431 protein-coding genes, 20 tRNA genes, 4 pseudogenes and 4 riboswitches (1 of these 459 only partly in view) are annotated in these 461,373 nt (G+C 48.4%); of the genes and pseudogenes, 133 read left to right on the forward strand and 322 right to left on the reverse strand.

Annotation, left to right across the window (positions count from 1 at the left end; all coding sequences use genetic code 11):
• From AF331_RS18185 to AF331_RS23060, 30 genes are all read right to left on the reverse strand, one after another.
• Positions 1-77, reverse strand: a tRNA-Ile gene (locus AF331_RS18185).
• Positions 78-91: 14 nt separating this feature from the next.
• A tRNA-Gly gene (locus tag AF331_RS18190) sits at positions 92-165 on the reverse strand.
• 15 nt (positions 166-180) lie between these two features.
• Positions 181-265 (reverse strand) — tRNA-Leu (locus tag AF331_RS18195).
• A gap of 18 nt (positions 266-283) precedes the next feature.
• Positions 284-357, reverse strand: a tRNA-Cys gene (locus AF331_RS18200).
• Positions 358-361: 4 nt separating this feature from the next.
• Positions 362-436, reverse strand: a tRNA-Gln gene (locus AF331_RS18205).
• 6 nt (positions 437-442) lie between these two features.
• Positions 443-518 (reverse strand) — tRNA-His (locus AF331_RS18210).
• Positions 519-529: 11 nt separating this feature from the next.
• A tRNA-Trp gene (locus tag AF331_RS18215) sits at positions 530-603 on the reverse strand.
• 42 nt (positions 604-645) lie between these two features.
• Positions 646-729 (reverse strand) — tRNA-Tyr (locus AF331_RS18220).
• Between the two features lie 5 nt (positions 730-734).
• Positions 735-810: transfer RNA gene (locus tag AF331_RS18225), tRNA-Phe, on the reverse strand.
• 34 nt (positions 811-844) lie between these two features.
• Positions 845-921, reverse strand: a tRNA-Asp gene (locus AF331_RS18230).
• Between the two features lie 102 nt (positions 922-1,023).
• Positions 1,024-1,097: transfer RNA gene (locus AF331_RS18235), tRNA-Met, on the reverse strand.
• 23 nt (positions 1,098-1,120) lie between these two features.
• Positions 1,121-1,213: transfer RNA gene (locus tag AF331_RS18240), tRNA-Ser, on the reverse strand.
• Between the two features lie 11 nt (positions 1,214-1,224).
• Positions 1,225-1,298, reverse strand: a tRNA-Ile gene (locus AF331_RS18245).
• A gap of 20 nt (positions 1,299-1,318) precedes the next feature.
• Positions 1,319-1,392, reverse strand: a tRNA-Met gene (locus tag AF331_RS18250).
• Between the two features lie 36 nt (positions 1,393-1,428).
• A tRNA-Ala gene (locus AF331_RS18255) sits at positions 1,429-1,504 on the reverse strand.
• Between the two features lie 8 nt (positions 1,505-1,512).
• Positions 1,513-1,589, reverse strand: a tRNA-Pro gene (locus AF331_RS18260).
• A gap of 126 nt (positions 1,590-1,715) precedes the next feature.
• A tRNA-Gly gene (locus AF331_RS18265) sits at positions 1,716-1,790 on the reverse strand.
• Between the two features lie 3 nt (positions 1,791-1,793).
• Positions 1,794-1,878, reverse strand: a tRNA-Leu gene (locus AF331_RS18270).
• A 244-nt stretch (positions 1,879-2,122) separates the two neighbouring features.
• Positions 2,123-2,198: transfer RNA gene (locus AF331_RS18285), tRNA-Val, on the reverse strand.
• A gap of 3 nt (positions 2,199-2,201) precedes the next feature.
• Positions 2,202-2,276 (reverse strand) — tRNA-Glu (locus AF331_RS18290).
• A gap of 192 nt (positions 2,277-2,468) precedes the next feature.
• On the reverse strand, positions 2,469-2,615 hold the full coding sequence (locus AF331_RS22585; protein WP_160316583.1) for a hypothetical protein: 147 nt from the start codon (positions 2,613-2,615) through the stop codon (positions 2,469-2,471).
• A 136-nt stretch (positions 2,616-2,751) separates the two neighbouring features.
• The gene (locus tag AF331_RS18295) at positions 2,752-2,979 is read right to left on the reverse strand and encodes a TcaA NTF2-like domain-containing protein (protein ID WP_053429474.1); all 228 of its coding nucleotides are present in this window, start codon (positions 2,977-2,979) and stop codon (positions 2,752-2,754) included.
• Between the two features lie 53 nt (positions 2,980-3,032).
• Positions 3,033-4,430: a TcaA NTF2-like domain-containing protein gene (locus AF331_RS18300; RefSeq protein ID WP_053429475.1), complete on the reverse strand. Its 1,398-nt coding sequence runs from the start codon at positions 4,428-4,430 to the stop codon at positions 3,033-3,035.
• A 30-nt stretch (positions 4,431-4,460) separates the two neighbouring features.
• Complete coding sequence (locus AF331_RS18305) at positions 4,461-5,219, reverse strand: zinc ribbon domain-containing protein (RefSeq protein ID WP_053429476.1); 759 nt, start codon at positions 5,217-5,219, stop codon at positions 4,461-4,463.
• Positions 5,220-5,457: 238 nt separating this feature from the next.
• On the reverse strand, positions 5,458-6,255 hold the full coding sequence (locus AF331_RS18310) for a TasA family protein (RefSeq protein ID WP_053429477.1): 798 nt from the start codon (positions 6,253-6,255) through the stop codon (positions 5,458-5,460).
• A gap of 521 nt (positions 6,256-6,776) precedes the next feature.
• Complete coding sequence (locus AF331_RS18315) at positions 6,777-7,595, reverse strand: TasA family protein (RefSeq protein WP_053429478.1); 819 nt, start codon at positions 7,593-7,595, stop codon at positions 6,777-6,779.
• A 79-nt stretch (positions 7,596-7,674) separates the two neighbouring features.
• Positions 7,675-8,262, reverse strand: a complete 588-nt coding sequence (sipW, locus tag AF331_RS18320; protein WP_053429913.1) for a signal peptidase I SipW — start codon at positions 8,260-8,262, stop codon at positions 7,675-7,677.
• Positions 8,213-9,127: an amyloid fiber anchoring/assembly protein TapA gene (tapA, locus tag AF331_RS18325; RefSeq protein ID WP_082347047.1), complete on the reverse strand. Its 915-nt coding sequence runs from the start codon at positions 9,125-9,127 to the stop codon at positions 8,213-8,215. Before tapA ends, sipW begins: the two co-directional genes overlap by 50 nt.
• A gap of 112 nt (positions 9,128-9,239) precedes the next feature.
• Positions 9,240-9,791, reverse strand: coding sequence for a GntR family transcriptional regulator (locus AF331_RS18330; protein ID WP_412177731.1), 552 nt, complete (start codon positions 9,789-9,791; stop codon positions 9,240-9,242).
• A 19-nt stretch (positions 9,792-9,810) separates the two neighbouring features.
• Entirely contained in the window at positions 9,811-9,936 is a 126-nt protein-coding gene (locus AF331_RS23060; protein ID WP_268787221.1) for a hypothetical protein, read from the reverse strand.
• Between the two features lie 116 nt (positions 9,937-10,052).
• Between AF331_RS23060 and garR the strand changes: the two genes are divergently transcribed.
• The 3 genes from garR to AF331_RS18345 are packed head-to-tail and all read left to right on the forward strand — an operon-like array spanning position 10,053 to position 13,744.
• Positions 10,053-10,955: a 2-hydroxy-3-oxopropionate reductase gene (garR, locus tag AF331_RS18335; protein ID WP_053429914.1), complete on the forward strand. Its 903-nt coding sequence runs from the start codon at positions 10,053-10,055 to the stop codon at positions 10,953-10,955.
• A complete protein-coding gene (locus tag AF331_RS18340; RefSeq protein ID WP_053429480.1) occupies positions 10,952-12,370 on the forward strand; it encodes a four-carbon acid sugar kinase family protein in 1,419 nt (472 codons plus the stop codon). The genes garR and AF331_RS18340 overlap by 4 nt, the downstream gene beginning before the upstream one ends.
• 30 nt (positions 12,371-12,400) lie before the next feature.
• On the forward strand, positions 12,401-13,744 hold the full coding sequence (locus tag AF331_RS18345; RefSeq protein WP_053429481.1) for a GntP family permease: 1,344 nt from the start codon (positions 12,401-12,403) through the stop codon (positions 13,742-13,744).
• Positions 13,745-13,783: 39 nt separating this feature from the next.
• On the opposite strand, the gene AF331_RS18350 is transcribed toward AF331_RS18345, so the two are convergent.
• Entirely contained in the window at positions 13,784-14,464 is a 681-nt protein-coding gene (locus AF331_RS18350) for a GntR family transcriptional regulator (RefSeq protein WP_053429482.1), read from the reverse strand.
• Positions 14,465-14,644: 180 nt separating this feature from the next.
• Between AF331_RS18350 and AF331_RS18355 the strand changes: the two genes are divergently transcribed.
• The 3 genes from AF331_RS18355 to AF331_RS18365 all read left to right on the forward strand — a co-directional run bounded on the left by AF331_RS18355 (position 14,645) and on the right by AF331_RS18365 (position 18,144).
• Entirely contained in the window at positions 14,645-16,276 is a 1,632-nt protein-coding gene (locus AF331_RS18355; protein ID WP_053429483.1) for an SLC13 family permease, read from the forward strand.
• 18 nt (positions 16,277-16,294) lie between these two features.
• Positions 16,295-17,362: a tartrate dehydrogenase gene (locus tag AF331_RS18360; RefSeq protein WP_053429484.1), complete on the forward strand. Its 1,068-nt coding sequence runs from the start codon at positions 16,295-16,297 to the stop codon at positions 17,360-17,362.
• A gap of 284 nt (positions 17,363-17,646) precedes the next feature.
• Positions 17,647-18,144, forward strand: coding sequence for a glycosyltransferase (locus AF331_RS18365; protein ID WP_235576437.1), 498 nt, complete (start codon positions 17,647-17,649; stop codon positions 18,142-18,144).
• A gap of 71 nt (positions 18,145-18,215) precedes the next feature.
• Here the strand turns inward: AF331_RS18365 and AF331_RS18370 are convergent, their stop codons facing one another.
• The 6 genes from AF331_RS18370 to AF331_RS18395 all read right to left on the reverse strand — a co-directional run bounded on the left by AF331_RS18370 (position 18,216) and on the right by AF331_RS18395 (position 26,661).
• Entirely contained in the window at positions 18,216-19,043 is an 828-nt protein-coding gene (locus tag AF331_RS18370; RefSeq protein ID WP_053429485.1) for a carbohydrate ABC transporter permease, read from the reverse strand.
• A gap of 14 nt (positions 19,044-19,057) precedes the next feature.
• On the reverse strand, positions 19,058-19,954 hold the full coding sequence (locus AF331_RS18375) for a carbohydrate ABC transporter permease (RefSeq protein WP_053429486.1): 897 nt from the start codon (positions 19,952-19,954) through the stop codon (positions 19,058-19,060).
• A 132-nt stretch (positions 19,955-20,086) separates the two neighbouring features.
• Positions 20,087-21,337 carry an ABC transporter substrate-binding protein gene (locus AF331_RS18380; protein WP_053429487.1) on the reverse strand — a complete coding sequence of 417 codons (1,251 nt, stop codon included), beginning with the start codon at positions 21,335-21,337 and terminating at the stop codon, positions 20,087-20,089.
• Positions 21,338-21,403: 66 nt separating this feature from the next.
• Positions 21,404-23,509: an amylo-alpha-1,6-glucosidase gene (locus AF331_RS18385; RefSeq protein WP_053429488.1), complete on the reverse strand. Its 2,106-nt coding sequence runs from the start codon at positions 23,507-23,509 to the stop codon at positions 21,404-21,406.
• A 92-nt stretch (positions 23,510-23,601) separates the two neighbouring features.
• Complete coding sequence (locus tag AF331_RS18390) at positions 23,602-24,606, reverse strand: LacI family DNA-binding transcriptional regulator (protein WP_053429489.1); 1,005 nt, start codon at positions 24,604-24,606, stop codon at positions 23,602-23,604.
• A gap of 144 nt (positions 24,607-24,750) precedes the next feature.
• Complete coding sequence (locus tag AF331_RS18395) at positions 24,751-26,661, reverse strand: S8 family serine peptidase (RefSeq protein WP_082347048.1); 1,911 nt, start codon at positions 26,659-26,661, stop codon at positions 24,751-24,753.
• A 120-nt stretch (positions 26,662-26,781) separates the two neighbouring features.
• Here AF331_RS18395 and AF331_RS18400 point away from each other — a divergent pair, with 120 nt between their 5' ends.
• On the forward strand, positions 26,782-28,059 hold the full coding sequence (locus tag AF331_RS18400; protein WP_235576438.1) for an MFS transporter: 1,278 nt from the start codon (positions 26,782-26,784) through the stop codon (positions 28,057-28,059).
• Between the two features lie 360 nt (positions 28,060-28,419).
• Positions 28,420-30,678 carry a hypothetical protein gene (locus tag AF331_RS18405; protein WP_053429492.1) on the forward strand — a complete coding sequence of 753 codons (2,259 nt, stop codon included), beginning with the start codon at positions 28,420-28,422 and terminating at the stop codon, positions 30,676-30,678.
• Between the two features lie 37 nt (positions 30,679-30,715).
• On the opposite strand, the gene AF331_RS18410 is transcribed toward AF331_RS18405, so the two are convergent.
• Positions 30,716-31,018, reverse strand: a complete 303-nt coding sequence (locus tag AF331_RS18410; RefSeq protein ID WP_048006498.1) for a DUF3817 domain-containing protein — start codon at positions 31,016-31,018, stop codon at positions 30,716-30,718.
• A 319-nt stretch (positions 31,019-31,337) separates the two neighbouring features.
• Between AF331_RS18410 and AF331_RS22960 the strand changes: the two genes are divergently transcribed.
• Positions 31,338-31,430, forward strand: a complete 93-nt coding sequence (locus tag AF331_RS22960) for a putative holin-like toxin (protein ID WP_220096603.1) — start codon at positions 31,338-31,340, stop codon at positions 31,428-31,430.
• Positions 31,431-31,619: 189 nt separating this feature from the next.
• On the opposite strand, the gene AF331_RS18415 is transcribed toward AF331_RS22960, so the two are convergent.
• The 4 genes from AF331_RS18415 to AF331_RS18430 all read right to left on the reverse strand — a co-directional run bounded on the left by AF331_RS18415 (position 31,620) and on the right by AF331_RS18430 (position 38,557).
• Positions 31,620-33,611, reverse strand: a complete 1,992-nt coding sequence (locus tag AF331_RS18415) for a sigma 54-interacting transcriptional regulator (protein WP_053429493.1) — start codon at positions 33,609-33,611, stop codon at positions 31,620-31,622.
• Between the two features lie 16 nt (positions 33,612-33,627).
• Positions 33,628-34,788: a beta-aspartyl-peptidase gene (iadA, locus tag AF331_RS18420; RefSeq protein ID WP_053429494.1), complete on the reverse strand. Its 1,161-nt coding sequence runs from the start codon at positions 34,786-34,788 to the stop codon at positions 33,628-33,630.
• Positions 34,789-34,815: 27 nt separating this feature from the next.
• Positions 34,816-36,243, reverse strand: coding sequence for a Na+/H+ antiporter NhaC (gene nhaC / locus AF331_RS18425; protein ID WP_053429495.1), 1,428 nt, complete (start codon positions 36,241-36,243; stop codon positions 34,816-34,818).
• Positions 36,244-36,583: 340 nt separating this feature from the next.
• Positions 36,584-38,557 carry an acyltransferase family protein gene (locus tag AF331_RS18430; protein WP_053429496.1) on the reverse strand — a complete coding sequence of 658 codons (1,974 nt, stop codon included), beginning with the start codon at positions 38,555-38,557 and terminating at the stop codon, positions 36,584-36,586.
• 190 nt (positions 38,558-38,747) lie between these two features.
• Between AF331_RS18430 and AF331_RS18435 the strand changes: the two genes are divergently transcribed.
• Positions 38,748-39,284: a hypothetical protein gene (locus AF331_RS18435; protein ID WP_053429497.1), complete on the forward strand. Its 537-nt coding sequence runs from the start codon at positions 38,748-38,750 to the stop codon at positions 39,282-39,284.
• Between the two features lie 49 nt (positions 39,285-39,333).
• Here the strand turns inward: AF331_RS18435 and AF331_RS18440 are convergent, their stop codons facing one another.
• The 22 genes from AF331_RS18440 to manA all read right to left on the reverse strand — a co-directional run bounded on the left by AF331_RS18440 (position 39,334) and on the right by manA (position 70,019).
• Entirely contained in the window at positions 39,334-39,774 is a 441-nt protein-coding gene (locus AF331_RS18440; protein WP_053429498.1) for a hypothetical protein, read from the reverse strand.
• A gap of 72 nt (positions 39,775-39,846) precedes the next feature.
• On the reverse strand, positions 39,847-40,605 hold the full coding sequence (locus tag AF331_RS18445) for an ABC transporter ATP-binding protein (protein WP_053429499.1): 759 nt from the start codon (positions 40,603-40,605) through the stop codon (positions 39,847-39,849).
• Positions 40,602-41,396: an ATP-binding cassette domain-containing protein gene (locus AF331_RS18450; protein ID WP_327205429.1), complete on the reverse strand. Its 795-nt coding sequence runs from the start codon at positions 41,394-41,396 to the stop codon at positions 40,602-40,604. The genes AF331_RS18445 and AF331_RS18450 overlap by 4 nt, the downstream gene beginning before the upstream one ends.
• Positions 41,396-42,205: a nickel transporter permease gene (nikC, locus tag AF331_RS18455; RefSeq protein WP_235576455.1), complete on the reverse strand. Its 810-nt coding sequence runs from the start codon at positions 42,203-42,205 to the stop codon at positions 41,396-41,398. Before nikC ends, AF331_RS18450 begins: the two co-directional genes overlap by 1 nt.
• 10 nt (positions 42,206-42,215) lie before the next feature.
• Complete coding sequence (gene nikB / locus AF331_RS18460; protein ID WP_053429502.1) at positions 42,216-43,157, reverse strand: nickel ABC transporter permease; 942 nt, start codon at positions 43,155-43,157, stop codon at positions 42,216-42,218.
• Complete coding sequence (gene nikA / locus AF331_RS18465; RefSeq protein WP_235576456.1) at positions 43,154-44,638, reverse strand: nickel ABC transporter substrate-binding protein; 1,485 nt, start codon at positions 44,636-44,638, stop codon at positions 43,154-43,156. The genes nikB and nikA overlap by 4 nt, the downstream gene beginning before the upstream one ends.
• A gap of 161 nt (positions 44,639-44,799) precedes the next feature.
• Positions 44,800-45,072, reverse strand: coding sequence for a hypothetical protein (locus tag AF331_RS18470; RefSeq protein ID WP_053072174.1), 273 nt, complete (start codon positions 45,070-45,072; stop codon positions 44,800-44,802).
• Between the two features lie 126 nt (positions 45,073-45,198).
• Positions 45,199-46,650, reverse strand: coding sequence for an ABC transporter substrate-binding protein (locus tag AF331_RS18475; protein ID WP_053429503.1), 1,452 nt, complete (start codon positions 46,648-46,650; stop codon positions 45,199-45,201).
• 48 nt (positions 46,651-46,698) lie between these two features.
• The gene (locus AF331_RS18480; RefSeq protein WP_082139787.1) at positions 46,699-47,553 is read right to left on the reverse strand and encodes a carbohydrate ABC transporter permease; all 855 of its coding nucleotides are present in this window, start codon (positions 47,551-47,553) and stop codon (positions 46,699-46,701) included.
• A gap of 131 nt (positions 47,554-47,684) precedes the next feature.
• Positions 47,685-48,623 (reverse strand): ABC transporter permease, encoded by a 939-nt coding sequence (locus AF331_RS18485; protein WP_053429504.1) that lies wholly within the window; start codon positions 48,621-48,623, stop codon positions 47,685-47,687.
• Positions 48,624-48,942: 319 nt separating this feature from the next.
• Positions 48,943-50,403, reverse strand: a complete 1,461-nt coding sequence (locus tag AF331_RS18490; protein WP_053429505.1) for a response regulator transcription factor — start codon at positions 50,401-50,403, stop codon at positions 48,943-48,945.
• Positions 50,404-52,155, reverse strand: a complete 1,752-nt coding sequence (locus AF331_RS18495; RefSeq protein WP_053429506.1) for a sensor histidine kinase — start codon at positions 52,153-52,155, stop codon at positions 50,404-50,406. It lies immediately after the preceding gene.
• Positions 52,156-52,218: 63 nt separating this feature from the next.
• Positions 52,219-55,305, reverse strand: a complete 3,087-nt coding sequence (locus AF331_RS18500) for an alpha-mannosidase (RefSeq protein ID WP_053429507.1) — start codon at positions 55,303-55,305, stop codon at positions 52,219-52,221.
• 12 nt (positions 55,306-55,317) lie between these two features.
• Positions 55,318-56,631, reverse strand: coding sequence for a glycoside hydrolase family 125 protein (locus AF331_RS18505; protein ID WP_053429508.1), 1,314 nt, complete (start codon positions 56,629-56,631; stop codon positions 55,318-55,320).
• A gap of 12 nt (positions 56,632-56,643) precedes the next feature.
• A complete protein-coding gene (locus AF331_RS18510) occupies positions 56,644-59,319 on the reverse strand; it encodes an alpha-mannosidase (RefSeq protein WP_053429509.1) in 2,676 nt (891 codons plus the stop codon).
• Entirely contained in the window at positions 59,319-59,942 is a 624-nt protein-coding gene (locus AF331_RS18515; protein ID WP_053429510.1) for a YesL family protein, read from the reverse strand. Before AF331_RS18515 ends, AF331_RS18510 begins: the two co-directional genes overlap by 1 nt.
• Positions 59,935-60,828 carry an ROK family protein gene (locus AF331_RS18520; protein WP_053429511.1) on the reverse strand — a complete coding sequence of 298 codons (894 nt, stop codon included), beginning with the start codon at positions 60,826-60,828 and terminating at the stop codon, positions 59,935-59,937. Before AF331_RS18520 ends, AF331_RS18515 begins: the two co-directional genes overlap by 8 nt.
• Positions 60,806-62,206, reverse strand: coding sequence for a glycoside hydrolase family 1 protein (locus AF331_RS18525; RefSeq protein ID WP_053429512.1), 1,401 nt, complete (start codon positions 62,204-62,206; stop codon positions 60,806-60,808). The genes AF331_RS18520 and AF331_RS18525 overlap by 23 nt, the downstream gene beginning before the upstream one ends.
• 194 nt (positions 62,207-62,400) lie before the next feature.
• Positions 62,401-63,897, reverse strand: a complete 1,497-nt coding sequence (locus tag AF331_RS18530) for a cell wall-binding repeat-containing protein (protein WP_053429513.1) — start codon at positions 63,895-63,897, stop codon at positions 62,401-62,403.
• Between the two features lie 176 nt (positions 63,898-64,073).
• Positions 64,074-66,029, reverse strand: coding sequence for a PTS fructose transporter subunit IIABC (locus tag AF331_RS18535; protein ID WP_053429514.1), 1,956 nt, complete (start codon positions 66,027-66,029; stop codon positions 64,074-64,076).
• Between the two features lie 404 nt (positions 66,030-66,433).
• The gene (locus tag AF331_RS18540) at positions 66,434-68,359 is read right to left on the reverse strand and encodes a BglG family transcription antiterminator (protein WP_053429515.1); all 1,926 of its coding nucleotides are present in this window, start codon (positions 68,357-68,359) and stop codon (positions 66,434-66,436) included.
• Positions 68,360-69,071: 712 nt separating this feature from the next.
• A complete protein-coding gene (manA, locus tag AF331_RS18545) occupies positions 69,072-70,019 on the reverse strand; it encodes a mannose-6-phosphate isomerase, class I (protein ID WP_053429516.1) in 948 nt (315 codons plus the stop codon).
• A 265-nt stretch (positions 70,020-70,284) separates the two neighbouring features.
• Between manA and AF331_RS18550 the strand changes: the two genes are divergently transcribed.
• Positions 70,285-71,496: an SGNH/GDSL hydrolase family protein gene (locus AF331_RS18550; RefSeq protein ID WP_053429517.1), complete on the forward strand. Its 1,212-nt coding sequence runs from the start codon at positions 70,285-70,287 to the stop codon at positions 71,494-71,496.
• A 71-nt stretch (positions 71,497-71,567) separates the two neighbouring features.
• On the opposite strand, the gene AF331_RS22590 is transcribed toward AF331_RS18550, so the two are convergent.
• On the reverse strand, positions 71,568-71,747 hold the full coding sequence (locus AF331_RS22590; RefSeq protein ID WP_160316584.1) for a hypothetical protein: 180 nt from the start codon (positions 71,745-71,747) through the stop codon (positions 71,568-71,570).
• A 124-nt stretch (positions 71,748-71,871) separates the two neighbouring features.
• Here AF331_RS22590 and AF331_RS18555 point away from each other — a divergent pair, with 124 nt between their 5' ends.
• Together AF331_RS18555 and AF331_RS18560 are read left to right on the forward strand one after the other, a co-directional pair.
• Positions 71,872-73,593, forward strand: coding sequence for a pyruvate oxidase (locus AF331_RS18555; RefSeq protein ID WP_048012449.1), 1,722 nt, complete (start codon positions 71,872-71,874; stop codon positions 73,591-73,593).
• 62 nt (positions 73,594-73,655) lie between these two features.
• Positions 73,656-75,236 carry an FMN-binding glutamate synthase family protein gene (locus AF331_RS18560; RefSeq protein ID WP_053429518.1) on the forward strand — a complete coding sequence of 527 codons (1,581 nt, stop codon included), beginning with the start codon at positions 73,656-73,658 and terminating at the stop codon, positions 75,234-75,236.
• 36 nt (positions 75,237-75,272) lie between these two features.
• On the opposite strand, the gene nadR is transcribed toward AF331_RS18560, so the two are convergent.
• The 5 genes from nadR to AF331_RS18585 all read right to left on the reverse strand — a co-directional run bounded on the left by nadR (position 75,273) and on the right by AF331_RS18585 (position 79,527).
• Positions 75,273-76,295, reverse strand: a complete 1,023-nt coding sequence (gene nadR / locus AF331_RS18565; RefSeq protein ID WP_053429519.1) for a multifunctional transcriptional regulator/nicotinamide-nucleotide adenylyltransferase/ribosylnicotinamide kinase NadR — start codon at positions 76,293-76,295, stop codon at positions 75,273-75,275.
• Position 76,296: 1 nt separating this feature from the next.
• Positions 76,297-76,992, reverse strand: coding sequence for a nicotinamide riboside transporter PnuC (pnuC, locus tag AF331_RS18570; protein WP_053429520.1), 696 nt, complete (start codon positions 76,990-76,992; stop codon positions 76,297-76,299).
• Positions 76,989-77,540 (reverse strand): cysteine hydrolase family protein, encoded by a 552-nt coding sequence (locus tag AF331_RS18575; RefSeq protein ID WP_053429521.1) that lies wholly within the window; start codon positions 77,538-77,540, stop codon positions 76,989-76,991. Before AF331_RS18575 ends, pnuC begins: the two co-directional genes overlap by 4 nt.
• Before the next feature lie 18 nt (positions 77,541-77,558).
• A complete protein-coding gene (locus tag AF331_RS18580) occupies positions 77,559-78,335 on the reverse strand; it encodes an NUDIX domain-containing protein (RefSeq protein WP_053429522.1) in 777 nt (258 codons plus the stop codon).
• A gap of 544 nt (positions 78,336-78,879) precedes the next feature.
• The gene (locus tag AF331_RS18585) at positions 78,880-79,527 is read right to left on the reverse strand and encodes an SDR family oxidoreductase (protein WP_053429523.1); all 648 of its coding nucleotides are present in this window, start codon (positions 79,525-79,527) and stop codon (positions 78,880-78,882) included.
• Positions 79,528-79,751: 224 nt separating this feature from the next.
• Between AF331_RS18585 and AF331_RS22680 the strand changes: the two genes are divergently transcribed.
• The 5 genes from AF331_RS22680 to AF331_RS18605 all read left to right on the forward strand — a co-directional run bounded on the left by AF331_RS22680 (position 79,752) and on the right by AF331_RS18605 (position 84,523).
• Positions 79,752-79,922 (forward strand): hypothetical protein, encoded by a 171-nt coding sequence (locus tag AF331_RS22680; protein ID WP_162490473.1) that lies wholly within the window; start codon positions 79,752-79,754, stop codon positions 79,920-79,922.
• Between the two features lie 73 nt (positions 79,923-79,995).
• Positions 79,996-81,354 carry a sigma-54 interaction domain-containing protein gene (locus tag AF331_RS18590; protein WP_082347051.1) on the forward strand — a complete coding sequence of 453 codons (1,359 nt, stop codon included), beginning with the start codon at positions 79,996-79,998 and terminating at the stop codon, positions 81,352-81,354.
• A 225-nt stretch (positions 81,355-81,579) separates the two neighbouring features.
• Positions 81,580-82,875 carry a CitMHS family transporter gene (locus AF331_RS18595; RefSeq protein ID WP_053429525.1) on the forward strand — a complete coding sequence of 432 codons (1,296 nt, stop codon included), beginning with the start codon at positions 81,580-81,582 and terminating at the stop codon, positions 82,873-82,875.
• 17 nt (positions 82,876-82,892) lie between these two features.
• The gene (locus AF331_RS18600; protein ID WP_053429526.1) at positions 82,893-84,224 is read left to right on the forward strand and encodes an acyclic terpene utilization AtuA family protein; all 1,332 of its coding nucleotides are present in this window, start codon (positions 82,893-82,895) and stop codon (positions 84,222-84,224) included.
• A complete protein-coding gene (locus AF331_RS18605) occupies positions 84,206-84,523 on the forward strand; it encodes an AtuA-related protein (protein ID WP_053429527.1) in 318 nt (105 codons plus the stop codon). Before AF331_RS18600 ends, AF331_RS18605 begins: the two co-directional genes overlap by 19 nt.
• A 102-nt stretch (positions 84,524-84,625) precedes the next feature.
• Here AF331_RS18605 and AF331_RS18610 read toward each other — a convergent pair whose 3' ends face one another.
• Positions 84,626-85,033: a hypothetical protein gene (locus tag AF331_RS18610; protein WP_053072492.1), complete on the reverse strand. Its 408-nt coding sequence runs from the start codon at positions 85,031-85,033 to the stop codon at positions 84,626-84,628.
• Positions 85,034-85,470: 437 nt separating this feature from the next.
• Here AF331_RS18610 and AF331_RS18615 point away from each other — a divergent pair, with 437 nt between their 5' ends.
• From AF331_RS18615 to AF331_RS18625, 3 genes are all read left to right on the forward strand, one after another.
• On the forward strand, positions 85,471-86,340 hold the full coding sequence (locus tag AF331_RS18615; protein ID WP_235576439.1) for an alpha/beta fold hydrolase: 870 nt from the start codon (positions 85,471-85,473) through the stop codon (positions 86,338-86,340).
• A gap of 78 nt (positions 86,341-86,418) precedes the next feature.
• Complete coding sequence (locus AF331_RS18620; RefSeq protein WP_048006466.1) at positions 86,419-86,604, forward strand: hypothetical protein; 186 nt, start codon at positions 86,419-86,421, stop codon at positions 86,602-86,604.
• A 200-nt stretch (positions 86,605-86,804) separates the two neighbouring features.
• Positions 86,805-87,050, forward strand: coding sequence for a hypothetical protein (locus tag AF331_RS18625; protein ID WP_048006465.1), 246 nt, complete (start codon positions 86,805-86,807; stop codon positions 87,048-87,050).
• A 161-nt stretch (positions 87,051-87,211) separates the two neighbouring features.
• Here the strand turns inward: AF331_RS18625 and AF331_RS18630 are convergent, their stop codons facing one another.
• Positions 87,212-87,832, reverse strand: a complete 621-nt coding sequence (locus tag AF331_RS18630) for a hypothetical protein (RefSeq protein WP_048006464.1) — start codon at positions 87,830-87,832, stop codon at positions 87,212-87,214.
• 221 nt (positions 87,833-88,053) lie between these two features.
• On the opposite strand from AF331_RS18630, the gene AF331_RS18635 reads away from it, so the two are divergent.
• Positions 88,054-88,629 carry a hypothetical protein gene (locus AF331_RS18635; protein ID WP_152915703.1) on the forward strand — a complete coding sequence of 192 codons (576 nt, stop codon included), beginning with the start codon at positions 88,054-88,056 and terminating at the stop codon, positions 88,627-88,629.
• 214 nt (positions 88,630-88,843) lie between these two features.
• Here the strand turns inward: AF331_RS18635 and AF331_RS18640 are convergent, their stop codons facing one another.
• The 5 genes from AF331_RS18640 to AF331_RS18660 all read right to left on the reverse strand — a co-directional run bounded on the left by AF331_RS18640 (position 88,844) and on the right by AF331_RS18660 (position 98,651).
• Entirely contained in the window at positions 88,844-89,425 is a 582-nt protein-coding gene (locus AF331_RS18640; protein ID WP_048015917.1) for a class D sortase, read from the reverse strand.
• A gap of 23 nt (positions 89,426-89,448) precedes the next feature.
• Complete coding sequence (locus AF331_RS18645) at positions 89,449-95,661, reverse strand: SpaA isopeptide-forming pilin-related protein (protein ID WP_053429529.1); 6,213 nt, start codon at positions 95,659-95,661, stop codon at positions 89,449-89,451.
• Positions 95,662-96,713: 1,052 nt separating this feature from the next.
• Positions 96,714-97,169, reverse strand: coding sequence for a hypothetical protein (locus tag AF331_RS18650; protein WP_048006457.1), 456 nt, complete (start codon positions 97,167-97,169; stop codon positions 96,714-96,716).
• Between the two features lie 13 nt (positions 97,170-97,182).
• Entirely contained in the window at positions 97,183-98,319 is a 1,137-nt protein-coding gene (locus tag AF331_RS18655; protein ID WP_053429530.1) for a pre-toxin TG domain-containing protein, read from the reverse strand.
• On the reverse strand, positions 98,316-98,651 hold the full coding sequence (locus tag AF331_RS18660; protein WP_048006455.1) for a hypothetical protein: 336 nt from the start codon (positions 98,649-98,651) through the stop codon (positions 98,316-98,318). The genes AF331_RS18655 and AF331_RS18660 overlap by 4 nt, the downstream gene beginning before the upstream one ends.
• Before the next feature lie 426 nt (positions 98,652-99,077).
• Between AF331_RS18660 and AF331_RS18665 the strand changes: the two genes are divergently transcribed.
• On the forward strand, positions 99,078-99,881 hold the full coding sequence (locus AF331_RS18665; protein ID WP_053429531.1) for a polysaccharide deacetylase family protein: 804 nt from the start codon (positions 99,078-99,080) through the stop codon (positions 99,879-99,881).
• 143 nt (positions 99,882-100,024) lie between these two features.
• Positions 100,025-101,062 carry a LysM peptidoglycan-binding domain-containing protein gene (locus AF331_RS22025; protein WP_160316585.1) on the forward strand — a complete coding sequence of 346 codons (1,038 nt, stop codon included), beginning with the start codon at positions 100,025-100,027 and terminating at the stop codon, positions 101,060-101,062.
• 84 nt (positions 101,063-101,146) lie between these two features.
• Here AF331_RS22025 and AF331_RS18675 read toward each other — a convergent pair whose 3' ends face one another.
• The 3 genes and pseudogenes from AF331_RS18675 to AF331_RS23220 all read right to left on the reverse strand — a co-directional run bounded on the left by AF331_RS18675 (position 101,147) and on the right by AF331_RS23220 (position 102,767).
• Complete coding sequence (locus tag AF331_RS18675; RefSeq protein ID WP_053429532.1) at positions 101,147-101,584, reverse strand: hypothetical protein; 438 nt, start codon at positions 101,582-101,584, stop codon at positions 101,147-101,149.
• Between the two features lie 193 nt (positions 101,585-101,777).
• Positions 101,778-102,173 carry an IS3 family transposase gene (locus AF331_RS18680; protein ID WP_082347053.1) on the reverse strand — a complete coding sequence of 132 codons (396 nt, stop codon included), beginning with the start codon at positions 102,171-102,173 and terminating at the stop codon, positions 101,778-101,780.
• A 135-nt stretch (positions 102,174-102,308) separates the two neighbouring features.
• Positions 102,309-102,767 (reverse strand): annotated as a pseudogene (locus AF331_RS23220) (DUF1643 domain-containing protein).
• A 305-nt stretch (positions 102,768-103,072) separates the two neighbouring features.
• On the opposite strand from AF331_RS23220, the gene AF331_RS18685 reads away from it, so the two are divergent.
• Positions 103,073-105,274: a bifunctional glycosyltransferase/CDP-glycerol:glycerophosphate glycerophosphotransferase gene (locus AF331_RS18685; RefSeq protein ID WP_053429533.1), complete on the forward strand. Its 2,202-nt coding sequence runs from the start codon at positions 103,073-103,075 to the stop codon at positions 105,272-105,274.
• Positions 105,275-105,375: 101 nt separating this feature from the next.
• Here the strand turns inward: AF331_RS18685 and AF331_RS18690 are convergent, their stop codons facing one another.
• The 20 genes from AF331_RS18690 to AF331_RS18785 all read right to left on the reverse strand — a co-directional run bounded on the left by AF331_RS18690 (position 105,376) and on the right by AF331_RS18785 (position 125,071).
• A complete protein-coding gene (locus AF331_RS18690; RefSeq protein WP_053429534.1) occupies positions 105,376-105,924 on the reverse strand; it encodes a DUF5381 family protein in 549 nt (182 codons plus the stop codon).
• A 198-nt stretch (positions 105,925-106,122) separates the two neighbouring features.
• Positions 106,123-107,289 (reverse strand): nucleotide sugar dehydrogenase, encoded by a 1,167-nt coding sequence (locus AF331_RS18695; RefSeq protein ID WP_053429535.1) that lies wholly within the window; start codon positions 107,287-107,289, stop codon positions 106,123-106,125.
• A gap of 34 nt (positions 107,290-107,323) precedes the next feature.
• The gene (rfbB, locus tag AF331_RS18700) at positions 107,324-108,349 is read right to left on the reverse strand and encodes a dTDP-glucose 4,6-dehydratase (RefSeq protein ID WP_053429536.1); all 1,026 of its coding nucleotides are present in this window, start codon (positions 108,347-108,349) and stop codon (positions 107,324-107,326) included.
• The gene (gene rfbD / locus AF331_RS18705; protein WP_053429537.1) at positions 108,350-109,204 is read right to left on the reverse strand and encodes a dTDP-4-dehydrorhamnose reductase; all 855 of its coding nucleotides are present in this window, start codon (positions 109,202-109,204) and stop codon (positions 108,350-108,352) included.
• Between the two features lie 4 nt (positions 109,205-109,208).
• Entirely contained in the window at positions 109,209-109,769 is a 561-nt protein-coding gene (rfbC, locus tag AF331_RS18710; RefSeq protein WP_053429538.1) for a dTDP-4-dehydrorhamnose 3,5-epimerase, read from the reverse strand.
• Positions 109,766-110,668: a glucose-1-phosphate thymidylyltransferase RfbA gene (rfbA, locus tag AF331_RS18715; protein ID WP_053429539.1), complete on the reverse strand. Its 903-nt coding sequence runs from the start codon at positions 110,666-110,668 to the stop codon at positions 109,766-109,768. The genes rfbC and rfbA overlap by 4 nt, the downstream gene beginning before the upstream one ends.
• Before the next feature lie 46 nt (positions 110,669-110,714).
• Positions 110,715-111,602 (reverse strand): ATP-grasp fold amidoligase family protein, encoded by an 888-nt coding sequence (locus AF331_RS18720; RefSeq protein WP_053429540.1) that lies wholly within the window; start codon positions 111,600-111,602, stop codon positions 110,715-110,717.
• A gap of 65 nt (positions 111,603-111,667) precedes the next feature.
• Complete coding sequence (locus AF331_RS18725; RefSeq protein WP_053429541.1) at positions 111,668-112,969, reverse strand: lipopolysaccharide biosynthesis protein; 1,302 nt, start codon at positions 112,967-112,969, stop codon at positions 111,668-111,670.
• 36 nt (positions 112,970-113,005) lie between these two features.
• On the reverse strand, positions 113,006-113,731 hold the full coding sequence (locus AF331_RS18730; protein ID WP_053429542.1) for a glycosyltransferase domain-containing protein: 726 nt from the start codon (positions 113,729-113,731) through the stop codon (positions 113,006-113,008).
• A 62-nt stretch (positions 113,732-113,793) separates the two neighbouring features.
• Positions 113,794-114,882 (reverse strand): EpsG family protein, encoded by a 1,089-nt coding sequence (locus AF331_RS18735; RefSeq protein ID WP_053429543.1) that lies wholly within the window; start codon positions 114,880-114,882, stop codon positions 113,794-113,796.
• 21 nt (positions 114,883-114,903) lie between these two features.
• Positions 114,904-115,896 (reverse strand): glycosyltransferase, encoded by a 993-nt coding sequence (locus tag AF331_RS18740; protein WP_053429544.1) that lies wholly within the window; start codon positions 115,894-115,896, stop codon positions 114,904-114,906.
• Positions 115,897-115,911: 15 nt separating this feature from the next.
• Entirely contained in the window at positions 115,912-116,805 is an 894-nt protein-coding gene (locus AF331_RS18745) for a glycosyltransferase (protein WP_053429545.1), read from the reverse strand.
• A 51-nt stretch (positions 116,806-116,856) separates the two neighbouring features.
• Positions 116,857-117,978: a glycosyltransferase gene (locus AF331_RS18750; protein ID WP_053429546.1), complete on the reverse strand. Its 1,122-nt coding sequence runs from the start codon at positions 117,976-117,978 to the stop codon at positions 116,857-116,859.
• A complete protein-coding gene (locus tag AF331_RS18755) occupies positions 117,975-118,853 on the reverse strand; it encodes an NAD-dependent epimerase/dehydratase family protein (protein ID WP_053429547.1) in 879 nt (292 codons plus the stop codon). The genes AF331_RS18750 and AF331_RS18755 overlap by 4 nt, the downstream gene beginning before the upstream one ends.
• Complete coding sequence (locus tag AF331_RS18760; RefSeq protein ID WP_053429548.1) at positions 118,850-119,479, reverse strand: sugar transferase; 630 nt, start codon at positions 119,477-119,479, stop codon at positions 118,850-118,852. The genes AF331_RS18755 and AF331_RS18760 overlap by 4 nt, the downstream gene beginning before the upstream one ends.
• A 201-nt stretch (positions 119,480-119,680) precedes the next feature.
• Positions 119,681-120,568 carry a UTP--glucose-1-phosphate uridylyltransferase GalU gene (galU, locus tag AF331_RS18765; protein ID WP_053429549.1) on the reverse strand — a complete coding sequence of 296 codons (888 nt, stop codon included), beginning with the start codon at positions 120,566-120,568 and terminating at the stop codon, positions 119,681-119,683.
• Between the two features lie 15 nt (positions 120,569-120,583).
• Positions 120,584-122,404: a polysaccharide biosynthesis protein gene (locus AF331_RS18770; protein ID WP_053429550.1), complete on the reverse strand. Its 1,821-nt coding sequence runs from the start codon at positions 122,402-122,404 to the stop codon at positions 120,584-120,586.
• A 377-nt stretch (positions 122,405-122,781) separates the two neighbouring features.
• Positions 122,782-123,549, reverse strand: coding sequence for a tyrosine-protein phosphatase (locus AF331_RS18775; RefSeq protein WP_053429551.1), 768 nt, complete (start codon positions 123,547-123,549; stop codon positions 122,782-122,784).
• 93 nt (positions 123,550-123,642) lie between these two features.
• Positions 123,643-124,311 (reverse strand): CpsD/CapB family tyrosine-protein kinase, encoded by a 669-nt coding sequence (locus AF331_RS18780; RefSeq protein ID WP_053429919.1) that lies wholly within the window; start codon positions 124,309-124,311, stop codon positions 123,643-123,645.
• Between the two features lie 31 nt (positions 124,312-124,342).
• Positions 124,343-125,071, reverse strand: coding sequence for a YveK family protein (locus AF331_RS18785; RefSeq protein ID WP_053429552.1), 729 nt, complete (start codon positions 125,069-125,071; stop codon positions 124,343-124,345).
• A 204-nt stretch (positions 125,072-125,275) separates the two neighbouring features.
• Here AF331_RS18785 and AF331_RS18790 point away from each other — a divergent pair, with 204 nt between their 5' ends.
• Both AF331_RS18790 and AF331_RS18795 read left to right on the forward strand, forming a co-directional pair.
• Positions 125,276-126,061, forward strand: coding sequence for an SGNH/GDSL hydrolase family protein (locus AF331_RS18790; RefSeq protein ID WP_053429553.1), 786 nt, complete (start codon positions 125,276-125,278; stop codon positions 126,059-126,061).
• A 161-nt stretch (positions 126,062-126,222) separates the two neighbouring features.
• Entirely contained in the window at positions 126,223-127,191 is a 969-nt protein-coding gene (locus AF331_RS18795; RefSeq protein WP_053429554.1) for an LCP family glycopolymer transferase, read from the forward strand.
• Positions 127,192-127,228: 37 nt separating this feature from the next.
• Here AF331_RS18795 and AF331_RS18800 read toward each other — a convergent pair whose 3' ends face one another.
• Entirely contained in the window at positions 127,229-128,584 is a 1,356-nt protein-coding gene (locus AF331_RS18800) for a PTS transporter subunit EIIC (protein ID WP_053429555.1), read from the reverse strand.
• Positions 128,585-128,839: 255 nt separating this feature from the next.
• Between AF331_RS18800 and AF331_RS18805 the strand changes: the two genes are divergently transcribed.
• On the forward strand, positions 128,840-130,039 hold the full coding sequence (locus AF331_RS18805; RefSeq protein ID WP_053429556.1) for an enolase C-terminal domain-like protein: 1,200 nt from the start codon (positions 128,840-128,842) through the stop codon (positions 130,037-130,039).
• Between the two features lie 17 nt (positions 130,040-130,056).
• Positions 130,057-130,761 carry a GntR family transcriptional regulator gene (locus AF331_RS18810; RefSeq protein ID WP_053429557.1) on the forward strand — a complete coding sequence of 235 codons (705 nt, stop codon included), beginning with the start codon at positions 130,057-130,059 and terminating at the stop codon, positions 130,759-130,761.
• 28 nt (positions 130,762-130,789) lie between these two features.
• Here the strand turns inward: AF331_RS18810 and AF331_RS18815 are convergent, their stop codons facing one another.
• From AF331_RS18815 to AF331_RS18835, 5 genes are all read right to left on the reverse strand, one after another.
• Positions 130,790-130,972, reverse strand: a complete 183-nt coding sequence (locus tag AF331_RS18815; protein WP_053429558.1) for a hypothetical protein — start codon at positions 130,970-130,972, stop codon at positions 130,790-130,792.
• Between the two features lie 17 nt (positions 130,973-130,989).
• Positions 130,990-131,517, reverse strand: coding sequence for a DUF6241 domain-containing protein (locus AF331_RS18820; protein ID WP_053429559.1), 528 nt, complete (start codon positions 131,515-131,517; stop codon positions 130,990-130,992).
• Positions 131,518-131,616: 99 nt separating this feature from the next.
• Positions 131,617-133,161, reverse strand: a complete 1,545-nt coding sequence (locus tag AF331_RS18825; RefSeq protein ID WP_053429560.1) for a glycosyltransferase family 2 protein — start codon at positions 133,159-133,161, stop codon at positions 131,617-131,619.
• Positions 133,162-133,292: 131 nt separating this feature from the next.
• The gene (locus AF331_RS18830) at positions 133,293-134,837 is read right to left on the reverse strand and encodes a glycosyltransferase family 2 protein (RefSeq protein ID WP_053429561.1); all 1,545 of its coding nucleotides are present in this window, start codon (positions 134,835-134,837) and stop codon (positions 133,293-133,295) included.
• Between the two features lie 262 nt (positions 134,838-135,099).
• A complete protein-coding gene (locus AF331_RS18835; protein ID WP_053429562.1) occupies positions 135,100-136,083 on the reverse strand; it encodes a C40 family peptidase in 984 nt (327 codons plus the stop codon).
• 406 nt (positions 136,084-136,489) lie between these two features.
• Between AF331_RS18835 and AF331_RS18840 the strand changes: the two genes are divergently transcribed.
• Positions 136,490-136,882: a hypothetical protein gene (locus AF331_RS18840; RefSeq protein ID WP_160316587.1), complete on the forward strand. Its 393-nt coding sequence runs from the start codon at positions 136,490-136,492 to the stop codon at positions 136,880-136,882.
• A 318-nt stretch (positions 136,883-137,200) separates the two neighbouring features.
• On the opposite strand, the gene AF331_RS18845 is transcribed toward AF331_RS18840, so the two are convergent.
• From AF331_RS18845 to AF331_RS18855, 3 genes are all read right to left on the reverse strand, one after another.
• Complete coding sequence (locus AF331_RS18845) at positions 137,201-138,637, reverse strand: HAMP domain-containing sensor histidine kinase (protein ID WP_053429564.1); 1,437 nt, start codon at positions 138,635-138,637, stop codon at positions 137,201-137,203.
• Positions 138,621-139,307 (reverse strand): response regulator transcription factor, encoded by a 687-nt coding sequence (locus tag AF331_RS18850; protein ID WP_053429565.1) that lies wholly within the window; start codon positions 139,305-139,307, stop codon positions 138,621-138,623. Before AF331_RS18850 ends, AF331_RS18845 begins: the two co-directional genes overlap by 17 nt.
• A 111-nt stretch (positions 139,308-139,418) precedes the next feature.
• Positions 139,419-140,189, reverse strand: coding sequence for a hypothetical protein (locus tag AF331_RS18855; protein ID WP_053429566.1), 771 nt, complete (start codon positions 140,187-140,189; stop codon positions 139,419-139,421).
• 254 nt (positions 140,190-140,443) lie between these two features.
• On the opposite strand from AF331_RS18855, the gene AF331_RS18860 reads away from it, so the two are divergent.
• From AF331_RS18860 to treC, 3 genes are all read left to right on the forward strand, one after another.
• A complete protein-coding gene (locus tag AF331_RS18860; protein ID WP_053429567.1) occupies positions 140,444-140,773 on the forward strand; it encodes a hypothetical protein in 330 nt (109 codons plus the stop codon).
• Positions 140,774-141,074: 301 nt separating this feature from the next.
• Positions 141,075-142,490, forward strand: a complete 1,416-nt coding sequence (gene treP / locus AF331_RS18865) for a PTS system trehalose-specific EIIBC component (RefSeq protein WP_053429568.1) — start codon at positions 141,075-141,077, stop codon at positions 142,488-142,490.
• Positions 142,491-143,153: 663 nt separating this feature from the next.
• The gene (gene treC, locus AF331_RS18870; RefSeq protein WP_053429569.1) at positions 143,154-144,845 is read left to right on the forward strand and encodes an alpha,alpha-phosphotrehalase; all 1,692 of its coding nucleotides are present in this window, start codon (positions 143,154-143,156) and stop codon (positions 144,843-144,845) included.
• A 50-nt stretch (positions 144,846-144,895) separates the two neighbouring features.
• On the opposite strand, the gene AF331_RS18875 is transcribed toward treC, so the two are convergent.
• Together AF331_RS18875 and AF331_RS18880 are read right to left on the reverse strand one after the other, a co-directional pair.
• Positions 144,896-145,327, reverse strand: coding sequence for an NUDIX hydrolase (locus tag AF331_RS18875; RefSeq protein WP_235576441.1), 432 nt, complete (start codon positions 145,325-145,327; stop codon positions 144,896-144,898).
• 17 nt (positions 145,328-145,344) lie between these two features.
• Complete coding sequence (locus AF331_RS18880) at positions 145,345-145,887, reverse strand: histidine phosphatase family protein (RefSeq protein WP_053429571.1); 543 nt, start codon at positions 145,885-145,887, stop codon at positions 145,345-145,347.
• A gap of 235 nt (positions 145,888-146,122) precedes the next feature.
• Between AF331_RS18880 and AF331_RS18885 the strand changes: the two genes are divergently transcribed.
• Positions 146,123-146,488, forward strand: a complete 366-nt coding sequence (locus AF331_RS18885) for a YwqH-like family protein (protein ID WP_053429572.1) — start codon at positions 146,123-146,125, stop codon at positions 146,486-146,488.
• A 27-nt stretch (positions 146,489-146,515) separates the two neighbouring features.
• Complete coding sequence (locus AF331_RS18890) at positions 146,516-147,007, forward strand: hypothetical protein (RefSeq protein ID WP_053429573.1); 492 nt, start codon at positions 146,516-146,518, stop codon at positions 147,005-147,007.
• A gap of 33 nt (positions 147,008-147,040) precedes the next feature.
• Here the strand turns inward: AF331_RS18890 and AF331_RS18895 are convergent, their stop codons facing one another.
• The gene (locus AF331_RS18895; protein WP_053072101.1) at positions 147,041-147,640 is read right to left on the reverse strand and encodes a YybH family protein; all 600 of its coding nucleotides are present in this window, start codon (positions 147,638-147,640) and stop codon (positions 147,041-147,043) included.
• Between the two features lie 121 nt (positions 147,641-147,761).
• Here AF331_RS18895 and treR point away from each other — a divergent pair, with 121 nt between their 5' ends.
• Entirely contained in the window at positions 147,762-148,484 is a 723-nt protein-coding gene (gene treR / locus AF331_RS18900; protein ID WP_048004934.1) for a trehalose operon repressor, read from the forward strand.
• 145 nt (positions 148,485-148,629) lie between these two features.
• Entirely contained in the window at positions 148,630-149,169 is a 540-nt protein-coding gene (locus tag AF331_RS18905) for a YcxB family protein (protein ID WP_053429574.1), read from the forward strand.
• Positions 149,170-149,213: 44 nt separating this feature from the next.
• On the opposite strand, the gene AF331_RS18910 is transcribed toward AF331_RS18905, so the two are convergent.
• Both AF331_RS18910 and AF331_RS18915 read right to left on the reverse strand, forming a co-directional pair.
• Positions 149,214-149,894 carry a response regulator gene (locus AF331_RS18910; protein WP_053429575.1) on the reverse strand — a complete coding sequence of 227 codons (681 nt, stop codon included), beginning with the start codon at positions 149,892-149,894 and terminating at the stop codon, positions 149,214-149,216.
• A 30-nt stretch (positions 149,895-149,924) separates the two neighbouring features.
• On the reverse strand, positions 149,925-151,067 hold the full coding sequence (locus AF331_RS18915; RefSeq protein WP_048004932.1) for a sensor histidine kinase: 1,143 nt from the start codon (positions 151,065-151,067) through the stop codon (positions 149,925-149,927).
• Positions 151,068-151,525: 458 nt separating this feature from the next.
• Between AF331_RS18915 and AF331_RS18920 the strand changes: the two genes are divergently transcribed.
• The gene (locus AF331_RS18920; protein ID WP_053429576.1) at positions 151,526-152,158 is read left to right on the forward strand and encodes a YigZ family protein; all 633 of its coding nucleotides are present in this window, start codon (positions 151,526-151,528) and stop codon (positions 152,156-152,158) included.
• 323 nt (positions 152,159-152,481) lie between these two features.
• Entirely contained in the window at positions 152,482-153,678 is a 1,197-nt protein-coding gene (locus tag AF331_RS18925) for an LCP family protein (protein WP_235576442.1), read from the forward strand.
• A 355-nt stretch (positions 153,679-154,033) separates the two neighbouring features.
• Here the strand turns inward: AF331_RS18925 and AF331_RS18930 are convergent, their stop codons facing one another.
• The 3 genes from AF331_RS18930 to AF331_RS18940 form a co-directional block, all read right to left on the reverse strand.
• Positions 154,034-155,083, reverse strand: coding sequence for a glycosyltransferase family 4 protein (locus AF331_RS18930; RefSeq protein WP_053429920.1), 1,050 nt, complete (start codon positions 155,081-155,083; stop codon positions 154,034-154,036).
• Positions 155,084-155,164: 81 nt separating this feature from the next.
• Complete coding sequence (locus AF331_RS18935; RefSeq protein WP_053429577.1) at positions 155,165-156,274, reverse strand: glycosyltransferase family 4 protein; 1,110 nt, start codon at positions 156,272-156,274, stop codon at positions 155,165-155,167.
• Between the two features lie 17 nt (positions 156,275-156,291).
• Positions 156,292-157,020: a WecB/TagA/CpsF family glycosyltransferase gene (locus AF331_RS18940; RefSeq protein ID WP_053429578.1), complete on the reverse strand. Its 729-nt coding sequence runs from the start codon at positions 157,018-157,020 to the stop codon at positions 156,292-156,294.
• A 261-nt stretch (positions 157,021-157,281) separates the two neighbouring features.
• Between AF331_RS18940 and AF331_RS18945 the strand changes: the two genes are divergently transcribed.
• The 6 genes from AF331_RS18945 to AF331_RS18970 all read left to right on the forward strand — a co-directional run bounded on the left by AF331_RS18945 (position 157,282) and on the right by AF331_RS18970 (position 170,449).
• Complete coding sequence (locus AF331_RS18945; RefSeq protein WP_053429579.1) at positions 157,282-158,742, forward strand: O-antigen ligase family protein; 1,461 nt, start codon at positions 157,282-157,284, stop codon at positions 158,740-158,742.
• A 9-nt stretch (positions 158,743-158,751) separates the two neighbouring features.
• Positions 158,752-160,272, forward strand: coding sequence for a murein biosynthesis integral membrane protein MurJ (murJ, locus tag AF331_RS18950; RefSeq protein WP_053429580.1), 1,521 nt, complete (start codon positions 158,752-158,754; stop codon positions 160,270-160,272).
• A gap of 2 nt (positions 160,273-160,274) precedes the next feature.
• On the forward strand, positions 160,275-161,447 hold the full coding sequence (locus AF331_RS18955; RefSeq protein WP_053429581.1) for a glycosyltransferase family 4 protein: 1,173 nt from the start codon (positions 160,275-160,277) through the stop codon (positions 161,445-161,447).
• An 87-nt stretch (positions 161,448-161,534) separates the two neighbouring features.
• Positions 161,535-163,304 (forward strand): LTA synthase family protein, encoded by a 1,770-nt coding sequence (locus AF331_RS18960; protein ID WP_053429582.1) that lies wholly within the window; start codon positions 161,535-161,537, stop codon positions 163,302-163,304.
• A gap of 642 nt (positions 163,305-163,946) precedes the next feature.
• A complete protein-coding gene (locus tag AF331_RS18965) occupies positions 163,947-167,924 on the forward strand; it encodes a PA14 domain-containing protein (RefSeq protein WP_053429583.1) in 3,978 nt (1,325 codons plus the stop codon).
• Between the two features lie 155 nt (positions 167,925-168,079).
• Complete coding sequence (locus AF331_RS18970; protein ID WP_053429584.1) at positions 168,080-170,449, forward strand: CDP-glycerol glycerophosphotransferase family protein; 2,370 nt, start codon at positions 168,080-168,082, stop codon at positions 170,447-170,449.
• Between the two features lie 97 nt (positions 170,450-170,546).
• On the opposite strand, the gene AF331_RS18975 is transcribed toward AF331_RS18970, so the two are convergent.
• Together AF331_RS18975 and tagD are read right to left on the reverse strand one after the other, a co-directional pair.
• Positions 170,547-171,719, reverse strand: coding sequence for a CDP-glycerol glycerophosphotransferase family protein (locus AF331_RS18975; RefSeq protein WP_048015261.1), 1,173 nt, complete (start codon positions 171,717-171,719; stop codon positions 170,547-170,549).
• Positions 171,712-172,110 (reverse strand): glycerol-3-phosphate cytidylyltransferase, encoded by a 399-nt coding sequence (tagD, locus tag AF331_RS18980; protein WP_048015262.1) that lies wholly within the window; start codon positions 172,108-172,110, stop codon positions 171,712-171,714. Before tagD ends, AF331_RS18975 begins: the two co-directional genes overlap by 8 nt.
• A 454-nt stretch (positions 172,111-172,564) precedes the next feature.
• Here tagD and AF331_RS18985 point away from each other — a divergent pair, with 454 nt between their 5' ends.
• The 5 genes from AF331_RS18985 to AF331_RS19005 all read left to right on the forward strand — a co-directional run bounded on the left by AF331_RS18985 (position 172,565) and on the right by AF331_RS19005 (position 181,118).
• Complete coding sequence (locus AF331_RS18985; protein ID WP_048015263.1) at positions 172,565-173,386, forward strand: ABC transporter permease; 822 nt, start codon at positions 172,565-172,567, stop codon at positions 173,384-173,386.
• 18 nt (positions 173,387-173,404) lie between these two features.
• Positions 173,405-174,214 carry a teichoic acids export ABC transporter ATP-binding subunit TagH gene (gene tagH, locus AF331_RS18990; RefSeq protein WP_048015264.1) on the forward strand — a complete coding sequence of 270 codons (810 nt, stop codon included), beginning with the start codon at positions 173,405-173,407 and terminating at the stop codon, positions 174,212-174,214.
• A gap of 183 nt (positions 174,215-174,397) precedes the next feature.
• Positions 174,398-176,518, forward strand: a complete 2,121-nt coding sequence (locus AF331_RS18995; protein ID WP_053429585.1) for a CDP-glycerol glycerophosphotransferase family protein — start codon at positions 174,398-174,400, stop codon at positions 176,516-176,518.
• A 213-nt stretch (positions 176,519-176,731) separates the two neighbouring features.
• The gene (locus AF331_RS19000; RefSeq protein ID WP_053429586.1) at positions 176,732-177,790 is read left to right on the forward strand and encodes a C40 family peptidase; all 1,059 of its coding nucleotides are present in this window, start codon (positions 176,732-176,734) and stop codon (positions 177,788-177,790) included.
• 208 nt (positions 177,791-177,998) lie between these two features.
• On the forward strand, positions 177,999-181,118 hold the full coding sequence (locus AF331_RS19005) for a S8 family peptidase (RefSeq protein ID WP_053429587.1): 3,120 nt from the start codon (positions 177,999-178,001) through the stop codon (positions 181,116-181,118).
• A gap of 79 nt (positions 181,119-181,197) precedes the next feature.
• Here AF331_RS19005 and AF331_RS19010 read toward each other — a convergent pair whose 3' ends face one another.
• The gene (locus AF331_RS19010) at positions 181,198-181,872 is read right to left on the reverse strand and encodes a hypothetical protein (RefSeq protein ID WP_053429588.1); all 675 of its coding nucleotides are present in this window, start codon (positions 181,870-181,872) and stop codon (positions 181,198-181,200) included.
• 27 nt (positions 181,873-181,899) lie between these two features.
• Positions 181,900-182,778, reverse strand: coding sequence for a helix-turn-helix domain-containing protein (locus tag AF331_RS19015; RefSeq protein ID WP_053429589.1), 879 nt, complete (start codon positions 182,776-182,778; stop codon positions 181,900-181,902).
• Between the two features lie 533 nt (positions 182,779-183,311).
• Between AF331_RS19015 and AF331_RS19020 the strand changes: the two genes are divergently transcribed.
• The gene (locus AF331_RS19020) at positions 183,312-183,632 is read left to right on the forward strand and encodes a hypothetical protein (protein WP_053429590.1); all 321 of its coding nucleotides are present in this window, start codon (positions 183,312-183,314) and stop codon (positions 183,630-183,632) included.
• Positions 183,633-183,662: 30 nt separating this feature from the next.
• Here the strand turns inward: AF331_RS19020 and hutG are convergent, their stop codons facing one another.
• The 7 genes from hutG to AF331_RS19055 form a co-directional block, all read right to left on the reverse strand.
• Entirely contained in the window at positions 183,663-184,604 is a 942-nt protein-coding gene (gene hutG / locus AF331_RS19025) for a formimidoylglutamase (RefSeq protein WP_053429591.1), read from the reverse strand.
• A complete protein-coding gene (gene hutI, locus AF331_RS19030; RefSeq protein ID WP_053429592.1) occupies positions 184,588-185,856 on the reverse strand; it encodes an imidazolonepropionase in 1,269 nt (422 codons plus the stop codon). Before hutI ends, hutG begins: the two co-directional genes overlap by 17 nt.
• Entirely contained in the window at positions 185,853-187,526 is a 1,674-nt protein-coding gene (hutU, locus tag AF331_RS19035; protein WP_053429593.1) for a urocanate hydratase, read from the reverse strand. The genes hutI and hutU overlap by 4 nt, the downstream gene beginning before the upstream one ends.
• Positions 187,519-189,048 carry a histidine ammonia-lyase gene (gene hutH / locus AF331_RS19040; protein WP_053429594.1) on the reverse strand — a complete coding sequence of 510 codons (1,530 nt, stop codon included), beginning with the start codon at positions 189,046-189,048 and terminating at the stop codon, positions 187,519-187,521. Before hutH ends, hutU begins: the two co-directional genes overlap by 8 nt.
• A gap of 109 nt (positions 189,049-189,157) precedes the next feature.
• On the reverse strand, positions 189,158-189,604 hold the full coding sequence (gene hutP, locus AF331_RS19045) for a hut operon transcriptional regulator HutP (RefSeq protein ID WP_053429595.1): 447 nt from the start codon (positions 189,602-189,604) through the stop codon (positions 189,158-189,160).
• A 135-nt stretch (positions 189,605-189,739) separates the two neighbouring features.
• Positions 189,740-190,213: a hypothetical protein gene (locus AF331_RS19050; protein ID WP_053429596.1), complete on the reverse strand. Its 474-nt coding sequence runs from the start codon at positions 190,211-190,213 to the stop codon at positions 189,740-189,742.
• 461 nt (positions 190,214-190,674) lie between these two features.
• The gene (locus tag AF331_RS19055) at positions 190,675-193,164 is read right to left on the reverse strand and encodes a PIG-L family deacetylase (RefSeq protein WP_053429597.1); all 2,490 of its coding nucleotides are present in this window, start codon (positions 193,162-193,164) and stop codon (positions 190,675-190,677) included.
• Positions 193,165-193,579: 415 nt separating this feature from the next.
• On the opposite strand from AF331_RS19055, the gene AF331_RS19060 reads away from it, so the two are divergent.
• From AF331_RS19060 to argH, 5 genes are read left to right on the forward strand one after another with little or no spacing between them, the layout of a single operon-like run.
• On the forward strand, positions 193,580-194,779 hold the full coding sequence (locus AF331_RS19060; RefSeq protein ID WP_053429598.1) for an ROK family transcriptional regulator: 1,200 nt from the start codon (positions 193,580-193,582) through the stop codon (positions 194,777-194,779).
• A gap of 16 nt (positions 194,780-194,795) precedes the next feature.
• Positions 194,796-195,878: an extracellular solute-binding protein gene (locus tag AF331_RS19065; protein ID WP_053429599.1), complete on the forward strand. Its 1,083-nt coding sequence runs from the start codon at positions 194,796-194,798 to the stop codon at positions 195,876-195,878.
• Between the two features lie 15 nt (positions 195,879-195,893).
• The gene (locus AF331_RS19070; protein ID WP_053429600.1) at positions 195,894-197,003 is read left to right on the forward strand and encodes an ABC transporter ATP-binding protein; all 1,110 of its coding nucleotides are present in this window, start codon (positions 195,894-195,896) and stop codon (positions 197,001-197,003) included.
• Positions 197,000-198,691, forward strand: a complete 1,692-nt coding sequence (locus tag AF331_RS19075; protein WP_053429601.1) for an ABC transporter permease — start codon at positions 197,000-197,002, stop codon at positions 198,689-198,691. Before AF331_RS19070 ends, AF331_RS19075 begins: the two co-directional genes overlap by 4 nt.
• Positions 198,692-198,703: 12 nt before the next feature.
• Complete coding sequence (argH, locus tag AF331_RS19080; RefSeq protein WP_053429602.1) at positions 198,704-200,185, forward strand: argininosuccinate lyase; 1,482 nt, start codon at positions 198,704-198,706, stop codon at positions 200,183-200,185.
• Positions 200,186-200,342: 157 nt separating this feature from the next.
• On the opposite strand, the gene AF331_RS22595 is transcribed toward argH, so the two are convergent.
• A complete protein-coding gene (locus tag AF331_RS22595; RefSeq protein ID WP_160316588.1) occupies positions 200,343-200,492 on the reverse strand; it encodes a hypothetical protein in 150 nt (49 codons plus the stop codon).
• 263 nt (positions 200,493-200,755) lie between these two features.
• A riboswitch (cyclic di-GMP riboswitch) is annotated at positions 200,756-200,830 on the forward strand.
• 15 nt (positions 200,831-200,845) lie between these two features.
• Here AF331_RS22595 and AF331_RS23065 point away from each other — a divergent pair.
• The 6 genes from AF331_RS23065 to AF331_RS19110 all read left to right on the forward strand — a co-directional run bounded on the left by AF331_RS23065 (position 200,846) and on the right by AF331_RS19110 (position 209,534).
• The gene (locus AF331_RS23065; protein ID WP_268787280.1) at positions 200,846-200,974 is read left to right on the forward strand and encodes a hypothetical protein; all 129 of its coding nucleotides are present in this window, start codon (positions 200,846-200,848) and stop codon (positions 200,972-200,974) included.
• A 166-nt stretch (positions 200,975-201,140) separates the two neighbouring features.
• A complete protein-coding gene (locus AF331_RS19085) occupies positions 201,141-201,806 on the forward strand; it encodes a hypothetical protein (protein ID WP_053429603.1) in 666 nt (221 codons plus the stop codon).
• 12 nt (positions 201,807-201,818) lie between these two features.
• Positions 201,819-203,042 carry an efflux RND transporter periplasmic adaptor subunit gene (locus tag AF331_RS19090; protein ID WP_053429604.1) on the forward strand — a complete coding sequence of 408 codons (1,224 nt, stop codon included), beginning with the start codon at positions 201,819-201,821 and terminating at the stop codon, positions 203,040-203,042.
• A gap of 374 nt (positions 203,043-203,416) precedes the next feature.
• The gene (locus tag AF331_RS19100) at positions 203,417-204,994 is read left to right on the forward strand and encodes an alkaline phosphatase (RefSeq protein ID WP_053429606.1); all 1,578 of its coding nucleotides are present in this window, start codon (positions 203,417-203,419) and stop codon (positions 204,992-204,994) included.
• A gap of 102 nt (positions 204,995-205,096) precedes the next feature.
• Positions 205,097-206,722, forward strand: coding sequence for an SWIM zinc finger family protein (locus AF331_RS19105; RefSeq protein ID WP_053429607.1), 1,626 nt, complete (start codon positions 205,097-205,099; stop codon positions 206,720-206,722).
• Positions 206,715-209,534 (forward strand): DEAD/DEAH box helicase, encoded by a 2,820-nt coding sequence (locus AF331_RS19110; protein ID WP_053429608.1) that lies wholly within the window; start codon positions 206,715-206,717, stop codon positions 209,532-209,534. Before AF331_RS19105 ends, AF331_RS19110 begins: the two co-directional genes overlap by 8 nt.
• A gap of 188 nt (positions 209,535-209,722) precedes the next feature.
• On the opposite strand, the gene AF331_RS22600 is transcribed toward AF331_RS19110, so the two are convergent.
• Together AF331_RS22600 and AF331_RS19115 are read right to left on the reverse strand one after the other, a co-directional pair.
• Positions 209,723-209,887, reverse strand: coding sequence for a hypothetical protein (locus AF331_RS22600; RefSeq protein WP_156450683.1), 165 nt, complete (start codon positions 209,885-209,887; stop codon positions 209,723-209,725).
• An 18-nt stretch (positions 209,888-209,905) separates the two neighbouring features.
• Entirely contained in the window at positions 209,906-210,268 is a 363-nt protein-coding gene (locus AF331_RS19115; RefSeq protein WP_048004891.1) for a single-stranded DNA-binding protein, read from the reverse strand.
• Positions 210,269-210,528: 260 nt separating this feature from the next.
• Here AF331_RS19115 and AF331_RS19120 point away from each other — a divergent pair, with 260 nt between their 5' ends.
• Both AF331_RS19120 and AF331_RS19125 read left to right on the forward strand, forming a co-directional pair.
• Positions 210,529-210,969 (forward strand): YwpF-like family protein, encoded by a 441-nt coding sequence (locus tag AF331_RS19120; protein ID WP_053429609.1) that lies wholly within the window; start codon positions 210,529-210,531, stop codon positions 210,967-210,969.
• A 97-nt stretch (positions 210,970-211,066) separates the two neighbouring features.
• Positions 211,067-211,387 (forward strand): helix-turn-helix domain-containing protein, encoded by a 321-nt coding sequence (locus AF331_RS19125; RefSeq protein WP_053429610.1) that lies wholly within the window; start codon positions 211,067-211,069, stop codon positions 211,385-211,387.
• 49 nt (positions 211,388-211,436) lie between these two features.
• Here AF331_RS19125 and AF331_RS22040 read toward each other — a convergent pair whose 3' ends face one another.
• Positions 211,437-211,589 (reverse strand): anti-repressor SinI family protein, encoded by a 153-nt coding sequence (locus AF331_RS22040; protein WP_082347059.1) that lies wholly within the window; start codon positions 211,587-211,589, stop codon positions 211,437-211,439.
• A 31-nt stretch (positions 211,590-211,620) separates the two neighbouring features.
• A riboswitch (cyclic di-GMP riboswitch) is annotated at positions 211,621-211,743 on the reverse strand.
• A 315-nt stretch (positions 211,744-212,058) separates the two neighbouring features.
• Positions 212,059-212,718, reverse strand: coding sequence for an LPXTG cell wall anchor domain-containing protein (locus tag AF331_RS19130; protein WP_053429611.1), 660 nt, complete (start codon positions 212,716-212,718; stop codon positions 212,059-212,061).
• 248 nt (positions 212,719-212,966) lie between these two features.
• Between AF331_RS19130 and AF331_RS19135 the strand changes: the two genes are divergently transcribed.
• Together AF331_RS19135 and AF331_RS19140 are read left to right on the forward strand one after the other, a co-directional pair.
• Positions 212,967-213,260, forward strand: a complete 294-nt coding sequence (locus AF331_RS19135; protein ID WP_053429612.1) for a helix-turn-helix domain-containing protein — start codon at positions 212,967-212,969, stop codon at positions 213,258-213,260.
• A complete protein-coding gene (locus AF331_RS19140; RefSeq protein ID WP_053429613.1) occupies positions 213,257-213,820 on the forward strand; it encodes a class D sortase in 564 nt (187 codons plus the stop codon). Before AF331_RS19135 ends, AF331_RS19140 begins: the two co-directional genes overlap by 4 nt.
• A gap of 48 nt (positions 213,821-213,868) precedes the next feature.
• Here the strand turns inward: AF331_RS19140 and fabZ are convergent, their stop codons facing one another.
• The 10 genes from fabZ to AF331_RS19185 all read right to left on the reverse strand — a co-directional run bounded on the left by fabZ (position 213,869) and on the right by AF331_RS19185 (position 221,733).
• Positions 213,869-214,303, reverse strand: coding sequence for a 3-hydroxyacyl-ACP dehydratase FabZ (gene fabZ, locus AF331_RS19145; RefSeq protein WP_053429614.1), 435 nt, complete (start codon positions 214,301-214,303; stop codon positions 213,869-213,871).
• Between the two features lie 101 nt (positions 214,304-214,404).
• Positions 214,405-214,662: a DNA-directed RNA polymerase subunit beta gene (locus AF331_RS19150; protein WP_048004884.1), complete on the reverse strand. Its 258-nt coding sequence runs from the start codon at positions 214,660-214,662 to the stop codon at positions 214,405-214,407.
• 15 nt (positions 214,663-214,677) lie between these two features.
• Entirely contained in the window at positions 214,678-215,496 is an 819-nt protein-coding gene (locus tag AF331_RS19155; protein ID WP_053429615.1) for a flagellar hook-basal body protein, read from the reverse strand.
• A 57-nt stretch (positions 215,497-215,553) separates the two neighbouring features.
• Entirely contained in the window at positions 215,554-216,366 is an 813-nt protein-coding gene (locus tag AF331_RS19160; protein ID WP_053429616.1) for a flagellar hook-basal body protein, read from the reverse strand.
• Positions 216,367-216,432: 66 nt separating this feature from the next.
• Entirely contained in the window at positions 216,433-217,443 is a 1,011-nt protein-coding gene (mreB, locus tag AF331_RS19165) for a rod shape-determining protein (protein ID WP_053429617.1), read from the reverse strand.
• A 297-nt stretch (positions 217,444-217,740) separates the two neighbouring features.
• Positions 217,741-218,001 (reverse strand): sporulation transcriptional regulator SpoIIID, encoded by a 261-nt coding sequence (gene spoIIID / locus AF331_RS19170; protein WP_048004881.1) that lies wholly within the window; start codon positions 217,999-218,001, stop codon positions 217,741-217,743.
• 347 nt (positions 218,002-218,348) lie between these two features.
• Positions 218,349-220,016: a sodium:solute symporter family protein gene (locus AF331_RS19175; RefSeq protein ID WP_053429618.1), complete on the reverse strand. Its 1,668-nt coding sequence runs from the start codon at positions 220,014-220,016 to the stop codon at positions 218,349-218,351.
• Positions 220,017-220,073: 57 nt separating this feature from the next.
• On the reverse strand, positions 220,074-220,376 hold the full coding sequence (locus AF331_RS19180) for a DUF4212 domain-containing protein (RefSeq protein WP_053429619.1): 303 nt from the start codon (positions 220,374-220,376) through the stop codon (positions 220,074-220,076).
• A 22-nt stretch (positions 220,377-220,398) separates the two neighbouring features.
• A complete protein-coding gene (locus AF331_RS22225) occupies positions 220,399-220,587 on the reverse strand; it encodes a hypothetical protein (protein ID WP_152915715.1) in 189 nt (62 codons plus the stop codon).
• A gap of 273 nt (positions 220,588-220,860) precedes the next feature.
• A complete protein-coding gene (locus AF331_RS19185; RefSeq protein WP_053429620.1) occupies positions 220,861-221,733 on the reverse strand; it encodes a M23 family metallopeptidase in 873 nt (290 codons plus the stop codon).
• Between the two features lie 201 nt (positions 221,734-221,934).
• On the opposite strand from AF331_RS19185, the gene AF331_RS19190 reads away from it, so the two are divergent.
• On the forward strand, positions 221,935-222,369 hold the full coding sequence (locus AF331_RS19190; protein WP_053429621.1) for a VanZ family protein: 435 nt from the start codon (positions 221,935-221,937) through the stop codon (positions 222,367-222,369).
• A gap of 39 nt (positions 222,370-222,408) precedes the next feature.
• Here the strand turns inward: AF331_RS19190 and spoIID are convergent, their stop codons facing one another.
• The 25 genes from spoIID to AF331_RS19320 form a co-directional block, all read right to left on the reverse strand.
• Positions 222,409-223,422: a stage II sporulation protein D gene (spoIID, locus tag AF331_RS19195; protein WP_048014187.1), complete on the reverse strand. Its 1,014-nt coding sequence runs from the start codon at positions 223,420-223,422 to the stop codon at positions 222,409-222,411.
• A gap of 601 nt (positions 223,423-224,023) precedes the next feature.
• Positions 224,024-224,302: a hypothetical protein gene (locus AF331_RS19200; protein ID WP_053429622.1), complete on the reverse strand. Its 279-nt coding sequence runs from the start codon at positions 224,300-224,302 to the stop codon at positions 224,024-224,026.
• 176 nt (positions 224,303-224,478) lie between these two features.
• Positions 224,479-225,783, reverse strand: coding sequence for a UDP-N-acetylglucosamine 1-carboxyvinyltransferase (gene murA, locus AF331_RS19205; protein WP_048004875.1), 1,305 nt, complete (start codon positions 225,781-225,783; stop codon positions 224,479-224,481).
• Between the two features lie 32 nt (positions 225,784-225,815).
• Complete coding sequence (locus AF331_RS19210; RefSeq protein WP_053429623.1) at positions 225,816-226,565, reverse strand: YwmB family TATA-box binding protein; 750 nt, start codon at positions 226,563-226,565, stop codon at positions 225,816-225,818.
• A 215-nt stretch (positions 226,566-226,780) separates the two neighbouring features.
• A complete protein-coding gene (locus AF331_RS19215) occupies positions 226,781-227,017 on the reverse strand; it encodes a DUF1146 family protein (protein ID WP_053429624.1) in 237 nt (78 codons plus the stop codon).
• Between the two features lie 273 nt (positions 227,018-227,290).
• Positions 227,291-227,695 (reverse strand): F0F1 ATP synthase subunit epsilon, encoded by a 405-nt coding sequence (locus AF331_RS19220; protein WP_048004873.1) that lies wholly within the window; start codon positions 227,693-227,695, stop codon positions 227,291-227,293.
• A gap of 22 nt (positions 227,696-227,717) precedes the next feature.
• Entirely contained in the window at positions 227,718-229,121 is a 1,404-nt protein-coding gene (atpD, locus tag AF331_RS19225) for a F0F1 ATP synthase subunit beta (protein WP_053429625.1), read from the reverse strand.
• A 44-nt stretch (positions 229,122-229,165) separates the two neighbouring features.
• On the reverse strand, positions 229,166-230,026 hold the full coding sequence (gene atpG, locus AF331_RS19230; RefSeq protein WP_053429626.1) for an ATP synthase F1 subunit gamma: 861 nt from the start codon (positions 230,024-230,026) through the stop codon (positions 229,166-229,168).
• A gap of 83 nt (positions 230,027-230,109) precedes the next feature.
• Positions 230,110-231,618 carry a F0F1 ATP synthase subunit alpha gene (atpA, locus tag AF331_RS19235; RefSeq protein ID WP_053429627.1) on the reverse strand — a complete coding sequence of 503 codons (1,509 nt, stop codon included), beginning with the start codon at positions 231,616-231,618 and terminating at the stop codon, positions 230,110-230,112.
• Positions 231,619-231,645: 27 nt separating this feature from the next.
• Positions 231,646-232,182, reverse strand: coding sequence for a F0F1 ATP synthase subunit delta (locus AF331_RS19240; RefSeq protein WP_053429628.1), 537 nt, complete (start codon positions 232,180-232,182; stop codon positions 231,646-231,648).
• The gene (locus tag AF331_RS19245; protein WP_053429629.1) at positions 232,179-232,697 is read right to left on the reverse strand and encodes a F0F1 ATP synthase subunit B; all 519 of its coding nucleotides are present in this window, start codon (positions 232,695-232,697) and stop codon (positions 232,179-232,181) included. Before AF331_RS19245 ends, AF331_RS19240 begins: the two co-directional genes overlap by 4 nt.
• Before the next feature lie 183 nt (positions 232,698-232,880).
• Complete coding sequence (atpE, locus tag AF331_RS19250) at positions 232,881-233,093, reverse strand: F0F1 ATP synthase subunit C (RefSeq protein WP_048004972.1); 213 nt, start codon at positions 233,091-233,093, stop codon at positions 232,881-232,883.
• 79 nt (positions 233,094-233,172) lie between these two features.
• Positions 233,173-233,886 (reverse strand): F0F1 ATP synthase subunit A, encoded by a 714-nt coding sequence (gene atpB, locus AF331_RS19255; protein WP_053429630.1) that lies wholly within the window; start codon positions 233,884-233,886, stop codon positions 233,173-233,175.
• A 22-nt stretch (positions 233,887-233,908) separates the two neighbouring features.
• On the reverse strand, positions 233,909-234,283 hold the full coding sequence (locus AF331_RS19260) for an ATP synthase subunit I (RefSeq protein WP_048004866.1): 375 nt from the start codon (positions 234,281-234,283) through the stop codon (positions 233,909-233,911).
• A 5-nt stretch (positions 234,284-234,288) separates the two neighbouring features.
• Positions 234,289-234,510 (reverse strand): AtpZ/AtpI family protein, encoded by a 222-nt coding sequence (locus AF331_RS19265; protein WP_048004865.1) that lies wholly within the window; start codon positions 234,508-234,510, stop codon positions 234,289-234,291.
• Between the two features lie 569 nt (positions 234,511-235,079).
• Entirely contained in the window at positions 235,080-236,231 is a 1,152-nt protein-coding gene (gene wecB, locus AF331_RS19270) for a non-hydrolyzing UDP-N-acetylglucosamine 2-epimerase (protein WP_152915716.1), read from the reverse strand.
• A gap of 17 nt (positions 236,232-236,248) precedes the next feature.
• Complete coding sequence (gene upp, locus AF331_RS19275) at positions 236,249-236,878, reverse strand: uracil phosphoribosyltransferase (RefSeq protein ID WP_048004863.1); 630 nt, start codon at positions 236,876-236,878, stop codon at positions 236,249-236,251.
• A gap of 199 nt (positions 236,879-237,077) precedes the next feature.
• The gene (locus tag AF331_RS19280) at positions 237,078-238,319 is read right to left on the reverse strand and encodes a serine hydroxymethyltransferase (RefSeq protein WP_048015285.1); all 1,242 of its coding nucleotides are present in this window, start codon (positions 238,317-238,319) and stop codon (positions 237,078-237,080) included.
• 186 nt (positions 238,320-238,505) lie between these two features.
• Positions 238,506-239,048 (reverse strand): TIGR01440 family protein, encoded by a 543-nt coding sequence (locus AF331_RS19285; protein ID WP_053429632.1) that lies wholly within the window; start codon positions 239,046-239,048, stop codon positions 238,506-238,508.
• 12 nt (positions 239,049-239,060) lie between these two features.
• Positions 239,061-239,501 (reverse strand): ribose 5-phosphate isomerase B, encoded by a 441-nt coding sequence (gene rpiB / locus AF331_RS19290; protein ID WP_048004860.1) that lies wholly within the window; start codon positions 239,499-239,501, stop codon positions 239,061-239,063.
• 119 nt (positions 239,502-239,620) lie between these two features.
• Entirely contained in the window at positions 239,621-240,910 is a 1,290-nt protein-coding gene (locus AF331_RS19295) for a methyl-accepting chemotaxis protein (protein ID WP_053429633.1), read from the reverse strand.
• Positions 240,911-240,931: 21 nt separating this feature from the next.
• Positions 240,932-241,375 carry a low molecular weight protein arginine phosphatase gene (locus AF331_RS19300; protein WP_053429634.1) on the reverse strand — a complete coding sequence of 148 codons (444 nt, stop codon included), beginning with the start codon at positions 241,373-241,375 and terminating at the stop codon, positions 240,932-240,934.
• Between the two features lie 1,687 nt (positions 241,376-243,062).
• Positions 243,063-243,608, reverse strand: a complete 546-nt coding sequence (locus AF331_RS19310; RefSeq protein ID WP_082347081.1) for a manganese efflux pump MntP — start codon at positions 243,606-243,608, stop codon at positions 243,063-243,065.
• 132 nt (positions 243,609-243,740) lie between these two features.
• Complete coding sequence (locus AF331_RS19315; RefSeq protein ID WP_053429637.1) at positions 243,741-245,240, reverse strand: tagaturonate reductase; 1,500 nt, start codon at positions 245,238-245,240, stop codon at positions 243,741-243,743.
• A 14-nt stretch (positions 245,241-245,254) separates the two neighbouring features.
• The gene (locus AF331_RS19320; protein WP_053429921.1) at positions 245,255-246,742 is read right to left on the reverse strand and encodes a UxaA family hydrolase; all 1,488 of its coding nucleotides are present in this window, start codon (positions 246,740-246,742) and stop codon (positions 245,255-245,257) included.
• 137 nt (positions 246,743-246,879) lie between these two features.
• Here AF331_RS19320 and AF331_RS19325 point away from each other — a divergent pair, with 137 nt between their 5' ends.
• Both AF331_RS19325 and AF331_RS19330 read left to right on the forward strand, forming a co-directional pair.
• Positions 246,880-247,863 carry a LacI family DNA-binding transcriptional regulator gene (locus AF331_RS19325; protein ID WP_053429638.1) on the forward strand — a complete coding sequence of 328 codons (984 nt, stop codon included), beginning with the start codon at positions 246,880-246,882 and terminating at the stop codon, positions 247,861-247,863.
• Positions 247,864-247,874: 11 nt separating this feature from the next.
• Positions 247,875-248,540: a rhamnogalacturonan acetylesterase gene (locus AF331_RS19330; protein WP_053429639.1), complete on the forward strand. Its 666-nt coding sequence runs from the start codon at positions 247,875-247,877 to the stop codon at positions 248,538-248,540.
• A gap of 42 nt (positions 248,541-248,582) precedes the next feature.
• On the opposite strand, the gene AF331_RS19335 is transcribed toward AF331_RS19330, so the two are convergent.
• The 27 genes from AF331_RS19335 to rho all read right to left on the reverse strand — a co-directional run bounded on the left by AF331_RS19335 (position 248,583) and on the right by rho (position 277,402).
• Positions 248,583-249,761 (reverse strand): GTP-binding protein, encoded by a 1,179-nt coding sequence (locus AF331_RS19335; RefSeq protein WP_053429640.1) that lies wholly within the window; start codon positions 249,759-249,761, stop codon positions 248,583-248,585.
• Positions 249,762-249,780: 19 nt separating this feature from the next.
• Positions 249,781-250,923 (reverse strand): SidA/IucD/PvdA family monooxygenase, encoded by a 1,143-nt coding sequence (locus AF331_RS19340; RefSeq protein ID WP_053429641.1) that lies wholly within the window; start codon positions 250,921-250,923, stop codon positions 249,781-249,783.
• A gap of 79 nt (positions 250,924-251,002) precedes the next feature.
• Positions 251,003-251,893, reverse strand: a complete 891-nt coding sequence (locus AF331_RS19345) for a TIGR03943 family putative permease subunit (protein WP_053429642.1) — start codon at positions 251,891-251,893, stop codon at positions 251,003-251,005.
• A 13-nt stretch (positions 251,894-251,906) separates the two neighbouring features.
• On the reverse strand, positions 251,907-252,896 hold the full coding sequence (locus AF331_RS19350) for a permease (protein ID WP_053429643.1): 990 nt from the start codon (positions 252,894-252,896) through the stop codon (positions 251,907-251,909).
• Between the two features lie 231 nt (positions 252,897-253,127).
• Entirely contained in the window at positions 253,128-253,763 is a 636-nt protein-coding gene (locus AF331_RS19355; protein WP_160316589.1) for a YesL family protein, read from the reverse strand.
• A gap of 28 nt (positions 253,764-253,791) precedes the next feature.
• Positions 253,792-255,084, reverse strand: a complete 1,293-nt coding sequence (locus AF331_RS19360; protein ID WP_053429645.1) for a Gfo/Idh/MocA family protein — start codon at positions 255,082-255,084, stop codon at positions 253,792-253,794.
• A gap of 33 nt (positions 255,085-255,117) precedes the next feature.
• Positions 255,118-256,233: a glycoside hydrolase family 88/105 protein gene (locus AF331_RS19365; protein ID WP_053429646.1), complete on the reverse strand. Its 1,116-nt coding sequence runs from the start codon at positions 256,231-256,233 to the stop codon at positions 255,118-255,120.
• A 33-nt stretch (positions 256,234-256,266) separates the two neighbouring features.
• Positions 256,267-257,109 (reverse strand): carbohydrate ABC transporter permease, encoded by an 843-nt coding sequence (locus AF331_RS19370; protein ID WP_048004850.1) that lies wholly within the window; start codon positions 257,107-257,109, stop codon positions 256,267-256,269.
• A gap of 17 nt (positions 257,110-257,126) precedes the next feature.
• Positions 257,127-258,047, reverse strand: a complete 921-nt coding sequence (locus AF331_RS19375; protein ID WP_142130386.1) for a carbohydrate ABC transporter permease — start codon at positions 258,045-258,047, stop codon at positions 257,127-257,129.
• 152 nt (positions 258,048-258,199) lie between these two features.
• Complete coding sequence (locus AF331_RS19380; protein ID WP_053429647.1) at positions 258,200-259,510, reverse strand: ABC transporter substrate-binding protein; 1,311 nt, start codon at positions 259,508-259,510, stop codon at positions 258,200-258,202.
• Between the two features lie 419 nt (positions 259,511-259,929).
• Entirely contained in the window at positions 259,930-260,571 is a 642-nt protein-coding gene (locus AF331_RS19385; RefSeq protein ID WP_053429648.1) for a hypothetical protein, read from the reverse strand.
• Positions 260,568-260,987, reverse strand: coding sequence for a permease prefix domain 1-containing protein (locus AF331_RS19390; protein ID WP_053429649.1), 420 nt, complete (start codon positions 260,985-260,987; stop codon positions 260,568-260,570). Before AF331_RS19390 ends, AF331_RS19385 begins: the two co-directional genes overlap by 4 nt.
• Complete coding sequence (locus AF331_RS19395) at positions 260,984-261,313, reverse strand: PadR family transcriptional regulator (RefSeq protein WP_053429650.1); 330 nt, start codon at positions 261,311-261,313, stop codon at positions 260,984-260,986. The genes AF331_RS19390 and AF331_RS19395 overlap by 4 nt, the downstream gene beginning before the upstream one ends.
• A 154-nt stretch (positions 261,314-261,467) precedes the next feature.
• Positions 261,468-263,021 (reverse strand): response regulator, encoded by a 1,554-nt coding sequence (locus AF331_RS19400; RefSeq protein WP_053429651.1) that lies wholly within the window; start codon positions 263,019-263,021, stop codon positions 261,468-261,470.
• Complete coding sequence (locus AF331_RS19405; protein ID WP_053429652.1) at positions 263,014-264,753, reverse strand: sensor histidine kinase; 1,740 nt, start codon at positions 264,751-264,753, stop codon at positions 263,014-263,016. Before AF331_RS19405 ends, AF331_RS19400 begins: the two co-directional genes overlap by 8 nt.
• A gap of 1,231 nt (positions 264,754-265,984) precedes the next feature.
• Positions 265,985-267,301, reverse strand: a complete 1,317-nt coding sequence (locus AF331_RS19410; protein WP_053429653.1) for a hypothetical protein — start codon at positions 267,299-267,301, stop codon at positions 265,985-265,987.
• Between the two features lie 14 nt (positions 267,302-267,315).
• Positions 267,316-268,368, reverse strand: coding sequence for a M24 family metallopeptidase (locus AF331_RS19415; RefSeq protein WP_053429654.1), 1,053 nt, complete (start codon positions 268,366-268,368; stop codon positions 267,316-267,318).
• Positions 268,369-268,441: 73 nt separating this feature from the next.
• On the reverse strand, positions 268,442-269,242 hold the full coding sequence (gene iolB / locus AF331_RS19420; RefSeq protein WP_053429655.1) for a 5-deoxy-glucuronate isomerase: 801 nt from the start codon (positions 269,240-269,242) through the stop codon (positions 268,442-268,444).
• 134 nt (positions 269,243-269,376) lie between these two features.
• A complete protein-coding gene (locus AF331_RS19425; RefSeq protein WP_053429656.1) occupies positions 269,377-270,426 on the reverse strand; it encodes an L-threonylcarbamoyladenylate synthase in 1,050 nt (349 codons plus the stop codon).
• A gap of 307 nt (positions 270,427-270,733) precedes the next feature.
• The gene (locus AF331_RS19430) at positions 270,734-271,168 is read right to left on the reverse strand and encodes a GNAT family N-acetyltransferase (protein ID WP_053072106.1); all 435 of its coding nucleotides are present in this window, start codon (positions 271,166-271,168) and stop codon (positions 270,734-270,736) included.
• A 98-nt stretch (positions 271,169-271,266) separates the two neighbouring features.
• On the reverse strand, positions 271,267-272,148 hold the full coding sequence (gene spoIIR / locus AF331_RS19435) for a stage II sporulation protein R (RefSeq protein ID WP_053429657.1): 882 nt from the start codon (positions 272,146-272,148) through the stop codon (positions 271,267-271,269).
• A 171-nt stretch (positions 272,149-272,319) separates the two neighbouring features.
• On the reverse strand, positions 272,320-273,180 hold the full coding sequence (gene prmC, locus AF331_RS19440; protein WP_053429658.1) for a peptide chain release factor N(5)-glutamine methyltransferase: 861 nt from the start codon (positions 273,178-273,180) through the stop codon (positions 272,320-272,322).
• On the reverse strand, positions 273,180-274,253 hold the full coding sequence (prfA, locus tag AF331_RS19445; protein WP_053429659.1) for a peptide chain release factor 1: 1,074 nt from the start codon (positions 274,251-274,253) through the stop codon (positions 273,180-273,182). The genes prmC and prfA overlap by 1 nt, the downstream gene beginning before the upstream one ends.
• 120 nt (positions 274,254-274,373) lie before the next feature.
• Positions 274,374-274,820: a hypothetical protein gene (locus AF331_RS19450; RefSeq protein ID WP_053429660.1), complete on the reverse strand. Its 447-nt coding sequence runs from the start codon at positions 274,818-274,820 to the stop codon at positions 274,374-274,376.
• A gap of 109 nt (positions 274,821-274,929) precedes the next feature.
• On the reverse strand, positions 274,930-275,538 hold the full coding sequence (locus AF331_RS19455) for a thymidine kinase (RefSeq protein ID WP_048004837.1): 609 nt from the start codon (positions 275,536-275,538) through the stop codon (positions 274,930-274,932).
• Positions 275,539-275,761: 223 nt separating this feature from the next.
• A complete protein-coding gene (rpmE, locus tag AF331_RS19460; protein ID WP_048004836.1) occupies positions 275,762-275,971 on the reverse strand; it encodes a 50S ribosomal protein L31 in 210 nt (69 codons plus the stop codon).
• Between the two features lie 168 nt (positions 275,972-276,139).
• A complete protein-coding gene (rho, locus tag AF331_RS19465) occupies positions 276,140-277,402 on the reverse strand; it encodes a transcription termination factor Rho (RefSeq protein WP_048004835.1) in 1,263 nt (420 codons plus the stop codon).
• A gap of 103 nt (positions 277,403-277,505) precedes the next feature.
• Between rho and AF331_RS22605 the strand changes: the two genes are divergently transcribed.
• Positions 277,506-277,673, forward strand: coding sequence for a hypothetical protein (locus AF331_RS22605; RefSeq protein WP_160316590.1), 168 nt, complete (start codon positions 277,506-277,508; stop codon positions 277,671-277,673).
• 5 nt (positions 277,674-277,678) lie between these two features.
• Here AF331_RS22605 and glpX read toward each other — a convergent pair whose 3' ends face one another.
• From glpX to AF331_RS19490, 5 genes are all read right to left on the reverse strand, one after another.
• Positions 277,679-278,641, reverse strand: coding sequence for a class II fructose-bisphosphatase (gene glpX / locus AF331_RS19470; RefSeq protein WP_053429661.1), 963 nt, complete (start codon positions 278,639-278,641; stop codon positions 277,679-277,681).
• Between the two features lie 137 nt (positions 278,642-278,778).
• Positions 278,779-280,065: a UDP-N-acetylglucosamine 1-carboxyvinyltransferase gene (locus AF331_RS19475; protein ID WP_053429662.1), complete on the reverse strand. Its 1,287-nt coding sequence runs from the start codon at positions 280,063-280,065 to the stop codon at positions 278,779-278,781.
• A 164-nt stretch (positions 280,066-280,229) separates the two neighbouring features.
• Positions 280,230-280,871 (reverse strand): fructose-6-phosphate aldolase, encoded by a 642-nt coding sequence (gene fsa / locus AF331_RS19480; RefSeq protein WP_053429663.1) that lies wholly within the window; start codon positions 280,869-280,871, stop codon positions 280,230-280,232.
• Between the two features lie 169 nt (positions 280,872-281,040).
• Positions 281,041-281,898, reverse strand: a complete 858-nt coding sequence (locus tag AF331_RS19485; RefSeq protein ID WP_053429664.1) for a class II fructose-bisphosphate aldolase — start codon at positions 281,896-281,898, stop codon at positions 281,041-281,043.
• Positions 281,899-282,076: 178 nt separating this feature from the next.
• The gene (locus AF331_RS19490; protein ID WP_048004830.1) at positions 282,077-282,439 is read right to left on the reverse strand and encodes a response regulator; all 363 of its coding nucleotides are present in this window, start codon (positions 282,437-282,439) and stop codon (positions 282,077-282,079) included.
• A 189-nt stretch (positions 282,440-282,628) separates the two neighbouring features.
• Here AF331_RS19490 and AF331_RS19495 point away from each other — a divergent pair, with 189 nt between their 5' ends.
• Positions 282,629-283,153: a DUF2529 domain-containing protein gene (locus AF331_RS19495; RefSeq protein WP_053429665.1), complete on the forward strand. Its 525-nt coding sequence runs from the start codon at positions 282,629-282,631 to the stop codon at positions 283,151-283,153.
• Positions 283,154-283,202: 49 nt separating this feature from the next.
• On the opposite strand, the pseudogene AF331_RS22970 reads toward AF331_RS19495, so the two are convergent.
• From AF331_RS22970 to AF331_RS19540, 11 genes and pseudogenes are all read right to left on the reverse strand, one after another.
• Positions 283,203-283,340 (reverse strand): annotated as a pseudogene (locus tag AF331_RS22970) (ABC transporter permease); the annotation flags it as partial.
• 311 nt (positions 283,341-283,651) lie between these two features.
• Entirely contained in the window at positions 283,652-283,837 is a 186-nt protein-coding gene (locus AF331_RS22610; protein WP_160316591.1) for a hypothetical protein, read from the reverse strand.
• A 191-nt stretch (positions 283,838-284,028) separates the two neighbouring features.
• The gene (locus tag AF331_RS19500) at positions 284,029-285,633 is read right to left on the reverse strand and encodes a CTP synthase (RefSeq protein ID WP_053429666.1); all 1,605 of its coding nucleotides are present in this window, start codon (positions 285,631-285,633) and stop codon (positions 284,029-284,031) included.
• A gap of 369 nt (positions 285,634-286,002) precedes the next feature.
• Positions 286,003-286,560: a DNA-directed RNA polymerase subunit delta gene (gene rpoE / locus AF331_RS19505; protein WP_053429667.1), complete on the reverse strand. Its 558-nt coding sequence runs from the start codon at positions 286,558-286,560 to the stop codon at positions 286,003-286,005.
• A gap of 309 nt (positions 286,561-286,869) precedes the next feature.
• Positions 286,870-290,127 carry a fused isobutyryl-CoA mutase/GTPase IcmF gene (gene icmF / locus AF331_RS19510; protein WP_053429668.1) on the reverse strand — a complete coding sequence of 1,086 codons (3,258 nt, stop codon included), beginning with the start codon at positions 290,125-290,127 and terminating at the stop codon, positions 286,870-286,872.
• Positions 290,124-290,777 carry a TetR/AcrR family transcriptional regulator gene (locus tag AF331_RS19515; RefSeq protein WP_053429669.1) on the reverse strand — a complete coding sequence of 218 codons (654 nt, stop codon included), beginning with the start codon at positions 290,775-290,777 and terminating at the stop codon, positions 290,124-290,126. Before AF331_RS19515 ends, icmF begins: the two co-directional genes overlap by 4 nt.
• A gap of 53 nt (positions 290,778-290,830) precedes the next feature.
• Positions 290,831-291,970 carry an acyl-CoA dehydrogenase gene (locus AF331_RS19520; protein ID WP_053429670.1) on the reverse strand — a complete coding sequence of 380 codons (1,140 nt, stop codon included), beginning with the start codon at positions 291,968-291,970 and terminating at the stop codon, positions 290,831-290,833.
• Between the two features lie 24 nt (positions 291,971-291,994).
• On the reverse strand, positions 291,995-293,131 hold the full coding sequence (locus AF331_RS19525; protein ID WP_053429671.1) for an acyl-CoA dehydrogenase: 1,137 nt from the start codon (positions 293,129-293,131) through the stop codon (positions 291,995-291,997).
• Positions 293,132-293,166: 35 nt separating this feature from the next.
• The gene (locus AF331_RS19530; protein WP_053429672.1) at positions 293,167-294,015 is read right to left on the reverse strand and encodes a 3-hydroxybutyryl-CoA dehydrogenase; all 849 of its coding nucleotides are present in this window, start codon (positions 294,013-294,015) and stop codon (positions 293,167-293,169) included.
• 26 nt (positions 294,016-294,041) lie between these two features.
• A complete protein-coding gene (locus AF331_RS19535; RefSeq protein ID WP_053429923.1) occupies positions 294,042-295,223 on the reverse strand; it encodes an acetyl-CoA C-acetyltransferase in 1,182 nt (393 codons plus the stop codon).
• Between the two features lie 165 nt (positions 295,224-295,388).
• A complete protein-coding gene (locus AF331_RS19540; RefSeq protein ID WP_053429673.1) occupies positions 295,389-297,503 on the reverse strand; it encodes a (Fe-S)-binding protein in 2,115 nt (704 codons plus the stop codon).
• A gap of 269 nt (positions 297,504-297,772) precedes the next feature.
• On the opposite strand from AF331_RS19540, the gene cls reads away from it, so the two are divergent.
• The 3 genes and pseudogenes from cls to AF331_RS19555 form a co-directional block, all read left to right on the forward strand.
• The gene (cls, locus tag AF331_RS19545; protein ID WP_053429674.1) at positions 297,773-298,978 is read left to right on the forward strand and encodes a cardiolipin synthase; all 1,206 of its coding nucleotides are present in this window, start codon (positions 297,773-297,775) and stop codon (positions 298,976-298,978) included.
• Between the two features lie 13 nt (positions 298,979-298,991).
• The gene (gene uvsE / locus AF331_RS19550; RefSeq protein WP_053429675.1) at positions 298,992-299,945 is read left to right on the forward strand and encodes a UV DNA damage repair endonuclease UvsE; all 954 of its coding nucleotides are present in this window, start codon (positions 298,992-298,994) and stop codon (positions 299,943-299,945) included.
• Positions 299,946-300,027: 82 nt separating this feature from the next.
• Positions 300,028-300,537: pseudogene (locus tag AF331_RS19555) on the forward strand (Dph6-related ATP pyrophosphatase); the annotation flags it as partial.
• 163 nt (positions 300,538-300,700) lie between these two features.
• Here AF331_RS19555 and AF331_RS19560 read toward each other — a convergent pair.
• The gene (locus AF331_RS19560; RefSeq protein ID WP_152915718.1) at positions 300,701-301,135 is read right to left on the reverse strand and encodes a hypothetical protein; all 435 of its coding nucleotides are present in this window, start codon (positions 301,133-301,135) and stop codon (positions 300,701-300,703) included.
• Positions 301,136-301,665: 530 nt separating this feature from the next.
• Here AF331_RS19560 and AF331_RS22615 point away from each other — a divergent pair.
• The 3 genes from AF331_RS22615 to AF331_RS22625 are packed head-to-tail and all read left to right on the forward strand — an operon-like array spanning position 301,666 to position 302,286.
• Positions 301,666-301,815, forward strand: coding sequence for a hypothetical protein (locus AF331_RS22615; protein ID WP_160316593.1), 150 nt, complete (start codon positions 301,666-301,668; stop codon positions 301,813-301,815).
• 45 nt (positions 301,816-301,860) lie between these two features.
• Complete coding sequence (locus AF331_RS22620; RefSeq protein ID WP_160316593.1) at positions 301,861-302,010, forward strand: hypothetical protein; 150 nt, start codon at positions 301,861-301,863, stop codon at positions 302,008-302,010.
• Between the two features lie 45 nt (positions 302,011-302,055).
• Positions 302,056-302,286, forward strand: coding sequence for a hypothetical protein (locus tag AF331_RS22625; protein WP_160316594.1), 231 nt, complete (start codon positions 302,056-302,058; stop codon positions 302,284-302,286).
• A gap of 195 nt (positions 302,287-302,481) precedes the next feature.
• On the opposite strand, the gene argS is transcribed toward AF331_RS22625, so the two are convergent.
• The 4 genes from argS to speE all read right to left on the reverse strand — a co-directional run bounded on the left by argS (position 302,482) and on the right by speE (position 306,599).
• Positions 302,482-304,152 carry an arginine--tRNA ligase gene (gene argS / locus AF331_RS19565; protein WP_053429678.1) on the reverse strand — a complete coding sequence of 557 codons (1,671 nt, stop codon included), beginning with the start codon at positions 304,150-304,152 and terminating at the stop codon, positions 302,482-302,484.
• A 4-nt stretch (positions 304,153-304,156) separates the two neighbouring features.
• Positions 304,157-304,606 carry a YwiB family protein gene (locus AF331_RS19570; protein ID WP_053429679.1) on the reverse strand — a complete coding sequence of 150 codons (450 nt, stop codon included), beginning with the start codon at positions 304,604-304,606 and terminating at the stop codon, positions 304,157-304,159.
• A gap of 229 nt (positions 304,607-304,835) precedes the next feature.
• A complete protein-coding gene (gene speB / locus AF331_RS19575) occupies positions 304,836-305,705 on the reverse strand; it encodes an agmatinase (RefSeq protein ID WP_053429680.1) in 870 nt (289 codons plus the stop codon).
• A gap of 63 nt (positions 305,706-305,768) precedes the next feature.
• Positions 305,769-306,599, reverse strand: a complete 831-nt coding sequence (gene speE, locus AF331_RS19580; protein ID WP_053429681.1) for a spermidine synthase — start codon at positions 306,597-306,599, stop codon at positions 305,769-305,771.
• A gap of 319 nt (positions 306,600-306,918) precedes the next feature.
• Here speE and AF331_RS19585 point away from each other — a divergent pair, with 319 nt between their 5' ends.
• Positions 306,919-308,988, forward strand: a complete 2,070-nt coding sequence (locus AF331_RS19585; RefSeq protein WP_053429682.1) for a transglycosylase domain-containing protein — start codon at positions 306,919-306,921, stop codon at positions 308,986-308,988.
• A 156-nt stretch (positions 308,989-309,144) separates the two neighbouring features.
• On the opposite strand, the gene AF331_RS19590 is transcribed toward AF331_RS19585, so the two are convergent.
• Together AF331_RS19590 and AF331_RS19595 are read right to left on the reverse strand one after the other, a co-directional pair.
• Positions 309,145-309,651, reverse strand: coding sequence for a YwhD family protein (locus AF331_RS19590; RefSeq protein ID WP_053429683.1), 507 nt, complete (start codon positions 309,649-309,651; stop codon positions 309,145-309,147).
• Between the two features lie 35 nt (positions 309,652-309,686).
• Positions 309,687-310,316, reverse strand: a complete 630-nt coding sequence (locus tag AF331_RS19595; protein ID WP_053429924.1) for a site-2 protease family protein — start codon at positions 310,314-310,316, stop codon at positions 309,687-309,689.
• Between the two features lie 229 nt (positions 310,317-310,545).
• Between AF331_RS19595 and AF331_RS19600 the strand changes: the two genes are divergently transcribed.
• Positions 310,546-310,731 carry a 2-hydroxymuconate tautomerase gene (locus AF331_RS19600; protein ID WP_048004808.1) on the forward strand — a complete coding sequence of 62 codons (186 nt, stop codon included), beginning with the start codon at positions 310,546-310,548 and terminating at the stop codon, positions 310,729-310,731.
• An 80-nt stretch (positions 310,732-310,811) separates the two neighbouring features.
• Here AF331_RS19600 and AF331_RS19605 read toward each other — a convergent pair whose 3' ends face one another.
• The 3 genes from AF331_RS19605 to AF331_RS22235 all read right to left on the reverse strand — a co-directional run bounded on the left by AF331_RS19605 (position 310,812) and on the right by AF331_RS22235 (position 314,297).
• Positions 310,812-311,315 (reverse strand): YwgA family protein, encoded by a 504-nt coding sequence (locus AF331_RS19605; protein ID WP_053429684.1) that lies wholly within the window; start codon positions 311,313-311,315, stop codon positions 310,812-310,814.
• 48 nt (positions 311,316-311,363) lie between these two features.
• The gene (locus tag AF331_RS19610; RefSeq protein WP_053429685.1) at positions 311,364-312,665 is read right to left on the reverse strand and encodes an HD domain-containing protein; all 1,302 of its coding nucleotides are present in this window, start codon (positions 312,663-312,665) and stop codon (positions 311,364-311,366) included.
• A 1,398-nt stretch (positions 312,666-314,063) separates the two neighbouring features.
• Complete coding sequence (locus tag AF331_RS22235; RefSeq protein ID WP_152915719.1) at positions 314,064-314,297, reverse strand: hypothetical protein; 234 nt, start codon at positions 314,295-314,297, stop codon at positions 314,064-314,066.
• 121 nt (positions 314,298-314,418) lie between these two features.
• Between AF331_RS22235 and AF331_RS19615 the strand changes: the two genes are divergently transcribed.
• Positions 314,419-315,165, forward strand: a complete 747-nt coding sequence (locus tag AF331_RS19615; RefSeq protein ID WP_053429686.1) for an RsfA family transcriptional regulator — start codon at positions 314,419-314,421, stop codon at positions 315,163-315,165.
• Between the two features lie 36 nt (positions 315,166-315,201).
• Here the strand turns inward: AF331_RS19615 and AF331_RS19620 are convergent, their stop codons facing one another.
• Positions 315,202-316,050, reverse strand: a complete 849-nt coding sequence (locus tag AF331_RS19620) for a lipoate--protein ligase family protein (protein WP_053429687.1) — start codon at positions 316,048-316,050, stop codon at positions 315,202-315,204.
• A gap of 98 nt (positions 316,051-316,148) precedes the next feature.
• A complete protein-coding gene (gene pta / locus AF331_RS19625; RefSeq protein ID WP_053429688.1) occupies positions 316,149-317,120 on the reverse strand; it encodes a phosphate acetyltransferase in 972 nt (323 codons plus the stop codon).
• 292 nt (positions 317,121-317,412) lie between these two features.
• On the opposite strand from pta, the gene hemQ reads away from it, so the two are divergent.
• Both hemQ and gerQ read left to right on the forward strand, forming a co-directional pair.
• Positions 317,413-318,159: a hydrogen peroxide-dependent heme synthase gene (gene hemQ / locus AF331_RS19630; protein WP_048004802.1), complete on the forward strand. Its 747-nt coding sequence runs from the start codon at positions 317,413-317,415 to the stop codon at positions 318,157-318,159.
• A 217-nt stretch (positions 318,160-318,376) separates the two neighbouring features.
• The gene (gene gerQ, locus AF331_RS19635; RefSeq protein ID WP_053429689.1) at positions 318,377-318,820 is read left to right on the forward strand and encodes a spore coat protein GerQ; all 444 of its coding nucleotides are present in this window, start codon (positions 318,377-318,379) and stop codon (positions 318,818-318,820) included.
• 41 nt (positions 318,821-318,861) lie between these two features.
• Here gerQ and AF331_RS19640 read toward each other — a convergent pair whose 3' ends face one another.
• The 4 genes from AF331_RS19640 to AF331_RS19650 form a co-directional block, all read right to left on the reverse strand.
• Positions 318,862-319,233 (reverse strand): DUF423 domain-containing protein, encoded by a 372-nt coding sequence (locus tag AF331_RS19640; RefSeq protein WP_053429690.1) that lies wholly within the window; start codon positions 319,231-319,233, stop codon positions 318,862-318,864.
• A 33-nt stretch (positions 319,234-319,266) separates the two neighbouring features.
• The gene (locus AF331_RS19645; protein ID WP_053429691.1) at positions 319,267-319,551 is read right to left on the reverse strand and encodes a YwdI family protein; all 285 of its coding nucleotides are present in this window, start codon (positions 319,549-319,551) and stop codon (positions 319,267-319,269) included.
• Between the two features lie 100 nt (positions 319,552-319,651).
• The gene (locus tag AF331_RS22975) at positions 319,652-319,846 is read right to left on the reverse strand and encodes a hypothetical protein (RefSeq protein WP_412177732.1); all 195 of its coding nucleotides are present in this window, start codon (positions 319,844-319,846) and stop codon (positions 319,652-319,654) included.
• 48 nt (positions 319,847-319,894) lie between these two features.
• Complete coding sequence (locus tag AF331_RS19650) at positions 319,895-320,560, reverse strand: uracil-DNA glycosylase (protein WP_053429692.1); 666 nt, start codon at positions 320,558-320,560, stop codon at positions 319,895-319,897.
• A gap of 194 nt (positions 320,561-320,754) precedes the next feature.
• Here AF331_RS19650 and AF331_RS19655 point away from each other — a divergent pair, with 194 nt between their 5' ends.
• The 4 genes from AF331_RS19655 (at position 320,755) to bshB2 (ending at position 323,327) form a co-directional block, all read left to right on the forward strand.
• Positions 320,755-321,105 (forward strand): YflT domain-containing protein, encoded by a 351-nt coding sequence (locus AF331_RS19655; RefSeq protein ID WP_053429693.1) that lies wholly within the window; start codon positions 320,755-320,757, stop codon positions 321,103-321,105.
• A gap of 144 nt (positions 321,106-321,249) precedes the next feature.
• Positions 321,250-322,059, forward strand: coding sequence for a pyridoxine/pyridoxal/pyridoxamine kinase (gene pdxK / locus AF331_RS19660; RefSeq protein WP_053429694.1), 810 nt, complete (start codon positions 321,250-321,252; stop codon positions 322,057-322,059).
• A gap of 207 nt (positions 322,060-322,266) precedes the next feature.
• On the forward strand, positions 322,267-322,614 hold the full coding sequence (locus AF331_RS19665) for a YojF family protein (RefSeq protein ID WP_053429695.1): 348 nt from the start codon (positions 322,267-322,269) through the stop codon (positions 322,612-322,614).
• 29 nt (positions 322,615-322,643) lie between these two features.
• Positions 322,644-323,327: a bacillithiol biosynthesis deacetylase BshB2 gene (gene bshB2, locus AF331_RS19670; RefSeq protein WP_053429696.1), complete on the forward strand. Its 684-nt coding sequence runs from the start codon at positions 322,644-322,646 to the stop codon at positions 323,325-323,327.
• Between the two features lie 403 nt (positions 323,328-323,730).
• Here the strand turns inward: bshB2 and AF331_RS22630 are convergent, their stop codons facing one another.
• Both AF331_RS22630 and AF331_RS22240 read right to left on the reverse strand, forming a co-directional pair.
• A complete protein-coding gene (locus AF331_RS22630; protein ID WP_160316595.1) occupies positions 323,731-323,925 on the reverse strand; it encodes a hypothetical protein in 195 nt (64 codons plus the stop codon).
• On the reverse strand, positions 323,919-324,125 hold the full coding sequence (locus AF331_RS22240) for a hypothetical protein (RefSeq protein ID WP_152915721.1): 207 nt from the start codon (positions 324,123-324,125) through the stop codon (positions 323,919-323,921). The genes AF331_RS22630 and AF331_RS22240 overlap by 7 nt, the downstream gene beginning before the upstream one ends.
• A 43-nt stretch (positions 324,126-324,168) precedes the next feature.
• Between AF331_RS22240 and AF331_RS19675 the strand changes: the two genes are divergently transcribed.
• Positions 324,169-324,960 (forward strand): SDR family NAD(P)-dependent oxidoreductase, encoded by a 792-nt coding sequence (locus tag AF331_RS19675; RefSeq protein WP_053429697.1) that lies wholly within the window; start codon positions 324,169-324,171, stop codon positions 324,958-324,960.
• A gap of 37 nt (positions 324,961-324,997) precedes the next feature.
• Here AF331_RS19675 and AF331_RS19680 read toward each other — a convergent pair whose 3' ends face one another.
• Positions 324,998-325,342 (reverse strand): hypothetical protein, encoded by a 345-nt coding sequence (locus AF331_RS19680; RefSeq protein ID WP_053429698.1) that lies wholly within the window; start codon positions 325,340-325,342, stop codon positions 324,998-325,000.
• 265 nt (positions 325,343-325,607) lie between these two features.
• Between AF331_RS19680 and AF331_RS19685 the strand changes: the two genes are divergently transcribed.
• From AF331_RS19685 to AF331_RS22635, 7 genes and pseudogenes are all read left to right on the forward strand, one after another.
• On the forward strand, positions 325,608-326,183 hold the full coding sequence (locus AF331_RS19685; protein WP_053429699.1) for a sigma factor-like helix-turn-helix DNA-binding protein: 576 nt from the start codon (positions 325,608-325,610) through the stop codon (positions 326,181-326,183).
• A gap of 5 nt (positions 326,184-326,188) precedes the next feature.
• Entirely contained in the window at positions 326,189-326,404 is a 216-nt protein-coding gene (locus AF331_RS19690; RefSeq protein WP_053429700.1) for a hypothetical protein, read from the forward strand.
• Positions 326,405-326,631: 227 nt separating this feature from the next.
• Positions 326,632-326,757: pseudogene (locus tag AF331_RS23225) on the forward strand (peptidoglycan-binding domain-containing protein); the annotation flags it as partial.
• Between the two features lie 72 nt (positions 326,758-326,829).
• Complete coding sequence (locus AF331_RS19695; protein ID WP_373921157.1) at positions 326,830-327,246, forward strand: YcbK family protein; 417 nt, start codon at positions 326,830-326,832, stop codon at positions 327,244-327,246.
• A gap of 30 nt (positions 327,247-327,276) precedes the next feature.
• Entirely contained in the window at positions 327,277-327,819 is a 543-nt protein-coding gene (locus AF331_RS19700; RefSeq protein ID WP_053429702.1) for an N-acetylmuramoyl-L-alanine amidase family protein, read from the forward strand.
• 46 nt (positions 327,820-327,865) lie between these two features.
• Positions 327,866-328,021, forward strand: a complete 156-nt coding sequence (locus AF331_RS19705) for a YvrJ family protein (RefSeq protein ID WP_048004785.1) — start codon at positions 327,866-327,868, stop codon at positions 328,019-328,021.
• Between the two features lie 8 nt (positions 328,022-328,029).
• On the forward strand, positions 328,030-328,179 hold the full coding sequence (locus tag AF331_RS22635) for a hypothetical protein (protein ID WP_160316596.1): 150 nt from the start codon (positions 328,030-328,032) through the stop codon (positions 328,177-328,179).
• Positions 328,180-328,237: 58 nt separating this feature from the next.
• Here AF331_RS22635 and AF331_RS19710 read toward each other — a convergent pair whose 3' ends face one another.
• Positions 328,238-329,311, reverse strand: a complete 1,074-nt coding sequence (locus AF331_RS19710) for a PQQ-dependent sugar dehydrogenase (RefSeq protein WP_053429703.1) — start codon at positions 329,309-329,311, stop codon at positions 328,238-328,240.
• A gap of 52 nt (positions 329,312-329,363) precedes the next feature.
• A complete protein-coding gene (locus AF331_RS19715; protein ID WP_053429704.1) occupies positions 329,364-330,236 on the reverse strand; it encodes a Cof-type HAD-IIB family hydrolase in 873 nt (290 codons plus the stop codon).
• A 184-nt stretch (positions 330,237-330,420) separates the two neighbouring features.
• Between AF331_RS19715 and AF331_RS19720 the strand changes: the two genes are divergently transcribed.
• Positions 330,421-331,734 (forward strand): short-chain fatty acid transporter, encoded by a 1,314-nt coding sequence (locus AF331_RS19720; protein WP_053429705.1) that lies wholly within the window; start codon positions 330,421-330,423, stop codon positions 331,732-331,734.
• A gap of 71 nt (positions 331,735-331,805) precedes the next feature.
• Here the strand turns inward: AF331_RS19720 and sda are convergent, their stop codons facing one another.
• On the reverse strand, positions 331,806-331,940 hold the full coding sequence (gene sda / locus AF331_RS22050; protein WP_079514210.1) for a sporulation histidine kinase inhibitor Sda: 135 nt from the start codon (positions 331,938-331,940) through the stop codon (positions 331,806-331,808).
• Between the two features lie 380 nt (positions 331,941-332,320).
• Here sda and AF331_RS19725 point away from each other — a divergent pair, with 380 nt between their 5' ends.
• Entirely contained in the window at positions 332,321-333,682 is a 1,362-nt protein-coding gene (locus tag AF331_RS19725; protein ID WP_053429706.1) for a YjiH family protein, read from the forward strand.
• Between the two features lie 79 nt (positions 333,683-333,761).
• Here the strand turns inward: AF331_RS19725 and pgmB are convergent, their stop codons facing one another.
• The 9 genes from pgmB to AF331_RS19770 all read right to left on the reverse strand — a co-directional run bounded on the left by pgmB (position 333,762) and on the right by AF331_RS19770 (position 345,011).
• Positions 333,762-334,433: a beta-phosphoglucomutase gene (gene pgmB / locus AF331_RS19730; protein ID WP_053429707.1), complete on the reverse strand. Its 672-nt coding sequence runs from the start codon at positions 334,431-334,433 to the stop codon at positions 333,762-333,764.
• A 36-nt stretch (positions 334,434-334,469) separates the two neighbouring features.
• Positions 334,470-335,735 carry an ATP-binding protein gene (locus AF331_RS19735; RefSeq protein ID WP_152915723.1) on the reverse strand — a complete coding sequence of 422 codons (1,266 nt, stop codon included), beginning with the start codon at positions 335,733-335,735 and terminating at the stop codon, positions 334,470-334,472.
• A gap of 21 nt (positions 335,736-335,756) precedes the next feature.
• Positions 335,757-337,304 carry a hypothetical protein gene (locus AF331_RS19740; protein ID WP_053429708.1) on the reverse strand — a complete coding sequence of 516 codons (1,548 nt, stop codon included), beginning with the start codon at positions 337,302-337,304 and terminating at the stop codon, positions 335,757-335,759.
• Positions 337,305-337,498: 194 nt separating this feature from the next.
• A complete protein-coding gene (locus AF331_RS19745; protein WP_053429709.1) occupies positions 337,499-338,449 on the reverse strand; it encodes an L-threonine 3-dehydrogenase in 951 nt (316 codons plus the stop codon).
• 36 nt (positions 338,450-338,485) lie between these two features.
• Complete coding sequence (locus AF331_RS19750) at positions 338,486-339,676, reverse strand: glycine C-acetyltransferase (protein WP_053429710.1); 1,191 nt, start codon at positions 339,674-339,676, stop codon at positions 338,486-338,488.
• Positions 339,677-339,931: 255 nt separating this feature from the next.
• Positions 339,932-342,067 carry an immune inhibitor A domain-containing protein gene (locus AF331_RS19755; RefSeq protein ID WP_053429711.1) on the reverse strand — a complete coding sequence of 712 codons (2,136 nt, stop codon included), beginning with the start codon at positions 342,065-342,067 and terminating at the stop codon, positions 339,932-339,934.
• Positions 342,068-342,383: 316 nt separating this feature from the next.
• Positions 342,384-343,556, reverse strand: coding sequence for a MalY/PatB family protein (locus tag AF331_RS19760; RefSeq protein ID WP_053429712.1), 1,173 nt, complete (start codon positions 343,554-343,556; stop codon positions 342,384-342,386).
• 6 nt (positions 343,557-343,562) lie between these two features.
• On the reverse strand, positions 343,563-344,348 hold the full coding sequence (locus AF331_RS19765) for a DNA alkylation repair protein (protein ID WP_082347068.1): 786 nt from the start codon (positions 344,346-344,348) through the stop codon (positions 343,563-343,565).
• Positions 344,349-344,372: 24 nt separating this feature from the next.
• Entirely contained in the window at positions 344,373-345,011 is a 639-nt protein-coding gene (locus AF331_RS19770) for a YczE/YyaS/YitT family protein (RefSeq protein WP_053429713.1), read from the reverse strand.
• Positions 345,012-345,255: 244 nt separating this feature from the next.
• A riboswitch (ZMP/ZTP riboswitch) is annotated at positions 345,256-345,343 on the forward strand.
• A gap of 58 nt (positions 345,344-345,401) precedes the next feature.
• Between AF331_RS19770 and AF331_RS19775 the strand changes: the two genes are divergently transcribed.
• Positions 345,402-346,250 (forward strand): bifunctional 5,10-methylenetetrahydrofolate dehydrogenase/5,10-methenyltetrahydrofolate cyclohydrolase, encoded by an 849-nt coding sequence (locus AF331_RS19775; RefSeq protein WP_053429714.1) that lies wholly within the window; start codon positions 345,402-345,404, stop codon positions 346,248-346,250.
• 113 nt (positions 346,251-346,363) lie between these two features.
• On the forward strand, positions 346,364-347,869 hold the full coding sequence (locus AF331_RS19780; protein WP_053429715.1) for an FAD-dependent oxidoreductase: 1,506 nt from the start codon (positions 346,364-346,366) through the stop codon (positions 347,867-347,869).
• 74 nt (positions 347,870-347,943) lie between these two features.
• Here the strand turns inward: AF331_RS19780 and msrB are convergent, their stop codons facing one another.
• On the reverse strand, positions 347,944-348,888 hold the full coding sequence (msrB, locus tag AF331_RS19785; RefSeq protein WP_268787405.1) for a peptide-methionine (R)-S-oxide reductase MsrB: 945 nt from the start codon (positions 348,886-348,888) through the stop codon (positions 347,944-347,946).
• Positions 348,889-348,890: 2 nt separating this feature from the next.
• On the reverse strand, positions 348,891-349,220 hold the full coding sequence (locus tag AF331_RS22055) for a CHY zinc finger protein (protein ID WP_082347084.1): 330 nt from the start codon (positions 349,218-349,220) through the stop codon (positions 348,891-348,893).
• A gap of 68 nt (positions 349,221-349,288) precedes the next feature.
• Here AF331_RS22055 and AF331_RS19790 point away from each other — a divergent pair, with 68 nt between their 5' ends.
• The 4 genes from AF331_RS19790 (at position 349,289) to AF331_RS19805 (ending at position 353,334) form a co-directional block, all read left to right on the forward strand.
• Positions 349,289-349,894, forward strand: a complete 606-nt coding sequence (locus AF331_RS19790) for an NAD(P)-dependent oxidoreductase (RefSeq protein WP_053429717.1) — start codon at positions 349,289-349,291, stop codon at positions 349,892-349,894.
• Between the two features lie 104 nt (positions 349,895-349,998).
• Complete coding sequence (locus AF331_RS19795) at positions 349,999-351,396, forward strand: MFS transporter (protein WP_235576446.1); 1,398 nt, start codon at positions 349,999-350,001, stop codon at positions 351,394-351,396.
• A gap of 141 nt (positions 351,397-351,537) precedes the next feature.
• Positions 351,538-353,007 (forward strand): phospholipase D family protein, encoded by a 1,470-nt coding sequence (locus AF331_RS19800; protein ID WP_053429718.1) that lies wholly within the window; start codon positions 351,538-351,540, stop codon positions 353,005-353,007.
• Between the two features lie 69 nt (positions 353,008-353,076).
• Positions 353,077-353,334, forward strand: coding sequence for a GlsB/YeaQ/YmgE family stress response membrane protein (locus tag AF331_RS19805; RefSeq protein ID WP_053429719.1), 258 nt, complete (start codon positions 353,077-353,079; stop codon positions 353,332-353,334).
• A gap of 334 nt (positions 353,335-353,668) precedes the next feature.
• Here AF331_RS19805 and AF331_RS22640 read toward each other — a convergent pair whose 3' ends face one another.
• The 21 genes from AF331_RS22640 to AF331_RS19905 all read right to left on the reverse strand — a co-directional run bounded on the left by AF331_RS22640 (position 353,669) and on the right by AF331_RS19905 (position 366,240).
• Positions 353,669-353,839, reverse strand: a complete 171-nt coding sequence (locus AF331_RS22640) for a hypothetical protein (protein ID WP_160316597.1) — start codon at positions 353,837-353,839, stop codon at positions 353,669-353,671.
• 92 nt (positions 353,840-353,931) lie between these two features.
• The gene (locus AF331_RS23230) at positions 353,932-354,036 is read right to left on the reverse strand and encodes a hypothetical protein (protein ID WP_231578687.1); all 105 of its coding nucleotides are present in this window, start codon (positions 354,034-354,036) and stop codon (positions 353,932-353,934) included.
• An 84-nt stretch (positions 354,037-354,120) separates the two neighbouring features.
• On the reverse strand, positions 354,121-354,513 hold the full coding sequence (gene gvpU / locus AF331_RS19815; protein WP_053429721.1) for a gas vesicle accessory protein GvpU: 393 nt from the start codon (positions 354,511-354,513) through the stop codon (positions 354,121-354,123).
• Positions 354,514-354,561: 48 nt separating this feature from the next.
• Complete coding sequence (gene gvpT / locus AF331_RS22685; protein ID WP_162490474.1) at positions 354,562-355,329, reverse strand: YtxH domain-containing protein; 768 nt, start codon at positions 355,327-355,329, stop codon at positions 354,562-354,564.
• A gap of 81 nt (positions 355,330-355,410) precedes the next feature.
• A complete protein-coding gene (locus AF331_RS19825) occupies positions 355,411-355,728 on the reverse strand; it encodes a gas vesicle protein (protein WP_079514190.1) in 318 nt (105 codons plus the stop codon).
• Between the two features lie 16 nt (positions 355,729-355,744).
• The gene (locus AF331_RS19830) at positions 355,745-356,029 is read right to left on the reverse strand and encodes a gas vesicle protein K (RefSeq protein ID WP_053429723.1); all 285 of its coding nucleotides are present in this window, start codon (positions 356,027-356,029) and stop codon (positions 355,745-355,747) included.
• Positions 355,995-356,270 carry a gas vesicle protein gene (locus AF331_RS19835; RefSeq protein ID WP_048004763.1) on the reverse strand — a complete coding sequence of 92 codons (276 nt, stop codon included), beginning with the start codon at positions 356,268-356,270 and terminating at the stop codon, positions 355,995-355,997. Before AF331_RS19835 ends, AF331_RS19830 begins: the two co-directional genes overlap by 35 nt.
• Before the next feature lie 15 nt (positions 356,271-356,285).
• Positions 356,286-357,077, reverse strand: coding sequence for a GvpL/GvpF family gas vesicle protein (locus tag AF331_RS19840; protein WP_053429724.1), 792 nt, complete (start codon positions 357,075-357,077; stop codon positions 356,286-356,288).
• A gap of 5 nt (positions 357,078-357,082) precedes the next feature.
• Positions 357,083-357,343 carry a gas vesicle protein GvpG gene (locus AF331_RS19845; protein ID WP_048004761.1) on the reverse strand — a complete coding sequence of 87 codons (261 nt, stop codon included), beginning with the start codon at positions 357,341-357,343 and terminating at the stop codon, positions 357,083-357,085.
• The gene (locus AF331_RS19850; protein ID WP_053429725.1) at positions 357,343-358,104 is read right to left on the reverse strand and encodes a GvpL/GvpF family gas vesicle protein; all 762 of its coding nucleotides are present in this window, start codon (positions 358,102-358,104) and stop codon (positions 357,343-357,345) included. Before AF331_RS19850 ends, AF331_RS19845 begins: the two co-directional genes overlap by 1 nt.
• Positions 358,097-359,029 carry a gas vesicle protein GvpN gene (gene gvpN / locus AF331_RS19855; protein ID WP_053429726.1) on the reverse strand — a complete coding sequence of 311 codons (933 nt, stop codon included), beginning with the start codon at positions 359,027-359,029 and terminating at the stop codon, positions 358,097-358,099. The genes AF331_RS19850 and gvpN overlap by 8 nt, the downstream gene beginning before the upstream one ends.
• Positions 359,030-359,047: 18 nt before the next feature.
• A complete protein-coding gene (gvpO, locus tag AF331_RS19860; protein ID WP_048004758.1) occupies positions 359,048-359,314 on the reverse strand; it encodes a gas vesicle protein GvpO in 267 nt (88 codons plus the stop codon).
• Between the two features lie 45 nt (positions 359,315-359,359).
• On the reverse strand, positions 359,360-359,620 hold the full coding sequence (gvpJ, locus tag AF331_RS19865) for a gas vesicle protein GvpJ (RefSeq protein ID WP_048004757.1): 261 nt from the start codon (positions 359,618-359,620) through the stop codon (positions 359,360-359,362).
• A 14-nt stretch (positions 359,621-359,634) separates the two neighbouring features.
• Entirely contained in the window at positions 359,635-360,090 is a 456-nt protein-coding gene (gvpQ, locus tag AF331_RS19870) for a gas vesicle protein GvpQ (RefSeq protein ID WP_048004756.1), read from the reverse strand.
• 11 nt (positions 360,091-360,101) lie between these two features.
• Positions 360,102-360,554: a GvpT/GvpP family gas vesicle accessory protein gene (gene gvpT / locus AF331_RS19875; RefSeq protein WP_053429727.1), complete on the reverse strand. Its 453-nt coding sequence runs from the start codon at positions 360,552-360,554 to the stop codon at positions 360,102-360,104.
• A gap of 47 nt (positions 360,555-360,601) precedes the next feature.
• Positions 360,602-360,859 (reverse strand): gas vesicle protein GvpJ, encoded by a 258-nt coding sequence (gene gvpJ / locus AF331_RS19880; RefSeq protein WP_053429728.1) that lies wholly within the window; start codon positions 360,857-360,859, stop codon positions 360,602-360,604.
• 339 nt (positions 360,860-361,198) lie between these two features.
• A complete protein-coding gene (locus AF331_RS19885; protein ID WP_053429729.1) occupies positions 361,199-361,765 on the reverse strand; it encodes a hypothetical protein in 567 nt (188 codons plus the stop codon).
• A gap of 9 nt (positions 361,766-361,774) precedes the next feature.
• Positions 361,775-362,950 carry a ParM/StbA family protein gene (locus AF331_RS19890; RefSeq protein ID WP_048012093.1) on the reverse strand — a complete coding sequence of 392 codons (1,176 nt, stop codon included), beginning with the start codon at positions 362,948-362,950 and terminating at the stop codon, positions 361,775-361,777.
• 300 nt (positions 362,951-363,250) lie between these two features.
• Positions 363,251-363,955, reverse strand: a complete 705-nt coding sequence (locus AF331_RS19895) for a GNAT family N-acetyltransferase (protein WP_200908263.1) — start codon at positions 363,953-363,955, stop codon at positions 363,251-363,253.
• A 149-nt stretch (positions 363,956-364,104) separates the two neighbouring features.
• Positions 364,105-364,881, reverse strand: coding sequence for a 3-hydroxybutyrate dehydrogenase (locus AF331_RS19900; RefSeq protein ID WP_053429731.1), 777 nt, complete (start codon positions 364,879-364,881; stop codon positions 364,105-364,107).
• Between the two features lie 78 nt (positions 364,882-364,959).
• The gene (locus AF331_RS19905; RefSeq protein WP_053429732.1) at positions 364,960-366,240 is read right to left on the reverse strand and encodes a GntP family permease; all 1,281 of its coding nucleotides are present in this window, start codon (positions 366,238-366,240) and stop codon (positions 364,960-364,962) included.
• A gap of 156 nt (positions 366,241-366,396) precedes the next feature.
• On the opposite strand from AF331_RS19905, the gene AF331_RS19910 reads away from it, so the two are divergent.
• From AF331_RS19910 to AF331_RS19925, 4 genes are all read left to right on the forward strand, one after another.
• Entirely contained in the window at positions 366,397-367,284 is an 888-nt protein-coding gene (locus tag AF331_RS19910) for a LysR family transcriptional regulator (RefSeq protein WP_053429733.1), read from the forward strand.
• Positions 367,285-367,375: 91 nt separating this feature from the next.
• The gene (locus AF331_RS19915) at positions 367,376-367,765 is read left to right on the forward strand and encodes a carboxymuconolactone decarboxylase family protein (protein WP_053429734.1); all 390 of its coding nucleotides are present in this window, start codon (positions 367,376-367,378) and stop codon (positions 367,763-367,765) included.
• An 83-nt stretch (positions 367,766-367,848) separates the two neighbouring features.
• Positions 367,849-368,673, forward strand: coding sequence for a helix-turn-helix domain-containing protein (locus AF331_RS19920; RefSeq protein WP_160316599.1), 825 nt, complete (start codon positions 367,849-367,851; stop codon positions 368,671-368,673).
• A 59-nt stretch (positions 368,674-368,732) separates the two neighbouring features.
• A complete protein-coding gene (locus tag AF331_RS19925) occupies positions 368,733-369,101 on the forward strand; it encodes a VOC family protein (RefSeq protein WP_235576447.1) in 369 nt (122 codons plus the stop codon).
• A gap of 50 nt (positions 369,102-369,151) precedes the next feature.
• Here the strand turns inward: AF331_RS19925 and essA are convergent, their stop codons facing one another.
• The 6 genes from essA to AF331_RS19955 form a co-directional block, all read right to left on the reverse strand.
• Positions 369,152-369,628: a type VII secretion protein EssA gene (gene essA / locus AF331_RS19930; RefSeq protein WP_160316600.1), complete on the reverse strand. Its 477-nt coding sequence runs from the start codon at positions 369,626-369,628 to the stop codon at positions 369,152-369,154.
• Complete coding sequence (gene esaA, locus AF331_RS19935) at positions 369,618-372,650, reverse strand: type VII secretion protein EsaA (RefSeq protein WP_053429737.1); 3,033 nt, start codon at positions 372,648-372,650, stop codon at positions 369,618-369,620. The genes essA and esaA overlap by 11 nt, the downstream gene beginning before the upstream one ends.
• Positions 372,647-377,092, reverse strand: a complete 4,446-nt coding sequence (essC, locus tag AF331_RS19940) for a type VII secretion protein EssC (protein WP_053429738.1) — start codon at positions 377,090-377,092, stop codon at positions 372,647-372,649. Before essC ends, esaA begins: the two co-directional genes overlap by 4 nt.
• 12 nt (positions 377,093-377,104) lie before the next feature.
• Entirely contained in the window at positions 377,105-378,427 is a 1,323-nt protein-coding gene (gene essB, locus AF331_RS19945; RefSeq protein WP_053429739.1) for a type VII secretion protein EssB, read from the reverse strand.
• A gap of 15 nt (positions 378,428-378,442) precedes the next feature.
• Positions 378,443-378,685, reverse strand: coding sequence for an EsaB/YukD family protein (gene yukD, locus AF331_RS19950; RefSeq protein ID WP_053429740.1), 243 nt, complete (start codon positions 378,683-378,685; stop codon positions 378,443-378,445).
• Positions 378,686-378,759: 74 nt separating this feature from the next.
• On the reverse strand, positions 378,760-379,053 hold the full coding sequence (locus AF331_RS19955; protein ID WP_048012098.1) for a WXG100 family type VII secretion target: 294 nt from the start codon (positions 379,051-379,053) through the stop codon (positions 378,760-378,762).
• Between the two features lie 518 nt (positions 379,054-379,571).
• Between AF331_RS19955 and AF331_RS19965 the strand changes: the two genes are divergently transcribed.
• The 4 genes from AF331_RS19965 to AF331_RS19980 all read left to right on the forward strand — a co-directional run bounded on the left by AF331_RS19965 (position 379,572) and on the right by AF331_RS19980 (position 384,067).
• Positions 379,572-380,261, forward strand: coding sequence for a response regulator transcription factor (locus AF331_RS19965; protein ID WP_053429742.1), 690 nt, complete (start codon positions 379,572-379,574; stop codon positions 380,259-380,261).
• Complete coding sequence (locus AF331_RS19970; RefSeq protein WP_053429743.1) at positions 380,258-381,259, forward strand: sensor histidine kinase; 1,002 nt, start codon at positions 380,258-380,260, stop codon at positions 381,257-381,259. Before AF331_RS19965 ends, AF331_RS19970 begins: the two co-directional genes overlap by 4 nt.
• 104 nt (positions 381,260-381,363) lie before the next feature.
• Positions 381,364-382,125, forward strand: a complete 762-nt coding sequence (locus AF331_RS19975) for an ABC transporter ATP-binding protein (RefSeq protein ID WP_053429744.1) — start codon at positions 381,364-381,366, stop codon at positions 382,123-382,125.
• The gene (locus tag AF331_RS19980) at positions 382,115-384,067 is read left to right on the forward strand and encodes an ABC transporter permease (RefSeq protein WP_053429745.1); all 1,953 of its coding nucleotides are present in this window, start codon (positions 382,115-382,117) and stop codon (positions 384,065-384,067) included. Before AF331_RS19975 ends, AF331_RS19980 begins: the two co-directional genes overlap by 11 nt.
• Positions 384,068-384,374: 307 nt before the next feature.
• Here AF331_RS19980 and AF331_RS19985 read toward each other — a convergent pair whose 3' ends face one another.
• From AF331_RS19985 to AF331_RS19995, 3 genes are all read right to left on the reverse strand, one after another.
• Positions 384,375-385,292 (reverse strand): hypothetical protein, encoded by a 918-nt coding sequence (locus tag AF331_RS19985; RefSeq protein ID WP_053429746.1) that lies wholly within the window; start codon positions 385,290-385,292, stop codon positions 384,375-384,377.
• A gap of 13 nt (positions 385,293-385,305) precedes the next feature.
• Positions 385,306-385,671 (reverse strand): hypothetical protein, encoded by a 366-nt coding sequence (locus AF331_RS19990; RefSeq protein ID WP_152915731.1) that lies wholly within the window; start codon positions 385,669-385,671, stop codon positions 385,306-385,308.
• Positions 385,672-385,739: 68 nt separating this feature from the next.
• Complete coding sequence (locus AF331_RS19995; protein ID WP_053429748.1) at positions 385,740-386,399, reverse strand: hypothetical protein; 660 nt, start codon at positions 386,397-386,399, stop codon at positions 385,740-385,742.
• A gap of 572 nt (positions 386,400-386,971) precedes the next feature.
• Here AF331_RS19995 and AF331_RS20000 point away from each other — a divergent pair.
• Entirely contained in the window at positions 386,972-387,478 is a 507-nt protein-coding gene (locus AF331_RS20000) for a PH domain-containing protein (protein WP_053429749.1), read from the forward strand.
• Entirely contained in the window at positions 387,475-388,917 is a 1,443-nt protein-coding gene (locus AF331_RS20005; protein WP_053429750.1) for a PH domain-containing protein, read from the forward strand. Before AF331_RS20000 ends, AF331_RS20005 begins: the two co-directional genes overlap by 4 nt.
• A 99-nt stretch (positions 388,918-389,016) precedes the next feature.
• On the opposite strand, the gene AF331_RS22065 is transcribed toward AF331_RS20005, so the two are convergent.
• Entirely contained in the window at positions 389,017-389,172 is a 156-nt protein-coding gene (locus AF331_RS22065; protein ID WP_079514148.1) for a DUF1540 domain-containing protein, read from the reverse strand.
• A 152-nt stretch (positions 389,173-389,324) separates the two neighbouring features.
• Between AF331_RS22065 and AF331_RS20010 the strand changes: the two genes are divergently transcribed.
• Entirely contained in the window at positions 389,325-389,585 is a 261-nt protein-coding gene (locus AF331_RS20010) for a hypothetical protein (RefSeq protein WP_053429751.1), read from the forward strand.
• A gap of 46 nt (positions 389,586-389,631) precedes the next feature.
• Here the strand turns inward: AF331_RS20010 and AF331_RS20015 are convergent, their stop codons facing one another.
• From AF331_RS20015 to AF331_RS20055, 10 genes are all read right to left on the reverse strand, one after another.
• Entirely contained in the window at positions 389,632-390,840 is a 1,209-nt protein-coding gene (locus tag AF331_RS20015) for an aspartate kinase (RefSeq protein ID WP_160316601.1), read from the reverse strand.
• Positions 390,841-390,870: 30 nt separating this feature from the next.
• Positions 390,871-392,661, reverse strand: coding sequence for an IucA/IucC family protein (locus AF331_RS20020; RefSeq protein ID WP_152915745.1), 1,791 nt, complete (start codon positions 392,659-392,661; stop codon positions 390,871-390,873).
• Entirely contained in the window at positions 392,658-394,040 is a 1,383-nt protein-coding gene (locus tag AF331_RS20025) for a lysine N(6)-hydroxylase/L-ornithine N(5)-oxygenase family protein (protein WP_082347071.1), read from the reverse strand. Before AF331_RS20025 ends, AF331_RS20020 begins: the two co-directional genes overlap by 4 nt.
• The gene (locus AF331_RS20030) at positions 394,040-394,564 is read right to left on the reverse strand and encodes a GNAT family N-acetyltransferase (RefSeq protein ID WP_053429929.1); all 525 of its coding nucleotides are present in this window, start codon (positions 394,562-394,564) and stop codon (positions 394,040-394,042) included. Before AF331_RS20030 ends, AF331_RS20025 begins: the two co-directional genes overlap by 1 nt.
• A 16-nt stretch (positions 394,565-394,580) precedes the next feature.
• On the reverse strand, positions 394,581-396,317 hold the full coding sequence (locus tag AF331_RS20035) for an IucA/IucC family protein (protein WP_412177733.1): 1,737 nt from the start codon (positions 396,315-396,317) through the stop codon (positions 394,581-394,583).
• A gap of 28 nt (positions 396,318-396,345) precedes the next feature.
• The gene (locus AF331_RS20040; RefSeq protein WP_053429756.1) at positions 396,346-397,848 is read right to left on the reverse strand and encodes a pyridoxal phosphate-dependent decarboxylase family protein; all 1,503 of its coding nucleotides are present in this window, start codon (positions 397,846-397,848) and stop codon (positions 396,346-396,348) included.
• 4 nt (positions 397,849-397,852) lie between these two features.
• Positions 397,853-399,202 (reverse strand): aspartate aminotransferase family protein, encoded by a 1,350-nt coding sequence (locus AF331_RS20045; RefSeq protein ID WP_053429757.1) that lies wholly within the window; start codon positions 399,200-399,202, stop codon positions 397,853-397,855.
• 367 nt (positions 399,203-399,569) lie between these two features.
• Positions 399,570-399,746, reverse strand: a complete 177-nt coding sequence (locus AF331_RS22645) for a hypothetical protein (RefSeq protein WP_160316602.1) — start codon at positions 399,744-399,746, stop codon at positions 399,570-399,572.
• Positions 399,739-400,419 carry an ABC transporter ATP-binding protein gene (locus tag AF331_RS20050; protein ID WP_053429758.1) on the reverse strand — a complete coding sequence of 227 codons (681 nt, stop codon included), beginning with the start codon at positions 400,417-400,419 and terminating at the stop codon, positions 399,739-399,741. Before AF331_RS20050 ends, AF331_RS22645 begins: the two co-directional genes overlap by 8 nt.
• 11 nt (positions 400,420-400,430) lie before the next feature.
• Positions 400,431-402,173, reverse strand: coding sequence for a hypothetical protein (locus AF331_RS20055; protein ID WP_053429759.1), 1,743 nt, complete (start codon positions 402,171-402,173; stop codon positions 400,431-400,433).
• A gap of 429 nt (positions 402,174-402,602) precedes the next feature.
• Here AF331_RS20055 and AF331_RS20060 point away from each other — a divergent pair, with 429 nt between their 5' ends.
• The 3 genes from AF331_RS20060 to AF331_RS20070 are packed head-to-tail and all read left to right on the forward strand — an operon-like array spanning position 402,603 to position 406,438.
• The gene (locus tag AF331_RS20060; protein ID WP_053429760.1) at positions 402,603-404,306 is read left to right on the forward strand and encodes a molecular chaperone HscC; all 1,704 of its coding nucleotides are present in this window, start codon (positions 402,603-402,605) and stop codon (positions 404,304-404,306) included.
• Complete coding sequence (locus AF331_RS20065; RefSeq protein WP_053429761.1) at positions 404,303-405,778, forward strand: J domain-containing protein; 1,476 nt, start codon at positions 404,303-404,305, stop codon at positions 405,776-405,778. Before AF331_RS20060 ends, AF331_RS20065 begins: the two co-directional genes overlap by 4 nt.
• Positions 405,779-405,793: 15 nt before the next feature.
• Complete coding sequence (locus AF331_RS20070; protein ID WP_053429762.1) at positions 405,794-406,438, forward strand: DUF1266 domain-containing protein; 645 nt, start codon at positions 405,794-405,796, stop codon at positions 406,436-406,438.
• A 44-nt stretch (positions 406,439-406,482) separates the two neighbouring features.
• On the opposite strand, the gene AF331_RS20075 is transcribed toward AF331_RS20070, so the two are convergent.
• From AF331_RS20075 to AF331_RS20090, 4 genes are all read right to left on the reverse strand, one after another.
• On the reverse strand, positions 406,483-407,838 hold the full coding sequence (locus AF331_RS20075; protein WP_048004727.1) for a 6-phospho-alpha-glucosidase: 1,356 nt from the start codon (positions 407,836-407,838) through the stop codon (positions 406,483-406,485).
• The gene (locus AF331_RS20080) at positions 407,835-409,394 is read right to left on the reverse strand and encodes a PTS transporter subunit EIIC (protein WP_053429763.1); all 1,560 of its coding nucleotides are present in this window, start codon (positions 409,392-409,394) and stop codon (positions 407,835-407,837) included. The genes AF331_RS20075 and AF331_RS20080 overlap by 4 nt, the downstream gene beginning before the upstream one ends.
• A 127-nt stretch (positions 409,395-409,521) precedes the next feature.
• Entirely contained in the window at positions 409,522-410,316 is a 795-nt protein-coding gene (locus AF331_RS20085; protein ID WP_053429930.1) for a MurR/RpiR family transcriptional regulator, read from the reverse strand.
• 66 nt (positions 410,317-410,382) lie between these two features.
• Positions 410,383-410,814, reverse strand: a complete 432-nt coding sequence (locus AF331_RS20090) for a MarR family winged helix-turn-helix transcriptional regulator (protein WP_053429764.1) — start codon at positions 410,812-410,814, stop codon at positions 410,383-410,385.
• 175 nt (positions 410,815-410,989) lie between these two features.
• On the opposite strand from AF331_RS20090, the gene AF331_RS20095 reads away from it, so the two are divergent.
• The 3 genes from AF331_RS20095 (at position 410,990) to AF331_RS22650 (ending at position 412,315) form a co-directional block, all read left to right on the forward strand.
• Positions 410,990-411,388 carry a CidA/LrgA family holin-like protein gene (locus AF331_RS20095; protein WP_053429765.1) on the forward strand — a complete coding sequence of 133 codons (399 nt, stop codon included), beginning with the start codon at positions 410,990-410,992 and terminating at the stop codon, positions 411,386-411,388.
• Positions 411,361-412,053 carry an LrgB family protein gene (locus tag AF331_RS20100; protein ID WP_048004722.1) on the forward strand — a complete coding sequence of 231 codons (693 nt, stop codon included), beginning with the start codon at positions 411,361-411,363 and terminating at the stop codon, positions 412,051-412,053. The genes AF331_RS20095 and AF331_RS20100 overlap by 28 nt, the downstream gene beginning before the upstream one ends.
• Before the next feature lie 112 nt (positions 412,054-412,165).
• On the forward strand, positions 412,166-412,315 hold the full coding sequence (locus AF331_RS22650) for a hypothetical protein (RefSeq protein WP_160316603.1): 150 nt from the start codon (positions 412,166-412,168) through the stop codon (positions 412,313-412,315).
• Positions 412,316-412,477: 162 nt separating this feature from the next.
• Here the strand turns inward: AF331_RS22650 and AF331_RS20105 are convergent, their stop codons facing one another.
• From AF331_RS20105 to licT, 10 genes are all read right to left on the reverse strand, one after another.
• The gene (locus tag AF331_RS20105; protein ID WP_053429766.1) at positions 412,478-413,443 is read right to left on the reverse strand and encodes a class F sortase; all 966 of its coding nucleotides are present in this window, start codon (positions 413,441-413,443) and stop codon (positions 412,478-412,480) included.
• 58 nt (positions 413,444-413,501) lie between these two features.
• Positions 413,502-414,833 carry a copper amine oxidase gene (locus tag AF331_RS20110; RefSeq protein ID WP_048012133.1) on the reverse strand — a complete coding sequence of 444 codons (1,332 nt, stop codon included), beginning with the start codon at positions 414,831-414,833 and terminating at the stop codon, positions 413,502-413,504.
• A 230-nt stretch (positions 414,834-415,063) separates the two neighbouring features.
• On the reverse strand, positions 415,064-415,720 hold the full coding sequence (locus AF331_RS20115; RefSeq protein ID WP_152915735.1) for a hypothetical protein: 657 nt from the start codon (positions 415,718-415,720) through the stop codon (positions 415,064-415,066).
• Between the two features lie 70 nt (positions 415,721-415,790).
• Positions 415,791-416,444 carry a hypothetical protein gene (locus AF331_RS20120; protein ID WP_053429768.1) on the reverse strand — a complete coding sequence of 218 codons (654 nt, stop codon included), beginning with the start codon at positions 416,442-416,444 and terminating at the stop codon, positions 415,791-415,793.
• A 45-nt stretch (positions 416,445-416,489) separates the two neighbouring features.
• A complete protein-coding gene (locus AF331_RS20125) occupies positions 416,490-417,137 on the reverse strand; it encodes a hypothetical protein (RefSeq protein WP_053429769.1) in 648 nt (215 codons plus the stop codon).
• Between the two features lie 146 nt (positions 417,138-417,283).
• Positions 417,284-418,171 (reverse strand): EamA family transporter, encoded by an 888-nt coding sequence (locus tag AF331_RS20130; protein WP_082347074.1) that lies wholly within the window; start codon positions 418,169-418,171, stop codon positions 417,284-417,286.
• A gap of 40 nt (positions 418,172-418,211) precedes the next feature.
• On the reverse strand, positions 418,212-419,336 hold the full coding sequence (locus AF331_RS20135; RefSeq protein WP_053429770.1) for a 5-methyltetrahydropteroyltriglutamate--homocysteine S-methyltransferase: 1,125 nt from the start codon (positions 419,334-419,336) through the stop codon (positions 418,212-418,214).
• A 73-nt stretch (positions 419,337-419,409) separates the two neighbouring features.
• Positions 419,410-419,519, reverse strand: a riboswitch (SAM riboswitch).
• A gap of 81 nt (positions 419,520-419,600) precedes the next feature.
• Entirely contained in the window at positions 419,601-421,055 is a 1,455-nt protein-coding gene (locus AF331_RS20140) for a 6-phospho-beta-glucosidase (RefSeq protein WP_053429771.1), read from the reverse strand.
• Positions 421,052-422,923, reverse strand: a complete 1,872-nt coding sequence (locus AF331_RS20145) for a beta-glucoside-specific PTS transporter subunit IIABC (protein WP_053429772.1) — start codon at positions 422,921-422,923, stop codon at positions 421,052-421,054. The genes AF331_RS20140 and AF331_RS20145 overlap by 4 nt, the downstream gene beginning before the upstream one ends.
• 120 nt (positions 422,924-423,043) lie before the next feature.
• Positions 423,044-423,910 (reverse strand): BglG family transcription antiterminator LicT, encoded by an 867-nt coding sequence (gene licT, locus AF331_RS20150; protein ID WP_053429773.1) that lies wholly within the window; start codon positions 423,908-423,910, stop codon positions 423,044-423,046.
• 329 nt (positions 423,911-424,239) lie between these two features.
• Here licT and AF331_RS20155 point away from each other — a divergent pair, with 329 nt between their 5' ends.
• The gene (locus tag AF331_RS20155) at positions 424,240-425,157 is read left to right on the forward strand and encodes a hypothetical protein (RefSeq protein WP_053429774.1); all 918 of its coding nucleotides are present in this window, start codon (positions 424,240-424,242) and stop codon (positions 425,155-425,157) included.
• 44 nt (positions 425,158-425,201) lie between these two features.
• Here AF331_RS20155 and AF331_RS20160 read toward each other — a convergent pair whose 3' ends face one another.
• The 5 genes from AF331_RS20160 to AF331_RS20180 all read right to left on the reverse strand — a co-directional run bounded on the left by AF331_RS20160 (position 425,202) and on the right by AF331_RS20180 (position 430,623).
• Positions 425,202-426,707 (reverse strand): tripartite tricarboxylate transporter permease, encoded by a 1,506-nt coding sequence (locus AF331_RS20160; RefSeq protein WP_053429775.1) that lies wholly within the window; start codon positions 426,705-426,707, stop codon positions 425,202-425,204.
• Between the two features lie 24 nt (positions 426,708-426,731).
• Positions 426,732-427,190: a tripartite tricarboxylate transporter TctB family protein gene (locus AF331_RS20165; protein ID WP_053429776.1), complete on the reverse strand. Its 459-nt coding sequence runs from the start codon at positions 427,188-427,190 to the stop codon at positions 426,732-426,734.
• A gap of 11 nt (positions 427,191-427,201) precedes the next feature.
• Positions 427,202-428,164 carry a tripartite tricarboxylate transporter substrate binding protein gene (locus AF331_RS20170; RefSeq protein ID WP_082347088.1) on the reverse strand — a complete coding sequence of 321 codons (963 nt, stop codon included), beginning with the start codon at positions 428,162-428,164 and terminating at the stop codon, positions 427,202-427,204.
• A 207-nt stretch (positions 428,165-428,371) separates the two neighbouring features.
• Positions 428,372-429,037, reverse strand: coding sequence for a response regulator (locus tag AF331_RS20175; RefSeq protein ID WP_053429778.1), 666 nt, complete (start codon positions 429,035-429,037; stop codon positions 428,372-428,374).
• A complete protein-coding gene (locus tag AF331_RS20180) occupies positions 429,034-430,623 on the reverse strand; it encodes an ATP-binding protein (protein ID WP_053429779.1) in 1,590 nt (529 codons plus the stop codon). Before AF331_RS20180 ends, AF331_RS20175 begins: the two co-directional genes overlap by 4 nt.
• Positions 430,624-430,777: 154 nt before the next feature.
• Here AF331_RS20180 and pepT point away from each other — a divergent pair, with 154 nt between their 5' ends.
• The 5 genes from pepT (at position 430,778) to AF331_RS20205 (ending at position 436,076) form a co-directional block, all read left to right on the forward strand.
• A complete protein-coding gene (pepT, locus tag AF331_RS20185; protein ID WP_053429780.1) occupies positions 430,778-432,010 on the forward strand; it encodes a peptidase T in 1,233 nt (410 codons plus the stop codon).
• 111 nt (positions 432,011-432,121) lie between these two features.
• Positions 432,122-433,519, forward strand: a complete 1,398-nt coding sequence (locus tag AF331_RS20190; RefSeq protein ID WP_053429781.1) for an RQC-minor-2 family DNA-binding protein — start codon at positions 432,122-432,124, stop codon at positions 433,517-433,519.
• 154 nt (positions 433,520-433,673) lie between these two features.
• Positions 433,674-434,237: a DeoR family transcriptional regulator gene (locus tag AF331_RS20195; RefSeq protein ID WP_053429782.1), complete on the forward strand. Its 564-nt coding sequence runs from the start codon at positions 433,674-433,676 to the stop codon at positions 434,235-434,237.
• Positions 434,238-434,252: 15 nt separating this feature from the next.
• A complete protein-coding gene (locus AF331_RS20200) occupies positions 434,253-435,596 on the forward strand; it encodes a PepSY-associated TM helix domain-containing protein (protein ID WP_053429783.1) in 1,344 nt (447 codons plus the stop codon).
• Between the two features lie 15 nt (positions 435,597-435,611).
• Positions 435,612-436,076, forward strand: a complete 465-nt coding sequence (locus AF331_RS20205) for a FixH family protein (RefSeq protein ID WP_053429784.1) — start codon at positions 435,612-435,614, stop codon at positions 436,074-436,076.
• 53 nt (positions 436,077-436,129) lie between these two features.
• Here the strand turns inward: AF331_RS20205 and AF331_RS20210 are convergent, their stop codons facing one another.
• Together AF331_RS20210 and AF331_RS20215 are read right to left on the reverse strand one after the other, a co-directional pair.
• Positions 436,130-436,885, reverse strand: coding sequence for an SDR family NAD(P)-dependent oxidoreductase (locus AF331_RS20210; protein ID WP_053429785.1), 756 nt, complete (start codon positions 436,883-436,885; stop codon positions 436,130-436,132).
• A gap of 152 nt (positions 436,886-437,037) precedes the next feature.
• The gene (locus tag AF331_RS20215) at positions 437,038-437,667 is read right to left on the reverse strand and encodes a GntR family transcriptional regulator (protein ID WP_053429786.1); all 630 of its coding nucleotides are present in this window, start codon (positions 437,665-437,667) and stop codon (positions 437,038-437,040) included.
• Positions 437,668-437,811: 144 nt separating this feature from the next.
• On the opposite strand from AF331_RS20215, the gene AF331_RS20220 reads away from it, so the two are divergent.
• Both AF331_RS20220 and AF331_RS20225 read left to right on the forward strand, forming a co-directional pair.
• Complete coding sequence (locus AF331_RS20220) at positions 437,812-438,624, forward strand: alpha/beta fold hydrolase (protein WP_053429787.1); 813 nt, start codon at positions 437,812-437,814, stop codon at positions 438,622-438,624.
• 131 nt (positions 438,625-438,755) lie between these two features.
• Positions 438,756-439,256, forward strand: a complete 501-nt coding sequence (locus AF331_RS20225) for a GNAT family N-acetyltransferase (RefSeq protein WP_053429788.1) — start codon at positions 438,756-438,758, stop codon at positions 439,254-439,256.
• Positions 439,257-439,299: 43 nt separating this feature from the next.
• On the opposite strand, the gene AF331_RS20230 is transcribed toward AF331_RS20225, so the two are convergent.
• Positions 439,300-440,871 carry a glycoside hydrolase family 32 protein gene (locus AF331_RS20230; RefSeq protein WP_053429789.1) on the reverse strand — a complete coding sequence of 524 codons (1,572 nt, stop codon included), beginning with the start codon at positions 440,869-440,871 and terminating at the stop codon, positions 439,300-439,302.
• A 314-nt stretch (positions 440,872-441,185) separates the two neighbouring features.
• Positions 441,186-442,646, reverse strand: coding sequence for a glycoside hydrolase family 68 protein (locus tag AF331_RS20235; RefSeq protein WP_053429790.1), 1,461 nt, complete (start codon positions 442,644-442,646; stop codon positions 441,186-441,188).
• A gap of 577 nt (positions 442,647-443,223) precedes the next feature.
• On the opposite strand from AF331_RS20235, the gene AF331_RS22655 reads away from it, so the two are divergent.
• Positions 443,224-443,493: a hypothetical protein gene (locus tag AF331_RS22655; protein WP_160316604.1), complete on the forward strand. Its 270-nt coding sequence runs from the start codon at positions 443,224-443,226 to the stop codon at positions 443,491-443,493.
• A 232-nt stretch (positions 443,494-443,725) separates the two neighbouring features.
• Here the strand turns inward: AF331_RS22655 and AF331_RS20245 are convergent, their stop codons facing one another.
• From AF331_RS20245 to AF331_RS20265, 5 genes are all read right to left on the reverse strand, one after another.
• Positions 443,726-444,988, reverse strand: coding sequence for an ABC transporter substrate-binding protein (locus AF331_RS20245; protein WP_053429792.1), 1,263 nt, complete (start codon positions 444,986-444,988; stop codon positions 443,726-443,728).
• Positions 444,985-446,133 (reverse strand): response regulator transcription factor, encoded by a 1,149-nt coding sequence (locus AF331_RS20250; RefSeq protein ID WP_048012127.1) that lies wholly within the window; start codon positions 446,131-446,133, stop codon positions 444,985-444,987. Before AF331_RS20250 ends, AF331_RS20245 begins: the two co-directional genes overlap by 4 nt.
• Positions 446,111-447,856 (reverse strand): sensor histidine kinase, encoded by a 1,746-nt coding sequence (locus AF331_RS20255; RefSeq protein ID WP_053429793.1) that lies wholly within the window; start codon positions 447,854-447,856, stop codon positions 446,111-446,113. Before AF331_RS20255 ends, AF331_RS20250 begins: the two co-directional genes overlap by 23 nt.
• A 255-nt stretch (positions 447,857-448,111) precedes the next feature.
• Positions 448,112-450,544, reverse strand: a complete 2,433-nt coding sequence (locus AF331_RS20260; protein ID WP_053429794.1) for an MMPL family transporter — start codon at positions 450,542-450,544, stop codon at positions 448,112-448,114.
• Positions 450,541-450,993: a MarR family winged helix-turn-helix transcriptional regulator gene (locus AF331_RS20265; protein ID WP_053429795.1), complete on the reverse strand. Its 453-nt coding sequence runs from the start codon at positions 450,991-450,993 to the stop codon at positions 450,541-450,543. The genes AF331_RS20260 and AF331_RS20265 overlap by 4 nt, the downstream gene beginning before the upstream one ends.
• Before the next feature lie 188 nt (positions 450,994-451,181).
• On the opposite strand from AF331_RS20265, the gene AF331_RS20270 reads away from it, so the two are divergent.
• On the forward strand, positions 451,182-451,760 hold the full coding sequence (locus AF331_RS20270; protein WP_235576448.1) for a pentapeptide repeat-containing protein: 579 nt from the start codon (positions 451,182-451,184) through the stop codon (positions 451,758-451,760).
• A gap of 36 nt (positions 451,761-451,796) precedes the next feature.
• Here the strand turns inward: AF331_RS20270 and AF331_RS20275 are convergent, their stop codons facing one another.
• Positions 451,797-452,234: a hypothetical protein gene (locus AF331_RS20275; RefSeq protein WP_053429796.1), complete on the reverse strand. Its 438-nt coding sequence runs from the start codon at positions 452,232-452,234 to the stop codon at positions 451,797-451,799.
• A gap of 181 nt (positions 452,235-452,415) precedes the next feature.
• On the opposite strand from AF331_RS20275, the gene AF331_RS20280 reads away from it, so the two are divergent.
• The 3 genes from AF331_RS20280 to AF331_RS20290 all read left to right on the forward strand — a co-directional run bounded on the left by AF331_RS20280 (position 452,416) and on the right by AF331_RS20290 (position 454,296).
• Positions 452,416-452,991, forward strand: coding sequence for a PadR family transcriptional regulator (locus tag AF331_RS20280; protein ID WP_053429797.1), 576 nt, complete (start codon positions 452,416-452,418; stop codon positions 452,989-452,991).
• The gene (locus AF331_RS20285; protein WP_053429798.1) at positions 452,972-453,445 is read left to right on the forward strand and encodes a DUF4188 domain-containing protein; all 474 of its coding nucleotides are present in this window, start codon (positions 452,972-452,974) and stop codon (positions 453,443-453,445) included. Before AF331_RS20280 ends, AF331_RS20285 begins: the two co-directional genes overlap by 20 nt.
• A gap of 65 nt (positions 453,446-453,510) precedes the next feature.
• Positions 453,511-454,296, forward strand: coding sequence for a DUF3891 family protein (locus AF331_RS20290; RefSeq protein WP_053429799.1), 786 nt, complete (start codon positions 453,511-453,513; stop codon positions 454,294-454,296).
• Between the two features lie 274 nt (positions 454,297-454,570).
• On the opposite strand, the gene AF331_RS20295 is transcribed toward AF331_RS20290, so the two are convergent.
• Positions 454,571-455,275: a hypothetical protein gene (locus AF331_RS20295; protein ID WP_053429800.1), complete on the reverse strand. Its 705-nt coding sequence runs from the start codon at positions 455,273-455,275 to the stop codon at positions 454,571-454,573.
• The gene (locus tag AF331_RS20300; protein ID WP_053429801.1) at positions 455,272-455,994 is read right to left on the reverse strand and encodes a hypothetical protein; all 723 of its coding nucleotides are present in this window, start codon (positions 455,992-455,994) and stop codon (positions 455,272-455,274) included. Before AF331_RS20300 ends, AF331_RS20295 begins: the two co-directional genes overlap by 4 nt.
• A gap of 177 nt (positions 455,995-456,171) precedes the next feature.
• Between AF331_RS20300 and AF331_RS20305 the strand changes: the two genes are divergently transcribed.
• Entirely contained in the window at positions 456,172-456,840 is a 669-nt protein-coding gene (locus AF331_RS20305) for an SOS response-associated peptidase (protein WP_053429802.1), read from the forward strand.
• Between the two features lie 38 nt (positions 456,841-456,878).
• Here the strand turns inward: AF331_RS20305 and AF331_RS20310 are convergent, their stop codons facing one another.
• The 6 genes from AF331_RS20310 to AF331_RS20335 form a co-directional block, all read right to left on the reverse strand.
• Positions 456,879-458,048 carry a CynX/NimT family MFS transporter gene (locus AF331_RS20310; RefSeq protein ID WP_053429803.1) on the reverse strand — a complete coding sequence of 390 codons (1,170 nt, stop codon included), beginning with the start codon at positions 458,046-458,048 and terminating at the stop codon, positions 456,879-456,881.
• 5 nt (positions 458,049-458,053) lie between these two features.
• Positions 458,054-458,749, reverse strand: coding sequence for a FadR/GntR family transcriptional regulator (locus tag AF331_RS20315; protein ID WP_053429804.1), 696 nt, complete (start codon positions 458,747-458,749; stop codon positions 458,054-458,056).
• Between the two features lie 104 nt (positions 458,750-458,853).
• Positions 458,854-459,273 (reverse strand): arsenate reductase (thioredoxin), encoded by a 420-nt coding sequence (gene arsC, locus AF331_RS20320; protein ID WP_053429805.1) that lies wholly within the window; start codon positions 459,271-459,273, stop codon positions 458,854-458,856.
• 33 nt (positions 459,274-459,306) lie between these two features.
• The gene (locus tag AF331_RS20325; protein ID WP_053429933.1) at positions 459,307-460,602 is read right to left on the reverse strand and encodes an arsenical efflux pump membrane protein ArsB; all 1,296 of its coding nucleotides are present in this window, start codon (positions 460,600-460,602) and stop codon (positions 459,307-459,309) included.
• A gap of 13 nt (positions 460,603-460,615) precedes the next feature.
• Entirely contained in the window at positions 460,616-460,942 is a 327-nt protein-coding gene (locus AF331_RS20330) for an ArsR/SmtB family transcription factor (protein WP_048004946.1), read from the reverse strand.
• A 177-nt stretch (positions 460,943-461,119) separates the two neighbouring features.
• A protein-coding gene (locus AF331_RS20335) for an NAD(P)-binding domain-containing protein (RefSeq protein WP_053429806.1) crosses the window boundary here: on the reverse strand, positions 461,120-461,373 show its final stretch. The gene runs 1,048 nt beyond the window's last position; only the last 254 of its 1,302 coding nucleotides appear in the window; the start codon falls outside the window, past its right edge — the gene reads right to left on this strand; the stop codon is at positions 461,120-461,122.

Genomic DNA, 461,373 nt, shown 5'->3' on the forward strand with positions numbered 1-461,373 from the left:
TGGTGGGCCTAAGTGGACTCGAACCACCGACCTCACGCTTATCAGGCGTGCGCTCTAACCAGCTGAGCTATAGGCCCGCATGAAAATAAATTGGAGCGGGTGATGGGAATCGAACCCACGACATCAGCTTGGAAGGCTGAGGTTTTACCATTAAACTACACCCGCATGTTAAATTGAAAATGGTACCGGTGGCCGGGGTCGAACCGGCACTCCTTACGGAACACGATTTTGAGTCGTGCGCGTCTGCCTATTCCGCCACACCGGCAGGTGCTAAAAATAAAAATGGAGGCGGTAACCGGATTTGAACCGGTGGTGAAGGTTTTGCAGACCTCTGCCTTACCACTTGGCTATACCGCCTTATTGGCTGGGCTAGCTGGATTCGAACCAACGCATGTCGCAGTCAAAGTGCGATGCCTTACCGCTTGGCTATAGCCCAATAATATGGGGCGACTGATGGGAATCGAACCCACGAATGCCGGAACCACAATCCGGTGCGTTAACCACTTCGCCACAATCGCCATGTGTTTTTTGGCAGGGGCAGTAGGAATCGAACCCACACCAAAGGTTTTGGAGACCTTCGTTCTACCGTTAAACTATGCCCCTATATAGATCGTTCTATACTTGAACCTAGTTCAAGAAAACAAATGGTGGAGGGGGGCAGATTCGAACTGCCGAACCCGAAGGAGCGGATTTACAGTCCGCCGCGTTTAGCCACTTCGCTACCCCTCCATCAATGGTGGCTCAGGACGGAATCGAACCGCCGACACATGGATTTTCAGTCCATTGCTCTACCAACTGAGCTACTGAGCCATAAAAGGTCTTTGTTACATATGAAAAATATAAATGGCGGTCCGGACGGGACTCGAACCCGCGACCTCCTGCGTGACAGGCAGGCATTCTAACCAACTGAACTACCGGACCAACTTTTTTTCACGTTAGCGAAAATAAAGATCAATGTTCTTTTCGACAGCAAATCCTGCTATCAATGTCACTACATCCCGATCCTCTCGGATCAAAATGGTATTGCGGGGACAGGATTTGAACCTGCGACCTTCGGGTTATGAGCCCGACGAGCTACCGAACTGCTCCACCCCGCGACGATAATATAAGGAAGGAAATATGGAGGAGGAAGGGGGATTCGAACCCCCGCGGGCTTTGACACCCCTGTCGGTTTTCAAGACCGATCCCTTCAGCCGGACTTGGGTATTCCTCCGTATGTATAAATGGACCCTGCAGGACTCGAACCTGCGACCGGACGGTTATGAGCCGTCTGCTCTAACCAACTGAGCTAAGGGTCCAAAGCATAACCGTATGTAAATAGCGGCGGAGGGGATCGAACCCCCGACCTCACGGGTATGAACCGTACGCTCTAGCCAGCTGAGCTACACCGCCATGATGAATAAACTATGTGTTCGATCAAAGGATCGTTGGTGGAGCCTAGCGGGATCGAACCGCTGACCTCCTGCGTGCAAAGCAGGCGCTCTCCCAGCTGAGCTAAGGCCCCAAAGAAAGTGGTCGGGAAGACAGGATTCGAACCTGCGACCCCTTGGTCCCAAACCAAGTGCTCTACCAAGCTGAGCTACTTCCCGATATAATGGCNAAACGCTCTATTGAGCTACGGGCGCACGTATTTATCATCCTGCATCAAGTGAATCCAATGAAGGATTGTAAACCTTTGCTTCTGTCGGTCCGCCAATGCGGCGAGGCAACAATAATGGAGCGGAAGACGGGATTCGAACCCGCGACCCCCACCTTGGCAAGGTGGTGTTCTACCACTGAACTACTTCCGCATATGGTGCGGGTGAAGGGACTTGAACCCCCACGCCTTGCGGCGCCAGATCCTAAGTCTGGTGCGTCTGCCAATTCCGCCACACCCGCATGATACAAATGGTGAGCCATGAAGGATTCGAACCTTCGACCCTCTGATTAAAAGTCAGATNCAAAAGTGTTCAAGAGGACTTGAACCCCCAACCTACTGATTACAAGTCAGTTGCTCTACCAGTTGAGCTACACCGGCATGGTGTATAGTGTGTTCTTTACAATTCACATAAGCTTTAAAGAAAAGGCAAAGAGCTTTTATGGTAAGTTATTTTCACTTCGCTTGCGCTTCGTGAAAAAACTATGGTGGAGGATGACGGGATCGAACCGCCGACCCTCTGCTTGTAAGGCAGATGCTCTCCCAGCTGAGCTAATCCTCCAAATGGTGACCCATACGGGATTCGAACCCGTGTTACCGCCGTGAAAGGGCGGTGTCTTAACCGCTTGACCAATGGGCCGTTATGTATGCGTCTCTTAAGGACAAGAATTACTATATCATCTTATTTCGCAGAAGTCAACTTCTTTTCAAAAATATTTCACCGAACGAGTTCGTTTTTTTCAGCCGGTTGACTGCTAGAAGATTAAGATACCACATATAGGAGTGTTTCCACAATATAAATGTGGAGGTTTTCTAAAAATAAAAAAGACAGCTACAAGAGCTGTACAAGTTTGTCTCCGTGATATCTGGATTTTTCCTGATATTTATCCAACAAACTGCTATCTCGGGTTGTATCCAGACGGTAATTGAAGGTGAAGAACCAGAACTTATGCCATTCCCTTAAAAAAGTACGAAGCATCTCGATCCCTCCTGGTTGGTTGATCTTGTTGCCTTTAGTTTATCAAAGGAATGTAAAGATTATGCTAAGGACGGGTTTGAATGATGTAAAGTTTAATGTTGCAACTATACTGCCCGGCCTTCACCGGGCAGCCCCCTTAGATTTCATTGGTCTCGATCAGCTCCCATACCTGCAGGACGCCGGCAGAATCTGTGATCCTATACGTTGTCTTGTAGCTTTTACGGGACACATCTCCAGCCGCATCGTAGATATCAAAGGTTTCCTGTGTGGTGACAAGGTAATTACTACCGTCTTCTTCTATACTAATAACCTTAAAATCAATGACTTCTTCTTTTAAGTGCCCTTTGTCCCATCGCCCATCCAAAAAAGATGATCCCTACTCATTGCTAGGGATCATCTTCTGTATACAACTCATATCTATTGTTCGTTCGTATCGATCAGCTTATTGACCTGATAGCCATCATCCGTCGATATCACTTTGTAGACCGTATCATACGTCTTCTCATTCTCACTGCCGTCAGCGGTAGTAATGCTGAAGGTGTCTTCGAGATGAACGATGTAGGCATCGCCGTCCTCTTCGATGTCACCGACGGTCACATCGATGACATCTTCCTTCGTACCAGCCTTAAACAGGTCCGCCGCGTATTGTTCAGCCTGTCCGTATGCTTCACCGTCTGGGTCATGGTATGGGGCGGCATCGGAGAAGTCCCCGGTGTTCCTGGCTTCTACGATTACATAGGTGTAGTCTTCTATGAACTCCGTCAGTTCGGTATGCACATCAGGTTCCTCTTCTTCCTCGTCCCATGAGCCGTACCATGCCGCATCCTGCTCCTTGAGGAGTTCAGGATACTCAAAGTACAGATAGTCAGAAGAAAGATTTGTCACTTTAATAGCATCGGATGTATAGGTTTTATCCTTGACCGTATGCTCGGCGACGATTTCCACTGAACCGTCCGTCGGGAATGGTCCGATCGGCGTCTCATATTTCACCTGATCCTTCATCTTCTTCCCATTGATGAGGAGAGCAGACACTTCCTCGCTGTCATATTCATCAAGAAAGACATATTTCCCTGCGAAATCAATGGTCAGATCGAGCTGGTTTTCCGTTGCATCGGTGAAATCCAGCTCCGCTTCTTCCTTGAACGTCGAGTACGGGGTTGTCAATGAAGCAGCAAGCTTCGATTCACCAGGTAAAAGCCCTGTAAGCTCTGCCTGCTTATCCTTTGCTTCTTTCTCCTGGCCTTTCAGGGCAACGGTATATGCGTCCAAGTTTGCATCCGTCACCACATCGAATGGAATGACTTTAAGAGTGTATGTATCATAGATTCCAAGGAACTTCTTCCCCTTGGTAAAATGGAAGAGTTCATTCCCTTGCTCATCGGTAATCTCCGCTGCAGCTGAAGTCCCTTCTTCAAAGGAAGTAGCCTGTCCTTCGAGTTGATTCAAAAGATCCGGCAGATCTCCTTGAAGATAGGCAAGATACTTCTTCACTTCTTTATCGCCTGTATCCTGTTTAATATCCTGAAGATCGAATACTTCCCTGGCCTTCTTCAAATCCTTGTCCTTCACGGCTACCGTGAACCCATCGACCAATTTATCCGGAGAGTGGGCTGCCTTCAGGAAGAAATGTCCGGCTGTCCCTGCTGCAATCAAAACGAGGATGCTCGCAGTAATAATTTTCTGCATTGTGGTCCACGGCTTTCGTGGCTTTGGCGGTGCCTGCTTTTCTACCGATGCTGAAAGAGGAGTTCCACAGTTCTTACAGAACTTCTTCCCTTCTTCAAACTCTGCACCGCAATTCTTACAAAATCCCATTTGCATGTCCCTCTTTCTTTCATTGCTCTATTAGAATGGAGAAGAAAAGATGCCAAGGCTATCAATCATATTCATGATGAATCCTCTTAGAATCAAAGCGAATACGATAAATGATGCCACATACGTCAGGATGATCCCGTAAAGAGGGTCAAACTTGGAGGCAATGTTCCTTGTATAACTCATGACAACGATCGCAGGTGCGGTGAAGATGGCACCGAACAATCCGAGTCCCAAAACGAATACAAATTCATAAATCTCAAACAGGGACATGAGCAGTCCGAGCACAAACACAGCAATGAACGGTACTAAAATCGCACCGAATTTGGCAACGGCAGACTTGAACGTCACCTGCACCCCAACCACTTTCACTGCACAGAATGTGAAGACACTCATAAGGAAAACGAAAACAGCCATTGCAAGGGTAGGCTTAATCACGATGGTAAGGAAAGCGGAATCCATATACCTCCCATACTCTCCAAGTGCAACATACATGGAAAGGGGCAGGATCAAAGAATAAAGGATAATTGTAATAAGGCCGTTCACAAAATGCTCTTCACCGATCCGGCTCCCCTTGGCAAGCGGTGATTTCAATAGACTCATAAAATAGCCGAAATACAGCTTGGAGACATTCTTCGCTTTCTCAAGATGCTCGTTGGGACGGACAGTCTCTACACTAGCTGCCGGAGCACCTCCCGCCACAACTGCCTCCCCTTCTGTCAATCTCGTACCGCACTTCTCACAAAAGTTCCCGCCATCATTCAGATGATGACAATTCGGACATGTTATCATTTAAACAACTCTTCCTGATTCTTTTTGACTAATACTTTAGAATTACACTGTCACTTTTTAGTTTCGGCACGAAATGCGATTTGTGAAGTTTTTTTGTGGAAAAATAGCGGCTTGCTTACTCTTATAAGAGTCGCCCACCTATTTCGGTAGTGCGCACGCTTAAAGTAGGGACGTGAATATTCCATACGATTGCTTACAAACAAAAAAACAGACCACGAGGGCCTGCTTTATACAAAGGTTAGTCCGTTACCGGATTCTTAATTTTACCTGATCCAGATGTATTATCACGCGGCAATCTACTATCCTGGACTTGTTTTCCGTTGTTGATTTCTCCGTTCGCATCATCTTTATCTATCTTGATGCCATCCCATTGAGTTGCCTCGAGATCAAAGAAGAAATCAATGCTGTTGTTCATGAATTGGTTCTGCTCATACTCGCCATTTTCTTTTTTCTTTTTGTCATTTTTGAATGCAATTTCGATCTTCACCGAGTTGTTACTCTCACTTACCAATCCTTGATTGGTGTGGTTTGAGCCGACCGGTGCGAGATTAATGCGATTTCCTTTAAGGTATGCTTCCTTCACTTTGCCATCCAGATCGCCTGTATAGAGGTCATATAATGTGACGTCTTTTGATTCTAGTATGGATTCACGTCCATAGGTATAGCCCTCAGGATCCTGATCAACCTTGAATACTTTAATCTTAAACTGCTTTAAATAATCCTCCATTGTGGAACCGTTGTCGCCGTTATCGAATTCCTCTGCCCGAACATTCATCAACACATCTTTGATAGCAATAGTACCCACATTCTTTAATTTGAAGATTCTTTCCACACTGTCCCCAGGCTTCATATTGGATAAGTCGAAGTTTACGGGCTTATTTTTACCGCCCTTGACAGCAAGATCCAACGTTCCAGAAGCAAAATGGTTGTTCACTGTGGCTGTGTCGTTGAACGCTGCGTAGGTTCCTCCCCCAATCAACGATAATCCCAATGCCGCAGTCGCTACCCCAAGTCCCAGTTTCTTTTTGATACTCATTCGTCATTTCCTCCCTTTCCCATTCCGGGTATGTACTATTTATTGATTCCTATGTATGAATAGGAGAACAATCTTCGCATCAGTGATCGGTTCTGTGTACTAAAAGAAAGAATTGCAGGGAACAAACTTACTGAAGGACTTAAAAACGAATTTTAAGTTCTTTATAAAGAACATCTTTATCAAAGTATAAGCTATATGAATCTCTCTTTAAAACCTTCCATAAATCCGTTTAAGTGGAAAAATAATCTAAAAACTCCAATTTACTCTTAAATTCTACATGTTACGACCAATCCTTGAAAACCGTAGTGCTTTTGTACCTTTTATTAGATACTGGTTTCGATATTTAACTTCTATTAATAGTATTGTAAATCCATTTAGTGGCTTCTTTTATTTCGACACTAAGGTATTTTTATGGTAAAACTTCTATTTCTTCTTATTGGTAGATACAAAAAAAGTTCAAAAAGATATTAAGTATCTTTTGAACCTTTTCGAGTATAACTCTTAAATTCACTTACATATTATTAATCTGTTACTTCTTTACCCTGCTTTGGTTCTCCTTTAGTCACTGGATTTGGTTGACTTTCTCCATTGGCAGACCCCTGAACGCCGTTATTAATGCTTCCGTTTTTAATGTGGCTATCTACGTGCATTCCATCCCATTGTGTTGCTTCTAGATTGAAGAAGAAATCAACTTTATTATTCATATAAATATTTTGTTTATACTCCGAATATGGCCCTGCTACCCTTTCATCGTTTTTGACAAATTCAATTTCAATAAATACCGCGTCCGTATCTTTTGGCTCAACAGGTATTCCATTCCTTGCACTATCCTCCGTAACTAACGGAGCCAGGTTAATCCTTCCATCTTCAGATAGATATTTTGAATCTATCTTATTTGAAATATTTCCCTTCACCAAATCTGCAAGTGTTAATTTTTGTCCTGATTTAATAATGCTTCCTCTTGGCTCGTGGCGGGTAGATTCCGTATCTACCTTCATAAAATTAATTTGAAATTGGCTCAAGAATCCTTCTTGAGTGCTTTTTCCATTTCCTTCAAATGCATTTGCAGTTGTATTCAGTAAAACTTCTTTGATTGCCAGTGTCCCGGCGTTATTCAAGTTGAATATACGTTGTACATTATCTCCTGGTTTCATGTTAGACAAGTCGAAACTAATTGGTCTTTTCGCATTACTACCCACTTCCAAATCCAACGTCCCCGAAGCAAAATGGTTATTGATGGTTGCTGTGTCATTAAACGCAGCAAATGTCCCCCCACCGATCAATGATAAACCTAATGCTGCTGATGCCACTCCAAGTCCTAATTTTTTCTTGATTGTCATGTCCGTTCTTCCTCCCTGTCCCCGTTCACGGGTATGTAGTATTTTTATATTGAATCCTAAAGTGACTTTAGGAGAACAATCAGGCTGGCTTGTCGAGCTCTTTTTTTGTTTGGTTTTGATCGATTTCTTTAAGGGCCGAGCGGATGGTGAAGGCTGAGTATCCCAGGAGGAAAACACCCGGGATGATCATGAGAAGGGCCATTCCTTTATTGGACTTGGCAAAGTCTACAAAATAGCCAAGATAGGGAATCGTGAATCCTGTGTATTTAGCTACTACATTTTGAGAGAGGACAGGTTCGGTATCTGCTTCTTTGTTGTTATCGCCTTTGGTTTGGAATAGTGTCTGATCTCCATTTTTCGTGACGTCGGTAATTCTATGGGTGACCATGGTGCCATCCGGGACCACGAACGAGATGACATCCCCCTTTTTCAAGGCTTCTGCATCTTGAACTGGTTCCACTGCGATGACCGATCCTGTTTGGAACTCAGGCTCCATCGAACCTGAAAGAACGGTCTTCAGCTGCTTGCCGAAGAGCTGTGGCTCTCCTCCAGATGCCATGGATGAAATGACGATGAACATCATCCCTATGAACACGATGAATAGAATGGCTGTAATGCTATTGCTCAGAAACTTTTTCAACCGATTCCTCCCCTTCCTTTTTCGCATCATCATTAGACGGTGGTACCTCTTCAGATTCTTCTGTCGGCTTTTCTTCTATAGAAGTGGATTGCTTGTTCGTTTGATTCGATTCTTGCTCTTCTTTCTCACTGGCCGCTTCCTGTTTATCGGCATCACTGTTAGGGAGAGTCTCCTCTACCGATTGTGACTTGTCTGTTTCTTTCTCTGCCTTCTCCAATTTCTCTACGGCTTTCGGTTTCGCACACTTCCCGATGGTCAAGTCACCTGTAGGCTCTGATTTCCCCGGATGATCTGGATGCTGGAATAGAGTGAACCGGTACTTTCCGTCTTTATCAGGCTTATGGGTAAGCGTGATGGATTCGCCGGATTTCAGTCCCCGCTGGAGGACTTCTTGCTTCACAATCGTTCCGTCCTTACCATTTCCGCCTGGTGCCCACTGTACTTTATATCGGAGCGGACCTCTTGCATCTCCGGATCCTTCATTTGTAAACGTTGCTTCTATTTTCGTACAGTCCCCTTTTATCGTGACGAATTTAAAAGAACTCTTATCCCAGCCTTCTTCCTCTTCCGGTTCAACATCCCACTTCACATGAATGGAATTGGCAATCACTTCGATATCATTGAACTGAGCGGTCGTTTCCGATGTAAGATACATGCCCGTCAAAATCGTTACATACCAAATGAGCACAATCTTCATTAATAAGAAGACTCTCTTATATGAATGTTTTAAATTTCCACGCTTTCGAACGGCTCTCACCTCAATCTTTACTGGAAGTAGTCCGGTATTCCCTGAGAACAACTTGTTCTTTTTAAAGAACACTACCACAGTATAATCCATAGGTCGCATGAACAAAAACCCGGAAAATGCCCGAATGTTCTTTAAAAAGAACATTTTTCCAATATTATCTCACTCTCACTCATTTTTTCTACCTTTTCTACATTTTACTAGTTCTTTATAACTAACTTTCCAACACCAAAAAACCCCTCAACAGAGGGGCCTCACACTATCCTATATAGTTCAAACAAAACTCCAGGTCCGCCTTCAGATGTTCTTTCATAAGAACCTCTGCCTTAGCACCATCATGAGCGGCGATGGCCTGATAGATTTCTTCATGTTCGTCGATAAGAAATGGGCGTTTGTAGGCGACGACGGTCTTCCTGAAGAGGTAGATGATGGACTGCATGCGGTCGATGATGTCGACCATGACAGGGTTGCGGGTCGCCTGGATGATGATGTCGTGGAATTCGAAGTTGGCCTTCATGATTTCTTCCTTGGTACCGCTCCTTCCGATCTCCACACACTCATGCAGCCGAGCAAGCTGTTCTTCGTTGAGATATTGTGCGGCGCTTCTGGCGGCGGCGCCTTCAAGAAGGATCCGGACCTCGAAGACATGCCGGAGATCGGTTTCCGTCGGATTCACCACCCGTTTCTTCTCGAGAAGCCCTTCTTCGTCGAGCTTGCGGATCGCTTCCCTCACGGGGGTCCGGCTCAGGCCGAGCTCCTCGGCGAGGCGCTCCTCCACAAGCTTGGTTCCTCCAGGAAAACTCCCGCTCAATATTTTGTCCCGTATATATTCATATGCTTGCAGGTACGCTGTTTGTGATGCTTTCGGCAATGTAATCGACCTCTACTCCAAGAGATTCGGTCTTCCTCCCTTTTCCATACGTGTCATGTTCAAAGTATAGGATGATTCCCGCCATTTTAAAAGGATTTTTAGAAAAAGTATACATTTTCATATTTTTTGTATACAAAAATAATGTAACCGTGTACAATGAAAATAATCAAACTGAAAGCACTTACAAAGGAGTGGGATTTCATCATGAAAACGATTGGATTTATTGGACTTGGAATCATGGGGAAGCCGATGGCGCTGAACCTCATCAAAGGTGGATATGACGTAAAGGTCTTCGATATTAATGAAAAAGCAGTGGCTGAACTTGCCTCCCACGGAGCGACACCTGCTGTATCTCCAAAGGCAACGGCGGAAGGCAGCGATGTCATCATCACAATGCTTCCAAAATCGGAACATGTATTGAGTGTTGTATTGAATGAAAACGGTATCATACATGGGGCAAAACCCGGAAGCATCGTCATCGATATGAGCTCCATCACGCCGGTCGTATCAAAGCAGATCGCTGAAACCCTTGCCGCTTCAGGCGTGCATATGATGGATGCCCCGGTGAGCGGCGGCGAACCAAAAGCCATCGACGGGACCCTGGCCATCATGGTCGGCGGAAAGCCTGACGTATTCGAGAGCGCCCTTCCCGTCCTTCAGTGCATGGGCACATCCATCACCCTCGTCGGCGATCACGGATGTGGCACAACGGCGAAGCTTGCGAATCAGATCATGGTGAACGTGAATATCGCCGCCATGTCAGAAGCTCTCGTCCTCGCAGCCAAAGCAGGGATCGACGTGGAGAAGATGTACGAAGCGATCCGCGGCGGACTTGCCGGCAGTGCCGTACTCGATGCCAAGGTTCCCCTCATCCTTGAGCGGAACTTTGAAGCAGGCGGACGAATCGATATCAATCTGAAGGATCTGACCAACGTCATGGATACTGCTCACTCCATCGGGGTGCCCCTTCCGATCTCGTCTCAGGTACTAGAGATCTTCCACAGCATGGCCCTTGACGGGAAAGCGGCAGATGACCACGGCGGAATCGTCCAGTACTATGAGAAACTGGCAAAAGTCGAAGTCCGAAAGGGTGTTTCCATATGAGGGAAGCAAGCATCCTCGAACACTATCAACCTTATAATCAAACAGAACTCGGTGCACTATGGGAAAAGAACCGACCTGCCCTCCAACATAAGATCGTCGTTCTAGATGATGACCCGACAGGCGTCCAGACCGTCCACGGGGTTTCCGTCTATACGGATTGGACGGAGGAAACGATCACGAGCGGATTCCAGGAAGAGAATCAGATCTTCTTCATCCTGACGAACTCCCGGGCATTCACAGAGAACGAAACGACCAAGGTGCACCAGGATATCGCCAACCGGGTGGAAGCCATTTCGAAAAAGCTCGGCGTCCCTTACCTGATCATCAGCAGGGGCGACTCGACCTTGAGGGGCCATTATCCCCTTGAGACGGAGGTCATGAAAGACACCATCGAACAGCGCGGAGGTATCATCCAGGACGGCGAAGTCATCCTTCCTTTCTTTAAAGAAGGCGGGCGCTACACGATCGATGACACCCATTATGTGCAGGATGGTGACAGTCTCATCCCTGCCGGTGATACAGAGTTTGCAAAGGACCGGAGCTTCGGCTACCGTGCCAGCCACCTCGGGGAATGGGTGGAAGAAAAAACGGACGGTCGCTTCAAGAAAAGCGATGTGACCTCCATCACCCTTGAAGAACTGCGAAGCCTGTCCGTAGGCTCCATCAAGGAAAAACTCATGGGGGTCCACGACTTCGGTAAGGTGATCGTGAATGCCATCGATGAGAACGACGTCAAAGTTTTCGTCCTTGCCCTGATTGAAGCGATCAACTCTGGGAAGCAGTTCATGTTCCGCACCGCAGCAGCCTTCACGAAGGTGATCGGTAACATCTCCAGCCGCCCGCTCCTTGAACGCGAGGAACTCATACTAGAAGATTCCGAGCACGGCGGTCTGATCATCGTCGGGTCCCATGTCAAAAAGACGACGGATCAGCTCAATGCACTCAAAGAACTGAGCACCCTCGAGTTCATCGAATTCGACTGTCACCTTGTCGGACATCAATCTGCTTTCGAAGAGGAAACAAACCGGGTCCTGCACCTGGTGGAGAACAAACTTTCAGAAGGCGTGACGACCGTCGTGTATACGAAACGGGAACGCCTCGACCTTGGGGAAGGGATGGAAGAACAGGAATTGATCCAGTCCGTACGGATCTCGGATGCCCTGACAAGCATCGTCCGGAACTGCGCCGTCCGTCCGAATTACATCATCGCAAAGGGCGGGATCACCTCGAGCGACGTCGGCACCAAAGGGCTTCAGGTCAAGAGGGCAACCGTGGCCGGCCAGATCGCACCGGGTATCCCGGTCTGGAAAACGGGTAAGGAAAGCACCTTCCCGCACATCCCATATGTCATCTTCCCCGGCAACGTCGGCGGAATCGGGACATTGAAGGACGTTGTACTGAAACTGGAAAACTAACGTAGGGGAACAACAAAGGGGGACACATTCATGGTCACTGGGAATATGTTAATCGTCATCTTCATTCTTTCTTTAGCCGCACTCTTCTTCTTGATTCTGAAACTGAAGCTCGAGCCGTTTCTGGCCCTTATCGGTGTCGCACTCGCCACGGCCGTGGTCATCGGCATCCCGGTAACGGAAGCACCGAAGATCGTTACGACCGGATTCGGAAATACGCTGGCAGGAGTCGGGATCCTGATCGGACTCGGCGTCATCTTCGGTCAGTTCCTGGCAGCTTCAGGAGCCGTTGAAAAGATTGCCCAGGCGGTCCTTCGCGTCTTCGGCGTCAAGAAATCACCTGCCGGCCTTGCCTTGACCGGTACAGCCGTATCCATCCCGGTCTTCTTCGATGCCGCCTTCGTCATCCTGAGCGGGTTGATCAAGAGCCTATCGAAGAAAACGGGCATCTCCATCGTTTCATTCGTCACAGCACTCGGAGTCGGTTTGATCGTCTCCCACAGCATGATCGCACCGACACCAGGCCCGCTTGTGGTCGCAGAGAATACCGGTGCAGACCTTGGGCTCTTCATTCTGTACGGCATCATTTGCGCCATCCCTGCTACCCTTGTGGGAGGATATCTTTACGGGATGTTCATCGGAAAACGTGTCAAGCATGACGGAGAAATCGAGGAAGGCGTCATCGACCCTGTCGTGAAGCCGAAAAAAGAGATCAGCACGGGCCTCTCATTCTTCATGCTCGGTCTGCCGATCATCTTGATCCTGGCCAATACGATTTCACAGCTCGTCCTGCCTGAATCAGGCATCTCAACTTTCCTGAGTTTCGTAGGGGAAAAGAACGTGGCCCTCTTCATCTCGGTGATTGTAGGAGTCTTGGTATTAACACCTTACATTTCACAGCCTAAGAGTCAATTATATTCAGAAGCCATTAACTCCGCCGGGATCATTATCCTCATCACCGGTGCTGGTGGAGCGTTCGGTGCCGTCATCAATGAAAGCGGTATCGGGCAACACTTGATCGACACGATGCAAAATTGGAGCATTCCGGTTCTCCTTCTTGCCTTTATTTTCTCTCAGATCTTGCGGGCATCGCTCGGATCATCGACGGTGGCCCTTGTGACCACCTCCAGCATCATGGGGCCCCTAGCGGTGGATCTCGGTGTGACGCCGATCCTACTCGGGCTCGCCATATGTGCCGGGGCGGTCGGACTATCCATGCCGAATGACTCTGGATTCTGGGTAGTGAAGAACTTCGGGAAACTCACCATCCCGCAGACATTGCAGGCGTGGACGATCGGTGGATTCGTGGCTGGCGTCACGGCCCTCATCACCGTCTATATCCTGAGCCTATTCTCCGGAATACTACCGGGACTGTAATCAAAACGGCCCAACCTCAATGGTTGGGCCGTTTCTCTTTCATCCTGCCTCTTCCCCGTCTCTCTCCAGCAGCTTTACAAGAAAACGGAGATCCGTGGCCACATGATCATGCATGGCCCTTGCCGCTTTTTCCCCATCCCGGTTGGTGAGGTGTCGGGAAATCTCCATATGCTGATCAAGGATTTCCCGGCATCGCATACGGTCCTCCACATTCATCCGCCGGTAGAAAAACGTCAAGGCACGCATCTGTTCCAACTGATCATGGAGGCGTGTATTATGGCTTCCTATGATGATGGCGTCATGAAACTTACTATTCAACGATATTAATTGAACCGACGAATCCTCCCGATTCTCCTCATATACCTTTTGCGCGATCTGCACGCGCTCATGAGCCGTACGGATTTCCTCTTCCGACGCATGCTCGCAGGCAAGGGAGACGGCGAGGGACTCAAGGACCTGACGACACTGATAAATATCCTGCACATCTTTAATAGAAGGTTTATACACGCTCAATCCCTTTTTCGGGTCGAACAGAATCAACCCTTCCTGCTCCAATGTTTTCATCGCTTCCCTCACCGGACTTCGGCTTACGCCGAACTCCCTGGCAAGCTGTGCTTCGAACAGACGCTCTCCCGGTTCATAATGACCCGTCACGATCCTTTCCTTGATGGTCATATGAAGCTGTTCATGATAGGATAGGGGCTTCTCAATGGATGTCATCCGTGTCACCTCATCAACTGAATTGTTTAATGATTCATAATACTCATTATGTTAGAAAAATATTGACGCGTAAAGCCGGAAACTTGTACGATAGATACAATAGCTGTCGACAGTCGACAACATGTCTTTACACTCAATTATAATGTAAGCGTTTTACATTCACAAGAGGGGGGAAAGGTTATGAACGCTGTATCAATGTGGGACTCCCTGTGGAAAGCCCATGACAAGACAAAGCAATTATTATTATTCGCTATTCCAAGCAAGAAGGAACGGACGGTTCCTGGAAGGGACGATGCCTCCCAGCATTCCAATGAGCCGGGGAACCGGAGCTACAAAAGGGGGCAGATGATCGGTCTGATACTCGGACCCCTTCTATTCCTGCTTTCAGTCCTATTTGTTAATCCGAGTGACCTGAGCTTTGAAGGCCGCATGGTCCTCGCCGTCACCCTTTGGGTCGCCACGTGGTGGATCACGGAAGCGATCCCGATCCCGGCCACTTCCCTGTTGCCAATCATCCTGCTTCCCGTCCTGAATGCCGTTCCGATGGCGAACGTCACGGCAAGCTACGGAAATCCCATCGTCTTCCTATTCCTGGGCGGCTTCATGATTGCCCTTGCCATGGAAAAATGGGATCTTCATAAGCGGATCGCCTTGAACATCATTTCCGTAGTGGGAACGAGCACCTCCAATATCGTCCTCGGCTTCATGATCGCCACCGGATTCCTCTCGATGTGGGTATCCAATACGGCAGCGGTCATGATGATGATCCCGATCGGGACCGCCATCACCTACCAGGTGTCCCAGGCTCTTAAAGGCAGCAAGGAAGACCTATCTGCCGAAGAAGAGAAGTTTTCGAAGGTCCTGATCTTCGCCATCGGATATGCCGGTACCATCGGTGGACTCGGAACACTCATCGGTACACCACCGAACATCATCCTGGCTGGAATCGTGTCCGAGCTTTACGGAGTACAGATTTCATTCGGAGGATGGATGCTCTTCGCCGTGCCGGTCGTCATCGTTCTTCTGATCTCAACATGGTTATATTTGATCAAAGTGGCCCACCCAGTGAAAATCAAATCGATCCCTGGAGGCAAAGAACTGATCCAGAACGAAAAAGCGGCCCTGGGTCGTATGAGCTTTGAAGAAAAAGCCGTTAGCGCCGTATTCATTTTCGCTGCCTTTATGTGGGTATCCCAGTCCTTCCTATGGAAAGGGATCATCCCGAACATTGACGATACGATGGTCGCCATTACCGCAGGAGTCCTTTTATTCCTGATCCCCGCCAAACGAAAAGGCGGTCGCATCCTCGATTGGAACGTGGCCAAAGATATCCCGTGGGGAATCCTCCTTCTCTTCGGAGGCGGACTGGCCATCGCAGGTGGATTCAGTGCCACCGGTCTTGCAGAGTGGCTCGGTAATCAGCTGAAGGTCCTTGACGGAGTGAGCTTCATTGTCATGATCCTTGTAGTGACGACATTCGTCCTATTCCTGACAGAGATCACGTCCAATACGGCTACAGCAACCATGATCCTGCCGGTACTCGCTTCCCTTGCCATGGCGATCAACGTCCACCCATATGCGATCATGATCCCAGCTGCCATGGCAGCAAACTGTGCCTTCATGCTTCCGGTCGGAACACCACCGAACGCCATCATATTTGCAACAGGCAAGCTGAAGATCACGGAAATGGTGAAGAACGGATTCTGGATCAACATCTTCTGTATCATCCTGATCGTCGGAGCCGTTTATGCACTCGTACCACTCCTATGGGGAGTCGATCTTCATGTCTTCCCTGAAGCATTCAAATCATAAGAAAGAAGTGTGAATCCCATGAGGAAAATCGAACTTGCCGCTCTTCCGGGAGACGGGGTCGGAATCGAAGTCGTAGAATCTGCAAAGGACGTGCTGCACACGCTGGCCGATGCCCACGGGGGAGTGGAGTTTTCCTTCACCACCTTCCCTTGGAGCTGCGACTACTACGTTGAGCACGGCGAAATGATGCCGAAGGATGCCATGAACACCTTGAAGCAATTCGAGGCCCTATTCCTCGGTGCCGTCGGGAATCCCGCCCTAGTCCCTGATCATATATCCCTGTGGGGGATGCTCATCAAGATCCGCCGCGAGTTTGAGCTTTCCGTCAATGTCAGGCCGGCCAAGCGGATGAAGGGCATCGCCTCTCCACTGGCCAATCCAAAAGACTTTGATTTCGTCGTCGTCCGTGAAAACAGTGAAGGCGAGTACAGTGAAGTCGGCGGACGCATCCATCAGGGAGAAAACGAAGTGGCCATCCAAAATGCCGTCTTCACGCGAAGAGCGACGGAAAAGGTCTTGCGCTACGCGTTCCAGCTTGCTGAAAAGCGAAACAGCCGCCTCGTGAGTGCGACGAAATCCAACGGCATCGTCCACTCCATGCCATTCTGGGATGAAGTGACAAAGGCTGTTGCCACCGAGTACCCACATGTAAACGTACAGTCGAATCACATCGACGCCCTTGCCGCCTTCTTCGTCACGAAGCCGTCCGAGTTCGATGTCGTTGTCGCAAGCAATTTGTTCGGCGACATCCTCACCGATGTGGGCTCCGCCATCATGGGCAGCATCGGCATCGCCCCTTCGGCGAACATCAACCTCGAAGGCCGCTACCCATCCATGTTCGAGCCGGTCCACGGGTCGGCTCCCGATATCGCAGGCAAAGGTCTTGCCAATCCGATCGGTCAAATCTGGACGGCGAAGATGATGCTTGACCACTTCGGATACGATGAGCTTGGTCAAACTCTTCTAGATGCAATCGAGGACGTAACCGAGTCAGGTATCAAGACACGGGATATCGGCGGTACCTCGACGACAAAAGAAGTAACAGAAGCGATTAAATCAAGTATCCTTCAAGCAGCTCGAGTATAAAATAATTAACGCAGCATGAAAGCCCAAGGAGAACCTTCCTTGGGCTTTTTTAGATTCTCCACTCCAACTATTCACGAATAAAATCATGGCATCTATCCATAATAAAAACCATCTTGATCATACTGAGAGGAGCACATGTATTGAATAGAATATACCTATACGGATTCACCCTGTTCTTCAGTTTCCAGATGTTGATGGCCCCTGCCAATGTATACGCAAAACCGCAGGAATCATGCATAAGCCAATCAAAAGTTGAATTCGAAAACCAGTTTAGAAGACTATGGGTGGACCATGTATTGTGGACGAGTAACTATATAACCAGTGCGACCACTGCAGATGCGAAGGACCAAAAGCAAGTGCTGAACAGGCTTTTGAAGAACCAAGAAGATATCGGCAACTCCCTAAAACCACTTTACGGAGAAAAAGCGGGAAACGAGCTGACCACTTTGCTAAAAGAACATATTATTCTAGCCGGTAAGATTGTAGAAGCAGCTAAACAGAAAGATGAACCCCTTGTCGGTCAATTGACCAAAGAGTGGAACAGAAACGCCGATCAAATAGCTGACTTCTTGTCCAAGGCCAATCCTTATGTAAAGAATGATGAGCTGAAACAACTGCTTCGCACCCATCTTACATTAGTGACCAATGACTTAGTAGCAAGTCTTGAAAAGAACTGGGATGGGAGAATCGCTTCTATTGATGAAGGCGTCTCACATATTATTATGATGTCGGATGTCATTTCAAAAGCGGTCGAGCAACAGTTCCCTGATGCATTTAATTAATGAACGGCCCCCTGCCTTCCAGTAGCAGGGGGCCGCTCTTTTCTATCCCAGTTTGACTTTTTCTGCTTTGATCATTTCCCACCTGTAAAGGAAATCCCTTTGATGAAGTAACGGTTAAAGAAAGCATAGATCAAAAGAACAGGCAGGGTGAACACCATCGATGCGGCCATGATGTAGTTCCAGTAGCTGACATACTGACCCTTGAACGTATTCAAGCCCAGAGGAAGTGTGAACATCTCAATATCCGTCATCACGATCAGCGGTCTCATGAAATCATTCCAAGACCCCATGAATACAAAGATGGCCTGGGCCGCGAGAGCCGGTCTGGCAAGAGGAATGACGATTTTGAAGAAGGTCCCAAGCTTGCTCAGTCCGTCCATCTCGGCCGCTTCCTCCAACTCTTTCGGGAAGTTGATGAAGAACTGTCTCATCATGAAGATAAACGTCGCATTGATCATGGCCGGTACAATCATTCCCTGGTAGGAATTCAGCCACCCAAGCTCCTTCAAGATGAGATAATTGGGAATCATGGTTACCTGCGCAGGGATCATGAGGACAGCCAGAATCGTGATAAAAACGGCTTTTTTCCCTGGAAAACGAAGTCTCGCCAACGCATACCCTGCCATGGAATTGAATAGCAGATTCAGTGCCGTGCCGATAACCGCAATGAAAATACTATTGAACATCCACCTTGGAAAGAGCTCTTGCTCAATGAAGATCTGCCTGTAGTTATCCAAGGTGAACTGTTTCGGTATGAAGTTGATCGTACCTCCGACAATTTCCTGCAGTGTTTTAAAGGAGGACGATAGTGCCCATAGGAAGGGAACCAATGTTGTGATGGCGTAGAGGATCAAAATGGCATAGACAAGAATACGAACCGCTCCAAGCTTCTTTTTCACTTGTTCTTCCCCCCTTAGTAAAGTGATTCTTCTTTTGAAAATTTCCGTTGGATCAAGGTCGCTACAAGGATGACAATGGCCAGCATGAGGACCAGTGCAGCAGCATAACCCATTGTCCCTAGGTTCTTGAATGCATATTGATAGACTAATAGAACGACGGTGAGGGTCGAATTATCAGGGCCGCCTGATCCTCCCGAGAAGATGTAAGACTGGTCGAATAATTGAAACGTCCCGATCAATCCCATGATCGCCACGAAGGACGTCACAGGCCGAAGGTGCGGAACCGTGATCTTCATGAACTTCTGAATGGTGCTTGCCCCGTCCAGTTCCGCCGCTTCATAGAGAGAATCAGGGATATCCTGCAGGGCAGCCAGGTAGATGACCATGAAGAAAGGGGCCGTCGACCAAATATTCATGATCATGATGGCGTTGAGCGCAATGTCCGGATCTCCCAGGAAGTTATAGGTTGGAAGACCGATAGCATCCAGCATGTTATTGATCAGACCGTTCTTGTTATACATCCACATGAAGATGAGCGTCAGGACAGCCGAGGACGTCAACGTTGGCAGGAAGTAGACAATCCGGAAGAAGCTCTGCCCTTTCATACCGGCATTCAGTGTGGCTGCCAGGATCAGGGCCAGAATGGTCTGACATGGTACCACAATGACGACATATTTAAATGTATTCCATAACGCAATTTGGGCCCTCGTATCATCAAGGATGCGTGCGAAGTTATTGAAAGCGACGAAATCATAGCTCGCTCCCCCCAGAAGCTGTACCTTGTGGAAAGAAAGAAAAATGACATAAAAGATTGGACCTATGATGAAAAGTAGTAGGACAAATAATGCCGGCGACATGAACAAGTATCCTTGACCAGATTCTCGCAGTGCTCTTCTTGAGAATGGTTTCATACGTTTTTTTCACACTCCTTTTGCAACGAATGTGCACAACTTCTTTCCAACGAGCTTTGACCTCGGCAGAAAGAAGCTGTGCAGATCTTGTTGGAAAGAGGGAGGGGGCTTCCCCTCCTGTTCTTTCTCTCATCAGTTCGAATCAATTTCACTATTTGCTTGCTTTTGGGCTTCCTTCAGCGCATCGTCCAACGCCCGATCACCAAGGAATGCACTCAGGAACTGATTATTGAAGTTGTTTGTGATCGTCGGAAGATTGGTTCCTTCAGACCAGACCGTTGCATAGGAAGCTCCAGCCACAAGCGGCCCCCGAAGTTCATCTTGATCATACCCAAGCTTCTCTGCTACTGATTTACGCGTTGGCAGGGCGTACCCTTTACTCGTCCACGTCTCCATCCCCTCTTTTCCTGTCAGGTAGGATAGAAGTTTCCATGATGCTTTCTTCTTTTCAGATGCTGCATTCATGACGTATGCCACACTATACGCCATCGTCGATTTCTTCCCGTCGATGGTCGGCAGCTCAGCTGTACCGTACTCTACATCAGGAAAGGTATCCGCCAGGAACGGGATGGCCCAGTTCCCTTCGATCACCATTGCTGCTTTCTCCTGACCAAATACCTCACCGCCCCAGGTTGCACCGACCTCTTTCGGTTCCACAGCTGACTGATCTTCATTGTGCATATCGATGACCGGTTTCAATGCGTTCACTACATCATCAGATGCGAAGTTCGCCTTTCCATCGTTTACGACATCTCCACCAAGGGACTGGGCCACCCAGAATTGTCGGGCGAGCTCTGGAGCCACTCCAAAACCGTACTTCCCGTCTTTCGTCAGTGTCTTGGCAGCTTCCCGGAAATCATCCCACGTTTGCGGGACTTCAACCCCTGCTTCATCGAGCATTTTTTTGTTATAGAATAATGCGAGCGTCGAGTAGTCTTTCGGGAATCCATAAGTTTGATCATCCGAAATGAATGCTTCCAACAGAGGTTTCTCAAAGTCATCGACGTCGAATTCATCTGTCACGTATTCATCAAGCGGTTCGATGACACCCGTCTCGATCAAGGCCGGGGCTTCAAATGCATCAAGATAAAAGACATCCGGGCCCTCTCCCCCAATCAAACGCGTCTTGATGACATCCATATATTGTTCCGTGATGACTTCGAGCTTTACATCAATATCCGGATTCTTCTCTTCGAAGTCTGCAATGGTCTGCTTCAGCAGCTTCTCTTCAGTCGGGTTTCCACCCCATCCGGCAAGCGTCACCTGCGTTTTTTCCCCGTCTTTCCCTTCCGTGGAGGCTCCGTCCGAGCTGCACCCCGAAAGAACCCCTGCCATCAACATCGAAGCAACACCAAGTCCCGCCATCCATTTCCTTGATTTCATCATTCCAGTCCCCTTCCATTTTTTTATCATCTAAAGGAAGTGTCCTTCCCCGAGATCCGAATGAGATCAAACCATTTGTTCTGTTGAGCTGATCTGATAGCCTGTGGTATTCTTGAGCACTTCTAACCGGCAGCCGCCTTCCACCCTCTTGATGGAGACAGACAGTTTCCCTGTGCCGATGGAAAGATCATGCACTTCTAAACGATTCATGTTTTCAAGGAGTACAGGTGAAAGCCTGATTTCTCCTTTTAAACCATCAGGAAACAATCCCAATAGAGATTGTATGAACACAAGCGGCGTTCCGGCTGCCCAAGCCTGTGGAGAACAAGCCACGGGATATTTGACGACTTTCCCGCCGCTCCCATACCCACAGAACAGCTCCGGCAGACGGTCATACTCAAAGTGAGCCGCCGCAGAAACCAGTCCTTGAATCACTTGGTTCGCCTGTTGTTGGTATCCGCTTTTGCTCATCCCGAGGATCGATAGGCTGTTATCATGGGGCCATACACTTCCGTCATGATAACTCATGGGATTATAGCCGGCTTCACCCTCTGCCATCGTACGAATGCCATAACCTGAAAACATTTTTGGTGAGACGAGCATATCTGTGACAGCTTTAGCCCTCTCTTCATTCAACATGCCTGAGAATAGGACGTGACCAGGATTCGATGTGATGGTCCCTACCTGTTCCTTCCGGTCATCCAAAGCGATGGCATAATAGCGGACATCATCCATCCAAAAGGCTTCATCGAACCGCTGTCTGAGGGCCTCCGCCTGCCTGCGCAAACTCCGGGCTTCCTCACCCCGATTCATATGGTCAAAAATATCCGCCAGTCCGGTCTTCGCTTGATAGACATAGCCTTGTACTTCTGCAAGGGCAATCGGCGTCTTGGCGTATTCCCCGTCCCGATGGACAACGGAATCCCCGGAATCCTTCCATCCTTGATTGGCAATCCCCTTACTGGATTCCTGGTGATATTCCACGAACAGATCACCATCACGGTCTCCATAGGAATCTATCCACATTAAAGCGTTTTCAATTTCTTGTTCGAGTGTATGGACAAGTTCTACATCTTCCGTCCACTTCACATATTCCGTCAAGAGTATAAGGAATAACGGGGTAGCATCCACTGTTCCGTAGTATGGTGTAAAGGGAATTTGTCCTGTCGCAGCCAGCTCACCGAAGCGGATCTCATGCATGATCTTACCGGGCTGCTCATCCCTCCACGGATCCAGCTTGCTCCCTTGGTAGTGTGCCATTGTCAACAGGGTCCCCCTGGCGATGTCGGCATTGAAGGGAAGCGTTTGAAGGGCGGCAATCAGACTGTCGCGACCAAACGGTACCCCGAACCATGGAAGACCTGCCACTGGAAAGGCACCATGCCCTACATCCGTGAGAAGCACCCGCATGTCATTCAACCCCCGTTCGACAAGACGCTTCAAAGGAAGGCAGTCTGTCTCCACTTTTGCAACCCCATCATTCCAACGTTCATAAGAGGCTTCCAGCATTGCAAGGGCTGCTTCTTTCTCAACACGATTGATGTCATCCCGCCTACCGGTCACGGGTTGAACAGATAACGTCACTGAGTCGGATTCTCCATGATCCAATTCGAACCCGAAGGAAATGATTCCTTTATCGTCATTGTTAAGAGCCTGCTTATCCCATGTAATCACCGTACTTCGATTCAGTCCATCCGCTCCTTCATACGAAAAAGAAAGGGAATCTTCCTTGCGTACTTGACCCGTCTTTTGCCCAAGCTTCCCGTTCAGGAACCCCCGAACGACAAACATGTCGAGGAAGTCCGCATCAGCATGGATGCTGATTTCAAACGCCACACGCTTCGGGAAATAACTCTTCACCTTCACTTCTTCATACAGGACATCATCATAAATGAATCGGGTCCGCTGGATTTCAATGGATTCACGCCATAGAACCAGGCTCCCCTCCTGTTCCATATGAGGGTTCGTCAGCAAGATCGTAGATTTGTAATTTTGATCTGCTTCAGAGGATAGGAGAACAGGATCTTCTCCGTTAATCTTCAGGTCGAGCTTGCTCAAGAATCGGGTGTCCTTTGAATACAGGCCCAATCCATATGGATGATCCTCCGGTATATTTCCGTTTGTATCTGTCAGCAAAAACAGGTCATTTTCTTTTATCACGCGATAGTCCATAATGGTCCTCCTACTTCCTACCGAAACGTTTTGGTTTTTAACATGATGGAACCGAAACGTTTCGGATTTTAGCCTCACCGGAAGAGCGCCTTTTATTGAACAGACTCCCTAACGATGAGTTCGGTTTCCAATGTAATGATTTTTGCAGGTCCTTCTTCTTCCAGCATATCGATGAGGGCATTCGCCGCTTTGTAGCCAAGATCGAATTTGTCCTGGGCGATCGTTGTCAGTGGCGGTGAAGCGTAGCCTGCAAGCAGGATGTTATCATACCCGATAATGGACAATTGCCCTGGTATGGCAAGTCCAGATGATTTGGCACTCTTCATTACCCCAAGTGCCATCAGGTCGCTTGCACAAAAAATGGCCGTGATGTCGGGATGTTCATCCAAAAGTTTTGCCGCTTCCTCTTCTGCTTTGTCTTCAAGAAAATCGCCGTTTCGAACGTACTCTTCCCTAAAGTCAATCCCCGCTTCCCGCAGGGCATCACGGTATCCCTTCAACCTTTGCTGACTGACGTATGCCTGATCGTGGCCGTTCATGAAGGCAATCTTCTTGTGTCCTGATTGAATCAGATAGTCCACGGCCCGCTTCGCACCAAGGACGCTGTCTGTTGTCACATAGCCCACACTCTCCGAGGAGATGGGAATATCGATCAACATGCATGGAATATCACTCTCGACCACTTCCTTCAGATACGGATCATCGATTTTCATCCCTTGAAGAATGACACCATCGACCCTTCGCTCCCTGCAAAGCTGTGAATAGGTTTTCTCACGCTGCTTGGTTGTGGTCGTACTGAACAATACAAGGTCATAGTCCCTCTCTGAGATGCATTCATTGACACCCGAGAGGACTTCAAACGTAAAGTTATCCTTTGAATTCGCCCGATTCATCCCTGAAACCAGCATCCCGATGGTCTTGGTTTTTTTCATCACAAGGCCCCTGGCCAATGTATTGGGACTGTAATTCAGCTCTTTGGCAATCTCAGAAATCTTGCGTCTCGTCTTTTCATTCACATCAGAATAGCCATTCAGTGCGCGTGATACGGTCGTCACCGACACACCCGCTACTTTTGCAATATCTTTAATCGTTGTCAAAATCATTTCCTCCAAAACGTTTCGGATACCTTTGAAGTCATCTTACCTGATTGTGTTAGCGTTTGCAATATATTTTGAGTAATCTGATTTTTATTTGTTCGCCCAATTAAAAACTCCCCCTTATTGGTACAAGGGGGAGCGGTGTTACTTCACCGTTATATTGCTTGCCTTACTCGTATTCTTCGCTTTATCAGTCGCTGTCACTGATAGCTTCTTCCCTTTCTTCTGCTTCTTGATGTTCACGGAGTAGCTGCCTTTCTTATCCGCTTTCGCGGAACCGAGCTTCGTTTTCCCCACTTTCACTGTAACCGTGGAATTGCCTTCCGCCTTTCCCGTCACCTTAGTGGCTTTAGGGGAGACCGGATTAACGGATGGCGCTTTCGGAGGTGTGTTGTCTACCACGGTGACGGTTTTTCCCTTGCTCACATTTTTGGCTTTATCTGTTGCCGTAACCGTCAGTTTGGTGCCTGCCTTTTGCTTGGCAATCTTCACCGAATACGTGCCGGTCGTTGTAGCGACGGAACTGCCGAGCTTCTTGCTTCCTGCCTTGACCGTTACCGTCGAACCGGCTTCAGCTTTTCCTTTCACCACCGTGTCATGATCACCGACTTTATTCACAGTTGGAGCCTTTGGAGGGGTCCCGTCAAGTACAGTAGCGTGCGCCTCTTTCGTTACATCGTCCTCGAAGGTGACCACGACGGAGATCGCTGCACCGACTTTCTGTTTCGGGATGCTCACGGAAAAGGTGCCGTTGGTGGCTTTTCCTGTTCCAATCACTTCTTTCCCCCGCTTGATGCTCACTTTCCCAGACTCTGTAAGGGAGGTTTTCCCCTCTACCAGCGTCGAATGATCGTAGACCTTCTTCGATAGTGACGGCGCTTTGATGATTCTCTTCAGATCAAGGGCTCTTCTGGCATTGACGATCCCTTTGCCGAAATAGGCTTCATATTTCGGACCGTACCAGTCGGCCGTATTTGATAGCTTATTGATAACATCCTGCTTCGTATAATTGGGATGGGCTGCGAGTACGAGTGCTGCCGTCCCAGATACAACGGGGGCCGCCATCGAGGTCCCGTCCATATAGCCGTACATATTGTAGGGAATGGTTGAAAGGATGCTGACCCCGGGAGCGGACAGGTCCACCTTGCCGTAGTTGGAGAAGTCGGCATCCAAGGCCTGGTCATCTGTAGCCGCAATGGAAAGGACCGATTTGTAGGATGCCGGATAGTATGGATACTTCCTCGTATCCAGGGAATCATTTCCTGCCGCCGCGATGACGAGGATGCCCATTTGATCGGCTTTTTTCAGGACCTCTTCAAGAGCCGCGCTCTTCTCGTAGCTTCCAAGGCTCAAGTTGATGATGGATGCGTGCTGGTCGATGGCGTATTGGATGCCTTTGACCACATCGGACATATACCCTTCTTCCCCATCGAATACTTGAACGGGCATGATGCCCGTATTCTGGGCGACTCCGGCTCCACCGATCTTGTTGTTGCCTGCAGCTCCGATGATCCCTGCTACATGGGTCCCGTGATCACCAGGAGTGACATCCGCCGTTTCAGTCAGGACATTATAGGGTGCCGTAATATTCCGCTTCAGGTCGAGATGATCCACATCCACCCCGTTGTCCACGACGGCTACGACCACCTTCTTCGACCCCATTGTGCGGTCCCAAGCGCGCGGTGCTTCAATGGATTGAAGATGCCACTGATCCTTCAGGAGCTTATCATTGGTGGCAGAAGACAGAGTCACGATGGAATCCTTTTCTGCATACGCCACATCTCGCCGATCTTCAAGATCCTCTACGAAAGCGCTCGTATCCATGCCTTCCGGTACTTCCAGCGTCACGATCGGCTGCGGCTGATCGTCAGAGACCGCTGCCAACCCATAGCCCTTAAGCTCGCCTGCAGCATGAGGGGATTTCAGCTTTACGATCACCCGGTCCGGCGTGTCGCCGTTCGAAGCTCCGGCATTTCCCGGCCATCCAAATGCGATGCTTCCTGCCATCAGTACAGAAATCAGGATCCTCTTCATGACCACTCCTCGTTTCCTCATAAGATATTAAATTGTATGTTCATCTTATTTTCGTCCTTCCATGCCTTTTATCCTTTATTTCCACTAAAAGATTGCGGGTCTGAAAGATTCGTTACTCCCTACCTTGTCCACTGCTGTACAATGGAAACAACAGGAAGTCAGTTCAAGATGAAAGGAGCCTCTACTATGACGAGCGCTAATCATCAATCCCCCATCATCATCGTGGCACTCATCACCGCTCTCAGCCTCCTCGGCGATTCCATGCTCTATATCGTCCTCCCCATCTACTGGAAAAAAGCAGGACTTGATTCGATTTGGCAGGTCGGTCTTCTGCTCTCCGTCAACCGGTTCATCCGCCTTCCCTTCAACCCCATTGTCGGATGGCTGTACCAGCGGATCACCTTGAGGACGGGGCTCATGATCGCCGTCATACTAGGGACGGTGACCACGATCGGGTACGGACTCGCCCAAGGGTTCATCGCCTGGCTCATCCTTCGTGCCCTTTGGGGGATTGCCTGGTCCTTCTTCCGGATCGGTGGCCTATCCACCGTCGTCTTTTATTCAAAAGATCAGAGCAGGGGCCAATCCATGGGTCTTTACAACGGACTTCACCGTACGGGGAGCCTTGCCGGGATGCTTCTTGGGGGACTGCTCGTCCCTTTCATAGGGTTACAGCCCGTCGCCATCGGATTCGGCTGCATCACACTCATTGGCCTCCCCCTCATCCTTTTCGCGCTGAAATCCGGAGCCAGTGGAGAGTCCGATCACTCTAGCCGAACACCCAGGGTCTCCTTCTCCCGTCACACCCTTTTGATTATAATTAGCGGCTTCATTGTCACCATGCTGTTCCAAGGCGTTTTCGCCTCTACCATCAGTTCTCTCCTTGAACATCTATACGGGGTGGAAATCACTATTTTCGGCCTTCTTCTTAGCGTCGCTTTTTACTCAGGACTGCTCCAATCCTTGCGCTGGATCTGGGAGCCGTATCTTGCCAGTCGCTTCGGGCACTGGTCCGATGGCCGTTCGGGAAGACTTCCGATCCTTATCGTTTCCCTTGCCGGTACTGCCCTCATCTTCGGACTGATGTCTGTGCCTATGTCGATCGGCTTGTGGACCGTCCTTGCCATCGCTGCCATGGTAGGTGCCACCGCCCTTACCACCCTGACCGACGCCCTGGCTTCAGATGCGGCCAAGAACTCCAATGTCGTTTCATTCCTCACGCTCTATTCCATTTGTCAGGATGTCGGGGCCGCTTTCGGACCGTTTCTTGGGTACTTATTGATTGGACTGCACTACGGTTTCTCTGCTCTTTACTGGGGTGGGTCTTTGATTTTTGCTGTTCTTACCGTTATCTGGCTCATCATTTATAGGAGGCAACAGAGGGTTGGTGCGATGAACAGCAGAGGAATGGAGCTTTAGTTCATGATAAAGAAGGTTGAATTTTTAACAAGACCGTTCCTTTGCGCTTCAGGTGCTTGCTTTCCGCGGGGAGCATGTCGAGCCTCCTCGTGCCTGCGGGGTCTCGATCATCCTCCTTTTCCGCAGGAGTCAAGCACCTTCCGCTTCAATCCACTCTGCGTTTTTATCAATGTACGGATGCAAGAGGATCGAACCATCCCTTCTTTACAAACCTGCTACAAAAAAAGAGAATACTAGATGGCCACATCACCCATTTTATGAACCCAATTCATCGCCAAGACCTCAACACCATCCATCTTGAAACCAACCCAATAACTGAATCGTAAATAAGGAAAAGCATCCAGCGAAAGGAGCACCCTAGTGAAAAAGATCATCCGCTTCCTCACCTTCAACGGCGTCTTCTTCATCCCGGCCATCATCCTGAGTGTCATGCTCTGGAACGGATACAACGACTCTATCTCAGAAGGGAAACTGAAACAGGAGGACATCGACCGGCTCTACACATTTGATGAAGGAAACCGTGTCATCGGCATTACATTTGACCATGTACCAATGACACAAATGACTGCCAGCATGTATGATACGAAAACCAAGCAAAAACTCAGGTCCTGGACTTCCGGAAGCTACTCTTTCGATGAAATGTCGGCGACAATTCAAGGAAAACAGCTTCTTCTCGCATCCAAAAGCCCTGCGGAAGAGCTTGAGATCTACAATTATTTTCCCGATGATGACCGAAAAGAAATGGTCAAAAAAAGACTCACTATCCCTTCTTTCCTGGACTCGAATACATATCAGTGGAATGGTCGGATAATCTTCTCAGGCGGAAGCGAAGAGACCGCCCTTATACTCGGGGAGCTGAAAGATGGAAAATTCCTTCTTCACAATCTGAATGAGGAAGACCTCCCGGCAAGACCCGCCAGGATTGAACCTGTTATGAATACTTTTAATGGCCAGACCCGCATCCCGATCTTTGAAGTGACGCTTAAAAATGATCAAAAGGCCTTTGTCAGCGCCATATCAGACGACAAAGATCACCTCAGTGTCTACGTTGCCAACGAAGAGGACCAGTTTTCCATCATGGGAGATGCGATCGAGAAACAAATGCGCCAAGATATCGGTAAAGAGCAGGAAATGGCCGTGGATGTAGAGCGCGAATACCCCAAGAGGGCCCGATTGGTGAATGCTGACGGTGAACTTGGAGAAATCGTGCCGACACCTGAGGCAGTTTACCAAGCGAACGTGTACCAGCTGAACAACGAGGAAGTGCTGATCGCAGGATCCACCGAAGAGGACGATGCGAAAGGAAAACCGACCGGGTTCATATACAACCACAACACAGGCAAAGCCACCTCTGTAGATCCCATTTTTAACTCATTATCCTTTAAGTCTTTTGAAGACAGCGGACTTTCGTTCCATAAAAACCTGGAGAGTACCTCCCTTTACTATGCATACAACAACCAATCAACAGGTGTATACGATATGGATTCAAAGAAAATGAATGAATGGACGGCGGCAGATATGGTTGCTATGGAAAACGCCGATCCTTCCCATGAAAAATCGTTCGATTCCTTCAAAGGCTATGTACTCGAAGGAGGGGCACTCGTGCTGAACTGGGTGATCTGGATTGCCATCCCGCTCCTGCTTCTTGCCGTCGTATTCATTCTTCCTCCTATTCTCAGGGTCATCAGAAGGAAGACGCTTTCAGAAGGTGAAACCCTGACCGCTGAGATCGTAACAATAGAAGAGACGGGCAGCTATCTGAACGAGCAGCCGGTTGTGAGAATTCTACTCAGATTCCTGCATGAAGGGAAGCGGATTGAGAAGACGGTCAAAACCGTCGTTTCCTATGTTCAGATGCCACGTCCGGGTCAGCAGATCCTGATCCACTATCACCCGAAAAAACAAAAGGTGACGCTGCTTAAAGAAGGGGATGAGATCAGGAAGATCCAACCGGAGACGATCAACGGGGCCGTGTTGAAGAAAGTGGAGTCCTACGGGATGGTCGGACGGGGACATGTCGTCCTGCTCACATTTGAAGACAATCGGGAAAGCTATCCCATCCCTGCCGTCCAGGCTCCCGGATTTGCGTTTAAAGAGGGAGAAAAAGCCGATTTGATGCGAATTAACGGGCAACTGAAGATGGTTGCCTACGGTGACGAAATCAGGAACCGATCCGGAAAAGATGTCACCGTCACGGGGACCGTCCTCCGTGCCCAGACGTTCCCGATCGCCCTGCATGATCAGACGCCGGTCCTCCTGGATCTGACGATATCCTCCAGTGGAAAATCCGTTCAAAGGACCGTGAGTCAGTTCATCCCGAGTCATATGACGGTCGAACCTGGCACCACCATCCAGATTCAAACCAAACAAGAAGACCTGGATAAAGAGCTTGCCCTCGCAAACGAAAAACAAGGAAGCGCCACGATCACCAGCGTGTCCTTTATCGGCGTGGTAGGAAACCTTCCTCTCGCCACCATTCACGCTGATCGAAACGGCATACAGTATGAAATCAAGCAGACGATCGACCCGATCACGGGTGTGATGCCAGGCGATGAATGCTGGATTGCCTATAACGAAAGGACGTATCAAGCACTCATCATCAAGTATGCGTCCATATAAAAAAAGCGTTCCTCTTCTGGAGGAGCGCTTTTCACCTTTATGCACGTGTTTCAAACTTGCGGAGGACCCTGTCATAGATAAAGTTCCCGAACGGAATGAAGGCGACCAACACCCCTGCAACGGACCATTTCAGATGCCAGCGCACTTTGAACGTCACGTAAGCGAGGATTAACAGATAGATCACGAACAAACCACCATGAAGTGAGCCGACAATCGTGACGGCCATGGGGATATCCGCCATATATTTAAGCGGCATGGCGATCAAAAGCAGAATCAAAAGTGACATTCCTTCAACAAAACCGGCCTGACGAAGCCGACCAATACTCGTTGTATGCTGCATACTCAAACCTCCCTGAGCTAAAGCTTGTTTTCCTCCTTCTAATATAAACGAAAGAAGTGAGGTACATGCCTGAATCGGTCAAAGATTCGAAATTTGTTCATGATTAAGGAATGAAGTCCCTTGTCCTTATTGAAGCAAAAAAAGCAGCAACGCCTGGTAGCTCCACCAAAACGATCCGCAAGCCTGTCAAATATTCAACATGGGTCCTTTGTAAGAGAGTAGGACAATCCCAAAACGTGTTATAATAGAGGTACACAACATATATGGGGGCAGCGGCTCACCCACTCCTGATTTCATTCGGAAGGGGGGTGATACGCTTATGATAGCAATAGGTGATGTGCTTCATCTGATGATTGCGTTTGGTTCGCTTATTGTGGCGATTATCGCGGTTACAAACGAAAAAAAGAAGTAACCATCGTCCCCATGGCCTTGAGGAAAATCAATGATTACTTCACTTTCGATTGACTCTTGTGAGCCGCTGCATTCATGCAGGTTATGTTGTGAAGGAGTCCCGATGGCAGTCGGGGCTCCTTGTTTTATTTTGGTTTCGTACTTCTATTATATACGCTAAGCCTGGATTTAGTAAAGAAATTACACAACATCAGCCGAATGAGACAAGCTTTTTCGCTTCATTTCTTCCCTCTTCTGTCACCGTGCATCCACGAGCCCCTTTATGGATGGTGATCCAGCCCCGCTCCTTGAGCTCTTGAATGATTGATTTCACTTTGGATTCTCCGATCGACATGCCCTTTTGCCGGAGCTGGTCGACCATTTTTCGCCGTCCTATACCATATGTATGATAAATCGTGAGCAGCACCTGCTCTTCTTCGGAAAGGGCAGATGATGAAAATCCCCGGCCCTCTGCCTCCCTGATCAAATATGGAGGGAGATCAGGAAGCTCAATTCGATCACCAGGGGGTCTGATATTGATGACGTACTCCACTACATTAGTCAGCTCCCGGATATTTCCCGGCCAGGGGTGCTGAACAAGGAACTGAAGGGCTTCCTCTGTAAACACCTCGTGCAGATGATAATGTTCTTCCTCTGAATAAACATTCAGATAGCTCAGCAATAATGAGGTGATGTCTTCCCTCCTCTGCCTCAAAGGGTGCGTCTGCAGGGGAAGGACGTTCAAGCGGTAATAAAGATCCTCCCGAAAACTCCCCTCCGCCACTCTTTCCTCCAGATTGATATTCGTGGCCGCAATGACCCGGACGTCGATCGGTACAAGTTCTGTTCCTCCGACTCTCCTCACGACCCCTTCCTGAAGGACGCGAAGCAGCTTCACTTGGAGGGACAACGGTGCATCGCCGATTTCGTCCATGAAGATGGTCCCCCCATGGGCTTCCTCGAACAATCCATGTTTCCCTCCTTTTTTCGCACCCGTGTAGGCCCCTTCCACATAACCGAATAACTCGCTCTCGAGGATCGACGGTGAAAGGGCAGCGAAATTCACCGGCACGAACGCCTGCCCCGCCCGTCCCGAACCGTTATGGATCGCTTGGGCCAGCAGCTCCTTCCCTGTCCCGCTTTCTCCCTGAATCAGGATGGTGGAGTTGCTCTTGGCCATTCGCTTCGCCATGTCGATCATCCGAGTGACCTCAGGATTCTTCGATGACAGTTCGTCGAATACGTGTCGCGGAATGAACCTGTGATGCTGGATCTTAGACCTGAGGGCCGTATCCAGGCGCCTGAAGCTATCATAATTCCGACATTCCACCAAATAGCAGATGACTCCCTCCTGATTTTCAACCCGGTCGACGGAGACAATGAACAAATTGCCGCCGATCTCGACGATTTCTTCCTCCCCCAGCTGATCAAGAGGCGTTTCTTCACCCATCAAGTCCGAAATCTTCTCCCCGTCGAAGATCCACTTCATTTTTTCGTTGGCGTAGGTAATGGTTCCATACGGATCACAGAACATCAGGGCTTTGGAGTATTTATCAAAGATTGTCGTCAGCAACAGGTTGGAGCGGTCCAGCTTACGGTTGAGGGTGGAAAGGTAGCGCGTGAGATGAACAATCTCACTGACGAACTCCGAAGAAGCCAGGGCTCCTGCGTCTTCCAGGATCTCAAGCTGGGCCATGACCTCCGTAATGGTGGTGATATCCACTTGCCGATGACCGATGTTGATGACCTGCTTGACTCCTTCAGGAACAAGATGAGGTTCACCTGGTGTAATGGAGACATCGCAAGGTCGATATTCCTTGATTCCCGGGTAATACGGATGGAAGTTGAACGAGTGGAATCCCTGGCTCTTCAGTTGTGCGATCGATTCGATGCAGCTTTCCTCCGTATCGTTCACAAGAAGGATATCGGTCGTCTCCTGAAGGGAAAAGACGGGTTCAATGCACTCATAGCTCATGGTCCTCCTTGCCACGATGAGCTTTTGTCCGGAAGAAAGGTTGTGTGATATCATCCTGCCGACCAGGTCGCTTGTCACCAGGATGAGGGGACAGGACCGGTCTGGCTCCATCCCCTTCTCCAGTGCAAACCCCTTTACCTGTACCCGATCGCCCAGGTAGCGGTTCAACTGTTCCATCATGCTGTTCAATGTATTCTCCCCAAGGGAGACCACCGCTAATTCCTTCATCCATTACACTCCTTCTTTACTCAAACACACCACGCTTCACCACGTCATACCCTTCTACAAATACCTCACCATTTATAAAGACGTCGCGTACGGCCAACGCATCATCAAAGAGGATGAAGTCAGCAGCTCCTCCCTCCACGAGCATCCCCCGCCCATGCTCAAGTCCAAGTCCTTTTGCAGGGTTGGCGGTGAAAGGCTTGATGGCCTCCTCCAATGAGAGCCCTTCTTCTGTGACGAGCTGTTGCAGGGCGACAAGATTCGGTTCGACTCCGGCCACTTTCAGTCCGATCAGCTGACCGTTTTCATCAAAGGTCGGCAGGCTCCCATTCGCATCGGAGCTGATCGTGATCGCATCGATTGAAACGCCTTTATCGAGGAGGTAGGTGACGCCTTGTGCAGGAGAAAGACTCCCGGCTGCCGTCTTTGTCTGGATATTCGACGTCAGGTCGATCAGCCCGCCCCGATTTGCAAATTCAACCGACGCATCGAGGAGCTCGCTTGTACGGTTGATATGGGTCGGACTGAACAGGGAGATCGGTAAATCCGTCGACTCCAGTACGTCGTAAATCTGTTGGTACCGCCCTTTTCCCGATCCCATATGAAGGTGGATGAATCCTTTTTTCTTGGATAGCATCGATGCCACCCGTACATAGGAGGCGAGCCGTCTCAGTTCCTCGGTGGTCACGTAGGAGGCGCGGTGGTCTTCGATGGCCAGCTTCAACCCAAGTACTTCACTGAAGAACATGATGTCTTCCCGGATATCACCGGTGATCGAGTTCGGCGGATAGCCGTAGCCCCCCGTCAGCATGAAGGCGTTCATTCCCTCTTCCCGAAGTGACTTCACTTTGGACAGCAGACTTTTCGTGCTCCTACCCACGTCGTTGGTCCCCAACAGCCCCACCACGGATGTGATACCGTTCTTCACAAGGGAACTGAGTCGGACCTCCGGCGTGCTGGATGAAAATCCGCCTTCGCCACCCCCTCCGGTCAGATGGACATGCCTGTCAACCATCCCGGGGATCATATGCATCCCGTTTGCTTCAATCACAGTATGATCAAGGGAGCCGAGGCTCAGGTCCGTGCCGATCTCGATGATCTTACCGCCCCCGACCAATACATCCCGCACTCCGGCGAATTGTGGTGTATATACGTTTGCTTGTTTAATCAATTTTAACATGAGTGATTTCCTTTCTGTCGTTGAACTTTAGATCGCTGATTTCTTAGGGTCTTCCAATGTCACAGGCTCGGTCTTTGCAATTCCGAACCCCGTATATCCATAGATGATGGCGAACACAAAGCCCATGTAACACATCACGGCCCAAGGAAGATAGTCGAGAACGGGTACCCCGAGCGTACTGGACATGTAGACGCCTGCCAGTGACCACGGAACGATTGGAACAATGACCGTTCCGGAATCCTCCAATGTACGGGATAGGTTCTTGGCATCCAGTCCCCTCTCCGCATAGACTTTACGGAACAGCTCTCCAGGAATGAGGATGGACAGATAGGAGCTCCCGGTTGTCACCGCCATCGTGATACACGAGAGGACGGTAGCGAGGATGAGACTGCCAGTGGACTTCGCCTTTTGATTGATCTTCTCGAGAACCACCTCCAATGATCCTGTTTTACTCAGGATTCCAGCGAACGAGAAGGCACAAAAGGCAATCAGCGTCGTGCCCATCATGGAGCTCATGCCCCCTCTATTCAGAAGGTTGGCCACTTCAGGTGAAATCCCTTCAGATCCCGAAAGCATATCGACATTGAACCCTGATACGGATGAGAGCAGGGCGTTTTCAAGGCTTGCTCCCTGGATGCCCACCCCCAGGATGATGGCGACAATCGAGGATCCAAGCATGACCGGTATGGTGGGGTATTTCATGATCGATCCAAGCAGGACGATGATGATGGGAATGACCAAAAGGATATTCCACCCGAACATGGACGTGAGGGCCGACATCATAGCCTCCAGCTTGGCAGGGTCACCGGCACCTTCTGTCATGGCGGATTTACCGACGAACAGATAGATCACCATTCCCACCAATGCAGCCGGGATGGTCGTGTACAGCATATGACGGATATGATCATACAGATTGCTCCCTGCGGCAGCAGGAGCGAGATTCGTCGTATCAGAAAGTGGGGAGATCTTGTCTCCGAAGTATCCACCTGCCACAATGGCCCCTGCTGTAACCGGGAGGGACACTCCCTGCACCATGGCAATCCCGATGACCGCCACTCCGATGGTCCCTACCGATCCCCAGGATGTACCGGTAAAGGTCGAGACCACGGCCGTTACCAGGAAGGCCGTGATGATCAGGTAATCAGGATTGATGAAGCGGATTCCGTAGTAGATCATCATCGGGATCGTCCCTGAAATCATCCATGTGCCGATCAGGATCCCGACCGTGATCAGAATGAGGATGGCCGGCATGGATTTAGCCACTTTTTCAACGATCCCCTCCTGCATCTCCTCCCACGATAGCCCTAGAGCTAGCCCGATCACCCCTGCGATGATTGTGGCTGATATCAACAGCGGCTCTGCTTTAAAATGGAAGACCCCATATCCGACACCCAAAAGCACGAGCATAGAGACAATTGGCAGCAGTGCAAGTAACAAACCTGGTTTCTTTGTCATCTTTCATTCCCCCTCTTCTTTATTCTTTTCATAAGCAAGAACCGTGCCAACTTTTAATTTTACTGATTTATCTGAATTATAAGGGAAAATAAATTCTTCATACGCCTTTCAAATGGGGTCAAAACGGGGTGAATGGGGTGATCTAACCCATTTATGCTGTACTATATTGATTCTGAACACAAAAAACGTTCCGAGCACCCTCAGAACGTTTCCATTTACTTATTGATTAACATTAACCCTACGCCAAGCGAAGGTAAAAACAGGTTCAATGATCAGGACCCATCCTGACACCTCATTTTGTATCCTATAGGTTCGAAAAAGGCCCGGCGCATCTCCAATCTTACTTCAATGCCTCTCTCAGCGGTTCCTTCAACGGCCCGGCAAGCGTCTTCGAGTACAACGTCGAAATATGATGATAATCCCGGTAAACATACACATTCCCTACCACGGGTGGACATGTGCCATGCTGGCAGAATGATCCGGATAAATCAGCAAACGTCACATTGGACGGTTGTGTATCGAGACGTTCCCAAGGGGCTTCAGGGGAAAGAACATCTGACCGTTTGGGACTGCAGGCTTCAATGCCGTTTTGCTCCACGCACGCAACCGGATCCCCTTCCATGGCAGGGTTATCACGGACAGCGAAAATCTCCGTTACGCCTTCGAGCTTCTTCCACTGATCGAGGTATCCTTTCGGAACGTTATCCCCGATCCCCACATTCGCCGTTGTGAACACAAGGTCGGGTGGATCTTTTTTGAGCATCTCCACTACCGTCCTGTTCCACTCCATGCAGGAGCCATTCAAAGCTCCGTCAAAATCATCGGCCGAGAAACGGCAAGCGTCCTTATTATAGATATCGATTTTCAGATGAAGGTCGTCAGATAGCTCTTCAAGGGCCGGGAACCAGTGGCCAGAGTGCGATCCCCCCACCAGGGCAATCGTATGTTCCGGATCCTTCGTATCCCCCATGGAACACTTGGTCACCCGGTCATCCTCCATATTGGAGAAGCAGTCAGCCTGATCATAAAAAGAAGGAAGATCTTCTTTGACAAGGGCCGGTGACGGAGCAGGGGCCTTGCCTTCTGCCGGGGTGATCCCTTCCGATAGTGCCCTTGCTCCTGGATAATCTCCGATGGCATACGTTTCTTCCCCTTTTTGATGAACGTAGTAGCCCCAAGCCGTATTGGAACCCATTACAGTAAAGAGAAAGAGCGCCAGCGTGAAGATGAGTTTCTTCTTCGATGTACGGACGCTCATCTTGCGGACGGGCTTCTCCATCATCCTGACCGATATCCATGCCAGGATGGCAGCTGAGATCATAATGGCGAGACCCGGGATGAAGGTGATCTTATCGGCACCCGTTTTGGCATAATAGAATATCAACAGTGGCCAATGCCATAGATAAAAACCGTAGGAAATCGATCCGAACGCCTGAAACGGTTTGGATCCCAGGAGTTTTTCTGCTCCGAAGCGGCTTCCATTCTCTGCTGCGATGATGATCATGATGACACCGCCTGTGGGAAGAAGCGCTGCATATCCCGGGAATACCGTCGATACCGGAAGCAGGATCCCGGTCAAGCAGATGATGGAGAGACCGATCCATCCGAGAATGACCCCCATGGCTTTCGGAAACCGCAGATACGGAAGCAGGAGGGCGAGTATTCCACCAAGACTGAACTCCCACGCCCTTGCGAACGTATCAAAATATGCCCAAGGCTGTTCCACGGCCGTCCGGTAGATCGAGTACGTCATGGATAGCGCGAACAAGACAAGAAGGACCCCGAGAAGCGTTTTCCTTTGCGGCTTCTTCCACACCTTCCGGGCAAGCCAAAAGGAAAACAGGATCACAAACGGCCATGTGAGGTAAAACTGCCCCTGAATGGACAGAGCCCAGAAGTGCTGCAACGGGCTTGCCTGATTTGTCTGTCCGAGATAGTCCACGGCACTGGTCGCGAGATACCAGTTCTGAGTATAGCTGCCGGAAGCGATGACCTCCCCGATGATCTGTTTCCACTGACTTTCCGGAACAAGCAGGATTGATCCCACCACTACAAACAGGAGGACCGTGAACGCAAGGGGGAATAATCGCCGCGCCAGACCGAGCCAATACTCTGCAAACTGGATCCTCCCCTCACGTTCCATTTTGGACACAAGTGAGGTGGTGATCAGATATCCAGAGACGATGAAAAATACATCCACCCCTCCGGAGACCGCTCCAATCCATATGTGATAGACTGCCACTAACAAGGCGGCAACCGTCCGAACCCCCTCTAATTCCGGGCGGAACTTTTTCTCAGGTACTCGTAAATCCATCTTCCCCACTCCCTGAAGTCATGTTGCTTCGATCATAGATCATTTGTGTAAAGATAAGGTATGGAGAGTGTTAGATCTTTGTAAAGGATCTCTCTCCCCCTACCGGTTTTATCTCTAAACATCCTCGCTTTTATTTTGTACTGCTCGCTCCACACCCTCCGTGGTAAACTTTAACAAAGGAGGAGACGGGATGATCAAGATGATCAAGCAGACCGACGAGGATACGTTTTATTGGGAGATCTGGGAGGAGGAAGAAGACCAGGAACTCTTGGAGCACTTCGGTGTCGTAGGAGATCAGGGTGAGTCCCGACGTTTTGCGCTACCAGTGGGAGAAGATGCGGAGGTATGGATGGAAGAAATCGCAGAGGAGAAAGAATCAGAAGGCTATGAATACCTCGACGAAGAAGAACTGCATGAACTGGTGATTCAATACAGCTATGAAGAAGACCAGATCGAGGAAGCCCTCGAACGGAGACATGCCGTAGAAGAATTGATGAACGAATGCCTCGGATGGACGGGGAACGGTCACTGTGACGGAGGGGACATCGGTAGCGGAACGACCAATATCTTCACCTATGTGGTCCATGTAGAGCGAGCCGTCAAGTCGAGCCTCGAGGACCTTCAGGAAAACGACTTGATCGAGGGCGTCAAGCTGGCATACGCCAACAGAGATAACGAAGAGTATGAAGCCCTCTATCCAAAAGGGGCTCCATTCGAGCTCATCTGAAAAACAGGGCCCTATCCCCTGAAGCTTCTTCAGGGGGAGGAGCGAAAAATCACCAATATGCAGCAAGCGTCATCAGGATCGTCACGAGAACTATTCCGAAGGTTGCAGCCATGAAAGGTGTCACAGGAAGGGATAGGCCCTTGACATTCCTGTCTGCCGATGCGGAGCTCGATATGTATCGCCGCTGAACGGTTTCCGTATTCAGTACCGGCCTGGCAAGAAACGGAGCTACCACCGCCGGAAGCACCAAAAAGAAACTGGAGATGAACATCGTGTTGAGGAGCTGGAAGTGATACGTGTAGTTAATCGCCACCACTACACTCAAAAGCAGGAAGAAGATCAGGCCAGACATCAAGGTGAACTTGCCCTTATACCCCCACCTCCCGTCCAGCTTTCTGTAAAACCAGGATTCAAACTTCACCCATCCCTTCGAGAGCAAGAAGATCAGGACTATGAGAAGTACTACATTCAGTACTCCAATCCACAGCAATTGGAACACCCCCTTTTTTTACCATTATACCGAATAAACCCAATAAATGGCGTAGGATTTGTCCTCACGCCATCAAAAGATGGATATGAGCTCTTTTGTGTAGGTCTCCCGATTTGGAGAGAAGATGTCCCCTCTGTGAAAGTTGTCCACCAGCCTTCCATCCTTCATGACCATGATGCGATCGCTCATCTCATGAAGAGCGGCCAGGTCATGAGAGATGAAAAGATAGGATAGACCCAGCTCTTCTTTCAAATCAGTCAGAAGATCGAGGATGGAGGCCTGGGATACGACATCGAGGCTTGCTGTCGGCTCATCAAGGACGAGGACATCCGGTTCGATGCTGATGGCTCTTGCGATATTGACCCGTTGCCGCTGTCCCCCGCTGAGTTCATGAGGGTAGCGGGCGGCAAGTTCTCCCGGCAGCTCGACTGCATCCAGCAGTTCTTTGACAAGGAGGGATTCAGAAACGGCCGAAAAATGCTGGAGTCGGACATGCTTTCCAAGAAATAAGTAGGGATCGAGGAGGGAATCGGCAATTTTCTTCTTCGGATTCAGTGCTGCGGCAGGGTTCTGGAGGACAAGCTGCAGTCTTTTCCTGAAAGGTCTCAGCTTTCGATCAGATAAATGATCGATGCGTTCCCCCATCAAGCGGATCGCCCCCTTGTCCACCCGCTGCATTCCCATGATGCAGCGGGCGAGGGTGCTCTTTCCGCTTCCACTCTCACCCATGAGGCCGAGACACTCCCCTTTTTCCAGTTCAAACGATACATCATTCAACACCGGACGCCCGTGGAACTGCTTAGTGACCCCTTTCACCAACATTGCATTCATACCGTTTCTCCCCCTTCCACGCCAGAACGAAGGCCGCGTCCCAATACCGGGGCCGATTCAATCAAGCGCTTTGTATAGTGATGGTGTGGATGATCGAGGATCCGATGTTTTCCACCTGTCTCCACGATGACCCCTTCTTTCATGACGGCAATCCGGTCGGCGTATCGCCGGACGGTACGCCAATCATGTGTGATGAAGAGGATGCCACATCCTGTCTCCTTTTGCCTCGAGGCGAGGAGCTGCAAGACCCGATGACCCGTCACGCTGTCGAGAGCAGTCGTGATTTCATCCGCAATGACCAGGCAGGGGGAAAGGAAGAGGGCGAGGGCAATCGCGATCCGTTGCAGTTGCCCACCACTCAGTTCTGAAGGGTATCTGGATTCCATGCCTGAAGTCAGCCCCACCGAGTCCAAGGCATCTCCCATCTTTCTCTTACACTCTTCGCGGTTCACCCCGTGAGCTTTACCGTACTCCTTAAAATGTGCCCCTATCGTCAGGAAGGGCGTGAACGAGCCATGATAATCCTGTGAAATATAAGCAATATCCCTGCCGAGCATCGACCTCATTTCACTCTTTGAAAGTGAGCCGAGATCACAGTCACCCAGCATCAGCCTCCCCGACACCTCCATTCCCCGGGGGAGCATGCGCCCGATTGCCTGGGATAACAGGCTCTTCCCACTTCCGCTCTCTCCGACAAGAGCGAGCCACTCCCCTTGCTTGACCAGGAGAGAGACATCATCCACGATCTTCTTTCCTCTACTGGTTATCGAGACCCGTTCCATCGTTAGCATCAGCTATCCACCTCCCTTTTCACATCGTACAGATCCCTTACATGATCACCCAACAGATTCGTCACAAATACCGTGATGACGATTGCCATGCCAGGGGCGAGCATGAGCTGCGGCATCGTTTGGAAATATGGCCTTGCTTCATTGAGCATCGCCCCCCACTCCGGCGCCGGCGGCTGGGCACCCAGTCCGATGTAGGAGAAGGCAGATAGGAGCAGGATGATCTTCCCCAGGTCCAGACTGGCAAGGACCACGACATTCCCTACGAGATGGGGGAGGAGATGCCTCCTCATGATGGCGCCTTGAGTCAGCCCATTGACCTTCGCCATCAGGACATAGTCCTTCCCTGACTCTGTGAGTACCGTACTCCTGACCAACCGGGCGTAATTCACCCATTTCACCAGCATGATCGAAAGGACGAGGTTCACGATGCCCGGACCCATCATCCCCGCCAATACGATGGCCACGATGGTATCAGGGAACGACAGGAAGCCATCGGCTATCCGCATGAAGATCCGGTCGACAAGTCCTCCTTTATATCCCGCATAGATCCCGACCGGAATCCCGATCAACAGGGCCGCTCCAAGGGCGAGCAGGCTGAAGCCCACTGTCGTCACCCCTCCCGACAGGATCCTCGATAATACATCCCGGCCAAGATGATCCGTACCAAGCAGATGATCCATGCTCATCCCCTTCAAGCGTCGAGCCAGATCCGCGTCATCCGGGGCATGACCGAGGATGAGGAAGGTGTAGACAGACAAGGACCCGAGGACCATGAGGGCAAAAAGAATCAACAGCGCCGGCTTATGCATCCCTTTCATATCAAACCCCTCCCCCTGCACGTCTCCACTCCGGTCTCAGAAGCCGGTAGGAGAGATCGACCGCTGTATTGACGACGAATACAAATAATGCCATGACCATGATATAGCCCTGGATGAGGGGATAGTCCCGCTGCCGGATCGCATCCACTACCATCTTGCCGATCCCCGGGTAAGCGAAAAGGACTTCGATGACAACGACGCCACCGATCAAGCTCCCAAGACTCACCCCGAAAACCGTGATCACAGGAGGAAGGCTATACCGCAGGGCATGGGCAAAGAACAGCCGGGATTCGCCGATTCCCCTCGCCCTACCGGAACGGATGAATTCCTGGCTGAGGGCGTCCGATAGATTGGAACGGAGGAGCCTGACGTACACGCTCGATATGGCGACACCAAGCGTCAAAGCAGGAAGGATCAACGTGGAGACCCCTTCCCTCCCCATAGTCGGGAACCATTGGAGACGCACTGCAAAAGCATCGATGAAGATCAATCCAAGCCAAAAGCTTGGTACCGCAGCACCGATCACAGAGAGGAATCGACTCAGGGAATCGATCCAGCTCCCTTGGTACAGGGCGGAAAGAGATCCCAAAGGCAAGGCGATGAAGAGCATCACAAAGAGTGCCCCAGCCGTCAGCTCCATCGTGGCGGGAAGCCCTGCTTTGATCATGCTCATCACGGGTTGTCCTGTTACATACGAAGTTCCTGCATCAAGCTGGATAAAACGGAGGAGCCACTGCCCGTATTGCACAAGCAGCGGCTCATCGAAGCCCATTTCCTCACGGAGGGACTCCACCTGTTCCTGACTGACGGACACCTCGTCGACATTGAGGATGGTCAGCACGGGGTCTCCCGGCGCCAACCTGACAAAGGCAAAGCTTGCAAACGTGAGGAAGAGCAGGAATAAGCCAGTCTCAGCGAACTTCCTCCCTATGATGCGGATCATGGTTCCTTCACATCCAGTTCGTTGGTGATCATATAGTACTCACTCTTGGTCGTCACCCAATTCTTCACGCGATCACCGTCGTACGCCACGATGGTTGATGGATGGAGGATGAAGGAGTTGATCATATGATCATGCACATAATCTGCAGCGGCTTCCGACAGCTCGGCCCGCTTCTCTTGATCCACCGTGCGATTCAGTTCATTGATGATGGAGGTAAGCTCAGGCTCTTCTGCCCCGCTGAAGTTCAATGCCCCTTTCGGATGATACGTCGCATTCAGGTAATACCCCGCATCTCCCCTTGGGGCCGTCAGGTTACTGTACGTGGCAAGATCCCAATCACGATTGCCCCCCATATAGTCTTCCGGTACATCGATCTGACGGATCTTCACCGAGATCCCGATCTTCTTGGCATCAGATTGGAACACCTGGGCAATCAACGGAAGATCTGCACGGGCAGAATAGGTAAGCAGCGTCAAGCTGAGGGGCTTCCCGTCCTTCTGCATCACTCCACCTTTGATGGTATAGCCCGCTTTTTTCAAGTAAGCCACCGCATCTTCTTGGCCATCCTCTTCATATGAAGGAGCAAACGGCAGTGAAGGCAGGAATGGTCCGATGGCAGGCTCGGCATGACCGAGAAGGATCGTATCGACGATTTCCTTACGATCGATCAGCGCATCGATCCCGCGGCGGACATTTACATCCTTCATTTCTTCCCGCTGCATATTCATCGTCATCTGATGAACGCGGAAGGTCGAAGTGGAATCCACGACCACCCCCTTTTCCGCTTTGAGTGATTCGAGGCTTTCCACTTCTGGACGATAAACGATATCCACCTGACCCGATTTGAGGGCAAGGGTCCGTGCAGAGGCATCTTCATTGAAGGCAAACGTTACGGCATCCAACTTGGCCGCTCCGTCCCAATAGTCCTTATATCTCTCGACTTCAAGCTTGCTTCCCGGGGAGAACGAAGATAGCTCGAACGGTCCCGTTCCCACAGGACGATTGATGATATCATCCTCTGACACATCGATGATTGCCGTGTTCGGGTTCACAAGCTCCGAAATGAATTCAGGGAATGGCTCTGTCGTTTGGATCTTCAAAATCTGACCATCCGCTTTCATTTCTTTGATCTTCAGGGCATTCTTCACCGCTATGCTCTCTTTCACCGCTCGCGACAACGAATTCTTGACGGCCTCGGCATCAAGCTCTTTCCCATTATGGAATGTCACACCTTCACGAATATGTATCGTCCAGTTTTGACCGTCCTCCCCTTCAAAACTTTCGGCCAGCCATGGCGTGACCGTGAGCTTCTCTTCATCCAATTTCATCAGTGTTTCCGTAATTCCTGCCCTCAAAGGGACATAGCTGGAATCCACATGGGGGTCCAATGAATTCGTGGCAAAATTATAGAGGAAGGATAGATGCTTTCCTTCTGTTTCTTCTTCCTTTGTCGCAGTGGAACCCTGACAGCCCGTCAACATGAGGGCTCCTGCCAGTAAACCAACCAGTATCATAGATTGAAATGGGCGCATAACATCGGTTCTCCTTAATACGTAATGATTTCGATTTAAATATATCGTAACCATTACGATTTATCAACAAGAAAATAAAAAAGACTCCTAGAATAGAAGTCTCTCTCCCTTTAAGCCCCTGCAGCCACAAGCAACCAGAAGCCGAATTTATACACAAACGTCACGATACCAAGAATCAAGCCGGTGTAGCTCATCCCCTTTGACTGATTCTGCCTGATGCCCACCGCCCCGAATATAATCGCCAAAATCCACGCAGGCATAAAGAACCAGCCGATGATTGGGATAATACCGATCACAAATCCCACGATTCCCAACACCAGCGACGTCACGGCCATACCGTTATGATGCGGATCCTCCACCACCACTGCTTTTTCTGTTTCCATTCCATCACCCCCAGTTCACTTTATGAAAATGACTTTTGGATTATTCGTTGGTTTTTCTGAATGACACAAAGGGACGGTTCCTGTGCGTCATTTTTTTGACGCATCTGAACCGTCCCCGTGCTTTACTTATTGTTTCTTCTTCCACTCATCGTACTGTTTCTGGATTTCATCGAGTACTTTTTCCATTCCGGCTTCTTTCAGCTTTTTATTGAAAGCTGGGAGATATTCTTCCGGATCGACCGCGCCTTTGAGAAGGGCTGGTGAGAATTCGCTTGTTACGTTGGAGATGGCTGCAATTTCTGTACGTACAGGATTGGAGTCAAAATAGAATCCAAGAGCCGGTGACGGGGTAGAGTTCTTGTTGAACTCCTCGAATTTCTCCCATTTATCTTTCGGATCATCTTCGTACAGCTTCAGGATCAGCTGGTTTCCGATGGCGAAGCTTGGCATGTTGTAGTTTTCTACACGTGCGGGAAGATCTTTGATGGTACCATCTTCGTTTTCTTCGTAGTGGGTTCCTTTAATCCCTTTATCAAGAAGGTTCCGAAGGTATTCATCGGAGTTCAATAGATTCAGGAACATCATGGCACGTTCAGGATTCTTCGATGTGGCAGAGATCGCCTGCATGGATCCTGTTACAGAGTTATTGAAGATATACGGTTCGTGAAGTTCTCTTGTCACAATTTCATAACCGGCAGAGCGGGACCATACGTCTTCAGCATAAGGCTGATAGATTTCTTTGCGGACGAACCAGTTCGGTGTTTCAAGCGGCCAGGAATCCGTGCTAGTGGCAGCATCCTTTTGGATATAGCCTTTTTTATAGTACTCATGCATGGTTTTTAATGTTTCCATCGTGATATCTTCTTCATACTTATTGACGACTTCATCTGTATTGCCATCTAAACGGAAGGCAAATGGAAGCTCTTCTTGAAGAATGGAATCAAACGGCAGATAGGCATCGAATGTTGCGATTGGTGTGACATTCTTCTCTTTCTCTTTGATGACTTTTAAAAGAGGCTCGAGATCTGCAATGGAATTCACATTCGAGATATCAAGATTATGCTTTTTAACGAGTTCATTGTTAAAGGAAAGCACAGCCTGCTGACCCACCTCTTTGTTTGCCGGGACCGCATAAAGTTCTCCATCGATCTGAGCACCTTCCAGGAAGGCCGGGTCGATGAGCTTCTTCATGTCCTTCCCATACTTGTCCATAAGATCGTTCAGGCCAAGGAAGGCGCCTTTTCTTGCATTGAGGGCATAGTTATTCGCCCATGAGCTTGTGAAGGCGATATCATAATTTTCCCCAGAGGTGGTGATGACCTGCATGCGATCATTATACTCACCCCAATCGAGCATTTTCATATCGATGGTGGCGTTGATTTTTTCCTTTGTATACTTGTTGACTTCCTTCATGACGTCTTTTGTATCCTTTTGAGGCGTACCGATCATATACCATGTAAGTTTCACTTCTTCATCAGTCGAGTCTCCCGATGATTTTTCACTTCCCCCTCCGCTACATGCAGCAAGGACACCAGTGAGCAGAAGCAAGACGAGCGACAGAATTCCGATTTTCTTCATGTTTCATCCCCCAATTCATAGTTTTGTTTCAAAAACATACAGAGGTGATCAGTCTTTCACACCGCCGATGGTCAATCCTTTAATGAAATATTTCTGGAAGAATGGATAAGACAAGGCGATCGGCAGGGTCGCAATGACGACCATGGCCATCCTTGCAGAATCCTGCGGTATCGACTTCAATATGGCACTGTTCTGGTTGGAAAGCATGGCATTCTGCTTAATGAAGTCCATGTTATTCTCGATCCGCATCAATAGGGACTGAAGCGGGATCTTGTTGGGATCATCAATGAATAGCAGAGCATTGAACCAGTCATTCCAATACGCGAGCGTACTGAAAAGGGCGATGGTAGCAATACCCGGTATGGATAACGGCAGTACGATTGTGAGGAAGATCCTCATCTCTCCTGCACCGTCAATTCTGGCTGATTCGAGAATGGCCTCCGGCACTGAACGAAGGAAGAATGTCCTCATGATGATAATGTAGAATGCATTCACGGCCATCGGAAGGATGAGGGCCCACATCGTATTCTTCAGATCAAGGAACTGCGTCATGACGATGTAGAACGGGACCATCCCCCCGCTGAACAGCATGGTGAAGAAGGCAATGAATGTAAACTGTTTACGGAACTTGAATTGCTTGCGCGAGATAGCGTAGGCATACATGGAGATGACCGTCACGCTGAGGAAGGTTCCCACTACTGTCACAAAGATGGTGACACCATAAGCCTGTAGCACTTGGGCCTTCATATCCCACAGATACTTATATGCATCCAGGCTCCACTGCTCCGGAATGAGCTGATAGCCATTCTCCGCAAGGGATTGCTCATTACTGATGGAGATAATGATGACGTACAGGAACGGGAAGATGCACATGAAAGCAAAGCTACCGAGCAGCACATGCATGAGGACGCTTGTCTTACCTGTGAATCCATAGGGGTTATACGATTTGGGCTTCTTGACGGCCGGCTTCCCCTTAAGTCCGACCTCCGTGGTCTTGGTCGTCGTTTCCACCTGACACACTCCTTTCGTTCAGATTAGAAGAGGGCATTGTCTTCGTCGATCTTCCTGACAATGTAGTTGGTGATCAAAATGAGGACGAATCCGACAGTGGCCTGATAAAGACCTGCCGCTGTGCTCATCCCGATATCCCCCATGGTCATGAGTCCACGATAGACATATGTATCAATGACATTTGTAACGGAATAAAGCGGTCCGGAATCACGCGGAATCTGATAGAATAATCCAAAGTCTGCGCTGAAGATGCTTCCGATGTTCAAGATGGTCAGGATGACGATAAGCGGCATGATCATCGGGATCGTCACATGGCGGATTTGCTGCCACTTGTTCGCGCCATCGATCATGGCGGCTTCATAATGCGTCCGGTCAATACCTACAATGGCTGCCAAATACACGATCGAACTGAATCCGACGCCTTTCCACTGGCTGATGAAGGTGATGAAATACGGCCAGTATTTGGGCTCGTTATACCAGGAGACGGGCTCGATGTTGAAGTATCCGAGCACGCTGTTGAACAATCCCCTATCGACGCTCAGGAAGGCGAAGACGAAATAGCTTACGACCACCCAGGAAAGGAAATGCGGGAAAAGCATGCCCGTCTGGTAGATTTTCGCCAGCTTCTGCTTGGTGATTTCACTAAGAATGATGGCTACTGCTACGGATAGGATTAGGCCGACGACGATGAAAAGAATGTTATAAAGCAGGGTGTTCCGTGTGATGACGAATGCGTCATTCGTGCTGAACAAAAATTTGAAGTTTTCGAATCCGACCCATTCACTCGTAAAGACGCTGGCGAAGAATCCGTCCGGGTGGAACCGGAAGTTTTTAAAGGCGATCACTTGACCGAACATGGGAATGTACTTCATGACGATCAGCCAGATGAGGCCCGGCAGGATCATTAAAAGCCAGATCCGGTTGTCGTATAGATCTTTGGAAAATTGTTTGACTCTGTTCATGTTTCTCCTCCCCTCGGTGCTATACTCTCATTATATGAAAACCCTTTCATTTGAAATAGTTGAGATATCTTAGATTTACTGGTCAAAGTAAATAGTTGTTTTTTTCAGTCAAAGGAATAGTGGATACGGCTTTTGGATTTGGAGGTTTTTTTGTAATGAGTGCATCTGTTAAACCGTTTATCTTCAGCGGTTTTAAAGCTTCCAATCTACTTTCCTGAATCAAAACGCAGGAGATAGCTGAGTGCTTTACAGTGGAAGAATTCTAACCAATCACCATCCCCCCGATTCCCCTATAAAAAAATCCCTTTAATAAAAGGGATCAAACTCGCTGCTTCCTCCATTCTGAAGGAGTGGCGTTTTCGTATTTTTTAAACTGCTTATAGAAGTAGGTGGCGTCGGTATAGCCTACACGTTTACCGATTTGGCCAGCTTTCTCATGAGAGTTTAATAGGAGTTTCTTGGCCCGGTCAATGCGAAGTTTATTCAAGTACTTGGTGAAAGAGTCCCCGGCTTCCTTCTGGAAGAGCTGGCCAAGGTAGATAGGATTGATGTGGAAGCGATGGCCCAACGTTTTAAGGGACATATCCTCCGAATAATGTTGATGGATATACGTCAGGACCGTCTGGATGATCGGACTTCTCTTTTCTTCACCTTGACCTTCTCTTTCCATCCATTTCATACACGTGTCAAGAAGCCTCATCGCATCCTCCTCTCCTTCTATATGGAGGATCTCATGGATGATCTGGACATACTGACCGTATTCCAAAGATAAGAGGAAACGACCTTTCATCTGGAAGAAGGTATCAAGGAACACACTTTTCAATAGGAAGGGGTCCGAGGAGAGCTGAATGAAGACGTTGCCGAGTTCCTCGCGTACGCGTCCATACTCCTCGTTTGCCAGCCCCTCGAGCATCTCCGGCTTCAAATAGTTCCGGACATCGATTGTCTTGATGGAAGGAGAGAGAATCATATCCTCTGCAAGGTGTTGCTCCTGATCGGGAAGGATCATCTTTAATTCACTCGCACGCTCCAGCTCCTTCATCACTCTTGGGGTTTCACCGATCTCTTCCACTCTTCCGCTTGTCACCAGGATCCCTTTCCTTTCGTCTACAATCGGGGTTATTCGCTCTAGCTCAGCTTCAACATGTGCAGGGTCCCATAAGATCATCAAGTCCCCTTGTGGAGTGGTGACGCAGATGGATGGCCCGGTTTCAATCTGTTTCTGAACCTTTACACTGTCACTGTCCTCGACTTTGAGAAGCCCGAGATGAAAGGGGACCGGGAGAGTCAATTCAGGATAGAGCGCCAGCCTTTCCTGAAATTCACGGAGGGGCATCTTCCCCATCATGTACCTCCAGATGGAGTGATCCCGCAGGATGAGAATCGATTCCTCTCCAAGATCCTGCTGATCGAGTTTATCTTTTATATGAAGCAGGGAGGAGACCAGTTCATCTTCATTCACCGGTTTCAATAAATAGTTTTCGATTCCCAGGACGAGCCCCTTTTTAATTAAATCAAACTCCTGGAATCCAGAAAGGACGATGGCTTTCACTTCCTCCTGTTCTTCCTTCAGTGCTTCAATAAGCTCGAGCCCCGTCATTTCCGGCATTTTTATGTCGGTGATCAGAACGTCGAATGCAATCGTCCTGGATAATTCCAGAGCTTCTCTGCCGTTTCTCGCTTTGGCCACCACTTCAAATCCAAGGGTTTCCCAATCCAATAGATAGGTCAGTCCATCCAAAATCAATGGTTCGTCGTCTACAATCATCACCCGGATCATTTATTGCACCTCTTTCATGAATGGTAGAGTGATCTGTACGGTCGTCTTTACACCCGCTATGCTTTTTATCTCCACCCCGTATCCTTCTCCATATTTCAGTCGGATCCGGCGATGGACATTCCCCACACCGATGGAGCTGGTGGATCCCACTTCCTCCTTTAACCCTTCCATGATGGTGTGAAGTCGATCCTGCTCAATCCCGGTACCATTATCTTCAATAATGATTTTGGCCGTATCGCCCATTTTATGGATCGAGACACTCAAGTGATTATCCTGCCTATCCCTCCTGAATCCATGAATCAAAAAGTTTTCGATGAAGGGCTGCAAGATGAAAGGTGGTAGATAAAGGGACTTCAGCTCCTCTTCCACATACAGTTCAGTCGTCAGCTGATCAGGGAAGCGGACCTTGAACAGCTCGATGTATTGATAGGCATGATTGATTTCATCCTCTACAGGCACCAGGTCTGCGGACTTCAAGGAGTAGCGGAACAGGTGGGCAAGCTGTACGATCATTTTTGCAGACGTCCTGCCTCCTTCAGATAGCGACTTCATGCGGATCGCCTCCAGGGTATTGTAAAGGAAGTGTGGGTTGATCTGTGCCTGAAGGTTGGCGAGTTCCGCTTCTGTCTGCTTCAGTTTGGAACGATACACTTTATCGATGTAATCATTTAGATCGTCCAATGTCTTATTGATGGTGTGCGAGATGTCAGTGAGATCATCGTCTACATGGGTCGTCTCGATACGTGCATCGATGTTCCCTTCCTGGACTTCCTTCATCTTGTTCATGATTTCATCCAACCGCTTGGAGTACCCCCTGAGTGCAAAGTAAGGAAGGATGATGGCCACGGTCGTAAGCAGGATCAAAAGGAAAAAGATTGTCGTTTTATACGTGAACAGCTGAGCGATCTCTTTCTCAGGTACGATGGCCGTCACCATGTGCCCGCTCACCGGCTCTATGGAAGACTGGATATAATACCGGCCATGATCATCCACCTTCTTTTGCTCGGCACTGTAGGAAAGACCGTCGATGAGGGATGCGGGGGCTTTTCCATAGCTGTACAGAATATCCCCCTCCTCATTCGTGATGATAAACGCGCTTTTCGCAGGCATATCCGTGAGGGTGAGGAGACCGTCAATGGAGTCGTACCCGAAGTACACCATCGCTTTCCCAAGACGGTCCATGGAGACAGGATCATTGATCTGCTCTTCCACGACAAACATATCCTTAGGCTCTGATGGTTCATCGGTAATGGGAGAAGCTCCTTCTTTATAGTGATTCCCCTGTTTCCATCGGCTATGGTCGAATAGATACATATATTCTGTGCCCAGACTTTCATTCCGGATCCGCAGGGCGATCGATTCAGGGTCTCTGGAAAAATAGTTCTTCACGAAGATATCAAAGTTGTATGGAACGAATGAATCACTGTTGGAAAACTTATCGAGCCGGTAGCCGATATAGTCTTGATAGTCATGCTGCAGGGCAAATGCCAGATCCTCGATGAGGGGCTGCTCCTGATACAGTTGCTGGATGCCCTGTCTTACGAACTGATGCTTGCCCTGCAGCTCCGATTTGATTTCGTTGATGATCGTTTCCTGGCGGTCAATTTCCCTTTGAACGATGAAATCAGAATAATAGTCTGTCAGAAAGACAAATAAGACGGTCATCGTCAGAAAAATGATGAGGGAGTATGTAAGAAAGACCCGGTAAAACATCCTTTTGCTTATACGTCTAATCGGCTGTAACGCTTTCATTTCATCACTTCCTCATCAAGGTAAAAAGGGAACAGGAGCTGTGAGCTCCTGTTCACCCTGAAATCACTTTTCCAGTTCGATTGTTTTTATTTCATATGGGTGGAAGGTGAGGTCGATTGGACCTGAAGTGTATTCCGAAAGATACTCATCTTCCATGAGGTTCACTTCCCTCCATTTCCTCACGTCCATGTTGATCCTGCAGGACGTGGTGGCTCCTTCCATTTCATGAAGGCGCACAATGAGCGTACCCCGCTCTTCCGCCTTCTTGACTGTATCGACGATGACGCCCGTTCCGCTGATGGAGAGGAGGGAATTTGTAAACTCCTCGGAGGCCGTTCCCTTCATGACCCTGATGGGGGCATTCAGGTAGGTGGCTTCCCTTTCTACATCATGCTTGGCCGTTTGTCCCGCAAATGGATACAGGGAGTAGACAAAATGATGGTGACCGATATCGGCCTTCGGATCCGGATAAATCGGACCTTTGAGAAGGGAGAGGGCCATGATATTGTCTTTGATCGAATAGCCGTATTTGCTGTCGTTCATGAGGCTGACGCCATAGAATGGTTCTGAAAGGGCCGCCCACTTGTGAGCGACGGATTCGAAGCGTGCCACATCCCAGGACGTATTCCAGTGGGTCGGTCGTTTGACGTTCCCGAACTGGATATCATAGATGGCTTCCGTCGACCGTATCGCTACGGGGAATTCCACCTTGAGGAGCTGTTGACGGGCTTCCCAGTCCACTTCCGTTTCAAAATCGATCCGTTTGGAATGGGCATAACAATGGATCCGCTGAATGATCTTCACCTGCGGGGCTTCCCACCTGAACTCGATGGTCGTCTGCAGGGGCCCATTATCAAGTATAGTACAGTCCTTCAGTAAATCAATAGACTTGGATTTTTCCATATAATACAGATCAAGATCCCAGGCATCATGGGCCATCGGCTTATCTTCATAGAGTTTCAGGACATTCCCTGTACGTCCCGGCTCGATCATTTCGCGCCCTTCCGCTTTATCGAATATGCTTGTGAATTGACCTTGTTCATTCCAGGTTAATCGATAGAATGGCGTTTCCCATGATTGATGGGTAAGGTCAATTTGACTCAAAGGAGATTCCTCTGAAGGACTTGCTCCCGTCTCGGTCAGCGTGCCATATGCAAATGCCTTCACATCCGGCACCAGTACAAGCGTGCCCCCTCCTGACAAGGGTTGGGTTTGTACCGGTTTCCCCTCGTGTTCATAGGAGCCGTGCTCACCCGGAACTGTCATCAGGACAGGTGCTGTGTATTGATGGGGATGCATGAATGACCAGTTCTGCTTTTTGCTGATAATCTGGGATTCCAAATCGGATACAACACCCTTTTGGATGATTCTCGCCTCATCATACTCAAGATGGGCGTCCTCATAGACTTCGGTGATGGAGGAACCCGGGATGATGTCATGGAACTGATTGAGGAGGATTTTCTTCCACCCTTCTTCCAAGGCTTCCCCGGCATACCGCTCCCACCCGTTTAGCGAAGCATGCCAGGCAGCAAGGAACTCCGCTTCCCTGTAGGACAGTTCAAGCTTCCGATTCTGTTCTTTCATCCTGGCTTGGGAGGTGTATGTTCCACGATGGTACTCGAGGTACAGCTCTCCGTCCCATGTGTGTACATACTGATCGGTTCCATCCACGGTCTCGTGAAGCTCATCAAAGAAATCCGAGGCACGCGTGGATTGAACATGAGGCATGCCCGGCACATCAGACAGCTTCCGCTTCATCTCGATCATCTCGCGGTTCACTCCGCCCCCACCGTCCCCATAGCCGTAAGCAAGGAGCAGATTCCGGTTCACATCCTTATCCCGGTATTTGTCCCAGATGCCCTTCACCGTCTCTCCCGTGACGAGCCCGTTGTACGTATAGAACCAGGAGTCTGCAGGCCTGCCCGGCTCCGGGGTCGTGATGAAGTGGGTCAGGATCTCGGAACCGTCGATTCCCCGCCACCTGAACGTATCATGAGGCATGCGGTTGTACTGATTCCAGCTGATCTTGGTGGTCATGAAGGTATCAATCCCTGATTTTCGGAGAATTTGCGGGAGCGACCAGCTGTAGCCGAAGACATCGGGAAGCCATAGCGTGCGATTCCGTCGATCGAATTCCTTCTGGAAAAAGGCCTTTCCATAGAGGAGCTGCCGGACGAACGATTCGCCCGATGGGATGTTGCAGTCGGCTTCCACCCACATGGAGCCTTCCACTTCCCATTGACCCTCTTCAACTTTTTTTTGGATGGCTGCGTAAAGCTCAGGCTCTTCCTCCTTCACCCATGCATACAGCTGCGGTTGACTCTGAATGTAGGTGTAATCCGGGTACAGCTCCATGAGGCGGAGAACGGTTGAGAATGTTCTTTTCGCCTTCTCCTTTGTATGTTTGGTGCGCCACAACCAGGCAAGGTCGATATGGGAATGACCAATCGCATGGACCGTCACCTCCGAGTGCTTCTGCCACTCTTTCTTCTCGGCTTCCAGCACAGCCGCTGCCTTCCTGACGCTTTCATAAAAACACTCTCCCCGATCGGTCCAGTCAATTTCGTAAAATACCCTGTTCAGGAGGGCAATCAAATTCGAGCGCACACCATCATGTTCACCCAGCTCCTTGACCGTTTCCAAAATGGCTTTGGATTTGAAATAGAAATCATCGACCTCACCATCAAGGAAGCCCCACCACGCTTCTTTCAACCGGTAGTATTGCTCCGACGGGTTCCCACCGCCTTCAAGTCCCGACCATAGCTGAATCGTCACATCGAATCGGTCTCCTTCAGGAAGGATCACTTCACGGTGATTGGAATCCACCCCCTGAAACGGTCGTCCGTTCAGGTAAAGGAGTGACTCGAACCCGGAGTTGTTTCCCCCGCCGGTTCGCCCGAGGTCGAGATAGAGCACTGCTCTCCGCTCATCCTCGGGTACATGCAGAGTAGTGTGGAGCCACACATACCGGTCCCGTCCGGACCACGTATCGTGTACATTCATTTCTCTTTCGAAATGGGTTGGATGGAGATTCTCTTCCCCCTGCTTCGGTTCGTGGACGCCAAATGGGCCGAGCCCCCTGCAATCACGGTACCGAAGTCGATCCAGTTCGTTCAGTCTATTCTCGATTTTTTGGATTGAATAAAACATACGGACCCTCCGTTATGAAGTGTGATGTGATTGGGCAAGAGGGCTTTCCGGAACATGGATGCCCAGCTCACTCAGGATGAATTCACTGAACATCGAGTTCGCCCATGCAAACCAGTGGCGTGTGAACTCTTCCGGACGATCGGCATCAAAGCCTTCATGCATGAATCCTGTTCCCCCATGGGTGTTCTTGAACATATTCACGATTGCGTCCCGCTCTTTCCTGGAGATGGCCGTCATCCCCTGAACCGCCAGGCCGATATGCCAAATGTAGTGATCCGGGGTGTGCGGGCTGCCGATTCCGGAAGCCTTTTTACCTTCGTAATAGTAAGGGTTGTGACGGCTGAGGATGAAGTTTCGCGTATTCACGTACGTCTCATCTTCTGCGTCTGCATACCCCATATATGGAATTGCCATGAGACTGGGTACGTTCGCGTCGTCCATCAGGTTATATCGTCCTGCACCATCTGTTTCGAACGAGTAGATCTTCCCGAATTCCGGATGATCCACTACGGCATGTGCTTCAATGCCATCGCGTATTTCACGACCAAGTGCCGCCATCTTCTCACCCAGATCAGATTCTCCCATCGTAACGAGCATTTCCTTCGCATAGTCGAGGACAACAGCTGCGAACATATTGGCAGGCACCAGATACCCGTATAGGCAGGCATCGTCACTCGGACGGAATCCGGACCACGTCATGCCTGTCGGGACGGAATAGCCGCCCTTTCCGTCGCGCAACAGCGTATCGGATACGCGGCAGTCATCACGTTGGAACCGGTAAGGGGAGTTTTCTTCATGGTCCTGCTCCACCCTCCATAGATCATGGATCACAGCAAGGACTTCCTTGAGCGTCTCATTCAGGACCGTCTCGTCTCCCGTTGCCTTCCAGTATAGATAAGTGAGCTGAATCGGATAGCAGAGGGAATCCACCTCGTACTTACGCTCCCAGATCCATGGGGTCATGTCGGTGTGATCCTGTTGATGCCCTTTGTTGTCCGCTGTCCTGTTGAACGCATTGGCATAAGGGTCCATGAGGATGTACTTCCATTGGCGCTGGATGACTTCCTTCAGCATGGAGGCGATTTCCCTGTCCTCTTTGGCCAGAATCAAGTAGGGACGGACCTGTGCAGATGAGTCACGGAGCCACATGGCCGGAATATCGCCTGTGATCACAAAGGTCCCCTCTTCGTCCTTCTTCAAGGTGGTCTGATACGTATTCAGGAAGCATTTTTCAAATAACGCATATACCTCCGGATCGTGTTCGTAAGCTTTCTTGACCTTCTCCAATATGTGTTGAAATGAGGCTGGTATCACTTGTTCTGTCATCGTCTCCACTCCTTATTTTTCATCAATGATCATGGTGATGATCTCATACGGTCGAACGGCGTATGCCGCTTTTCCTGTACCGATCTGTTCCTTCTTTTCTTCAAGTATGGTAGAACGGTAGAGCACGCTGCCCTCTACGGTCAACAACTGCTCCTCCGCTGTCGGATTGAACCAGCGGACGATGATCCCAGTTCCCTTCAGTGATGGTTTGATGGTCGTAAGCGTAAGGGACTCTCCTGTCCACTTGAAGGGGGCTTCACCTCTCGAGCCGTTCCCATCATTCCGCTCGACCTGGACCACGGTCGGATCGATCGGATAGCTGTACGCTCTGTTATACACCTTGGATTCAAGAACCGATCCTGCATGAGGGATGATCATGAAGGATGCCGATTGCTCCCCGATGCACTGTGCTTCCGGAGTATCGAACACACCCCAGTCGCCCAGTTCCCCGACAGACCGCAATAAGGTGAGCTCCACGACGTTTCCTCCTGTGATCTCGTATTCATGGAGACCGATGCCTGCCACCGTGAGACCCTGAATCCCGTCATCAAGACTAGCGAATCGTTGCATATGGTGGTCGAATGTCGGATTCGCCCACTGCCTTTCCGGTTGATTGGGACGCTTGACGATTTCGAAGATGCTGTCCGCATAGTGATGGTCATTTCCCTTGCCGACCGGGAATCTGGCCCGGATACGGTGGTCCCTTACCTGATTATCCATCTTCACATCCACCTTCAGCCCCTCTGCTCCTTTCAAGAGGGTGAGGGTCGTCGTGATCGGGAATTCCGTCAACTCTTCTGATCGCGTTGCAGTCCGCTCCGGGTGCCATACCAAGTTTTCACGTTCTTGCTGGAGATGTTCATGAGCGCTTTTCGGGATGATCATGGTTGTGCGGATCTCAACGATGGTTTTGTATGGGGTATCCATGATCACTTCGATAGCAGACAGGGCATCTTCCGTCGTAAACCTGAGGCGATCGCCGGTTTCCTTGAACATGTATTCGTTCCCGATGTCACCGCTATCCTCATAGACGCCGAGATTCGGATATTCATAGCCTGTGCGTTTATCCACGAGGCTATAGCTTCCATTCTCATGGATCGTAACCAGAAGGTTGCCGTTTTCAAGCTGACGCTTCTCCTCGTTCCACATCCCTTTTCCCACTACTCTTTCATCTGAAGGAATGAGGTGTACCACTTCATAGCCGAGAGCCGTCGTGAAGTGGATGGGGAACGTGATGCTGATCTCCCTGCCGTAGTAAGGACGCCTGAAGCCATCACGCGGCAGATCATATCCGAAGGAAACGCCATGGTCCTCTACATGGACCGGGATCAACGTCCCATCAGCGCGCTCCAATGCATATACCGGAAGCTCACGACCTTTTAATAACCCAGGGATCTCACGGAAATCCCTGTCACTGAAGTAGATCTTATCCACCATCACCTTTTGGGTGATCACCCGGGATGATGCTTCCGTATGGAAAAGGATAAGGGGTACTGCCAACGGATCGGCATGCCCGGTATCAAGGCCTGACGCCATGTCGCGGAGCTGCTCATGGATAAAGCGCTGCGCTCCCTTCTCCACCTTCTCGAATCGCGTCACCATCTCCCTGTGGACTTCATCGACACTGCACCCGCAGATGCTATCGTGTGGATGATTCTCCATGAGGAGCTTCCAGTAGTATTCTGAGAAATCCCGATGCAGATCCCGATCCCCCACAAGAACACCAAGGGGTTCAAGCACTTTCTCCAGCAGCAGCTGACAGCGGTCGTTCGCCTGTTTCAAATAGATGCGCGCTGAAGCCGTGTTCACAAGCGTTGACCAACCATCGGTCTTTTGATTCCTCAGCTCCCCACGGATCGTTTGCAGATCATCGGGCAGCTCGTTTTTCACGTCGTCTATGTATGCTTTGAAGCTCGAATGCTTAAACGTCACATCCGGCATGAGTTCGTTAGCGACTTCAATGGCCGTCGTAATATCTGCCTGCAGGGGTTGATGATCGCATCCGTTCATATACAGAAGCTGGGAGGTCGAGGCAAACCGCTCCGATTCCGCGAGCTTCTTCTCCCAATAGACCCTCGCCCCTTCACGGTCTGAAGGAACTTCATTTCCATTCGAGTACCAGTTGGCAAACAGGATCCCGAGCACCTGCGATCCGTCCGGTGCTTCCCAAACCATCTCGGAATAAGGCGACGAGAACTCATCATGGTGCACCTGGTTATTAAAGCCCGTCGGGGTCACGCCCCTTCCGAAGGCGGCTGTATCAATATTGGCCTGCTTAAGGAGCTGGGGTGCCTGACCGTAGACGCCGAACGTATCAGGGTAGTAGCCGAGATACCCGTCCTGCCCCCACTCTGCCGTGTCCTTCATCCCATACAGGAGATTGCGGACATTGGCCTCCGAGCTTGTAAGAAAGGCATCCTGCAGAATGTACCACGGTCCGACGATGAGCCTCCCCTCCCGGATATACGCCTTCACTTCCGCCTCCCTTTCCGGCCGGACGCCAAGGTAGTCATCTACCATGATGGTCTGCCCATCAAGGTGGAAACTATGAAAATCAGGATCTTCCTTTAATTTCGCGAGAAGATCATCGAACAGTTTGACCAGATAATATTTATGTTCTTCCAAGGACATGTACCATTCCCGGTCCCAGTGGGAATGAGAGATGATATGCGCCGTCTTTTTCCCCATCAAGCTTTTCCTCCTGTCGCTGCAAATTGGTTATAGCGGTTCATGGATACCTTCATGATCCAGTAGGCCGGCATGACGCCCAAGGCAAATGGAATCAACCCAGGCATCTGATAGATGAGATAGCCTACCATCGTGAGGCCGATCGTGATGACCAGGTTCTGCTTGAAGCTGATCAGGGTGAGGATGAATGGCTGGATCAAATAATGTTTGAGCGATTGCTCAAAATGGACGTAATACGGGAAAACATATAGAAATGAAAAAACATATAGGATTGAGAGGAATAGGATGATTGCCGTGCTGAACAACACGACGATTCCTTTCAGCTGGGTAACAAGATATAGATCCAGGGCAAGGAAAACACCGATTGACGTATAAATCCATCCGATTGCATTCGTCTTCCAGAAATGCGCCTTGTAGTAGCGATGATAGCCATCGTAGATCGGCTCCTCGAGACCGCCCTTCAGCCATCTCCTTGTGGTGGCGAATAGGGCCGTTGTGGCAGGAAAGAAGCCCAGAACGACTCCACCAAGAAGGATATGCATGAACCAGATCACATTGAGCTGCATCGTCTTCCAGATCCAGAGGCTCGCTTCTGTGAACAGACTTCCCAAGCGATTAAACATGTACATCTTCCTTTCCGTATGTCTTCCTCCACACATAGGCTGCCCCTATGAGCTGAGCCTGGTCCAAATGGGTACAGACTTCCACAGTCGGCTTCACCTTTGCAATCGGCTTGGCCGTCATGACACGATCAAGCTCAGTCTGCAGCCGCTGAAGGAAGCTCGGCTGTCTCGTAATGCCTCCTCCCACGAGGATTTTCTCGGGATCAAGCATATATTGAAGATTGAATATCCCGACAGCCATGGTATGGAAGAACTGATTGAGGGATTTCTCTGCTGCTGCATGACCCTTTTCAGCCTCTTCGAACACACGCGAGCCGGTCCATGCCGCTCCATGTGGGGGCTCATCCTTCAAACGCTTCGTCAGGGCAAATGATGATCCACGTTCACTCCACGTTTCATAGCCTTCCATCAGGGAATAACCGAATTCTCCACCATGGAGGTTCGCTCCCTTATGCAGCCGACCGTTGATGACGATCCCTCCGCCGATCCCTGTGCCACACACGATGCAGGCAAATGTATCACAACCGGCACCAGCCCCGCTCCACTGCTCTGCAAGGGCCGCACAATTGGCGTCATTCTCCATTGTGACCGGCAACCCGTATCGTTCGTGGAATAAAGCACGCAGATTCACGACATGGATGAAATTCACCGCGCTATGCCCGAGGACAAAACCGGCATCCGTTACGCTGCCTGGAGAACTGATGGCGATCCCCTCTATATGGTGGTCCCTCTGCCATCTTCCCAGGACCTGATCGACATGAACGCTGAATTCCTCTACACTGACAGGCGTCGGGACCTCCTCTTTCAGGACAATGTCAGCATGACTGGTGACCAGGGCGAATTTCGTGAACGTCCCACCGATATCAATGGCGAATAGATGTTTCATCACATGCCGCCTCTCCCGGTAATCGATTCGATTCCGCCAGTTTCCTGAACCAGTCAGCACTCTTCTTTTTCCTGCGTTCGCCACTATCAAGATCGAACTCAACAAGCCCGTAGCGATTTTTGTATTCATTGAGCCATGACCAGTTATCGATATAGGTCCATACATGGAATCCATAGCAATTGGAGCCTTCACGTATTCCCTTATGGAGCCATTTCAGGTGCTCTTCAAAAAACTCGATCCGGTACTCATCCTGTATGGATCCCGCCTCGTCCCTGAAACGGTCTTCCCCCTCGACACCCATGCCGTTCTCAGCGATAAACCAAGGGATATTCCCGTATTCATCACGGATCTGAATGGCGATGTCATAGATCCCCTTCTCATAGATCTCCCATCCCCGGTGCGGATTCATCTTTCTATCAGGCCACTCGTAATGGAGGAAGGAACGATCCAAGACATGTTCAGCGTCCTGATTCCCTGCCTTCACCCTTCTCGGCTGATAATAATTGACCCCAAGGAAATCCACCGGGTTGTCTTTGATCAACTTCAGGTCATCGGGGTACATGTTGACATGGATGCTTTCATTCCGTATAAACTCACATAAGACATGTGGGTATTCACCCTTGACGACGGGGTCAAGAAAACTCTTATTGAATAGGGCGTCTGCTAGTTCTGCCGCCTTCACATCATCCACATTCTCTGATCTCGGATAACTCGGTGTCAGATTCAGTACGATGCCGACCCTACCCCGATGCTCATTCTTCCGGAAAGCCTGTACCGCTTTGACATGGGCAAGCAAGGTGTGAAAGCCTGCCTGACAGGCTCTCCTGATGTTGAACACACCGGGCAGATGCTTATCATTCAAGTAGCCCATCTCTACAGGGACAATCGGTTCATTGAAGGTCACCCAGTCTTCTACAAGATCCCCAAAACATTTAAAAGCCGTTTCCGCATATAAGGCGAAAGCTTCCGCTGACTCCCTGATATCCCATCCACCTTTCTCATACAGCCAATACGGCATGTCAAAATGAAAAAGATTCACCACGGGGCGGATGCCCTGGTCAAGCATTCTGGTGAACACATCACGGTAAAACTCCACTGCTTCGTCATTCAACGTGTGACCGTCAGGCATCAGCCTCGTCCATGAAATCGATGTGCGATAGGAATTGAACCCGAGCTCTTTCATCAGTGAAATATCTTTTTTATAATTGGCATAAAAACCGGTCGTCTCTTCAGGGCCGATTCCTTGATAAAACACGCGAGGCTCTTTCTGGAACCAATGATCCCAAACATTCGGAGACTTGCCACCCAGGCTAGATGAACCTTCCATCTGAGGTGCCGAAGAAGCCGCTCCCCACATAAAACCTTTCGGGAATTCCATTATCCCCACCCCCTTTTAGAAATCGCTTACATTTTCTCTTATCCCTATCATATAGACAAAAAATCAACCATGGAACTGCCTGGCAGGAAGTCCTTTAATAAAGGCAGGAAAACTTTAATATGGACAGTTTATGAGAGCGAATTGGTGGCACCCAAGAAAAAAACCTTCCACCATGAGCGGAAGGTTCACCTTGATTACTTTACATATTTCTCGAACGTGATGTTCTTGGAGTAAATCTCTTTAGCCGCATCTTTCCCAACATAGCGGAGATGCCACGGCTCGTAGGCATAGCCGGTTTCATTCTCTTTTCCTTTAGGATAACGGATGATGAAGCCGTATTTATGGGCGTTTTTCGCGACCCATTTTCCTTCTTTCGTTTTGGCGAATTTTTCTACGAGGTCATAGCCGACGGAAGGACTCGTCACATCCATGGCAAGACCGGTCTGGTGCTCGCTTGTACCCGGTTTGGCACTGATGCGGCTTGCGTATTTTTCGCCGTAGGTGCGTTTGTAGTAGTTATACAGTTCTGCCTGTCTGTCGTAGGAGCGGTAGCCGGACTGTGCGTAAAGCTTCACGTTATCTTTCCACGCTGCCTTCATGAGGGCCTCGAAGTTCGGCACGGCGCGGCTGTCCATGAGGCGCTTCGGATCGTTGTAGCTGAAGGCGAATTTGACCTTCGGTTCTACTAGTTTCGCAGCTTTATAATCTTTGCCTACAGCGACTTTTTTGTTCACGAGGAGATGCTCTATCGGCTGTTTGAGCTCGGATCCGACTTTGTTGTCAATGATATTCGTACCACCTATGACGGTGAACTGCGTTAACTTGTTCGTGTCGATGACCACTTTGACAGATGTCGATACATACGTTTTTTCAACATATAGGAGGTTTCCTCCGTTTTTCGCCGCAAGGGCCGCAGCTGATGTGGCATCAATCTTATTCTTGCCTGTCACGACATACGATTTTTTCTTATTACCCATCAGCTTGGCTATTTGGGCTGATGTATCATAACGGTCACTTCCACTGATCCGTTTTGGCTTAGGTAGCTGTTTTTTCACTTTATCGGAGACCGCTTTCGTCCGCCCGATGACCACCGTGCTACTCTTGCCTTTCAATGCTTTTTTAGTAACTGCTGGAAGGCTGTTGGGCTTGGTCAATAATACCGGCATATTATTCTTGGCTGCATATGGGGCAACACCTAGAACATCGAAGAGGTACTCACCCGAAGCAACCACTGCCTGTTTGGAAGGAATTTCTTTTGCTACAAGAGCCGCTGTTTCGTAACGGTCTTTTCCTCCAATGCGCTTGACTTTTGCCTTGATCTTTTTATCAATGACCTTATCGGAAATGTTTTTCTTCCCTCCGATTAGGATGATCGTTTTTGGATTCAGGCTATTAATCTCTTTGCGAGTGGCAGCTGACAAAGAATTAGGATTTGTGAGAAGAACAGGTGCATTAAGCTTTTTGGATAACGGAGCCGCCACAGCTGCTTCCGCCACATCCTTCCCATTCACTAAGATGACGGTTTTAGCCCCATCTTTCCAACCTTTTTTTGATATAGCCGCAGAGGTCTCATAGCGATTATTCCCGCTGAGTCGGTCAAGCGAATAGGCTGATGCCGTATTCCCTACAACAACCATAGCGGCGATGAGAACCAACAAGCTGGATATAGATAACTTGAATAAATGTTTCAACTGTTTTCCCCTTTTCTTTACCCTTTATAAAAAATGAAAAATATTCCTGTTCCCTAGTATAATAGTTTCATATGGAGATAACTAGCAAAATTTGCTTTTTTTCGACAACATGACACATGGGGACGGTTCCTTTGCGTCATTTTTTTGACGCATCGGAACCGTCCCCATGCTTCACTCTATTCTATTTTTTCCAGTAATGTGTAGGCTTGTTCTTTTGTTTGGACGGCGAGGAGCTGGTTGCGGAAGTCGTCGTCCATGAGCTGGCGTGAGAGGAGCTGAAGGATCTTCAGGTGTTCGTTGCCGGCGCTTTGCTTCGGTACGGCAATCATGAAGATGAGCTTGGCTTCGGATCCGTCGAGGCTCTTCCAGTCTACTCCGTCCCGTTTGATGCCGAAGACGACGCTTGGTTTTTGGACCGAATCGGACTTACCGTGCGGAATGGCGATGTTCATGCCGATCCCGGTGGAGCTTTCTTCTTCACGGGCAATGATGGCTTCCTTGAAGTCTGCGTTAGAAGCGATGCTTCCATTGGCGTGAAGCTTGGTGATCATTTCGTCTATGACCTCATCACGGGTCTCCCCGGCGAGGTCGATCTCGATCAGGTCGAGGTTCGTGATATCGGTCAGGCGGTTGATTTCAACCGGTGCTGCAGCCTGTGTTAACTCAGGCGCAGTTTTGTGTACCGCAGGTTCTTGTACTTTCTCTTCTTCCGGTACGCTGACTGACACTGCTTCAGGAGTAAGGGCTTCTTCCACAATGTCTTTTTTCAATAGATTCACGACGATCGCTGCGACGAACGAGCCGACGATGACGGCGACGAAGAACATGAATACATTATCCACGGCACCAAGTACGGCGACGATCGGTCCACCGTGGGCCACGCGGTCTCCTACGTGACCGAGCATGGCGATGACAGAACCGGTCATGGATCCGATCATGATGCTCGGTATGACGCGGAGTGGATCCTGTGCAGCGAATGGGATTGCTCCTTCGGTGATCCCGAAGAGTCCCATCGTGAACGATGCTTTTCCTGTTTCTTTCTCAGCGGCATGGAATTTCTTGCGGCCGATGAATGTTGCGAGTCCCATGGAGATCGGAGGGATACAGATCGCTGCGGCAATCGGGCCCATGATCTCATAGTTTCCTTCTCCGATCATGGCAGATCCGAAGAGGAAGGCGACCTTATTGACCGGCCCACCCATATCGAATGACACCATGGCTCCAAGGATCAAGGCAAGAAGGATGGAGCTTGTTCCCTGCATACCGGCTAACCAGTCTGTCAGGACTTCAAAGATATTCGCAACCGGCGCCCCGATCAGATAAACGAAGGCAAGGCCGACGATGAGGGAGGCGAGTACCGGGATGATGATGATCGGCATGATCGGCATGATGGCTTTTGGCACTTTGATCTTCTTGATCAAGAGAGCGGCATACCCTGCAAGGAAACCGGCGATGATCCCACCGATGAATCCGGCTCCTGCTTCACTTCCATAAAAACTTCCGTTGGCGGCGATGAATCCTCCGACGACACCTGGTGCAAGACCCGGCCTGTCGGCGATGCTGTAGGCGATGAACCCGGCGAGGATCGGCACCATGAACGTGAAGGACGCAGAACCGATGGCTTCGATATGCTTCCAGAATGAATCATCCGGAATGACGAGTCCGCCCGGCGTTTTCTGGCCTCCGAGTGTCAGGGCCACGGCGATGAGCAGACCGCCGATGACGATGAACGGAACCATGTACGATACGCCGTTCATAAGGTGACGATAAATCGGGTTTTCTTTCTTATCGGACTTCTTCTCGGTCTGTCCGCTTGATTGATGGATCGGAGCATCTCCGTCGATCACCTTTTGGATGAGTTCCTTCGGCTTGCGGATCCCGTCCTGCACGCCCGTGACGAGGAGCTGCTTGCCGTTGAAGCGGTCTTTATTGACGGTTTTATCAGCGGCGATGATGATGCCTGCTGCTTCCTGAATGTCTTTATCGGTCAGTTCGTTCTCGACACCGATGGAGCCCTGTGTCTCGACTTTTATTTCGACGCCCATTTCTTTGGCTGCTTTTTCGAGGTTCTCGGCGGCCATGTATGTATGGGCAATTCCATTTGGACATGAGGTGATGGCTAGTATTTTCATAGTGACTGTCTCCTTTATCGAAATCGCTTACATTTACTATACACCGAGAATCCTGTCGAAAAAGGTCAAGTTGTTACCGGAGGTTGTGGTAAAAGTGGATATATTACTTTTCTCCTGGTTTGATGATAGGTCACTAGTCCATAGATGGGACGCGTCTTTCCGCTTCGGTCGACCGCTTTCCTGCGGGGCGGGCGGTGAGCCGCTTCGGCAGGCCTGCAGGGTCTCACCTGCCCGCTTTTCCCGCTGGAGTCGGTCGACCTCCGCTGCAAGACACTTGTGAGGAATAATAGGGGAAGTTGCTAACGGTTGGTCCATTTATTATCTTGTACTCACACATATGACCCTTTTCACCACGAACTTAAGGATTGCTACCACTTAAGAAAAACCAAAAAAAAGAGGCCGTTTCACACGGCCCCGAGATGGGTCAGGAATGTCATGGCGTCACGGTCGGAGAGGAGCTGCTCGATCCGTTCGGGGTTCTCGGTGAGGTGCGAGATTTCCTGGAAGAGCTGGCGGGATTCTGCCGGGTCGGTGCTTTTGACGGCGAGGAGGAAGACGAGGGAGACCTTCTCCTCACCCCATTCGATTGGTTCACGCAGGGTGGCGATGGCGATGGCCGACTGGTGGATGAGGTCGGGATGACCATGTGGAATGGCGATCCCTGCCCCAATGGTCGTGGCCGACATCCGTTCGCGGATCATGGCATTCTCAATGTAGGCATGATCGACGAACCCTTTGTCCATGAGGGTCCCTGCAAGCTTCCGGATCAACTCGTAGCGGCTGGAACCTTCCTGTTGAAGAAAGACGAGGAATGGGTTGGCGAACTTCAGGATGACCGATTCCTTTTGTCCCTTCTGCACCGGGTCCTCGAGGTACGTTAATCGCTCCTTCAGCCTTTCTTCATCCTGTTTTCCGAGCAGCGGGGAAACGACGATCGCCGGGACGCCCATGTCGGGAAGGCTGATCGTAGAGATGATGAGATCCGCCTCGCTTGTCTCGAGGAAGGACTGCAGCTCCCCTTTCCCGATGCTTGCCAGCACAAGGACAGATGTGAATTTCCGCTCGATTTTTGTACGAAGGAGCTGGGACATCCCCATCCCCATATGACAGACGATGACGACTCTTTTTACGTCTGTTATGGGTTGTTGCAGGCGCTCGAGTGATGCCTGGAAGTGTAGGGTGATATAGGCGGCTTCCTCTTCCGGCACCTCGATGCCTTCCAGTTCTTCAAGTACAAGCATGATCCGGTCGAACATGAACGGATACATCCGCTTGATGTCCCCGAGCATCACATTTGTGACTGGAAGCCCGTACGTCAGGCGATTCAACGTGGAATTCAAGTGCACGGTCAGACCGTTGAAGAGTTCCGGGTCACTGTAAAAATCCACGCCGTGCATCTCGGACAGCTTCCTGAGAAGAAGGTCTGTCACTTCCCCGAGTCGATTGTCGTGGCCGGTGAGCTCGCGGATCGCTTCGTCGTCCTGATACCGGAACTTCCCACCAAGGAAGTGCAGGGCCAGGTATGCCTGCTCCGCTTCGGGGAAGCGCACGGAAAAATACGGCTCGATTCCTTCGAGGAATGCCACCGTCCACCTATATTCTTTTTTCACCATGATCATTGTTTTTTCTTTTTCGGAAAGGGAAATTGTCTGCTGCAGCTTCGTCCTCTTGATCATGAGAAGGGTATGTACGACGATCCGTTCGAACGTTTCATCGGTCAGATGAAGATCGAACCTCTCCTGCAGCTCTTCAAGCCTCCGCCGCACGATGGTGATCTCATGCTGGGTAAATTGGGCGCTGATGAAGGAATCCGCCCCATCATCCACAAGCTGTGAAAGCCGCGTCAAAGCCAGTCGACGGTTCAGTTCGGTCCCTTCGATCATGAGCCCCACCTTCTGCTTTGACAGAAGCTCCAGATCGAACCGCTTAAACCAATCCCCGATCCGTTCGAGGTCCTTCCTGATCACCGACTTGCTTACATAATACCGGTCCACCAGGTCCTGCACGACGACAGGGTCTGTATTCATGAGAAGAAAGTACGCAATCTGGACGATCCGATCCTCTTCATCCACATGACTGCTTCCCCTCGTTTGCAGTTCGCGGTATAGCTCAGCACGGTCGCGTCCGTCGATTTCCAGGCAGATTCCCTGACCGGGCTTCCGGATCAACTTCGCCGACGGATAGTCTGCAATGGATTCCTGTATCACCTTGAGGTCGTTCCGCACCGTTTTTTCGGAACAGTGGAGTTCCTCACTGAATTCTTTAATCAAGACATATTCATGATGCCGGCTCACCAGCATCTGCAAGATCTCCTGCTGCCTTTCATTCATGCTCGTCACCTTCTCTGTTTTGACAGGGAGTTTTATCTATTTATGATACTTTTTGCTTAGGGAAATGTAAACAAACGTTTGAATGGAGGGAGTGGATTGAGTAGAGGCACATGGTGAGGGGGTTAAACAGTTGTTTAGGTTTGGTGGTGGAGGATCGAAGCGGGCTGTATGCAATGCTCCGTCCGTTTGTTGGGCATGTAGGAATGGAGAAGGGCTGGGCGTGTTGGCAGAGCTCCTATTTGCTTCTTTTTACAAGACCTAGCGGAATGGTTCGCTTATTTGCAAATAGGGTCCAGATATCAGCGATACTGAAGGTCGAAAATACTCCCTCCTGCCTCTATGACATCAATCGACAGTTCTCGCATCCACTTTTCCCTGTTTTAAGGGTGCGAGCACTGTGTGGTAGGTCCAGTCAGAGACAATACTTGCGAATTCTCAAGAATTATTTGCGAAAATTAAAAAAATACTTGCGAAACTGAAAAATTTATTTGCGAATCTGAAATCGGTTCATTTTTTTATTTGCGAACGAAGTTATTTACATATAATTGAATGACATTTCTTGCACTCAACACCCTTTCCATACGAACCCCGCCTATTATTTGCGAACCCGAACCTGAACCTGAACCCGAACCCAAACCTAAACCCTCCCCCACCCAACCCACACAAAAAAAGAAACGCAAAACCAAAAGGTCCTGCGCTTCCCCTCTATCCATTAAACATGCGAAACAATCAATTCAACCTGACCTTCCACTTCAAACGTTTCCACATCGGCAGGGATGATGAGGTGCATGCCTTTTTCCAAGACATGGTCTTCGCCCTGCACGCGCAGTGTCCCGGCTCCGCTCAGTACGCTGGCGAGCTGGAACGGCTTGTCCTGTACAAAGGATGCGTGGCCGTTCACTTCCCATTTATGCACGGTGAAGTATTCTGCTTCCACGAAGGTAGTGATGGTCACGCCGTCGCGGCTGTCGACTTTCGGCTCCACGGATTCCGCGGTATGTGGGATCGTGGTCACGTCGATGGATTTGTCGATGTGAAGCTCACGGGTGTTGCCGTCTGCATCGGTACGGTCGTAGTCGTATACGCGGTACGTCGTATCAGAGCTCTGCTGCGTTTCAAGGACGAGGGTCCCTGTGCAGAGGGCGTGGATCGTGCCGCTTGGTACGTAGAAGAAGTCGCCGGGCTTGATCTTCACGCGACGGAGCAGATCGCTCCACTCGCCTTTTTCGATCATGCTCGTGAATTCTTCTTTTGAAAGGGCATTGTGGCCGAAGATCATGTCGGCTCCTTCATCACAGTCGATGATATACCAGCATTCAGTCTTTCCGAGCTCGCCGTTCTCATTGATATTTGCATAGCTGTCGTCCGGATGCACCTGGACAGACAGATCGGCGTTGGCATCGAGAATCTTCGTCAATAATGGGAATACGGGTGAATCGTAATGCCCGAATAATTCAGGGTGCTGATCCCAAAGTTCCCCCACGGTCTTCCCTGCGAATTCCCCGCTTCGGACAGTACTCTGTCCGTTCGGGTGCCCGGAAATGGCCCAGCACTCACCGGTCTTGTCAGAAGGAATGTCATAACCGAACTGATCCCTGAGGGCCGTCCCTCCCCAAATTCGTTCCTGGAACACGGGTGTTAAGAATAATGGTTGATTCATGATGATCCTCCTATATATGTAAGAATGGACGGATCCATTCCGTTTTCTCTTCCCCACCTATTTTCTTACATCGTGAGAAGGGTTTCAATCTTTTTTATTCCATTGCCGTGTGGGAGCGGTATGCCAGGAATTGTTCATTGACTGTTCCGGCGCTCTCCCCTATCTTGGACCCATATGACCAAATCATAAAATCCGCTTGCCTTGGCATTACTATAAAGAGTGAGTGGGTAAGGAATACTGTCAGTCTTAAATGAGGTGAAAAAAGGTGAGGATCTTTTTATACATAGCACTTGCCGCGGTGGCGGTCGTGGGCATCCTTTTTGTGAATCAAGGAAAGGAAGACAAGGTGAAGGAACGGCACTGGATGGGTGCCTGGATGACGGCCATGCAGGAGCCCTTCGATGACGGTGAATCCCATGAAGGGTTCAAGGATCAGACCGTGCGCATGGTGGTCAAACCCCATGTGGACGGAGATCAGGTCCGCATCCGGCTATCAAACGCGTTTTCTGATAAAGAGCTGAAGGTCGACAAAGTGAGTATCGGCATAACGAAAAAAGAGGCGGAAACAAAGGGAGATCCTGTATCTGTCTCCTTTGACGGCAAAAAGGATGTACGCATCCCGGCCGGCGAAAGGACCTACAGCGATCCGATCCCAATGGAAATCACCGAAGAAGACGCCCTGACGGTGAGCCTCTATTTCAAAGGGGAATCGGGACCTGCCACCTGGCACCCGCGGTCGATGCAGACAACCTACTCTGCTGATGGGGACGTCGCTGGCAAGGCAGGAAAAGACAGCTTCGAATCGATCGAAAAAGGATGGTACTGGTTAGATGGAGTCGATGTACGGACCGATAAGAAGGTCAAAGGGTCCATCGTTGTCCTTGGCAGCTCCATCGATAACGGGAACGATTCAAAGGTCGACTCCAATCACAGGTGGACGGACTATCTGTCCGAGCGGATCAATGATGAGGCCGACGGAAAATGGACGGTCCTGAACGCAGGAATCTCTGCGAATCAGCTCCTCGACAGTCCTGAGGAAAAAGGGGAAAAAGCCCCTGATCGACTGAAGAGGGATGTGTTTGAACAAACCGGCGTGAAAGGCGTCATCGTCCATCAGGGAATCAACGATATCCGCCATCACCCGGAGACAGATGCCGTGACCATCATCGATGAAATGAAGGCCATGATCAAGGAGGCCCATAAGAACGGCGTCGAAATCTACGGGGTCACGATCTCCCCATACAATGACTCAGGAAAATACACCGCGGAAGGCGACCGGACGCACCGCAAAGTCAACGCATGGATGCGGAATAGCGGTGCCTTCGACGGGGTGATCGACTTTGATAAAGTACTGCGGAATCCCGATGATCCATCCAGACTCCAGCCGAAATACAATTCAGGGGACGGACTGCATCCGAATGAAGCAGGCTACCGGAAAATGGCCGAGACGGTAAAATTGAAGATGTTTGACCATTGAGAGAGGACGGCAGAGGCCTATCCCCAAAATGAGTAAGGAGCGGTCCCACCTAGGAGGGACCGCTCCTTTCATTACCTCCTCACAAACGCCCTTCTCTCCGCATATTCCGTACACTTCCTGCACACGAGCACCGGCTCCCCGCGGTCATTCATGTAGCGCTGCGGTTGCACGGGCTTGCGGCCGCATACGGCGCAGCGTGACGGCTTGAACCATTGCCTGATTGTGTTGAGCATTCCTGTTCCCCCTTGCATATGATCCGTTTAATCCAGTTTAGAAAAATCCTCCTCCATTATGCAATCATTTCTACTTCCGTAGTTTAGTTGGAAAGAAATAGTGGTAGAGAATGAAAGACATATACACCAGGAGGGAATACTTATGGCAAAAACGCTGGCAGGACATGCCGCTGCAGACGTCCTTCAAAACTGGGACGTTCAGCATATCTTCGGGATGCCCGGTGATTCGATCAATAACTTTGTTGATGTACTTCGCGGAAAGAAAGACGATATTGAGTTCATTCAGATCCGACATGAAGAAGTGGCGGCACTGGCAGCCTCGTCCTATGCAAAGCTGACCGGGAAGATCGGTGTCTGCATGACGATCGGCGGACCTGGCGCGATCCATCTGTTGAACGGACTGTATGACGCAAAGGCCGACGGAGCACCGGTGCTGGTCCTCGCAGGTCAGGTGGCGACAACGGAACTCGGCCGTGATTCATTCCAGGAGGTTCATCTGGCTCGCATGTTCGACGACGTTTCGGTCTATTCAGAGACCGTAGCCTCGGCGGAAGCTTTCCCTGACATGCTGAACCAGGCCATCCGCACAGCCTATGCGCGAAATGGGGTCGCCGTCCTCGTCATCCCGGACGACATCCCGAGGGACAAAATCAAGAATGCAACTTCTTTCACATCCAGTCTGACATCATTCTCAAGGCACATCCCTCAAAAGGAGGATCTCATCACCGGTCTCAACTTCATCGAAAATGCCAAGCGCCCTGTCATCCTGGCAGGAACCGGAACGAAAGCGGCAAAGAAAGAGCTCGAGGCATTCGCCGATACGATCGGGGCCCCGATCATCTTCACACTTCCCGCTAAAGGCGTGCTGCCGGACCGGCATCCTCTGAACCTCGGACAGCTTGGTCAGATTGGGACGAAGCCTGCATATGAAGCAATGGAAGAAACAGACCTCATGATCATGATCGGGACCTCCTTCCCGTACCGGGATTATCTACCGGATGATGCCGAAGCGATCCAGGTCGATGTGGATCCCGCCCAGATCGGTAAGCGGTACCCCGTCTCCGCCGGTATCGTAGGGGATACGGCCCTCGTACTGGAGGAATGGAATAAGCACCTCCAGCGCAGGGACGATCGCTCCTTCCTGGAAGAGTGCCAGAAGAATATGCAGAACTGGTGGACCCATATCGGGAAAGACACGGAAGAAACGTCCACACCACTCAAAGCACCCCAGGTCATCCCTCACATCGAGCGGATTGCAGACGAGGATGCTGTCCTTTCTGTCGATGTCGGAAACGTAACCGTGTGGATGGCGCGCTACTTCAACATCACCAATCAGGACTTCATCATCTCCAGCTGGCTGGCCACGATGGGCTGCGGACTGCCGGGTGCCATCGCAAGCTCGCTCGCCTATCCGGACCGACAGGCCATTGCCGTCTGCGGAGACGGTGGATTCGCAATGAACATGCAGGACTTCGTGACCGCCGTTAAATATAAGCTTCCGATCATCGTGGTGGTGCTCAACAACAGCCGCATCGGTATGATCAAGTATGAACAGGAAGCAGCCGGTCATCTTGAATACGCCACAGAGCTTCAGGAGATCGATTTTGCCCAATTCGCCAAGTCATGCGGAGGGGAAGGCTATCACGTGAAGACTTACGAAGACCTCGGACCTGCCTTCGATATGGCGAAAGCATCGAATAAACCTGTCATCATCGATGTTGAAATCGACCTTGAACCTCCCCTTCCAGGCAAAATCACCTGGGAACAGGCCCAAGGCTATACGAAACATATGATGAAGAAGTTCTACAAAGATCACAGCGTCGAAATGCCGCCTCTCAAGAAAGCTTTGAAGCGCCTGTTCTGACCATGATTCGGCCGGGCATCCGCCCGGCTTTTTTCATTCAATCACTAAAGGGGGTCTACCTCATGGAAACGATATTACTTTGGAGCCTGCTCATCCTCCTTGCCCTCATCATCCTTGTTCCCGCCACCTTTCTTTTTTACATATGGCGGGTCGATGAACGTCAGGAGGAACATGCCATCCTGCGTCACTATCCCGTTCTCGGCAAGATGCGATATATCCTCGAGAAGATGGGGCCTGAGCTCAGGCAATATTTCTTCAATAACGATTCTGAAGGGAAACCCTTCTCCCGGAATGACTATACAAGCACCGTGAAATCCGGCAAGTATAACACCCGCATGCTCGGCTTCGGTTCGGAGCGCGATTTTGACGGGGAGGGCTACTTCATCCGGAATACCCTGTTCCCCGTCCAGCGTGATGAACTGAACGTGGACAATGAGAAAAAGGTGCCGACGAAAGTATATAAGATTGATAAGGACAACCTCTTCAATCGCAAGGAACACCGCGAAGAGACGTTGGCCGATCCCTTTCTCCTGAAAGATGAAGACGCTCCCATCATCGGCGAGCATACATGCCGCCACCCATTCCGCGTCAAAGGACTCGTCGGACAATCGGCCATGAGCTACGGCTCCCTCGGGGGCAACGCCATCACCGCCCTGTCGACGGGCCTCGGCCTTGCCGGCGGTACATGGATGAACACCGGGGAAGGCGGATTATCAAAGCATCATTTAAAAGGGGGCGTAGACATCATCTGTCAGATCGGCCCCGGGCTATTCGGTGTGAGGACGAAAGACGGGGATTTCTCCTGGGAAGAATTCAAGAAGAAAAGCGACCTGAAGGAAATCAAAGCGTTCGAATTGAAGCTCGCCCAGGGTGCCAAGACCCGCGGCGGCCATCTTGACGGCAAGAAGGTCACACCTGAGATCGCCTCGATCCGGAACGTGGAGGCGTGGGAGTCCATTGACAGCCCGAACAGGTTCCGCGAGTTCAATTCCCCGGAAGGCATGCTCGACTTCATTGAACAACTTCGTGAAGTCGGTGGAAAACCCGTCGGCATCAAGCTCGTCGTCGGGAACACCGGGGACATCGAAGAGCTCGCTTCTTTCATGGCCAAAACGGGCCGGCATCCCGATTTCATCACCGTCGACGGTGGAGAAGGCGGGACCGGCGCATCGTATCAGGAGCTCGCCGATGCCACAGGGGTGCCCATCAAATCGGCCCTTCCCTTCGTCCATGATACCCTCGTCCGACACGGGGTCCGGGACAAGGTGAAGATCTTCGCATCCGGGAAGCTCCTCACCCCCGACAAGATTGCGTATGCCCTCGCCCTTGGAGCCGACTTCGTCAACATCGCCAGGGGACTCATGTTCTCTGTCGGTTGCATCCAGGCTCAGGTATGCCACACGAACAACTGTCCCGTCGGGGTTGCCACCACCGACGATAAGCTTCAGGAAGCACTCGTGGTCGAAGAGAAGTCCTTCCGCGTCTGCAACTACATCCTCTCCCTCAGGGAAGGGCTCTTCAACCTCGCAGCAGCGGCCGGCATCGATTCCCCGGCGAAATTCACCCGGGATCATATCGTCTACAAGGACCGGGACGGCCGCCTGATGCCCCTGTCACCCGATGTCCCTCAGAAAGCCCTGTAAGCATAGCAAAGCCCGGTGATGCCACCGGGCTTTCTTCTATTCCAGCATTCCATTCACAAGCCGGAGCGCTTCCTCCCACTTCTCCCGGTACGAACCCGAGAGCGTAGTGAACGGAATGCCATTTTCCTCCAGCAGCTTCTGTAGCCGCTCGTGATTCTGCCTTCGGACGGCCTCTTCCCCGTGCATCCGCCAGCCATCGTCCACCCACTCGACATCAGGCTCAAGGAACAGATACAGATCATATTCCTGGGCTTTTGCGATGGAATCCAGTACATCCTGATGCTTCCCGTTATACAATTCCGAATAAAATTGGGTCACCGTCGCCTCCGTATCCACGAACAGGACGCGATGGCTGACTACGGTGGCCTTCTCTACCTGACGCTGCTGCTCATAAGCGATCATAGGGTAATCCTCATCAAGCAGCACCCCGTCATATCCGCCGATCTCCTCACAGCGCGTCCGGCCATATTCCGCCACATAGTTGGTATTGAATGCCGTAGCCAGATTCCGCACAAGCGTCGATTTCCCGCAACTTTCGGTACCGACCACCACGACCTTTTTCACGAAATACGATCTTGCCACAGACGGGATCATATCCCAGTGACGGTACACCCCATCAGTCCTGATCATGGTGGCAGAAATCGGGGCGAACATCCGCTCTTCATCCAGGATGATATGTTCGGCACCGGGATAGCACTCCCGGAAAATATCCGAGTATCCCCGTTCAGACGAAAAGACCGCATCAATGGGCTTGCCGATCGCCTCCTTGATCAGAGCTGCACCGTCTCTCCAGTCATAGTCCTCATCTCCCGCCTCGTCTTCGATCGATACGACATGAACATGCGGCATATCCTTCGTGAGCTGATGGAGCCAGCGCAGTCGGACCGTCGCCGGAACATAAGGGAAATCCGTTCGGGCGCAGATTTCCCGGTCTCGCTTTTCAGAGTGTGACAGGACGACATACAGCTCCTCCACCATGGTGGACGCCTGAATGAGTGCATACACATGCCCCTGATGAAGCGGCAGGAATTTCCCACCGTAGAATCCGATCTTCTTCATATCATGCTGCCTCCATTCCCTGCTGATTGCCGATCCTTCTCCAATTGATGTAGCCGTAGACGCTGTTCACAAGGAACGCACTCCACATCACGAGCATGGCAAAGTCATTGCCTCCCTGTGTCATCAGGGTCGTGAGCCAAAGGACGATGGAGAGGACGTTCACCATGATCCAGACGAGCCACTGCTCCGTGAACCGCTTCAACATGAGGAGCTGCGCAATGACCGAGAGCACAGTGGTGGCAGAATCGACCCACACATTGCGGCCGCCAATTTCCTGAAGGATGAGGGCATAAGCCGTGAAACCGACGGCAAATCCCGCAATCGTCCACATCCACCCGGCCTTACTAAGGGAATGGACGACCACATCCTCCCCACGCGCATCACTCTTCACGGTATGTCGGCTCCACAGATAGATCCCCACAAACTGGAGGGGGAAATAGAACAGGCCGTTCAGCATGACCTCCCCATATAACCCGTAGCCGTACGCGATGTACGCATACAGTCCGGTCTGGATGATCCCGAAATAGTAATTGGCGATCTTGCCCTTCGCCACCAGCACCACACACATCATCCCCGTCAAGGACACGATCAGTCCAAGGAACGTGTCATCGAGGGCAACGAAAAGATACAGATTGATGACCGTAAAGACCGCCAGCCAGCACTTCTCAAACAGCGTCCAGTCCTTGAAGACACTCATCTCACATCAGCCCCCAGGGTATTCTTGAAATGCTCCAGCGCCCATTCATGCCCGGCCTGATTGAAGCTAGCAACAGCTTCCCTGTGCACGACCATGCTGTACCCGAGGTTGTAACCATCCACTGCCGTATGGAGGACGCAGATGTCCGTACACACACCAACAAGGTGGATCTCCCGGATGCCGCGCTCCCTCAGGCGCAGATCGAGCTCCGTTCCGCCGAACGCACTGTATCTCGTTTTATCGAATTCAAGGATCGAAGCGCCCGATGCTTTCACATCGTCATACGCCGTGCGGACGGCTCCGTATAGCTCCCGGCCTTCCGTCCCCGCGATATTATGAGGCGGGAACAGTCTGGTTTCGGGGTGGAACTCATCCCCTTCGAAGTGGATGTCATTTGCCACGACCACATAGTCGCCCGCTTCAGCAAATTCCCTCATCAGCCCGGCAATCTTTCCTTGGATCACCTGCCCCGGCTCCCCGCACGTCAGCTTTCCTTCATCCGCTACAAAATCCACCGTATAATCAATCACAATCAATGCCCTCTTCATTGTTTCTCCCCCTAAAGATTAATAGATTGATGGTGCAGGCGCCTCTCCCCTGAAGCGGAACAACCGCGTCGCCCGCTTCGCCGTCCTAGTTGTGGTCTTCACATTTCCTTCCCTATCCGTGACAGGCTCCAGGAATGGATACTTCGGTGCATCGCGGTTGAATGCCGACACATTGGCAATCCCCGGGTCATCCGTCATGAGTAGAAGAAGGCTCCTCAGCTCAGACAGCGTGAATGCCTCGGGCAAAAACTCTTTCGCCACCGTCGTCTGCAGCATCTCCACCTGGATCATCCGGAAGGCATCATTCAGCATGTCACGGTGATCAAACGCAAGATCCAGCTCCAGCGCTTCCTCCCACGTGAACAGCTCCACCTCCGCTGCGTCTTCTGAGGCTGTCCGGCCTGCCAGATAACCGGCCTTTACAATCGCATAGAATGCATTCGAGAGGATCCACCCGCGGGGATCACGACCCGGTGCATCGTACACGGCAAAATGCTTCAGATGGATGCGATCGACCCCCGCCTCCTCCTTCAGTTCGCGGATCGCCGCTTCATCAGCCGTCTCCTGCGGCCGGACGAAACCACCTGGCAGCGCCCACTTCCCGGCTTCGATATTCGGCTCTCCTTCAAGATTGAACTCAGACCTTTTGATGAGCAGGATCTTCAGCGTCGGAACCGGCGGCTTATGTTCCTCCGGATAATGGAGGTCGATGGTGAACACCGCAATGTCACTTGTGTACCCGTCCGGAGTGATGAAGGATGGCTGATTGGTATGTGAGGATGTAGTATGGTTCATGACAGGCTCCTTTTAATTTGCAATTTGTTAATTAATAATAGTGTACGCTGTGGAGGGAGGATTTGGCAAGTGTTTTTTTCGGGGCTCGCAGGCTGGCACTCTATTTGTTACATTTTTTGTATTCTAGCGAAATGGTACGGGTATTTGCAAACGAGGGCCATTTACCATGCGTTCCCATCATTGATTCCGCCTCCAGAGCACATAAATCCTTTAAAACTAACTCATTTTGATTGAAATCGACCATCTTTAAGCCATCTCAGTACCTCCCCCACCCCCATTCCCTTCATTTATTTGCGAAAATCAAAAATTTATTTGCGCGTTTTTGAAATTTATCTGCGAAAAATCCAATTCTATTTGCGAACTCATTTTTCTGCGATCCCCCTATTTGTATAAAAAATATGATACGTATGAATTAAAAAGTTTATCATCAACCATCCTCGATTATTTGCGATTCCCTACCCTCCAAATCTCCCTCCCCCAACTCCAAACCAAACAAAAAAAAGCAGAGGAATTCATCCCCTGCTTCCGTCAAACATGTATCCAATTAAATCCCGCTCAATGCATCCTCTACAGAATGATCGCCGCTCTTAATGAACACGGATTTCTTCTTCAAATTGTCTTTCCCGATCGCTCCTACAAGGACACGCGCTACGTCTCCACGTGGAATCTCATAGCTTCCCGGGTCACCGGTGAGCTCTGCCTTCACGTCGACCTTCCCTGTTGGTTCATCGTTTTTCAATGGACCAGGATGGACCGTGGTGTAGGCAAGTGATGATTTTTGCAGGTAGTCATCTGCCATATGCTTCGCAACGGCGTAGGGTTTCATCTTGTCGCTCTCTGAATCCGGGTCCAGACTGTCGGTCGCGCTCAGCAAGACGAAGTGTTTGACGTCATGTTTCTCTGCGTAGTTCACTGCTTTGACGGCACCCCACAGGTCGATGAGCATCGTTTTGTCAGCGCCCGTGCTTCCGCCTGATCCGGCTGCAAAGACGACGGCATCTACATTATCAAACGCATGGGAGAAATCTTCTTCAAGATCCCCCAGTACGACTTTATCAGCACCTGCTGATTCGAGATCTTTGATCTGCTCTTCTTTTCTCACTAGGGCAACGGATTGATGATCCGACTCCTTCAGCTGTTCGATCACCTGGGTTCCTACTTGTCCGTTTGCTCCGATTACTAAGACGTTCATGATATCCCTCCATAATGTATTGTACTGAATATGTTCATATCCTATCTATTCCCCTTTATTTCTCCATCAAACGTCACGACTCTTTCCGTCCCTCTCTTCTCACTGTGACGCCATTGGAAAATAGAAACCTACTAAAAACAGGTAAAAGGGACGATTCCACTTTCTCTCAAAACGAAACCAAATACTTCCTATTGTCGTATGATTGGTATAAGGAGGAGATGTTCATGATATGCAAAGAATGCAACGGAACTGAATTCATCAAAGCAACGGATTTCATCAATCTTCGACCTCTTCATAAAAGAATGAGCGTGGGAACGGAAAAAATTTACACAATCTGTGCCGGATGCGGGGAAGTGGTATCCATTAAAGTGCGAGACACTGCCAAGCTGAAATAAACGGATGAGCGGTGGTATAATCCCCTTACATACCATATAATTTAAATTATCAGAAAAATAAATGGGGGATTCCATGCTTTCACAGAATCAGATGGTGGACTGGCTAGAAGGCGTTATAGAAGCCATCCATGACGGAATACTGGTCATTGACCGGAGTGGAACCGTTCAATTGATCAATGAAGAATATACACAGATAACGGGAGTCAAACGAGATCAAATCATCGGGAAACCATTGTTACAGGTTCGTCCCAGTGCCAAGCTCCCTCAAGTTTTAAAAGATGGACGAGCCAGGGAAGGCGTCTTTCGCAAAGAAAAATCCATGGAATATGTAGTGGACATGGCTCCGATCATCAAGGATGATGAGGTCGTCGGGGCAGTATCCGTGTGCAAGAGCATTCCGGAGGTCTATCAGCTTTCTGAGGAATTAAAGCGAAGCCGGAAAAGGGTACAACAGTTGAAGCAGGCGTTCGGAAGGATTCATCAGTCCACCTACACGTTCTCACACATCATCGGACAAAACAAAGACCTGCTCCACATGATCGAACGGGCAAAGAAAGCCGCCGCGACTAACCTGAGCATCCTGCTGACTGGAGAATCCGGGACAGGAAAAGAACTTGTGGCTCAATCCATCCACCATACCAGCAGTCGATCCTCGTCTCCCTTCGTTCCAGTGAACTGTGCAGCCATCCCAAGTGCGCTTTTGGAGAGTGAACTGTTCGGTTACGAAAAAGGGGCTTTCACCTCTTCTAATGAAGACGGAAAGAGCGGCCTGTTCGAACTTGCCCATGGAGGAACGCTGTTCTTGGATGAAATTGGAGATATGCCGGTTGACCTTCAATCTAAGCTGCTTCGGGTACTTCAAGAAGGTACGTTCCGTAAAATCGGTGGTCTTGAAGAACAAAAGGTCGATGTACGGATCATTGCTGCAACAAATAAAGACCTGCCCAGTATGGTCGCGAACAAAAAATTCAGGGAAGACTTATTCTATCGGATCAATACCATCCAACTGGCCATTCCACCACTCAGGAAGCGTAAGGACGATATTCCTGCCATCCTGACATCACTCCTTAAAGAGCAGGGGAACACTAACATTCAGGTAGCCCCACAAGCAATGAGCACACTTCATCAATATGAGTGGCCGGGGAATATACGGGAACTGAAGAATGCCGTCCACTACGCCATCAGCATGTGTGAAGGAAGCACCATATCGGTGGAGCATCTTCCAGATACCATCCGCCCAACCACAGGCTACCGACCAACAGACAGGCCTCGACTACTCGAAGACGTTTTAAGAGACACAGAGAGAGAAGTGATTGTAAGCGTTTTAAATAAAACCGGTACCTCTGTGGTCGGTAAGAAAGCCGCCGCCAAACAGCTCGGTATTTCCCTTGCTTCCCTCTATAACAAACTATCAAAATTGAATATCACCTGACTGCTCGCGCATAAACAGACTGTTTGTGCGTTTTCCAGTTTTATAGAAACACATTTCCAAGATGTTAGAATTCACTCCCCCCAACAGGTTTCTCCCCTTTTGCCTTAATAAAATTCCAACCTTTTAGAAATCCCCTTATCCGAACCCCTTATTCTCATGCGCTTTTTGTCTTGGCACAATTGTTGCATGTATAGTTGTAAGCGCTTTTATTAGGAGGAGAATACTATGTTGGCTTTACTCGGGTTTTTAACCATTGCGGTGTTTCTTTATCTGATCCTTTCTAAAAGAGTATCGGTCATCGTCGCTCTCATACTGGTTCCCATTGTGTTCGGCCTGTTCACGTCGTCCATTTCGGAACTTGGGGAAATGATTCTCGCAGGAATCTCGGGTGTGGCCCCAACCGGCATCATGCTGGCGTTCGCCATCCTGTTCTTCGGAATCATGAACCGGGCCGGACTGTTTGACCCGTTCATCTCGAACGTCCTGAAACTGGTCAAGGGCGATCCACTCAAGATCGTCATGGGGACAGCCATCATTGCCATGGCCACCCATCTGGATGGTTCAGGGGCCTCAACCTTCCTCATTACAATCCCAGCTCTGTTGCCGATCTATGATCGACTTGGTATGAGCCGACTCGTCCTTACAGGGGTCACTGCACTTAGCTGTGGCGTCATGAATATGGTTCCTTGGGGAGGGCCGACAGCACGGGCTGCAAGTTCCCTAGGGGTCGATGTGTCGTTGATCTTCAACCCCCTTCTTCCTGCCATGGGAATTGGACTGATTTGGGTCTTGTTCGTCAGCTATATCATCGGGAAGAGAGAACGCAAGCGGGTTGGTATCAAGGAATTCAACTACGACTTCCACTCTGAACTGAGTGAAGAGGAGCGAACGACCCGTCGACCGAAGCTTATCTGGCTCAATCTATTGATTACGGTCATCACAATTGTTGCCCTGATCAAAATTTGGCTACCACTTCCGGTCATATTCATGGTTGCCTTTGCCGTCGCCCTCTTGATCAATTATCCTAAACCGAAAGATCAGCAGGAGCGTATCACCGAACAGGCGAACGGTATGGTCTCTGTCGTCTCCATCATCTTCGCTGCCGGGATCTTCACCGGCGTCCTATCAGGATCGGGGATGATCGAAGCAATGGCGACTGCCATGGTGAGTGTCATACCAGAAAGCACCGGGTCCTTTATGGCGCTTTTCGTTGCCATTACCAGCATGCCCCTGAGCCTGGTCTTCACCCCTGATGCGTATTACTTCGGTGTGCTGCCCGTCTTAAGTGAAACGGCAGCCGCATACGGGATTGCTCCTGAAGTGATCGGCAGGGCCGCTATTTTGGGGCAGATGACCACAGGCTTCCCATTGAGCCCCCTTACGGCAGCGACATTCCTCCTCATCGGATTGGCCCGCGTCGAGCTCGGGGACCATCAGCGTTTCATCTTCCTATGGGCATTCGGATCCACCATCGTGATGACAATTGCCGCATTCATTACCGGAGCCCTTTCATTCTCGTAAATTAAGGAGTGTTCATTATGCTAAAAATCGGAGCTGGAACCGGGTTTGCAGGTGATCGGATCGAGCCTGCCCTTGCCCTTGTCGAGAACGGAAACATCGACTATCTGATCCTGGAGGGCTTGGCGGAACGGACCATTGCCCTTTCGCAACAACAAAAACGGATGAATCCTGATCTTGGATTCAATGAGTATCTGGAAGAAAGAATTCGGCTTTTACTCCCTTCCCTTCTCTCTCATAACGTGCGGTTGATCACCAATATGGGTGCGGCCAACCCTACTGCAGCGGCCAGAAAGATTCAAGAGGTAGCAGAGGAAATGGAGCTGGATTGTAAGGTAGCAGCCGTCATTGGCGATGATGTTCTGTCCAAACTAAATCCTCATGTCATCGTGCATGAAACTCAAAAGCCTGTTGAAGAATACACACCTCTGATAAGCGCGAACGCCTATCTTGGGGCAGAGGCCATCCTGCCAGCCCTGGAATCAGGAGCAGACATCATTGTGACAGGCAGGGTCGCGGATCCTTCCCTGTTCCTCGCCCCCATGATCCATCACTACCAATGGGATCAAACCAATTACCAGCTCCTAGGTCAGGGGACCCTGGTCGGACACTTGTTGGAATGTGCCGGACAGGTGACGGGAGGGTATTTTGCGGATCCATTGTATAAACCCGTCGATCACCTCGACAATCTCGGCTTCCCCATCGCTTCCGTCAAGGAAGATGGTACGGCCATCCTGACCAAATTGCGGGGTACAGGGGGAGTGGTAAACGCCATGACCGTGAAGGAGCAGCTCCTATATGAGGTACATGATCCGACAAGCTACTTCACGCCTGATTGCGTGGCGGACTTCAGCACGGTCATCATTGAAGAAGTCGGACCCGATACCGTCAAGGTCCAAGGAGCGACGGGGCGAAAACGCCCGGATACATTAAAGGTGTCCCTCGGCTACCATGCCGGCTATCTCGGGGAAGGGGAAATCTCCTATGCAGGTTCCACTGCCACTGAACGGGGACAACTGGCCGCTGACATCCTCGAGAAACGGCTGGGCGGGATGGGTGACGAAGTCAAAATCGACTTGATCGGGTCGACTTCTCTCCATCATGGTGAACATGAAGGCTTTCGTCCATATGAGGTCCGACTACGCGTGGCTTCCCTATGTCCATCACGAAAAGAGGCTGTCAGGATAGGTCATGAAGTCGAAGCGCTTTATACAAACGGTCCAGCCGGTGGCGGCGGTGTACGCAAGCGGGTCGAAGAAGTGATCGGAGTGGTCTCCACCTTCATGGACCGCTCCCTGATCACGTCTCATTCTGAGCTACTGGAGGAATCCTCATGGCAACAATCAAACTGATCGAAGTGGCACACAGCCGCACAGGGGATAAAGGAAATACGCTGAACTTCTCCCTCATTCCCTATAAGGAAGAAGATTACGATTTACTTAAAGCTGAGGCAACGGTTGAACGTTTTACTGAACATCTGCGGCACATCGTGAAAGGATCGATTACACGGTACGAACTACCCACTATCAAAGCATTGAACTTTGTATGCGAACAGGCCCTGCTCGGAGGTGTGACAACATCCATTGCCCTCGATACGCATGGAAAGAGCATCAGCAGCGCCGTCTTGGAAATGGAGATTGAGCGACCTTGAAACAACAAGGACCTCACCCATCACAGGTGAGGTCCTTTTACATGCATGACGATTTCCCACGAAGGTTTCGTCTCATCGTGGAGCTTTCGCATAAGGCGGTCTTTACATCAATTCATTCTCCTTATCAAAAGCCACTCTCTTTTCGTTTTCAAACGGGATGGTGGTTTCATCTTCCTTCGGTTTGATTTCACGGAATGCGACGGCACCGGCGGCGATATACAGTCCGGCCGGAATCAACATGGTGAAGATCGAAGCCGGAAAGGAGAGAACACCGATACCGATCATGATTCCACCGAATACTTTATTGTTCATGCGATTGGCAAGGCAACCGACTACGAGCCCAGCTATTTGAACCAGTAGGAAACCGATTGTCAATAAAACGGTGAACATGCCTGCATCGGGGTCTCCCTCATCGAAGAAGGCCCACCCCACGATTAATCCAAAGAAGGACATACAGATCCCGATAAGCCCTCCGATCAATCCCAACAGAAACTCTGGTAATCTCTTCATTTCACTTCACCTCTCCGTCTTGTTATTCCATTCCACTTCATTTTTACATTTTCCATTCTTCTACTCCTTCTAGTTGTTTTACGAGACTTGATACCATACAGTTCCTGGCCATTAATCCCTAATTATGTAAGTTTCTCATATCTTTACCCAGGTCGGTAGCTACTTAATCCCTAGGAGGAAATTCTTAGAACATTTTTTCGTCATACTACTCTTTGTTGAATTCTTATGGGTCCTCGTTGAAAATCTGGAACTCCTCCAACTTATCGTCAGTTCCTAATACATTATGCTTTCGGATTTATTCCCATTCTCCTCCCAACTCTTTCAAGTTCCACAGGACTTCCCTACCGATTCGGTAAAGTGTAATGCGTGTTGGTTGATATCCTTAGTGAAGAGGCGTAATCTTTCTCTCTGCTAACACGATTGAGAGGATGATTGGAATGTTCAAAGAAGGTTATGTAAACGTGAATGATGTCAATCTGCACTATGTAACAGAAGGCGAAGGAGAGCTCATGCTGTTCCTCCACGGGTTCCCCTACTTCTGGTACAACTGGCATCATCAGCTCGAGGAGTTCTCGGAGGACTACCGCGTCGTGGCGGTGGATATGCGCGGGTACAATCTGTCTGACAAGCCCGAAGGCATCGATTCGTATGCCATGTCCACCCTCGTCGAAGATGTGAAACAGCTGATCGAGGCGTTCGGAGAAAAAGAATGCACCCTTGTGGCCCATGACTGGGGCGGTGCCATTGCCTGGACATTCGCCTACACGTATCCTGAGTACGTGAAGAACCTGATCATGTTCGATGCGCCCCACCCGTACACATTCCGCCGGGAACTTGCCAACAATCCGGCACAGCGTGAAGCGAGCAGCTACATGGGCTTCTTCCAACAGGATGATTCCCATGAGATCCTGCTGGCGAATGACGCCGAACGTCTCCGGAAGATGATGACGGAGCCAGGGAAGAAAAAAGACTATCTGACCGAAGCCGACGAAGACAGATACGTGGGAGCCTGGACACAGCCCGAAGCCATGAAATCCATGCTTCATTACTACCGTGCCATCTCCTTCTTCCCGTTCGAAGAGCATGTGCAAAAGCCTCTTGAACTGAAATATGACATGTTCAACGCACCGACGCTCATTCTATGGGGAGATGCCGATTCCGCCTTTGAAAACAGTAATCTCGATGGGATCGATGACTATGTGAGCGACCTCACCATCCACCGCTTCGAAGGCGTCGGACATGCGCCGCAGCACGAGAAGCCTGAAGAAGTAAATGCGTATATGAGGGCTTTCCTGAAGAAAGACTGAATCCAAAGGGCTGTTGTCACTGATTTGGAAATACGTTACAATTGACGTATGATTCAAACGACGGGAAGGAGTCACCTCTTGGATAAACAAAGACTGAACCAAGTCCTGCTCTACGTAGCTGGCATGGTCATCGGTATGACCATCGGCCTTGTTGTATTTGCCCCCATATTCGATGATATGGTCCTACGGATCGTCATGGGCATCGCCTTAGGCGTCACGACCGGATGTTCCCTTCAGCCCCTTGCTCCCAAGATCAAACTATAAACATGAAACGGCGGTGCCTGCATCGTCGTTTTATTTCATTTGCTTCAATAAGCATAGCAATCTATTGCCTCCAACTGAACTTTTTTGCCATCCCTCTTGAAATAATACCCAGAATGCTGTTAGATAATAGATAGGTATTTTATCATGCCATTATACATATCTATAAAAATCTGTATGCACCAAGAAAGGAGCCATCTCATATGAGTGAACGCACAGTCGTTGCCGTCCCGCGTAAAAGCGTCGGCCTATCCCTCGTCCTCACCTTCTTCTTTGGATCCCTGGGAATGCTCTACTCCACAGTAGCAGGAGCCCTCATCATGATTGCCATCGAATTCGTAGTCGGATTCCTGACATTCGGTATCGGCCTCTTCTTCACACACATCGTGTGTATGATCTGGGGAGCCGTTGCAGCGAGTAATTACAACACACGGATTTTTGGGCATTAATCCATCTCGACTGGGTCACCGCAATGCGTATGCGGTGGCCTTTTTGTTGGAATTCACCTGATTAAAAAGTGTATAGGTGTTGAACGGCATAAAACAAAAAGTGCCCTGTAGGAAGACTTTTCACGTCTTTCCTACAGGGCACTTTTTAAGCACTACTTTATTTATTCCGCAGTACCCGCTTCAGCTTCTTCTTTTAAATCATCCATTGCATCCGGATAAATGATTTCATCAAACTGCTTGCCTGTCGATTTATCCTCAACGGCTACTTTGATCTTGATCTTGTCACGGTCCTTACCGTCGAATACCTGATACATCATCCCAGTCATTCCTACTGTGATGGATGCAAATGCATCCATGCTGTTTTTGTAGGATTCCTCATCCGTTACGACCATGGTGAATTTAGTGAAGTCCTTATTGTAAGTGATATCCTCGATCGACTCGAAACCGTCCTTTGCTTCATCAATCGACTCTTCCATACCCTTTGCCATTTCTTTCATCATCTTTTTATGATCGGCTTTGGACATCACGTACGTCAGGGAGCCATCATCGTTCTTTTTGACTTCCTTCACGCCTTCTTCCTTCGCCTGCTTAATCATATCATCAACATCTTGACCTTCTGTGAACTCAGCCGGTAATGTAATCTCCACGTTCAAAAGACCCTTTTTCACTACTTTTTCTTCCTTTTCATCTTTCTTTGTATCTGCTTTCCCGCTGCTGTCAGATGACGAGCACCCTGCCAACAATAGAGCGAGAACAAGCATGCCCACCGCTAATTTCTTCATATTCCTTCACTCCCTATTTTTGGTTGCATTTTACACACATTGACCATTCTAGAGATTCTGGATAGGTTTGTAAATAGGGACTTTGGGATGATTTCAGCGTTTCACTTCATCCTATATATCCCAAAATACCCTTCAAAAAGATGGAAGGGAAGGTTTCATCTATATAAGGACCGGGGAAAGGATACTAATTACTCTGTTCGTTTTTAAAGGAGGGGATGTTCGTGAACCGGGAAGAAGCACTTGAAAGGCTGGAGGAAGTCGAGTACCTCCTGAAGGAAGTTGAGGACTGCGAGGCGATTATTATAAAGAGGCGGCGCATGACCGGGATTCTGTTCTTGCTACTGTGGACTATCGGCATCCTGTCACTGTTTTATTTCGTTTTATTGCCTATGCTGGATATGCTCTGGACTTCCCTTCATGCGAGATTCTTCCATACAATGGACATCGCCCTCAGCTCATATCCGTTCATCACCTTCACCATCGTCATCATTCCGACGATCTATAACGGCCTGAAGATCTCAAGGGCCAATGAAGCAGCCGTCCTGTCGGCGCAGGAAACCATCAACACCTATTTCTCCCAGGCAGCCGACCTGCTCCCCCTTCCGCCCGAGCTGCAGTACTCTGAAGAAATTTCCGTCCTGAAGGACTTTTTGTATCTCGAGCAGGCTGACACCATCGAGGAAGCCATCAACATGCGGATCAGTGCTCTCCCCCCTTCCTCTGAGGAGGAAAAAGAAATCACTGTTCCCACCTTGATCGGGCAGTCCGCCCCCCTGCCTGTCAGACAAAAGAAATGAGTGAAGACCTACCAATCTAGCGGAGGTCTTTTTTTGTTAATAAAAGTTTAGGCACTACTGGATCATCACACCCTAAAAAATGTTCTGTGGTCAAATAAATTGCAATTATGGAGCTGCAAAGAAAGGCACCTTTTCCTTGTTCCACTATGTCACGGTTTTACTCCTCAAAAAAGCTCCCTTATACAGGGAGCTTTAATTACTTACCTTTCCCTCATCACCCAACCAAAGTACCCGTCAGAATAATCCGTTGGGTGCCGTCGAGGGTGCAGGTGACGAGGGTGATTTGGTTTTTGTTTGGTTGATCGTCCAGGACGTGGGTGTCGGTTGGATCGATGATGGTGGTGCTGTCGATGATGTATTCGTATGTGGTGCTGCCCTGGTGGAGGAGGACCTTTTCGCCGGCTTCGACTTCAGGAAGCTGGCGGAAGTGACGGTCTCCCCTGTACCCCCTGTGCCCGGCGATGGTGAAGTTGCCTTTGCCGGGGGTTTGGTCCGATTTGATCTGGGTCAGGGCGATGCTGAGGTTTTCCTGGGTCGGTTCGGGCAGGACCTTTTCCTTCAGGTCGATGGCCGGGATTTCGAGTTCCAGGACATCCTTCAGCTGATCCTCTGACACCGATAAGTTCCGGACGCTTGAGAGATCGACCGGTTCTCCTTCTGCCCGTTCGATAAGGGAAAGGGCCTCTTCCAGAGCAGCTGCTTCTTTATCCTTTTGCCATTCATACACGAATGGGATGGAGAGCAGGATGAGTCCGATCAGTACAAGGGACAGTCCTGCCTTTGTTTTTTTCTTCATGGGCTCATCCTCCACTAGTCAGATCACTCTTCGATTCCGCGTTTCCTTCTGGCCGTGATGACGATCGTTCCTGCCGAGATGAACAAGAGACCTGCGTACATGAGGTAGCGCATCCACTCTTCACCGGTGTACGGCAGGGTGTTTTTCGGTGTACCGGATGGGGTTGAGTCCATCGGCGTTCCACTTGCAGGTTCGGATGGGCCGGATGGCTTGGTCGGTGTTGTCGGTTTTTCCGGTTCTTCTGGCGGTTTTTCTTTGGCATCGTTTTTGACCACGATGGTGATCACGCCTTCTTGCCCTACTTCCACGGTGAATGGAATCGGCTCATCCGATGCGACATAGCCGTCCGGTGCTTTGGTTTCCACGAGGCTATAGGTGCCTGGCACCAGTCCTTCTATATAGGCTTCTCCCTCTTCATCCGTGGCGACGGACAGGAGGATTTCTCCGTTTTCATCGAGTATGTCGAACTCCGCTCCTTGGAGCTTGCGATCGGTTTGACTGTCGACTTTCAAGATTTTCAGGTTTCCAAGGATCATGAGATTTTCGAAGACAATCTCAAGGGTTTCTTGCTGACCCTTCACGATTTCGAATGGAATCGGTTCGTCATCGAGCTCATATCCGTACGGTGCCTGTGTCTCGATCAGCTGGTAGTTGCCCGGCTTCAGTCCGTCGATGAAGAGTTCACCCTCTTCATCCGTCTCGAGATCCGTTGCCAAGACGTTTCCTTCCCCATCAGTCAGGTCGAACAGGGCGCCCTCAAGGAGGTAGCCTTCCTCATCGATCTTCGTCAGGAGGACGGAGCCTGTTGTCAGGTCATTGATGACCTCCACGTTCAGTGCGGTCTCTTGGCCAAGCTCGATCTCAAATGGGATCGGCTCAGATGGGAGGTCATAGCCTGCGAGCGTTTCCGTTTCCACGAATTGATAGCTGCCCGGCTTCAAGTCATCGACTTTGAGCACGCCATTCTCATCGGTGGTCAGATTCTCTGCGATCAAAGTCCCGTCCGTTCTCCACAGATCGAACTTCACGCCTTCAAGGGTGTTGCCTTCTTCCCCTTTTTTCGTCAGGATGACGGATCCCGTGGCACGTTCGTTTTCCATGGTGACCGTGGCAGGGAGTTCTTGATCCGGGTCGAAGACCACTTCCACGTCCACCGGTGTGTCGTCAAGTACGTGGCCGAACGGAGCCTTGGTTTCGATGAATTGGTAGTGACCAGGCTTCAGGTTGTCGACGGTGATAGTGCCGTCTTCATCCGTGGTCAACCCCTTCCATTCTTCGCCTGTTTCTTTATTTCGGAGTGTGAATTCCGCTCCTTCCAATGCTTCTTTCTCTTCCCCGACTTTTTGCAACTGGACCGAGCCGGTCTTCAGCTCATTGATGACTTTCACTTTGGTTGCCGTTTCCTGTCCAAGCTTGATCTCGAATGATATCGGGCCGGTTCCGAGAACATAGCCATCGATGCTTGACGTCTCGATGAACTGATACTTTCCTGGTTTCAGACCATCGAATTGAATCTTTCCTTCGGCATTGGTCTTCAATCCTGTTCCGCCTTGGACCGGTTCACCGTTCTCGCGGACAAGGTCGAAGGTGACACCCTCAAGCAGCTTGTCGTCTTCTCCCATTTTCTCCAGGACCACAGAGCTTGTGGAACGCTCATTTTCCTTGGTGATCTTCACCGGCTCCTTCGGATCGAATGGAATTGCAAAGGTCAGAGGGGTTTCGTCGAGTACATGCCCCTTAGGTGCTGCGGTTTCCACGAAGGAATACGTACCCGGCAGCAGATCGGTCACGGTGATGGTACCGGACTCATCGGTCTTCAGGTCGGTCTTCACTTCCTCGCCATCGGCATCAAGGAGCTTGAAGACGGCATCCGCGAGCTTTTCTTTGTCCTCACCCAGCTTGGTGAGTTCAACCGCCCCGCGTTTCAGATCGTTGGTGATGGTGATTTCAAGCGTTTTTTCCTGTCCAAGCTCGATGGTGAACGGATGAACGGGATCTTTGCCCACGAGATACCCATCCAGCGTCTGCTTCTCCACGAGCTTGTAATTGCCCGGCTTCAAATTTTCCACGAGCAGGATTCCGTTTGCATCCGTGGTGAGTCCTTTACGGAGCTCTTCTCCATTTTCTTTTTGAAGGTCGAAGGTGACGCCCTCAAGCTTCTTCCCTTCTTCTCCTACTTTGAGGATCCGGACAGATCCCGTCGTCTGGTCATTTTCAAACGTCAGCTTCAGGTGCTCCGTTTGGCCTTTGACGATCTCGAATGTGAGCGGCTCACTTTTCAGATCATGCCCCTTTGGTGCCTGTGTCTCAATCAGTTCGTAGCTTCCCGGTCTCAGGTCAGTGATGACCAGCTTTCCATCCTCGTCGGTTGTCAGGTTGTCTCTGCGCTCATCCACGTCCACCCCGACGAGCTTGAAGACGGCATCCTTGAGTGTGGTTCCATCTTCACTCACCTTCGTCAGCTCGACGCCGCCTCTGATGATGTCATTGGTCACGGTGATGGTGGTGGATTCGGTTTGGTCCTTCTTGATGGTGACCTCATATTCTTTGCCTGATCCTTTGTATCCGTCAGGCGCCTGTGTCTCAACGAATGTGTAGGTACCCGGTTCAAGATCCTTCACGACGATCTTACCGGATTCATCCGTTTTCAGGTCGGAGCTGACCACTTCGCCTTTGCTGTTCTTCAGATCGAAGACAGCGCCTGGGAGGACGGACTTCGTTTCTTCATCGATCTTGGTCAATTCCACCTGCTGCTTGATCTTGGTGTTATCCACGGTGATGGTATTGCCAGGCTTGGCATCATCTTTCGGGTCGTACGGCTGATCAATGGTCACTTCCTTGGACTCGAAGCCCTTCAGATAGCCGTCCGGAGCTGATTCTTCCATGAGGGTATAGTCGCCATAGAGCAGTCGGTTGAATGTGGCGATCCCGTCTTCATCCGAGGTGGCAGTGGCGATGGTGACGCCGCTAACCGGATCTTTAAGGGAAAAGGTCGCGCCTTTCAACATATCCCCGGTCTCTTTGTCAACCTTCTTCACCTTAAGGCCACCGACTTCCCCGCTTCCGTCCCCTTTTCCTCCGGTCCGCTGCACGATGATCGATGCTTCGCCTTTCTTCACATCTTCCTTGGCATTTTCACCTTTGAAGTCGACGGTGTTGCTGACTTTCCCACCGACCTTCTCCAGGATGAGTGATTGATACTCGAGGATGTAAGGGGTGGATACCTCTTCCTTAAAATCGATTGTGAAGGAATCCGGGTCCTCCTTGAGCGTCAGGACGTAATCCTTTCCTTCTGTCAGTTCCTCCTTCTTCTTCACGTTCCCGTTCGGTTCCACGGTCGTAGAGTAAAGCTTGAAGGAGTCCTTGATCAGCATCTGATTCGGAGTCGGTGTATCAAGGATCCTTGCTTTTTGAACGGTGGACTGACCGAAGTTGATGTTGATCTTCCAGTCGATGACCTTGCCGTTCTGCTTGCCGGACTTGGCTGTATACGTGTCTCCGTTCGGAATCGAAACGGAGGCATTGAGATCCGTTTCCTTCTTCTCTCCATTGTAGACCGTGGCTGTATTCTTATAGGATGCCTGGACGAGGCCAACATCCTTCACACTGGTCTTGTAGGTGATCTTGTATGGAGAGTCGACCGGGTTTTTGAAGATGATCTCGAAGCCTTGCTCCCCCTTGTCGTTATCGATCATCTTGACGGTATATTCGCTCGCCGGCACTCGTTCACCGTCCTTCGTGCCGTTGCCTCCACCCGTGAGATCCATCCGGTACACTGCGATGGAATCCTCCACGAGCTTCTGATTCCCCTGCATGTAGTCGACCACGCGGAGCTGATCGAGCTGCTTCAGGTTATAGTTCACGCCGACATTCCAAGTCAGGAGCTTATCGACGGCATTATAGGACCCGTTCTTGAAGCCGTTGAACTGGGTATAGGAATCCGGGGTGAACCGGGAGATGGCCTCCAATGTCCGGTCTTTCCCCTGCTCATCCTTCCAGAAGAGCTCGGCTTTGTTCTCCAGATACTTTTTCCCTACATCCTCTCTCTTTTCGTAATCGAATGCGGTCGTATAGGTGATGCGGTGTGCGGTGCTGATATCCTTCAGGAAGACGATTTCGAAGCCATCCTCCACTTCTTCTAGGGTATAGTCCGTCCCTTCGACGAGGGTGTTTCCTTTCGTCTCTATCTTCAATGTATCCCGTTTGAACGTGAGACCTTTATTCGTGAAATCATCCTTGAGGACGACATTCTTCATGAGTTGCTCATCCAGGTTGAAGTTGATCGTCCATGGGATCGTTTTGTCTTTGTAATTCGGTGAGCCGTGGTGCTTGAATAGGATCTGCTGGCCGATCGTCTGGCCTGCATCCTTCCTGATTTCACCCGTCGTCACTTCATTGACGATGTTTTCATTTTCATAGACGCGGTCGATGGCTTTCGTTTGATAGGTGATCTTGTAGGCTGCATCGATATCCTGGTTGAATTGAAGGGTGAACCCATTTCGGTTCCCATCGGATTTGTCCACCACGTCGTAGTTCGTGAACGGGGTGCTTCCTGCTTCATTTCCGTTCTCATTGATCGTGATTTCATTGACCGTCAGGGTGTCCTTGAGCAATTCCTGTGATCCATTGAAGAAATCTTCGAGGACGGCATCCTTTTGGGCGATGTTCTTTTGGTTATAGTTATACCGGACTTCCCACGTGATGAGCTGCTTGGCTGCATCATATCCGACGACACGCTTCTGAAGCGGCTGCCCCCTCTGGACCTTCACCGTGGCTTCTGCCGATTTCTCCCCGCCATCGGAGGTCAAGGTCGCCTTATTCTTGAAGTCGGTTTGATCTTCATCCGTCACATTTGTTTCGTATACGAGGCGGTAGGCAAGATGGATATCATCATTGAAGTCAATGGCGAAATCCTGCCCGCCTGCCGTCTTCCCGATCGTATAGTCACCCGGTGATACTTCTGATCCCAGGGTCGTTTCTCCGTTCAGCTTCGTCTCCAGATGATAGAGCTTGATCGAGCCTTCCTTCAGCTCCTGACCCTCCTGGATCGGATCTTCGAGTCTTGCATTCTTCAAATCTCCAAGATTCTTATTAAAATCGACCGTCCATTTGATCGATTCGGCATTATAGGCGCGATTCGGCTCGCCTTTTTTGCTCACATCAGCGCCTTTTGATGGATAGTCGATTTCGATCGTAATGGATTCCTGACCCTCGATGGGCGTGATGACGATCGTCTTGTCTTCCGTCACGATCGTCTCTTTATCAAGCTCGGTCCATACTTCCAGCGTTCCTTTGATATTGGAGAACTGCTCGATGAAGTCCGTGAATTCGACGGTTGCTTCTCCCTGCTTGTTCACAGAGAAGTAGCCGACAATCTCATCGTTGAACCGCATTTCGGAACGGACGATTTCATCATAGATCTTCAGCTCCGGTGGCATGTTGAACTTGAACATGTCCCCACCCTTATAGCCATGACCATTCTTCAGGGCCCATTCGTACTTTACCGACACAAGAGAGTCGACGGTCGGCTTATCCTGTGGATTGCCTTGGCGGTCTTCGAAGGAAAGGGTCGCTTTGGTGAGGATGTTTTCTGTGATGATCCCATCCACGGCCGCGCTTTTCTTCACTTCTTCTTTCTTTTCTTTTGGGTCCTCTTCTTTCACTTCCTCTTTGGCCGGTGCATCGGCTTCAGCGGTCTCGTCCTCCACCGTCTCCTCCTTCACCGCATCCTCTTCGGCAGGGGCCTCCGCTTCAGGCTCCTTCACTTCCTCGTTCACAGGGGCTTCCGTTTCTTCTTCCGCAGGAGGTTCCACTTCCTCTACCTCACTCACAACGGAAATGGAGATCTTCCCATTCGCTTCAGGATGCTCGGCTGCTGCTTCATTGAAGACCACCTTCAGCCCTTCCCCATCAGCCGTATATCGACCGATGGCCTCATCACCTGCAAGAAGCTCCCCTTCCTGAGCCACTTCCACCTTAAGAGGTTCCGGGATTTCCTTGTGATAAGGTTGATCGGCTGTAACCGTAGATCCCTCCAGGGTCCACTGGACGTTCATGCTGGTAATGTTCTGTGAGCCATCGTTCTGTACGGTTTCTCCCTCATCGGTCACGTATTCGACCGTCTGAAAGAGATCCTCTGCTGTTCCTTGTGCCTGCGCTCTCGGTGAAAAGATTCCTGTAGCCAATGTCTGGAGTATGAGCATGACAATCAGTGAAACGGATAAGCTTCTTTTCATCTTCCCCATCCTTTATTCTGTAATTTGCCTTCCTAGCCAACGACCTGGACGTGACGTGGACATCACCTGAGCGGATGAGCATTCAAACGAGTAGAAAAATAGGTTTGATCAGAGCATGGTTCTTCAGGAATATGTATTCGTGCTGACCGCTTTTCCGAAAGCAGACGGGAAAGCGGCAATATGATCCAAGCGAGTGATCTGTACGCACATCAGGAACCCACCATCCAAAAATCATCAACATCCATCTTATAAACGCCTTCAAAAACAAGTCAATGGACTCAACAAAAGCTCTCAAAACTCCTAAACAATCAACAAATACAGACGAATCACCCGACAAAATACGATAAAAAGAACATAAATCACCTCATTTTGTTCTTTATAAAGAATTAACTAGAGGTTACCATCCGGTTATCCGTATTGTCAATGTTGTTTGTTCTTTCTTTTGCTTGGTATTTACATGGGAATTAAGCATGGTGAAATGAGGGAAAGAAACCGAGGAAAAAATACTCACACAGAAGAATTTGATAATAGGAGGAAATGGTTTTAATTCTGAAGATGGGGTATTGCTCTATTTAAGGAATCAATGAGTTCTAGAAGGGGGTTCATCGAAGCAAAAAGCATCACGTGTGCCATTACGTTTGAAGAGCCTTCCAGCATAGAAGTTAACAAAATGATCCTCAGACCTTTACACTAGGTGTGGCAAGAGTCAGTCTCCGATAAAAAAAGCGTTCCGAAGAATGACAATCATTCTTCGGAACGCTTTTTTGTTTAGCTCTCTTCGTAATTAAAATGGTAAAGTTATTTCTCTACTTCATCTCTTTAATCCAATCTGGCTCCATCAAAAAGACCGACGCTATTAACAGAAGAAATAACCCGATAATCGGTATGAATGCCCTTACGTGAAACAACGCTTACTTACTGAAAGCCATGGTTAAATAGCATACGAGTAGTAATACAAAGATTACGCCTAAGTAGAAGGATTCGGAAGAGGTAAGGAACCAAATGCAATTCTCCCTATTCCAAGTTTCTAACAGTCAATAAATGAACTTTTGTTATTTCTCTATAATTGATAATTCCTCAAATCCGAGTTCAAAAGAAACAAATTCAGAGAGAAAGTTGAGATACTTCAACCTTTCGTTCTTTAATAATACTCTAGCTGCGTTTCCATCTGATAAGTCGAAAAAAGATTCTTGGTTATTATTAATTTCTAAATTTGAGAGCCTTCTTACTGTATCTATGTCTTTAATGCTAAATAACTCTATACTACCAATATCATCATTAGGATTCTCAAACAATAATGAACTATTTAGCATTCTTAGATATTGTACACCTTTAAAGATTATTTGTATTTCCATAAAACCTTCTTCAGTTTTTGTATTCTCATGGATATTAGGGTGGTCATAGGTCATTTTTGCATCAATACATAATGTAAGTATACCACTAACTGGGTTTACTTGGATGTCCATTAAATAACTGTGTTCCAACAAATACCAATCGAGATTATTCATTCACCTGTCTCCTTTATTCTAAAATAATCGGTGTATGATTTCCTTTACTCCTTCTGTTAACAGGGTTTCCTAAAGGATCGATCCTTTGTCCATTAACATCTTTAATTTCAACATGAGGATCTGCACTTCCAGGTGCTCTTTGACTCCCCCCTTTAATTGTAACCCTCGGTATGCCATTTTCATCAACCCATTTTTCAGGACCATTAGATGTTTGCGTTTTTGTCCACCCCTGAGATTTCGCATATTCTCTTAAATCTGATGCTTTAATAGGTTTTGATGGATCCCCGCCAAAAATATTTTTAGCAGGCTGCCTACCTGCCTTTCCACCAAACCGAACAAGCGTCTCCTTAGCTTTCTCAATATTACTTAAAGCCTTGTCCTTAATCATCTCCATGATTTCTTTAGCGGACTTGTTTTTAGCGGTTTCTTCAATGATGTCGGGTCCTACTTTTTCTAATACCAGCAAATCCTCTACATTTCCCCCAAGGTACTTAAGGGTGTGGCCAATCTTCTTCATATCTTTGATATGATCTTTCACACCTTGAGCTGTTTTAGCAATAGGACCTTTTTTGGTGGCAGTGAAGGCCCTTTTACCCATTTCTATCAGGACTTTCGGATTCATGACATTTTTCGCTGAACGGATTAAATAAGCGCCTTCCCGGACAAGATAGGTCTTTACCCCTTTTATACCCATTTTAGCAGCAATTCCAAGCGCTTTTGCAGGAGGAGCCAGGGTTAACACCAGCATTAATAACGCTAAGTCCCTATCAAAATCAGAGAGTTTTTCGCCTGTTATAGGATCAAATTCATTTTCAGGATTTATTCGCTGAATATCATAATAGCTTACTAGCTCCAGTGCAAATACACCAAAATGTTCTGCCATGGAACGGTCGGCACTTTGTATGGCTGCACGGGCAATCATGACCGCTTCCTGGGTTTCATCCACCTTTTGACGGTATGTTTCAATGCTATGATTGAGTTCGGATTGGAGGTCCCTAATTCTTCCTGTGCTGCTTAGTGTCAGGGTAAGCATAAGCTCTGATGTATCCCACTTGAGTTCTTTTAAGGTGTTTTCTGCTTCGTCTTCTGCCTGCTGATAAACATCTGCCAGTTTTTTGAGCTGTTCCGGATCTATTTTGATCTCGCTCATTCTAATTCTTTCACTTTCTGAGCAAGGTTGGCAATTTCTTTTTTGATCTCACTAATCAACTCTTTATGAATATCATAGACATTGTTTTCAATCATATTCAACTCGTCTACAAGGGAATCATAGGCGGATCGTGTTTCGCCTGTCCAATCACTAGCGTAGGACTGGTGACCGTATTTGGTATAGCTCACACTTTCATCAAACGCAGAGATTACCTTTTGCATTTTTACTAGATGGTTTATAAGAGCAGTCATTTCAGTTGCATACTTTGCTTTCTTCGCCGTATTAATAACATCTAATATAGCAATCCCCTCCCATTTACAGTATTCTTCCAATTCTATTTTACTGGAAAAACACTACCATCTGAATGGTTCATATGAACCAAATGTGATAGCTATAACATGTTAAGAACTCACTAAAACGTTGCCATTAGAAGCGTTCAACGAGGTAAGGTCAAATGCACCATTTTGTATCATCTGTGTATTTAGAAGGAATACACTATCCCCTTTATACATCCAACAATAGTCGAAGCGCACTATCCACTTGCCATAGACTAACCTCGATTCCCGCTGTCGAATTCAATTGAATCCCACCGAAAATTCAGTTTTTATTTTCCATAAAAGGTTTTATTCTGGTAATATAAGGTGAGAAACGACGGGGAAGGATGACCCGGTTCAACCGTCCCCTATTGTGAAGATAGTAGACAACCAGATGATTCTTGAGGATTTACATATATTTTTGAAAGTTTAGGAGGAAGTGCGATGGCTCGGCGCAGACGATTGAATCGAAGGGGGAAAATTGCGGTGGGGCTTTTGGTTGCCTTGACTGCGGCTCTGTTCTTCTTCCTGGGGGGAAATGATAAGGAAGAGTCGCAGAAGCCGGTGAAGTCGGCTTCTGCTGGTGTGGTAGAAGAAAAACCCATTCTTGAAAAAAGTGATCTTTACCTGACATTTGACGACGGTCCGTCTGAGGAGTCGGGTCGTCTTCTTGATATCCTGAATGAATTCAATATGAAAGCCACCTTCTTCATGCTCGGACCCCATATGGAGAACCATTCAGAGGTCGTCAAGCGGATGAAGGAGGAGGGATTCGGCCTTGCCCTTCATGGTACTTCTCATCAAACAGAGGAAATCTATAGCGGACCTCTGGCACCGCTTCATGAAATGGTGGAAGCGCAAGCCATCCTTGAGGAACAGACGGGGGTGAAGTCCTCCCTCATACGCCTGCCCTATGGGAGCGTTCCTTACCTGACGGTGGAAATGCGCGGGAATCTGTCACAAAAGGGGTTCCGCATTTGGGACTGGGACATCGACAGCCGTGACTGGGAGCTGAAGGATGAGCGGTTTATCCAGCACACGATGGAACGGATCGAGCATATGATTGCGGCAGGGGAAGCACCGGTCGTCCTCCTGCATGACCGGCCAGAGCTAATTGATTATTTGCCTGAACTTCTTACTTTCATCAAAGATAAAGGATACAAAACGGGGATTTTGACCCAAGAGATGCAGCCGGTGACGTTTCATTGTGAGGGACGGTGCCATGCTTATGTGGCGAATGAGGGGTAAATCAAACGAACCGAACGGAGGCAGTCCGTTCGGTTCGTTTTCATTCTAGCAAGTTACTTCCCAGGTTGTTTTTTTCCGAGCTTTCTTCCCTTTATAGAATACAGTCCCCTGACTGAATACATGTAAAGGAATGAATGCATACCATGATCACCTTACTATCGACCACCTACATCGTCCAATCCGGAGATACCTTGTATAGCATCGCAAGGCGGTTCGATGTGACCGTAGCCCAACTGAAGGAATGGAATGGGCTGCCGACGGATACCATCCAAGTCGGGCAGGTACTCGTCGTCAGCTCCACTCCGGAATCCGATCGTCCCCTTACGACCTATACGGTCAAAGCCGGGGACACGCTCTACAGCATTGCGGGGCGTTTCGGGATGACCCTTGATGAGATCATGACCCTCAATCGCATCACCGATCCGAGCCGCATCCAAGTGGGACAAGTCCTTCAGGTGTATGACAACAGCGGGGAACCCGCTCCCGAGCTCACAACCTATGTCGTCCGAGCCGGCGATACCCTCTACAGCATCGCACGGCGCTTCGGCATGACCCTCGATGAAATCATGAGTCTTAATGGCATTACCGACCCGAGCCGCATCCAGATCGGGCAGGTCCTTCAAGTGTATGATAGTGGAGGGAATGGCGACATACCGGTGCGCGTGACGGCGAGTCAGCTGAACGCGATCGGCTGGTCCTACAATTATCTATCTGACAGCATCCTCGCTGATCTGAATCTCTGCCTGGAGCGCTTCCAGATCACAACCAAATCCCGCTTATGCCATTTCCTGAGCCAGTGCAGCCACGAGTCCGGCGCCGGCCGCTACACAGCCGAAATCGCCGACGGCTCGGCCTACGAAGGCAGACAGGATCTCGGGAACATTTACCCGGGTGACGGGCCGAAGTTCAAAGGCGGAGGGTACATCCAGCTCACCGGACGCTATAACTACACCCTCTTCTCACAGTCCGTCGGCGATCCGGAGATCATCAACCAAGGAGTCTATTACGTCGCCGAGCATTATCCGTGGCAAAGCGCAGGCTTCTGGTGGGAGCTGAACAATATGAACGCCCTTTGTGATACCAACCCGACGGTGCGACAGGTCACGCTCAAGGTCAACGGAGGGACCAGGGGATTGGAAGAGCGGACGCGGTATTATGAGAGATGTGTGGCAATCTTTTAATTCCCTTGTTCTGGTGAAATTAGATAGAGAGTGGTCCAAACGACATGTGGACCACTCTCTTTTAAACGATTTATAAGTTTAAGCCTATCCGCTTATAAGCATGACCAGTTGATTCACACCGTCATGGAATATCAGCGCCAAAATGATCATTACGACCGTGATCAGCGCCCCGACTTCTCGGAGTGACCACTTCCCTGTAGCCAGGGCAGTTGACCCCTTCATCCCTACAGATAGAGCGACCGGCAAATGATCTGCACCCTCTCCCCTTTCCACTTTCAACAATTGCTTCAACTCTTGCTTCATCAGTTTTTGGATATCACTCGTTGTAAGGAAGTCAAACTCCTTATCCTGTCTCATATCCTGCAAGGTCTTGTCGAAGAGGCTGTCCATGATGGAATGACTTAATCGACCGGTCCTGATAAACTCTTTTTCAATAAGATGAATAGAATGAGAACAATTCTTAAGGATGCTGTTGATCTTTACCCCTGCCTTATTTCTCTTTATAAGCGTTTCATCCAGCACACGCATCCCCCTTTTAAACGTGACTATTGGTACCCCCACTCTTACCACACCACAAGTTCCATATGTGTAATTATAAGTGGTTTTTTCTTTGGTCATTTGTCTAATCGTCTAAAATAGCCATATGGAGATCCCATACGGCTTACCTGATTATTGAACTTAGGCAACATGTTACCAGCAGCACCATCCCCTTATCTCACACTCCCAACTCCCTCATCAATCGAAGGATCGTCTTCGGATCGTGGCGGATCCCCTTTCTCATCAAGTCATCGGTTACCCGGCGATACGCATAGCGTCCCTTATACAAGTGGGCAACCTGGAGGATTTCCTTTTTCACTTCGGCATATTTATCCGGCCGGTTCAAGCGCTTTTCCCAGTAGTAGTAGGTGCTCCGGGGGATGTCAGCGGCTTTGACGAGGGCCAGTACATCGTATTGGTCTTTCAGCTCATAAATGACTCGGGCCTTGGTTTTGTTCGGGTAGGTCTCCTGCCTACCTGCAAGGGTGTACAGCTGCTTTTGGTAGGCTTCTTTAATAAGGGAAAGCGTTCCTTCCTCTGAGCGTTTGGATGATGGGGTACTATGTGTATGCATCTTCTGGCGACTCCTTTATATTCATTCGAGGAAGTAGTGCTCCCCTTTAATTTGATGGTTCACAAGCTATATTCAGTCTTATATCGGCATCTTTTGGTACACGATTAGAATAGATTTTCATTAGACGGGGGATCGTTAGCCCCACGAAACCGGCAGTAAATCCCTGTGGAGCCTTGATGGGTGTCTGGGGTACTTCCCCTTAGCATTCTTGGAGAGGCAGAATTGCTTTTCGGTGGGAACGAGAGCTTTGACTTCACCGGTCCGCTTCGGAAACCGCTTCTCTACTTCTCCCCACCCGAAGATTACCCGATCGGCTTCTTCAATGGAACGGATGATGTAGGAGTCATTTTCATCCTACCTGGATTCCTGTGACTCTATTAAAGCCGATGGATCCGTTGTGATTTGCGAGAATAAATTGACGACATCCAGTGACCCATACCTCCAATTCCTCGCATAATTGACGCATCTTCTCAAAGTCAAATCGGCCTGCCCTTCATCCCCAATGGAGGGATTGCATAAGATAAACGTCACCTTTCCCCTACCCTCATCCCATGTACAATTCAAGACGAAGCGATTCAGACGCTTCTCATCCATTTCCACTGTCACCTTTCGTCGTCCTGCCAAGCATACATTCCCATAAGAACCTCTCCTCCCCCTGTGGTATTTATACCCATATCATAGTATAATATTACCATAAATTCATCTATTTTTCCTATAAATAGAAGAATAAGTATGATTCATACTCGCACTTATCCTCACAGAAAGACGAGACCTCATTGTTGAATTATGGAACATCAGTTATAATGATGTCAGATTATGAAAGCGCTCTATTTATTGAAGTTTTAAAAGTAACATTACATAAATCACGGTCATTTTTTATATAGCTGGGGGTACTTCGGATGGGATTTGAAATCACGGTCATTATACCGACCTATAACGTAGCAAAATATATTGGGGAAGCGCTTAATTCTGTGTTGAATCAAACATTTAAGGGGAATGTCGAGATTCTGCTTATCGACGACTGCTCCACAGACGAGACGCCTTCTATTCTTGAAGACTATAAGAACAATCACCCTGACCGGGCCATTACCGTCCTCCATCAGGAGACGAATGCACGTCAAGGGACGGCCAGGAACCGGGGGCTTGGGATTGCACAGGGGAAGTATGTGTTCTTCCTGGACGGTGATGATACGATCGATCCCAACACCTTCGAGAAAATGATTGAGAAGGCGGAAGGATCACAGTGCGACTTCGTCATGTGTGACTGGGTGTATGCCTATGAAGATCGTAAACTGATGTATGTGAACTACGACCGGTTCCTCACCAACGAATATCTGGAAGCGGAGTATTGCGAGCGACTCCTTGAAGCCGCTACCTACTTCACCGTCAATAAGCTGTATAATCGGGAGTTCCTCCTGAAGCACGGCATCACCTACGGGGAAGGCTATATTTATGAGGACTATGAGTTCTATGTAGAGGTCGCCCAGAGAGCGGAGAAGATCGGCATTGTCTCCAACCCGTTCTATCATGTGCGCGTCAATGAAGACTCGACGACCAAGAAGGACCGGAAGACCACGATCCATATCGACTCACTCGTGAAGGCTGTGGAAGCAACCATAACGAAGTTTGATCCAAGGTGGGAGCAATCGTATTACCATCTCTATAAGTATATCGTCAAAAAAACGATGAATTACATACGCGAACGGGCACCAATGGGACAGAAGCGCAAAACCATCAAGAAAGTGCTCACCATCCTGAACCGAAAACGTACAGATTACTATGTCCCGCGGGATGTCGTCCCACTCTTCTACTTCTACTTCAGGAGAAAATACGTCCAAAACAGTAAGATCAACCAGCTCATCCTCATCGACGACCTGCACCATAAGGGTCAGCTGACACCGCTCTTCCGGAAGGCGATGAAAGCCAAGGAAACGATGCTGAAAAATAAGACGATCTCCAAACTGAATCAAAAGCGGCTAATCGCCAAGAAAAACAACGAACTGCAGCGGTACGAGGAGCTATCCATTAAGGAGAACGTCATCCTCTTCCTAGGCTTTGACTACCGGTACATCGGCAACTCGAAGTACTTCTTCGACTATATGATGAATCGTGCAGACAGCACGCACGAGCTCTACTTCGTCACCACCAGCAACGAGGTCCCGTCGAAATACCGGGTCACCCCAAGAAGCCTGAAGTTCTATAAGATCCTGAACCAGGCAAAATTTGTCATCGGAGAGAGCTGGATCCCCCTCGACTTCAAAAAGAAAGACGGACAGGAGTGGATACAGCTGTGGCACGGCACCCCGTTCAAGAAGCTGTTCTTTGACAGCCACGAGCCGTTTATCACAACCTTCAATAAGAATCACAAACGGGATAAGCAGCGGGATATTTCCAGATGGGACTACCTCCTTGCCGACTCACCCAAAGCGAAAGAAAAATTCACCACGGCGTTCGCCTACCTAGAGGACCGGATCCTGAACATTGGATACCCGAGGGTCCAATGGCTGAAGGACAACCGGAACAATCAGAAGTTGATCAAGGAACTCAAACAGTCCATGGACATACCTGAACACAAAAAAGTCATCCTATACGTCCCCACTTGGAGGGATTACAACTACAAAAAATCGGTATTGGATCTGGACTATACCCTGGACATCAGTCGGATGCAACAGCTATTGGGTGAGGACTATGTCTTCATCAACAAGGACCACAGCATGGGGCGCAACCAGCTCAAAAACCCGAACGTCATCACTCCACCCAACACGCTGGAGGTCCAAAATCTGATTCTCTTGGCGGACGTCATCATCAGCGACTACTCCTCCATCGTCTTTGACGGATTGGCGATTGATAAGCCCTTCTACCTCTTCATCAATGACTTTGACAAATATGAAAAGGCGCGCGGGGTCTATGTTGATATGGCCAGGGACCTGGGAGATTTCTGCGTTACTACCGAAGAAGAGCTTGCTGAGAAAATAGTGAAAGAAGATGTATGGCTGGATCACCTAATGAGGCTTAAAGAGGGCTATGTTACTGAGGGTGACGTAAACTCGAATGAATTGTTGCTAGAGAAATTAACCCGTACAAATCTGGTCAATTTTTAAAATATAAAACGGCTTGCACATTTAAAGGAGCAAGCCGTTTTTATCGTCTATTTAAAAGTTCTCATATTCTATGAGCTTTCCTTCAAGTAATTCCATATACTTCAACTAGCCGGCCTTTCATACTTCCCTACTTCCTTCATCCACTTCAAATTGACCCAGCCATCCCACCACTGTTTTCCCTCTGGTGACATATAAGGATAAACATACTGCTCAATGAGCAAACAGAAATCATAATCCTGAATGATTCCGTAGACGGGAATCTTATACGTTCTCCCCTCAAATGTCTTAATCACAATCCGCTCCACAAGGGTAAGGCGATTTTGAAGAAGCTTTACTTCTTTAGTGGACGTGAAGGGAACCCGACCTTTTTTCGTTTCGAAAGATCCATCCCTTCCTTTTATCAGGGTCACGAGTGTCCTCCCTGGAATGAGACCGGGTAGGAAACAAAAGAACAGGTACAGGAAAATGGGGAATAGCGAAAATCCCCCGTATAGATACCACAGGGAGTAAAGCGAGTCGAATTTCAATCCTTCCTTTAAGCAGATGATTGTTCCGACCAGGCCTCCAACGATGAACAGTTGCAGGATGACATAGTAGAATTTGCTTCCTTTAATTTGGACCTGTTGTTCTTTATGGCGCTCGTTTAGCACGAATATCCCTTCTCCTTTCTTTTATTTATAAAACTACCGAAATTTTCACCTGATCTAAAACAATGTACTGATTTCCACAAATAAAATATAAACATAAAAAACACCCTTTAGAATAGACTTTCCTCTATCTATTCTAAAGGGTACATTTTTATGCCTAACGTATTTCCATTTTTAAAATAGGAGTCACATGTAGACTCATTAATCCCTGCTAAATAAATCTCTAGTATATACCTTCTCTTGTACTTCCCTTAGATCATCAGATAAGCGATTAGCTACAATAACATCTGATACTTTTTTAAATTCTTCAAAGTTATTAACGACTCTTGAATTAAAGAAAGTATCATCTTGAAGCGCAGGCTCGTACACAACAACTTCAATTCCTTTAGCTTTAATACGTTTCATAACCCCTTGGATAGCAGATTGTCTAAAGTTATCAGAATCCATTTTCATGGTAAGTCTATAGATACCTACTATTTTAGGTTTTCTTGTAAGGATCATCTCTGCAATGTGATCTTTTCTTGTACGATTAGCATCGACAATTGCTGCCATTATATTGTTGGGGACATCTTCATAGTTCGCTAATAGTTGCTTGGTGTCTTTTGGCAGGCAATACCCGCCGTATCCAAATGAAGGATTATTATAATGTACCCCTATCCTCGGATCTAGACCGACTCCATCGATAATCTGTTTAGTTTCCAATCCTCTTACTTCGGCATAGGAGTCCAACTCATTAAAGAAAGCTACTCTCATTGCTAAGTATGTATTTGCAAAGAGCTTAATGGCTTCTGCTTCTGTTGAATTAGTAAATAAGATATCTATATTCTCTTTCAAAGCACCCTCTTCTAAGAGACCAGAAAAAGTCTTTGCTCTTTCAGACTGTTCACCTACAACAATTCTCGATGGATACAAATTATCATACAGTGCTTTACCTTCTCTTAAAAACTCTGGCGAAAAGATGATATTTTCTGTTTCGAATTTTTCCCGGACTGATTTTGTGTAGCCCACTGGAACTGTAGATTTTATCACCATTACTGCATCTGGATTTATAGATAAAACACTAGCTATAACAGCCTCCACAGTTCTTGTATTAAAATAATTTCTTTCCGGATCGTAGTTAGTAGGGGTAGAGATGATTACATAATCAGCATCTTTATATGCTTTATAATTATCCGTAGTCGCAGTTAGGTTTAACTCTTTTGTCGCTAAGAATTCTTCTATTTCATTATCTATAATTGGAGACCTTTTATTGTTGATCATGTCTACCTTTTCTTGGATAATATCAAGAGCTATCACTTCATTATTTTGAGCAAGTAAGATAGCATTGGACAATCCTACATAGCCTGTTCCAGCTATCGTAATATTCATTATTCATTACCTCTTCCGAAGTTTGACTTTCAGATTATTTGCTAATAATATATTGCTTGTTGAAATAATCTTGATAATCGCCACTAATAATTTGCTCCCACCATTCTTTGTTATCGAGATACCATTGAATAGTTTGAGCAATTCCAGTTTCAAAGTTATAAGTAGGTGTCCATCCCAATGTTTCTAACTTGGTAGGATCAATTGCATAACGTTTATCATGTCCTAGGCGATCCTGAACAAACTCTATTAACTCCTCTGACTTACCTAGTTCTTTAATAATTGTCTTGACAACTTCTAAATTCGTTCGCTCATTATGCCCACCAACATTATATACTTCTCCATTTATACCTTCGTGCATTACCAAATCAATAGCGCTACAGTGATCTATCACGTGTAACCAGTCTCGAATGTTCTTCCCATCTCCATAAACGGGTACTCTTTGTTCATTTAGAACTCGAGATATTGTTAATGGGATTAATTTTTCTGGGAAGTGATATGGTCCATAATTATTCGAACACCTAGTAATATTAATAGGCAAGCCATACGTTTCATTATAAGCTCTGACTAACAAATCAGATGATGCTTTACTTGCACTATAAGGGCTATTGGGTTGCAACGGCGTTTCTTCAGTAAAGAATGTTGAAGGGTCGAACTCTAATTCACCATATACTTCATCTGTAGATACATGCACAAACTTTTTGACATTCACTTCTTTAGAAGCATCTAATAATACTTGTGTACCTAAAACATTGGTTTGAACAAAGATACCTGGATCAGTAATGGAACGATCTACATGACTCTCTGCTGCAAAGTGAACAACATAATCAAATCTTTCTTTTTTAAACAATGAAGTAATAATTTCACGATCAGCAATATCCGCTTTCACGAAAAAATAGTTCTCTTTCGTTTCAATAGATTTATGCTTCGTTAAATCCCCTGCATAAGTTAATAAATCTAGATTAAAAATGTCATATTGAGGATATTTCTTAACCATATATTGAACAAAATTACCTCCAATAAAGCCGGCCCCGCCTGTTACAAGAATCTTTTTTCTAGTCATTTATTTCACCTCATGTTTTAATTCAGTTAAGTAATGCTTAAGTGCATCTTGCCATTTTGGTAAAGGAGTAAAGCCATTCGTACTAAGCTTCTCCTTTGACATTCGAGAATTTTTCGGACGTACAGCACGGGTGGGATATTCTTCCGTGATAATTGAATTAACACTTACGTTGGCATCTGCCTGCGCGAATATTTCTTGTGCGAACTCTGCCCAACTACAATAACCTTCGTTCGATGCATGATATATTCCATATTTATCACTTTGAACCATTTCAATAATCAACTTAGCCAAATCGTAGGTGTAAGTAGGCGAACCTACTTGATCACCTACAACACTTAATTCTTTTTTTATATCTGCTAATCGGAGCATTGTCTTTACAAAGTTATTACCATTTAAACCAAAAACCCATGATATACGAATAATGAAATATTTATCTAATACTTGCTTGACTATTTTTTCACCTTCATATTTAGTCAAACCATAATATCCTATAGGACTAACATTATCCGTTTCTTTAAATGGCTTTTCTCCTTCTCCATTAAACACATAATCTGTACTAATATATACAAACTTTGCATCAATTTCTCTTGCAATTTTAGCAAGGTGCTTTGTACCTTCAACATTTACGTTCCAGCATTTATCTTTATTATCCTCTGCCTTATCAACTGCTGTATATGCAGCACAATGTATAATTACTTCAGGGTTAAATTTTTTAACATATTTATTCACTGCAACTTCACTTGTAATATTTAAATCTTCTGAACCTAATCCCTTAATATTTATCCCGTTTTCAGATCCATATTTCACTACATCATAACCAAGCTGACCAGTATACCCTGTTACCAATACTTTCATACCATTACACCGTAAAGCTGAAGTTGTTTTCAGCATCCTTCAGTAATGGAGCTTTTTTATCTTTTTCTGAAAGAATAGGAACTACATCAATTGGCCATTCAATATTAATTTCTGGGTCATCCCAAATAATACCTCGGTCACATTCTGGGGCATAAAACTCATCTACTTTATATTGTACTTCCACATTTTCTACTAGAGTGATGAATCCATGAGCAAATCCTTTCGGCACTAACAGTTGCTTCTTATTTTCTGAGGTTAGTTCAACACCAACCCATTTTCCGTAATTCGGGCTGCCTATACGAATATCAACTGCTACATCGTAGATGGCTCCCCTTGTACAGCGTACGAGTTTTGTTTGCGCTTTAAAATCTAATTGGTAATGCATTCCTCTTAATGTTCCTCTTTCAGCAGAAAAAGAATGATTGTCCTGAACAAAGTTTAAGTGAATACCCATTTGTTTAAATTCACTATCACTAAACGTTTCCATAAACCATCCCCGATGATCTCCAAAAAGTGAAGGTTCTAATATAAATACTCCTGTCAAACTCGTTTCTTTAAAAATCATGCTAAGACCTCCTCTTGCTGTATTACATCTAATTGTTGGTCTGCCAATCTAAGTAAGTATTCACCATATTCATTTTTCTTTAGTGGCTCTGCTAATTGTAATAACTGTGATTTATTGATGTAACCCTTCCTATAAGCAATCTCTTCTAAACAGGCCACCTTTAAACTTTGCCTTTTCTCAACAGTTTCTATATATGCTGAGGCCTCAAGTAAGGATTCATGAGTACCAGTATCTAACCAAGCAAAACCGCGACCAAGCAATTCCACATTTAGCTCACCTAATTCTAAATAAGCTTTATTAACATCTGTTATTTCTAGTTCTCCTCGATCTGATGGCTTTATATTTTTAGCTATATTAACTACTCTATTATCATAAAAATAAAGTCCAGTTACTGCATACGTTGATTTTGGAGCTACTGGTTTTTCCTCAATCGAGATTGCTTTTCCACACTCGTCAAACTCAACTACTCCGAAACGTTCAGGATCTTTAACGTTATAACCAAATACAGTTGCTCCTTTTTTCCTTAAAGAAGCATTCTGTAATAGTTTTGTAAATCCATGGCCATAGAAGATGTTGTCTCCTAGAATTAATGCAACACTATCGTCCCCGATAAATTGTTCACCGATTATAAAGGCCTGCGCTAAACCTTCAGGTTCTTCTTGCACTGCAAAGCTAAGGTTAATGCCTATATCGCTTCCATTCCCCAATAACTGTTCAAACCTTGGGGTATCTTGCGGAGTAGATATAATCAAAATATCTTTAATACCTGCGAGCATTAATATAGATAATGGATAGTAAATCATAGGTTTGTCATAAATCGGTAAAAGTTGTTTTGAAATGGTTTTTGTTAAAGGATATAACCTTGTACCACTACCGCCTGCTAAGATAATGCCTTTCATATTAAGATCCTCCTGTGATTTCCTTATTTTTTGATAGATTGTTAAATTATTTATATATTGATTTACCACCTAAATTTAAATATCCACCAAATTCATCGTCATACTTCTTGTTTGAGAATTTCTCAAAACCTTGACCTGGTGTGAAAGTTAGTTCCCCAAAATATACTTTATTATTTGTATAATACAGATCCACTCTGACAAATTTAAAGTCTGAAGATAATTTTTTTGCAACATCTAACATTTCATTTAACTTATCGGGTTTTGGAATGGGTGCTGCTAAATTCCCATGGACATACGATACATCCAATTTATTCCATTCAGTATCATAAATATTTCTTTTATGTTCTTCATGCCTATCTCCATCTACTTGAATGAATTTAGGTTGCCCGTCAAAGCAAAAGAATTTATAATCTTTTAGATCTCCTGAAGGATCTTCAACTAATTCTTCAATAACTACTCTCCCAGTTACGTGCTTATAATTTCTTTCACCGGTAAGGTTATAAAAACTAGTGTTTGTCCAAAAAGCAATTTTGTCTAGAACTTCTTTATAGTTAATATTGTTTTTATTCTTTACAATAAAATTCCATCCAGATGCATGAGTGGCTTTTATAATAAAGGATTTGGGTAAATCCTCAAAATTAATCTGAGCCTCGTTCTCATACACCCCGATAAGAGGTATAAGAAATTCTTTTCCTACTTTCTTTTCTACATACTTTCTAACCTCATACTTATCAATATATTCTCCCAACTTCTCCAAATCCCAATATAATTTCATCCATTGAATTTTTTCAGAAAGAGTTTTAGGATTGTTTAGATTTAATTTGTATCCTTGTACTCGATAGAATATTAGTTCCATATATTTTTTTTCGGTTAAACATTTTTTTACTATTTTTATAATAATATTCTTACTTGAACTCCGTATTTTTTTTATCATACGAATTCCTCCTCTCTGCATATCAAAAAAATAAATGGATTAAGTTTAAAATTACAATGCTGATTTTATTGATCAGTATTTGCAGTAAGATAAATTTTACTTATTTTTAGAGTAGATAGTATTAAAAATACATTCAGAACAGCTCCTGAGATACCAAACAATGCTACAGCTATTTGGTCGCTTGAAAATGCATAATAACCTATCGCTAATACAATTATTCTTGTCAAAAGCATTAGTATTGTAAATTTTAAATGAAAAGATTGTGCTCCTAGAACTGGTAAAGCTCTAACACTTGGTATGTTTATAAAACCAAAGAAGGACCATAGTGCGATCCATCTTGCATATTCCCCTGCTACGAGCCAATGTGGTCCGAAGATAAAACTAAATAAAACTGGACCAAACAAAATTATTATCCCAAATGGTAAAATCCCTATTATCCCTAACATCAAAGTTGCTTTCTTAATCAGTTGGAGTAAATCCTCTCCACTTTTTTCTGCATCTGAAATTCTGGGGTAAAACACATCCCCTACTGATTTCCCAATGAGTATCGTAGGCATACTGAGGACACTTCTCCCAATTGTGTAAAACCCTACCGAAGATGGTCCGAAAAAACTAGCTAACATCAAAACTGGAAGACTTTGGGATATTGCGTTAAACAAAACCTCTGGAGCTCTATATTTTGGGAAATCTACATATTTTTTAGCTATCATATTTAGATTAATTTTCTCACAATTGGAAGATGCTCTTATTTTATTCACTTCAAATTTCGAAGTAAAAAGGGCCATAAATAGGGCCTTAATCCCTTCTCCAAAAGCAGTAAATATTATTAAAATTGAAGCAACAGGAAAAAACAAACCAGCTACTACTTTTCCGCCTTGTAACAATACCGCTTGTATTATAGAAGCATTAGCTGATATTCGAAATTGTTTTTTACGAATAAGCCATTGTTCGACTACTTGTAGAAATCCTGCACACAAAATTACAACTGGTATTAAATACAAATAAGGAGCAACTGATTCTATATTGAATAAATTCACAATATTTTCATTAAAAACACTTAAAATTATAGCTACGAAGCTAGCAATTAGAATAGAAATATATAATGAAAGCCTCATTAAACCTTTAGCATGATCTTCTCTTTTAGGTAATACAATAGCTATGGGATATGTTAGTGCGGCTAACGGGGCAACTATTCCAGTTATAGCTACAAATACTCCCAGTATACCAAAAGCCTCTGGACCGTAAATCCTTGTGATTAGGGGCGACAATGCCATTGTAATTGCTTGGGCTAAAGCTGTACCAGAAGCCATAATTGCTACGTTGCGTATAAATGGAATCTTAATTAATTTTAATACTTTTGCTTTCATGTACTTCTTTTCCTCTCAAGTCAACGTAAATTCATATTATTTACCAAATGTATGTCTTAACTTATTAATAAAATGTTTATTAAAATCTTTAATCTTCATTTTGTGTTTTCCTAAGCTAAAATAATTATTCCCCCCTCTACTGCTTCCTTCTAATTTCCCATAAGTGAAATTTCTTTTCCATGCAACGTAGTTGAAACTTAGTTGATCTCGTCTACTATGATGTTCTATTTCTTTCCACCAATCTTCCATAACTTCTATAACATTAGAAGAATTATGATTGCGCACAATCACATTACTTTCCACCAGTCCAGCATGTTTCGGGAAGTTCTGATTTTTATAATTATTCATTTGATTTACTATTGTTATCTTTTTATCTTTTTTTTGTCTTATACACTCTTCTGCCTCTAAGTATATACAGTCTCTGAACGGATGCTTAAATGTTAATAAATCATGACCGGAATTTTTGAAGTAATCAAAAATTAATTCATTGACATCATTATTCACATTAATGTTTCCATCTATCCAAATACTATATTCGTATTGTTTCAAGAATTTATGTGGGAGTATCTTTGCTTCCCTACATTTTCTTACATTATCTAATTTACTTTCCTCAAAAGGGATTATCTTCCAAATATTGGACTCTAATCTAGGATTATCCGAAAAACAAATATAATCAACTCCTTCAGATATATATGAAGGATCGCTTAAATCGTCGTATCCCTGACTTATGGCTGTGTATACAACAATATTATTTTTATGCATATAAACACTTCCTCTTTCTTATACTGTTAATTATTATTATCTCAGGAGTCCCAAATTACTGATCACTTAAATAATTCAAAGATACTGTTATTAGTGAATATTGGGTAAACTACTGTGTCAAAAGTTCTAATATAAATAAAAGCCCAACTTGAGAAGCCCAAGAAAGCCACAAATAACCAACTATGTACCAGCATTTCAACATTTTTTATTATCTTGTACTTTGGTTTAATCATTGCAAATAAAATGAAGTTTAAAGGCAAAATATTCCTATATAGACGAACAAAATCTACATCTTTTATTACGAATATATAAGAAATTAAAATCAATATGTTTATTTTAAATACTATATCTGCGTATTGTATTTGGTCACTATTTGAAGATGATGATAGTTGTTGGTACTTTCCCCTTTTGATTCTTTTATAGACATAAAACATTAAAATTAGGCTAAACGCAAAATAAAATACGAAAAGGATCTTAGCGTATAGGCTCGTACTCTCTGAAAAATATGTGGTGTAGCGATCCATACTTAAAAATCTTATTATAAAAACGGTTAAAAAGTTATATGCAGCGTAGCCAAAAAAAATAGATAATAAAGTAATGATAGTTATTTTTTTATAACTTTTAATTTTAGTTAGGAGAAAGAGCAGATAGAAAATAGAAGAATAATGAAAAGTAGTAGCAATTAATATTAGTAGAATATATTTTAGAACACCTTTCCATCCATCTTGTATTAAATACCTTGTAGCAAATACCATAAGGGCCATTGATAGGAAGTTTCTAATTTGAACAACATCGAGTAAAAAAGGATAAACAAAATACAATACTAATACAAGTGTAGTATTATTTGTGAATTTTTTTGCTGTGCTTGTAATTAGCATTAATCCAATAAATGAGTACGTGATTAGAAAACCATTGTAATTTAGACCTAAAAGAATACAAATTTTCACTATCCATTTAAATCCAACTTCTACAGCAGGATAATCTCCACTTGCATCAATGAAATTATATATATAGTTGTAATTGTTATAATCTGCATTACCTGTATTCCAACCAAATAGAATCCACATAAACACAAATATAAAGACAAAGATTATATCAAAAGATGGTGTATCCCTAATTTGATAAGAATTAATTCTATGTGAGTACCTCATATATAGTTCCCCCATATATATTTAGATCCTGGACTTATTTAATATTGAGCTTATATCTACTAATATAGTTTCAACTATTCGATTTTTAAATAGATTATACTTGAAAACTAAATGTATGAGCTTAAGAATATTTCTATTTTTCAAAGCATATTCTCGTTCTATTTGACTAGATTTTAGCCTATCTAAATATTGTAGTAGGTTGTTTGTCTTTTTATTGTTTTCTATTTTTTCACTTTCTATGAAGTACGTTAATATAGTCTTCATTATTTCACGTTCCCCTGCTGATTTTATACAAGATAAGGCCCTTGATTGTAGGCTTGTATCTCTTGTTAAGCCTAAAGTATTGTTTTGGTGCAGCCTGTATAATATCGTAGGTGTGTTTAGAAAATATAATCCTTCATTCAGTGAAGCAATAAAGTTTATTTTCCAGTCATGAACTAAATCAACTTCTTCATTTGCAGCATATTCAAAATCCTCTTTGATTGAAGATCTGAATGCACTAGTACATCCTGGTGAAATATTATATGCCACTACTCTTTCGGAGCTAATTTTAATGCAGTTATTATTTTTTATTCTTTTCCTAATCAGGTTATTATTAGAAGAGAATGGAATTTCTTTTGTTTTTATTTCGTTATCATTGTCATCAATTTTTATAAAACTTGATGACAATGATAGGATTTTTGGGTTTTCTATCATTACCTTACTCATCAAACTTATTTTGTTTTTTAGCCATATATCGTCTTGATCACAAAGAAAAATAATGTCTCCTGATGTTTCGTATATTGCTCTCTTAAAAGAATTAATAAATCCTTTGTTTTCTGGAAAGGTAATCAGTTTCCAACTAAATAACTCTCTATTATTTATAAACTCAGATACTATTTTTACTGTATTATCGGTTGAGCAATCGTCAACAATTATAACTTCATCAGGTTGCAATTGTTGTTCATAAATTGATTGAAGTTGTTTTGTAATATATTTCTCACCATTGTAGGTTGTCATGGCTACAGATATCATTTAAAAACCACCACACTATAGTTTTTTGTATTTTTTTACATTGAATATATATCCGTCACATATGCCTTTAAGCAAGTTCATTGTTAATTTAAATTTGTTTTTTTCTATGAAAGGCTTAGGAAAAATCATTGCAAATGTAAACAATAAATGTTTAATAGTAGGTTTATAGTTACTGTACTTCCTAGCAAATATAATATGATTACGAGTCATATAATATTGTCTTATTAATGAATGATTTGTTCTATAATACCGTTTCAATGTCCACTTCCCTGAATTATCTTTATGAGGCCTAAAAATAAATGTCTTTTCTGCCTGACCAACTTCTTGAAGTAGGTACTCGTAATTAACTCTAATTTGTTTATAGCCATTAATTTTCAAACGCATACTATAATCAAGATCCACTACATCAATAAACATATCCTCATAGAATTTACCAACTTTCCTCCAAGTAGATAGCCTAATTAACGAACCTGATGTTATAGCCCATTCCACAATAGTACTTTCAGGAAGATCTAGTAATAAGTAATCATCTAATTTCAGTTTATTTATATCTACTATATAAGGTGAAATTAATGCGGTCGATTGATTATGAGTATATTTTTCATAAGAATAGACCATGGTTGAGCTACTGATACTGTCTTGGTCTAACAACAAAACCCACTCATATTCTAATTCTAAAGCTTTATAACATATTTGATTTAGAGCAGTCGCAATCCCTTTATTATCACTGTTTTTTATTATGTTGAAATTATCTTCCCCTTCATACTCATGGAGAATCTCTTTAATATTTGTGGAATTATTATCTATCAATATTATTTTATCTACTTGACCCTTTATTGAATCTATATTTTCTCTCAATCGATTCATTTCAGGATTATATAAAACTATCCCCGCACAACAATAGCTCATTCCGTTTCTCCTTATTTCTATAGGATTAATAATCCGGATGGATAAAACCTTTTAATGACCAAAAACTTTTTGCATTTGCCTATCAAATGCACTAATAGAGAACAAATTTTTGAAAGTTTTTCTAGTATTAGAACGCATTAGTAAAAAATCTGAAGCTCCCATCTTACTAATGTCTTCCACCACTTCAGGTAAATTATTGTGATTTAAATTAAATCCAATATAATTTTCATTTACTAAGTTAGTTGTATCTGCTTTAATTGAGTTTATTATGGGTAATCCGGCCTGAAAATAATCTATTGATTTCATTGTCAACCCCACACAGACTGATTCTTTCATAATATTCAAACCAAAATGACACATATTGAATATTTTTTGCTTTTCATTAGTGTTAAAAATCTTCCCGTGATACACTACTTTAGCGCCTGTACTTTTTATTTCATTGATTAGAGTGTCTCTATTTTCTCCATCTCCAATGATGTGAAGGGTAGTTTGCTTAATTTTATGTATTTCTTTTACTAATTTCTTGATCTTAGAAATATCAATAATATTATTTATTGAACCCAGATAGCACAAATTGATTTGATTAAAATCTAAGTTAGGCTCTTTTTCTGCAGTACTGTCTTCTTTTGCTAGGTATATTGTATTAGTTCTTACTTTAGATAAAGTCTTTTTTAGAACTGACTGGTACAAATCACATTCTGTTATAATTTCATCAGCATATTTTAAGTTACTATTTCTTAATGATTTCCAAAAAGTAAAAGGAGGGACATTTTCCACTTTCCCCACTGGCATTGTTTCTGGCCATAGATCTATCAAATCAAATACGAGCTTTACCGGCATATTGTTTTTTTTATAATTTGCAGCTAGTTTCGCTAGTGAATTGGGTGGGAGTAAAACATACAATAAATCTGGTTTAATCTGTTCAACTTTTATAAAAGCATTCTTTGCAAAGTTGTAATGCGAATAAAGTCTCGCCCCTGATAAATTTTTATAATATGGTTTTGTATTTACAAAAACAGTATTTTTCTTTTCCTCTTTACGAAATTCTTTCTTGAAATGCCTAAAATTTGATTGTATGACTGTTACATCATGACCATTTCGAGTAAAAAATTCATTTATTAAATCCACTCTATCCTCATAAGTATCAAAACAATTTACTATTACTACACTCATTTTCTTCTCCTCTTCAACTCAGTAAGTTCAATTGATTCTTTAAAGTCTCTGATTTGGTAATTATCTTTATATTCGCTTAAAGATTTTTCATAAATTAAGTTTCCAAATAACTTGTTAAAGACTAAGACTTTTGAAGTCAATACTCTAATTATAGGATTAAAAATTTTTGTAAGGTGAATATTTTTTTTGTGAACGTATCCAATCATACGAACCATTTCACTTGTTCTTACATACTCTTTATTCTGTGGAAAAAATATTCCTTTTTCAAAGTTATCAATCATAAGTTTAATAAATTCACAGAGATTATCTATATGTAACATACTCCTGTAATTTGGGTAATCAGGGAAAAAAGGGAGGATAAAAGGTAATTTTGCGAGTTTTGAATAATTACCTTTTGAAAATTTGCCGAAAATCATTGGGGGTCTTATAATGACCACTTTAAAGTTTGCACTGTCTAATAATTTTAATCCTTTTTCTCCTTGTAATTTACTATCCCCATAAAAGTTACTTGGAGTAGGCATTGTGTTTCCATCAATCACTTTTTTGTCCATACTGCCATCACCATATACAATAATACTGCTTAAAAATATAAACTGTTTTACACCTTCTGCTTTAGCCTTTTTTGCGGTTTCAAGAGTTAGATCACGGTTCACTTTATAATATAGTTCTTCCATGTTAGGATCAGTTGAAACATGAGCAATTCCTGCAACATGCACTATAACATCATATATCGAAAAATCTTTGTCCTTCCATTCCTCATCTTTTAGACTGATGCACTCCACAGAATATTCATCTGGAGAATGCCCCAGCCAATGAGCTAAATTCTTACCTATATAACTAGTTTTACCGGTAATTAGAACTTTTTTAGAATTCATTTAGACATGTTCTCCTTACTACTTGCAACCTGATTCTTTACTCCAGTTCCACCTTCCACTACTCCATCACTCTTTACTACACTAATTAAAGTGCCTAAAAAGCACCTCACATCCATTCTAAGACTAATATTCGATACATATTCACCATCTAATTTGGCTTTTAATTCTATAGGAAGCTCATCTCTTCCATTTATTTGTGCCCACCCCGTTAAACCCGGTAAAATATTATTTGCACCGTACTTGTCCCGTTCAGATATTAAATTATATTGATTCCATAGTGCTGGTCTTGGACCAATAATACTCATATCACCTATGAAAATATTTAAAATTTGGGGAAGTTCATCAAGTGAAGTTTTTCTTAGGATTTTACCCATTTTTGTTATATACTGTTCCGGGTCATTCAACAAATGAGTTGGAATGTCTTTAGGAGCATCTATTTTCATGGTACGGAATTTAAGGATATTAAAATAAGTCTTATTAATCCCCATCCGTTTTTGCTTAAACAAAACGGGCCCCTTTGAATCAATCTTGATAGCAATTATAAGAATTACAAAAATCGGGAATAAGATAATTAGTCCTATTAAAGAGAAAAGAATATCTATTATTCTTTTGATCTTCCTATACATCCAACTACACTCCTTTAATTCCTAAAGTATATTAGGACTTAATTAGACGCTTCAATTCAAATCAATTAATAATCTACTAAACCAAAAGTAAGAATTAATACTTTTATTTGAAAGCAAGTGATATTCAATCTTAAATACAGATAATACCTATCCGCATTAAGCATGATAGGTACTCTGCTAATTTAAAAATAAAACATACAATTACTCTGTTACTTTTTTTGTAAGCAACTCCATATATTCAAGAACCTGAGACCTTAAACTTTCACGCTCTAATGCAAAATCTAATGTAGCCTTGATAAATCCAAATTTGTCGCCAACATCATGGCGCTCTCCTTTAAACTCATATCCTACGACCCTCTGCATTTCATTTAACTTCTTAATAGCATCAGTTAGTTGAATTTCACCACCTGCGCCAGGAGGAAGGTTTTCAAGAATTCCAAAGATTTCTGGACGAAGGAGATAGCGACCCATGATGGCATAATTGGATGGCGCATCTTCGACCTTAGGTTTCTCTACAAGATCATTGAGTTGGAATACACCATCCGCAAAACAATTTTTATTATAGGAGATAACACCGTATTTGGATACATCTTGCTCTGGTACTTCCTTGACCCCAATAACGGAAGAATTGTAATGCTCATACACATCGATAAGTTGCTTCAGACAAGGATATTCTGGAGAGTGCACGATATCATCGCCTAGTAGTACCGCAAAAGGTTCATTTCCGATAAAGCTGCTGGCACATGAGATGGCGTGTCCTAGTCCCAATGGTTCTTTTTGACGTATATAGTGAATATTAGCAAGTTTAGAGATCTCTTGTACTTCCTCAAGCTGATCGTATTTCCCTTTCTTCGCAAGCGTTTCTTCCAGTTCATATGATTTATCGAAATGATCTTCAATGGCACGTTTTCCACGGCCAGTAACAATGATTATGTCTTCAATCCCAGAAGCTACAGCTTCTTCGATGATATATTGAATAGTCGGTTTATCGACGATTGGAAGCATTTCCTTCGGCTGTGCTTTGGTAGCTGGCAGGAAGCGGGTACCCAGACCTGCTGCTGGGATGATGGCTTTTCTTACTTTTTGCATAGCTGACACTCCTTTTTAATTGGCACTCTTCATGAGAATGCCTTCATTTTTATTGGCAAGATCCAATACATAATTGGCAATGTATTCTTTGTCGAACCCATGGTGATTTTCAATTAAGTTGCTCACGCGTTCAAAATCAAATTCCACGGTTCTGCCTATGAATATCTTAGGGAAGATTTCCTTACTATGGACTTCGTTCTCTCCTAGCAGCTCTTCGTACATCTTCTCACCAGGACGTATACCTGCATAGCTGATACCAATCTCATCCATCGAATAGCCAGATAGCCGGATCAGATTCTTGGCAAGATCTACAATCTTAACAGGTTCTCCCATATCAAGGACGAAGATTTCTCCTCCACGAGCCAACGCCCCGGCTTGAAGAACCAACCTTGATGCTTCAGGAATCGTCATGAAGTAGCGTGTCATATCCGGGTGGGTGACGGTTACGGGGCCACCGGCCTGAATCTGCCGTTTGAATAGAGGAATGACACTCCCTCTACTGCCTAGGACATTACCGAAACGAACGGCGACGAAGCTTGTATCACTATGTTTGTTCAGATTCTGGATGATCATCTCGGCAATACGCTTTGTAGAGCCCATGACGTTTGTTGGATTAACGGCTTTATCCGAGGAAACAAGGACAAAGATCTTAACTCCGAATGTATCGGCCGCTTCGGCGACATTCTTCGTGCCGATAACATTGTTCTTGACGGCTTCCTTTGGATTATACTCCATAAGGGGAACATGCTTATGGGCTGCTGCGTGATAGATGACATCGGGCGTGTGCATTTCCATCACTTCAAAGATGCGATTACGGTCCTGGATATCTGCAATAATTGGAACGATCTCGATATCGGTTTTGTACTTACTTCTGAGCTCCATATCGATTCCATAGATGGAGTTTTCCCCATGTCCTAATAATAACAGTTTTTGGGGTTTAAACTTGCTTACTTGGCGACAAATTTCCGAACCGATGGAACCACCGGCACCGGTGACGAGAATCGTTTTTCCTGTGAGCTTCTCCGAAATGCTTTGGGTATCAAGTTCAACGGGGTCCCTACCGAGAAGATCCTCGACTTGTACGTCGCGGAATTGATTGACCGAGACCTTACCAGAGACGATATCCTCAATCATTGGCATGATCTGCGTCTTCGCTGACGTTTTACTACACTCTTGATAAATTGTTTGGATATCTTGCTTGCTCATGGATGGGATAGCGATGATGATGTTATCAACCTGCAGCTTCTCTACAAGCTCAGGAATATCTTTCGTTTGACCAAACACTTGGACACCGTAAATCTGAAGTTTGTACTTTTTCGGGTCATCATCAACGAATCCAACAGGCAATAGCTCTGTGTCATAATTCTTGACCAGTTGTCTCACAAGCATGGACCCAGCTGATCCTGCACCTATGATAAGGGCACGCTTTATCTCGTGTTTCGGTTTAATGTAGTGGTCCCGGTACATCCTCCATGAGAATCGGGAGCCACCGATAAGAAGGATGTGCAGCATCCACGTCACGGCCATGACCCTGACATAGACATCGTGGTTGATTAAAATTTGCATACACGCGGTGGTGACAATGGACAGGGTGATGGCCCGTATGATGGCAACCATCTCCCCAACGCTCGCATATTCCCATGCCTTTTGATATAAGCGATAGATGAAAGCGAAAAGGTGATGACTGATCAGCAAACAAATCGAGCTGAAGATCAGGGTTGGGATGGTGAAGACCTTAAGCGTTGGATTAAGAATGAAATAACCTGCATATATAGCGGTGAGGACGATGATGGAATCTAGCACCATCAAGAGCGAAATTCGCTTTGTATAGCTCAATTGGACTCCCCCTTAGTAGATTGACGACAAATGAAATACCTAAGGAAAACATATAGTCTCGGCTATATCCTTACCTTAGGCATCCAGATATGAACAATATTTAACAACAAATGAACATTTGGACCCACTTCTAAAGATTTACTTTTTTCCGTAATTATCATAAAATAATAATCAGGCATCTAACCTGTCCTCACATCACCCCATCGACGACAAGCGTCTAAGGCGCGGAGTCTCCTCCCGCCCACAAGGTGATCGAGTGCCTCCGATTATAATGGATAGGAGGCATTCCCAAAATTCTACTGTTGTCTGATCCTTCTGATTCAGCTTCACTTCCAACGACAATAGTACCTTAGGACCTTAATAAATATTTGTATGAGTTAGAAGATTCCGAGGAATTTTTTCTTTTTGATCCGTTCGGGAATCTCTTTGTATATGTTCTTACCATCAATGAGAAGTTCGGCATTCTCTGTAAAGTAGTAGATCATGTCGATGCCGTATTGTTTCTCGATGGTATCCATGGCTTCTGCCATTTTGAAGGTGCGGTTCTTGACGTTATGGGCATCGGACGCGACGAAGTGAGTCAGGTTCGCTTCAATCATCTGTTTAGAGAACTTCTGGATGTTCTTCCCGAAGTATCCCGTGAGAGAAGCTGCTGTCACCTGCGTGATGGCCCCATTCTTCACGAGCGTATACAGCTTGTCCGGTCTTTCCATGAGTTCGGCATTGCGCTCAGGATGTACGATCACTGGAGTCAGTCCTTCATTCTGCAGATCATAGAACAATCTCTCCGCATACCCCGGGACTGAGTTTGAAGGGAATTCCACAAAGAGATAGTGGGATACTTGGTTAAGTGTCAACAGCTCACCTTTCCGGTAATCCTCCACCATTTCCCCATAGATCCTGGTCTCCTGCCCTGGAAGCACCTTAAGGGCGATCCGCTCATCTTTGAACGTCTTATTCAATTCATCTACCCGATGCAAGATGTCGGTGCGTACATTCTGATACTTGCCGTTTCGATGATGCGGTGTCGCAAGGATCGTATGGATCCCTTCCGATACCGCCTTTTTGGCTAGGACGATGCTATCCGTATAGCTCTGCGCCCCATCATCGATCCCTGGTAGGATATGACTATGGATATCAATCACGTAAGACCCCTCCCCCTAAGGGTATTATCAAACCTCGTACCATTTTACTACATGTACAGAAAATGTAAATAGGTGAAATTTGTCGAAAATTAGTTATTTCTTACCGTAATAATAATAGCTTGTATCTTTGATTTCACGGTTGTTCAAGATAACGCCTAGTAGTCTTCCATTTGTTGTATCAAGAAGTTCTTTAGCCTTCTTGGCGCTGTCTATCTCCGTTGTACCTGAGCTTAGAACTAAAACTGTACCATCACACTTATTTGCCAGCACCTGTGCATCCGTAACTGCTAAGAGAGGAGGCGTGTCGAAAACCACTAGGTCATAATCTTGATAAATGTCGTTTAACAGTTCTTCCATTGATCTCGAGCTTAATAGCTCTGCTGGGTTAGGAGGAACAGGTCCACATGTCAGAAGATCAAGGTTCTTGATATCTGTCTGATGAACCACTTCACGGAGTGTTTTCTGACGTGAAAGCGCAGAGGTAAGACCGAACGTATTATTTACATTGAAGGTGTAATGAGACGTGGGTTTCCTCATGTCCCCGTCGACAAGCAGCACATTTTTGCCTTCTTGGGCAAATACCACCGCAAGATTGGCAGCTGTGGTGGACTTCCCTTCTCCCGGTCCAGACGATGTGACCATGATGGAGCGGATTTGTTGATCGATGGAGGAGAAGTTGATGCTCGTCCGGATGGTTTTATACTGTTCTGATATAGGGGATTGCGGATTGTCATGGGTGACAAGCTTACGCCTTGTGGACATCATGAGCTGCTTTAGCTTTTTGCTCTTTTTATTACCCAATGCGCTCACCTCTTTCTTCGATGGTTCTTGATCTCTTCTCTGCTTTGGTTTCACCGATTTTGGCAATGGAACCGAGGACTGGTACTCCGAGTACCTTCTCGACATCCTGTTCCGTCTTGATGGTGTTATCCAGGAATTCAAGCAGGAACGAAATCCCGACACCGATCATGAGACCGACAACCATGGCGATGGCAATATTCAGTAGTGGCTTTGGCTTCACTGGAGACTGCTTTTCGCCCACTTCCGCTTTCGTCAAGATTGTGACGTTATCCACATTCATGATGTCAGGAATGTCTTTTTGGAAGACTTCGGCGGTCTTATTGGCGATTTCTGCTGCTTTTGCCGGGTCGGTATCCTGAACGGCCAAGCTGACTACCTGAGAATCATTTTGATTCGACACGGTCATCTTTGATTGGATGTCGCCTGTCTTCATATCAAGATCCTTTGAGACTTTGTCCAGTATGACAGGGCTCGTAATGATCTCCTTATAGGTATTGATGAGCTGTAGGTTGGTTTGGATTTGTCCGGGATTGTTGTAGGCGGATTGATCGGATTTAGACTGATTGACGAGCAGCTGAGTCGAAGATTGATAAACCGGGGTTAAAAGAAAAAAACTTACCCCTCCACTGACTAAGATGGCTGTAAGGGTAATGAGGATGATCAGGCTCATTCTCTTCCTGAGGGTTTGCATTAATTCGCGTAAACTGATGGTTTCTTCCATGAAGTGCCTCCTGTAACTCTTGAAAAAATATGTAAGATTCTTTCAGATTTAGTTGTATTTCAGTGAAAATCTTGTCATAATTTTAAATAAATTGTAATATTGTTGCCATTACTATCTATTAAACTACAGATTTTTCTATTTGAAAAGGTTATTTTCAATTTTAGTACATATTTCTTGGCGGGACATTTATAGGGGGTATTTAGGATGAAACATTTTTTATTGGTGGTCCTTGCGCTGGCCTGTGGCGCCGTGCTGATCATGGGGAATCTTTATTGGCAGAATCGTACGGGACAAACGACAGAAGACCCTAAAGTCGAATCGAAACCTGTGTCGGCAGTGGCACCGAAAGACACAGAAGAAAAAGAAGAGAAAAAAGAAGAAAAAGACCTGACGGCCAACTGGCCGAAGGAAGCAAGAGAGTTATATAAGAAGCGGGTCGAAGACGATGAGGCCTTTAAGATCACCATTATCGGGTCACTTGCTCTCGGAGCCAGCGAAGGCGGATGGGCTCCTCAATTAAAAGAAGCCCTGCTTTCAGCCTACGGTGATTCCATTGAAGTAAAGATCGATGAATGGGACACTACTTCAGTTGAATTCGTGAACAGTTCCGACGTGGAAGATGCATTGGAGGGAGCTCCGGATCTTGTCCTATGGGAGCCGTTTACGTTAGTCGATAACTCAAACGGCGTCGGACCGGTTCAGAATCATGACAGCATCCTCATATTCGATCGGAAGCTCCACGAAGCTAATGAAGAAGCCACTCTGATCCTTCAACCGCCCCATCCTATAGAGGCTACGTATTATCCATTGGATGTGGACGAACTCAAGACGTTTGCTGAGGAAGAAGGATTTAGGTACCTTGATCATTGGAGCGCATGGCCGGATGATGATAGCCTGGCAGACTATTTGATTGATGATCAAGATACCCCAAATGCCAAGGGCTATACCGTGTGGAAGGACTATCTGGAAGAGTACTTCATTGAAGACTAGCCATTTGGCTGGTCTTTTTTTGACTATATAATAGAAGAAATTAGTAAGCGTTTTCATTCAAGGCACTTTCACTACTTCTGAAATGATAAATATTTTCTATCCATATCTGACAAAATCTGATATGTTATTAACTAGGTTAAGGAAAAGGTAGGGAAACGTATATGAGATCAGATAAACATAGTGGTAAGAAGAAGAGAAAATGGCCCAAGGTCGTTGGAATCGTTTTGCTTCTCCTCGTTCTCGGAGGGGGCGTGTATACCTACACCGTATGGCATTCACTGAATGATGCGGTCGGTGCCATGCATGATCCTGTTAAGAGAGAGAAATCCGAGAAGCGAGCTGAGAAAGTGACATTTAAGGAAAAGGATCCATTTTCAGTACTCCTGCTTGGAACAGACGGTTCCTTCGAACGGAAAGGTGATGTGGGACGCTCTGATTCCATGATTGTCCTGACAGTAAATCCGAACGAAAAATCAGTAAAAATGTTGAGTATACCTCGTGATACCCGTACAGAAATCGTGGACAAAGGAACTGTTGATAAAATTAATCATGCCTATGCTTTCGGATCCGCTAAAGGCGGACCATCTGAAGGTGCTGAATGGGCCATGAATACCGTTGAAAACATGCTCGATATCCCTATTGATTACTATGCAACGATCAATATGGATGGCTTTAAGGATATTGTAAATGCAGTAGGCGGTGTGACCGTAAATAATGACTTAGACTTTACTTATGAGGGAATTCATTTCGCTAAAGGCCAAGTAGAGTTGGACGGAAAAAAAGCTCTCGCCTTTTCACGTATGAGATATGAAGATCCTAGAGGGGACTTTGGGCGTCAGCTACGACAAAGAGATATCATCCAGGGAGTTATCCGCGAAGGAGCCAGTCTATCAAGCCTCTGGAACTTTGATGATATTTTCGACGCTCTTGGAAAGAACGTAAAAACCAATCTATCGTTTAAAGAAATGGTGGATATTCAAAAGAATTATAAAGATGCTGCCGGTAAAATTGAGCAAATCGATATTAAAACTGGACAAGGTAGTAAAATTGATGGCGTCTATTACTACATCATTCCAGATGCTGAGCTTGGCGAAATTCAATCTACACTTAAAAAACATCTTCAAATCTAAAAAAAACGCTTGGGAATTAAATCCCAAGCGGTTTTTCTCATGCTTCTACAGCAACTTCCTTTTTCTTAAGCGTGAAGAATGTAATGGCGAATCCGACACCAAGGGCAAGCAGAATCCCAATGATGGCGTACGGGAAGTACGGTCCGATGTAGGCAACGAGGCTCACGATGCTGGACAGGATGTACCCGTAGATGCGGACGCCCATGATGGCAAAGAATGCAGAACCTGCCATGCTGGCAAGCGTACAGGCAAGGAACGCTTTCTTATAGCGGATGAGGACACCGAATAGGGCCGGCTCCGTGATTCCGAGCAGCGCCGAGATGGCAGCTGATAGGATAATGGATTTCTCTTTCTTTCCTTTCGCCTTGAAGAAGACGGCGAATGTTGCTCCGGCGATGGCCATGTTGGTCATGAAGAACATCGGCATGAGCATGTCGAAGCCGTTGTCTGCGAAGTTCTGCAGGGCGATCGGCGTCATGGCGTGGTGCATGCCGAAGACGATGGCGATCGGACGGATACCGCCGACGACGATTCCGGCTAGTACCGGAGATAGCCCGAATAACATTTCAATGAAGGCAGCAAGCAGGCTTCCTACATAGGCACCCAGCGGCCCGGTTGCGATCAGGGCAAACGGGATGGTGATGAACAGGGTGAGCGTCGGGGTGAAGACGGTACGGAGGACGCTCGGCATGAACTTGTCGACGTACTTTTGGATATAGCTCATGGCCCAGATGGATAGGATGATTGGAATAACGGTGGCACTATAGTTGATGACCGGTACCGGCAGACCGATGAAGGTGAACTGGCTGACTTCTCCGAGCTTGGCTGCATCGAGTAAGGACGGATACATGAATCCTCCTGCTACGGCAAGGGCCAGGTACTGATTCGTCTTGAAGATATTCGCGGCCGATGCTGCCAGGAAGAACGGCAGGAAGTAGAAAACGGCGCTGGCGACGAGATCCAGGATGATGACGGCATCGCTTTCTTTATTGAGGACTTCGAGGGCGATGAGCCCGGCGAGGATCCCCTTGATCATCCCCGCTCCGGCGATGGCCGGTACGATCGGTCCGAAAACGCCGGATACGATGTCGAGGAGTGCTCCGAAGAACCCTTTCTTTTTCCCCGGTGCCGCGCTTTTCACGTCTTTTGTCCCGAGCTCTGCGGTCAAGGCTTCGTGGACCTTCTGGACGTGGGTGCCGACCACGATCTGGTATTGATCGTTTGTGAGCTGATCCCCCATGATGCCGTCGAGCTCTTTTACTTTGGAACGGTCGATGGCGTCAAAGTCGTGCAGGTCGAAGCGCAGCCGGGTCATGCAGTGCCACACCTTCTTAATATTATCTTCTCCGCCGACAGCGGTGATGATCTGTTTGACCAATTGTTGATCTCCCATGTGAAACCCTTCTTTCTGTCTGTGATGGTGTCGTTGATTAGCCATATCGTAGCACAGGGATCCAAAATTGAAAACGTTTTATAAAATACCAATCATAACACCAAAACCCTTGATACATAAGGTTTTTTCGTTGTTATCATCAAAATTGGTACGGTAAATACCACCTATCCCTTGTGAAAACATGACCAAATTGACCGCGGTGATTTTCCTGTGTTTTACTTGAGTCATCGCAAACGAAATGGAAGGTGTGTCCACATGGAACCGAATCTTATTACACATATAGAAGCTGTCGTCACGAACCCCCACCGTCATAACTTTGTTGTCGTGAAGGTGGAGACGAGCAGCGGCATCACCGGGTACGGCTGCGCGACGTTCCAGCAGCGTCCCCTCCCCGTCCAGATGGTGGTGGAAGAATACTTGAAGCCGATCCTCATCGGCCGGAACGCCCATGATATCGAGGATCTCTGGCAGATGATGATGGTGAACTCCTACTGGCGGAACGGCCCGATCATCAATAATGCCATCGCAGGAGTCGACATGGCCCTTTGGGATATCAAGGCGAAGCTTGCCGATATGCCACTCTATCAATTGTTCGGCGGAAAATCGAAGAGTGCCATTGCCGCGTATGCCCACGCCGACGGTTTGACGCTGGATGAACTATTTGAAGGTGTCGATGCCCTGGTGGAACGTGGATTCCGCCATATCCGCTGCCAGCTCGGGAAGTACGGAGGGAAGAATCACGCCATGCATCTGCCGGATCAGCTCATGGACGGGGAATACTATGATCCCGATATCTACATGCGCGATGTGGTAAGGATGTTCAAAGCGCTCCGTGAGAAGTACGGATATGAACTCCACTTCCTTCATGACGTCCACGAACGCCTCTCTCCGAATCAGGCGATCCGCCTGGCGAAGGAGCTTGAGCCGTATCAACCGTATTTCCTTGAGGACGTCCTCCCTCCGGATCAGAATGAGTGGCTCGGTCAGCTGCGGAGCCAGACGACGACACCGATTGCAACGGGTGAGCTCTTCAACAATCCGATGGAATGGAAGGATCTCATCGTGAACCGCCGCATCGACTACATCCGCTGTCATGTGTCCCAGATCGGTGGCATCACGCCGGCCTTGAAGCTCGGGGCCCTTTGCGCGACATTCGGCGTACAGATCGCTTGGCACGGTCCGTCGGACATGACCCCGATTGGTGTTGCCGTGAACACCCACCTCAATATGTTCCTTCATAATGCGGCCATCCAGGAGGTGCAGGAGCCGGAGGATGTAATCCGCGAGATGTTCCCGGGTACCATCGAGGTGAAGGAAGGCTATATTTACCCGATCGAACGGGCAGGAATCGGAGTCGGCTTTGACGAAGACATGGCGAAGGGGTATCCTTGCGTGTACAGGAAGCACGAATGGACCCAGTCCCGCCTGCCGAACGGGACGATCCATACTCCTTAACGGAAGGAGAGGATGAGATGAAGAAGCGGGAATTCATCGCCGATGACCTGCTGAGCAAGATCTATCAGAATAAGTACCCGCCTGGCGGCAAGCTCCCGACGGAACGTGAGCTTGCCGATCAGTATGGGGTGTCGCGCTATACCATCCGTGAGGCGCTGAAGAAGCTCCTCAACATCGGGAGTATCCACGTTGTTCAGGGATCTGGGATCTTCGTCACCGATACGATCACCCAGAGCCCATTGATCTCCAACTCCCTTCAGGAGAAGAAGTTCAAGGACATCGAATCCAAGGTCGTCTACTTGAAACGGGAAAAAGCGTCAGCTTCATCCCAGCGGATCTTCGACAGCCAGAGTGATGTCTGGTCCTTCAAGCGCGTGCGTCTCGTCGACTACCAGAAGGTGCAAATCGAAACGTCCCTTGTGCCCGTGGAGCTCTTCCCCGATCTCGATGAAGGCGTGATTGCCCAGTCGGTTCATGAGTATGTGCAGAAATGCGGATATGATATCTCTCATTTTATCACGAGCTACAGCGCCGTGAATGTCTCGAAGGAAGATGCGGATCTCCTGAACTGCAAGAAAGGGCTCGCCGCCATGAAGATCGTGAACCGCGGGATCCTGAAGGACGGTCAGGTGTTCGAATACAGCGAACTGATCAACCTCGATTATTCGGTCTCCTACTTCACGCCGTTCAATACGAACAAGCATCAGTTCCGGAAGAACTGAAGAAGCGAGCCCCAGGGGCTCGCTTCTTTTATGTTCTCAGGATGCTTAAAACGTAGACCAGTACGGTCCCGCCCTGGATGATAGCCGGGACGAAGGCGTATTCGTTCGGCAACACCCAGTACAGGACCATGCTGACGATGAGAATCGGGATGACTACGAACAGCCACATCCTCACCTTCCGATTGGATAGGTTGAATTCGAACCGTTCCATACTTGTCCTCCTTCTCTTTATCTGGTTTCCCTTGTCTGCTTTTCAAGATAATCCTTTTCCTGTTTGGCGGATAGAAGTCCCTTTGCCTTCCCGATGTTGCCGCCCATGAGACGCCAAACGGTGTTGTGGTCGCTTACGGCTTGTGAGAAGTCCCCTTTTTGCCATCGGGTGAGGATTTCCCGGTACTCTTCATCGTTCTTGTATGTTTTCTCATCAAGCTGCTGCAGAAGGAAGGCGATCCGCTCATCGGTGATTTCGAAGAAGGACCATTTCTCCCCAGCCCTCACCTTCTGATGGGTCATGGCGTGGATGTATTGGCGCATCAGCTTCTCCGATATCGGGGTCTTGACGTCTTCTTCAAATGGATTGCCGTCCACCTCGGCTGCAGATACTTTATTCGGTTTGACCGCAGCCGCCGGATCCCCGTTCCGATCTTCTTGAGCCGTCTTACGGTCAGGCTCGAGATTTCCAAGGGTCATATACACACCTGCGATCGTCACAAAAAGGACCGTCCCCAGAATGATTCCTATCCACTTCTTGCTCATAAACGTCCCCCTTTTTTCTCTCATGGTAGATATTTCTATAATGGAGGTGCTCCCTCCTCCTTCCTGCAATAAAAAAAGAGCTCATCTAGAGCCCTTATCTTACATGACCTTCAAGGAAAGGTTCCCTTTATTCGTTTGATAGAGGACCGGGGTCAACCCCTTCCCCTCCAGTTCATATTTCCTCTCTGATTCTTTTGCTACCATGACCGATTCGTAGTCATCGTAGCGCAAGGATAGGATGTATTTCCCCTTCTCGAGGAACGCAAAGGTTTGTTTCGTGAATGTGAGCGTGACGAGATGTCCCGTCTGTTCCACTGCTTCTGCCACGATGAAGAGGTCTTCGATGAACTCCCGGTTTTGGAGTTCGACGGCTTGGATGTCAGGAATGCGGTGGCCGGTCAGTTCGACTTCCATGATGACATCCTTCCCACTTTTCCTTTCTTCGACTACCTCCGCCTGGACGGGGACTTCAATCGGAATCGTTGTGCCATCCGATAGCCTGGCGACGTTGTATGGCATTCCATCTCTCTTCTCCTGGCTGCTGTCCCCGTTGGTGGTAGCCCATTCGGCCAACGCAACTACCCGGTCATATTCCCTGTTCACAAGCAGGGAGAAGTATTCTTTGTTCAGTGGCTTTTTGATTGTTTCCTCCAGTGTATACGGACGATTGTAGCTGGAGAAGATCGAAAGGACCTCTTGAAATTTGGCAAAGTAAGCCTGCTGATCCTCACTTTTCACGAAGTGCTTCCTGTTGAATAAGCGGGTGATGCTGTCAAACTCCACCAGGCGGTTGACGATCATCTTCTCTTGTTCCGGAGGCAGTCCTTTATCCAAGACATACTTCAGGACGGTGATATTGGTGTCCATCTTTTCGATAATATCGGTCTGTTTGGTCAGTGATTGGTTCTCTGCATATCGATTGATGTAGTAGACAGGGGCCGTCGTGGTGGAGATCTCCCCTACGTGCGTGAGGATATCGATGAAGAACCGCTTATCCTCGGCATATTTCATCTCAGGGAACCGGAACTGATGCTTCCTGATGAAGGAGGTGCGCATCATCCTGGCCGTCGGTCCGAGGTGGTAGAAGATATGGGGGATCTCATAGGGTGACACGTTCTTCCTGACCTTGCAGGACTCATATCTCCCGATGAGCTTCTCCTTCTTCCCGTCCACCTGGATCGTCTTCCCGACAGCATAGTCGGTGCCTGCCTCTTCCATCACGCTGTGCAGCTGACGGATTCCGTCGTGATCCAACCAGTCATCTCCATCCAGGAAGGTGACATAGGTTGAGTTCGATAGATGCATACCCAGATTACGGGGATAGGCAGGGGTACCCGTATTTTCATCCAACAGCACGACGACGATATTGGGATACAGCTTCGTGTACTTCCTCAGGATATGGCGCGACTTGTCTGTCGATCCATCGTCGACGAGGATCAAGGTGATATGGGAGAACCCGATCGTCTGGACGATGACCGAATCGATTGTCTTCTTCACGTATTTCTCCGCATTGTAGACCGGGACGATGACGGTCACTTTGGCATGCTTACGCAATGCAGCCTGGTTGTATATGGTATAAGGGATGCGATCAAAGGTCGGATCTTCATTCCTGGTTGTAAAGGGTAGAATGTTTTTAAGAATCATGATCATTCTCCTACTGAATGGATTATGGTGCACCATGACCATACCCGTTTTTGGAGAGGGCGACACACACTGGACTCTGGTAGTTATACCCATACAAAAAGGAGCTACCCATGAGCAGCTCCTTTTCTGATTTATTTCACTCGAAGAGACAGATTTCCCTTTACCGTGCGATAGAATTGATACGAATTCTTGCCGCTCTTCAGCTTGCAAACGGCTTCCGCATCTTTCAGCACCATGAGTCTCTCGTAATCTTCATACCGGAGGGCCATCATATACTTTCCTTTGCCGACCTTCTCCATATCTTCAGGCGCCAGGGTGATGGTCACCATACTGCCCGCCTGCTCGACTTGGCCCGCTACATTGTATACTTCCGTGATGTAATCACGATGCTGGAAGTCCACGCCTTGGATCTCAGGAATGTCATGCCCCTTCATCTCGACCGTGAAGGTGACGCCATTTCCGGTCTGCTTCTCACTGACGAGCTTGGCTTCAACCGGGATTTCGATGTTCACATCGGTGCCGTCCGCAAGATGCGCAACGGTGTACGGCAGTCCATCAATGACTTGATACGAGCGCTCGCCATTGAATTTCGACCAGGTCGACAGCTCGATGACTTTATCATAATCCTTCTGGGCAAGATAGGTGAAGTAGCGTTTGTTGAGCGGCTTCTTCATAATATCTTCCAGCTGATAGCTGCGGTTGAATGAATAGAAGACCCTCATCACTTCCTCGAACTTCTGGAAGTACGGTGTCCGGTCTTCACTGCGGATAAAGTGCTTCCGGTCGAATAGGCGCGTGATGCTGTCAAACTCCACAAGGCGATTGACGATCATTTTCTCTTCTTCTTCAGGAAGATTCTTCTGCATCACATATTTCAGCACAGCAATGTTCGTATCCATCTTCTCGACGATATCCGTTTGTTTCGTGAGTGACACATTATCCGGGATACGGTTCAAGAAATAGATCGGCTCCGTCGTAGTCGAAATTTTGCCTACCTGTGTAAGGACATCGATAAAGAATTGCTTGTCCTCGGCAAACTTCATCTCCGGATAGCGGATCTTATGCTTCTTGATAAACGATAACCTCAGCATCCGGGCACGCGGTCCGAGATGGTAGAAGATATGCGGAATCGAATAAGGCGATACATTCCTACGCTCCATGCACGATTCATAGCGACCGATGATCTTCTCTTCCTTGGAATCGATCTGTACCGTCTTCCCGACGGCATAATCACATTTGGTTTCTTCCATGAGCGTATGAAGCTGACGGATCCCGTCGTGCTCCAGCCAGTCATCGGCATCCAGGAACGTGATATATTCCGAGTTTGCAAGATGGGCCCCGAGATTACGCGGGAACGCAGGCGTCCCTGTATTCTTCTCGAGGAAGATGGCGACGATATTGGGATAGAGCTCCGCATAGCGCAACATCATATGCCTAGATTTGTCCTTCGAACCGTCATCCACAAGGATCAAGGTAATGTTCTGAAATCCGTGTGTTTGGACAATAACCGAATCCACGGTCTGTCTCAGGTATTTCTCTGCATTATAAACCGGGACGACGACAGCAACGTCAGTCTTCTTGGTGAGTGCTTTATGATTATGAATGCTGTATGGAATCCGTTCGAAATACTTCTCGTCTTCACTCTTCGTGAAGGGTAAAAGGTCTTTTAATTTCATATTCATAGTCTCCTAATTCGTGATATGTTCACAAATATTATGGTCGTCTGCTAACAGCCGGACCAATAGTTCATTCTATCAGGACTTCAAATAAATAACAACTTGCAGAGGAATCCACCTTTTCAGATATTCATTAGACGCATAGAGGTCCTAAAAGGTTTCGTTCATTTTACAAAAATCTACAAATGAATCTTTTCTCCTATTATACAAAAAAAGCTGTGAGACAGCACCAGCGTGCCATTCTCACAGCTCTATGTTCCATTTAGAAACGTTTATATCCGACAAACTTCGGAGCCCAATACGTATTATTCAGTTTCGTCACCACAACGCCGCTGTCAGATGCATGGATGAATTCCCCGTTGCCGAGGTAGATTCCCATGTGGCTGATGCCGGCTTTGTATGTATTTTCGAAGAATACGAGGTCACCCGGAACCGGATTGGAGACGGATTTCGCCTGGCTATAGTAGCCTTCCGTGCTCGTACGGGAGATGGAGTAGCCCGCTTCGTTGAATACATAGTAGATGAACCCACTGCAGTCGAATCCGGACGGCGTCGTACCGGCCCATTTATACGGGGTGCCGAGGTACTTCTTCGCCACGTTCACGACCGTGGATGATGACGGGGTCTGTGTGCCCGTGCTTGTGGTTTTGACCGTTCCGGTTGAAGTGGAAGTAGAGGTCGAGCCGCTCACCTTGAGCTTCTGACCGACATAGATCGTGTTGGACGTAAGCTTATTCCATGACTTCAATTGTGAAATGGTTACATCATATTTGTACGCGATGTAGGATAAAGAGTCACCGGATTTGACCGTATAGCTTCCGGACGTCGACGGTTTTGAAGCCGTAGTGGTCGAGGTCGAAGTGGACTTCGAGCTTCCGGACACGATCAATTTTTGACCAGGATAAATCAGGTCACTCTTTAGATTGTTCCATTTCTTCAGATCCGCTACATACACATTGTACTTCTGACCGATCTTCGACAGGTAGTCACCGGACTTCACGGTGTACGTGGTAGTAGATGATGATGACGTTGTCGATTTCGACACTTCCAATACTTGATTCACATAGATCATATCGGACTTGAGTTTGTTCATGGATTTCAGACTTGAGACACTTGTATTGTATTTAACGGCGATTCCAGAAAGCGTATCCCCAGACTTTACTTTATAAGAGGCAGCCTCAATCGAATCGACAGCCATAGATGACAGAACAGCAGCAGTTGTAAAAGCGATTATCGTTTTCTTCAAGATCTTTCTCCTTCGCAAATAATGTCGTTTTTGCACGCCTACCCATTATCTCCGAACTAGTCCGATAGGTTAATAGGCTTATTTTCTTATGTGAAGAAAAACATGGAAGAAAGCCCAGTATAATCACGTTTAGTAATTTGTGGTAATGATGGTAGTTTGGTTTGTTCATAGGTGGTTTGGGGTATTTATGGGGGCTGTTTCCTATATTGGGGGCTTTATAAGGAAGGAATTAACATGTTTTGGGATATTAAGGTATAATACTAATCAGAACGGTTTACCGTATTTTGAAGAGAAATGGGGTTGAATGTTGAAGAAGATTTTGCTTTTTTCTTCTATATTGTTTGTCGGGATTCTCGCGGGGGGTTTGTTGTGGGTACAGAAAGAGGGAGAGACTGCTCCCCTGTCGATGAAGGATAAGATCGAGGCTGCTGCTCAGGAAATCCATGTCGAGGAGATACTGCAGAGCCACTTGATTGAGGATGGGTTAGAAGCGGTTTTGTTCCTTCTGAAGGACGATCGGATCGGATACGCCCTCGTAAAGGATGATGAGATTCACCACGTATTATGGACGAATACAAATCAAACCTATGATCAGTACCAACATCACGTCATATTGCTGGGGAAGAAGGAAGATCCCGCCCATACACGTCTGACGGCGACGATTATACGGCCTCTTGACCAGCCGAAGAACTATCGTACGGTTGAGCTGGGAGAGGGCGAGTATTATCTGGAATCCTTTGAGATTCCGAAAGAGGATGAGCAAGTTCGTTTTGGGGAAGATGGATGGCGGTTTAACTAATGTTGATTAGGAAGCCTTAGTTGGATGGGCTTCTTTTTTTATGGATTGTTGAATAAGGGGACTGCAAGCGCTACTCAAATGCACGAAAATCGGCTGAAATGGAAGGCTGGCGGGGTGATTGCTCCTGTGCGCCAGCCCTTTTCTTTCAACTCTAATGGATTTACTTTCAACTGTTGCCGATTTACTTTTAACTTTCGATGATTTACTTTCAACTTTGATGTTCGACTCAATTCCCATTTTCAACTATGCTACATAACGTTCAACTTCAAGTGATTACTTTCAACTTTCATTGTTTATTTTCAAGTCTCGTGACAGCTCCTATCTAATAGGAAACTCCACCACAAACATCGTCCCTTCAGACGAGCTACTCTCCAGGCGAAGGCTGCCTCCGTGGGCCTGGGCGAGCATCCGGGAAAACGGCAGTCCCAGCCCGAGGCCGCGCGTCTTGAGTTTCTTATCTTCCCCGCGGTAGAAGCGTTCGAATACCAGCGCTTGTTCTGCTTCCGGTATCCCGCTCCCGGTATCGCTGACCGATACGGTGCAGAACTCCCCTTTCCGCTCTAGCTTCACACGCAGACTGCCTTCTGCTTCAGGGAGAGCCTGTCGGGCGTTGTTTAGGAGGTTGATGAGGATCTGCTCGACCCGCAGGGGATCCACGTCCGCTTCCATGTCTTCAGGAGGTGTCTCCACTTCCAGCTGGAACGACTCGTTCACCTGGGTCTGCTTCCACTGATTCACGATATCCTCCACAAGGTCGTTCATGGAGACGGTCTCTTTCCGCACGGGGATGGCTCCTGATGAGAAGGAGTTGAAGTCAAGAAGGTCGCCGATCATCCGCTGCAGGCGGTCCACTTCCTTCAGGGAGATGTCGAGGAATTCCTTCGCTTCGTCCTCGGTCACGACCTCGTCCTTCACCGCCTGGATTAGGCCGCTGATGGAGGTGACCGGCGTCTTCAGATCGTGGGTGACACCAGCAAGGAGTTCCGATCTGAACTGCTCTAGATGCTGAAGCTTCTCGGCCATCTGCTGGAAGGAGTCCACGAGCTCGTAAATTTCCTTCTCCTTGGCGGGTTCTTTCAGGCTGACGTTGTAATTCCCTTCGCTTACGACTCTCGCCGCACTCGCGACTTCCGAGATCGGTGCCGACAGCTTGCGTGACAGATAGTAGATGACGAGCCAGCCAAGCAAACCGAGGCTCACCAGGAGGATGGCGAGTAGCCGGTACTCCTGGTTCACTTTCCCGAGATCCTTCTCGAGGTTCAGCATGACCACATAGCCGAGGACATCATCACCGTTTTTCACCGGCTGGCTGATGGCGTACGCCTTCCCTTCTTCACCAAGGTCGATCTCTACCTTTCTTTTCTCAAAGAATGACGGCGAGATCTTTTGTGCTTGTGGCTGAGCTCCCGGTGGTCCTCCGCGGAAATGGTTCTTGTCGGAGAGGACGTTGCCTTCGGGATCGACGACGAAGGTGGACGGCGGCTCATCAAGGTTAAGGAGCTTGCTCCGCTCTTCGACGACGTCCTTCAAGACAGGCGGAATGAGGATCTGTCCGTCTTCCGTCACGATCCGGTCGGCGAGCTCCTGGGCCATGACCTGGGTCAGGTTCAGGCGGTTATCAATCGTCGTCTTCCGGATCCAGATCACCGAGATGAGGGCGATGACGAGGAGTCCGACGACGAGGGTGATGAGGTAGCGGGTCGTCCAGTAGCGGAGGAGCGTCTGGCGGCCAGGCTCTTTAGCCTTGGTGAACACTGAACTGATACCCCAATCCCCTGAGCGTACGGATCTCCCCCTGCTCCTTCGGCCACTCCTCCAGTGACTTCCGGATCCGCTTCACGGCAAGATCCACGGCGCGGTCGCTTCCTTCATAATCCATGCCCCACACCCGGTCGATGAGCTGCTCGCGCGTGAACGTCTGATTCGGGTGGTCACTCAGAAATAGAAAGACGGAAAGATCCCGCGGCGTCAGCGTGATCTCCTCCCCTTTCAAGTGAACGGTATGGGACTGGCGGTTTATTTTCAGATCACCATAGAGCCTTACGCTTCCAGTATCGTACACGGGTCCACTCCTTCTCAGAACGGCCTGGACGCGTGCGACGACTTCATCCCCGATGAACGGCTTCGCAATGTAATCATCGGCACCTGAAGTCAGCCCCTTCAGACGATGGTCCACGTCGCCGAGGGCCGTGAGCATGATGACAGGCGTCGGGGCCAGAGTCCTGATTGACTCCAGGACCGACCAGCCATCACCGTCCGGCAGCATGACATCGAGAAGCACAAGATCCGGCTGCACATCCCTATAATCCTTCATGGCCTCGCTGCCTGAGTACGATTGCACTACGTCAAAGCCGTTTTTCGTCATGTACGCCTTCAGGACCCTGGATATGGTGATTTCATCTTCAACGATCTGTATGGTTTTCATATGAGAAATCCTCCTATAGATGCATTATAAGGGAAAATGGGGTGGGGAAGAAATGCTTGGGGAAAAAGAAAGAGTGCCAGGGGGACGGCACTCTCATTTATATGAAAGGGGTCAAAGGGTCACGCTGGTCTGGGATGCATCCAGATCGGTCTTGTCATCAGACTGATCGCCTTCCTTCGTACTGCTGTCTGGACCGTGATCACCGCCACCGCGCGGGCCTTTCATCTTCACGCCGAGATCCTCAAGCTGCTCATGCGCTTCTTCCCGGGTGATGGTCCCCTCGACCGCCTTCTTCAGGATGGCCTGGGCTTTTTTCTTCGTTTCTGCATCCAGATCGGCAAACGGATCCGGCATCTTGTCGAGGTCGAAGTCCACATCGAGCTCATCAAGCTCCTTCTGCGCCTCATCCTTTGTGATCATGCCGGCCATATAGCGGTCGCGGATGTCATGGGTCTTCTGGTGAGTCTCCTCATCCATCCCGTCCGGGCGCTGCGGCATCTCGATACCGAGATCTGCGATCTTTTCCTTCGCTTCTTCCTCCGTCATATCACCCGACTTCACTTTGTCACGGATGTCATCCAGCTTTTGTCTGGTCTCATCATCAAGCTCCATACCTGGTGCGCCGTGATGGCCACCGCGCCCCGGAGGACGGATCCCCAACTCATCGAGCTTTTCTTTCGCCTCATCCCTCGTGATGGTCCCATCCTCCACCTGGCCCTTGATTTCATCCAGCTTGGACTTTGTTTCCTCATCAAGCTGCTGCTTCTCCTCCACCTGCGGCTGATCCGCCGTATCCTGCGTCGTCGCCGTATACGCAGCCGGCGCCAGAATTCCCAATGACAATGCACCCGCCACCACTTTTGCCGATAGTACATTCAACATCTTACCTACCTCCAGTTCATTTTGAATTTGTAGATTTTAGCCTTGCAAGAATGATTGTAGGGGGTGAATGTGTCAGGAGGATGTCGGGGGAGAAACTTATCTTTCAGAATTCGCTACTAATTCAGGTTTATCCATGGTTATATCTGTATATAAACCTTTATATGTTAAAAATACCTCACCCCGAAACTTTAATACATCACTCAAAGAATGAGACGCACATGCCATCTATTCCAGATTAGAAAAGAGGTTAAGGTATGGGTTATGATCCTTTGATCAAAGCTTTAAAAGACCATAGGAAATCTACCATAGTAATGGAGTGGGAAAATGGACTAAAAGTAAGTGGGAAATTAGATACTATTTTTGAAACAGATAATGGATATGAAGATGATGATGTTAATTTCAAAGAATACGACTCAGCTATATTTAGAGTGGATAACATTTTATCTGAACCACATGACGTGGACAATGTTATTTATAAGTGGCTGGCTAATCATAAAGGCGATCTTATAGAGGTATCTCTATATAATGACTGTCCGAGTATACTTAAATTAACAAACGGAGTAACAATCTGGAAATACCTCTAATCCCCTATTAAAATATTCAATGCAAAACTATTTTATAGTTGTTACATCAACTCCCAAATGGGCATCTTCTTGTAGATGCCCATTTGGGGGTTTTTGCTATGTAATTTTATATAGACACTAATTATGAAAACGCTCTACATTTATATTGACAACATGTATATACAAGATTACAATTGAACTAGATCTTGTATATACAACACAGTATTTTGAAAGCGTTACCGATAGATTAGGAGTTTCTACTCATTCCATATGGGGAATGGTTGTTACAAATGTAAGCGAACACATTTTGGGAGGGATACACATGAGTGTGGATAGACAATCGGTTAAACAGATCATCGAGGCCATCGGAGGAGCGGACAATATTTCGACCGCGACACATTGCGTGACACGTCTTCGTCTTATTCTGAAGGATGAAGGAAAAGTAGATAAAGAGAAATTGGATGATATCGATATCGTAAAGGGATCATTCTCTTCAAACGGACAGTTCCAGGTCGTCATCGGTCAGGGGCTCGTCGATAAGGCCTATAAAATTCTTGCAGAGGAAACAGGCATCCAGGAAGTATCAAAGGAAGACGTGAAGAATGAAGCGTCCAAGAATTTGAATCCGCTTCAACGGGCCATCAAGACCTTAGCTGACATCTTCATCCCGATCCTGCCGGCCATCGTCATGGCGGGTCTTCTAATGGGGCTGAACAATATCCTTACGGGTCCCGGAATCTTTTTCGACAATAAGTCCGTCATCGACGTCTATCCACAATGGGCAGACCTCACCAATATCATCAACCTGATCGCCAATACGGCCTTCACCTTCCTTCCTGCACTCATCGGTTGGTCGGCCATGAAGCGTTTTGGCGGGAATCCGCTGCTTGGGATTGTTCTTGGATTGATTCTTGTCCATCCGGACCTTCTCAATGCATGGGCATACGGATCTGCTGAGAAGATCCCGACTTGGAACATCTTCGGTCTTGAAATCGACAAAATCGGGTATCAGGGACAAGTTCTTCCGATCCTCGTTGCTTCTTATGTATTAGCGAAAATTGAGCGTTTCTTGGATAAACATGTACATGATTCAATCAAACTGTTGGTTGTAGCACCTGTTGCCTTGCTCGTCACTGGACTACTTTCATTCATCGTCATCGGTCCGATCACGTTCTTCATCGGTAACCAACTGACAGACGGCGTCATCTGGATCTTCAGTCACTTCGGCTGGCTCGGTGGTCTACTGTACGGTGGATTGTACGCGGTCATGGTCATCACCGGGATGCACCATACGTTCCTGGCCGTCGACCTGCAGCTTGTATCCAACACAGGCGGAACATTCCTATGGCCGATCCTGGCTCTATCCAACATCGCACAGGGATCTGCCGCACTAGCCATGATGTTCCTTGCGAAAAAACAAAACCAAAAACTGAGCGGCCTGGCCGGTACCTCCGCCCTTTCCGCTTATCTCGGAGTCACTGAACCTGCCATGTTCGGGGTCAACCTGCGCTACAAATTCCCGTTCATCGCAGCCATCATCGGTTCCGCCGTCGGAGGCGTCCTGCTGGCCACAACAGGCACCGAAGCCTTCTCCATCGGCGTAGGAGGAATCCCAGGTATCTTCTCCTTCAAACCGCAATACTACCTGACATTCGCCATCGGAATGGTCATCTGTATCATCATCCCATTCCTGCTCACCATCCTATTTGCCAAATTCAGCAAAAACAAAATCAGCTAAAACAGTTGAACCAACTTGTATATACAAGTTAAAATGAGGGAGCGACAAGGACAACCAGTCCCGCTCCCTTTTTATCAATCTAAAATAAAAAGCAACCGTGATGAAAGGTTGCTACACACAATTGATTTTGGACAGAATGGGGAGTAGTGCTAAGGCGTGACGTTCATACTCACATAAGATCGAAACACTCATCACGAAGTAGAGAGGTTTCTTTCAAACCTACTAAAATGGATGTCGAACATAACATCCACCCTACCACCACAAAGTGCCTTGCAGCGAAGGCCACCTGACTCCTACGGGAATAGAGGGTAGCTTGAGACCCTGCAGGCGAAGCCAAAGCGGCTCAGGCACCCTCCCCGAGGAAAGCAGGTGGCCGAAGCGGAAAGGCACGAACCAGTTAAATAGTCTATGAAGTAGAAGATGTTTTTCAAACCTATAAGGATGTCGAACATACCGTCCGCCCTACCACCACAAGTGCCTTGCAGCGAAGGCCACCTGACTCCTACGGGAAGAGAGGGTAAGTTGAGACCCTGCAGGCGCCAGCCGAAGCGGCTCAACACCCTCCCCGAGGAAAGCAGGTGGCCGAAGCGGAAAGGCACGAACCCAATTCAGTAACCCATGAACCACACCCTAAAAAACCACACTAAAAGGAAGGTGTCCCAAATGACCCAACCACAACCATGGTGGAAAAAAGCAGCCGTCTACCAGATCTACCCCAAAAGCTTCAACGACACAACAGGAAACGGAGTCGGAGACATCCAAGGCATCACCCAAAAACTCGACTACCTCAACAAACTCGGCGTCGACGTCATCTGGCTCACCCCCATCTACGAAAGCCCGCAACGCGACAACGGCTACGACATCAGCGACTACTTCTCCATCCACGCCGAATACGGCACCATGGAAGACTTCGAGAACCTCCTGAGCGAAGCACACGCCCGCGGCATCAAAGTCATCCTCGACATCGTCATCAACCACACTTCCACAGAGAACCAGTGGTTCATCGAGTCTCGCCAGTCAAAAGACAGCGAATACCGTGACTTCTACATCTGGCGCGATGGCAAGCCCGACGGATCCGAGCCGACGAACTGGCAGTCCAAGTTTGGCGGCAACGCCTGGCAGTATGACGAAGCGACCTGTCAATACTACCTTCATCTCTTTGATGTCACACAGGCCGACCTCAACTGGGAAAATGACGCTGTCCGCCGCAAGCTCTATGACATGATGCTCTTCTGGCTAGATAAGGGCGTCGACGGCTTCCGCCTGGACGTCATCAACTTGATTTCAAAAGATCAGCGTTTCCCTGATGACGACGGCTCCACGGCTCCCGGAGACGGACGCAAGTTTTACACGGACGGTCCTAAAGTCCATGATTACATGCAGGAGATGAACCGTGAAGTCTTCTCGAAGCACGACATCATGACCGTCGGGGAGATGTCGTCTACGACGATCGATAACTGCATCAAATACTCACGCCCGGACCGGAACGAACTCAGCATGACGTTCAACTTCCACCACTTGAAGGTGGATTACCCCGGCGGTGAGAAATGGACGGTCGCCGACTTCGACTTCCAGCAGCTCAAGGACATCCTCTCCACCTGGCAGAAGGAAATGCATGACGGCGGAGGATGGAACGCCCTCTTCTGGTGTAACCACGACCAGCCACGAATCGTGAGCCGCTACGGAAATGACGGAGAGTTCCATAAAGAATCTGCGAAAATGCTGGCTACGACGATTCACATGATGCAGGGGACGCCTTATATTTACCAAGGGGAAGAATTCGGGATGACGAATCCGAAGTTCACGAGCATCGATGAGTATCGGGACGTGGAGTCGATCAATATGTTCAACATCATGAAGGAACAAGGGAAATCGGAAGACGAAATCCTTGAGATTCTACGACACAAATCCCGTGATAACTCTCGTACGCCTGTTCAGTGGGACGGAAGTGAAAACGCAGGATTCACTTCCGGACAGCCTTGGATCCCTGTTGCGAAGAACTTCAGGGAGTTCAACGCTGAGGACGCCATGGATGATCCATCATCTGTGTTCTATCATTACCAAAAGCTGATCAAGCTAAGGAAAGAGTACGACGTGATCACGGATGGTGATTACCAGCTCATCCTCGAAGACGACCCACAGCTGTTCGCCTATGTGCGGAACGGAGAGGACGAAAAACTGCTTGTAGTGAATAATTTCTACGGAACAGACGCCACATTTACCCTGCCTGAAGAGGTGGACGTGAATGGTTGGACGAGTGACATCCTGCTCTCCAACTATGAAGATACCGCCAATGTGTATACCCATATGAACCTTCGACCTTATGAATCCGTCGTGTTCCGCTTGACGAAATAACAATGCAAAAAACGGGCAGCCCCTTCAGGTCGCCCGTTTTTTTATGATGCTTACATCCATTCTGGACTCAGTTCGTTGACGATCCTCCTGGCTTTCGGAACCAGTGGGGATGGCAGGTCATCAAGCGGGAAGTACCTTAGCTCCCTGGATTCTCTTGTGATTTTAAGCGTACCCGTGGTCGTCCGGGCCAGGTACACCGCTGTGATACCGTAGATTTGATCACCGTTCGGATACGTGTGGCATTCCTCCGGTCCCGAAAGGATCCGAATGAACTGCAATTCCCCTGCAAGGAGTCCCGTTTCTTCATGGAGTTCACGGCCTGCCGTCTCTTCAAGGCTTTCACCATACTCCATCACCCCGCCGGGAAGCCCCCATATATCGGCATCAGATCGGTACTGAAGGAGCAGTTCTTTTCTCTCATTTATGCATAGGACAGTGGCTCCTGCTACCATCAAGGGCTGGGTCCCTATCAACCTTCTCATTTCCTTGATATAATCGCTCATTTCCATACCCTTTTGATGACCGGGGCCTCTACCGAGAAATCGAGTCGGTAGATATCCGGATTCGATAAAGTCTTCCACTGTGTGAAACCAAATGTGACATCGAATCGTTTCAGTAAAAGAGCCATGAGGTTCCCATGGGTGGCCATGACGGTGACGTGGTGTTGGCGTTGCAACACGTCATCGATTACCTCCATCCCCCTCTCCATTGCCTGCCGACTGGACTCTCCGCCTGGATATGAGAGCTCCAGATCCGTGAAGGTCCTTTCCAGCATGGACAGCCACTCGGGCTGATCCTGCCCTGCCAGGACCCTTTCCGAAAGGCGTGTCTCTTCTTTAAGAGGGATCCCGTGATCCTCTGCCAGTCCCCTGACCGTATCGACCGCTCTCAGATACGGACTCGTCAAGATGGCGTCCACGCTGATCCCTTTGAAAAAGGCTGTGACACGATCTGCCTGTTCTTTTCCTTCTCTGGTCAACCGGGCATCAGGCGCCTGCCCTTCTGCCTTGCAGTGCCTGACAAGATAAATGGTTTTGTTCATCCTCTATCCCCCCTATGTCACTCTTTGTCTATTTCTTTATTCTTCTCGTGATGAATGATACCCTTTTTTGTAAAATGTTAGATTATATTTCTTAAATATGGGTATATAGTAACCTGTACCACTCTTCCTCTCAACAACCTCCTTTTTTGGTATCTTAGACCTATTTATCTTAAATGTTTCCATTTGATACCATAACATAGGTATATACAACACATTTTTGAAGGGGCTGAATCCTTTGTCCTACCTATCATTCATGGTCTCACAGATCGGGGAAAAGCGTAAGCAGCTTGAACGTCTGAGGACCTCCAAAACCAACATGAATCAACTCCAAGGTGAATTCAATCAGTATACTCAAAAAGTAAAGCAGCCCGAGCTCAGTGCAACGACCTGGCAGGGAACCCGCGCCAACGAGTTTGAAGAAGTCCGCGAACAGTTCAACGAAGCCTATCGGGATATCTCCCAAAGTCAGATGGACTCTGCCATCACATCCATCGAATCGAAGATTTCCTCTCTTGAAGCGGAGATCGCTGCCCTCGAAGTGAGTATGGACAAAGAGGTCAAGCGTCTCGAAGAAGAGAATAAGAAGGATCCGATCATGTAACGAACCTCTTTAGAAGGGATTTAATCCATGACCCCAGAACAACATTTCAAGCTGAATACATACCGCATGATTCTGCTCGCATTCGGAATTCTTGGCCTGATAGTGGGAATCATACCACTGATCACTGCCTTGAGTATGATCAGCAAGCATCCTCTTACGGATTATCTTGCCTTCTTGATCGCCGGGGGTGTGAATATCCTTGTTGTTGGCATCATCTTTTGGATACGCGCTCGCTTCTTTCCAAAGGTGTCCGCGTCTGAGGTTCAGCCTTCAATGCCCGGTCCACCTGAAGAACTGACGCCACTGAAGAAGTTTTTGAGAATCGCGATTCTCGTTTATGCACTCTTCATCGTGATCGCGTCGACAATTTCTTCCGGCACATTGTTCATCGTCTCTCTCATCCACGGCGAGCTCACTTGGAAGAATGTAGCGGGAATCGCATTCGTGCTTGTCTTATCATACGGATTTGCAGGCATCATCCTGTGGATCCGTTCCAGGTTTTTAAGGAAGCCCGCATAAAAAGGACTGCCCCATCAGGAGCAGTCCTCTTTCTCATTCTTCGTCATCGCTTGCCTGGAAGAAGATCGCTACAACCTTCCATCCGTCATCCTGACTCTTGAATACCGTTACCTGACGGCCGGATCGCGTCACTTCTTTCCCGCTGTCGGGATCCTTGGTGGTTGCGCTGATTTCAGCGTATACGTCTGCCTTCGCTTCATTGAAGTTGATGATCTTGACGTTTTCAGCCGTACGCTTTGAATCGACGGAATCAAAGATCTGCTTCACGTACTTTTCTTCATCTTCGTATTTGAAGTTGATCGGTTGTTTCGAGATGAGATTCATATACGCATCATAGTCCTTCTCATTGAAGGTCTTGATGTATTGATCAAACGTTTGGGTCAACTCTTCTTTATCTTCGGCAGGGATTCCTTCTGCTTCCTCCAGCTTCTGGGCCCGTTCGACAATTTTGTCATTTTCGGAGGTCGGGAGCTCTTGTTGAACCTGTTCCTCGCTCTTTTTGCTTTCATCTGCTTTGGATTCTTCGGACGTTTTCTTGTCTTCCTTCTTCTCTTCGTCTGCGCTGCACGCCCCGAGAAGCAACGTACTGATGCCTATACCCAACATGATTTTTTTCCAATGCTGTTTCGACAATGCTCTTCACCCTTATTCATTAGATTTGCACTATCTCCATTCTATTGAAAATATTCGCAACACTCAAGTCGATTCTCAATTCTTTGTGACAGATATGGTAAAATGAGAGCAGGTGATCATAATGACAAAACGGAATAAATATTATCAGATCTATACCGATTTATCGGACCATATACAGAACGGTACCTACGCACCCGACACAATCCTCCCTTCGGAGAATGAACTGTCCGACATGTACGATACCTCCCGGGAAACGATCCGCAAGGCGCTTACGATGCTTGCACAGAACGGATACATCCAGAAGCTGCGCGGAAAGGGATCCCTTGTCCTGGACGTATCCCGGATGAACTTCCCCGTCTCGGGACTCGTGAGCTTCAAAGAACTGCAGCAATCCATGGGCCGCGAATCGATCAAGACACATGTTCACCGTTTCGGTCTCATCCTGGCTGATGATCAGCTCGCCTCCCTTCTCCAGACCACCGTCGGCGATGAAGTATGGGAGGTGGCCCGCTCCCGTGAAATCGGCGGGGAACGGATCATCCTCGATAAGTCGTATTTCCTGAAGTCCCGCGTCCCTCTCCTCACCCAGGAAATCTGCGAGAACTCAATTTATGAGCATCTCGAAGGCACCCTCGGACTCCCCATCGATTTTGCCAAAAAGGAAATCGTCGTGGAGCCCTGTACGGAAGAGGACGAGAAGCTCTTGGATCTGAAAGGATATGATCATGTGGTCGTTGTGCGGAACATGGTCCACTTGAAGGACGCCGTCCGTTTTGAATACACAGAATCACGTCACAGGCTGGATATGTTCCGGTTTGTAGATTTTGCGAGGCGAAAGCATTGATAGAGGAAAAGCCATGGTGGATGCCGTGGCTTTTTTCTTACTTTACGTCTTGAATTCAACGTCCTTTCTATGATTAAGTAGAGGTAATGACCTAAAAATACATAAAAAGGACAATTAAGGGATTTTTACTCAGGGGGAGTTAAACTTGCTGACAGAGAAGGGGTTGACGGTTAATGGAACCGTCACAAAAGAAGAATTCACTACATTCGGGTTGTATCATTTCAAGAAGTTTCATACCATTACGTTCTATTTTCTATTGGTGGTGGTATTCCTTATCTTCGCAATCCCAACGAGTACAATGGTTGAACTTGATGTCTATATCTATTTTATTGGACTCTACGGAGTTATTTCACTGGTGAGTTCGTTGCTTGTGTTACTGATCGGAAGAACTGCCGTGAAGGTAAGGTCTTCAAAAGAATATAAAAGTGACCCGTTAATTCAGAATAAAATAACCTATACGTTTTCCGAGAACGAAATCCAACAAACGTTCGGCCGATCCGCAGGGTACTTTGAGTGGAGTAACCTCCGCTCGGTACATGAGAACAAGGATATGTTCCGGCTATATGTATCAAAATCGAAAGCGATTATCCTCCCTAAACGTTTTTTTGATTCTGATTCAGAAATAGCCCAATTCAAGAAGTTGTTAAGGGATCAAGTTGACGAGCGGAAAGTGAAGTTTATGTAAGCAAAAAGAAGGCAGCCAGAATGGCTGCCTTCTCATAATTCGTATTATCGTACTTCCACCCAACCATTTTTGATGGCTGTGACAACTGCTTGCGTTCGGTCGTTCACATTCATCTTCTGAAGGATGTTACTGACGTGGTTCTTGACGGTTTTCTCACTGATGTAGAGGGCTTCACCGATCCCACGGTTGCTCTTCCCATCTGCAAGCATCTGCAGGACTTCACACTCACGGCGCGTGAGGAGGTGAAGCGGGCGGCGAACTTCGGATTGCTGGAATCCGCCTGAATTGGATGCATTGGCCAGGCGGCGATATTCAGCCACCAGGTTGTGCGTCACTTTCGGATGGATGTATGATCCACCTTCAGCCACGATTTTGACTGCGTCCACAAGGGCATCGGAATCCATTTCCTTAAGCAGGTAGCCAAGAGCACCTGTTTTCAGGGCATGGTTTACGTAGTTCTCATCATCGTGGATGGAGAGGATGATGACTTTTGTCTCCGGATATTTATCCATGAGCTCGCGCGTTGCCTCGACGCCGTTGATTTCAGGCATATTGATGTCCATGAGGACGACATCCGGCTCGTGCTCTGCCACCAGACCTGAGGCATCTGCTCCGTCATCCCCTTCTGCTACTACGTTGAATGAAGGTTCGAATTCCAAAATCCGTTTTACCCCTTCACGAAATAGCTGATGATCATCGATGATAACGATATTAGTTGTTGCCATGTCATTCGCCTCCCTAAACCTTAGAAAAATTTACATATTCAGAGGTACGCGGATCAGTATGACTGTCCCGCCTCCTACTTTTGAGTCGATCGTGATGTCTCCTTCCAGAAGGTCGACACGCTCTTTCATCCCCATGATGCCAAAGGATCCCGTTTTTTGTGTATGTAGATCGAATCCCTTGCCGTTGTCTTTGATGACGACGGTTATATTGTCTTTCTTTACTTCCACTTTTACTTGAATGTGTGTGGCCTCGGCATGCTTGAGCGAGTTCTGGACGCTTTCCTGCACCATTCTGAAGAGGGCGACTTCGAACTTCGGCGGGAGCCGGATATCGAGACCCATGTTGATGAACTGGATGCTCGTCTTATCGTTGTATTCTTCGATGGTACTCAAGTATTTCTTGAGCGTCGGCACGAGTCCCAAATCATCAAGTGCCATGGGACGCAGGTCGTAAATGATTCGACGGACCTCATAGAGAGCCGAGCGGACCATGCGTTTCAGATCGCGGATTTCTTTGATCGCATCATCGGTCGTCTTCTCACGGAAGACCCGTTCGATGAGATCGGAACGGATGAGGACGTTTGCCATCATCTGGGCCGGTCCATCATGGATTTCCCTGGAGACGCGCTTGCGCTCATCTTCCTGGGCTTCAATGATCTGGAGGCCGAAATCCTGACGCTGCTTCGCGTCTTCAAGGGCTTCATTCACTTCACGTAAATCACTGTTCAAATAATTGAGAACCACGGAAATCTGCGAGCAGAGATTCTCCGCCTTATCGATTGTTTCCCCCAATGACCTCATGCGTCGTTCGAGTTCATCGCGGCGGTCGCGCAGCTGCTTTTCCTGCTGTCGGTTCATAAGAAGTTTCATCTGGAAATCGTGGGCTTTTTCATAGGCGTCCCTCACCTGGTCTTCGGAGTAGGTCTGAAAATGCTTGCTCACTTCAGAAAGCCTGAGGCGTGCGAGCCTTGACCTCTTGTGGAGCTCATCCCCCTCGTCGATGACCTGCAGGACCTTATTCTTAACATCTAATAGTTCTTGCATTAAGTCTTGGTAATCATTACGGCATTGCTCACCGATCTGAAAGATTTCACCCTTGCTCTCATCGACCGTGTCGATCATCTTCTCAAGGATTCCATCCAGGATCTTGGTGTCGATTTTTTTCAGTGACACGGTACACCCCTCTTTTGTTCCACGATAATCATGGACATCGATTAGAGTTGGAAACGCTATACTTCTATACTAAGTACACATCCAACAATGTTCAACACGTTTCGGACGAAAAGATAGTGACCTAAGTCCCAATCAGCATCGAAACATCGCATTCTCTAACCATTTCCATAGGGATAGTTGAAACTCCTTTATTCATCTAGGCATATTCCTACATCTTTTACATACCCAAGGAAGGCATTGGCAAAAACCTGTACCTTTCCAGGAGGTAGAAAGTATGACTATCAGCGTCCATTATACCATGTCGCCTATAGGAGGAGATTAAAGTTTCATTACATTGTATTACCATTATTTCATGTAATTCCAACTACTCCCTCGAATAAAGTCGTTCCTTTGTGCATTATGGTTCATTTTTTTATATAGTAGGAATAGAGTATTCACGCCGTTAGGAGGTAAGCAAATTGCTTCATAAATATTATACTGTAAAAGGACCCGGCGAGAACGAGATCGTCATCGACCGCTCCCGCTTCATCGCCCATGTAGCCCGTGTGGAAACCGAAGAAGACGCTCAGGCGTTCATCGCCGATATCAAGAAGAAGCATTGGGACGCGACGCATAACTGTTCAGCCTACATGATCGGGGAAAACAACCTCATCCAGAAGGCCAATGACGACGGTGAACCAAGCGGAACGGCCGGCGTTCCCATGCTTGAAGTGTTGAAGAAACGCGACCTGAAGGATACCGTCGTGGTCGTCACCCGCTACTTCGGTGGCATCAAACTCGGTGCAGGCGGCCTCATCCGTGCGTACGGAAAAAGCACATCCGAAGGCTTGAACGCGACCGGTGTCGTCGAACGGAAGCTCATGCGCATCATGAAGACAAAAATCGACTATACCTGGCTCGGGAAGGTGGAAAATGAAGTACGCTCCTCCCACTACCAGCTCAAAGAGATCCACTATCTCGACGCTGTCGAAGTAGAGGTCTATGTCGAAGAAGCAGCGAAGGATGACTTCACTTCCTGGATGACCGAACTCACCAATGGACAAGGTGAAATCACTGAAAGCGAAGTGGAATATTTGGAGACGCTTATATAAACACTAAGGAGACAGATTCCACGGGATCTGTCTTTTTTCATCAAGTGGAGTACGATGGATGGAAAACGGGTATGGAACCATGTTGAGCATGATTGAAGTTGGCTCTAATGTATACCTACTATCTAGAGGATTGCAGCCGCGGGGTTTGTCCCGCTTTTTTGTAAGTGTACTGTAATAAAAATTTCATTTTACGGTGGTTATGTAACATAGTACAATTGAGCTTAGGTAAAAAACGCGAATATTCTTAGATATTGTAGGTATTACTCGAAAAAAGGAGCTTCTTAAATATGTCGCATAACGGAATATATCGAGATGATCAGATCATGAAAAAGAAGAAACGCCGCAGAAGAATCTTCTTCTTCCTCATCATCCCCCTTCTAATCGTCACCTTTTCAGCCGCCGCATTCGGTGCAGTAGTTCTAAAAAAAGCAGAAACCGTATTCAATAAATCCTACGATAACATCGACGGCCGTGAAAAATCCAACCTCCGCGAAACCGCAGTGAACCCCGACGTTGATAATGTATCCATCCTGTTCATCGGTGTCGATGGCAGTGACGTACGCGGAAACACGAAGGATCGCTCAGACGCACTGATGCTTGCCACCTTGAACGAAAAAGATAAATCAGTGAAACTTGTCAGCATCCCGCGTGACTCGTATGTCTACCTGGAAGACGCAGGCTATAAAACGAAAATCAATCACGCTCATGCCTATGGAGGACCGAAAGCCTCCATTGAAGCAGTCGAACAGCTCATGAACATCCCGGTTGACTACTACGTGAAAATGAACTTCAATGCCTTCATCGATGTGGTCGATGCCCTTGAAGGCATAAATGTCGACGTTCCATATGAATTAAAAGAGCAGAATTCAAAGGACAAAGCCAATGCCATTCACCTGATGCCTGGCGAACAGACCTTGGACGGGGAAGAAGCCCTTGCACTGGCAAGGACCCGACACTATGATAATGACATCGAACGCGGTAAACGCCAGCAGATGATCCTCCAGGGAATCGTAAAGAAAGCTGCTTCGGCCAACGCCCTCACGAAGTACGACGACATTCTTGAAGCAATCGGGAACAACATGGCCACCAACATGACGTTCAGCGAAATGAAAGCTTTCTCCAGCTACGGCCTGACCAAGAAGCTTTCCATCGAGAACATCACCCTTGAAGGTGAAGACACCTACATCGACGGCGTATACTACTGGCTCCTCGACGAGACAAGCGTCGCCAACACCAGCCTGGAGCTGAGAAGCCACCTTGGACTGTCCCAATCGCAGACAGCGGATAACATCAACACCGAAGAAAACGGTGAAGAAACCGACCCTTATGGCACCGAAGATGATACGACCACTACAGAAGAAGAAAGCGATCCTTACAGCGAGTCTACCGATGAATCCGGAACGTATGATGATACTTCGGATGACACCGGAACCTATGATGAAACCGGAGAAGATACGGGCCCTGCACTGGAAGAGATTCCACATGCAGAAACCGAATCCGATCCATATGCAGAACAGTGATTGGAAGAGCACCCGCCTGGATGGCGGGTGTTTTTTTGTTGTGGTGGGTGGTGCGTGGTGTGGTGGTGCCAGGCACCTTTTGCCGTTTTTGTGCCTGGCACCATTTCCCCTTTTTGTGCCTGGCACCTTTCCCCCTTTTTGTACCTGGCACCTTTTCCCCTTTTTGTGCCTGGCACCTTTTCCTCTTTTTGTGCCTGGCACCTTTTCCCCTTTTTGTACCTGGCACCTTTTCCCCTTTTTGTACCTGGCACCAAATGGCCGTTTGGTGCCAGGTACAAAAAAACACTCCCCTTATCCCACAAATCGCAAAAAAAGCAGCCACCCCTCAGGGTTGGCTGCTTTTTGCATCAATCATCTATTTCTTACTCGTCCGTGCCTTTACGAACTTGATGAGCGGCTGGTAGTTGGAGTTGACCAAGCCGATGCTCTCGATGAACCATTCGATGGCGAAGAGCAGAATCGTGAGGAGGATCAGGCCTCCCCAGACGGTGGACATGGAGAAGATGATGGCGGCCAGGCTGAACATGGCAGCCATGGCGTAGATGATGATGACCGTTTGTTTGTGACTGAAGCCCGCCCTCAGCAAGCAATGATGCAGGTGGGATTTGTCCGGTGCGGACAATGGGCTTTTGTTCTTGTACCTTCTGAGTATGGCGAAGAAGGTATCTGAGATCGGTACTCCAAGGATGATGAACGGGATGACGAGTGAGACCATGGTGACGTTCTTGAATCCGAGGAGGGCCAGTACGGATATGATGTATCCGAGGAAGAGGGAGCCTGTGTCCCCCATGAAGATCTTGGCCGGATGGAAATTGTAGTACAGGAAGCCAAGGGAGCTTACGAGTACGATCATGGCGAGCGTCATGACGAAGATATCGCCTTTCAGCATGGCCATGAAGCCGATGGTGGCAAGTCCGATGGTGCAGACACCCGCTGCCAGCCCGTCGAGGCCATCAATGAAGTTGATGGCATTGGTGATCCCCACGATCCAAAGGATGGTGATCGGGATGCTGAGCAGTCCGAACTTCAGCTCTGTGTCGAAGAACGGCACGTTGATGAAGTTGATTTTCACACCGCCAAGGACGACGATGAGTGCCGCAGCGATTTGGCCGACGAACTTCCATTTTGCCGATAGCTGGAAGATGTCATCTGCCATCCCGGTTAGAAGGATCACGCCGCTTCCGATGATGATCGGGAGGGCGTATTGATCTTCAGGACGGAGGATGAGATATCCCGTGATGAATCCGATATAGATAGCCAGTCCGCCAAGGCGGGGCATGATTTTGCTGTGCACCTTGCGATCCTCCGGTTTGTCGGTCGCACCCACTGCGAATGCAAACCGCTTAACAAGGGGTGTGATCGCGATGGTGAGGGCAAAGCATATGAGTAATGTCAGAATTAACATTGGCATTGTCATTGTACACCTCTTAATCGTTAATCTACCCGGTTGGTCGATTGTTGAATACAGGTAATTCTTAGATGCGGCTTATCCGAGCAGCCTCAAATATACATTATAAACGTTCTTGGCGAAATGCTCTACTGAAAAATTGTCCCTGCTGTGCATTCTTAACTTTTGTCCTATTTCACGGAGTCGTTCATTTCGCTTCAGTTCAATGGCAGCGAGGAGCTTTTCCGTCAGGCTCTTCTCATCGTCGATGGGGACGATCCATCCGTAGTCATCTGATGGGATCAGTAGGTCGACCCCGCCGACGTCCGTGGTGATCACGGGGACGTTGGATCGTGCGGCTTCCAACAGGACAAGGGGAAAGCTCTCGCTGTAGGATGTAAGGAGCACAAGGTCCGATAGAGGGTACAATCGCTCTACATCATTACGGTGACCGAGGAACCCTACGCAGGATGAAAGTCCATTAGCCTTGACGAAGGATTCAAGTCCTTCCCGTTCCGATCCGTCACCGGCGATGAGGAGCTTGATTCCGGTCTGGTGGTGGTGTTGAATCAGGTTTCGAAGTGCGGTGAGTGCCAGCTTATGGTTCTTCACCGCTTCGAGCCTGGCCACCATCAGCATAACGAAGTCTCCTTCTTTTACCCCTAATTCTTCTCTTTCAAACGGTTTCGACAGCGGTTTGTCGAAGTCGATCCCGTTCAGGATGACGGTGATCTTCTCTGAAGGGATGCCGAGACCCATCAGGATGGTCTTGAACCGCTCCGAGATGGCAAGGAAGTGGTCTGCCTGTTTGAGGGCATTCAGGTTCGTCCTGGTGAAGACTTTCCCGGTGATCCCTTGGCCCATGAAGTCATCTCGGGGATCACTATGTACGGTCACCACCCACTTCACGCCCGTCCTTTTCCGGATGAAGGGCGCATAGCAGTTCGCTCTTGCTCCGTGGGTGTGAATCATGTCGATTCCATGCTTTTCTATAAAGGTACCAATTTTTCTGACAATCGTAAAGTCGAATCTTGACTTTTGGTTGAAATTTACCAGTTGGATATTCTGCTCAACCCCGCGCTTATACATTTCCCCTTCTTCAAAAACTCCGAGAAAAAATTCTTCCCGGCTCAGTTCATTTAATAAGGACAGGATGTGAAACATGCCTCCGCCGCTTTCGTTGCCGGCATTCAGGTGCAGGATTTTCACGATGGGACCTCCCAGCGTTATTCTTTGGATTTCATCACGGTGATGATGAATTGTGGCAGCACGAGCATCCTTCTCCAGCGTGAAGGCTGCTTCAGGAGACGGTAGAACCACTCCAGGTGCACTTTTTGGAAAAAGACCGGGGCTCTCTTTACATGGCCTGCCAGGACATCGATGCTTCCGCCGACTCCCATGAAGACCCCTTTTTCTACCTTGGGCAGATTGGCTGCAATCCATTTCTCTTGGCGCGGGAAACCAAGGGCGACCAGGATGACATCGGGTTTGGTACGCTGGATGTCTTCAATGATGGTTTCATCGTCATCTTGGAAGTACCCATGATGATGACCTGCCAGGTGAAGATTCGGATACGTGGTGTGTAGGTTCTGAACGGCTTCTTCAAGGATCTCCGGCTTTGCTCCCACTATATAGAAGGAAATGGGGTTTTCATTTCCAAGGGCAAGCAAGTCCTCCATCAGTTCAAAACCAGGCACGCGCTCCATCAGGGGTGTCTTCTTCATCTTGGACGCGATGATCACACCGATGCCGTCGGGAACGATGATGTCGGCTGTCTTAAGGATGGCGTGGTATTCCCGGTCTTCCCTCGCCTGCATGACGATTTCAGGATTGGCCGTGACCACAAGGGCTTTCTTTTCTTCTTTTATATACTGATGATAGAGGTCTTGTACAACCTCGGATTTACGTTGATTCACAAAAGGTACGTCGAGTATGGTGATGGTTTGGTTTGTCATTTCGTGTCTACCTCTCTTGTCGATTCTCCCCTTTATTCTATCCCAGCCGCCCCGCTACTGAAACAGTTATTGTGTTACAACTCCATGACGTTGGAGGAATTTCCGATTCGATTCTATAATAAGATAGATTGTCGGCGGATGGTCCCATGTCATCAATTTTTTACCATCCCTTTAGGAATCTTTACAAAATGTTAAATAAAACAATAAATTCGTTTATTAAGCTTATACTAGGAAATAACCTCTCAGAAGGGTGGTCATGTTTTGTTGTCGAAGCTTCAGCATCTGGTATTGCTTGCGGTCATTGCGCTAGTGGTACCTTCCGTATTTACACATCCGGTGGTTGCCTATCTCTCCACCCTCCTTAGCTTATTCTTCATCGCATGGAATAAGAAGAACGGATTGTTGCTCTTATTCATATACTTCCCAATCCGGCCGTTCTTACTAGAATTGAATCCGGGCTTCAAGCTCATGGGCGACTGTCTGCTGATCGTCTTGTTCCTTGCCGCCCTTTACGGGTTCATCAGGGACCGGGGCTCATGGAAGACGTATGCCTTCACGGGCTTCATCCTGCTGTTCTGCCTCGTGGGGACGATCGCAGCCTTTCAGACGGGTGTCGGCCTGTCTGCCATCATCTTTCAGAATCGCGCCTATCTCATCACCTTCCTGATCCTCTTCACCGTCGGTCAGTGGAAGATGAATAAAGAAGATATCCAATATTTCCTCGGGCTATCCATCGTGATGGGGTCCATCCTGTCTGTACACGGGATCATGGAGTACCTCTTTTCCAGGACACTTCTTGTTCCGGAGGCATGGACGAACTGGAATTTGTCTTCTGTCAATGAGATGAGAGTGTACGGCCTGACGGCGAATCCGAACGTACTTGGTACATATCTATCCATCTGTCTCTTTATCACCCTTTATGTCCTGTCCGTTGCGAAGCGATGGCGGATCCTTTACGTCCTTGCCTCTATCCTGATGCTCGGCACCCTCTGCCTCACCTACTCCAGGGGTTCGATTCTGGCCTTCGGGGTTGCCTTCATCGTGTATGTGCTCTGCAAAAGGGCTTGGAAAATGGGAGCGGGATTGATTCTATCCATTGTATTGGGGCTCTTCCTGATCTATTACCCTGCCGGTATTGCACGGGAGGAGATCGACGCCCATACGATCAGCGATGGGCATATGCCCGATGTTCCACAGGAAGAAGTTGAGCCTGACAGCGCACCGCCGCCGAATGAACGGTCATCCACATTCTCCAATCGCTTCAAGGAAATTTTCTCTGACGACATCATTGAGAAAAGCAGTCAGTGGGGCAGGCTGTATGTGGTATTCAAGGGGATTGATATCTATCTCATGAATCCTGTGATCGGGACGGGGTTCGGGACGTTCGGGGATTCGGCGACGCTGAGCTACGGGACGCCAATTGCAGAAACTTATCAACTACCAGACAGGATGTACTCGGATAATCAATACATCCAGCTTCTCGTGCAGACCGGGACGCTGGGGACATTGAGCGTCCTCGCATTTGTGGTGGCGATCTTCACCATCACGTGGAAGAGGAGAAAAGACCCCGTTGCTCCGGTGCTTTTCTGCCTGACCCTGGCGACATTGCTCATGGCCCTGTTCTATAATGTACTGGAGGAGAAGATTCTTACGCTGTACTTTTACTCCCTACTGGGCTATTTCCTTACGAAAGAAAGGACGCCCCATTCTCTTGAAAAATGAGGAATCCATATGAAATCGCTCATCAAAGCCGTCGGGCTTGTCACGATCATCTCCGGTCTCGGAAAACTGCTCGGATTCGCACGGGAGAGCATCATTGCGGCGTACTTCGGCACATCTGACGTAGCAGACGTGTTCTTCGTCTCAAGTCTTGTCCCGACCCTGCTCTTCACTGCAATCGGGACGGCGATCCAGGCAGGGACGATTCCGCTCTTCATGGAAGCACGCGGACGGAGCAAGAAGGAATCACGAGAGCTCATGAGCCTACTCGGCACGTTTTTCCTCGTCATTTCCCTTGCCTTCATCGCGGTGACGCTCCTCTTCACGGAGCCACTCATGAAGCTGATGGCACCGGGCTTCACCCCGGGTCAGCTTGATCTCGCCGTGGAACTGACGCGGATCATGATCCCGAGCATGATTTTCCTGACGTTGACCGCCATCTCGACTGGGGTACTGAACGCAAACAAGCAGTTCGTTCTCCCGGCCTTCACGTCGACGGTTCAGAATGTGGTCATCATCCTGGCAACCGTCCTCCTTACGAATACGTACGGCGTGTACGGTTTGGCCGCCGGTGTCCTTATGGGCGCTGCAGGACAGTTCTTCATCCAGTATCCTTCGTTCAGAAAAGAAGGGATCGGATTCAATTTCGCCTTCAGAGAGAATAAGGTGCAGATCAAAACCATCATGATCCTGTTTTATCCGATCATCATCGCGGCGATTTCCATCCAGTTGAACAGTCTGGTGGACCGCATGGTTTCGTCGGGACTCGAAACGGGGAGCGTATCGGCCCTGAATTATGGGAACCGCCTATTGTGGCTCCCTCTCAGCGTGATCCTGACGCCGCTGATCACGGTACTCTACCCGTCACTCGTGGAAGGAGCACTCGAGAGCTACAAGCGATTTTTCACCATCATACATAAAGGGACGGCGATCATCCTGTTTGCCGGACTCCCCTTCACGGTGCTCCTTGCTGTGAGCGGAGATGATCTGATCCGTCTGGCCTTCGAGCGGGGAAGCTTCGATGCGGGCGCAACCTCCATCACCTTCCAGGCCCTCTTCTTCTACGGGATCGGCCTTGTCTTTTTCGCCCTCAGGGATTTCCTGATGAACGGGTTCTATGCCCTGAAGAAGACGAAGATCGCCATGTACTCCTGTCTCGGTGCCGTCGCGGCCAATGTGGTCCTGAGCATCATCCTGGCACGGTTCATGGGCGTCGGGGGGATCGCCCTCGCTTCGAGCATCTCCATGCTCATCCAGTGCGTCGTGCTCTTCAGCTATCTGTTGAAAGGGTACGGCGAAAAGAAGACCTACTCAAAGCAACTCGGGAAAGAATCAGGCAAGCTGCTCCTCGCAACGGCAGGAGCTGTAGCAGGAGCGCTTGTGGCTAAGTCCTGGCTCGCAGATGACCTGAATATCATCATCCACACGGTCATCATGACCGCCGTCATCTTTATCGTCTATTGTATGCTGGCCTTCCTCTTCAAGGTACAGGCCGTATCACCGCTCACCCAAAAGCTGAAAAGGAGCCGATAACCATGAAGATCCTTTTATCTACCATATTCGAATATCCTCACGAGGGAGGCCTCTCCACCCATGTGGCGACACTCAAAAACGGACTCGAGACCCTCGGCCATCAGGTGGACGTCCTTTCCTTCACCGATCTGAATCCCCTCGTGCGAAAGGCATACGCCCAGGCACCTGGATTCATCGCAAGTAAGATCAAACCGGGGTCCGGCCAGCTCATGAACGATCAGAATCGGATGACGCTGATCCATAAAGAATTGAACAAGCTCAAAGGACAGTACGACGTCGTGAACACCCAGGATGTTTATGCCACATTGGCTGCAGAAGGAACCGGTATCCCCGTCGTTGAGACGGTCCATGGCTACTATTCCTTCGAGGCCATCAGCCGCGGGGCAATCGCAGAGGGAAGCAAGGAAGACATCACTGTCCGCGAGCGCGAAAAAAGGGCCTACACCCTTGCCGACGAAGTGGTCACCGTCGATCAGCGGATCAAGGATTATGTGAAATCCATGTCTGGTGTTGAAGCGACAGCCATTAAGAATTTCATCGACGTAGAAGACTTCGATCCCGGGAAACTAGATCTATCAGGTATACGGGAGGAATTCGGCATCCCGACAGATAAGAGGATGCTCTTCGTCCCAAGAAGAATGACCGAGAAAAACGGGGTCATCTATCCGACCCTCGCCCTCAGGAAGGTCCTCGACCGCCATCCCGATACCGTCCTCGTCTATGCCGGGACCGGTGAACAGATGCCTGCCATCAAGAAGGAAGTCGAACAGCAGGGCCTTGAGGGTGATGTCCTCCTCCTTGGCACTGTGCCTCATGAAAAGATGAAATACCTGTACGGGACGTCGGACATCGTCCTTGTGCCAAGCGTCCATTCCTACGGTGTCGAAGAGGCGACCTCGATCTCCGCCCTGGAAGCGATGGGTTCAAGATCACCTGTCATCGCCGGCGCCGTCGGTGGCCTGAAGGAAATCATCGAGCACGAGAAGGACGGTCTCCTCGTGACGGAGAAGGATGTGGACGGCCTTTCAGAAGCAATCCTGAAGGTATTGGACTCACCCACATTCGCAGAACAGCTCGCCCGGAACGCCCGGACGAAGATCGAGCAGATGTACTCCCACCACTCCGCCGCCGCAAGATTCGAAGAGATTTATATGAAAGCCGCCAACAAGGCTTGAGCCCATCGCTCAAGCCTTTTCTTATGGCGTATAATCCCACTGGGGAAATCATACACTAATTCCTATACTCTACTGGGATGTGACTGTATGCATACGCTTCGAAACCCACTCACGTACATAAATGAACTTCTGTATATCCTGCTCTTCTTCAAAGTGATCCTGTTTCACACGTTCACCGATACCCCCTTATCGAGCGGGGTCTTTTCCACCTCCATCGGCTTCCTTCTTGCCTGCTACGGCCTGTCCTTCTTGTTCAGCGGGAAATGGCGCCTTGCTTTCAGCGGACTAGTCTCCCTTCTTGTGTCCTTCGTCTTCCTATCGAATGCGGTGTACCTCGATTACTACAGCTCCCCCATCACCCTGTCGATCTTCGGACAGATGGCCAATCTCGGTGGACTCGGGGACAGCATCACATATCTATTCAAGCTCCGGTACCTACTCTTTGTGGCCGACCTGGTCGTTCTGCCTTTATTTTTATTGAGCAAGTTTCCATACACGAAAAAAAGAGCAATGGTGAAGGGCGTCATCCCCTTTCTCACCCTCGGCCTCCTCTTCCTGGTCATGAAGCCCGCAAAGCTCATGTTCGTTGACGGCATGGAGAACCCGGTCCAGGCCTACGATTCTCTGGATCACGTTGTCCAATACGGCCTCATCGGCCATCACATGCTGGATTCGTATTCCTTTGTCAGGGACAGGAACTACAAGCTGACCGATGATGACCGGAAGCGGATCGGAACGGCCTTCGCTGCTGAACGTGACCCGGCCGATCACCCTTATAAGGCCTTTGGTAAAGGCAAGAATCTCATCATGATCCAGGTAGAGTCCCTCCAAAGCTTCGTCCTGAACGAAGAGATCGGGGGCAAGGAAATCACGCCGACCATGAACCGGATGATGAAGCACAGCCTGTCCTTCCCTCACTTCTACGCCCAGACGATTGCAGGGAACAGCTCTGACGCCGAATTCTTGACGCAGACCGCCCTATACCCTTTAAAGTCCGGATCGGTCTTCTTCCGCTATCCGTCCAATACGTACCACAGCATCGGAAACTCACTTAAAAAGGACGGGTATTCGACCCTCGGCGTCCATGCAGACGAGAAGACGTTCTGGAACCGTCATCTGATGTATCCGTCACTCGGCTTTGAGGACTACAAGACCATCGAACAGTTCCCCCAAAAGGAACTCGTGGGAATGGGCGTCGGCGATAAAGAAATGTTCACGGAGACAGCGGGCACATTGAAGGAGCAGCCTTACCCCTTTTACTCCTTGATCGTCACCCTGACCAATCACATGCCGTATGATCTTCCTGCGGAGAAGAAGTCCCTCTCCCTCCCGGAGGAAGTGAACGGTACCCTGCTCGGGGATTACCTCCAAACCGTACGCTACACCGATGAAGCCCTTGGGCTGTTTTTGAAGGAACTGGAATCAGAGGGACTGCTTGAAGACTCCGTCATCGTGCTGTACGGCGATCACAACGGGATCTTCGAGGGCGATAAGTCCCTGATCGAGCAATGGAAGGGCAAATCGATCTCCACCGAGGAATGGTACCGGGAATACGCCACCGTCCCGTTCATGATCTACAACCCAGGGATAAAAGGAAAGGAAATCGATGCGTATGGCGGCCAGGTGGATGTGTATCCGACGATCGCCTCCGTCATGGGTACCTCCTACACCTCGGGGCTTGGAGAAAACCTTTTGGGCTCACCTTCGGGTACGGTCGTGATCCCGAGCGGCGGGTATGTGACAAAGTCGTTGATGATCGGGAAGGACAGAATGAAGAGTGGGCTCAGCGAAAAAGCCCTTCATACACTGGACATTTCAGAATCCCTGATAAAAGGAAATTATTTTGTCGATGAATGAGTAGACAATGAAGCTGAGACAAATTTATTTTAGCCATAGTAAAACCCGAATCATGTTGCCTACAAACAGGCAACACGATTCGGGTTTTTTAATGCGTTATATGAGCAGCTATGTGTAATTGAGTCCAGCATTTGAAGGGGAGAAAGACGAAGTCTCAGCGGGAAAAATCGCTTATGCGAGACCCCGAAGGCGTGCTGAGTAGGCTCACGGACCACTCGCGGAAAGCAAAGGCTTGCATGGAATTCATGAGTGGTATAAAGAATCTCCACTGATTAAAAACCTTTTTTTCAATTAAATACAAAATACGACACCCGCACATTAGATCTTTCGACATGTATCTTTTCTCCCCACGCATGGTATACCGGCTCCTCCGAAAGAATAATTTGCATTATCACAACCAAAAACAAGTCTATTGACCTATTTTTAATGAATAATATTACACTATTACAATACTATTATAATTCGACATATGGTAGAATGTTTTGTCATAAGAGTAACTATATTGTAAATTACTCGATTATTTCTACTATTGGAGGGATTATGTAAAGCACTATGAATTTTTACAAGAGAATAAGCTTTTCTTTGCTGGCATTACTATTGGTCTTATCTAGTTTTTCTGGAATAGCTCAAGCAGAGACGAGTGTGGATTCTGTCGTTTCTAAAGCCCTTGTGATAAATGAAGAGAGCGAGGAAGCGGTCAGCGTCTATGCCGAGCCTTCCTTGGAGAGTGAAGTTGTCATCGAGCTGGAAAGCGGTTCTGAAGTGGCTATTCTGCCTGAACCGAGTCTCGATGAGCAGTTCACTAAGATCTCTGTAAGCAACTCAGACACGCAGGAAACTAAGGAAGGGTACATATTGAGTACGTTCGTATCGTTACCTGAAGATAAGGCTACTGAAGAGAAGACCCCTGTAGAAGAACCAGATGCCGATACCCAGGCGCCTGAAGAGGAACCTGTTGTGGAAGTAGAGGAACCTTCTGATGAGCCATCTGCAGAAGCAGATACGACTCAAGAGGACGAGGAAGAAGCAGCTACCATGCAGATTCAATCCTTTGCCGCTGCAACTCCAATCGCTACGGCAGATGCATGGCAGGCTCAGTATTTCTCTAATACGAAATTACAAGGAACCCCTGTTCAGAAAACGCATTCCGCTATCAATTTTGATTGGGGAAGCGGATCACCCGACAGTAAGATCCCGAACGATTACTTCTCTGCTAGATTTACGAGAGTGATGCAGTTCGACCGGGGTGTGTATCAGCTTGTCGGTGAAGTGGACGATCATGTGAAGGTGTATATTGATAATAAGCTGGTTTTTGAGATCTCCAAAGCCGGCCACCATACAATCAATCAAGCCATCCAAGTACCCGTTGGAAAGCATGAAGTTTATGTGGAGTATGTTGAGCTCACAGGTAAAGCCAAGCTCAAGCTTGACTTCCAAAAGCCTAATGGGTGGACTGCTAAGTATTACAGTAATACGACTCAGAAAGGCACTCCTCTCATTAAAACCCATGCTCAAGATAAATTGGCATTTGACTGGGGACATGGTTCACCTGATGCTTCTATTCCCGTAGACAATTTCTCCGCTGAATTTGAAAACATCATGACGTTCAACGAGGGAGTCTACCAGTTAACTGGAAGGGTTGATGACGTAGCGCGGGTGTTCATCGATGACAAGCTCGTATACAAAGTGGAAACTCCGGGGAGTCACCCAGTCGATCAATTGATCGAGGTGCCTCAAGGCAGCCATCGCGTGAAGGTACAATACGTGGAGTTTACCGGCTCTGCCAAGATCTCACTTGATTTCAAACAACCTAACGGCTGGATCGCCAAGTATTACAACAACTTGGATTTCAAAGGGGATCCGGTTATCCATCATTCAGAGAATCTAGACTTCAATTGGGGGCATGGCTCACCTGATAAGAAAATTCCGGTTGATAACTTCTCCGCAACCTTTGAGAAGGATGTATCCTTCCAAGGTGGTGAGTATCGCCTAGTCGGAAGAGCGGACGATGTCGCCAGAGTCTATATTGATGGAAAGCTGGTTTATGAGGTGAATAAGGCCGGAAATCATCCTATCGATAAAGTCCTGTCGATCACTCCTGGTACTCACCGCGTTTATGTAGAGTATAAGGAATTCACAGGCGGGGCAGCACTATCCCTTGATTTTGCCAAAGTCAGTGGAGACGGGTGGTTTGCAAAATATTACTCCAATAACAACTTTAAAGGAGTACCCGTTTATTACGATACACCGAAGAATCTACAATTCGACTGGGGACACGGTTCACCCGATAAAAGTGTACCCGTGGATAACTTTTCGGCTGAATATACCCGTAAAATGGACTTTGAAGGCGGCGTCTATACCCTCACTGGCCGATCGGATGATCTGATCAAGGTATATATTGACGGAAAGCTGGTTCATGAGATTTCCAAACCAGGAAGTCACGCCATCAACCAACCTGTCGAGATTTCCAAAGGAACCCATGAAGTCAAAGTCCAATACGTGGAATTCACAGGTTCAGCCAAGCTGTCGCTTGATTTCACAAGGCCTAATGGCTGGGTGGCAAAGTACTACAAGAATACGGACCTGAAAGGGACGCCCGTTATCAAAGAGCATTCAGACCTGAACTTCAATTGGAAAGCAGGGTCACCTGATCCAGCTATTCCGAATGATTACTTCTCTGCTTCCTTCGAAAAAGAAATGAATTTCTCCGGAGGCATCTACAAAGTCACAGGTCATGTGGATGACAAAATCAAAATTTATATCGATGATCAATTGAAATACCAGATTACTAACCCTGGCCATCACGTTATGGATGGACTCATCGATATTCCAAAAGGAAATCATAAGGTTAGAGTGGAGTATGTCGAACTGACCGGAAATGCCCGGGTATCACTCGACTTCACTTCTCCTCAAGGCTGGATCGCGAAGTATTATAAAAATACCTCATTCCAAGGGACTCCTGTTCTCCAGGAGCATGATGCAGTGAACTTCGACTGGGGTTACGGCTCTCCGGACCCGCAGATTCCAGTAGATAATTTCTCAGCAACCTATGAAAAATCCATGAGCTTTGATGGAGGAATCTACGAAATCACTGGTCAGAGTGACGATTTGGTCAAGGTATCAATAGACGGAAACGTTGTGTATGACGTAACAAAACCTGGGAATCACTCGCTGAGTAAGTTCCTCGACATCTCCAAAGGAACTCACGCCATCAAGATTGATTATGTAGAATTCACGGGCAAAGCCAAACTATCCGTTGACTTCAAGAAAGCAGATAGCGGCTGGGTAGCAAAGTATTACCCGAATACCACTCTTAGCGGAACTCCTGTATTGAAGGTTGTCGATGAATTGAACTTCGATTGGGCTCACGGATCACCCGATCCAGCAATCCCTGTTAATTACTTCTCAGCAAGTTTTGAGAATACCCTTAACTTCGAAGGCGGTCTCTACAATCTGCGTGGAAACGTCGATGACAAGATGAAAGTATTCGTGGACGGTCAATTGGTCTACGAAATGAACAAAGCCGGTAGTCATAAGATCGATGAGTTCCTTAACATCACGAAAGGGTCACATACGATTCGAGTCGAGTACGTTGAACTGACTGGATCTGCCAACATGTCCCTGGACTTCACGAAGATGCAAGGAATCATCAAAAAATATGAATCTACCACTTACTCTACTTCACTTAAAGATATGGTGACGAAACAGGTAAACGCACGTGCACAGATTGATCCTTATACGTATGACACGTATATCAGAAGTGACGGTTTCATCAGCATCAGCAACAATGTTGGAATTGTTGATTACTCTAACAACTGGAAGCTGAGAGAAGGACCTGGAACAAACTTCTGGGAAGTTACCCAGATCTCTTCTTCTAAGAGCAATCCCTATTCGTTGCGAATTCTTGGACAGGTCAAGGGCAGCGACGGCTACATCTGGTACAAGGTCAACTATACTGGTTGGCAAAACGCCAAGCCTGAAGCCGTTGAACGTCTGGTCAACCCATTGAATTATACGGACAAGAATTCAAAAGACTACCTGCAGTTCTTGAAATTATCAGGTACTGCCGGACTCGATGCAAACGAAGTCAATAGTAAGGTACTGTGGAATAAAGGAATACTCGCCAATAAAGCTTCTTCCTTCATTCAAGCGTCGAAGGAATACAATGTGAATGAGGTATACCTTATCGCACATGCGCTTTTAGAAACAGGTAACGGGACCTCCGCCCTTTCAACCGGTGTAGGAATCATCGTTGAAAACGGAAAACCACGCTTGGCGAAAAATGGTGAGAAACCACAGGATTACTCTTACAATATGTATGGAATCAATGCAAAGGATAGTTGCGCATTGGAATGTGGAGCACTTTACGCATATCAAATGGGCTGGACAACTCCGGAAAAGGCCATTGTAGGCGGGGCTTCATTCATCGCCTCAGGGTATGTTTCCCAAGGACAGGATACCATTTATAAAATGAGATGGAATCCAGCTGCACCAGCTACACATCAGTATGCTACCGACATTGGCTGGGCTCTCAAGCAGACAGCACGGATCAAAGAGGTCTACGACCAATTGAATAACTATACGATGGTGTTCGATGAGCCCGTCTTCAGTAACAAGTAGTAAGCAGCCCCCGCCGAATGTGGCGTGGGCTTTTCTATTGGAATGTTCGACAAATTCTAACAAACTTTAACATAAAGTTGTATATACCTCCAAAAAAATCTATAATGAATCGTATATGATGAAATGAGAAGTTTCTATAAATTCTGAGGTGTATTATGAGTAAAGTCTATACAAATGCTATTGAAATCATCGAATTGAACCAAGATATCATTCATATCTATATGAAGGAGCAAAATGACTTCATCAAAATGAACCTGGAAGAACTGAAAGACGGGGAAGCCGTCCGCTGTCTTGATTATCAAGAAGAAAATCAAGTCCTCCTTGAGCATGAGCTGGGCACCAGTCGACTATATGTATATGTCTTCGACCAGTCTATCTATGTACTGAAAGAAGACCTGAGTAGCATGAACGTGCCTACTGCCGCATACCCCTTCAACATCGAAAACTTCACTGACCTGCTTACCGTCAATCAAATCGGGCTTACCCGTTTAGGCTTATTCGGAGTGAATGACGTATTTATTGCGTCTATAGATGAATTTTTTAACAAAGATGAATTGGTGTACACCATCGACGTCGGGTTGAACTTCCTAGACATTGAAGAGGACAAACGCTTCACCCTACTCGCTAAAGTGAGTTATCTTCAGTATCATCTCGTCGTAACATATGATCACTTGAACAGTTGTATCCAAATTGCCAAGGTGTTACTCAATGTGTTGCAGGAGCATCCTGATATCTCCCTTCAACTGATGAGCAAGAATAAAATTCAGATTGAGCTTCCGTCCCTGGGGACCTCAAAAATCGTTAATTTCAGCCAGATCAAAAAGAAAAGCCCCAAAAAAATCTTCAAACAGACAGTGGCGAAGGAATTCAAAGGGGAGCATCTACTATCCATCATCGTAATCAACAAGTCCCGCTATTATATCTACCTGAAAAAAGGCGGAGTCTACTTGGGGAAAAGCAATATTTATAATGTCACCGGGCATATTCCCAAGCTTCGTGTATTATCCACTAAAGATGCTTTCTACATCTATGGGCGGTTCACCCATTATGCCCGGAATTCCGATCAAAAGTACGATTATCTGTATATCAGGAACTCTGAACACCGACTTACACGTTTTGTACGACCATTTAAAAACGTAAAGATCCTTAAGAGATACGGATTCTTCAAGGTTCCCATGGCTGAACTTGATATTAATGAGCGCATTCATAATAATCTCTACGTTGGCAGCGAGGATCGGCTCCTTCACAGCTTAAAGCTCAAATATAAGGATCAAAAAGTGAAGACTCTTACCTTTAAGAAGCGCGGGGATCTTCTCCATGTTCTGCGTACGAACCTGAAGGGGAACCTCACCTCCACGATCGTCCCATTTTCCGAAGAGTACACTCTCGGAAGCCGATTGAAAGTGAAACTTGCCAAATTCATGTCCAAATTCACCAATGGAAGCAAAAATACAAACTTATACTTTGAAAAGAAAAGTGACAAAGCAGATGAGTCCGGATTCAGGGTATTTGAGAAGGTAATGGAAGCAAATCCAACCGGATCCGATAATTTCTTCATTTTGAACAAGAATTCTGCGCACTATCCTTATATGAAGAAAACCTATGGGAAGAACGTCATTGAGAAGTATAGTTATAAGCACTATCTTTCCATCTTCAACGCAAACTATTTCATCTCGAGCGAACTTTCAAATCATTTGTTGAACGACAGACTCTACATTGACAGCCTTCGGAACAGGATCATGCAGGTCCCTCTTATCTTCCTTCAGCACGGGATCATGTTTGCTAAACCGGTTGATAATCCGATGGCATTTGGATTCCACAAAGATAAGAACCTTTATAATATGTATAAATCCGTCATCAGCTCTGAACTTGAAGCCGGTGAATTCTATAAGATGAAATATGATCGTGACGATCTGATTTTGACTGGATTGGCTACCTTTGACTACGCAAAACTTGAACCTCATGCGGATAAGATTGCTTTCATGCCTACTTATCGGTATTGGGAAGAAGGATTGGTTTATAATAACCGCATTGAAGAAACATCCTACTATAAGACCTTGATGAAGGTCATAAAAGCGTTTGAGCAGCAGAATCTATTGCATCGCCTGTTGATTGTGCCGCACAATAAATTCTCTGAGTTCATTTATAACAATATGCCCGAATACAAACACATCATCTCGGATAATCCGTCCGAAGCGCTAAAGATATCCAATGTGTTCATCACAGATTATTCTTCAGCCATCTATGATGCTCAATTCAGGGGGGCTTACCCGATCTTCTATTGGGAAGAGAAGGACTATCTGATCCGTCAGTACAAAGCGATCCCGCCGGTTAATGACGAAAACGCACCCGGCCCCATCGCCTATTCCGTCGACGACCTCCTCTCGATTGTGAAAGAGGCCATCGACAACGATTATGTGCTTGATCAAATCTATACCGAAAATTATCGACGCATCAATGAATTCGATGATCGTCAGAATACGACCAGGATCCTGGAATTCCTGAAAAAGGAACAAATCATCTGAACCGTTTAAGCCATCCTACACAGTAGGATGGCTTTTTTTGAAAAACGGTACGTTCAGACACAAAAAAATGATCCTCCACATTTGGAAGATCATCTTATTACAGGCAATCATTGATCAATCTCACTACATTTTCACTTGAGTGACCTTGACTATACTGATTCCATTTCTCACAGAATTCAGCCACTGAGGCACTTTCTTCATTAAAGGGGTCCTCCAGCAGTATGCGGGTTACTTCCTCTGTCGTATACGCTACAGGTCCTGGCAATGATGTTTTGTAGTCCTCCCATACCCCTCTTTCCAAGAGATAGCTCTCATGATCGTACAAGTAGAAGATCATCGGCTTTCTGAGGAGTGAATACTCAAACGGAATGGACGAATAATCGGTAATGAGGACATCCGATACAAAAAGCAGTTCATTCATTCCTGCATAAGTGGATACATCAAAGACCTTATCCTTCAACTCATCCGGAATAACCATTCTGCCTCGAACAGCAGGGTGAAGCTTCACCAACAGGATCATATCTTCAGAGAACGATGGCACCATTTTTTCAAGATCAAGCTGCAGCTTGAATGCTACAAGGTCCTGTTCACGATAGGTCGGCGCATACAAGACCACTTTCTTTCCTTTTAAATAGGGGAACTTCCCGTATAATTTATCAACGATCCTTCGTTGCTTCCGTTTATCAAAAAATGGGTCTGTTCTTGGGATACCTGTCCGGGCAAACTGTTCTTCCTTCGCCCCGAAAGCCTCCCTGAAAATATCAGCCATGGCTTCCGATCCGACAATAATTTTGTTGAATTTGGCGTACACCTTCTTGAACCGGGAAATGGCTTTTGCAGATCTCATCTCGTTAGAAGGATCCTGAAGGCCGAATTTCTTGATTGCGCCATTAGCATGCCATAACTGGATGCAGGTTACTTCTTTTTTAAAGTCGGATACGGCCATGAAGCCATAGTAGTTATCAACTAATACCACTTTGGACGTTGCCAGATGATAGATCCCTTTCAAGAATTGAACCGGATGCTTCACCTCGAACAGAAGGGTCTCTGCTTCTTTCTCCCTCGAGAAAATTGGATGCATTTTATCTGTAGCTAAAAAAATGACGCGACAAGGGACATCCTGCCGCATCATTTCTTTCCATATACGCTGATTGTTCTCGCTGAACGAAACCACAAAGACGACTTTCCTCTTGATGGGGAATCCTTTCGCCAATGCAAAGATCGTTTTGAAGACAATCAGATATAAGGTTATGGCCATTTCTCTAGCCATTATTCACAGTGAAAAGATCGTTTTTGATCTTTGAAGTAGAAATTCCAATCGTCCTAGGAAGATACACGACTTCACAATGTTCCTTAAGGAAGTCAAACTTTCCTTCCCAATCATCCCCCATGACAAATACATCGATGTCACGGTTCACAACGTCGGATACTTTTTGTTCCCAGTCGTTTTCAGCAATGACCTCGTCCACATATCGGATGGACTCAAGAATCATTTTTCTGTTCTCGAAGCTATGATATGATTTCTTGTTCTTGATTGCGTTGAATTCGTCTGATGAGATGGCGACAGTCAGATGATCTCCCAACTGCTTGGCCCTTTTTAGTAGATTAATATGTCCCCAGTGCAACAAATCAAAGGTTCCATAAGTGATGACCTTCTTCATTACTAAATCCCTCCAAAATGATAATCTCTATAGTCAATTTCGTTTACGTTTCTTAAACCATTGTTGCTCATTATACATGCTGTACTTTACGAATAGTTTATAGGAACTTTACAATCTCGTAATAAATAACTGTCGAAAATTGTAAGTGCCCAATACATTCAATTTTAACTGAGACAAAGGAACTTAGCAAGTTGACTTCTGTGAAAAATAGTTGAACATTTTACATACAATACCCACAAAATTAAAAATTGACACCACTTTATAAACTTTCCAGATTTCATTTGTTCCCTTTAGAGTAGAATTTTACAATGGCGACATTTTATCGTTAAATAAGATTACAGGGTTGATGGAAAGTTACCTATTGAAGATTTCCCGCTTTTATAGCAGAATAGTCATGACCAACGATTAAACGCAATGTATACTTTCACAATGTGAACATAAGAAAGGAAAACTTATGAAATCTGCCTTAACCGTTTTGAAAGAACAATTTACCAGCTTCTATTTGATCCAGAGGCTATCTTTATATGAACTGAAAAGCAATAATAAAAACAATTACCTGGGTATGCTCTGGGAATTGATCAATCCCGGAATCCAGATCGCCATTTATTGGTTTGTATTCGGGTACGGGCTGAAAAATGGTGGCCAAGGACGCGCCGATGTCCATGACGTCCCATTCTTCATCTGGCTCCTTGCAGGTATGGTGGTATGGTTCTTCATCAGTCCCGCCATCACGCATTCTTCCAAGTCCGTCTATACCAGGATCAGGATGCTCTCTAAAATGAGCTTTCCCATGAGTGCCATTCCATCATATGTGATCCTGTCCAAGTTCTACCCGCATCTTTATTTGACCGGGATTACCATCATCCTGTTCCAGTTCATGGGTTTTCCGGTGAGTGTGTACTATCTGCAGCTACCTTATTTTATGGTATCCGTATTGGCTGTCATTTTTGCCCTCTCCCTGATTACGTCGACGTTGTCCACGATGATCCGGGACGTCCAGATGGTCGTACAAGCTGTTGTGAGGATGCTTCTGTATATGTCGCCGATCCTATGGAATATGGAAGACTTATTAAGTGACCGGCTTGTTACGATTATGAAATTGAATCCTTTCTACTATATAGTGGAAGGATATAGGAGTGCCCTCCTTGGAGAGGGATGGTATTTCATCGAACATTACCAATATACTCTGTACTTCTGGGGATTAGTACTGGTCCTCTTCATCTTTGGTTCTTATATCCATGTGAAGTTCAGAAGACATTTCGTCGATTTCTTATAATAGAAAGTAGTGGATACAATGCCTAAATCAGTCATTGCCAAAAATGTAACCAAAAAATATAAGCTTTATAATAAACAATCTGAACGCATTCTCGATATGATCACTCCAAAAAGCTTCGGAGAAGACTTCTACGGTCTGCGTAACGTCAGCTTCGAAGCTGAACAAGGAGACATCATCGGATTCGTAGGGGTTAATGGATCCGGTAAATCGACCCTAGCGAATATCCTTGCAGGTATCATACCCGAAACGTCAGGAACGGTTGAGGTGAACGGGAAAACTGCTCTGATCGCCGTCTCTGCCGGTTTGAATAATCAATTGAGCGGCCGCGAGAACATTGAATTGAAATGCCTCATGCTTGGTTTCAATAAAAAAGAAATCAAGGCACTTGAACCTGAAATCATAGAGTTCTCAGAGCTGGGGAAATTCATCGACCAGCCCGTTAAATCTTACTCAAGCGGAATGAAATCCCGCCTCGGCTTCGCCATTTCGGTCCATATCGATCCAGACATCCTTATCATCGATGAAGCCTTGTCAGTAGGGGATAAAGCTTTTTCCGAGAAAAGCCTTGAAAAAATGAATGAGTTCAAGAAGAGCGGAAAGACCATGTTCTTCGTCAGTCATTCCATCGGCCAAATGAAGAAGTTCTGCGAAAAGATCCTATGGCTGGAGTACGGGGAGGTTCGTGCGTTCGGACCTGTGGAAGAAGTGATTCCCCAATATGAAAACTTCTTCAAGGAATACAAAGCCATGTCCAAAAAAGAAAAGAAACAATTCCGTGAAGAAGCGTTGCGGAAACAAAGTGGCGCTGACTTTGTACAGTCCACATAATGAATGGGGGATCCTTTATTGAATAAAGGGTCCTTTTTTTCGGAACAATTGGCCTAAATAGTTTATAAAACTTGGCAAATCGCAAATGCTACTAAAAAATAGGGTTTGAATTCTTTTTATATTCGTATATAATACCGTTTAGGTTTAAAGGACGAATAATTGGCGGAAGGGGATCTAGCACGAATGGCTGAATACGAACTGAAACATAAGCGCATTCATACCCTGCAGATAAAAGAAACTTCTTCAGGAAAAACGCTTTATGTTGAATTTGCGCTTTTGGATCGTTATATAGAAAATTTGACCGATTACGAATTATGTCTCTTCGAAAGAGATACTGAACATTATTTGACTATAGAAACAAAAGAAGTAAGCACCGAAGAGTCTTTTACCATTTTGTCAGGACAATTGGTTCTTGATGGATACTTGGACTCGTTCAAGGCCAATACATTCTGGGATTTGTACTTACGAACCCACAAAGAAGAACATGAAGACCCGAAATTGGTCCGTATCAAAGCAAACAACGAAGACATTCGACTTCATTCCTTCTTCGTATCGGATTACATGTTCATACCCTATCGTACAAAAAAGGGAAATGTTTCGTTTAAAATTGCAGCTCCCGAAATATTTGGCCGCATTGAGCACGTTGACCTGAAAGAAAATGGAGAGTTAACATTTTCAGGATACTCTGTCGTGCCACCGGGAATTACTACAGCTAATAAAACCCTTGTGATTTCAAGCACAGAGACAGAAGAAGAAGTCATCATCCCACTCCCTTCTGAAGATCGTGAAGATTTAAGGGAGCTATTCCAAAATACCGCACTCTCCTTCACAGAGAGTGGATTTCATGGAAGCGTTGACCTAAAAGAACTCTTCCAGGATGGTACGAATACCTATTTCAAATTCTTTGTTGAATATACAAATGTGATTAATGGCGAAGAGGTCAAGATAAGAAGTCACCGGCTTCCTTTCTTCCCTAGGAATCCTGAAACGGAATTCCAGTCTGTCTTCATTCAATCAAACGGAAGAAAGTTGTTGGCGCGTGTAAAACCGACGAAAAAATCCCGTTTCTTATCCATCAGGGTGTTCCAATACAATGCACTCAAAGAAACAGTTCGGAAGGCTAAGAACTTTCTTGTTCGTGTCAAGAGAGGAAGAACGGTCAAAAGAGCGTATAAACTTGCCTTTACGTTCTTAGGAAAACTTCCGGCCAAAAAGAAACAAGTGGTATTTGAAAGCTTCCTTGGCAAGCAGTTCAGCTGTAATCCCCGAGCCATATACGAATATATGCTTGAGAATCATCCGGAGTACGATATGTACTGGAGCATCGATCCCCGGAGCGCTGCCGTATTTGAAGGCAAGGGACTCAAGACGATCAATCGCTTCTCGATTCCATGGCTCTTCAAAATGGCCCGTTCAAAATATTGGGTTTCCAACAGCAGGCTGCCGATTTGGATACCAAAACCAAGTCACACGACTTATCTGCAAACATGGCATGGTACACCGCTGAAACGCCTTGCGGCCGACATGGACGAGGTTCATATGCCTGGTACCAACACGGCAAAATACAAGAAGAATTTCCTGCTGGAGTCTAGCCGCTGGGATTACTTGATTTCACCGAACCGTTATTCTTCAGAGATATTCGCCAGGGCGTTCGGCTTTGAGAAGGATATGATTGAATCCGGTTATCCGCGGAATGATTTCCTTCATAATGCGAATAATGCTGAAACGATGAACTCGTTGAAAGAACGCCTTGAACTTCCTTTGGATAAAAAGATGATTCTCTATGCACCTACGTGGCGCGACAATGAGTTCTATGCAAAGGGTAAATACAAGTTCAACCTTAAGCTGGAGCTTGATAAGATGCAGGAAGAACTTGGGGATGAGTATATCGTCCTTCTCCGCATGCACTACCTGATTGCCGAGAACCTGGACATCACTCCGTTTGCCGGATTTGCGTACGATGTATCGCATCATACGGATATCAGCGAGCTGTACCTCATCTCTGATCTTTTGATTACCGATTATTCGTCTGTGTTCTTCGATTATGCAAATCTTGGCCGTCCGATGATCTTCTATGTGTACGATATCGAGAATTATCGCGATACGCTTCGCGGGTTCTACTTCGACTTTGAAGCACAAGCACCAGGTCCATTGGTAAAGACCACCGAAGACGTGATCCGCCATATTCAGCATCCGGATCCAGCATCCCAAACGAACTTTGACGCATTTTATCAGAAGTTCTGTTACCTCGAAGATGGAGAGGCAAGCAAACGAGTTGTCGAAAAAGTGTTTAAAACGAAATAAATGTGGGTAAAGGACGCAGGTGATCCCTGCGTCCTTTTTTGTCGATTTTTCCCGTCCCCCTCCCAATTGCTCTTCCGTCATTCGGCACGTTGTGATAACACAGTCCAAAGTACTATTTCTTTTTACATTTTTGGTGATTTTACTCCCTTTTTTCTATTAATTTATGGTAAAATGACAAAAAACTATCAATCTATACATAGAAGGAGAAACCCATTGAAAAAAACGATTGTAACATTTGCTGCTACCGCCGTTCTGTCTTCTACCTATGCATCTGCTGCCGCGGCAAGTTCGCACAAAGTAGAATCAGGAGACTCCCTATGGAATATTGCCCGTAAGTATAATACGTCTGTGTCGAACTTGAAATCGCTTAACAATCTGAAATCAGACATGATTTTCCCGAATCAGGTCCTTAAGGTGACGGCAAAAGCCTCCACTGCACCGTCTAAACCTTCAGCGCCAGCGCCGGCTCCGTCTTCGCCAGCTAAAACCTATACGGTCAAATCTGGGGATACGCTGATTGCCATTGCCAACCGCCACTCCATTTCACTCGGCGAACTGCAGAAATGGAACGGAATCTCAAGTCATCTGATCTACCCGGGACAAAAACTATCGGTTTCATCCGGTGGATCTGGTTCTTCCACCCCGGCTCCTGCACCGACACCTTCCAAGCCTTCACCGGCACCCGGAAACAGCGCGACAGGCTCTTACAAGGTTGTATCAGGGGATACTCTCTCCCACATCAGCTTGCGCTACAGCATGAGCGTGAGCGAGCTTAAGAAACTTAATGGACTGTCCGGGAATATGATTTACGTTGGGCAGACACTTAAGGTCAACGGAGGTTCTTCTCCCTCTCCAGCACCGGCTCCTACACCATCAGTTCCTAAAGAAGATACGGTTACTTCTTTTGACGTCAACCGCCTTCTCTCAGCAGCAAAAGGACAGATCGGTAAACCTTACGTATGGGGTGGGTCCACCACTGCCGGCTTCGATTGCAGCGGATTCATTTATTATGCTTTCAACCAGGCAGGCGTCAGTATGTCCAGAACTTCTTCAGAAGGATACTACAGCCGCTCATACTATGTCGACAAACCCGCAATCGGTGATATCGTATTCTTCTCGAATACATACAAGAAAGGTATTTCCCATCTGGGGATCTATGTCGGCAACAATCAGTTCATCCACGCGGGTGACAACGGCGTCGAAATCTCCAGCCTGAACAACTCTTATTGGAAATCGAAATTCGACAGCTTCAAACGCTTTTACAGTCTCTAAACACTACCCGGTACTATGTTCCCAACAGGTATGGAAATGTACTACCCGGCAGTGCAAACCGGTTGCCCTTGGCAACCGGTTTTGTCGTATGTAAAGGTGTCATTATTTGGCGAATAATATTTCGCTTTTACGTCAAGAAATATATTCCAATTAAGAGAGTTATGTGGTTTAATTAATTGATTTTACTAATAGGATATTGGAGGATACTATGAGGAAAAAGTTGATCAAGAGTTTACTAGCTTTGATTGTGATTTTCAGTGTTTGCCTGCCACAGCTCCCTCAAGCAAACGCCGCAACGGTTATTGAAGAATTACCGCTTGCCATGTCGGAATTAACAGAAGGGAGCTTCACTGATGATGATCATGTTCAGTGGTATAAGATCACCCCTGGAAATGATACTGTCGAACAATTCACTCATCTGAGAATCAAGCTTGAATCCCAATCTGAGGTGAACATGAGTGTTTACTCAAGCCTCGAAAATGCCACCGATGACAATACGTTCGAACAATATAGAGGCTATTCCTACGATCAGGAAACCGCGTCTATCGACTTCCCGATCTCGTGGGTCGGCCCTTACTATATTAAATTGGAAAGCTATGTAGAAGAGGATGAAGACGGCAATCTGTTGCCTAACCCTTATAAAATCAGCTACGACGGCGTGTCGCTTCCACCTTCCAATGGGGCCGTAGGAGAAGAATGCCCTGCAGAGCTCAGCGTCGAGAAAAAGAAAAACGGAAAGGTGATTTTATCCGACCTCCGTTCGATCCGTGAGAACCTCCTATCCAAAACAGATAATGGGAAAGAACTGACGGCTGTTTATTATAAGTCAGCTCCATTCATCACGTCTAAAATGCTGTTTGATAAAAACCTGCGTGAAGACGTGTATGCAAACCTGTCCACTTTGAAAAATCTCTTGAGTGACACAGCGAAGAACGGCGGATCAAGTACGTATGCCATTTCTGACAAAGAGCAGGAAGCCATCAGCAACCTGTACGCGATTGCCCATGATGCCGTACCGGGTCCCCTGAAGACCCAGCTTGAAAACTCCGTTAAGAATGTGGATCTTTCAAAGCTATCCGGCACTTCTGTCTCGCAAGTAGTCTCAAAAGCTGGTCTCAGTACGACAAGTTCAACCGCTGATCCTTCCCGCTTGATTGTGAAAGTGAAGGACGGTCAGCCGACAAGTCGCGTCAAATCCAAAGTAGAGTCTTACGGAATTAAATCTGTGGATGACTTATCAAAAAAAGAATTGAAATCAGACCGTTTCCTTGTCGTGGAAGTGAAGAATAATGGTAAAGGATTCTCGGCAAGCTCCAAGACGACCGCCAATCAAATCGCCAAACTTCCTGAAGTCGAATTCGTAGAGCAGGTCCAGACCTACACGGCTCTGTCCGCAGACGTTCAGTATGAGCATCAATGGTCTTTAAATAACGGCGAGAAAAAAGGCAGCGATATCGGGTATGAAGCCCTTGAGAAACTGTTGAAAAATAAGAAACTAGACAAAACTGTGATTGCCGTTGCTGATACTGGTGTTGATCACACCCTTGCCGATCTTTCGGGTAATGTCCTTGTAGACAAAGGATACAATTTTGTGGATCGAAACGATGATGCAATGGATGACAATGGCCACGGGACACATGTTTCCTCCATCATTGCTGCAAAGTCCGATAACCATTACTCCATGGCCGGGATCAATCCATATGCTGAAATCCTGCCGATCAAGGTTCTTGATTCATCCGGTGGCGGGGATACCGAACAGATTGCAGCCGGGATCATGTATGCAGCCGATAATGGAGCCAAGGTGCTGAACCTTAGCCTTGGAGGCGGATACAGCCGTACGATTGAATATGCCCTGCGTTACGCAAGTGGCAAAGGCGTGACCATCGTAGCTGCAAGCGGTAATGACGGGATGGAGGAACTGAACTACCCTGGTTCTTCTAAATATGTAATCGCAGTCGGTTCAACCAGCAAATTTGATATCGTTTCCGATTTCTCGAATTACGGAAAAGGGTTGGATCTTGTAGCGCCAGGCTCGGACATCCCTGCCCTCCTTCCAGACGGGAATGTCACTTACATGAGCGGAACATCCATGGCGACACCACATGTTGCCGCAGTAGCCGGTCTGCTCCTCTCTCAGAAACCAACGATGAAGGCTTCTGAAGTGCAAGCACTCTTAAACAAGACAGCCGTCGATGTCGCTTTCGACGAACAGGATAACCCGTATACCGGAGAAGAAGACTATTGGGATGAAGAAGTAGATGGTCCATACCCTGTCGAGGTCTTACCGCCTGGTTACGATCACGTATCTGGATATGGACGCTTGGATGCGTTCAGTGCCGTCAGTACACTTGACCTGGGGGCAACCATCAATCCGATCCTTAATAACTCAAAAGCCGTTACAGGTAAAGCCAAGAACGGATCTACCATCGAAGTATGGAACGGGAAGAAATCCCTCGGCAAAGGAACCGTTAAATCCGGCTCCTACAGCGTTGCCATCCCGGTTCAGAAAACCGATCAGATCCTGACCGTCGTCATTACGAACGGCAATGCAAAGACATCCGTGAAACAAGTCGTAGAAAAAGCACCAGATAAACCAAAAGTGAAAAAAGTGACCAATAAAGATACCACCCTGTCAGGTACGGCCCAGGCAAACCTGAAAGTGAATATTAAAAATGCTTCCCGTAAAGTCATCGCAACAGGGAAAGTCGATAAAAACGGTTCATTCAAAGTGAAGATTCCTAAACAAAAAGAGAACGCGGTCCTCTACGTAACCGTACAGGATGGCTACAAAGAAAGCTCTGAAACAAAAGTGACCGTCATCGACGTGATCCCACCTGCCGCTCCAAAGGCAAAAGCAATCAGCGATAAGAGCACCTCCATCACCGGCACAACCGAAGCAAAAGCCCAGGTCGTAGCCAAGGTGAAGGGCAAACAGATCGCAAAAGTCAAAGCCGATGCCAAAGGGAAATTCACCCTTAAGATCAAGAAACAAAAAGCAGGTACCACCGTTGTCGTGACCGCGACCGATGCCGCAGGCAATACGAGCAAAGGCACGAACTTGAAGGTAGCAGACAAAACACCACCAGCTGCACCCAAGGTGAACAGCGTCAACGACAAAAGCACGTCCGTCAAAGGCAAGACTGAAGCCGGTGCCACCGTCACAGTCAAAGTGAAGAACAAAAAACTCGGTGAAGCCAAAGCCAACAAAAAAGGTGAATTCACCTTCAAAATCAAGAAACAAAAGGCAAAGACCGTCCTCTCCGTCACAGCCAAGGACAAAGCAGGCAACGTAAGCAAAGCGAAAAACGTGACGGTGAAGAAGAAATAATCCAAAAACCGCTCCAGGGTTCCATACCCGGAGCGGTTTTCTTTGCATAAAAAAGACACCGGACCTTCTTCCTCCAATGTCATGCTGCTTCGTATTTCCTGGCTTTCTCCCGTTTCCGTAAGCGAAGGCCAACTAACAGTGAAACTAAGCCTGCAATTGCTGTTGAAATCAATGTCAACACCGGGTGATCCTGATAAGGAAGACTGGTGTGATATCCGATTTTATCTTCTGTCAGCCCCCGGATCCACTGGGTTTCGAGCTTGGAATTCGCACCCGATGAGAAGGTCGACTTTTTCACGACGCCATTTTCATTGATCCGGAACGTCTGGAACTTCTGGTCGCCCTCTTTCATGGCTTCCGGCGTCAATCGGAGGGCCGCAATAAACCACTCTTCCCCGGTTTCCTTTTCCTTCATCAGCTTGTACTGGACAATGCCCTTGAACGCCTTCATGTCGCTCTTTTCATCTGTTTGGTCTCCTGGCACCTTCACCTTGGCCCGCTCCTCTTCCTGAAGCTCCAGGAGCACCTCAGGGCCATCCCGGTACGTCTGCACCTTCACCCCATGGAATACCTGAACCGTTTCCGTATCCTCCGGTGACTGGAACGAATAGCGCTTTTCTATTCCATTCTGATACACAAGCTCCCTGACTGACTGCACGGTGAAATAAAGGGCGGTGGTGAGCAGGACGACTCCTGCGGCGAGTAGTAAGACTGAGATGAGTTTTGATAGATTGAAGGGTTTGTTGGTGGTCATTGGGATCACTCAGATCTTTTGAGGATTTTAAATATTTGAAAATTGCTTAATCTTCTCTCTGACAAAATCTACAGTTTTATAATCTTCTTGAATTTCAAATACAATTAAAGCTTTTTCCATGTATTTTCTTGCACTCTCTAGTTGGTTATCTAACTCCAAGTTGTATCCTTTTTGATAATGTATTTGCCCGAGAAGAAATATACTGTCTTTTTTCAGACACCACTTTATGGCCTCATCACAATATCCATTAGACTCATCTAACCGATTTAATCTAGTTAAAACCCTTGCCATATTATAATAAAGTTTTGTTTTTATGGTGTAGTCATTCAAATGCGGAAGTACTTGTAGATGCCTAATTACCTCTTCATATAAAGATAAGGCAGAATTTATATCTTCTTTAAAATAAATAGTAGCCATTGTAAGTAATATCTCTATTTCTCTCTCCTGCATCACTTTTCCCTTTAAGTCAGTGATATGAACTGCTTGATTTAATATTTCAATCGCTTCATCTTTTTTATGTTCTACTTCATATAAATAAATACCTTTATGCCACAGGAGAAGCTGAAGATTTTTTTTATTTTGAGTAAACAATGGATTTGTCTCTTCCGCTTTTACAATATCAATCATTTCTCTAAATCTGTAAGTTCTTCTCATTATTTGTAACTGCTCAAACACTTCTTGTACATAATCAAGACGTGGAGTTGTACCTATATCAAAGAAATAGTTTACATCTACACCTAACTTTTGAGAGATTTGATACAATGTAGAGGCATATGGAAAAACTAACCCTTTTTCTATTTTGCTTATTTGCGCTTGAGTGCATACACCCTCGGACAATTCTTCCTGCGACAGGCCACTATTTTTCCTCAGTTCTTTAATTTTTTTACCTACAGCTGCAAAATCCATTCTACACTCTCCTAAATATGCCTAAAGTTATATTTTTAGATAAAAAGCACCGAAAGTCCATGAAATACACTAAAAAATTGTGATATTATAATTCTCAGTTGAGTTAGAAAGAATTTAATAATGTGTTTTAATTATTATAACACCTTTAATTGATTTTTTATCTTTCTATAAAATCAAAGAACAAGGAGGAAAGCACTATGAAGAAATATATTATAATTACAGTAGCCACGATGGTATTGGCGCTTGGATTTGCAGGTACCACAAGTGCTGCAGTGATTAAGCCCTTGAAAGAACTTCCAGAAAACATTTATTAGTTATAAAGATAACTGTACTCACGCCTTCCTTTTATGGGAGCGTTTTTCTTTTGTTTAATCTTCGTTTGTAAATATGCCTAAAGTTATATAAATACTCAAAAACAGAACATATTTACCCAAAATCAAAGATGCATCAATTATATACCTTACTGAGCCAAAATCCCCTTGTTTTTAAGGTGTGGTAGTATAAAAGTACAATAAAAGAAAGGGGGCTTCATGATGAATAGCATAAGCATGAAAGTAAATCCTCTATATTCTGAAATTGATTTGTCGATTCAGTTCCATTTTGAGTTCTTGCAAGGTGATTGCAAGGTCGGGGAGGCACTCGCATCCACGTATCCGATCGAGAATCATCAGCAAGCCCTCAAGCCTAAGCATTTGTCGTTTCCAAAGGTAGAAAAATGTGCAGTCATTGATTTGTTTGATGTCGTTGGGGATTTGGAGAAGGGCTGTCTGAAAAAGCTCCACCACTTCCTGAAGGTGATCGGAATGAAAGAAGTTCATTCAGGTTATGACATACAGCGCGAAAGCATGGTATAAGAAAAGGCGGTCCTCATGGGCCGCCTTTTCTTATGTGTTGAGGAGCGCTGCCGTTTCCACTACAAGGAGCGCTGCGATCCGGCTCGTCATATCCCTGAAATCAAGCGTAGGGTCGATCTCCACGATATCCATGGCCCTGACACCAGGGTGCTTCAGAGCCTCGTGGAGGCCTTCCAGAAGCTCTTCAGGGTTCATGCCTCCTGGACTGATGGCAGGGCAGCCTGGAGCGTAGGATTGATCGAGGACGTCCATGTCTACGGACAGATAGATGACGTCAACCCGCCCCTTCAGCATCTCGATTCCCTGGCGGACAAGTTCTGCCGTCCCCCTCTCCCTTACGTCTTTCATTGTATGAACCGTCACACCCTGATCGAGGGCGTATTCATGATAGGCTTTTGCATTGCTGTAGTTGCGGATGCCGATCTGGATGAGATTCTCTCCCTTTATGATCCCTTCCTGTAGCAGCCTTCTGAACGGGGTCCCGTTGGTGGGTCCGCCATCCTCTGTGTTCCGGAGGTCGTGGTGGGCATCGAACTGGATGATCCCTACCGTCCCTTTTTCTTCGCAAAAAGCTTTGACTGCGGAGGTGGTGATGGAATGATCCCCTCCGAGCAGGATCGTGAACGGTGCCGCTTCCTGAGTCAGTACCTGACGGACGGCTGTGGTGATCCGCTCATGTGATTCCATTATGGAGGTCGGGTGCATGACGACATCGCCAAAATCGATGATGGGGGAAGTGAGATCTTGCCCGCTCTCGATCCTGTAGGTGGTGAATCCATTCAGGGCGTTCCGGATCGCACCCGGTGCGAAGCTTGCCCCTGAATGGGAAATGGACGGCTTGGATAAGGGGACGCCCAGGATGGCCGCTGCTCCCCTTTCCCCTTCTTCCCACGGCTTCAGGAGCTCGGCGACCTTTGTGGTATAACGATCCTTGAATGCCGCCTGCCCTGCCGGTTTAATAGGCATATTCATGGTCGATTCTCCTGCGGTACACGACGCGGCCCGATTTCACGACTGCAGCCGTGTGATTGACTCCGTAATGATACGGGATGTAGTGGTGGTTCGGCGCATCCCATAGGACGATATCCGCCTTCCTGCCGACGACAATCTTCCCGGCCACGTCTCCACGGTTGATGGCATGGGCCGCATTGACGGTGACGGAGTTCCAGATCTCCTCCGGTGTCATCTTCAGCTGCAGGGAAGCGAGGTTCATGATAAGCTGCAGGTTTTCCGTCGGTGAGCTTCCCGGATTGAAATCCGTTGAAAGCGTGACGGCGGCCCCTGCCTCGATCATGCCTCTTGCATTCGCATATTTCCCTTTGTTCAGGTAGAACGACGTGCCCGGTAACAGGACGGCAATCGTATTCCCTTCCCCGAGGGCCTTGATGCCTTCAGGGGATGCCCCGACGAGGTGATCGCCGCTGACGGCACCGATCCCGACGGCCATTTCCGTACCGCCTAGAGGATCGATTTCATCCGCATGGATTTTCACGGAGAAGCCCTTCTCTTTTGCTTTCAGGAGGAAAGCCCTTGACTGCTCCACGGAGAATACCCCCGTCTCACAGAAGATGTCGACGAATTCCGCAAGCTCGTCTTTTTCGATGTCTTCCAGCAGATGTAGCATGGCATCCAAAAATGCCTCCGGCTCTCCTTTGTATTCAGGCGGGATGGCGTGGGCACCGAGGAACGTCGAGACGATCTCGACTGGATGCTCGTGGTTGAGCTGCTTGGCGACCCTGAGCTGCTTCAGCTCGGTATCCTTATCCAGGCCGTAGCCCGATTTCGCTTCGACCGTGGTGACCCCGTAGGAAAGCATCCGGTCGAGATGGAACTTCGCCTTGGCTAGGAGCTCTTCCTCCGTCGCCTGCCTTGTGGCGCCGACGGTGGAAAGGATGCCTCCGCCCTGCTTGAGGATCTCGAGGTACGGGACGCCCTGCTGCTTCAGGGCCATTTCGTGCTCCCTCGATCCCCCGAATACGAGATGGGTATGGGGATCAACGAGTCCAGGGGAAACGAGTTTCCCTCCTGCATCCATCCGTTCTTTTGCATGAAGGCTTGCTGCCTCTTCCTGTGTCCCGATCCAGGCAATGATGCCATCCTTGATGGCAATGGCTGCGTTCTTTTTCACTGGGAGGTGCTTCATGTCTTCTCCCCTGATCGGCCCCTCCCCATGTTCCATGGTAAGAAGCTCGCCAATATGTTCGATGATCAGATCGTATGTCATTCTTCATTCCCCCTCTTCATCGGGATATGGATTCCGTGTTTTTCCGCGGTTTCGTTGGCGATGTCATACCCTGCATCTGCATGACGGATGACGCCCATCCCCGGATCCGAGGTGAGCACCCGTTCCAGCCGTTCCTTCGCGAGATCCGTACCGTCTGCGACAGCGACCATCCCGGCGTGGAGGGAGTAGCCCATGCCGACTCCACCGCCGTGGTGGAAGGAAATCCATGAACCGCCAGCCGCCGTATTGATCAGGGCATTCAAGATTGCCCAATCACCGACTGCATCGCTTCCGTCCATCATGCTTTCGGTTTCCCGGTTCGGTGAAGCGACGGACCCACAGTCGAGATGGTCCCGTCCGATAACGATCGGCGCTTTCAGCTCCCCGTTCTTCACCAGCTCATTAATGGCAAGGCCCATCTTCACGCGTTCTCCGTATCCGAGCCAACAGATCCTTGACGGGAGGCCCTGGAATGCCACCTTCTCCTGGGCCATATCGATCCAGCGATTGAGGGCCTCATTCTCTGGGAAGAGCTCCTTGATCAGGCGGTCCGTCCGGTGGATGTCTGCAGGGTCACCTGAGAGGGCTGCCCAGCGGAACGGTCCTTTCCCTTCGCAGAAGAGCGGACGGATATAGGCCGGGACGAAGCCGGGGAATGCGAAGGCATCCTCGACCCCTTCATCCTTGGCGACCTGACGGATGTTGTTGCCGTAATCGAAAACGATGCTTCCGCGCTTCTGGAACTCGAGCATCGCCTCCACATGCTTCGCCATACTCTTCTTGGAAAGATCCGTATAGCGTTTCGGATCGGAGCCGCGCAGCTCTGCCGCTTCCTTGAGGCTGTAGCCTTCCGGGACATACCCGTTCAATGGATCATGCGCCGACGTCTGATCGGTGACGATATCGATCTTCACCCCGCGGCGCAGAAGTTCATGATGGACTTCTGCCGCATTCCCGAGAAGGCCGATGGACAGCGCTTCCCCTTTGTCACGGGCTTCATGGGCCATGAGGAGGGCTTCGTCGACGGAATCTGTCTTTACATCGCAGTAACGTGTATCCAGGCGCTTATCGATCCGTTCCTCATCCACATCGACGGCGATGACGACCCCACCGTTCATGGTGACGGCAAGGGGCTGAGCGCCGCCCATACCTCCGAGCCCGGCCGTCAGGGTGATGGTGCCCTTGAGGGATCCGTTGTAATGCTTTTTGGCAAGGGCAGCGAACGTCTCGTATGTTCCCTGAAGGATGCCCTGTGTCCCGATATAGATCCAGCTTCCCGCCGTCATCTGGCCGTACATGATGAGCCCCTTCTTATCGAGCTCGTGGAAGTGATCCCAGTCCGCCCATTTCGGTACGAGGACGGAGTTGGACAGTAGCACCCTCGGGGCTGCTGTATGGGTCCTGAATTTCCCGACAGGCTTCCCGGACTGGATCAGGAGGGTTTCGTCATTCTCCAGTTCCCGCAAGGAGCGGACGATGGCATCGAAGGATTCCCAGTTCCGGACAGCCTTCCCGATCCCGCCGTATACGACGAGCTCCTCAGGAATTTCGGCCACTTCGGGATCAAGATTGTTGTAGAGCATGCGGAGGACCGCTTCCTGCTCCCACCCTTTGCATTCGATCTCCGTTCCTTTTTTGACGCGTACGATTCGTTTATCCGCTTTAACCATTGGTCGTTTCCTCCTTCGTCTCATTCGAAATGATGGTGTGCAGTTGAATGGATTGAAGCCATGAAGCTGCGGCTTCGATATCTTTCGAGAATATACGGTCCTTGGTGATACTCGGGATGACCTTGCGTGCTTCATCGTAGAAGCGCTTCGTGGTCGGTGCCATGAGATCCACTCCCCGGTGCTCCACTGCCTGAAGGCTGCAGACGAGTTCGATGGCCACGACGCGCCGGGTGTTCTGGAGGATCTGATAGGCGTGGCGGGAACCGATCGTCCCCATGCTCACATGATCTTCCTGATTCGCCGACGACGGGATGGAATCAACGCTCGCCGGATGGGCCAGGGTTTTATTTTCCGATACAAGGGAGGCGGCACAGTACTGCATGATCATCGCTCCCGATTGAAGGCCGGGCTCAGGGCTGAGGAACGGCGGCAGGTCGCTCAGCTGCGGATTGACGAGTCGCTCGATCCTCCGCTCGGAGATATTGGCAAGCTCAGCAACAGCGATCTTCATGAAGTCCATGGCAAAGGCGATTGGCTGACCGTGGAAGTTTCCTCCCGAGATGATCTTCTCCCCGTCTTCAAAGATCAAGGGATTATCCGTTGCCGCGTTCATTTCGATCTCGAGCTTTTCCTTCACATAGTCGAGGGCCTGCCACGAAGCTCCGTGCACCTGGGGGATGCAGCGGAGGGAATAAGCATCCTGGACCCTGAGCTCACCCTGCCTCGTCGTCAGTCTGCTGCCCTGGAGATAGCTCCGGATCCGCGAGGCCGTGTCGACCTGCTGCGTGTAGCCCCTGGCCAGATGCACATCTTCATCGAAGGCATCGGTAATCCCCCTCAGCCCTTCCATCGTGAGGCTTGCGATCAGCTCGCTCTGATGGGCGAGTTCTTCTGCTTCCAGATAACCGATGACCCCCATGGCCGTCATGGCCTGTGTTCCGTTGATCAAGGCAAGGCCCTCTTTGGCCTGGAGCTGGATCGGGAAGATGTTTTCCTTTGAAAGGACGGTCAGGGTGTCGTGGATCCCGCCGCGGTAGTGCACCTGCCCTTCTCCCATGAGGGCGAGGGCGAGATGGGAAAGGGGGGCAAGATCTCCGCTTGCACCGAGTGATCCTTGCTGTGGAACGACGGGATGGATTTCCTTATTGAGGAACTCCACCAATCGCTCAACGATGACGGGCCGCACGCCCGAATATCCTTTCAGCAGGGCATTCGCCCTCAAGAGGAGCATCGCCCTCGAGACGTTTTCAGGGAACGGATCCCCTACCCCGCATGCGTGGGAGTGGATGAGGTTCAGCTGGAGCTCTTCCACATCCTCGGGATCGATGAGCACATCGCTGAATTTTCCGAATCCTGTATTGATACCGTAGACGACCCGCTTTTCTTTCACGATCCGCTCAACCGCTTCCCGGCTCTTCTTTACCCTGTCCATGCTTTCCTGCGATAGGGTGACGAACACCTTCTCATCGATCACCTGCTTTGCCTGAGCCAACGTCAGGGAGCAACCTGTCAATTCCACCATCATGATCACCTCGTTATAATTGTTTGTCCACATGAAAAGGAGGCTCGGTCAAAGACAGAATCCTGTCCTTGACCGAGCCTCCTTTTGACTGATTTCTATAGGCTCTTATTCAAATATGATTGATTCCGAGACCGATCGTCTCATGTTCAAGTCCCTTCACCGGGGCACCAATGGTCCCGTAGAGAGCGACGGCGATCCACTCGCCTTCCTCTTCCTGGGCATACGGCGTTCCCCTTACGACCGAAAAGCTCAGCCCCACTGTCCTGAGGATCTCTCCCAGCTGGGTGTGGCCCCTGGTGACGCCCGTGAGTGCTTCCATGATGGCATGGTAAAGAGCGTGCATCTCGCGGTACAGGTCTTCTCGGACGATATCACTCCGCTTTGCAGCGGTCTCGATGGCCGCGACGATCTTCTGGCTGTCCATTGATCCGATCCTGCCGGTACAGTAGCTCCAGTTCAGTTCGTTGAAATGGCGATTCCAATCCTCTTCAGACCTCTCGGTGAGGAGAAGGAGCATGGCACTCTTGCCGATCCGGGTATTCCCTGCTGTTTTCATGGAGTCATCACCTTGAGAGAAAATTCTAAACATACTAATAACTATCTTCATTGTATGTAGGATATCGGCCTGGGTCAACGGAAATCATCGGGATTTTAGAAACTTAGAGAGGTAGTTCGGTAGCGGAGTAAAGCCTTATTCCCCTACGCTTTTGCCTCTTTTATACACATTGGGCTTCCATTGGAAGGTGACCGTTCTGGCATCGGTCTTCAAACTGAAGAATGAGAGTATATCACTTTTCATCTCGTCATCGAGGGGTTCTTCATGCGGGTGGGAAGGCAGGATATTCAACCGTGTCATCGTATGCGTTTTCTCCACGATAAGCTTGCACGTGATGATCGTGTTTGCGTCGATATCCACACATTTGAATGACAGGGAGCTTCCTTCAGCGATCGGGAGGGCATACAGGGTGCAGCCCATCGTTTCCATCACGAAGTTTGAGTATAGGATCCCTTTAAGAGGATGTGAAAATCCGGGAGGCCTGCAGATGGAGACAATCCCTTCTTTGTAGTGCTTTCCTTCAAAGAGGAGCAGGTGCTTATTTTTCCAATCGGCTTTGCGTCTCGTCAGGTCATACTCTTCGAAAACAATCAGATATTCTCTTGCCATTGTATCCTCCTTTATAACTAGTAATATTTTACTACTTTTGGTTTATTCTACATATTATGAGTTTTTTCCTCCTTCTTTTACAAACATACTAGTATTTTTTTACTTTATAATGCTATTTTTGCCGCCGAATATGAAAAATGGTGTTCGAATAAAACAAAAAGGGGACCCTATCATGACGAACATGATCCGTATAGATTCTTTATACCACTCATGAGTTCCGTGCAAGACTCCGCTTTTCGCGGCTCCGCAAGCCTGTGGGATCTCAAATTAACTACTCTTCATGAAGGAACCTCCATCTTGCACTCCAATCAACCGCTGGACATGATGAAATCGTAGTGTTCATGAACAAATGGAAAACCCGAATTCTTTGCCTCATCGCAGGCAATTGAATCCGGGTTTTCCCATCAAACACGTTTGTCTCAGCCCCATTTTGTCACGTGGACCTTAGTCAGATCCTCCGATCAATCTCCTTGACCATAGCTCAGGAGATTGGTAAAGATGCGGTAGCCTCCGGGAACCTGACCTTGTATCTGACGATAGAAGACCAGATTGGTATAAAGATAGGTACCTTCTCCGTAAGGCGCCATGAGGATCCCTCCATCAAATGATTCTTCCCCTGGATCATTCATGCGGACGAACGTTTCATAACGGCTATCCCAATCCATCGGGTAGTAGAGACCCCTTTCCTGTACCCAGTTGTCCCAGTCGTTCTCAGAAAGGGCATTCGGATAGGAGAAGAGGCTGGATTCAGGCTTAAGGATCTCGACGTCTGCATTTTCATCCGTCACCCTCCAGCGAATGGACGGATTGCCGATCGTGAGGGGATAAGGTGCCGTTGTGGCCGCGTCCCATCTATCATTCGGTTTATGATACTGAACGACAAGATGTCCCCCCTCCTCCACGTACGCCTTCAGCCGGTCGTTATTCTCATTGAGTGCATCACGGGAGAGATAAGCCCTGATCCCCGTAACGATCGTATCGAATTCGGATAGATCGCCGGAAGCTAGATCCTTATCAGTCAATCTCGTTATATCCATTCCGACATTGGACAGGTAGTCAGCCACCTGATCGAATCCGCTTTCGATATACCCTACCTTCATGCCTTCAGGGGTCAGGAGCTCGAACGAAACCCCATTGATTCCTGCATCATACTGGTAGTAAAACGTACCGATGTGACTGTAGGTGATTTCCTGGACAGTGGTTCCGAACGTTTTCCCGTCGACGTTTGCATGTGCCTCTACCTTGAAATCTCCTTCTTCGATCTCTGCAGGAGGGTGAAGGACAAAGTCGGCTGATTTTTTCTCTTTATGATCCTTAAAATGTATGTCTACTGATGAAGGCGTGACGGTCCAGCCTTCAGGGACGTCTAAGGATACCGCGGCAGTTGATTTTCCTTGCTTGTAGTTGGTCACTTCGACACTGACCGGCACGTCTGTCTTCACATCCGCCGTGTTCACGACAAGGTCTTCCGGGCTCATGGTGAGACCGACATCGGGAAGGACGGCGATGGTCCCGTTCAATTCCTCTTTCTTCACCGTTTCCACTGAACCGGAACGGAATGTGACCAATGCCTGAATGACCGGCTCTTCGTATGGATGGTATGTTTCCGCATCTTCAGGCACATCCACTTTGAAGGTGAACGTTCGTTCTTCACCCGGTTTCAGGTTCTTTTTCTTTGTTTTTTTGGAGAAGTGAAAAGGGGTATCCAGAGTGACGTCTGCATTCTTCAGAACATGCTTGCCGTCGTTTTTCAAGTTCACTTCCACTTTCACTTGCTGCCCGCCTGTCAGCACGTTAGATTCCGACGTTGCCTGAACGTCAAGGTCAGAAGACAAGTAGCTTACATTCATGAGCTGTTCTTCCTTCAGGGACAGCTTATGGAGGAGGTCTTCCTTCAACCCTGAATCCAGCTTGGCCTTCCTTGTCATCTTGGTTGCCTTTTCTACGAGCTTCAAGGATTTCTGAGCCTCCCGGAATGCTTCAGAACGATCAGGATAGCTGGAAATCGTCCGTTCGAGCTGGCCTTGGAGCTTTTGATACTGCTTCACGAGAGATTTTTCTTTCTTTGGAAGCTCCGCTGCCCATTCGTTGAATTCATAAGGAATCCCTTTAAAGAGCTGATCCTTCCCTGAGGATGCATCACGGGATTTCACCAGTTCAAGGTGCACCTGTCTTGGGGCCACTGGGATCTCGCTACCCATTCCCTGGCTTTTATGGAGGAAACGGGATTCTTCTCCGATTTGAGGATATGATTTCCCGTAGATGTCATCGAGCATGCCGATTTCAATCGATGATGTGGCGCTCTCTTTTGATTCTGCTGGTAAGTATAGTTTTTTGATTTTCCAAGGGGACAGACCTTCTTCAAGGTGTTCTGGGTAAACGTTCGGATCAGCTGCATCCTCAAATGCGCGCTGGGTCAGGATTGATATCGCCCGATGATGCCCATGCTGAGAATCGACATCACGGAAAGACGGCATCACGATATCAGGCTGATAGGTACGGATGAAGCGGATCAACCGCTCGTAGGTAAGGTCTTCCCCCCATTTGGAGAGGGTTTCGTCTGGAGTCTTCGAAAATCCGAAGTCATAGATGGGATCAGAGGTGGTTTCACTGAGGTGGTATGCTTTTACGCCTGTCACTTTTGCTGCTTCAATCATTTCCCTCGAACGGATGATGCCAAGGGCATTGTCGAGCTCTTGACCGATTTCATTTTGGCCGCCTTCACCCCGGTTGGCAATGAGGCTGGATGTCTTCACGCCCAGACCCCTGGAGAGATAGGCGAGGAAATCACTCCGTTCATCGTCGGGATGCGCTCCCGTATTCAGGAAGGTCACAGTGGTCTCAAGTGGTTTGAGGGCACTCCAAAGGTCTGGATCCTCATTTTCGCGGGCCAAAGGATTCATCGGAAGGACGAGTAAGAAGGCGATCAGGAGGCAAATCAGTTTCTTCATGTTCATGCTCCTCTCAAATTGGATTACCGTGTTCGAACTGCACCCCTCCTTGCGATTAGTTTGTTTATCTTTTTAACGAACTGAAGGTCGTTTTTCCCGTTCTTTTCATTAGTAGCACAGGCATATATTTCCTGTAAATGGGTCATTGACCTGATATATAAAGCGCTTACATGTCATAAGGAGGAAAAATTCGACAAAGTCGTTGCGGACCATACTCCATCCCAGTAGCTCGGTAAACAACTTTACGTGTTGATATGGCGGGGTTTTCAACGATTTCTATCCAATGGGTACAAAGTATGTTTTTTCGTCTGTTTATTCTGAATAATAAAAATATTAATTGTAAGAAAAACGGAACTACTGTATATTTTTAGTTGATTAGTTAGGTTCACTAACAAAATACGAAAGCCGTGATGCAATGAATCAACGTGTGCAGCAGTCGAAAGTGATCAACAAAAAACGAGTATTGCACTGCATTCAGCAAGAATCCCCCATCTCCAGAGCCGATATCGCCGCAAAAATCCATCTCAGTAAACCGACCGTCTCCCTTCTCGTCGATGAGCTCCTTCAGGAAAACAAAGTGTATGAAAAGGGAATCGGACCGTCCTCTTCCCAGGGAGGAAGAAAGCCCATCCACTTATACTTCAACGAGCGGGCAGCCTACGTGATCGGGACAGACATCAGCGGCACGAAAGTCAAAACCATCCTCTCAGACCTTAATGGCACCATCCTCCACACCAAGAGCTTTTCTACCGCCAGCCACCTTAGAACCGGTTTATTTGAACAACTATCGAGGGATGTCTCCTCCATGTTATCTGCTGAAGGAATCGATGTGACGAATGTCCTCGGCATGGGTATCGGCGTACCTGGAATCACGAAGAACGGAGTGGTCATCGATGCCCCTAGCCTCGACTGGGTCCGCTATCCCATCCAATCAGAAGCCGAGCGCCATTTCCCCTTCCCCGTTTACGTGGAAAACGACGTGAATGTAGCTGTCCTGGGGGAACAGTGGATCGGAAATGCCCGGAATAAACGGCATGTGCTTTTCATCGCTGTGGGAACCGGGATCGGCAGCGGAATCATCATCCATGACCGGTTGTACCGAGGGGGCGCCCACGCTTCAGGAGAAATGGGCTATATGGTGACGGACAGACGCGACTTCGAGGGTGACTTCCAGCCAATCTTCCATCGGTATGGCTATCTCGAGAGTGTGGCCGGAGGAAAGGCGATCGGGGCAACATTCACCCGTTCTGTCGTCCTCGACCCTGTCCATCCTGCATACCAAGCCGCCATGACAGGTGAACTGTCCGGTGAACTGGCCTTTCGGTACGCCTCTGAAGGCGATGCCGTTGCCATGTCGATCGTGAATGATGCCATTACGCAACTGGGGTACGGCATCATCAATGCTGCAAGTGTTTTGAATCCCGAGGTCATCATTTTAGGGGGTGGTGTCTTGAAATCGGCAGATTATATCTTGCCGAAGCTTGAGCGGATGGTCAATGAATATCTTCCCATTCCAATCGAGCTGAAAGTGTCTGAATTAGGGTCGAATGCAGGTGTGATCGGGGCCGTTTCTTTATTCCTACGAGAGCATGAAGGCACGGGCCACTTATTATGATCAGGGGGAATGAATGATGGGATCAAAGAAGAAACAATCGGCTTTTGCGGTGTTATCAATGTCAGCGATGCTTGTCCTTTCCGCATGCGGCGGATCAGAAAAAGGTTCAGGAAGCGAAAATAAAGAGGGCAAGGACTTCGAGGATAAGATCGTCGTCTACTCACCTCACGGGAAAGATATCCTCTCGAAGTTCGAGCAGCAGTTCGAGGAAAAATACAACATCGACGTGGAATGGCTGGATATGGGCTCCCAGGAGATCCTTGACCGGGTACGCTCTGAAAAGAATAATCCTCAAGCCGATGTATGGTGGGGTGCCCCATCAACGAACTTCGACCAAGCCAAGGATGAAGGACTGTTGACACCCTATGAACCGACATATGCAGACAGTTTGGCAGACGGCTTCCATGATCCAGACTGGAACTGGTCCGGCACAAGCCAGACGCCTGAAGTGATCATGTACAACAGTAAGAAGGTCTCTGCTGATGAAGCACCGAAGGATTGGGATGAACTCCTTGATTCCAAATGGAAGGATGAAATCATCATCCGCTACCCGCTCGCCTCTGGAACCATGAGGACGATCTTCTCTGCCATGATCTATCGCGACTTCAAAGATTCCAACGATCCGGCCAAAGGCTATGAGTGGCTCGAGAAGCTGGATGCCAATACGAAGGAATACTCAGCCAACCCTGAAATGATGTACAACAAGGTGGCCAAAGGCGAAGGGACCATCTCCGTCTGGGCCATGCCGGATGTCGTCATGCTGAAGGAAAACAAAAATTACCCATTTGAATTCATCATTCCAGAAAGTGGGACACCTGTATTGACTGAAGGGATCGCCCTCGTCAAAGATGCTCCCCATCCGAAAGCAGCTGAAGCCTTCTATGAATTCGTCAACACACCGGAAGCCGCTAAGCTGTTGGCTGAAGAATTCTACCGTATCCCGACCCGGGACGACGTAGAAGGACTTCCTTCATGGATCACCGACACCGAAATCAAAAGCATGGATATCGATTGGAAGGTATTCCAGGAAAACAGCGATGAATGGATGAAGCATTGGGATGAAAACATTAAAAACGGGGACAAAGAAATCAAAGAATAGGATGTGTAAGCGAAAATGGCGTCCATACAAATAGATAGCGTCCAAAAAACCTTCGGAAAAGTCACAGCAGTCGATCACCTGGACCTCGCCATCAAGGATGGAGAGTTCTTCACCTTCCTCGGACCGAGTGGCTGCGGGAAAACGACAACCTTGAGAATGATCGCGGGATTCTACTATCCTACCAAAGGGGTCGTTCGATTCGGGGACAAAGATATGACGCGGGTGCCACCTGAAAAGCGGAATACGGGCATGGTTTTCCAAAACTATGCCCTGTTCCCTCATATGACGGTCTTCGAGAACGTGGCATTCGGCCTCAGGGTCCGAAAGCTGAACATCAAGGAAGTGAAGGCACGGGTGAAGAATGTATTGGAGAAAGTCCGGCTAGACCAATATGCCGAGCGCCAGGTCAGCCAGCTCAGCGGAGGCCAGCAGCAACGGGTCGCCCTCGCCCGTGCCCTCGTCATCGAGCCTGAGATCCTCCTCCTCGATGAACCCCTCAGTAACCTGGATGCGAAACTCAGGGACGAGATGCGGAGCGAGATCCTCCGGTTGCAGAAAGAGTACAACATCACGACCATCTATGTTACCCATGATCAGGCGGAGGCCCTTTCCATGAGCGACCGGATCGCCGTCTTTAATTACGGTGTCTGTCATCAGGTAGGAACGCCTGCCGAAATCTATAATGAGCCTGCAAACGATTTTGTAGCCAGTTTCATAGGGGAAATCAACCTATTGCCTGCCTCCATCGAGGAGCGTGAAGGGGGGCTGGCACACGCAACGGTGCTGAACGGGGCCCTCCCCCGCCCCGTTGCAGTGCGCCAGCATAATATCGCCAAGACCGGTACAGACGGGCAAGGCACTGCTTTAGCGATCCGTCCTGAAGCGATCAATCTTGTTGACTCTTCACGAAGCGAGGATGAGAACGTATTCCCAGGCGTCATCAAGGAGATCCACTTCTTCGGCTCCGTTATCAACGTGATGGTCCAAGTGGACAACCAACCCATCCGCGTGCACACGCTGAATGGCGAAGTGTCACGCTCGTTGCATGTGGGCTCCCCGGTTTTCGTCGAACTGCCGAAGGAACGTATCCGGGTGATTCCCATGGTGAGCGGTGATCCCTCATGATGAAGAACCGCGATCATCGTCTCACCCTATGGCTGCTCATACCAGTCCTGCTCGTCTTGATCGCTTATGTTCTCTACCCGTCGCTCCGGACATTCCTAGAGAGCATGAACACAAAAGAAGGAGTCGGTCTCGGGAACTACGAGGATTTCTTCACCCAGGAATCCAAGACGAATCTGGAGGCATTATGGAATTCCGTGTACATTTCCCTATTGAGCGTCCTTGCCAGTGCCATCATCGGGGTGCCCCTTGCCTTCATCTTCAATCGGTATGACTTTCCCGGCCGGGGGTTCTTCTCGACGGCAGCCATCATGCCCATCGTCCTTCCTTCCCTCGTCGGGGTCATGGCATTCATGTTCCTTTACGGGGAAACCGGTCTTGTCCCGAATGCCATCAAGGATTTGTTCCATCTTGATGAAGTTCCGTTCAAGATTGGAGGCGTCTCCGGCATTCTCATCGTCCATGCCTATACGATGTATGTGTACTTTTATATGACCGTGTCTGCGGCTATCAATAAAATCGATCCGTCCCTCGAGGAAGCAGCCCATAATCTGGGAGCCGGTCGATTCAGCGTGTTCTGGAAGGTCACCTTCCCGTTGCTCACACCTGCCATTGTGGCCGCCTCCCTACTGGTGTTCATGATTTCCATGGCCTCATTCAGTGCCCCTTTCCTTCTTGCAGGAGGATTCAGGGTGCTCAGCCTGCAAATCTATTTCTCTAAAATCAATGGTGATATGGAGGTTGCAGCAACTCAGTCTGTCATTCTGTCCATCGTTTCGATCAGCTTCCTCCTGTTCATGAGGTGGTACCAGAACCGCAAGGACTACCGTATGGCCTCGAAGGGGATCGGCGCTCACCGGAGCGAAGTGAAGAATCCGTTCATGAAGTGGATGCTGGTGGCGACGGGGATCATCGGGGTCCTCATCCTGCTGCTCCCTCATTTCACAATCCTTCTTCTCTCCCTTGTGCCTGATGGTACGTGGACCTGGCAGACCTACCCGTCCGTATTCAACGTCGAAAACTACCGGCTCCTATTCGAAGACCCCAATATCTTCAAGCCGCTGAAAAACAGCTTGATTCTATCATTTATTGCCACGGCGGGGAATCTGGTTTTCGGGGTCCTGACTTCCTACCTTCTCGTGAAGCGGAGATTCGTAGGGAAGGGATTCGTCGATGTCCTTGTCATGATCCCCTGGGCGCTGCCGGCAACGGTCATCGGGATGAACTTGATCTTTGCATTCAATGAACCTTCTATTTTCTCGTTTGGAAACATCCTGGTCGGGACGTTTTGGATCCTGCCCCTTGCCTATTTCGTCAGACATATCCCGCTTGTGGTGCGCTCCACGAATGCCGCACTGGAACAGCTCGATGATTCCATCGAAGAGGCAGCGAGGAGCCTAGGGGCAAAATGGTTCTACACGTTCCGCAAAGTGATCCTTCCCATCATCATGCCCGGCGTCCTTGCGGGGACATTGCTCGCCTTTGTCGAATCCGTAGGGGAATTCCCGACATCGGTATTGTTGTACACAATTTCCAACCGGCCCATATCCATTGAAATCATGAATCAGCTACGCATGTTCAACATGGGTCAGGCGGCAGCCTACGGGATGATTCAGATCACCTTGATTGCCGTTGTCCTCTTGATCTCGAATAAGGTATTCGGAGTAAAAGCAGAGAAATCTTTATCCTAGGAGTGGAACAAAATGAGGAATATACAAGAATTCATCGAGAATGAGGGGGATGCGTTTCCGGGAAAAACGTATGTAGAGGAATTGTTGAAGCCCGTTTTCAATGATCAACGGGACTATCTGTTCCATGTGATGTTCGATATCCACCGGGCACACTGTATCATGCTCATGGAGCAGGGCATCATCCCGAAAGAAGACGCTGCATCGATGCTGAAGGGCATCGATGCCGTCTCCAAAACCGATATCGGAAGCCTGTCCTACGAGCCGCAGTTTGAAGATCTATTCTTTATGATGGAGGCAAAGATCGGAGAAGAGATCGGGAGCGAACTTGCAGGGAAGCTCCATATCGCAAGGAGCCGGAATGATATGGGGGTGGCCATGTACCGACTCGTCCTCCGCGGGCATCTCCTACAGACGATCGATGCCGCCATGGATCTAGGAGATATCCTTCTCCGCCAGGCGGCTTCCCACAAGGACACGGTCATGACGGCGTACACCCACACCCAGCCTGCCCAGCCTACCACTCTGGGTCATTACCTCCTTGCCGTCCATGATGTGCTCCAACGTGACATCACCCGGCTGAAAGCCGCCTACGCTACAGTGAACCGTTCTCCCATGGGCGCTGCAGCCCTGACGACTACGGGCTTCCCTATCAATCGGGAGCGCGTTGCGGAGCTTTTGGGTTTTGAAGGGCTCGTGGAGAATTCCTATGATGCGATTGGCGGAGCCGATTATCTCCTCGAGACAGGGACCGCCCTCATGACCTGCATGGTGAATACAGGCAGGTGGATCCAGGACTTCCTCCAGCATGTCACAAGGGAATTCGGGACGTTCAAGGTGGCAGATCCATATGTCCAGATCAGCAGCATCATGCCCCAGAAGCGTAATCCCGTTTCCATCGAACATTCACGATCGATAGCAAGCAGCGCCTACGGGGATGCCCTTGCCGCTGTCAATATGATTCACAACACGCCGTTCGGTGACATCGTGGACACCGAAGATGATCTCCAGCCCCATCTCTACCGTGCCTTCCATAATGCCAATCGGGTATTGAAGCTCATGTACGCCGTCATTGCCACCATCTCTGTGGACAAGGAGCATGCCAAATCCATGGCGAAGAAATCGAGCATCACCATCACGGAGCTTGCCGACACCCTCTCCCGGGATTACGGAGTCCCATTCAGGAAAGCACATGGCATCGCAAGCACCATCGCTAAACGTTCGGTTGCGGAAAGAAAAGAACTTTATGAATGGAAGGTTGCCGACATCAACAACCTGATCGATGAGATCCAATTGTCGGAGAAGGATTGGCAGAAGGTCATTTCACCTGATTACTTCGTGGAGATCCGCTCGGTCCGTGGAGGTCCGAATGCTACGGAGGTGGGAAGGATGATTGGAGATCGCTTGGAGAAAATGAAAGAATGCAGAAATGCATGGGCTGAGAAAAGAGCGCTCGTCGAAGAGACGCATGATGCCCTCCATGCGTTTGTGTTATGATTATACGCCGCTGAACGACTTCCACGTCGTTCAGCTTTTTTATGGAGCATTATGATTGGAAAATGTCCTGTGATTCCATATATAATGTTCTAAACCCCATCTTCTTCAAGGGGCACCTAAACGAAAGGAGGACCGAATTAGAATCCAGTTTCCCCTCTTATAGTGTTTTCCCCCGGTAATTGATCCCCGATTGAAGCTCCTGCTCAAGCCACTGAATCATTTTCGTCGTATCCATGTCCCCCTGCTTGCCTTTGTCGAATGCCTTCTGCAAAACAGAAAGAACATGTTCCCTGGATTTATTCTCCATTCGATTTCCCACCTTCCTTTTTTGTCATTTCCCGAAAACCTAATAACCACATGCTACCAAAATACTGTATCATTTGATAGATTTTTTAACATATTTACACAAAAAACACATACTTCTGCTTTATTTACAGTCTGATCCTTAAAAAGATTGGCGAATATTGTCGAAATGTTATATCATTTTAGATAGTTAAAAATAGTGTCGAAAAATAGTTCTAAAATACTATTACAGTTTACGGTAAACAGCCGATATTGAAGATGTGTCGATTTGACTCATAGCAAAATCATCGAAAGGTGATGACGCAAAGCTATAGGGGCTAACCATGCCAGCCAGCTGCCAAATCAGGAGGGATTGTAATGTCGTTTTTAACACCTGAAGAAATGATTTTAAGGAAAAGGGCCAAAAAGAAGCTCATGTACGCTACCCTTTTCATCTTCACCATCGCCATCATTGCAGGGACCACTGTTCTTGCATACAACATGTAAAAGGTGTCCTCAACGGGCACTTTTTTTATTTGCCCTCTGTTCCTTACCCTACATTCTGGTCCAATAGTCCACTCTTCACCAAATGCCTTCGACAATTTATGGTAATATTTCAGAAATTTCGATAGAATAAGAGAAGGATTATCACTATGTTGGAGGCTACTTGTCTATGCACACAGAAGCAAAGCTCATTCAGGGGCTCAAGTCCCCATCCACCTTTTTTTACCGCCTCGGTGAAACCGAGATCGTGCCGCGTTTCGCAAAGAAGATGACCTGGCTATTTGTCCTTTCCGCACTGGTTTTCGGATTTGTGGCATTCTTCGGGATCGGGATGGATTCGCTAGCCAAAGAAGCGACTTCCCTTACCCCTTTGGAGTATGAACTGGAAAAGACCATGTTCTTCTTTGGACGTTTGATTGCGGGTCTTCTTTACGCCGCTTTGATCCTTTTCTTCTCATCCCTGGTGTTTTGGACGATCTCCGATCACGGTGAATACCGCAAGATTGTGATGGTGCAGGGATTGACGCTTTTGATCCTGCTCCTGGAGAAGCTTACATTCGTGCCGCTCTCCTTATTCTTCTCTATTGAATGGTATTCCTCTCCCCTTTCACTCGGGGTCATCGCCCAGGCCATCACATCGAAGTCCTATGTGGTATACCTGCTTGGCGCCATCTCACTATTCAAGATGTGGATGATCTACCTCCAATACCGGGGGATCAAATATTTGACCCGCCAGAAGAACTGGCTCGTCTGGCTTTTGATCGTATTGGTCAACGTGCTTTTCTGGGCATTGAATGCCCTGCTTGCTTATCTTGATCTTTCAACGTTAATTTAAAGGTGATGAATGATGAAGAAACTTATACGCTACAGCATCGTAACCGTGAGCCTCGTTTTCGTAGGCGTGAATACATATCTGATTGAAAAAGCCGACAGCCGGGTCGACCGGGAAGTCCGCATCAACCACTGGGAACTAAGCCGTCAGGAAACCCTCAGGGACATGCTCTACAAGCCTGGAGTGGTCATTCCTGAAGAGGATCAGTATCTCTACTTCAATGACGAGTCTGCCACCTTCAAGAAGTTCCTTGTAAAAGAAGGGGAACAGATCAAATCCGGGACACCGCTATATGAATATGAAGTTTCCGATCAGCTTCAGCAACGCGACGTGCTGAAATCCGAAGTGGAGAAGCTGGAAGAAGATGCTTCCAACGTGGAAGACTCCATCAGCGAACTATCCAAGCTGGTCTCTTCCCTTCCATCCCCCTCCTCCGATGAAAAAGATGCTCCCATCGAAGCAGGGGCCTTACAATCAGAGTATGATATCAAGAGGGAAATGGTTTCTAAACAGCTTGAAGCCGATCAACTGGAGAGCCAGATCAAGAGCCTCGAAAAACAAATAGCCGCTATTGATTCATATGAGACGACCCTTACTGTAGAGAGCAGCGTGAGCGGGACGGTCAAAAGCCTGTCACACGAAATCCAGAATCCCCTCGTCACGATCGCTTCGGATTCCACTGTTGTGACGACCGATCTGACGGAGCAAGAAGTCGATGAGGTGGACGAAAACCTGAATGTCCGGGTGAAGCATGACGGGAAGAAATCCCTTGATGGGGTCATCACCAAAGTGGACCGTCTCCCAAAAGCCGATCCCCATCTGAAGACCGAAAGCCTTTATCCTGCTGAGGTACAAGTGCAGGAAGCCCAGTGGAGACCTGGGCAGCACGTGTCCCTCTCCATCATCATGGAGGAAGCGAAGGATGCCGTGACGGTCCCTGTCTCTGCCATTGAGAAGGTGGATGACCAGGCATACCTCTGGATGATGACGAAAAATGGCACCGTCAAAAAGCGCAAGATCGAGACGGGACTTGAAGTCGACGGACGACAGGCCATCACGGCGGGTGTGAAAGCCGGAGAAATGTACGTAGAGGAGCCCGACGAGATTGCATCCCTGAAAGATCAGGAGAGGTTCATCACCGCCCTTGATTGGCGCAGGCTGAAAATCCGTGATTTCAAGACCCTTGACCGTGCCGATGTATACACAAACCTGATGCTAGGGATACTGGAGCGAAAATAGATTGACTCGAGAGACTGGTACAAACGTGTTTCAGTCATTGTAAAACCCGAATTCACTTGCCTATGATCAGGCTGATGAATTCGGGTTTTCACTTTTTTTTATGGCTATTTTCCAGCGGTTGATTGGAGTGCAAGACGAAGACTCCTATGGGAAGAGTGGCTGATGGGAGACCCGCTTGCCGAGGAGGCTCACGGGCTACCTCCAGAAAGCGAAGTCTTGCACGGAAATCATGAGGGGTATAAAGAACCTATACGGATCGTGTTCGACATGAAATGGTCCTTTTTAGTTTTTGACCTAGCCTCTTTTTTATCCCTCATTATCAGCCCATCCTTTGCTCATACTAAGATCAACGATGAACAAAGGAGACGTCTACTATGAACGGATTGAAAAAGATCGCCTGCATCCTGCTTCCCCTTGTCCTTCTGGCATTCACGGCGCCCACTGCGTGCCTTCATGCCGCTGCCCCCAAAAAGAATGTCATCTTCATGATCATGGATGGCACGAATTCAAATGCCGTCACCCTTTCACGATGGTATAAGGGGTCACCTCTCCACCTGGATGGCATCCTCACGGGCGGGGTGAGGACCTACTCCGCCGAATCGGCCATCACGGACTCTGCCGCAGCCGGGACGGCCATGGCGACAGGGGTGAAGACAAAAGCCGATTACATCGGCATGGACCCCGAAGGCCGCCCACTCATCACGGTACTCGAAGCCGCTAAGCTGAACGGATATGCAACAGGGATCGTCGCCACCTCCCCCGTTCAACATGCCACACCCGCCGCCTTTACTTCCCATGCCATCACACGGGAGGAGTTCAGCTCCATCGGCGAACAGCAGGTATATCAGGATATCGATGTTGTCCTTGGAGGAGGTTCCTCCTGGCTTGCACCGAAGAAAAAGAATCATCCCCAGGATGACGGTATGCTGAAGACCGACGAAGTCACCCGCAAGGATGGAGAGGATTTGAAAAAACCCCTTCGCGGCGCCGGATATGCCTATGTAGACACGAGGAAGGAACTGCTCTTGGAGCCGTCTGCCGGAAAGCTATGGGGAGCGTTTGCTTCAGAGGACCTTTCCTATGATCTGGACCGGAGCGAGCTGAAGCCGGATGAGCCTACCCTGAGGGAGATGACCCGGACAGCCATCTCCCATCTGTCCAAGGAAAAGAAAGGCTTCTTCCTCATGATTGAAGGAAGCAAGGTCGATTGGGCCGCTCATCAACATGATCCCGTGGGCATGATCAGTGAAATCCTGAGCTTCGACCGTGCCGTCGGCGAGGCCTTGTCATTTGCCAAAAAAGACGGGAACACGATGGTCGTCGCCGTGACCGACCACGGCAACAGCGGGCTTACAATCGGAAACACTGATCTAGATGGATCGTATAAGCATCAGTCCGTGAGTCGCTTCATCGACCCTCTAAAGAAAGCGAGGCTCACGGTCGAAGGCGCTGCCTCCCTTCTTGAAGGAAAAGACGCCAAGGATGCCCTCGATGCATACGGCCTGGACTCTCAATCATGCCGCTGGAGCCCTTCCAAGAAGGAATTGAAAGCACAGATGACCTCCTCCCTCTCACAAAAAGCCGGACTCGGATTCACCACCCATGGACATACAGGGGAAGATGTCTTCCTTTATGCATTCGGTCCCGGTAAGCCTTCGGGACTACATGAGAACACCGATCTCCCCGGGATCATGGCTGACTTCCTCGGCTTTTCCCTGGGCACCTATCGCTCCTGGTATGCAGATGGAAGAGACTCCCTTGAAAAACAGGGATACGAGGTCACGTTGAAAACAGGGACAGCCAACCCCGAAATGGTGGCCAAGAAAGGGAAAACGATCCTCCGATTCCCTGAAAACAAGAACTACTATATGTCGAATAATGACAAAATCCCATTGAAAAGCGTCACGGTTTTCAACGGGAAGACCTTCTATATTCACTTGGATTCCATGTAGGGTACTTCGACAAAAAATACAGCGGCCCCTCTTCCCTCCTCTTCGCTCCCGATTTGCGTTATAATAAAAGAATGCGATTTTATAGATTGGAGAGGTTAGCTGATGTCGATTCGTATTGAGGAACTGAAGGAACAACTTTATCACGTGAGCGAATCCCTCGAGGAAGTCCTTGACCCTAAACGTGAAGCGGACCGTAATATCGTTTCCAAAGGGCTCATGCTCTTCAGGCAGAATTCGGTCTCACAGGTGAAGGTGCGCGATGAAGAAGTGACGGCCCAGGTCCAGGATGTGACGCCTGTTTCCGTGGAGCTGAACTTCACCTTCCCCCTCATCTCTTCCTGTTCTTGCCCTCAGGACGTGTTCTGCCGCCATCAGCTGGCCGTATTTTTGTTCTTATTGAATAAGACGGGCAGCGTCAGCGAGTGGGTCGGCAACTGGCGGAGCGGTAAACCCGATACAACCGCCGGACTCGAAGACCTGATGAAGAAGCACGGGGGCTTGAAGAAAGCAAGCGACCTTCTCAAAGAACGGAAAACACGGGGGAGTACCCCTGAAGAATGGTGGGACTACTTCCATACCCTCCTGAAGCCGGATGACTTTGAGCTTCTGCAGAGACAGCCTTATATCATGGATGTGCTCGTACAGAATATCATGAAGCGTTTCATGAAAGAGTCCCCCTTCGAACGGGAATGGAAGCCGCTCTACAAGCTGTATGCCACGCTCTATCTGACGATCCATCTCGACCGCTTCCTTCAGGAAAAAGGCGTGAAGGCCGGTACGGAGCAATACAGCATGTATGATTATCTCCTTGGTGAAATGGAGGATGCATTGGAGAAGATGTCTGTGCATGCCATGCCGTTCAGCTTCGACCCATTCATTGCGTTCCTGAAGGAAAAAACCGTCTGGCTCAGTGACTCAACCAAAAACAGCACCTTGATCAAGGCCGAAGTGTATCGTTTCCTCTGGTACTTCCTCTTCAAACAGAAGGCTTGGAGGCAGGAGGAAATCAAACGGATCTCTGAGTCGGGTGAAGACCTTGAAACGTTCGGTCATCTTGCCCTCCTGCACCACTATCTGATGCTTGAAGAATTCGACAAAGCCGATGGAGTGGCAAAGGGACTAGGAAGTGAACTGGTTTCGTTCTCTGAATTCTGGCTGCGAAAGTTCTTCACCGGCAGACGGTACGAAGCGGGACTTTTCCTTGTCAGGCACCTCCTTGAGCGCCTGCCGGAACATGTCGGATACCTCGATCAGTTCGAAGCGTCCCGTTTCGTCCGCTGGTTCATCCGCATCATGCCCATGGACTGGCTCACGGAAAAAGATCCGCTACTCGTCAAGGAACTTCTCCTTGCCATGCTTCCATATAGCTTCTTCCATTACAATGAATATCTCATCAATGTGAAGGAGTACAAGGAATGGGTGGAGCTGCAGCGTTATATGAACTATAGCATTCCTGAAATGGAAGGGATGGGGCTGAAGGATCTCACGAAGGAACAGCCTGAGCTCGCCCTCCCCCTTTATTTCAGCGGGGTCATGAACTCGATCGAGCAGAAGAACCGTGATAGCTACAGGCAAGCGGTCCGCTACATGAAAAAGATCCGGACCATCTACCGGAAGCTGAAGCAGACGGATAAATGGGACCAATTCCTGTCCTATATCCTAGAGCGATATAAACGCCTCCGGGCTTTCCAAGAAGAATGCAGAAAGGGTAAGTTAATCGATGCTTAAATTGTCTTCCGTCAAGATCAATGTCGAACCATCTGAATATGGCGACCGCTTTGTACTGACCGCACAGAATGAAAACGGGGAATGGATCCACCCGGCCGAATGGAAGGGCCAGCTTTTCCTCTGGCATGAAGAGAGCTACTATGGCACCCTCATCGAGGAAGATGGGATGAGTGTATCTGCAGGGCACTGGGATTTCCTCACCTTATTGGCAGGTGAGCGATTCAGCTCCCTTGTAAGCTGGGACTGGAATGAATCTGGGCAAGCCTATCTTTCCGTCGCACCCGTCCTCCTCGGAGCAATTGAAGCGGGAAAATGGCTTCCACGCTTCGATGAATGGCAGGAGCAGGGGCTCCAGTTCCACGTTCCCGATGAAGTCTGGGATAATTTCAACAGCGAATTCTGGGACGAAACCCTTCCAGATGGCAGGAACGTGAAGAAACTGACGGATTCGTGGTTCCAAACCTCCCTACAGGACGCCATGAACGCCGGAGGGTCGGGTGCCATGAAGCGGATCCGGAAGCTGAAGGAAAGCACCCTGACGCCCGAAGAGCTTGCCGCCTATTTCGACGAGCAACGCTGGAGCGAGTGGGTCAGCGGCGAAGAACAGGACCTCCCCTTCACCATCGGCCTCCGCATCACAGAGCCTCTGGATGAAGAAGACACTTGGGAGCTCGAAACGATCCTCCGTGACAAAAAGCGGACCAGCCGCGTGATTTCCCTGTTGGAGGATACGGTACCCGCCACTTGGAAGCCTCATCTGAAGGAAGTCAGCGCCGAACAGGAGCGCTGGGGGAATATGCTCCCAATCATGAAGGATGAAGACGGGAAGCTCCGCACGAGCCTCGGTGAACACGATGCCTGGGACTTCCTATCGATCCTCAGTGAGAAGCTAATCGATCTGAATATCGAGATCCTCCTTCCGTCCTGGTGGGAAGCGATGAAGGATGCACAGGTTCTCGTGAAAGCAAAATTGAAGAATACCGATACGACCTATCGTCCGTCCTTCGTGGGACTGAATGCCATGCTCGACTTCGACTGGCGTCTGTCCATGAACGGGGTCAATCTGTCTGAAGAGGATTTCAACCAGCTCGTCGAAGACCAGCGCCGCCTCGTCAAGATCCGTGGACAGTGGATGAAGCTTGATCCCGCCATGATCCGGCGCATCCAGCAGATGATGACCAAGGCGAAGGAAGAAGGAATCTCGATCCAGGATATGCTCGAGCAGGAGCTTGTCCCTGATGATGGCGAAGGCGGCATGACCGAAGAAGGGGAAGATGAAGACGGGACAAAATATGCCCGCATCCAGCTAGAACTGAACCGTTCCATGAAGAAGATGATCCATCAGCTGACGAACGTATCCACCATCCCGATCACACCTACGCCCGATGACTTCATCGGTGAGCTCCGGCCTTACCAGGAGCTCGGGATGAGCTGGATGCTCTTCCTGAGGAAATTCGGGTTCGGTGCCTGTCTTGCCGATGATATGGGACTCGGGAAGACCGTACAGCTCATCACCTACCTCCTTCATGTGAAGGAGCATGAAAAGGCAGATTCACCTGCACTGATCATCGCGCCTACATCGGTCCTTGGGAACTGGCAGCGCGAACTGGAGAAATTCGCCCCATCCTTGAATGTACGGCTCCATTACGGGCAGGTCCGGGCAAAAGGCGAAGAGTTTCAAAAGGCCATTGAAGGAGTCGATGTGCTCCTTACCTCGTACGGCCTGTCCCATCTGGATTTCGAGGAGCTATCAGAGGTGACCTGGAGCTCCATCTCACTGGATGAAGCCCAGAACATCAAAAACTCCAACACGAAACAGTCCCGTGCCATCCGGAAGCTTAAAGGGAATCATCATATCGCCCTGACCGGCACGCCGATGGAGAACCGCCTGTCGGAGCTGTGGGCGATCTTCGACTTCCTCAATCAGGGGTATCTTGGTGGATTCACCTATTACCAGAAGCACTATATTGCCCCGATTGAAAAGGATGAAGACGAAGAAAGGGTCAAAGCCCTGCAAGCCAAGATCAAACCGTTCCTCCTCAGACGGACGAAGAAGGATCCAGAGGTCGAGCTCAATCTCCCTGAAAAGCTCGAGCAGAAGGAATACTGCGCCCTCACGGCTGAACAGGCGGCCCTATATGAGCAGCTCGTCAAGGATACCCTGGCCAAAGTGGAAACCCTGAGCGGCTTCGAGCGCAAAGGGTTGATCCTGCAGATGCTCAATCAGCTCAAGCAGTTGTGCAACCACCCTGCCCTCTATCTGAAAGAGCCGGATCCCAAGTCGATCCTGAGCCGTTCGGAGAAGATGCAGAAGTTGAGGAGCATTGTGGAAACGGCACTCGATTCAGGAGAAGCATGCCTTATCTTCACCCAGTATATCTCCATGGGGGAAATGATCCAGGACATGATGAAAGAAGAATTTAATGTCGACGCGCCTTTCCTTAACGGCAGCATGGCGAAAGCCAAACGGGACGAACTCGTCGACCGCTTCCAGAACGGGGAATTCCCCGTCTTCCTTCTGTCCTTGAAAGCAGGAGGCACCGGGTTGAACCTGACCGCCGCCAACCATGTGGTCCACTATGACCGCTGGTGGAACCCGGCAGTCGAGAATCAGGCGACAGACAGGGCTTACCGGATCGGGCAAAAACGATTCGTACACGTCCACAAGCTTGTTGCTTCCGGAACCCTCGAAGAAAAGATCGATGCCATGCTTACGAAAAAGCAAGCGCTCAACGATGAAATCATCCGTAGCGACCAGTGGGTCACGGAGCTCTCCGATCAGGATCTCCAGTCCCTGCTCGTATTGGAATAACATCAGGCCATCCGGAAACACCGGATGGCCTGTTTTGCGCATAAAAAATCCGGCCTTCGTGGAAGACCGGTCCATAGTAGGGGAAATCGAGGGGTTCATTGATTCTATATAAGAAGCTTTACAGAGGTTGGTGTTGCGAGGTTCAAGCGTAAAGGTTGGTGATAAGTAAAAGGATGTATTGGGGATTCTTAGGATGAGGGGATCAAGGAAGGGCCTGCGTATTCATAGCCCTGTTCAAGGGCGGTGATCCGCTGGGATAGATAAAAGTTCTCTACATTGGTGCGGGCCACTTTCTTGATGAGGTCTTCGTTCAATTGCTCCAAGCGATCGATTCGTGTTTCCAACTCTTTCATACCTTCTTCTCCTCTTCATCAAAATGGGATCTCGATCGCTTCCTTCCTCGTTTCTTCGGGAGGCTTGCTGTCGAGGAAACGGACGTTCTCGGCTACCACTTCCGTCACATACGTGCGCTTTCCCGTTTCATTTTCATAGGATCTCGTCTGGATCCTTCCAGTCACTCCGATGACGGACCCCTTCCGGCAGTATTTCTCCGTATTATCCGCTGCCCTGTTCCACAGCGTGCAGAGGACAAAATCCGTATCGATCTGCCCCTGCTGATTCTTGAATTGCCGGTTCACGGCCACGGTCACATTGAGGACCGATTTTCCTTCAAGGGTTTTTCTGGACTCGGGGTCCTTCGTCAGCCTGCCAACAAGCGTCACTTGATTGATCACGTTTTTAACTCCTTTCTTCTGAAATTGTTATCATCATAGCCCCTCCCTGCACACTTGTAAAATCGTCAATTTATCAAATTCATAGGGGCATTAAAGAGAATAACAGGAGTTTCTCCTAGGGAAACTTCCTTTTTCCCGGTGAAATCCACCTTGAAAATGCAAAATTCACCTCTATCGTGATTTTTCTCGTTGGCGAATTGAACTAGGGGTGCGCCCCTTCATATGATATAATTTTTAAAAACCCTTAAGGAGGTTCGGTGATGAAAACATTCAAGGTGGTTTCACTGCAGGTAGTTCAAAACGACGAACTCGTGGATTTTGATATCGTGGATGGACTGATCATCAATAAAGAAGATGGCAAGAAAACATGGCTCGTAGAAACCCTCCTGACCAATGATCATATTGAATTCTTCCAAGAGGCCCAACAAAAAAGCGAAGACCTTGAGATCCAGGTGGTGATCTCCCATAAAGGAAATGATCCTGCCGCTTTCATGACGTCGATCCGATGCATCAAAGAGCTCGGTGCGAACATCAGCATCATGTTTGAAGGAAAGTTGAAAAAGCAGAAGAATGAATACGCCGAACTCCTGTTGGACGACTTGATTCAAAAAGGGATGTCCGGGGAAGAACTCTTGCAGGCATTCAGGGATAAAATGGTGGAAAAACCGCGGATTCCTGCCAGCTCAAAGGCCGGTACATGATAAACATACACAATTATGTAAAAACAAATAGAGCCTTTCTCTGTATTTTGCTATACTAATAACAACGAGAACGAAAATCCTCAGGCAGGTGAGCTCATTGATCGGAGAACGAGTAAAGAAATACCGTACGGAAAAAAAGATGTCCATGACGGAGCTGGCTGACCGGGCAGGCGTCGCCAAGTCCTATCTAAGCTCCATTGAGCGAAACCTTCAACAGAATCCGTCCGTTCAATTCCTTGAAAAAGTATCGGCAGCACTAGGAATTTCCATGGATGCCCTTCTCCATGATGCTCCGGAAGAAACACCACTGGACTATGAATGGATGAAAATCACCGAAGAAGCCATGGATTCCGGTATCACCAAAGATCAATTTCGGGAATTCATCGAATTCAATAAATGGAAGCTTGGACAAAAATAAAGTCTTGAGAATCATCTATTCTCAAGACTTTTTCCATCGGAAGGACTCTTCAGAGGACTGATCCGATGCTCTCATACTTTTTATGCGAACGCTCTGTTTGTGGTTCTTCAAGAAATTCCTTGACCTCCCTCAGCGTTATCCCGGCTGTTTTTGCCTCTTTCATCAACTCTACCCATTCTTGATCCAATTCACGATTGCCCATTTAATCTCCTCCCAAAATACATGACTGTATTTCAGGCAATCCAGCCATCCTAGTGTTCGATACGCTCCTGCTGACGGGAATCATTGCGCATATGTCCAACCTTAGACCTGTGACTTTGCGTCCCTGCCTTTCAGCAGGTTTGCCTTTATCTGATTACCTGACTGTGGATTTAATTCCATTATAATCCTCATCTGCGGAAGAAGATGTTGGATTTTGTCGGCTCAGTAAAAATTCTTTACCCTAAATTCCATCATAATAACCAATTATTACACACTATTCAGAAAATTCTTGATTCTATTGTTTTTCCTTGTCGAATCAGCGGTCTGAGAAATCTCCCTGAAACTTACAGGAGGTTTGACCGGAAGTGCCGTCAGGTCATATCCGCACGCTGGACAGATCCACTCCCCGCTCTCGGCACTGCTGAAAGATGGACGCATACATCGGCTGCAATCTTTTTTGAACATTCCCTTCACCCCGTACTTTCAGATTTTCGTTTCATCAGGACGTTACATGACAGGACGATGATCCCCGTCGTCATAAGGAGGCCGCCGATCAACAGCCAGCGATAAAGATCCGTTCCCGTGTTCGGCAGGAAACCTGTCGGTGAGGGGCCGCCTCCCGCAGGGATCACCTTCCCACCGTTCGTCCCCTCAACATCCTTCACTCCCTTGTCAGGAGTTAATAAGGAGGAGGCCTGAACCTGGATCTCGAATCGTGCCACGGTTCCCTGGAACTCGTTGCCAAGCTCATAGGGCATTTTAACGATGAGGAGCAGTTCATCTCCTGAGCCCTTCGCAAGCTCCCTTGCTTTGAAGGAAGATGCATCCTTCAATTTCCCATCGAACAGGATGGTGTTGCCACGAAGCAGCGTCATATCCAATTCGTTGTATAGAATATCCGTCTCCGATAGATTTCTCACAGTAAGAGTGTAAGCAAGGTCTTCATCGCCTTCGTTATGCACGGTAAGCGAACGTTCGACCCAATCTCCGGGTTTGGCATTCTTGATATCGAACAGATAGGGTCCGTTAGGCTCAATCGTCATCCCTGGACCTTCCCCATGAGCCGTCGAGAGAGAAAAGAAACCGAACAGGAGGGGAAAAAGAATATAAGAGAGCATCCGATGCTTCATCATGTTCATTCCTTTATATCTCAAATGTAATCTCTATCAAACATATTGTTCGTTTTAATGAACACCTATCTTTAGTATACGGTTTAAAGGAAACCTCTCAAAACATCATATGAAGCGATTTAGGATATATATTCCATCCGTTTCTCCCTTATCCTCATTCCGCCTCTCGTTTTCTGAATGTTTTGTACTTTATAAAAGAAATTCTGTTCATTATAATGAAATCACTCGATCAAAAAGGAGAGCGACCTATGCTAGGAAGCAGATTAAAGGAAATTCGTGAGAAGAAAAACATAACCATCAACGAACTATCCCAGCGATCATCGGTTTCCAAATCATATATCAGTTCAATCGAGAGGGGCTTGCAGCAAAACCCTTCCTTGGAAATCATCCAGAAGCTGAGCAGTGCCCTCGACGTTTCGTTGGATGCAGTACTTTTGGAAGGAGATGATGAGCTCGCAGAGTGGATCACCCCGCTCAAGCAGGCGATTGAAGGCGGACTTACAAAGAAGGATTTCCTTGGGTTTCTCAAAGGATGGCTATGAATAAATCGATCTCAGTCATTGGGATTTTACTGATTTGTACAGGCCTTGTGTATGTGGGTGCCTCCCTCTTCGGCATTCAGGAGCAGAAGCACGCTCGTAATGAATCAATGGCTTCCGCCCAAAAGGCTATCAGTGCGGGTGCCGGGACTCCCTCAGAGGATCGGGAGAACGGAGAAGCTATCGGGATTCTGCGCATCCCGGCTCTTGACAGGGAGGTACCCATCGTGACGGGGGCTGATGAGGATGATTTGGAGAAGGGGGTCGGTCATGTGCCCTCTACTGCACTTCCAGGGGAAGGAGAACGGATTTTCCTTGCAGGCCACCGTGATACAGTATTCACACGGATGGGTGAACTGAAGCCGGGAGATGTACTGGAGATCCGCCTAGCTGAAGGGACGTTCACCTATCAGATCACAGACAGTGTGATCGTGGATCAGGACGATCTGTCAGTGATGGAGCCAGCGGGGGAAGAGATGCTGACATTATCAACCTGTTATCCCTTCGAGTACCTCTCCAGTACCGATCAGCGATACATCATCCATGCGCGCCCCGTCCATTGATCCCTTCCCATGAAAAAAGCCGATCCATATGCGGATCGGCTTTTTGCTTTATTCGCTTTTTTCTCCAAGGGCAAACATCATCTCAAGTTCGCAGGCTACTTCCCCGTCAACGGTGGCAACGCCCTTCCCTTTTCCGATGGCGCCTTTGAAGCGGACCATTTCGACTTCAAGTCTGAGCTGATCCCCTGGTTTCACCTGACGCTTGAAGCGGCACTTATCAATTCCGGTAAAGAAAGCCAGTCTTCCTCTGTTGTCTTCCTTCTTCAGCATGGCAACAGCTCCTACCTGAGCAAGGGCCTCGACGATGAGCACGCCCGGCATGACCGGGTAGTCCGGGAAGTGACCGTTGAAGAATTCTTCATTGGCTGTGACGTTCTTGATGCCGATCGCGCTTTTCCCTTCTTCTACTTCGAGGATGCGATCCACAAGAAGAAAAGGATAGCGATGCGGGATGATGTCTTTGATTTCATTGATATCTAACATGAATGGTCCTCCTACAGTGGTATGTCCCCTTTATTGTACAGAATTGAAGGGGAGAATGGAATAGAACGAAGAAAAGGCCCTGAGCTTCAGAGGCCTTTTCGTTATTTTGCTTTTTTGACGATGTCTGCAATATGCTGCCATGTTTCGGCTTTGAACACATCAGAGGCTTTTCCGTCACCGATGACGGCATATCCAAAAACGGCTCCAAGGGCAAGAAACCCGGCGAACAGCACGAGGAATAAAAGGACGCGGAGCCAGATCGGGAAAAGGCGTACCCGTACCCATCTGGGTGCAGCCTGTTCCTCGGCTGTCTTCGTTTCTTCAGTTGGTTGCTCCTGCAACAGTTCTTTTTCGCTCATCTGTTCAAAACTCCTTTAGCGTATACCGTTGACCAATCCCATCATCTGATCGGCCATGGTGATGGATCGTGTCTGGAACTGATAGGAACGCTGGACATTCAGCAGGTCCGTCATCTCCTTGCCCATATCCACGTTCGATGCTTCCAGGGACTCTTGGCTGATGGAAATGCCCGTTCGCCCGGCACCGATCAGATTCGTCAAGACTTCGTTCCGGGTCACACCTAGATCGGTCCTGAGTCCGATCAGATTACCGCCGAGTTGTTCGAGGAACTGGGGACGGGCGATCGTCACAATGCCGAGGTCTACGTTCTCGGTCCCCGCTGGCCCTATGATGCTCAGCACGCCATTATCGCCAAGCTCGAAGGTGGAAGCTTCATCCGAGAACGTGATCGGATCATCATTCTCATCCAGGATCGGGAATCCCGAAGCATTCACGAGCATGGACCGGCCATTATCCATGGGAGTGGAGTAGAAGGCACCGTCTCTCGTATAGCGTACATCGGTTCCATCATCCACTTTGAAGAACTGACGCTCATCCTTCAGGGCAAAGTCCAGGGACCTCCCCGTAGCCTTCAGGGTGCCCTGTGTGAGGTTCAAAGCAGTTTTGGATAGTCGTGCCCCGCTTCCTTCCCTGACGCCAAGAGGAGTGAGCCTGCCGCCTTCAAAGCGGTCCACGCGCTGGTTGTTCACCTGTTGGACCAGTAGATCGGAAAACGTAGCTTCCCTCTTTTTGTAGCCGGTGGTATCGGCATTCGATAGGTTGTTCCCGATCAAGTCCATCTGCTTTTGAAGCTGACCAAGTGTGTTTGTGGCTGTCACCATCATCCGGTTCATGATTTTGTCCCCTTTATTATAAGGTAACTCCTGTCGAATTTCATTGACAATCTTTTACTACCCATTCACACGCCCGATTTCATTCGCCGCTTTGTCCATGCTGCGATCATAGGCCTGAAGGACCTTCTGATTCGCTTCGAACGCACGGTAAGAAGAAAGCATATCAGTCATGCTCCTGGACGCATCGACGTTCGATCGTTCAAGCTGACCCTGGACCATGGTGAAGGTGCCTGCCTGAGCAGGAGTCAGAGCTGTTTCAGAAGAGAAAAGACCGTCCCCTTCTTTCACCAGGTCTTGCGCATTTCCTGTGTAGGCGATGCCAAGTGAAGACTCCTGTGCTCCGTTCACCAGAATCTCCCCATTGTCGCCAAGGCTGAATTCGTCGGAATCAAGCTGGATCCGCTCCCCGTTCCCATCAAGGACATAGTGCCCGCTATTGGTAGTGAGGAATCCGTTGCCGTTGACTGTGAAATTCCCATTTCTTGTGTATCGCTCTTCCCCGCCATCTCCTTCAACGGTGAACAGGACGGCTCCCCCCTCATCTGGAAGGGTTCCCGTAATCAAGGCGATATCCGTGGCATTGCCCGTTTCCTGCAGGTCACCTTGGGTAAAGGTCGGGATGGTTTCCTGCATATAGACACCCGTATTCAAGCTCCCGATACTCCGGTGAAGAGGAAGGGACAGTCGATTGTCGGTCGGGACGGTCTTCGAGTCCATGCGTTGCATGAGCATTTCAGGGAAAGCCCGCATCGCAGCCGTGTCCGCTTTATAGCCCGGCGTGTTGGCATTGGAGATATTATTGGTCAGCATTTCGGTTTTCCGCTGCTGTGACAGCATGCCGGATGCCACCGTATAGAATCCTCGGAACATAACGTCCACCTCATTTCTTATTGTCTCTTCTCTTACATCGGAACCTCACCCGACTATTTCAGTCGATCAGCCGATTTTACGGCGTGAAATTTTATCGATATTCTCAAGCATCAGACCCGTTCCGACCGCTACACAGTCCATCGGGTTCTCAGCTACGAGTACAGGTACTTTCAATTCTTCCGCAAGAAGCGTGTCCATACCGTGAAGAAGCGCTCCCCCTCCTGTCAGGATCACACCGCGGTCGATGATATCCGCTGATAGTTCTGGTGGAGTCTTCTCCAGGACGTTCTTGGCTGCCTGGACGATGACAGCGACTGATTCACGAAGGGCCCCTTCAATTTCTTTTGCCGTCACGGTAAGGGTACGTGGAAGACCTGATACCATGTCACGTCCGCGGATGTCCATCTCATTCATCTCGCCTTCGCGATTTTCGGAGAAGACCGTACCGATCTTGATCTTGATGTCTTCCGCTGTACGTTCACCGATGAGGAGCTTGTACTCGCGTTTGATGTAATTCAGGATTTCATAATCGAATTTATCCCCTGCCATCTTGATCGACTGACTTGTGACGATATCACCCATGGAAAGGACCGCTACATCCGTGGTTCCCCCTCCGATATCCACGACCATATTCCCGGTCGGGTTGAAAATGTCCATGCCTGCTCCGATGGCTGCGACTTTAGGCTCTTCTTCAAGGTAAATCTTCTTGCCGCCACTCTTCTCGGCTGCTTCCTTGATGGCTTTTTGTTCGACGCTCGTGATGTTTGTCGGGCAGCAGATCAAGATGCGCGGCTTCGACATGAATCCTTTCACGTTCAGCTTATTGATGAAATGCTTCAGCATCGCTTCTGTTACATCGAAGTCTGCTATGACCCCATCTTTAAGCGGGCGGATCGCGACAATATTCCCAGGCGTCCGGCCAACCATGCGGCGTGCCTCTTCTCCTACTGCCAATACTTTATTCGTATTCTTGTCCAACGCGACGACGGAAGGCTCGTTAAGGACGATCCCCTTCCCCTTTACATGAATCAATACATTTGCTGTACCTAAATCGATACCGATATCTTTCGCGAACATTTGTTGTGACTCCCTTCTTCTCATTCAATTGATCTATGGTTTATTTCCTATGTAGTTACGTTTTAACGTTAAGGTAAAATCTTCACCTAATTAATTATATTACCATAAACGTGTCGAAAGCAGGAGTTGTTTGTCAAAAAAATGAATTTTATTTAAATCGCCTTCTGTTGCCTTTCGGAGCAGGCTGAATGACCTGAATTCAACCTCTTTCCATTCATTTGAGGACCCTCCACATTGCTGCTGTAAACGTAAAAATACGCCATTCGCCCTTCTTCCTGCGGGCGTGGCGCATCGGTTTCAGCTGTGGAGTTCTTCTTTCCTATATTTTTGCTTCGTGGCTTCTCCTCCTCTTAAGTGTCGGATCGATTTATGATAATCCAGTATTGTCTTTACTTCGTTTGCAAGCTCCGGATTGATTTCAGGCAGCCGTTCCGTTAAATCTTTGTGGACCGTACTTTTGGACACGCCAAACTCCTTCGCAATGACGCGAACGGTTTTCTTTGTCTCCACGATATACTTGCCAATCTTGATTGTTCTCTCTTTGATGTAATCGTGCACACCACTCGACCTCCCCAAATTGGATGTGAGAAGTGTGAAATGAGACTCGCTTCGCATGAGTGATTAGTATAAGTTACGTTGCCGTTAAGGCCCGTGGTTTACAACGTATAAACATATATGTGACTGATTCGCTATGGGATATGGACGATTCCTCACCTCAAACACTCTCTGTATTGATAGGTTTGTTTCATTTTATTAGCATTTGTCCCCATATATGCACACTTTACCGAATAAGGACAAGATAACGTTTGAATTTTCAGAATATCATTCGGACCATACGACATTCTTTGATCTATTTCCTGAGAAATAAGTCGAAAACGCCCCTTGAAATCAGGAGCGTTCTCTCTTCATCCTTTAAAATCTACATCTTCATCGATCCATACCTCTCCGTCCTTATAGGTCATCTGCTCTGGATACCTGAGGTTCTCCACTTCATCCTGAAGCTTCTGCGAAGGCGCAGGGGTGAGGAGTGACACGGTGATATTGGCAATGATCGCTGCCGTGGCCCCGAAGACACCGGCACCTGTGTCGATGATCCCCAGGATCGTATAGCCCTCCCTGGCGAGGAAGATATAGAGCAAGGTGACTCCCAGGCCGACAAGCATGCCCGTCACTACTCCGTGGGCGTTGGAGCGCTTCCACCAGACCCCGAGCAGGAGTGCAGGGAAGAAGGTACCAGACGCAAGGGCAAATGCCCATGCGACAATCTGGGTGATGACACCAGGTGGATTCAGTGCCACGAGACCTGCAAGGAGCGTGGCAATGACAATCGTCCAACGAGCCACTGCCAACCGATTTGCATCTGTTGCCCCCGGTTTCATGACCCTGTAGTAAATGTCATGGGCAAATGAAGACGAGATGGAGATGAGCAGTCCACCTGCAGTGGAGAGGGCTGCTGCCATGGCTCCCGCTGCCACAAGACCGATGACGAATACACCCAGGTTGGCGATCTCCGGAGTCGCCATGACGACGATATCATTGGAGATGATGATCTCCTGCCACTGAAGGATGCCGTCGCCATTCGTATCCGCTACTTGAAGCTTCCCTGTATCGACCCACGATTTCGTCCATGCAGGGAGCTCGCTTATCTTACTCCCGGCTACTTTCGTCATGAGGATGAACCTCGAGAACGCCGCATAGGCGGGGGCTGATAAATACAGGATCCCGATAAAGAGAAGCGCCCATGCCCCTGACCAGCGTGCTGCCTTCATCGTGGAGACCGTATAGAACCGGACAATCACATGGGGAAGTCCGGCGGTTCCGGCCATGAGGGTGAACATGAGGGCGATGAACTGCCATTTTGATCCGTTCGTGAATGGTGCAAAATACTCCGACACACCGAGCTGTCGGTCCAGTTCACCGATCTCTTCGACGATCCTCCCATACGACAGCCAAGGGGCCGGATTCCCCGTCAGCTGCAAGGACATGAAAATGACGGGGATCAGATAGGCAATGATCAGAACAAGGTACTGTGCCACCTGCGTCCAGGTGATCCCCTTCATCCCCCCGAAGGCCGCATAGAATGCGATGAGCACGACCCCGATCATCGTCCCGATCTTCGCATCGATTTCGAATAACCGACCGATGACGACCCCCGACCCGGAAAGCTGTCCGATGGAATAGGTGAAGCTGATGATGATGGTACAGATCGCCGCCGTGATCCGTGCCGGATGGCTGTTGAATCTGTCTCCGATGAATTCCGGAACGGTGTAACGTCCGTATTTCCGGAGCTGAGGGGCCAGAAGGAACGTGAGAAGGAGATACCCCCCTGTCCACCCCATGATATAAGCCAGGCCGTCATATCCGAGAATCATGACCGTTCCAGCCATACCAATGAATGAGGCCGCACTCATCCAATCAGCACCGATCGCCATCCCGTTGAAGATCGGCGGGACCCCGCGACCAGCCACATAGAAATCCGATGTTTCTTTTGCTTTGTTGTATACAGCGATACCAATGTATAAGGCAAATGTCACCAAAATGATGATCGTCGATACTAACAGCTGAGAATCCATCTATCCGTTTCCCCCTACACTCTGTCTATTTTCTTCATCCCAATTTCTCTTGTCTCTTTAATGATCCAGCGTCTTCCCGTAGCTGAGGGCTTCGTTCTTCTTCGCATCGATTCCGTACTTCCGGTCGATTTTGTCACTTACGACTGCATTGACGAACAGCAGTAAGATGAAGGTGACGACCGCTCCTTGCGCCCCCATGAAGTAATGGAAAGGAAAACCGCCAATCGTATAGGAAGACAGTGGTTCTGCAATCAGCACTACACCGAATGACGCGATGAACCAAATGACCAGATACACACCCATATAGATGTTTTTCTCTCTGAAATAACGATCGGCTTTCACCTTTTCGATTTTTTTCATTCCGTTCCCCCCTTTTTTCACACTACCTCAGACTGAAAATGAACTTCACCGTTTCGAAAAATGGAGCCGGCACCATGGCGATCTGAATGATCAGGAATGCAAAGAGGGCCACGAATGGGATGGCCAGATAAAAGGCCTTCTTTTTCCTTATGGTGAGAAAGATGCAAAAGCCCGTGAGCGCCATAAAGATGAAAAAGTAAATGGATGTCACCTCCTTAATGTAAGCGTTTTCTTAAATGAACAGATTCTCCTCCCTGAATACTTATTCATCATTATGTATAGGGTGCTGGACAGGGTCAATGAAAAAAAGTCGACAGAAATCTCAACACCTATGGCGTTGTTTTTTCACAATAGCAAGATGGCCCCGACAGGACCGGAAGACCGTCTGTTTTATTTTCCTGCCAAACTAACATCCTGTCGAATGGCCTCGCAGGTTATTGACGCAGAAAAAGAACCAGCCGCAATGGGCCGGTTCCGTATGGGATCATTCTTCGTCTTTAGTATCAGCTGCGTCCGGGGTAGCGCTGGACTCATCGGACTCTTTCTTCTCCGCGCCTTGTTTAGGCTTGGCTTGTCCGTCGTTTCCTTCAGACTCTTTCTTTTCTTCAGCAGCATCTTTCTTCTCTTCTGTACCTTTGTCTTCAGAAGCTTGCTCTGTGGATACTTGTTGATCCAAATCAGCTTCTTGAAGGGTGGCAAGGGACTTATTGAAGTACTCAAGTGGATTCACGGCTAAGCTGTCTTTGCGGATTTCAAAGTGTACGTGTACACCAGCTTCTTCGTTCAGACTGCTCTTGCCTGCTTTGGCAATTTCCTGACCTTGCTTGACTGTGTCTCCAACAGCAACCTTGAAGTCTTTGACCGATTGGTAACGTGTGACGACACCTTTGGAATGCTCGATTTCAATCGTGTTCCCAAGTAGGGCATCTTCCTGAACCTTTGTGACTTCTCCACTCATGGCAGCAAGGACATTGAAGTTCTTGCCTTCTTTCGAGATGTCGAGCCCTTGGTTCGGGTAATACTCATTTCCGTGGACGATGAGCGCTGCTTCCTGTTCTTCGGCCGTGGCGTTAGCATCATAGAACTCTTTCTCAATGACGGTTTCATCCGGCTTGGCGACTGGCATTACGAAGTTTTCGAGTGAACGGTTGACTTCTTCTGCAGGTTGATCAAATTGATTTTCGGTAGGAACTCCATCATAGCTGTAATCCTTTGCTTTCTCGTTCACATCATTCGATGCTTGGTACCACAAAATCCCTGTGATCACGACTGCTGCACTTGCCAAGTAGATTGCTGGATAGGCCCAGCGCCTTTTCAAAAATTTTGGAGAAGTATGTTTCTTTTCTTCCTCTCTCATTTTCATCACCTCAGCAATCATTCTGAACAGAATTCAGAAAATATATACACGAGGTGAAAAAAATTTTAAAATCTTATCTTTCGACAAAACGAATCGTTCTATGCACGATTTTTTACATCTCTTTGAACTTTTATTCTGATACGCGAAAAGGAGAACTCCCCGTGCTACAATGAAAGGATGAAACGAAAGGACGATGTCTGAATGAAATCTGTATTGAAAATCGGGCTGACCGTTGCCCCTTTCTTATATATGCTCTTGATCTGGTATCTTTCAAGTAATCCCGATGATAAGGTACTAAGCCTCCCGGAGCGGGATCTTGACCGGTTCATCAAGGAATCCCTCCACCTGATCGAGTTCGGGATCCTTTACGCTCTATTTGTCCTTGCCCTCCTTGCTCACGGAAAACTCACTTATGCTGTCAATACCGTCGCCGCCCTGATTGCCATTTTCTATGGCTTCACGGATGAAATCCATCAGGCCTTTGTGCCGGCCCGTTCTGCCACCATGATCGACGCTGCAAAGGATCTTATCGGCGTGACCATCCTCTATTGGCTCGTCAACCACACGTACTTCCGATCTCCAGACCGCCCCCTGGGCCGCTGGTTAAAGTCAGTTGAGAAGTATTTTACAGCGTAAACGAAGAAGCGCCAGGTCCGGAGTGGACCTGGCGCTTTTTCAGCGCTGTGCTGTGACTTTTTTCAACAACGTATCTGCCTGGGTAATCTTCACGTCCTTATAATAGTGCTGGACGATCTGCTTATAGTCCTTTCCTTCCTCCGCCATCCCATTAGCCCCATATTGACTCATGCCGACGCCATGACCGAAGCCTTTCGTTGAGATGACGATATGATCGCCCTTCAGCGACCAGGTGAAGTCGGAGGATTTCAGATTCAGCTTATCCCGTATCTCCCGCCCGGTAAACTTCTTACCGTTGATCTCCACGTTGGCAACCCGTTTCCCTTCCGTGCGGCCGGTGATCGTACCAACGCTGCCATCCTTCGGCAGGGTGACCCCCAATTTCTTTTGAAAGTCGCTTGTCTTGATGACGACTTGATCTTCAAATTTAGGGGACTTGGAATCCCAAGGGCTCTCGACACTCCTCAGGTACGGAAGCTCATTCTCCCAATAGGATTCTGAGTTCTCGGTGTAGCCGTTGCTTGTGGAGAAAAAGGCAGCTGTGATCGGTTTATCTTTGTACGTCAGGACTTTACCCATCGTCCCGTGTACGGCATCTTTGATTTTTTTGATTTTCCATTCATAGTCGGCCCCCCATAGCTTGGCGAGCTCTTTTTCATTCTTGTATACCTGATGTGCGACGGTATCGGTCACATCGGCACCTTTAGGGACATTGGAGTCATCCACAAGAAGCTGATTCACAATATACGTCCTGGCAGCCAGCGCCTGGGCCTTCAAGGCTTCAGGTTCAAAGTCTGCAGGCATTTCACCGGCTACGACTCCCACGACGTACTGCTCCAAGGGCAGTTTTTCGATGAGGTCGTCATTTGACCGGTAGACGGCTACCTGCATGGATTGGTCCATGTCTTTGTTGGCGGTTTGTTTGGCTTTGGCTTCGTCCAGGTTGGCGGTTTCTTTTCCTGATGAGAAGGGGAGTACCAGCAGGGCGGGAATCGTGATGATGATGATGATAAAGAGTGAGAAGGTGAGTAGTACGGGTTTCCATTGCTTCATGTGCGCTGCCTCCATATAAAGTGAAATAGGAGATGGTGGTGCGTTTCTCCTCTTTTCAAATGTATGGGGGTGGACAGGCTTTTATGAATGATTATTGTGGTCATTTTTAATAAGTAGAGGGATTGGTTATGGAAGGGATGTTCCGTTCTGCTACGGCCACCCGCTTTCCATGGGGCGTGCGGTGAGCCGCTTCGGCGTTGCCTGCAGGGTCTCACCCTGCCCGCTTTTCCCATTGGAGTCGGGTGGCCTCCGCTACTCTTCACTTTTGGTGATATATAGATGCTGATCCCTTATGATCAGGTAAATATAGAGAAGGTGCCAATTCATCCCCCATTCTTTTGATGGCTTTTGTTAATAGTGGATAGGACGTTTCGTTCCGCTGCGGGTGGCCGCTTTCCGGCGGGGAGGGAGCCTGATCCGCTTCGGCTACGCCTCCAGGGTCTCAACCTTCCCTCTATTCCCGCAGGAGTCGTCCACCCTCCGCTGCTCTTCACTTTTGATGGTATGTAGATTCCACTCTTAATTTTTCTTACAAATACAGAAAAGGTCCTATTTCAATCTTTGATGCAAACGGGATGGCTCCCTTTAAATAGCGATGGAGCTAAGCCACTACCGGTCTCTTCAGGGCTTTTGAGAAATTCAGGAGGGGATGTTCCGCTCCGCTGCGGCCACCCGCTTTCCGGCGGGGAGGGAGACTGAGCCGCTTCGGCTGCGCCTCCAAGGTCTCAACCTTCCCTCTTTTCCCGCAGGAGTCGTCCACCCTCCGCTGCTCTTCACTTTGGTTGGTATGGATACTAGCTTTCTGTAGGAGAGATTTTTTTAGAGTTACTTGATTTGCTTCATGGTCTGCAAACACTTTTGTTTTTTCATTCTCTATCAAGATTAAACCCCCAAACACTGGGCATAGCGGCAGGGGTCTCGTACATCTGATATTTGTATTTTACATGCCACGACCACTATTTTTTCAATAAACCTCCGACTTCTAAGTGGATTTTATCCCGTACACAAATAAAAACGGACCTCCTGTTGATAGGAGGTCCGTTTTATTGGATACGCTTATGCGTCTTTGATCATGGTTTCTTCTGTTGCTGGTGTTTCGTCGGCTTCGTTGACGCGTTCGATGTCTGCACCTAGGGCTGCTAGCTTTTGGTGGAAGTTGACATAGCCACGGTCAAGGTGTTTTAGTTCTGTGACTCTTGTGTAGCCGTCTGCTACGAGTCCTGCGATGGATAGGGCTGCGGCTGCACGAAGATCGGTTGCAGCAACTTCTGCACCTTGAAGGGCAGTTGGTCCGTCCATGATGACAGAACGGCCTTCGATTTTGATTTCGGCGCCCATGCGGCGGAATTCTTCCGCGTGCATGAAGCGGTTTTCAAATACCGTTTCCGTGATGACGCTTGTTCCATCTGCTGCAAGGAGCAATGCCATCATTTGGGATTGCATGTCTGTCGGGAATCCAGGGTGTGGCATCGTTTTGATGTCGACGGATTTCAATGAATCCGGACCGATGACACGAACACCTTCCCCTTCATCGATGATCTTGACGCCCATCTCCTCCATTTTGGCAATAAGAGAAGACAAATGTTCAGGGATTGCACCTTTTACAAGAACATCACCTTTAGTGATGGCAGCAGCAACCATGAATGTTCCGGCTTCGATACGGTCCGGGATGATGCTGTGCTCCACTCCATAAAGGCGATCGACACCCTCGATGCGGATTGTTCCGGTTCCGGCACCTACTACGTTTCCTCCCATTTTGTTCAGGAAGTTCGCAAGGTCCACGATTTCCGGTTCTTTTGCGACATTTTCAAGGATTGTTGTTCCTTCTGCAAGAACGGCAGCCATCATGATGTTCTCAGTGGCACCTACGCTTGGGAAGTCAAGATAGACTTTGGCACCATGCAAGCGACCGTCAACTTCAGCTTCGATGAAGCCGTTACCGACTTTCACTTTTGCACCCATTGCTTCGAATCCTTTAAGATGCTGATCGATTGGTCTTGAACCGATCGCACATCCACCAGGAAGGGCTACACGGGCTTTACCTGTACGTCCAAGAAGTGAACCCATCACAAGGACGGATGCACGCATTTTACGTACATATTCAAAAGGCGCCTCTACAAATAACTCCCTTGACGCATTGACGGTGACTTCACCGTTCGCAAATTCTACATCTGTATTTAAATGACGTATAACTTCATTGATCGTATATACATCGGAGAGTGGTGGTACGTTTTTGATGATGCTTTTTCCTTCACTAGCTAATAATGTAGCAGCGATGACTGGTAAAACGGCATTCTTTGCTCCTTCAACTTGCACTGTACCGCTTAAACGCTGACCGCCGCGGACGATAATTTTTTCCAAGAGTATTCCCCTCCGCGTCCAATTTCTCTATATTAATATTCAATAATCAGGATGGGTGTGCCAATGACAAAGGTTGTCTCAGCGCCCATTCCACTTTTCCGTAAACCAAGTTGAATGTTCATGTCTTGATGCTGTTTGGTTTGAATGGTCCGTGACAATTGTTCCGAGTAGGCTGAAATTGAATGAAACTCTTCCTCTTTTAAGGATTCCAATTCGTTAGCGTCCAATGTGTCCATCATTTCGACGGCTTGATTCGACAAAACTTCCTCAAGCGTATCACTGAATTTGCCTTTAATACAAGAGAATATCAAGGGTTTATCCGTGAAAATTTCATCCGTATTTGGGATATATTCACTTTTGATATAGGCCTTGGCGCTCTCTCCCCAAGTGGTCTGACTTCCGCGCAGCTCATACATAGTATACGATTGTGATTGCCCGTTTGTGAGGGTATGTAAAATCTTAATGGTTTCTGTTCCGTGAGACGTCTTGCGATGTCCCGTCACCACTGTTTCTTCCTTTGATTTTTTTGTTACCCACTTGAATCCGGAAAACTTCTCCTGAATCAACTCACTGTGTTTGGCAAACCCTTCTTGTGTGAAGCTAGATGCGTTTTCTCTTGCATACAGAGACCATTCATTGACCTCCCCACCAGCTCGTTCGACGGCAAGATCAAGTTTTTCTATATCGGTGAAACGCTTCGCTTCGATAGTGTTGTTCCCATTACTGACATAAAGAAAACCAATTATAATGAAAAAAATTACGAAAATGTAAAAGTTACGCACGTTCATTCCTCCCCTTTAGTAAAAGTCTTTCCGTCAGGGTGAGGAACATACTTGCAACTTATCGTCATCTTTTTACAAATCTGTCTTCTTACAGTCATGTGATCGTTTTCATAATGAAACTTTTTCACAAAGGGCGTAAACACAAAATTAATCTTACTCAAAACAAGTTCCTTTGAGAACATGCAGGAAGACCTATTTTTTGTAAGGCTTTGACCCTATTCGAAAAGGGTCGGCAGCTGCTGGGTCCATAGGTAGTAATCCAACAAGAACCTGCTGACGGCAGAACCAATGGCAATGGTCAGTAGGATGTACAGGAGCCTCCCTTGGGCGACCCTGTTTTTTTTAAGGAGCTTATCCAATTGGATCGATTGAAGAGCCCAGAATGTAACTGCAAACACCACCAAGTGAATCAGCATGCTGATCAGCGCCTGCTGGCCAAATGTTACGTCCATTCCTTCTCACTCCAAAAAAAAAAATTTAGACACACATAGACTATTTTAACACATTACCTTTGCACTACAATAGTTATTTTTGTAAATGTCAGGTTTTTTTGAAACTGTGTCTTTTACTCTCTATGTGCATGTCCCACGTTTCATTTTACTCCCTTTGTATAGGTAAAGCTACTTGGAGCGTGCAGGATTTTTCATATTTTTTGTCTCTTCATTATATATACAAAAATCCACCCGTGAGACATGTGAGCCTCAGGGTGGATTTTCAAGATCGTATTAGAAGTTACGCTCTGACACGTTGATTCTGTTCATGGCACGTTTCAAGGACAGTTCAGCACGGCGGAAGTCGACGTCATCCCTGCTTCCTTGAAGGCGTCCTTCTGCACGTCCTTTGGCTTCCTTGGCACGTTCGATGTCGATCGCTTCTGCCGTCTCGGCAGATTGTGCAAGAATTGTCACCTGTTCAGGACGGACTTCGAGGAAGCCGCCGCTGACAGCTACAAGCTCAGTGTCGCCACCTTTTTTCAGGCGAACCGCACCGATTTGTAGTGGAGCAACCATCGGAATGTGTCCAGGTAAGATCCCAAGCTCACCGCTTTGGGCTTTCGTACTTACCATGTCCACTTCTGAATCGTACACTGGGCCATCGGGAGTGACAATATTGACTTTTAATGTCTTCATTTTGTTCCCTCCTGGTCCGCGATTATACCTCTACGCCCATTTCTTTAGCTGCAGCCAGTACGTCCTCGATCGGACCTACCAGACGGAATGCATCTTCAGGAATGTGATCGTATTTGCCCTCAAGGATATCCTTGAATGCTTTAACTGTATCTTTCACTTCTACGTATGAACCTTTTTGTCCTGTGAACTGCTCGGCCACGTGGAAGTTCTGTGAAAGGAAGAATTGTACACGACGCGCACGGTGAACGGTCAGTTTGTCATCATCGGAAAGCTCATCCATACCGAGGATCGCAATGATGTCCTGAAGTTCTTTGTAACGCTGAAGCGTCTGCTGTACGTTACGTGCCACGCTGTAATGCTCTTCTCCAACGATTTCAGGAGACAGGGCGCGTGAAGTGGAAGCAAGTGGATCCACGGCAGGGTAAATACCCATTTCCGAAAGCTTACGCTCAAGGTTCGTCGTCGCGTCAAGATGGGCGAACGTCGTTGCCGGAGCTGGATCCGTATAGTCATCCGCAGGTACATAGATCGCTTGGATTGATGTAACGGAACCGACATTCGTCGATGTGATACGCTCTTGTAATTGACCCATTTCGGTCGCAAGTGTCGGCTGGTAACCAACGGCAGATGGCATACGTCCAAGAAGGGCGGATACTTCTGAACCTGCTTGCGTGAAACGGAAGATGTTGTCAATGAACAATAGAACATCCTGACCTTGCTCATCACGGAAGTACTCAGCCATTGTCAGACCCGTCAAGGCAACACGCATACGTGCTCCTGGCGGCTCATTCATCTGACCGAATACCATCGCTGTCTTCTTGATAACACCGGAATCGCTCATCTCGTGGTAAAGGTCATTCCCTTCACGAGTACGCTCCCCTACACCGGCGAATACTGAGATCCCACCGTGCTCCTGGGCGATGTTGTTGATCAATTCCTGGATCAAAACGGTTTTACCTACACCGGCTCCACCGAACAGACCGATCTTACCACCCTTGATATAAGGCGCTAGCAAGTCGACTACTTTGATTCCTGTTTCAAGAATTTCCACCTCTGTGGAAAGCTGATCGAATGTTGGTGCTTGTCTGTGAATCGGGTCACGACGGATCCCCTGCTGAAGAGGCTCGTCCAGGTCGATTGAATCACCCAGTACGTTGAATACACGTCCAAGCGTGATGTCACCTACCGGTACAGAAATCGGTGCTCCAGAATCGAGTACTGTCGCTCCACGCTGTAGCCCGTCTGTAGAGGCCATGGCGATTGTGCGCACAGAGTCATCCCCAAGGTGAAGGGCAACCTCCAGTGTAAGTTCGCCTCGGTCTGCGATTTGGACCTTCAATGAGTTGTAGATATCCGGTAGCTGCCCGCTAGAGAACTTGACATCGACAACCGGACCCATTACTTGAAGAACATGTCCTGTGTTCATCTCTTTCCCTCCTAACTGGCTTTTGACGATTGATACGTCTCTTTCTATTCGAGTGCTGCCGCCCCACCGACGATCTCAGTGATTTCCTGAGTGATCGCCGCCTGACGTGCACGGTTATAAGACAATGTAAGATCACCGATGAGTTCCTTCGCGTTGTCCGTCGCACTTCGCATGGCCGTCATACGTGCCGCATGCTCACTGGCTTTACCATCGAGCAGTGCACCGAAAATCAAGCTCTCTGCGTATTGCGGAAGAAGGACTTCGAGGATCTCTTCAGCGCTTGGTTCAAATTCATAGGAAGTAAGCTTTGTAGAAGCGGATTCAAGGTCCGTCAACGGCAGAACCTTCTTCTGCGTTACATCCTGCTGGATTGCACTTACGTAGTGATTGTAGAACATGAAGAGCTCGTCGTACGCCCCGTCCGAGAACATGGTCACCGTTTTATTGGCGATATCCTTGATATCGGCAAAATTCGGCTGATCCGGCAGTCCTACGACCCCATCAAGGACATGATCTCCGCGTTTCAAGAAGAAATCGCGGCCCATGCGCCCCAGCGCAATGATCGTGTATTCATCCTTGGAGCTGTGACGCTCCTGGATTGTATTGCTGACAGCACGCAGCACACTGCTGTTATATGCCCCCGCCAAACCGCGGTCAGACGTAATGACCAAGTAGCCGGTTTTCTTTACGGGGCGGGAGACTAGCATTGGATGCGTTACGTCGGTGCTTCCGAGGGAAATGGAGGTGACGACTTCCTGGATCTTTTCCATGTAAGGGACGAATGATTTCGCATTCATCTCGGCACGGTTCAGCTTGGAAGCAGAAACCATCTCCATTGCCTTCGTAATCTGACTTGTTTTCTTCGTAGACGTAATACGAGTTTTAATGTCGCGTAACGATGCCACTGGTTCTCACCACCCTTTTTTGAAAATGTTAAACCCTGTCCTTGGAATCCAAGACGGAGGTGCCCCTCAGGACACCATCCCTATTACTCGGATTTAGCGAACGTCTTTTTGAATCCATCGATGGCTGCTGCCATTGCGCTGTCTTCAGGAAGACCTTTCGTTGTGCGGATTTGATCCAACAATTCTTTTTGGTTGTGGTCGAGCCAGCTTAGGAATTCACCTTCGAAGCGACGGATATCCGCAACCGGGATATCATCAAGATGACCTCTTGTAAGTGCGTAGAAGATCATGACTTGTTTTTCAACCGTCAATGGTTTGTTCAAGTCCTGTTTCAATACTTCTACTGTACGCGCCCCACGGTTCAACTTCGCCTGTGTCGCTTTATCGAGGTCGGAACCGAACTGTGAGAATGCTTCAAGCTCACGGAACGCTGCAAGGTCAAGACGCAGGGTACCGGATACTTTCTTCATCGCTTTGATCTGTGCGGATCCACCTACACGTGATACGGAAAGACCTGCGTTGATCGCCGGACGTACACCGGAGAAGAATAGGTCGGATTGCAAGAAGATCTGTCCATCAGTGATGGAAATAACGTTAGTCGGGATATAAGCGGAGATATCTCCTGCTTGCGTTTCAACGAATGGCAATGCCGTGATGGAACCTCCACCTTTTGCATCGCTGAGCTTCGCTGCACGCTCCAACAAACGGGAGTGCAAGTAGAATACGTCACCAGGGAATGCTTCACGACCTGGAGGACGGCGAAGGAGCAAGGAAAGCTCACGGTAAGCGGATGCTTGTTTAGACAAGTCATCATATACAACAAGTACATGCTTACCATTATGCATGAACTCTTCACCCATCGTGATTCCACAATAAGGCGCAAGGAATAGCATCGGTGCCGGTTGTGATGCAGATGCCGTCACGACGATTGTATAGTCGAGGGCACCATGCTTACGCAGTGTTTCCACGGCATTACGAACCGTTGATTCCTTTTGTCCGATTGCCACATAAATACAGATCATATCTTGATCTTTTTGATTCAGGATTGAGTCGATGGCTACAGACGTCTTACCTGTCTGACGGTCACCGATGATCAATTCACGCTGTCCGCGTCCGATCGGCACGAGTGCATCGATCGCCTTGATTCCGGTTTGAAGCGGCTCATGTACGGATTTACGATCCATTACACCAGGAGCTGCGCCTTCAATCGGGCGTGTTTTTGTTGTAGGAATCGGTCCAAGACCATCGACTGGTTGACCCAGTGAGTTTACAACACGACCTACAAGTTCCGGTCCAACCGGTACTTCCATGATCCGTCCGGTACGACGAACCTCATCGCCTTCACGAATGTCTTTATACGGCCCAAGAATAACGATACCTACGTTGTTTTCTTCTAAGTTCTGTGCCATACCCATGACACCAGTAGAAAATTCAACAAGCTCTCCAGCCATGACATTGTCGAGGCCATGAGCACGAGCGATACCATCCCCGATTTGGATGACAGTACCTACATCGCTTACCTTCATCTCAGACTGATAGTTCTCAATTTGCTTCTTTATCAGCGCGCTGATTTCTTCCGCCTTGATGCTCATGAATTTCACCCCTCATTTATACGAAAGTTAACGAACCAGTTCACGTTCCAGACGATTCAACTTACCGGCAAGCGTACCATCGAAGATCCTGTTCCCAATACGGATCTTCAAGCCTCCGAGGATGTTGTTGTCTATCACATTCTCGATTCTAAGTGATTGTTTACCTACTTTTTTAGCAAAAGATGTGGAAACGGCTGTTTTCTCATCTTCAGACAGTGGACGTACAGAGTACACGATGGCATCCGCGATTCCGCGTGCTTCGTTGGAAAGATCGATGAATGCGTCGACCACTGCCACGACCTGATCTTCACGATGACGATCGGTCAGGAGTAATAATGTATTCAGGACAGGTGCAGAGACCCCCGCAAACGACTCCTGGATCAAGGTTTTCTTCTTGACCGCCGTAAGCTTCGGATTCTCAAGCAGACTGTTCAATTCTTTGTTTTCTGTAAAAACGGTTTTCACTGCGCGGAGCTCTTCTTCGATCGCTTCAAGCTTCAGTTGCTCCTGGGCGATTTGAAAGAGGGCAAGTGCATAGCGTTTTGCGACTGTGGAGCTGCTCATCGCTGATCTCCTGCCTCTTTGATATAGTCGTTGATCAATTGTTCCTGATCTTCAACCGAAAGCTCCTTCTCGATGACCTTCGACGCGATCATGACAGATAGGGACGCCACTTGCTCACGCAGGGCAGCCATCGCTTGATCTTTCTGCGTCTCGATTTCGCGCTTCGCTGATTCTTTCAGGCGCTCTGATTCCTGGCGGGCTTCAAGGATGATCTGACTGCGTTGGTCATCCCCTTGCTTCTTCGCGCTCTCGATCAGTGTCAGGGCTTCCTGACGCGCCTCTTTCAATAGCTCACGCTGTTCTTCGAGGTACTTGCTTGCTTCCGTACGGCTCTTTTCCGCCGCGTCGATCTCCCCTGCTATATGGTTCTCACGTTCTTGCATGATGCCCATCAACGGGCCCCAGGCAAACTTTTTCAATAACGCAAGAAGGACTAGAAACAGGACTAGCTGTACTATAATATCTCCACCTGTGAAGCCTCCTCCGGCTCCAAGGACAAATGCGTTTGATAGCACGCGGTTTCACTCCCTTCAAGAGTCAATGCCTTATATGGTACTGCCTTATTTAATGGCCGTGACGCCCCCATCCCCTGAGAGGTCAAAGGACCGCCCGACCTTTCATTCAAAGTCAGGGTGTAACTTTACATAAAGGAATGGCGAAGGTTCTCATCGAATGATCTTCGCCATTTAAACCTACTATTATCGATTCATTACGATGAACGCGATAACTACCGCGATGATAGGAATCGCCTCAACCAATGCAACCCCGATGAACATAGTAGTTTGGAGCATTCCGCGAGCTTCCGGCTGACGAGCGATCCCCTCTACTGTACGTGACACGATAAGACCGTTACCAATACCTGCACCTAGTGCTGCTAATCCGATTGCAATTGCTGCTGCTAAAAGACCCATTCCCATTTTAATTTTCCTCCTTTAAATGTATAGAAATCTGAGTTTAATATTGTTTTGTTCAAAAAGAACAGGGTATATATTAATGGTCATGACTAACTTTATGAGACATATAGACCATCGTTAACATAACGAAAATAAATGACTGGATTGCTCCAATGAATACCGAGAAACCTTGCCATGCAAGCGTCGGGATGATAGCTCCTATGAGACCACCGATTCCCTGGTGGGCTAAACCTGTAATCAATAGCGATAGCAGGATCTCACCCGCGTAAATGTTACCGTAAAGACGAAGACCAAGCGTCAGGGTGTTTGCAAATTCTTCAATGATCTTAAGCGGGAATAAGAAACCCATCGGTCTGAAGAAGTCTTTACCATACTCACTGAAGCCTTTCATCTTGATGGCGTAGTAGTGAGTCAACACAACAACCAGTACGGCCAGTGTCATTGTGACGACCGGATCAGCTGTTGGGGATTTCCACCAAAGTGTATGGTCGATCACGACCGAAAACGGAAGGCCTAGCATATTTGATACAAAAATGTACATGAGGAGAGTAAGACCCAACAGATGGAAGCGACCTCCAGTCTTCCAATCCATATTACTCTTCACGATGTTCTTCACAAAATCCATAACCCATTCCATGAAGTTCTGGGCGCCCGTTGGCTTTAGCGCCAGTCTGCGGGTACATAACACGGCAATTAAGAATACGACCACGGTCGCCACCGTCATCATCATGACGTTTGCCAGGTTGAATGTAAGGCCCAAAAATTCAGCTGTAGGATTTTCATGTTGCAATGAAATTCACCTCTCTTCCCCGCTATTTATGTGGCTGTAGCTGCTGAATAAAATAATCTATCATAATAACAATATAAATTGTCATTAATCCAATGATCGCGCTGTACAAATGAAAATATTCTGGATACTCGATTGCGATGATTGCAACAAAAGCAGCTCCCGCCATCCTTGAGTATGTACCTAATGACCGGACCTTCTGACCTGCCACGACGGCATCCCCGAAGCGCAACGTTCTCCTCATGATCAGCCAGTGACTGAACAGACTTACGCTTGTCCCTAAGATGAGCCCAAGGAAAATAGACTGATAGGAAGTGAAACCCCAACCGAGGACGTAAAAGGAAAGGAGGAAAAGTATGTACTTCCGATGCCTGTTAAAGAGCTCTTGAAGTTCTGGCATTGACATTAATCTCCCGAATAGAAATGTTGGACTGTGCGAAGCATGGTGTAGATTCCTGTTGTTAACCCGAGAAGCAGTCCAATGATTAAGAATAGTGGTTCGGTGTCCCATAATCCATCCAGCCATCTCCCCCCGAAGATTCCGATTAACATGGAACCAACCAGCTGAGACAGAATGGCAGAATACAAGGCCACCCCTTGATACGGGCGTCGATTTGGTTGACGCATAGTGTCATCCCCACACAGGAATTATAGTGGAAAAATATAGATATAAAACCGTTTTCATTCTGTGGAAGTTTTTGTGAAAACCTTACCATTCTATATCCTTTGTAAGCATACAATAGGGTAAAATCAATGTCAATGCGTACAAAGTAAAAAGTCCACAACCTATCCTAGTGTTCCAATATTGTTCACATTTTAAACACAAAATGAGAAAAGCGGAGGCGGGTCGTTTTGACCCGACAAGCATAAGGCGAGAATGCCGGAAAGGCGTTCTTGGCCTTTTTGGTATTCTTGACTTATGACCTCGAGGGTCAACCCGCCGGAGCTGGACACCAAGAAAAGCGGAAGGGGCTTGTTCTGAGGCGATTCACAACAACATAAATCATTCACTATGTATTCATTTATCCTACTTAACTATTCGTTTCATTCAACATTGCTCACCACTGAGCAAACTACCCGAGCATTAAGATACCACAGATTCAGGTGATACAAAAGAGGAAACTACTGGTTTGTGCCTATTTTTTGCGAAAAGGAAAAAGGTACACGCATGGAAGCGTGTACCTTCTATATTATAATCATTCATTTGGAGAGAATGAGTCTGGTCGATCTTCCAGATGACCGAAGTGATAGCGGATCGCCTGGGCAATCCTGTATGAAGCCAGTCCGTCTCCGTACGGGTTGGCCGCCTTGGACATGGAGCTGTGTGCTTCAGGATCGGTGAGAAGTTCATTTGCCAGCTTGTAAATGTTCTCTTCTTCATTCCCGGCGAGCTTCAGCGTACCTGCTTCAATTCCTTCCGGCCGTTCCGTCGTATCACGAAGCACAAGGACCGGCACTCCAAGGGATGGCGCTTCCTCTTGAACCCCTCCGGAATCGGTGAGGATCAAGTGTGCCCTGGAGGCGAAGTTGTGAAAGTCGATGACATCAAGTGGTTCGATCAGATGGATGCGGGGATCCCGGCCCAGCACTTCATCCGCCACTTCACGCACGGCAGGATTCAAGTGGACGGGGTACACCACTTGGATATCTTCCTGTTCTTCCACCAGGCGCTTGATGGCCCGGAACATATTCCTCATCGGCTGCCCAAGGTTTTCCCGGCGATGCGCCGTCAACAATACGAGGCGATCTGATCCGATTCGATCGAGGACCTCATGGTGATAATCTTCTTTGACCGTCGTCTTCAAGGCATCGATGGCCGTATTCCCTGTGATGAAGATACTCTCTTCCTTCTTGTTCTCTTCGAGGAGATTCCGCGCCGATTTATCTGTAGGAGAGAAGTGAAGATCAGCCATGACACCAGTCAGCTGGCGATTCATCTCTTCCGGGAATGGTGAGTACTTGTTCCAGGTCCGAAGACCGGCTTCGACGTGACCGACGGCAATCTGATTATAATAGGCTGCCAGACTCGCCACGAAGGTGGTCGTTGTATCCCCGTGCACAAGGACGATATCGGGCTTGGCTTCCTTCATGACACGATCCAGCCCTTCGAGACCACGGGTCGTGACATCGATCAATGTTTGCCTGTCCTTCATGATGTTCAAGTCGTGATCAGGACTGATATCGAAGATGGACATGACCTGATCCAGCATTTGACGATGCTGGGCGGTAACCGTCACGATTGTTTCAAAGCTTTCCGGATACTTCTTCAGTTCAAGGACAAGAGGTGCCATCTTGATGGCTTCCGGCCTTGTCCCGAAAATGGTCATCACCTTGATCGGATTCGCCAATGATTTCATCACCCTTCTTATTTCGTTCCGTATAGACGGTCGCCTGCGTCACCGAGACCAGGTACGATATAACCTTTTTCGTTCAACTTCTCATCAAGGGCCGCAATGTAGATATCCACATCAGGATGTGCTTCCTTGATTGCTTCGACACCTTCAGGACATGCGACAAGGCACATGAAACGAATGCTTTGGGCACCGCGCTTCTTAAGGGAGTTGATCGCCTCTACAGCAGATCCCCCAGTTGCAAGCATCGGATCGACGAGGATGAAATCGCGCTCTTCTACGTCACTTGGGAGTTTCACATAGTATTCAATCGGTTTGAGGGTTTCCGGGTCGCGGTAAAGGCCGACGTGACCTACCTTGGCTGCAGGGATCAGCTTCAGGATCCCGTCAACCATGCCCAGTCCTGCACGCAGGATCGGTACGATCCCCAGTTTCTTTCCTGCAAGGGTCTTTGCCTGTGCAGGGCTTACCGGCGTTTGAACCTCAATATCTTCAAGGGGCAGGTCGCGTGTGATTTCGAATGCCATGAGTGTGGCAACCTCATCCACCAGCTCGCGGAATTCCTTTGTACCCGTTTCTTTATCACGGATGAATGTTAACTTATGTTGGATCAATGGATGATCAAATACGTATACTTTTCCCACTCGACTCTCTCCTTTAAGTTTGATTTATGTAAATAAGCGGTAGACTTCCTTTACACCTCTGATAATTGTACATAAAAGCGTTTTGAAGAGCAACACGGGATTCAGGGTGTAACGGAATCGTTACATATTCTACATGTTCTATCATTCTATCAGTCCAGCAAAAAGCCCCCCGACCATGATGATCAAAGGGGCTTGCACATTATTGCTCCGGATATAATTCGAATCGGCTGGTGAGATCCGTTACACGCTTGCGTGCTTCTTCCAGTTTCGTTTCATCCTCATGGTTTTTCAGTGTAAGGGCGATGATCGACGCAATTTCGTCCATCTCTCCTGCACCGAAGCCCCTGGATGTAACGGCTGCTGTACCGATACGGATACCGCTTGTAACGAACGGGCTTTCCGGATCGAACGGGATGGTATTCTTATTCACGGTGATGCCGATATCATCAAGGACCTTCTCAGCTACTTTTCCTGTCAGGCTCAAGGAGCGCAGGTCGATCAGAAGAAGATGATTATCAGAACCGCCGGAAACAAGGTTGATTCCTTCTTTCGTAAGGCCTTCCCCAAGACGGGCTGCGTTATCAATGATGTTTTGAGCGTATTCTTTAAAAGAATCCTGAAGCGCTTCACCGAATGCCACAGCTTTTGCCGCGATGACATGCATCAACGGACCGCCTTGGATACCAGGGAAAATGGATTTGTCGATTTTCTTCGCGAATTCTTCCTTGCACAGGATCATACCGCCGCGTGGACCGCGAAGCGTTTTATGCGTCGTTGTCGTAACGAAATCGGAATATGGTACTGGATTCTGGTGAAGTCCTGCTGCCACAAGGCCCGCGATGTGAGCCATGTCCACCATGAGGTAGGCACCGACTTCATCCGCGATTTCACGGAACTTGGCGAAATCGATCTTGCGCGGATATGCACTCGCTCCGGCTACGATGAGCTTCGGCTTATGCTCAAGAGCTTTCTGACGTACATCTTCATAATTGATCAATTGATTCTCTTCATCTACACCGTACTCCACGAAGTTGTATTGAACCCCGCTGAAGTTCACCGGACTGCCGTGAGTGAGGTGACCCCCATGGGACAGGTTCATACCAAGGACTGTGTCTCCCTGTTCGAGGATGGTAAAGTAAACTGCCATGTTGGCCTGGGCACCCGAGTGAGGCTGAACATTGACGTGTTCTGCGCCGAAGAGTTCTTTTGCACGGTCGCGGGCGAGGTTTTCAGCCACATCGACATGCTCGCACCCACCATAATAGCGACGGCCGGGATATCCTTCTGCGTACTTATTCGTCAACACGGAGCCCTGGGCTTCCATGACTGCTTCACTGACAAAGTTCTCTGACGCGATCAACTCGATCTTTGTACGCTGACGTTCCAATTCTTCTTGAATCGATGCATAAAGTTCCGGATCTTGCTTGGCAATCTTACTCATACGTATCCTCCTTCAATTCATGGACCCGGCTCTACCGGGCTTTGATTCATTCAATCACATTCTAACATGATTGAGCTAAAAGCGAAATAAAAAGAAGCATTTATTAAAAATGTTCGGTTTTACACAAAATCCCTTCCCGAAAAAACGGTCTGTTCACATAAAAAAACACCCGAAAAAGGGTGCTTTTCACTCATAGACCGCACGGTTCCCACCGATCAGTTTAGGGCGGGTCCTTGCAAGGGTCACATGAGCATGCCCGAGACTGCGCACGCTGACCCGCACAGGAACGGCCACATGCTTCAAATGCATGCCGATGAAGGTATCACCGATGTCGATGCCCGCATCGGCCTTGATATGTTCAACGATGACGGGATCCTGAAAGCGATGATAAGCATGAGTGGCCATGGCGCCACCCGCTTTCCTCACTGGTACGACCGTGACTTCATCAAGATTTTTCGTCTCAGCCGTTTCCCGTTCGATGACAATCGCCCGGTTCAAGTGTTCACAGCATTGAAAGGCAAGGGATACGCCTGATTTATCCGCGTACTTCCTCAGCTCTTCATAGATCAATTCAGCTGTATCAATGGTCCCTGCCGTCCCGATCTTCTCCCCCATCACCTCGGAGGTGGAGCAGCCGATGACGAGGACCTGTCCTTTCCTGAGTGGAACCTGATCATGAAACTCCTGAAGAATGGTCTGAAACGCTTGCTTCAGTTGGGTGTGATCCATGATGACCTCTCCTCACTTCTCTTCGTAGCTAGTGATCTTCCCGATGCGGTTTGAATGCCTGCCGCCTTCGAATTCGGTCTGGAGCCAGGTTTTGGCGATTTCACGCGCAAGCCCCGGTCCGATGACGCGTTCACCCATGGCAAGGATGTTGCTGTCATTATGCTCACGGGTCGCTTTTGCACTGAACACATCGTGTACAAGGGCACAGCGGATCCCTTTCACTTTATTCGCAGAAATACTCATTCCGATACCAGTTCCGCAGATGAGGATTCCTCGATCGAATTCACCATTGGCCACTTTTTCAGCAACCGGCAGCGCATAATCCGGATAATCCACGGATGTGCCGCATTCGCAGCCGAAGTCTTCATACTGAAGGCCAAGCTCATCCATCAATGATTTTATTTCTTCACGGATATTCACACCGCCGTGATCGGATGCAATTGCGATCTTCATCTGTCATCCCCCAATTCATTCTTTCCTTCTATTTTGCCACAGGCACCCCATTATATAAAGGAATTGAATTGTTTTTTTCGTTATATAGGAAAAGCACGGGAACCCCCGTGCTTTTTGGATCAAAGATGGAATTTTGTAATGGTTCCTTTGAGTGACTCCGCCTGTGATTTCAATTGATGGGCGAGTTCTTCCACGTTCTTCATGACGCCTGCCTGCTCATTCGTTGCTTCCGACACTTCTTCCGCTCCGGCAGATGTTTCCTCAGCGATCGCCGCAACTTCCTGCGACTGATTGGACGTGAGCTGGATATTCTTCATCTGATCATCCACGAGGACAGAGATCGTCTTGACGGAATCGACAACTTCATGGATGCTCTTGGTCATATTCTGGATGACGCGGTTCGTCTGTTCACCTTTATCCGCTTCCTTGTTCGCGGTGGTCACCTGATCTGTGATCTTACCGACTACCAGCCCGACCTCGGTCTGGATGTTTTGGATCAATCCTGAAATGCCCTGTACTGCTTTTCCACTTTCATCAGCCAGGTTGCGCACTTCCTCCGCAACAACCGCAAATCCCTTCCCATGCTCCCCGGCCCTTGCCGCCTCGATGGATGCATTCAGGGCAAGCAGATTCGTCTGGTTGGCGATGTCCCCCACGAGCTGGATGATCTGCTCGACTTCGCGGGCGTGGCCCTCGAGTCGTTTAACCGCCTCAAGGGACGATTCATTCCCTGAAGCCAATCGATTGATTCCTTCTACGAGTGAATGGATGACATCCTTACTCTCATTCAATTCTGCCACCATGGTTGCTGACAGCTTCTCAGAGGATTTGGAATGATCCTGTACTTCCTGCGCGATCCGGATCACATCCTCAACGGATTCCGCCGTTGTCTGGATGGCCGCTGCTGAACTTTCTGCACCTGCAGAGATTTCGCTGATCGTCCTGGAAACGGAATTGGCCTGGGTGGACGCAAGTTCGGACGCGTCGGAAAGCTCCTGTACATACGTATTGGTCTTGCTGAAATTCTCGTCGATGCTCGCCACCATTTCCCGAAGGTTATGAAGCATCTTGTTATACGCCATCCCGAGGGAGCGGATCTCGTCATCGGATTTAGACAGTTCCACTTCTGTAGAAATGTCACCATCCGCCGCTTTCAAAGCTGCTTGTTCCAGTCGCTGCAGAGGCTTATCGATATATCCTGCTGCAAGATACGCAAGGAATCCCGACCAGAAGATCCCCATTCCAAGTGTAGCGAGGGTAAACCAGAAATCACTTACATCGGATGCGAATGTCGGTTTGATGAAATAAATGAACGCGGCACTCGTCGTATACGTGATGATTGCCAGAAGTGTGGTGAATAGTACAATCTTCTTCCTGAGACCTTTTTTGGAGCCTTTCCCTTTTGCCATCCTTCTCTCTCCCTGTCTGCTTCACTCACGCTCCAGTTTGTCCATTAACTGACCGATCAAGGAATCCAGTTCGTTGTATGTATGCCGGTAGATCTCAACGCTGCCTCCATACGGATCGGAAACATCAAGGTTTTCCGGGTCCTCGAGGACGTATTCCTTCAGCGTGAAGATCTTATCAGCGATATGGGGATATTGATCTACGATCGCCCATTTATGGCCCTGTGTCATGGTGAAAATATATGAAGCCCAGTCCAGTTTTTCACGTGTGATGGAGCTGGATTGGTGCTTATGTATTATATCGTTCTCTTTCAGCACTTCTTTAGCTTGAATTGAGGCATCTGCTCCGTCCATGGCGAAAACGCCTGCGGATTTCACTTGGATTCCTTGGTGGTTGTTATGTTTAAGGATTGCTTCAGCCATGGGGCTTCGGCAGGTGTTGCCTGTGCAGATAAATAGAATATTCATTGGATCATCCTCCTTCTTACCTATTATAAATTAATTTCCATTTTGGACAAAGAGCATTCATGCTTATTCGGTTGGAGCGTTTCATGGTGGAGGTGGAAATGTAGTTTTTCTTCATGGCGGCCGTAGATGGGACGTTTCGTTTCGCTGCGGCTGCCTGCTTTCCACGGGGAGGAAGTCGAGCCTCCTCATTCTTGCGGGGTCTCGATCTTTCCTCTTTTCCCGTTGGAGTCAGGCAGCCTTCGCTTTACTTCACTCTTGGTGGAGAGGGGAATTATGATTTTTCATCAACGGTTGGTTTGACCTAGGATAGGACATGGATGTTGGCCGTTGCAAGTTTGGATGACTCCTTTGGTCTCAGCTGGATGAATCTGCATGATTCTCTTCTTCATGGCTGCCGCAGATGGGACGTTCCGTTTCGCTGCGGCAGCCTGCTTTCCACGGGGAGGAAGTCGAGCCTCCTCATTCTTGCGGGGTCTCGACCTTTCCTCTATTCCCGCTGGAGTCAGTCTGCCTTCGCTTCACTTCACTCTTGGTGGAAAGGAGAATTGTACTTTTTCATCAAGGGATTGTTTGATCTAGGATAAGACATGGATGGCATGGATGTTTGCCTTTGCAAGGGTGGATGGCTCCTTTTGGTCTCAGCTGGATGATTCTGCATGATTCTCTTCCTCATGGCTGCCGCAGATGGGACGTTCCGTTTCGCTGCGGCCACCTGCTTTCCACGGGGAGGTAGTCGAGCCTCCTCATTCTTGCGGGGTCTCGATCTTTCCTCTATTCCCGCTGGAGTCAGGTGGCCTTCGCTTCACTTCACTACTTGGTAGAGAGTGGGCTTTGATTCTTCAAGAGAATGGTATAAGATTTTTGATGCGTATACACTTCAATTTTAAAGTGTTGATAAGATACGGACGCTAATGCCTTCTAAAGAGTGCAATGAAGCGGAGGGCGGCCGACTCCAGCGTGGATCAGAGGCAAGGTTGAGACCCTGCAGGCGTCAGCCGAAGCGGCTCAACTGCCTCCCCGGAGGAAAGCGGCCGCCCGGAGCGAAATGGAACGAACCACTCCAGAACCCACACACTCTGATACCATCAAGAGATTACCCTATCTACCTTGAAAATATCAACCTTCTTTCAGGAAGTCCTTTCCCCACTCCCTCCAGAACTTAAAGCTTATATCTTTCGAAGAGTGCAATGAAGCGGAGGGCGGCCGACTCCAGCGTGGATCAGAGGCAAGGTTGAGACCCTGCAGGCGTCAGCCGAAGCGGTTCAACCGCCTCCCCGCAGGAAAGCGGTCGACCGCAGCGAAATGAAACGAATCATTCCAGAATCCACACACTCTGATACCGTCAAGAGATTCACCTCTTTGCCGTGAAAATATAAACCTACTTCCTGCCAGTCCTTTCCCCCTCTCTCCCTTAAGAGCTTTAAGCTTATATCCTCCAAAGAGTGTAATGAAGCGGAGGGCGGCCGACTCCAGCGTGGGTCAGAGGCAAGGTTGAGACCCTGCAGGCGTCAGCCGAAGCGGCTCAACTGCCTCCCCGCAGGAAAGCGGCCTCCCGCAGCGAAATGAAACGAACCACTCCAGAATCCACCCACTTTAATACCATCAAGAGGTTCTCCTACCTGCAATGAAGTGGTCGACCGCAGCTACATTCACTAGCTACCAAAAAGAAAAAGCCCCATAAGGGACTTCAAAAAGGAAGAAGCAGCTTGATTCCGAATAAGAACAGGATGCTTCCGCCCAGTGCTTCGCTGTAGGTGCCGAGGACCCCTTGGAATCGCCTCCCGATGAGAAGGCCTGCCCATGTTAGGACAGTGGCGGCAAAACCGAAACAAGCGACGGCGGCAAATGTTCTTGCGCCAAAGATCCCGAGGCTCAGTCCGACAGAGAAGCTGTCGAGGCTGACGCTCAGTGCAAATAGGACGAGGCCGAATCCCACGGGTGAAACGAGCGTGGTCTCCTCCTCCTTGAAGCTCGAAAGGAACATCTGGATCCCAAGAACAATCAAGAGGATACCTCCTGCATATGTAGCAAATGTCCCGAACGTGTTGGAAAGGAATTTCCCCGTCATCATTCCGAGCAGCGGCATCCATACATGGAATACGCCGACCACGATACCGATATATAGGATCTGCCTAAGCCTCAGCTGGAACATTCCCATCCCGATACCGATCGAGAACGCATCCATCCCAAGCGCAAAGGCCATCAGCATAAGTGTCACCAATTCACCGATCATTGTCATTCTCACTATTCCTCCCCCGGACATGCCTATAGAGAAATGTATGCGTGTCCGGAGAGAATTAGACGAGCGTGTTTTGTCCAAACATAAAAAGACGCCCAGCAAATGAGCGTCTTTTCCTATAGCTTTCTATGATTTTACCGAACCGCTCCCGACTACTTTTTTAACGGCCGCGTCCATTCCTTCGATCAGGATCGTCTCGATATGAGCAGCCACCTGTTCTGCTAGCCCCTCCAACGCATCAAGATCTTCTCCCCAGATGTCCTCACAGCTGAGGATGGAACGGACGGCAGAAAGGATGGTGATCCGGCCTTCTTCAATTGCTTGCCACGTGTCAAGAAGGAGGGTGTTTACTACCGAGTTTTCCCGCGTCTCATACTCTTCCCCGCCTCTTTCGGCTATCAGCCCTTTTTCCGTGATGCGAACCGGCTTATAGTATACGAGCAGGGCAGCAAGTGCGAGGACCAATGTTTCAGGAAGTTCCCCACGAACGGCATGGGTCTTCAGGCGTGGCAAAAGCCTCGATGTGTATTTAAAAAATGAGTTCATGCCGATATCGAGTAGGAAATGCTTATTATAAGGGTTCAAGAAGCGGTCCACGACTCCTGACGTAAACTCCTTCTTGACTTCTTCTTCCATTGGAAGCGCGTCCTGGATGTCCAGGAATCCCTGCTCGACGAAGGAACGAAGGGAAGGGGTGGTCATCACATCCAGGACTGTGTCGGCCCCCGCCAGATATCCGACGGGTGTCATGAGGGTATGGGGACCGTTGAGGAGTCCCACCTTCAGGTCCCGCTGTTCCTGCACTCCGCCCCACTTCACATTGAGGCCGGCTTCGTGGAGGGGGAAGATTTCCTTGAATCGTTCATCCCCTTCGATGGCGAATAGGTGATAGGGTTCGCCTACCGTGATGAGCTCATCCTCATAGCCGAGGCGTTCTCGGTATTCTGATTCCTGACCCCGTGGGAACCCGGTGACGATCCGGTCGACCAGCGTGTCACAGAATACATTCGAGTGGTCAAGCCATTCGAAGAAGGCCTCAGAATATCCCCAGTCTTCCGCTACCTTGTGTACGATGGATTTCAGCTTCTTGCCATTCTCTTCGATTAATTCACACGGCAGGATGTATAACCCTTTATCCCCTGCTCCCTCGTAATACGTGAACCGGTGGTGCAGGAGGGCCGCAAGCTTCCCGGGATACGAAAGGGGCGAAGCATCACCGTCGTATGCCTCCTCCTGATAGACGATGCCGGCTTCTGTCGTATTGGAGACGATGATCTGGAGGTCGGCAGATTCCACCGCCCGCTTCATGGCAGGCCATTCGGAATAGGGGTTGATGCCCCCGCTGATGGACGAGATGACTTCATAATAATCCACGGTCTCCCCATTCTTGCGCCCCCTCAAGACCGCCGTGTACAGATAATCCTGCGCGGCGAGCTTCGGCAGCACCTTTCCGTGGGGCGTCGGCTGCACTGCGATGACGGATCCGTTGAAGACGCCCTGTTTGTTCATTTCCTGGATCATCCAATCGATGAACCCCCTGAGGAAATTCCCTTCCCCGATCTGCAGGACCTTGGCCGGAAGATGCTGATAGGATGTGCTGTTCGGTACTTCTTTACTAAGCTTCATACAAAATCCTCCCTTTACAGCGTGACGCCGTCTTTGAAAATGGAAATCTCCTTGAATCCCAGTCGTTCATTATGGGTGCGTGCTTCCCCCGATGCGAGGGTCGTGATGTAATCAAAGAACTCATTGGCGAGCTCTTCCTTTCCCCTTCCTTCGATGAGCTGTCCTGCATTGAAATCGATCCAATTGGTCTTCTTCTGGGCCAGAGCTGAGTTGGTTGAGATCTTCACCGTAGGTACAGGACCTCCGAACGGGGTTCCCCGCCCCGTGGTGAATAGGACAATATGAGCGCCCGCAGCCGTGAGGGCGGTGACGGAGACGAGGTCATTCCCCGGGCCTTGGACGAGATGAAGGCCTTCACCTTTCGTGCGGTCACCGTAGGCAAGGACGTCGGCAATCTCCCCGAACCCGCCTTTTTGGATGTTTCCTAGGGACTTTTCTTCAAGGGTCGTGATCCCGCCTTTTTTATTCCCCGGAGATGGATTCTCATAGACGTTCTGTCCGTGCTTCAGGAAATATTCCTTGAAGTCATTGACGAGGTCGACGATCTTCTCAAATACCCCTTCATCCTTGGCCCGGCTCATGAGGATCTCTTCCGCCCCGAACATCTCGGGTACTTCCGTCAGGATCGTGGTTCCTCCTTCCGAGATGAGCCTGTCGGAAAATGCTCCGACGAGCGGGTTCCCGGTAATGCCGGAGAAGCCGTCCGATCCACCGCATTTCAATCCTACCTTCAACTTTGAAAGGGGTACTTCCTGACGTTTGAATGTCTTTGCATAGTCGGCAAGCTCTTCGATGAGTTCGAGAGATTCGGAGATTTCATCATCGGCACTCTGGACCTCGATGAACTTCACCCTCCGTGGGTCATAATCGCCGATCACCTTCTTGAATTCTTCAATGTAATTATTCTCGCAGCCAAGACCCATGACGAGAATACCCGCAGCATTTGAATGATGGACGAGGCCGCTCAGGATCTTCTGAGTGTTATGAAGATCATCCCCAAGCTGGGAACACCCGAAGAGATGAGAAAAGCTGTGCACCCCGTCGATGCCTTCGAATTGATCACTGGCCATCTTTGCCACCATTTCTGCAGTCTTGTTGATGCAGCCAACCGTGTTGATGATCCAGATTTCATTGCGGATCCCGACTTCCCCGTTTTCCCTGATGTATCCTTGAAAGGTTTTGGTCGACGGCTTCGGAACGATCTTGTCATCTGTGGGCTTGTAGTCATACTGAAGCGTCCCTTTGAGATTGGTCACCACATTGTGAGTATGGATCCACTCGCCCCGGTCGATTGGCTCTGACGCCCTCCCGATCGGCATGCCGAACTTGATAACGTTTTCATTTTCCTGTATCGGTTCCCTGGCAATCTTATGTCCGGCCGGTACGTCTTCCCTCAGGATGACTTCCCTGTCACCATCCACCACGCGTTCCCCTGCTTCGAAATCCCTCAGTGCAATCAGGACATTGTCCCGTTCATGAATGACGATCGTTGAACTGTTCAATCCCATCTTCCCCCTCTTCTTGACAAAATAACAACGTTGTTATTATCATAGTATCATTCCTTTTTTCTGTCAATGAAGAGTTGTATCGGCAACGGACAGAGAGATATAATGAAATCATCACAGTGCTGGAGGTTACCATGGGAGTCACAATCAAAGACATAGCAAAAGCGGCAGGGGTGAGTTTTTCCACCGTATCAAAAGCATTACGGGACAGCCCTCTCGTCAAGGAACCGACGAAAAAGCGGATCACCGACATCGCCATGGAGCTCGGTTATCAGCCGAATGCAGCGGCGAGAAGCTTGGTTTCGAAAAAATCTCACACCATCGGTATCATCTGGCCGACCATCGAAGGGACCGCCCACTCTTCCCTGATCACACGCCTGAATACACAGCTTGAACAGCTCTCATATACGACCCTGATTTCCATTAATGAAAAGGAATTCGCCATCAATCTTTTCAACCGCTATCAGGTCGATGCCATCCTTTGCTTTGATGACAATCCGGAGCGACTAACTGATACCTCATCGGCCGTTCCTGTCGTCTCGTACGGGATCGCCGATAAAGGGAGCTCCTCTCCGGTCGTAGACGTTCAGCGGAAAAAGGCCGTCTACATGGCGACCAATTATCTTTCTTCCATAGGGCATCGGTTTATCAGCTATATCGGCGCACTGAATAATCCGATTCAGGATGAAAAAGCAAAGGGCTTCAAACTGGCGGCAGAAGGACTGGGCCTCCCCGGTTTCACACATCAGATCGTGGAGGTTCAAAAGCTTGATCCGTACGATGGGTACATCGCGGCTAAGGAAGTCCTCGAGAGCGGCGAACGACCGACAGCGATCATCAGCGGGAGTCATGATCTATCCAAGGGGATCCTTAGGGCTGCAGGGGAGTGCGGGATCAAGGTTCCGGATGACCTCTCCATCATCAGCTACGACAACCTTCCCGACGATAGCGACACCCCCATCCCCCTTTCAACGGTCGGTGTCCCCATGGATCACATCACATTACGCTTGACAGATGTCCTGATGGATGTCATCAATGAAGATGATATAGAAAAGGTCCTATTCCTGGAACCTGAGCTCAAAGTGACGGATTCATGCCGTCCACCATCCAACCATTAGGAGGAGAAACCATGTCATTTTCCATTTTTCTTGCAGGTGATTCAACTGTAGCGGACTATCCTGAAACTTCTGCTCCACAAGCCGGTTGGGGGCAAACATTCCCGGCCTTTCTGGATCCGAGCATCTCGGTCCGGAATCATGCCGCTAACGGGCGCAGTTCCAAAAGCTTCATCGACGAAGGAAGGCTGGATGCGATCAGAGATGAGATCGCTGAAGGGGATTATCTCTTCATCCAGTTCGGTCACAACGACAGCAAGCAGGATGAGCGATTCACGGATCCTTTTACCACCTATAAGGAGCATCTGCTCCGCTATATCGAAACCGCAAGAGAAAAGAAAGCGCATCCGCTCCTGATTACGCCAGTGGCGAGAAGGAAGTTCGGAAGCGATGGCACGGTGCTGGATACCCACGGGGATTACCCTGAAGCGATGAAGGAGCTTGCACGGGAACAATCGGTCCCTGTCATCGACCTTCACAAAAGGAGCTTGAAGCTCCTGGATACATTGGGTCCGATCCGGTCCAAAGCGCTCTATATGTGGATAGACCCGCATCCTAATTTCCCAGACGGAGCCATGGATAATACTCATTTTAATGAAGACGGAGCGCATGAAATCGCCGCGATCGTAAAGAAAGAACTTGAAGGAGTCGTGCCAGAACTGACTCCGATCATGAAATAAATCATCAAAAGCCCGGTCCCTACGTAAAGGGACCGGGCTTTTTCATTCAGGATGGAAAGAGGGAATCGGATCATCGAATTCTTTCCAGTTCGTCCCCATTTCTTCCTCTGTGAGGAGGCAACGATCCAAGGAACCCTCGATCTGATGACGGTCCATATTCATACCGATCATGACGAGCTCGGTCATGCGATCCCCGTATTCTGGATCCCACTTTTCCTTGAGCTCGGTTTCCTCTTCAAGAAGCTCACGGATCTCGCCTTCTGGATAGGTCGCCATCCATGGGCCAGCCCCTTGGATCATGATGGATGGACCCGCTTGTGAAAGAAGGCCGGCAGTATCGTTGCGGCTTGCAAGCCAGAAGAAGCCCTTTGCCCTTACAACCTCTTCCGGCCACCCTTCAAGCCATTCCATGAAGCGACCAGGGTGGAACGGCCTCACCCGCCTATAGACAAAGGACGAAATGTTGTATTCATCCGTTTCAGGGACATGCTCTTCCTGTAGCTCCTTGATCCACCCTGCACTTTGGCTGGCGGCTTCGAATTGGAATGAATGTGTGTTCAATACCTCTTCAAGGTCGACCCTGGCATGGCTGGATTCGATGATCCTGGCATCTGCATTGAGCTTCCTCAGGACCGCCCTTAGCTCATTGACAGACTCCTCCGCAACCAGATCGGTTTTGTTCAAGAGGATGACGTTGGCAAACTCGATTTGATCGATCAGCAGGTCGACGATCTCCCTTTCATCCGTCTCGTCTGCTGCCTGACTTCGATCGAGCAGCGTCTCCCCACTGGCAAAGTCGTCCCAGAAACGGTTGGCATCAACCACCGTCACCATCGTATCCAGTCTTGTTTTCCCCACTAGATCGACGCCGGTCGCTTCATCGGCATACGTGAAGGTCTGGGCGACAGGCACCGGCTCGGAGATACCAGAAGACTCGATGACGATATAGTCAATGTCCCCTTGTTCCACAAGGCGATCGACTTCGATGAGAAGGTCTTCTCGCAACGTGCAACAGATGCATCCATTCTGAAGCTCCACAAGTTTTTCATCGGTCCGGGTGAAGCCCTCTTTCTTCACAAGGGAGGCATCAATATTCACCTCGCTCATATCATTGACGATGACGGCGATCTTCCTCCCCTCCCTGTTGTGGAGAATGTGGTTCAATAATGTCGTTTTTCCTGATCCTAAATAGCCGCTCAATACAGTTACTGGTATTCTCAATGGTCTCTCTCCTTTTCATTTATATACTTCTGATGATCCGTTCTGCTGCTTTCCTCGCTCCTGCAATATTCCTGGCAACTGGACCGATCTCCAGTTCGGCCAGTGGTCCGGATACATAAAGATGATCGCACCATTCCAAGTGCTCGTTGACGATGGGGAATCCGCACTGTGCACATACCAGCCCTTCCTTCCTCACCAGTTCACGGACCCACTCCGTTTTCATTATCTTTGGGCAAAATCCCGTTGCCAGCAACAGCGTTTTCCCTTCCCACCGGGAGTGCTTCAAGGAAAGGGAAAGGGTCGATCCTTCCACCCCGCTTCCTTCCAATTCATCCTGGATGAATCGGTACGCACCACGGTCCTCCAGCCTCCTTAACCTGTTCCTGAGCTCGCTTGTCACTGACCCGCGATGACGTGCATCATGAATGGCTTGCCTCCTTTTTTTGTACGAAGAAAGTGAGTGGAATCCTCTCAAAAACTTAGGACCGAGCCAGCCCGGATCACTGTCGAAATCATGGACCCGATAGGGATGCCTGCTGATTTGAACCACTCTCCCAGGATGCTCCCGAGAAAGCTTGATCACCAGATGGGCTGCTGTGATTCCGCCTCCCACTACGGCGATATCAGGAGTGATCAGTGGGAGATTCTCTTGAAAGATATGCCCTACTTGGGTCGGCCGATTCTCTCGCAACTCCTCGGCCCACTCGGGGACGCTGAGCCTTTCATTCATCCCGGTGGCAATCACCAGATTCTTGCCTTCAACTGATCCCGAATCAGTTTCCACCACCCAGTGGTTACCCGACTTCGTGACCCCTTGTACCCTCCCTTGCTGCCACCTCTCTTGCAAACCGATGCTGGTGAAAATGGCTTCACTGTGATGGTTGAAGAAATCAAGACCCGGCCTTTTGTATTTCCCATAAAAGACATCGGATCCCCCATCATTGAAGTAATGGAGGCTGAACGGATGAATATCACAATGATGGACGGATGGTGATCTTAAAAACGGCATGGCAATCCTTGATGTGAGGTCCTTCCACTTTTCGATGGGCCCCTTATGAGGATCTATAATACAGATTTGACTCGCAGGAATACCTTTGGCCTTAATCAGATAGGTTGCGATGGTGCACCCGTGGATGCCGCCCCCTGCAATGACCCATTCCACCTTACCCACTCCTTTTTCGTAATAATTACGATTTATAAACCATTTGATACCCCGACCTCCCATCAAGGCCGGGGTACCGTCATTCGACTTTGATATAAAATTCTTCCACATACGGGTTTTCAGGCGGTTCCACCTTTTTAAAGACGGGATGCTTGATGACCGGCATCGCCATCCCATTGAATTCTGCCTCATCCAATATCCCGCTCACTTGCACCCATGTGTCGGGTTCGAGGGCTGCGAGCTCTTCACTTCTTGAAAGGATCCCGTAAACGGAAGCATCCGCGACACAGCACGTCACCGTGAAACGTGATATGACCACTTCATTCTTTGAAAATCCTTCGTCTTTGTAAATGAAGCCCGTAAGCTGGATTTCTTTCCCGATTGAAGAGTCGAGCTGTTCATCGACGACGCTGAGCGTCTGGATGTATTGTTCATCCCTTACGATGATTTTTTCCTTCTGTTTGATCACGTCTTTCAATTTCTCATAATCCTTCTCCAAGGGAAACGTCCCGACGGGATCCAAACTCGCTTCTCCTCCGTGGACCGCTTCGACCGCTTTCCCACTCGATCTTTCGCCCTCATGAGGAGTCAACGTGAATAGCCCATTCCCCACCTTCACTCCTCGCTTGGCAGCCACGGACCCGTCCAGAAGTTGATCGGGAAGCAAGAAACCTGTGACCAATGGGAGAACAAACAGTGAGTACACCACGACGGGGCGCACCACCCCCCTTGGCACCTCATGGGCTTCACAGCCGCATTGACCCTTGGTATGGAATCCTGAGGTCCCCCGGATGATTTGAACCGCACCCAGAAGGAAGAAGACGCCTAACGCAAAATATAAATAACCATGCATCTTCGGTGCGACGAAGTTTTGAAGGTTGAATGTCAGAAGCAGCTTCAATAGGAGCAGGGCATAGCCGATCAATATCACCCCACGGATGTATGTATGGAACTGTTGGGTCGATTTCATGGTTCCACCTCCTTCACGTCAAGATACCAACCAGCATGGCACATGCATAGACCACAACGGTGACAATGAGAATGAACGCCACGACATATCTCTTCTTGAAATACGACAGCATCAATAACGTGTTCTTAAAGTCGATCATCGGCCCATAAACAAGGAAAGCCAATAGTGATGAAGCGGTGAACAAGCTGCCGAAAGAGGATGCGACAAACGCGTCTGCCTCTGAACAAAGAGAAATCACATAGGCGAAGATCATCATCATCGCAGGACCGATCAGGGCGTGTGACCCGATCCCCACCAACAGCTCACGATCTAAGAACGTTTGAAAAATGGCTGCCACAAGGGCACCGATGATCAGGAATTTTCCCATATCGAAGAATTCATCACTCGCATGGGTCAACGTCTGCATGAGTTTGCTTCCTTGCTCATGATGATGCTGATGTGACTCTGTTCCTCTCAGCAACGGATCTTTATTCTTGAATAACCGGTACCAAGCTCCACCGATCACTACGGCAGCCACGAAACCGATCACCATCCTCCCCCACACGATCGTCCAGTCCGGCTGGAACGCATAATAGGTCGAAGCAAACACGATCGGATTCAAAATCGGAGCCGTCACCATGACCACAAGGGCCAGATGGGGTGGGACACCTTTTCGCATCAGCCTTCTCGCCACCGGTACAATGGCACACTCACAAACCGGAAGGATGGCCCCGACTATGGCGGCAGGGAAGATGGCCAGGTACGGGAATCGCTTCGGTATCAGCCTTTGCAATGTCTTCTCCGATACGAATACCTGGATCAGAGCCGAAGCAAATACACCGATCAGAATGAACGGGATGGCTTCCAAAAGGATGCTAAGGAAGATCGTCGTGACGTTTGCCACTCCGGAAGATAGGATGACTGAAGGAAGTTCTATGAACTCACCCGCAAGAAATAGTAGAACGAGACCGATAAACAAGAAAAGTCCGGTCAAGTCTTGTCCAAATGTTTTGAGTGTACCCACCTTTTCTCCCCCCCTTTTTGCAAATCGTAATAATTACGTTTTATATTATAATCTATGTAGCCATAAAAAAACTATGTTTCATTTTTCCTGTTTTGATTTTCTTCAATCCCCACAGTCTATTTCTATGCGATGCCACGGAGAATCTTTCAATTTTTCTTGAAATAATAGACTATCAACTCACTTTCCGCACAAAAAAAGAGGATGCCAGCAAACCTGGCAACCTCTTTTCTATCAATTGTGGATCAATTCATTTTTCAACTTGATATCATCAATGGAGCTGAAGCCTTTGTACGCCAACCACATGTTCAAATGGACGAATAATGTAAAACCGAAAAGCGGGATGAAACCGGGAAATGAGATGAAAAAATAATAGGTCGACAGTGTCGCTACGATCATGAGCACGAGATTCCCCGGTTGCAGGAAGCCGATGAACAGCGCCTGCTTGAAGGTCTGGAAGAACTTCAGGTCGTAATGGACATAGACCGGTAGAATATACGTGAGCAGGATGATCAGGACGAAGCCCATGAGCATGAGCAGGTACTGGATGATGGTATAGATCGTTCCTTCCATCTGACGGAAAAAGTGAAGATCGACGTACCAGAGCAGCACGAAGCCCGCCAATGAAAAGAACAGTCCGTTGGCACGGAAGAATTCTTTCCTGTAGGTGTCCCAAAAACTCCTGATGAGGGGAAGGTCTTCCACCCCCATGACCGCTTTCCGGGTGACGGCATACATCGCCACTGTACTCGGACCGATCCCGAAGACCACTCCTCCAAGGAGGGTGCAGCCGATCCAGAGCAGATTCAAGATGGCAAAGTGCGTGATCCATCTGCAGAAATTCAACACCCCATTGATCAATCGTCCCATTTCCATGGTATCCCTCTTTTCCGTTCAATTATTGGTGCATCGGTTCCTTTTTCATCAGTTCTTCGATCGTGATGGGGCGGTGCTCCTTGACGGATCTCCATACTGCCTCACCTGTCATGACCGCATAGGCCCCGTCCTCGCTTCCAGATAGGATTTTATACGGTCGGAGCGGATCTTCTCCGAGGAAGAGGTCTTCCTGGATCAGGGGATCTCCTCCGCCGTGTCCGCCCTGGTTCTTCACGACATGGATCACTTCCTTGGATCCGAAGAGCGGGAAATAGTCGATGGTCTGTTCCGGAACGGGGAATGGCACCCGGGAAGGGGCATGGAATTCCGTCGTCTCCAGGCGGCCCTTTGTTCCATTGATGGCCAGTCGATATCCTTCGTACGGCAGGGAGAAATTGATGGAATAGCTCAATAGACTTCCCCTGTCATACTTGACGGTGGCCGTATACGTATCTTCGATGGCAATCTCCGAATCGAAGATGCACTGGTCGGGACGGTAACTGGTATACGTTTCCTTCCGCTTCTCGTCAGATGTGATATGATCGTCTTCCACCGTGATGCTGTTGCTCCTTGAGTTCCATCTGGAGTAGTAGGAGCAGTCCCGCTTCACTTCGCACGTATGGCAGTGACGCCCGTCAACCTGATCAGGATTGTATTCACTCTCATTTCCGTAGTAGTTCAGATCCCCGTACGCGAACACTTCCACCGGTTTCTGGTCGAGCCACCAGTTGATGAGGTCGAAGTGATGACTCGACTTGTGAATGGACAATCCACCGGAATGATCCCGGTTCCGGTTCCAACGTTGGAAATAACTCGAGCCATGGTACGTATCGATGTACCAATTCAGATCGACGGATGTAATCCGTCCGAGCTTTCCGGAGAGGATAGTCTCCTTGATCTTGGTGTGATACGGGCTGTACCGGTAATTAAAAGTGACCGTGACCTTCCCCTTGCTCTTTTTCTCCGCTTCCATCACCCTGCGGCTATCGGCGGCATTTGTGGTCATCGGCTTTTCTGAGATCACATCAAGGTCACGATTAAGCGCTTTCTCAATATACGTGATATGAGTGTCATCGCGTCCTGCGACAATGATAACGTCGGGTCTCGTTTCGTCCACCATCCGCTCGAACTCATCTTCCTTATACTCGGGTACTCCCTGAGTGGACGGATGGTCCTGTTTACATACGGCGAACCGCTTCGGATCTTTATCCAGCAGGGCGACCAGCCTTGCCTGCTGGGTGAAGTTCCTCAGCATCGGCTGGATGAACATGGTGATCGCCCTGTTACTGACGCCGCATACAGCATATTTTTTCACTATGAATTCCTCCCCTTTGTTTCTTATTCCATTCTATAGCTCTGGAAGGATATCCTGCATTTCAAGACTGCAAAGCACAAAAGAGCCGACACCATGAAGATCATTTTCAATGACCGGTCGTTCCAGATAGTGCGTGTAGTCTCCCACCCCGGTGCCGATGCAGATCTCCGGCATGATGAAGAGACCGTTGTCATCAAATTTCATCCGCTTCACAAGGGCGCGATATCCTTTGATGGCAAACTCTTTATAGCTTTCATCAAGGACGCCTGATTTCACGGCTCTTGCAATCGTATAGATGAAGAGAGCAGAACAGGATGTTTCGATCCAGTTTTTCGGATCATCCGCTTTGTCGACCACCTGATACCATAGATGATTGTCAGGATGCTGATAGGAAATCAGACTTTTGGAAAGATCCCTCAGGGCACCTGAGATCTCTTCTGTCGCTTGATGTCCTTCCGGGAGGAAATCGAGAATTTCGTTAAAGGTGATTCCGTACCATCCAATGGCCCTCCCCCAGAATTCAGGCGATCGGCCCGTTTCGGGGTCTGCCCATGGCTGCACCTTTTGTTCATCCCATGCATGATGGTAAAGACCGGTCTTCTCATCAAGCGTGTGCTTCCTCATGAGACGCTCCTGTTCAAGGACCATTTCGAGGAGGGATGGATCATCGTACTCCTTCCCATAGTTCATGGCGAACACACCGCCCATATAGAGTCCGTCCAGCCACATCTGGTACGGGTAGCGGTCTTTATGCCAGTAGCCCCCGTCTGAAGTGCGGTTGAGTGTCGGGAACATATTCAATAGTTTCGTAGCGGCGGTTTTATATCTCGGGTCATCCGTTTCCCGGTCAAGGGTGAAGAGAAGGAGGCCAGCCTGGATGGCATCCAATTCCCTGCGGCTCCAGAGGAAGTTTCCATTCTCATCGATATTGTGATCGACATATTCCTTCACATAATCAAAGAACGCATCTCCCCCGATCTTTTCCCGGAGCTGGAGCATGCTCACCAGGAAGACTCCCTGATGATAATGCCATTTTCCGTCAGGCGGCAGTTCACTCGCCTTGTAGGCTGACATGAGGGATTCGCAGGCTGCCTTCCCCCATGCAAGCGGTGACGTCAATTCATTCTTCCGATTGAGTGCTGTTTCCATTCCACGTTCACTCCCGTTTTAAGTTTTTTCACATTATCCTTTCAATCCGCTCGTACTGATTCCATCCACGATGTAACGTTGGAAGAAGAAGAAAATGACGAAGATCGGAATGATACTGAGCGTCGACATGGCGAACATCGCTCCCCAGTTCGTGACGGAGTTCGGGTCAGAGAATAGCTTCAGGGCAAGGGATACCGGATACTTCTCCGGGGTGGACAAGTAAATGAGCGGACCCATGAAGTCATCCCATCTCCAATAGAAGGAGAAGATGGCTGAAGTCATCATCGCCGGTACGACAAGTGGAACGATGACCCTGAAGAAGATACCGAACGTGCTGCATCCGTCGATCTTCGCTGCCTCATCAAGTTCAACCGGAATGGTCCGGATGAACTGCATGATCAGGAAGATGAAGAACGGGATCCCGAAGAAGGTCGGGAGGATGAGCGGCAGATACGTATCGATCCAGCCGAATTTGTTGAACATGATATACTGCGGGATCATGACCATCTCGAACGGCAGCATCATGGTAAGCATCATACAGATGAACCAGATGCTTTTACCCCTGAACTTGATCCGTGCAAATCCATAGGCAATGATCGTGGAGGATATGATGCTTCCCACCGTGGCGACGACGGCAATGATGGCCGAGTTGATGAAGAAGGTCTTGAAAGTGATACCGGCGAACCCTTCCCACCCTGTGATATAGTTCTCAAAATGGAGTTCATCAGGTATCAGTGAATAGGCGTTGACGAAAACGCTGGAGCTCTCTTTCAACGAGCTGCTGACCATCCAGACGAGGGGATAGATCATGATGAGGGTGAACACAATCAACAGCGTGTGCTGGACGATTTTGAACGTGCGTTTCTTATTCTGCATATGCGCTTCCTCCTTCCCTATTTGTTATCGGATTCATAGTGAACCCAGTGCTTGGATGTTTTGAAGATCAGACCTGTCAGGACGGCGATGATGATGAGCATGAACCAAGCCATGGCTGATGCATACCCCATATCGAAGTATTCAAATGCCCTTCTATACATATACAGGACGTACAAGAGCGTACTGTTCACCGGACCGCCGTTGGTGACGACGAAGCTCGGCGTAAAGGCCATGAAGCCCTGGATGATCTGCATGATCATATTGAACAGGATGACCGGTGTCAGAAGCGGCAGGGTGATGATGAAGAACTGCTTGATCGGAGAAGCCCCGTCCACACTTGATGCTTCATAATAGGTTTTCGGGATGTTCCGCAGCCCTGCAAGGAAGATAAGCATGGAAGAACCGAACTGCCATCCGTACAGGACGATCAGCGTCCAGATCGCCGTCTTCGGATCACCTAGCCATGAATGGGTCGGAATTCCGAGAAGGGCAAGGATGGAGTTGAATGCCCCGTCGTTCCCGAAAAGCTGCCTCCACATGATCGAAACCGCGATGCTTCCACCGACGACGGATGGAAGGTAGAGGAGAGTACGATATAATCCCGCCATTTCGACCACCTTATTGAGGGCGAGTGCTACAAGGAGGGCGAAGATGAGTCGGAACGGAACGGCGACACCTGCGTACATGAGGGTGACTTTGAACGATTGCCAGAACGTTTCATCCCCTGTGAACATCCGTACGTAGTTGTCAAGGCCGATCCAGTTCGGCTCACTCATCAGATCATAGTCTGTAAATGATAGATACAGTGAATAGAGGATAGGATATAAGGTCAATAGGAAGAACCCAAGAAGGAATGGCGAAATGAACAAGTAGCCTGTCACATTCTGATAGTCGGATTTTTTCTTCCGTTTCGGACCGGTGGGCTTCAATTCGGTGATAGGCTTTGGATCAACGGCAGTCTCTCTCAGTACCGGAATCGGATCATCTGATTTATTCGGCAGCACGAAGGTCCACCCCTTTCTTCAATATGATGGAATAATGGCGGCCCGGTCAGGTTCGCCGGGCCGTAACAAATGCTATGGGGATAAGCTTACCTGCCCAGGATGCTTTCTGCTTTCTTGCGGAATTCTTTCGCTCCGTCTTTTGGTGACAGCTGACCGTACATGACGAGCTCATCCACTTCCTGCAGGGCACCGAGTACTTCTGACGCCTGTTGAGGATAGTTGGAATCGATCGGAGAACTGTTGTCGGTCACCATTTCGATATAATCGAATACTTTCTTATCCGTCTCGCTCAGCGTACTGGCCATTTCATTACGGATCTCTTCTTTGATCGGCACTCCACGGTCGGAACCACCGATTTCATACACTTCGATATTATTCGTGAAGAAGTCGATGAAGCGCGCTGCCTCTTCCTTATGCTTGGAGTTTTCACTTACCGACCAGAGCATGGCAGGTTTCAGGAACATCCCTTCCCTGTTGTTGTCACCCGGAAGAAGGGTCATGGCAAGCTCCTGTTCACTTGCACTGTCAAGGGCCGTGGCCTGGTTGGACCAACGGAAATCAAATGGCGCTTTGCCGTGAACGATGAGCTCATCTTCCACCCCTTTGATCTGTTGGATCGTGTCGTAACCAGGTGCTACTCCCTCGTCGACCATCTTCTTGTTCATTTCAAAGTAATCGCTCAGCAGCTTATCATCTTTATAGCCAAGAGCCGTTCCGTCTTCGCTGAAGAGCTTCTGACCTTTTTCCCTCAAATAATATTCGAATAGGTTCTTAGGTTCCATGAGTCTGGTTCCAAATTCACCGGTCTTTTCATGGACTTTTTTAGCGATATCCATATACTCATCCCAAGACCAGTTGCCATCCAAGTTCTCTACTCCGACTTCCTTCAGCATGTCGACATTGTAGAATGCGGTGAGGGCGTTGGTCCCTGTCGGAATTCCAAGAACCTTATCTCCCTGCTTCCCGGAATCCATGATGATGTCGCTTACGCCATCTACGTTGATGGTGCCGTCTTCCACATATTCAGAGAGGTCTGCGAGAAGGTTCTTATCGGCGTACTGATTGAGATATTCCCCGAAGTTCTGCTGCATGATATCAGGCAGGTTGTTCCCGGCTGCCTGAGCGGCCATCTTCTCGAAGTATCCGTCAAAGCCTGTGAATTCAGAAGTGATCTTGATATCCGGATTTTCTTCTTCGAATTTCTTGATGATCTCCTGTGTCTGGTCATGACGGCTTTGAGAGCCCCACCATGTCATTCTCAGTTCTACTTTGCCGTCCTTGTTCTTTCCGTCTTTGCTTTCGGAAGAACTTCCTTCCGATGATGAACATCCTGCGAGGAACGTCGTCAACACCAATCCAAGAGCCATGGTTTTCATTACTTTCGGTTTCCATCTCATCCCTTTGAACCTCCCTTTATATTGAAAGCGTTTTCTTATGTCTTGTTTTATCTTAATGGATTAGGAAAATTGATTAAATAAAATTTTCAGATATCTTTGTATAAAAAACAGACTTTGTTTTTTATTTCTAATACCGCTGTTGATTTCCGTGACTTTATACCATGTAGGGATTGATACGAAGAGGGGTACGTTCCTTTCCGCTGCAGGCACTTGCTTTCCGCGGGGAGGAAGTCGAGCCTCCTCAGCTGCGCTTCCGGGGTCTCGAGCTTTCCTCCTTCCCGCAGGAGTCAAGTGCCTTCCGCTCCAATCCACTCTGAAGGATCAATCGTAACGTGCATATAATAAAAGACCCCAAATGATAGAGAATGGATCTCTACAATGGAGCCTCAGATAAGTACTATTTTATATCTCTTGAACCGTCACTCAACATTCCTCTTATAATAGTAAAAGTACATGCTGAGCGGCCACCAGGTGATGGCGAAGATTGGGTACACGGCCCAGATTTCGTGGGGGGTGGTGATGGTGTTGACGGTGATGAAGAATGCACTGGTGTAGATGGAGGCGATGATGGAGAATTCGAGGTGCCTCTTGATTTTTGCATAGTACATGGACAGTGGCCACCATAGGAAGACGAAGGCCGGGTAGACGGCCCATGGATGGGCCGGTTCGAGGAACAGGTTGAGTCCGGTGTAGTACAGGATGGCGACGGCGCTTCCGATCCACGAGGCTGCATAGGTCCTTGCCCATCTGCCGAGTACGGTAAAGACCGACCAGCCGATGATGGGGAAAACGGCATAAAGGGCCCACGGATAATGAGGCGTGGTCCTCATGTTCTCGATGACCAGATACAGGACAAGGATGAAGCTGACGAGGTACGAAAACACCTTGTATCTCCCTTTTCGGGTAAAAAAAACAGAGACCGGCCAGAGGATCATGGCGTATGCCGGGTAAAGGGTCCAGGTGAGGTCGGGATGCCGGAGCACAAAGATGTTCGTCAACGTCAGGAAGATGACGATGAGCGCCCCTCCCCCAATGGCAAACGCGATATGCTGCTTTTTCATTTACGCCCACCTTTTTTCCTCAGTCTGTAATAATACATGGAGAGCGGCCACCAAAGGATGGCAAATGTCGGATAGACGAACCAGATGGTCTTCGGAGTATAGTAGAAATTGATGAATACGAAGAGCGCGATGATCAGGGCGCTTCCCCAAATGGAAAAGCCGAGGTTAATCTTCGTCATATCCTTTTTGGCTGCGGGAAGGGTCTCCCCTACACCGAGCTCCCGCTTCAGATCCTTGATATCGCCGAAATCGACGATGGCTTTGTTGATGGCATCTTCTTCTTCCTTGCCCTCTGCCATCAGGTCATAGACCTTTTCCTCAAGGTTCTGGATGATTTCCAGTTTCAACGCTTCTGTTCTCTCACTGTAGGGCACATCGTCAAACAAGTCCTCTACATGATGCTGAATCTTCCTCAATTTAACCCCTCCATGAACACATCTATGATTTCTTTCGTCTGCTTCCATTCTGCTGCCGCTTCCCTTAAATAGGCCCTGCCCAATGTGGTGATGCGGTAATATTTCCGCTTTCCTCCATGCGAGACATCACCGAAATAGGATTCAATGAGGTCTTTTTTCTCGAGGCGCTGGAAGACCGCATACAGGGTCGCCTCCTTGATCTGGAAGCGATCGTCGGTCCGTTCGCTGATCTGCTTTGAAATTTCATATCCATACTGATCCTCTTCAAAGATCAGACGCAGGATGATGGAGTCCAGATGACCCCGGATACTGTCGCTTCGAATGATCGTTCACTCCGTTCAGAAAAGGGTTCTTGTTGAGAGGCTCCTTTACATTGGTATATCTCATAGAGTAATTTTACGATTTATTACTCTATGTGTCAAAGTAATTTTCATATAAAAAGGAGGGGATCCATCAAGGATCGCCCCCTTCTTCACCGAATCAAACCTGTTCCTTGTTCAAGTACTCCTTTGGTGTGACGCCGACATACTTCTTGAACACCTGTCCGAAATACCTCGGGTTATTACCGAATCCCACTGCCTCGGCGACTTCGAAGACCTTGATCTCTCCGCTGCGTTCCATGAGGTCTACCGCTTTTTGGATTCTTTTATCCAACAGGTAGTTGGAGAATTTCTCTCCTTTTTCTTTCTTGAACAGCTTGCCGATATAGTCCGAATTCATATAGAGGACGTCGTTGGCCACCTGGGAAAGGGAGAGGTCGGGATCCGATAGATGCTCATCCACATAGTCCATCATGCGCTGGATGATGCTGCTCTGCGAGACCTTATTCCGCTGAAACCGCTCACCGGCGATGTCACGCGCTGCATTTTCGATGAAACTCCTCAACTCTTCGAAGGAATCCAGGTTACTGACGATCATCACGTCTTTGAGGAGATCATCCATCCTCTGTGACTGACGGATCATGAGCATGAAGAGCTCGATGCAGTGGGATTTCAATACATTTACGGGATAGCGCTTCTCGTCAATCTCGATGAAAAAATGCCTCAGATGGCACTCGGCCTCTTCGACGTTTCCACTTTTCAGCATATAGAGGAACTCATCATGATCAAATAGGAGGGTATCGTTGCTCACCGCTTCATCCCTTACATCCCTTGTCGTAAGGATACTGTTATTCCCCAGATAAAAGCTTTGGGACAAGCAGGAGATGGTCTCCCCGTATGCTTCTTTCAGTCCTTCCGGTGTGCTTGGTTCACTTAGGGCCGTGGTGAACGTTTTACGATAATACGTTGAATACTCTTTCCTGAACTCCTTGATATGCTCGATGAGCTCCCGTTCCCCGGCGGCTTCCCCTTCAATGAGGAGAAGGATGCGCTCTCCCGTGATGGTGGACAGGATGATGGGGTGATGCTTCAACAGCTCGTTCGTCAGTGCTTCCTTCAATACGAAGCGCTCATCGATGTCATGATCATCATCAAGATGGAAGACGAGGATCCGGTACGTCTCTTCCCTGAGATCAAAGAGCTTCCCGTAGTGCTCCCAGTCTTCCGGCCAGTAGGTCTTCCCTGTAAGATAATCCTTGAGGAACTGTTCCTTGGCGATGGGAAGGACCCTGTGCAGACTTTGCTGGATTTCTTGATAGACCTCCTGCTTCTGCTTTTCTTCATCAAGTCCCTCTACGATCTGTTTAATGGCCTCCTCTATCTTCTCTTCGTTGCTCGGCTTCAGAAGATAGTGCTTGACGTTATATTCCATGACCCCTTTTGCATATTCAAACTCATCATAACCCGAGAGGACGATGAACCGGATATGGGGGTAGATGGCGTGTACCTTCTGGATGAGCTCGACCCCGTTCATCCCAGGCATCTTGATATCGGTAATGACGATATCGACGGGGTTTTCCCGGATCCACTCGTAGGCCATCACCCCATTATGGGCCTTATACGTCAATTCCGTTCCGCACTCTCCCCAGCGGACGAGGGCTGCGATCCCCTCCAGGATATTCAGTTCATCATCTGCAATCAATACGCTATACATGTCCTTCACCTCCGCTATAAGGTATGATGATCTTCACTTTTGTCCCGACACCCGGGGTCGACTCGATCCTGACCCCGTATTCCTCACCGAACATGAGCTTGATCCGTTCAATGATATTCTTCAACCCTATGCCGGAACTTTTGGAGTGGATCTCTCCCCTGTAGATCGCCTGGATGCGTTCCTCGCTCATCCCCGGACCATTGTCCTCGACAACGATCTCGATTTCCCTGCCCTTGGGATATATATAAACATTGATTTCGCACTGGGAGGTCATCTCCTCGAGGCCATGGGCCATGGCATTTTCGACGATCGGCTGGATGCTGAGCTTCGGAATCAAGTGGCTCTCCAAATCCAATAAGCTGTGGGATGAGAATTTCAATCGATTCTCAAACCGATACTCCTGGATGGTGACGTAATGCTTCACGATTTCCATCTCATCCTTCAGGGTCACAAGGGCCTCTTTCTTACTGATGATATTTCTCATCATATTCCCTAGGGCCTCCACCATCACGGAAATCTTTTTTTGCTGACTGATCCTCGCCATCCAGTTGATGGAATCAAGGGTGTTGTAGAGGAAATGGGGATTGATCTGCGCCTGGAGCGCCTTATACTCGGTTTCTTTGATCATAAGCTGCTTTGTATAGTTTTCCTTGATCAGCTCATTGATCTTATCGATCATGATGCGGAAGTTGGAATGAAGGAGACCGATCTCATCTTCATTTTCTGTCTCTGTCCGCTCAAGGGTGTGTTCAAAGTCACCCGATTGCACTTCCTTCATATTCCTCGACAGATTCTCCAGCGGCTTCGAGATGAATTCCGCCGCCTTCCTGCTTACGATGATGGAGAGGATGAACATCGAGATGAAGGTGAAGATCATGATGCTCTTCACGACGGCATTCTGCTGGGTGATATCACTGAAAGGAAGGAAATGATAATAGGTAAGATCGGAAAAGCGCGAATGCACATAGGTGGCCATATAATCCTTTCCATTGACGCGCTCATTCTCGTACCCGTTCCCTTTTTCCTCATCGGGCGTTCGGATGGGCCCGATTTCACTATCCGGATTCTGATAGAAGATCTCATCCCCATTGGTGATGATGAAATTCTTGTTCGGGGAAAAATTAAGGGCTTCCTCGATCAGTTTGTTCATATCAACGGATATGATCAAATAGCCCATCTTCTTGAGCTCGAGATTCTCCTTTGAACGGATGAGGCGCGCAGAAGAAATGATGTTTTCCTCTTCTTTATTCTTCGACCATACGTTGGATCCTTTAGAGGCAGCGACGATGGGGAGGATTTCTTTCTTATCAAGTTCTACCTTGGTATTGAATCCGTACGTGTATTTTGAGCCGGTACTGTCGATGACCTGGATGGCGGCGATGTAGGGTTCTGAGGTGGCAAAGTAGAGGAGCCGCTCCTGAAGGCGGACTTTCGCCTGATAGATATCAATATTGACGTCGCTATCCTGGATGATGCGGAGATCTTTCTGGACCTGGTCGTCCGTGATGACCTGGAAGGATAGATCTTCAAGGCCTGCCAGTTCTTCGTCGAGGACGGTGGAGGAAAGCTGAAGCATAGCGGCCGATTCCTCCGAGATCCGATCTTCGTACATGCTGGTGAAGAATTGGTAGCTGATGATTCCCAGGAGGCCGAATATGGTGAGGAGGAGGAGGGAGACTGCAAATATTTTGTTGCGGATTTTCAAGTTTCGGAATATAGGTTTGATCTGCATGCCCTGCTCCTCCGATCGTTTCCGTCTATTATATCATCGCTGCCTGTTTGTGAGAACGCTTACTTTTTATGGGTAGATCTGCTAGCTTACTAGGCTTATGTTGATATGAGGGGAAAAGACTGTTGTTCATTTCTCATGGTTTATCCCCTTATTTGCTTTGAGTGCAATGCTACAGGGAACGTTCCGTTTCGCTGCGGGTGGCCGCTTTCCGCTGGGCTGGTGGTGAGCCGCTTCGGCTGCGCCTGCAGGGTCTCACCTACCTGCCTTTTCCGCAGGAGTCGGCCACCCTCCGCTTCACTTCACTCTTTGATGCTGAAGGTAGAGTTTTGATTCACCTGTACCTGGTTAGAGAGTTCTCATATTGAATTAGAGAATACTAAACGGGCTAGATTAAAATGACTGGGTTGCGCGTTGTACTCAGAAGGGTTTGACAAGGGGGTTCCCTATCAACCTTTCATCCTGAAGCAAGGAGGTCATTGAAGCGAAAAAGGAACCGGACACATTCCCGTTAGATACATATGCCTGCCATCCTCATTAAAAAGCAAGCGGGCACCGTTCTACATATTGTTTTTTGAAACCGGTCTACCTTACCACTCTCTCATTCAAAACCAAAGAGTGCATTGAAGCGGAAGGCGCTTGACTCCCGCGGAAAAGGAGGTGCGGGGAGACCCCGCAGGCACGAGGAGGCTCACCGTCCTCCCCGCTGGAAAGCAAGCGCCTGTAGCGTAAAGGAACGATCTATTCCCAACTCTCACTTTTCTAAAAGAATTCTACTATTCTCCAGAGGAAGCCCTTACCTTCTACACCACTAATAACATTTTCGGTACCATTCTAAATGATCTGGTTTTAATACCAGCATCCTCACCACTATCTCCCCCAAAACCAAAGAGTGCATTGAAGCGGAAGGCGCTTGACTCCTGCGGAAAAGGAGGAGCGGGGAGACCCCGCAGGCACGAGGAGGCTCACCGTCCTCCTCGCTGGAAAGCAAGCGCCTGTAGCGTAAAGGAACGATCTCTTTTTCAATTCTTCCTTTTTTTGAAAGAATTCTAGTGTTCCCCAGAGGGAGGCAAGGCCTACACCTACTACATATCTAATAAAATTCACCGGTCCATTCTAAATGAGATGAATTTCAATACGAGTCCACCCCACCACGATTCCTATTGAAAATCAAAGGGTACATGGAAGCGAAAAGGAACGGTCTCCTTCAAAAAAACCAAAAAGAAGAAAGCCCTCAAGCTTCCTTCTTAAGACCAGCCTCTTCGCCCAGCACCCTTGATGCTTTACGGACAATATATATCACAGCGAAAAGACCGATCAATTCCCCGATTGAAACCGCAATGGCCCCGTTTATACCATTCCACTGCGGAACCGTATAAACAAGCAGAGTGAGACATACAACAGCAGCCACGATATTCATCACCTGAGCCATAAGCATCCGCTTCGTCAACCGTTTCAGCATCAGGAAGCCATTCAAAAAGTCCACCCAAGGAAAAACAAGTGTTTTGAAGAGAAAGAACTGCATGACATAGAGTGTAGTCTTGGATAGTTCTGGATCCGCACCCATCACCGACCTCATAAAAGCATCTCCTATCGGTGTATAGCAGAGAAGGACCAGAAGAAAAGAAGGCAACAGGCTCGCAAAGGAGAAGAATCTGATCACCTTTTTCTTATTCTTATCATACAGCTGCAGGACGAGCTGATGCGTGTACATAAAAAAGCTCAAAAGTAAGTTCACGATACTATAGGCAAGGGCAAAGGAAGCGATACTCATTTCAATATTTTGAGACTGAGAAAGGAAGATATAAATAATCGGGATCAAAAAGGTCTGAATGACGAAATAGAAGACAAGGGGCGTATAGAATTGCGAGATTTCCTTAATGGTCAGACCAGGACCTTTTGCAGGGTAGTAGGTCTTCAAAAGACCGTTCCCCTTCCAAACACTGATGGCACATTCCACCATCATCCCGATGAGAAAGATCATGGCACCCGCCATACTCGTTACATGATCGAATGCAACAAACAAATAGGCGGCCAAAAACATGAGGAACAGCCGAACAACGACCATGATCGAAAGCCACTTGGTTTCAAGCTGACTAATGATGATCCCCTGATAGATTCCTCTTATCCCGGAAAATATGATGACAAGGAAGATTACTTTAAACGTGTCCGAAATGGTCGAGACCATATTGAGATCTGCATTGAAATGGGTCACATATACCCAATCCCCTACAGAGGTATACGCCAATAGCAGACTGAATCCTGCAAGCAGGGCAATCACAATAAGCATGAACATATTTAATTTCTTAAATCCAGGACGGTCCTTCACAAGGGTTGAACACGTCTGCCGGAAAACGATGATCGGCCGTTCTACGATACCGAATAGCGAAAGGGCCACGGCGTAGCAGGCAATAATGAATGCCGCATTCTCCCCCCTGCTCAGGGTGCCATTGATAATGATGTGAGTGAGGGACGTCAAACTCGCGGAAAAGCCGAGCGGAATGAAGAATGCTGCAAGTTTCCCATAGGTGAATCGTGTGGATTGGTCCACTTTACCCCTTCTTTCTAAAGTCTGCGCCTCACCAGGATGGCAGGCCGCTCTTGTTGTGCTCCATCCAGCTGAACCGTTTCCACAGGGAAGTCACCCGTGAAAGTGAGAATCTTTGGTTCATCTTCCACTAGAATGGTATCTTCTGATTTTACTCCTGCAATACTTGGGTTCCAAGCATAAATCTGATCATTTTTCACATATTTTGCCGAAAGTCCGGGAAGAAGGAGCTGCTCCCGGGAGGAGAAACCGCTCAATCCACCCTGATGATGAAAGGTCCATTCTTCTGGAAATCCTGTATCTTCATACGCTTGCGTCATTTCATTGAAAAGGTACGCGTAATCAGCACCGGGACGGGTGGCATTGATCATGCGCGCATCTATGGTGGCGACGGCTTCATGTCTCCTTGTGAGCTCTCCGCCCGGACTGCCGAAATGGACCAGGCGGGAGACAGACATGAACCTTCCATTCCTTCGGCCACACAGGACAAGCATAACGTACTCGTCGATCACTGCATCCGTCGGCAGTGGATGCCTTCTCGTAAACACCCGGCGATCTGCCGCCACGAGGTTCACCACCGGTTCGATTCCCCTTTCCCAGCAGGCTTTCGCCACGAGTCCGGCCACTTCGAACTCTGTCATCCCCCTTGTAAGATGAAAGGCTGCACTCTCGATGGCCGCACCCGTTTCTATACCGAACGTCTTCACCTCTTCCTTTTCATCAGGAAGAACCGCGGTCCGCAGGGGCTGCAGGATTCCTTCGAGCTCCTGATCAGTCGTATAGCCCTCCAATGAAAGGGGCTCATACCATGGAAACTCCCGAACGTCATCGAAATGGGAGCCGAACTCCTCCTCGATCAGTCTCTTGCCCTCTATATTGTTCACAAACAAGGTAACGTCTTCCCCTGTCAGGAGGATGGAGGCCACGGCCCTTTCCGTTGCCGGGTTGACATGACTCCTCCCACCTGTCAGCCATGATACATTTTTTTGCTGTATGAGGAGGACCGCTTTTGTATGGCTTTCTGCGAGAGCCTTCCTGAGCGCTTTCACTTTCTGTTGAAACAAATTCATTTGGCCACTTCCATTCTTTTCGTGATTTTCGTGAAAAAAGGTCCTGCACATTTCGGTGCAGAACCGTTGGATCTTATTTGTCGTGAAGCCATTTATGATCAGGGTCTTCGTATGGATTGAGCTTGCGTCCGGTTTCTCCGGCCATGAACCATAGGTAATACACTCTATAACCGCCGGCGCTTCCGACGGGATGGTAGCCTACATCAATGGCAAAGCTGTCCCCGTGGCGAATCGGATAGGCAGTGTCGATGGATCCGTCTTTTGTATAGTGGTGCTGGACACCGAAGCCTTGTTCGGGATCAACCTGATAATGGTAGATTTCTTCGAGATTCGGTTCTTCGGGAGCGAATTCCCCATCATGCTTGTGAGGTGGATAGCCTGACCACTGACCTTCATCATTGATCGTTTCCCCAAGGACGATGCGGTCCACCTTGCCATCTGCATTGTCAGCAAGAATGTCATAGACGGTCCTGTTCCACTGTTTTTCCCCGCGCTTGTGAACGGTCACCTGATCCGGCCCGACGACGAACGGTGCGAATTTATTTTCGGCCTTCACTTTACAGACGGCAATCTTGACGTCTGATTCCGCCTTCACGCTGAAAGAAGACTGGATCGGCACATACACGGTCGTCGCCTGGCCTTCGAACACGGAAGAACGACCGCCGAGATCTGTCCATTCTTCTCCGTCTGCCCCAACGCTAGCCTTACCGGTCAATATGACAAGAGCATGCTCATAGTCGCCTGTCTGCCCTGAAAATTCCTCTCCTTCATCAAGTTGGAGCTTTCCGAATGAAAGGAATTCGAGATGTTCATAGTCTTCTCCGAAGATATCCTGGTAGCCTTTTTGATCACTTGCTTTGATGAATCGTGTCATCATGCCATCCCCCTTAAAATAACAACGTTGTTATTTTGAAGTATACGTGATTAGTCAGAATGTTTCAACTCATAAATAAGCAGAAGTGAAAAAAGATGATCCCGGGTTTGGATCAAGCCGGGATCATCTTCTCATCAAGGACGGAGAATGCGGTGGCCGGCTGCTTTTTGCAGACGGTTCATGACCGCGAGACCGACGCCCTCTTCAGGGAACACTTCGGAATATATGATATCAAGTTCATATTTGTTGAACGCTCTCAGCGTGTCATACAAATGATGAGCGACGCTGAGCAGGTCGTTCCTGGATCCCGCTGTCAAGATGACCTCGGCTTCATAAAGAGAAGCAGATTCCTCCGTGGTCAGGACTCCCACTCTCAATCCTTCCCGCCTCCTGGCATCAACAAGCTTCTGGATGTCTTCACGGGTTCCCTCTACAAGGTAGACAGGGGCGTCCGGTGCATAATGGGTATACTTCATTCCCGGGGACTTCGGCGCACCTTTCCCTTCCTTCAATGAAGGATCCACGTCTACCCGGCCCACGACTTCTTCAAGCTGGTCCCTCGTGACGCCTCCCGGACGGAGGACCACAGGGATATCCGACGTGCAATCCACAACCGTCGATTCCACCCCGACGCCCGTTTCACCAGCATCGACGACACCGGCGATCTTCCCATCAAGATCCTCGATGACATGATGGGCCGTTGTCGGACTCGGCCTGCCTGACCGGTTGGCACTCGGTGCAGCGATGGGAAGTCCGCTTTCCTCGATAAGGGAAAGGGCGACAGGATGGTCAGGCATCCTGATTCCCACTGAATCCAAACCGGCGGTCACACGTTTTGAGAAAACGCCTGGTTTATTTTTAAAGATCAAGGTGAGGGGACCCGGCCAGTATGCATCCATGAGCAGATGCGCCTTATCCGGGATCTCCTCGACCAGTTCAGTCAGCTGTTGTTTGTTCGCAATGTGGACAATGAGTGGATTATCCGATGGTCTGCCCTTGGCAAGGAAGATTTTCTCCACAGCTTCATCAGAGGTAGCATTCGCTCCTAGGCCATAGACGGTCTCTGTCGGAAAAGCTACTGTTTCATTTTTACGTAAATGGACAGCCGCATCCACAATCTGTGGATAACTTTTTTGGTTACCCACATCGTTTTCCACATTCCAAATTTTCATCATCGTGTTCATCCACCTTTTTCATTCGCTTGGCCACTTATTCACTGGATGGGGATAAACCCTTCATAAATAAGCTTTCTATGCGATTGCTCTTTTGAAAGTATAAAAGAAAAGAGTGAATTTCTCAAGTGCTATCCACAATCCGTGTACAATTGACCTTTGACTGTGGATAACCCTGTGGATGAGTGTGTATAATTTCTGAAAACATCAATTGTTTCGTCATTATGCTTTTCTCTTTCGCTTGGAATTTCACTCCAAAAGGAATAAAGCGGTTCCCATTTTGACCCTTTCTAGCTCATTTTCATTATAACGAACAATGTCACATCTCCAGCTTCATAACCATGCAGTTATCCACAGTGGATAACTTCTGCGCGTGGACGAATCCAGCTAAATCATCTACGAAGGAACTTTCACTGAATCCCAGTAGGTGAAAGAAACGAAGTGACGCCTGCCGGTTCGTGATGAGATAGAGCCGTTCAATTTCCTTTTCTTTGGCGAGTTTCAAGCTTTCCTGGAAAAGGGCAAATAGCTCTTCGGTACTGAATGACGGCGTGACGACGAGGGAACGCAGCAGCCCCACTTTACCGCGGGTCTCGATTCCCAATGTGCCGATGATGTCTCCTTCTTCATTCTCTACGACAAGGAAGCGGTCGATGCTTCCGTATACGCCTTCCGTACTTAAGTCCGCCTGCTTTAAAAAGGCAATGATCGGCAGTGCGTCGGCGATCACAGCCTGACGAATGGTCTTCGACATAGTGATTGTCCTCCCTTTTCTATCATCCTTATTGTAAGTGTATGAGTAGCTAGAGAAAGTAGAACATAAAAAGAGAGCCATATCGGCTCTCTTCAGGCTTATTTGAATAGTCCTTTGACCATATCGACGATAAAGAAACGGACTTCGACTTCCTCTTCCTTCTCTTCGGCAAATACCGGCTGATTCTGAGCTTCCTCTTCATCAGATACGTTCACCTGTGCATCAACGCTCTCTGTCAGAGGCTTCTCCGCTTTGACGGCTGATTCTTCCACGATGGCATCTTCATCGCTATTCGGTGTTGCCTTCTCCTCTGGTTCACTTGCGGGAGAGGCTTCCTGCTCATCTGCTTGAGCGTCCGCTTCCGGCATTGTATCTTGCTTCACTTCCGTTTCTGCCATCACACGGTCATCCGCTGTTGTGACTTCCTTGCCGCTCGCTTCCACTTTCGTTTCAAATCCTTGGCTGCTGACGGCATTCCCAGTAGAGAAATCCAGGAAGCATAGGGGCGGATACAGGACGCACCACCAGTTCGCTCCTTCTCCTTTGCCGAGGGTGATCAGGACGGCTTCATATTCACCTGCAGGATAGAGGAACTGACCGTAAAGCTTGGTCGGAAAATCGACCTTACCGAATTCGATGTCTACACTCTGGCTTACTCCTTCTTCCTTCAACACGTCCTGGGCGATCTCCTTCAATTGCGGAAGTCCTTCCTTGATGACGTGCTTGGCTTCTTCCTTATCCTGTAGCTCCGATACCCAGCTGGTGATTTCCTTGTTGACCTCATCGCGGACGAGACGTTTGACGTTTTGATCTTCATCCCGGTCGCTGTTGGCCAAAATCCTTAGCCTGATCGCATCCTCCGGGATCATGACGGTTTCCTGCGCGCTTGTTACGGCTTCTTGCTTCGGAATATATAAACTCAAGATCGTGCCTACTGATAGAATGAGTAAGTAGCTTAATACCAATTGTTTTGTTTTCATGTTTCTCTCCACCTTCCCTTAGTCACATTGTGGACAAGGTGGGGACATCTTAAACTAGTAAAATGATTTTTTCTTTTCTTTCCGCAATCAGGTCAGATACTACCAGTCTTTCAATCTATCAGCTGGTTAAAACAAAAGCGCCCCTGCCTTCTCAGAAGACAGGGACGCTTGTTATGCTTGCTCACAGAAGACCATCCGGTCCTTTCCGTTGATATCCATGACGACTTCGACAGACGACCGGGGGAATGCTTTTGTGAGCATTTCAGCCACTGTCTCCCCTTGTCCTGTACCGACCTCGAAGCCGATGAGGAATCGTTCATTCATGATGCGGGGCAACCCTTCCATGAACCGTCGATACAGGTCATATCCGTCTTCTCCCCCAAAAAGGGCCAGAGACGGTTCATGATCCACTACCACCTCCGACAACGTTTCACGGTCGGAAAGGGGGATATACGGTGGGTTCGAAAGCAACACGTCGAGGGCGACGCCTTCTTCCATCAACGGTTGAAGCAGGTCACCATGATAGAATGTCACATCCGCCTCCAAGCGCTCTGCATTTTTTTTCGCCACCTCAAGGGCATCCGCGGAAACATCCACTGCCCTTACGTTCACATCTCCATCGTACTCAAGAGCAAGGGAAATCGCGATGGCACCGCTCCCCGTCCCGATATCGGCAGCCTGGATGATATGGGAGCGGTTGAACAGCCTCTTCATCCGCTCAAGGCTGTAATACACAAGCTCTTCGGTCTCAGGTCGCGGGATTAACACGTGACGGTTCACCGTGAAAGAACGTCCATAGAATTCCTCGCTCCCGATCAAGTGTTGGATCGGAATCCCGGATACGTGGGCATCCATGCCACTCTGGAATTCCTCCCATAATGAGTCTTCCAAAACCGTTTTCTGCTCGGCAAACAGCCTTGCCCGTGACATATCCAACAGATGACGGAGATAGAGCTCGCCCGCATTCTCATCCCGTCCATGCTCCTTTAAAAAAGAAGAAGCCCATCTCAGGGCTTCGAATACCGACGGCATCAGACTTCTTCCATCCGTTCAAGAAGCTTGGATTGGTCTTCAATGATCAGGGCATCGATGACATCATCCATCTTGCCTTCAAGGATCTGATCGAGCTTCTGGATCGTCAAGCCGATGCGGTGATCGGTTACGCGGTTTTGAGGGAAATTGTACGTACGGATACGCTCCGAGCGGTCTCCCGTACCGACTGCGGACTTACGTGTGGCATCATATTCAGCCTGTGCTTCTCGCTGGAATTTATCATAAACACGTGCACGCAGGACCTTCATGGCCTTCTCTTTGTTCTTGATCTGGGACTTTTCATCCTGACAGGATACAACGACACCGGTTGGCAAGTGAGTCAGGCGCACGGCCGACATGGTCGTGTTGACACTCTGCCCTCCAGGTCCGCTGGATGCGAATGTATCGACTCGGATATCTTTATCATGGATATCGACTTCGACTTCTTCTGCTTCCGGCAGGCACGCGACGGTAGCCGTGGACGTATGGATCCTGCCTCCTGATTCCGTTTCAGGTACGCGCTGTACACGATGGGCTCCGTTCTCATACTTCATTTTAGAATAAGCGCCATTTCCATTGATCATGAAGATGATTTCCTTGTATCCGCCCACACCGGTGGAGTTCGCTTCCATCACTTCAATCTTCCAGCCCTGACTTTCAGCGAAACGGCTGTACATGCGATAAAGGTCACCTGCAAATAGTGCGGCTTCATCTCCACCTGCTGCACCCCTTACCTCCATGATAACGTTCTTGTCATCATTCGGGTCTTTCGGGATGAGGAGGATCTTAAGGCGCTCTTCAAGGGCGGTGATCTGCTCTTCGAGTTCCGATACTTCTTCCTTCACCATTTCGCGCATATCGGCGTCCAGTTTGTCCTCGAGCATGGCTTTGGCGTCCTTGTACTGCTGATTCAATTCTTTATATTCACGATAAGCTTCCACTGTTGCCTGGATATCAGATTGTTCTTTTGAATATTCTCTTAGCTTCTTAGGGTCATTCACAATTTCCGGATCACTCAGCAATTCGTTCAGCTTGTCATAGCGATCTTCCACTGCTTGTAAACGATCATACACAGCTATTCACCTCAATTTTAGTCCATAACAGTCTAATTATATTATACCGATTAGGTAAACACAAGATGGTTCACAATTGGAAGAAGACAAGCAGGAACTGCTCCTGCTTGTCGAAATAGGCTATTGTTCCGTGATCTTGACGTTCATATGAAAACGGGGCAGCGCCCTCTCAAGCTCTTCTTTGAGCATGGCTTCGTTTTTATCCAATTCCGAATGGCCCATCCGCTTCCGGGTGTGGGCCGTGACCCACATCTGATCGCCGTTGATCCATACTTCATCCGGTTCGAAGGATGACTCATCCGCCACCACTTGACGCGCTTTATCGACATACTGACCCATGGATGATGACGTAGCACCCGGCTGACTGGACAGGTTGGGAAAGTTCGGATTCCCATTCGACATATCCTGGACGTTACGATCAGATTGTTTCAGCCCATTCTTGTGGTTGTTCACGAATCGGGTACCGTTTTGATCTTCGTTCGTTCCGAATCCGGATTCCTGATTCACTCCACAACCCGCTGTAAAGAGGACCACACCGCTACATAGACAAAAGATGATGTTCTTCATCTTCCAAACACCTCCTGATGGTTAGGTTTTCCCTATTCACTCGAGGTATACAGTCACAGGTTTCATGGAAAAATATGAGCACAAAAAAACCGCCTCGGATAGAGGACGGTCAGTTCTTGAGCATATCAGGAGTCACACTGACTCCTGTCGGGACTTCATGATGATGGCGGCATCTAGGCTCGTAAGCCTCCGATGCGCCGACAAGGATGATTGGATCATCATAGCATGCAGGTTCGCCGTTGATGAGACGCTGCGTCCTGCTTGCCGGTGATCCGCAGACGGCACAGACGGCTTGCAGCTTCGTCACTTGCTCGGCAATGGACAGGAGTTCCGGCATCGGTCCGAATGGCTCCCCCCGGAAATCTTGATCCAGCCCCGCCAGGATAACACGATACCCGCTGTTGGCAAGCTTCTGGGCTACTCCGACGATGGCATCGTCAAAGAACTGCACTTCGTCGATGGCGACGACGTCCACCTTCGGATTCAGATCTTCCAAGATGCTGCTTGCATTCTCCATGGCTTTGGCAATCACGGATGTTCCATTATGGGACACCACGGATTCCTCACTATAGCGGTTATCCAACTTTGGTTTGTATACCGCAATTTCCTGTTTAGCAAATTGAGTCCGTCTGACCCGGCGGATCAGCTCTTCCGATTTACCTGAAAACATACTGCCGCAAATGACTTCAACCCAACCGGTCTGTTTCATGACATACACGAAAGCGTCGCTCCTTTCCCTGTTTCATCCTTATGTTAAGCATGCCTATATGTAAACGAATCATTCAGGTGATTTTTCCAGAAAAAAAGAGGCACGAAACGCTCCATGCCCGACTTTTGTCCTGTTCATCCGCCCGAAATCGTAAAATGGGCTAATAAAAAACAGGCAAGCATGAACATCCTTGCCTGTTCTGGAATAGAAGGGACGACGCCCTTCTATTTCATTATTGGTTAGATTTAAGACCGTATTTTTTGTTGAAACGGTCAACACGTCCACCAGCATCCGCGAATTTCTGACGGCCAGTGTAGAATGGATGGCATTCAGAACAAACCTCAACGCGCATTTCTTCTGCTACTGAACCAGTTTCAAATTCGTTACCGCATGCACATTTCACAGTGATTGTGTTGTACTTTGGATGAATTCCTTGTTTCATTACGTTCATCTCCTTCCGCCCTGAATCATCTGAGACAGAGTAATTTATTTACGAAGATAAATATGTGATATGAGCATAAGCCGTTAAACAGCCAGCCCCTTACCACATCCAGTTATTCAAAACACATTGATTATATTATAACAAGGTCGTCCCTATCTTGCAACCCCGTTATCTTTTTTTCGCTTCATCAGCCAACACGTTGAAGAACTCTTCGTTCGTCTTCGTCTGTTTGATTTTACGCATGAGTTTCTCGGCAAAATCAGGCTGATCCGACATGGCTTTACGGATGGCCCACAGTTTATCGAGATGATCAGGCTGAATAAGGAGTTCTTCCTTACGCGTACCCGAACGGCGGATGTCGATGGCAGGGAAGATGCGTCGTTCAGCGAGGGAACGATCAAGGTGAAGCTCCATGTTGCCCGTTCCTTTGAACTCTTCATAGATGACATCATCCATACGTGACCCCGTATCAACAAGAGCCGTGGCAAGAACGGTGAGGCTTCCGCCTTCTTCGATATTACGCGCTGCACCGAAGAAGCGCTTCGGACGGTGGAATGCTGCCGGATCGATCCCGCCCGAAAGCGTACGTCCGCTTGGTGGAATGACCAAGTTATAGGCACGTGCCAGACGGGTGATGCTGTCCATGAGGATGATGACATCGCGCTTGTGCTCCACGAGACGCATTGCACGTTCAAGGACAAGCTCCGCCACCTTGATATGATTCTCAGGCACTTCATCGAAGGTCGAGCTGACCACTTCCGCTTCAACGGAACGCTCGATGTCTGTCACTTCCTCAGGACGTTCGTCGATGAGGAGGATGATCAGCTCCGCTTCCGGATGATTGGTGGTGATGGAATTGGCGATCTCCTTGATGAGCATCGTCTTACCCGCTTTAGGCGGGGCAACGACCAATCCACGCTGACCGAAACCGACAGGCGCCATCAGATCCATGATCCGCGTCGAGATTTTGTTCGGTGTGGTTTCTAGCTTGATTTGGCGATCAGGATATAAAGGAGTAAGTCCCGGGAAATGAACGCGTTCCTTCGCTGCATTAGGTTCTTCCCCGTTGACCATCTCTACTTGAAGCAGTCCGAAATAACGCTCGTTTTCCTTTGGAGGACGCACTTTACCAGACACTTTATCCCCATTCCTCAGGTCGAAGCGTCTGATCTGTGAAGCAGAGATATAAATATCCTCCGAGCTCGGTGAATAATTGATCGGTCGAAGGAATCCGAAGCCTTCTGACTGGATGATCTCGAGTACCCCTTCCATGAAGAAGAAGCCTTCCTGTTCCGCCCTCACCTTGAGGATGGCAAAAATAAGCTCTTTTTTCGTTAATTTACTATAATATGAAACTTTGTATTGTTTGGCCAGCTCATAAAGCTCTTTCAGCTTCATATTTTCCAAGCTGGAAATCGTTAATTCTTCCATAATGACACCACGCTTTATTAATTTGTCCTTCTAAAGGGCATAGGTTTTGAGGAAATGACTGAAGAAATGATGAATGAAGCAGTTAAAATGAGTTCTAGCTGAAGTGAAAACCTTACTCATTGTACCTATACTCATCCATTTACGCAAGATGCCGTTTCGGCCGGCTGGACAATCCGTACAGGGGAATGAAGGAAGGAAAATGGTGAAGAAAGGGCATGCGGCAACAGAAGTAATGAAGGGCAGAACCACTTCTGCCCTTCATCCTGTATGAGACTCTTATTTCATGACGAGATTCGGTTTCTTTTGGAGGCTGTGCCTTCCATCGATGAATCGTACGGTTCCTGATTTGGCACGCATGACGACCGAGTGGGTCAACCCGTAGGCACCTTTCAGCTGGACACCTTTCAGGAGCTCTCCATCGGTTACACCTGTAGCCGCGAAGATGGCGTCATCTCCGCATACAAGGTCCTCCATGCGAAGGATCTTGTCGACGTCGAGACCCATACCGATGCATCGCTGCAGTTCGGCATCATTCTGAGGAAGCAGCTTCCCTTGGATCTCTCCTCCAAGGCACTTCAATGCAACAGCAGCGAGTACCCCTTCAGGAGCTCCACCCGATCCGAACAGGATGTCCACACCCGTATGGTCAAAGGCCGTGTTCATGGCACCTGCAACATCCCCATCATTGATGAGTTTGATCCGGCACCCGACGTCCCTGAGCTGCTGGATGATATGCTGATGGCGTTCACGGTTCAGGACCGTTGCCACTACATCCTCGATGTCTTTGTTCTTTGCCTTGGCGACAGCTTTCAGGTTGTCGAGGATGGACGCATTGATATCGATCTGCCCGACGGCTTCTGGCCCGACGGCGATTTTGTCCATGTACATATCAGGAGCATTGAGCAGATTGCCATCATCGGCAACAGCCAGGACCGCAAGTGCGTTCCATCCACCGGAAGCGACGATATTCGTCCCTTCCAAGGGATCGACGGCCACATCCACGCGCGGACCATAGCCTGTCCCGAGCTTTTCTCCGATATACAGCATAGGCGCTTCGTCCATCTCGCCTTCACCGATGACGACCGTGCCCTTCATCGGTACCGTATCGAATACATCCCTCATGGCAGATGTTGCAGCGTCGTCTGCTTCATCCTTTAAACCGCGTCCCATCCAGCGAGCTGATGCAAGCGCGGCGCCTTCCGTCACCCGTACAAGTTCCATCGATAAACTTCTCTCCATGAATAAAAGCCTCCCATTCCCGTTTATGTGAGCCTTCCGCCTATGAAGCGAAACAGCTTAAATTGTATAACCTAATGACAGATTTATTGTATCACATTCAAACGGGAGCGAGAGTCATTTTTCTGAAATAATTGTTTTTACGATTTTAGTTGTTCCAATTCTTCCTCGGTCATCTTCTCTCTCCAGATGGTTGCACCCAATCCTTCGAGTTTTTCGACGAGGTCGCTGTAGCCGCGATCGATATGTTCCAACCCCGTGACTTCCGTGACACCTTCCCCCATGAGTCCGGCAATGACAAGAGCCGCACCAGCGCGAAGGTCACTTGCCTTCACCTTGGCTCCCTGCAGTTGTACAGGTCCATTGACGATGGCGGAACGCCCCTCGACCTTGATCGTTGCATTCATCCTTCTGAGCTCGTCAATATGCTTGAATCGCGCAGAATAGATCGTGTCAGTCACCACAGCTGAACCTTCCGCCCTATTCAGGAGGGTCGTGAACGGCTGCTGGAGGTCAGTCGGGAAACCAGGGTAGACGAGGGTCTTCACGTCGACGGCTTTGAGCTTGTCCGCCCTGCCGATGAAGATCTGATCATCGTTCGTCTCCACAGGTACACCCATTTCCCTGAGCTTGGCAATAACAGATTCCATATGGAGGGGAATGACATTATCGACCAATACGCCTTTGCCGACGGCAGCAGCCAGAATCATGAATGTCCCTGCCTCGATCCGATCAGGGATGATTGTGTGGCGGCATCCGTGAAGTTCATCGACTCCATCGATCCGTATCACGTCGGTGCCTGCCCCTTTGATCTTCGCACCCATATTCGATAGAAGCGTAGCCACATCGATGATTTCCGGTTCTTTGGCCGCGTTTTCGATGACGGTACGGCCTTTTGCCCGGACGGCTGCAAGCATGATGTTGATGGTGGCTCCTACGCTTACCACATCAAGATAGATCCTGGCGCCCCTGAGTTCCTCAGCACGGAGATAGATGGCTCCCTGCTCATTCGTCACTTCGGCCCCCAAGGCCTCAAAGCCTTTGATATGCTGGTCAATGGGGCGGGGTCCAAGGTGGCATCCTCCAGGCAGGCCGATGACGGCTTTCTTGAAGCGTCCAAGCATGGCACCCATTAAATAGTAGGAAGCACGAAGTTTTTTTACTTTTCCGCTCGGCAGAGGCATGGACACCATGCTGGATGGATCGACATTCATTTCTCCATCATCACCGAGGCTGACCGTACCCCCGATTTCTTCGAGGAGGTCTTTGAGCGTCCGTACATCCGAGATATCCGGAAGCCCTTCAATCGTCACAGGGGAATCGGCCAAAATGGTAGCCGGGATCAGGGCGACGGCGCTGTTTTTCGCACCACTTACCTTGATGGTCCCCTCAAGCGGATAGCCGCCTGCAATTTTAAGCTTTTCCATAGTTAAACTCCCTTCCTTGCTGCACAGGTTTAAGCCTGCCAGCCAAAAGGATTAATTTTCCATAAACGAACCGTCTAAGAAGTATTGTCTACTAGTGTATACATCTTTCGTCAAATCATGTATGATTTGCTCGAAAAAATTCCACTCTTTACTATAACGCAGAGTCAGCGGTTGTTCCAGTCTGCCAGGAACGCTTCGATCCCTTTATCCGTCAGTGGATGATGGAACAGCTGCTTGAGCACTTTGAGAGGGACAGTGGCAATATGTGCCCCCCGGAGCGCTGCTTCCGTAATATGCTGCGGATGGCGGGTGGACGCCGCGATTATCTCTGTTTCAAGACCGTGGATGGCGAAGATTTCAGCAATCTTCGATACCAGTTCAAGACCGTCATGCCCGATATCATCTAGTCTTCCTAAAAAAGGCGAAACGTAGGTAGCACCTGCACGTGCGGCAAGGAGTGCTTGGTTCGCACTGAAGATTAACGTCACATTGGTCTTGATTCCTTCTTTAGCAAAAGTAGATGCTGCCGTCAGCCCATCCGGGGTCATCGGCAATTTGATCGTGATATTCGGAGCGATCTTGGCCAGTTCCAGCCCTTCCTTGATCATTCCTTCAGCATCTAGCGCAATGACTTCTGCGCTGACAGATCCCGGTACGAGCTCTGTGATTTCCTTGAGGCGCTCTTCAAAGGTCACCCCTTTTTCCTTTGCCACCAAAGATGGATTCGTCGTCACACCAGACACGATCCCCCAGTTGTACGCTTCTCTGATTTCGTCCATGTTCGCTGTATCAATAAAAAATTTCATTTCCCTCTCCCCCAGGTTTCGACAAAATTTTCAATCAACTTAAATGAACGGAAAGGACTGGACCAGTCATTTTCACTGGTGCCAGTCCCATCCATCTGCATTCTATACATACCACAAAAGGGAAAAGACTAACCTGACGGCACGCTTTTCCTACTTTTGACCTTATTGATTACGCTTGGTTAGAAGAACCGAATTCACGCATTTTACCGATTACTGTCGCTTTGATTGCTTCGCGAGCAGGTCCGAGGTATTTACGTGGATCGTATACTTCAGAATCAGCAGCAAGTACTTCGCGTACTTTCTTAGCTGAAGCGATTTGGTTTTCAGTGTTCACGTTGATTTTAGCAGTTCCGTAAGAGATCGCTTTTTGGATATCTTTTGTCGGAATACCAGTACCACCGTGAAGTACTAGAGGAACACCAGTAGCTGCTCCGATTTCTTCCATTTCTTTGAAGCCTAGGTTTGGTTCACCTTTGTAAGGACCGTGAACAGAACCAAGAGCTGGAGCAAGTGTATCAATACCAGTACGTTCTACTAGTTCTTGACACTCTTTAGGGTCAGCATAGATTACGCCATCAGCGATGACATCATCTTCTTGACCGCCCACTGTTCCAAGTTCAGCTTCAACAGAAACACCTTTTGAGTGAGCATATTCAACCACTTTGGAAGTGATTTCGATATTTTCTTCGAAAGGACCGTGTGAAGCATCGATCATAACAGATGTGAATCCAGCATCGATCGCTTCTTTACATTTATCGAAGCTTGAACCGTGGTCCAAGTGGATCGCAACAGGTACAGTGATGTTCAAGTCTTCCATAAGACCTTCAACAATCTTCACGACTGTTTTGAATCCGCTCATGTAACGTGCCGCACCTTCAGAAACACCTAGAATGACAGGTGATTTCTCTTCTTCTGCAGCTTGCAGGATCGCTTGAGTGAACTCAAGGTTGTTCAGGTTGAACTGACCAACTGCATAGTTTTTTTCTTTTGCTTGAATAAGCATGTCTTTCATAGACACTAAAGGCATGACTGTTTCCTCCTTTTATCCGTCAGTATACCATCCTGTCTGGAGATGGCGGTGTTAGTTATAGCACCATGTGACATTGTTTACAATTTCACTTGTATCATACCAAAACAGAATAGATTTTACCAACAGAGAAGACGAAATGCTAAAAATACTACTATTTTTATTTTTCTAACAAATTTTAGGCAGGGATGTACTGTTTGACGGCCCGGCGGATGTCGTCGATATCAAATGGCTTAGCGAAATGTGTTAGAGCCCCAAGGTCTTTCGCCTCCTGGATCATATCGAGCTCACCGTATGCCGTCATGATGATGACCCGGATCCCATCGTCCTTTTGCTTCATCCTCTTCAGGATTTCAATTCCATCCATTCCAGGTATTTTCATATCAAGGAGGACAAGGTCGGGGGAATGCTGATCGACAATTTCCAGTGCCTGTATCCCGTTCGCGGCCTGGAATGTTTGATATCCTTCCTTTTGAAGTACCTCATTCAATAGAATCCTGATACCAAATTGATCATCCACGATTAGTATTTTCTCGTTCATAAAGCCCTATCCCCTCCGTTTATTGTATCGTTATGTAAAAACGTTCCTGCACTGATGCCCAACTTTTATTATAAGTAATTCTCTACCAAAGGGAAATATCCTTCTCTTCCACAACATTTTACTTCTTATCACGTCACCTTTATAATGACGTATAGTCCATTACTCGAAAACAAGGAGAATCCACTTATTATGATCAAGATGTTCACGACTCAGCTGACCGGTCTCTTTCAGCGGATTTCCAGCAAGCAGGAATTCGAAATCGAAGACTCCTCCCGTCTGCTGGCCCAGGCTGCCATAGGGGAAGGCACGATTTACATACAGGCATTCGGCGAAATGGAAGGCGTGGCTGCTGAGGCCATTTCCGGCGCCGAGCCCTTGCCTTCAGCAGCAAGGTACCACGAAGACGCCGAGCTCACGGAAGCCGACCGCGTCCTCATTGTCACCAGGCTTTCCACCGATGAAGAAGCCGTGACCTTCGCCCGCGGTCTCGCAGAAAAAGGAATCCCGTCCGTAGGGATCTCGGGTATCGTGTCCGGAGATGGGAGCCTCGAGGAGATCTGTGACTTCCACGTTGATACGAAAGTCATCAAAGGGCTCCTTCCAGGGGAAGAGATCGGGGAACGGGTCAGCTTCCCTTCCAGCATGGCTGCCCTCTATATTTATTTTGCCCTATCGTTCCTGATCAAAGAGATCCTATCAGAATATGAAGAATGAAATCGTCCCGCCTGATGATGGCGGTACGATTTTTTTTATGTGCTTGAAGTTTCCTGGCGTGGATGTAGGTGACCGCTAGCGCAAGCACCAGGACGCTCCCCTTGATGATCTCGAACGCATAGTAGGCAAGATTCATCATGGTGAGTCCGTTGAGGAGGACGCCGATGAGGGCGGCCCCGAAGAAGGTGACCTGTAGATCGAATAGCCTTCTGTATAGGTCCGGTTGAGGCAGGAAATGATATTTATCGCCCCTGGGTGGCTAGGAGGTCGGGAATCCCGATCTTCACGATGTAAAGGGAGTTGAATAGACGAATAAGTGCCCCACGGCAATCGAAAGCAGGATGACCAGCCACAGAGGCGCCTCATACCATACCATCAGGGAGGACGTGGTCACGGTGTATGGAGTAAGTGATTTTTCATAAAGTAATATGGGATTTTCAAAGAAAAGGAACGTCGTTTTTTGTCGAATGGGTGAAATAGGCTGTAGTGGGGCGATGATTAAGCTCTTTCATTCCTCAATTTATAGTAAATCCAACCTATTTTCAGCATTCCTGTCCCTTTTTCCGATACCCCTCCCCATTTATTACCGACTTTTTCAATTTTACTTTCAACTTTCCGATTTTTTCTACCGACTTTTAACTTTTTATTTCCAACTCTTGTTTTTTCATCGAACCGTACTGACAACTTTGGTGGTTTATTTTCAACTTAGAGCTTTTATGATCAACTACCGATGTTTATTACCAACTTCCCACTACCACTGCCCCTACTCCACTCCCTCCTCTTCTAAAGCGGAAAAAGAAGTGATCCTTTTAAACGCTTCACTCCACAAAAAAACCGCCGGCAATAAGCCCCGGCGGCATTCATTCATAGTGATATCAGTTTTCTCCGTAAGCAAGCGTCGCTTCAATGAAATCTCTGAAGAGCGGCTGCGGACGTGTCGGGCGGGATGTGAATTCCGGGTGGAACTGGGACGCGACGAACCAAGGGTGGTCGCTAAGCTCGATGACTTCCACAAGGCGTCCGTCCGGGCTTGTTCCAGAGAAGACAAATCCTGCTTTCTCCATTTGCTCACGGTAGTGATTGTTGAATTCGAAGCGGTGGCGGTGACGCTCATAGACCACTTCACCGTCGTATGCTGCATATGCTTTCGACCCTTCAGTCAGCTTACAAGGGTAAAGTCCGAGGCGCAGTGTACCACCAAGGTCTTCGATATCCTTCTGCTCAGGAAGAAGGTCGATGATCGGATGCGGTGTATCAGGATTCAATTCTGCAGAATGTGCGCCTTCGAGTCCAAGGACGTTACGTGCGTATTCTACAGAAGCAAGCTGCATGCCGAGGCAGATTCCAAGGAATGGAACCTTGTTCTCACGTGCATACTGGGTTGCCACGATCTTCCCTTCGACACCACGGTCTCCGAATCCACCAGGGACAAGGATCCCATCGGCATCGGCCAGTTGTTCTTGAACGTTCTCTTTATTGATGAGCTCTGAATTCAACCATTTCACTTGGATGTCGCTGTCGAAATGATAACCGGCATGGCGGAGTGCTTCCACAACGGAAATGTACGCATCTTGAAGCTCTACATATTTACCGACAAGGGCGATCGTCGTTTTGCGTGATAGATTGCGGACGCGTTCAACGAGCTCTGTCCATTCGGTCATATCAGGCTCATGGCAGTCGAGCTTAAGGTGCTGACAAGTAAGTTCATCCAGCTTTTGATCCTGTAGGGAAAGCGGGATGGAGTAAAGGGTATCGGCATCTGTCGCCTCGATGACCGCATGCTTGTCGATGTCACAGAACAGGGCGATCTTGTCTTTCATGTCTTGAGTCATCGGCATTTCTGCACGGACAACGATGACATTCGGCTGGATTCCCAGGCTGCGAAGTTCTTTTACGCTGTGTTGTGTCGGTTTTGTTTTCATTTCACCCGCTGCTTTGATGTAAGGAACAAGCGTACAGTGGATGTACATGACGTTGTCGCGACCTACATCACTCTTGATTTGACGGATGGCTTCCAGGAATGGAAGGGATTCGATATCCCCTACCGTTCCGCCGATTTCCGTGATGACGACATCGGAATTCGTTTCACGGCCGGCACGGTATACGCGCTCTTTGATTTCGTTCGTGATGTGAGGGATGACCTGAACCGTCCCTCCAAGATAATCGCCTCGACGCTCTTTTTTCAGGACCGTAGAGTAGATTTTCCCTGTTGTCACAGAGCTGTATTTCGTCAGGTTGATGTCGACGAAGCGCTCATAATGACCAAGGTCAAGATCCGTTTCCGCGCCATCATCGGTTACGAATACTTCTCCGTGCTGATACGGGCTCATCGTTCCCGGATCCACGTTGATGTATGGATCGAATTTTTGGATCGTGACGCTGATGCCACGATTTTTCAACAATCTGCCAAGGGACGCTGCTGTGATCCCTTTCCCTAGTGACGACACTACGCCGCCTGTTACGAAAATATACTTAGTCATGTATATGTCCCCCTTCAAGAATATAGTTTGTTCAAAAAAAGTAGAGGGTGTCTCTTATGTACGCACGCCATGGGTTTATCATGTTCAAAGTATGGGAAGTCCATTCTTTGAAATATTCCATGGCATCATCGTTAAAAAGACAGCCTCTTTTTTTCGTTATACATGAGATTATAAGGGGTGAAGCGAAATCCGCCCCGATACGCCCGTCTTCCGGGATCTTTCCCGAAAAAAATAAAAAACGCCCCGCTTACAAATCGTAAGGGGAGCGTTGATATACTCGATCAGTCCTCTTTTGAGGAGCCCAAATAAAATACTACCTTCCTCAAAGGAAGAAGTCAAGCATAGAATTCAGGACATGGAATGGAGAGATTATTTGCTCTCTTCTTCCTCGTCTTCTTCGGGATCTTCTTCATCTTCATCCTCTTCATCGAACTCATCGATATCGAGATCTTCTTCTTCGTCCAGATCTTCCACGTCGTCAGCATCTTCTTCATCCAGATCCTCATCGTCTGTAAGATCGTCCTCTTCCGTATCATCAAGGTCGTCGAAATCAAGGTCTTCATCTTCAAGATCATCGAATTCGTCCAGATCAAGATCGTCTTCATCGGTTTTCTTCGCTTTTTTCTTTTTCGCAGATGATTTCATCGTCGGAACGGTTTCTTCCTCGATTTGATCGACTGGATACCATTCACGAAGTCCCCAGCGGTTATCACCAAGGGCCAGGAACTGACCGTCGATGTTGAGGTCCGTATAGAACTGGGCAAGTCTTGATTTGACTTCTTCTTTTGAGGCACCTGTCAGACTAGTGATTTCATCAAGGATTTCCTGGAAACCAAGGGCCTGCTTTTTTTCTTTCAAGATGGCGTGGGCAAGCTCGATAAATGCTGTTTGACGCAATTCTTCTTTGGATAATTGCTTTAAACTCAATGTACGCACTTCCTTTCTCTATTTAAACAATCTACTAGGTAGAATAAAAAAGGGCAAAAATTGTCCATTATCAGGTTTAGACCATATTCACCATTATAAACAAATTACAAGTCTTTATGCTAGAATTATCTAGATTTTACCGAACATTTTCTTCTAAGGGTCCGGACTGTCCGCTTCATAGACCCATTCAGGGAATACGCTCATCTTATAGTTTCTAAAGAAAGATGGCAAGCACTCATTCCCCAAAGGATAAAAAAACCGAACTCTGCGCCCGATTGAAAGGGGCGCAGCCGTTCGGATGCATACGTTTTACATATTGCGTCTATATTGCCCTCCGACTTCATAAAGGGCCCTTGTGATCTGACCGAGACTCGCCACTCTGACCGTCTCCATCAGCTCTTCGAAAATATTCCCGCCTTCGACAGCAGACTGCTTCAAGCGCTTGAGTGCTTCTTCCGTCTTGTCTCCGTGGCCCTGCTGGAACGCTTTGAGATTGCGAATCTGGATTTCTTTCTCTTCCTTGGTTGCCCGGGCTAGTTCCATCCCGTCCACATCCTCTTCAGAAGGAGGGTTCGGATTGAGATACGTATTCACTCCGACAATCGGAAGCTCTCCGGAATGCTTCTTCATTTCATAGAACATGGACTCTTCCTGGATCTTGCCGCGCTGATACTGGGTTTCCATGGCTCCGAGGACGCCTCCGCGATCATTGATGCGGTCGAACTCCGCAAGGACCATTTCCTCGACCAGATCCGTCAGCTCCTCCACGATGAAGGCTCCCTGAAGCGGATTCTCATTCTTCGAGAGGCCGTGCTCCTTGGTGATGATCATCTGGATTGCCATGGCCCGGCGGACCGATTCCTCCGTAGGCGTCGTGATGGCTTCATCATAGGCATTGGTATGAAGGGAGTTACAGTTATCCTGGAGGGCCATGAGCGCCTGCAGGGTGGTGCGGATGTCATTGAAGTCGATCTCCTGTGCGTGAAGGGACCTTCCCGACGTCTGAATGTGATACTTCAGCTTCTGACTCCGCTCGTTCGCTCCGTATTTATCCCTCATGACCGTTGACCAGATGCGCCTTGCCACACGGCCGATGACCGTATACTCAGGATCGAGTCCATTGGAGAAGAAGAAGGAAAGATTCGGTGCAAATGCGTTGATGTCCATTCCCCTGCTGAGATAGTACTCCACATACGTGAATCCATTCGCGAGGGTGAAGGCAAGCTGGGAAATCGGATTCGCTCCCGCTTCGGCAATATGATAACCGGAGATGGAGACAGAATAATAGTTCCTCACCTTATGATCGATGAAGTACTGCTGGATATCCCCCATCATCCTGAGGGCGAATTCCGTGGAGAAGATACACGTATTCTGCCCCTGGTCTTCCTTCAGGATATCCGCCTGGACAGTCCCGCGCACAACGCTAAGGGTTTCTTCCCGGACTTTTGCATACTCTTCGACGCTGAGGATGCGCCCAAGCTCTTCTTCCTTGATCTTGATCTGCTGATCGATGGCCGTATTCATATACATGGCGAGGATGATCGGAGCCGGCCCGTTGATCGTCATGGAGACCGACGTGGACGGTGCGCAAAGATCGAATCCTGCATACAGCTTCTTCATATCTTCGAGGGTACAAATGCTGACGCCGCTCTCTCCTACTTTCCCGTAGATATCGGGACGGTGATCAGGATCTTCCCCATAAAGGGTCACAGAATCGAATGCCGTACTGAGGCGCTTGGCATCATCATCTTTGGACAGGTAGTGAAAACGGCGGTTCGTCCGTTCAGGTGTCCCTTCCCCTGCAAATTGTCGCTTTGGATCTTCCCCTTTTCGCTTGAACGGGAATACACCCGCCGTGTACGGGAACGAGCCCGGCACATTTTCTTTATATACCCATTCGAGGATCTGCCCGTAATCCTTATATCTCGGAAGGGCGACCTTAGGGATGCTCAAGCCGGATAAGCTTTTGGTTTTAAGCTCTGTCACGATTTCACGGTCGCGGACCTTCGTGACGAATGAGTCCTTGCTGTAAGTTTCCTTGAAGTTCTCCCATCCTCCCAGGATCTCCTTCGATTGCTCCGTCAGTTTCTTTTCCACTTCGTCTTTCAACGTGGTGAGGGAGGCCGTGACATCCCCTTGTTCCCCGACGGCTTCGATGGCCCCTTCGAGCTGGAAGAGACGGCGGGCAAGATCGGACTGTTCTTCTGCTTTTCGGTGATAATTCCGGACCGTTTCTGCAATTTCCCTCAAATAGTAACGGCGGTCGTTCGGGATGATGACGTTTTGCTTTTCTACGTCCACATTCTTCGAAAATCCTGTTTCCCAACCGAGGTTCATCTTGCCGTTTACGGTATCGACGACGGCGGCAAACAGTGCGTTTGTGCCGGGATCATTGAACTGACTTGCGATCGTGCCGTATACCGGCATTTCATCAAGATCCTGATCGAATAAAAGATGGCTTCGCTGATACTGCTTTTGCACCTGTCTCCGCGCATCTTCTGATCCTTTGCGCTCAAACTTATTGATGACGATGAGATCAGCGTAATCGATCATATCGATCTTTTCCAACTGTGATGGTGCACCGAACTCGCTTGTCATCACATACATGGACAGATCACAGATCTCTGCGATTTCCGCATCCCCCTGACCGATACCACTCGTTTCCACCACGACAAGATCATAACCTGCCGCTTTCACGACATTGATGGCGTCCTGGATGGCGAGGGAAAGCTCGGTCCTGGATCCGCGCGTGGCAAGACTTCTCATGTACACTCTCGGGTTGAAGATGGCGTTCATCCGGATCCTGTCACCAAGGAGTGCCCCGCCTGTCTTCTGTTTCGTCGGGTCGATGGACAAGACCGCAATCTTCTTGTCTGGCAGTTCGTTCAGGAAGCGGCGGATCAGTTCATCCGTAAGGGAACTTTTTCCCGCTCCCCCCGTTCCCGTGATTCCAAGGACCGGTACTTTGCTTGCGAGACCTTTGATTTCCGTGAAGACCGATTGAGCAGCGGCTGCCACTTCCTCCTTGGCACCTACCTGGTACTCAGCGAGTGAAATCAACCTGGAGATCGCATTGACGCTCCCACCTGCGAGATTTTCCACTTCCTTGCTTTCCGTCCCTTTGATCGTCGGGTAGTCGCATTCCTCGATCATCCGGTTGATCATCCCTTGAAGGCCCTGTGTCCTTCCGTCTTCCGGTGAGAAGATCCGGGCGATGCCGTATTCATGAAGCTCCTTGATCTCTTTCGGGATGATGACACCGCCACCTCCGCCGTAGATGCGGATATGGCCGGCACCCCTCTCGTTTAGAAGATCATACATGTATTTGAAATATTCGACGTGTCCACCCTGGTAAGAGGAGATGGCGATACCCTGAACATCTTCCTGTATGGCTGCATTGACGACTTCTTCCACCGACCGGTTGTGCCCAAGATGGATGACTTCCGCCCCGCTTGCCTGGATGATCCTCCGCATTATGTTGATCGACGCATCATGTCCGTCAAACAGGCTCGATGCCGTGACGAAACGGACATGGTGCTTTGGTTTATAGATCTCTACCGTGCTCATATGACTCCCCCTGTTCTTCCATGTGTCTCATATCCTATGACTCCTGCGAACAGCAGATCGATTTGAAGATTCATATAGTCTTCGAGTGAAAAGCGCTTTTGGAGCGCCCAGCGGCGGAATCCCCACATCTGCCCCTGGACGAAGACATTCTGTGCAAGGAGATGGATCCGCTCTGAATCCAGATCCAGTCGTCCCCTGTCCACACAGCTTTGGATGAGGCCTTCTACCATGCCGACCATTTCCATCTCTTTTTTCAAAACGTACGGCAGGGCGTCTTTCGACAGCGACTTCGCTTCCTGATACATGACGAGCACCTCATCCTGCATCCGGTCCATCACCTGGAAGTAATGGACGATGCCTAGCTTCAGGCTTTCCATCGTCCCTTCTCCCACATCCAATTCTTCCAGCTCCAATCTTACTTGTTCATAGATCCTGTCGCAGACAAGATAGAGCACATCTTCCTTTGTTCGTATATATTCATAGAGCGTTCCGATACTGAATCCGGCGGCCTTTGCAATCTCTCTTGTCGTGGTGCGATGAAACCCCTTTTGTTTAAATAGTGAGACAGCCCCTTTGATCATTTGATCCCGCCTCTTCTCTACCAAACGTTCATCCTTGACCGACGCATGCACTTCTCTTTTGTCTTTCACTACAATCGACCGCCTTTCCGAGCGTTATGACCCCTTATCCCCTTTGTTTCTCTTTATTTCGTAACCATCCGTGAGATGACGAGGCGTTGGATTTCCTGCGTCCCCTCATAGATTTGCGTGATTTTCGCATCCCTCATGAACCGTTCCACCGGGTAGTCTTTCGTATAGCCGTATCCCCCGAAGATCTGGACAGCTTCTGTGGTCACCTTCATGGCCGTATCCCCTGCCATCAATTTCGACATGGCTGATTCTTTACCATACGGAAGACCTTCCGACTCGAGCCATGCTGCTTGATAAGTCAGGAGTCTGGAGGCTTCGATGCTGGTCGCCATATCGGCGATCTTGAAGGAGATCCCTTGATTCGCAGCAATCGGCTTCCCGAACTGCTCCCGTTCCTTGGCGTAATCAACAGACGCATCGAGGGCACCCTGGGCAATCCCCACTGCCTGGGCCGCGATGCCGTTCCTGCCTCCATCAAGGGTCATCATGGCGATCTTGAAGCCCTCCCCTTCTTTCCCGAGAAGGTTTTCCTTCGGTACTTTGCAGTCTTCAAAGATGATTTCCGTCGTCGGTGAAGAACGGATCCCGAGTTTTTTCTCTTTTTTCCCTACTGAGAAACCTGGGAAATCCTTTTCAACGATGAAGGCACTCGTCCCGCGCTGACGCTGTGATGGATCGGTCAGGGCGAATACGACGTAGGTGTCGGCGATGCCGCCGTTCGTGATGAAGATCTTCGAGCCGTTCAGCACGTAGTGATCCCCTTCAAGGCGGGCAGTCGTCTTCATGCCGCCCGCATCAGAACCCGATGCCGGCTCCGTGAGACCATAAGCCCCGATTTTCTCCCCTTGTGCCATCGGACGGAGATATTTCTGCTTTTGTTCTTCCGTACCGAATTTATAGACCGGCCACCCGGCAAGGGACGTATGGGCAGACAGCGTCACCCCGATCGATGCGCACACCCTGGAGAGCTCTTCTACCGCGATGCAATAGGCGAGGAAGTCACTTCCGATACCGCCGTACTCCTCCGGCCAGGGAATTCCCGTCAGTCCGAGTTCGGCCATCTTATGGAAAAGCTCCATATCGAAGCGCTCTTCCTCATCTCTCTCAGCAGCCGTCGGAGCCACTTCGTTCCTGGCAAAATCGCGGACCATCTTCCGGATCATTTCATGCTCTTCGGATAATTTGAAATTCATCTTCGTTCCCCCATCTCATGATTGTTAAACAAGCAGGTGCTTCCCGATCACCATCCGCTGGATCTCGCTCGTACCTTCGTAGATTTCCGTCACTTTGGCATCCCGGAAGAGCCTCTCCACGGGATATTCCTTTGTATAGCCGTACCCTCCGTAAACCTGGATCGCTTCCGTCGAAACATCGACGGCGGCTTTTGAGGCGAATAATTTGGCCATGCTCGCTTCCTTGCCACAGGAGACTCCCCGCGAACGGAGATCTGCAGCCCGGTATACAAGAAGCTTCGATGCTTCCACGGACGTTGCCATATCGGCAAGCTTAAAGCCTATGCCCTGTTGGGCGGCAATCGGCTTCCCGAACTGCGCGCGCTCTTTAGCATAAGCCGTTGAAAATTCGAATGCAGCTTCAGCAATCCCGAGAGCCTGGGCCGCGATTCCGATGCGGCCGACATCCAGATTGTTCATGGCGATCCTGAATCCGTCCCCGCGCTTACCGAGAAGATTTCCGGCAGGTACCTTCATGTCTTCAAACGTCAGCTGGACCGTCCGTGATCCATGGAGCCCCATCTTATGTTCGTCTTTCCCGATCACGAGGCCTTCCGTCCCTTTCTCGACGATGAAGGCCGAGACGCCGCGACTACCCATATCGGGATCCGTCACAGCGAACACGATGTAGGTGTCCGCTTCCCCACCATTCGTGATGAAGACCTTGGAGCCGTTCAACACATAGTGGTCACCCCGGTCTTCCGCCTTTGTTTTCAAGCTCTTTGCATCGGATCCCGCACTCGGTTCCGTCAGGCAGAATGCCCCAAGGTATTCCCCGCTGGCAAGCTTGGGTATATAGGTTTGTTTCTGTTCTTCCGTACCGAAATAAAGGATCGGATTCGTGCCGACCGACGTATGGACCGACAGGATGACCCCGATGGTGGCGCTCACCCTCGACAGCTCATGGATGGCAATGATGTAGGAAGTGAAATCCATTCCTGCGCCTCCATACTCTTCAGGGATCGTGATTCCCATCAATCCGAGCTCTGCCATCTTGTTCAGGATCTCCCTGGGGAATTCCCCATCTTCCATCCTCTCGATGAATGGACTGATCTCAGAGTCAGCAAAGTCCCGTACCATCTTCCTCATCATCTTCTGCTCTTCTGTGAAACGAAGTTCCATGCTTCATTCCTCCCTGTTGTGTGGCCTCTTGGGACTCAATATTCGTAGAAGCCTCTGCCTGTCTTGCGTCCAAGCCAGCCTGCCTTGACATATTTCCTGAGGAGCGGACATGGGCGGTACTTGTCATCGCCGAATCCTTCATGGAGTGTTTCCATGATGTACAGGCATGTATCGAGTCCGATGAAGTCCGCCAGCGTTAGCGGGCCCATCGGGTGATTCATCCCAAGCTTCATCACACTATCGATGTCTTCCTTGCTTGCGACCCCTTCATACAAGGTGTAGACCGCCTCATTGATCATCGGCATGAGGATCCGGTTTGCCACGAACCCCGGGAAATCCTCCACTTCGACGGGTGTCTTATGGAGCTTGTTCGTCATGTCTTCGATGGCTGCATACACTTCATCCGTCGTGGCCAGACCCCTGATGATTTCAACGAGCTTCATGACCGGCACGGGATTCATGAAGTGCATCCCGATCACCTGTTGAGGGCGATTGGTCGCCGCTGCAATCTCGGTGATGGGAAGGGAGGATGTATTCGTCGCAAGGATCGTATGCTCCGGAGCGATTTCATCGAGCTGGGCGAAGATCGTCTTCTTGATGTCCATGTTCTCAACCGCCGCTTCGATCACAAGGTCCACGCCTTTGGCATCGTGAAGGTCAGTCGATGAACTCAATCTTCCAGTCGCCTGATCTTTCTCATCCGCAGACATCCTGCCCTTTTCTACGGCACGAGCGAGATTCTTCTCAATGGATGATAGGCCCCTCTCGACGAATTCCCCTTTCAAATCATTCAATGTCACGTCATATCCTGCCTGGGCACATACCTGGGCGATTCCTGATCCCATCTGGCCCGCTCCGATTACCATTACCTTTTGTATCGACACACTCATTTCCCCCTTTGTGGATTTCCTCACTTCTTCGGTACCTCAATCATGACGGCATCTCCCTGGCCGCCTCCGCTGCAGATGGAAGCGATCCCGATGCCTCCTCCACGTCTTCTGAGTTCATATGCCAGGGTCAGGATGATCCTTGCTCCGCTGGCTCCGATCGGGTGACCAAGGGCTACCGCCCCCCCGTTGACGTTCACTTTTTCTTTATCAAGACCGGCAATCTTTGCGCTGGTCAATGCCACTGCCGCAAATGCTTCATTGATTTCAAACAGATCGATTTCTTCCAATGTCTTCCCCGTTTTCTCTAGCAGTCCGTTGATGACGAGTCCCGGAGTTTGAGGGAAATCCTTTGCCTCCACGGCTACGGCATGGGAGCCGATGATCGTGGCAAGGGGTTCCTTCCCTTCTTTCCCGGCCCGCTCTTCGCTCATCAGGACCATGGCACATGCTCCGTCGTTGACTCCCGGCGCATTCCCTGCCGTGATGGTCCCATCGTGATCGAACACCGGTGACAGCTTCGACAGCGCTTCGAGGGACGTACTCTTTCTCGGGGCCTCGTCCTGAGAGATCATCACTGGCTCTCCCCTTCTCTGCGGAACAGAAACCGGTACAATTTCTTCCGACAAGAGACCGGAAGCTTCCACGGCTCTCTGATGACTGCGCAGCGCCCACTCGTCCTGTTCTTCCCTTGAAAGATCGAATTCCTTTGCGGTTGAATTGCCGTAGGTGCCCATGTGGACCCCATTGAAGCTGCAGGTCAGACCGTCATGGACCATGAGATCCTTCACGCTCGAGTCCCCCATCTTATAGCCCCAGCGTGCTTTCGGAAGAAGATAGGGAGCGTTGGACATGGACTCCATCCCGCCTGCGACGATGACGTCCCCGTCTCCGGCACGGATGATCTGATCACCGAATGTCACGCTCCTCATTCCGGATGCGCACACTTTATTGATCGTCTCGGTCCTGACCTCCCAAGGCAGTCCGGCATGTCTCGCCGCCTGTCGGGAAGGGATCTGCCCCTGCCCTCCCTGGAGGACGCTGCCGAGGATCACTTCTTCGACGTCTGCCGGGCTGACGCCGGAGCGCTCCAATGCTTCCTTGACCGCCAATCCACCGAGTTCCGGAGCCGTAAAACTGCTCAATCCGCCTCCGAATTTACCGAACGGGGTCCTTGCCCCTTCCACTATGACTGTTCTGCCCATCTCCATCGCTCCCTCTCTTTTTTGTATACGCTTACAATATTGTTGAAATAAAAAGCCAACGACTGAACGCTCGCTCACCAACTGATCAAATGAAGAGGGACTTAAAACGTCCCTCTACCTTCATTGTACTTGAAATTAATTCCTTTTCAACTCTTTTTTACTAGATTAAGAGGCGGCTTGATCCGTGCCACTGCCACAAACGGCTTTCTCAAGCAGTTCTGCTACGTCCAAGGTCGATACCGTTTCTTCCACTTCCTTTGCCTTCGTCCCATCAGATAGCATGGTGAGGCAATACGGACAACCGGAAGAGATGACAGAAGGTGCGACAGCAAGCGCCTGCTCTGTACGCGATACGTTCACGCGGTGCCCTGCGTCTTCCTCCATCCACATGAGGCCGCCACCTGCCCCGCAGCACATGCCTTTTTCACGGTTCCGGTCCATTTCAACCAGTTTCACACCGGAAATGGCCTTGAGGATCTCTCGTGGCGGATCGTAGACTTCATTGTAACGGCCAAGGTAACAGGAATCATGGAAGGTGATCGTTTCCCTTACCTCATAAGTCGGCTTCAACCTGCCATCCCTCACCAGTTCATACAGGAGTTCTGTATGGTGATAGACTTCCGCTTCGAGTCCGAAGTCCGTGTATTCATTCTTGAAAATGTTGTATGCATGAGGATCGATGGTGACGATCTTCTTCACGTCATTCTTCTCGAACTCTGCGATATTCTGACCTGCCAGCTCCTGGAACAGGAATTCATTCCCGAGTCGGCGAGGCGTGTCACCGGAGTTCTTCTCCTTGTTACCGAGGATAGCGAATTTCACACCCGCTTCATTCATCAGCTTGGCGAAGGAAAGGGCGATCTTCTGACTGCGGTTATCGAATGAACCCATGCTTCCGACCCAGAAGAGGAATTCGAACTCTTCGCCGGCCTTCTTCAGTTCCTTGACCGTCGGGATGTGAACATCTTCGCGGGCTTCACGCCAGTTCTCCCGTTCCTTCCGGTTAAGACCCCACGGATTCCCCTGACGCTCGATGTTCTGCATCGCACGCTGGGCGTCGGCATCCATCTTTCCTTCCGTCAGTACAAGGTAGCGGCGGAGGTCGATGATCTTATCGACGTGCTCATTCATGACCGGACATTGGTCTTCACAGTTACGACAGGTCGTACATGCCCAGATCTCTTCTTCCGTGATGACATCGCCGATGAGGCTCGGGCTGTAGGCAGCTGCTGAAGCCGCTTCTTCTGCGGCAGCAGTCGCCCCTGCCATGGCCAGCTGATTCCCCTTCGTATGATTGAAGGCAAATGTCGGGACCCACGGTTTTTTCTGAGTGACGGCAGCCCCGTGGTTCGTCAGGTTGTCACGCAGCTTCACGATGAGATCCATCGGAGAAAGCATCTTCCCTGTACCGGTCGCCGGACACATATTCGTACATCGTCCACACTCCACGCACGCATAGAAATCAATCATTTGCGTTTGGGTGAACTCTTCGATCTTCCCTACACCATAGCTTTCGACCGTTTCATCTTCAAAATCGATGGCTTTCAGCTTGCCTGGAGGATCGAGACGGTTAAAGTATACATTCGCCGGTCCAGCAATCAAGTGAGCATGCTTGGACTGAGGCACATACACAAGGAATGCAAGAAGGAATAAGAGATGTATCCACCAGGCGACGTAGAAGATTGCGACAGAGGCCGTTTCACCGATTCCACCAAGCGCTCCCCCAATTATAGACGCAATGGGCTCTGTCCATGAAAGCTCTTCAGCATGCCAGATCAGGCTCATCCCGTTCCCGACAAGGACTGAAAGCATGAGTCCCCCGATGAACAGGAGCACGAGACCGGACTTGAATCCTCGCTTCAATCGCACAAGCTTCTCCACATACCGGCGATGGAAGGCCCACACGACGGCGACCAGGATCATCAGCGTGACGATCTCCTGGAAGAAGGTAAAGCCGGGATACAATGGACCAAGCGGCAGGTGACTGCCTGGTGCAAGGCCCTTCACGATGAAATCAATGGCCCCGAATTGCACGAGGATGAAGCCATAAAAGAACATCACGTGGATGATCCCGCTCTTTTTATCCTTTAGAAGCTTTTTCTGACCGAATACATTTACCAAGATCTTCTGAAAACGCTCTTTGAAGCGTTGATCGAACTCTACTTTCTTACCGAGCTTGATGAATTCTATCCTTGTTTTCACCACATAGACGAACAAACTGATTGCGTAGACAGTCACCAGGACGAATGCAATCCAGTTCACGATCAATAATCCGTTCATGGAACAAACCCTCCCCCTTCTTTGGTCCAGTTCCGCGCGAACTTTTCAAACCAAATAAATATTCTGAATAATCCTTACCTCCATTATATAATGAATGAGCATTCAGTCAATGGTTTTTCTTTATTTTTGAAAACCTTTTCATTTCTATTGCTGCTGGATTCATCCCCTCCAGGTTTCTACCGTCCTGCGAAAGGGAAAAGAAGAAAGGATGCAAAGGAAAGACATCGTACGGACATACTAATAAGAACTCGAATGAGAGAGTGATGTAGATGTGGTGGATCATAATCATTGGAATACTGATCATTGCGGCTGCCTGGGTGGCAGTCGATTTTAAACTGGGAAGACAACATTTCATCCGGACGCGCATGAAGCGTGATTATCCCGTGCGCGAGAGCGATATTCAGCTCTTTTCGAGGGGGCCGGATCTTTTTGACACGATGTTCAAAGAGATGAAGATGGCTACCTCGTCGATCCATGTGCTTTTCTACATCGTCCAGGATGATCATTTCGGTTTCCGTTTCATGGACCTGCTCATGGAAAAGGCAAGGGAGGGCCTTGAAGTCCGGCTCCTCATGGACCAACTCGGCAGCTTCAGCGTATCCAAAGCGAAGGTCCGGGAATTGGAAGACGCAGGTGTGGAGGTTGCCTTCACACAGAAAGTCAGGCTTCCCTACCTCTTCTTCTCCTCCCAACAGCGGAACCACCGGAAGATCACCGTCATCGACGGGGTCATTGCCTACATGGGTGGCTACAACGTCGGGAAAGAGTATATCGATGAAAACGACAAGCCGGAGCTTTCTCCTTGGAGGGATTATCATTTGAGGATCGAAGGTGAGGGCGTGCATGATCTGCAGACGGAGTTCACCATTGACTGGTACCGTGGTTCCCGAAAGCAGATCGAGGATGATCCGAAATACTTCCCTGAACCGGAGAAGGGTCTGATCAAGCATCGGATCTTTCCTACAGAAGGAGTCAACATCGAAGATTTCTTCCGGGAATTCCTCGATGAAGCCAAGGAAGAGATCATCATCGGGACGCCTTACTTCATTCCCACCCCTATCTTGATGGATGCCCTTTGTCGCGCCCTGGATCGTGGCGTTGATGTCTCCATCATCGTCCCGGACAATGCCGACCATATGATTGTCAAAGAGACGGCCTTCCCTTATTTCAGGAAGCTTCTTCCGAAAGGCGCAAAGGTCTATCAGTTCTTGAATGGCTTTTATCATGCGAAGCTCCTTGTCATCGATGATCACTTCTGCGATATCGGGACAGCCAACTTTGATCAGCGGAGCTTTTTCATCAATTTGGAACTGAACAATCTGATCTACGACAAGGCCTTTATCGGGACGCTGAAAAAAGAGATCGCGAAGGATATGATGGAATCAGACCTTCTCTCTTCTGAAGACTTATCGAACGTATCCGTCATGACCAAGATCAAGGAAAAGATCGGCGGAGCCATATCAATCTTACTCTAGGAGGGATCGCCTGATGAAGATACGCTTCGGATTCGTGGCCAACTCCCTCAGTCTGTGGGATGCAAGTCCAGCCAAAACGATGACATTCAAACGCTATACGGAGCTCCCGGCTTCCGAACGAATGGATAAATTGAAAGAAGTGACCGCACTCAACCTGTACCATACGAAGCGGATCCTCTACTTCTGTGCAGCCCATGAAATCGAAGTATACCGGCTCTCGAGCTCCCTCGTGCCCCTCGCCACCCATCCAGAGGTGGAGTGGGACTTCCATTCCCCGTTCAAAAAAGAATGGGAAGAACTTGGAGAACTGATCCGGAAATTCGGGATCCGTGCAAGCTTTCATCCGAACCAATATACCCTCTTCACCAGCCCCCGGGACCATGTAACGGAAAACGCTGTGAAGGATATGATGTATCACTACCGGATGCTCGACCTCATGGGCATAGAAGATCAAGGTGTCATCAACATCCATATCGGAGGGACCTACGGGGATAAAGAAAAGACATTGGAACGGTTTCATGAAAACCTTAAAACGCTTCCGGATGAAGCCCGGAAGGTCATGACCCTCGAGAATGACGATAAGACCTATGATGCAGGGGAAACGCTGGCTGCGTGCCAACAATCGAACACTCCCATGGTCCTCGATATCCATCACCACGAGGCGAACCGGTGTCAACAGCCGCTCGAGGATCTTTTACCGGATATCTTCAACACCTGGCATCACCGAGACCTTGTACCGAAAATCCACGTCTCTTCTCCAAAATCGGAGAAGGCGTTCCGCTCCCATGCCGACCTCGTCGACTCGACCTTTGTCGAAGGCTTCATGAAACAGGTGAAAGAGCTTGATCAGGACATCGACATCATGGTGGAAGCAAAGCATAAAGATCTGGCCATGCTGAAGCTTGTGGAAGACCTTTCCTCCATCCGGGGTGTCAAACGCCTAACAGGAGCCTCCCTTACCTGGTGAGTTTGATATACTAGGAAGAAAAAGGATGATTCCCATGAACAAAGTATGCCTGTCCTGGAGCGGGGGACGTGATAGCATGATGATGCTGGACAAAATCGGAACCGCTCATGGTTTACTGACTACTTTCCAAAAGGCCTCTTCCACGATGATGATGCACGAGGTCCCCCTGGATCTTGTAAAGATCCAGGCTGAAGCCCTGGGCATCCCCCTCTACCCTGTTTCATTTGAAGACACGCCGACCAATAAACAATACGAAGAGACCATGGGCACAGCCGTCCATGGGCTTTTGCATGAGGGCTTCACCGAGATGGCATTCGGTGACCTCTTCTTAGAAGAGATCCGGAACTATAGAGAAAAGCAACTGGAGTCGTCAGGACTGAAGCCCGTTTTCCCTCTTTGGGGGGAGGACACAAAAAGCTTATCAGAGCGCTTCATCCAACGCGGCTACCGGGCCATCATCGTCTGCGTGGACGGAGAACAGCTTGATTCTTCCTTTTTGGGCAGGGAGTATGATGAAACTTTCCTCCAAGACCTGCCTGAACACGTAGATCCCTGCGGAGAGAACGGGGAATTTCACTCTTTTGTCTTCGACGGTCCCCGATTTGCATTCCCAGTGCGTTTTTCAGTTGTGGGGTCATTTCGTAAATGGGATCGGTTTGAATATGTGCAGTTGAAAAAAGATACGCAAAGCACCTCCTCTTTCTGACCATGTGTCGAGCGGTCTGTGGTTCACCGCAGACTGCCCCTCACACTATTTAGGGTCGTGCTCCAACTGTTTTGATAGATAGGGCATATAACGCGTCACCTTCTGACCATTCCGCTCTAATGACATACAAAAAGTCTCCCTTTTCATCCGGTAGGGTAATGGTGTTGCCTGCAATTTGTTTAAGGACCTCATCATCATCTTCCCACACCCCAACCTTCAACACATCCGGTTCCTTACTAAAATCAATTGATACAGTTGTCCCTTCCTCCACCTCATTTGTCACATCGACAAGGTCAGGAGGAGTAAGAGATTCAGACGCAACCGACCTTTTATTTTCCGTCCAAGTAAACGTACCCAAGGTATACGACAAGTCCTGTCCCCCCGCAGAAATAGTCAAATCAGGCGGCTTCAAATCCTCCCGATCCGTAACCCCACACCCCGTCAGAAAACACAAGACAGCAAACACACATAAATACTTCCTCACCCTCATCCCCCCGTCTCTTATTGAATTATCATAACAGGAAAATATTACATAACAAAGAAAACCTACTCCCGAGAAAAGGAGACGGCCCCAGCTGAATGAAACGGTCCTGATGCCACCATAATTCTCATCTAAAGCAGATGTAAGATTTAGCCTTCACAACCTCATCCATCACCACAAAGTGCAATACAGCGGAGACCGGCCGACTCCTTCGGGAATAGGGTGAAGGTCGAGACCCCGGAAGCGCAACTGAGGAGGCTCGACTCACTCCCCGAGGAAAGCAGGCGGCCGCAGCGGAATGAAACGGACTTTGATTCCACCAAGATCCTCATCTAAAGCAGAAAGACATCATGCCTACCTCCTCCATCACCACAAAGTGCAATGCAGCGGAGACCGGCCGANGCAGCTGAGGAGACTCGATCCCCGAGGAAAGCGGACGGCCGCAGCGAAATGGAACGGACCTTGACTCCACCAAGATCCTCATCTAAAGCAGAAAGACATCATGCCTACCTCCTCCATCACCACAAAGTGCAATGCAGCGGAGACCGGCCGACTCCTTCGGGAATAGAGTGAAGTTCGATACCCCGGACGCGCAGCTGAGGAGGCTCGACTCACTCCCCGAGGAAAGCGGACGGCCGCAGCGAAATGGAACGGACCTTGACTCCACCAAGATCCTCATCTAAAGCAGAAAGACATCATGCCTACCTCCTCCATCACCACAAAGTGCAATGCAGCGGAGACCGGCCGACTCCTTCGGGAATAGAGTGAAGTTCGATACCCCGGACGCGCAGCTGAGGAGGCTCGACTCACTCCCCGAGGAAAGCGGACGGCCGCAGCGAAATGGAACGGACCTTGACTCCACCAAGATCCTCATCTAAAGCAGAAAGACATCATGCCTACCTCCTCCATCACCACAAAGTGCAATGCAGCGGAGACCGGCCGACTCCTTCGGGAATAGAGTGAAGTTCGATACCCCGGACGCGCAGCTGAGGAGGCTCGACTCACTCCCCAAGGAAAGCAGGCGGCCGCAGCGAAATGGAACGGTCTTTGATTCCACCGAGGATCCTCATCCGAAGCAGAAAGTAGCCTTCACAACCCCCTCCATCACCACAGAGTGCAATGCAGCGGAGACCGGCCGACTCCTTCGGGAATAGAGGCAAGCTTGAGACCCTGCAGGCGCAGCTGAAGTGGCTCAACTGACTCCCCGAGGAAAGCGGACGGTCGCAGCGGAATGGAACGGCCCCTGTTCCCACATACCCATTTATACAAATTTGGCTCCCACGTCTATCCATGTCCACAACACAAAAAAGAGCACGCCCCAAAAGAAGCGTACTCGCTAAACAAAAACCTTACATTTTCTCCGGTGCAGAAACCCCAATCAATGCCAACGCATTCTGAAGCGTAATCCGCACAGTCTTCACAAGCGCCAGACGGGCCGTAGTCAACTCACGGTTCTCTCCATCAAGAACTTTATTCGCATTATAGAAGCTATGGAAAGCAGAAGCCAGATCATTGATGTAATTGGCCATGCGGTGAGGCGTGCGTTTCTCCGCTGCATCTGCGATCGCCTGCGGGAATTCACCAAGCTTCTTCAATAGATCGATCTCTTTCTCCGTTCCGATCAAGCTCAAGTCGACCTTGTCTTCAGAAGCAAGTCCCTGCTCCTCTGCCTGACGAAGGATACTGCAGATCCGTGCATGAGCATACTGCGCATAATAAACCGGGTTCTCATTCGACTGGGAAACGGCAAGATCCAGATCGAAGTCCATATGCGTATCCGCACTTCTCATCGCAAAGAAATAACGAACGGCATCAAGGCCGACTTCCTCTACCAGTTCACGAAGCGTCACGGCTTTACCTGTACGCTTGCTCATCTTCATCTTCTCGCCGTCCTTGTACAGATGGACAAGTTGGATGATTTCCACTTCAAGCTTGTCTCGGTCGAAACCAAGCGCCTCGACAGCTGCCTTCATACGAGGGATGTAGCCGTGGTGATCTGCTCCCCAGATGTTGATAAGGACATCGTGTCCGCGGTCGAACTTGTCTTTGTGATAGGAAATGTCAGGAGTCAAGTACGTGTACGTACCGTCATTTTTGATCAATACGCGGTCCTTATCGTCACCGAGTTCAGACGATTGGAACCAGGTCGCACCGTCTTTTTCGTAGACGTGGCCGTTGTCTTTGAGCGTTTGAAGTGCAGCATCGATCTTCCCGTTATTGTAAAGGGATGTTTCAGAGTACCAGACGTTGAATGGTACGCGGAACATTTCAAGGTCCTTTTGTAGCTTCGCCATTTCGGTCTTCAAACCGTATTCACGGAAGAACGCATAGCGGTCCTCTTCACTTGCTTCTGCGTATGTGCGGCCGTGCTCGGCAGCGATATCCTTCCCGATCTGGATGATATCGGCACCGTGGTATCCGTCTTCTGGCATGGCTTTATCTTCGCCGAGTGCCTGGAAGTAACGGGCTTCTACAGATACAGCAAGGTTGTGGATCTGGTTTCCGGCATCATTGATGTAATACTCACGTGTTACCTCATAGCCTGCCTTCTCGAGGACGTTGCACAGGGAATCACCGACAGCGGCTCCACGGGCATGACCAAGGTGAAGGTCACCGGTAGGATTGGCCGATACGAATTCCACGTTCACACGCTCTCCGTTTCCGGCATTGGATTGTCCATAGTCATGGCCTTCATCAAGGATGACAGGAATCAAGTCGTTGAGGTAGGCGTTGTCCATGAAAAAGTTGAGGAAGCCCGGTCCTGCGATGTCCAGCTTCTTGATGGACGCTTTGGATTGATCAAAGTGATTGATCAGCTCTTCTGCAATCATGCGCGGAGCTTTTTTTGCCACGCGCGCGAGCTGCATCGCCATATTTGTGGAATAATCCCCGTGGGTTTTATCCTTCGGAGTCTCCAGGATCACATCAGGGATCTGGTCTTCAGTGGCAAGTCCCGCTTTAATGACAGCGTCCTTGATTTCAGCTTTCAGTTTTTCTTGCACGTTTTCAACAATATTCATGGGTCTACGCTTCCTCCTTGTAATGAATGGACATGATATACTCTCCAACCGGATTGCCTTGCATCTTCAGTTGATAGGTGAGATTGAAATCCCCTTCAAGGGATGTATCCATCTGGGTATGGGATAGGGAATGGGTCTTGGTGGTCAATAACAGTGTCCCCAACTGACTTTCATACGAGCCATTCTGTTCTTCCTCTTCGTTGAAGGCCATCCTCATCTTGACGGCTCCGCTGCGGAGGATCAGGGCCTGACGGTCGGTCAGCTTGACGATCGTATTGGTGGTACCCTCTTCTTGTACCTCATCGTATTTCAGGAAAACGGCTCCTGCTTTCTCATAATATCGGCCGAACGAGACCAATTCATATGAATCGCTCTCTTCCCCGATGGTGATCTTTGTTTTCAAGTGAATTTTGACAGGGGTGGAATCGGTCGGTGAAGCTGTCAAACCACTCACATCCTTTTTAGTATGCTGTATTGCTGCTATGGGTAATGGATCAGATCGGTGACCTGAACCACTGAGTCGTCTCTTCATTGGACATGGCTGCCTGTAGGAGCCTGTCCTCTAACTTATTAATTATAAGAACTATCCTGATAAAATGCAATGGAAGGGACGGGATTTCAGGGAGGATATAAGGAAAAAGCCCCTTGGACCGGAGGCTCAAGGGGCTTAGGAAAATGATTGATTACATCCAGCCGAGAAGCATTTCACGGATCAGCTTGCTCGCGGTGTTGGCCGTTTGTTCGGATGGATCATAGATCGGCGCAACCTCCACAAGATCTGCACCGACGACGTTCACTTCAGAACGGGCGATTTCGTGAATGGACGCAAGAAGTTCTTTGGACGTGATGCCTCCAGCATCCACTGTACCCGTGCCGGGAGCATGGGCCGGGTCAAGGACATCGATGTCGATGGTGACATAGACCGGGCGTCCTGCTAGCGTCGGCAGGATTTCCTTAAGGGGCTCCAGGACTTCGAATTTCGAGATATGCATCCCATTTTCCTTCGCCCATTGGAATTCTTCCCTCATGCCGGAACGTATCCCGAAGGAGTACACATTTTCCGGTCCGATGTGCTCAGCGATCTTACGGATCGGCGTCGAGTGGGAAAGGGGCTCTCCTTCATACTCTTCACGCAGATCGGTATGTGCATCCATGTGGATGATGGCAAGATCCGGATGTTTTTTCGCTACGGCTTTCATGACGGGCCACGACACAAGATGTTCTCCACCCATGCCGAATGGTGTCTTCCCATCTGCCAGCAGACCGTCGATGTAGTCTTCGATCATATCAAGACTGCGCTGGGCGTTCCCGAATGGAAGGGGGATATCCCCTGCGTCGTAGTATTTTACTTCTTCAAGCTCACGATCCAGGTAGGCGCTGTATTCTTCAAGCCCGATGGACACCTCGCGGATACGGGTCGGGCCAAAGCGTGAACCCGGGCGGTAGCTGACGGTCCAATCCATCGGCATGCCGTACAGGACGACTGAACTTTCTTCATATGATGGATGACTCTTAATAAATACATTGCCTGAATAGGCTTCATCAAAGCGCATGGTATACTTCCTCTCTTCAAGAAGGACGGACCCTGATTCGAAGGTCCGTCCTTTTCATTTGTTTTATTCTGTCAGGTCTTTCACGAATTTAGGCAGGATGAACGCTGCGTTGTGAAGCTCTTTCGTGTAGTACTTCGTTTCGATTTCGTGGAAACGCTCTGCCGGCACATCAGTCGGATCGTATTTTTTGGAACCGATCGTGAAGGCCCACATGCCGCTTGGATAGGTCGGGATGTTCGCTGTGTAAAGACGTGTGATCGGGAAGATCTCTTTCACGTCTTTTTGTACTTGGCGGATCAGGTCTGCTTTGAACCATGGGTTATCACACTGAGCGACGAAGATCCCGTCTTCTTTCAGCGCTTTGGAGATCCCAGCGTAGAAGCCTTTTGTGAAGAGGTTCACGGCAGGTCCTACAGGTTCGGTTGAATCGACCATGATGACGTCGTATTCATTTTCACTTTTGGCGATATGCATGAATCCGTCACCGACTTGAACATCGACACGTTCGTTTTCAAGTTCTCCTGCAATCTCAGGAAGATACTTCTTGGAATACTCGATGACTTTCCCATCGATATCAACCAATACCGCCTTCTTCACGCTTGGGTGCTTCAATACTTCACGGATGACACCGCCATCGCCTCCACCGACGACCAGGACGTTCTCGGGATTGGGATGGGTGAAAAGGGGTACGTGTGCGACCATTTCGTGATAAACGAATTCGTCTTTCTGACTTGTCATGACCATTCCGTCAAGGAAAAGCATGTTCCCCCATTCTTCCGTTTCGGCCATTTCAAGGTATTGGAAATCCGTTTGCTCCGTATGTAAAGTCTTCTTGATCTTCATCGTGATCCCGAAGTTATCCGTTTGTTTCTCTGTATACCAAAGTCCGCTCATTTGTTCTACTTCCTTTCCATGTATGGTATGGCTGCAGTAAAGGTGTACTGCAGCAGGCTCTATTGTTCAGTCCCTCGACCGGTTGTCTTCATTGTCCAACATTATCCTTCCCTTTCAGGATAAATACAAACATGAGAAAAAGTATAGTGGAAACTCGCAAAAATTCAAGTGAAATTTTCAGGAACATTCCACACTCCCCAATAAGGAAGTGAATATTCGGCTGATCATGTTTAAAACCCCTCAAATTATCTCATACTACTAAATAAGAAAGGCAGGTCTGATAGATTCTGCTTACGAACGACAGAAAGAGGGGGAAGGAATGGAGACGATGGTCAAACAATTGGGTAAGTCGAAAAAATATATCAGGCTGGCAGCCGCAGCGTGCCTTGCCATAGTGGTACTCCTCCTATTGATGCTCCTTGCCGTGCTCATTTACGCCAAAGTAAAAGGTCCGCCCCCACTCGCAGTCCCACAGGCCAGTCTCCTTTACGGGGAAGACGGGTCTGTGATCGGAGAAACGAATACAGGAGAAAAGCGATACTGGGTCGACCTTGATGACATCTCTCCCTATCTGATCGAAGCGACGATCTCTGTCGAGGATAAACGGTTCTATGAGCACTATGGGTTCGATTTCAAACGGATGGGAGGCGCAGCACTTGCCGACTTGAAGGCGATGAGCAAGGTGCAGGGGGCAAGCACCATCTCCCAGCAGTACGCCCGGAACCTCTTCCTCTCCCATGACAAAACATGGAAGCGAAAAATCTCCGAAGCGCTGTACACCGTGCGCATCGAGATGAATTACTCCAAGAAAGAAATCCTGGAAGGCTATGTGAATACGATCTATTACGGCCACGGGGCTTATGGAATCCAAGCAGCGAGCCAGTTCTACTTCGGAAAAGACGCGAAGGATCTCACCCTTGAAGAAGCGGCGGTTCTTGCCGGGGTTCCGAAGGCCCCAGTCTACTACTCACCGATCAGCCATCCAGACAACGCTGGGAAAAGACAGGCTCTCATCCTGGATTCCATGGCGGAAGATGGGCGCATCACGAAAGAAGAGGCCGACTCTGCCAAAAACCATAAGCTCGCCATTACGGGTACCCATCCGAATCAGACGGCGAATGTCGCACCCTATTTCCAGGATGTCGTCAAAAGCGTACTTCATTCAGAACTCGGGATCGATGAGCGTACCATCGAAATGGGTGGGCTGAAAGTCTATACGACCTTGAACCCCGATCACCAGAAAATTGCCGAGAAAGTCGTGGCTGAACAGATTCCGCAGGATTCCGATCTTCAGCTTGCATTCGTCTCGATGGATCCTTCTTCCGGGTACGTATCGGCCATGGTCGGGGGCAGAAATTATGAACAAAGCCCTTTCAACCGTGCCGTCCAGGCCATCAGACAGCCCGGATCCACGATCAAGCCGCTCCTTTACTATGCAGCACTGAAAGAAGGCTATACGCCGTCGACAAGGATGAAGAGCGAGCCCACCTCCTTCACCTTCAATGACGGGGAGTCGACGTATGAACCCCATAATTATAATAATCAGTACCCAAACGGGGACATTACGCTGGCACAGGCCATCGCCCTTTCCGATAATATCTATGCAGTCAAGACCCACCTGTTCATCGGCCAGGACACGTTGCCGAAAACGGCCAAAGAACAGTTCGGTATCACGACGGATATCAAAAAGTATCCGTCCTCTGCTCTCGGAACATCCGGCACCAGGGTCATCGATATGGTGAACGCCTATAATATGTTTGCCAACGGTGGATACAAAGTGAAGCCCGTCTTCATCACCAAGGTGGTGGACTACTCAGGGAAAACCATCTACGAGCATGCGCCCAAAAAGGAACCTGCCCTTGACCATGACCTTGCTTTCGTCATGACCCATATGCTGACAGGGATCTTTGATCCGAAGCTGAACGGCTATGCCAATGTAACCGGCACCCAGATCATCGGGGACGCCACCCGTCCCTATGCCGGGAAATCAGGCACGACGGACACGGATAACTGGATGATCGGGTTCACCCCTCAACTCACGGCAGGGGTATGGACGGGATTCGATAAAGGCGAGGAAGTCAACCTCGCCAACGATAAGTATTATGCGAAGAAGATCTGGGTGAACTTCATGGAACAGGCCCTGAAGGATGAACCGATCAAAAGCTTCAAACCGACGAAGAATGTGATCGGAGTGGCAGTGGATCCACAGAGCGGCAAACTTGCCACCAAGGACTGTCCCGTCCAGCGCTTCACTTATTTTGTGAAAGGGACAGAACCGACCGACTACTGCCAGACCCATCTCCGTGACGGGGATCATGGCAGGGACCACCACTCACCATCCAAAAAGCGGAAGCCATGGCTGGATCGGTTCAGGGACTGGATCTTCTAGACACAAAAAAGAAAGACCCGGATCTGTGCGTGATCCGGGTCTTTCCGTGTCCTAGTTTATGTGCAAACTGTGCTTTCATTTTACTTTTATTCTCAGCAAAGCACAAGATAGGAAAGTCACACAAAGGAAATGTTCACAGTTTGTTCACAAACGCTTTCATTCGCTTAACAATGCGCTTTTCAGCTCATCTTTCGAACGATCCCACATCCCCTGATCATGATTCTTCAGGAATGCTGCGAGGGTCCCCTTGGACTTTTCATCCATCTGTTCGACGATGATATAGCGTTTGATCGACTTATCCATATGGTTCACATGCTCAGGCATGGATTTATAGCCCCTTCTCTTTTCCCTGTTCACTACAAGTTCACAGGCTGTCACACCTGCATAATAGGGACCGTCTTCCATCCGGTCGATCGTCACCCAGATCAGCCAGTAATTTTTCCCGCCTGCTGAATCTTCCCTGTTATTCGTGAACTTGATACCTTTTTCAATGGGGCTCCGTGCGTGCATGGCACCGACTTCGATGGTGGCTTCGCCTGCTTCCACATCGATCATGACGGGTGATACATTATCCAGACTGAGGGCGCCGACACCATATCCTCCATGCCCATCCGTCGGGTCATTTTTGATGATGTTGAATCCGATATTTTTCTTCTTCTCCATCCTGTCTCACTCCTCTATATTTCAATGGTTTTTGACTACGAAAATAGTGAATAGATTGCCGTGAAAATGCTGTTGAATGTCTGGTTCACCGCTGAGATTCCGTTGAAAAGCAACGGTCTGATCGTATAGTTCCCCAATGGGGTTATGACGAGTATGATGAAAATCAGTGCACCGTACTGCTCATACTGGCTCATCTTTGAACGTACATGGGGCGGTGCCAGATCCTCGATCACCCGGTATCCGTCCAGCGGCGGAACCGGTATCAGATTGAAGACGAATAGCAGGACATTCAGGTACACCATCATCTGAAGAAGATTCACAATGAACGATGGGACCGTGAATCCGCTGACGCCAATAAAGAAAAAGAACAGGGCGTAAGCGATGAAGGCGACCAAAAAGTTGCTGAGTGGGCCGGCAAGGGACACCAGGATCCCGGCAAGCTTCGGATTTTTAAATCGTGAACGCTGGACCGGTACCGGCCTTGCCCACCCGAAACCAGCGATCAAAAGCAGAATCGTCCCGATCGGATCGAGATGCTGAGCCGGATTCAGCGTCAGGCGCCCTTGATCCTTCGCCGTATGATCCCCGAAACGATACGCCACATAAGCATGGGCAAACTCATGGACCGTAAATCCCACGACGAGGGAAATGATGACAAACGGCATCTCGTTCAGCCGAAAAATGGAGATGGTTTCAAATAGCTGACGGAATGTTTCCAAGATATGTACTCCTTTATCTGTTTCATATATTTTCTTATTCCCCAGTATACAGGAAAAGTCCTGCATCCGGAGGCTGAATATGTCTTGCCTGACCAAGCGTTACCCGATACAGTTAAGGTATAGGCAAAAGCCTATCACAGATTGTATCAAATTCAAAAGCAGGGAGCGAATGTAAATGCCTTATGTGACCGTGAAGATGCTGGAAGGACGCACTGATGATCAAAAGCGCGCACTCGTGGAGAAGGTGACGGAAGCCGTCAGCGAAACGACTGGAGCACCTGAAGAGAAAGTGGTCGTCTTCATCGAGGAAATGACCCCTAACCACTACGCGTCCGGCGGCAAGCGCCTAAGCGACCAATGATCCATGACGGCCCCATATTGCGGCCGTTTTTTCTTTTCCCAACATAAAAAAGGACCGCTTCAAGCGCAGTCCCCTCCATCCTAGTGAATGACTTTTTTCAAGCTTTCGATGTAGGCATAGGCCTCATCCACTTCTTCATTCGTATACTTTTGTTTGCTCTTCAAGGTGAAGACCTTTTCCGCCACTTCTTCTTTCGGCAGGTTATCAAAGTAAAGGACAGTCGATACGAGCTCAAGGAAACGGGCCGATTGACCGTTCATATCCGTTAAGCAATCCTCGAGGAACGGCATGTCCTTTTCATAGATCTTCAAAAAGTCCTCTCCTTCTTCTGTGACGGAGTAGCGGTATTGATAGTAGCCACCCTTCTTCTCCTTGACTTCCGAGATGAACCCCATATTGCATAATTCTTCCACCCTGAGAGTCAGTTCCTCTGAATAGGGACCATAGAAATGAAATTCAAAGCGCTCCTGAAACGGGAAGGCCAGCTTCTTCGCGATGAAGATCATCTTCTGAAGCTTCTTCCTCCCGATCACTTCGCCCGATGCCATGAAGGCGCTCATCAATTTTGCGTGTTCTTTCAACAATGTACGTCATCTCCTACTCCTAGTATTGCATGTCTAGCCACCGTGTCGTCATGTGAGTTCTAAGATGCTGCGAATCTGTCTTTTTATATTCTTCTTCGTGGACTCGTCATAGAGAAGATCCACTGGATAGTATAGTTTATGGTCTGTCCGGCGTTTCCCGGAGATGGAATCGACGATATCCGACTGCCTTGAAAGCTCCCTCAGCTCATCGTTCTTCATCAGAAGATGGATCGGAAGACGTTCCTCCTCTTCACCGGGACGATAAAAATCGTACGGCAGATCGGAGGAAGAATCGACAACAAGATAGTAGTCGGGATCGATGCCTGCTTTTTTGAAGAGTGCTTCGAGTTCACTATGCTTCTTATATTCCTTAGCCGGGTCGAATTCGACGTATTTGAACAGATTGCGATTCATGAACCGCTCGCACAGGTCTCGGAGGATTGGATCTTCTTCTTCCTGCCAAATCTGAAAGTAGTACGTGATGACCCCTTCATCAAGCTTCAGGTAATCTTCAAGGGAAACATCCCCTTGAAACAGTGAATAAAAGTGTACCGGTTCCTGTTTGAAGGAGTAGGAATCCTCGTAAAGCTCCTTCGCCCTATGTAAGATCTTCGTCAGGATCACTTCCGCACTCCGTGTGACCGGGTGGAAATAAACCTGCCAATACATTTGATAGCGGCTCATGATGTAGTCTTCGACGGCGTGCATCCCGCTCTGCTTGATGACGACCTGATCTTCACGCGGTCTCATGACCCGAAGGATCCGCTCCATATCGAAGTGGCCGTAGCTTACTCCTGTGAAATAGGCGTCCCTTTGCAGATAATCCATGCGATCGGCGTCAATCTGACTGGATATGAGACTGACGACAAGCTTGTTCTTATAGGTTTTGGCAATGACTTCCGCTACATGTTTCGGGAAGTTTTTTGCCACTTTTCTCAGTACTTGGTTGACCTCGGTGTCCCCAAGGATGATTGCCTGGGTGAAGTGCTCGTGATCCATATGGAAGACTTTTTCGAATGAGTGGGAGAACGGTCCATGCCCAAGGTCGTGCAGCAGGGCGGCACAAAGGGATAAGAGGCGCTCATCATCGCTCCATTCAGGTCTTCCCTCGAATACATCGTCGATGATCCGGCGGATGATTTCATAGACTCCAAGGGAATGGTTGAAACGGCTGTGTTCCGCACCGTGGAAGGTCAAGTAGGTAGTTCCCAGCTGACGGATCCTGCGAAGGCGTTGAAACTCTTTTGTTCCAATCAAATCCCAGATCACCCGGTCCTTTACATGAACGTATCGATGAACAGGGTCTTTAAATACTTTTTCTTCATGTAATTTCTGCTTGGCATACTCCATCTTTTACCCTCTTCCTAACTAGCATCTTTCTATTATAGCGGCTTTTTACCCACGATTCATCTCGAATTGTGTCGAAAAAAATAGGTAATTGTCTTGGAGGCTTTTCATTCCTGATGTTTTGGGGAATGAAATTTTTTTGTGTTTCTGTCCCCTCTTGACAGGTGTGGAGAGCCGCTGGTTTTTGAATAGTTCTGCATTGTTCCTATATTTCCTTTTTCTGTTTGGGGCAAACCTGTTTGTTGGATTTATGGGTTTTGCGGAGGAGGGTAATGGATATTCTGGATGGGACGTTTCATTTCGCTGCGGGACCGGCTTTCCTCGGGAGGGCGCCCGAGCCTCCTCGTGCCTGCGGGGTCTCGGTCATCCCTCTTTTCCGAAGGAGTCCGGATCCCTTCGCTTCTTTTCACTCTTGGTGATACTTTGATTCCCTTTTTTCATTCATTGTTTCCGCCTAGTTCGTTTTTGGTTCTGCTTCATTGGTGTGATGGATTGGGCGTTCCATCCCGCTGTGGGACCGGCTTTTCTTGGGAGGGCGCCCGAGCCTCTTCGTGCCTGCGGGGTCTCGGTCATCCCTCTTTTCCGAAGGAGTCCGGGCCCCTTCGCTTCTTTTCACTCTTGGTGATACTTTGATTCCCTTTTTTCATTCATTGTTTCCGCCTAGTTCGTTTTTGGTTCTGCTTCATTGGTGTGATGGATTGGGCGTTCCATCCCGCTGTGGGACCGGCTTTTCTTGGGAGGGCGCCCGAGCCTCTTCGTGCCTGCGGGGTCTCGGTCATCCCTCTTTTCCGAAGGAGTCCGGGCCCCTTCGCTTCTTTTCACTCTTGGTGATACTTTGATTCCCTTTTTTCATTCATTGTTTCCGCCTAGTTCGTTTTTGGTTCTGCTTCATTGGTGTGATGGATTGGGCGTTTCATCCCGCTTCGGGGCCGGCTTTCCTCGGGAGGGCGCCCGAGCCTCCTCGTGCCTGCGGGGTCTCGGTCATCCCTCTTTTCCGAAGGAGTCCGGATTCCTTCGCTTCTTTTCACTCTTTGGTGACATTTTGATTCCCTTTTTTCACTCATTTTTTCCGCCTAGCTCGTTTTTGGTTCTGCTTCATGATTGTTCTGGACGAGACGTTTCATTCCGCTTCGGGGCCGGCTTTTCTTGGGAGGGTGTCCGAGCCTCTTCGTGCCTGCGGGGTCTCGGTCATCCCTCTTTTCCGAAGGAGTCCGGGCCCCTTCGCTTCATTTCACTCTTTGGTAGGACTCAGGATCTCTTTCTACACTTTCGGTTCCGATTCTTTTCAACTTCGTTATATTACAAAATGAACATGTCACTCTAGGTTATAAGTTTCATTCTTTCTCGCATCCTTTTACTTACATTACCCGTCTGGCCCTGTATGTCTTCTGCTGTCTGTGATCAGTATGGAACATCGATAAGCTCTTCTTTATAAACAATAAAACTTCCTTCTTGGCGAGGGAAGTTTTGGGTTATTCGGGGCGGTATACGGGCTTTTCCACAAAGGATTTGGGAGGCGGTGCAAGGCCTAACCCTGCCGTCTGGAATCGGCATTGATTTGTCTTTTTCAGACGCATTTTCTACTTTTGACACAATACCGTTCCATACGATACTCTTTTCGTCTTTGTTTTGCAAGGGAGGTTCACCCAAGCAACGAAACTAGCAGACCAGAATTTTTTTAGCATATTCGTATAAAAATGGCGGGAGCTGTCAATGATGATATCAACGACATATTATTATTTGGGGGTTGAGAGAAATGACAGTTAAATCAAGACAAGATGCCTGGACTGAAGAAAATGATCTTTTATTGGCAGAAACCGTCCTTCGTCATGTGCGGGAGGGAAGCACTCAGCTTAATGCTTTCGAAGAAGTGGGAGATCAATTGAATCGTACGTCGGCAGCATGTGGATTCCGTTGGAACGCAGTTGTCCGCCATCAGTATGAGAAAGCTCTTCAACTAGCAAAAAAACAGAGAAAGCAGCGTCACCGTATCCTGGGGAAAGATCAGGGTGGGAAGAAGAAGCTGTTGTATCAGCCGCCTACACCTTCGTTCGATGACCTGGATGCTATGTCTCTATCAATGCCGGAGGATGATGTTCCCTTCTCCCTTGATGAGTTCACCCATAAGCCACAGGCAGAAGAAGCAGGGCAGCCGGAACCGGTACATGAAGCAGTGCCTGTTGCCTCTAAAGGCGAGATGAGCATCGAGAAGGTCATTGCGTTCCTGCAGCAATATGCCCTTTCCAATTCTGATGTATATAAGATTGAGAATCAACGTTTGAAGGGTGAAATCCATGAACTCAGGAAAGAAAATGAGGCATTGGCTAAAAAGGTGAATGAGTTGGAGAATAACACGGTGACCATGCAGGAGGATTATGAAACCCTCATGCAGATCATGAACCGGGCACGAAAGCTGGTCCTGTTCGATGAAGATGAGGCTGCAAAATCACCGCGCTTCAAAATGGATCGCAACGGCAATCTGGAAAAAGTGGCAGAAGGATGATAAAAGAGGGTGGCCCCGTCAATCGGGTCCACCCTCTTATTTCATTCCGAGTACCTTCGCATTCCTGTCCAAGACGCGCTCGTAGTACGCTTCATACATGGCGTATTCTTCTCCTTGGAGGGATGAATTGTAAAGCTGCCCGCTGAATGAGTGGAGGGACGTCAGGAACCTCATCATCACATCCTGGACCGTGAGCTCGATCCCTAACAGTTCGGCAAGACTCGCCATGACGCTTGGGTCGATATCAGGGAAGGTGAATTTCGATGGTTCACCCTGCAACCCCACCTCATAGAAGCGGCGGATGAGCTCCGCCCGTTCCGATCCGCTTCCGTTGACGCAAAGGTAGATCTGGACCGCCACGCCCCCGCGGATCCTGCGCTGGGAGATGCCGGCGAACTTCCGGTCGTTGATACTCAAATCATAGCCGCCGGGGCAATAGGAGCGGGTGATCTCCTTGGCTTCGATCTGCCCGCCTACTTCAGGGAACATCTCCTTGATGAGAAGCCACATGGCATCATATCCCCTGTTGATATCGATTCCTTTCTCCGAATCGGGGAAGACGAGGGACAGGTTGAGAACCCCTTCATCCAGGACCACGGCCAGGCCACCTGAGTTCCGGACAATATAGCGGTACCCTGCCTCTTCAAGCACTTCAAGGGCTTCATCCAGAAATGGAAGCTTCGTGTCCTGGATGCCGAGGACCACGGTCTGGTGGTGGACCCACGAACGGGCAGTGGGGTCGGAGTCTCCTGATCCCGTGACGGTGCATAACGTATCATCCATGGCGAACGACTGCAGGGCACCGAAGGCCGGTCCGAGGCTCGATTGATCAATCACCCTCCACCGGTCCTGGCGGAGGAGGTCATATACTTTATCTTTCTCCATCATGTTTCTCCTTCGTGTATCTTCGATTTGTCCATTATAGCATAGCCCCTATAAAGCAAAAAAGACCGGTTCCCACCGTGGGAACCGGTCTAAAACTCTTACAGTGCTTGAGCTGCCGTGATGAGGGCTAGCTTGTACACGTCTTCTTCGTTACAACCGCGTGAAAGGTCGTTCACCGGTGCGTTCAATCCTTGAAGGATCGGTCCGACTGCTTCAAAGTTACCAAGGCGTTGAGCGATTTTGTATCCGATATTCCCTGCTTCAAGGCTTGGGAATACGAAGACGTTGGCATTTCCTTGGATATCGGCACCTGGAGCCTTTTTCTCAGCAACAGAAGGAACAAATGCTGCATCGAACTGGAATTCTCCGTCCACTGTGATGGAAGGTGCTTTTTCTTTTGCGATGGTTACGGCTTCAACCACTTTTTCTGTTTCAGGTGATTTAGCCGATCCTTTTGTCGAGAAGCTCAACATGGCAACACGAGGATCGATATCGAACATTTCCGCTGTTTTTGCACTTTCAATGGCAATCTCAGCAAGGTCTTGGCTGTCAGGGGAAATATTGATCGCGCAATCAGCAAATACATATTTCTCTTCTTCACGTACCATGATGAAGACGCCGGACGTTTTGCGCACGCCTTCTTTTGTTTTGATGATCTGAAGGGCAGGGCGCACAGTGTCTGCTGTTGAATGAGCCGCTCCGCTTACAAGACCGTGTGCTTGTCCAGTATATACAAGCATGGTTCCGAAGTAGTTTTCATCAAGAAGGATCTTTTTCGCGTCCTCTTCAGTTGCTTTGCCTTTACGGCGTTCCACGAAAGATTTCACCAAATCGTCCATGCCTGCAAATGTTGAAGGGTCGATGATTTCGCAACCTTCAAGCTTCACGTTCTGTTCATGTGCTTTCGCTTCGACCTGCTCTTTGTTTCCGATCACGATCGGCGTCAGGATGCCGTCTGCAGCAAGGCGGGAAGCGGCAGTAAGGATGCGCTCATCAGTACCTTCAGGGAAAACGATCTTCAATTCTTTACCTTTTACTTTATCTGTCAATGTCGCAAATAAATTACTCAATAGAGGAACCTCCTTGATTTATACATATCCAATCTTAGAATACTCTTCTCATAGAGGAATTCAAGGGAAAGTCGATTTGGTATCGCTTCCACTATAAAATTCTTTGTTTTCAAAAAACTGAACGCTTTTCCTTTACCCAGGAATCTCTATGAATACTCATATAGTCTGTTCCCGCGTGTTTCCCTTTATCCCTGATTGTGCCATTTTTACGACATTCAAGTATGGGTATGCGCTTTCATTGGTGAAACTATGATATAGTAATGGATGGATATTGATTAAAGGAGTGATCAAGTTGGCAGAACCGGCACAAACACTGGATGGTTGGTATTCCCTTCATGATTTCCGGGCGATTGATTGGACGACATGGAAGATGCTCTCCAGCGAAGATCGTACGGAAGCCATTGCGGAATTCCACCGCTTTTTAGATAAGTTGAACAGTACACAGGATGCGAAGGAAGGCAGCCACGCCCTCTACTCGATCGTCGGACAGAAAGCTGATTTCATGCTGATGATCCTGCGTCCTACCATGGAAGAACTGAACGAGCTTGAGAACGAGTTCAACAAGCTGAAGATCGCTGAATTTACCGTTCCGACCTTCTCATATGTCTCAGTAGTCGAATTGGGTAACTACATGCCTTCAGAAGGCGATCCATATGAAAACCCATATGTGAAAGAGCGTCTTTACCCGATCCTACCTAAAGCGAATCACGTTTGCTTCTATCCAATGGACAAGCGTCGCCAAGGAAATGATAACTGGTATATGCTTCCGATGGAAGACCGTCGCGATATGATGAGAAGTCACGGGATGATCGGCCGTCAATATGCCGGCAAAGTGAAACAGATCATCACAGGCTCTGTCGGTTTCGACGACTACGAGTGGGGCGTCACGCTATTTGCAGATGATGTCCTTCAATTCAAGAAGCTTGTGTACGAAATGCGCTTCGATGAAGTCAGCGCACGTTATGGGGAATTCGGTGCTTTCTATGTAGGGAACCTCCTACCTGAAGAAAAAATCGAAACGTTCCTGCATGTAAACTAAACTAAACGCGTCCTGGAACCTATACCAGGACGCGTTTTTCTTATGTAAAAAACCCCCTTCTCCGATAAAAAAGGATTTTCATGAATAATCCCCTTTCTCCCCTCATAGAGTGAATTAGTGAGACAGTCAGGTACCGTAAGTTCTAAAACGGTCCACAGGGTATAGGAATCAAGGTGCTGATTGATGGGCACCTGGAGAATAAAGGGAGGTCAACGCGTTGTCTAATTATCCTAACTATGGGCAAGGATACAACCAGTATAATCCGTATAGTCAGTATGGAGGCCAGCAGAGTCAGGGACAGAACTTCAATATGCCGCAATCAGGGGGGAATTACATCCCTTCCCCGACAAATGCCCCGGCACCATCGTCACAGAATGTTCCCGGCATGCTTCCGATGGAAGAATCGTACATCGAGAACATCCTCCGGTTGAACAAAGGAAAAGTCGCCACGGTATATGCCACATTTGAAAATAATAAAGAATGGAATGCGAAAGTCTTCAAAGGAATCATTGAGGCTGCGGGGAGGGATCATCTCATACTCACCGATCCCCAGACCGGCATGCGCTACCTTATCCCGATGATCTATTTGGATTACATCACGTTTGATGAAGAAATCGAGTATGAATATCCATATGCTCAAGGGTATACACCTCGAAGATAATGAAAAAGCCGTCATCCTCAGCGGGATGGCGGCTTTCCGTTTTACAGATTTTTCGCGGCAAAAATGATCAGGAGCACCCACGCTGCAAGGAAGCTGACTCCTCCAAGTGGAGTGATGGCTCCGAGCACCTTGATTCCTGATAGACTCAAAACATACAGGCTTCCAGAGAACAGAATCGTTCCGATCAGCATCAACCAACCCGACCATGATAAGAGTGAGCTTGGTGCAAGGTTCCCAAGCATGACTCCAATGATCAGGATTCCGATGGCATGGAACATCTGATATTGAACACCTGTATTCCAGGTCTCAATATATTTGGCGGAAATCTTTCCTTCAAGTGCATGGGCACCGAACGCGCCAAGTGCCACCGATAAGAAAGCATTGATCGCTCCGATGATGATGAATGTCTTCATTGCTCTTCGTCCTTTCTTCCATTGATGCTTTTATTAGAAATCAAAAAGGGATGAACCATTTGCGCCATCATCCGTTTCCAGCGGCTCTTCCTTCTGGATGGTAACCGGCTTGGATATCGGCTCCGGCTGCGGGACATATTGAACGGCTGACTGCTGGAAGACCGCAGATGTTTCTCCCGTCTGCTCTTCGAGGAGCAATTCGCACATCGCCTTGATGGAATAGATGTGTTCCCGGATCTGGCTGGCCTTTTCTGCATTCTTTGCCTTCCCGATCTCCATCTCCATTTTCTTGATTAAAGACTGATGAGGGATATTCATGTTGTCGTACTCCTTTCAACATCCTCATGAATTCGTTTACCTACTCCATAATCCTAATTGTTCGTGATGAAATTAGCAACTGGTCGGACCCTTCGCTTTCTCAACGAATTTTAAACATGGATGTCCTGAGGATTGGCGGACGACAGCCGAGGGCATCGACTTCGTTTTGAAGCCGTATCCCCTGCAGCCACGCGGATGCGCAGGTTCCCAGGTTGTATAGAAATAGACGCATTGAAAACAGTTCACTTGAGTCGCCTTTGACTTCATTCCTCCACTTCCCTTTCTCAATGTTCACAGAATTGTAAGGAACCCACTCCTCACCGGATGTTCCACGTGAAACACGCTATTCAATACACCAATCGATTTCAGGGATATTGTGCTTTTTCAAGAACTGATTGGCCTTAGAGTAAGGCCTGCTTCCAAAGAACCCTCGATGTGCTGACAGCGGGCTCGGATGAGGGGATTTAAGGATGAAATGGACGGAATGATCAATCAGCTTTTCTTTTGATTGAGCAGGTTTCCCCCACAAGATGAATACGACTGGCTTTTCACGTTCATTCAACGTTTTGATCACATGATCCGTCAGACGCTCCCATCCTTTGTTCCGATGGGAGTGCGCTTCCCCGTCCCTCACCGTCAATACCGTATTCAAGAGGAGGACGCCCTCTTTTGCCCATTTCACCAACGAACCATGTTCCGGCACAGGGCAGCCGATGTCGCTTTCAAGTTCCTTGTACATATTCCGGAGGGACGGGGGAATCTTGACCCCTTTCTTCACAGAAAAGCTCAGGCCCTCTGCTTGATTCGGTCCATGATAAGGATCCTGCCCCAGCAGGACTACCTTGACGTCGTCATATGAAGTGTAGTGGAAGGCATTGAAGATATCGAACATGGGCGGGTAGACCGTATGCTCGCCATATTCTTTCTTCAGCCACTCCCTCAGGGACCGGTAATAGTCCTTATTCAACTCATCATCTAACAAATCCGCCCAGTCATTTTGAAAAATCATGCCAGACTCCTTTCCACTTTCTCTATTTGGTTATCTGCTCTTCTACTATAGCTTCATCGCGGAACACCTGTAAATCCACTACTCCCTGCCAGAGGGTTTCATCTGTACGGACTGCCCCCCTGACGTTTAACTCTATGTACAGCGGGAACAGTACTCATAAGAAATCACAACTTTTTATTGGAGGGTATTCATTCATGTATAAAGTACACACGGTAGAAAACGTAGTCGAAGCAAAGAAAGAAATCGAAATGCTGACAAGCCAAGGATATACAAAGGACGATATTTTCGTATTTGCACATGATAAGAATCGTTCCCAGCATATCACCGATGGGACGGATACTGAATCGGTAGGACTTAAAGAACAAGGCGTATTCGACGCAATCGGGAACCTGTTCCAAAAACGCGGTGATGAGCTGCGCTCCAAGATGAAAGCAGTCGGACTCAATCAGGCAGAAGCTGATACGTATGAGGAAGAACTCGACAAGGGGAAATTAGTCATTGTCGCTTCCAAACACGGAGTCGATCACAACCAAGGCGTCCTCTAAACCAGGAGACGAAAGAAGACACCGGCCACCGGTGTCTTCTTTCGTATGCAATGAAAATATACAATTTGATATTCCCTATGTGATAGTATATTCTTTAGTCAGACTTTTACATTTACACCCGCACTAATTAGGAGGAATTCTACGATGACATTGAAGAAAACACTAACCATTGCTGGTTCTGATACAAGTGGGGGCGCAGGCATCCAGGCGGACCTGAAGACCTTCCAGGAGCACGGCGTTTACGGCATGACCGCCCTTACCACCGTCGTCACGATGGATCCTGCCGATCACTGGCACCACAACGTACATCCCCTTCCGGTAAGCACTTTGGAAGCTCAGCTTGAGACCGTCCTTTCTGTCGGCATCGATGCAATGAAAACCGGGATGCTCGGTACAGTGGAAGTCATCGAGCTTGCTGCAAAAAAAATCGATCAATACGGTTTGAATAAAGTCGTCATCGACCCGGTGATGGTTTGTAAAGGCGAAGATGAAGTTCTTCACCCTGAAACAACCGACGCTATGAGAGAACATCTCCTTCAGCGCGCCACGGTGGTGACTCCCAATCTTTTCGAAGCTGGACAGCTTGCCCAGTCAGGTCCAATCAAAACCATCGAAGGCATGAAGGAAGCCGCAAAGAAAATCCATGACCTCGGAGCGAAGAACGTAGTCATCAAAGGCGGAAAGCAGCTTGAACACACAAAAGCCCTCGATCTTTTCTATGATGGAACGGACTTCACCATCCTGGAAGAAGATAAAGTGGATACCACATACAACCATGGAGCAGGATGCACATTCGCGGCTGCCATCACGGCAAATCTTGCAAATGGACAAGATGTTAAAGAAGCTGTGACAAATGCAAAAATATTCGTTACAGCTGCCATCAAGCACGGATTCAAGTTAAATGAATACGTAGGGCCCGTCATGCACGGAGCATACAATCGATTTGAAAAATAAGATTTTCCCAAGAGACCGTTTTGAGGCTGCGAGCAGCCTCAAGACGGTCTCTTTTTTGTTCCACTTGCGCCTCATACGGATGCTGACGATGCTGGATGGGAATACTAGACTCCGCATATGCGGATTATCAAACAGAGTTTTCGCTTTCGGCCACTAAATTTAGTAAGATAGTACATAATGGTTTTTTCATTATGAGGAGGATATGATATGAAGCCTATTCAATTAGCGGATGTGCAAGGATTGATCAATCAGTTTGCACGTCAAGATATATATATACATCTAGAGACGACGAACGGTGCCTATGCATCCCACTTCAATGAGAATTTCTTCTCGGCAGGTGCCTACATCCGTAACGCCAAGGTCAATTACGAACATGGAAAAATTGTCGGTGACGGTCCCTTCCGTGTCGGGTTGAAGCTGGAGATCGGTTGGATCTACGCCGAAGGCTTGACCCATTATGAACAAGAGGATGAAGGCAGACTGCTGATGGCCGGACACGGAGCCGATGGCAAACTGGCCGTGGCCCTAGAGATCAGCCCTACCCCATTCAAGTAGAACGATTTTTCGATAAAGGAGATTTCAAAATGGAAAAAGAAAGACAATTACTCGTAATCTTTCCCCATCCCGACGATGAAGCGTTCGGTGTATCCGGAACGATTTCATCTCATGTCAATAACGGAACCCCTGTCACGTATGCATGCCTGACCCTTGGTGAAATGGGCCGTAATTTGGGTAACCCACCATTTGCCACACGCGAATCCCTCCCTCTCATCCGTAAGAAGGAACTTCAAAAAGCTGCAGAGGTCATGGGCATTCAAGACCTTCGCATGATGGGCTATCGCGATAAAACGGTCGAATTCGAAAATGATGAAAAGCTCGCGAATATGGTGACAGAACTGATTGAAGAGCTCGACCCTTCCCTGATCATCACATTCTACCCTGGCTATTCCGTCCATCCAGATCACGAGGCAACTGCCCGCGCCGTCATAAGGGCCGTGCGCCGTTTGCCGAAGGCTTCGCGTCCGAAGCTTCACTGCCTGGCTTTCTCGAACGGATGCGAAAAGGAACTCGGCCAACCGGATATCACAGTCGATATTTCTGCTGTGAAAGAGCAAAAGCTGAACACGATGAGAGCCCACATCTCCCAAACCGCCTGGATGCTGAAAGATTTGGACAAAGGCATCGAGCAAAATGATCCTGAAGCCCTTCGCTGGGTAACCAACGAACGATTCTGGAGCTATCAGTGGGAAAACGATTCAGTGGAATAACGGTATGACGTAATAATACAACAACCCCCAAGTCCGGGATTTCAGCGGTCTTGGGGGTTGTTTGCGTTCTTTTTAAGGATTTATCCGTGTGTATAAGGGGCGTTCCTTTCCGCTGCAGGTGCTTGCTTTCCTGCGGGGAGGGCGTCGAGCCTCCTCGTGCCTGCGGGGTCTCGCCACTCCTCCTTTTCCGCTGGAGTCAAGCACCTTCCGATTCAATCCACTCTGTAGTTTTAAGCAAGGTGGGATTCCATTTGACTATAGGCTAGTTGCCACTCTTACAAATTACGATATTGTGTAAAAATCGAATGCATATTCATTTGTGCGATAGTCTGATATACCATCGCAACTTCCTCTATTTCCAATCACAATCTAATGATTTTATCTATCCCATGAACAATAGTTATCACGCCTTGAAAAGCACACAGTGCAGTGCAGCGGAGGCCACCCGACTCCTATGGGAATAGCGGGCAGGGTGAGACCCTGCAGGCTTGCCGAAGCGGCTCACCGCACGCCCCATGGAAAGCGGGTGGCCGCAGCGGAACGAAACGAAACCTGCCCCATTCCTTACCAAATAAAAAATGGGTGGAATCTTTACCATCTGATCTTGGAAGTCATCACTACTCCTAAACCGCTCAGTTCAGTGCAGCGAAGGCCGACCGACTCCCGCGGGAATAGTGGACAGGTGAGACCCTGCAGGCGCAGCTGAAGCTGCTCACCGACCACCCCGCAGAAAGCGGTCGGCCGCAGCGGAACGAAACGAACCCCTCTACCCACGAGACTGTCCAAAATGGTTTTCACCCCTCCCCGACAGGGTAACCCTAAAACACAAGGAGGAAAAAACATGACCATCTTTCACAACCAAGCACTTGAAAACCAGCACATCCTCATCACCGGTGCCACAGGAGGCATCGGTCACGAAACGGCCATCGCTGCCATTGAGGCAGGGGCGAAGGTCACCGTTACCGGGCGGAACGAAGACAAACTTGCCAAACTCAAAGAATCCGTCCAGTCCCCAAACAATCTCCACGTCTTCCCCGCAGACCTGACCAAGGAGGAGGACCGTCAACAGCTCATCTCCCATGCAATTGAAGCGTTCGGTCCCATAACTGGACTGGTCAACTCTGCCGGGATCGGGGGCGGGGATCTTGTTGAGAAACTCTCTGAAGAGGACATGCGCACCATCATGGAACTCAACTACTTCTCCCTCGTCGCCATCACCCAGGACGTGTATCGAGGTATGAAGGAGCATGGGGAAGGATCCATCGTCAATCTATCATCCCTCTCTGGATTAAGGGGTACACACGGCAACAGCGCCTACAGCGCATCCAAGTTCGCTGTCACTGGCTTCACCCAAGCATTCGCCCATGAAGCAATCGAACACGGCGTGAGAGTCAATGCGGTGTGTCCAGGCTACGTCGATACCGAGATGGGACGGGAAGCCATCGCCTCAAAAGGCGAACGGGAAAACCGCACATATGAAGAGCAGCTTGAAGTCGCAAAGTCTGGAATTCCATCCAACCGGCTGACTTCTCCCCGCGAAGTGGCGAACGTCATCCTTTTCCTGCTAAGCGATTCCTCCTTCAATGTGATAGGCGAGTCCATGAAGATCTCAGGTGGAAGCGTCATGCGATGATAAAAAAGGAAGCCGCCGATTGCTTCGGCGGCTTCTCTCATTGTTCGTTTTTGATCTTTTCTTTAAGCTCCTCGATGTATTTCTGTTTTTCTTTTTCATTTTTCAGCGTGTCGGCGTTTTTATCTTTTATATAATCCTGCAGTGCTTTCTCAATGTCTTCTTTCGTGGCGTTCTCAGGTATCTTACCTGATTCTTTCAGCGTTTTGATGATTTGTTCATCGTTGGCTAGCATATCCAAATGTTCAACACCCTTTTCTGCCTCGGGAACGACGGTTTCTTCCGCATCGTCCTTCGGCTTTTCTTTAGATGATCCATCTGTACCGCACCCGCTGAGGATGACGGCCAGACTCATGACACCAGAGAGGATCAAGCGCGTTTTCATGCAAGCACTCCCTTTCAAAGGACTGTCTAGTAAACTTCTACTTTCCAAGTGAAAAAGCCTTCTTCCCGGGAAAAGAAATGAAATTAGTGCCATCCTCACTTTCAGCTGATGCCTTAATATGGTTTAATTAGTAGTACATTGGTATGAATAGTGGTTGGCAGGTTGTTTTTTTATAACGTTTTGATTCTTTATATAGTAAAAGCGAGATTTCTCTCTCTTTTTTTTACTACAAAACCGAACATACGTTCTAATGGTGGTGAAAAAAATGGACACATTGATGACCCGGTTTTACAAGCATTACCCTCATCTCAAGCATAACAAAGCGGTCGATTCGTTTATCAGCAAGGAGGAAAACAGAACATTGATCGAACAGTTCCTCCATGAACCGAACGCTGAACGGGAACACGAATTGAACGAAGCATTCAAGTCCCATTATTTTGATATCCGTTTTACGGCCTATGTGAGTTCCTCCCTGTATTTCCATAGTGTGAATTTTGATAAGAAGCATCGGACGTATTCCGAGCGGCATCCTCTCACTCTTGATAAGAAAACCGATCAGGGGGACGGGCAGGCGTTCATCGATCTTGTTCCCGATCATTCGGACAGCCTGTCACCATTCAAGAATTACTCGACACTGGCAGAATGCCTGGAGGACGACGATCTTCTCGCAGGCTACATGGCACTTACAGAGAGACAGCAAAGGATCCTTGACCTCGCTTACGTCCAGGAATGGAGCGATACGGAAATCGCAAGGAGCATGGGGGTATCCCAGCAGGCCATATCCAAGAGCCATAAAAAGGCTTTGAATGCATTACGAACCCTATTACAGAAGAAGGAGTAGATGCAATGGGCGCACTTTATGAAATGGTAAAAGAAGCACAGGCTACAGGTGAATATGAAACAAAGGTGATTACGACATTCGAACCGAAAATCAAGAAATCCCTCTACATGACCCGTGCTGAAAACCGTGATGATCTTGAGCAGGAGCTTAAAATCAAGATTATCCACTATGTGAGGGAGTATTCGATGGACCGCATTCCAGGACTGTTTGATTTGGAGTAATGACAATGATCGACCGGCTGAATCCAGCCGGTTTTTTTTGCCTTATTTTCGTGGATTTTTGCAGGGAGGTTGTAGTTTTACTTCCTTCTCTTTCTTTAGTAAGTGTAAGGCAAACGAAACGGTCGCGATGAGGTTGGGATGACTTCGATCGCCGTGCCGCATCCCTTTGGTTTGTCTCTTACCATTCATATCATAGGGAGAGATGTTACATGAACTGGACAAGGACAATGAAGCAAGGTGACTCTGGTAACGATGTTCGAGAATTGCAAATCCGGGTGGCAGGCTGGGCAGCTGCCTCACCGGCAAAGACTCATGTGGCCGTTGATGGCGTATTCGGTGCAGGGACTGCAGCTGCCGTCAAGCGATTCCAAAGCGCTTATGGTCTGACAGCAGACGGCGTTGCCGGTCCTCAGAGCCATACTCAATTGAACGCACTGGAAGCAAGTGACGGATCGACTGCCCACTTCAACTTCTCTGAATTTTATTCCAAGGACGGAAGCACCTTCAATGGAGGGAACGTCGGATCGACTCAGGTGAGGGAGAATATCCGCCGCCTCATGTACAAGCTGGAAGCACTTCGCAAAAAGCTCGGGAACCCTCCCGTCACCATCAACTCAGGATTCCGAAGCATCAGTCATAACCGCAGTGTAGGAGGAGCCTCGAACTCCCAGCACACCTACGGGATCGCAGCGGATATCAACCCTTCCGGAAAGACCCCTTCACAGGTGGCGGAAGTGGCCAAAACATGCGGATTCAGCGGAATCATCAAATACAATACGTTCCTGCACGTCGACAGCCGCGCGGAATACTCATACGGCGCCCAAACGTACTACTGGGCTTAAATCAATCAAAAAAACAGGAGGAATGCCATTATGCCAATCATCGTACTAGACCCGGGACACGGCGGCTCTGATCCAGGAGCCATCGGAAACGGTCTTCAAGAAAAGAATCTTGCTTTAACGATCGGACTTAAGGTGAAAGCCTATCTCGAATCCAATTACGGCGCGGATGTCCGCATGACCCGCTCCACCGACGTCTTTATCGAATTATCCCAGCGGTCCGCTTTTGCCAATGGACTCGGTGCTTCCTACTTTGTCTCTCTTCACCATAATGCAGGCGGTGGCACTGGGTTTGAAAGCTTCGTCTATACCGGCACGAGGGAAACTGAAACCGGCCGCAGGCAGGATGTCGTCCATGCTGAGATCATGAAATTCTATTCCCAGTATGGCCTCCGTGACCGCGGCAAGAAGGTAGCTAACTTCGCCGTACTTCGTGGAACGTCCATGCCGGCCATCCTCCTCGAGAATCTGTTCATGGACAGCGTGAATGACACGAATCTATTAAAAAGTGCATCGTTCATCCAGGGATTATCGAATGCCATCGGCCTTGGCATTGCCAAAGCACTTAATCTGTAAATCCAGGGCGGGCTCCCCGCCCGCTTTCTTATAAGGAGGAATGATCATGGATTATTCTGTGTTCGTCCAATTGCTCGGTAACTTCGGATTCCCGATCGCCGTCACCCTTTTCCTGCTCGTTAAATTGGAGAAGAAGCTTGAGCAGTTGGAGCAGGCCATTCAGGCCCTGTCCCAGACTTTCTCCAAAGAAGACAGGCAGTAAGGAGGTTCATGAATGTGATATCATATGTATCCAATTTGGTCGCCATCGGGATCGGCATGGTGGGGATCGGACTTTGGTTGAGTCAGTTCCATGCATGGATGGCTGTGCTGCTTCTGATCGGAAGCGTGCTGCTGTTAAGAATGGATAAGAAGGGTTGAGCGCCGGGGCTCTGCCCTTTTTTTGTTGCAAAAAAAGAGACCAGAACGGCCTCTTTATCTATTGCTTTCCTTCAATGGTGGATAGGTCCACTTTATACAGTTTGTCATCCTGCTCTCGCGGGATGCCCCTTCCGTCCGTATTATTCGTTGTGAAATAGAGAGTTTCCCCATCTACATGGACATCTCGAATCCTGCCAAAGCCATCCAGCAGGTCGGTGACCTCTTTGGTGTCCGGGTCGAACTGCTTGATGCTCTGTCCTGCGAGGGTCGCAAACAGGAGCTTCCCTTCACTGAAAACGGCTCCCGACGGGGCCCATGATGGCTCACCTGAATGAGCGAGAGGAGGAATGGTCCCTTCCTTTTCTTCGTCACCCGTTACATCCGGCCAGCCGTAGTTGGCCCCTTTTTCAATCATATTGACTTCATCATAGCCTTTCGGTCCATGCTCCGTCGCATATAGGGTCTCCCCATCCCAGGCCAAGCCCTGTGGATTTCGATGTCCATAACTGCACAGATAGCTATCGGAAGGATTGTCGCTCGGGATGCTTCCGTCGAGATTCATCCTCAAGATTTTCCCGCCAAGGTATTCGGGATCTTGAGCCTTCTCGTCATTTGTGGCATCTCCTGTGGTGATGTAAAGCTTCTCATCCGGTCCGATTTCAAGACGACCTCCATGATGGAACTGACCGCTCGGGATCCGGTCGAGAAGAACGTCCTTCTCCTTCCAGGATTGATCCTTCCTTTCAAGAAGGATGACCCTGTTATAAGGAGTGCCGCCGTCATCATAGGTGTAATAGGCATACGCTTGCTGATTTTGAGCAAAATCCGGATGAAGGACGAAGCCCAACAGACCTGCTTCAGGGTTGTCCGATAACGGTTTTTCCAAGGAAACGTCAATCTTATCTTTCTTCCCTTCCTGTACTTCTACGATGGAACCTGTCCTCTCGGTTACATAAAGCGTCTCTCCGTCTTGGTCGATGGACCATGGAATGGAGAGCGAATCGGCAACGACTTCATATTCAACGCTTGGTTTTTCGACTGATGCATGTTCTTCCTGCTGTTTTTCCTCCTGATCGGCACATCCCGCTATCAGGACCAAGCTGAAGATGATCCATATGAATGGATGTTTCATGCATTCAGCTCCTTTTATGATTTTTCACCAGTATAGCCTGTTTTTCTTCATTTCAGTCCTGTTCCGACTGCTCCATTGCGTCCAGGATTGCTTTTGCCACACCATCTTCACGGTTAGTAGCCGTCACGTGGGAACAGAATTCCTTCACTTCAGGGAGGCCATTACCCATGGCGACCGGACGACCCACAACCTTCATCATGGACAGGTCGTTCAAATTATCACCTATGGCCATGGCGTCTTTTACATTCAACCCTTTTGATGATAATACTTTTTCAAGGGCTACCCCTTTTTGTGCGTGGATGCTATTGATCTCAAGGTTGTTCTTACCTGAAGAGCTGACGGCAAGATCCTTCAGTTCCGCCAGCACAGATTGGGCCTGCTGAAGCTTTTCCCGATCTTTGGAGAACACGAGGAATTTGAAGACAAGATGCTCCGAATCTTCGAAAAGGACTTCATAATCCTCCACGACATTGATGCGACCTTCGTCGTACCTTTCCTTCGCAGCCTGCCTCACCTGTGCTTCTGATACGTCGGGATTCGAAGTCTTGAAGATGTCGATGATGAGATCGATCCCCTTCTCATAATCTTCTGTGTATGTACCCTGATTCGTATACACCTCGAAATAGATACCGAGCTCGTTCAGTTCTGCCGCGATTTGCCTCGAACGATCATCCTCGATGCCCGCCTGATAGACGATTTCCCCATCAGCATCCCGGACTTCCGCTCCATTGGCACAGATGATATCGCAGTCGATCCCTGCCTCTTTCACAACATAGGAGGCTTCTTCGTAAGAGCGGCCCGTTGCCACAATCACTTCGATTCCAGCTTGTTGGGCTTTCAGGATCGCCTCTTTATTCCCTTCGCTGATTTCTTGTTTTTCATTCAATAATGTTCCATCCATATCGCTTGCTACACTTGTAATCATTGATCAGACACCTTTCTTTCAGGAAAATATTCTTAATTAGGTCATTGTATCATGAACCGCTATCATTTATTAGTTTGCACCACTCCACTTGAAGAAAGTCCCTTTAAATGAAAGGGTTTTCAAACATTTTATAGAACTAAGTAGGGATATCAATTTTTCACATAGCCTAAAGGAGTGACATTCATTGAAGAAACTCACAGCCTTATCGAACCGAATCATGCAGCGCTACCTACCAGATCCGTTCTTATTCGTCATCATCCTTACCCTCTTTGTTTTTGCTTCGGGAATCATTTTTACAAAAAGTTCACCCGTCGACATGGTTCAATATTGGGGTGAAGGCTTTTGGGGGCTTCTTGCCTTTTCCATGCAAATGGTGCTTGTGCTTGTGACGGGGTATGTTCTGGCAAGCAGTCCTTTATTCAAACGACTGCTTGGCTATCTTGCTTCCCTGGCAAAATCCCCCGGATCGGCCATCATCATCGTTACCCTTGTGTCGCTCGCAGCGAGCTGGATCAACTGGGGATTCGGTCTCGTCATCGGTGCCCTATTTGCAAAGGAATTGGCCAAACGGGTCAAAGGAGTTGATTACCGCCTCCTCATTGCGAGTGCCTACTCCGGATTTGTCGTATGGCATGGTGGTTTTTCCGGTTCCATCCCTTTATCGATTGCGACAGCTGGACATCCATTCGAAGCCAAGATGGGCGTGATCCCAACAAGTGAAACGATGTTTGCGGCCTTCAATATCTTTATTGTTGTCGCCCTCTTCATCATTCTTCCCATCGCTAACAGGCTGCTCATGCCCTCAAAGGAAGATACCGTTTCTGTTGATCCATCCTTGTTCAATGAATCTGCAGCCACTGCGGAAGTGGTCGAACCTACTCCCGCTGAACGCCTGGAGAACAGCTCGATCCTTTCGGTCATCATATCCTTACTTGGAATAGGATTCATCGTCTACTATTTCATCAATAACGGCTTCGCGTTGAACTTGGATATTGTGAATTTCCTCTTCCTGTTCCTTGGCATCCTCTTCCACGGGACCCCGAAAAGCTATCTGAATTCCGTGCAGGAAGCCATCAAAGGGGCAAGCGGCATCGTCATACAGTTCCCCTTTTACGCTGGGATCATGGGCATGATGGGGGCTTCTGGACTTGCTGTCCTCGTGTCTGAGGTTTTCGTTTCCATTGCAAATGAAACAACCTTTTATTTCTTTGCCTTTCTTTCAGCAGGGATCGTTAATTTCTTCGTCCCGTCTGGTGGAGGCCAGTGGGCCGTACAAGCTCCCATTATGCTTGATGCCGCACAGGCCCTCAATGCATCGATTCCCAAAACGGCTATGGCTGTGGCTTGGGGCGACGCCTGGACGAACCTCATCCAGCCGTTCTGGGCCCTGCCGGCTCTTGCCATCGCCGGACTTAAAGCGAAGGATATCATGGGCTTTTGCGTTTTGATCCTGATTGTGAGCGGTGTCGTCATTTCAATCGGACTCCTGATCTTATAAATACACACAAAAAAGGCTGTTCTCATCTGGTGAGCAGCCTTTTACCTATCATTTACGAGTTTCGGTGAAAATTACATTTCACTCTCTCTTCTTCTCAATAGCTCCACTTCCAACATCTCGATGAATTCTTCTTCCAGTCCTTCTTTTTGTGCCATTCGGTGGGCATTGGTTAATTGCTCTTCAGTAAGTAATGTTAGTGATTGCATCTACTACACTCCTGACTAACCTGGTTATGGGTTCCTTTTACCCCTAATAATCCCCATTAAACCTATTTACCAGAAAAATATAATATATTTCCTTTTACTACTTTTTTTATCGGCTTAGGGGAGGACTTTTGAATGTGTTTTGAAAAAGAGTTGAATTGAAAGAACTATAAGGTAAACTATAGTTGTAAGCGCTTACTATATAAAAATATGGGATTGAGTACAGGATTTCTTCAAAGGTTGTTTATCAGAGAAATTTTTTGGGAAGATAATCAAAGGCATCTATTGTTATCCAGTTTGCAGTAGAGTATGGACAATTAAATATGTATGCATTAGAATGAATAATGTTTCATTTTTCGTCATTACTTTTTTGAGGTGAACCTATGAATCCGCAACAACGATTTACACTCGGACAACAGTTACGTTTTATCATTCCCTCCTTGCTGGGAATTTTATTATTTATAGTTCCTTTACCGGTCGATGGTGAAGTGACAATCCCGATCGCCGTCCTATCGAATGCACTACTCGATGCAATCGGTCCGGTGATTCCCTATGTCATGACGATCCTCATCGCCTTGACGATCATCGGGACATTCATCACGAAGGCTTTCAAACCGGCGATCATCATGGACTCACCGTTTTTCAAAACGCTGTTCAATGTGACGCCCGTCTGGTTCGTGATCAGGATCGTCGGCGGTATCTACGCTGTCATGACCCTTTTCCAATTAGGGCCGGAGTGGATATGGTCAGAAGACACAGGGGGGCTGCTCCTGAGCGCGGATGGGCTGATTTCCATCCTGTTCTGCGTCTTTTTATTCGCCGGACTCCTTCTACCATTACTCTTGAATTTTGGTCTTCTTGAGTTTTTCGGCTCCATCCTGACGAAGGTCATGAGGCCGATCTTCAATCTGCCTGGCCGCTCCTCCATCGACTGTCTGGCTTCATGGCTTGGCGACGGGACCATCGGGGTCCTGCTGACCAGCAAGCAGTACGAGGAGGGCTTTTATACGAAGCGGGAAGCAGCTGTCATCGGGACAACGTTTTCCGTTGTATCCATCACCTTCTGTCTCGTGGTCATTTCGACGGTCAACCTGAGTGATTTCTTCTTCCCATTCTATCTTACGGTGACGTTCTCCGGACTCGTCGCAGCAATCATACTGCCGCGTATCCCGCCTTTGTCCCGCAAGCCTGATACGTATTTCAACGATCAGGAAGGGAAGGACACAGCAGAGACCATTCCTGAAGGCTATACCCGTGTAAGCTATGGCTATGAACAGGCTGTCCTACAGGCAAAGAAGAACAACAGTGTGTCAAAATTCATCACAGATGGCATGAAGAATGTATTGGATATGTGGATGGGCGTAGCCCCGATCGTCATGGCCATCGGAACGACGGCACTCATCGTAGCGGAGAACACAAAGTTCTTCGAATGGATCGGTATCCCCTTCATCCCTGTACTCGATCTCCTTCAGATTCCTGAAGCAGCAGAGGCTTCGAAGACGATCCTGGTCGGATTTGCGGATATGTTCCTGCCTACGATTTTCGGTGCGGGCATCGAGAGCGATATGACCCGATTCATCATCGCCTGCCTGTCCGTCACTCAGTTGATCTACCTGTCAGAAGTCGGAGGACTGCTCCTCGGATCCAAAATTCCTGTTTCCTTCTGGGATCTCGTGGTCATCTTCCTTCAACGGACGATTTTGACTCTACTCATCATTGTCGGAATTGCCCACCTGTTATTCTGACTTATACGAAAGGAGTACCCGGAACGAACCGGGTACTCCTTTTTTGTAATATGGTGAGTGGCAAATGTAAGAGGCTTCCTTACGTCACGCACCATTTGTGATGTTTTTCCTGCAGTGCCTCCAGTGTCAGGTCCCAAGTGGAAGCAATCGACCAGTCTGCATTTCTCATGAAGGGATCGCTTCCGACCCCTACCGTGAACATCCCTGTCTCAAGAAGGCCTCTTAATCCAGCTTCCCCGTCCTCGATCCCGACACACCTTCTCTCTTCGACTCCCAGCAACTCCCGCGCCTTCAGGAAAATCTCGGGATCGGGCTTCCCCCTGTTAAGGGAAAGTGGATCGATGGTGTATTCAAATGCCCAAGAAAGACCGGTTTTCTTCAGGACCTCCGGTGCGTTCCGGCTGGAAGAGGCAACAGCCATCCGGATTCCATTCTCCTTTAGTTCCTTCAGGAATGATTCCATACCAGGGAGGATATGATCAGGCGTCAAGCTGTCCATCAGTTGCAGGTAGCGTCGATTCCTCTCCTCCGCGAGTCGGATTTCCAATTCTTCTTCAATCTTCCTCCCCGCTTCCTCCCAAACGGTTCGGATGGTCTCCCTCCTGCTGATTCCCTTCAATCGATCATTCTGCTCCCATGTATACTCAATGCCGAATGGAAGTAAGGTATCCCTGGTTGCTTCGTAATAAAGGGGCATTGTATCCGTCAGGACCCCGTCCATATCGAAAATGACTGCTTCGATCATCTTCATCGTCAACCTCCTGTATAAGAACTGAAAAACCTGCCATCATGGTACTGACGGCAGGCGTGCATGGATGGGGAACCCGATTGTGACACGGGTCCCTTCCCCCAATTCTGATTCGATCTTTAAACTTCCTTTATGACCTTCGATAATTTTTTGACTGATGGTGAGTCCGAGGCCCATGCCTTTTTCCTTAAGGGTGAAAAACGGTTCTCCCAGTCGTTCCAGCCTGTCTGCAGGTATGCCTGCTCCCTGATCCTGTATGGTGATCAATATTTCTTCTTCCAAGCAGTGGGCTTTGATGGTGATGAGGCCCTCTTCCATGGCCTCGATGGCATTCTTCGTGATGTTGATCACGACCTGTATGCATTGGTTACGGTCCCCGATGATCTCAATCGGCTCCTGGGGAAGGTCCACTTTCAGATTGATCCCTTTCATCAGTGCCTCATGCCCCATTACTTTGCCGACGTAGTCCAACACTTCCCTTATATCAAACGGACGTGATTCCCTCAGATGCGGCTTCGACAAAATGAGTAGCTCTCCGACGATCTGATTGATGCGGTCCATTTCGGCACTCATGATGGTTAAGTACCGGTCTGAAACATGTTCGTTCTCCTCCAACAGCTGGATGAATCCCTTGATGCTGGTCAGGGGGTTACGGATTTCATGGGCGATGCCTGCGGCAAGCTCACCCACGACGGACAGCTTTTCATTTCGAAGAAGCATTTCTTCAGCTACCTTCTGCTGGGTAATATCCCGGCCGATGATGACCAGACCCTTTCTTCCTCCAGTTGAATGAAAGAGCGGGACCTTGATGACATCGAAGGTCTTTTGCTCACCGGAAGGCAGGACAAAGCTCTCTTCGCAGCGAGTCCCTCTTTCATCCCACGCCCTTTCGTCCGATTCAATACAGAAATCGAAGGCGTCCTTAAAGAAAGGAACAAGCTCTCCCAGCTCCTTGTCGGTCTTTCCGATGTAATCGATGCCTTCCAGGTTGTAAAGCTCCCTCCCAAACTGGTTGACTTTCATCCATCTTCCTTCCCCATCCTTGAACGATATAAAATCCGGCAGGGAGTGGAGGAGAGTGGAAAGCTGATTCTCTTCCTCCAGGAGCGTTTCGTGGGCAGAAGAAAACGTAAGGGCCCTCTTAATGGACTGATAGAGTAAACCGATATTGATGCACGCAACTGTGGGAATAGCCACCATAAGGGCCACTCCCTCTAGAACAAACACCATGACCATAGCGGAGAGGAACAGCACCGCTGACAGGACCAGTCGCATAATGATATAAGAAATGTCATGTGAGCGCACGTGCCTTCCTCTCCTTTTATCCTAGAATAGATTAAACATATACGGTCCGATAAGTGATATATATAGAAGGATATAGGTTCCCATGAAGTAAAACACTCCGGCAAACGGACCCCACTCCTCATTCCTTCCAAATTTCCAGACAAGGGCCGTCAGTAAGCTGATTAGGATCATCACTGCATAGCCACTTCCACTGAAGCTCAAGATATCCGGGGCGACCTGGTAATAATAATCCCCCATTGCCTTGCCTGTATAGGTGAACGGCATGATCAAGAAAATCAAAATGGTGACATATTCTGCCATGCTGATGCCTTCCCTCTCAAATACATTCGGTTTGAAGATATTCAAGAGTATCAGGATAAACAAAGAAGGAAGCACCCAATAGAATGAGGTCAGTCCCGTTACCAAACTTGAAAATAGCATAAGAGTCCCATTGAGTAAAGCTTCTTTTACGGATGCTTTTGTCCAGTGCAGACTCGATTTGATGACCTCGTCATTCTGCGAGGTCCCATATAGTTCATATGTACCACCATTGTAATTGAACCAAACCACTTTATTGTCTGATAATGGAAGAGGTGATTGTGTCAAATGTCTCGTGGTGTTCAGGCGCAAAGCCTGATAAGAGCCATCTTCATTCGGAACGGCCTTATATAAGGCGATTGCGTTGAAATCCCCGATCTCCTGCCCCTCAGCAGTAAGCAACAATGTGGCTTCCCCATCGATCTCCGCCAGTTGGATATCGCCCGGAGACTCCAGATCAAGCCCGTTGTCTGCATTGACGAATCGGACTTTTTCCGCCTTTTGAAGCTCATCCCCCACCTCGTCCACAGGCAGCTTGACCTTGTATGTCGCCGTAGTCAATTGTCCTTGTGAGCGTGCTGTTTCACTGTAGAATAACGTCAGTTGACCATCTGCTATTTCATACGTCGCATTTTCAACCTGCTTGCTTGAGTTCTTCTCCAGAAGCAGGAAAGGAGCACTTACACGTTGCTCTCTATCAATATAGTGGAATTGCACATGCGTATCATCTGCCTTGGTCTGAACAAGGGCATCCCCATCTTTTCCGATGGTTACTTGATCGATCTCCTGCTTAAATGAATGAATCTCCCCGGCATCCATTGTGAGAGGATCCATTTCGTAGAGTGTACCACCCGTCCAATAATACACATTGCTTGTATTCGTCTCGATGCCTGTGACTCCTTCTGAGAGGATGGAGACCTTCCCGCCTTCATGTGACAGTAGTTTCGCATCCTCATAGTAGATGACCTTCTTGCCGTCGGTCCAATAAGGGTTGCTACCGGAAACATCGACATCGAGTGCCTGTTTCTCCTCGACCTGGAGTCCTTCCTTAACGGTTAGCCCCTGGATCTTTCCTCCACTGGAGATGAAGAGATCCCCGCTTCCACTGAACAATTGCGGTCTATCCTTAAATGACTGATCAAGGAATACCGAACGGCTCCAATCCTTCTGAGGAGGCTCTTTCACCTTCAGCAACTGATGGAGGAACATCCCTCCTATTATGAGGATGACCATTGTCATCGGAATACCCCATACCTTCAGCTTTTCTTTCACTTTTCATTCCCCCTGCTTTAAAGCATTTTCTCTACTTATACTTCTGAATTTTAGCACAATTAGTGCCTTTATTCACTTATTTTTCCATATTTAGGTATAAAATAGAGAGTAAGGGCTATATTACATATACCACATCTCCATAATATGTCGAAAAAAAACCGCTCCCTATTCATATCGGAGCGGTTTTCATTTTCTTATATTCTTTTTTCGGTCTTTAACTTATGAAGCATATCGGCTGTCATCTTCGAGAGGTCGTACGAACAGCTGAATCCCCACTCTTCCACTGCGGCAGAAGAATCGATGGCATCCGGCCAGCTTTCGGCGATGGCCTGCCTGACGGGATCGACCTGATAGTCGATCTTGAAGTCAGGCTGGTGAACCTGTATCGCTTTCTCAAAATGCTCAGGCGCTGCACTCATAGCACTCACGTTGAAAGAATTGCGGTGGATGAGCTTCGATCCATCCGCCTCCATCAAATTGATGATGGCATCTAGGGCGTCCGGCATATACATCATATCCATGAAGGTGCCCTCACCGATATAGGAAGTATAACGATTCTGCTTGATGGCTTCATAGTAGATTTCTACTGCATAATCCGTCGTTCCCCCACCTGGAAGCGTTTCGTATGAAATCAATCCGGGGAACCGCAGCCCTCTGGTATCCACACCGAATTTGGTGAAATAATAATCCGATAGCAATTCTCCAGACACTTTATTCACCCCGTACATCGTCGTCGGTCGCATGATGGTATCCTGCGGTGTCGACTTCTTGGGTGTACTTGGTCCGAATGCTCCGATCGAGCTTGGGGTGAAGAATTGACAATCCAATTCCCTGGCCGTTTCAAGGGCATTGACGAGCCCTCCCATATTCAAGTTCCATGCAAGGAGCGGCTTTGCTTCGGCTGTAGCCGACAATAGGGCGGCAAGATGGATGATGGTATCGACCTTATTCGTCTTGGCTAACTCGAACATGCGCTTTTCATCGGTTACATCCAGCTGGGCGAAGGGTCCACCGGTCACAATGGGACTGTCGGTCTCTCTGATGTCTGTTGCCAATACGTGATCCGCGCCGTAAACCTCGCGGAGACGGGTCGTCAATTCCGATCCAATCTGTCCCAACGCACCGGTGACAAGAATCTTTTTCATCTTAGTTCCTCCTGTATTTCGTTGATGATGAGGGAATTAAAGGATCCCCAGCTCTTTTCCTACTTTTTCATACGCTTCTACCGCTTGATCAAGCATCTCTTTCGTATGGGCTGCCGATGGCATATTCCGTACCCGGCCCGTCCCTCGTGGTACGGTAGGGAATACGATGGATTTCGCATAAACCCCTTCTTCATACAGACGCTTACTGAAATTCTGTGTATCCTGCTCATCACCGATGATGACAGGAGTGATCGGCGTTTCAGATTTCCCGATATCAAAGCCAAGCCCTGAAAGTTTTTCCTTGAGGTAGGCACTATTTTCCCACATTTTGTCCTGCAGTTCCGTGCTGTTCATCAACAAGTCCAGCGCTTCCGTACACGCGGTCACATCCGCAGGCGTCAGGGATGTCGAGAATAAGAACGGGCGGGATCGCACCTTCAACCAGTCGATCAGGTTTTGAGTACCCGCCACATATCCACCTACTACCCCGATGGCTTTAGACAGCGTACCCATTTGGAAATCGACTTTATGAGAGAGACCGAAATGCTTCACTGTACCGGCACCTTTACCAAGAACACCGGAACCATGGGCATCATCCACATAGGTCATGATATCGAATTCCTCTGCGATTTCGACGATTTCAGGTAGCTTGCATACGTCTCCATCCATAGAGAAGACCCCATCTGTGATGATCATGATTTTCGCGTAAAGACCTGACTCTTTGGCTTCCTTCGCCTTCGCACGCAAATCTTCCATATCCGAGTGGTTGAATCGGATGATCTTGGCACGGGACAGACGGCATCCGTCGATGATGGACGCATGGTTCAATTCATCGGAAAGAATGGCATCATGTTTATCCATGACCGCAGAAATGGCTGCCATATTGCAATTGAAGCCCGATTGATACGCGATGGCCGCTTCGGTTCCCTTGAATTCAGCAAGCTTTTCTTCCAGTTTCACGTGAAGGTCAAGGGTTCCGTTGATTGTCCGGACAGCTCCTGCTCCGACACCATATTCTTTCACCGCTTCAATGGCCACCTTTTTCAATCGCTCATCTGTTGCAAGTCCTAGATAATTATTGGAAGAGAGATTCACAAGCTCCTTGCCTTTAATCGTAATGACGGGTCCGTTTGCCCCTTCCAACGGATCGATTTCATTATAGAGACCTTTTGATTTTAGATCCTGCAGATTGTCCTGTAAGAAATGGTCCAGGGTTTTACTTGTCATCTTTGTGACCTCCTTGTTTTATGTAAGCGTTTTATAGACAATTGTACACTCCAGAAAGACATTTACCGGTATAATGTTAGCGTTTTTCGTACTATTTCACACAGATTAGTTTAACATGTTTCTCCGTGATGGACAAAATAATTCTTGCTTAAATGGTCATTTCTCTGTGTCTGATGATGTCTCTAGTATGCGGTTGGCCAATCAAATTGATTCCTATAAAAAAAGAAGCCGACCCTAAGGCCGGCTTCTTGATGATCAGTGCTTCTTCTTTGGTTTTTTCTTATCCTTCAATTTGACTTCATACGTGAAATCGACCGGGTTTTTATCATGAGGCGGAGCTGCATAGGAAGTAATCATATAGTTACTTCCATCCTTGAAGAGCTGTCGAAGCTTCAACGCATTGGTTTCCGTCACATTGAACGGGTCGACCTGAATGACTTTATACTTGGTTTTCGGGTTCTTTTTGTTGCCTACCTGTCTTTCATTGATGAATGTAACCGTATATTCCACGTACTCTCCTAGGATTTCCGCTTTCGATTTGAATACGTCAAGATTGGATCCGTCCTGCTGGAAGCCGATTTCCGGGATCTCAATATTATCAATGAACCAGCCGGAGTCATTGTAGCCCCAGTCCGTCAGATAGCGGAAGGAGATCAGGATATCCTTACCGGCGTATTGACTCAGATCAAAGGTTTCTTTTTGCCAGTCTTCATAGTGACCGGTGAAGCCAGGGACATTATCTTTGATCTTAGGATAGCCTTGTCCGTCCACATCCGAACGGGTATTTTCGTTCTCAAGGGATGTCCATGTCTGCCCATTATCCTCAGAAACTTGGACCATGGCATAATCCCATGCTTCTTCAATATCGATGAAGTTGTCGAAGGAAAGGGTGGCTTTGTCCACTTTTGACAGATCTGCTTCTAATACGATGGCACTGTCCAGTTCGTCGCCTTCATTGGCCCATAGGACTTTGTTGCCCGATCCTTTGGGATCATCAACGCTTTGCCATTTGACCGGTAGGAAATCTACTCCATCAAAATTGATCGTGTCGACCTTCCCTTTGAAATCAAGCTCTTTGAAGTCCCCTCCCCATGCAGGGACCCCTTCTTTTTCATACTCGAGGGCTTTCTCATAATCGACGGTCTTGCCTCGCTTCGTGCCTTTACTGTCGACCGGAAGATCCCTCAGATCGATGCTGTCGAAGTCATACTTCCCTCCAGAACCATCATCGATGGCGAGGGCCGTGATGAAGTGTTGATAGAGGGTGGTGAAGTCTTCCTTCGCTCCATATTCCTTCAGCATGTGATCGACACTTTCGATGCCATGCGTTTCGTCAGTGGCAAGATCACGGATGAATTCCTGCCCATACTTATCGTACATATAGAGGGTGAAGAGATAGACCTGACCATAGTCTGCAATCGTTTCCGGTCCTGTTGCCGCACTGCGGTGTTCATCCCAGTTCACCAGGGAGTTTTCCGGGTGATCAAGATAGAAGTTCACAGAGCCCTCATTGGATCCATATCCTCCAAGGAATTCGGAGAAGGTCGACATGCCTTCATTCAGCCATGTCTCTTCAGCCGGGTCATTATCGGCATGGATCAGATGCTGGAGTTCATGGATGGTCGTACCGAAGAACGTATTCTCGAGCCTGGTTTCCCAGCTGTTCGTATCAATTGTGATGATGTTACGGTCCGTATAGTTTTCAAGGGTCTGCCAGAAGAATCCTGCCACGAAGAACGGATAGCTAGGGTCGTAGTAGCCGTCATCCTTGATGTTGTCGACGAGCATGATCACCTTGTCACTGCCCTCGTAATAGTTATCTGGCAAGCCAACCATTCCTGGAACGGTGGCATTTGATCCATCCAACTCATCCGGCATGCCGAAGAAATCCGTTGCAGTCGGATAGATGTTCGAATCGAACTCATCCTTCAGTTTATCTACCTGCTCCTGAGTGACCACATGAGGAGGACGGGGATCTCCTTCAGGGAATGCAAGGTCATTCGCCACCCAGATCTCTACGTTGTCTCCCACACTTCTCAGGGTGAATTGTTTAAATTTCAGGTCCCGATCAAGGAACAACTTTGTCCCTCCGTCGTATGTAAATTCACTTGTCTGTTTATTGCTCTGGGCTTTCACTTCACCTTTTTGATCGAACTTGAATTCTTTCACCTGTTTTTTCAGCTTTCCTTCAGCTTTATTCAGGAAGTTTTCATTTTCAGAAAGTGACTCAAGATGACCATCGATATCGATGCGATCGCCGTATCGCTCGGTGTTCCAGTTGGCCTTTGTGGGAGTGGACTCAGCCGAGACCTCCTGTGAGAATGGTGCCAACAGTCCCAGTGCCAAAGCACCGGTGGAAAGAATGGAAAACAATTTAGTTTTCAAATACATAATCCCCTCTCTATGAGAATAGTTATAATATAAGCGAAATAATCATAACACACTAAATTTTCAGAATATATAAGCCGAAAGTTTCTTCTCTCTCTTCATAATTTATGGCTTTTTCTGATAATACACTTTTAACTGATACAGAGGATCTATGGTTTCGACATGGTTCGATGGTCCTTATAAGTTGATGCGTTTAAAACCAGGTCTTTTCTACCGTCCCCTCGACGATATTCTATTCTCAACTGCAAAAATTAATTGAAAGTGGGGATACCCGTCGGTTTATGTTAAGATTACAGGACAAAACAAAAAAACAGCCCTATTAAGACTGTTTTCCTATTCTATGCTCAAGCAAAGCTTCATTCATCCGCCGCAACGCCATGTCGATGCGCTCCTTGGGACAGGCAATGTTCATTCGGATGAACGAACTGCCGGTCTCTCCGAATTTGAATCCTTCATCGAATTTCACTCGGGCCTTCTCCAGGAAGAAGGTACAAAGCTCTTCTCCGCTCATGCCGAGTTTCTGACAGTCGATCCAGATCAGGTGGGTAGCTTCTGGCTGTATCACCTGAAGTTCAGGCATGTATTCCTTGATGTAATTCAATACATACTGTTTGTTATCCTCCAACACCATCCGGAGTTCTTCAAGCCACGGAGTCCCTTCCTCATAGGCAGCGATCGTCCCTTCGATTCCGAATACATTGGGACGCATCAGCCCGAAGGATGTGAGCTTCTCTTGATAATGTAGCTGCAACTCCTTATTCGGAATCATGAGAATTGACGTCTGAAGGCCGGCAATGTTAAACGTTTTGCTAGGGGCTGAGCAGACGATGATGCGGTCCCTCACGGATGGATCTGCCTGGATAAAGGGAAGATGCCGATGTCCCTCGAACACGAGGTCGCCATGCATTTCATCTGAAATGATCCAAAGATCATGTTCTTTCGCAATCGACGCCACCCGCTCCAGCTCTTCTTTTGTCCAAACCCTGCCGACAGGATTATGGGGACTGCAGAGGATCAGAACCTTTGCTTTTGAAGAACGCGCTTTTTCCTCCAAGTCATCAAAGTCCATCTCATAGCGACCATTTTCATAGAGAAGCGTATTCTTCAGTACCGTGCATCCATGTGCCTCGATCGTACTGTAGAACGGATAATACACGGGATCCTGCAGGATGACGGCATCACCCGGCTCTGTAAGGACCGAGAGAAGGACGTTGATGCCCGGTATGATGCCGGGACTGAATGAAATCCATTCCTTCTGGATCTTGATGTCATACTGCTTGTCCCACCAGCCGATGATCGAGTCGAAGTACCGGTCACTGAAGGTGGTATAGCCATAGATTCCATGAGCAGCTTTCTTTTGCAGCGCCTCCACGATGGCAGGGGAAACCTGAAAATCCATATCTGCTATGCACATCGGTATGACATCCTCCTGTGGATACGACCATTTAACCGAGTGAGTATTCGTTCTCTCGATGCAATCATTCCAGTTCATGTTCCCTTACCCCCTGATTTTGTTGATATGCTTCATTCCCTCGCGCTCACTGAGCGGTGCGAGGTCCTCGTTTGCAATAAAATCCTCCACCGTTTCCGGATTTGTCTTGGAGTACTCCCGGAGAGCCCAGCCGATCGCTTTCTGAATGAAGAATTCCTTGGAATCTTGTTTTTTCCTGATGTAGCCGAATAGACGGTGTTCATCGGTCTTATCCTTATACTTCAGCTGATAAAGGATGGCCGACCGGTTCAGCCATATATGCTCTGATGAAATCCACCGTTCAGGATATCCTCCATCTCCATGTTTCAGGAAAATGATTCCTGCAAGGTTCGGGGCAATGCCATCAATCGTATCCCACCAAGACTTTTTGACGATGAGCTCTTCAAGGAGCGGAAGATGGTCAAGGGTCAGCTTCTTGACCTGCCTGGAAAGGAGGTGGAGAGCGGCATACTGACACTCCCGTTCCGGTTCGTCCCAGAGCAATTTCGTGACAGAAGGCAGCTCTTGCAGAGGAGGATCACCATACTGTTTGACAAAGTCCTTGAGAGCAGCGTTCCGCTCGGGGGTCCTGATGCCATAGAACGAAAACTGATTCCGCATATACGCTTCCATCGACTCACGATTGTCTTCCGTTCCCAACTCTTTGAAGCGCTGGAGGAGGGCTTCGGTATATGTTCTCACATTGTTAGAACACTCCAGACATATTCCGAGATCCTCGTCACCTTTATAAAAGCCGTCTTCACAATAAATGTTGTCACTGCATGCTGCACAGTTTGTCACAAGCTCCCTCATCCCGGTTCCTCCTCATCCTACTAGCTATCCTGCAAGAGGTGCATCCTCTCTCTGACGTGCAATCGTTGCCTCTACCCAATTCCTGCTCATAGGCAGGGACATTCCAACCACCTGTCCGACACCGAGGGCGATCACGATCGTACCGATCCCGACGGGGCCGCCAAGCAGCCATCCTGCAATCAATACGACCAGTTCCATGCCGTTCCTCACCCACTGGACGCGCCAGCCGGTTTTATCCACGATTAAAAGCATCAGGCTGTCCCTTGGGCCTGCCCCAAGTCCAGCAGCTACATAAATGCCGATCCCGATTCCCATGATGATGATCCCGATACACAGTACGCCTGCCTGTATCCATAAAGACGAAGGGTCAGGAAGAAGATAGTTGAAGATGTCTATAAAAATCCCCACAAGGAGCATATTGATGAAGGCACCCAGTTTCGGGATTGATTTTGTCATGATCCCGGTGAAGGAGAGGATGACGATTCCCGCAATGATTGACCAGGCCCCAATGCTCAATCCGGCATTCAGGAAGAGCCCATAATGAAGGACATCCCATGGACCGATGCCAAGATCCTTCCCTTTAATGGTCAACGTAATGCCAAATGCCATGATGATCAACCCGACAAAGAAAAATCCCCAACGGGTCATCCGTTCCCTTTTCATTTTCTATCACTCTTTCTCTCTTTCATAATGCACCCACTTTACCACATATTCACCTTCAAAGAAATTTCACCATGCCGATTGGGTTTGTGGGATATACTTTTTTGGCGAGGGGGAATTCACATTCGGCGAAGAAGGTTTGAACACGTTTTCTCCTCTACGCCTTCATTTCCCAAACAGGAATCTCCCAAAACCGAACGATACGACTAGATTCTTATTTTATATTCGTGTTATAATCGTTTTGCATCTATCAAGCAGTGACTGGCGAAAATGTGGAAATGACCACAAGGGAGCTGCATTCATATACCCATTTGCCGTTCGCCTGGGCATAATGATTGGGCCATATCCATGAGCTACACGATAACAGCCTTAAAACATTCAGGAGGGATCGCAATGGAACCATTGATCTTAAACGGAAGCAAAGTCGCAACAGACGTAAAGGAACAATTAAAAATACGTGTTGAAGCATTGAAAGAACAAGGTGTTACCCCATGCCTTGCCACCGTACTGGTAGGAGACGATCCATCTTCCGCTACATATGTGAAGATGAAGGGGAATGCCTGCGCGAAAATCGGCATGGAATCAAGAAAGATCCATCTACCGTCCGAAACGACGACAGAGGAGTTATTAGACGTCCTTGATGAACTCAATGATGATGCTACGGTCCACGGCATCCTCCTCCAGCACCCTGTCCCGTCCCAAATCGATGAGCGCGCTGCTTTTGAACGCATCTCCATTGAAAAGGATGTAGACGGTGTAACCAGCCACGGCTTCGGCCAAAACGCATTGGGCTTTGGTGAATTCCCATCCTGCACCCCGGCAGCGATCATGGAAATCATCGATTACTATAATGTAGACCCTCAAGGAAAGCACGCTGTAGTGGTAGGTAGGAGTCCGATCCTGGGTAAGCCTGTCTCCATGATGCTATTGAATCGGAACGCCACGGTGACCACGTGCCATTCCTATACCGAGAACCTCCCTGCCCTCGTTGCTGATGCGGACATCGTCGTAGCAGCAGTAGGCAAGCCAAACTTCATTCAAGGAGATTGGTTGAAAGAGGGAGCCATTGTCCTCGACGCCGGATACAACCCTGGAAATGTGGGCGACATCGATTATGAAAGCTGCTATGCAAAAGCATCTGCCATTACACCCGTCCCTGGTGGGGTCGGCCCCGTAACGATCTCCATGCTGTTGAAGCAGACGGTGGACGCAGCTGAAAAATACGGAAAAACCAATTCATGATGCACCCGACCGCCCCTAAAGGGCGGTTTTTTTATTTTACTCTCCCAACGACTTATGTTTTCCAACCAGTTCGGCAATCATGGTAGTGACGTAATGAAAAGGAGCGTGAATTCATGAATCATCAGCATCCGGAACCTTATTGGAGGAAGGACACTCACCTCCAGTCGTATCCGAAGCTAGACCGGAACCTGAAAGTGGATGCGGTCGTGGTCGGTGGTGGCATCGCCGGAATCACCACTGCTTATTTCCTTGCCAAAGGCGGAAAGAAGGTCGCACTGATCGAAGCAGACCGAGTATTGAATGGGACAACCGGTCACACGACAGCCAAGATCACCGCGCAGCATGGACTGATATACGATGAACTGATGCAACATTTTGGTACAGAATACGCAAGGCACTATTATGAATCAAACTTGAAGGCATTGGACTGGATCAAGGAGATAGGGAAAGGAATCGACTGCGATCTCAGGGAACAGGATGCCTATGTCTATGCCGAAACGAATGAATATCTTCAAAAGGTCCAAAAAGAATACGATGCGTATCTCGAACTTGGAATCGACGGAGAACTGGTGGAAACCATCCCCCTCGACATTCCCATTAAACAGGCCATCGTCATGAAAGGGCAGGCCCAGTTTCACCCCCTGAAATTCTTTAAGCACCTCATTGAATCCTTTATTGAACTTGGCGGTCAAGTATTCGAACAAACCCCTGCCGAGACCATTGAAGACGACACGGCAACAAAGGTCATAACATCGAGCGGTTATCATCTGGAATGTAATAAGGTAGCGATTTGCACCCACTTCCCTTTCTTTGATGGAATGGGGCTATACTTCACCAAGATGTATGCAGAGCGATCCTATATCATCGGCATCAAATCGGAGAAAAAGTTCCCTGGTGGCATGTATATCAATGCGGAAGATCCTTCTCGATCCTTCCGCTCGGTCGTCCAAGAAGGCGGAGAACTGATCCTCATCGGAGGAGAGAACCATAAAGCGGGGCAGGGCAAAGACACCCGGGAACACTATGAAGCTTTGGAGAAATGCGGACAATCGGTGTTCGGGGATACCGAAACCCTTCACAGGTGGTCGGCCCAGGACTTGATTTCAGTTGATAAAGTTCCTTATATCGGGACTCTCACGCCGAAGCACCCAACCATATTCGTAGCCACTGGCTTCAAAAAATGGGGGATGACGACCGGGACCTTATCGGGAATGATCCTGTCCGATTTGATACTCGGGAATCATAATATTCACGCCGACCTCTACGCCCCTTCCCGATTTGTCGCCGATCCCAGCATCAAACATTTCATCTCGCAGAATGTCGATGTGGCCAAGCATCTCGTAAAAGGAAAACTGCAGATTCCATTCAAGTCTTCAGGGAATTTGAAGAGCGGAGAAGGAGGTGTGGTCTGGCATGAAGGGAAGAAATGCGGCGGATATCGTGACACCGACGGCAAACTCCACCTCGTAGATAACACCTGTACCCATTTAGGCTGCGAAACCGCATGGAACCAGGGTGATCTGACATGGGATTGCCCTTGTCACGGATCGCGTTTTTCTCCTGAAGGTACAGTCATTGAGGGACCAGCCCAAAAGCCGCTTCCATCGATTGATGAATAATCTATGACCCGGGAAATATTTATCGCAGGATATGACAAAAATAATTGAAAAGGGACCGCTCAGGCGGTCCCTTTTCAATTAAATAAGATTCTGAAATCCCCATACCCTTCTTCCTCAAGCAAATCTTTCGGGATGAACCGGAGAGCCGCTGAATTGATGCAGTACCTCAACCCGTCAGGTCCTGGTCCGTCGGTGAACACGTGACCAAGATGGGAGTCGGCTTCCCTGCTGCGGACTTCCAAACGTGTCGAACGATGACTGAGGTCATATCGTTCCGTGACACTCGCCTTCATTACAGGTTTTGTAAAGCTCGGCCATCCGCATCCACTGTCATACTGATCCCTCGAGGTGAACAAAGGCTCCCCGGAGACGATATCGACATAAATGCCCTCTTCCTTGTTAGCCCAGTACTCATTTTCATAAGGAGGTTCCGTCCCATTTTCCTGGGTGACACGGTATTGCATGGGAGTGAGCGTTTCCTTCAGATAAGAACGGTCTTCCGGCCAATGTTCCTTTATAAACGCGTCCCTTCCAGACCCCCTTTTATAAAGGGCATAGCGGAACATATTTTTTTTATAGAAATCCTGGTGGTACTCCTCCGCTTTGTGGAAGACAGGAGCAGGAAGGATATCTGTTACAATCGGTTTCGTGAACTTCCCGCTTCGTTGAAGCTCATCACGGGATTTCACTGCTGCGGCATACTGTTCCTCGGAGTGATAAAAGATTACCGTTCGATAGGGTGTACCCCGATCATTGAACTGCCCTTCAGCATCTGTAGGATCGATCTGCTTCCAATACACATCCAGAAGGCGTTCGTACGAGAAAAGAGAGGGATCAAAGAGGATTTCGACTGCCTCCACATGGCCGCTTTCACCCCTCACGACTTCTTTATAGGACGGTGAATCTCCTTCTCCTCCGATATAACCTGAAGTAACGGATTCAATCCCCTCTAATTCATCAAAAGGCTCGACCATGCACCAGAAGCATCCTCCTGCAAATGTTGCTTTTTCCACCGGAATCCCTACCCTTCGAAATATAGATGATAATGATTACTGCAGCCCGGATTGAATGGAGCCTGACAGTAAGGGCAAGAGGACTGACAGTTCATATACTGCAGGATGCTCAATTCCGATCGGCACTTTCCACAAAGGACGGCCTTCTCGTTCCACTCTTCACGTCCCCATAATACGGGCTCATGGTCAGCTACTTCATCATGGCATTTGTGACATGGATAATAAGTGTCACAGCATTTGAATTTAATAGCGATAATATCCTTTTCTGTATGGTAATGTCCGCATCTTGTTTCTTCATCGACGTTTATGCCTTTAATTGCACGCTTGGACATATTCATCCCCCGTTCAGATTCGTCATTCTCTTCCCCCATACTATACAATATTCTTAAAGAAGGAGGGAAACAAAATGAAAATCATCGTCTTCGGCGCAACGGGTGCCACCGGAACAGAAGTGATGAAGCAGGCAAAAGAACGGGGATTGGACGTGACAGCATTTGTGCGGGATCCTGCCAAACTTCCCGATCATTCAACCTTCATCCAGGGAGACGCCACGGACAGACAGGCTGTCCAGGCAGCGCTGCAGGGACAGGATGCGGTCATTTCTTGCCTGGGCGCATCTGGTCTTGGAAAGACAACACAGCTCAGTATCATGACCGGTCATATCCTCTCCGGCATGCAGCTCCACGGAGCGAAATCGATCCATTATGTCGCCTCTGCCGGCATTGATCATGAAATAACAGGCTTACAAGGTAAGTTGGCCCAGTTCATTCTGCGCAACGTGCTGAAGGATCACCGAGAAGCCGTTTCCCTAATCAAGGATAGTGGATTTCGCTATACCATTGCCCGCCCCATGCAACTGATCAATGGACCTTTCACAGGTGACTATCGGACTCACCCCGCCTCCATTCCTGAAGGAGGAAGGAAAATATCCAGGGCGGATGTTGCCCATTTCCTGTTGGAAAGCCTCCACCACGACGCGTATACCAACGCATCAATCGGCCTTGCCTACTGAAGGACTTTCGGGGTGAACCCCGGAGGTCTTTCCCCCAATCTCTTTCATCCCTCACAGTACGTTTCCCTTTGTAAAAGCAAAAGGTTTTCAGACAGGTTGGTTTTGTGGTATATTACTTCGAGTGTCTAAACAAAACCAACTACGGAGGTGGTCTTATCAAGACTGAACAACCGACCAAGACCGCTCCTTCTTACACAAAGACGGTTGCATTCCTCAGCCTGACCATATGGCTGGTCGTCATGAACACGACCATGTTCAATGTTGCCCTTCCAAATATCCTTCATGAGTTCTCTTTGAAGCCTTCAGAGGGGGCTTGGATCGTATCGGGCTATTCCATCGTCTTGGCGATCGGGACGATTACGTATACGCGGCTGTCTGACTATCTTCCGATCAGACGCTTGATCATCATCGGGATCATTGTGTTCGGATTGGGTTCTCTTTCAGGATTCTTTGCCAATTCGTTTTTATGGTTGCTGCTATCCCGTTTGTTCCAGGCAGCCGGAGCCGCAGCCATTCCAGGCTTGTCCATGGTCTTTGCCAGCAGATTCATTCCAATGGCCGTGCGTGGACGTGCCCTGGCCATGATTGCTTCGGCATCTTCCCTCGGATTCGGACTGGGGCCTGTAGTAGGAGGAGTCATCACCGATTATCTTAACTGGAATTATCTTTTCCTGGTTACACTCCTCGTGATCGTCATGATTCCGGTCCTTCATAAGATGCTGCCAGCCGAAACAATCCGGAAAGGTGCATTCGACATATGGGGAGCCATCATGACGGGAGTGGGTGTCACATTCTTCCTCCTCTTCATTTCCGGATTCAACTGGATCCATCTCGCCGTCGCACTAGTATTCTTTGCGGCCCTGTGGATCAGGATCCATAAAGTCGAACTTCCTTTCATCCAGCCAAAATTGATCCGGGATAAAGGATACAGGAAGATCTTATACATGAGCTATATGGGGTTCGTGACGCATTTTGCCATCCTGCTCGTCATGCCCCTGATGCTTAAAAGCATTTTCGACAAAAATCCGACCACCATGGGATTGATCATCTTCCCGGGTGCCATGCTCTCGGCAGTTGCTGCCATCTATGTGGGCAGACTGATCGACAAGTACGGGAATATGCGGGTGATGGTGATGGCCCACTGCCTTCTCCTCATTTCGACCATCCTGTTCTTCTTCCTGTCACCGATAAACGAATACATGACCATGCTCGCCTATATGTTCACGAGCTTCGGGTTCTCCAGTCTCTCTTCGAGTACCACAAACGAAGTCTCCCGCGTGGTGAACAGGGATCTTGTCGGATCCGGAATGGGTATGAAACAGCTCCTCCACTACGTCGGCAGTGCTTCCGGATCGGTCATTGGAGGCCTGATCGTAGAAATGGGCGGAGTGAATTATGGTGTCGATGCGTTCAGGAATACGTTCCTTGTCCTCATCATCGCCATGATCCTATCCTTCCTGATCCTCCTGTTCTATCATCGTCAATTAAAGAAAGCCGTTTGATCCTCAAAGCCCTGCGCCCACAAGCGCAGGGCTTTTTTCTATCGCAGGGATCGTACTGAATAAAATGACAAAGCTTGGATTCCCTTCTTACCTTTGTGGGTATAGTAGGAAGGACATTATATATAGAATAGGGGAGTCCATTTGAAAAAACGCCCGTGGTACAAAAAGAAACGATGGGTGATCGGTCTTGCAATCGTCATCCTTTTATCATCCATCATGTTTTATCAACGCACCAAACCTCTTCCTGACGGTATTTCATATGCAGGCGCTATCCATTCCATTCCCGAAGAAGATGTCGAGTTCATCTATGACCTCACCTATCAAAAGGATGGAAAAGAGGAATACGATCATTCCATATTTGACGAAGTCAACAAAACCGTCAGTGAAGCAGAAGATTTCCTCATACTTGATCTATTCCTCTTCAACGGCTACACGAAAAACGACCGGAATTACCCTAAGATAAGCGAAGAGCTATCAAAGACGATCCAGGAACGCATGAGAGAAAAACCCGATCTCAAAGTCGTCTTCATAAGCGATGATGTCAATACCACATACGGTTCCCATACGGCCGATCAGCTCGAACCGTTGAAGGAACTCGGTGCCGAAGTGATCTTCACTGATCTGGATCGACTCCGGGACCCGAATCTACTGTATTCAGGCGTGTGGAGAGCCGGGATTCAATGGTTCGGACAAAAAGGAAATGGGTGGTTGCCGAATCCCATGGCCCCATCTGCTCCTGAAGTAACGGCACGATCGTACCTCAAACTGCTGAACGTAAAAGCGAATCACCGAAAAGTGGTGATCAGCGAGAAAGAAGGCATGGTCCTCAGCGCCAATCCTCACGACGCCAGCGGATTCCATTCCAATATCGCATTCAGGGTGAAAGGGGACATCCTTAAAGATATGATCAAGGCCGAAAAAGCCGTCGCCGCTTTCTCTGGAGGAGATATGAAGGCGTTCCCTTCTGATAAGGAAGTGGATGACCTTATAACCCCGACACAAGCATCGGGAGGAAAAGAAGTAAAAGCCCAGATCCTTACAGAGAGAAAGGTCCAGACCAATGTCGTGAAGGCACTCGATAAGGCGAAGGAAGGAGACGAGGTGTGGATTGGCATGTTCTATCTGGCAGATCGTGACATCATCGATGCCATCGAAAACGCAGCAGATCGAAAGGTGGACGTGCGCATCGTCCTTGACCCGAACCAGAATGCGTTTGGACAAGAGAAAATCGGATTACCTAACCTCCCCATCGCATCAGAGCTGAACAAGTTGGATAACGAACACATCTCCATCCGGTGGTACAACACCAACAAAGAGCAGTTTCACACCAAGTTCATTTATGTAAAAGGAAAAGAAAGCTCCACCGTCATAGGAGGATCAAGCAACTATACCTCAAGGAACCTAGATGACTATAATCTCGAAGAAAACATTCTTTTCACAGGAGCTCCTGACAGCCGTCTCATGACAGATGTAGATGATTACTTCCAGCGCATCTGGAATAATGAAAACGGAACGTATACCGTCGAGTATAAGAAATATCAAGATAAATTACCGATCTTCAAATACATCATGTATGTCCTTCAAAAAGTATTCCAAGTCACCACGTATTAGGGTTTAAACCCTTCTAGATGGGGAATATCTAAAGTAATACCAATAATACATCATAAAGGAGAGACAAACATGGGACTCATTATTTTCTTGATTGTCGGAGGCATCATCGGTTGGCTGGCAGGACTAATTCTAGGTAAAGATGTACCAGGCGGAATCATCGGGAATATCATCGCAGGAATCATCGGAGCATGGATCGGTGGAAAGCTACTTGGAAGCCTTGGACCTGTGGTAGGAGGAATGGCTATTATCCCGGCATTGTTGGGAGCCATCATCTTCGTATTTATCCTGAGCCTCATCTTACGCTCCACTAGAAAAGCAGCACACTAATAAAGGGGTTTAAATCCCTGAGCAAAGCGCGGTCAGAGAACATTTTCTGATCGCGTTTTTTGTGTTGAGTATATTTCTGATGAGTATAGCTTTCTGATTTTCATGGGGGGGTATGAAAGATGCAAACTGTTCCTTTCCGCTGCAGGGTCTTGCTTTCCGCGGGGAGGCAGTCGAGCCTCCTCAGCTGCGCTTCCGGGGTCTCGAGCTTCCCTCCATTCCCGCAGGAGTCAAATCCCTTCCGCTCCAATTCACTCCTTATTATTGGTCGTTGATATCGTTGGAACGTACTCGTTTCTTTATTAAATTTGTATGGAATAACAAACCCATCTCATTTCTATATAAGAGGTGTAGAAAAGAGGATGACCGCTCCTTTCCGCTGCAGGGGTTTGCTTTCCGCGGGGAGGCAGTCGAGCCTCCTCAGCTGCGCTTCCGGGGTCTCGAGCTTCCCTCCATTCCCGCAGGAGTCAAATCCCTTCCGCTCCAATCCGCTCTTCGCTTTTGACATGGTTAGCTTGTCAGAGAAGAAATAGAGTGCATCTTCTTTAATAAAATGGTGATGTCCAGAAAACTTCGAAACATAATAAAAAGCAGCCCGGATCAGGCTGCTTTGGTTTTCTTGGCTTTTCGTTCGTTCATGATCTTTCTTACTACAGGATACACGACTGGAGCCCACTTAATCACGTTTTTAACGAGTCGTTTCATTCATGTAACCTCCTTTATACTTACCATTTACCCGCATTGGGTATGGAGGAAACCTGCATGAAAAACCTTCCATACCCTGGGGATTTACTTACTTTTTGACTCTGAGATTTTCCCAAGGAAGAATCCATCGATTTCGGATAACTTCCCACGCCAGAGGATTTTCCCTTTGGAAGGGGTGGGTTTGCTGTCACCGCAGTAGATCTTGGCGTTTTTAAGGTGGATGAAATTGGCTTCTGACGGCTGATTTTCTTCAACCGCTTCGCCGGCGCCAGAAAGTTCTTCACTCACTTTCTGGGCTACTTCACTTCCCTCCTCGAACGCTTCGCTTAACGACGAGAAATACTCGGTTGCAGAGATCATGGTACCCGTCACCACTGCTCCCTTAAGGTTCAAAGAGATATCCAGGGAGAAATCATGCTTATTGGCAGCAATTGCGAAAAACTCCAGGATGCTATCCTTATCCGTATGCCCACTCATCCGGTCACCGCTCCTTTCCTTCTGTCATAGTCGGTCAATTGCAGCCGATCATGAAAGTGTGTCGTCATCACTTGATAGTGTTGTATCATCGTCATCATCTTTTTTGGAAGATTTCTTTTTAGACTTTGAAGAAGATTTCTTTGTTGAACCTTTCTTTGCTTTAGTTGACTTGGATTTTGTTGATTTTTTCTTGCTGGATGGTTCATCATCCTCTTCGTCTTCGTCTTCATCTTCTTCGTCTTCATCTTCTTCGTCCTCATCCGCATCTTTAGCCGCTTTACTTTGCTTAGTGGATGTTGCTTCTTCCTTTTCGTCCTCTTCTTCTTCTTCGTCCTCGTCCTCTTCATCATCTTCTTCGCTTGATTGAGTCAGTTGATTCAATTTTTCCTCAAGCTGTTGAAGGCGATTTTGAAGAGTATTGTTTTCTTCTTTCAGAGCTTCATAATCTGACCCTTCCCCGCTTTCATTCACTTCTTCTTGATCTTCCTGATCTTCATCGGCTTGATCACGCTTGAACAGATTGGCGGTTGATTGCTTCAATGATACGACAGCTTTTCTTGATGTTTCTTTTGCAGAGTTTCCAATTTCCAACCCTTTGCTCTTCAGCTTCTCTTGATCGATCTTGCTAAGAAGCTTTTTACCATTTTCAGGTGTTGCCAAGTATCCTACTGTAGCTCCAAGAAGGCTTCCAGCCACTGTACGTGTAATAGGGCCGCTCTTACGTGTCTTTTTTTCTTCTTCTTTCTTTGATTGAGTCGTGTTTTCTAATTCAGTGTTTTTTTCTGCCATTATAGTTCCCTCCAAAATATTAATCATTTTATGGTTTATCCGATAATCAAATCGGTTCTTTCAAATACGAAAAAAAGTTAGATAATGATTTCTGCTTGCTCACCTTTTTTACACTTGGTTGAGACGATTCGAACTGCTAAGCTGCTTTTCCAGAGATTCCAATCGTTCGTTCAACTTCCGGTTCTCTTCTTCAAGGGCTTTTGCCTGCTGATTTTCGGCTTTGGAACTTAGGTAGGGATCGTTTTCCCACCAGTCCATCCCGATTTCTTTCGCTTTATCAACGGATGCCACGATAAGTCGGATCTTGATGGTCAATAGCTCCACATCTGCGATTCCTACGGTGATATCACCAGCGATGACCACACCTTTATCAAGAACTTTCTCTAACACGTCCACAATGGTGCTTGATTGCATGGAATGTTCCATCATTTATCCTCCTTTCTTACATCAGGCTTCCTAATGGTCCAAGATCGATGTTCAGATCCTCTGCATCAAGACCGAATACTTCCTTCAGTTCTTCCATTTTTTCTTCCAGGTTCATCAAAGCGACTCCGAGGTTTTCAATTTGCTGATCGGTCAGTGTGCCGCCTTCCACCCTGCGCATGGCATGCCTTTCAACGATTTGCCTGAGGAGCTCCACAACCGTCAACACTAGCTGTGCCAAGCCTTGCTCCGCCTTATCTGGGTCGAAGTTAATCCGTCCACTTGTCTGGCTGGCCGGTTGCATGGATCAATCCCTTCCTTTCGTGTTCCAATTGTTCTGAAGATATGGTCTTACGCGTTCCATTTTTATGTTGGACCAGTGTTTCCACTGAAGAGATCAGCACCCGAAGATCGAGGTAAACAAGGTCCACTCCCGCGATCGAGATGACCAAATCCCCTTTGATGGCAACACCTTTGTCCAAAATGATATCCAAGATGTCAATCAACGCGACATCCTTATTCTCGATAGATTCTCTGACGGTCATATGCTCATCCCCATTCTATGAGAAACTTGAAAAATGATAGGGTGGCCATGGACCTGTTGCTTCGAATGTCCAGCCCGCTTCCTTCCACTTGCTTTCAGACTGTTTGATTTCATCAACGAACCGATCGACTCCCTCTTTTGGAAGGAAGTAGACGCTGTTCCAAGCCATCTGTTCAGCTCGACCAGTAACATCCTTACCCCAGTTTTTTTTCACGGTTCCCTCGGTTGCGTATGATTTCAGCCGTTCATGAAACTCCTCGCACATACGGTTCTTTTCATTTTCAATCACTTTATTTTCAAGCTGTTCCATTTTCTTTTTTTCGAAAAACTGTCTTCCCTTAGGGAGCTGTTTGATTTCCTCCCACTTCTCCGTGATGGAGGGATGACTGATTGTTTCCTTAAGGCGTTTATCGTCACAATAGATCTTTACATTCCATTCTTCCTTGCCTTCTAAATCCGTGAATGCGTCCTTCAGAGAGGAAAGATGCTTCCCTACTTTTTCTTTCAAACTGTCTTCATGCTTGTAGATCGTGCAGAATTTCAAGGGAATAATGGTGTAACGCTGCGACATCATCAAAACCGTTTCGTGGTGGTGGAATGCCTTATCCTGCAGCCACTCCATGTCATTTTCAATCTTGTCCTGGAGGACCGATTCTGAGTACTCTGCATCGGGCAGGCCACATACGATGGCCGTGATTCCTTCTATATCCAACGCATAAATATCATGTTCCCCGTCGAATCCCTTCATGGTTGGGACGGGCTCAACCTCCACCTCACTTGAAGGGACTAATGCGTACAAGTAGAGCATGCGAGCTAACCTCCTTTCTTCTTCGTTAAATCTTCCCATTGTTCCATTTCCTTTGTTTTCGCTATTTCATAACGCATCAGAAGTTCATCTTCTTTGACTTGAAAGGCTTCTTCAGAAATCTCTCCGAGTTCGAACATCATCTGCAACTGGATCAGCTTTTGCTGGATGGTCGGCAGGTCGTAGAGCTCTTTGTCTGCTTCTTCCTTGATTTTCTCACCGACCTTTATGACGAGATTCAAGGGTGCCGATACAAGTTTGTGAAGCATTAGGCTTCCTCCACCTTCAATCTGATATTGACGAAGTTATAGGCTGGCCACGGACCGCTGTAATTGAAATCCGCTTTATCCTTCCAGGCCTCATGTGCCTTGTTGACCAATTCATCGAATTCCTTTTCTTTATCCCGGTCAATCAAGAAGGCTGCATTCAGAAGCATCCGCTCACTTGATGGATCATTGGCTTTTGCCGATTCAGCTGCTTCCTGAAGGGGAGCAAAGATCTCTGTCTTCATCTCTGACTGAAGGTTCTGGAATACTTTCTGAGCCATCCCACCAAGCTGGATGCGTTCATAGTACCCAGCGGATTCAGATTTCCCTTTCAGTGATGTCGACATTTTTTCGACACCGGGAGATTCTTTTACGACTGATTCCAGCCACTCAGATTTCCCGATTACTTTTAAGCCGATCTCGATTTTTCCTTTAATGGCAGGGAATAACGTTTCAAACTGCGGATAAAGGTTTTCTAGGAGAGCCTCCACGTCTTCCTTCGATCGGAATACGTTCCCGAAGCTGATGGGGACGACCGTGTCACTCTGTTCCATCACCCTGGAGATGACTTGTTGATGCATCATGAGGTTCTCCCGTTTGGGATGATAGATTTTTTGAGGGACCTCTGCTGCCACCATGGATGCATCTTTATAGGAAATCAGAAAGATGTCCCGATCTTCTCCTTCCAGTTCCACTTTGCCTAAATCCATTTCCCCTTTATGCCCGATGGCACAAAAGATATAAATCCCTGTTTCTTCACTCATCTGAATTCTCCTTTGACGTCATGTTCTTGCAAGCTTCCAATACGATTTTCTTCGCTTCTTCTTCAGGGTGATCGGATTCAATACTGCGGCTCAGGGAATGGGTCGTAATATCCAAACAAAGGCGCTGAAAATCCTGATCTTCCCCTTGTATGGGAATGTCCTGTTCCAGTGCGATCCGCGCGATCATCAGGGAGGCGCGCAGGCTTGGCCCGCCGAGTCCATCCCGGCAATGACTGCGAAGCTCTGCAATCAATTCCGTAATCTCACGAGCTTCTGAAAGCACAAGATCCACTTTCTCAGAAACGATATGGGCTTCTTCCTCACTGGTCTTGAAACCGATCGGAATCGTAATCAAGCGGTCCAGAAGGGCATCCTGAGTTTTGTATACACCTGCATACTCAGATGGGTTGCTTGTGAAGATCATCCTGAATTCAGGATGAACCCTGATGAACGGCTCCGTCCGTTTTGAACCGTAGAGGGGAATGATCCCTTCTTCCAATATGGAGAGGAAAAGATTATTCGTTGTCGGTTCGGAACGGGTAAATTCATCGTATACTAGCGTATATCCATTTTTGACAGCCTCCAGGAGACGACCGTCCCTCCAGTTCTCCGTGACCTGTTCATCTTTCTTGTAAACAGATCTGACGTAGTTATCCACTGTCTGTTTGCTTGAATAACCAATGAAATCCCCGATAAGATCACTGTTGTTCAGTTCATGGTTTCCATGCATCAGCATGACCGGACGCCTTCTTTTCTTTGCCAGCGTGAGGGCGAGAGATGTCTTCCCTGTTCCGGATGGCCCCGTGAAATGGACGGGATAACCAAGCTTCAAATAACTCATTGAGCGGCTGATCAAGTCGGTGGTCCCTTCATCTTGGACATACGATTTGCTGCCTTTTTGGATCTTCTGGGTTAAAACCGTCACTACCCATTCCTCCCGAATCTACATTTCCTGCCCGATGGCACTCCTGTACCTGACGTCCTTCCGTTTGAAGGAGATGACCTCCTTGTCTTGATTGAGGAGGACATCATACGTTCCGAGCATTTCATCTTTTGCGTATCGTTTCATATATTCTTTCTCTTCGACTACTTCCACTGTGAGCCTCCAACCCTCATCTTCCGTCATTTCAACAGATGTCACCTTATGGACCGGAGCTACATGTTCTTCGAAGAATCCTTTTACACTTTTCATGATTTCAGTGATTTCCATAATGTCCTCCCAGCTTGAACGCCTGACTGCATCAGGTGAAATAGGTTAGATGCTGAACTGTGAGTTCCGTTCATTGGACTGCGTTGCCAATCCTTCTTCCTGTACTTCATCACGGAGCAAACCGACGGCTTCTGCGTAACGCAACCACGTATCCACACTCGCGATCACGACTCTCGCCTCGATGGTCAAGATCTCTATCCCAACAACGGAAACCCTCGCGAATGCGTCAATTACGATCCCCTTATCCAAAATGCGGTCAATGACCTCTGCCAAACTGGAACTATCCGTACTTTTTTGAATCGCCATACCTAAATTCCTCCTTATGAAGTAATGGTTTTAATATCCTTGGACGATTTGATGTTTTCCGAGCTTTTGATATCCGTAGAGCTCTTGATAGACTGGGAGCTTTTGATGTTGCTGACGCCTTTTAAGTTCTTGGCGCCCTTTCCACCCCGGTCATCCGAAGAAGACATCTTTTCCTGAAATGCTTCGCCCGCTTCCTTGGCCTTTTTTAATTTTTCACGTACAGATAACAGGACATCCTGGACCTTGTCTTCTGCATTATCTGCTTTGCCATGGACTTTATCAGCGTTCTTTTCCTTGGCGTCCTCGAGCTTTCCGGATGCTTTCTTTGCTTTGGATTGGACGGTTTCTTCCACTTTTTCGACCGCTTTTTCCTTTGCCTTGTCCTTGAGCTTATCCTTTACGGATTCCGGAGCATGTTCATAGGCTTTTTTCGCCGTTTTTGTCGCTGCTTTTTTAATGGGATTCCCCACGGGATCACCTACTATTTCTTGGAGTCGACAAGTTTATTCAACATTTCTTCAATTCGTTCGAGGCGTTCATTCAAATCCTGATTATCTTCTTTGATCTGCTTGATTTCGTCATTTTGGGATTCGTTTTCACCCGAGTCCTTCTTCTCAGTCAGCTTATTCTTCAGTGGAGACAGAACCCCACTGTCCATTTTGCTGAAGTAGCCTGAAGCTGTTTGTCTGAGGGAGATCATCGCCTGTTCTGTGACGAACTCCTGGGCCGTCCTTCTCAATTCCTTTGTAGCGGCCTTCATCAGTTCAGATTTCCCAAGGCTTGCTGCCATCTTTTTCGTCGTACCCGGATTTGAAAGCAGTCCAAGTCCGGCTCCGACCACTCCGCCGATGATGGCATATTGCATCGATCCGTTCACGTTTTCTTCTGTAGATTCTGTCAGCTTCTTTTCTTCTGATTGTTTGTTACTTGCCATGCCCATCCTCTTTTCTATTCGTATTTTGTTGTATTTCATATACTGCTTTACACGCTGAATGATTCAGTTGACGAGGTCCGGTTCCCGATTCCTTCTTTTTCGACTTCATCCCTCAGGAGGCCCACTGCTTCTGCATATCGAAGCCACGTATCCACACTGGCGATGACCACCCTGGCCTCCACGGTGAGGATCTCTATCCCGACCAGCGATACTCTTGCGAATGCATCAATGACAATGCCCTTATCCAGTATCCTGTCGATCACCTCTGCCAGGCTCGAACTGTCTGTGCTCTTTTGAATGCTCATTCAAACTGACCCTCCAATTCGTTTTTACACAAGGTAGCTATTCAATTTAGTCGGTGTTTACCTCTATTCCAACCATTGCTAAACCAGAAAATAATGGGTAAAGACTATTTCAGATGCATCTTTTGACGAATCCGGTCGACATGTAATATTCCACAGCAGTCAAACCCTTACGAATACTCACACTCTTGTTTATTCGACATCGTATATTACAATTGTGTTACAAATATCAATAATCAACTTTCCTGCTCACTGAATGGGTTTTTCTTTGTGAAATGCCTCTAACATTAAATCGTTTGACCTAAAAAAAGAAGGCTGCACCCATAAGGATGCAGCCTTCTTTCATTTATTCATTTGTGATAAGAAATCACCCAGAAGATCGTCGAGACTCTCTTCTTCAGATTCATTCGCTTCCGGTTCTTCAGGTTTCATCGCACTTTCCCAGTCGAATTGATCCAGATCTTCATCCGATGGAGGAGGACTGTATTCCTCAACCTTGGCCTCCTCTTCCACAGGTTCGAAGGTGGCACCAGCCGCCTCTTCCTGAAGATAGAGCGCCTCGTCTATATTGAGGGAACTGCTGTTCAAGGATGCGAGTAACGAGGCTGTCCTTACAGGATTCGACAGCAACTGGTACACAATGCTGCCGAGCAGCGCCTCCGAATGCTCATGTTTCAACCAATCCCGTTGAGACTTATCAAGCCCCTTCGGCAAGGGAATCGTGATGGCTTCCCGCTGTTTGGAGAGGTTTTCGTTCACGCCGTTGACAACGAGCTCAGCGATGCGACTGGAGAAATTGCGCCTCTCCGTTTCTTTGAGCTTCTGAAGATGTTTCAATATGTGATCCGGAGTATCCGAAGGAATCCTGAAAGTAATCGGTTGCCCCCTCGACATCCCTTTTCCGTTCATATCATCACCCTATTTTGATTTCGCCAGTTTTTGTTCTTCTTTCACTTTATCGGCTTTTTCACTCTTTCTTACATAGTCAGAGATGAGCTTGTAGTAAGCATGGACCATCATCCAGATACTCTCTTTTTCATCCTCGAAGAAGTCGATGTTATAGCCATCAAGATTGTTGTTCAACGTCTTGATATATTCCTTCAGGACACTTGAACCGCCCCCGATGAAATAGCAGATTTCGGTTTGAGAATTCTTTTGCCACATATTCCTGAGATGGCGATATTGCTTTTTGGCCAGTTCAAGCATGATGCGATCCACTATATCGTGGACACTTGTCCTGCTTCCCTTCACCATGATGTGATTGCGGTCACTTTTCTTCGTGATGATTTCTACGACGTCGCGTCTGCTGTCAAGCTCCACGCCGTGACGGGAACGGATTTCTTCCCTGATCAACTCGAGTGACTCAGAGACCCCAAGATTGAATCCTTGAGCTTTGTCATCGTCGACTTTACGGTCTTTAATGACGGCGATATCAGTCGAGAGACCTCCGATATCCTGAATCAGGATGCGCTTATCGATCAGTTCTTTATTGATGATGTTTCCGTTGTTATCCATTACCAGGTTGATGAACGCTGCGAAACCTTCCGGATACACCTTCACTTCATCAAAGCGGATATTGACCTTCACTCCTTGATATTGAGGGGTGACAAGGAATTCTACCTGATGGACAGATCCGAGAAGTTTCGACCGGTATCCTACATCCTTCCCTTCCTTCACTTCACGGAGCGGAAGCCCGGTACCAAGGGTATAATTTGCTTCAATTACTTTATTATTCTTTTTGAATCCATCGTGTCCAGCTGCATCCAATGCAAGGGAAGCGAAGAGCATGACGAGCGTTTGATCTTCTTCCGATTTGCTGCTTCCTGGATCGAGTTCAGTAGAGTTCGTGCTTTTCGTTGCAAGATTTCCTACACGATAGATTGCATTGTTATCTTTGAGAGTAGGGGAGTGGACACGGATATGTATACCGTCTAGTGGGCTTTGAGCGTCCAGCTCTTCAATCCCGATGATGGGACGATCTTCAATATCCCTTGCAATGACATTAGGGATGTTTACTTCTGATTCCAATTTACCAAATACACCTTTAAGAGAGTCATTACCTACATCAATTGCGGCAATACGAGTCGTTGTCATACTAGCCATCCTTTCCCGAGTAAGAATTTGTAAAATTAGAACTCTTACTTTCAGAGTAATGGAAAGAAGAAGCGCGGTCAATCCTACTTTCTATCTTTAATTTTGGAAGAAGCATCCTGCATTTGTTTACAATTATGTATCGTTGTATACGTTTTTCGTACACACGCCTCCATATCAACTTGTGTACTACTTTGTATACTTGTATACATTTATGAATACAATTGTGTACATTTATGTAAACATGTAAACTTATTTGTTTACATGTAATTTGTGGGTGTTTTTTTCATTAAAAAGGAAAAGCTATCCTTTCTTCCTTTTACCAAAAATTAGTTTCCATTCCCCATGATCTTCGGTTAAAGAGATTCCCCTCCAACCTGCATTTAGCAAATCCTGTTGTTCCTTGAATTCCTTCATGGATACTTCCTTAAAAGGAGGAAGTATCTCAAACTCCTCCTTGAGATTCTTGACGAAGATGTATCGCCAATTGCCTCCGTATTTTCGTTTAAGGCCGCCAATGGCCAGTCCCTGATCGAATTTATCTTTTAAACTTGGAATATTATATGGGGCAACGGTACAGCAGACATACTTAAATTCATCCCTACGGCTCTTCAGTTCTTCCATGATCAGCTGGCCTAGGAGTTTCTGCAGACCATTGCCACGTACATTCTCCGATACAAGAGAGATCTCCTGATACACTACTTTTGGCCACTCCGAACGTGGAATCTCCACATCCTTGCCCAAGTGATCTTCATCGATGGCAGGAAATAAGACCGCTCTTGCTCCAACGAGCTCACCTTCGACATAGACCCCCAAAATCAACCCGTTTCCAGCCAGAATATGGTCGAACTCCTCTTCAGAGAGAGGCTGAAGGATGGCAGGTTCCTTCAGTGCAGTTCGGACAGATTCCTGTAGGGAAAGCAGTTCCCCACTCCCCTCCCCTGGTATCACCTTTACTAGAAAGGGGATATGCGATGTTTTTAACGTCCCTGAGTATACGATCCTCAATTTGATTCCTCCCATTTTTCACAACCTCACACCAGTGTAGTAAAGATTCAGTATGGTGAATAGTCGACATAGAAAATCATCTACATCAAGTTAACAAAAAAAAGGCCGCCGTAAAGGGTGCAACCCTTTTACGACGGCCTTCTTTTGAATTATTGAGCTGTATATCCACCATCGATGACAACGGCTTGGCCAGTTACACTTTTGGCTTGATCGCTAGATAGAAACATAGCGTAATCAGCGATTTCTTTTACATCCAACAAGCGTTTTTGTGGAACGAGAGGATAGATGACTTCTTCAAGGACTTTTTCTACTGGTACATTTCTAGAGCTTGCAATATCCTTCATTTGTCCCCGAACGAGGGGTGTGTCCACATATCCCGGACAGATTGAATTGACGGTTACACCATCAGCTGCGGATTCGAGTGCTGCTACTTTCGTAAGCCCGATGACACCGTGCTTGGCACTATTATAGGCTGCTTTATCTGCAAATCCGATCAATCCATTGATGGAAGAGATATTGAGGATACGTCCGAACTTCTGCTCTTTCATAATGGGAAGAACGTGTTTAATAGCGACAAATGGGGCTGTCAGCATGATTTTGATCATCAACTCGAATTTCTCTGTCGGGAATTCTTCAATCGGGGATACGTGTTGAAGACCGGCATTGTTGATGAGAACGTCGATGCGGCCATATTCTTTATGGGCTGCCTGAATCATATTCTTAATGTCTTCCTCACTTGTCACATCCGCCTTCAAACCGATCGCTTCATAACCAAGATCTTTCAATTCCTGCGCAGAAGCTTTGACACCATCTTCGTTGAGGTCGGTCAATACGACTTTACTTCCATTTTCGGCGAAGGTTTTCCCGATTTCGTATCCAATTCCACTTGCTGATCCTGTGATGACTACTACTTTGTCGTTTACCATGATTCAAACACTCCTTATAGGTTAGATATCTGTTTTCATTTACCCATTTTTCCCTTTGACCAATACTTACAGTCTGTTCTAAATGATGCCGAGAGAAGCCATGATGATGGCAACGATGACGGCGATTGTAGGAATGATCAACCCTACGATGAATACGTCTTTATAGGTTTCCTTATGCGTGACACCAGTGACTGCCAGAAGCGTCAGGAGTGCACCATTATGGGGAAGGATGGATGCTCCCGAAGCAATGGATGCCATGCGGTGGAAGGCATCGGGACCGATGCCAGATGACTGGGCGAGTCCTGAATAGGTATCGCCCAGTGCCTGCATGGCGATCCCCATCCCGCCGGAGGCTGAACCTGTGATCATGGCAAGTACTTGTACAATCAGGGACTCTGAGATCAATGGATTATCTGAGAAGCCTAGCAGGACGTCCGTGATCCTGTCGAAATCCGGAACACTTGTCACAACTGCCCCGAATCCGACAGCGGCGCTTGTATTGATGATGGCCATGACCGACCCCTTAGCCCCTTCATTTACTGAAGGTATGAAGACCTTGTACTGCTTGGCATTAAGAATGAGAATCAACAGGATCCCTGACAGCAAGGACGGAATCGGATCCCATTTCACTCCATTCAACAGGATGACGACCACTACCAAAGGTAAAAGGGATAGGCTCCAGTGAGGTAAAGGACCGTCATTTCCCTCTTCTGTTGAATCCTTCGGTGCGATAAAGTGTAACCCCGAGGAGGCAAGGCGTTTCTGCCTCCAAGTGAGCCAGAAATATCCTCCCACCGCCATGACGATGGTTGCCCCGATGCCCATGAGCGTTCCTGCCATAGGCGTCGTTCCGAACGTTTTCATGGGAATCAGATTCTGGATCTGCGGTGTTCCCGGCACTGACGTCATAGTGAACGTGAAGGCACCAAGTACGATGGTCGGCGCAATGAGATTGCGGGTGATATCAGCTTTCTTGAATAATGCCAATGCAATCGGATAGATGGCGAATACGACCACGAAGAGGCTGACTCCTCCGTACGTAAGGACTGCGGAAGCGACGAGAACGCCGAGGATGGCCCTCTTTTCGCCGATGATCCTGGTGATTTGGAAAGCAACTGACTTCGCAGCTCCCGTGTCTTCCATCAACTTGCCGAATACGGCTCCAAGAAGGAAGATCGGGAACCACTTCTTCGCGAAATCGACAAAACCAGACATATACGTGTCGGTGTATGCGTCCATCAAATCAAGGCCGCTTAACAGTGCGACGATTCCTGCAACGATCGGTGCCACCCAGATGATGGACCAGCCTAAATATGCGAAAAACATCAGCAGTGCCAGGCCAATGATGATACTTAACAATGAATTTCACCTTTCTTTCAAGGACCTTGGTCCTGTTCATAAAATAGACACAAAATGAATGCATTAGAAATTTTACTCCTCCCCTATTGATAAGTAAAATGAATTAATACTATAGTTAGTATGCAAAATATCTATATAAAAGGGAGGCGAGTTTCCATGGATATTCGACAACTCACCTACTTCAACGAAGTAGCCAAACATAAAAGTTTCACCAAAGCTTCCCGGGTGCTCCATCTGTCCCAACCTACCCTCAGCAAGATGGTAAAGGGGCTTGAGGATGAGCTGGAGATGGAGCTTATCGACCGGTCATCCCGGCAAATCCAGCTGACAGAAGCCGGCCAGATCGTTTATGAACAGTCCAGCGTCATCCTTGAATCTCTCGACCACCTGTCCACTCACCTGTATGATCTGATGCACTTGAGGAAAGGGAAAATCAAAATCGGGATCCCTCCATTGATCGGGTTCCTTTACTTCCCCAAGCTGATCAAATCATTCAAGGATCAATATCCCGATATCGAGATTCAGCTTATCGAGCATGGGGCCAATCAGGTGACGCAGGAGGTGAAGGACGGGCTTCTCGATCTGGGTGTCATCGTTCTGCCCCTTGATGAGGATTCGCTCGATATCATTTCCATCATCGAGGAGCGATTGCATCTGTTTGTCCATTCGGACCACCGGTTGGCTGCCAGTGAATCCATTACGATGAAAGAGCTCGAGGGAGAAGAGTTCATCTTATTCAGCGAAGGATTCACTCTTCATGATCGCGTAATCGAATACTGCAAAGAAGCTGGATTTAGCCCGAAGATTGCCTACGAGAGCTCACAGTGGGATTTTATCAACGAAATGATCGGAGAGAATCTCGGAGTGTCCATCCTTCCCCAGTCCCTCACGAAGAAACTGAAAACCTCTTCCGTCACTTCTGTCCCGATTGAATCTCCCGGGCTCCCTTACAAGTTGGGTGTTGTAACGAAGAAGGGAAGGTATGTATCCTTTGCGTCCAAGAAATTCATTGCGCACATGAATGATCATTTCTCACATTCATAAAATTCATGTGTTGTATAAAATATATGTATTTTACTCATGGTTCTTTCCGGGTTATCGTAGTAAATGCAGATCACAACAGGAGGGATACAACATGAGTAAGTACGAAGCAGGACTGGAAAAACTGATGGAATACACCCTTTCAGACAATAAAGACGTTCCCAGCCATCTTAAGATCTCAGAGGACTTGGAGAGCATCGCACCCGATGTGGGGAAATACATTATTGAATTCGCATATGGAGACATCTACTCACGCTCCGGTTTGACGAATCAACAGCGCGCATTGATTACGATTTCTTCCCTTGTGACCCAAGGTACGGAGCCTCAATTGGAGCTTCATATCAATACGGGTCTGACAGCCGGGCTGACGGAAAAGGAAATTGTAGAAGCCATCATCCATTTGATTCCGTACACAGGCTTCCCCCGCGTCCTGAATGCCCTGGAAGTGGCCAAGAGGGTCTTCACCATGCGAACGGAAGAATAATACCGCGCAGCGCCCTATGATGGGGCGCTTTTTTCATTCTTAGGAGCAATCATTATTGTATAATGATGGAAGAGGTGAGGATCATGAATCGAAACTATGTACTTCATGCGTGGGGGAAGGATTTTCATTGGGAAGGAACGGGACAGATGTCCATTAAAACCTTCCGAGGAGGACGGGCTCTCTATGAAGCGAACGGCGGCTTCTACAGCGTAGAAGGAAACCGATATCTTCTCGTGAATGAGGGCGAATATTCCCTACATATCGAGGAAAAGGAGCCTGTTGAATCCTTCTGCCTCTTCTTCCGATCAGGCTTTTCTTCAGAAGTGTCCCGGAGCCTGGAAGCCTCACAGGACCAATTGCTCACAGATCCTTTCAAACCCGTCGGAGGCGATGGATTTTTTGAAAAGACCTATCGTCTCGGGCCTCATTTTGAGAAGATGCTTAAGCTGATGAAGCATACCCATCGTGAAAGAGAACTTGAAGAGTCTTTTTATCCCGTCATGGAAGCCATCCTGGCCGATCAAACCACTATTCCTCAAGAACTGGAACGATTATCTTCTTTAAAGCGGTCGACCCGTGAAGAACTATTCAAAAGGCTCATCCTGGCCAATGAATACATACGTGCCTACTGCCAAACAGCCATTACCCTAGAGGACATCTCACGGATTGCCTGCCTCTCTGCCAATCACTTGCTGAGAACCTACAGGCAATTGTTCGGAGTCACGCCAAAACAGCACCTGTTATTGTACCGAATGGAGAGTGCCAAACGCCTTCTGAAAGAATCCTCTACATCCTACACGGAGATGGCATATGATCTCGGGTTTACAAGTTCGGCATCCTTCAGCCGTTCTTTTAGGCAGCATACGGGATTATCACCCAGGCAATATTTTAAAAAAGGTGATTTTTGATAAGAACCGGGTGCAAAAATCAATTACGATGTGAGAAACACATGAAAGGTGGACATATCATGATCAATTCAGTCGGACAAGTCGGGGTACCCGTCAAAAATATCGAGAGAGCGACAGCCTTTTACCAGGGAACCCTGGAGCTCCCGCTTCTCTTCCATACGGATACAATGGCCTTCCTGCAATCAGGCGACGTTAGGATCCTCCTCACCTTGCCGGAGAAGCAGGAATACGACCATCCTAGCTCCGTTGTGTATTTCAATGTGGAGAATACGCGTACAGCTTATTTGGAGTTAAGGAATAAAGGTGTTGAAATTTCCGGGGAACCCCATGTGGTGTCCAAAATGGGGGACGTTGAGACATGGATGTGTTTTTTCAAGGATTCTGAAGGGAATACGCATGCATTCATGAGTGAAGAAAAAGCTGAATAGCACGAAAAAGCCGGGAATCGTGGATCGATTCCCGGCTTTTTCATATTGTACTACGCTTTTTTCACGTTCTGACCTGTACGTGCCCAGGCGATCATCACCACAATGAGGAGCACGATACAAATCCCTGCAAAAATGATGATGAGAAGAGACAGAGAGGATGAATTCTCACCCTGCTCTTCCAACGAGCCCAATTTGGCCGTTTCAGTTTCACTGAAGAGTTTGAGATTATCGGCTTTTGCCTTGATGGTATTCGTATCTTTTTCCGTCCCTTGAAAGAGGGCTTCCAATCGTTCTCCGGATGTATCACTCCCGGTGCCATCAAAGGTCAATCCCTTTTGTTCTTCAGGAATGTTGCTCCGTTCGTTGTTATACAGATTCCTTTCATGGATCAGGTCTGTATTCTTCCGGAACTTATTGTCCTGATAATCATTCGGGACGAGGTCTTCAATATCCGTATTGGCCTGTACCGGAGCCCCCATAATGAAGAGGCTCGCGAGAATGGCCACCAGAAGGATTTTAGCCTTCATAGGCTTCATCACCCTTGCCGTCCCCTCCATGGCCCTTATTGCGTCCAAGGAGCACTTGTAGGACGACAAGCGCTGCAAGGATGAGGCCCATGATGAGAGCGGCCTGTCCGAACTGGGAATCCGCTCCGTATTGAATCGACAGATAGACCGTCGACATCGGATCTTTAAAGCTGAAGTTCGGCGTTGAAAGGGCGAGCAGCGGCGTGACAAACAGTGCGACGATCGCCACTGAGATGAACCAGCCCAAAAGGCGATGAGTGACAAAGCCCATCCGGACCAGTCCTGAACCTGTTAGCAGGAGTAAGATCGTGTATACGGTCCACTCCACTTCGCGAGATTCACCAAGTGAATAGATTCCAAGTCCGTATAGACTGATCAAGAATCCTACAATCAAATTCAGCAGGAGGAACAGTACTCCCTGGAGCCAAAGCGGTACACGCTGGAAGTAATAGCTTGTATAGCCGATCATAAGGCTCGAGATCAGGATGATGAACAGGATGACGACCGGAGGGATCACGCTGTCCTTCTTCTCCTGAGGAACATCTCCATTCACCTTCAATGGATTGGTAAGGAAGTCATATACGTATCCATTGGATTGTCCGTCCACAAATGCATTTCCAAGGATGCTGAATACATCATCACGCACCATTTGCGTCGATGCGACATTCGTCGCCCACTTATTGTTCAGCGTATCGGCATCATTTTGCACGTTGGCGACATTTGATTGCAGATCGGTCGTATAGGATACAATCGTACTTTGATTATCCTGCACATTCGTCAGGAACGAATGGATCATCTTGACTTCACTCACAACCTGCTGCTGATTTCCTACAACTTCCGTGCCAGATGCCCCATTATTCGGAGCCGGAGCGGTTTGGTCAGGCTGTTGGATGCGCTGAAGCACTTTCCCGGCATCCTGGCTGATGGCGTTCAGGTTTTCTGTGAGTTGTTTTTGGTTATTATTGAGCGTTTCATTGTACTCTGCCATGAAAACAGCGAAGGAATCCTGAAGGGTGTTGAGTCCATCCTGGGTTGTCAGAAGCCTGTTCGTGTTCATGTCTTCCCACATGGCTTTTTCCCCATCGGTCACAGAAAGGATCCCCATGACTTCATTTCGCACATCTTCATCATCCAGTACGGTCTTCTTAACTCCATTCTCCTGGAGCATCCCATTCAATACAGCTTCATATTGATCCAAGTACGCATAGTATTTGATCAAGTCCATGAGCTTATAATTATTGATGTCCCTTGCGAAATAGCCGCCAAGATCTTCTTTTCGCTTAGTGGAAAGTGCCGGTGACTGAAGGATGGATGCTTCCTTGGCATCGATCTCTCCGACGATATTCATGATGTTGTCTGAGAACATCTCCAACTGCTTCGTCAGGATCTCGTTGTTCTCGTTCAATTCTTCGATATGCTTTTTCAACGCTTCTTTATCCGCTAGCAGTCCGGTCACCCTTGCTTCGAGCTCTTTGATACGCTCGCCTAGACCGCTGTTCTGATTCGTTAAAGCCTCTACTTCCTTAAGAAGCCTATCCACTTCTTTCTGAAGGGGATTTTCTGTATTCGTGTTCTTTTGGTCGAGGCTTGACTTCACCCCGGCCAGGCGCTCACTGAGTGACGTCAGATTTTTTACCGTTTCGGTCAACTGTTCAGGAGTAGGTAATTCCTCCCCGGTAAGTATTCCTTGAATGGCTGTCATCCCTGCGGAAATCTCATTAAGCTCTGCAATCTCCGGATTCAAGTCAGGTGGTAAAGGTGCAGAATCTCCCGGTTTACCCGGTCCATCCCCTTCCCCTGGGTTTTCACCGTTGTCTTCACCAGGTGCATCAGGGTTTCCTGGATTACCCGGGTTTTCATTCTCATTGTCACCTTCGGATTCCTCAGGCATTTCAGGTTTCGGTGGTGGATCAAAGATCACACCGTCGCCTTCGGAAATTTTGTTATTCCATTCTTGGATCGTACCCTGCAGGTTATCCAGTTTCCTTGTATCCTGCAGTTGTTGGTAATAGTCCAATACTCGGTTCTGGAAGCTGTAGAAATCCTGAACTTGGCGATCGACCTCAGCCATTCGGTTTTCTTTCAGTGCAGCAAACGCATTCTGATTATCCTTCATTTTTGCATTCAGCTGCTCCATGCCGTTATCGATTTGGCTACCCTGCTGTCCGAACAGCTCTTTTTGCTTCATGTACATCGGCTGGGTGTTTTGAGTGGATTCGTCGATCATTTGTACCGACTGGGATTGCACCTCGGCAAGGAGCTGTTTTTGATTGTCCTGGTATTCCCGGTACTGGTCGACGTATTCAACGAATTGAGTCAGCCTATTCTGGAATGACTCCAGGGTATTTTCCTGTTCAGGCACACGGCTGTCTGCCTGCTTGATGGACTCCTGGAGACCGAGAAGCATGTTTTGCTGCTGTTCGATCTGGCCGGCAAGGTCCTTGGACGATGGCTTGTAGAAAGCGAGCATCGTTTGCTGGAACGTTTGCTCCTTTTCGAGGATTTGATCGAATTCATCCCGGACATTCTCCATATCCGCAGACACATAGTTCCAGTAAAGGGTCGACATTTTATTATTCACCTTTTTACTGGCCGTTTCGATTTCACGGAGAACCTTTTCTTTATTCACTGAGTTCAATTGCGTTTGCACTTTGAAGTTCAGGTTTGTTTTGACCGGTCGTTCTTCATCATAGGTCATGATCTTTTCTGAAAAGTCGGAGGGGATGTAGACCACTGCATCGTACTTCGATGTTTCGAGGCCGTTCTCCCCCGCACTCCTTCCGACGACCGTCCATTCGTAGGAAGAATCATCACCGAGCAATGATGTGACATCACCCCCGAACTGCAGGGATTCCCCCTCCACTTCCGTACCCGCATCTTCATTGACGATGGCAATCGATTGGGTGGCATTCTTCTCTACCTTCAGGGGGTTATCACCGACAGAACGAAAGAAGAGTAACGGTGTGGCCAGGATCATTAAGATGGCTACCAAAAGTTTGACCATGCTTACTTTCTGTGTCATGCGAGTACTTTCCTTTCTGTTACCATGAGTGGTATTTGTAATTTGATTTCCTTACTGTTTTCGACATAATAGCCGAAGCCCGGTTGAATTTCGGGTTCCTTGCGGTCGTAGCTGAGCGTATAAAGGGTCTGCTCGGACTTCTTCATCAGTACGATGGCCTGCCTGATCTGCTTCAACTCGGTCGTGAGTGCGTCATACCCTTTGGACAGCTCGTTATTGCTGCCGCTCATGATGATATAGAAGCCCAAATGGGAGTAGTTCTTCATGCATTTGACGATGCGATCCTGCAGCTTGGTATCCACATTCTGAAGGAATCTTCCATACCCATCCGCCATGAGATAGATCGGCGGGAATTGAGGCAGGGAGTTTCCGTCGGTGATGGACTGGTTGTACTGTTCTTCCCTAGCTGCAAAGATCTCTTCGGCCTTTGTCAGCCAAATATCGATATGCTCGCGGTTTTCCATATAAACCACTTTGTCCTCTTTCATCATGTGGATAAGACCCCTGTCGATGGAATCGAAAATGGCCATATGCTCCGTATCCTGTTGAAGGATCGTGTTGGCCATCACCTTCAAGACGTTCGTCTTCCCTTTTTGGGCTTGTCCAAGGACGAGGCAGTGCTTGGTCTTCTGGAAATTGACGTAGACCGGCTTGACCGTCTCTTCGTTCAAGCCTACAGGCAGCAATCCCTGTCGCTGGGTTTGGTCTGTATACTGTGTGAAATTGACCATGGTCAGCTCTGTAGGTAGCATCGGAACCGGCTCTGGCAGGGTCATACCTGAATATTTCTCCCGCAGGAACTGTACATCTTCTTTTAATCGGTTCAATTGCTCATAATCGTCCTTCCCTTCTGAAGGGAGGAAGATCTGGGAGAAGAAGGCTGAGTCCTTTTTGACGATGGCACGGCCCGGAATGGCTTCCGGTTCGAAGTCGACGCGCCCAACCAGTGTCTGGGTCTCCGTTTGGTCCATGAGATAATGAGCAATCTTCGTCTTCAGGTTATTCATCAGTGATTGACGGACGGAGTTCACCCGGGTCGCTGTAAGGAGCATATAAACCCCGAGGGATTGGCCGTCCCTGGCCAGCTGATTCATCTGTATTTCAAAGTCCATCATTTCATCTTTGACGATGTCATAGTTATCGATGGTCACGAAGAGGAGGGGTAGCTTCTCTTCGCTGACCGTGTTGTACATCTTGATGGAGCTTACCTCTTTTTGCTGGAATAAGCGTTTCCGGTGGGCCATTTCTTCATCCAGGATCGACACGAACTTTTCAATCTTCCTCTCTTGATCGATAAGGAAGTAATCGGCCGTGTGCGGAAGCTGTTTCAATGGTAGAAGGCCCCCATTGCCGAAGTCGAGAAGATAATAGTGAACCTCTTCCGGCGTCAGGCTCCTGGCCATTCCCATGAGGAGGGTGATGGCCGTTTGGGTCTTCCCGTAGCCGGATGATCCGAAGATGCCGACATTGCCGTCCTCGACCACTGTATACCAGTAAGGCGATTGACTTTGTTTCTCCGGTTCATCAATCGTTGCCAGGTACACCTGGTTTTCTTTTGGCGAAGTCTCCCTCGGCAGGTACAATCGATCAGCCAATGGCGGCAGCCAAGGGCTCTGGAGTTTCTCGATCTTCATCGTGGCCTGCATTTCTTCAATGCGATCCACGACGGCGTCGATCTCTGTTTGGACATCTTTTTGACCGCCAGGGCTTGATGATACCTCGGAGAGTGGAATAAGACCAAGGTCGGTCACGATGGCCACTTCATCTTCCGCTTCAAAGGAATCCTCCTGGTACGGGGCCCCGCTCCATGCCGATTGGAATAAATCGTATACTTCATTGTTTCCGACTTGGAGATAACCACGGCCCGTCACGGTAATAGCAGCCGCATCGGAATTTTTAAGGATTTCTCGACTATCTTCCGAATTCTGCACTTTCAGTGCCACCCTGAACCGGGCATTACTCCAGATCTGGTTATCGATGACGCCGCCAGGTTTTTGAGTCGCCAGGATCAAGTGGACACCGAGGCTTCGCCCGATACGGGCAGCGGAGACCAGCTCTTTGATGAAGTCAGGTTCTTCGCTTTTCAACTCTGCAAACTCATCGGAAATGAGGAAGAGATGCGGAAGTGGCACTTCGGTTTTCCCTTGCTTATATAAACGGGTGTAATCATTGATATGGTTGACTTCATAGCGGTCGAACAGGCGCTGGCGCCGCTTCAGTTCGCTTTTGATGGAAGCAAGGGCCCGGTTACTGAAGTTCTTGCTTCCTTCGATATTGGTGATGGTCCCCAACAAATGCGGGATATCCTTGAACGGCTGCGCCATTCCCCCACCCTTATAGTCGATGAGTAGGAAAGCTACTTCGTGAGGGTGGAAATGGACCGCCAGTGAAAGGATATAGGTTTGCAGGAACTCACTTTTCCCTGAACCCGTAGTCCCTGCAAGGAGTCCGTGGGGACCGTGGGCTTTTTCGTGAAGATTCAACTCCACGAGGTCTTCCTTTCCTTTCAGCCCCACCGGTACGGCGAGTGACTTGGCCGATTCCCTCGTCAACCAGTTTTCCTTGATCGGAAGTTGCTGAACATCGTTCGTTCCGAGCATACCCAGGAACGATACACTGGTCGGAATTGAATTGGTCATCCCGATCTGATGGTTCAGCGTCCTTAGCATGCGGGCATAACGCTCATTGCCTTCCCGGTCGTAAGCATCCAATCGGAACGGGATCTTGACGGCTTTCTTCTTTTGAATCAAGATATCACCCTGTTGATCATTGATGTACCGGACAAGGGTATGGATATTTTCCGACAGGCTCTCCTTTGCTTCCGCCGCGAAAATGACGGACATCCCGAGATGGGCATACTCACCTTCCAGATACTGAAGGATCACATGATCGGAAATCAGCTGATGGTTCGTGACGATGAACACATAGTGGGGTGAATAAATCACCTTTTCCTTGTCGTCATCATCTATATCCCTCTCCCTCAGCACTTCATAGATGGAAGACAGAATCTGATCGCGGGTCTTTTCGTTATAAATGAAGCCTTTGGCATAGGATTGCGGGAGTTGGAAATGGGGCAGATATTTCATCCATTCCCACTCGCCGTATTCTTCTTCGTCAAAAATGAACACGAAGCGAAGATCGTGATAGCTATGGAAAAACGCAAGCTGACCAACCATCTGATGAATTTCGTTCTTGTAGACAGCTTCCTTTCCGATCAAGCCGATTGCCCCAAGACTGAGTTCCGCTTTGACCGGTAGATGGTCGATTTCACTGTAGACATCTTTCATTTTCTGAGATTGCTCCAAGAGATCATCCATTTCCCTGTTGGCCATATCGCTTGAGCTCAATGAAATGGTATAACTTGCAGGAACCTTCCCTGTACCAAGGCGGAATTCAAGGAAATCCGGGCTGTCCAGGGTCCTTTCCCACAAACGGTCCGAGAGCTCTTCAGTCAGATACTTGATCCGTTCATATGACGGATAATGGAATCGGAGCACATCGGTCTGCTTCTCAGCGAGGTCCTGAAGCTCCTGCCGTTTGTTTTTCAAATAGCTCGTATATACGCGCTCCCGCTTTTCTTTCGCCTTTTTCCTAGTTGATTTATCCTTGAAGAACTGAACGGTGGACGTAATCAACGTCGTGGTGAACATGACAAGCGAGATGATGATGAATATCCCCCTGGGAATGACAAGGGCAATGAAGCCCATGACAACAAGCATGACAAGGGGCGGCAGGATGATGATCCACAAGCTTCGGCCCGAGTCATCGGATTCCTGACTCGGGAACGACAGCTGCACTTTTTCTTCCGGGAGGTCATAGACCATCCGTGGTGTACGACGATAATTCGGATACTTCTTCTTCATCTCGGACAGTGGACGCCGGGACTCGGGCAAATGAATCTGCATCTCCCCTACCCCGTGGATAGAGATGAGGTCATCCTCCAACAGGGTGATGGTCACATAGGGGGTGAAAATCATATCTCCCGTGCAGATCTCCGTTTTTTTTCTGATCCGCTCCCCGTTCATATAATACGATCCGGAGTCTGGATGCAGTATCCATCGTCCGTTCTCACCCCTGTACCATTCTCCCTCGTGATGAGGGATTGAGATATGTGCACCCTTCCGTGAACCTATGAACATCTCTTCCAAATGTCCTATGAAGTACACATTGTCTTCTTCCGAGAGCGGGGCTATGAGGATGGAAAGTTTCTCACTGCCAGCTTGGCACGTCCATTCTTTTCCGGGCTTGATCTCTTCTTCCAGATCTCCTTTGATCCGGAACGATGAACCGAGTTTTTCAATAGACAGCGTTTCCCACTCGGTCGGGAGGGAAGGGATAGTCACCGAATCTGTGAGATTGCGCCCGATCGTTACCGTTTCCCTGTCCGTATTGATTCTGTAATATTGGTACTGTTCTTTATATAAAATCCACAGGGCATACATTCAATCACCCACTCAGTCTGTTTTTTTATCATCTTTCTTCTGCTGATCTTTTTTCTGGTCTTCTTTTTTCTGATCATCCGCTTTAGGTGCCTCTTTTTCTTGCTGTCCGGCATCCTGTTCTTCCTGAGGAGCAGCCTCCGCTTCCTTCGCCTGCTCTTCCTCAGCCGCTTTTTCTTCCTCAAGCTTCTTCATTTCTTCTTCGTACTCATTGATTTCACTTTCAATATCGTTCAGCTTTTGCTGTCTTTCTTCACTGTCCAGCTCGCTATCGGACTTCACCTGTTCGCGATACTTAAGCAGGCCAAACAGGATCAGATCCCTGTCTTCGAGGAAGCGGGCTGTATCAAGAGCTTCCTTGGCTTTTCCGCGCCCGATGTTGATCCAGTACTCGTAGTACATGGGATCGGACTGCAGAGAGATTGTATTCCTGACGTTCTCCTTCTGATCCTCTGAAAGGGATTCATTCACAATATAGGAGAGGGCCAGCTGATACTGTGCCACCTTAGGAATATCATCAATCTCATAAGGCTCCAATTCAGTGACAACATCACTGTATTTGTTCAATAAGAAGTTTTCCTGAGCGGAAACAATGCTCTCCTGCTTCGGGTTGATGAAGAAGAATGAATAGATTGAATAAATGATGGCTGGAACCAATAGTATGGATACACCCAGCAGGATATAGCGGTTGGTCTTCCACTTCTTTTTACTGATGGACATGTAGGAAGCAGCCACTTCCTTCGCATCCAGGATACTCTTATTCAGCACGTCTTCCAGTTCTTCGAAGGTGGCCGTTTCCATGATAGCCCGTGTCACTTCGGAAAGTTTGATCGTTTCACTGAATTTGATATAGTCATCGAATGATAGTTTCGGATCTGAGATGAAGGCAGCCATTGCCTTCGTTTCCTTGAACAGGGTGTCTCCGTCCTTTTCATATGGAGGCAGGCTTTCTTTTACTCCGTAATGCAGGAAGTGAGGGCTCAATCCCTGGTCGAAAACAATATTCCCCGGGCTTACTACTAAATGAATCCTTGAGAGTCGGTGCTGCTGCACCCTATGGACAAGTTGGAGTGCCGTTATCAGCCTTTCCTTCTCACCGATATTCAGCTTGTCAGAGGCAATATATGAGGCAGGGATGGTGTGGGAAATGCTGAGTTCATCATTTTCCATCCTGATTTCCTTTTGAATGGTCGGATCCAAGTCTTTAAGAAACATGATTTCTCTGACATGGTCCAGTTTGATCTTTTCATTTTGAAACACGAACGTGATGACGTCGTCAGTCCGGTTCACAACAATATCAAGCTTTTCTTCTAGGTACGTCCGTTTCGTTTCGGCCATGGTCATTGTTCTCCTTTATAAAATTTCAACCCGGTCACCCGAGAGAATCCCAGCTTCATTCAGGCGGGCGTTTCCTGAAATGACCAGGTCCTTATTGGAAATCCTGATCCAGTACCCTTCCCTTGGTTCCGAGGTGAGCTTTTGGGACTGCCATACAAGGTCGATGAGCTTCTTGACCGTATGGTAATTGGAGAGACGAAGGTCAAGGACCTTCCCCTTCTGATATCGATTGAGATCGACGGTGATTTCTATGTACATCGTTCATTCACCTCATAAAGAAGGAGCGCCTCAACACGTTAAGCGCTCCTTGATTGAAATGTCGTCGGAAATGATTATCCACGAATTTGGCTGGCGATTTGATTGTCTGCATCTTCGATGGCTCTTGCAGTATTTCTGAGTTGCAGTGAGATATCTCCTAGCAATTCCTGCATTTCAACGAAGGACGGGCGAAGGCGCTCATATTGATCACTGAAGGCACGGCTTGATTCACCTTCCCACATTGATTCAAGTTCACGGATCATTCCATCAAGATCGCCGATTTGGCTTTCTAGTTTACCTTTTTCGTTTGAATAACGGCCTGACATACCATCCAATTCTGCTGGGGTTACGCGAATTCTTCCTGACATGTAATTTCCTCTCCCTTATAACGTTTTTAGTTGGTAATCATCTATATAAAGTCTGAATACCCATAACAAAGAATAGATTCCTTTTACTGACAACTTCATCTAACATAGTATTACAATCTTACATAAAAACACAGATTTTACTCAGAAAAGGAAACTTTATAACTATTAAAATCTCTGTTTCCTTAGGAATAATGTAATGTCATGCTTTGTCGATTAGGTCTTTCAGACCCGTCGAAACGACAGATATCGACAGACCCCGGTTCGGACGCCGGGATAGGATGTCACACTCAGCCCTTTACGGTTACAAGTACTTACTATATATCCTGATATTTACTTTTATAAACCGCAATTTTCAGAAATTGTTAAACTTTTTGGTTCAAAGGATGGGGGACCAAATTCTTCACGGGCTTTTCTCTCCTTTCCATCTTCAAGGAAGCCTATATGAAATGGCTGATATATCTGGTAAAACCTTTCATTATTCGGTAAAATTTTTAAAAAACAATATTGTGGTGATTTAATTGTTTACATTGCTTTTGATTGAAGATGATACAAGTTTATTCAATGAGATTCGTGACCGATTGACCCAATGGTCGTATGAAGTCCACGGTGTGAAAGATTTCAGTCTGGTGATGGAGGAGTTCGCAGCGGTTCAGCCGGACTTGGTGATCATTGATATCCAGCTCCCGAAGTTCGATGGTTTCCACTGGTGCCGGATGATCCGTTCCCACTCCAACGTACCGATCCTCTTCCTGTCTTCACGGGACCATCCGATGGATATGGTGATGTCGATGCAGCTAGGGGCCGATGACTTCATCCAGAAGCCTTTCCACTTTGATGTACTGGTGGCAAAGGTGCAGGCAACGCTCAGGCGGGTCTACAACTATAATGCCGAGGTGGTCAATCTGAAGACCTGGTGCGGGGCAAAGGTCGACTATGAGCGGAATACCGTGGACAACGATGAAGGGGAAATCGAGCTGACGAAGAATGAAATGTTCATCCTGAAGCTCCTGATCGAGCATAAAAACCGGATCGTCACCCGGGATGAGCTGATCAACAAGCTGTGGGACGATAAGCGATTCATCAGTGACAATACCCTGACGGTGAATGTGAACCGCCTGCGGAAACGCCTGGATGAGATCGGTCTGGGGCAAAACATCCTGACAAAGGTGGGGCAGGGATATATGGCCGTGGAAGGAGACCTTTCATGATCAGGGCATTCCTGTGGGAGAGGAAAAGCTGGATCCTCATGTTCATCTTCCTCCAGTTTTTCTATCTCGGGATCGCCTTTCTCGATGCAGCCATACCGGTTGCTTCCATTCTTTATGTTTCCTTCCTGTCCTCTCTTTTCTTCCTCGGGTTCCTTTTCTTCCGCTATCAGAGGGAGACCCGTTTTTATAAGGGATTGGAGGAATGGAGCCGGAATTTCACGATCAGCGGGGTCCCGGAACCGGACTCTCCTTTTGAGAATATCCTCTACACCATCCTCACCGAGCAGGGTCAAAGCCTGAAAGAGGCCGCGTCGGAAAACCGGAGGCGTCTTGATCAGGAAAAGGATGACCTTCTCGCCTGGATCCATGAGGTCAAGACGCCTCTTACAGCGATGCATCTCATCATGGAACGCATGGAGAACGATGCTCTCAAGGCCCCTTTGAAATATGAGTGGTTGAGGATTCACCTGCTTCTTGACCAGCAGCTCCATCAGAAGCGCATGGATATCATGGAGAATGACCTTTATATTGAGAGGATCGATGTAGAAGACCTCCTCTATCAGGAAATCAAGACGTTGCAGTCTTGGTGCATCCAGAAAGGGATCGGTTTCGATATCGACCTTGCCTCCACCGAAGTACTGAGCGACTCGAAATGGCTTTCGTTCGTATTCAGGCAGCTCCTCACCAACGCCGTCAAATACAGTGAAGCAACAGACATCGAGATCACTGGCACTGCCGGCGATCAGATGACCTTATCTATCAGGGACAAGGGCAGAGGGATCGAGCCTCAAGATCTGCCTCGGATCTTCGATAAAGGGTTCACATCGACGGTCCACCATAACCATTCTGCCTCCACCGGCATGGGGCTCTACTTGACGAAGGTCATCACCGATTCCCTCCTCATCAAAATCGAAGTCGACTCCACTCCAGGTGAAGGATCGACCTTCACCCTGATCTTCCCTGACCGCAACGAGATTCACCAGGTGATGGGCATGTGACAACATTGTCACATGCTTTTCTATTTTGTTCGCTGAATGAAAGGAAACGGGACTCCATGCTTCCTATAATGAAACTATCAACCAACGCAAAGGAGTTTTGACTAATGAGCATACTGGAAGCCGTCAAATTGCATAAAAGCTATGGGAACAAATTCAATAAACAAGAGGTTCTGAAGGGGATCGATCTCACGATTGAAAAAGGTGAGTTCGTCAGCATCATGGGGGCATCGGGGTCAGGTAAGACGACGCTGTTGAACGTACTGTCCTCCATCGATAAAGTAACTGAAGGATCCATCAAGATCGAAGGCAACGAAATGACCCGTATGAAAGAGAAGCAGCTGGCCGAGTTCCGCAAGAATCACTTGGGCTTCATCTTCCAGGACTATAATCTTCTCGATACATTGACCGTGAAGGAAAACATCATGCTTCCCCTCTCCATCACCAAAACACCAAGGAAGGTGGCCGATCAAAAATTCTCTGCTCTCGCCTCACAGCTTGGGATCAATGAACTGAAGAACAAGTATCCGAATCAGATCTCAGGCGGGCAGAAACAGCGCACGTCAGCGGCACGGGCCTTCATCCATGACCCGAGCATCATCTTTGCCGACGAACCGACAGGTGCCCTGGATTCCAAATCGGCATCCGATCTCTTGAACAAGCTGAGCGACCTGAACGAAAAGCTGAAGTCGACCATCGTCATGGTCACCCACGATCCAGTGGCTGCAAGCTACTGCAGCCGGGTGATCTTCATCAAAGACGGGCAGATCTATACCCAGTTGAATAAGGGCCACCAGGAGCGACAAGCCTTCTTCCAGGATATCATGAAGACCCAGGGCCTCCTGAGCGGGGTACAGCATGAACGTTAATTCGCTGATCCTGAAGAATCTGAAGAAGAACATCAAGAACTACTATCTCTATGTATTCGCCCTTGTATTCGGTGTCGCCCTGTATTTTGCCTTCGTGACGCTGCAGTTCGACCCGGCACTCGATCAAACAAAGGGGGACGTGAAGGGCGCAGCCGCCATCAAGGTTTCATCCTATCTTCTGGTGATCATCGTGGCAGTCTTCCTGCTTTATGCGAATACCATTTTCATCAAGAGAAGGAGCAAGGAAATCGGGCTGTTCCAGCTCATCGGGATGACTAAGAACCGGATCTTCAACCTGTTGACCGTAGAAAACGCCATCCTTTACTTCGGTTCGATGGTGATCGGGATCTTTGCCGGGTTCTCCTTCTCAAAGTTGATCCTGATGGTCCTTTTCAAGGTGACCGGGGTGTCTTCAACCGCAGAGCTCCGATTCTCCGGAGACGCACTTCTCCAGACGATCATTGTATTCATCGGCATCTACCTCCTCATCATGATGATGAATGCCTTCTTTATCAAAAAACAATCGATCCTTGCCTTATTCAACGTGAAATCATCAACGGAGAATTCAATGAAGGGCATGTCAATTTGGGAAGTCATCATGGGACTTTGTGGAATCGGACTGATAGCGGCGGGCTATTATGTATCTACCAGGCTCTTCGGAGGCGACTTCACCTCCATGACCGAATTATTCATGGCCATGGCGTTCATCCTTGGGTCTGTCATCATTGGAACCTATTTCTTTTATAAAGGGTCTGTCAGCTTCATCTTTAACGTGATCAGGAAACAACAGGGGGGCTACCTCAGCATCAATCAGGTGCTGTCCCTCTCATCAATCATGTTCCGTATGAAGTCGAACTCCCTCCTCCTTACCGTCATCACCACGGTATCTGCCCTTGCCATCGGTCTCTTATCGCTGACGTATATCTCGTATTATTCAGCCGATAAAACCGCGATCAGCCAGACGCCGAACCACTTTGCCCTTCAGGATGAAAACGAACTGCAGATCTTTGAGGAGGCGCTGAAGCAGGAAGAAATTCCGTACGATGTCACGAAGATCGAGGTCATCCAGGTAAACGCAGATTTATCTGCCATCATGAAGCAGAAAGAAAGCGAAGGATTCCAGATGGATACCCGTAATACCCAGATGGCTGTAATCAGCGATAAGGACGTGAAGGGAGTGAATCTCTCTCCTGGCGAAACGATCCTGACGGGCTACAGTGATATGCTCAGCCGCTTTATTCCCATGAAGGATTCCGGTCGTGTAGTCTACAAAGGGAAGGAGCATAAGGAAAAACAGAACTATCTGAGCATGGAGGATGATTTCTATGTTTCGTGGAAGTTCACAGGAGGCGGTTTCCCCATCGGGATTGTTGATGATGCCGTGTTCAATAAGCTCAAGAGCGATCTGGACCCTTCCATTCAAATGGAAACCAGTCTATATCTAGGCTTGGATGTGAAAGAAGCGTCCCAGTTGAAAGATGCCAACAAGCTGTTCAATCAAACGTTCAATCAGGAAACCACACAGTCCATCTCTCAACTCAACAGCAAAGAACAACAACGGTCCAACATGGGGATCGCCATGTTCTGTGTTGCGTTCCTTGGACTTGCCTTCCTTGTCACATCAGGCTGCATCCTCTACTTCAAGCAGATGGATGAAAGCGAAGACGAGAAACCGAATTACACGATCCTGCGCAAGCTTGGCTATACCCGTGGAGATCTTCTCCGAGGGATTCAATTCAAACAGCTGTTCAATTTTGGAATCCCCCTCATGATCGGGCTCCTTCACAGCTACTTTGCCGTCAAGTCGGGCTGGTTCTTCTTCGGAAACGACTTTTGGGCTCCGACCTTGATCGTCATGGGTGTGTATGCCGTTCTTTATTCCATCTTCGGCATTCTATCCGTCCTCTATTACCAGAAAGTCATCAGGGACTCCCTGTCATGAAGCGAAGAGGTTGGGACAAAACGAACCATTTAATGACGAACACGATCAGGTTCTTTATACCGCTCATGATTTCCGTGCAAGACTACACTTTTCGCGGGTAGCCCGTGAGCCTCCTCGGCAGGCCGTCTCACATCAGTTACTCTTCCCGCTGGAGTCTTCGTCTTGCACTCCATTCAACCGCTGGAAATAATGAAATAGAAATAGTCATGAAACAAAGTAAAAACCCGCATTCATTTGCCGTATCGCAGGGCAAATTGAATGCGGGTTTCACCATGACTATAACAGGTTGTCCCTGCCTCTTTCTCGTTTATATATAGAACAATCTCCGAGGTCTAAGACAGGCAAATAAAGAGAGGATACCCAGGAAAAACTCATAAAAAATCACCATGACTGCGATTTCCAGCCAGCCATCCGCTTCCCATGCCTGCATATTCACACATAGGATGGCCACCACTACAAGCAGGGGTATCTGCCCCTTCAATTGAAACATCATCCCGCGCTTAATCGAGAACTTTTTCACTTCCGCTGTATGCGGCGACAGAACTTCTTTTGCCTGGAGGACCAGCTGCTCCACATACTCTGCAACCCCGATTTTCTTCAACCCCAGGAAGAAGGAGTCCTCTACCGTCTCGGGGTCAAGAAGCCACACGTACCCTTCTCCTGCAATAAATGCTTCCTCCCGGTAAGAAGTCAGCCTATCCGGAAAGATGGTTGTCACCACATTCGGGGGCCCGTATCCTTTTTCCTTGAACTCTCTCACGGTTTTTCGTTCTTCTTCAGAAACCCCTTCTTCTTCCAAAAGCTCATTCCATTCGTCCTCTTCGAATGAATCCTCATAGATCAGCCACTTCTGGATTTTCACTTCCTCCACCTGCACAGCTTCCCGTTCCTCCTGCAGGGCAAAGAAATCCTTGAACAGTTCCTCCATACCCTCATGGTAAGGCTGGAACCAGAAGGTATATTGATCACCTTCAACCCATTCCACAAGTGCCTCTTTCCCTGATGAAGCATGAAGAGCCATGCCCCTCCGTTCTTCCGCATGATAAAAGATAGACATGCTGCTTTTCCCGACACATGATATGACCCGATCAGAAAAATCACTTCCTACTGCCGGAGGGAGCTCGTTCAATCCGTATTGCTTTTTTATATTTTTCGATTGTCTACCGTATCCTCCTTCTTTCAATAACGATGCAAAGTCCGATGCACTGAGCGTCAGCTTTTTCATCTCATCCCCTCCTTCACACTTCAAATACGAATGATACCAACATACTGAGTATGAACAACACCAATGCATATAAAATGCCCAATGCTTTATTGACGATAAACGGAAGCCGACAGAGCACGAGCTGGACATGGTGATTTAGGATCATGCCCGGCCATAGGACAAATTTCAGGACTGTTTGAAAAAAGGTATCTTTATGATCATGAATCCGATATTCATAGAAAGCGATCACCACCAGTTGATTAAAAACGGACCATAGAGCACATAGCCCATTTATGAAAAAGAAGACCGGAAGATAAGAGCTTGGAAAAGGCAGTCCCAACTGATAAGAAAAAAAGGAAATGAGACAAACAGCCACCACCATCGCAATCGCTCGCTTCATCATTGTCACCTCGTCATCCAAAGAGTAAAAAGCCCCTTCCGCCTGGGGAAGGGGCTTCAGCGTCACAATCAGTTAGAAAACTGTTGATTGTCAGGTTGGTAATCCACATCGTATTTCTTAGCCAGATCACTCATGGCCATATGATATTCCTGTGCTGCCAGAAGGTATTCCTGCGCCTTCGCATTGGAATCTTCAATCAAGGAAACGTCCTGCTTTTCGATCCCTTCTTTCTGGAGCATGAGGGCCTCATGGTAAGTCGCCACAATATCTTTCAATTTAGCCGTCATAGGCTCAAGTTCATCAAACGGAGTTTCAATGTTTTCAGCCGTGTCCACCGCTTTTTCATAGGTCGGGATGACCTCTTTGGTCAAGACTTCGTACATATCTTCATCGTTTGTATAGTTCTCTCCTGATACGCCTTGAAGGGCTACAACAGCCTCGGTTTCATAGTCTGCAATTTTCCGTACATCATCGTTGATATACGTAATGAGGGCTTCCTGTTTCTCAGCATCGGAGAGGTCTTTTTTCGGCTCTTCTTTCTTGGCCGTATCCTCTTTATCGGTTTCTTCCTTGCTTTCGTCTTTAGTAGCTTCTTCTTTTTTGTTGTCTTCCTTCTTCTCTGTTTGAGCGCTTTCTTTTTTCTCCGACTTTTCGTCAGAAGACGTGCTCTGGCTGCAGCCCATCACGATGAATGATAAAGCCACGAGCATGATGATTAATTTTTTCACGCTGATCCATCCTCTCAAGATTGTTTTGGTTATTTAAGAAATCAATGGCTTCTTCCGCTTCATCCATGAACGCGAGACAGCAATCAATTAATTAAAGAATCGCTTCTGCCAATTTCCCCATTGGCCATGGTGCTTTGGCGTCTTCATGGCTTATCCCTGGATCATCAGGGACACAACCACTAAAAATTCCAATCTTTTCAACTATAGCATGATTGGTAAAATACTGTTATGATAGCATTTGTTTATTTTTGGATGTCTCCCGCCTAGGTTATTAGTCTCAAAAATTCCGTTGATTGGAAGGAGAACACTTACCACTCTTTCTTACACCAGGCTTGATTACTAAGAATATATGTCTTTCTGACTACTCCTTTTCAATTACATTATTTCGTGATGAAACTAATACTTTGTAACCGGACCACCGACCCTTGAGCATTTAGTCTTCAACAGTTTGAACTATATGTTAAATATCACTTTTAAAGGAAAGTTAAACCTTTTATGTGAAATATTATTTTGGGCGGAAGCTGAAACCATTCATTCCATCTATCCGTATAACAGGAGAGGTGAAAGACGGAATGTACATACATATTGAAGAACCAACCGAAACGATATCAAAAGATGCCGTCCAGATGTGGCGGGTGACCAACACAATCGGACATTCAATTACACTGATCATCATTGCAGTGCTCCTGTACTGCGCGGATCATTTCCACTGGTATGGGTGGCTGAGTCCTGTCCTGTACTCTGTGGGAGGACTCCTGATCCTATCCGCCCTGTACTCCATTATCCTGGAACCGGTCTTCGTCCAGCGCCATTGGCGGTACCGGATCGATGAAGAGTTCATCCAGCTCAAGCACGGGAAGTGGAACTCCAATCATGTGGTGATTCCCATGGAGAAGGTCGAATATGTACGCACCGAGCAGGGGCCGTTCTTACGAAAATACGGCCTATACGATTTAGAGGTGGGGACGACCACATCAAACCATACGATCCCTGCCATCCCTCAGGCGGAAGCAGAGCGACTGAAGGGCGTCATAGCCACCTACGCGAAAGTCCGGGATGAGGAGGGGGAAGCCATATGAGCGGCCTCCAGCGGTTCCATCCTGCCTTTCTTGTTGTGGAGCTTGTCTCTTTCGTAAAAGGGATTTTCTTTGTTTATTTCTTTTTATTCGTCCTGAAAGCCCAATCCACTTCTGGATGGGTAGTGTGGGGAAGATATATCCTCATCGCCTGGTCGGTCTGGGCCATCGTGAATATCTTCTTGAAATGGAGATTTCACGGCTATGAAGTGACCGAGAGGACAATTGTCCTCCATGAAGGGGTATGGGTGAAAACAAAGCGGACGGCGGGACTGGACCGCGTTCATAACCAGACATCCAACACGACATTCGTCCACAAATGGTTCGGTCTCACATCGTTGAAACTTGAGACAGGGACTTCCGGTGATCACGGGGAAGTAGAGTTCCCCGTGATCACCCAAGAAGAAAAAGAACGGATCCTTTCCTTGATCGGATTGCAGCAGCGCGAGAACAGACGCGAGGAAGGGGATGGTCTCTCTGATGCTGAAGCCGTGCGCACCGTGCGCTTCCAGTCAAAGAAAAAAGATCTGATCCGTGCTTCATTTACGTCCTTGAGCTTTCTTGCGATCTTCCCGCTCCTCAGTGCCGCCTATTCGAACCTAGCCGTGTTCTTCAATCTTGAAGACGGGGCGGAAGGAGCATGGGATTACCTGGTCCTCCACTGGTGGATGCTAATCATTCTCTTTGTCATTGCCCTTCTCATTTCATCGGTCATCGGCTATGTCAGGGTGTATTTGAAATACGGGAAGTTCACGATCAGCGACGACCATGACAAGATCCACATCGAAAAAGGGGTGGCGAGCGTGACCCACTTCTCCATCCAGAAGCGGAACGTACAGGCCGTCGTGGTGGAACAATCGCTCTTGAAGCGCCTGTTGGGGCTGGCATCAGTCAAGCTGATCAGCGCAGGATCTTCAGAGCTTGAAAGCGAGGAAACGAGCTCCCTCTACCCGTTCCTGCCGAAGCATGAAGCCTATCGCATCATACAAGAAATGCTCCCCCACTATGAGATACAAGAGGAAATGAGGCTCTTTCCACGACATGTCCTCTGGGCAAAGCTTCTCAGGCCCTATTATGTGACCATCCTGTCCATTGCCGGCTTCCTCATCTTCAAACCGGCTTTCCTATGGATATCGGCCATCCTCTTTATATTGGCAGTCATTCTGAGGGTACTCGACTACGCCTTTACCAGCTACATCCGTCATGGGGACCTGATCCAGATCCGGAGCGGTGCCCTCACGACAGAAACCTTTGTAACCCATAAACGAAGGATACAACAGGCTACCGTCACCCACTCATGGCTGCAGCGCCGATTCGGCATTGCCACTCTTTCCTTTACCAACAGGGCCGATCCCACCCACGTCAGCGAGCTTTACGGGGTATCCAGGAAAGAAGCCGGTGAATTCTATGATTGGTACAAGCAAAAATCCGCTTCGTCTTAAAGAGACGGGCGGATTTATTTTTTGAAGACGAATAAGATTGAGAATTATTATCAATACTAAAAAAACAAGACAACCCCTTGGTTGCCTTGCTTTCTGTCATTACATACCAGGTTCGAACGTCTTACAGTCGGTTTCCTTGCTGTCATGGGCTTCATTTCCTCTGTGACTCACCACAAAGATCTGATCAGCCGAGCAGCGTTTACCTTCTTTGTTGTAGCGGCAGTTACTGACTTCGCATAGTACATCTTGTGCCATGGTTATTCACCTCCTCAGCTACCCATTAGCGTTCTCATTTTCTTTGTTGTTCATACCTTGATCCATAGCAATCTACAAGCGATGTTAAGAAGTCATATCCCTCGGGGTTCTCCCATATATTAAGTTCATCAATGATGATGGAGGGGGTTTATATGAACGACAGACGTTTATATCACGTCCAAAACTTAGCTTTAGAAATCATGGATCGAATGAACGATGAGCATGCACTGAAGGAAGGAACAAACTTAAAGGTAGTCGTCGATCTCTTATCAAGGGCAATCGGAAGTCTTGCAGACCCTTCTGGTAATTTGTCCCTGGATTACATTGAAGGAAAGGTGGCGTCTGCACATTATGAAGTCTTTCATAATGAGCAAAAGCTGTCTTGTTTGAAATCGATACCAGTATCAAGATAAAAAGCTGGTCAGCAGGATGACACGATCCCGCTGACCAGCTTTTCTTTCAAAAAACACCGGCCGCCTCAGATGTTTGAACTTCATCCAACCCGAATGCAGAATGAAGAAGAGACGTCAGGGCAATAGCATGAGACTCTTCCACCACGGCCGTCACGTGATTAGTACAGTCTTCTATGATATGGAAAGCTTGCCCTTTCTCTTGGAGTATCTTCCTCACCGTATCCAGAGTGACATGATAGGTGTTTTCATCCCTTACAACCACCGTCACCGTCGCTTTTCTCTCCCGTCTGACGATGGCCCCCACGCTGTCAAAGATTGGATCTGCAAGCTCTTGATCCGCCTCCGCTACCAAAAAGGAAAGCGTATCTTCACGATCTTCCATCAAGGTATCGTACTCGATGTCCAATGAATTCAAATGTGATGAGATGATCACCTTCATTTCCATCCTATTTGGAACCCCTGAGAGGGTATAACAGAATCTACCCTTATCAAATACAATCCCATAAACCGGATGACTGACTTCTCTCCCAGGGGCCCCATGAATCCATGTACCTCCCACCCTGCTCATACTGGATCGGACCACCAGAGGGACGTTATGGGTCATTGCATGTTCAATCGCTTTCGGATGGAGGACCCCTGCGCCCCTCCGTGCCATAAGTATCATCTCTTCATACGTCAAGGAGCTGATCCTGACGGCTTTCTTTACATAGCGGGGATCTGAGGTATAAACCCCCTCGACATCTGTATAGATCTCACACCTTTCAGCACCGAGCCTGGTGGCAAGCGCTGCAGCAGTCGTGTCGGAGCCACCTCTCCCAAGCGTGGAGATATCACCCTTTCCCGTTATCCCCTGAAATCCTGCAACGACTACGACATTCCCCATCTTCAACTCCCTCTGTATCCTCTCGGGGTCAATCGACAGGATCGATGCCCCTCCGTGATCGGTCGTCGTGGAAATCCCCGCCTGCCAGCCGGTCAAGCCGGTGGCAGTCACCCCTTCTTCCCGGAGGGCCATACACAGTAGAGCAACCGTCACCTGTTCTCCCGTCGAAAGAAGCATATCCAGGTCCCGCTTATGATGCCTAGTGGTGATATGGTCAGCAAGCTTCATCAGTTCATCGGTTGTATCTCCCATAGCCGAAACGACGATGACCAGGTCAAGTCCACCGGCTTTTTCAAGCGCCACCTTCCGAGCAATCCCTTTAATATTTGATACCGCTTCTACGGATGTGCCTCCGTATTTCTGTACAATCACACTCTTCACCCTTCTTTCCATTGCATCTGATTACACCCGCTCAGTGAATAATGCCAGGGCATTCTTTACATATCCAAATTCAGAAGCATGCGGCCGATCATCTCCTGAAGCATATCCATAGTCAACCATTCGGTTGCGGTTCAGACAAAGCTTTGTCAACTCCGGCTTAAAGAAGTCAAACAGCTCGAAACGCTCCTTCAACGAAGGGAATCGGCGTTGATAATGAGTGATGGCTTCTGCAAGAAAGGCCCAGAAGGTTTCTTCCTCCATCAAGTTGTGATTGACGAAGATATTACTCATGTAGCGCAGATGACAAATGAATAATCCCGTGAAGATGAATTGTGTCAATCCTTCTGGCGGCTCGCTCCTCAATACACGCTTAAGTTCCTCCGTTAATCCATCCAGTTCAGGGAACGGCTGATCTGTCATATTGACATCATCCACGAAATCTTTGATGGCCAGTCTATAAGGGACGGAATCCTTCAGGACCAGGATCGTATTCTGTCCATGAGGAGAAAAGACCGTACCATATTGATACAAGTAATGCAGAAGGGGGTCCATGACGACCCGGTAAAATGTCTTCAACCATTTCTCCGTACTTAAACCAGAATCCTCGATCAAACTTTTCACGTAAGGTTTTCCATTCCGGTCTTCGTAGTGAAGAGCTGCCAACGTGATGGCTTGTTCGCCTTCATCCAAGTATGTATAGATGCTCTCCCTCCAAATGGTCCCAAGCATTTCGAGATAGTGATACGGAACTTTTTCGACATGTACATAATCGGGATGATCGACGTTCATACTGGCATTTTCACCAGGAAGGATGACCCTGCACTCATCCCTGAGGAAAGGATCCTGATCAGCGATCCCTTTGATCCATTCCGTCACTTGGGGAGCGACCAAGGTCCGTTCAGACGGTAAGCCCCTGTACACAAGGGTATTTAATATGCTCATCGGTAATTTGACATGGTGTTTGTCCCTATTGGTCACGTTTACGAATGTCCTCACCGACTGCTGCGGGAGATAATCGTCAGCCCCTTTGCCAAGTGGGATGATTTCTTTGAAGGCAAGTGCTTGCGGGAATTGCTGGACCAGCACTTCCTTCCACTGCCACTCGTGTACAGGCATATAGTAGTAGTCGTCTGGCTGCCCTCCGGCTGCTTTCACTTTTTCATCAAACCGTTCCCGTTCTTCCTTGGATAGCTCGTCAGAAATCAGCTTATCGTAGCTCACCCCTTGGACAGCTTGGAATGACGCCATCTCCTTCTTAACGGCAATCCAGGATAATCGGATCTCCTTCTTCTGTTCGGGTGCATATTTCACATAATCATCGTACCCAAAGCCGATCCTGCCTTTGTTATACGTGATCCAAGGGTGCCCTGTCATGAAGCCTTCCAGGAGGGCGTAATCCTCATGAATGAGTTCATCCGACGATACCTCCTGACGTTCAAGGATGTGGGCATCGGCAATAAGGGTTGCATTCAGCTCCTTGATCAGATGGCCGACGGTTTCAGGTGACATGGGGATGAGCCCTTGAAGATCGATGAGCAGCCCGACTGCGTACGTGGCTCCTCTCACCTCTCCTGATTCTAAGACTTCGATTGTCTCCTCTTTAACATCATAGCTATCAAACAATCGTTTCTCCGCTTGATAACGGTAGGTTTTCGTTTCAGAAACTTTCAGCTCACACTGAATCAAGGAGCCGTCCGTCTTAATGTCAGGGTGGATCATATCCTCATACATATATTCTGAAAGCATCTTGGCAACCAGCTTCCGATTGACCCGTTCCCAATTTCCCCTTGTTAAAGCGGATGGTGATTTCATATGATTGTCCATTTCTGATCCTTCCTTTCAAATGAGTTGATCGTTTTCTGAGAGCCATCTTCCTGTCCTGATGGATCCCCTATGCCGAACGACTGGAACACATTTTTCTGACGGATCGGATAAACCTCCCGACCGACGATCTGATTAATGATGATGGCATTCCGGTGGGCTCCAAGGCCAAGGTCCGGCGCCCCCACACCATGGGTATGCAACTCACCGTTTTGTACGAAAATGTCGGTAGCCTCACCCGAAGCGGAGCGTAACCGATAGTCTTCCGTAATTCCGAATCTCCCATGGCTATCTCGCCATATGCCCTGATCCATTGCAGATAGGAAGGATGGTTCCGCCTGTTTGTAACCTGTACCAAGGATGATGACATCGCTCTCCATGGAGAATGCCTCCTTTTTCACATGATGAAAGCCTTCCAGAACGTACCGACTACCGGCCTGCCCTATTCCCGTGATTTCTGTCATCGCTTGAAGATGGATGGGGGGCCTTACCCCTCCAATAGATCGTTCATAGAGCAGATCATAAATATCAGCGATTGTCCCTGCACTGATTCCTTTGTATAGTAAGCCCTGACCTTTCAAGAGTTCGTCCTTTCTCTCCTGGGGCAGGTGATAAAAGAAATTCGTAAAGTCCGGTGAGAAATGCTCCAGTCCGAGCTTGGAATACTCCATCGGAAAGAATCCGTCCGACCTTGTAAACCAATTCAGCGAGAATCCTTCCTCTTCTTGGATCCGGACCGCATCAAGAAAAACCTCGGCTGCACTCTGCCCGGATCCGATTACCGTCACGGAACGTTTCCCCTTCAAGCGGCATTTGGAAAAGACATATTCAGATGAGTGGAAGATCCGGTCATTAAGCATTTCCTTGCAAGGATCTGGTATAGACGGAACGGATCCAATCCCCATGACCACATGGCGAGTCATAAAATGTTTCTCTTGTCCGGACCCGTGGTCCCACGCAGACACTTTGTACCCCTTCTCCCCGTCAGGTAGATCAACCGGGATGACCCCTTCCACTTCCATGGAGAATCGACAGGAAGGTAATCGTTCTGCTACCCAGCGGCAATAGTGATTATATTCTTTACGGGGGATATGGAACTTTTCAAGAAAGTAATAATGATAGAGACGCCCATGTTCTTGTAGGTAGTTAAGGAAACTGTGCCGGTTGGTTACATCGACCATACTGACAAGGTCAGCAAGAAAAGGAACCTGGAGGGTCGTCCCGTCAATCAACATCCCAGGATGCCAATCAAATGACCCCTTTCGTTCAAGAAAAACAGCTTCCACCTCTTCTTTTCCATCCAAAAGGGCCGCAAGTCCGAGATTGAATGGACCAATTCCGATTCCGACTACATCCAAAATCCCCCTCATCAAGACCATCTCCTTTCAAACTCTCTGCGATCACATGACATGAGCAGTCCGGTTTTGGCAGGTAGTTGCACCGGCTTAAGAGGGATGAACCCACATGTTTTGAACACGTGGATCATCTTCTCATTCCGGATATCCGGCTCTGCCATCACTTTTACCGTCTTTGATTCTTCAAAAAGGAAGCGGACCATCTCCTTTAGCAAGGGAAGTGCAAGTCCTTTCCCCAAGAAACGCTTGTCCCCGATCAAGAGGTGGACCCCCTGGTCATAAGGGTGGTTCGGATACGTTCCTTGCAATACGTCACCTTCGACCCAATAGGCCTCCCAGTAGCTCATGGGAATACCGTCGATCATACCAAGATATAGGGACTGGTGCCCATCGGACAGAGCCTTCTCAAAATGCGTCCGAAACTCAGGGAAAGGGAGGTTCAGATGCCAGAAAGGATGGACGTGATCTTCATTCATCCACGTATGGACCAAACCGATATCATCAAGTCCTGCTTTTCTGAACGATATAGTTTTGTGCAGTTTCGGTTCATATACGTCATACACCATGCCGGACCTCCACTTCATGGGCAATGGGATTGCGCACCATGGTATAGACCGACTGAGATTCCATCGGACCGATTAGTTCGTCCATGTCATAGAACCGGGTAAGGAGATTGGCCTTACAAGGCAGGACCGGCTGATAGAGGAGACTTTCCACCAAGACCCCCGACATGCTTCCTTCGTGTTTTTTCAAGGCTGTTCTCAGAATCCTGATCAAGTTCTCTTCTTCAATCAACCCGCTTACCCCGAAACCATTGATGAGACCAAAGAGGTGATTGAAGAAGAAGTAATATCTGAATCTTTCTTCCGCCACATGATCGTCGCAGGTCGTATCGCTGATGGCACTGATTCCGGGGTGAAGAATAGCAAGCTTCCCTGCTTTCGAACGGCTGTAGTAATAACCCTGATTATCACGATAGTGGAAACGATGCGGATATCCTTCATGCAGGGTGACAAGGGAATTTTGCTGGTGTGCTTCCAAGGCGATTCCATAATGAGCGAACAACCACATCATCGGTTCCATCGAGATAGACAAATAGCGAGAAAACCAATCCGCGCTCACTTCTTCCACTGTCCTTCCCTCCCTGACGGCGATCTCCTCAATGATGGAGTGGATACGTGGCTTCCCTCCGTAAGGATGATCATGGCATAGACCGGCAATCAAGCTGGTACTCCCCCTTGCCTCCATGAAGGGATTATCTCTGATCACGACTTCAAAACCGGAAATGTCTTCACTGGATTCAAGATTGATGTAGGCGGGATCCTCGATGATGTTGAAGTCTGGAAAGTGCCTTTTCAGTGCTTTTCCGAGGTCTGTCTGAAGGAGCTTTGACACCTCCACCCCCCTGGCCAACTCCTTTGCCTGATTGATCCGTAAAGAATTGGTGATCTTCACAGGTACCGAGAACTTGAACATATAGGGCGACTGCTTGGCGTACACGCTCCTGAAGGAAGAGGTAGCTGTATAGACACGCCCAAGTGGACCGATGTATTCCAGATTCCCCCCCATGATCCGTTCCTGTACCTCGGGCCTAGACAACAGCTCCTTTGTTTGTAGGGGATGAACAGGAATCAGTACCTTTCCTTTTTCTTTGACAAGGTGATCGATCCATTCTTCATCCACACCGCCGTCCTTCAGCTCATTGATGATGATGGAAACCGCCGTTTCAGGGCGGCTTGAATCATGGACAACCAGATCTTCATCGGCTGCAAAGTAATGGAGTTGGAACTCTCCCTTCCTTTCAGGTGAGTACAATCTGTCTTCTTCCTCTGTCAACCCCTGCTTACTCTTGGGCGTTGGGTGAAGTAGGTGACCGAATAATAAGGATTGTTCCGCCTCTATGAAGTCCACATCAGAACGGGAGAGGGATTCACCATCTTCAAGTCGTCCCTCCACGTAGTTACGGATGCTCCTGCAGCTGAGGATGACGCGATAGATCAATTCATCCTCTGCCTCTTTGCATTGCTGGTCAAGGAGGAATTCTTTTACAATCAAAGTAACTAGAGTGACATAATCCAGGGGCTGTAGATCGCCTTCTCCTTGAACCCTGTAGTAGATCGGAAAGGAGAAGAGATGTCGATCCGTCAATGACCAGTACTCAAGAGGCAATACCAGGTCGATTTTCTGGATGGAGAGTTTCGAGATGAAAACGTGTTGGGAAAAGGAGTCGAACGCATCGGTACATTCGTAATTCCCTGTCTCCCTTAAATAACAATTAAGGAAACTTTGCATTGTGGCATTTTCGGCTATACGTTTCGAATCATACAAGGGCTTTACCTCCATTCGTGAATTGTCGTGCCTTCCGTTCGATATCTGACAACAGTTGGTGGATATCGTCTTTGGACGTTCTCGGATTCAATAGCGTCAGTTTCAAGCAGGTTACCCCTTCAACCGATGTTTTTGCTATTACGCCACCACCGTCTTGGTATAGCTGTTGCTGGATTGACCTGTTCAGACCATTCACCTCTTCTTCCTTCAAAGAAAGGGGACGTATCCGGAACACCACCGTATTGATTTCGGGATGTTGTGTTTTCAGTTCGAAATGATCCATGGTCCTTATCAGTTCTGCTGTGTAGCCGGCAAGTTCCAACGTATGATCAATCATCTCGCCAAACCGCCTCAGCCCAATTACCTTCAAGGACAAATAAATCTTCAATGCATCAAATCGCCGCGTCGTCTGTACGGATTTATTCACCAGATTTTCAATTCCTTCATGCTCATCTTCCATCGGATTAAGATAGGCGGCGTGATGGGCGATGAACCGAAATGACTCACGGGCCTTTACCATGAACGCACCACAGCTGATGGGCTGATACCATAGCTTGTGAAAATCAATGGTGATGGAGTCAGCGTAATACAGCCCGTCCAACTTGGTGCGATGCTTATCACTTAACAGAAGCGCTCCTCCGAATGCCGCATCGGCATGAAGCCATAGTCCATGCTCTTTTGCAATCGTTGCAGAAGCTTGAAGGGCATCGATGCTACCGAAGTCCGTTGTTCCACATGTGGCCACAAGGGCGAAGGGGAGTAGTCCCTCTCCCTTCAACTCATTAAGAATTCGCTTTAGATCGGGCATGCTCATCCGCCGTTCTCGATCACTGGGCACAGTGACCACTGCTTTTTCCCCAAGACCGAGCTGTGAAGCTGATTTTTTCACAGTGAAATGGGCTTCCTCCGAACACAGGATCCGGAGCCGATGTGCCCCTTCAGGCAGCCCGTCTTCCTTCACATCATGCTTCCACATCTTGAAGCAATAGGAATCCCTCGCCAACAGCAGCCCCATGTAATTAGATTGGGTCCCTCCGCTGGTGAACACTCCATCAGAACTCTCAGGGTATCCTATCAATCTCTTCAACCAATCCACCATGCCTTCTTCCAGGTAGGTCGCAGAAGGGCTTTGATCCCACGAATCCATGGATTGATTCAAAACAGCAATGATATTCTCTGCCATGATTCCCGGTAAGAGTGGAGGACAGTGGAGGTGGGCCATGCTCCTTTCATGAGAGACATGAAGACTGCTCTGAACGACCGGACCCTCGATTTCGCTCAAAACATCTTCGAATGCCTGACCATCCTGGGTGAACGACAAGACACCTTCAACCTGTTTTTGAAGAGCGTCAGGTGTTCCTCCTCGAAACGGACGGTCAATCTTTTTATATAGCGCTGTGATCCCCTCTGTAAGAAGCGTCATTCCAGCTTTATATGCGTGCAACCCTTTTTCCCCTTGATGAAGGAAGTAAGAATCGAAATTCGGTCTATTCATTTCTCTACCTCTCAACGGATGCCAATACGGCATCGCGGAAAATGCTTATTACTTCTTGTAGCTGCTCTTGTGTGATGATCAAGGGTGGAAGGAACCGGACGACCGCTCCGTGCCTTCCTCCAACTTCAAGGATCAAGCCGCGATCGAAACATTCGCGCTGGATACGGCTTGCAAGCTCAGCATTGGCGGGATGACTGCCGGAAGATGAGGCAGGGCGATTCGGATCAATGATCTCAACCCCGACCATCAGCCCCCTTCCCCTCACCTCACCGATCTCGGGAACGTCTTTCTGAAGCTCTGAGAGTGTGGTCAAAAGGGATTCACCGAGTAGTGCTGCATGTTTCTCAAGCTGATTCTCCTTTAAGTAGCGGAGGGTTGCTATACCCGTCGCCATGGCCATCTGATTGCCCCTGAACGTGCCGATATGGGCTCCAGGTCCCCATACGTCCAAGTCTTTGTCATACACAACCACGGATAGGGGCAAGCTTCCACCGATTGCTTTTGAGAGGACGATCACATCTGGAACGATCCCAGCATGCTCGAATGAGAATACTTTTCCTGTACGGCCGATGCCGGTCTGTACTTCATCAATGATGAGGGGGATGCCCCTTTCCCTGGTGATCCTCCTCATTTCCCTTAACCATTTGATCGGGGCAGGTATGGAACCCCCTTCTCCCTGTACGGTCTCAAGGATCATGGCAGCGGGTGGAAGGATACCGCTTTCCGGATCATCAAGAAGGTTTTCGATGTACCGTGCACTGATTTCATGGGTCGCCTCACCACCTACTCCGAATGGGCAACGGTAGGTGTATGGATACGGAAGGAAGTGGGTATCCGGCATGAGTCCATGAACCCCTTTCTTCGGACTGAGATTCCCTGAAATCGCCATCGTTCCGTGCGTCGCACCGTGATATCCGCCTTGGAAAGTCAGGATGCTTTGCCTTCCCGTTGCCGTTTTGACAAGCTTCATTGCCGCTTCGATGGCATCTCCACCTGTAGGACCGCAAAATTGAATCTTCGCTCTCTCCCTGAATCCTTCTGGAAGGAATGAGAATAGCTCAGTGATAAATTCTTCTTTGACCGGAGTGGTCAGGTCTAATGTATGTAAAGGCCGCTTATCGCGTATCACTCGCTCCATAGCTTCAATGATGACGGGATGATTATGTCCGAGCGCTAACGTTCCAGCTCCTGCCAAACAGTCAATATACATTTTCCCTTCCATGTCTGTCACATGGACACCCTCTGCCTCCTTGATGGCGAGGGGGATCCTGCGCGGATAGGAACGGGCATTGGATTCTCTTCTCTCCTGCTGATTGAGTAACGCTTGATTGGACAACAATTGTTGGATCGTCATAGTCATCTCCCTTTCAATAATGGCTGAGTAACTGCTTACAACGTCATATTAGTTGATAATGATTCTCATTGTCAATAAGTAATTGATAACGGTTCTCAACGTATTGAATCATCTGAATCTTTCCTCCCATCTATGACCCTATGAACAACAAACGGAATAAAAACCAGCATTATCAGTACCTTAATAGATATTTCTATACCTTGGATGATTTCATTTTAAAAGGATGAGGGAGATTCTCGAATGTAAAAGAAAGGTAGATTGTACTAGTTCGTAGAGTAATCAGCTGAACAAAAAATCCGACCTCTGACTGTGCAGAGATCGGATTTGAAGGGGCTGACCCAATTCGATTTCATGTAATCTAAACCCTTTAAGGAGATTTTCTGTTATTAGGATAATCCAACATGGTGACTGCCAGAACAGCCAGAAGAATGATGGCCACGATGATAGCATCCCTCACGTTCCCTTGGACGAGGGAAAAAACGAATGGCACGCCAGCAAATACAGTGAACAAAAAGCTTGATAGAATCAACCGTTTCTTATTCATGGACATGCTCCTCCTGCATCATATGGATAAAGTAATCTTCCAAGCTAGAATGGGTCTCAGAAATGGTTTTAAGCGGTACCTTTTCACCGAGAATCCTTCCATCTTGAATAAGGACGCAGGAGTCACAGAATTCCTGGGCGACACTGAGTTGATGCGTGGATAACAAGATGGCATTGCCCTCGGCGGCATACGCCCTCAGAAGATCCTTGACCAGCCTCATGTTCAAAGGATCGATACCGGAGATGAACTCATCAAGGAGCAGTACATTCGGCTGCGGGATAAGGGCAGCGTAAAGGGCCACCTTCTTCTTATTACCGAGGGACAGCTCTTTTATTTTCTTCTCCAGCTCTTCCTCCAACCGGAAAGCCGTGTGATCCGGGAGTGCGTTCACCCGGTGGAGCTCCTTCATCATCTGTATATATTCCCGGACCGTCAGCTCTTCATAAAGAAGCGGATCATCCGGTATGAATACGGATGTACCATCGATGTCGATTTCTCCTTGATCTGCTTTGTATAGCCCTGCGGCAACTTTAAGTGTCGTCGTTTTCCCGGCTCCATTCTGACCTAGGAAAGCAACGATCTCTCCCCTGGTGACCGAGAAGCCGACATCACGTATGATGGCCTTTTCGCCTATGGATTTTGTAATATGCCTGAGCTGGATACGTTCGTTCATTTCCATTCCTCCTAAAGGTTCAAATGATCAAGGTGGGTCATGCGTGAAAGGCGTCTATACATAGCGAACAACAAGCCGAAGATAAACAGAACCATAACCATAAGGAGCCCCGGTCCGATCACCCAGAGATACGACCTGTAAGAAAAACTATCCGTAAGGTAAAAGGCGCATGGAAGCATGAACACCATTGGGATCATGACACCGACAACTGCTCCGTTAGCCATATTCCGGATCTTCTCCTGATCCGGATAATCCTCAAGCTCTTCGAGGGAAGGATAGTGAAAGTGAGGAGTCAGAACAGAAGGCAGGTACATGATCAAGCTGAATAGCATACAAGCGCATAAATGTGAGAGAAAGAGAATGATAGACTCTGTGACTCCGGGTTTGACCAGCGTAATCATGATGACATCACCGACAACCAGTAACGGGACCGTCATCACAAGGAAGAGACGAAGCCTTAAGCGCAAGAGGGGCCAAATCCCTTGATCGGGATGCAGATGGGATTGGACTCTCTTCCCTACACCATCCACGGCATGGATGCCATTTAGCGCTGAAAAGCTGGCTTGGGTATAAAAATACACGAAATAAAAAGTATAAAAAGAGAGGACCATATGGAACATCTTGCTCCCGTGATCGATGCCGTCAAGAAACCCCCATATGAGGCCCATATAGATCCAAAAGGAAAACGGACCCATGATAATGGGAAACCTTGAAAGGAAAAAAGTCGAACGAAGATCGTTCCGGGTCATGAAATGCAGATGCCCTTTTCCTCCCGACCATATCAGGAGGAATGATATCCATTTTTCATAAAAAGTGAACGGATACCAGCTTCTTTTTGTATCTGAATGTTTCCGGGCGGGAAGATAGAGAAGCATTCCTGCCACCAACAACCCAGTGAGCAAGGTAAGCCCTCCATTTCCCGTTGCCAGCTCGGCCAGCAGGTTATGTGGCCAAAAACGCCAGTTGAATACCATCGAAATCGACGAAGTCATCGAAACGATGGAGGCACTACCCGTATCCAGCCACCCGAAGAACGTCTCTTTCTCGACGGTCTTTGATATAAGGGGGAATTGCTCCACCCACGGGACAAGCTTCCTGGCAAACTGTACGGATAAGACCAAAAAGGCAATCCGCATAGCAAGCTGACACGTCATCCTTATGAAGAATGATGGTTTAGTGGCTTGACGATTGAGTGACAGTCCGTAGTAAGATGCAGAAAGACATCCGATTAATAAGTAGAAGAACCATGCAAGCACCATGGTGATCACTGGGGCTGGAAAATAACTCTGAACGGCAGCCATGATCGGTATGTAGACCATTAAAAATTTCTTGGATTCCCAGAGTAGCAACTCTGACTCGACCATTGTCCTGGCCCGGGATGAAGTGAGCTTCAAATTCACCTGTAGCCATTCACCGTCAAGAGACTGCTTTTGCTTTTTGGCAGTCGACATGCCGGACACGATTGCATTCAGGAAGATAATGAAGAAAAGGACTGACCAGATGAGATGAGGATCTTCCCTCATCGCTTTTATAAGATGATCCATCACCGCATAAAACACATTTGAACCAATCTCGAACTTCCCATTAATGATCACTTGCCCCAATGTCACATAACTTGCAGCATAGAGTAGTACTGCCTTCATGATTCCCCATGCCAATAGCCATTTCCAACTCAGATAGGGTGTGAGAAATCGGCTCCGATACTGATCCTTCATCCTGACTTTCCATCTCCATTTTATCCAGTGGTATACCATTGCGGACCTCCGTATGTTGTAATGCAAGGTAGTTGGACACGCATCGCTACTTTGCATTACCAAGTAGTAACCCAACTATATCCAATTAAGGAAATAAAGTCAATTGGTTGTTCTATATCCCTTTCTCTTTTTATTGTTTTACATTCACTTCATCGCGAAACAGGAACCAGTCTTATTTCTTTGAAAATTCCCAAAACAATGGTTTACACCTGGGTCATTAAGGGTATAAATCCCTGTTATTAATTGTAAAATAATTCTTTTGTCCTAATCGAACAAAGGTCATATGATTCATCCATAACAATTGTTATTCTAGTAAACTATTTAGTGGTATACATGTCCCATCTTTTCCATTTAAGGGGTATGCCAATCCCGACGATCAAAAAATGATCAGTGACCTGCACTGATCTGACTGAAAAAGGAGAGAGAACTATGACGACGATCGGCATTGACTTGGGCACGTCCAATAGTCTGGTATCCTACTGGACCGAGGACGGTCCGGCACTTATTCCAAATGTACTGGGGAGCCATCTGACCCCTTCCATCATCAGTGTGGATGAATCAGGAGAAATTCTTGTTGGTCAAGTGGCGAAGGAAAGACTGATTACCCACCCACAATTGACCGTGGCCGCATTCAAACGCCATATGGGTACGCAAAAGGCTTACAAGCTCGGATCGTACACCCTTTCCCCTGTAGAATTGTCTTCTTTCGTCCTTCAATCGTTGAAGCGGGACGCGGAGAGTCATCTTGGTGAAGATGTTTCCAAAGCCGTCATCAGCGTACCGGCTTATTTTAATGATAAACAAAGAAAAGCAACCAAACAGGCGGCAGAAATGGCCGGAATGCAGGTGGAACGCCTGATCAGTGAACCGACGGCCGCTGCCATCGCCTACGGGTTCCATCAGGAGGAGGAAGATACGAAATTCCTCGTCTTCGACCTTGGGGGAGGGACCTTTGACGTTTCGATCCTCGAGCTGTTCGAAGGGGTCATGGAAGTGAAGTCGGTGGCCGGCGATAACTTCCTCGGCGGAGAGGACTTCACTTCCATCCTCATGAATGCCTTCCTGCAATCGGAAGGTCTCAAGGTGGAAGAACTCGATTCCCAGAAGCTCTCCCTCCTCTTTAAACAGGCGGAGGAATGCAAGAAAGCACTATCAGGGAATGGTCAGTCATGTACCATGACCCTCAAGGCGAACGGACGGGTGCGGGAAATGGAAGTCGATCGGAAGCGATTCGAGAAGCTTTGCCAGCCACTCATGCTGAAGCTCAGAAAACCGATCGAACGGGCGCTTCGCGATGCGGACCTCATGGTGGATGAGATTGACGCCATCATCCTCATCGGTGGAGCCACCAGGATGCCGATCATCAAATCGACCGTGAGCAAGATGTTTGGCAAGCTCCCGTTCCTGACCATCCATCCCGATGAAGCTGTCGCTCTCGGTACGGCCGTGCAAGTAGCCCTGAAAGAGCGGAACGAAGCCGTCCAGGAGCTGATCCTGACAGATGTATGTCCGTTTTCCCTCGGAACGGCGATTTCCAAACAGGTGGGCTACGATCAGTACACCGACGGTCACTTCTTCCCCATCATCGAGCGGAACACCCCGATTCCGGTCAGCCGTGTGGAACGGTTGGCCCCGATCGCGGATCAACAAAAGACGATCACCCTTGAAGTCTATCAAGGGGAAAGCCGCATGGTGGAGAACAACTTGAAGCTCGGCTCCCTGAAAGTCGATATCCCACCCGGTCCTGCCGGAAAGGAAGAAGTGGACGTGCGCTATACGTATGATGTGAACGGCCTCCTCGAGGTGGAGGTAACCATCCTCAGTACCGGGGAGAAGAAGAATATGATCATCGAACAGAGCGATAGCGGCCTGACCGACAAGGAAATGCAGGAACGGATGGAGCAGCTCGCCACCATCAAGATCCACCCCCGTGAGCGGACGGAGAACAGACTCCTGGTCGCCCGTGGAGAACGCCTCTATGAGGAGGCACTCGGGGACAAACGGGGTGTGATCGCAAGAGCCATCGAACAGTTCGAAATGGCCCTTGGAACCCAGGATGATCAACTCATCAAGCGCGCATCTGCTGAATTCAAAGAAGCACTAGACCAATTCGAAAGCTGGAATAATCTATGACACAGTGGGAAATACTCGGCATCGAACCGACGGATGACCTCTCCGTCATAAAGAAAGCCTACTCCAGGCAGTTAAAGAATCATCACCCCGAAGACGATCCTGAAGGGTATCAGAACCTGAGGGAAGCCTATGACAGCATCACCAAGATGTTGAAACAGCAAAAACGAGCGGAAAAGGAAGCAGCCTTCTCGACAGCGGACGATGCAGAAATGGAAGTGGACATCCCGGAAGAAACAATCACAGAAGACGAGGAGTATGTCCCTGCCACCAGTCTCTTCCCCGATCACATCGGCTCCCTTCATGAGCCTTTGAGTGACGTTGCTTTGCTCCTTGATCAGGCCGAGGTCCTGTACGGCGACTTTGAAGCAAGGCTCAATGAGGGGCGCTGGATGGATCTCCTTGATCAAGATGTACTATGGAATATGGAGCTTCAACAGCGGGTGAGCGAAGAAATGCTCCTATTCATCTGGCATCATTGTCTCCTTCCGAAGAGGATCTGGATCCTCCTTGAAAACCAGTTCGGCTGGCAGCAGATGCTGAAGGAAGGAAACCATTCACTTGATGAGGAGGACGCCGAACATTTCTACCGCTTCTATGAGCGGCGCATCGGCTACTTTCCGGCTCTGCGCTATGACTGGACCATCGGTGTGGACATGGATCACGAGTCATTCTTCCATGCCCTTGAGTCTGCTTACGATGAATGGTTCAAAGGAGACTTCGAAGCATCTGAAGCATACGCGAAAACGGCGCTTTCACTCTTTGACCGTCATCCCGATGTCCATAAGCTCCTCGGGCAGCTTCATCTCCACCAAGGACGGGTGAAGCACGCTCTTCCTCACCTCGTGGAAGTAACGAAGCTCGATCCCGATGACCTGGATGCCCAGCTGTCCTCGGCGCGTGCCCTCTACGAAGATGGCGCCTATGAGGAATCCGCCGCCGTCCTTGCTTATCTGATAGAGCTGGAACCTGAAAACACGGACTTCCTGAACCTTTACGGAAAGGTCTTATTCAAGCAGAAAAAGCTTGTGGAAGCCCGCAGGGTATTTAAACAGGTCAAGCACATCGATCCTATTGGAGATTCTGAAGTCCTTGTGTACCTGGCGAACATCCACCGGATCATGAGGAACGATCCCGGAAAATTCGACTCTACGACCAAAGATATCGAAGCGGAATTATATTTGCTTTCCCCGGGTAAGAAATTCGCAGTGTTCTTATGGAGCCAATTCAGATGGGGTATGATCTTTTCTTGTATCTTCTTATTTGTAAGCTGGCATCAGCTCGGAAATTTAGCTGAAGAGATTCATATGAATCGCGTTGGATTTACTTTGGTGACGATCTTCAGCATGGGCTCTGAATACAGACAGCCTACATCCACCATTATCTGGACCATTATCTGGACTGCGATCCTTCTCCTTTCTCTCAGAAAGATTGTAAAGCGGTGGAATCGAGTCAGACGGTCATTGGTGGGTTAGAAAGGAGAGATATCTATGAATAAAGAACAGAAACGATTTGTGAATCTGGTGGCTTCCTTGAACTATACTGGAGATCTTGGTTATTATTCTGTCCTGCATTATAAGCCCCTTGATATAACAAAGGACCGGGCAAAGAAACTCCTGGAATATTGGGGAATCGTGGATGCAGAAACGGCCCATGCCAAACTGAAATGGTTCCTGGAAGAAGGATTGCGCAAGGATTTCGATCGTATGAAGAATACCCTCCTATTCATCTCAGCCCCTGACCGGGAGCAGTGGATCTCCTCCCTCGAGGACGAAAAGACACGGAATCAGTACAAAGTCGTAAACCGGTACCTTCACAAGTTGAGTAGTAAAACCATTGCAGGAACGGACTATGGGTTCTGTACGATGTTCGCTCAAAATGCCTGGGTGGCAGATTATATAACCAGCGAGGACGCATATGAATATGGCTTCCAAGCCGGTAGGAGGGCTCAAAAGGACTTCTCCAAGTGGAGCGATTTCTTGATCTCCCACTCGGCAGGAGCAGAATTCAATAAAGAAAACGAAGAAGCTTCAGTAGCCTTCATGAAGAGTCAGCAAGTCATGCTGACCAGGATCCTGACTGCGCCCAACAGCCCCATAAGAAAGATCAGCTGGAATACGAATCTGGTCTTGTAAGCAAAAAAAAGCGCATGCCCGAGGCATGCGCTTTTTCTATTGAATTAAACCAACACACCTTCAGAGAAGGATTTGTTCAGGGTCGGCCAGTACGCTTGATTCGCTTCGATAAGATCATCGAGGATCTTTTTCGCCACGATGGCTGAAGGAATCGTTTTATTAAGGGTGAAGGCCTGCAGTGCCTTTTCATAGGATCCTTCTGTGATGGCTTCCACCAGGAGCTTTTCAGAGGCAAGCTGCTGGTCGATCATGGCCTTGTGGAAATAAGGGATTTCTCCTACATATTCCGGTACCGGTCCATCACTCGTGATGGAGGCAGGGACTTCGATCATGGCGTCAGCCGGCAGATTCGGGATCGTCCCGTTATTCTCCACCATGACGAGATGGCGTTCTCCCAGGTTTTGTGCAAGGGAGACTGTCACATCCACGATGAAGATGCCGTGAACGCCCACGTGGAACGCGTCTTCAAGGACTCCGGTCTCTTCATACTTCCTGACGGTTTCAAAGAGTGATTTCTCGCGTCCATCCATGACTTCATTGGCACGGGTATATTCCTTATTGGAATTCTCCACGATGTATTCGGGCAGCAGATAATATTGAAGGTATGGATTCGGCAGATAATCCGGGAAGAAGTCCATGATCGGCTTGATGTTCTTGAACGTCTTGATCCAGGACGCATCCGCATGTCGATAGTCGATCTTCGATACGTCCTCTGTCAGGAGGCCATGCTCACTCACATGCTTCCGAAGCTCAGGAAGGCGGTCGACGCCGTCCACTTCCACCCTGGTGAACCAGCCGAAGTGATTCAACCCGAAGTAGTCCACTTTCAGTTCATCACGCTCAACCCCGAGGATCGCACTCATATTCCTCATGGTGGCGACCGGCATATCACAGATATTGAGGACGCGTGCATCAGGACGCAGCTTCCTTACCCCTTCAGCGACAATCGAAGCTGGATTCGAGTAGTTCACGATCCAACAGTCCTTTTTGGCATACTGTTCAACAAAATCAATCAGCTCTACCATCGGGAAGATCGTCCGCAGACCGTAAGCCAGTCCACCCGGTCCGCATGTTTCTTGTCCTACCACGTCATGGGAGAGGGGGATCTTTTCATCTAATTCCCTCATGGCATATTTCCCGACCCGCATTTGGGCGAAAACGAAGTCCACGTCCGTGAAGGCCGTCTCTGGATCAGTCGTATCAAGGACTTTGATGGAATCGGAGTATTCACGGATCACGGCTGTTGCTGCCACGACGACCTTCGATTGTCGCTCGCCATCAATATCGTAAAATCTGATTTCCTCAAGTGGAAGGTCCTCCAGACGATCCATCAGACTCCTTACAATCCCTGGCGTATATGTGCTTCCTCCACCTGCAATTGCTAGTTTATATGTTTTCATAGCTGCATTCCTCCTAGATTTTGATCGACTTGATCCCGTACGGATTTCACGTTCAGACCATAGACTACCTGTACGTTGTTACCTGACTTGATGACTCCTTTAGAGCCCGTTTCTTTTAGCTTCTGCTCATCGACCGCTCCCGGATCCTTCACGACAAGGCGAAGGCGGGTATAACAGTTGTCGACGTTTTCAATGTTTTCACTGCCTCCAAGGGCGGCAACGATCGTTTCCCCAAGGGGTGCTGCGGTTCCAGGGGAAGCAGCACTCTTCTCCTCTACCGGAGCCTCTGCCTCTGCCTCTTCTTCGCGACCCGGTGTCTTCAGATTAAGCTTCAGAATCAAGAAGCGGAAGACGACGAAGTACACGGCAAACATGAGCAATCCGACAAGGATGAACATCGGCCAGTTCGACTTGGTCGTACCGAGCGGTAGATTGTAGAGCAGGAAGTCGATGATGCCATTTGCCCCGATGGCATGGACCCCAAATACATTCAGGAGCATCATTCCCGCTCCTGTCAGGACGGCATGGACGACGAACAGGATCGGTGCCGTGAATAAGAAGGCGAACTCAAGCGGCTCTGTCACCCCGAGAAGGAAGGACGTGACGGCTGCAGGAAGCAGGATGGCCTTGGCCATTTTCTTTTTATCCTTGTTCGCCGTTACATACATGGCAAGGGCTGCACCCATGAGACCGAACATTTTTGCAAGTCCCCTGGCATCCCAGTTCACCGTGCTGCTCAGCACCTTCGTGCCGGCATCGGCCATTTCTGCAAAGTAGATGTTCCGTGCCCCGTAGACGACTTCTCCTGCCACTGTCGACGTTCCGCCTAGCTCCGTGTAAAGGAATGGCGTATAGACCAAGTGGTGGAGACCCGTCGGGATGAGGATCCGCTCTAGGAATCCATAAATCAGGAAACCGACGTCCCCAAGGCTCTTGATCCCTCCGGCCAAAGCCGTAATCCCGTTTTGGACAAATGGCCAAAATTCAGCGGCCAGGAAGCCGAGGATCATAGCGCTCGGTATCGCCAGGATGGCGACGAAGCGATGTCCGGAGTAGATGGAGAGCACACCCTTGAATTCCGTGTCACAGTATTTGTTGTGAAGGATTCCTACAAGGGCCCCGATCAGGATACCTGCGAACACGCCCATTTCAAGTACTTGTACATTCAGGACCATGGCCTGTCCTGCAAGCTGCATCTCTTCAGCAGGGACAAGATTGCCTGAGATCTTCAATACCTGGTGCATGGCGTTGATGAAGATCACGAAGGTGACAAGCCCTGTTAGAGCGGCATATCCCTTATCTTTTCGGGCAAGACCGATGGGGATCCCGACGGCGAAGATCAGCGCCAGATTCTGAAGGATCGATACGGCTGAGGACGAGATGAATGTCCCGAAGTTTTGTATATAGGGATGTGCGAGGAACGGGACGTACTCCGCAAGATTCCCATTCCCGAACACATTTCCGAAAGCAATGAACAAACCGATGATCGGTAGGATCAAGATCGGTGCAAATAATGATTTTCCGAATGTTTGAAGACCATTGACGACTCTTTTCATATGCAGCCTTCCTTTCCTAATAAGTAAACGCTATCATTTACATCCAAAGTATAGCGCGGATAACCGGCTCATGTAAGGGATTACAGGGAATCTGTACAGTGTGAACAAAAGATGTAACATGTTACATCTAATATTCTTCGATGATTCCCTGCTCTATGGCTAGGCTCAGGAGGATGTCGATCAGCATGAACATATTGGATTCATAAGAGGTTACCTGGAATTCCTGCTGCGACTCGATTGTGGGATCGAAGACGGGGAAGACGATATCGGCAAGGGAAGCCGTGGTGCTTTGACGATTCCCCGTGAAGAGGACGGTCTTAAGGCCTTTGTCCTTGGCAATCTGCACCTTTTCAATGACCTTCGCCGTCTCACCGGATCGTGAAAAGATGATCAAGAGGTTGTAGCGCTGGATGTTATTGAAGAAAATCGCCCGGCTGTCACTGGTGGACGTGTTGGACACATAGTAACCATAAAGCTCAAGCTTCTTTGCCAGGTAATTGGAGAACAGAGTGGAGAAACCGGCTCCATAGAAGTAGATGAGGTTGTGCTGCTTCAGTTCATCGAGGAATTGTTTGATGCTGTCTTCCCCGATGGAATCAAGGGTCCAACGGGCATTGGAAAGAAACTCTTCCTTTTTCCTGACGAGGGGAACGTGAAGGCTGGTGGCAGGACCTGGATCCTGCATATTTTTCACCTTCAATCCCAAGTTGAAGATGAATTCGCTATAACCGCTGAATCCGAGCTTCTTACACAGGCGGATGATGGAGGTGGTGGAGACGAACAGCTGATCCGCCGCCCTGCGGATGCTGAGCTGTTCTCCTTTATCATGTGATTCGATGAGGAAGGAGAGGATTTCTTCTTCCGAGGGGTTCAAATCGTGATCACTTGCATAATCCAAAAACAATTTCTCTGTTTTTTTCATGTTCACTCGTACCTTTCTGTGATGGCAGACCTATATTCAGTACCCCTATTTTCTCACGTTTAGGCCTCAATCAACAAATCCCCTGTTCAACCTGGTAAGGAATTCACCGAAGAGCCCCCGTTCCTCTTCACTCCATCCGTCCATCCATTCATTGTAGCGTTCCAGCCTCAATCGCTTATCTGCTTCAAGCTTCTCTTTGCCGAGCTCTGTGATCTTGAACATCCTGACGCGCCCGTCACCTGGATCGGCGAAGCGTTCGATGAGTCCTTTCGTCTCCAACCCGCCTGCCTGTCGGGATAATGTCGAAATATCAAGCTTGAAGGAATCGGCGAGATCTTTGACCCGTGAAGGTCCGAATTCATCGAGCTGCCGAAGGAGTAGATAGGAAGCACGCTCCAGAAATCCAATCTTCCGTTCAGACTGATCAAGGTAGACGGCTCTTCGGATAAAGGTCGTCAATTCATATTCAACACGCTCAAGAGGATTTAATTCATCCATATTTTTTCGCTCCTTTTCGGTATGAAACCTGACAGATTCGTTGACAAATGACCAAATGCTTGTATAATACAAATATATTAATTGTATCGTACAAGCAATTCGCTGATTTGTAAAGCGTTTTCTTACCGAAAACTTACGTGAAAGAAGGGTTCAAAGCTGTTTTAACAGCGACGTTATGAAAGTACTCCGCATTATTTTACAAGTCGGAATTTTATATGTGTTTTCCTTTGCAGGAGGTTGGATTCAACAGGCATTGGATCTTCCGATTGCAGGGAGCATCGTCGGTCTGCTCCTTCTCCTTCTGTGCCTTGCAATCAAAGTCGTCCCGGTTGTGGTCGTGGAAGACGGAGCGAGCTTTCTCCTGTCCATCCTTCCACTATTATTCATCCCTGCCATGGCGGGCGTCATGAACTACCCAGGCCTTGTATCACCCACCGGGGCGGCTTTATTCTTGATTGTCATCGTCAGTACCGTCGTGACCATCGCTGTAGCGGGACATGCGAGCCAGCTCCTTGAGAAAAGATCAAAACGGAAGGAGGAAAAACGATGCAGCAATTCCTGCTCACAATCGTAAGCATTGCGGCAACCGTGGGGATCTACATCGTCATGGCGGGAATCTATAAACGCTTCTCCCTTCCCGTCCTGATCCCCGTTTTGACCTCCACGATCATGGTGGTCGGTCTCCTTGTCGGCTTCCATATTCCTTATGAAGACTACATGGTCGGTGGACAGTGGATTCATTCCCTTCTCGGCCCGGGAGTCGTGGCCCTCGCCTACCCTCTCTATAAGCAGAGGGACGTCATCCTGAAGTACAGCCTGACCATCATCGGAGGAGTCTTGGCAGGCCTTCTCACTGGCATGATGAGTGGATTCCTGTTCGCACGGATCCTTGGGATGGATCATGATTTGATCCTCTCCATCATCCCTAAATCGATCACGACGCCTGTAGCGATTCAGATCGCATCCGGAATCGGCGGCGTACCGGCCATGACCGTCGTCTTCGTCATGGTGGCCGGATTCTCAGGCGTCATCCTCGGACCGATGATCCTCAAATGGGTACGGATCCGGAGCAAAATGGGACAGGGGATCGCCCTCGGAAGTGCATCGCATGCACTTGGTACCTCAAAGGCCATGGAATACGGTGAGCTTTCCGTCTCCATGAGTTCTGTCTCCATGACCCTGAGCGCCCTCCTCGGCTCCGTCATCGGACCGCTTGTAGTATGGCTGTTCCAGATTTGAGGCTGACAAAGCTGAGAGCATGACCTGTTCATGATACCCCTTGTAGATGTGGTGGTGTGCGTGCACACTCAACCTTTCTATATAAGGGGTTTTTGCATTTTTTAAATGAAGGATGAATGAATACAAAGTCCGTTCCTTTTCGCTGCAGGCGCTTGCTTTCCGCGGGGAGGAAGTCGAGCTTCCTCGGCTGCGCCTGCGGGATCTCGACCTTTCCTCCTTTCCCGCAGGAGTCAAGCGCCTTCCGCTCCAATCCACTCAGTAATTCTGATCGTTGTAGCGAATCACCTCATATATGCCCCGTATTAAAAGGATTGAATCCTTTAGCTGCACATAACCTACTTCCTAAAAACAATAAAACGGCCGATTACTAGAGTGGTTCTCAAGTAATCGGCCGTTTTTTCTTATTGTCTTCTATTTCTATGCGTTATTCCCCAGGCACCTTTTCAGATGGCTTGGATTCGTTTTCCTGGATGTTGACGGTGGTGACGTAATAAGAGTCACCCTCTTCATGATTCTCATCGAAGAAGCTTTTCCGTTCATGGGCAGAAATGCTGGCTACGTGGGTGTACTCTTCTTCGGAAGCAGATTTTTTATAGACGCGGTAGCCGATGACATCGTCTGCACGGACGGCGTGCCAGTTGATCACATTGGATTCTTGGGTGACGTCGGTCGGTGGCTCAGGTGTTTTTTCCTCCTGCTTCTGCTTTTCACTGATCAGCTCGGTGTACACGACCAACCGATCTGGATACTCATGCTTATCGTGATCGAACGTACCGGTACAGGTGATGACATTGAGCTTCCGTTTATCCGATGGACCGAAGATCTTTTCGATCGGTGCGTCATTGTAAGGATAGCTCTCTTTTGATTTTACTTTGAACGTGCGCTCATTGCCGTTCTCATCGGTGAGGGTGATCGTTTCCCCGACCTCGATGTTCTTCAGGTAAAAGAAGATGGCGGGACCTTTTTTGCTGTCGACATGCCCTGCCACGACGGAACTTCCTTTCCCGCCCGGCTTTGGACCGCGGTCATACCATCCGGTCACTTCCGTAGACTCCGGAACATCCATTTCACCGGATTCCTTCAGTCCGACAGGGATCACCTTTGTATCGATATCCATACTCGGAATTTGGATCCTTACGGGGGTAATTCCCTCTTCTTGAACCTTTAATTGTTCTTCCAGCTCGGCTTTCTTCTTCTGTAAAGAGTCAAGAAGAACAAATTCTTCCCCTTTGTGGCCAATCGGTCTCGTCTTTTGCTTTGTCTCTTTCTCAGCTTTCACCTGCTTTTTCTCTGACGACTGCTGAGGTGTGGTATTTTCCTGGGCGAACACCTGGAAGCTTATGATGCTGAGGAGCATGACAGTCAATACGATCAATAGTCTCTTTTTCATCTTCTCACCTCTAGTAGGAAAAAGAGAAGAGCGGTAAAGCCCTTCTCTCTTCATTTAATTATTGTTGGTTTGATACTTTTTTGCGGATAAGGAATACTCCAGCTGCTAGTAGAGCAGTGATTCCTGCTGTCCAAGCCATGATTGGTGCATTGGAGTCTTGTGCAGCTCCACCCATACCTGTGTTAGGCATAGCAGATGGCATATCGGAACCTGCGAACATATCAGGGTTTTGTTTCACGATGGCATCTCCAAGCGCTTTACCAACTCCGAACATGTACGCATATCCTTCACGGAAGTCTGCAGTGCTTGCATCGTAGTCTTCAGCCAAGTAGTCATCGAATGCTTTCAATACTTGCTCTTCGTGGCCTTTTACTGCTGCGATGGCATCTTCAGCAGGTAGATTTCCTTCTGTTGCTGTTCCTAGGAAGTTACCGAAGTCTTCAGAGAACATGCTCAAGCTTTCGCGTGCTGCTTCTTCTTTTTCTTTATCATCAGCCAATACAGCGGCTACTAGATCAGATTGGGCATTGATGTGCTCGCCAGTCCAGATCTTTTCGAATTGTGCTGCACCTTCATCTCCGTAGATGGAAGCAATGGCTGCTTTGAAGTCTTTTGTGTGCTCATCTTCAGCCCAGTTGGCGAAGTCATAGTCAGCTGCTCCGTCAACGCCTTTTTGCATACCCATTGTTGCAAGGGCAAAGTGCTCTGCTGCCAGGTTGTTCAATGTAGAACGAAGATCAGCTGCTGCAGAATCGGCTTTTGATCCTTCAAATTTATCAGGCATCTGAGTCACGATCGCTGTTGAAAGAGCTTTACTGATATCGAACATGCGGTCATATCCTTCGCGGAATGAAGAGAAGTAGCCTTTGTAGTCTTCTTCTACGTATGCATCGAATGCGTTAAGGACATCTTCTTCATGTGCCTTCAGTACTTCAGCTGCTGCATCTTTCGGAAGATTTTCTTCCGTTGCTGTGCTGAGGAAAGTCGAGAACTCTTCTACGAATTCATCCACTTCTTTTTCAGCGGCCATTCTCGCATCTTCATCACCAGATTGAGCGGCTTTTACGAAGTCTTCTGAGTAAGCATTATGTCCGCGGAAGATTCGTTCGAATTCCTTCGCTCCTTCTTCACCGTAGATGGATTCGATCGCCGGCGTCATATCCTTGGCGTTGTCATCCAGTGCCTTCATGGCTTGTTTTTCGTCCGGTGCGTCATTATAATCTTTTACCATTGCGTCAACCGCTAGCACAAAGTGCTCTGATAGAAGCTGATCAAGAGTGGATCGCAAGTCTGATGCCGGAGTGACGGCTGTCGGTTGCTCTGCTGCGAAACTTGCTGTCGGTGCGGCCAATAGGGATAGCCCCAGTACAGGTGCTGCGATTTTTTTCATTAGCTTTGATTTTTTCAATGTATTCCTCTCCTTTTATCCTGGTTTTTTATATTTACACTAAGATAACGAGAGGGTTTTCTATTTGGATCACTTTTTTTAAAAAAACTTTTTAAAACTTTTTATTTTTTTATTTTCGTGTTCGAAAGACGTTAAAAATACTCATTGTGTGAGCCTGACTGTGGCTAGGACCATACCATTGATGTAGACCCTTGGAAACCCGAGTCTATTATTCATTCCTTGAATTTTATGCTTTCGGCCATTCTAAGCATGAATTCCTTTTCAGATTGCAGACTTACTTTCTCACACGAAGACTTTTCAGGACAAACCGTGAGCGAATGAATTTTAAGAGTCTCACTCGTATCGGAGTTTTTAATCATGCAAACCACTAAACTCGGTCCATACTTCGCGGGATCACGCATGATCAACTTCGCATTTTCATCGAAATCATTATGTACATACCCAATATATATTTCATAACCACTTGAGTCGTTCGTGTTGAACGTTTCATACTTTCCTTCAAAGCTGTACCGTTCAAAAAAGGCTTCAACAATACTATCGCTGTCGGAGTATAAAATTTTGATAGAGCGCTGCAGTGCCTTTTCCTTATTTTCTTCAGGCGACATATTCCACGATTCAAATCCTTTTTTTTCTTGGAACGTCAACCCTTCAATTGCATATTCTTCAGGAAACAACATGGAATATCCATTCTTCTTCGATGAATAGAGATAAAAGCCGTCGTCCGTCCGGGATTCCTTGTCCAGATGACTTGCTGTCAATGAATCTTTCATTGCCGCCGGACGATCCGCGAGTTTCATAAAGACCCACCCTCCCGCTGCCATAATAATAAGAAAGGACGCAAAACCAATAAAAACATATCGTTTCCTCATGTACACACCTCTCATGGATCTACAGTGGTATCTCATACTCCAGTGAAATGAATACCTATCATTTCACTACTTAATTTTGGAATTCTACACTCTTTGCCATCCTTATTACAAATTCCTTTTCAGATTGCAGACTTACTTTCTTACACGAAGACTTTTTAGGACAAACCGTTGAAGAATGAATTTTCATTGTTTCGCCTGTATCGGGATCCTTAATCAGGCAAATAACTAAACTTGGTCCATACTCCGCGGGATCACGTTTGATCAATTTCGCATGTTCGTCGAAATCATTGTGTACATAACCGATATATATTTCATACCCACTTGAGTCGTTCGGGCTAAGCGTTTCAAACTCTCCTTCATAGCTGTATCGTTCAAAGAAGGCTTCGGGGATACTATCGTTATGGTTGTATGAAATTTTCATGGACCGTATCAGGCCTTCTGCATCATTATCTTTAGATATCATCCTCCAAGATTCAAATCGGCTTCTTTCTTGGAAGGTTCCCCTATCAATGACATAGGTTTCGGGATATAACATCGAGTATCCATTCTTCTCAGAGGTGTAGGCAAAAAAACCATCACCTGTCCTCGACTCCTTGTCTAGACGACCCACCGTAAACGAATCTTTCAACGCTGCCGGACGATCGGCGAGTTTCATGAAAAACACCGCTGTTGCTGCCACAGATAGAAGGAGTGCAAACCCGACAACGACATGCTTTCTTCTCATATCTTCACCTCTCTACAAGAACAGGAATCTCGCATTCTTCTACTCTTATTTAAATTGAACACTCTCAGCCAGCCTCATGACGAAGTTGCGTTCCTCTTCCAACCGAACCTTTTCGCATGTTTTGTTTTTAGGGCATCTTACAGAAGAAATAATCCTAAGATTCTCACCGGTATCTGGATTCTCAACCATTGCAAGGACCAGACTTGGACCATATTTCGCTGGATCACGCTTTGTCATCTTTGCATCTTTATCGAAGGAATTATAAACGGCCCCGATATGGATGACTGTTTGAGCATCCTCCTTCTTATTGATCGTTTCATAATCTCCTTGGTAGCTATATTTCTTAAAAAATGCTTCAGGACTTCTATCATAGGAGTAGATGTACTTTATCGAACGTAATAGCGTTTCATCCTCTTCACTTAAAGGATAGATATGCCATGATTCAAATTTCTTTTTTTCCTCATGAGACTCCCGGTCAATAGAATAGTCTTCAGGAAACAACATGGAATATCCATTCTTCTTCGATGTATAGAGATAAAAGCCGTCGTCCCTCCGGGATTCCGTGTCCAGATGACTCGCCGTCAAAGAATCCTTCAAAGCCAAGGGACGGCCGGCCATTTTCATGAGTATCCACCCTCCAGCTGCAATCAACACCAGAATCACCATACCAATAACAAAATGTCTTTTTTTCATATAAACACCTCTCATATATACGTGCAGCCTATAGAGCAGGGGGCAAATAACTTCTACAAGTTACATATATCCCCAAAAATACCACCCTAAAACATTTTTACTTTGTGATTCCCTCGTTTATCCATTCCCACACAAAAAAGACCAGCCTAAGCTGATCTCACTTGTCCTTTATCTAGTTCCGATTTCCCTCTCTGTCCCCACACTAATAGCACAATCCCCAGAAGGAGAAGACCGACGCCCAACCATGACAGAGCATCAAGGGATTCGCCAATCAGGAAGACTCCAAGCATGGTGGCTGTGAGAGGTTCGGCGAGGGAGAGCGTCACGGCGGTTGAGGCAGGCACCTTCACCAGTCCACGTGCAAAGAGAAGATAGGCAAGTCCTGTTGCCACGACCCCGAGATGCAGGGCAACCCCGGCTCCCCTTGCCTCCATAAGCCACGATAGATCATAGAGGAAGAGGAAGGGCGTGAGGAAGAATGCACCCAGCATGAACACGACAGCGACCACTGGAAGTGTTTCCCTTCTATTAACAAGGGTTCCGCTGATCATGGTGTACCCGGCAAATGAAGCCCCCGCCCCCAGTGCGAGGAGGATGCCGCGCGGGTCGGCAACGACCGACCCTCTATTCGTGAACAGAAGGATGCAGCCTGCGATGGCCAGGGCGGTGGAGGCCCACCAGGAGGCTTGGGGGACCTTCCTTTTTATCCCCCATTCAAGGAGTCCTGCTATGACAGGGGCGCTTCCGATGGCGATCACGGTCCCAATCGCAATCCCCGTCATGCTGACTGCCGAGAAAAAGAAAGGCTGATAGAGTGCCATACAAAGAGCGGCAGCCACGGTTCCTTTTAAGGGCCACCCTCTCCAATGTATTTTTCCCAAGGATAATAGAAGGAGGAATAAGCCTCCTATGGCCAGGCGCACCGCTCCGATGGCAATAGGATGGACGCCTTCAGGAGCCAATGCCTGCACCGTCCCCGTTGTTCCCCACAGCATGGCGGCCAGGAGGATAAACAGAGCATACTGTATCCGCAATGAAACCCTCTCCTAATTGATTACTGGCTGAATGGGAACCTTATTCCCACACCCGATCGGCAATGGCGATCACGTGTTGCAGCTTCTTCCATTGTTCTGCTTCCGTCAACAGATTTCCTTCTTCGGTTGAAGCGAATCCACATTGGGGGCTGAGACAGAGCTGGTTGATGTCCACATAGCGTGCAGCTTCCTGTATCCGTGCCTCGATGTCTTCCGTCGCCTCGAGATCTCCATGCTTGGACGTCACAAGACCGAGGACGATCTGGAGATTCGGATTCGTCACATAGCGTAGCGGTTCGAAGCCTCCGGAACGCTCATCATCGAACTCCAGGAATAGCCCGTCGAGGTCGAGCCCGCCGAAAATGGTTTCGGCAGCCGCTTCATATCCGCCCTCAGCTGCCCATGTCGATTTGAAATTCCCCCTGCAAATATGCATGGTCACGACAAGGTCCTCTGGGCGATCCTTCACAGCCTCATTGATGGTACGTGCGAAGGATTCCCTGAGTTCGTCTGGTTCACGGCCGAATGCCTTGATCTGCTCATGTCCCTGTTCGGAGAAGAACACCGACCATGCCGTATCATCGAGCTGCAGATAGCGGCAGCCTGCATCGTAGAAAGCACGGATCGCCTTTTTGTAGGCTTCGGCCACATCGTGATGGAAAGCATCCAGATTATCACCGTATATGTCCGTTTCAATTTTCCCCCTGAAGAAAAGCATATTTGGACTCGGAATCGTCATCTTGGCAGTGTGATCGCCTGCAATGCCATGAAGGAATTCATAGTCTTTCAGCATCGGATGATCCGTGAAGTCCACTTTTCCTGTCACTTTGATGCCACGTGCCTTGGTCGTCGTGTTATGGAACTTGATCCCCTGGCCCGATTCATATCCTTCGACGCCATCCAGACCTTCAAGGAAGTCGAAGTGCCACCACGCCCTCCTGAATTCACCATCGGTCACGACTTGGAGGCCGATTTCCTTTTGCTTGTCGACGATGCGGATGATTTCTTCATCCTCGATTCGTCGGAGTTCAGCTGCGGATAGTTCTCCATTCCCGCTCCGTTCGCGTGCTTCCTTGATCCGCTCCGACCTCAGCAGGCTACCCACCTGATCTGCCCGGAACGGGGCTTTTATCGCTTTCTTACCTTTTGTCTGTACGTGTGTCATCTGAATCCTCTCCCTTTTTTCATATAAAAAGGCCCTTCCCGGTAAAAGGAAGAGCCTGATGATTCTCGTCTCTTCCTCATCTCCGAACGAATCTCGTTCAAGGATTTAGCACCATTCTGTTCAAGTTTGAACAGCGGTTGCCGGGTTTCACAGGGCCAGTCCCTCCACCACTCTTAATAAGGAATATCGCTATTTAATTTTCTCAATATAATAATTATTCAGGATTTAGCTCTTGTTGTCAATGGGAAGAGGGGAATTAACCTCTCAACTTTTGACGGTTTCGTTCTCCAATGCCGCTCCATTCGTCTCGATCACCTGTTTGTACCAGTCGAAGCTGGCCTTCTTAGAACGGTTGAGGGTGCCATTGCCTTCGTTGTCTTTGTCCACATGGATATAGCCATAGCGCTTTTTCATTTCGCCGCTTGACGCGCTGACGATATCGATCGGTCCCCAGCATGTGTAACCCAACAGCTGGACTCCGTCCTTGATCGCTTCGTTCAGCTCGCGGAGATGGGCTGAGAGATAATCGATTCGATAGGCATCGTTGATTTCCCCATCTGCGCCGGGCTCGTCGATGGCTCCAAGGCCGTTTTCCACGACGAATAATGGTTTTTGATAGCGATCATACAGTTGATTGGCCGTAATCCGGATCCCTTTTGGATCGATCGTCCATCCCCATTCTGATGTTCTCAAATGAGGATTTTTGACCGAAGGGAACACATTGCCTGCCGTCATCTTCCCGAGGATTTCGGGATCACGGCTGATCGTGCGGCTGGAGTAATAGCTGAATCCGATGTAATCCACCGTATGAGCCTTGAGGATGTCTTCATCTCCTTCTTCCATATGAAGATCCCACTCCTGCTCCCGGAAGAAGCGCTTCGCATAGCCCGGATACGCTCCACGGGACTGAACGTCGATGAAGAAGTAGGATTCGCGATCCCGTTCGATTCCCGCCCAGACATCTTCCGGATTACAGGAGTACGGATACGTTACACCTGCGGCCAGCATACACCCGATCTGTGCCTCCGGATCGATCTCATGGAGTGCCTTCACGGCAAGGGCACTGGCGACAAGCTGATGATGAGCAGCCTGATAGAGGACCTGATCCCGGTTTTCACCTTCTTTGAACACAATTCCTGCCCCAAGGAAAGGCAGATGGAAAAGCATATTGATTTCATTGAACGTCATCCAATATTTCACGGTTCCTTTAAAACGATTGAAAAGAGTGCGGGCATACGTTTCGTAGAATCCGACGAGCTCACGGCCCTTCCAGCTTCCGAACGTTTCAATCAGATGGACGGGCACATCAAAATGGGCGATGGTTACAACGGGTTCGATTCCGTTCGCTTTGAGCTCTGCGAAGAGGTTTTCATAGAACGTCAATCCTTCTTCATTCGGCTCAGCGTCGTTCCCGTTCGGGAAGATCCTTGCCCAAGATACAGACACCCGAAGGCATTTAAAGCCCATCTCGGCAAACAGCTTGATATCTTCTTTGTAGCGATGATAAAAATCAATGGCCTCATGTGACGGGTAGTAAAGATCATCTTGAAGTTCCAGGTGTGGGATATTCCCTTTCATATAGGAGAATCTCTCTTCACCGCGTGGAAGGAGGTCAACGTTGGTCAACCCCTTCCCCCCTTCGCGGTATCCTCCTTCTGCTTGGTTTGCTGCAATGGCCCCTCCCCAAAGGAAGGATTTTGGAAATGTAGTCGTGGTCATGATACTCGCTCCTTTTCTTTCATATAAGATAGCAGGCGTGCTCCTGCTTTGATATCCCCCGGTTCTTCTGAGAGGACGTCCATGAATTCATTCGTATTGGTCACGACGATCGGCGTGGACAGGTCATACCCGGCCTCCTGGATCGCCTTCACATCGAATTCCACAAGGAGCTGACCCGCTTCGACGCGGTCCCCCTGGGCGATATGTGCGGTGAAATGCTCACCATTCAGCTGGACGGTGTTGAGACCCACATGGACGAGGATTTCAGCTCCATCGTCTCCTACAATCCCGACAGCGTGCTTCGATGGGAACAAGGTGCCAATCACACCCGTGACCGGAGAGTACAGCTTGCCTTCTGTCGGAAGGATGGCGACTCCTTTTCCAAGGGCTTCTGTAGAGAAGGCGGCATCTTTGACGTCAGACAGGGGCATCACGATGCCTGTCAGCGGGCTGACGGCTCCGATAGTGGAAGATGGCGTGACGTGTTGATCATTAGGAACTTCCTGGTCCGTCCCTTCTTCCACGGGATCTTTAAAGCCGACAATATACGTAAGGGCAATGGACAAGATAAAGGATACAGAGATCCCGATGATCAAGCCGATGAAGCCTTCGCCATAGAAGATCGGGAGGGTCAATAATCCCGGAGGGCCCGTAGCGATGGCGGCGCTTTGGGAATAGCCGACGATGGCTCCCCCGACACCTGCACTGATCGTGGCCATGATGAATGGCTTCTTCAGCGGCAGGGTGACACCGTATACGATTGGTTCCGTGATCCCGAATAGACCGGTGATTGCAGTCGAACCAGAGAGGGCCTTCAATTTTTTGTTCTTCGTCTTCAGCATGACACCAAGGGCTGCCCCTGCTTGTGCAAAGATAGCCGGAGCGGTTACAGGCTTGACGTTATCATAGCCTTGTACAGTGATATTGTTGATGAAGATCGGAATGATCCCCCAGTGAACACCAAAGATGACAAGCACCTGCCAGGACATGGCGACAATGGCACCGGCAATGATCGGGCTCAGTGAGAATACATAGAGGATGCCTGCTGCAATCCCATTTCCGACATACACACCGAACGGTCCAAAGGCGAGAAGCGTCAACGGCAGGATCGTAACCAATAAGACAAACGGCGTAATAAATGTACGCACGGACTGATGGATCCTGCGGTTCAGGAATCGCTCGAAATACCCCATGACGAGGACCGCCAGGATGATCGGGATGACAGTTGAAGAATATTTCATCATCACGACAGGGATGCCGAAGAACGTGGTTTCAACGTTCCCGTTGGCCAGTTCAATGATGGACGGATAGATCAACGCCCCGGCAATCGTAGCGGCAATGAATGGGTTCGCATCAAATTTCCTCGCAGCTGTAAACGCTAACAACACAGGCAAGAAGTAAAATAGGCTGTCCGCTGCAGCATATAGAATGATATACGTCGTATTATCCGGAGTCATCACCCCGGTACTCGTCAAAATCTGAAGGACCCCCTTCAGAACACCTGCGCCGGCCATGATGCCAAGAAGCGGCGTGAAGATCCCGGCAATGATATCGATGACCCTGCCGACTGCGGATCCTTTATCCCCTTTTTCGTCCGTCTGTTTTGAAGACGTATCCGATAGGAGGGATGTTTGTTTCCCGATCTCACGGTAGACGTGGGAGACGTCATTTCCGATGACTACTTGGAATTGCCCGCCGCTTTCCATGACGGTGACTACACCATCAAGTGCCATGATGGCCTTTTTGTCTGCTTTTTCACGCTGATTCAGTTTGAACCTGAGCCTTGTGGCACAATGCACGAGAGAGGTGACATTTTGTTCCCCGCCGATATGGCGGATCATCAGTTCTGCTGTTTTTGCGAAATCCATTGTGAAAACCTCCTTTATTTAAAAGCTTTGATTTTTAAAAAAGAAAAACCTAGACAACGGCAAAGAAAAAACAATGTTTTTCCCTTGCTGTCACCTAGGTTTAGCCTGCTTGACCAGTAACTATCCTCTTGGACTATGCTGCATCGCATGACGTGATGTCACGCGATGGATATGAAGTGTGAGATATATGCGTTCGTCTTTTGATAATGTCCAGTTGAGCTCTTTCTGGATGTAGACGGCAATCTTCCCTGAGCACTCGAATGCCTGTGGATATTGACGCTCGACCTGCTGATAGAAAAAGTCGTCGGTCTGCTCCTCGACGGTCTGCTCCTTTTTCATGAGCCTCCATGCAAAGAAGCGGAGATGGGTGAGAAAGCGCTCGTAATTCATGGATTCTTCATCGAGTGTCACATTGAAGTGGTACTTGACGATGGTCAAGATATCGTTGACCGTCGTCACGACTTTCGTGATGGATTCAAGCCCTTCACCAGACACTTGACTGTTCACAAGGTGCATGGCAATGGACGCAGCCTCATTCTCATCCATCATGATCCCTGTCTCTTCCTCGATGATCGTCAATGCCTCAAGTGCGGTTTGGTATTCTTTCCGGTAGTACTTCTTGATCTCCCATGCAAGAGCATTCTGAAGCTTGATTCCTTGCTTGTAGCGGGTGATGGCAAAGCTCAAATGGTCGGTCAAGGCGACATACAGATAGTCATCCAGCTTGACCCCGAGCTTCATCGCAGCCATCGTCATGATTTTCTCAGAGAGTACGAGATACTTCTCCGACACGTCTGCCAAAAGCTCTGCAAGTTTGGCAGATACGCCTTCTCCCTCGAGGACGAAGGTCTTCTCTACCAGTCCGGTATCCACCTGATCGCCCGGCCGCTTCTTGAAGGCCAGTCCCCGTCCCATGACCACCAGTTCCTTCCCTTGATCGTCGTGGGTCAGGACCACATTATTATTGATGACTTTACTAATCTCCATATCTCTCCGCCCCGTCCATCCATATTCCCTGAAACAAAAATAACCCAAATCTGCCCACACGTCACCTCAAAAGGTAACCAGCAAATTTAGGTTTTGCCTGCCCGAAGCAGTAACAATCCTGTTTTTATATCGTTAGTTGTAAACGGTTACTTTATTCTGACACAGGTCCTTAAGGATGTCAATCCTTTTTACTAGTTTTATATCCCACCTTTTCCACAGAGCGTTTTCTTTTTTGGAATCTGGGTATAAAAGGAAGGATATTGATCGATTTACACTATATTCCATATCAAAAGGGGTCCTTGAGGATCAAGAAAACAGGAGGGAATTCGATGGTGAAGAGATGGATCGTGATCCTCACGGCATGCGGGTTGCTGACCGCTTGCGGATTGGGTGAAAAGAAAGAAACAGCTTCAAAAACAGAAGCTGCAGCAGATGAGAAAAAGGAAAAGGCGTCAGAAGATGAGAAAGCTACAAATGAAAAAGAAGCAAGCGCTTCAAAAGCTGAAGCAGATAAGCCGCAGCAAGAGAAACCCCTGAAAACCTTCGACGAGCTGACACCGGAAGAGTTGAAGATCCCGACAGTCCCTATGGAGTCCCCTTATGGTGAAGATGGCAATTTTAAATATGTGCACACTGATAAGGAGCTTGCCCGGGACTTCACAGATGAGAACAATATGATCCGTTTCGACTTGGATGAGGGTCCCATACGCATCATGCGCACGGGTAATGTGGATAATGTGATGAACTACAGCGATACCTTTATCGATCTTTCCGAAAATCTGTCTTATAAAATTCAGGATCCAGAAGAGATTGAAATCGCCTATCAGCTTTTCATCAATCATCCTCCCGTTCAGCTTCAAGGAAAGGAAGGGATTGAATACAGATCATGGGAGGAAGCAACCAATATGGAGCGGGGCATCATTCAGATGACCATCCTGCTGTCGGTCCCCATGAACTATCTCCAGTATGCCATCGAACAGGATGAGTACGATACGGAAGAATTCAAGACGGCTCAGGCAGAGTTCAAGCGAATCGGTGATCCGATGGTACTTTTCCCGTCTCCACAGACGCCCCTGGATTACGAATTGTACGAAAGTATACGCACGGTTCACGCCCTATGGGGGAAATTGGGACTCTATCAAAAGCCCGAGCAGGATAAAGAAGAATTCAAGGCCCTCTACGATCAAACGAGGCAGGAAGTGAATAACCTGTTCGCACGGGTGAACTATACGCTATCCGAAGAGTGAAGCAAACACAGAAAAGAGCCCCAGTAGGAAAGGGCTCTTTTTCGTTACATATTCACAGTCGTATCTTCCTTTTGCCGTCTTACCCGCTGACGCCAAGCCGGAACGACAAGGGCCAGGATGGCAATGACAAAGAGGGATACAGACAGGGGACTTGTGTAGAAGATGCTCCAGTTCCCGCCGGATATGGTCAAGGACTGCCTCAGCGCCTGCTCCATCATACCTCCGAGGATGAAGGCGAGGATGAAAGGGGCAGCCGGGAAGGCGAAGATCCGCATCAGATATCCTATGATCCCGAAGATCACCAATAAATAGAGATCAAATGTACTGAAGCTGACGGCATATACCCCGACCAAGCTGGAAATGATCACGAGAGCAATCAGCAGCGGACGCGGGACCGACAGGATCTTCACAAAGTATGGGATAAGCGGGAGATTCAAGATCAACAAGAATACATTCCCAACATACATACTCGCAATGACTCCCCAGAAAATCGTCGGATTCTCCGTCATGAGAAGCGGACCCGGCTGGACGCCGAGGACAAGGAAGGCACCGAGCATGACGGCGGTCGTCCCGGAACCCGGGATCCCGAGGCTGAGCAACGGTACGAACGCACCGCTCGTGGCTGCGTTATTGGCCGTCTCAGGTGCCGCCAGCCCCTTGACCGAGCCTTTCCCGAATTCTTCGGGCTTCTTGGCAAGCTTCTTCTCGGAAATATAGGCAACAAAGGAAGAAATGGTGGCCCCTGCTCCTGGCAGTACCCCCAAGAGGAAGCCGATGAAGGATTGTCTCGTCATCGGGCCTTTCATCTCTTTGAAATCCTCTTTGGACAGCTTCAAACTGCCAATGTTCTTAAAGTCGCTCATCTTTGCCTTCCGGTTGAGAATCAGGAAGCAGACTTCAGCCAGGGCAAAGACACCTAGGGCGATGACCAGAAAATCGATCCCGTCGAGAAGGTTGACATTCCCCATTGTAAAACGGCTCGTACCCGTTTGGGAATCGATCCCGATGGTCACGACCATGAAGCCGAGGACCGCAGACGTAAGCGCCTTGAGGGTGGAACCGTCCGAAAGACTTGAGATGGCCGTCAAGCCAAGCAGCATGAGGGCAAAGTATTCGGGCGGTCCGAAAATGATGGCCACGCTTGCCAATACCGGGGCAAATAGCATCAAAAGGATGACGCTGACCGTCCCTCCGACAAAGGAAGCGATGGCGGAAATCGCAAGGGCTTTCCCTGCCTTCCCCTGCTGGGCCATGGGATAGCCGTCAAAAGCCGTTGCCACAGTGCCGGCCACACCGGGAGCATTCAGTAGGATGGAAGACGTCGATCCTCCATACATGGACCCATAATACACACCCGCCATCATGACAAGGGCGATGGTGGGGTCCATCCCATAGGTAACGGGGATCATGATCGCAATCGCACTGATCGGACCGAGTCCCGGGATCATTCCGATGATCGTCCCGATCAGTACCCCGATAAATACAAACATAATTCCTTGTAAACTGAAGGCTAATTGAAAGCCTTGCAGCAATCCATCAAACGAACCCATACGTTCACTCCTTTCTTTCCTTTATCAAAACGGCAGTATTCCTGCCGGCAGACGGATGGATAAAGCGTAATTAAACAGACTGTATGCACCGCCTGAGAACACGACAGCCGTTATGATATTCGGAACCCATTTCTTATACCCCAACAGTCTGGAACAGACGATGATGAAGGCAGTCGTCATGAGGACAAAGCCTGCTACCTCAAGGAACGTGATATAGATCAGAACCAGGCCCATGACGGCAAGAAGCATGAGGACTTCCTTCTTAGGGATCACCCGTTTGGCCTTTTGGTCTTCCGTGTCTATATCCTTACTGAAGAAAAAGCAGACGGATAAGATCAGAAGACAAAAGCCCAGGATCTTGGGAATCAGATCGGCATCAACCGGAACAAAGGGATATTCAGGAAGAAGGAACGCCATCATCAGATAAAGGACCGATACAAGCATCAATACAATGGAAATACTTTTATTCACCGTTAATTTCATCTCTGATCCTCCTAATCTCTTTTGAAGCCGAGCTCATCCAGGACTTTGGCGAGATCCTCCGCTTGTTCATCCAGGAAGAACTTGAATTCTTCACTGCCCATGTACTGTTCATCCCACCCGTATGTCTTCCTGACCTTGTCGAAGGATTCCGATTCGGATACACCCTTCGCAATATCTTCATAATAGGCAATCTGTTCATCGGTCATATCGGGCGGTCCGAATAATCCGCGCCACACGATGAATTCGGCATCAATCCCCTGCTCTTTTGCTGTCGGAAGGGTTTCGAGGAATTCGTCCCCTGAGAGTCGTTCAGGAGAGGTGACGGCGAGGATTTTCAATTTCTCGGCCCTTGCCTGATCCATGGCATCGGATACCCCTGTCGAGACGACATCGACACTGCCATTGAGTACGGCCGTCATGGAGCCTCCATCCTGATCTGAGACATATCGGATCTTGGTGATGTCCACACCTGCCGCCTGGGCGAACATGATGAATTGAATATGATCCATGCTTCCTGGAGATGAGATTCCGACGACTGTCACGCTCTCCGGATCCTTCCTCATATCCTCAAACAGCTCATCGAGTGTGTCCCATTTGGCATCGGCTCTTACGGCAAATGCTCCGTAATCAGCAATCAGGTTGGCAATGGGTGTGAAATCTTCGTAGCCGTAAGGGGATTGCCCGTTCAGTGCTACAAAGTGTAACGGAGGGGAGCTGATGAAGATGTTGTGGGGATCATTCCGCTTGTGGATATAGGACCAGGCCACTGCTCCGCCGCCGCCCGGTTTGTTGACGACACCGAAGCTGCGATCTGATAGATTTTCATCTTCAATGCTTTTCGCGATCATCCTGGCGGTGGTGTCCCATCCGCCTCCTGCTCCTGCCGGGGCGATGACTTCAATGGAGCGGTCCGGTTCCCATTCTCCATCTGCATTGACCGACCCTTTTTGGACGGGAAGGGAACAGCCTGTCATTAAAATGAGGCCGAATGTGATAAGTACAATCAATCGTTTTCGCAACACTAGCGCCTCCTTGCCATTTTTCAACCATTTTACGGGGTGTTCACAGTTTTGTAACCGTTTCCAATTTAAAGTTCTTAGTGTCCTTTTTGCCTTTTATGTTCATAAAGTTCACAAAAAAGCGGTTTTGAAAAAGATTCCTCCTTTTCAAAACCGCTTTGATCATTTCCGTTTGTATTTCCTTTCCGGGCGACCCACGATCCCGTAGACGAGCTCTGCTTCAGCTTCTTTGATCGAGATAAGGTATTCCAGATAGCGGCGGGAAGTCGTCCTGGAAGCTCCGAACAGCTTCCCGAGGGCTTCCGCCGTGATCCCTTCTTCCTGTTGTCCAAGAAGCTCCTTGACCTTTTCAAGCGTCAGCTGATCGATCCCCTTCGGAAGGGCCTCCGGGGGAGAAGACATCTCGGACCGGAAAAGCCGGTCGATGAGGGCTTGATTCACATCTTCACTTCCCTTCAGGACATGCTGCGTGTTCGAAGCACGCGAAACAGCTTCTGACAATCGTTCTAGCTCGATGGGCTTGATCAGGTAGTCCAAAACCCCCTGGTTCAGCGCCTTCGTCAAAATCATTCGATCCGTCGCCGCTGTAATGAGGATGATCTGAAGGCCGGGACAGACTTCCCTGAGCGACCCGATGATGCTGATTCCAAGACTATCCGGCAGATAAACGTCCAGAAGGAGCAGATCGGGCTTTAACTCACCAACAAGCCTTAGGGTTTCTGCGGCAGTTGAAGCCGAGGCAAGTACCTGGATCCCTCCGATCCTTTCAAGGAACTGATGATGGATGTCGGCTACACGGTAGTCATCTTCTGCAATAAGGACCTTCACTGAGTACTTCCTCCTTTCGGAATATAGACGGTTACGACCGTCCCTTCCTGTTCATCGGATGCGATTTCCAAACTCCCTCCGAGCTCACGCAGTGACGCGTGGACGAGGGACATGCCAAATCCTCTGTCTGAGCCTTCTTTTGTCGTAAATCCCTGCTCGTGGATCCGTTCCATCATCTCAGGCGGGATCCCTTTTCCATTATCGGATACCTCGAGGATGAGATCATCGGCGATATCCGTCGTATACACTTGAACCTTTGGGTTCGCTTGTCCTGCTACGGCTTCGAAGGCATTGTCGATGATATTTCCTATGATCGTCACGAGGGGAGAGGCAGCCTCCTGAGGCCATTCAAATTGAATGGCACTGGTCTCATCCAGAGCGAAGGTTATTTTTTTCTCAGATGCTTTGGACAGCTTCCCGATCAGGACCGCTTGAATCGTCGGATCGTGGATCTGTTCAAACAATACGCGTTCATATGCCTTTTGCTGGCCGGTTTCTTCATGGATGAACGCCATGGCTTTTTTGATTTTCCCGAGCTGCAGCCAGCCTGATATAGCATACAGCTTATTGGTATATTCATGTGTCTGGGCACGAAGGTCATGAGAGTACTGCTGTACCTCCGACAACGTGCTGATGAGCTCCTGTATTTCCGAACGGCGCTGGAAGCTCGCGACCTTTCCCCCGTAGCGACCCTCATCGTCCACCCTCTTGTAGCGGACCACAAGCTGCTGGCCCCCATACACGGTTTCATATTGTCCTTCCGCTGCTTCGCGTTCCATGACACTGGCGATCGTAGAGCCGGGGAGGATGTTTTGAATAGGGTGACCGATCGCATCTTCCGCGATGCCCAGAATCTCTTTTGCCGACTGGTTGACGAGGGTGACCCGGCCGTCCTGATCTGTCGCCATGACCCCTTCACTGATTGCTTCAAGCACGGCTCCTCTTTCCTTATAGATCCTGGCGATCTGATACGGCTCGAGTCCGAATGTGTCTTTCCGGATATTGCGGGTCAGCATCAAGCTACCACCGACTCCCATGATGAAGATGAACAGGAGCCATAAAAGGATGCCGATCAACCCTTCCTGATAAGTCGAGTCGATCTCAGAGAGAAGGAATCCGACCGATACGACACCGATGATTTCACCTGATTCATTGACGATCGGCGTTTTTCCACGGACCGATTCCCCTATGGAACCCTTAGCCATGGAAACATAGCTCTTTCCATCGATCAGGGCCTCATCGTTGTCCCCACCGACCATCGCCTTCCCGATCTTTTCCTTTGTAGGATGGGTGTAGCGGATCCCATCCATATCGCCTATGACGATGAATTCGGCACCTGATTTCTCACGGATTTTTTCTACGACTTGTTGCATATCTGAAGCGTTTGCATTTTCAGTCAATACCTGTTTCACATCCGGGATTTCCGATACGGTCATCGCCGTTGTAAGAGCCTGCTGGCCGACGATGTCCTGTGCCTGCTTACGCTCAAAATACATATACACCACCGTCACCATCAGCATGATGATGGTGATCAACGTACAGACAAGCACCATGATCTTCCGCTCGAGGGGCCATCTGTTCTCCATCTCTGCATCCCTCCCGTATCACCCCGATGCAGAAAATTCTAACACTTTATGGAATAATAGAAAAGGAGGCATTTAGCGGGAGACTCCCTCCCCGCCTCAAAAGCCGCAGTTTGATATAATGGTAGAAGTACATACTCGAAAGGGGAAATGAACATTGAAGCAGGAAATCATCGAACGCTTTACGTCTTATGTGAAAATGGATACCCAGTCCAACGAACAAAACGAATCTTGCCCCTCCACTCCCGGACAGCTTGAACTCGGGAAAAAGCTTGTAGAAGAGTTGAAGTCGATCGGGTTGAGCGATGCCTCCATGGACGACTTTGGATATGTGATGGCCACCCTGCCAGCCAATACGGACAAGGATGTACCGACAATCGGATTCCTGGCGCATGTCGATACGGCCACAGATTTCACCGGCAAGAATGTTAATCCGCAGATTCATGAAGAATATGACGGTGGCGAAATCGTCCTGAATGAAGACCGCGGTGTCACGCTATCACCCCATGAATTTCCGAACCTCGGAAACTATCATGGCCATACCTTGATCACAACGGATGGAACGACGCTCCTTGGTGCCGATAATAAAGCCGGCATTGCCGAGATCATGACCGCCATGGACTACCTCGTGAAACATCCTGACATCGAACACGGGCGGATCCGGGTCGCTTTCACACCGGATGAAGAAATCGGACGCGGCCCTCATCGATTCGATGTGGAGCGATTCGATGCCCAGTATGCCTATACCGTAGACGGAGGCCCACTCGGGGAGCTGCAATACGAAAGCTTCAGCGCGGCAGGTGCCGTCATCACCATCAACGGAACGAACATCCATCCGGGAACGGCAAAAGGAAAGATGGTCAACTCCATGAAGATCGCCATGGAGCTTCAGAGCCGACTGCCTCGAGAGGAAGTACCTGAATATACGGAAGGGTATGAAGGTTTCTTCCACCTCCTCTCCTTCGAGGGCGATGTGGAAAAGACGACCCTCACGTATATCATTCGTGATTTCGACCGTGAGACATTCACCGCGCGGAAGGAGCTTATGACCTCCATCGTGAAAGAACTTCAGGAAACATACGGGGAAGAGCGCGTTTCTCTCTCCATGAAAGATCAGTATTACAATATGCGCGAGAAGATCGAGCCCGTGAAATTCATTGTCGATACGGCATATAAAGCCATGACCAACCACGGCATCGTTCCGATCGTCGAGCCGATCCGCGGCGGGACAGACGGTTCCCAGCTTTCCTACATGGGACTCCCGACCCCGAATATCTTCACAGGCGGAGAGAACTTCCACGGGAAATTCGAATTCATCTCCGTGGACAATATGGAGAAATCCGTGAATGTGATCGTGGAAATCGCACGTCTATTTGCAGAAGAAGCATAAGATCAGAGCAGTCCTTGAACAGGACTGCTCTTTTTTTTGCACATGCACATTCGCTTCCGGCAAGTCCGGAAATTATAATGTGGGATACAGACTAAGACGAGGTGACCCATTATGAGATATGTTGAATTGAATGACTATCCCTCCCTCCTCATCATTCCCGTCGGCAGGAAGTTCCCCGAAGTCAGGTCCATCGGACACAAGAAGCAGCGGGGGCTCCTGAGCCGACTCCAACACGCGGTGGACGGGATCATTGAAGAGGGACATGCCATACAGGCTTTCTTCCCCGACATCAACGGTAGACGCCTTCCCGTTCCGATCTATCGGAAAGAAGAGCTTTACCCCCATCTCATCAGACCTGAATCCTTCCTGTGGAAGAAGCATTCCGACCAGCGGGGGCTCCCCATAGAGAAAGATTCCTTCTACAGCGTGGAATATGAAACCCTTTCTGCGCAGGACCTGGAAGCTCACGTGCAGCGTGTGATGACCGACTACTCGTTCGCCGCCATCCTTCAGGAGAGGAAGAGGGATGAGTGGCTGGAGTCGATCCGGTCCGCCTATTCACGGCATCCTTTCATTGAATTAGCACGTACGAAGCAGGACGTCGTACAGGCTGTAGAAATCCTTAATTCCTCTTCCCTTCTCGGCCTGTTGAATTCACCGGAGGATGTGGCCTTCTGGAGGCACCGTGTGGAAATCGTCCTTCGCCCCTACAGAAGCATTCCTTTTCCTTGGCGGTGGGATATATGCCGTCATGAGAAAGAGCTTACCCTGAAAGCGAAGGAAGAAATCCTCTCCTGTACCTGTCATGAGTGCAACTATACAATCGACTATTATCCGGAAGAAGACCGTGTGACCCTGCCGACCGAGGTCAATATGGAGCAGGCGCGTAAACGCATTGCCACAATCGAAAGGCAGTTCAATGCCATGGCCGAGAAAACAACGGATGTCGTGACCGCTATACGCCGACTCCAAGACCTTAAGGCAGCCTTGAGACCTCTTGCAGGCATGATCGAACGGGCAAGGGATCTTGAAGAACAATTGGGAGGACGGGCAGCCTCCCATCCCATCCTTTCCATCTATCAGTCCTTAAAGGGATGTAAGCTGCCCGATCGCTATGTGGAACCCGATTTAATGAGCCTGTCCCTCGTCCATATTCCTGATATTTCACTGCTCAAGACGAACCTGGAGGGAGAAGACTTTCAGCAGACGCTGGAAGATCATCTTTCCTATCTTGAGAGAAAAGAGCAGGAATACCGCCCATCACCGGATGATGTGATGGTAGAGGTCAAAGGGTATGGGCTCACCCGTGGTATGATCGAGGACATCGAGGGTGTCCCCGGTTGGTCGGATATTCCCGTCCACCTGCTTGTTCAAATCTTAAAGGGCGAGGCCACCAGCAAGATCAGGCGCATGGGACTGAATGATACATCGATCTTCGCCATGCTTTCCTCATGGCCGGCCAAGTACATCACTCAAGCGATGATCAAATGGAAGAAGAGCGGTGCATGAGCGTGCACCGTTCTTCTTTGTGTGGAAAAAAAGAAGTTTGTTTGTCTTCTTTGTTACACGTCAACATATTTTCACATTTTTCATCAAGCTTCCCCTTGTTCCCCGCCCCTTTCTCCCATACTATTACACTATGAATGTAAAAAGGAGTGGTCCCATGCTTCCCATTGAACGCCGACAACAGATCCTGACTTGGCTTGAAGAGGAAGACACCTTGAAGGTATCGGATATCAGCGAGCGCCTCGGTGTCTCCGAGATGACGGTCTACCGGGACATCAAACCCCTTGTGGATGAAGGGCGTGTCCAAAAGACGTCAAACGGAATCGCCTCAAGCCATGAGCTACCCCTAAACGGATGCAGCCTTTGCATGAAGTCGATCGGAACGAGGCACTCTGTCCAGCTCGTGAAGACAAGTCACCGTGTCGAACAAACCTGCTGTCCACACTGCGGCCTTCTTCGCTTCAACGACATCCGCGATGAGGTTGTTCAGATACTGTGCCGTGATTTTCTGACCGATGCCACAATCAGCGCCAAGACCGCTACGTTCCTCATCGGTGCTGAATTGAATCTGAATTGCTGTCAGCCTCAGGTCATCGCCTTCGGTTCACTCATGCACGCAGAAAAATTCCAAATTGGATTCGGCGGTACCCTGCACACATTCGAAGAGGCCATTCTCGCCATTTCGGATACGATGCAAGGGAATGGCTGCTGTCACTCATAAAAAAGGAGTCTACGTATGAAAAATCAATCAAAAAAATCTCCCTATCAAACGATCTGGAGGTGGCATTTTTACGCAGGGCTCATCTTTGCCCCCTTCCTGTTCATCCTGGCGGTGACCGGCTCGATTTACCTTTTCAAACCGCAGATCGAGGGTGTGCTGTACAACCAGTACTACGATGTCCAGCCCCAAGGAGACAAGATTGCACCTGCCGAACAGATTGAAGAAGTGGAAAAGCTTCATCCCGATGCAACCGTCACTTCTTATAGACCGGGAGAAAGCGCCGATCGCTCCAGCGAAGTGGGCATCAGTACGGAAGAAGGTTCATCTACCGTGTTCATCGATCCCTACACAGGCAAATCCCTCGGTGAACTGAAGGCCGACGACCGGATCATGGACAAAATTGAAGAAATCCACGGAGAATTGATGGCCGGTACACTCGGCGACCGGATCGTGGAGCTTGCTGCCTGCTGGGCCGTCGTCCTCATCGTAACGGGGCTCTTCCTCTGGTTCCCGCGGAAAAAAGACAAACTGTCAGGGGTCTTGTTCCCTCGGTTCAATAAAGGGAAGAAAATCTTCCGCCGTGACCTTCATGCCGTCCCTGCGTTCTGGATCACAGCAGGGATGCTATTCCTGATCCTGACGGGACTCCCATGGTCCGGCTTCTGGGGGACCAACTTTCAGAACGCCGTTACCAATTCCGGAGCGGGCTACCCTCCATCGATCTGGACGGGAAGTGCACCGCAATCAGAAGTGAAAACGAAGGAGATCGCTGAAGTGCCATGGGGAGCAGAAAACCTGGACGTACCCAAATCGGCACTTGAAGGATACACTCCCCTGTCCATCAACGACGTAGTCGACATCGCCAACAGTCAGGATATCGATCCTAGTTATACGGTCTATATCCCTCAGGACCCGACAGGTGTTTACACGCTCTCTGCTTTTCCTGCCAGAGCGCAGGATGAACTGACGATCCATATCGATCAGTATTCCGGTGCGATCCTCGCCGATTACCGTTATGACCATTACGGTCCTGTCGGGAAAGCCGTAGCACTCGGCATCACCCTGCACAAAGGCACACAGTTCGGGATCTTCAATCAGATTCTCAGCCTTCTCATCTGCCTTGGAATCATCCTTGTGGTGGTGAGCGGATTCTACTTGTGGCTGAAGCGGAAACCGAAGCATGAGATGGGGGCACCGAATGGACCAAGCATCTGGAGGTTCAGGGCGTTCCTCGCCGTCATGATCGCACTCGGAATCATTTTCCCGCTGGTAGGGTTGAGTCTCATCGTCGTCTGGCTCCTGGACTGGCTTATCATCAGAAGGCTCCCGAAGGTAAAAGAATTCCTTGGAGCGGCATAAGAAAGGAGACGACCTATGAGATACCTGTTGAAACTACTGCCTTTTACCCTGATCCTCATCCTATTGGGGGCATGTGCCCCTAAAGAGGATGCAGCCGACCTGTACAAGCAGGAATCTCCTCTTGAGGCGGATGTGTCCCTGCCGGATCCATATACGAGTGACGAACCGATCAAAATCTCCCTCACCCAGGACGGCAAAAAAGTGGAAAATGCCAACTTCGTCCATGTGGAAATGTGGAAGGCTGATGGCAGCTTCCGGCAGGGGATGGAAGAAGCCGATAACGAAGGAAATGGACTCTATACGTTCAAAACCGACTTGAAGGATGATGGACTCTATTATGTAAAAGTCCATGCCGGCAGTAACGGCTCCACAATCATGCCGACCAAACCCCTTGCCGTCGGTGAGCTATCAAAAGAAGACATCGATGCCTTGAACGGGAACGTCCCTCAGCAAAGCGGAGGCGGCGGACATCACCATTGATAGAAAAGAAAGACCGGAAGAAAGGGTGTGCCCTCTTCCGGTCTTTCTTTGTCTTATCGGATTTTGTAGCTAAGGAAGCCATCTTCCACCGGGATGGTTTGTCCATTGATGGCGCTGGCCGCATCCGTGAATAAGAAGGTGACGACGCTCGCCACTTTCTCCGGCTTGATCAGCTCACCGCGCATATGCTGTCCTGCCAGATAATCTTTTGCTTCCTGATCATCACCTAAGATCGGCGTATCAATGAATCCAGGTGCCACACCAACCACGCGGATACCGTGTTCAGCAAGTTCGAGGGCTCCTGATTTGGACATCATGACGACAGCCGCTTTGGCCGCGTTGTAATTGAAACTTCCGACCGCAGCAGCCGTTCCGTAAATGGATGCCGTGTTAACGATTGTTCCGGTCGCACCGAGCTCAACCATTTTCTTGGCGCCATAGTACATGCCATAGTATACGCTGTGCTGATCCACATCGATGACACGGTGATAAGATTCTGGATCCATTTCAAGGAATGGTTTCACCAACCCGATGCCGGCGTTATTGAAGATCCCGTTGAATGTACCGAATTTCTCAGCCGTCCAGTCGATCAGTGCTTTGATTTCTTCCCCTTTTGAAACATCTACTTTATAATGAGCGGCACTTCCACCCGCTTGATTGATCTGTTCGGCTACTTCCTTCGCACCGCTTTCATTGAAGTCGGCGACGACAACGGATGCTCCCTTTCCAGATAACTGAAGGGCAGCTTCTTTCCCGATTCCACTTGCTCCCCCTGTAACTACGACAACTTGACCTTTTAACTCTGACATCAAAACCCCTCCTGTATTGTCGACAATTTGTAATACTCTTTTATTGTACGCCTGATCGTTCGCATTGTCGACAATTTAGCTCAGCCAAATGTACTATATTTTAAGAAGCAGGCCCCCGACCTCCTTCCTACCATTTTGATTCCGATCAGCCCTCAGATCACTCCCTGATCGAGGGTCACTTTCACTGCATTCTTCGCCTCTTCGAAATTCCCTCGAAGCAGAGAAGAGGTGAACACCTTAAGCTCCCTGTTGAAGTTCTTCATCGTCTCCCGTGTCCATTTGACTTGGGCGAACACCATCAGGATATGGTTGGCTTCTTTGTAAAACCGCATCAATGCTTTATTATCTGAAACAGTGAATACGTGTGTGATCAGCTGTTCCACCTTCGATTGATACAACTGCACGTCATCCTGCCTGCAAGCCTCGTCAGTCTCGCCGGCGAATGATTGAAGCCTGCGGAGGTTGGAGTCATTCCATTTGGGCTGTGACTGTTCAATGGCCGATTGAAGCAGTCCGATCACGGCGTCGTTGTATTCGATGATTTCCTTATCACTGAAATCCTTTACAATCGTCCCGATCCTCGGGATGCGTTCGGCGATTCCGTCAACCTTCAAAAGGTAAAGCGCCTCCCTGACTGGAGCCCGGCTCGTACCGAGATCCCTTGCTATATCCTCTTCTATGATTTTCTCGCCTGCTTTAATGGCTCCATTCAGAATTTGTTGAAGCAGATGATGATACACCTTCTCAGGCAATGATTCTTTCCCGTGATTGACTCTATTCATGCTACACCTCTGAAAATTATGTTATTGGGAAAATGCTATCCTACCTTTGTGGGAAAAACAAGGTGGAAGATAAGTTTCTGTATTTATTTGGTATAATATTATCATATTGTCTTAACCTCATACCTAGCCGAAGGGAGTCGAGATATGAACTCTAATGAAACCATTAGCAGCGGCTATATCAACCATAATAACGTGAGTACTTACTACGAAATCAGGAATCAGCATATTGATGAAGTACCTCTAATCTTATTAGCAGGCGGACCCGGACTCACCTTTAATACCCTTACCTCTTTGTTTTCACTTTCATCCAATCGGCCAATCGTTTCCTATGATCAAATAGGAAGCGGCCTTTCCACTAGATCAGATTCATTTGAACAACTTCATTTGGCTGACTTTATTGAACAGTTTTCAACTCTTATTGAAACACTGAAGCTAGACAAATTTCATATCATTGGGCATTCCTGGGGAAGTATTCTTGCGACTCAGATAGCTCTTGTTCACCCCAATCGCATTCAAAAGCTTATTATCTATAGTGGCATAGCCGATTGGGAGCACTGCCTGAAATCAAGAAAGCTTTTATTCAAAAAAGAATTCCCCAACGGGATGACAGGCTGGACCAACGAAGATATACAAAAATATTACTATTGCAGAGTACCTTACCCAGACTACTTGGAACGTTCCCTAGCCGAAAAGGACGAAGGGACAAATCAGATGATCTGGAACCCGGACATAAATCAGAAAATGGCTGTGTATAATGCTGTACCCCTGCTAAGAAACATCCACTGTCCAACCTTAATTATCAGCGGCAAATATGATGGTATATCAGTAGGGCAGGCAGAACTATTTAAAGAAATTCCCTATAGTGTACATAAGCAAATGAAGCAATCAGCCCATTATGCCCATGTAGAAGAGGAAGAAAAGTTTATGGATACCGTCCAGGCATTTCTGTCTATTTAACTTGCAGAATTGGGTATTTCTACAAACACCATTTCATGGCAAAATAAAAGAAGTAGATATTTCCAAAACCGGCAGCCTCACTGTTCAACACCAAGAATCCGGGAATAGTACATACCCACAGGAGGACAATCATGATCATCAGACAAGCAACAGAATCAGATGCAGAGGCAATCATCGCCATCCGCCGCAACACGATTTCAGAGCAGGAATATTTTCTGACCACAGATGAGGAGTTCAGCCTCGATCACGCGGGACAGGTAAAGGAGATGGCCGACCGGTCCGAAGCCGGCGGAATGACCTTCGTAGCGGATGCCGAAGGGAAGGTCGTGGCCTTTCTGTTCTTCAACCGCAGCCGGATGAAGCGCATGAGGCATAACGGGTCATTCGGTATCGGCATCCTGCCCGACTACCGCGACCGGGGACTCGGTTCACGCATGCTTCAGCATCTTATCAGCTGGGCGAGGGATCAGGAGGAGATAGAAAAAATCTGTCTCGGTGTCTTCGCTACCAATGAACGGGCCATCGCCTCCTACAAAAAAGCCGGATTTGTGGAAGAAGGCCGGGAAATCAGACAGTATAAGTTCGACGACGGCCGGTATGTGGATAATGTACTAATGGGCATCCAGCTATAAACGTAAAAAACAACACGCACCGGATGAGTGCGTGTTGCTTCGTTTACTCTTCTGTTTCTCCCAAATGATCGATCTTCACATTTTCAAACGTGGCGCTTCCCCCTTCGACAAAGAAGGAAATCCCTTGATCATTGGGGCGTGGGAATACTAGATTCGTATGCACGGTCCTGCCATTGTCCATGAAGAGTTCGACACTCGTCTTATCGACAAGGATCGTCATATGGACGGATTGGTCAAAGGGTTTAAATGGCGCTTTGCTCTCAAGGAAGTCCCCTTCTTCATCGGGGTGATCAGTCTTGGAGCGGTTGACGAACGAATAGCCGTCCCGTGGAGAGAATCCGACATCAACGTGGCGCTCATCGTCTTCTGACTCTCTGAGGCGCATACCAATACGTTCCGCTTCTTCCCAGGAAATATCGGCTTCAAGACGGTACGTATCGCCGAGTACGTCAAGCGATTCTCTTCCGTCCTCCACTGTCACATCCCCGACTTCGTCTGTAGATGTGACCAGATCATCCAGGGCCGGAACAGGGTTGGACACAAGGGTATAACCCTCTTCGTCATCCCCTTCCAGGCGGATTTCTCTGACAATGGAGTCCGTCCCGTTGAAATCATCATGCTCGATGGTAGGGGTATTGTTTGCGTACGACCATTTGTTCATCCACGCAAGTGCATAGCGCTTCTCCAACTTGTCTTCTGCCTCGCCGTCTTCGAATGTCACGGCCCCGTACCAATCGAATCCGTAATCAAGCCACTTCGGTTCTTCCTCGTCGGCTTCGAAGGTATCACCATTGAATTCACCGGACCAGTAAGCGTATGTGTTAGGTTTACCGACGGACTCCCCGTTGGCACTGACTCCGAGGACCCATTTCTCCGTTCCATCTTCCGTACGCATACGGAAGAGATCGGGACACTCAAGGACGCCTAGGTCGTTTGTTTGGAAATCACCGGTGAATGACCAGTCCTTCAGGTTTTCGGATTCATAGAATCCTACCTTTTCTCCTTCCGCCATGAGCATCACCCATTTATCCCGCTCATCATCCCATACGACCTTCGGATCGCGAAAATCCTCTACGCCCGGGTTCTCAAGGACAGGGGCTTCACTGTGATTCTTGAACGTTTTCCCTCCGTCCGTGCTGTACCAGAGATACTGCTCCTGTGCTCCGGTTTCTTTGGAAGGCTGGGTCACGATGGCGATGAAGGCATCTTTCCCGAAACCAGCTTTATTCTCACGGTCTATGACCACCGATCCGGACCAGGGGTCACCGTTATCATTGGTATACTTCGGAATGGCTACACCTTCATCCTTCCAGTGGACAAGGTCTTTCGAGACGGCATGGCGCCATTCAGTACCGTTACCATCAGGGTAATCTTTGTTATAAAGATAATAATAGTGATATTCACCTTTATAATAAATCGGTTTTTGAGGATCGTTTTTCCATTTGTCAGGGGTGGTGAAATGATAGGAAGAACGGTATGAGACCTCATTTCTGTCTTTTCCCGTCCCTCTCTTTTCGCCGTCTTCTTTCGCATTGACCCAGAGGACGACGCCACCGATGACAAGGATCAGGATGGCCACCAACACCCATATCCCCTTCTTTCCTATAGATTTCATTTTATTCTTCACCACCTGTTTATATTGGTTTGTCATTATCAATGTAGTTCCGGGCGTACATCCCCGCCTCGCTGCGGGGCCTCACTCACTGCACAGATTCCTTCGTGTACATAAGGAGAGGGGAAGCTTACACCTGTTAGGAGATACGAGTGTAAGACAGTCAACTAGATGCTGTGTAGTAACTCACTGTTGTTGATGGAAGGAATTTGACCTGTGCGTGACCGGGAGGCACCCCAGCGCAGCGGGGAAGCGCTGCGTGCTAATAGAAAAAAGAAATGCCACTAGCTGACATTTCTTTTTTTCTTTTTCAAAGATTATTGCCCGTCGTACGTGATTTGTCCTTGCTCAAGCGTTCCGTCTTTCACGACAGAAGATTTCTTGTTCTTGATATCAAGCAAGAAGGATGGAGCAAAGGTTGATTTGTGATCGGCAAAGTATCCGCGGTTCGTCATATAGCTGGTCACAACGAATTTGTCAGACTCTTCCTGAGGGATCACGTAGTGTGCGTACGTCCAAGTGATGTCGTTCGGGTCAAGATCCTGGTGGAGGACAATTCCCGTTTTGTTCATAGGTTTGAAGGGGCCATCAAGGGAGTTTGACACATATCCAAGCATGTAGATGTCTTCATCATCGATTCCATCAATGGTCATTTTCGATCCACGTGTGCTTGTGAATAGGTAGAACTTGCCGTCTTTCTTGAAGATGTTCGGGCGTTCGATTTCATCCGTTACGGTATTTGACACAAGAAGAGGCTTCTTCTCTTTTTTGAATGTGTAGTCATCGTTGATCTCGATGATTCCCATTGCACCGTTCGCAAGCTCAGCTGTTTCTTTCTTAGGGCTGTTTTGAAGGTTCTTAAGCTCGTCGCGGAAGAACTTCATGCTTTTGCCGTAGTATGCACGGTTGTAAAGATTGTCTTCACCTGAGTATCCGTATTCTGTACCAGTGTTGGCTTCGAATACAAGGTACTTTCGGCCTTTGTCTTCAATGTAGTGCGGGTCACGGAAGGTGTGGTTATTGTTGAAGTTGCGATCTTCGAAGGCTTTCTCTACGTTTTCGTAGGTTTTGCCGTCTCCGCCGTTGAAGATGGACTTGTGATCTTCGATTCCATCAACCTGCAAATCTTTGTCTCCTTTTTCAGAAACGTTGACTTGGGCAGTTGTCAATGTTTGGCGTCCGAAGAGCTCCTTGCTCTCATCGAAGTCTCCACGGTTTGTATAGAACAAGCGGATTTCACCGTCATCCGTGAACAGGGCAGAACCTGACCATTCTTCTACTTGACCTTTAAGATATTTGTCGTTTGCTTTGTTTTTGTCTTCGTCATCGAAGACACGTCCAGCGTTTTTCCATGCGTCGATGGAGTCATCGCCTGCTTTTTTATAGAACATATAGATGAATGTATCGTTAGGGTTTTTCGGGTCACCAGCAAGACCGAAGACGATCTGGTAGCCTTTGTAATCAGCTACAGTGCCATCAGCGTTTTGAAGTGGCCATGTATCCCATACGTCCATTTTGATTTTATTGCCGTTCTCATCGGTTTTTGTTGCGGATTCTACGTTTTTGATTGTGGAAGCATCAAAGGATGGGACAGTGAACTTGTCATCACCGTGCTGGTTGATCATATCCTTCATGTCTTGACGTGTGATCTGTGACGTGCCGTATGTTTCCTTGTATCCCTTTTCGTCAGCCCCGCCCTTGGCAGATGCAGATGTGAAGCTGCCTCCGAACAAGATGGCTGCACTTAAAGAAACTGCTGCAAATTGACGAACGTTCATTAAGTACTCCTCCTAAGTGTTGATTATGATATGAATTCGGTAAGGGCGGGGCGAATGCTCCGATCCCTTACAACTGAATTATAGGAGGACGTGGCGCCGGTGGATATGGCATGGATTGATATAGATTTCGTCTTAAATTGATATGTGGGTCTATAGTAGCCTGAAAGATGGGGGCATTCTTTACGAAGGGGGATTTAATGGGTAGTCCGTTCCTTTCCACTGCAGGATTTTTGATCATGCCTTCCTAAGTTCGTATTAATGGTCTCCTAGTCCTAAGTGAAGCCTGTGCGGGAAGGTAGTCCGTTCCTTTGCGCTGCAGGGATTTGCTTTCCGCGGGGAGCATGTCGAGCCTCCTCGTGCCTGCGGGGTCTCGATCACTTTTCCGCAGGAGTCAAATCCCTTTCGCTCCAATCCACTCTGTGGTATTGGAGATGGTGAGGTGATCGTTCATAAATGGGGTCAGAAAGTCATACTAAAAAAAGAAACCAGGCGTGATGGCCTGTTTCGAATTATCCGATTACCCTTCCTGCGCACAAAGTGCAAAGAACGGAACGATCTCGTATCCACCACATACTCATTGCAAAAACAGGAGGGAGATTTCCTATTCCAATCAGCACATCCCCTCTCCTTGGCACAGAGTGAAGTGCAGCGGAGGCCACCCGACTCCTATGGGAATAGCGGGCAGGGTGAGACCCTGCAGGCGCAGCCGAAGCGGCTCACCGCACGCCCCATGGAAAGCGGGTGGCCGCAGCGAAACGGAACGATCTCGTATCCACCATATACCCATAGCAAGAACAGGATGGCAATGTTTCCAATCATCACATCACTCTTCCTTCGCACAGAGTGAAGTGCAGCGGAGGCCTCCCGACTCCTATGGGAGAAGCGGGCTAGGTGCACGCCTGGAAAGCGGGTGGCCGCAGCGAAACGGAACGGTCTCGTCTCCACCACACACGCATTGAAAAAACAGAATACCAATCGCATGTTTTCTCTCACCACATTCCCTCCCTAATGCTCCCCGATAGAACGATTTAATCTGTACCCAGAGCCAATAAAAAAAGCACGGCTGATATGCCGTGCGATCAAGGGGAAGGAGCCGCACAAGCCCCTTCATTCCAAGCCTCATCAAACCCTTTGAGTGCCTGCTGCCTCGTGCTCTCTTTATTGATATATGCTTTCATGATCTCACCAAACTCTTTCTTGATACATGGAGAGAAAGAAGACCAATTGAACGTCCTGTTCTCACTGATCAATGAATACGTCTCTTTTCCCAGGGAACCGAGATCGCTCACAGGCACATTCTTGAACGCCGGAATGAACCGGAAACGCTCCGTCATATACTCCTGCCCCTTTTCAGAAGACACCATCCACCGGAGGAAGCGTTTCGCTTCTTTCTTTTTCAGTTCCGATGATTGCTTGTTGATCACCCAGTAGCTCGGGACTCCGGCAATCATCTTGGCGTCTCCCCGGTCATTCAGGGGTAGGGGGAAGATCCCCGTGGGCGCATCACCCAATAACGGCTCCACCCAGTTTCCCTGAAGGATCATCGCAGCCTTTCCTTCTTTGAAAAGGTCGACCTCCGTGTAGTAATCCGTCGTCGCAGGGGCCGTATTGCCGTATCGGACCGTCAAATCGATAAGTGAAAATAGACGGTTGAACTCTTCACTGTCGGCAAAATGAGTGCCCTTTTCATTCAGGGCCTTCACGAAGACGGGACCTTCTTCGGCGAAGGCCACGCTCGTCAAGTGATGACCGAGCTTCCAATCTTCATAGTACCCGTTGGCAAAAGGCGTAATCCCTTTAGATGATAGCCTGCGGGCAGCCGCTTCCAGTTCCGAGAATGTTTTCGGAGGTTCGGTGATGCCCGCTTCCTTGAAGAGATCCCGGTTATAGACGACCCCGAAGCCTTCAATGCTCATGGGCGCCCCGTATACCTTTCCATCAAGGGTGATTCCATCCAGCGTATGAGGGGAGGCATCGTCCACCCACGGTTCATCCGATAAGTCTTCTAGATATCGAATCCATTCCTTCATCGCTTCATTGCCTATATTCGTGAAAATATCGGGTCCTTTTCCCGCAGTCAGCTTAGCGGTAATATCCGAGTAATCATCCGAAGCACCACCCACGGTCTCGACTTTGATCCTGACCCCTGGATGGGCTTCTTCATATTGTTTGGCCATCTGTTCGAATTCATTCGCTATCTCCACCTTCGGATTCCGGACGGTGAGGGTGACAGGTTTCTTCTCCGTATGTGCCTCCTGTTGTTCATCCAGCCCCTCGCATGCAGATAGGGCGATGGAGCTTACAATCAGTGTCGATAGCAGGACCAATATCGGTTTTTTCATTCTGTCACCCCGCTGTTCCCGGAGCGGAACTCATATGGAGTAAAACCGGTCATTTTTTTAAACAGCTTTGAGAAATACTTCTCATCCTGATAGCCGAGCATGGTCGCAATCGAATAGATCGTCTCCTCTGAATCGGTCAGCCAGACTTTCGCCTGTTCGATCCGCAGTTTCGCCACGAATTTGGAAAGGGGAAGCCCCGTTTCTTTCTTGAATGTCCTGGAGATATGTTCCCTTGTGAGGAAGAACATTTTCGAGAGGCGGTCAAGGGAGATATCCTCCATATAGTAGGTTTCCACGTATGATACGATTTCTTGGATCCGTCTTGCAGACTCTAGTTCATCAAGGCTGCGGATGCTCCGGTAGTGGTTCTGTTGGAGCTCATCCTGCAGTTTGCTAAATGCAGATGGCAACTCAACCAGATCGGGTAGTTCCCCCTGGACAAGACGGATGGGCAGATCGATATGACTGCTCACCCATTCTTCTACGTAGACCCATTGACCCTTTACCGTCAGAACTGCGTACAGGTTTTCTTCTTCGAGAAAGGCAAACACATTCCCGATACCCTTCTCCTGAAGCTCACCCCTCAGTGCATCCATATGCGGTTCGGGCAGATGGGTGTGGTAGAAGGAGAGAAGGGACACCTCCAGCTCCTCATCCACAGGAAGGAACGCTGCCAGCTCTTCTGTTCCTCCTCCGCTGCAAGCAGATGTAAAGATCTGATTGCTGCGGAGACGCCTCGCTTCTTCAACAATCTCCCCGTCTTCCAAAGCTTCCTCCCCGATTGCCGTCACGACCCTGTTCAAAACCGCATCGAACGCATCGGCATCAATGGGTTTCAGCAGATAGTCAAAACTGTTGAGCTGTATCGCCTTTCTCATGAATGTATAATCGTCATAGCCCGTGATCAGGATGATCTTCCCGGTGTACCCGAGCTTATTGAGCTCTTCAATGAGCTCCAGTCCTGTCATTCTCGGCATTTTGATGTCTGTAAAAATGATATCGGGGTTTTCAGTGCGGACGATGTCGAGGGCCTCGTGGCCATTTGACGCTTCCAGCAGCATGGTGATGCCGGACACATCCCAGTCCCCAAGCTGGCGGATCACGTTCCGTACATTGCGTTCATCATCGACGATCAGTGCTTTCATCGCTGTTTCCCCCTTCTTGCTTATCTTTCATGAAAGGCAGCTTCATGATGATCCTGAAGCCCTTACCTTCCAATGTATCCAGCTGAAAAGATGCGTTCTCTTTAAAATTCAATCGCAAGCGGTCGTAAATATTTTTCAAGCCGATTCCGCCGTCCTGCCCCGATGGGCCCCCGTAGACGGCGGACCTTATCCGACCGAGGTCTTCTTCTGTTATGGATGCCCCGGTATTCTGCACGGTAAAGAGGATGGATCCTCCAACCATTTCACCCATTATCGAGAGTGTCGCTTCGTCATACCCTTCTTCATAGCTATGCTTGAAGTAGTTCTCGACCAGGGGCTGGAGCAGCATGCTCGGAATGGAAGCAGCACGAACCTCTTCATCCACCTGGATATCAGCCTGCACTCCTTCACCGAATCGCTCCCGCTGCAGGGAGAGATACGTCTCGATATAGTCGAGCTCCTCCTGTACGGTCACCCATTGATCCGCATGGAGGGAGTACCTCATCATCTTCGAAAGGGACGTGATGAGTTTGTATACATCCTTCGCTCCCGACCTCAAGGCCACAGCACCGATCGTTTGCAGGGCATTGAACAGGAAGTGCGGGTTCACCTGGGATCTGAGAGCACGGAATTGATTCTTCCTGCTCTCGATCTCAAGTTTGTATTCACGGTCGATATGTTGGTTAATGCGATCCATCATCTCGTCCATATGATCTTCAAGATGACCAAGCTCGTCCTTCCGGGAGGTGGTAAAGTCCACATCCATATTCTCCCCACCGATGCTCCTGACCTTCTCACTTAAGTTCTCGATGGGCTTGGTGATGATATGGGATATGACCACTACCATGATGATGCCCAGAAGCACAACGCCGATTCCCAATAAGATATTCGTCGTGGCCGCTTGATTTACGTCTCTAAAGAGAACATCGCGGTCGATCACCTTGACGAGCCTCCACCCATCGAGATTACCTTTCAGCTTCTCTTCGAGGACCAGCTTGTCTCCTTCAGGTTCGCCGTCATTGGCGCGCTGACTGGAATACATGATGCGATCCTCCCCATCGAGAAGAGTCAGGCGGCTCTCACCGCCGTCAGAGAGATTGAGGATCAGGGAGGAATAGGCGGTGACATCGATATCCATGGAAATGAAGCCAAGGAATTCACCTGACAACACATTGGTGACTTTATGATGGATCGTCAGCACCCGGGTGCGGTCGGACTCAGGCAGGATCGCCGCATTGTTCGCATTCTCTATCACATGCGGCCTCTCGATGAAGAAATTGTCATCGGACTTATACAGGGTTCGAAAGGGAGCCTGATTCACGTAGTCCTCCTGTTTTTTCGGCGCACTGAACTTCGACTGATACACACTCAAAGTAGAAGAATCCTTTTCAAAATAGATTCTCATCTGCCTGATTTCAGGACGGCTGATCGAGAAGATCTTCATGCTCCGTTCAAACGGTTTTCTTTGCTCATCATTCAGTCCGTTTTCGAACACGCTCAGCACATCCGGGTCATTATAGAGGGAGTAGGAGAGCTCGATCATCTCGTCAAAGTACCGCTGAAGAGCCCTGCTCCCTTCTTCAAGCTCTTCCCGGCTCTTCTCGATCTCATGCTCCTCGACCGATGATCTCGTATTGTCATAAATAATAAAAACAGATAGGAAATAGGGCAGAATAATAAAAATCACCAGCATCCCGAATAACCTGGACCGTACACTCCGCATCACGTCACCTCCCTTTCCCTCAACCATACCAAATTTTCAATAAACCTAAACTATAACAGACAACCGTATTGAGTGAATGCATCAGAAGTAGCAGGACCGCACATACTGTCATGGATATTATGTGATAGGACCATTAGTATTATCATGATCCACCTCATGTCTTCCAAACGACGAACTCATCTATCTTTCCCGCCTCATCAACAGGCAATGAAGAAAGCCCCTTGCGGATCCGCAAGGGGCTTTCTGTTTATCACGTTATGAACGTGCTTTTTCTTTTTCTTTCTGAGGTTTGAACGGCCACCACACGCCCTTGCCGAATGACACGGTCATGGCCGGGATGAGAAGCGGCAGGACGATCAGTCCGTACAGGAGGAGACCGGTGATGACGATGGTCGCAATCTGCACGAGGCTGAGGACGCCGGATGGCATCATGGCAGCGAAGGTTCCGGCCAGGATGATGGCGGCGGTGATGATGACGGTCCCCATCTTGGACATGGAGATCTTGATGGCATCTGTCACGGTCATTCCTCCAGCTGCTTCTTCGCGGAAGCGGTCGAGGAGGAAGATGGAATAATCGACCCCGAGGGCTACGAGCATGACGAATCCGAAGAATGGAACCGCCCAGCTGATGCCGTCATATCCGAACCCGTTCATGAAGATCAGTTCGGCCACGGCAACAGACGTGAAGTACGTCAGTAGCAGGGAACCGATCATATAGAGCGGCATGATGAAAGAGCGGAAAAGGATCGCCAGTACGACGAACAGACTGATGAGCATGATTGTCACCGTCTGGGTGAAGTCGCTCGTCGAGATATCATTCAGATCGCGGTTGATGCTGGACACACCTCCGAAGGCGACTTCTGCCTTTTCAAGTGGTGTATCTTTGATGACGCGCTGCGTTGCCTCATCGATTTTTTCAACGGTATCGATCGCTTCCGGAGAATACGGGTTGTCTTCGAGGATGACTTCAAGCTGCGTACCCTTTTTGTCATCGAAGGCATAGCGGTCGAGCACTTGTTTGAACTCATCCTGATCCAGGGTTCCTTCAGGAACGAAGGTGCCTGTATCGCGGATCGCTTTGCTGTCAGCCATATCCTTCAGCTGATTGCTTGCCTGGTCGAGACCGTCTTTGATTTGATCAAGTCCTTCGACCGGATTCGGCTGTTGACCGGACTGTGCAGCCTGCGCTTGGACTTCAGGCGGGAGGGACATGGACTGCTTGATGCCGTCTGCAGTCTGGCCGACTCCATCAGAAGCCTGATCGACTCCTTCTGCAATCTTACCAAGCTGGTAATCTGCATAGAACTCGTTGATGACTTCTCCCGTCGGACGTGTCACGGAGCGGACGCTCTTCACGCCATCGACTTTTTCGATTTCACTGCTCAGCTTCTCTACATAAGGGACGATGTCTTCCGTGACCAGTTCCTTATCGCTTGAGAGGAGCACTTGCACCGGCAGGGAATCCCCTTGCCCAAAACCATCTTCAATGGCATGCAAACCCTTGACAGAGTCATAATTATCTCCAATTTCATCTACTGTATTGAATGAAAGGGCATCGTCATAGGTCAACAGTAGCGGAACGGTGATGACGGCCACGACAAGCATGGAAAGAATCGGACGGTTGACCGACAGCTTGCTCATCCAACCCCACAGCTTACTATCGTTATGGGATACGGATTTTTTCGACGGCCAGAACAGTTTCTCTTTCAGTGTAGCCATGAAGAACGGCATGACCGTGCTCAGCACGAGAAGGAGAACCGCAATTCCGACCGCAACGGCCACGGCCGATTTGAAGATCGGGAAGTCGGCAAACCCGATGGCGAAGAATCCGATGAATACGGCAAGTCCGCTGATATAAAGGGTACGGCCCGCCGTCTTATACGTACGGATGATGGCATCCTTGACAGGCTTCCCTGCACCGAGTTCTTCCTTGAAACGGCTGAGGAGCAGGATGCAGTAATCCGTCCCGATCCCGAACAGGATCGCCACAAGGAAGATCTGCGTATAGTTTGATACCGGGAATCCGAACCAGTCGATGAAGAACGCCACGATCGACTGACTGAGAAGATAGGTGATCCCCACGGAAATCAGCGGAATGAATGGGGTGATGATGGAACGGAAAACAGCGAGCAGGAGAGCGAAGATCAAGACGACGGTGATGATCTCCGTTTTCTTCAACCCTTCCTGGGCGCTCAGGTTTACATCATTATTGATCAATGCTTCCCCGGTCAGGTAGACATCTTTCTTCCCATCAATGATATCCGATTGAATGGAATCGGCCAGCTCGACGACTTCTTCCTGCGTGCCGTCTACAGTTATCGGAACGAGGACGGTCTTTCCATCTTCCGATACAAGCTGAGATTCCGTGTCTTTATTTTCAAATGGATCGAGGATCGATTTCACGGGATCCCCAAGATCCTTCAACTGATCGACATCTGCCTGGATGTCTTTCCTCGCGGCATCATCCAATTTGCCGTCGAGTGCATACACGAGGGAAATCGTTTCGTCCCCCGCTCCCGCGTCTTCCAGGATTTCAGCAGCACGCTGGGATCCTGCATCTTTAGGAAGCTGGAATGTCCCGGCATCCTCTGCCTGCTTGGAAAGATTCGGTGCAAGGACGAAAAGCAGAACGGTCAAAATGATCATGCCGATGGTGATCGGCCATTTGAATTTGATAATATTCTTCACTTACGCTCACCCTCCAATTTCAATATATGTTTAATCTTTTTGAACATCTGGAGGAATTGATCCAACTCTTCATCCTCCACCTGATCGGCAAACAATGCCTCAATATAATCGTAAACCGCCTGGTCCGATTCCTTCACAACAGCACGCCCATGCTGCGTCAGGCTGACAAGCTTCGAGCGATGATCGCCCTCGGCTTTGGCGATTTCGATCAATCCTTTTTCTTCAAGTTTCTTCAGCCGGTTGGAAATCGCACTTCGATGCACACATTGAAGTTCAGCAATGGCACCGGCCGGTAGCGGGCCGTTTTTATTCAACAGCTTCAAGACCTGGATTTGTTCCCGGGAATATTCCTGCCACACTTCGGCTTCGACATCCCTGAGCACGCGCTCGGTCCCGAACACCATGACATCCTCGAACAGCTCCACTGCCTCAATCAGACGCTTATCCAAGTAGTTGACCCCCTAAACTAATATGATCACTCCATTAGTTTAGGGGGTCAACTATTTAATGTCAAGGAAGAAGATGCTACACTAGGTAGGAGGGGTTTGTCCCCAACCGACTTCAAATAAAGCAGGTGTTTCCTATTAAAATCGATAAACCAAAACTACCCCGCCAGCTCACGCAAGGGAACTTCCAGATGATTTTTATGGAGGAAGACCCGTATTTAAGTAACCTTGAGATCGATGGATCCATCTTTGACGAAGAGGAAATCGACCGGGTGCATCTTTCCGGCATGGTCATCAAGAATTCCTCCTTCCAGGGGACGTCATTCCGAAATATCGATCTGACCGATGTCGAGTTCATCAACTGTGACTTTTCCAATGTGGATATGACAGGGGCAAGCATTCACCGCGTCACGTTCCATGAATGCAAGCTTTTGGGCGCCCAACTGCCTGAAAGCCGCTTCGGGAATGTCGCCTTCGAAAACTGCCTCATGACCATGTGTAATTTCAGTGATTCCAAGTTCGAAAAAGTGATCTTCAAAGAGTCCAATATGAAGCGATCCGACTTCTTTAACTGCAAGCTGTCGAAGGTCATCTATGATGTATGTGACCTCGATGACGTGAGCTTTGACGGAACGAAACTGAAGGGGATCGATCTCAGCACCTCGTATTTCGAGTCCATCCTTGTGTCAATGGAAGATCTGAAGGGCTGCATCGTCTCCGAAAAGCAGGCTCTATCCTTTGCTGCGCTTCTTGGCCTCGATATCCGCTGAATGAGAAGACCCCTGAAATCGATTCAGGGGTCTTTTTCATTGATTCAATCGTTTGTAGACTTCCATTGGCACTTCAAATGCCATCTCCACACCAGCGTACGTCAAACGAACATAAGGTTCCTCCTTGTACAGGGTGACGCGGGCCACTTCCTTCATATCCTTTTCTGCTACTTGTTTCTCCCCGAGCTTCACCGTGTCGGTCCGGTAAAAAATGTAGGTGCTTTCCGCATCCTGATCCTCTTTTGGTTTCCCTGCCTGCTTCCATTGTTCCACTTCAAGCCCTTTGCTGAAAGAGTTGATCTCATCTGCATCGCTTACGGTCTGAATGATTTCCCCATTCTCCGTCTGATCGATTTTTTGGATATCCTGAAGCCCGTCGAGTCCTCCCTTTTCGCTTTTCCCAGAAGAGCATCCCGTCAAAATCAAGGTACTCCCAACAGCCAGCAACACGATGCATATCATCAATCGTCTCATCCATCATCCACCCATTTCCTTTGTTTAACACCAGCATATCAGTGCCACCTGGTGATCGGGAACGAGCTTCAGGTCGATTTCTGCTAAGACTTGGGACCGATATAATTTTCCATCTTGAACTTTCCTACCAATCAGGATAATATATCAATTAGATATATCAAAAAGATAGGTGTGAAACAAAATGAAGATGTACAATCATACAACCTACGCCATTCTAGGCATCCTGACAACAAACTGCCGGTCGGGCTATGCAATTAAACAGCTCATCGACCGTAGCCTGAATCACTTCTGGAAAATCAGCTATGGACAGATCTACCCGACATTGAAGCGTATTGTGGATGACGGCCTGGCAGAAGTCAGAGACTCCTCAGGGGAGGGAAAAAGGGATAAGCAGGAGTACACCCTCACGTCCAAAGGCATGGAGGCCCTCGGGAAGTGGCTTTCAGAACCTGTGGATCAGCCTCCCCTCGAGAAAAATGAAATCCTTTTGAAGCTTTTCTTTGGTCGACATCAATCCACCGACCACTCCATCAAGCTTTTAACCGACTACAAAGGAAAACTTCAGGAACGACTTGCAACCTATATGACCATTGAAGAAGGCATCTTGAACCAGGAGGAACGCTCTGAAGATGTCGACTACTGGCTGTTCACATTGGATTATGGGAAGAGGGCTGCACTGGCTTCAATCGATTGGTGTGATGAGACACTCGAAAAATTGAACTCTAAGGAGGAGCATGATGGCCAAACAAGTGTTTAACGGCAGATACACGACGGAGAATTCGGAAGAGGTCGTTGTCTTCATCATTGGCATGAGGATTAATAAACGCCTGGCTGTGCACAAATGGTTCCCGGTATTTAAGGCGATGCCTGGTATGATTAAGGAGTTGTACACGCATAAAGAGGAGCTCGGCTTCCTGTCCATGGAAAGCTACTTCGGCCTCCGGACTACGGTGATGATTCAATATTGGCGATCGACAGATGACCTCATCGCGTATGCACGGAACGAGAAGCACCTGAATGCTTGGAAGGCATTCAACCAAAAAATCGGTGCCAGCGGCGTGGTGGGGATCTATCACGAAACGTACAGGCTTACACCAGGGGAATACGAGACGGTTTACGGGAACATGCCTCTTTATGGACTGGGTAAAGCACTGAAGCATGTCCCGATTACCAAAAATAAGGACAGGGCCACCCAGCGATTGAATGCGTGATGCGTTTTACAGGGAATCGAAGTCTGCGATAAAATGGAAGCATCTATTGCGAGGGGGATACCGTTATGATCATCCGTGAAACGAATGATTCCTTCATCATGATCAAACAGCATGACCATGCCTTCCTTTCAGGCGAAATCGTAAAGCACTTCGACGCTTCCATAATAAGATCCAACGCTTATTGGGACGAACTTCTGCATGCCTCTTATCAGCATGACAGGAGCTGGATTGGACTGGATACCACATCGGTCTGGAACGATGCAGCGCACCGTCCTTTCACTTTTTCAGATTACCCGCTCATTCCAAAGCTGGTATTCTATACGAGAGGGATCGATGATATTTCAGAAGTGCATCCATACGCAGGACTTCTATGCAGCCTTCACTTCTCCTCCTTCTTTACCAACACATCCGATCCCGACTGTTTGCGATTCCTGGAGAAAGAGGCCCTACGCCAAACAGAATTGCGGAAGCGACTTCCCGCTCTGGATGAAGATCTCCTCCAAGAGCATTTCACCCTTCTCCAATTCTCTGACGATTTCTCTCTTTATATGTGCCTGAATCGCCCCGGAGTAGCCAAGGGCGAAGAGCACCCTTGGTTCAAAAATGGATTCAAACATACGGAAGACTTTAATCACGCCGGTGACCCGTTGAAAGGATATTGGACCGGCCCTCATGACATCAGGATATCCGGATCCCCGTTTAAGCATCCCTTCACCGTGGAACTGTTCTATAAAGAAGTGAGTAAATCTTCTATTCTCCATAATGGGATTGCCAAAGCCTATGATTCCGCCGATCTGTCCACCCACAGCATTACGATCAGCAGCGCTGGCCCACTCGCGATGAGAGAATAGCAGACAAACAAAACAAGAAAGGGACCATTCCATGATGAACGCGATCAGAATTGGTTCTTTATTCCCTTTATGATTTCCGTGTAAGACTTAGCTTTCCGCGGTCAGCCCGCGATCCTCCTCCCGCAACAGTCGTCTTGCACTCCAATCAACCGCTGGAAATAATGAAATCGTATTGTTCACGAAACAAGTAAAAACCCGCATTCATCCGCCTGATCGTAGGCAAATGAATGCGGGCCATACTATGACTAAAACGTGTTTATTCCAGCCTCTTCCTTCATTCCAATTCATTTTTCTCCAGCGGCATCATCAGATCCTGATGATCCTGATACCGGAGATAAGAAGACTGCCCCTGCCCTTCTATGAAAACATCTTCTCCGGAAGAATCGAGGGACCTCCATCCGAATTCCACACGAGGCACCTCGAACTCAGTCACTTCCCCGCGGATTATGGTTCGCCACTCCTCTGGGACCTTGATGGCCCCGTATGGATGCTCGGCAAAGGGGAGGACCTTTTCCATCTGGATCCGGGGTTGATACGCTTCGTTCTGGAAAGAGCGCTTCTGGATTAGGTAGAATGCCAGACGGTCCACTTTCTCAGCAGGGTCGAGACTCCAGACCATGCGGTAGCTTGAAGGGTATCCGGGACGCACCTTCCAGATCACCGGGTCGCCGTCTGTCGTGGCTGACGATGCTTTCCACTGATGATCCTTCCAAACCCAAAGGCTGAAACCGCGAGCCCCGGCTTCGGTCTCAAAAGGGATGAAGGCATGGCGGTCGTCGGCTTGCACCGTATCCAGTATTGTTTTCACCTGTAGCCCTTCTCCCGTCCCCGTTTTGTTCAAAAGCCCGTTGATTTCCTGCGCCGCTGCCTTATCACCAGGTAGAGGACCCGCCGGTGCTAGCTTGAACCAATAGACAAAGCCAAAGGCAATCAGGGAGACGGCAAGTACGATGACGATCATTCGTTTCACATTCTTCATTCCGCCCCGCCCCCTTTTATGATTGATTCAGAGAGTTGATAGTAGTATTGGGTATCGCCCGATAAAATCAGCAAGCCCTTCCCGTTCCCTTCAACATAGATCAGCGGTGAAAGACCACTTCCCCACTTCGGCTCGACGCCATTGAGGAGATATGGGAAGCGCTCCGGTGATTTGGACTGACCTTCATCTTCCACCGTTGATTCTCGGTACCAAGACTCCCCGTCAGGCTGTGCCTCCGTCATTTCATCCAGTTGTTCAGCCAATTTCTTCTTATCAAGGCTAACATTCGATGCTGCAGGATGACTCTGAACAAGGGAGACCTTCTCTGGATTTGATAGATACGTAGCCGCATCATCTGATGGATAAATAATGGAACTGAGCGGAATGGCCGCCAGTGCCATGATCGCCAGAAGAATATTCCCGGCAAACCCGAACCAGGCGAACCGGCGGTACCTCTCCCATCTCCCATTTTTCCGCCTCAAGGTCAAATAGAGGATCAAAACGCCAAGCGGAAGGATCGGGATCCTGACCATGATCCCCCTCGACTCAAATGTGTATGAAATGGTGAATACCCCTACCATGAAAACTAGGAATGCCTTCCAGAATGGAGCTTGGTGCTTCTGTCGTCTTATCATAATAACCGCACCTATGATCAGTACGCTCCATGCAATTGCGGTCATCAGCCACGTTAGGGACCCCCCATTAACGTAAGTCGCCATGTTCATTCCCCCTATATTTCTCTATAGTTACATATATGTAGAATCTTCATCACAAACCCAATAGTTCCATATTTTATCATATAATAATCTTTCCTTCAGCATGAATACATGGTTTTTTTGATTGAATCCGGCGTATTGTTGGTATACTGGTTAAAAAAATGACAGGGAGGCGGAAGCATGTGCGGCCGTTTTTCATTGATTGAAAGTGTACATGAACTTCAACAGCAGTTCGAATTCGACTTATCCGTCGACCTTCAGCCCCGGTTCAATATTGCTCCGAGTCAAGAGGTGTTTTCCATCATTTCGGACGGGAAGAAGCGCCGGGGCGGCACGTTGAGATGGGGGCTTGTTCCCAACTGGGCAAAGGAAGCGAAGATCGGCTATAAGATGATCAATGCCCGTGCTGAAGGAATCGATGAGAAGCCAAGCTTCAGGGAGCCGTTCCGGAAGAAGCGCTGCCTGATCATCGCTGACGGCTTCTATGAGTGGAAGAAGGTCGATGACCGCAAGCAACCATATCGTTTCATCATGAAGGACCGAAAGCCCTTCGCGTTCGCTGGTTTATGGGAAACGTGGAAAAAAGGAGATGCTCCCCTTCATACGTGCACCATCATCACGACGAGACCGAATGCCGTGACTGAAGACGTCCATGACCGCATGCCGGTCATTTTGAAACGTACGGATTACGCCAGGTGGCTGGACCCTTCCAATCAAGCGGTTGACGAGCTGAAATTGCTTCTGGTACCTTATCCTGCTGAAGAAATGGATCTCTATCCCGTCAGCGAGCTCGTCAACTCACCGAAGAACGACGTGGCCGACGTCCTGTCTCCGTTGAACAGCTTGTAAATGCGAAGAAGCACGGGAATCCCCGTGCTTCGTTTGCATTATTCGAGTTTCCCTTTACTTGCACCGATCCCGACAAAGAGCTGGACCACGGTCAGGAGCATGAGCAGGATGAATGGAATCGTCCAATTGGCGGACAGGTCATGTAGGTAACCGAAGAACACGGGACCCACTGCCGCCAATAAATAACCCATGGATTGAGCCATCCCAGACAATCCGGCCGCCTGGGCGCTGTCTGTTGTCCTCAGGACGAAGAACATCATGGCGAGACCGAACATCGTTCCGATGCCGATCCCGATCAGGAGGACCGAGAACACGGTCAGGAAGCCTGTGATCAACCCGATTAATCCAAGGAACAGAAGGATGACGGACCCGATGGTCAACCACCTTTGATCACTCATCTTCTCTGCGACGACGGGGATGATGAACGTCATGGGGATGATCGCCATCTGAAGCGTCGACACGACCCAACCTGCCTGATTGAGGGTATAACCCTGGTCATGAAGGATGGCCGGAAGCCAGGTAAGAAGGGTGTAGAACATGAAGGACTGGATACCCATGAAAATCGTGACATGCCAAGCCTTCAGAGAATTCCACATCCGCACCTTCACCGCCGGAGGCTCGATCGCCTTTTCTTTTCTGACCGATTTCAATAAGAAGCTCCATAGTATGACCGAGAGCACGGCAAGGAAGGCCCATACCCCGAGTGAAGCGCGCCAGCCAAGGGAGCTTGACTGGGCAAGTGGGACACTGACGCCTGATGCCAGGCTCCCAAAGACGTTCATGGAAATCCCGTAGACTCCCGTGATCAATCCGACCTTCATGGGGAACGACTTTTTCACCAGAGCCGGCATGAGTACGTTACAGATGGCAATGGCGATCCCGACAAGACCGGTGCCGACGAAAAGCCAGCTGCCGTGGGGGAAGACGCGCAGGACCATGCCGGCAAGTAATACGACAAGAGCCGTATAAATGACCGGTTCGAGCCCGAACTTCAGTGAAAGTCTTGGCGCAAACGGTGAAAAAAGGGCAAAGGCGATGAGCGGGATGGTCATGATGCTCCCCGCCACAGCGTTTGAAAAATGGAAGTCCCCTTGGATCAATGGAATGAGCGGTCCGACAGAGGTGATCGGTGCCCTCAGATTCATGGCAATGAAGATCACCCCGATGACGGCTATCCATACCGATTGCTGTTGCTTTGCTTCTTGCATACCACTCACTTCTTTCTGTTATGTTCACTGGCGTTGATTTGATCAATCAGCGTCCCAAGATACTTTTTGACGCATTCGGACGCTTTCACAGGGTCCTGCGCCTCTATGGCTGATAGAAGCTCTGTGTGCATCCTGATATCTTCCTGATTCAAGTCGTTCAGGTCAATAAGGTTATAGATTGATTGATGGACAGAATCAATGATGGAGTCATACATCTCCATGAACATCGAGTTTCCTGATGCACGAATAACCGCTTGGTGGAACGCACTATCATGCCGGACGAATGACGAGGCTTTTCCCTCTTCAGCAGCTTCCTGCCACAAAGCCAGGAGTCTGCGCATTTCCCCAAGCTGTTCGTCCGTCCTTCTCACGGCTGCCTTTTCAGCTGCCTCCCGTTCGAGGGCCAACCTCAGCTCAAGCACCTCCACCAAATCGCCTGCTCTCATCCGTTTACGGAGGGCACGATCAAGTCCGCTGTGACTCTTTACCGTGGTTCCGATTCCCTGTCTCGTTTCCAGATATCCGGCGTGAACAAGGGATCTGATCGCTTCCCGAAGGGTATTGCGGCTGATCCCCAGGGTGTCCATCAGGACCGGTTCCGACGGGATCTTCTCTCCGACCGGCCACTCCCCGCTCTCAAGAAGTTGTTCAAGCTGATTCAGGGCCTGCTCGGTCAATGTTTTTGATTGCACCTTTTCCATGGTGAGTGATCTCCTTTTAAAGGTAGGATGATTGGTTCATTGGATGAGTATAACATAAAAAGAAGCGCAGGATCGGTTGAAAAACCGTTCCTGCGCTTCTTTTTTTATTCTCCTGTACGGGCGAAACGCTCGATGCGTTCTCCGATTTCATCCCGCACTCGCTGGAAGAATGCCCACTTTTCTTCTTCAGACCCTGTTGCCTTGGCCGGGTCGTCAAAGCCCCAGTGCTCGCGTTTTACGCCAGGCGGTGTCACTGGACACTTATCTGCCGCATCCCCGCATAGGGTCACGACAAGATCTGCAGAATTCAAGATGGCTGGATCAATGATATCAGATGTTTGATCTGAGATATCGATATCCGCTTCCTTCATAGCCTTTACAGCATTGGGATTCAAGCCATGAGCTTCGATTCCTGCACTGTAGACGTTCCACTCGTCTCCCAGGTGTTTTTTTGCCCAGCCTTCAGCCATCTGGCTGCGGCATGAATTTCCTGTACATAAAAAGTAGATGGTTTTCTTTGACATGGTGCGTCGCTCCTTACAATGAGTAGTGTGATTTTATAGGATCAGTAACCAGAGATACAGTCCGACCAGTGTAATGAACAGGGTCGGGATCGTCAGGATGATACCTGTTTTGAAGTATGTTCCCCAAGAGATCTTCACGCCCTTAAGGGACAATACATGAAGCCATAGCAACGTGGCCAGGGAACCGATCGGGGTGATCTTCGGCCCCAGGTCGGAGCCGATGACATTCGCATAAATCAAGGCTTCCCGGATGACCCCCGTCGTATTCGTATCCGATATGGCAATGGCGTCGATCATCACCGTCGGCATATTATTCATGACGGAGGAAAGGATGGCCGCAATGAAGCCCATTCCGATCGTTGCCGCAAACAGCCCTTGGTCCGCCGTAGCTTGGATGGCATCGGATAGGATATCAGTGAGACCTGCGTTGCGAAGTCCATATACCACCACATACATCCCGATTGAGAAGAACACGATGGCCCATGGCGCACCCTTGATGACCGTCTTCGTGTTCACCACGGGACTTCGTTTCGCCATGATCAGGAAAAAGAGTGCGACGATCCCCGCTACGATGGAGACCGGGATCCCGATGAATTCGCTGACGAAATAGCCCGCAAGCAAAACAGCCAGGACCACCCACGACAGCTTGAACATTTTCTCATCTTTGATGGCGTCCACCGGTTTTTTCAGCTGGGACACATCATATTTCCCCGGGATGCTCTTTCGGAAGAAGAGATAGAGCACCAGGATGCTTGCTCCAAGGGAGAAGAAGTTCGGGATGATCATGCGTGAAGCATATTCCACGAACCCGATGTTGAAGTAGTCTGCCGATACAATGTTGACCAGATTGCTCACCACGAGGGGAAGCGATGTGGTATCCGCAATGAATCCACTCGCCATGATGAAAGGAAATACGAGCTTCTCATTAAAGTTAAGATTCCTTACCATCGCCAAGACGATCGGCGTCAGAATCAATGCCGCTCCGTCATTTGCAAACAAGGCTGCCACCACGGCCCCTAAAAGCGAAACGTAGATGAACATGCGGACCCCGCTACCCTTGGCCGCTTTGGCCATATGAAGGGCTGCCCATTCAAAGAACCCGATTTCATCGAGAATGAGTGATATCAGGATGATGGCAATGAAGGTCAGGGTTGCGTTCCACACGATCGATGTAACATCGATGACGTCACTGAATGTGACCACTCCGACGAGCAGGGCCAGGATTGCTCCGCCGCAGGCTGACCAGCCGATCGACAGGCCCTTCGGCTGCCATATGACCAGCACCAGTGTGATCAGGAAGATCACCGATGCCAATATAACTTCTGTCAACATAATTCCTCCTCTAGCAAGTTGCGTTCTCGCCCCTGCATCTCAATTGTTGAAGTACCTCATCGCTGTCGGGAATTTGTTGAAGGATCAGCTTGATCAATTCATGCTCCGGACACGAGGCATTTAATGAAAAATAGCGCCACTGACCCCTTCGTTCTTCCTTCACATAGTCGGCAATCTTCAGCTTTTTCAAATGCTGGCTGATGGACGGCTGACTCATTTCAAACATATCCACGAACTGACAGACACAATAATCAGCCGAGCTCAACAGCTTCATCATCATCAGGCGCGTCGGGTCACCAAGCGTCTTCATACAAGCCGAAACCCTCTTTGCATCCATAACTGCTATCGTTGTCAACACCAATCCCCTCCCTGCACATTCATTTGTATGTACGGATTATATAACGAATCACTTATATAATCAATAACTTATATAAAAAATAACGCATAGGGGCGGTTCCGATGCGCCATTTTTGTCGCATCGGAACCGCCCCCCCGTGTTTTAGTGTTCCATCACTCAGCTACAGGAGGTTGATGCACTGCAGGAGGAAGATGTTGTGGTCGGTTTTGAAAAGGTCACACTGCATACGCCGGTTTCAGGCAGTTCCAGCTCCACTTTCGAGGCGGCCTCTTCGTCTTGGCTTATGTGTGCCACCACAGACCGTACTTGTTCATACCCGGTTGCCATGAGGAATGTAGGGGCCCGGCCATAGCTCTTGGCTCCGACAATGTAGAAGTTTTTTTCCGGCTGACTGAGTTCCTTCTCACCAT

The organism is Rossellomorea marisflavi (assembly GCF_001274775.1).
Lineage (GTDB): Bacteria > Bacillota > Bacilli > Bacillales > Bacillaceae_B > Rossellomorea > Rossellomorea marisflavi.

Bases quoted from the DNA above. Each gene is read 5' to 3' on its own strand.
- bshB2 (WP_053429696.1), top strand. From the start codon at position 322,644: ATGGAAAAAGAAAGACAATTACTCGTAATCTTTCCCCATCCCGACGAT.
- AF331_RS18395 (WP_082347048.1), bottom strand. From the start codon at position 26,661: ATGAGGAAACGAGGAGTGGTCATGAAGAGGATCCTGATTTCTGTACTG.
- AF331_RS22025 (WP_160316585.1), top strand. From the start codon at position 100,025: ATGATCACCTTACTATCGACCACCTACATCGTCCAATCCGGAGATACC.
- AF331_RS19790 (WP_053429717.1), top strand. From the start codon at position 349,289: ATGAAAATCATCGTCTTCGGCGCAACGGGTGCCACCGGAACAGAAGTG.
- AF331_RS19175 (WP_053429618.1), bottom strand. From the start codon at position 220,016: ATGGATTCTCAGCTGTTAGTATCGACGATCATCATTTTGGTGACATTT.
- AF331_RS18315 (WP_053429478.1), bottom strand. From the start codon at position 7,595: ATGACAATCAAGAAAAAATTAGGACTTGGAGTGGCATCAGCAGCATTA.
- AF331_RS19430 (WP_053072106.1), bottom strand. From the start codon at position 271,168: ATGTCGAAGACCATTCGTCAGGCTGTGATCGCCGACGCACTGCCGATC.
- AF331_RS22055 (WP_082347084.1), bottom strand. From the start codon at position 349,220: ATGAATATGTCCAAGCGTGCAATTAAAGGCATAAACGTCGATGAAGAA.
- gvpT (WP_053429727.1), bottom strand. From the start codon at position 360,554: ATGGCAAGTAACAAACAATCAGAAGAAAAGAAGCTGACAGAATCTACA.
- AF331_RS19365 (WP_053429646.1), bottom strand. From the start codon at position 256,233: ATGGAAACAGCACTCAATCGGAAGAATGAATTGACGTCACCGCTTGCA.
- AF331_RS19655 (WP_053429693.1), top strand. From the start codon at position 320,755: ATGTATAAAGTACACACGGTAGAAAACGTAGTCGAAGCAAAGAAAGAA.
- AF331_RS19590 (WP_053429683.1), bottom strand. From the start codon at position 309,651: ATGGAGAAGAAGAAAAATATCGGATTCAACATCATCAAAAATGACCCG.
- AF331_RS18790 (WP_053429553.1), top strand. From the start codon at position 125,276: ATGAAACATTTTTTATTGGTGGTCCTTGCGCTGGCCTGTGGCGCCGTG.
- AF331_RS19100 (WP_053429606.1), top strand. From the start codon at position 203,417: ATGAACGGATTGAAAAAGATCGCCTGCATCCTGCTTCCCCTTGTCCTT.
- uvsE (WP_053429675.1), top strand. From the start codon at position 298,992: ATGAAGATACGCTTCGGATTCGTGGCCAACTCCCTCAGTCTGTGGGAT.
- AF331_RS20100 (WP_048004722.1), top strand. From the start codon at position 411,361: ATGCAGCAATTCCTGCTCACAATCGTAAGCATTGCGGCAACCGTGGGG.
- AF331_RS19825 (WP_079514190.1), bottom strand. From the start codon at position 355,728: ATGGAACATTCCATGCAATCAAGCACCATTGTGGACGTGTTAGAGAAA.
- AF331_RS20050 (WP_053429758.1), bottom strand. From the start codon at position 400,419: ATGAACGAACGTATCCAGCTCAGGCATATTACAAAATCCATAGGCGAA.
- AF331_RS19075 (WP_053429601.1), top strand. From the start codon at position 197,000: ATGATGAAGAACCGCGATCATCGTCTCACCCTATGGCTGCTCATACCA.
- AF331_RS20075 (WP_048004727.1), bottom strand. From the start codon at position 407,838: ATGAAAACATATAAACTAGCAATTGCAGGTGGAGGAAGCACATATACG.
- gvpO (WP_048004758.1), bottom strand. From the start codon at position 359,314: ATGGAAATCACTGAAATCATGAAAAGTGTAAAAGGATTCTTCGAAGAA.
- pdxK (WP_053429694.1), top strand. From the start codon at position 321,250: ATGACATTGAAGAAAACACTAACCATTGCTGGTTCTGATACAAGTGGG.
- iadA (WP_053429494.1), bottom strand. From the start codon at position 34,788: ATGTTAAAATTGATTAAACAAGCAAACGTATATACACCACAATTCGCC.
- AF331_RS19650 (WP_053429692.1), bottom strand. From the start codon at position 320,560: ATGATTTTTCAAAATGACTGGGCGGATTTGTTAGATGATGAGTTGAAT.
- AF331_RS20125 (WP_053429769.1), bottom strand. From the start codon at position 417,137: ATGAAAAAAAGACATTTTGTTATTGGTATGGTGATTCTGGTGTTGATT.
- AF331_RS19005 (WP_053429587.1), top strand. From the start codon at position 177,999: ATGAGGAAAAAGTTGATCAAGAGTTTACTAGCTTTGATTGTGATTTTC.
- essC (WP_053429738.1), bottom strand. From the start codon at position 377,092: ATGTATGCCCTGTGGATTTTATATAAAGAACAGTACCAATATTACAGA.
- AF331_RS18840 (WP_160316587.1), top strand. From the start codon at position 136,490: ATGAAGGATAAGATCGAGGCTGCTGCTCAGGAAATCCATGTCGAGGAG.
- AF331_RS19645 (WP_053429691.1), bottom strand. From the start codon at position 319,551: ATGAATATCCCTCATCAGTCTTTAATCAAGAAAATGGAGATGGAGATC.
- AF331_RS18480 (WP_082139787.1), bottom strand. From the start codon at position 47,553: ATGCATGTGCTGCTCGGTAGCTTTGCTTTCATGTGCATCTTCCCGTTC.
- AF331_RS18825 (WP_053429560.1), bottom strand. From the start codon at position 133,161: ATGATTCTTAAAAACATTCTACCCTTTACAACCAGGAATGAAGATCCG.
- AF331_RS19485 (WP_053429664.1), bottom strand. From the start codon at position 281,898: ATGCCTTTAGTGTCTATGAAAGACATGCTTATTCAAGCAAAAGAAAAA.
- AF331_RS18985 (WP_048015263.1), top strand. From the start codon at position 172,565: ATGAAATCTGCCTTAACCGTTTTGAAAGAACAATTTACCAGCTTCTAT.
- AF331_RS18685 (WP_053429533.1), top strand. From the start codon at position 103,073: ATGGGATTTGAAATCACGGTCATTATACCGACCTATAACGTAGCAAAA.
- AF331_RS20215 (WP_053429786.1), bottom strand. From the start codon at position 437,667: ATGAATAGAGTCAATCACGGGAAAGAATCATTGCCTGAGAAGGTGTAT.
- AF331_RS18435 (WP_053429497.1), top strand. From the start codon at position 38,748: ATGATCAAGATGATCAAGCAGACCGACGAGGATACGTTTTATTGGGAG.
- AF331_RS18615 (WP_235576439.1), top strand. From the start codon at position 85,471: ATGTTCAAAGAAGGTTATGTAAACGTGAATGATGTCAATCTGCACTAT.
- AF331_RS19240 (WP_053429628.1), bottom strand. From the start codon at position 232,182: ATGAGCAGCTCCACAGTCGCAAAACGCTATGCACTTGCCCTCTTTCAA.
- AF331_RS19775 (WP_053429714.1), top strand. From the start codon at position 345,402: ATGGAACCATTGATCTTAAACGGAAGCAAAGTCGCAACAGACGTAAAG.
- AF331_RS19685 (WP_053429699.1), top strand. From the start codon at position 325,608: ATGGACACATTGATGACCCGGTTTTACAAGCATTACCCTCATCTCAAG.
- AF331_RS20035 (WP_412177733.1), bottom strand. From the start codon at position 396,317: ATGCAAAGTTTCCTTAATTGTTATTTAAGGGAGACAGGGAATTACGAA.
- AF331_RS18470 (WP_053072174.1), bottom strand. From the start codon at position 45,072: ATGGAAACAGAAAAAGCAGTGGTGGTGGAGGATCCGCATCATAACGGT.
- iolB (WP_053429655.1), bottom strand. From the start codon at position 269,242: ATGACACGATTCATCAAAGCAAGTGATCAAAAAGGCTACCAGGATATC.
- AF331_RS20230 (WP_053429789.1), bottom strand. From the start codon at position 440,871: ATGAAATCTATAGGAAAGAAGGGGATATGGGTGTTGGTGGCCATCCTG.
- AF331_RS22645 (WP_160316602.1), bottom strand. From the start codon at position 399,746: ATGAATAAGAAACGGTTGATTCTATCAAGCTTTTTGTTCACTGTATTT.
- sda (WP_079514210.1), bottom strand. From the start codon at position 331,940: ATGCAATCACTAACATTACTTACTGAAGAGCAATTAACCAATGCCCAC.
- hutU (WP_053429593.1), bottom strand. From the start codon at position 187,526: ATGGTTAAAGCGGATAAACGAATCGTACGCGTCAAAAAAGGAACGGAG.
- yukD (WP_053429740.1), bottom strand. From the start codon at position 378,685: ATGTACATAGAAATCACCGTCGATCTCAATCGATATCAGAAGGGGAAG.
- AF331_RS18890 (WP_053429573.1), top strand. From the start codon at position 146,516: ATGACCCCAGAACAACATTTCAAGCTGAATACATACCGCATGATTCTG.
- atpD (WP_053429625.1), bottom strand. From the start codon at position 229,121: ATGAACACAGGACATGTTCTTCAAGTAATGGGTCCGGTTGTCGATGTC.
- AF331_RS20145 (WP_053429772.1), bottom strand. From the start codon at position 422,923: ATGGATTTCGCAAAAACAGCAGAACTGATGATCCGCCATATCGGCGGG.
- AF331_RS18680 (WP_082347053.1), bottom strand. From the start codon at position 102,173: ATGCATACACATAGTACCCCATCATCCAAACGCTCAGAGGAAGGAACG.
- prmC (WP_053429658.1), bottom strand. From the start codon at position 273,180: ATGCCGTCGGTATTCGAAGCCCTGAGATGGGCTTCTTCTTTTTTAAAG.
- AF331_RS18580 (WP_053429522.1), bottom strand. From the start codon at position 78,335: ATGAACCATACTACATCCTCACATACCAATCAGCCATCCTTCATCACT.
- tagH (WP_048015264.1), top strand. From the start codon at position 173,405: ATGCCTAAATCAGTCATTGCCAAAAATGTAACCAAAAAATATAAGCTT.
- AF331_RS18695 (WP_053429535.1), bottom strand. From the start codon at position 107,289: ATGAATATTACGATAGCTGGAACAGGCTATGTAGGATTGTCCAATGCT.
- AF331_RS18655 (WP_053429530.1), bottom strand. From the start codon at position 98,319: ATGAGCGAGATCAAAATAGATCCGGAACAGCTCAAAAAACTGGCAGAT.
- AF331_RS19900 (WP_053429731.1), bottom strand. From the start codon at position 364,881: ATGGTAAACGACAAAGTAGTAGTCATCACAGGATCAGCAAGTGGAATT.
- argH (WP_053429602.1), top strand. From the start codon at position 198,704: ATGAGGAATATACAAGAATTCATCGAGAATGAGGGGGATGCGTTTCCG.
- pnuC (WP_053429520.1), bottom strand. From the start codon at position 76,992: ATGAGTGTCTTCAAGGACTGGACGCTGTTTGAGAAGTGCTGGCTGGCG.
- AF331_RS20295 (WP_053429800.1), bottom strand. From the start codon at position 455,275: ATGAAGAATGTGAAACGAATGATCGTCATCGTACTTGCCGTCTCCCTG.
- AF331_RS19665 (WP_053429695.1), top strand. From the start codon at position 322,267: ATGAAGCCTATTCAATTAGCGGATGTGCAAGGATTGATCAATCAGTTT.
- AF331_RS18625 (WP_048006465.1), top strand. From the start codon at position 86,805: ATGAGTGAACGCACAGTCGTTGCCGTCCCGCGTAAAAGCGTCGGCCTA.
- AF331_RS20000 (WP_053429749.1), top strand. From the start codon at position 386,972: ATGTACATACATATTGAAGAACCAACCGAAACGATATCAAAAGATGCC.
- AF331_RS19220 (WP_048004873.1), bottom strand. From the start codon at position 227,695: ATGAAGACATTAAAAGTCAATATTGTCACTCCCGATGGCCCAGTGTAC.
- AF331_RS18930 (WP_053429920.1), bottom strand. From the start codon at position 155,083: ATGTTAATTCTGACATTACTCATATGCTTTGCCCTCACCATCGCGATC.
- AF331_RS18880 (WP_053429571.1), bottom strand. From the start codon at position 145,887: ATGAACAAAACCATTTATCTTGTCAGGCACTGCAAGGCAGAAGGGCAG.
- AF331_RS19150 (WP_048004884.1), bottom strand. From the start codon at position 214,662: ATGAGCGAAAAAGAACTGTTGCAGGAGCAACCAACTGAAGAAACGAAG.
- AF331_RS19090 (WP_053429604.1), top strand. From the start codon at position 201,819: ATGAAGAAACTTATACGCTACAGCATCGTAACCGTGAGCCTCGTTTTC.
- hutG (WP_053429591.1), bottom strand. From the start codon at position 184,604: ATGAATATGCCTATTAAACCGGCAGGGCAGGCGGCATTCAAGGATCGT.
- AF331_RS19750 (WP_053429710.1), bottom strand. From the start codon at position 339,676: ATGACAAGTAAAACCCTGGACCATTTCTTACAGGACAATCTGCAGGAT.
- speB (WP_053429680.1), bottom strand. From the start codon at position 305,705: ATGCGCTTTGATGAAGCCTATTCAGGCAATGTATTTATTAAGAGTCAT.
- rfbC (WP_053429538.1), bottom strand. From the start codon at position 109,769: ATGATTTTTAAAGAAACGAGTTTGACAGGAGTATTTATATTAGAACCT.
- AF331_RS18640 (WP_048015917.1), bottom strand. From the start codon at position 89,425: ATGAAGAAAAAAACAAAGGCAGGACTGTCCCTTGTACTGATCGGACTC.
- AF331_RS19010 (WP_053429588.1), bottom strand. From the start codon at position 181,872: ATGACCACCAACAAACCCTTCAATCTATCAAAACTCATCTCAGTCTTA.
- AF331_RS18560 (WP_053429518.1), top strand. From the start codon at position 73,656: ATGGAAACGATATTACTTTGGAGCCTGCTCATCCTCCTTGCCCTCATC.
- AF331_RS19295 (WP_053429633.1), bottom strand. From the start codon at position 240,910: ATGGCAAAAGGGAAAGGCTCCAAAAAAGGTCTCAGGAAGAAGATTGTA.
- AF331_RS22640 (WP_160316597.1), bottom strand. From the start codon at position 353,839: ATGTCAAAAGCGAAGAGCGGATTGGAGCGGAAGGGATTTGACTCCTGC.
- AF331_RS19060 (WP_053429598.1), top strand. From the start codon at position 193,580: ATGAATCAACGTGTGCAGCAGTCGAAAGTGATCAACAAAAAACGAGTA.
- rfbB (WP_053429536.1), bottom strand. From the start codon at position 108,349: ATGACTAGAAAAAAGATTCTTGTAACAGGCGGGGCCGGCTTTATTGGA.
- manA (WP_053429516.1), bottom strand. From the start codon at position 70,019: ATGAATCAACCATTATTCTTAACACCCGTGTTCCAGGAACGAATTTGG.
- AF331_RS19910 (WP_053429733.1), top strand. From the start codon at position 366,397: ATGGATATTCGACAACTCACCTACTTCAACGAAGTAGCCAAACATAAA.
- gvpJ (WP_053429728.1), bottom strand. From the start codon at position 360,859: ATGAGCATTCAAAAGAGCACAGACAGTTCGAGCCTGGCAGAGGTGATC.
- AF331_RS19845 (WP_048004761.1), bottom strand. From the start codon at position 357,343: ATGCTTCACAAACTTGTATCGGCACCCTTGAATCTCGTCATAAAGGTC.
- AF331_RS19985 (WP_053429746.1), bottom strand. From the start codon at position 385,292: ATGAAAAAGCTGACGCTCAGTGCATCGGACTTTGCATCGTTATTGAAA.
- AF331_RS20165 (WP_053429776.1), bottom strand. From the start codon at position 427,190: ATGAAATTAACGGTGAATAAAAGTATTTCCATTGTATTGATGCTTGTA.
- AF331_RS22065 (WP_079514148.1), bottom strand. From the start codon at position 389,172: ATGGCACAAGATGTACTATGCGAAGTCAGTAACTGCCGCTACAACAAA.
- AF331_RS19715 (WP_053429704.1), bottom strand. From the start codon at position 330,236: ATGATTACAAGTGTAGCAAGCGATATGGATGGAACATTATTGAATGAA.
- AF331_RS18505 (WP_053429508.1), bottom strand. From the start codon at position 56,631: ATGACAGAACAAGTGATACCAGCCTCATTTCAACACATATTGGAGAAG.
- AF331_RS19925 (WP_235576447.1), top strand. From the start codon at position 368,733: ATGATCAATTCAGTCGGACAAGTCGGGGTACCCGTCAAAAATATCGAG.
- AF331_RS19520 (WP_053429670.1), bottom strand. From the start codon at position 291,970: ATGAATTTCAAATTATCCGAAGAGCATGAAATGATCCGGAAGATGGTC.
- AF331_RS22595 (WP_160316588.1), bottom strand. From the start codon at position 200,492: ATGGAGAATAAATCCAGGGAACATGTTCTTTCTGTTTTGCAGAAGGCA.
- AF331_RS19920 (WP_160316599.1), top strand. From the start codon at position 367,849: ATGAATCGAAACTATGTACTTCATGCGTGGGGGAAGGATTTTCATTGG.
- treR (WP_048004934.1), top strand. From the start codon at position 147,762: ATGACAAAACGGAATAAATATTATCAGATCTATACCGATTTATCGGAC.
- AF331_RS19160 (WP_053429616.1), bottom strand. From the start codon at position 216,366: ATGTTCCGAGGATTCTATACGGTGGCATCCGGCATGCTGTCACAGCAG.
- AF331_RS20250 (WP_048012127.1), bottom strand. From the start codon at position 446,133: ATGAAAGCACTGATCGTCGATGATGAACGCAATGTACGGAACGTGATC.
- AF331_RS19760 (WP_053429712.1), bottom strand. From the start codon at position 343,556: ATGAACTGGAATGATTGCATCGAGAGAACGAATACTCACTCGGTTAAA.
- AF331_RS18735 (WP_053429543.1), bottom strand. From the start codon at position 114,882: ATGAGGTACTCACATAGAATTAATTCTTATCAAATTAGGGATACACCA.
- AF331_RS18645 (WP_053429529.1), bottom strand. From the start codon at position 95,661: ATGAAAAGAAGCTTATCCGTTTCACTGATTGTCATGCTCATACTCCAG.
- AF331_RS20140 (WP_053429771.1), bottom strand. From the start codon at position 421,055: ATGACCACGACTACATTTCCAAAATCCTTCCTTTGGGGAGGGGCCATT.
- AF331_RS19700 (WP_053429702.1), top strand. From the start codon at position 327,277: ATGCCAATCATCGTACTAGACCCGGGACACGGCGGCTCTGATCCAGGA.
- AF331_RS19065 (WP_053429599.1), top strand. From the start codon at position 194,796: ATGGGATCAAAGAAGAAACAATCGGCTTTTGCGGTGTTATCAATGTCA.
- AF331_RS20300 (WP_053429801.1), bottom strand. From the start codon at position 455,994: ATGGCGACTTACGTTAATGGGGGGTCCCTAACGTGGCTGATGACCGCA.
- AF331_RS22680 (WP_162490473.1), top strand. From the start codon at position 79,752: ATGATATGCAAAGAATGCAACGGAACTGAATTCATCAAAGCAACGGAT.
- AF331_RS18475 (WP_053429503.1), bottom strand. From the start codon at position 46,650: ATGAAGAAAATCGGAATTCTGTCGCTCGTCTTGCTTCTGCTCACTGGT.
- AF331_RS18785 (WP_053429552.1), bottom strand. From the start codon at position 125,071: ATGGAAGAAACCATCAGTTTACGCGAATTAATGCAAACCCTCAGGAAG.
- esaA (WP_053429737.1), bottom strand. From the start codon at position 372,650: ATGACACAGAAAGTAAGCATGGTCAAACTTTTGGTAGCCATCTTAATG.
- AF331_RS19370 (WP_048004850.1), bottom strand. From the start codon at position 257,109: ATGCAGAATAAGAAACGCACGTTCAAAATCGTCCAGCACACGCTGTTG.
- AF331_RS18535 (WP_053429514.1), bottom strand. From the start codon at position 66,029: ATGAAAATACTAGCCATCACCTCATGTCCAAATGGAATTGCCCATACA.
- AF331_RS22590 (WP_160316584.1), bottom strand. From the start codon at position 71,747: ATGCAAGGGGGAACAGGAATGCTCAACACAATCAGGCAATGGTTCAAG.
- AF331_RS20180 (WP_053429779.1), bottom strand. From the start codon at position 430,623: ATGGAGAACAGATGGCCCCTCGAGCGGAAGATCATGGTGCTTGTCTGT.
- AF331_RS19055 (WP_053429597.1), bottom strand. From the start codon at position 193,164: ATGAAGAAACTGATTTGCCTCCTGATCGCCTTCTTACTCGTCCTTCCG.
- rfbD (WP_053429537.1), bottom strand. From the start codon at position 109,204: ATGAAAGTATTGGTAACAGGGTATACTGGTCAGCTTGGTTATGATGTA.
- AF331_RS18940 (WP_053429578.1), bottom strand. From the start codon at position 157,020: ATGACAAACCAAACCATCACCATACTCGACGTACCTTTTGTGAATCAA.
- AF331_RS20280 (WP_053429797.1), top strand. From the start codon at position 452,416: ATGAAGATGTACAATCATACAACCTACGCCATTCTAGGCATCCTGACA.
- hutI (WP_053429592.1), bottom strand. From the start codon at position 185,856: ATGACATACGATCTGATCATCGAACATATTGGCGAGCTTCTTACCATG.
- AF331_RS20155 (WP_053429774.1), top strand. From the start codon at position 424,240: ATGGTGAAGAGATGGATCGTGATCCTCACGGCATGCGGGTTGCTGACC.
- AF331_RS18445 (WP_053429499.1), bottom strand. From the start codon at position 40,605: ATGAATGCAATGTTGGTGAAAGGGGTCACTAAGCAGTTCCACGGGCGT.
- AF331_RS18875 (WP_235576441.1), bottom strand. From the start codon at position 145,327: ATGAGAAGGTTGATAGGGACCCAGCCCTTGATGGTAGCAGGAGCCACT.
- AF331_RS18410 (WP_048006498.1), bottom strand. From the start codon at position 31,018: ATGCAGCATACAACGAGTATTGGTCGGCTTCGTCAGGCCGGTTTTGTT.
- AF331_RS18760 (WP_053429548.1), bottom strand. From the start codon at position 119,479: ATGTATAGGAAGATCAAAAGAATAATAGATATTCTTTTCTCTTTAATA.
- essA (WP_160316600.1), bottom strand. From the start codon at position 369,628: ATGAAGGCTAAAATCCTTCTGGTGGCCATTCTCGCGAGCCTCTTCATT.
- AF331_RS19085 (WP_053429603.1), top strand. From the start codon at position 201,141: ATGCACACAGAAGCAAAGCTCATTCAGGGGCTCAAGTCCCCATCCACC.
- AF331_RS18730 (WP_053429542.1), bottom strand. From the start codon at position 113,731: ATGCATAAAAATAATATTGTTGTATACACAGCCATAAGTCAGGGATAC.
- AF331_RS18345 (WP_053429481.1), top strand. From the start codon at position 12,401: ATGGTCACTGGGAATATGTTAATCGTCATCTTCATTCTTTCTTTAGCC.
- AF331_RS19690 (WP_053429700.1), top strand. From the start codon at position 326,189: ATGGGCGCACTTTATGAAATGGTAAAAGAAGCACAGGCTACAGGTGAA.
- AF331_RS20105 (WP_053429766.1), bottom strand. From the start codon at position 413,443: ATGAAAAAGAGACTATTGATCGTATTGACTGTCATGCTCCTCAGCATC.
- AF331_RS19450 (WP_053429660.1), bottom strand. From the start codon at position 274,820: ATGAAGAACATCATCTTTTGTCTATGTAGCGGTGTGGTCCTCTTTACA.
- AF331_RS19315 (WP_053429637.1), bottom strand. From the start codon at position 245,240: ATGAAGCTTAGTAAAGAAGTACCGAACAGCACATCCTATCAGCATCTT.
- AF331_RS19835 (WP_048004763.1), bottom strand. From the start codon at position 356,270: ATGACCGTCAGAGAATCTATCGAGAATAAGGATGTCGCGTTGATTGAC.
- AF331_RS18955 (WP_053429581.1), top strand. From the start codon at position 160,275: ATGAAGATCCTTTTATCTACCATATTCGAATATCCTCACGAGGGAGGC.
- nikB (WP_053429502.1), bottom strand. From the start codon at position 43,157: ATGATCCGCATCATAGGGAGGAAGTTCGCTGAGACTGGCTTATTCCTG.
- AF331_RS18380 (WP_053429487.1), bottom strand. From the start codon at position 21,337: ATGAAATCAAGGAAATGGATGGCGGGACTTGGTGTTGCTTCGATGTTG.
- AF331_RS19260 (WP_048004866.1), bottom strand. From the start codon at position 234,283: ATGCCAGAACTTCAAGAGCTCTTTAACAGGCATCGGAAGTACATACTT.
- fsa (WP_053429663.1), bottom strand. From the start codon at position 280,871: ATGAAATTTTTTATTGATACAGCGAACATGGACGAAATCAGAGAAGCG.
- AF331_RS19400 (WP_053429651.1), bottom strand. From the start codon at position 263,021: ATGTATAGCGTATTGATTGCAGATGATGAACTGAATATCCTGGAGGGG.
- AF331_RS20225 (WP_053429788.1), top strand. From the start codon at position 438,756: ATGATCATCAGACAAGCAACAGAATCAGATGCAGAGGCAATCATCGCC.
- AF331_RS19385 (WP_053429648.1), bottom strand. From the start codon at position 260,571: ATGAAAAAGCAGCATATCGCGTTTGCCATTGGGGGAGGGGCGCTCATC.
- AF331_RS20160 (WP_053429775.1), bottom strand. From the start codon at position 426,707: ATGGGTTCGTTTGATGGATTGCTGCAAGGCTTTCAATTAGCCTTCAGT.
- tapA (WP_082347047.1), bottom strand. From the start codon at position 9,127: ATGTTCTTTTTAAAGAACATTCGGGCATTTTCCGGGTTTTTGTTCATG.
- AF331_RS18665 (WP_053429531.1), top strand. From the start codon at position 99,078: ATGGCTCGGCGCAGACGATTGAATCGAAGGGGGAAAATTGCGGTGGGG.
- mreB (WP_053429617.1), bottom strand. From the start codon at position 217,443: ATGTTCGCGAAAGATATCGGTATCGATTTAGGTACAGCAAATGTATTG.
- AF331_RS18520 (WP_053429511.1), bottom strand. From the start codon at position 60,828: ATGAAACATCTATTCGCCATTGATATCGGTGGGACGTTCACGAAATTC.
- AF331_RS20220 (WP_053429787.1), top strand. From the start codon at position 437,812: ATGAACTCTAATGAAACCATTAGCAGCGGCTATATCAACCATAATAAC.
- AF331_RS18375 (WP_053429486.1), bottom strand. From the start codon at position 19,954: ATGAAACCATTCTCAAGAAGAGCACTGCGAGAATCTGGTCAAGGATAC.
- AF331_RS19535 (WP_053429923.1), bottom strand. From the start codon at position 295,223: ATGGGCAGAACAGTCATAGTGGAAGGGGCAAGGACCCCGTTCGGTAAA.
- AF331_RS19980 (WP_053429745.1), top strand. From the start codon at position 382,115: ATGAACGTTAATTCGCTGATCCTGAAGAATCTGAAGAAGAACATCAAG.
- AF331_RS19615 (WP_053429686.1), top strand. From the start codon at position 314,419: ATGACAGTTAAATCAAGACAAGATGCCTGGACTGAAGAAAATGATCTT.
- AF331_RS19600 (WP_048004808.1), top strand. From the start codon at position 310,546: ATGCCTTATGTGACCGTGAAGATGCTGGAAGGACGCACTGATGATCAA.
- AF331_RS20285 (WP_053429798.1), top strand. From the start codon at position 452,972: ATGGCCAAACAAGTGTTTAACGGCAGATACACGACGGAGAATTCGGAA.
- AF331_RS19780 (WP_053429715.1), top strand. From the start codon at position 346,364: ATGAATCATCAGCATCCGGAACCTTATTGGAGGAAGGACACTCACCTC.
- AF331_RS18995 (WP_053429585.1), top strand. From the start codon at position 174,398: ATGGCTGAATACGAACTGAAACATAAGCGCATTCATACCCTGCAGATA.
- AF331_RS18590 (WP_082347051.1), top strand. From the start codon at position 79,996: ATGCTTTCACAGAATCAGATGGTGGACTGGCTAGAAGGCGTTATAGAA.
- AF331_RS19180 (WP_053429619.1), bottom strand. From the start codon at position 220,376: ATGAAAAAAATCGAAAAGGTGAAAGCCGATCGTTATTTCAGAGAGAAA.
- licT (WP_053429773.1), bottom strand. From the start codon at position 423,910: ATGGAGATTAGTAAAGTCATCAATAATAATGTGGTCCTGACCCACGAC.
- AF331_RS20095 (WP_053429765.1), top strand. From the start codon at position 410,990: ATGAAAGTACTCCGCATTATTTTACAAGTCGGAATTTTATATGTGTTT.
- AF331_RS18360 (WP_053429484.1), top strand. From the start codon at position 16,295: ATGAGGAAAATCGAACTTGCCGCTCTTCCGGGAGACGGGGTCGGAATC.
- treP (WP_053429568.1), top strand. From the start codon at position 141,075: ATGAGTGTGGATAGACAATCGGTTAAACAGATCATCGAGGCCATCGGA.
- AF331_RS20045 (WP_053429757.1), bottom strand. From the start codon at position 399,202: ATGACGATCCAACAATTGTTGTCCAATCAAGCGTTACTCAATCAGCAG.
- AF331_RS18740 (WP_053429544.1), bottom strand. From the start codon at position 115,896: ATGATATCTGTAGCCATGACAACCTACAATGGTGAGAAATATATTACA.
- AF331_RS20005 (WP_053429750.1), top strand. From the start codon at position 387,475: ATGAGCGGCCTCCAGCGGTTCCATCCTGCCTTTCTTGTTGTGGAGCTT.
- AF331_RS22585 (WP_160316583.1), bottom strand. From the start codon at position 2,615: ATGCTTCGTACTTTTTTAAGGGAATGGCATAAGTTCTGGTTCTTCACC.
- AF331_RS19595 (WP_053429924.1), bottom strand. From the start codon at position 310,316: ATGCCGTTTGTCATCATTTCCCTCGTCGTGGGATTTACGGTCCATGAG.
- AF331_RS20055 (WP_053429759.1), bottom strand. From the start codon at position 402,173: ATGGTATACCACTGGATAAAATGGAGATGGAAAGTCAGGATGAAGGAT.
- AF331_RS18355 (WP_053429483.1), top strand. From the start codon at position 14,645: ATGAACGCTGTATCAATGTGGGACTCCCTGTGGAAAGCCCATGACAAG.
- AF331_RS19725 (WP_053429706.1), top strand. From the start codon at position 332,321: ATGAATCCGCAACAACGATTTACACTCGGACAACAGTTACGTTTTATC.
- rho (WP_048004835.1), bottom strand. From the start codon at position 277,402: ATGGAAGAATTAACGATTTCCAGCTTGGAAAATATGAAGCTGAAAGAG.
- AF331_RS19120 (WP_053429609.1), top strand. From the start codon at position 210,529: ATGAAAACATTCAAGGTGGTTTCACTGCAGGTAGTTCAAAACGACGAA.
- AF331_RS18490 (WP_053429505.1), bottom strand. From the start codon at position 50,403: ATGATCCGGGTGATGATTGTAGACGACGAACCATTGATTTTGGATGGA.
- AF331_RS18600 (WP_053429526.1), top strand. From the start codon at position 82,893: ATGCTAAAAATCGGAGCTGGAACCGGGTTTGCAGGTGATCGGATCGAG.
- murJ (WP_053429580.1), top strand. From the start codon at position 158,752: ATGAAATCGCTCATCAAAGCCGTCGGGCTTGTCACGATCATCTCCGGT.
- AF331_RS19325 (WP_053429638.1), top strand. From the start codon at position 246,880: ATGGGAGTCACAATCAAAGACATAGCAAAAGCGGCAGGGGTGAGTTTT.
- AF331_RS19135 (WP_053429612.1), top strand. From the start codon at position 212,967: ATGCTAGGAAGCAGATTAAAGGAAATTCGTGAGAAGAAAAACATAACC.
- AF331_RS20110 (WP_048012133.1), bottom strand. From the start codon at position 414,833: ATGAAAAAAATCGCAGCACCTGTACTGGGGCTATCCCTATTGGCCGCA.
- AF331_RS18605 (WP_053429527.1), top strand. From the start codon at position 84,206: ATGGCAACAATCAAACTGATCGAAGTGGCACACAGCCGCACAGGGGAT.
- AF331_RS19475 (WP_053429662.1), bottom strand. From the start codon at position 280,065: ATGGAAAAGCTTAAAATTGCAGGCGGCTATCCGCTTGAGGGGACCATC.
- AF331_RS19955 (WP_048012098.1), bottom strand. From the start codon at position 379,053: ATGTCAGGAAGAATTCGCGTAACCCCAGCAGAATTGGATGGTATGTCA.
- AF331_RS18585 (WP_053429523.1), bottom strand. From the start codon at position 79,527: ATGAACGTCTTAGTAATCGGAGCAAACGGACAAGTAGGAACCCAGGTG.
- AF331_RS19130 (WP_053429611.1), bottom strand. From the start codon at position 212,718: ATGAAGCATCGGATGCTCTCTTATATTCTTTTTCCCCTCCTGTTCGGT.
- AF331_RS20090 (WP_053429764.1), bottom strand. From the start codon at position 410,814: ATGGATGAATTAAATCCTCTTGAGCGTGTTGAATATGAATTGACGACC.
- AF331_RS18495 (WP_053429506.1), bottom strand. From the start codon at position 52,155: ATGAAAGCGTTACAGCCGATTAGACGTATAAGCAAAAGGATGTTTTAC.
- AF331_RS20195 (WP_053429782.1), top strand. From the start codon at position 433,674: ATGCTTCCCATTGAACGCCGACAACAGATCCTGACTTGGCTTGAAGAG.
- AF331_RS19540 (WP_053429673.1), bottom strand. From the start codon at position 297,503: ATGAACGGATTATTGATCGTGAACTGGATTGCATTCGTCCTGGTGACT.
- AF331_RS20275 (WP_053429796.1), bottom strand. From the start codon at position 452,234: ATGAGACGATTGATGATATGCATCGTGTTGCTGGCTGTTGGGAGTACC.
- AF331_RS19705 (WP_048004785.1), top strand. From the start codon at position 327,866: ATGGATTATTCTGTGTTCGTCCAATTGCTCGGTAACTTCGGATTCCCG.
- AF331_RS19850 (WP_053429725.1), bottom strand. From the start codon at position 358,104: ATGAGTGAAGAAACAGGGATTTATATCTTTTGTGCCATCGGGCATAAA.
- AF331_RS20025 (WP_082347071.1), bottom strand. From the start codon at position 394,040: ATGAGGGGGATTTTGGATGTAGTCGGAATCGGAATTGGTCCATTCAAT.
- AF331_RS19155 (WP_053429615.1), bottom strand. From the start codon at position 215,496: ATGAACCGGATGATGGTGACAGCCACAAACACACTTGGTCAGCTTCAA.
- AF331_RS18725 (WP_053429541.1), bottom strand. From the start codon at position 112,969: ATGAAAGCAAAAGTATTAAAATTAATTAAGATTCCATTTATACGCAAC.
- atpE (WP_048004972.1), bottom strand. From the start codon at position 233,093: ATGGGTCTTTTAGCAGCAGCAATTGCAATCGGATTAGCAGCACTAGGT.
- AF331_RS19105 (WP_053429607.1), top strand. From the start codon at position 205,097: ATGTCGATTCGTATTGAGGAACTGAAGGAACAACTTTATCACGTGAGC.
- AF331_RS19380 (WP_053429647.1), bottom strand. From the start codon at position 259,510: ATGAGATGGAAACCGAAAGTAATGAAAACCATGGCTCTTGGATTGGTG.
- AF331_RS22630 (WP_160316595.1), bottom strand. From the start codon at position 323,925: ATGGTAAAGATTCCACCCATTTTTTATTTGGTAAGGAATGGGGCAGGT.
- AF331_RS19355 (WP_160316589.1), bottom strand. From the start codon at position 253,763: ATGGGACGATTGATCAATGGGGTGTTGAATTTCTGCAGATGGATCACG.
- AF331_RS18310 (WP_053429477.1), bottom strand. From the start codon at position 6,255: ATGAGTATCAAAAAGAAACTGGGACTTGGGGTAGCGACTGCGGCATTG.
- AF331_RS19710 (WP_053429703.1), bottom strand. From the start codon at position 329,311: ATGAAACATCCATTCATATGGATCATCTTCAGCTTGGTCCTGATAGCG.
- AF331_RS19990 (WP_152915731.1), bottom strand. From the start codon at position 385,671: ATGAAGCGAGCGATTGCGATGGTGGTGGCTGTTTGTCTCATTTCCTTT.
- AF331_RS19620 (WP_053429687.1), bottom strand. From the start codon at position 316,050: ATGGAGAAAGATAAAGTATATGACCTCCTCCGCCAGGACCGGTGGAGG.
- AF331_RS19805 (WP_053429719.1), top strand. From the start codon at position 353,077: ATGGGACTCATTATTTTCTTGATTGTCGGAGGCATCATCGGTTGGCTG.
- AF331_RS19310 (WP_082347081.1), bottom strand. From the start codon at position 243,608: ATGATCGGTGAATTGGTGACACTTATGCTGATGGCCTTTGCGCTTGGG.
- AF331_RS23065 (WP_268787280.1), top strand. From the start codon at position 200,846: ATGTCGTTTTTAACACCTGAAGAAATGATTTTAAGGAAAAGGGCCAAA.
- AF331_RS20315 (WP_053429804.1), bottom strand. From the start codon at position 458,749: ATGGAAAAGGTGCAATCAAAAACATTGACCGAGCAGGCCCTGAATCAG.
- AF331_RS22040 (WP_082347059.1), bottom strand. From the start codon at position 211,589: ATGGGCAATCGTGAATTGGATCAAGAATGGGTAGAGTTGATGAAAGAG.
- AF331_RS19265 (WP_048004865.1), bottom strand. From the start codon at position 234,510: ATGCGTCAACCAAATCGACGCCCGTATCAAGGGGTGGCCTTGTATTCT.
- spoIIR (WP_053429657.1), bottom strand. From the start codon at position 272,148: ATGAAAACAAAACAATTGGTATTAAGCTACTTACTCATTCTATCAGTA.
- AF331_RS22960 (WP_220096603.1), top strand. From the start codon at position 31,338: ATGATAGCAATAGGTGATGTGCTTCATCTGATGATTGCGTTTGGTTCG.
- AF331_RS19745 (WP_053429709.1), bottom strand. From the start codon at position 338,449: ATGAAAAAGATTCTTGTCACCGGTGCGTTGGGACAGATTGGATCGGAA.
- treC (WP_053429569.1), top strand. From the start codon at position 143,154: ATGACCCAACCACAACCATGGTGGAAAAAAGCAGCCGTCTACCAGATC.
- AF331_RS18630 (WP_048006464.1), bottom strand. From the start codon at position 87,832: ATGAAGAAATTAGCGGTGGGCATGCTTGTTCTCGCTCTATTGTTGGCA.
- AF331_RS23060 (WP_268787221.1), bottom strand. From the start codon at position 9,936: ATGGCGGGAATCATCCTATACTTTGAACATGACACGTATGGAAAAGGG.
- AF331_RS20060 (WP_053429760.1), top strand. From the start codon at position 402,603: ATGACGACGATCGGCATTGACTTGGGCACGTCCAATAGTCTGGTATCC.
- AF331_RS18350 (WP_053429482.1), bottom strand. From the start codon at position 14,464: ATGACATCCATTGAGAAGCCCCTATCCTATCATGAACAGCTTCATATG.
- AF331_RS18910 (WP_053429575.1), bottom strand. From the start codon at position 149,894: ATGGCAACAACTAATATCGTTATCATCGATGATCATCAGCTATTTCGT.
- AF331_RS18855 (WP_053429566.1), bottom strand. From the start codon at position 140,189: ATGTTGAATGTACTATCGGCAAAAGTGGTGGCGGGTGCATTGTCATTG.
- AF331_RS18745 (WP_053429545.1), bottom strand. From the start codon at position 116,805: ATGAGCTATTGTTGTGCGGGGATAGTTTTATATAATCCTGAAATGAAT.
- AF331_RS19525 (WP_053429671.1), bottom strand. From the start codon at position 293,131: ATGGAACTTCGTTTCACAGAAGAGCAGAAGATGATGAGGAAGATGGTA.
- AF331_RS19490 (WP_048004830.1), bottom strand. From the start codon at position 282,439: ATGAACGAGAAAATACTAATCGTGGATGATCAATTTGGTATCAGGATT.
- AF331_RS19675 (WP_053429697.1), top strand. From the start codon at position 324,169: ATGACCATCTTTCACAACCAAGCACTTGAAAACCAGCACATCCTCATC.
- AF331_RS18925 (WP_235576442.1), top strand. From the start codon at position 152,482: ATGAAAAAGAAGAAACGCCGCAGAAGAATCTTCTTCTTCCTCATCATC.
- rpiB (WP_048004860.1), bottom strand. From the start codon at position 239,501: ATGAAGATCGCAATTGCATCCGATCACGGCGGTGTGAATATCCGTGAA.
- AF331_RS19215 (WP_053429624.1), bottom strand. From the start codon at position 227,017: ATGGACGTAACATTTGGCCAGCAGGCGCTGATCAGCATGCTGATTCAC.
- AF331_RS20120 (WP_053429768.1), bottom strand. From the start codon at position 416,444: ATGAGAAGAAAGCATGTCGTTGTCGGGTTTGCACTCCTTCTATCTGTG.
- nikA (WP_235576456.1), bottom strand. From the start codon at position 44,638: ATGTTGACGGGCTGTCAGGGTTCCACTGCGACAAAGGAAGAAGAAACA.
- AF331_RS18860 (WP_053429567.1), top strand. From the start codon at position 140,444: ATGGGTTATGATCCTTTGATCAAAGCTTTAAAAGACCATAGGAAATCT.
- pgmB (WP_053429707.1), bottom strand. From the start codon at position 334,433: ATGAAGATGATCGAAGCAGTCATTTTCGATATGGACGGGGTCCTGACG.
- AF331_RS20310 (WP_053429803.1), bottom strand. From the start codon at position 458,048: ATGCAAGAAGCAAAGCAACAGCAATCGGTATGGATAGCCGTCATCGGG.
- AF331_RS18755 (WP_053429547.1), bottom strand. From the start codon at position 118,853: ATGAATTCTAAAAAAGTTCTAATTACCGGTAAAACTAGTTATATAGGT.
- AF331_RS18430 (WP_053429496.1), bottom strand. From the start codon at position 38,557: ATGGATTTACGAGTACCTGAGAAAAAGTTCCGCCCGGAATTAGAGGGG.
- AF331_RS18515 (WP_053429510.1), bottom strand. From the start codon at position 59,942: ATGTTTAATCGCTTGGGAAGTCTGTTCACAGAAGCGAGCCTCTGGATC.
- hutP (WP_053429595.1), bottom strand. From the start codon at position 189,604: ATGAAAACAGCAGGGAATACCCGGATCGGCAAGAGTGCCATGCTCCTT.
- AF331_RS19975 (WP_053429744.1), top strand. From the start codon at position 381,364: ATGAGCATACTGGAAGCCGTCAAATTGCATAAAAGCTATGGGAACAAA.
- AF331_RS20170 (WP_082347088.1), bottom strand. From the start codon at position 428,164: ATGACAGGCTGTTCCCTTCCCGTCCAAAAAGGGTCGGTCAATGCAGAT.
- AF331_RS18820 (WP_053429559.1), bottom strand. From the start codon at position 131,517: ATGAGCAAGAAGTGGATAGGAATCATTCTGGGGACGGTCCTTTTTGTG.
- AF331_RS19020 (WP_053429590.1), top strand. From the start codon at position 183,312: ATGAATAGCATAAGCATGAAAGTAAATCCTCTATATTCTGAAATTGAT.
- AF331_RS19280 (WP_048015285.1), bottom strand. From the start codon at position 238,319: ATGAGTAAGATTGCCAAGCAAGATCCGGAACTTTATGCATCGATTCAA.
- AF331_RS19190 (WP_053429621.1), top strand. From the start codon at position 221,935: ATGAAATCTGTATTGAAAATCGGGCTGACCGTTGCCCCTTTCTTATAT.
- AF331_RS18450 (WP_327205429.1), bottom strand. From the start codon at position 41,396: ATGCTAACGATGGAACGGGTCTCGATAACCAGTAGAGGAAAGAAGATC.
- AF331_RS20270 (WP_235576448.1), top strand. From the start codon at position 451,182: ATGATTTTTATGGAGGAAGACCCGTATTTAAGTAACCTTGAGATCGAT.
- AF331_RS19495 (WP_053429665.1), top strand. From the start codon at position 282,629: ATGATCAAGATGTTCACGACTCAGCTGACCGGTCTCTTTCAGCGGATT.
- AF331_RS20085 (WP_053429930.1), bottom strand. From the start codon at position 410,316: ATGAAAAAAACAGAGAAATTGTTTTTGGATTATGCAAGTGATCACGAT.
- AF331_RS19300 (WP_053429634.1), bottom strand. From the start codon at position 241,375: ATGAATATTCTATTTATCTGCACAGGCAACACCTGCCGAAGCCCCATG.
- AF331_RS19830 (WP_053429723.1), bottom strand. From the start codon at position 356,029: ATGCAACCGGCCAGCCAGACAAGTGGACGGATTAACTTCGACCCAGAT.
- AF331_RS20070 (WP_053429762.1), top strand. From the start codon at position 405,794: ATGAATAAAGAACAGAAACGATTTGTGAATCTGGTGGCTTCCTTGAAC.
- AF331_RS20080 (WP_053429763.1), bottom strand. From the start codon at position 409,394: ATGAAAAGAGTCGTCAATGGTCTTCAAACATTCGGAAAATCATTATTT.
- AF331_RS19890 (WP_048012093.1), bottom strand. From the start codon at position 362,950: ATGACAACGACTCGTATTGCCGCAATTGATGTAGGTAATGACTCTCTT.
- AF331_RS19185 (WP_053429620.1), bottom strand. From the start codon at position 221,733: ATGAGAGAGGAAGAAAAGAAACATACTTCTCCAAAATTTTTGAAAAGG.
- AF331_RS18610 (WP_053072492.1), bottom strand. From the start codon at position 85,033: ATGAAGAGATTACCAGAGTTTCTGTTGGGATTGATCGGAGGGCTTATC.
- AF331_RS18720 (WP_053429540.1), bottom strand. From the start codon at position 111,602: ATGATAAAAAAAATACGGAGTTCAAGTAAGAATATTATTATAAAAATA.
- AF331_RS18415 (WP_053429493.1), bottom strand. From the start codon at position 33,611: ATGAAGGAATTAGCGGTGGTCTCCCTTGGGGAGAATACATTGAACAGC.
- AF331_RS19755 (WP_053429711.1), bottom strand. From the start codon at position 342,067: ATGTATTTGAAAACTAAATTGTTTTCCATTCTTTCCACCGGTGCTTTG.
- AF331_RS20255 (WP_053429793.1), bottom strand. From the start codon at position 447,856: ATGCGGAGTGTACGGTCCAGGTTATTCGGGATGCTGGTGATTTTTATT.
- AF331_RS19770 (WP_053429713.1), bottom strand. From the start codon at position 345,011: ATGAAAAGGGAACGGATGACCCGTTGGGGATTTTTCTTTGTCGGGTTG.
- AF331_RS18340 (WP_053429480.1), top strand. From the start codon at position 10,952: ATGAGGGAAGCAAGCATCCTCGAACACTATCAACCTTATAATCAAACA.
- AF331_RS18485 (WP_053429504.1), bottom strand. From the start codon at position 48,623: ATGAACAGAGTCAAACAATTTTCCAAAGATCTATACGACAACCGGATC.
- AF331_RS19345 (WP_053429642.1), bottom strand. From the start codon at position 251,893: ATGAAATCGACCCAACAGTTCCATACATACATCCGTGGGGTGATATTG.
- AF331_RS18975 (WP_048015261.1), bottom strand. From the start codon at position 171,719: ATGGCTAGAGAAATGGCCATAACCTTATATCTGATTGTCTTCAAAACG.
- AF331_RS19915 (WP_053429734.1), top strand. From the start codon at position 367,376: ATGAGTAAGTACGAAGCAGGACTGGAAAAACTGATGGAATACACCCTT.
- AF331_RS18780 (WP_053429919.1), bottom strand. From the start codon at position 124,311: ATGTCCACAAGGCGTAAGCTTGTCACCCATGACAATCCGCAATCCCCT.
- AF331_RS22620 (WP_160316593.1), top strand. From the start codon at position 301,861: ATGCAGCGGAGACCGGCCGACTCCTTCGGGAATAGAGTGAAGTTCGAT.
- AF331_RS20205 (WP_053429784.1), top strand. From the start codon at position 435,612: ATGAGATACCTGTTGAAACTACTGCCTTTTACCCTGATCCTCATCCTA.
- AF331_RS20290 (WP_053429799.1), top strand. From the start codon at position 453,511: ATGATCATCCGTGAAACGAATGATTCCTTCATCATGATCAAACAGCAT.
- AF331_RS18800 (WP_053429555.1), bottom strand. From the start codon at position 128,584: ATGGGAGATCAACAATTGGTCAAACAGATCATCACCGCTGTCGGCGGA.
- AF331_RS20115 (WP_152915735.1), bottom strand. From the start codon at position 415,720: ATGAGGAAACGATATGTTTTTATTGGTTTTGCGTCCTTTCTTATTATT.
- AF331_RS20020 (WP_152915745.1), bottom strand. From the start codon at position 392,661: ATGAAATCACCATCCGCTTTAACAAGGGGAAATTGGGAACGGGTCAAT.
- arsC (WP_053429805.1), bottom strand. From the start codon at position 459,273: ATGTCAAAGAAAACCATCTACTTTTTATGTACAGGAAATTCATGCCGC.
- AF331_RS20330 (WP_048004946.1), bottom strand. From the start codon at position 460,942: ATGGATGCAAAGAGGGTTTCGGCTTGTATGAAGACGCTTGGTGACCCG.
- gvpU (WP_053429721.1), bottom strand. From the start codon at position 354,513: ATGAGTGGGCATACGGATAAGGATAGCATCCTGGAGTTTTTCGCAATT.
- AF331_RS20200 (WP_053429783.1), top strand. From the start codon at position 434,253: ATGAAAAATCAATCAAAAAAATCTCCCTATCAAACGATCTGGAGGTGG.
- AF331_RS20010 (WP_053429751.1), top strand. From the start codon at position 389,325: ATGAACGACAGACGTTTATATCACGTCCAAAACTTAGCTTTAGAAATC.
- sipW (WP_053429913.1), bottom strand. From the start codon at position 8,262: ATGCGAAAAAGGAAGGGGAGGAATCGGTTGAAAAAGTTTCTGAGCAAT.
- AF331_RS20245 (WP_053429792.1), bottom strand. From the start codon at position 444,988: ATGAAAAAACCGATATTGGTCCTGCTATCGACACTGATTGTAAGCTCC.
- rfbA (WP_053429539.1), bottom strand. From the start codon at position 110,668: ATGAAAGGCATTATCTTAGCAGGCGGTAGTGGTACAAGGTTATATCCT.
- speE (WP_053429681.1), bottom strand. From the start codon at position 306,599: ATGAGCGGACTTTGGTATACAGAGAAACAAACGGATAACTTCGGGATC.
- gvpJ (WP_048004757.1), bottom strand. From the start codon at position 359,620: ATGGCGATTCAAAAAAGTACGGATAGTTCCAGTTTGGCAGAGGTCATT.
- spoIID (WP_048014187.1), bottom strand. From the start codon at position 223,422: ATGAAGCAATGGAAACCCGTACTACTCACCTTCTCACTCTTTATCATC.
- cls (WP_053429674.1), top strand. From the start codon at position 297,773: ATGTGGTGGATCATAATCATTGGAATACTGATCATTGCGGCTGCCTGG.
- AF331_RS18795 (WP_053429554.1), top strand. From the start codon at position 126,223: ATGAGATCAGATAAACATAGTGGTAAGAAGAAGAGAAAATGGCCCAAG.
- AF331_RS18575 (WP_053429521.1), bottom strand. From the start codon at position 77,540: ATGAAGAGGGCATTGATTGTGATTGATTATACGGTGGATTTTGTAGCG.
- AF331_RS18750 (WP_053429546.1), bottom strand. From the start codon at position 117,978: ATGAGTGTAGTAATAGTAAATTGTTTTGATACTTATGAGGATAGAGTG.
- AF331_RS18810 (WP_053429557.1), top strand. From the start codon at position 130,057: ATGAAGAAGCGGGAATTCATCGCCGATGACCTGCTGAGCAAGATCTAT.
- AF331_RS20190 (WP_053429781.1), top strand. From the start codon at position 432,122: ATGAGATATGTTGAATTGAATGACTATCCCTCCCTCCTCATCATTCCC.
- AF331_RS18650 (WP_048006457.1), bottom strand. From the start codon at position 97,169: ATGAATAATCTCGATTGGTATTTGTTGGAACACAGTTATTTAATGGAC.
- AF331_RS19050 (WP_053429596.1), bottom strand. From the start codon at position 190,213: ATGGCAAGAGAATATCTGATTGTTTTCGAAGAGTATGACCTGACGAGA.
- AF331_RS18305 (WP_053429476.1), bottom strand. From the start codon at position 5,219: ATGATAACATGTCCGAATTGTCATCATCTGAATGATGGCGGGAACTTT.
- AF331_RS19885 (WP_053429729.1), bottom strand. From the start codon at position 361,765: ATGAACGGAAAAGGGATGTCGAGGGGGCAACCGATTACTTTCAGGATT.
- AF331_RS18970 (WP_053429584.1), top strand. From the start codon at position 168,080: ATGAGTAAAGTCTATACAAATGCTATTGAAATCATCGAATTGAACCAA.
- AF331_RS19610 (WP_053429685.1), bottom strand. From the start codon at position 312,665: ATGGAGTATGCCAAGCAGAAATTACATGAAGAAAAAGTATTTAAAGAC.
- AF331_RS19585 (WP_053429682.1), top strand. From the start codon at position 306,919: ATGGAGACGATGGTCAAACAATTGGGTAAGTCGAAAAAATATATCAGG.
- AF331_RS19500 (WP_053429666.1), bottom strand. From the start codon at position 285,633: ATGACTAAGTATATTTTCGTAACAGGCGGCGTAGTGTCGTCACTAGGG.
- AF331_RS20040 (WP_053429756.1), bottom strand. From the start codon at position 397,848: ATGAATAGACCGAATTTCGATTCTTACTTCCTTCATCAAGGGGAAAAA.
- AF331_RS18300 (WP_053429475.1), bottom strand. From the start codon at position 4,430: ATGGGATTTTGTAAGAATTGCGGTGCAGAGTTTGAAGAAGGGAAGAAG.
- nhaC (WP_053429495.1), bottom strand. From the start codon at position 36,243: ATGACAAAGAAACCAGGTTTGTTACTTGCACTGCTGCCAATTGTCTCT.
- AF331_RS19640 (WP_053429690.1), bottom strand. From the start codon at position 319,233: ATGAAGACATTCATCATCATCGGAGCGATCAATGCTTTCTTATCGGTG.
- argS (WP_053429678.1), bottom strand. From the start codon at position 304,152: ATGAATATTGTTGAAAACGTGCAAGAAAAACTGAAAGCTGAAATCAAG.
- AF331_RS19140 (WP_053429613.1), top strand. From the start codon at position 213,257: ATGAATAAATCGATCTCAGTCATTGGGATTTTACTGATTTGTACAGGC.
- AF331_RS18525 (WP_053429512.1), bottom strand. From the start codon at position 62,206: ATGGAATTCCCGAAAGGTTTTATGTGGGGAGCGGCTTCTTCGGCACCT.
- AF331_RS19680 (WP_053429698.1), bottom strand. From the start codon at position 325,342: ATGAAAACGCGCTTGATCCTCTCTGGTGTCATGAGTCTGGCCGTCATC.
- fabZ (WP_053429614.1), bottom strand. From the start codon at position 214,303: ATGTTAGATATCAATGAAATCAAAGACATCATCCCGCATCGCTATCCT.
- AF331_RS19425 (WP_053429656.1), bottom strand. From the start codon at position 270,426: ATGAACACGATGATGAAAATTTGGAATGTGGAAAACGATGTGGGTAAC.
- AF331_RS23230 (WP_231578687.1), bottom strand. From the start codon at position 354,036: ATGAAACGACTCGTTAAAAACGTGATTAAGTGGGCTCCAGTCGTGTAT.
- nadR (WP_053429519.1), bottom strand. From the start codon at position 76,295: ATGAAGAAGATCGGATTCTACGGTGGGAAATTCCTGCCGCTTCATCAG.
- AF331_RS20065 (WP_053429761.1), top strand. From the start codon at position 404,303: ATGACACAGTGGGAAATACTCGGCATCGAACCGACGGATGACCTCTCC.
- AF331_RS18555 (WP_048012449.1), top strand. From the start codon at position 71,872: ATGGCAAAAACGCTGGCAGGACATGCCGCTGCAGACGTCCTTCAAAAC.
- AF331_RS19070 (WP_053429600.1), top strand. From the start codon at position 195,894: ATGGCGTCCATACAAATAGATAGCGTCCAAAAAACCTTCGGAAAAGTC.
- tagD (WP_048015262.1), bottom strand. From the start codon at position 172,110: ATGAAGAAGGTCATCACTTATGGAACCTTTGATTTGTTGCACTGGGGA.
- AF331_RS18595 (WP_053429525.1), top strand. From the start codon at position 81,580: ATGTTGGCTTTACTCGGGTTTTTAACCATTGCGGTGTTTCTTTATCTG.
- AF331_RS18385 (WP_053429488.1), bottom strand. From the start codon at position 23,509: ATGGACTATCGCGTGATAAAAGAAAATGACCTGTTTTTGCTGACAGAT.
- AF331_RS20305 (WP_053429802.1), top strand. From the start codon at position 456,172: ATGTGCGGCCGTTTTTCATTGATTGAAAGTGTACATGAACTTCAACAG.
- nikC (WP_235576455.1), bottom strand. From the start codon at position 42,205: ATGCATAAGCCGGCGCTGTTGATTCTTTTTGCCCTCATGGTCCTCGGG.
- atpA (WP_053429627.1), bottom strand. From the start codon at position 231,618: ATGAGCATCAAGGCGGAAGAAATCAGCGCGCTGATAAAGAAGCAAATT.
- AF331_RS18540 (WP_053429515.1), bottom strand. From the start codon at position 68,359: ATGAATGAAAGGCAGCAGGAGATCTTGCAGATGCTGGTGAGCCGGCAT.
- AF331_RS20210 (WP_053429785.1), bottom strand. From the start codon at position 436,885: ATGTCAGAGTTAAAAGGTCAAGTTGTCGTAGTTACAGGGGGAGCAAGT.
- AF331_RS19405 (WP_053429652.1), bottom strand. From the start codon at position 264,753: ATGCAGATCAAACCTATATTCCGAAACTTGAAAATCCGCAACAAAATA.
- AF331_RS22625 (WP_160316594.1), top strand. From the start codon at position 302,056: ATGCAGCGGAGACCGGCCGACTCCTTCGGGAATAGAGTGAAGTTCGAT.
- galU (WP_053429549.1), bottom strand. From the start codon at position 120,568: ATGCAAAAAGTAAGAAAAGCCATCATCCCAGCAGCAGGTCTGGGTACC.
- rpmE (WP_048004836.1), bottom strand. From the start codon at position 275,971: ATGAAACAAGGAATTCATCCAAAGTACAACACAATCACTGTGAAATGT.
- gvpT (WP_162490474.1), bottom strand. From the start codon at position 355,329: ATGATTAATATTTTGGAGGGAACTATAATGGCAGAAAAAAACACTGAA.
- AF331_RS18850 (WP_053429565.1), bottom strand. From the start codon at position 139,307: ATGAAAACCATACAGATCGTTGAAGATGAAATCACCATATCCAGGGTC.
- AF331_RS22615 (WP_160316593.1), top strand. From the start codon at position 301,666: ATGCAGCGGAGACCGGCCGACTCCTTCGGGAATAGAGTGAAGTTCGAT.
- AF331_RS19970 (WP_053429743.1), top strand. From the start codon at position 380,258: ATGATCAGGGCATTCCTGTGGGAGAGGAAAAGCTGGATCCTCATGTTC.
- AF331_RS19015 (WP_053429589.1), bottom strand. From the start codon at position 182,778: ATGGATTTTGCAGCTGTAGGTAAAAAAATTAAAGAACTGAGGAAAAAT.
- AF331_RS19110 (WP_053429608.1), top strand. From the start codon at position 206,715: ATGCTTAAATTGTCTTCCGTCAAGATCAATGTCGAACCATCTGAATAT.
- AF331_RS18500 (WP_053429507.1), bottom strand. From the start codon at position 55,305: ATGTTTTATTCAATCCAAAAAATCGAGAATAGACTGAACGAACTGGAT.
- AF331_RS22635 (WP_160316596.1), top strand. From the start codon at position 328,030: ATGAATGTGATATCATATGTATCCAATTTGGTCGCCATCGGGATCGGC.
- AF331_RS18510 (WP_053429509.1), bottom strand. From the start codon at position 59,319: ATGGGGAAAAAGACGGCGCATATCATCTCTCATTCCCACTGGGACCGG.
- AF331_RS19330 (WP_053429639.1), top strand. From the start codon at position 247,875: ATGTCATTTTCCATTTTTCTTGCAGGTGATTCAACTGTAGCGGACTAT.
- AF331_RS22600 (WP_156450683.1), bottom strand. From the start codon at position 209,887: ATGAAAGAGTTGGAAACACGAATCGATCGCTTGGAGCAATTGAACGAA.
- AF331_RS20135 (WP_053429770.1), bottom strand. From the start codon at position 419,336: ATGACACACGTACAGACAAAAGGTAAGAAAGCGATAAAAGCCCCGTTC.
- essB (WP_053429739.1), bottom strand. From the start codon at position 378,427: ATGGCCGAAACGAAACGGACGTACCTAGAAGAAAAGCTTGATATTGTT.
- AF331_RS19415 (WP_053429654.1), bottom strand. From the start codon at position 268,368: ATGAATTTGTTTCAACAGAAAGTGAAAGCGCTCAGGAAGGCTCTCGCA.
- AF331_RS20235 (WP_053429790.1), bottom strand. From the start codon at position 442,646: ATGAACGTTCGTCAATTTGCAGCAGTTTCTTTAAGTGCAGCCATCTTG.
- glpX (WP_053429661.1), bottom strand. From the start codon at position 278,641: ATGGAGAGAAGTTTATCGATGGAACTTGTACGGGTGACGGAAGGCGCC.
- AF331_RS18400 (WP_235576438.1), top strand. From the start codon at position 26,782: ATGGAAACAACAGGAAGTCAGTTCAAGATGAAAGGAGCCTCTACTATG.
- AF331_RS22650 (WP_160316603.1), top strand. From the start codon at position 412,166: ATGAATGAATACAAAGTCCGTTCCTTTTCGCTGCAGGCGCTTGCTTTC.
- AF331_RS18805 (WP_053429556.1), top strand. From the start codon at position 128,840: ATGGAACCGAATCTTATTACACATATAGAAGCTGTCGTCACGAACCCC.
- AF331_RS19765 (WP_082347068.1), bottom strand. From the start codon at position 344,348: ATGAGGGAGCTTGTGACAAACTGTGCAGCATGCAGTGACAACATTTAT.
- icmF (WP_053429668.1), bottom strand. From the start codon at position 290,127: ATGAGCACGGTAGAGATCTATAAACCAAAGCACCATGTCCGTTTCGTC.
- AF331_RS19285 (WP_053429632.1), bottom strand. From the start codon at position 239,048: ATGGATCACACCCAACTGAAGCAAGCGTTTCAGACCATTCTTCAGGAG.
- hutH (WP_053429594.1), bottom strand. From the start codon at position 189,048: ATGGTGGAATTGACAGGTTGCTCCCTGACGTTGGCTCAGGCAAAGCAG.
- AF331_RS18830 (WP_053429561.1), bottom strand. From the start codon at position 134,837: ATGAAATTAAAAGACCTTTTACCCTTCACGAAGAGTGAAGACGAGAAG.
- AF331_RS18960 (WP_053429582.1), top strand. From the start codon at position 161,535: ATGCATACGCTTCGAAACCCACTCACGTACATAAATGAACTTCTGTAT.
- AF331_RS19840 (WP_053429724.1), bottom strand. From the start codon at position 357,077: ATGCTCTACTTGTACGCATTAGTCCCTTCAAGTGAGGTGGAGGTTGAG.
- AF331_RS18815 (WP_053429558.1), bottom strand. From the start codon at position 130,972: ATGGAACGGTTCGAATTCAACCTATCCAATCGGAAGGTGAGGATGTGG.